At 63.4% G+C, this 461,373-nt stretch carries 390 protein-coding genes, 8 tRNA genes, 1 other RNA gene, 7 pseudogenes and 1 riboswitch (2 of these 407 only partly in view); of the genes and pseudogenes, 186 read left to right on the top strand and 220 right to left on the bottom strand.

What is annotated here, in order from left to right:
- Both era and ABD742_RS09805 read left to right on the top strand, forming a co-directional pair.
- Positions 1-567, top strand: partial view of a GTPase Era gene (era, locus tag ABD742_RS09810; RefSeq protein WP_234749232.1) — the 3' portion only. 396 nt of this gene lie to the left of the window's left edge; the window shows 567 of its 963 coding nt (coding positions 397-963); the start codon falls outside the window, past its left edge; it ends in the stop codon at positions 565-567.
- 74 nt (positions 568-641) lie between these two features.
- Complete coding sequence (locus ABD742_RS09805; protein WP_234749233.1) at positions 642-2,219, top strand: LCP family protein; 1,578 nt, start codon at positions 642-644, stop codon at positions 2,217-2,219.
- A 22-nt stretch (positions 2,220-2,241) separates the two neighbouring features.
- Here ABD742_RS09805 and ABD742_RS09800 read toward each other — a convergent pair whose 3' ends face one another.
- Entirely contained in the window at positions 2,242-4,194 is a 1,953-nt protein-coding gene (locus ABD742_RS09800) for a M13 family metallopeptidase (protein ID WP_234749234.1), read from the bottom strand.
- Between the two features lie 253 nt (positions 4,195-4,447).
- On the opposite strand from ABD742_RS09800, the gene leuA reads away from it, so the two are divergent.
- The 3 genes from leuA to ABD742_RS09785 all read left to right on the top strand — a co-directional run bounded on the left by leuA (position 4,448) and on the right by ABD742_RS09785 (position 7,847).
- On the top strand, positions 4,448-6,187 hold the full coding sequence (leuA, locus tag ABD742_RS09795) for a 2-isopropylmalate synthase (RefSeq protein WP_234749235.1): 1,740 nt from the start codon (positions 4,448-4,450) through the stop codon (positions 6,185-6,187).
- A gap of 83 nt (positions 6,188-6,270) precedes the next feature.
- Positions 6,271-7,026, top strand: a complete 756-nt coding sequence (gene recO / locus ABD742_RS09790; protein ID WP_234749236.1) for a DNA repair protein RecO — start codon at positions 6,271-6,273, stop codon at positions 7,024-7,026.
- Positions 7,027-7,028: 2 nt separating this feature from the next.
- On the top strand, positions 7,029-7,847 hold the full coding sequence (locus ABD742_RS09785) for an isoprenyl transferase (RefSeq protein ID WP_234749237.1): 819 nt from the start codon (positions 7,029-7,031) through the stop codon (positions 7,845-7,847).
- Between the two features lie 39 nt (positions 7,848-7,886).
- Here ABD742_RS09785 and ABD742_RS09780 read toward each other — a convergent pair whose 3' ends face one another.
- The 3 genes from ABD742_RS09780 to ABD742_RS09770 are packed head-to-tail and all read right to left on the bottom strand — an operon-like array spanning position 7,887 to position 11,695.
- A complete protein-coding gene (locus tag ABD742_RS09780; protein WP_234749238.1) occupies positions 7,887-8,960 on the bottom strand; it encodes an alpha/beta hydrolase in 1,074 nt (357 codons plus the stop codon).
- Positions 8,957-10,003 carry an alpha/beta hydrolase gene (locus ABD742_RS09775; protein WP_234749239.1) on the bottom strand — a complete coding sequence of 349 codons (1,047 nt, stop codon included), beginning with the start codon at positions 10,001-10,003 and terminating at the stop codon, positions 8,957-8,959. The genes ABD742_RS09780 and ABD742_RS09775 overlap by 4 nt, the downstream gene beginning before the upstream one ends.
- 9 nt (positions 10,004-10,012) lie before the next feature.
- Entirely contained in the window at positions 10,013-11,695 is a 1,683-nt protein-coding gene (locus ABD742_RS09770) for an FAD-binding dehydrogenase (protein WP_234749240.1), read from the bottom strand.
- A 68-nt stretch (positions 11,696-11,763) separates the two neighbouring features.
- Between ABD742_RS09770 and ABD742_RS09765 the strand changes: the two genes are divergently transcribed.
- Complete coding sequence (locus tag ABD742_RS09765) at positions 11,764-12,831, top strand: quinone-dependent dihydroorotate dehydrogenase (protein WP_234749241.1); 1,068 nt, start codon at positions 11,764-11,766, stop codon at positions 12,829-12,831.
- 112 nt (positions 12,832-12,943) lie between these two features.
- Here ABD742_RS09765 and ABD742_RS09760 read toward each other — a convergent pair whose 3' ends face one another.
- Positions 12,944-13,537, bottom strand: coding sequence for a DUF3043 domain-containing protein (locus tag ABD742_RS09760; RefSeq protein ID WP_234749242.1), 594 nt, complete (start codon positions 13,535-13,537; stop codon positions 12,944-12,946).
- A 121-nt stretch (positions 13,538-13,658) separates the two neighbouring features.
- Between ABD742_RS09760 and ABD742_RS09755 the strand changes: the two genes are divergently transcribed.
- The 5 genes from ABD742_RS09755 (at position 13,659) to ABD742_RS09735 (ending at position 18,823) form a co-directional block, all read left to right on the top strand.
- A complete protein-coding gene (locus ABD742_RS09755) occupies positions 13,659-15,086 on the top strand; it encodes a dipeptidase (RefSeq protein WP_234749243.1) in 1,428 nt (475 codons plus the stop codon).
- Between the two features lie 168 nt (positions 15,087-15,254).
- The gene (locus ABD742_RS09750; RefSeq protein ID WP_234749244.1) at positions 15,255-15,641 is read left to right on the top strand and encodes a HesB/IscA family protein; all 387 of its coding nucleotides are present in this window, start codon (positions 15,255-15,257) and stop codon (positions 15,639-15,641) included.
- A gap of 182 nt (positions 15,642-15,823) precedes the next feature.
- Positions 15,824-16,696, top strand: coding sequence for an aa3-type cytochrome oxidase subunit II (ctaC, locus tag ABD742_RS09745; RefSeq protein ID WP_234749245.1), 873 nt, complete (start codon positions 15,824-15,826; stop codon positions 16,694-16,696).
- A gap of 10 nt (positions 16,697-16,706) precedes the next feature.
- Positions 16,707-18,425 (top strand): aa3-type cytochrome oxidase subunit I, encoded by a 1,719-nt coding sequence (gene ctaD, locus ABD742_RS09740; RefSeq protein WP_234749246.1) that lies wholly within the window; start codon positions 16,707-16,709, stop codon positions 18,423-18,425.
- A complete protein-coding gene (locus tag ABD742_RS09735) occupies positions 18,422-18,823 on the top strand; it encodes a cytochrome c oxidase subunit 4 (RefSeq protein WP_234749247.1) in 402 nt (133 codons plus the stop codon). Before ctaD ends, ABD742_RS09735 begins: the two co-directional genes overlap by 4 nt.
- Before the next feature lie 99 nt (positions 18,824-18,922).
- Here the strand turns inward: ABD742_RS09735 and ABD742_RS09730 are convergent, their stop codons facing one another.
- Entirely contained in the window at positions 18,923-19,216 is a 294-nt protein-coding gene (locus ABD742_RS09730) for an HPr family phosphocarrier protein (RefSeq protein ID WP_234749248.1), read from the bottom strand.
- 164 nt (positions 19,217-19,380) lie between these two features.
- On the opposite strand from ABD742_RS09730, the gene ABD742_RS09725 reads away from it, so the two are divergent.
- Entirely contained in the window at positions 19,381-20,172 is a 792-nt protein-coding gene (locus ABD742_RS09725) for a GntR family transcriptional regulator (RefSeq protein ID WP_234749249.1), read from the top strand.
- 93 nt (positions 20,173-20,265) lie between these two features.
- Here ABD742_RS09725 and qcrB read toward each other — a convergent pair whose 3' ends face one another.
- The 4 genes from qcrB to ctaE form a co-directional block, all read right to left on the bottom strand.
- Positions 20,266-21,939 carry a cytochrome bc1 complex cytochrome b subunit gene (gene qcrB / locus ABD742_RS09720; RefSeq protein WP_234749250.1) on the bottom strand — a complete coding sequence of 558 codons (1,674 nt, stop codon included), beginning with the start codon at positions 21,937-21,939 and terminating at the stop codon, positions 20,266-20,268.
- Positions 21,917-22,987 (bottom strand): cytochrome bc1 complex Rieske iron-sulfur subunit, encoded by a 1,071-nt coding sequence (qcrA, locus tag ABD742_RS09715; RefSeq protein WP_234749251.1) that lies wholly within the window; start codon positions 22,985-22,987, stop codon positions 21,917-21,919. The genes qcrB and qcrA overlap by 23 nt, the downstream gene beginning before the upstream one ends.
- 97 nt (positions 22,988-23,084) lie before the next feature.
- Positions 23,085-23,873, bottom strand: coding sequence for a cytochrome bc1 complex diheme cytochrome c subunit (gene qcrC, locus ABD742_RS09710; RefSeq protein ID WP_234749252.1), 789 nt, complete (start codon positions 23,871-23,873; stop codon positions 23,085-23,087).
- A gap of 88 nt (positions 23,874-23,961) precedes the next feature.
- Positions 23,962-24,636 (bottom strand): aa3-type cytochrome oxidase subunit III, encoded by a 675-nt coding sequence (ctaE, locus tag ABD742_RS09705; protein ID WP_268818884.1) that lies wholly within the window; start codon positions 24,634-24,636, stop codon positions 23,962-23,964.
- Positions 24,637-24,748: 112 nt separating this feature from the next.
- On the opposite strand from ctaE, the gene trpD reads away from it, so the two are divergent.
- A complete protein-coding gene (gene trpD / locus ABD742_RS09700) occupies positions 24,749-25,807 on the top strand; it encodes an anthranilate phosphoribosyltransferase (protein ID WP_234749254.1) in 1,059 nt (352 codons plus the stop codon).
- A gap of 23 nt (positions 25,808-25,830) precedes the next feature.
- Here trpD and ABD742_RS09695 read toward each other — a convergent pair whose 3' ends face one another.
- Together ABD742_RS09695 and ABD742_RS09690 are read right to left on the bottom strand one after the other, a co-directional pair.
- On the bottom strand, positions 25,831-26,112 hold the full coding sequence (locus ABD742_RS09695) for an Lrp/AsnC family transcriptional regulator (RefSeq protein WP_078108932.1): 282 nt from the start codon (positions 26,110-26,112) through the stop codon (positions 25,831-25,833).
- Between the two features lie 61 nt (positions 26,113-26,173).
- A complete protein-coding gene (locus ABD742_RS09690) occupies positions 26,174-26,572 on the bottom strand; it encodes a DUF3054 domain-containing protein (protein ID WP_234749255.1) in 399 nt (132 codons plus the stop codon).
- 127 nt (positions 26,573-26,699) lie between these two features.
- On the opposite strand from ABD742_RS09690, the gene ABD742_RS09685 reads away from it, so the two are divergent.
- Both ABD742_RS09685 and ABD742_RS09680 read left to right on the top strand, forming a co-directional pair.
- The gene (locus ABD742_RS09685) at positions 26,700-27,074 is read left to right on the top strand and encodes a VOC family protein (protein ID WP_234749256.1); all 375 of its coding nucleotides are present in this window, start codon (positions 26,700-26,702) and stop codon (positions 27,072-27,074) included.
- 119 nt (positions 27,075-27,193) lie between these two features.
- A complete protein-coding gene (locus tag ABD742_RS09680) occupies positions 27,194-27,613 on the top strand; it encodes a VOC family protein (RefSeq protein WP_234749257.1) in 420 nt (139 codons plus the stop codon).
- A gap of 61 nt (positions 27,614-27,674) precedes the next feature.
- Here the strand turns inward: ABD742_RS09680 and ABD742_RS09675 are convergent, their stop codons facing one another.
- Entirely contained in the window at positions 27,675-29,201 is a 1,527-nt protein-coding gene (locus tag ABD742_RS09675; RefSeq protein WP_372460906.1) for an LCP family protein, read from the bottom strand.
- A gap of 118 nt (positions 29,202-29,319) precedes the next feature.
- Here ABD742_RS09675 and ABD742_RS09670 point away from each other — a divergent pair, with 118 nt between their 5' ends.
- From ABD742_RS09670 to ABD742_RS09660, 3 genes are all read left to right on the top strand, one after another.
- Positions 29,320-29,952, top strand: coding sequence for a LysE family translocator (locus tag ABD742_RS09670; RefSeq protein ID WP_234749258.1), 633 nt, complete (start codon positions 29,320-29,322; stop codon positions 29,950-29,952).
- A gap of 80 nt (positions 29,953-30,032) precedes the next feature.
- A complete protein-coding gene (locus tag ABD742_RS09665; RefSeq protein WP_268818885.1) occupies positions 30,033-32,117 on the top strand; it encodes an Ig-like domain-containing protein in 2,085 nt (694 codons plus the stop codon).
- 139 nt (positions 32,118-32,256) lie between these two features.
- Positions 32,257-34,944, top strand: a complete 2,688-nt coding sequence (locus ABD742_RS09660; protein ID WP_308193817.1) for a LuxR C-terminal-related transcriptional regulator — start codon at positions 32,257-32,259, stop codon at positions 34,942-34,944.
- Between the two features lie 9 nt (positions 34,945-34,953).
- Here ABD742_RS09660 and ABD742_RS09655 read toward each other — a convergent pair whose 3' ends face one another.
- The 4 genes from ABD742_RS09655 to ABD742_RS09640 all read right to left on the bottom strand — a co-directional run bounded on the left by ABD742_RS09655 (position 34,954) and on the right by ABD742_RS09640 (position 38,392).
- Positions 34,954-36,432 carry an MFS transporter gene (locus ABD742_RS09655; protein ID WP_234749259.1) on the bottom strand — a complete coding sequence of 493 codons (1,479 nt, stop codon included), beginning with the start codon at positions 36,430-36,432 and terminating at the stop codon, positions 34,954-34,956.
- Entirely contained in the window at positions 36,429-36,995 is a 567-nt protein-coding gene (locus tag ABD742_RS09650) for a cysteine hydrolase family protein (RefSeq protein ID WP_234749260.1), read from the bottom strand. The genes ABD742_RS09655 and ABD742_RS09650 overlap by 4 nt, the downstream gene beginning before the upstream one ends.
- Before the next feature lie 5 nt (positions 36,996-37,000).
- On the bottom strand, positions 37,001-37,450 hold the full coding sequence (locus ABD742_RS09645) for a MarR family winged helix-turn-helix transcriptional regulator (RefSeq protein WP_234749261.1): 450 nt from the start codon (positions 37,448-37,450) through the stop codon (positions 37,001-37,003).
- Between the two features lie 75 nt (positions 37,451-37,525).
- Positions 37,526-38,392: a PhzF family phenazine biosynthesis protein gene (locus ABD742_RS09640; protein ID WP_234749262.1), complete on the bottom strand. Its 867-nt coding sequence runs from the start codon at positions 38,390-38,392 to the stop codon at positions 37,526-37,528.
- Between the two features lie 164 nt (positions 38,393-38,556).
- Here ABD742_RS09640 and ABD742_RS09635 point away from each other — a divergent pair, with 164 nt between their 5' ends.
- The 6 genes from ABD742_RS09635 to ABD742_RS09610 all read left to right on the top strand — a co-directional run bounded on the left by ABD742_RS09635 (position 38,557) and on the right by ABD742_RS09610 (position 44,750).
- Positions 38,557-39,189, top strand: coding sequence for a dihydrofolate reductase family protein (locus ABD742_RS09635; protein ID WP_234749263.1), 633 nt, complete (start codon positions 38,557-38,559; stop codon positions 39,187-39,189).
- Positions 39,190-39,383: 194 nt separating this feature from the next.
- On the top strand, positions 39,384-39,581 hold the full coding sequence (locus tag ABD742_RS09630) for a GNAT family N-acetyltransferase (RefSeq protein ID WP_234749264.1): 198 nt from the start codon (positions 39,384-39,386) through the stop codon (positions 39,579-39,581).
- Between the two features lie 417 nt (positions 39,582-39,998).
- The gene (locus ABD742_RS09625) at positions 39,999-40,763 is read left to right on the top strand and encodes a TnsA-like heteromeric transposase endonuclease subunit (RefSeq protein ID WP_234749265.1); all 765 of its coding nucleotides are present in this window, start codon (positions 39,999-40,001) and stop codon (positions 40,761-40,763) included.
- Complete coding sequence (locus tag ABD742_RS09620; protein WP_234749266.1) at positions 40,760-42,874, top strand: Mu transposase C-terminal domain-containing protein; 2,115 nt, start codon at positions 40,760-40,762, stop codon at positions 42,872-42,874. Before ABD742_RS09625 ends, ABD742_RS09620 begins: the two co-directional genes overlap by 4 nt.
- Positions 42,865-43,893, top strand: a complete 1,029-nt coding sequence (locus ABD742_RS09615) for a TniB family NTP-binding protein (protein ID WP_234749267.1) — start codon at positions 42,865-42,867, stop codon at positions 43,891-43,893. The genes ABD742_RS09620 and ABD742_RS09615 overlap by 10 nt, the downstream gene beginning before the upstream one ends.
- A 191-nt stretch (positions 43,894-44,084) precedes the next feature.
- Positions 44,085-44,750: a hypothetical protein gene (locus ABD742_RS09610; protein ID WP_344787766.1), complete on the top strand. Its 666-nt coding sequence runs from the start codon at positions 44,085-44,087 to the stop codon at positions 44,748-44,750.
- 181 nt (positions 44,751-44,931) lie between these two features.
- Here ABD742_RS09610 and ABD742_RS09605 read toward each other — a convergent pair whose 3' ends face one another.
- On the bottom strand, positions 44,932-45,231 hold the full coding sequence (locus ABD742_RS09605) for a hypothetical protein (protein ID WP_234749269.1): 300 nt from the start codon (positions 45,229-45,231) through the stop codon (positions 44,932-44,934).
- A 325-nt stretch (positions 45,232-45,556) separates the two neighbouring features.
- On the opposite strand from ABD742_RS09605, the gene ABD742_RS09600 reads away from it, so the two are divergent.
- The 5 genes from ABD742_RS09600 (at position 45,557) to ABD742_RS09580 (ending at position 50,833) form a co-directional block, all read left to right on the top strand.
- Complete coding sequence (locus ABD742_RS09600; protein ID WP_234749270.1) at positions 45,557-46,276, top strand: TnsA-like heteromeric transposase endonuclease subunit; 720 nt, start codon at positions 45,557-45,559, stop codon at positions 46,274-46,276.
- The gene (locus ABD742_RS09595) at positions 46,219-48,300 is read left to right on the top strand and encodes a Mu transposase C-terminal domain-containing protein (protein WP_344787762.1); all 2,082 of its coding nucleotides are present in this window, start codon (positions 46,219-46,221) and stop codon (positions 48,298-48,300) included. Before ABD742_RS09600 ends, ABD742_RS09595 begins: the two co-directional genes overlap by 58 nt.
- Before the next feature lie 87 nt (positions 48,301-48,387).
- A complete protein-coding gene (locus tag ABD742_RS09590) occupies positions 48,388-49,350 on the top strand; it encodes a TniB family NTP-binding protein (RefSeq protein WP_234749271.1) in 963 nt (320 codons plus the stop codon).
- Positions 49,347-50,120 carry a hypothetical protein gene (locus ABD742_RS09585; protein WP_234749272.1) on the top strand — a complete coding sequence of 258 codons (774 nt, stop codon included), beginning with the start codon at positions 49,347-49,349 and terminating at the stop codon, positions 50,118-50,120. The genes ABD742_RS09590 and ABD742_RS09585 overlap by 4 nt, the downstream gene beginning before the upstream one ends.
- Positions 50,121-50,476: 356 nt before the next feature.
- Positions 50,477-50,833, top strand: a complete 357-nt coding sequence (locus ABD742_RS09580; protein ID WP_344787759.1) for a hypothetical protein — start codon at positions 50,477-50,479, stop codon at positions 50,831-50,833.
- Positions 50,834-51,227: 394 nt separating this feature from the next.
- Here ABD742_RS09580 and ABD742_RS09575 read toward each other — a convergent pair.
- Positions 51,228-51,575: pseudogene (locus ABD742_RS09575) on the bottom strand (PDDEXK nuclease domain-containing protein); the annotation flags it as partial.
- Between the two features lie 402 nt (positions 51,576-51,977).
- On the opposite strand from ABD742_RS09575, the gene ABD742_RS09570 reads away from it, so the two are divergent.
- From ABD742_RS09570 to ABD742_RS09560, 3 genes are read left to right on the top strand one after another with little or no spacing between them, the layout of a single operon-like run.
- A complete protein-coding gene (locus ABD742_RS09570; RefSeq protein WP_344787757.1) occupies positions 51,978-53,045 on the top strand; it encodes a tyrosine-type recombinase/integrase in 1,068 nt (355 codons plus the stop codon).
- Complete coding sequence (locus ABD742_RS09565) at positions 53,045-53,980, top strand: tyrosine-type recombinase/integrase (RefSeq protein WP_234749274.1); 936 nt, start codon at positions 53,045-53,047, stop codon at positions 53,978-53,980. Before ABD742_RS09570 ends, ABD742_RS09565 begins: the two co-directional genes overlap by 1 nt.
- A complete protein-coding gene (locus ABD742_RS09560) occupies positions 53,977-55,008 on the top strand; it encodes a tyrosine-type recombinase/integrase (RefSeq protein ID WP_234749275.1) in 1,032 nt (343 codons plus the stop codon). The genes ABD742_RS09565 and ABD742_RS09560 overlap by 4 nt, the downstream gene beginning before the upstream one ends.
- Positions 55,009-55,065: 57 nt before the next feature.
- Here the strand turns inward: ABD742_RS09560 and ABD742_RS09555 are convergent, their stop codons facing one another.
- Positions 55,066-55,827: a PDDEXK nuclease domain-containing protein gene (locus ABD742_RS09555; RefSeq protein WP_234749276.1), complete on the bottom strand. Its 762-nt coding sequence runs from the start codon at positions 55,825-55,827 to the stop codon at positions 55,066-55,068.
- 222 nt (positions 55,828-56,049) lie between these two features.
- Complete coding sequence (locus tag ABD742_RS09550; protein WP_234749277.1) at positions 56,050-56,337, bottom strand: DUF6881 domain-containing protein; 288 nt, start codon at positions 56,335-56,337, stop codon at positions 56,050-56,052.
- Between the two features lie 557 nt (positions 56,338-56,894).
- On the opposite strand from ABD742_RS09550, the gene ABD742_RS09545 reads away from it, so the two are divergent.
- The 3 genes from ABD742_RS09545 (at position 56,895) to ABD742_RS09535 (ending at position 61,511) form a co-directional block, all read left to right on the top strand.
- A complete protein-coding gene (locus ABD742_RS09545) occupies positions 56,895-57,992 on the top strand; it encodes an ATP-binding protein (protein WP_234749278.1) in 1,098 nt (365 codons plus the stop codon).
- Positions 57,993-58,431: 439 nt separating this feature from the next.
- Positions 58,432-60,753, top strand: coding sequence for a hypothetical protein (locus ABD742_RS09540; RefSeq protein ID WP_234749279.1), 2,322 nt, complete (start codon positions 58,432-58,434; stop codon positions 60,751-60,753).
- 98 nt (positions 60,754-60,851) lie between these two features.
- Positions 60,852-61,511 (top strand): class F sortase, encoded by a 660-nt coding sequence (locus tag ABD742_RS09535; protein WP_234749280.1) that lies wholly within the window; start codon positions 60,852-60,854, stop codon positions 61,509-61,511.
- 33 nt (positions 61,512-61,544) lie between these two features.
- Here the strand turns inward: ABD742_RS09535 and ABD742_RS09530 are convergent, their stop codons facing one another.
- Positions 61,545-62,120 carry a hypothetical protein gene (locus ABD742_RS09530; protein WP_234749281.1) on the bottom strand — a complete coding sequence of 192 codons (576 nt, stop codon included), beginning with the start codon at positions 62,118-62,120 and terminating at the stop codon, positions 61,545-61,547.
- Positions 62,121-62,404: 284 nt separating this feature from the next.
- On the bottom strand, positions 62,405-63,136 hold the full coding sequence (locus ABD742_RS09525; protein WP_234749282.1) for a hypothetical protein: 732 nt from the start codon (positions 63,134-63,136) through the stop codon (positions 62,405-62,407).
- Between the two features lie 244 nt (positions 63,137-63,380).
- Here ABD742_RS09525 and ABD742_RS09520 point away from each other — a divergent pair, with 244 nt between their 5' ends.
- From ABD742_RS09520 to ABD742_RS09505, 4 genes are read left to right on the top strand one after another with little or no spacing between them, the layout of a single operon-like run.
- Positions 63,381-64,517 carry a type III polyketide synthase gene (locus tag ABD742_RS09520; RefSeq protein ID WP_234749284.1) on the top strand — a complete coding sequence of 379 codons (1,137 nt, stop codon included), beginning with the start codon at positions 63,381-63,383 and terminating at the stop codon, positions 64,515-64,517.
- Positions 64,518-64,544: 27 nt separating this feature from the next.
- On the top strand, positions 64,545-65,273 hold the full coding sequence (locus tag ABD742_RS09515) for a class I SAM-dependent methyltransferase (RefSeq protein ID WP_268818886.1): 729 nt from the start codon (positions 64,545-64,547) through the stop codon (positions 65,271-65,273).
- On the top strand, positions 65,266-66,408 hold the full coding sequence (locus tag ABD742_RS09510; RefSeq protein WP_234749288.1) for an FAD-dependent oxidoreductase: 1,143 nt from the start codon (positions 65,266-65,268) through the stop codon (positions 66,406-66,408). Before ABD742_RS09515 ends, ABD742_RS09510 begins: the two co-directional genes overlap by 8 nt.
- Before the next feature lie 15 nt (positions 66,409-66,423).
- The gene (locus tag ABD742_RS09505; protein ID WP_234749290.1) at positions 66,424-67,101 is read left to right on the top strand and encodes a peptide deformylase; all 678 of its coding nucleotides are present in this window, start codon (positions 66,424-66,426) and stop codon (positions 67,099-67,101) included.
- Here ABD742_RS09505 and ABD742_RS09500 read toward each other — a convergent pair.
- On the bottom strand, positions 67,091-69,118 hold the full coding sequence (locus ABD742_RS09500) for a S9 family peptidase (protein ID WP_344787747.1): 2,028 nt from the start codon (positions 69,116-69,118) through the stop codon (positions 67,091-67,093). The genes ABD742_RS09505 and ABD742_RS09500 overlap by 11 nt on opposite strands.
- A 68-nt stretch (positions 69,119-69,186) precedes the next feature.
- Here ABD742_RS09500 and ABD742_RS09495 point away from each other — a divergent pair, with 68 nt between their 5' ends.
- From ABD742_RS09495 to ABD742_RS09480, 4 genes are all read left to right on the top strand, one after another.
- Positions 69,187-70,041, top strand: a complete 855-nt coding sequence (locus tag ABD742_RS09495; RefSeq protein WP_234749294.1) for a methyltransferase domain-containing protein — start codon at positions 69,187-69,189, stop codon at positions 70,039-70,041.
- Positions 70,042-70,149: 108 nt separating this feature from the next.
- On the top strand, positions 70,150-70,599 hold the full coding sequence (locus ABD742_RS09490) for an NfeD family protein (protein WP_234749296.1): 450 nt from the start codon (positions 70,150-70,152) through the stop codon (positions 70,597-70,599).
- A 60-nt stretch (positions 70,600-70,659) separates the two neighbouring features.
- Positions 70,660-71,679, top strand: coding sequence for an SPFH domain-containing protein (locus ABD742_RS09485; RefSeq protein WP_234749298.1), 1,020 nt, complete (start codon positions 70,660-70,662; stop codon positions 71,677-71,679).
- A 243-nt stretch (positions 71,680-71,922) separates the two neighbouring features.
- Positions 71,923-72,270, top strand: a complete 348-nt coding sequence (locus ABD742_RS09480) for an RNA polymerase-binding protein RbpA (protein ID WP_059389983.1) — start codon at positions 71,923-71,925, stop codon at positions 72,268-72,270.
- Between the two features lie 87 nt (positions 72,271-72,357).
- On the opposite strand, the gene ABD742_RS09475 is transcribed toward ABD742_RS09480, so the two are convergent.
- From ABD742_RS09475 to ABD742_RS09390, 18 genes are all read right to left on the bottom strand, one after another.
- Positions 72,358-73,101 (bottom strand): polyprenol monophosphomannose synthase, encoded by a 744-nt coding sequence (locus tag ABD742_RS09475; protein WP_234749300.1) that lies wholly within the window; start codon positions 73,099-73,101, stop codon positions 72,358-72,360.
- Positions 73,102-73,538: 437 nt separating this feature from the next.
- Positions 73,539-75,215, bottom strand: a complete 1,677-nt coding sequence (locus ABD742_RS09470; protein ID WP_234749301.1) for an amidohydrolase — start codon at positions 75,213-75,215, stop codon at positions 73,539-73,541.
- Positions 75,216-75,247: 32 nt separating this feature from the next.
- The gene (locus ABD742_RS09465) at positions 75,248-78,145 is read right to left on the bottom strand and encodes a DEAD/DEAH box helicase (RefSeq protein ID WP_234749303.1); all 2,898 of its coding nucleotides are present in this window, start codon (positions 78,143-78,145) and stop codon (positions 75,248-75,250) included.
- A gap of 24 nt (positions 78,146-78,169) precedes the next feature.
- Positions 78,170-78,964, bottom strand: coding sequence for a twin-arginine translocase subunit TatC (gene tatC, locus ABD742_RS09460; RefSeq protein WP_234749969.1), 795 nt, complete (start codon positions 78,962-78,964; stop codon positions 78,170-78,172).
- Between the two features lie 48 nt (positions 78,965-79,012).
- The gene (gene tatA / locus ABD742_RS09455; RefSeq protein ID WP_234749305.1) at positions 79,013-79,279 is read right to left on the bottom strand and encodes a Sec-independent protein translocase subunit TatA; all 267 of its coding nucleotides are present in this window, start codon (positions 79,277-79,279) and stop codon (positions 79,013-79,015) included.
- A 32-nt stretch (positions 79,280-79,311) separates the two neighbouring features.
- A complete protein-coding gene (locus ABD742_RS09450; protein WP_234749307.1) occupies positions 79,312-79,662 on the bottom strand; it encodes a hypothetical protein in 351 nt (116 codons plus the stop codon).
- 20 nt (positions 79,663-79,682) lie between these two features.
- Positions 79,683-81,689 carry a helix-turn-helix transcriptional regulator gene (locus ABD742_RS09445; RefSeq protein WP_234749309.1) on the bottom strand — a complete coding sequence of 669 codons (2,007 nt, stop codon included), beginning with the start codon at positions 81,687-81,689 and terminating at the stop codon, positions 79,683-79,685.
- 95 nt (positions 81,690-81,784) lie between these two features.
- Entirely contained in the window at positions 81,785-82,180 is a 396-nt protein-coding gene (locus ABD742_RS09440) for an FKBP-type peptidyl-prolyl cis-trans isomerase (RefSeq protein WP_234749311.1), read from the bottom strand.
- Between the two features lie 49 nt (positions 82,181-82,229).
- A complete protein-coding gene (locus ABD742_RS09435) occupies positions 82,230-83,174 on the bottom strand; it encodes an FKBP-type peptidyl-prolyl cis-trans isomerase (protein WP_234749313.1) in 945 nt (314 codons plus the stop codon).
- Between the two features lie 100 nt (positions 83,175-83,274).
- Positions 83,275-84,639: a Pup--protein ligase gene (gene pafA, locus ABD742_RS09430; protein WP_078108903.1), complete on the bottom strand. Its 1,365-nt coding sequence runs from the start codon at positions 84,637-84,639 to the stop codon at positions 83,275-83,277.
- Between the two features lies 1 nt (position 84,640).
- On the bottom strand, positions 84,641-85,348 hold the full coding sequence (gene prcA / locus ABD742_RS09425; RefSeq protein WP_234749315.1) for a proteasome subunit alpha: 708 nt from the start codon (positions 85,346-85,348) through the stop codon (positions 84,641-84,643).
- A gap of 1 nt (position 85,349) precedes the next feature.
- Complete coding sequence (gene prcB / locus ABD742_RS09420; RefSeq protein ID WP_234749317.1) at positions 85,350-86,159, bottom strand: proteasome subunit beta; 810 nt, start codon at positions 86,157-86,159, stop codon at positions 85,350-85,352.
- A gap of 78 nt (positions 86,160-86,237) precedes the next feature.
- The gene (locus tag ABD742_RS09415) at positions 86,238-86,441 is read right to left on the bottom strand and encodes a ubiquitin-like protein Pup (protein ID WP_234749319.1); all 204 of its coding nucleotides are present in this window, start codon (positions 86,439-86,441) and stop codon (positions 86,238-86,240) included.
- Positions 86,442-86,563: 122 nt separating this feature from the next.
- Positions 86,564-88,180 (bottom strand): depupylase/deamidase Dop, encoded by a 1,617-nt coding sequence (gene dop, locus ABD742_RS09410; protein WP_234749971.1) that lies wholly within the window; start codon positions 88,178-88,180, stop codon positions 86,564-86,566.
- A 50-nt stretch (positions 88,181-88,230) separates the two neighbouring features.
- The gene (gene arc / locus ABD742_RS09405; RefSeq protein ID WP_234749321.1) at positions 88,231-90,045 is read right to left on the bottom strand and encodes a proteasome ATPase; all 1,815 of its coding nucleotides are present in this window, start codon (positions 90,043-90,045) and stop codon (positions 88,231-88,233) included.
- A gap of 101 nt (positions 90,046-90,146) precedes the next feature.
- Complete coding sequence (locus ABD742_RS09400) at positions 90,147-91,199, bottom strand: tRNA (adenine-N1)-methyltransferase (protein ID WP_234749323.1); 1,053 nt, start codon at positions 91,197-91,199, stop codon at positions 90,147-90,149.
- A gap of 117 nt (positions 91,200-91,316) precedes the next feature.
- Complete coding sequence (locus ABD742_RS09395) at positions 91,317-92,486, bottom strand: site-2 protease family protein (protein ID WP_234749325.1); 1,170 nt, start codon at positions 92,484-92,486, stop codon at positions 91,317-91,319.
- Entirely contained in the window at positions 92,487-93,218 is a 732-nt protein-coding gene (locus tag ABD742_RS09390; RefSeq protein ID WP_234749327.1) for an HAD family hydrolase, read from the bottom strand.
- 118 nt (positions 93,219-93,336) lie between these two features.
- Here ABD742_RS09390 and ABD742_RS09385 point away from each other — a divergent pair, with 118 nt between their 5' ends.
- Entirely contained in the window at positions 93,337-94,242 is a 906-nt protein-coding gene (locus ABD742_RS09385) for a PAC2 family protein (RefSeq protein WP_234749329.1), read from the top strand.
- 81 nt (positions 94,243-94,323) lie between these two features.
- Here the strand turns inward: ABD742_RS09385 and mshC are convergent, their stop codons facing one another.
- Together mshC and ABD742_RS09375 are read right to left on the bottom strand one after the other, a co-directional pair.
- Positions 94,324-95,607 (bottom strand): cysteine--1-D-myo-inosityl 2-amino-2-deoxy-alpha-D-glucopyranoside ligase, encoded by a 1,284-nt coding sequence (gene mshC, locus ABD742_RS09380; RefSeq protein WP_234749331.1) that lies wholly within the window; start codon positions 95,605-95,607, stop codon positions 94,324-94,326.
- A gap of 16 nt (positions 95,608-95,623) precedes the next feature.
- On the bottom strand, positions 95,624-96,457 hold the full coding sequence (locus ABD742_RS09375) for an undecaprenyl-diphosphate phosphatase (RefSeq protein ID WP_234749333.1): 834 nt from the start codon (positions 96,455-96,457) through the stop codon (positions 95,624-95,626).
- 52 nt (positions 96,458-96,509) lie between these two features.
- Here ABD742_RS09375 and ABD742_RS09370 point away from each other — a divergent pair, with 52 nt between their 5' ends.
- Positions 96,510-97,442, top strand: a complete 933-nt coding sequence (locus ABD742_RS09370) for an aldo/keto reductase (RefSeq protein WP_234749335.1) — start codon at positions 96,510-96,512, stop codon at positions 97,440-97,442.
- Positions 97,443-97,461: 19 nt separating this feature from the next.
- Here ABD742_RS09370 and ABD742_RS09365 read toward each other — a convergent pair whose 3' ends face one another.
- On the bottom strand, positions 97,462-97,734 hold the full coding sequence (locus ABD742_RS09365; protein ID WP_234749337.1) for a hypothetical protein: 273 nt from the start codon (positions 97,732-97,734) through the stop codon (positions 97,462-97,464).
- A 39-nt stretch (positions 97,735-97,773) separates the two neighbouring features.
- Between ABD742_RS09365 and ABD742_RS09360 the strand changes: the two genes are divergently transcribed.
- Positions 97,774-98,007, top strand: a complete 234-nt coding sequence (locus ABD742_RS09360; RefSeq protein ID WP_059389241.1) for a DUF5703 family protein — start codon at positions 97,774-97,776, stop codon at positions 98,005-98,007.
- A gap of 46 nt (positions 98,008-98,053) precedes the next feature.
- On the opposite strand, the gene ABD742_RS09355 is transcribed toward ABD742_RS09360, so the two are convergent.
- Both ABD742_RS09355 and ABD742_RS09350 read right to left on the bottom strand, forming a co-directional pair.
- On the bottom strand, positions 98,054-99,214 hold the full coding sequence (locus tag ABD742_RS09355; RefSeq protein ID WP_234749339.1) for an acyl-CoA dehydrogenase family protein: 1,161 nt from the start codon (positions 99,212-99,214) through the stop codon (positions 98,054-98,056).
- Between the two features lie 10 nt (positions 99,215-99,224).
- Positions 99,225-100,528: pseudogene (locus ABD742_RS09350) on the bottom strand (M20/M25/M40 family metallo-hydrolase).
- Positions 100,529-100,804: 276 nt separating this feature from the next.
- On the opposite strand from ABD742_RS09350, the gene ABD742_RS09345 reads away from it, so the two are divergent.
- A tRNA-Leu gene (locus ABD742_RS09345) sits at positions 100,805-100,887 on the top strand.
- A gap of 251 nt (positions 100,888-101,138) precedes the next feature.
- Here ABD742_RS09345 and ABD742_RS09340 read toward each other — a convergent pair.
- From ABD742_RS09340 to ABD742_RS09330, 3 genes and pseudogenes are all read right to left on the bottom strand, one after another.
- A complete protein-coding gene (locus tag ABD742_RS09340) occupies positions 101,139-102,050 on the bottom strand; it encodes a MaoC family dehydratase (RefSeq protein WP_234749343.1) in 912 nt (303 codons plus the stop codon).
- A complete protein-coding gene (locus ABD742_RS09335; RefSeq protein ID WP_234749345.1) occupies positions 102,047-103,399 on the bottom strand; it encodes a 3-oxoacyl-ACP reductase in 1,353 nt (450 codons plus the stop codon). Before ABD742_RS09335 ends, ABD742_RS09340 begins: the two co-directional genes overlap by 4 nt.
- A 5-nt stretch (positions 103,400-103,404) precedes the next feature.
- Positions 103,405-104,774 (bottom strand): annotated as a pseudogene (locus ABD742_RS09330) (acetyl-CoA C-acetyltransferase).
- A gap of 68 nt (positions 104,775-104,842) precedes the next feature.
- Between ABD742_RS09330 and ABD742_RS09325 the strand changes: the two are divergent.
- On the top strand, positions 104,843-105,565 hold the full coding sequence (locus ABD742_RS09325) for a TetR/AcrR family transcriptional regulator (RefSeq protein ID WP_234749973.1): 723 nt from the start codon (positions 104,843-104,845) through the stop codon (positions 105,563-105,565).
- A 34-nt stretch (positions 105,566-105,599) separates the two neighbouring features.
- A complete protein-coding gene (locus tag ABD742_RS09320; RefSeq protein ID WP_234749349.1) occupies positions 105,600-107,708 on the top strand; it encodes an acyl-CoA dehydrogenase family protein in 2,109 nt (702 codons plus the stop codon).
- 179 nt (positions 107,709-107,887) lie between these two features.
- Here ABD742_RS09320 and glgA read toward each other — a convergent pair whose 3' ends face one another.
- Positions 107,888-109,087, bottom strand: coding sequence for a glycogen synthase (gene glgA, locus ABD742_RS09315; RefSeq protein ID WP_234749351.1), 1,200 nt, complete (start codon positions 109,085-109,087; stop codon positions 107,888-107,890).
- Between the two features lie 104 nt (positions 109,088-109,191).
- On the opposite strand from glgA, the gene glgC reads away from it, so the two are divergent.
- Positions 109,192-110,574 (top strand): glucose-1-phosphate adenylyltransferase, encoded by a 1,383-nt coding sequence (glgC, locus tag ABD742_RS09310; RefSeq protein WP_078108854.1) that lies wholly within the window; start codon positions 109,192-109,194, stop codon positions 110,572-110,574.
- Positions 110,575-110,758: 184 nt separating this feature from the next.
- Here glgC and ABD742_RS09305 read toward each other — a convergent pair whose 3' ends face one another.
- Positions 110,759-111,943: an integrase catalytic domain-containing protein gene (locus ABD742_RS09305; protein WP_234749353.1), complete on the bottom strand. Its 1,185-nt coding sequence runs from the start codon at positions 111,941-111,943 to the stop codon at positions 110,759-110,761.
- A gap of 167 nt (positions 111,944-112,110) precedes the next feature.
- Here ABD742_RS09305 and ABD742_RS09300 point away from each other — a divergent pair, with 167 nt between their 5' ends.
- A complete protein-coding gene (locus tag ABD742_RS09300; RefSeq protein WP_234749355.1) occupies positions 112,111-113,562 on the top strand; it encodes an SDR family oxidoreductase in 1,452 nt (483 codons plus the stop codon).
- Between the two features lie 24 nt (positions 113,563-113,586).
- Here the strand turns inward: ABD742_RS09300 and ABD742_RS09295 are convergent, their stop codons facing one another.
- The 3 genes and pseudogenes from ABD742_RS09295 to ABD742_RS09285 form a co-directional block, all read right to left on the bottom strand.
- Complete coding sequence (locus ABD742_RS09295; protein ID WP_234749358.1) at positions 113,587-114,438, bottom strand: transglutaminase family protein; 852 nt, start codon at positions 114,436-114,438, stop codon at positions 113,587-113,589.
- Positions 114,435-115,361, bottom strand: coding sequence for an alpha-E domain-containing protein (locus ABD742_RS09290; protein ID WP_078108851.1), 927 nt, complete (start codon positions 115,359-115,361; stop codon positions 114,435-114,437). The genes ABD742_RS09295 and ABD742_RS09290 overlap by 4 nt, the downstream gene beginning before the upstream one ends.
- Before the next feature lie 72 nt (positions 115,362-115,433).
- Positions 115,434-116,989 (bottom strand): annotated as a pseudogene (locus ABD742_RS09285) (circularly permuted type 2 ATP-grasp protein).
- Positions 116,990-117,101: 112 nt separating this feature from the next.
- Here ABD742_RS09285 and ABD742_RS09280 point away from each other — a divergent pair.
- From ABD742_RS09280 to ABD742_RS09270, 3 genes are all read left to right on the top strand, one after another.
- Complete coding sequence (locus tag ABD742_RS09280; RefSeq protein ID WP_234749364.1) at positions 117,102-118,145, top strand: YeiH family protein; 1,044 nt, start codon at positions 117,102-117,104, stop codon at positions 118,143-118,145.
- Between the two features lie 4 nt (positions 118,146-118,149).
- On the top strand, positions 118,150-120,789 hold the full coding sequence (pepN, locus tag ABD742_RS09275; protein WP_234749366.1) for an aminopeptidase N: 2,640 nt from the start codon (positions 118,150-118,152) through the stop codon (positions 120,787-120,789).
- A 521-nt stretch (positions 120,790-121,310) separates the two neighbouring features.
- Positions 121,311-121,961 carry a hypothetical protein gene (locus ABD742_RS09270; protein WP_234749370.1) on the top strand — a complete coding sequence of 217 codons (651 nt, stop codon included), beginning with the start codon at positions 121,311-121,313 and terminating at the stop codon, positions 121,959-121,961.
- Here ABD742_RS09270 and lplAB read toward each other — a convergent pair whose 3' ends face one another.
- The 5 genes from lplAB to ABD742_RS09245 form a co-directional block, all read right to left on the bottom strand.
- On the bottom strand, positions 121,962-123,059 hold the full coding sequence (lplAB, locus tag ABD742_RS09265; RefSeq protein ID WP_372460898.1) for a lipoate-protein ligase LplAB: 1,098 nt from the start codon (positions 123,057-123,059) through the stop codon (positions 121,962-121,964).
- Positions 123,060-123,140: 81 nt separating this feature from the next.
- A complete protein-coding gene (locus ABD742_RS09260) occupies positions 123,141-123,398 on the bottom strand; it encodes a type B 50S ribosomal protein L31 (RefSeq protein ID WP_009358283.1) in 258 nt (85 codons plus the stop codon).
- A gap of 141 nt (positions 123,399-123,539) precedes the next feature.
- Positions 123,540-124,349 (bottom strand): TrmH family RNA methyltransferase, encoded by an 810-nt coding sequence (locus tag ABD742_RS09255; protein WP_234749375.1) that lies wholly within the window; start codon positions 124,347-124,349, stop codon positions 123,540-123,542.
- Between the two features lie 6 nt (positions 124,350-124,355).
- Positions 124,356-125,141, bottom strand: coding sequence for a sulfite exporter TauE/SafE family protein (locus ABD742_RS09250; RefSeq protein ID WP_234749377.1), 786 nt, complete (start codon positions 125,139-125,141; stop codon positions 124,356-124,358).
- 19 nt (positions 125,142-125,160) lie between these two features.
- On the bottom strand, positions 125,161-125,946 hold the full coding sequence (locus ABD742_RS09245) for an ABC transporter ATP-binding protein (protein WP_234749380.1): 786 nt from the start codon (positions 125,944-125,946) through the stop codon (positions 125,161-125,163).
- 125 nt (positions 125,947-126,071) lie between these two features.
- On the opposite strand from ABD742_RS09245, the gene serB reads away from it, so the two are divergent.
- Positions 126,072-126,965, top strand: a complete 894-nt coding sequence (gene serB, locus ABD742_RS09240) for a phosphoserine phosphatase SerB (protein WP_234749383.1) — start codon at positions 126,072-126,074, stop codon at positions 126,963-126,965.
- Positions 126,966-127,049: 84 nt separating this feature from the next.
- On the opposite strand, the gene ABD742_RS09235 is transcribed toward serB, so the two are convergent.
- A complete protein-coding gene (locus tag ABD742_RS09235; RefSeq protein ID WP_234749386.1) occupies positions 127,050-127,799 on the bottom strand; it encodes an SDR family oxidoreductase in 750 nt (249 codons plus the stop codon).
- A gap of 166 nt (positions 127,800-127,965) precedes the next feature.
- Entirely contained in the window at positions 127,966-128,691 is a 726-nt protein-coding gene (locus tag ABD742_RS09230) for a beta-ketoacyl-ACP reductase (protein WP_234749389.1), read from the bottom strand.
- 153 nt (positions 128,692-128,844) lie between these two features.
- On the opposite strand from ABD742_RS09230, the gene ABD742_RS09225 reads away from it, so the two are divergent.
- From ABD742_RS09225 to ABD742_RS09205, 5 genes are all read left to right on the top strand, one after another.
- Positions 128,845-129,357 carry a DUF3099 domain-containing protein gene (locus tag ABD742_RS09225; protein ID WP_234749392.1) on the top strand — a complete coding sequence of 171 codons (513 nt, stop codon included), beginning with the start codon at positions 128,845-128,847 and terminating at the stop codon, positions 129,355-129,357.
- Complete coding sequence (locus ABD742_RS09220; protein WP_234749395.1) at positions 129,354-129,632, top strand: hypothetical protein; 279 nt, start codon at positions 129,354-129,356, stop codon at positions 129,630-129,632. Before ABD742_RS09225 ends, ABD742_RS09220 begins: the two co-directional genes overlap by 4 nt.
- Complete coding sequence (locus ABD742_RS09215; protein WP_234749397.1) at positions 129,633-130,487, top strand: SURF1 family cytochrome oxidase biogenesis protein; 855 nt, start codon at positions 129,633-129,635, stop codon at positions 130,485-130,487. It abuts the gene before it with no gap.
- Positions 130,471-130,956 (top strand): YbaK/EbsC family protein, encoded by a 486-nt coding sequence (locus ABD742_RS09210; protein ID WP_234749399.1) that lies wholly within the window; start codon positions 130,471-130,473, stop codon positions 130,954-130,956. Before ABD742_RS09215 ends, ABD742_RS09210 begins: the two co-directional genes overlap by 17 nt.
- A gap of 70 nt (positions 130,957-131,026) precedes the next feature.
- Positions 131,027-131,470, top strand: coding sequence for an SRPBCC domain-containing protein (locus tag ABD742_RS09205; RefSeq protein WP_234749403.1), 444 nt, complete (start codon positions 131,027-131,029; stop codon positions 131,468-131,470).
- 29 nt (positions 131,471-131,499) lie between these two features.
- Here the strand turns inward: ABD742_RS09205 and ABD742_RS09200 are convergent, their stop codons facing one another.
- Positions 131,500-133,098, bottom strand: coding sequence for an ABC-F family ATP-binding cassette domain-containing protein (locus tag ABD742_RS09200; protein ID WP_234749405.1), 1,599 nt, complete (start codon positions 133,096-133,098; stop codon positions 131,500-131,502).
- 273 nt (positions 133,099-133,371) lie between these two features.
- Here ABD742_RS09200 and ABD742_RS09195 point away from each other — a divergent pair, with 273 nt between their 5' ends.
- The 4 genes from ABD742_RS09195 to ABD742_RS09180 all read left to right on the top strand — a co-directional run bounded on the left by ABD742_RS09195 (position 133,372) and on the right by ABD742_RS09180 (position 136,340).
- Positions 133,372-134,163 (top strand): hypothetical protein, encoded by a 792-nt coding sequence (locus ABD742_RS09195; RefSeq protein ID WP_234749407.1) that lies wholly within the window; start codon positions 133,372-133,374, stop codon positions 134,161-134,163.
- A gap of 156 nt (positions 134,164-134,319) precedes the next feature.
- The gene (locus tag ABD742_RS09190) at positions 134,320-134,934 is read left to right on the top strand and encodes a biotin transporter BioY (RefSeq protein WP_234749410.1); all 615 of its coding nucleotides are present in this window, start codon (positions 134,320-134,322) and stop codon (positions 134,932-134,934) included.
- Positions 134,935-134,952: 18 nt separating this feature from the next.
- On the top strand, positions 134,953-135,720 hold the full coding sequence (locus ABD742_RS09185; RefSeq protein WP_234749413.1) for an energy-coupling factor ABC transporter ATP-binding protein: 768 nt from the start codon (positions 134,953-134,955) through the stop codon (positions 135,718-135,720).
- Positions 135,717-136,340, top strand: coding sequence for an energy-coupling factor transporter transmembrane component T family protein (locus tag ABD742_RS09180; RefSeq protein ID WP_234749416.1), 624 nt, complete (start codon positions 135,717-135,719; stop codon positions 136,338-136,340). Before ABD742_RS09185 ends, ABD742_RS09180 begins: the two co-directional genes overlap by 4 nt.
- Here ABD742_RS09180 and ABD742_RS09175 read toward each other — a convergent pair.
- From ABD742_RS09175 to ABD742_RS09140, 8 genes are all read right to left on the bottom strand, one after another.
- A complete protein-coding gene (locus ABD742_RS09175; protein ID WP_234749420.1) occupies positions 136,337-137,554 on the bottom strand; it encodes a thiolase family protein in 1,218 nt (405 codons plus the stop codon). The genes ABD742_RS09180 and ABD742_RS09175 overlap by 4 nt on opposite strands.
- Entirely contained in the window at positions 137,547-138,974 is a 1,428-nt protein-coding gene (locus ABD742_RS09170; protein ID WP_234749423.1) for a class I adenylate-forming enzyme family protein, read from the bottom strand. The genes ABD742_RS09175 and ABD742_RS09170 overlap by 8 nt, the downstream gene beginning before the upstream one ends.
- Positions 138,975-139,171: 197 nt before the next feature.
- Entirely contained in the window at positions 139,172-139,504 is a 333-nt protein-coding gene (locus ABD742_RS09165) for a metal-sulfur cluster assembly factor (protein WP_234749426.1), read from the bottom strand.
- 14 nt (positions 139,505-139,518) lie between these two features.
- Positions 139,519-140,313, bottom strand: a complete 795-nt coding sequence (gene sufC, locus ABD742_RS09160) for a Fe-S cluster assembly ATPase SufC (protein WP_234749429.1) — start codon at positions 140,311-140,313, stop codon at positions 139,519-139,521.
- A 38-nt stretch (positions 140,314-140,351) separates the two neighbouring features.
- Positions 140,352-140,708 carry a non-heme iron oxygenase ferredoxin subunit gene (locus tag ABD742_RS09155; protein WP_059389267.1) on the bottom strand — a complete coding sequence of 119 codons (357 nt, stop codon included), beginning with the start codon at positions 140,706-140,708 and terminating at the stop codon, positions 140,352-140,354.
- A 26-nt stretch (positions 140,709-140,734) separates the two neighbouring features.
- A complete protein-coding gene (gene sufD, locus ABD742_RS09150; protein ID WP_234749432.1) occupies positions 140,735-142,063 on the bottom strand; it encodes a Fe-S cluster assembly protein SufD in 1,329 nt (442 codons plus the stop codon).
- Between the two features lie 2 nt (positions 142,064-142,065).
- On the bottom strand, positions 142,066-143,541 hold the full coding sequence (gene sufB / locus ABD742_RS09145) for a Fe-S cluster assembly protein SufB (protein ID WP_234749436.1): 1,476 nt from the start codon (positions 143,539-143,541) through the stop codon (positions 142,066-142,068).
- An 11-nt stretch (positions 143,542-143,552) separates the two neighbouring features.
- The gene (locus ABD742_RS09140; protein WP_234749975.1) at positions 143,553-144,320 is read right to left on the bottom strand and encodes a helix-turn-helix transcriptional regulator; all 768 of its coding nucleotides are present in this window, start codon (positions 144,318-144,320) and stop codon (positions 143,553-143,555) included.
- Between the two features lie 152 nt (positions 144,321-144,472).
- On the opposite strand from ABD742_RS09140, the gene ABD742_RS09135 reads away from it, so the two are divergent.
- Genes ABD742_RS09135 through ABD742_RS09125 form a run of 3 tightly spaced genes read left to right on the top strand, consistent with a single transcriptional unit; the run spans position 144,473 to position 147,215 of the window.
- On the top strand, positions 144,473-145,438 hold the full coding sequence (locus ABD742_RS09135; RefSeq protein ID WP_234749439.1) for an ABC transporter ATP-binding protein: 966 nt from the start codon (positions 144,473-144,475) through the stop codon (positions 145,436-145,438).
- A complete protein-coding gene (locus tag ABD742_RS09130) occupies positions 145,435-146,211 on the top strand; it encodes an ABC transporter permease (protein ID WP_234749442.1) in 777 nt (258 codons plus the stop codon). Before ABD742_RS09135 ends, ABD742_RS09130 begins: the two co-directional genes overlap by 4 nt.
- A gap of 59 nt (positions 146,212-146,270) precedes the next feature.
- On the top strand, positions 146,271-147,215 hold the full coding sequence (locus tag ABD742_RS09125; protein ID WP_234749444.1) for a COX15/CtaA family protein: 945 nt from the start codon (positions 146,271-146,273) through the stop codon (positions 147,213-147,215).
- A gap of 155 nt (positions 147,216-147,370) precedes the next feature.
- On the opposite strand, the gene ABD742_RS09120 is transcribed toward ABD742_RS09125, so the two are convergent.
- Complete coding sequence (locus tag ABD742_RS09120; protein WP_234749447.1) at positions 147,371-148,333, bottom strand: heme o synthase; 963 nt, start codon at positions 148,331-148,333, stop codon at positions 147,371-147,373.
- Positions 148,334-148,747: 414 nt separating this feature from the next.
- Here ABD742_RS09120 and tkt point away from each other — a divergent pair, with 414 nt between their 5' ends.
- From tkt to pgl, 6 genes are read left to right on the top strand one after another with little or no spacing between them, the layout of a single operon-like run.
- The gene (gene tkt, locus ABD742_RS09115) at positions 148,748-150,865 is read left to right on the top strand and encodes a transketolase (protein ID WP_234749977.1); all 2,118 of its coding nucleotides are present in this window, start codon (positions 148,748-148,750) and stop codon (positions 150,863-150,865) included.
- Between the two features lie 57 nt (positions 150,866-150,922).
- Positions 150,923-152,041 (top strand): transaldolase, encoded by a 1,119-nt coding sequence (tal, locus tag ABD742_RS09110; RefSeq protein ID WP_234749449.1) that lies wholly within the window; start codon positions 150,923-150,925, stop codon positions 152,039-152,041.
- 5 nt (positions 152,042-152,046) lie between these two features.
- Positions 152,047-153,678, top strand: a complete 1,632-nt coding sequence (locus tag ABD742_RS09105; protein WP_234749451.1) for a glucose-6-phosphate isomerase — start codon at positions 152,047-152,049, stop codon at positions 153,676-153,678.
- Between the two features lie 15 nt (positions 153,679-153,693).
- Positions 153,694-155,259 carry a glucose-6-phosphate dehydrogenase gene (gene zwf, locus ABD742_RS09100; RefSeq protein ID WP_234749454.1) on the top strand — a complete coding sequence of 522 codons (1,566 nt, stop codon included), beginning with the start codon at positions 153,694-153,696 and terminating at the stop codon, positions 155,257-155,259.
- Positions 155,256-156,179, top strand: a complete 924-nt coding sequence (locus ABD742_RS09095) for a glucose-6-phosphate dehydrogenase assembly protein OpcA (protein WP_234749456.1) — start codon at positions 155,256-155,258, stop codon at positions 156,177-156,179. Before zwf ends, ABD742_RS09095 begins: the two co-directional genes overlap by 4 nt.
- Positions 156,180-156,187: 8 nt before the next feature.
- Positions 156,188-157,006 carry a 6-phosphogluconolactonase gene (gene pgl / locus ABD742_RS09090; RefSeq protein WP_234749458.1) on the top strand — a complete coding sequence of 273 codons (819 nt, stop codon included), beginning with the start codon at positions 156,188-156,190 and terminating at the stop codon, positions 157,004-157,006.
- On the opposite strand, the gene ABD742_RS09085 is transcribed toward pgl, so the two are convergent.
- The 17 genes from ABD742_RS09085 to ABD742_RS09005 form a co-directional block, all read right to left on the bottom strand.
- Positions 156,959-157,354 carry an RNA polymerase-binding protein RbpA gene (locus ABD742_RS09085; protein WP_234749460.1) on the bottom strand — a complete coding sequence of 132 codons (396 nt, stop codon included), beginning with the start codon at positions 157,352-157,354 and terminating at the stop codon, positions 156,959-156,961. The two genes, pgl and ABD742_RS09085, sit on opposite strands and share 48 nt — an antisense overlap.
- Before the next feature lie 99 nt (positions 157,355-157,453).
- Complete coding sequence (gene secG / locus ABD742_RS09080) at positions 157,454-157,711, bottom strand: preprotein translocase subunit SecG (RefSeq protein ID WP_234749463.1); 258 nt, start codon at positions 157,709-157,711, stop codon at positions 157,454-157,456.
- 47 nt (positions 157,712-157,758) lie between these two features.
- Positions 157,759-158,574 carry a triose-phosphate isomerase gene (gene tpiA / locus ABD742_RS09075; RefSeq protein WP_234749466.1) on the bottom strand — a complete coding sequence of 272 codons (816 nt, stop codon included), beginning with the start codon at positions 158,572-158,574 and terminating at the stop codon, positions 157,759-157,761.
- An 82-nt stretch (positions 158,575-158,656) separates the two neighbouring features.
- Positions 158,657-159,883 (bottom strand): phosphoglycerate kinase, encoded by a 1,227-nt coding sequence (locus ABD742_RS09070; RefSeq protein WP_234749469.1) that lies wholly within the window; start codon positions 159,881-159,883, stop codon positions 158,657-158,659.
- A gap of 9 nt (positions 159,884-159,892) precedes the next feature.
- The gene (gap, locus tag ABD742_RS09065) at positions 159,893-160,903 is read right to left on the bottom strand and encodes a type I glyceraldehyde-3-phosphate dehydrogenase (RefSeq protein WP_234749471.1); all 1,011 of its coding nucleotides are present in this window, start codon (positions 160,901-160,903) and stop codon (positions 159,893-159,895) included.
- 286 nt (positions 160,904-161,189) lie between these two features.
- Positions 161,190-161,813 carry a superoxide dismutase gene (locus tag ABD742_RS09060; RefSeq protein ID WP_059389282.1) on the bottom strand — a complete coding sequence of 208 codons (624 nt, stop codon included), beginning with the start codon at positions 161,811-161,813 and terminating at the stop codon, positions 161,190-161,192.
- Positions 161,814-161,922: 109 nt separating this feature from the next.
- Positions 161,923-162,903 carry a DNA-binding protein WhiA gene (gene whiA / locus ABD742_RS09055; RefSeq protein ID WP_234749474.1) on the bottom strand — a complete coding sequence of 327 codons (981 nt, stop codon included), beginning with the start codon at positions 162,901-162,903 and terminating at the stop codon, positions 161,923-161,925.
- A gap of 9 nt (positions 162,904-162,912) precedes the next feature.
- A complete protein-coding gene (locus ABD742_RS09050) occupies positions 162,913-163,929 on the bottom strand; it encodes a gluconeogenesis factor YvcK family protein (protein WP_234749476.1) in 1,017 nt (338 codons plus the stop codon).
- Positions 163,929-164,852 carry an RNase adapter RapZ gene (rapZ, locus tag ABD742_RS09045; protein WP_234749478.1) on the bottom strand — a complete coding sequence of 308 codons (924 nt, stop codon included), beginning with the start codon at positions 164,850-164,852 and terminating at the stop codon, positions 163,929-163,931. The genes ABD742_RS09050 and rapZ overlap by 1 nt, the downstream gene beginning before the upstream one ends.
- Positions 164,853-164,939: 87 nt before the next feature.
- Positions 164,940-166,937, bottom strand: coding sequence for an excinuclease ABC subunit UvrC (uvrC, locus tag ABD742_RS09040; RefSeq protein WP_234749480.1), 1,998 nt, complete (start codon positions 166,935-166,937; stop codon positions 164,940-164,942).
- Between the two features lie 58 nt (positions 166,938-166,995).
- The gene (locus ABD742_RS09035; protein WP_234749483.1) at positions 166,996-167,664 is read right to left on the bottom strand and encodes a lysophospholipid acyltransferase family protein; all 669 of its coding nucleotides are present in this window, start codon (positions 167,662-167,664) and stop codon (positions 166,996-166,998) included.
- Positions 167,651-168,355 (bottom strand): HAD hydrolase-like protein, encoded by a 705-nt coding sequence (locus tag ABD742_RS09030; protein ID WP_268818955.1) that lies wholly within the window; start codon positions 168,353-168,355, stop codon positions 167,651-167,653. The genes ABD742_RS09035 and ABD742_RS09030 overlap by 14 nt, the downstream gene beginning before the upstream one ends.
- A gap of 112 nt (positions 168,356-168,467) precedes the next feature.
- A complete protein-coding gene (uvrA, locus tag ABD742_RS09025) occupies positions 168,468-171,395 on the bottom strand; it encodes an excinuclease ABC subunit UvrA (RefSeq protein ID WP_234749488.1) in 2,928 nt (975 codons plus the stop codon).
- A 65-nt stretch (positions 171,396-171,460) separates the two neighbouring features.
- Entirely contained in the window at positions 171,461-171,838 is a 378-nt protein-coding gene (locus ABD742_RS09020) for a GntR family transcriptional regulator (RefSeq protein WP_234749501.1), read from the bottom strand.
- The gene (locus ABD742_RS09015) at positions 171,825-173,711 is read right to left on the bottom strand and encodes an ABC transporter ATP-binding protein (RefSeq protein WP_234749503.1); all 1,887 of its coding nucleotides are present in this window, start codon (positions 173,709-173,711) and stop codon (positions 171,825-171,827) included. The genes ABD742_RS09020 and ABD742_RS09015 overlap by 14 nt, the downstream gene beginning before the upstream one ends.
- Positions 173,708-175,450: an ABC transporter ATP-binding protein gene (locus ABD742_RS09010; RefSeq protein WP_234749506.1), complete on the bottom strand. Its 1,743-nt coding sequence runs from the start codon at positions 175,448-175,450 to the stop codon at positions 173,708-173,710. The genes ABD742_RS09015 and ABD742_RS09010 overlap by 4 nt, the downstream gene beginning before the upstream one ends.
- Positions 175,451-175,586: 136 nt before the next feature.
- Positions 175,587-176,366 carry a trans-aconitate 2-methyltransferase gene (locus ABD742_RS09005; RefSeq protein WP_234749509.1) on the bottom strand — a complete coding sequence of 260 codons (780 nt, stop codon included), beginning with the start codon at positions 176,364-176,366 and terminating at the stop codon, positions 175,587-175,589.
- Between the two features lie 57 nt (positions 176,367-176,423).
- Between ABD742_RS09005 and ABD742_RS09000 the strand changes: the two genes are divergently transcribed.
- The 3 genes from ABD742_RS09000 to ABD742_RS08990 are packed head-to-tail and all read left to right on the top strand — an operon-like array spanning position 176,424 to position 180,830.
- Positions 176,424-178,970: a DEAD/DEAH box helicase gene (locus ABD742_RS09000; RefSeq protein ID WP_234749512.1), complete on the top strand. Its 2,547-nt coding sequence runs from the start codon at positions 176,424-176,426 to the stop codon at positions 178,968-178,970.
- 20 nt (positions 178,971-178,990) lie between these two features.
- Complete coding sequence (locus ABD742_RS08995; protein WP_234749514.1) at positions 178,991-179,491, top strand: GNAT family N-acetyltransferase; 501 nt, start codon at positions 178,991-178,993, stop codon at positions 179,489-179,491.
- Positions 179,484-180,830 carry an alpha/beta fold hydrolase gene (locus tag ABD742_RS08990; protein ID WP_234749517.1) on the top strand — a complete coding sequence of 449 codons (1,347 nt, stop codon included), beginning with the start codon at positions 179,484-179,486 and terminating at the stop codon, positions 180,828-180,830. Before ABD742_RS08995 ends, ABD742_RS08990 begins: the two co-directional genes overlap by 8 nt.
- Positions 180,831-180,876: 46 nt before the next feature.
- Here ABD742_RS08990 and ABD742_RS08985 read toward each other — a convergent pair whose 3' ends face one another.
- The 3 genes from ABD742_RS08985 to coaE form a co-directional block, all read right to left on the bottom strand.
- Positions 180,877-181,911 (bottom strand): TerC family protein, encoded by a 1,035-nt coding sequence (locus ABD742_RS08985; protein WP_234749524.1) that lies wholly within the window; start codon positions 181,909-181,911, stop codon positions 180,877-180,879.
- 180 nt (positions 181,912-182,091) lie between these two features.
- Complete coding sequence (gene uvrB, locus ABD742_RS08980; RefSeq protein ID WP_234749527.1) at positions 182,092-184,179, bottom strand: excinuclease ABC subunit UvrB; 2,088 nt, start codon at positions 184,177-184,179, stop codon at positions 182,092-182,094.
- Between the two features lie 45 nt (positions 184,180-184,224).
- On the bottom strand, positions 184,225-185,445 hold the full coding sequence (coaE, locus tag ABD742_RS08975; protein ID WP_234749529.1) for a dephospho-CoA kinase: 1,221 nt from the start codon (positions 185,443-185,445) through the stop codon (positions 184,225-184,227).
- A gap of 22 nt (positions 185,446-185,467) precedes the next feature.
- On the opposite strand from coaE, the gene ABD742_RS08970 reads away from it, so the two are divergent.
- A complete protein-coding gene (locus ABD742_RS08970) occupies positions 185,468-186,157 on the top strand; it encodes an IMPACT family protein (protein WP_234749532.1) in 690 nt (229 codons plus the stop codon).
- 1,000 nt (positions 186,158-187,157) lie between these two features.
- On the opposite strand, the gene rpsA is transcribed toward ABD742_RS08970, so the two are convergent.
- The 4 genes from rpsA to polA form a co-directional block, all read right to left on the bottom strand.
- Positions 187,158-188,633 (bottom strand): 30S ribosomal protein S1, encoded by a 1,476-nt coding sequence (gene rpsA / locus ABD742_RS08965; protein ID WP_234749534.1) that lies wholly within the window; start codon positions 188,631-188,633, stop codon positions 187,158-187,160.
- A 166-nt stretch (positions 188,634-188,799) separates the two neighbouring features.
- Complete coding sequence (locus ABD742_RS08960) at positions 188,800-189,732, bottom strand: polysaccharide deacetylase family protein (RefSeq protein ID WP_234749535.1); 933 nt, start codon at positions 189,730-189,732, stop codon at positions 188,800-188,802.
- Positions 189,733-189,773: 41 nt separating this feature from the next.
- Positions 189,774-191,090 (bottom strand): GNAT family N-acetyltransferase, encoded by a 1,317-nt coding sequence (locus ABD742_RS08955; protein WP_234749537.1) that lies wholly within the window; start codon positions 191,088-191,090, stop codon positions 189,774-189,776.
- An 88-nt stretch (positions 191,091-191,178) separates the two neighbouring features.
- On the bottom strand, positions 191,179-193,821 hold the full coding sequence (gene polA, locus ABD742_RS08950; RefSeq protein WP_234749979.1) for a DNA polymerase I: 2,643 nt from the start codon (positions 193,819-193,821) through the stop codon (positions 191,179-191,181).
- Between the two features lie 205 nt (positions 193,822-194,026).
- Between polA and ABD742_RS08945 the strand changes: the two genes are divergently transcribed.
- The gene (locus ABD742_RS08945; RefSeq protein ID WP_234749539.1) at positions 194,027-194,494 is read left to right on the top strand and encodes a hotdog fold thioesterase; all 468 of its coding nucleotides are present in this window, start codon (positions 194,027-194,029) and stop codon (positions 194,492-194,494) included.
- On the opposite strand, the gene ABD742_RS08940 is transcribed toward ABD742_RS08945, so the two are convergent.
- The 7 genes from ABD742_RS08940 to ABD742_RS08910 form a co-directional block, all read right to left on the bottom strand.
- On the bottom strand, positions 194,447-195,043 hold the full coding sequence (locus ABD742_RS08940) for a dihydrofolate reductase family protein (RefSeq protein ID WP_234749542.1): 597 nt from the start codon (positions 195,041-195,043) through the stop codon (positions 194,447-194,449). The genes ABD742_RS08945 and ABD742_RS08940 overlap by 48 nt on opposite strands.
- Positions 195,044-195,079: 36 nt before the next feature.
- The gene (locus ABD742_RS08935) at positions 195,080-195,301 is read right to left on the bottom strand and encodes a hypothetical protein (RefSeq protein ID WP_234749544.1); all 222 of its coding nucleotides are present in this window, start codon (positions 195,299-195,301) and stop codon (positions 195,080-195,082) included.
- A complete protein-coding gene (locus tag ABD742_RS08930) occupies positions 195,298-196,512 on the bottom strand; it encodes an inorganic phosphate transporter (RefSeq protein WP_234749547.1) in 1,215 nt (404 codons plus the stop codon). The genes ABD742_RS08935 and ABD742_RS08930 overlap by 4 nt, the downstream gene beginning before the upstream one ends.
- 167 nt (positions 196,513-196,679) lie before the next feature.
- Positions 196,680-197,177 (bottom strand): HAD domain-containing protein, encoded by a 498-nt coding sequence (locus tag ABD742_RS08925; protein ID WP_234749549.1) that lies wholly within the window; start codon positions 197,175-197,177, stop codon positions 196,680-196,682.
- 52 nt (positions 197,178-197,229) lie between these two features.
- Positions 197,230-201,399 (bottom strand): Pls/PosA family non-ribosomal peptide synthetase, encoded by a 4,170-nt coding sequence (locus ABD742_RS08920; protein WP_234749551.1) that lies wholly within the window; start codon positions 201,397-201,399, stop codon positions 197,230-197,232.
- 41 nt (positions 201,400-201,440) lie between these two features.
- Positions 201,441-202,841, bottom strand: a complete 1,401-nt coding sequence (locus ABD742_RS08915) for a diaminobutyrate--2-oxoglutarate transaminase family protein (protein WP_234749553.1) — start codon at positions 202,839-202,841, stop codon at positions 201,441-201,443.
- A 112-nt stretch (positions 202,842-202,953) separates the two neighbouring features.
- On the bottom strand, positions 202,954-204,435 hold the full coding sequence (locus ABD742_RS08910; protein WP_308193819.1) for an aspartate kinase: 1,482 nt from the start codon (positions 204,433-204,435) through the stop codon (positions 202,954-202,956).
- A 166-nt stretch (positions 204,436-204,601) separates the two neighbouring features.
- Between ABD742_RS08910 and kynA the strand changes: the two genes are divergently transcribed.
- From kynA to ABD742_RS08895, 3 genes are read left to right on the top strand one after another with little or no spacing between them, the layout of a single operon-like run.
- Positions 204,602-205,486 (top strand): tryptophan 2,3-dioxygenase, encoded by an 885-nt coding sequence (gene kynA, locus ABD742_RS08905; protein WP_234749555.1) that lies wholly within the window; start codon positions 204,602-204,604, stop codon positions 205,484-205,486.
- Positions 205,487-205,533: 47 nt separating this feature from the next.
- Positions 205,534-206,772, top strand: a complete 1,239-nt coding sequence (kynU, locus tag ABD742_RS08900; RefSeq protein ID WP_234749557.1) for a kynureninase — start codon at positions 205,534-205,536, stop codon at positions 206,770-206,772.
- On the top strand, positions 206,769-207,659 hold the full coding sequence (locus tag ABD742_RS08895; protein WP_234749559.1) for a PaaX family transcriptional regulator: 891 nt from the start codon (positions 206,769-206,771) through the stop codon (positions 207,657-207,659). The genes kynU and ABD742_RS08895 overlap by 4 nt, the downstream gene beginning before the upstream one ends.
- Here ABD742_RS08895 and ABD742_RS08890 read toward each other — a convergent pair.
- Positions 207,611-209,014, bottom strand: a complete 1,404-nt coding sequence (locus tag ABD742_RS08890; RefSeq protein WP_234749561.1) for an MFS transporter — start codon at positions 209,012-209,014, stop codon at positions 207,611-207,613. The two genes, ABD742_RS08895 and ABD742_RS08890, sit on opposite strands and share 49 nt — an antisense overlap.
- Positions 209,015-209,246: 232 nt before the next feature.
- Here ABD742_RS08890 and ABD742_RS08885 point away from each other — a divergent pair, with 232 nt between their 5' ends.
- The 5 genes from ABD742_RS08885 to ABD742_RS08865 all read left to right on the top strand — a co-directional run bounded on the left by ABD742_RS08885 (position 209,247) and on the right by ABD742_RS08865 (position 213,493).
- On the top strand, positions 209,247-210,332 hold the full coding sequence (locus ABD742_RS08885) for a LolA family protein (RefSeq protein ID WP_234749563.1): 1,086 nt from the start codon (positions 209,247-209,249) through the stop codon (positions 210,330-210,332).
- Positions 210,329-211,315 (top strand): ABC transporter ATP-binding protein, encoded by a 987-nt coding sequence (locus ABD742_RS08880; protein ID WP_234749565.1) that lies wholly within the window; start codon positions 210,329-210,331, stop codon positions 211,313-211,315. Before ABD742_RS08885 ends, ABD742_RS08880 begins: the two co-directional genes overlap by 4 nt.
- A 61-nt stretch (positions 211,316-211,376) precedes the next feature.
- A complete protein-coding gene (locus ABD742_RS08875; protein WP_234749984.1) occupies positions 211,377-212,177 on the top strand; it encodes an ABC transporter permease in 801 nt (266 codons plus the stop codon).
- A gap of 27 nt (positions 212,178-212,204) precedes the next feature.
- Positions 212,205-212,825 carry an L-threonylcarbamoyladenylate synthase gene (locus ABD742_RS08870; RefSeq protein WP_059389303.1) on the top strand — a complete coding sequence of 207 codons (621 nt, stop codon included), beginning with the start codon at positions 212,205-212,207 and terminating at the stop codon, positions 212,823-212,825.
- 2 nt (positions 212,826-212,827) lie between these two features.
- Positions 212,828-213,493 (top strand): alpha/beta hydrolase family protein, encoded by a 666-nt coding sequence (locus tag ABD742_RS08865; protein WP_234749567.1) that lies wholly within the window; start codon positions 212,828-212,830, stop codon positions 213,491-213,493.
- 3 nt (positions 213,494-213,496) lie between these two features.
- Here the strand turns inward: ABD742_RS08865 and ABD742_RS08860 are convergent, their stop codons facing one another.
- The 3 genes from ABD742_RS08860 to hrpB form a co-directional block, all read right to left on the bottom strand.
- Positions 213,497-215,674: an elongation factor G-like protein EF-G2 gene (locus ABD742_RS08860; protein WP_234749569.1), complete on the bottom strand. Its 2,178-nt coding sequence runs from the start codon at positions 215,672-215,674 to the stop codon at positions 213,497-213,499.
- A gap of 113 nt (positions 215,675-215,787) precedes the next feature.
- The gene (locus ABD742_RS08855) at positions 215,788-216,540 is read right to left on the bottom strand and encodes a M50 family metallopeptidase (RefSeq protein WP_234749986.1); all 753 of its coding nucleotides are present in this window, start codon (positions 216,538-216,540) and stop codon (positions 215,788-215,790) included.
- A gap of 59 nt (positions 216,541-216,599) precedes the next feature.
- Positions 216,600-219,320, bottom strand: coding sequence for an ATP-dependent helicase HrpB (hrpB, locus tag ABD742_RS08850; protein ID WP_234749571.1), 2,721 nt, complete (start codon positions 219,318-219,320; stop codon positions 216,600-216,602).
- 98 nt (positions 219,321-219,418) lie between these two features.
- On the opposite strand from hrpB, the gene ABD742_RS08845 reads away from it, so the two are divergent.
- The 3 genes from ABD742_RS08845 to ABD742_RS08835 all read left to right on the top strand — a co-directional run bounded on the left by ABD742_RS08845 (position 219,419) and on the right by ABD742_RS08835 (position 221,917).
- Complete coding sequence (locus ABD742_RS08845) at positions 219,419-219,604, top strand: hypothetical protein (RefSeq protein WP_078108763.1); 186 nt, start codon at positions 219,419-219,421, stop codon at positions 219,602-219,604.
- 272 nt (positions 219,605-219,876) lie between these two features.
- Entirely contained in the window at positions 219,877-220,707 is an 831-nt protein-coding gene (locus ABD742_RS08840) for a slipin family protein (RefSeq protein WP_234749573.1), read from the top strand.
- Between the two features lie 703 nt (positions 220,708-221,410).
- A complete protein-coding gene (locus tag ABD742_RS08835; protein ID WP_344787692.1) occupies positions 221,411-221,917 on the top strand; it encodes a DUF305 domain-containing protein in 507 nt (168 codons plus the stop codon).
- Between the two features lie 71 nt (positions 221,918-221,988).
- On the opposite strand, the gene ABD742_RS08830 is transcribed toward ABD742_RS08835, so the two are convergent.
- Positions 221,989-222,249 (bottom strand): hypothetical protein, encoded by a 261-nt coding sequence (locus tag ABD742_RS08830; protein WP_344787690.1) that lies wholly within the window; start codon positions 222,247-222,249, stop codon positions 221,989-221,991.
- 216 nt (positions 222,250-222,465) lie between these two features.
- Here ABD742_RS08830 and ABD742_RS08825 point away from each other — a divergent pair, with 216 nt between their 5' ends.
- From ABD742_RS08825 to ABD742_RS08815, 3 genes are all read left to right on the top strand, one after another.
- The gene (locus ABD742_RS08825; RefSeq protein ID WP_234749581.1) at positions 222,466-224,028 is read left to right on the top strand and encodes a CehA/McbA family metallohydrolase; all 1,563 of its coding nucleotides are present in this window, start codon (positions 222,466-222,468) and stop codon (positions 224,026-224,028) included.
- A 125-nt stretch (positions 224,029-224,153) separates the two neighbouring features.
- Positions 224,154-225,197: an NAD(P)-dependent alcohol dehydrogenase gene (locus ABD742_RS08820; protein ID WP_234749583.1), complete on the top strand. Its 1,044-nt coding sequence runs from the start codon at positions 224,154-224,156 to the stop codon at positions 225,195-225,197.
- Positions 225,198-225,270: 73 nt separating this feature from the next.
- On the top strand, positions 225,271-225,867 hold the full coding sequence (locus ABD742_RS08815; protein WP_234749586.1) for a TMEM175 family protein: 597 nt from the start codon (positions 225,271-225,273) through the stop codon (positions 225,865-225,867).
- Between the two features lie 22 nt (positions 225,868-225,889).
- Here the strand turns inward: ABD742_RS08815 and ABD742_RS08810 are convergent, their stop codons facing one another.
- Positions 225,890-226,648, bottom strand: a complete 759-nt coding sequence (locus ABD742_RS08810) for a DeoR/GlpR family DNA-binding transcription regulator (RefSeq protein WP_234749588.1) — start codon at positions 226,646-226,648, stop codon at positions 225,890-225,892.
- Positions 226,649-226,694: 46 nt separating this feature from the next.
- On the opposite strand from ABD742_RS08810, the gene ABD742_RS08805 reads away from it, so the two are divergent.
- The 4 genes from ABD742_RS08805 (at position 226,695) to ABD742_RS08790 (ending at position 231,138) form a co-directional block, all read left to right on the top strand.
- Entirely contained in the window at positions 226,695-227,387 is a 693-nt protein-coding gene (locus tag ABD742_RS08805) for an NUDIX domain-containing protein (protein ID WP_234749597.1), read from the top strand.
- 102 nt (positions 227,388-227,489) lie between these two features.
- A complete protein-coding gene (gene trxB / locus ABD742_RS08800; protein WP_234749599.1) occupies positions 227,490-228,467 on the top strand; it encodes a thioredoxin-disulfide reductase in 978 nt (325 codons plus the stop codon).
- A 168-nt stretch (positions 228,468-228,635) separates the two neighbouring features.
- Positions 228,636-229,886: an Nramp family divalent metal transporter gene (locus tag ABD742_RS08795; RefSeq protein WP_234749604.1), complete on the top strand. Its 1,251-nt coding sequence runs from the start codon at positions 228,636-228,638 to the stop codon at positions 229,884-229,886.
- A 4-nt stretch (positions 229,887-229,890) separates the two neighbouring features.
- Complete coding sequence (locus ABD742_RS08790) at positions 229,891-231,138, top strand: APC family permease (RefSeq protein ID WP_234749606.1); 1,248 nt, start codon at positions 229,891-229,893, stop codon at positions 231,136-231,138.
- On the opposite strand, the gene ABD742_RS08785 is transcribed toward ABD742_RS08790, so the two are convergent.
- Entirely contained in the window at positions 231,128-231,337 is a 210-nt protein-coding gene (locus ABD742_RS08785; RefSeq protein WP_234749607.1) for a hypothetical protein, read from the bottom strand. The two genes, ABD742_RS08790 and ABD742_RS08785, sit on opposite strands and share 11 nt — an antisense overlap.
- 302 nt (positions 231,338-231,639) lie before the next feature.
- Here ABD742_RS08785 and ABD742_RS08780 point away from each other — a divergent pair, with 302 nt between their 5' ends.
- A complete protein-coding gene (locus ABD742_RS08780; RefSeq protein ID WP_234749609.1) occupies positions 231,640-232,029 on the top strand; it encodes a hypothetical protein in 390 nt (129 codons plus the stop codon).
- Between the two features lie 181 nt (positions 232,030-232,210).
- Positions 232,211-232,468 carry a mycoredoxin gene (locus tag ABD742_RS08775; protein WP_234749611.1) on the top strand — a complete coding sequence of 86 codons (258 nt, stop codon included), beginning with the start codon at positions 232,211-232,213 and terminating at the stop codon, positions 232,466-232,468.
- Between the two features lie 14 nt (positions 232,469-232,482).
- Here the strand turns inward: ABD742_RS08775 and ABD742_RS08770 are convergent, their stop codons facing one another.
- From ABD742_RS08770 to ABD742_RS08750, 5 genes are all read right to left on the bottom strand, one after another.
- Positions 232,483-234,783, bottom strand: a complete 2,301-nt coding sequence (locus ABD742_RS08770; RefSeq protein ID WP_234749614.1) for an FdhF/YdeP family oxidoreductase — start codon at positions 234,781-234,783, stop codon at positions 232,483-232,485.
- A 56-nt stretch (positions 234,784-234,839) separates the two neighbouring features.
- Positions 234,840-235,616, bottom strand: coding sequence for a lipoate--protein ligase family protein (locus ABD742_RS08765; RefSeq protein WP_234749617.1), 777 nt, complete (start codon positions 235,614-235,616; stop codon positions 234,840-234,842).
- Complete coding sequence (locus tag ABD742_RS08760) at positions 235,616-236,419, bottom strand: thioesterase family protein (RefSeq protein ID WP_234749620.1); 804 nt, start codon at positions 236,417-236,419, stop codon at positions 235,616-235,618. The genes ABD742_RS08765 and ABD742_RS08760 overlap by 1 nt, the downstream gene beginning before the upstream one ends.
- Positions 236,420-236,451: 32 nt before the next feature.
- The gene (locus ABD742_RS08755; protein ID WP_234749622.1) at positions 236,452-236,940 is read right to left on the bottom strand and encodes a DedA family protein; all 489 of its coding nucleotides are present in this window, start codon (positions 236,938-236,940) and stop codon (positions 236,452-236,454) included.
- A gap of 72 nt (positions 236,941-237,012) precedes the next feature.
- A complete protein-coding gene (locus ABD742_RS08750) occupies positions 237,013-237,207 on the bottom strand; it encodes a DUF1918 domain-containing protein (protein WP_234749624.1) in 195 nt (64 codons plus the stop codon).
- A 175-nt stretch (positions 237,208-237,382) separates the two neighbouring features.
- Here ABD742_RS08750 and ABD742_RS08745 point away from each other — a divergent pair, with 175 nt between their 5' ends.
- Positions 237,383-237,613 carry a hypothetical protein gene (locus tag ABD742_RS08745; protein ID WP_234749626.1) on the top strand — a complete coding sequence of 77 codons (231 nt, stop codon included), beginning with the start codon at positions 237,383-237,385 and terminating at the stop codon, positions 237,611-237,613.
- Between the two features lie 116 nt (positions 237,614-237,729).
- A complete protein-coding gene (locus ABD742_RS08740) occupies positions 237,730-238,518 on the top strand; it encodes a polysaccharide deacetylase family protein (protein ID WP_234749628.1) in 789 nt (262 codons plus the stop codon).
- Between the two features lie 5 nt (positions 238,519-238,523).
- Here the strand turns inward: ABD742_RS08740 and ABD742_RS08735 are convergent, their stop codons facing one another.
- Together ABD742_RS08735 and ABD742_RS08730 are read right to left on the bottom strand one after the other, a co-directional pair.
- A complete protein-coding gene (locus tag ABD742_RS08735; protein WP_234749631.1) occupies positions 238,524-239,180 on the bottom strand; it encodes a DNA alkylation repair protein in 657 nt (218 codons plus the stop codon).
- A 28-nt stretch (positions 239,181-239,208) separates the two neighbouring features.
- On the bottom strand, positions 239,209-240,183 hold the full coding sequence (locus ABD742_RS08730) for a dienelactone hydrolase family protein (protein ID WP_234749633.1): 975 nt from the start codon (positions 240,181-240,183) through the stop codon (positions 239,209-239,211).
- A 105-nt stretch (positions 240,184-240,288) separates the two neighbouring features.
- On the opposite strand from ABD742_RS08730, the gene ABD742_RS08725 reads away from it, so the two are divergent.
- The 9 genes from ABD742_RS08725 to ABD742_RS08685 all read left to right on the top strand — a co-directional run bounded on the left by ABD742_RS08725 (position 240,289) and on the right by ABD742_RS08685 (position 256,577).
- On the top strand, positions 240,289-241,179 hold the full coding sequence (locus tag ABD742_RS08725) for a ribonuclease Z (RefSeq protein WP_234749635.1): 891 nt from the start codon (positions 240,289-240,291) through the stop codon (positions 241,177-241,179).
- Between the two features lie 140 nt (positions 241,180-241,319).
- Entirely contained in the window at positions 241,320-244,076 is a 2,757-nt protein-coding gene (locus ABD742_RS08720; RefSeq protein ID WP_234749637.1) for a PAS domain S-box protein, read from the top strand.
- Between the two features lie 603 nt (positions 244,077-244,679).
- Positions 244,680-245,510 carry a hypothetical protein gene (locus tag ABD742_RS08715; RefSeq protein ID WP_234749639.1) on the top strand — a complete coding sequence of 277 codons (831 nt, stop codon included), beginning with the start codon at positions 244,680-244,682 and terminating at the stop codon, positions 245,508-245,510.
- Positions 245,511-245,782: 272 nt separating this feature from the next.
- Complete coding sequence (locus tag ABD742_RS08710; RefSeq protein WP_234749641.1) at positions 245,783-248,950, top strand: efflux RND transporter permease subunit; 3,168 nt, start codon at positions 245,783-245,785, stop codon at positions 248,948-248,950.
- Positions 248,947-249,411 carry a hypothetical protein gene (locus ABD742_RS08705; protein WP_234749643.1) on the top strand — a complete coding sequence of 155 codons (465 nt, stop codon included), beginning with the start codon at positions 248,947-248,949 and terminating at the stop codon, positions 249,409-249,411. The genes ABD742_RS08710 and ABD742_RS08705 overlap by 4 nt, the downstream gene beginning before the upstream one ends.
- 1 nt (position 249,412) lies before the next feature.
- The gene (locus ABD742_RS08700) at positions 249,413-252,607 is read left to right on the top strand and encodes an efflux RND transporter permease subunit (protein WP_234749645.1); all 3,195 of its coding nucleotides are present in this window, start codon (positions 249,413-249,415) and stop codon (positions 252,605-252,607) included.
- Positions 252,608-252,683: 76 nt separating this feature from the next.
- The gene (locus tag ABD742_RS08695; RefSeq protein ID WP_234749647.1) at positions 252,684-254,324 is read left to right on the top strand and encodes an HNH endonuclease signature motif containing protein; all 1,641 of its coding nucleotides are present in this window, start codon (positions 252,684-252,686) and stop codon (positions 254,322-254,324) included.
- A gap of 120 nt (positions 254,325-254,444) precedes the next feature.
- Positions 254,445-255,116: a DNA alkylation repair protein gene (locus tag ABD742_RS08690; RefSeq protein ID WP_234749649.1), complete on the top strand. Its 672-nt coding sequence runs from the start codon at positions 254,445-254,447 to the stop codon at positions 255,114-255,116.
- Positions 255,117-256,139: 1,023 nt separating this feature from the next.
- A complete protein-coding gene (locus tag ABD742_RS08685) occupies positions 256,140-256,577 on the top strand; it encodes an EAL domain-containing protein (protein ID WP_234749651.1) in 438 nt (145 codons plus the stop codon).
- A 244-nt stretch (positions 256,578-256,821) separates the two neighbouring features.
- Here ABD742_RS08685 and ABD742_RS08680 read toward each other — a convergent pair whose 3' ends face one another.
- The 4 genes from ABD742_RS08680 to ABD742_RS08665 all read right to left on the bottom strand — a co-directional run bounded on the left by ABD742_RS08680 (position 256,822) and on the right by ABD742_RS08665 (position 260,292).
- Positions 256,822-257,214: a hypothetical protein gene (locus tag ABD742_RS08680; protein WP_344787678.1), complete on the bottom strand. Its 393-nt coding sequence runs from the start codon at positions 257,212-257,214 to the stop codon at positions 256,822-256,824.
- A gap of 143 nt (positions 257,215-257,357) precedes the next feature.
- Entirely contained in the window at positions 257,358-257,531 is a 174-nt protein-coding gene (locus ABD742_RS08675) for a hypothetical protein (RefSeq protein ID WP_234749653.1), read from the bottom strand.
- Between the two features lie 227 nt (positions 257,532-257,758).
- Complete coding sequence (locus tag ABD742_RS08670; RefSeq protein WP_234749655.1) at positions 257,759-258,397, bottom strand: response regulator; 639 nt, start codon at positions 258,395-258,397, stop codon at positions 257,759-257,761.
- On the bottom strand, positions 258,394-260,292 hold the full coding sequence (locus ABD742_RS08665; protein WP_234749657.1) for a hybrid sensor histidine kinase/response regulator: 1,899 nt from the start codon (positions 260,290-260,292) through the stop codon (positions 258,394-258,396). The genes ABD742_RS08670 and ABD742_RS08665 overlap by 4 nt, the downstream gene beginning before the upstream one ends.
- 1,422 nt (positions 260,293-261,714) lie before the next feature.
- Here ABD742_RS08665 and ABD742_RS08660 point away from each other — a divergent pair.
- The 7 genes from ABD742_RS08660 to ABD742_RS08630 all read left to right on the top strand — a co-directional run bounded on the left by ABD742_RS08660 (position 261,715) and on the right by ABD742_RS08630 (position 270,321).
- On the top strand, positions 261,715-263,094 hold the full coding sequence (locus tag ABD742_RS08660) for a purine-cytosine permease family protein (RefSeq protein ID WP_234749659.1): 1,380 nt from the start codon (positions 261,715-261,717) through the stop codon (positions 263,092-263,094).
- Positions 263,095-263,228: 134 nt separating this feature from the next.
- Positions 263,229-264,434, top strand: a complete 1,206-nt coding sequence (locus tag ABD742_RS08655) for an XdhC family protein (protein WP_234749661.1) — start codon at positions 263,229-263,231, stop codon at positions 264,432-264,434.
- Positions 264,427-265,302 (top strand): FAD binding domain-containing protein, encoded by an 876-nt coding sequence (locus ABD742_RS08650; protein WP_234749663.1) that lies wholly within the window; start codon positions 264,427-264,429, stop codon positions 265,300-265,302. The genes ABD742_RS08655 and ABD742_RS08650 overlap by 8 nt, the downstream gene beginning before the upstream one ends.
- Positions 265,299-265,766 carry a (2Fe-2S)-binding protein gene (locus ABD742_RS08645; protein WP_234749665.1) on the top strand — a complete coding sequence of 156 codons (468 nt, stop codon included), beginning with the start codon at positions 265,299-265,301 and terminating at the stop codon, positions 265,764-265,766. The genes ABD742_RS08650 and ABD742_RS08645 overlap by 4 nt, the downstream gene beginning before the upstream one ends.
- Entirely contained in the window at positions 265,763-268,180 is a 2,418-nt protein-coding gene (locus ABD742_RS08640; RefSeq protein WP_234749667.1) for a xanthine dehydrogenase family protein molybdopterin-binding subunit, read from the top strand. Before ABD742_RS08645 ends, ABD742_RS08640 begins: the two co-directional genes overlap by 4 nt.
- Positions 268,181-268,185: 5 nt before the next feature.
- Positions 268,186-269,064: an AAA family ATPase gene (locus ABD742_RS08635; protein ID WP_234749669.1), complete on the top strand. Its 879-nt coding sequence runs from the start codon at positions 268,186-268,188 to the stop codon at positions 269,062-269,064.
- A 201-nt stretch (positions 269,065-269,265) separates the two neighbouring features.
- On the top strand, positions 269,266-270,321 hold the full coding sequence (locus ABD742_RS08630) for a VWA domain-containing protein (protein ID WP_344787674.1): 1,056 nt from the start codon (positions 269,266-269,268) through the stop codon (positions 270,319-270,321).
- Between the two features lie 263 nt (positions 270,322-270,584).
- Here the strand turns inward: ABD742_RS08630 and ABD742_RS08625 are convergent, their stop codons facing one another.
- Positions 270,585-272,162 (bottom strand): helix-turn-helix domain-containing protein, encoded by a 1,578-nt coding sequence (locus ABD742_RS08625; protein ID WP_234749673.1) that lies wholly within the window; start codon positions 272,160-272,162, stop codon positions 270,585-270,587.
- A 154-nt stretch (positions 272,163-272,316) separates the two neighbouring features.
- On the opposite strand from ABD742_RS08625, the gene ABD742_RS08620 reads away from it, so the two are divergent.
- From ABD742_RS08620 to ABD742_RS08605, 4 genes and pseudogenes are all read left to right on the top strand, one after another.
- Complete coding sequence (locus tag ABD742_RS08620; RefSeq protein WP_234749675.1) at positions 272,317-274,371, top strand: hydantoinase/oxoprolinase family protein; 2,055 nt, start codon at positions 272,317-272,319, stop codon at positions 274,369-274,371.
- Positions 274,372-274,375: 4 nt separating this feature from the next.
- Positions 274,376-276,382, top strand: a complete 2,007-nt coding sequence (locus ABD742_RS08615; RefSeq protein ID WP_234749677.1) for a hydantoinase B/oxoprolinase family protein — start codon at positions 274,376-274,378, stop codon at positions 276,380-276,382.
- Between the two features lie 370 nt (positions 276,383-276,752).
- Positions 276,753-277,824, top strand: a pseudogene (locus ABD742_RS08610) (aldehyde dehydrogenase family protein); the annotation flags it as partial.
- 7 nt (positions 277,825-277,831) lie between these two features.
- Positions 277,832-278,041: a hypothetical protein gene (locus ABD742_RS08605; RefSeq protein WP_234749679.1), complete on the top strand. Its 210-nt coding sequence runs from the start codon at positions 277,832-277,834 to the stop codon at positions 278,039-278,041.
- A 171-nt stretch (positions 278,042-278,212) separates the two neighbouring features.
- Here ABD742_RS08605 and ABD742_RS08600 read toward each other — a convergent pair whose 3' ends face one another.
- Genes ABD742_RS08600 through ABD742_RS08585 form a run of 5 tightly spaced genes read right to left on the bottom strand, consistent with a single transcriptional unit; the run spans position 278,213 to position 282,559 of the window.
- Positions 278,213-278,446, bottom strand: a complete 234-nt coding sequence (locus ABD742_RS08600) for an aldehyde dehydrogenase family protein (RefSeq protein WP_268818912.1) — start codon at positions 278,444-278,446, stop codon at positions 278,213-278,215.
- On the bottom strand, positions 278,400-278,669 hold the full coding sequence (locus tag ABD742_RS24315; protein ID WP_376940816.1) for an aldehyde dehydrogenase family protein: 270 nt from the start codon (positions 278,667-278,669) through the stop codon (positions 278,400-278,402). The genes ABD742_RS08600 and ABD742_RS24315 overlap by 47 nt, the downstream gene beginning before the upstream one ends.
- A gap of 58 nt (positions 278,670-278,727) precedes the next feature.
- A complete protein-coding gene (locus ABD742_RS08595; protein WP_234749683.1) occupies positions 278,728-279,930 on the bottom strand; it encodes an acyl-CoA dehydrogenase family protein in 1,203 nt (400 codons plus the stop codon).
- Between the two features lie 24 nt (positions 279,931-279,954).
- Positions 279,955-281,166: a CaiB/BaiF CoA transferase family protein gene (locus ABD742_RS08590; RefSeq protein WP_234749685.1), complete on the bottom strand. Its 1,212-nt coding sequence runs from the start codon at positions 281,164-281,166 to the stop codon at positions 279,955-279,957.
- A 34-nt stretch (positions 281,167-281,200) separates the two neighbouring features.
- Positions 281,201-282,559 carry an aminotransferase class III-fold pyridoxal phosphate-dependent enzyme gene (locus ABD742_RS08585; protein WP_234749686.1) on the bottom strand — a complete coding sequence of 453 codons (1,359 nt, stop codon included), beginning with the start codon at positions 282,557-282,559 and terminating at the stop codon, positions 281,201-281,203.
- Positions 282,560-282,679: 120 nt separating this feature from the next.
- Here ABD742_RS08585 and ABD742_RS08580 point away from each other — a divergent pair, with 120 nt between their 5' ends.
- From ABD742_RS08580 to ABD742_RS08560, 5 genes are all read left to right on the top strand, one after another.
- Positions 282,680-284,110 carry a PucR family transcriptional regulator gene (locus ABD742_RS08580; RefSeq protein WP_234749689.1) on the top strand — a complete coding sequence of 477 codons (1,431 nt, stop codon included), beginning with the start codon at positions 282,680-282,682 and terminating at the stop codon, positions 284,108-284,110.
- A 344-nt stretch (positions 284,111-284,454) separates the two neighbouring features.
- Positions 284,455-285,606, top strand: a complete 1,152-nt coding sequence (locus tag ABD742_RS08575; RefSeq protein WP_234749691.1) for an alcohol dehydrogenase catalytic domain-containing protein — start codon at positions 284,455-284,457, stop codon at positions 285,604-285,606.
- Between the two features lie 35 nt (positions 285,607-285,641).
- A complete protein-coding gene (locus ABD742_RS08570; protein ID WP_234749693.1) occupies positions 285,642-287,129 on the top strand; it encodes a flavin-containing monooxygenase in 1,488 nt (495 codons plus the stop codon).
- On the top strand, positions 287,126-288,109 hold the full coding sequence (locus ABD742_RS08565) for an alpha/beta hydrolase (protein WP_234749695.1): 984 nt from the start codon (positions 287,126-287,128) through the stop codon (positions 288,107-288,109). The genes ABD742_RS08570 and ABD742_RS08565 overlap by 4 nt, the downstream gene beginning before the upstream one ends.
- Before the next feature lie 355 nt (positions 288,110-288,464).
- The gene (locus tag ABD742_RS08560; RefSeq protein WP_234749697.1) at positions 288,465-288,833 is read left to right on the top strand and encodes a tyrosine-type recombinase/integrase; all 369 of its coding nucleotides are present in this window, start codon (positions 288,465-288,467) and stop codon (positions 288,831-288,833) included.
- Positions 288,834-289,139: 306 nt separating this feature from the next.
- Here the strand turns inward: ABD742_RS08560 and ABD742_RS08555 are convergent, their stop codons facing one another.
- On the bottom strand, positions 289,140-289,427 hold the full coding sequence (locus ABD742_RS08555; RefSeq protein ID WP_234749699.1) for a hypothetical protein: 288 nt from the start codon (positions 289,425-289,427) through the stop codon (positions 289,140-289,142).
- 273 nt (positions 289,428-289,700) lie between these two features.
- On the opposite strand from ABD742_RS08555, the gene ABD742_RS08550 reads away from it, so the two are divergent.
- On the top strand, positions 289,701-290,471 hold the full coding sequence (locus ABD742_RS08550; RefSeq protein WP_234749701.1) for a metallophosphoesterase family protein: 771 nt from the start codon (positions 289,701-289,703) through the stop codon (positions 290,469-290,471).
- Here the strand turns inward: ABD742_RS08550 and ABD742_RS08545 are convergent.
- The 4 genes from ABD742_RS08545 to ABD742_RS08530 are packed head-to-tail and all read right to left on the bottom strand — an operon-like array spanning position 290,437 to position 296,483.
- A complete protein-coding gene (locus ABD742_RS08545; protein ID WP_234749704.1) occupies positions 290,437-292,641 on the bottom strand; it encodes a zinc-ribbon domain-containing protein in 2,205 nt (734 codons plus the stop codon). The genes ABD742_RS08550 and ABD742_RS08545 overlap by 35 nt on opposite strands.
- 2 nt (positions 292,642-292,643) lie before the next feature.
- The gene (locus tag ABD742_RS08540) at positions 292,644-293,699 is read right to left on the bottom strand and encodes an AAA family ATPase (RefSeq protein WP_234749706.1); all 1,056 of its coding nucleotides are present in this window, start codon (positions 293,697-293,699) and stop codon (positions 292,644-292,646) included.
- On the bottom strand, positions 293,696-295,741 hold the full coding sequence (locus ABD742_RS08535; RefSeq protein ID WP_234749708.1) for a Mu transposase C-terminal domain-containing protein: 2,046 nt from the start codon (positions 295,739-295,741) through the stop codon (positions 293,696-293,698). The genes ABD742_RS08540 and ABD742_RS08535 overlap by 4 nt, the downstream gene beginning before the upstream one ends.
- Entirely contained in the window at positions 295,734-296,483 is a 750-nt protein-coding gene (locus ABD742_RS08530) for a TnsA-like heteromeric transposase endonuclease subunit (protein ID WP_234749710.1), read from the bottom strand. The genes ABD742_RS08535 and ABD742_RS08530 overlap by 8 nt, the downstream gene beginning before the upstream one ends.
- Positions 296,484-296,647: 164 nt before the next feature.
- Between ABD742_RS08530 and ABD742_RS08525 the strand changes: the two genes are divergently transcribed.
- Positions 296,648-296,974: a hypothetical protein gene (locus ABD742_RS08525; RefSeq protein ID WP_234749712.1), complete on the top strand. Its 327-nt coding sequence runs from the start codon at positions 296,648-296,650 to the stop codon at positions 296,972-296,974.
- Positions 296,971-297,303, top strand: a complete 333-nt coding sequence (locus ABD742_RS08520) for a hypothetical protein (RefSeq protein WP_344787668.1) — start codon at positions 296,971-296,973, stop codon at positions 297,301-297,303. Before ABD742_RS08525 ends, ABD742_RS08520 begins: the two co-directional genes overlap by 4 nt.
- 594 nt (positions 297,304-297,897) lie before the next feature.
- Here ABD742_RS08520 and nrdF read toward each other — a convergent pair.
- The 4 genes from nrdF to nrdH all read right to left on the bottom strand — a co-directional run bounded on the left by nrdF (position 297,898) and on the right by nrdH (position 301,934).
- Positions 297,898-298,872, bottom strand: a complete 975-nt coding sequence (gene nrdF / locus ABD742_RS08515) for a class 1b ribonucleoside-diphosphate reductase subunit beta (protein WP_059389329.1) — start codon at positions 298,870-298,872, stop codon at positions 297,898-297,900.
- A gap of 118 nt (positions 298,873-298,990) precedes the next feature.
- On the bottom strand, positions 298,991-301,138 hold the full coding sequence (nrdE, locus tag ABD742_RS08510) for a class 1b ribonucleoside-diphosphate reductase subunit alpha (protein WP_234749988.1): 2,148 nt from the start codon (positions 301,136-301,138) through the stop codon (positions 298,991-298,993).
- A gap of 11 nt (positions 301,139-301,149) precedes the next feature.
- Positions 301,150-301,620 carry a class Ib ribonucleoside-diphosphate reductase assembly flavoprotein NrdI gene (gene nrdI, locus ABD742_RS08505; RefSeq protein WP_344787666.1) on the bottom strand — a complete coding sequence of 157 codons (471 nt, stop codon included), beginning with the start codon at positions 301,618-301,620 and terminating at the stop codon, positions 301,150-301,152.
- A gap of 71 nt (positions 301,621-301,691) precedes the next feature.
- The gene (gene nrdH / locus ABD742_RS08500; protein WP_028267421.1) at positions 301,692-301,934 is read right to left on the bottom strand and encodes a glutaredoxin-like protein NrdH; all 243 of its coding nucleotides are present in this window, start codon (positions 301,932-301,934) and stop codon (positions 301,692-301,694) included.
- 519 nt (positions 301,935-302,453) lie between these two features.
- Here nrdH and ABD742_RS08495 point away from each other — a divergent pair.
- Both ABD742_RS08495 and ABD742_RS08490 read left to right on the top strand, forming a co-directional pair.
- On the top strand, positions 302,454-303,431 hold the full coding sequence (locus tag ABD742_RS08495) for a LysR family transcriptional regulator (RefSeq protein ID WP_234749719.1): 978 nt from the start codon (positions 302,454-302,456) through the stop codon (positions 303,429-303,431).
- 51 nt (positions 303,432-303,482) lie between these two features.
- A complete protein-coding gene (locus ABD742_RS08490; protein WP_234749721.1) occupies positions 303,483-303,989 on the top strand; it encodes a DUF2004 domain-containing protein in 507 nt (168 codons plus the stop codon).
- 70 nt (positions 303,990-304,059) lie between these two features.
- On the opposite strand, the gene metE is transcribed toward ABD742_RS08490, so the two are convergent.
- On the bottom strand, positions 304,060-306,408 hold the full coding sequence (gene metE, locus ABD742_RS08485; protein WP_234749723.1) for a 5-methyltetrahydropteroyltriglutamate--homocysteine S-methyltransferase: 2,349 nt from the start codon (positions 306,406-306,408) through the stop codon (positions 304,060-304,062).
- Positions 306,409-306,474: 66 nt separating this feature from the next.
- The gene (locus ABD742_RS08480) at positions 306,475-307,443 is read right to left on the bottom strand and encodes a methylenetetrahydrofolate reductase (RefSeq protein WP_234749725.1); all 969 of its coding nucleotides are present in this window, start codon (positions 307,441-307,443) and stop codon (positions 306,475-306,477) included.
- A gap of 419 nt (positions 307,444-307,862) precedes the next feature.
- Here ABD742_RS08480 and ABD742_RS08475 point away from each other — a divergent pair, with 419 nt between their 5' ends.
- Positions 307,863-308,096 carry a hypothetical protein gene (locus ABD742_RS08475; RefSeq protein WP_059389334.1) on the top strand — a complete coding sequence of 78 codons (234 nt, stop codon included), beginning with the start codon at positions 307,863-307,865 and terminating at the stop codon, positions 308,094-308,096.
- 32 nt (positions 308,097-308,128) lie between these two features.
- Here the strand turns inward: ABD742_RS08475 and ABD742_RS08470 are convergent, their stop codons facing one another.
- The 4 genes from ABD742_RS08470 to ABD742_RS08455 form a co-directional block, all read right to left on the bottom strand.
- Positions 308,129-308,983 carry a carbohydrate ABC transporter permease gene (locus ABD742_RS08470; RefSeq protein ID WP_234749990.1) on the bottom strand — a complete coding sequence of 285 codons (855 nt, stop codon included), beginning with the start codon at positions 308,981-308,983 and terminating at the stop codon, positions 308,129-308,131.
- Between the two features lie 20 nt (positions 308,984-309,003).
- Positions 309,004-309,807, bottom strand: a complete 804-nt coding sequence (locus ABD742_RS08465; RefSeq protein WP_372460908.1) for a carbohydrate ABC transporter permease — start codon at positions 309,805-309,807, stop codon at positions 309,004-309,006.
- Positions 309,808-309,933: 126 nt separating this feature from the next.
- Positions 309,934-311,289 carry an extracellular solute-binding protein gene (locus ABD742_RS08460; protein WP_234749738.1) on the bottom strand — a complete coding sequence of 452 codons (1,356 nt, stop codon included), beginning with the start codon at positions 311,287-311,289 and terminating at the stop codon, positions 309,934-309,936.
- 105 nt (positions 311,290-311,394) lie between these two features.
- The gene (locus tag ABD742_RS08455; protein WP_234749740.1) at positions 311,395-312,648 is read right to left on the bottom strand and encodes an ROK family protein; all 1,254 of its coding nucleotides are present in this window, start codon (positions 312,646-312,648) and stop codon (positions 311,395-311,397) included.
- A 112-nt stretch (positions 312,649-312,760) separates the two neighbouring features.
- Between ABD742_RS08455 and ABD742_RS08450 the strand changes: the two genes are divergently transcribed.
- Positions 312,761-313,198: a phosphotransferase gene (locus tag ABD742_RS08450; protein ID WP_234749742.1), complete on the top strand. Its 438-nt coding sequence runs from the start codon at positions 312,761-312,763 to the stop codon at positions 313,196-313,198.
- A gap of 3 nt (positions 313,199-313,201) precedes the next feature.
- On the opposite strand, the gene ABD742_RS08445 is transcribed toward ABD742_RS08450, so the two are convergent.
- Complete coding sequence (locus ABD742_RS08445; RefSeq protein WP_372460909.1) at positions 313,202-314,341, bottom strand: class I SAM-dependent methyltransferase; 1,140 nt, start codon at positions 314,339-314,341, stop codon at positions 313,202-313,204.
- 212 nt (positions 314,342-314,553) lie between these two features.
- Here ABD742_RS08445 and ABD742_RS08440 point away from each other — a divergent pair, with 212 nt between their 5' ends.
- Positions 314,554-314,931 carry a cupin domain-containing protein gene (locus tag ABD742_RS08440; protein ID WP_234749746.1) on the top strand — a complete coding sequence of 126 codons (378 nt, stop codon included), beginning with the start codon at positions 314,554-314,556 and terminating at the stop codon, positions 314,929-314,931.
- A 79-nt stretch (positions 314,932-315,010) separates the two neighbouring features.
- On the opposite strand, the gene ABD742_RS08435 is transcribed toward ABD742_RS08440, so the two are convergent.
- Both ABD742_RS08435 and ABD742_RS08430 read right to left on the bottom strand, forming a co-directional pair.
- Positions 315,011-315,083, bottom strand: a tRNA-Ala gene (locus ABD742_RS08435).
- A 229-nt stretch (positions 315,084-315,312) separates the two neighbouring features.
- Positions 315,313-316,284: an NAD-dependent epimerase/dehydratase family protein gene (locus ABD742_RS08430; RefSeq protein ID WP_234749748.1), complete on the bottom strand. Its 972-nt coding sequence runs from the start codon at positions 316,282-316,284 to the stop codon at positions 315,313-315,315.
- Between the two features lie 32 nt (positions 316,285-316,316).
- Between ABD742_RS08430 and ABD742_RS08425 the strand changes: the two genes are divergently transcribed.
- The gene (locus ABD742_RS08425) at positions 316,317-316,973 is read left to right on the top strand and encodes a ScbR family autoregulator-binding transcription factor (RefSeq protein WP_234749750.1); all 657 of its coding nucleotides are present in this window, start codon (positions 316,317-316,319) and stop codon (positions 316,971-316,973) included.
- Between the two features lies 1 nt (position 316,974).
- On the opposite strand, the gene ABD742_RS08420 is transcribed toward ABD742_RS08425, so the two are convergent.
- Positions 316,975-317,862: a ScbA/BarX family gamma-butyrolactone biosynthesis protein gene (locus tag ABD742_RS08420; protein ID WP_234749752.1), complete on the bottom strand. Its 888-nt coding sequence runs from the start codon at positions 317,860-317,862 to the stop codon at positions 316,975-316,977.
- 162 nt (positions 317,863-318,024) lie between these two features.
- Between ABD742_RS08420 and ABD742_RS08415 the strand changes: the two genes are divergently transcribed.
- Together ABD742_RS08415 and ABD742_RS08410 are read left to right on the top strand one after the other, a co-directional pair.
- Positions 318,025-318,642 (top strand): TetR/AcrR family transcriptional regulator, encoded by a 618-nt coding sequence (locus tag ABD742_RS08415; RefSeq protein WP_234749754.1) that lies wholly within the window; start codon positions 318,025-318,027, stop codon positions 318,640-318,642.
- A gap of 76 nt (positions 318,643-318,718) precedes the next feature.
- Positions 318,719-319,498 carry an SDR family NAD(P)-dependent oxidoreductase gene (locus ABD742_RS08410; protein ID WP_234749756.1) on the top strand — a complete coding sequence of 260 codons (780 nt, stop codon included), beginning with the start codon at positions 318,719-318,721 and terminating at the stop codon, positions 319,496-319,498.
- Between the two features lie 67 nt (positions 319,499-319,565).
- Here the strand turns inward: ABD742_RS08410 and ABD742_RS08405 are convergent, their stop codons facing one another.
- Positions 319,566-320,351 carry a GntR family transcriptional regulator gene (locus ABD742_RS08405; protein ID WP_234749758.1) on the bottom strand — a complete coding sequence of 262 codons (786 nt, stop codon included), beginning with the start codon at positions 320,349-320,351 and terminating at the stop codon, positions 319,566-319,568.
- A gap of 158 nt (positions 320,352-320,509) precedes the next feature.
- On the opposite strand from ABD742_RS08405, the gene ABD742_RS08400 reads away from it, so the two are divergent.
- From ABD742_RS08400 to ABD742_RS08385, 4 genes are read left to right on the top strand one after another with little or no spacing between them, the layout of a single operon-like run.
- A complete protein-coding gene (locus ABD742_RS08400) occupies positions 320,510-321,943 on the top strand; it encodes an MFS transporter (protein WP_234749760.1) in 1,434 nt (477 codons plus the stop codon).
- A 43-nt stretch (positions 321,944-321,986) separates the two neighbouring features.
- On the top strand, positions 321,987-322,964 hold the full coding sequence (locus ABD742_RS08395) for a nucleoside hydrolase (RefSeq protein ID WP_234749762.1): 978 nt from the start codon (positions 321,987-321,989) through the stop codon (positions 322,962-322,964).
- Positions 322,965-322,974: 10 nt separating this feature from the next.
- Positions 322,975-323,484, top strand: a complete 510-nt coding sequence (locus tag ABD742_RS08390; protein ID WP_234749764.1) for a nucleoside deaminase — start codon at positions 322,975-322,977, stop codon at positions 323,482-323,484.
- 46 nt (positions 323,485-323,530) lie between these two features.
- Entirely contained in the window at positions 323,531-324,370 is an 840-nt protein-coding gene (locus tag ABD742_RS08385) for a PfkB family carbohydrate kinase (protein WP_234749766.1), read from the top strand.
- Here the strand turns inward: ABD742_RS08385 and ABD742_RS08380 are convergent.
- Positions 324,367-325,032: a TetR/AcrR family transcriptional regulator gene (locus tag ABD742_RS08380; protein ID WP_234749768.1), complete on the bottom strand. Its 666-nt coding sequence runs from the start codon at positions 325,030-325,032 to the stop codon at positions 324,367-324,369. The genes ABD742_RS08385 and ABD742_RS08380 overlap by 4 nt on opposite strands.
- Positions 325,033-325,212: 180 nt before the next feature.
- On the opposite strand from ABD742_RS08380, the gene ABD742_RS08375 reads away from it, so the two are divergent.
- Together ABD742_RS08375 and ABD742_RS08370 are read left to right on the top strand one after the other, a co-directional pair.
- Positions 325,213-326,259, top strand: coding sequence for an agmatine deiminase family protein (locus ABD742_RS08375; RefSeq protein ID WP_234749770.1), 1,047 nt, complete (start codon positions 325,213-325,215; stop codon positions 326,257-326,259).
- The gene (locus ABD742_RS08370; RefSeq protein ID WP_234749773.1) at positions 326,256-327,977 is read left to right on the top strand and encodes an amidase; all 1,722 of its coding nucleotides are present in this window, start codon (positions 326,256-326,258) and stop codon (positions 327,975-327,977) included. The genes ABD742_RS08375 and ABD742_RS08370 overlap by 4 nt, the downstream gene beginning before the upstream one ends.
- A 4-nt stretch (positions 327,978-327,981) precedes the next feature.
- Here the strand turns inward: ABD742_RS08370 and ABD742_RS08365 are convergent, their stop codons facing one another.
- The 3 genes from ABD742_RS08365 to ABD742_RS08355 all read right to left on the bottom strand — a co-directional run bounded on the left by ABD742_RS08365 (position 327,982) and on the right by ABD742_RS08355 (position 329,651).
- A complete protein-coding gene (locus ABD742_RS08365) occupies positions 327,982-328,341 on the bottom strand; it encodes a sec-independent translocase (protein WP_234749775.1) in 360 nt (119 codons plus the stop codon).
- A 62-nt stretch (positions 328,342-328,403) separates the two neighbouring features.
- Complete coding sequence (locus ABD742_RS08360) at positions 328,404-328,958, bottom strand: hypothetical protein (RefSeq protein WP_234749777.1); 555 nt, start codon at positions 328,956-328,958, stop codon at positions 328,404-328,406.
- Positions 328,959-329,048: 90 nt separating this feature from the next.
- Positions 329,049-329,651: a cadmium resistance transporter gene (locus ABD742_RS08355; RefSeq protein ID WP_234749779.1), complete on the bottom strand. Its 603-nt coding sequence runs from the start codon at positions 329,649-329,651 to the stop codon at positions 329,049-329,051.
- Positions 329,652-329,739: 88 nt separating this feature from the next.
- On the opposite strand from ABD742_RS08355, the gene ABD742_RS08350 reads away from it, so the two are divergent.
- The gene (locus ABD742_RS08350; RefSeq protein WP_234749781.1) at positions 329,740-330,585 is read left to right on the top strand and encodes a phosphotransferase; all 846 of its coding nucleotides are present in this window, start codon (positions 329,740-329,742) and stop codon (positions 330,583-330,585) included.
- Between the two features lie 7 nt (positions 330,586-330,592).
- On the opposite strand, the gene ABD742_RS08345 is transcribed toward ABD742_RS08350, so the two are convergent.
- A complete protein-coding gene (locus ABD742_RS08345; RefSeq protein WP_234749783.1) occupies positions 330,593-331,381 on the bottom strand; it encodes an alpha/beta fold hydrolase in 789 nt (262 codons plus the stop codon).
- Between the two features lie 133 nt (positions 331,382-331,514).
- Between ABD742_RS08345 and ABD742_RS08340 the strand changes: the two genes are divergently transcribed.
- From ABD742_RS08340 to ABD742_RS08305, 8 genes are all read left to right on the top strand, one after another.
- Positions 331,515-332,327, top strand: a complete 813-nt coding sequence (locus tag ABD742_RS08340) for an ATP-binding cassette domain-containing protein (protein WP_234749785.1) — start codon at positions 331,515-331,517, stop codon at positions 332,325-332,327.
- 8 nt (positions 332,328-332,335) lie between these two features.
- Positions 332,336-333,094 carry an ABC transporter ATP-binding protein gene (locus tag ABD742_RS08335; protein ID WP_344787652.1) on the top strand — a complete coding sequence of 253 codons (759 nt, stop codon included), beginning with the start codon at positions 332,336-332,338 and terminating at the stop codon, positions 333,092-333,094.
- 31 nt (positions 333,095-333,125) lie between these two features.
- Positions 333,126-334,397 (top strand): MFS transporter, encoded by a 1,272-nt coding sequence (locus ABD742_RS08330; protein WP_234749799.1) that lies wholly within the window; start codon positions 333,126-333,128, stop codon positions 334,395-334,397.
- A 52-nt stretch (positions 334,398-334,449) separates the two neighbouring features.
- On the top strand, positions 334,450-335,976 hold the full coding sequence (locus ABD742_RS08325) for an ABC transporter substrate-binding protein (protein ID WP_234749801.1): 1,527 nt from the start codon (positions 334,450-334,452) through the stop codon (positions 335,974-335,976).
- Positions 335,976-337,808 (top strand): ABC transporter permease subunit, encoded by a 1,833-nt coding sequence (locus tag ABD742_RS08320; protein ID WP_234749803.1) that lies wholly within the window; start codon positions 335,976-335,978, stop codon positions 337,806-337,808. Before ABD742_RS08325 ends, ABD742_RS08320 begins: the two co-directional genes overlap by 1 nt.
- Positions 337,809-337,876: 68 nt before the next feature.
- Positions 337,877-338,533 (top strand): hypothetical protein, encoded by a 657-nt coding sequence (locus ABD742_RS08315; RefSeq protein ID WP_234749805.1) that lies wholly within the window; start codon positions 337,877-337,879, stop codon positions 338,531-338,533.
- Positions 338,530-340,158 (top strand): DNA polymerase Y family protein, encoded by a 1,629-nt coding sequence (locus ABD742_RS08310; RefSeq protein WP_234749807.1) that lies wholly within the window; start codon positions 338,530-338,532, stop codon positions 340,156-340,158. Before ABD742_RS08315 ends, ABD742_RS08310 begins: the two co-directional genes overlap by 4 nt.
- Positions 340,159-340,201: 43 nt before the next feature.
- Entirely contained in the window at positions 340,202-343,633 is a 3,432-nt protein-coding gene (locus ABD742_RS08305; RefSeq protein WP_234749809.1) for an error-prone DNA polymerase, read from the top strand.
- Here ABD742_RS08305 and ABD742_RS08300 read toward each other — a convergent pair.
- Positions 343,626-344,375 carry a ThuA domain-containing protein gene (locus tag ABD742_RS08300; protein ID WP_234749812.1) on the bottom strand — a complete coding sequence of 250 codons (750 nt, stop codon included), beginning with the start codon at positions 344,373-344,375 and terminating at the stop codon, positions 343,626-343,628. The genes ABD742_RS08305 and ABD742_RS08300 overlap by 8 nt on opposite strands.
- Entirely contained in the window at positions 344,375-345,478 is a 1,104-nt protein-coding gene (locus ABD742_RS08295; protein ID WP_234749814.1) for a Gfo/Idh/MocA family protein, read from the bottom strand. The genes ABD742_RS08300 and ABD742_RS08295 overlap by 1 nt, the downstream gene beginning before the upstream one ends.
- A gap of 174 nt (positions 345,479-345,652) precedes the next feature.
- Between ABD742_RS08295 and ABD742_RS08290 the strand changes: the two genes are divergently transcribed.
- Positions 345,653-346,777 carry a LacI family DNA-binding transcriptional regulator gene (locus ABD742_RS08290; RefSeq protein WP_234749816.1) on the top strand — a complete coding sequence of 375 codons (1,125 nt, stop codon included), beginning with the start codon at positions 345,653-345,655 and terminating at the stop codon, positions 346,775-346,777.
- 79 nt (positions 346,778-346,856) lie between these two features.
- On the opposite strand, the gene glgP is transcribed toward ABD742_RS08290, so the two are convergent.
- From glgP to ABD742_RS08220, 14 genes are all read right to left on the bottom strand, one after another.
- Positions 346,857-349,463 carry an alpha-glucan family phosphorylase gene (glgP, locus tag ABD742_RS08285; RefSeq protein ID WP_344787646.1) on the bottom strand — a complete coding sequence of 869 codons (2,607 nt, stop codon included), beginning with the start codon at positions 349,461-349,463 and terminating at the stop codon, positions 346,857-346,859.
- Between the two features lie 544 nt (positions 349,464-350,007).
- On the bottom strand, positions 350,008-351,024 hold the full coding sequence (locus ABD742_RS08280) for a LacI family DNA-binding transcriptional regulator (protein WP_268818983.1): 1,017 nt from the start codon (positions 351,022-351,024) through the stop codon (positions 350,008-350,010).
- Positions 351,025-351,316: 292 nt separating this feature from the next.
- Positions 351,317-351,392, bottom strand: a tRNA-Ala gene (locus ABD742_RS08275).
- Positions 351,393-351,534: 142 nt separating this feature from the next.
- On the bottom strand, positions 351,535-351,933 hold the full coding sequence (gene rsfS, locus ABD742_RS08270) for a ribosome silencing factor (protein ID WP_059389355.1): 399 nt from the start codon (positions 351,931-351,933) through the stop codon (positions 351,535-351,537).
- Between the two features lie 63 nt (positions 351,934-351,996).
- Positions 351,997-353,241, bottom strand: a complete 1,245-nt coding sequence (locus ABD742_RS08265; RefSeq protein ID WP_234749822.1) for a hypothetical protein — start codon at positions 353,239-353,241, stop codon at positions 351,997-351,999.
- A gap of 7 nt (positions 353,242-353,248) precedes the next feature.
- Entirely contained in the window at positions 353,249-353,878 is a 630-nt protein-coding gene (gene nadD / locus ABD742_RS08260; RefSeq protein ID WP_268818916.1) for a nicotinate-nucleotide adenylyltransferase, read from the bottom strand.
- A gap of 46 nt (positions 353,879-353,924) precedes the next feature.
- A complete protein-coding gene (locus tag ABD742_RS08255) occupies positions 353,925-354,158 on the bottom strand; it encodes a hypothetical protein (RefSeq protein WP_234749826.1) in 234 nt (77 codons plus the stop codon).
- A 79-nt stretch (positions 354,159-354,237) separates the two neighbouring features.
- A complete protein-coding gene (locus ABD742_RS08250; RefSeq protein WP_234749828.1) occupies positions 354,238-355,608 on the bottom strand; it encodes a glutamate-5-semialdehyde dehydrogenase in 1,371 nt (456 codons plus the stop codon).
- Positions 355,605-356,795, bottom strand: coding sequence for a glutamate 5-kinase (gene proB, locus ABD742_RS08245; protein WP_234749832.1), 1,191 nt, complete (start codon positions 356,793-356,795; stop codon positions 355,605-355,607). Before proB ends, ABD742_RS08250 begins: the two co-directional genes overlap by 4 nt.
- Complete coding sequence (obgE, locus tag ABD742_RS08240) at positions 356,785-358,374, bottom strand: GTPase ObgE (protein ID WP_234749834.1); 1,590 nt, start codon at positions 358,372-358,374, stop codon at positions 356,785-356,787. Before obgE ends, proB begins: the two co-directional genes overlap by 11 nt.
- 144 nt (positions 358,375-358,518) lie before the next feature.
- On the bottom strand, positions 358,519-358,782 hold the full coding sequence (gene rpmA, locus ABD742_RS08235) for a 50S ribosomal protein L27 (RefSeq protein ID WP_003803426.1): 264 nt from the start codon (positions 358,780-358,782) through the stop codon (positions 358,519-358,521).
- Positions 358,783-358,843: 61 nt separating this feature from the next.
- A complete protein-coding gene (rplU, locus tag ABD742_RS08230; RefSeq protein WP_028267456.1) occupies positions 358,844-359,152 on the bottom strand; it encodes a 50S ribosomal protein L21 in 309 nt (102 codons plus the stop codon).
- Positions 359,153-359,572: 420 nt separating this feature from the next.
- Entirely contained in the window at positions 359,573-361,093 is a 1,521-nt protein-coding gene (gene thiD / locus ABD742_RS08225; RefSeq protein WP_234749836.1) for a bifunctional hydroxymethylpyrimidine kinase/phosphomethylpyrimidine kinase, read from the bottom strand.
- Positions 361,085-361,181, bottom strand: a riboswitch (TPP riboswitch). (Overlaps the previous gene by 9 nt.)
- 148 nt (positions 361,182-361,329) lie before the next feature.
- The gene (locus ABD742_RS08220) at positions 361,330-364,461 is read right to left on the bottom strand and encodes an Rne/Rng family ribonuclease (protein WP_234749838.1); all 3,132 of its coding nucleotides are present in this window, start codon (positions 364,459-364,461) and stop codon (positions 361,330-361,332) included.
- A 469-nt stretch (positions 364,462-364,930) separates the two neighbouring features.
- On the opposite strand from ABD742_RS08220, the gene ABD742_RS08215 reads away from it, so the two are divergent.
- Entirely contained in the window at positions 364,931-365,614 is a 684-nt protein-coding gene (locus ABD742_RS08215) for a vitamin K epoxide reductase family protein (protein WP_234749840.1), read from the top strand.
- A gap of 89 nt (positions 365,615-365,703) precedes the next feature.
- Here ABD742_RS08215 and ndk read toward each other — a convergent pair whose 3' ends face one another.
- The 6 genes from ndk to ABD742_RS08185 form a co-directional block, all read right to left on the bottom strand.
- Entirely contained in the window at positions 365,704-366,123 is a 420-nt protein-coding gene (ndk, locus tag ABD742_RS08210) for a nucleoside-diphosphate kinase (RefSeq protein ID WP_234749842.1), read from the bottom strand.
- Between the two features lie 53 nt (positions 366,124-366,176).
- Positions 366,177-366,629, bottom strand: coding sequence for a DUF4233 domain-containing protein (locus tag ABD742_RS08205; protein ID WP_234749844.1), 453 nt, complete (start codon positions 366,627-366,629; stop codon positions 366,177-366,179).
- Positions 366,630-366,631: 2 nt separating this feature from the next.
- Positions 366,632-367,993 carry a bifunctional folylpolyglutamate synthase/dihydrofolate synthase gene (locus ABD742_RS08200; protein WP_234749848.1) on the bottom strand — a complete coding sequence of 454 codons (1,362 nt, stop codon included), beginning with the start codon at positions 367,991-367,993 and terminating at the stop codon, positions 366,632-366,634.
- A gap of 3 nt (positions 367,994-367,996) precedes the next feature.
- The gene (ileS, locus tag ABD742_RS08195) at positions 367,997-371,317 is read right to left on the bottom strand and encodes an isoleucine--tRNA ligase (protein ID WP_234749992.1); all 3,321 of its coding nucleotides are present in this window, start codon (positions 371,315-371,317) and stop codon (positions 367,997-367,999) included.
- Between the two features lie 331 nt (positions 371,318-371,648).
- Positions 371,649-372,422 carry an SDR family oxidoreductase gene (locus ABD742_RS08190; protein ID WP_234749850.1) on the bottom strand — a complete coding sequence of 258 codons (774 nt, stop codon included), beginning with the start codon at positions 372,420-372,422 and terminating at the stop codon, positions 371,649-371,651.
- A gap of 1 nt (position 372,423) precedes the next feature.
- The gene (locus ABD742_RS08185) at positions 372,424-373,362 is read right to left on the bottom strand and encodes a type IV toxin-antitoxin system AbiEi family antitoxin domain-containing protein (RefSeq protein ID WP_234749853.1); all 939 of its coding nucleotides are present in this window, start codon (positions 373,360-373,362) and stop codon (positions 372,424-372,426) included.
- 251 nt (positions 373,363-373,613) lie between these two features.
- On the opposite strand from ABD742_RS08185, the gene valS reads away from it, so the two are divergent.
- Together valS and ABD742_RS08175 are read left to right on the top strand one after the other, a co-directional pair.
- Positions 373,614-376,292: a valine--tRNA ligase gene (gene valS / locus ABD742_RS08180; RefSeq protein WP_234749855.1), complete on the top strand. Its 2,679-nt coding sequence runs from the start codon at positions 373,614-373,616 to the stop codon at positions 376,290-376,292.
- Positions 376,293-376,664: 372 nt separating this feature from the next.
- Entirely contained in the window at positions 376,665-377,540 is an 876-nt protein-coding gene (locus ABD742_RS08175) for an Fpg/Nei family DNA glycosylase (protein WP_234749858.1), read from the top strand.
- A 66-nt stretch (positions 377,541-377,606) separates the two neighbouring features.
- Here the strand turns inward: ABD742_RS08175 and ABD742_RS08170 are convergent, their stop codons facing one another.
- The 6 genes from ABD742_RS08170 to ABD742_RS08145 all read right to left on the bottom strand — a co-directional run bounded on the left by ABD742_RS08170 (position 377,607) and on the right by ABD742_RS08145 (position 382,829).
- Positions 377,607-378,176, bottom strand: a complete 570-nt coding sequence (locus tag ABD742_RS08170) for a mycothiol-dependent nitroreductase Rv2466c family protein (RefSeq protein ID WP_234749993.1) — start codon at positions 378,174-378,176, stop codon at positions 377,607-377,609.
- 122 nt (positions 378,177-378,298) lie between these two features.
- Positions 378,299-379,585, bottom strand: coding sequence for an ATP-dependent Clp protease ATP-binding subunit ClpX (gene clpX / locus ABD742_RS08165; protein WP_234749861.1), 1,287 nt, complete (start codon positions 379,583-379,585; stop codon positions 378,299-378,301).
- 183 nt (positions 379,586-379,768) lie between these two features.
- On the bottom strand, positions 379,769-380,428 hold the full coding sequence (locus ABD742_RS08160) for an ATP-dependent Clp protease proteolytic subunit (RefSeq protein ID WP_234749864.1): 660 nt from the start codon (positions 380,426-380,428) through the stop codon (positions 379,769-379,771).
- A 36-nt stretch (positions 380,429-380,464) separates the two neighbouring features.
- Complete coding sequence (locus ABD742_RS08155) at positions 380,465-381,076, bottom strand: ATP-dependent Clp protease proteolytic subunit (RefSeq protein ID WP_234749995.1); 612 nt, start codon at positions 381,074-381,076, stop codon at positions 380,465-380,467.
- Between the two features lie 242 nt (positions 381,077-381,318).
- Positions 381,319-382,686: a trigger factor gene (gene tig, locus ABD742_RS08150; RefSeq protein ID WP_234749868.1), complete on the bottom strand. Its 1,368-nt coding sequence runs from the start codon at positions 382,684-382,686 to the stop codon at positions 381,319-381,321.
- A gap of 68 nt (positions 382,687-382,754) precedes the next feature.
- Positions 382,755-382,829, bottom strand: a tRNA-Pro gene (locus ABD742_RS08145).
- Positions 382,830-382,983: 154 nt separating this feature from the next.
- Here ABD742_RS08145 and ABD742_RS08140 point away from each other — a divergent pair.
- Positions 382,984-383,057: transfer RNA gene (locus ABD742_RS08140), tRNA-Gly, on the top strand.
- A 68-nt stretch (positions 383,058-383,125) separates the two neighbouring features.
- Here ABD742_RS08140 and ABD742_RS08135 read toward each other — a convergent pair.
- The 3 genes from ABD742_RS08135 to ABD742_RS08125 form a co-directional block, all read right to left on the bottom strand.
- Positions 383,126-384,058, bottom strand: a complete 933-nt coding sequence (locus ABD742_RS08135) for an Fpg/Nei family DNA glycosylase (RefSeq protein ID WP_234749871.1) — start codon at positions 384,056-384,058, stop codon at positions 383,126-383,128.
- Entirely contained in the window at positions 384,058-384,540 is a 483-nt protein-coding gene (locus tag ABD742_RS08130) for a ribose-5-phosphate isomerase (RefSeq protein WP_284984215.1), read from the bottom strand. The genes ABD742_RS08135 and ABD742_RS08130 overlap by 1 nt, the downstream gene beginning before the upstream one ends.
- Positions 384,541-384,677: 137 nt before the next feature.
- A complete protein-coding gene (locus ABD742_RS08125; protein ID WP_234749874.1) occupies positions 384,678-385,679 on the bottom strand; it encodes a hypothetical protein in 1,002 nt (333 codons plus the stop codon).
- Between the two features lie 136 nt (positions 385,680-385,815).
- On the opposite strand from ABD742_RS08125, the gene pepN (ABD742_RS08120) reads away from it, so the two are divergent.
- The 4 genes from pepN (ABD742_RS08120) to ABD742_RS08105 all read left to right on the top strand — a co-directional run bounded on the left by pepN (ABD742_RS08120) (position 385,816) and on the right by ABD742_RS08105 (position 390,296).
- On the top strand, positions 385,816-388,377 hold the full coding sequence (gene pepN, locus ABD742_RS08120; RefSeq protein WP_234749878.1) for an aminopeptidase N: 2,562 nt from the start codon (positions 385,816-385,818) through the stop codon (positions 388,375-388,377).
- A gap of 101 nt (positions 388,378-388,478) precedes the next feature.
- Positions 388,479-388,958, top strand: coding sequence for an OsmC family protein (locus ABD742_RS08115; RefSeq protein WP_234749880.1), 480 nt, complete (start codon positions 388,479-388,481; stop codon positions 388,956-388,958).
- Positions 388,959-389,092: 134 nt separating this feature from the next.
- Complete coding sequence (locus tag ABD742_RS08110; protein WP_234749882.1) at positions 389,093-389,821, top strand: mechanosensitive ion channel family protein; 729 nt, start codon at positions 389,093-389,095, stop codon at positions 389,819-389,821.
- A 1-nt stretch (position 389,822) separates the two neighbouring features.
- Positions 389,823-390,296 carry a globin gene (locus ABD742_RS08105; protein ID WP_308193822.1) on the top strand — a complete coding sequence of 158 codons (474 nt, stop codon included), beginning with the start codon at positions 389,823-389,825 and terminating at the stop codon, positions 390,294-390,296.
- Positions 390,297-390,606: 310 nt separating this feature from the next.
- On the opposite strand, the gene ABD742_RS08100 is transcribed toward ABD742_RS08105, so the two are convergent.
- Entirely contained in the window at positions 390,607-391,281 is a 675-nt protein-coding gene (locus tag ABD742_RS08100; protein WP_234749884.1) for a DUF8185 domain-containing protein, read from the bottom strand.
- 64 nt (positions 391,282-391,345) lie between these two features.
- Between ABD742_RS08100 and tesB the strand changes: the two genes are divergently transcribed.
- Positions 391,346-392,254 carry an acyl-CoA thioesterase II gene (gene tesB / locus ABD742_RS08095; protein WP_234749886.1) on the top strand — a complete coding sequence of 303 codons (909 nt, stop codon included), beginning with the start codon at positions 391,346-391,348 and terminating at the stop codon, positions 392,252-392,254.
- Positions 392,255-392,354: 100 nt separating this feature from the next.
- Here the strand turns inward: tesB and ettA are convergent, their stop codons facing one another.
- Genes ettA through ABD742_RS08080 form a run of 3 tightly spaced genes read right to left on the bottom strand, consistent with a single transcriptional unit; the run spans position 392,355 to position 395,299 of the window.
- Positions 392,355-394,037, bottom strand: coding sequence for an energy-dependent translational throttle protein EttA (gene ettA, locus ABD742_RS08090; protein WP_344787633.1), 1,683 nt, complete (start codon positions 394,035-394,037; stop codon positions 392,355-392,357).
- A 47-nt stretch (positions 394,038-394,084) separates the two neighbouring features.
- Positions 394,085-394,690, bottom strand: coding sequence for a DUF6993 domain-containing protein (locus ABD742_RS08085; RefSeq protein WP_234749888.1), 606 nt, complete (start codon positions 394,688-394,690; stop codon positions 394,085-394,087).
- Between the two features lie 42 nt (positions 394,691-394,732).
- Positions 394,733-395,299, bottom strand: coding sequence for a single-stranded DNA-binding protein (locus ABD742_RS08080; protein WP_234749891.1), 567 nt, complete (start codon positions 395,297-395,299; stop codon positions 394,733-394,735).
- A 246-nt stretch (positions 395,300-395,545) separates the two neighbouring features.
- On the opposite strand from ABD742_RS08080, the gene ABD742_RS08075 reads away from it, so the two are divergent.
- From ABD742_RS08075 to ABD742_RS08065, 3 genes are all read left to right on the top strand, one after another.
- Complete coding sequence (locus tag ABD742_RS08075; protein ID WP_234749893.1) at positions 395,546-396,847, top strand: hypothetical protein; 1,302 nt, start codon at positions 395,546-395,548, stop codon at positions 396,845-396,847.
- Between the two features lie 44 nt (positions 396,848-396,891).
- Positions 396,892-396,964: transfer RNA gene (locus tag ABD742_RS08070), tRNA-Arg, on the top strand.
- Positions 396,965-397,096: 132 nt separating this feature from the next.
- On the top strand, positions 397,097-397,681 hold the full coding sequence (locus ABD742_RS08065) for a GNAT family N-acetyltransferase (RefSeq protein WP_234749895.1): 585 nt from the start codon (positions 397,097-397,099) through the stop codon (positions 397,679-397,681).
- Between the two features lie 32 nt (positions 397,682-397,713).
- Here ABD742_RS08065 and map read toward each other — a convergent pair whose 3' ends face one another.
- Positions 397,714-398,481 (bottom strand): type I methionyl aminopeptidase, encoded by a 768-nt coding sequence (gene map / locus ABD742_RS08060; RefSeq protein WP_234749897.1) that lies wholly within the window; start codon positions 398,479-398,481, stop codon positions 397,714-397,716.
- Positions 398,482-398,619: 138 nt separating this feature from the next.
- On the opposite strand from map, the gene ABD742_RS08055 reads away from it, so the two are divergent.
- A complete protein-coding gene (locus tag ABD742_RS08055) occupies positions 398,620-399,297 on the top strand; it encodes a DNA alkylation repair protein (protein ID WP_234749899.1) in 678 nt (225 codons plus the stop codon).
- Positions 399,298-399,304: 7 nt separating this feature from the next.
- On the opposite strand, the gene mptB (ABD742_RS08050) is transcribed toward ABD742_RS08055, so the two are convergent.
- A complete protein-coding gene (gene mptB / locus ABD742_RS08050; RefSeq protein ID WP_234749900.1) occupies positions 399,305-400,927 on the bottom strand; it encodes a polyprenol phosphomannose-dependent alpha 1,6 mannosyltransferase MptB in 1,623 nt (540 codons plus the stop codon).
- A gap of 204 nt (positions 400,928-401,131) precedes the next feature.
- Here mptB (ABD742_RS08050) and ABD742_RS08045 point away from each other — a divergent pair, with 204 nt between their 5' ends.
- Both ABD742_RS08045 and ABD742_RS08040 read left to right on the top strand, forming a co-directional pair.
- Positions 401,132-402,445 carry a glycosyltransferase family 87 protein gene (locus tag ABD742_RS08045; RefSeq protein WP_234750001.1) on the top strand — a complete coding sequence of 438 codons (1,314 nt, stop codon included), beginning with the start codon at positions 401,132-401,134 and terminating at the stop codon, positions 402,443-402,445.
- Between the two features lie 34 nt (positions 402,446-402,479).
- A complete protein-coding gene (locus tag ABD742_RS08040; protein WP_234749902.1) occupies positions 402,480-403,733 on the top strand; it encodes a glycosyltransferase 87 family protein in 1,254 nt (417 codons plus the stop codon).
- Here ABD742_RS08040 and mptB (ABD742_RS08035) read toward each other — a convergent pair.
- Positions 403,717-405,342, bottom strand: a complete 1,626-nt coding sequence (gene mptB / locus ABD742_RS08035) for a polyprenol phosphomannose-dependent alpha 1,6 mannosyltransferase MptB (RefSeq protein ID WP_344787626.1) — start codon at positions 405,340-405,342, stop codon at positions 403,717-403,719. The two genes, ABD742_RS08040 and mptB (ABD742_RS08035), sit on opposite strands and share 17 nt — an antisense overlap.
- Before the next feature lie 151 nt (positions 405,343-405,493).
- Here mptB (ABD742_RS08035) and orn point away from each other — a divergent pair, with 151 nt between their 5' ends.
- From orn to ABD742_RS08015, 4 genes are all read left to right on the top strand, one after another.
- Complete coding sequence (gene orn, locus ABD742_RS08030) at positions 405,494-406,111, top strand: oligoribonuclease (protein ID WP_308193823.1); 618 nt, start codon at positions 405,494-405,496, stop codon at positions 406,109-406,111.
- A 130-nt stretch (positions 406,112-406,241) separates the two neighbouring features.
- Positions 406,242-406,314, top strand: a tRNA-His gene (locus ABD742_RS08025).
- Between the two features lie 127 nt (positions 406,315-406,441).
- A complete protein-coding gene (gene def / locus ABD742_RS08020; RefSeq protein ID WP_234749907.1) occupies positions 406,442-407,014 on the top strand; it encodes a peptide deformylase in 573 nt (190 codons plus the stop codon).
- 3 nt (positions 407,015-407,017) lie between these two features.
- Positions 407,018-407,869 (top strand): acyltransferase domain-containing protein, encoded by an 852-nt coding sequence (locus tag ABD742_RS08015; RefSeq protein ID WP_234749909.1) that lies wholly within the window; start codon positions 407,018-407,020, stop codon positions 407,867-407,869.
- Between the two features lie 25 nt (positions 407,870-407,894).
- Here the strand turns inward: ABD742_RS08015 and ABD742_RS08010 are convergent, their stop codons facing one another.
- From ABD742_RS08010 to rnpB, 4 genes are all read right to left on the bottom strand, one after another.
- Positions 407,895-408,692 carry an HNH endonuclease family protein gene (locus ABD742_RS08010; RefSeq protein ID WP_234749911.1) on the bottom strand — a complete coding sequence of 266 codons (798 nt, stop codon included), beginning with the start codon at positions 408,690-408,692 and terminating at the stop codon, positions 407,895-407,897.
- A 101-nt stretch (positions 408,693-408,793) separates the two neighbouring features.
- On the bottom strand, positions 408,794-409,003 hold the full coding sequence (locus ABD742_RS08005) for a hypothetical protein (RefSeq protein WP_234749915.1): 210 nt from the start codon (positions 409,001-409,003) through the stop codon (positions 408,794-408,796).
- A gap of 86 nt (positions 409,004-409,089) precedes the next feature.
- Positions 409,090-410,586, bottom strand: coding sequence for a glyceraldehyde-3-phosphate dehydrogenase (locus ABD742_RS08000; RefSeq protein ID WP_308193824.1), 1,497 nt, complete (start codon positions 410,584-410,586; stop codon positions 409,090-409,092).
- Positions 410,587-410,831: 245 nt separating this feature from the next.
- Positions 410,832-411,223, bottom strand: an RNA gene (rnpB, locus tag ABD742_RS07995) — RNase P RNA component class A.
- A gap of 103 nt (positions 411,224-411,326) precedes the next feature.
- Here rnpB and ABD742_RS07990 point away from each other — a divergent pair.
- Entirely contained in the window at positions 411,327-412,091 is a 765-nt protein-coding gene (locus ABD742_RS07990) for a YaaA family protein (protein WP_234749917.1), read from the top strand.
- A gap of 72 nt (positions 412,092-412,163) precedes the next feature.
- Here the strand turns inward: ABD742_RS07990 and ABD742_RS07985 are convergent, their stop codons facing one another.
- Positions 412,164-412,901 carry a zinc ribbon domain-containing protein gene (locus tag ABD742_RS07985; RefSeq protein WP_234749919.1) on the bottom strand — a complete coding sequence of 246 codons (738 nt, stop codon included), beginning with the start codon at positions 412,899-412,901 and terminating at the stop codon, positions 412,164-412,166.
- 101 nt (positions 412,902-413,002) lie between these two features.
- Entirely contained in the window at positions 413,003-413,920 is a 918-nt protein-coding gene (locus ABD742_RS07980) for a Nif3-like dinuclear metal center hexameric protein (RefSeq protein ID WP_234749922.1), read from the bottom strand.
- Between the two features lie 146 nt (positions 413,921-414,066).
- Between ABD742_RS07980 and msrA the strand changes: the two genes are divergently transcribed.
- The 3 genes from msrA to epsC all read left to right on the top strand — a co-directional run bounded on the left by msrA (position 414,067) and on the right by epsC (position 416,237).
- Positions 414,067-414,591 (top strand): peptide-methionine (S)-S-oxide reductase MsrA, encoded by a 525-nt coding sequence (gene msrA, locus ABD742_RS07975; RefSeq protein WP_059387765.1) that lies wholly within the window; start codon positions 414,067-414,069, stop codon positions 414,589-414,591.
- A 75-nt stretch (positions 414,592-414,666) separates the two neighbouring features.
- Positions 414,667-415,602 carry a cysteine synthase A gene (gene cysK / locus ABD742_RS07970; protein ID WP_234749924.1) on the top strand — a complete coding sequence of 312 codons (936 nt, stop codon included), beginning with the start codon at positions 414,667-414,669 and terminating at the stop codon, positions 415,600-415,602.
- Positions 415,603-415,652: 50 nt separating this feature from the next.
- On the top strand, positions 415,653-416,237 hold the full coding sequence (epsC, locus tag ABD742_RS07965) for a serine O-acetyltransferase EpsC (RefSeq protein WP_059387763.1): 585 nt from the start codon (positions 415,653-415,655) through the stop codon (positions 416,235-416,237).
- On the opposite strand, the gene ABD742_RS07960 is transcribed toward epsC, so the two are convergent.
- Both ABD742_RS07960 and gndA read right to left on the bottom strand, forming a co-directional pair.
- A complete protein-coding gene (locus ABD742_RS07960; protein ID WP_234749926.1) occupies positions 416,234-417,067 on the bottom strand; it encodes an oxidoreductase in 834 nt (277 codons plus the stop codon). The two genes, epsC and ABD742_RS07960, sit on opposite strands and share 4 nt — an antisense overlap.
- A 135-nt stretch (positions 417,068-417,202) precedes the next feature.
- Positions 417,203-418,639 (bottom strand): NADP-dependent phosphogluconate dehydrogenase, encoded by a 1,437-nt coding sequence (gene gndA, locus ABD742_RS07955; protein ID WP_234749928.1) that lies wholly within the window; start codon positions 418,637-418,639, stop codon positions 417,203-417,205.
- A gap of 234 nt (positions 418,640-418,873) precedes the next feature.
- Here gndA and ABD742_RS07950 point away from each other — a divergent pair, with 234 nt between their 5' ends.
- A complete protein-coding gene (locus ABD742_RS07950; protein ID WP_234749934.1) occupies positions 418,874-419,602 on the top strand; it encodes a FadR/GntR family transcriptional regulator in 729 nt (242 codons plus the stop codon).
- A 73-nt stretch (positions 419,603-419,675) separates the two neighbouring features.
- Here ABD742_RS07950 and ABD742_RS07945 read toward each other — a convergent pair whose 3' ends face one another.
- The 3 genes from ABD742_RS07945 to ABD742_RS07935 are packed head-to-tail and all read right to left on the bottom strand — an operon-like array spanning position 419,676 to position 422,430.
- Entirely contained in the window at positions 419,676-420,734 is a 1,059-nt protein-coding gene (locus tag ABD742_RS07945) for an L-idonate 5-dehydrogenase (protein ID WP_234749936.1), read from the bottom strand.
- Positions 420,734-421,504 (bottom strand): SDR family oxidoreductase, encoded by a 771-nt coding sequence (locus ABD742_RS07940; protein WP_234749937.1) that lies wholly within the window; start codon positions 421,502-421,504, stop codon positions 420,734-420,736. The genes ABD742_RS07945 and ABD742_RS07940 overlap by 1 nt, the downstream gene beginning before the upstream one ends.
- A 14-nt stretch (positions 421,505-421,518) precedes the next feature.
- Positions 421,519-422,430 (bottom strand): NAD(P)-dependent oxidoreductase, encoded by a 912-nt coding sequence (locus tag ABD742_RS07935; RefSeq protein ID WP_234749939.1) that lies wholly within the window; start codon positions 422,428-422,430, stop codon positions 421,519-421,521.
- Between the two features lie 71 nt (positions 422,431-422,501).
- Between ABD742_RS07935 and ABD742_RS07930 the strand changes: the two genes are divergently transcribed.
- On the top strand, positions 422,502-423,569 hold the full coding sequence (locus tag ABD742_RS07930) for a D-2-hydroxyacid dehydrogenase (protein ID WP_234749940.1): 1,068 nt from the start codon (positions 422,502-422,504) through the stop codon (positions 423,567-423,569).
- 158 nt (positions 423,570-423,727) lie between these two features.
- On the opposite strand, the gene ABD742_RS07925 is transcribed toward ABD742_RS07930, so the two are convergent.
- The 3 genes from ABD742_RS07925 to ABD742_RS07915 form a co-directional block, all read right to left on the bottom strand.
- On the bottom strand, positions 423,728-425,044 hold the full coding sequence (locus tag ABD742_RS07925) for an MFS transporter (protein ID WP_234749942.1): 1,317 nt from the start codon (positions 425,042-425,044) through the stop codon (positions 423,728-423,730).
- Positions 425,045-425,260: 216 nt separating this feature from the next.
- A complete protein-coding gene (locus ABD742_RS07920) occupies positions 425,261-426,058 on the bottom strand; it encodes an IclR family transcriptional regulator (RefSeq protein ID WP_234749944.1) in 798 nt (265 codons plus the stop codon).
- 276 nt (positions 426,059-426,334) lie between these two features.
- Positions 426,335-426,874: a methyltransferase family protein gene (locus ABD742_RS07915; protein ID WP_234749946.1), complete on the bottom strand. Its 540-nt coding sequence runs from the start codon at positions 426,872-426,874 to the stop codon at positions 426,335-426,337.
- A 156-nt stretch (positions 426,875-427,030) separates the two neighbouring features.
- Here ABD742_RS07915 and ABD742_RS07910 point away from each other — a divergent pair, with 156 nt between their 5' ends.
- Positions 427,031-428,422: an Nramp family divalent metal transporter gene (locus ABD742_RS07910; protein ID WP_268819000.1), complete on the top strand. Its 1,392-nt coding sequence runs from the start codon at positions 427,031-427,033 to the stop codon at positions 428,420-428,422.
- A gap of 191 nt (positions 428,423-428,613) precedes the next feature.
- Here ABD742_RS07910 and ABD742_RS07905 read toward each other — a convergent pair whose 3' ends face one another.
- From ABD742_RS07905 to ABD742_RS07880, 6 genes are all read right to left on the bottom strand, one after another.
- On the bottom strand, positions 428,614-431,598 hold the full coding sequence (locus ABD742_RS07905) for a GH92 family glycosyl hydrolase (RefSeq protein ID WP_234749953.1): 2,985 nt from the start codon (positions 431,596-431,598) through the stop codon (positions 428,614-428,616).
- A 211-nt stretch (positions 431,599-431,809) separates the two neighbouring features.
- The gene (locus ABD742_RS07900; RefSeq protein WP_234749955.1) at positions 431,810-432,871 is read right to left on the bottom strand and encodes a LacI family DNA-binding transcriptional regulator; all 1,062 of its coding nucleotides are present in this window, start codon (positions 432,869-432,871) and stop codon (positions 431,810-431,812) included.
- Positions 432,872-433,047: 176 nt separating this feature from the next.
- Positions 433,048-433,123 (bottom strand) — tRNA-Val (locus ABD742_RS07895).
- Between the two features lie 56 nt (positions 433,124-433,179).
- Positions 433,180-434,136 (bottom strand): NAD-dependent protein deacetylase, encoded by a 957-nt coding sequence (locus tag ABD742_RS07890; RefSeq protein ID WP_234749957.1) that lies wholly within the window; start codon positions 434,134-434,136, stop codon positions 433,180-433,182.
- A gap of 5 nt (positions 434,137-434,141) precedes the next feature.
- Positions 434,142-434,645, bottom strand: a complete 504-nt coding sequence (locus ABD742_RS07885) for a peroxiredoxin (protein WP_372460905.1) — start codon at positions 434,643-434,645, stop codon at positions 434,142-434,144.
- Positions 434,642-435,064 carry a DUF3052 domain-containing protein gene (locus tag ABD742_RS07880; protein WP_059387755.1) on the bottom strand — a complete coding sequence of 141 codons (423 nt, stop codon included), beginning with the start codon at positions 435,062-435,064 and terminating at the stop codon, positions 434,642-434,644. Before ABD742_RS07880 ends, ABD742_RS07885 begins: the two co-directional genes overlap by 4 nt.
- 399 nt (positions 435,065-435,463) lie before the next feature.
- Between ABD742_RS07880 and aceE the strand changes: the two genes are divergently transcribed.
- The 6 genes from aceE to fabF all read left to right on the top strand — a co-directional run bounded on the left by aceE (position 435,464) and on the right by fabF (position 443,490).
- Positions 435,464-438,232 (top strand): pyruvate dehydrogenase (acetyl-transferring), homodimeric type, encoded by a 2,769-nt coding sequence (aceE, locus tag ABD742_RS07875; protein ID WP_344787611.1) that lies wholly within the window; start codon positions 435,464-435,466, stop codon positions 438,230-438,232.
- A 205-nt stretch (positions 438,233-438,437) separates the two neighbouring features.
- Positions 438,438-439,682: a PucR family transcriptional regulator gene (locus ABD742_RS07870; RefSeq protein WP_234752287.1), complete on the top strand. Its 1,245-nt coding sequence runs from the start codon at positions 438,438-438,440 to the stop codon at positions 439,680-439,682.
- A gap of 88 nt (positions 439,683-439,770) precedes the next feature.
- Complete coding sequence (locus ABD742_RS07865; RefSeq protein ID WP_234752285.1) at positions 439,771-440,700, top strand: ACP S-malonyltransferase; 930 nt, start codon at positions 439,771-439,773, stop codon at positions 440,698-440,700.
- Positions 440,697-441,758: a beta-ketoacyl-ACP synthase III gene (locus ABD742_RS07860; protein WP_234752283.1), complete on the top strand. Its 1,062-nt coding sequence runs from the start codon at positions 440,697-440,699 to the stop codon at positions 441,756-441,758. The genes ABD742_RS07865 and ABD742_RS07860 overlap by 4 nt, the downstream gene beginning before the upstream one ends.
- A 110-nt stretch (positions 441,759-441,868) precedes the next feature.
- Entirely contained in the window at positions 441,869-442,114 is a 246-nt protein-coding gene (locus tag ABD742_RS07855; RefSeq protein WP_028267518.1) for an acyl carrier protein, read from the top strand.
- A 140-nt stretch (positions 442,115-442,254) separates the two neighbouring features.
- On the top strand, positions 442,255-443,490 hold the full coding sequence (gene fabF / locus ABD742_RS07850; protein WP_234752281.1) for a beta-ketoacyl-ACP synthase II: 1,236 nt from the start codon (positions 442,255-442,257) through the stop codon (positions 443,488-443,490).
- A 120-nt stretch (positions 443,491-443,610) separates the two neighbouring features.
- Here fabF and ABD742_RS07845 read toward each other — a convergent pair whose 3' ends face one another.
- The 10 genes and pseudogenes from ABD742_RS07845 to ABD742_RS07805 all read right to left on the bottom strand — a co-directional run bounded on the left by ABD742_RS07845 (position 443,611) and on the right by ABD742_RS07805 (position 460,271).
- Complete coding sequence (locus ABD742_RS07845; RefSeq protein WP_078108617.1) at positions 443,611-444,114, bottom strand: DUF3145 domain-containing protein; 504 nt, start codon at positions 444,112-444,114, stop codon at positions 443,611-443,613.
- A 260-nt stretch (positions 444,115-444,374) separates the two neighbouring features.
- On the bottom strand, positions 444,375-445,340 hold the full coding sequence (locus tag ABD742_RS07840) for a tyrosine recombinase XerC (RefSeq protein WP_268819327.1): 966 nt from the start codon (positions 445,338-445,340) through the stop codon (positions 444,375-444,377).
- A 651-nt stretch (positions 445,341-445,991) separates the two neighbouring features.
- Positions 445,992-447,218: a DNA-processing protein DprA gene (dprA, locus tag ABD742_RS07835; RefSeq protein WP_234752277.1), complete on the bottom strand. Its 1,227-nt coding sequence runs from the start codon at positions 447,216-447,218 to the stop codon at positions 445,992-445,994.
- An 11-nt stretch (positions 447,219-447,229) separates the two neighbouring features.
- A pseudogene (locus ABD742_RS07830) lies at positions 447,230-448,096 on the bottom strand (YifB family Mg chelatase-like AAA ATPase); the annotation flags it as partial.
- 606 nt (positions 448,097-448,702) lie between these two features.
- On the bottom strand, positions 448,703-449,266 hold the full coding sequence (locus ABD742_RS07825; RefSeq protein ID WP_234752275.1) for a HEPN domain-containing protein: 564 nt from the start codon (positions 449,264-449,266) through the stop codon (positions 448,703-448,705).
- A 6-nt stretch (positions 449,267-449,272) separates the two neighbouring features.
- The gene (locus ABD742_RS07820; protein ID WP_234752273.1) at positions 449,273-450,469 is read right to left on the bottom strand and encodes a DUF262 domain-containing protein; all 1,197 of its coding nucleotides are present in this window, start codon (positions 450,467-450,469) and stop codon (positions 449,273-449,275) included.
- A 910-nt stretch (positions 450,470-451,379) separates the two neighbouring features.
- On the bottom strand, positions 451,380-456,380 hold the full coding sequence (locus ABD742_RS07815; protein WP_344787602.1) for an ATP-binding protein: 5,001 nt from the start codon (positions 456,378-456,380) through the stop codon (positions 451,380-451,382).
- Positions 456,381-456,458: 78 nt separating this feature from the next.
- Positions 456,459-456,626, bottom strand: a pseudogene (locus ABD742_RS24450) (hypothetical protein); the annotation flags it as partial.
- A gap of 717 nt (positions 456,627-457,343) precedes the next feature.
- Positions 457,344-458,831 (bottom strand): ApeA N-terminal domain 1-containing protein, encoded by a 1,488-nt coding sequence (locus ABD742_RS07810; RefSeq protein ID WP_234752269.1) that lies wholly within the window; start codon positions 458,829-458,831, stop codon positions 457,344-457,346.
- A 162-nt stretch (positions 458,832-458,993) separates the two neighbouring features.
- Positions 458,994-460,271: an AlbA family DNA-binding domain-containing protein gene (locus tag ABD742_RS07805; RefSeq protein ID WP_234752267.1), complete on the bottom strand. Its 1,278-nt coding sequence runs from the start codon at positions 460,269-460,271 to the stop codon at positions 458,994-458,996.
- Positions 460,272-460,311: 40 nt separating this feature from the next.
- Here ABD742_RS07805 and ABD742_RS07800 point away from each other — a divergent pair, with 40 nt between their 5' ends.
- Both ABD742_RS07800 and ABD742_RS07795 read left to right on the top strand, forming a co-directional pair.
- Positions 460,312-460,935 (top strand): hypothetical protein, encoded by a 624-nt coding sequence (locus tag ABD742_RS07800; RefSeq protein ID WP_344787599.1) that lies wholly within the window; start codon positions 460,312-460,314, stop codon positions 460,933-460,935.
- Positions 460,936-461,037: 102 nt separating this feature from the next.
- Positions 461,038-461,373 carry the 5' end (the start) of a hypothetical protein gene (locus tag ABD742_RS07795; RefSeq protein WP_234752263.1) on the top strand. Its footprint extends 963 nt past the window's final position, so the window shows 336 of its 1,299 coding nt (coding positions 1-336); the start codon lies at positions 461,038-461,040; the stop codon falls past the right edge of the window.

Below are 461,373 nucleotides of genomic sequence, written 5' to 3'. Positions count from 1 at the left end.
GCACTTGTCACCAAGACCGACCTGGTGGACCGCCAGGCCTTGACCGAGCAACTCCTGGCTGTGGCCGCGTTGGGCCGCGAAGTCCTCGGCGAACAGGGCTGGGCAGATATCGTTCCGGTTTCCGCGACCGACGGCTTCCAGGTCAGTACGGTTGCCGACGTCCTCATCGGCCACATGCCTCCTTCTCCGCCTCTCTACCCGGACGGTGAACTCACTGATGAACCGGAGGCCATCATGGTCGCCGAACTTATCCGGGAAGCAGCCCTGGAGGGCGTCCGCGACGAGCTTCCGCACTCCCTGGCCGTGGTGGTGGAGGAAATCCTGCCCCGCGAAGGCCGCTCCGAAGACAACCCGCTCCTCGACGTGCGGGTCAATTTGTACGTTGAACGCCCGTCCCAGAAGGCCATCATCATAGGCAAGGCCGGAAGCCGGCTCCGCGAGGTCGGAACGAACGCCCGCAAGGGCATCGAGGCCCTTTTGGGAACCAAAATCTACCTCGACTTGCACGTGAAAGTGGCCAAGGACTGGCAGCGCGACCCGAAGCAACTCGTGAAGCTGGGATTCTAAGCGCTGGGGAATTTCCCAGTTTGGGCCCGTAAAATGGTCCGAATCCCATTTTCCGAGGAAAGGTTGAGCGAGTCGTGCGACGTCGCGCTGCACGCGTTCAGGAGCCCGGCACCGTTGGTGCGCCCGGCGCTGCACGCCACGGGGAAGCTCCCGGCACTCCCCGCCACATGAATGCTCCGAAGGGTCTGCCGCTCTGGCTCAAGGTCACTGCCGTGACTGTGTCAGTGCTGTTGGTCGCCGGTATCGCTTTCGCCGCCTACTGGGTCATCCGCTTGCAGTCGAACATCAGCAAAGCACCATTGTCGGCAGGCGCTCCCAGGACCGGGGCCGCCGCAAACGACGCCACGGACCGCTTGCAGATCCTCATCCTCGGGTCCGACACGAGGGACGGGAAGAACTCGCAATACGGTTCAACGCAGGACTCCACTGGTTATGGCCAGTCGGATGTCATGATGCTGCTGGACATTTCGGCGGACAACAAGAGGGTGAGCCTCACGAGCTTTCCGCGCGACCTCCTCGTGAATGTTCCGAAGTGCACCGATCCCAAAACCAATACCGTCTATGAAGCCCATTCCAACGTCATGATCAACTCGGCCATGGCAGAAGCCGGGATCGGTTGCGCCGTGGACACAGTGAACAAGCTCACGGGACTGCAAATCGATCACTTCATGATGGCCGACTTCAACGCCGTCAAGGAGCTGTCCAACGCCGTCGGCGGAGTCAACGTGTGCGTGAGCGACGCCGTCTACGACCCCGATTCCGGGCTCCGGCTTCCCAAGGGAACATCGAGTGTCCAGGGGGAACAGGCCCTGGCCTTCCTCCGGACCCGCCACGGTTTTGGCGACGGAAGTGACCTGGGCCGCATCCAGGCGCAGCAGGGCTTCCTCTCTTCGCTGACCCGGAAGATCAAGTCCGACGGCACGCTGGGCAATCCGCAGAGCCTGCTGTCCATCGCGGATGCCGTGACAAAGAACCTGACCGTGGATGAAGGCCTGGCGTCCGTCCAGTCGCTCCTGACCATCGGGAGCCGCCTCAAGGACGTTGACTTGTCCAAGGTCGCGTTTGTCTCGGTTCCCACCCAGCCCGCCGCCGTCGATCCGAACAGGCTCGAATTGGTTCAACCGCAGGCCTCCCAGCTGTTCGCCGCCATGCGCGCGAACCTTGACCTGACCACCCCGGGGGCTACCGCCACTCCATCGGCCAGTCCCTCGCCCGCGGCGTCGGGCACCCCGTCCAGCAGCACGGCGCCGGCGCCGAGCGCTCCAGCTGTTCCCGCCTATGACAAGGCCCTTCAGCCAGTGACCGTTGCCGACGGAACAGGCATCGCCTCCCGCGGCCAGGAGATCGCCGCCGACCTGGTTGGCGGCGGATTCACGAAAGCCGCACACTTCCTTGCTGCCGCCGTGCCCAAGACCGTTGTCTATTATGGGGCCGGCTATGCCGACGTCGCGCCGGATGTCGCGAATCTTCTGGGGATCCCGGCCTCGCAAGTCGAACTATCCAAGGGTGTGGTCGGAGTCCAGGTCTATATCGGCAGCGACTTCAATTCCGGGACCAAGTACGGAGTTGCCTCCGTTCCGTCCGACGTCGTCAAGCAGACCGCAGGCGACGTGAAATGCCAGGCTGTCAACCCGGCACTCATCGCGAGGTAGCAACACAGGAAACACCCGCTGCCTACCAGATACTGACGCGGTCCTCAGGCGACAGCCACATGCCATCCCCGGCTTCCACCGCGAAGGCCTCATGGAACGAGTCCAGGTTCTTGGCGATGGCATTGGTCCGGAACTCGTTGGGGGAGTGCGGGTCCGTAGCGACGCGCCGGATGGCTTCCTCAGGACGGATGACCTGGCGCCAGCCGGCAGCCCAGGACATGAAGAAGCGCTGCTGGCCGGTCAGGCCTTCGAGAACGGGCGGTTCCGCACCCTCAAGGCTCAGGAGGTAAGCCTTGTAGGCGATGGTCAGGCCGCCCAGATCGCCGATGTTTTCGCCGAGCGTGAGCTTCCCGTTGACCTTGTGCTCCGGAGCGGCATAGGGGGCAAGGGCGTCGAACTGGGCCACGAGCTTGGCCGCCAGTCCTTCGAAGGCCTTGCGGTCTTCCTCGCTCCACCAATTCCGCAGCGCTCCGCTTCCGTCGAACTGGGAGCCTTGGTCGTCGAAGCCATGGCCGATTTCATGGCCGATGATGGCGCCGATGCCTCCGTAGTTGACCGCGTCGTCAGCCTCCGCCGTGAAGAAAGGCGGTTGCAGAATCGCAGCGGGGAAGACAATCTCGTTGAGCATCGGGTGGTAGTACGCGTTGACGGTCTGCGGGGTCATGAGCCACTTGTCGAGATCGACCGGCTTGCCGACCTCATCGAGGTGACGGTCGACGTCGGCGTTGTGTGCCCGCTCGACGTTCCCCAGAAGATCACTCGGATCAATGTCGACGGCGGAATAGTCAATCCACTTGTCCGGGAAACCAATCTTGGGCCGGAAGGCCTCAAGCTTTTTCAAGGCTTCAGCCTTGGTGTCCTCGCCCATCCAGTCGAGCGCCGTGATGCTCTGGCGGTAAGCCTCGATCAGTTTGGCGACCAGCGTCTGCATCCTGGCCTTGTAACCTTCGGGGAAGTGGCGCTCCACGTAGATCTGGCCTACCGCCTCGCCAAGGGCGGCTTCGACGACGGCGACTCCGCGCTTCCAGCGGTCCTTGTTCTGCGGTGTGCCACTCAGTGTGGTGCCGTAGAAATCGAAGTTTGCGTCCACGAACGCCGACGAAAGATAGGGGGCGGCGGCATTGAGCACACGCAGGGCGAGCCACTCCTGCCACGTGGCAAGGGACTCGGACTCGACGAGGGCGGACGCACCGGTGAAGAAATCAGGAGTACTTACCACCAGCTCGGTGAATTTGTCTCCTTCAATCCGGGCCGAATCGAACCACGCGTCAAGGTACGGGAACAGTTCACGGCCCTCCTCTGCGGTCTTGAGGTTGTAGGTCTTCTGCGGATCGCGAAGGGTGACGTTGTCCCAGTGGTGCGAGGCAAGGGCTTTTTCAAGGGCGACAACGCGCGCGGCGGCATCCTCTGCGTCGGGAATGCCTGCCAGGCCGAAGAGTTTGGCGACGTATTTCGCATAGGCGCTGACAATGCCTTCGAACTTCTCGTCCCGATAGTACGACTCGTCGGGAAGGCCCAGGCCGCCCTGGCCGATGTACAACAGGACCCGCTCCGGGTTCCCGGCGTCGGGGGCGGGATAGATGGAAAACAGGCCGGAAACATCCGAACGGAACAGCCGCCCGGTCAGGGCAACCACTTCGGACGGCGAAGCCGTGGCAAAGACCACCGCGAGCCGGGCACGGATAGGCTCCATCCCTTTGGCCTCGGTGGCTTCCTCGTCCATGAAGCTGTTGTAGAGCCCGCCTACTTTGCGTTCGATGCCGCTGGCGTCTTCGCCCTTTGCGGCAGCTTCCTCGATGATCGCTTTGACTGCCAGTTCAGCGCCATCCCGCAACGCGGTGAACGTTCCCTCAAGCGGGCGGTCTTCGGGGATGACCGTCGACTTCAGCCACGCCCCGTTGACGTGCTGGTAAAGGTCGTCCTGCGGCCTGACGCTTTCATCGATGTTGGACAGTGTGATCCCCGACTGTGGCACAAGAACTCCTTCGGACGACGAGCGGAACCGGCTCACCGCCGTTCCCGCGTCTGCATAGTGGACGTTGCTTCTGGTATTGCATTGTCATCATACGCACCCGTGTTACTGTGAAATGGTGCGTGCAGGAATGCTTCTCCTTAGCTGCCGCGGCGGGGCCTCGTAGGCGATTATTCGCTAGGCCAACCCTCGCTGCGGAGTTAGCTATGCCCGGCCAATCTTCCATCAAAGATTAAAGAGATAAGGCCCCTAAGTCATGCGCAACGCACAAAAGCCCTCCGGAATGCCCATTCATCGGTACCTGCCTTTCCAGGACCAGATCCGTGTCGAGCTGCCGGACCGCACCTGGCCGGACAAGGTCATCACCAAGGCTCCGCGCTGGTGCGCCGTGGACCTCCGTGACGGCAACCAAGCCCTGATCGACCCCATGAGCCCGGCCCGCAAGCTGAAAATGTTCCAGCTGCTGGTCAAGATGGGCTACAAGGAAATCGAAGTCGGCTTCCCCTCCGCATCGCAGACCGACTTCGACTTCGTACGGCAGCTCATCGAAGGCGGCCACATTCCGGATGACGTCTCCATCCAGGTCTTGACCCAGGCGCGTGAACACCTGATCGAGCGCACCTACGAATCCCTCGTCGGCGCCAAGCAGGCCATCGTCCACCTGTACAACTCCACGTCGGTCCTGCAGCGCCGCGTCGTGTTCAACCAGGACGAGGACGGCATCCTGGACATCGCCCTCCAGGGTGCCCGTTTGTGCAAGAAGTACGAGGAAACCCTCACGGACACCCACATCACGTACGAGTACTCGCCCGAGTCCTTCACCGGAACCGAGCTTGAGTACGCAACGCGTGTTTGCAACGCAGTCGCCGACGTTTTCGAAGCGTCCGCTGACAAGCAGGTCATCATCAACCTGCCCGCCACCGTGGAGATGGCCACACCCAATGTCTACGCCGACTCCATCGAATGGATGCACCGGAACCTGCATCCCCGCGACGGCATCATCATCTCCCTCCACCCGCACAACGATCGCGGCACGGGCGTTGCCGCCGCAGAGTTGGGCTACCTGGCCGGCGCCGACCGTATCGAGGGCTGCTTGTTCGGCAACGGCGAGCGTACCGGCAACGTGGACCTGGTCACCCTGGGCCTGAACATGTTCGTCCAGGGCGTCGATCCGATGATCGACTTCTCGGACATCGACGAAGTCCGTCGGACCGTGGAGTACTGCAACCAGTTGCCCGTCCCCGAACGTTCCCCGTATGGCGGCGACCTCGTGTTCACGGCATTTTCCGGTTCTCACCAGGACGCCATCAAGAAGGGTTTCGAAGCCCTCGAGAAGGACGCCGCCGCGGCCGGCAAGGCCGTGGACGACTTCACGTGGCAGGTTCCGTACCTGCCGATCGATCCCAAGGACCTGGGCCGCAGCTACGAGGCCGTCATCCGCGTCAACTCGCAGTCCGGCAAGGGCGGCGTGGCGTACCTGCTCAAGAACGAGCACAGCCTGGACCTGCCGCGCCGGGCACAAATCGAATTCTCCGGCGTCATCCAGCACCGCACCGACACCGTGGGCGGCGAAGTCAGCGGTGCCCAGTTGTGGGCGATGTTCCAGGACGAGTACCTGCCGGCCAGTACAGCCGATGGCCAATGGGGACGCTATTCGCTGGGTTCCATCCGCACCGAGACCGATGAGTCCGGCGAGCTTACCCTGCATGCGGCCCTGCGCGTTGACGGCACGGTAGTTCAGCGAACCGGCACGGGCAACGGACCGATCGCGGCCATGCTGGACATCTTGCGTCAAGACGGCGTGGACGTCCGCGTCCTGGACTACACGGAACACGCCCTTTCCGAAGGTGGCAGCGCCTCCGCGGCCGCTTATGTGGAATGCGCCGTTGGCGAGCGGGTCCTCTGGGGTGTCGGTATCGATCCCAACACGAGCACCGCGGCGCTCAAGGCAGTCATCTCTGCCGTCAACCGCGCCATCAGGGCTGTCCGGGCATAGCCATTTGCCGTGCGGCGCCGTCAACATGGCGCCGCACGGCTCCGCCGGACCCGATAAGGCCCGGTGTGGTGCGAAGATTAACTGTGGCCAATCCTTCGTCGTTTGCAGCGCGGTCCTATCGGGACGATGCCGTAGTGCTGCGCACCCACGAGCTGGGCGAGGCGGACCGCATCATCACTTTGCTGACAAAGCACCACGGACAGGTAAGGGCGGTTGCCAAGGGCGTACGCCGAACCAGTAGCCGGTTCGGGGCCCGGCTGGAGCCGTTCATGGTGGCTGACCTGCAACTCGTTTCGGGCCGCACCCTGGACATCGTCACCCAGGCTGTCGCCAAGGGAGCTTATGGGAGCTCGATCGCTGCCGATTACTCCCGGTACACCGCCGCTGCTGCCATGACGGAGACCGCAGAAAAGCTGACGGACGCCGACGCCGATTCGGGAACCGCCCAATACAACCTGCTTGTCGGGGCTCTTGCCGCGTTGAGCCGTTCCGACCACCCGCCGGAACTCATTCTTGACTCCTACCTGCTCCGGGCTTTGGCAACCGGCGGTTGGGCGCCCAGTTTCACGGATTGCGCCCGCTGCGGGGCGCGCGGTCCGCACACCGCTTTCTCCGCTCCCTTGGGCGGAATGATCTGCAACGACTGCCGCCCTCCTGGTTCGCCGGCGCCGGCACCCGAGACCGTCGTTTTGCTGGGGGCGCTGCTGACGGGGGACTGGGCTACTGCGGATGTGTCTGAAACCTTGCATCGCCGGGAGGCCGCCGGATTGGTGGCGAGTTACCTGCAATGGCATCTTGAACGAGCATTGAAGTCCCTCAAACATGTGGAGCGAAGCTGAAAGTGGCACTGGGAAAAAAGAAGACGGCAACGGCGCGGACCACCCCGGTGAGGGCCCCCTACCACCATCCCTCTGGCGCCAGGCCGCCAGCCATCCCTGCCGAACTGGTACCGCGGCACGTGGCCATCGTCATGGACGGCAACGGCCGCTGGGCGAACCAGCGCGGTCTCCCGCGCATCGAGGGTCACAAGGCCGGTGAGCCGGCCCTGTTGGATGTGATGGCGGGTGCGATCGAACTGGGCATCAAGTACGTCAGTGTCTACGCATTCTCCACCGAGAACTGGCGCCGTTCTCCTGAAGAAGTGCGCTTTCTCATGGGATTTAACAAGGACGTGCTACGTCGGCAGCGCAACCAGCTTGATGAATGGGGCGTGCGGATCCGCTGGGCAGGGCGGCGGCCCAGGCTTTGGGGTTCCGTCATCAAGGAGCTCGAGGAAGCCGAGGAGTTCACGCGCGGCAACGACACGTGCACTTTGACCATGTGTGTTAACTACGGCGGCCGAGCCGAAATCGCCGATGCCGTGGCCGCGATTGCCCAGGATGTCGCTGATGGCCGACTGAAGCCCGGCTCGGTCACCGAGAAGACCATCCAGAAGTACCTCGATGAACCGGACCTTCCGGATGTGGACCTGTTCCTGCGAAGCTCCGGTGAGCAGCGCCTCTCGAACTTCCTCTTGTGGCAATCCGCCTACGCGGAATTCGTCTTCATGGACACGCTATGGCCCGACGTCGACCGCAGGACTTTGTGGGACGCCGTCGAGATCTATGCCAAACGGGACCGCCGCTACGGAGGCGCGGTGGACGCTGCGGCACCCCGCTGACCGCGGCGCCGAATTAGCACAAGCGTGCTGCGAAACCGCTCAGTCCGGATAGGAAGCCAACCAGATGGCTACGTCCCTGTAGGCCTGCTGACGGACGGTGCGCCGTGACAGGAATACATCGTGGAGTGCACCCGGATAGCGGAATACCGCTGTCCGGCGCCCGAGGCCCAGCGCCCGGCGGGCAGTCTGTTCGACGTCGATCACGGCGTCGACGCGCATGAGCTCCGCGGTCCACTCAGCCTGGATCCGGGTCCGGCCGGAAAGCAGCACGAGCACCGGCGCGTCGATATTGAGTCTGCGTTCGACGGCGGCGTGGCCCGCCAGGACTGCCTTTGTCCACCCTGCGCGGATCGGGAAGGAAGCCCGCGGCCTCCATTCCGGATCAAGGGTCCACTCGCCGTGGGCCAGGTTGCTCACGCTTTCCCAGTAAGCCGGCATCTCCGGGAAACGGAAAGGACGCTTGGGGTCGGTGCGCGCAAACGGCTCCACCACGTGCATCGCGATGCTGCGGATCAGGCTGCTGCCCTGGAGTTCCAGCCACGGCGAATTCAACGTCAGGGTGGCAATGCGGCCCGGATTCCGGTCAGCCCACAGCGCCGCGACCAGGCCGCCCAGCGAATGGGCCAGGAGGTGGATGGTAGGTGCCTCCGCGCTACCCGTCAGCTCGGCGATATCCCGCTGGATGGCCTGCAGGGCGGCGTCGAGGTCTTCGTCATAGACCGATAGGTCGGTGGTGTAACCGGGAGTCTGGCCCGACCGCAGGCTCCGCCCGAATTTGCGCAGGTCAAGCGCATAGAAATGGAACCCGGAGGCGCCCAGGAACTCGGCCAGTTCCGTCTGCATGAAGTAGTCGGCCCAGCCGTGGAGATACAGCACCACCCTCGGCGGCCCCTTGGTGACGGGGACGTCGCTCCGGCGCCGGCGTCGAGTGAATGCCGTCAACGCATCCAGGAGTCCGTGCGGCACCGATGGTGCGGCCGCCGGGCGGACATGTCGGACGAGGGTGGCGCAGACCGGCCCCTCCTCGTCCGCTGGAAGTTCGAGCTCCAAGGCCTCGAAACCACCGCCCAGAAAGTCCTGTTGCCAGACCGGCAACCCCAGTTCCGTAGTCATGGCGTTTCCCCCGCTTGTCCAAGCTCGCGGCGCGCCGCGGGATCCGTCCGTGGCCCGTTGGTGATGTACCCGTGAATCCAACGCGCAAGCCTGTCGTAGGCATCGGCCCGCACCGGACCGGCCGACAGGAACACATCGTGGAGGCCGCCATCCACCCGTTCCAGGGTGACGGTCCGGCCAAGGGTCATGGCACGGACGGCCATGGTGTTGACGTCCAGGACGGCGTCCGAATGCCGCATGGACTCCTGCCAGACCATGCCGTTGGCGCTCGCCCCGGAAATCAAGACCAGGATCGGGATATCTATTCTCAGCCCTCGGGCCACCCTCGTGTGGCCGCTGAGGACTGCACTGAGCCAACCGGCCCGCATGGGGAAAGCCAAAGGCGGGCGGTATTTGTCGTCGAGGAGCCATTCTCCCTCGGCCGAGCTGCTGATGCTGCGGTAATAGAACCCCCGTTCGGGCAAGCGCAGGATGGTCTTGGGCCAGAACCGTGCGAGCGGCTTCACCATGGTCTGGGCTGCGCGGCGGACCACGGAGCTTCCATGCATTTCAAGCCATGGACTATTGAGTACCAGGTATTGGACGGAGCCCGGATGGCTGCTGACCCACAAAGCGGCTACGAGGCCTCCGGTTGAATGCCCCATGAGGGTCAACGAGCCGGGCTCCCGGCCAAGCTGGTCACCGGAGCGGATCATGTCAATGGCTTTGCCGATTTCGGCGTCGTAGTCGTTCAGGTGCTCAACGTAACCGCCTGGCGTGCCTGCCTGCAGGCTGCGGCCATGGTTGTGCATGTCCAACGCGTAGAAATGGAAGCCTTGTTCCGTCCAGAACTCTGCCAGGGCGACGTTGAAGAAGTAATCGCTCCATCCATGCAGGAACAGGACCGAGCGGTTGGCCGGCAGGGGAGAATCACCGGGACTGCCGGCGCCCTGGCGCGGGACATGGCGGACCAGCGTTGCGCGCCGGACAACTCCGTCGGGTCCAGCCGCCTCGAATGCGTAACTTTCGAAGTCCGCACCGAGGATATCGGTCTGCCACTCCATGGGAACAGCTTAGACACTCGCCGCGGCATCGCGCCCGGCTGCACGTCCGGAGAACAAGCACCCGCCAAGGAACGTCCCTTCCAATGCCCGGTAGCCATGGATTCCTCCTCCGCCGAAGCCAGCAGCCTCGCCCGCCGCATACAAGCCCGGGACGGGAACTCCGGAATCGCCAAGGACTCGTGAACGAAGGTCTGTTTGGAGTCCGCCGAGGCTCTTACGCGTCAGGACGGAGAGCCGCACAGCCAGGAGCGGGCCGTGTTCCGGGTCGGTGAGCCGATGCGGAGGGGCCACACGCATGAACTTGTCGGTGGCGAAACGCCGGGCCGCCCGGATCGCGGCGAGCTGCGGATCCTTGCCCAGCCCGCTCGCCACTTGCAGGTCCCGATCGTGGATGAGCGAATCGAGCTGGGCGGGATCTATCAGCGCTGAACCCGTCAGCGCGTTCATTTTCGCGGCGAGCTCGGCGGCCGTTGCCGCCTGTAGGAAATCCACGCCGCGGTCCAGGAAGAGGCGCAATGGCGAATCGCTCCCGGGATTGAGCCTGGAAACGAGGAGCCTGATGTCCTTGCCAGTAAGGTCCGGGTTCTGTTCCGAGCCTGAGAGGGCGAATTCCTTCAGCGCGATGGTGCGGTTGCACACGAACCACGAATGTCCGTGCCCGCTCGCCAGGATATGCCTGAGGGCGCCCAGCGAGTCGAAGCCCGGAAACAGCGGCGGGGGCAACTGCCGTCCCGTCGCGTCAATCCACAGCGACGACGGACCGGGCAGTATCCGGATGCCGTGCGAAGGCCATACGGGGGAATGGTTGTGGATGCCTTCGGGGTAGTGCCACATGCGGTCGCCGTTGATAAGCCTTCCGCCGGCGGCTGCGGCGGCAGCGAGGAACTCGCCGTCGACGGAAGCGGGGACACCGCTCAGCATATGTTCCGGCGCGCTACCGTCGGGCCATTGCTTCCGCACCGTAGCGTGGTTCCCGCCGATTCCGCCGGTGGTCACGATGACCGCTCCCGCGGTCGCCTCAAAGTGCCCGACGACGGTCCTTGGCGACGCTTCGCCGCGTCCGGTTCCGGACGCCTCAAGGATCTCGCCGCCGACCCCTGTGACGCGGCCCGACGTCGTCGTAATCCCCGTGGCTCGATGCCGAAAGTGGAGGGATATCCTTCCGCGGGCCACGCCGTCGTTGACCTTTGCCAGGAACGGTTGCACGACGCCGGGTCCCGTGCCCCATGTGACGTGGAACCGCGGGACCGTGTTGCCGTGACCTTGGGGACCATAGCCGCCCCGTTCGGCCCACTGCACCAGCGGAAAGAACCGCACGCCAAGGGAGTTCAGCCACCGGCGCTTCTCGCCGGCGGCAAAATCCACGTAGGCCTCCGCCCAACGCCGGGCCCAGGAGTCTTCCGGCCGGTCAAAGGCCGCGGAAGCCAGCCAGTCGCTCAGGGCGAGCCCGGGGCTATCCTTGACCCCCAACCTCCGCTGCTCGGGAGAGTTGACCAGGAACAAGCCACCGAAGGACCAGTGTGCCTGGCCGCCCACGGAGGCGGGCGGTTCCTGGTCCAGGACAGCAACCCGTTTGCCGTCGGCGTATGCTTGGGCGGCGGCGACCAGTCCCGACAGTCCCGCCCCAATGACGACGACATCGGCTTCAATGTTTGCCTTGGAGTGAACTCCATCACGCGGATTGCTCGGCATTCGTACATGCTACCGCCCGGTTACCGCGTTGGTTTGGTGCGCGACCGGTAAACCGGAAAACTAGGACCATGCGCGTTTACCCCACATTCTTCAAGTTGGCCTTCTCCTGGATGGATGCCGAAAGAGCCCACAAGATCGGCTTCCAGGCGATCCGCTTCGCACACCGCTCAGGCGCAGGTCGCGTTCTGGCCAAAATGACGGCTCCCCACCCCTCCCTGCGCACAGAGGCTTTCGGGCTGACGTTCCCGTCACCCTTCGGCCTTGCGGCCGGCTTCGACAAAGAGGGCCACGGAATCGAGGCCCTCGCGGAACTGGGCTTCGGCCACGTGGAAGTGGGTACGATCACCGGCCAGGCTCAGCCCGGCAACGAGAAGCCACGGCTTTTCCGCTTGATCGAGGACAAAGCCGTGATCAACCGCATGGGCTTCAACAACGACGGCGCAGCGGCCGTGGCCCCGCGGCTCAAAGCTGCGCGGGCGGCATTGCAGCGGACCCATTCAGGCGTTCGTCCCGTGATCGGAGTCAACATCGGCAAGACCAAGGTTGTTGAGCTCGACGACGCAGTTGAGGACTATCTGGTCAGCGCCCGCAGCCTGGCACCCGCCGCCGACTACCTGGTAGTCAATGTCAGCTCGCCCAACACCCCGGGACTGCGGCTGCTCCAGAACGTCGAAACGCTTCGCCCCCTCCTGCGCGCCGTCGGAGATGCCGCAGACGAATCCGCCGGCCGCCATGTGCCGCTGCTTGTCAAGATCGCACCGGATCTGAGCGACGAAGACATCGACGACCTCGCCCGCCTCGCCTTGGACCTCAAGCTCGACGGGATCATTGCGACAAACACCACGATCGGCCGGGAAGGCCTGGTTTCCGACCCGGGCAAAGTGGAGGCGTGCGGCGCCGGCGGACTCTCCGGCGCACCGCTCAAGGAGCGTTCGCTCGAGGTACTGCGCCGGCTCAAGGCTGCGGTAGGGGAGGGCCTGGTGCTCATCGCGGTCGGCGGAGTGCAGTCCGCGGCCGACGTCCAGGAGCGGCTCGACGCCGGGGCAACCCTCGTGCAGGGCTATACGGCATTCCTCTACGAAGGTCCGTTCTGGGCCGCCGGCATCAACAAAGCCCTCGCGAAGCGTCGCCGCTAAGCAGGGAGACGAGCGCCTGAACCACCGCGTGCGGTCAATCAAAAAGACCCTGGAACAGCTGTTCCAGGGTCTTTTTGATTCGTCGGACTCTCGTCCATGGCGATCGGGGGAGTTAAGCGGGGTACTGGCCTCGCTGCACCTGCGGCTTCGGCAGGCGCAGGCGACGGAATTGCAGGGAACGCATGCTGCCGTACCAGACGGTGCCACGCTCGACGTCGCCGAACTTCTGCGTCAAGCCCTTACGCAACTTGCGGGAAAGGATGAACACATCCGCGAACACCGCGAGGAACATGACCCAGAAGCCGATCAGGATATAGCTGAGGGCCTCACTTCCTGAAGGAATGATGAAGGAGATGACCACGAAAAGCAGGGCACCGAACATCAAGTACTCACCCAAGCTGAAACGGGCATCGACATAGTCGCGCGCAAAACGCTTCTGGGGTCCCTTGTCCCTCAGCGGCAGATACTTTTCGTCCCCGGTGTCCAGGGCCTGGCGCATTTTCTGGCGCTGATCCTGCACGGCAATGCGCTCGGCTTCTTTCGAGGCCTTGCGGTCCGTCGGCACGAGGGGGCGCTTGCGGGCCGCTTCTTGTTCCTTGCGCTTGGGCGTGGGAGCGCCCTTGCCAGCGCCTTTCACGGCGGCATCGACGGCAAGCTGGTCTTCTTGGTCTTGAGCGCTCGGCTCATCCTTTTTACGTCCAAACACCACTACAGAATACCCCGCAGGAACCGCGCAAAAGTCGACGTGACGTGCCGCCCTCCGAACGAGCCCGCCACGCCGCCAGGTCCGGTTCCCCAGCGCCACTCCCGGCGGTAGTGTTTGCGCCATGACTTCAATGAATGCGGAGATCCCGCAGACCTTTTCCGACGGCTCCGGCACAATCAATGTTGATGCGCTCAAGTCCTCGATCGATGCTTCATTCGACCAGACCATGGCCCGTTTGAAAGCCCTGGTCGCCATCCCGGGGATCGCCTGGCCCAGCTTTGACCCGGCTGAACTGGAGCGGAGCGCCGAGGCTGTTGCGGCGCTGGTCCGCGAGTCGGGCTTCCGCGACGTACAGATCCTGCGCTGCGACAAGGCCGACGGGACTCCAGGAGGCCCGGCCATTGTTGCGCGCCGCGTTGCCGCGCCGGGCAAAGCAACCATCCTGCTTTACGCGCACCACGATGTGCAACCGCCGGGCGACGTGACCTTGTGGGAGACCGAGCCCTTCGTCGCCGAGGAACGCGATGGCCGCCTTTATGGCCGGGGCGCAGCCGACGACAAAGCGGGAATCATGGCCCATCTGGCTTCTTATGCCGCTGTAACCCAGGTGCTGGGAGACGATTTCGGCCTTGGGGTCACCTTGTTCTTCGAGGGCGAAGAAGAGGCGGGCTCCCCGACGTTCCGCGCTTTCCTCGAAACACACCGCGAGCTCCTCGAAGCGAACGTCATCGTTGTGGCTGATTCAAGCAACTGGAAAGTCGGCGTTCCCGCGCTGACAACCAGCCTCCGCGGCTTGGTCGACGGCACCTTCGAAGTGCGGGTCCTGGATCACGCCGTACACTCCGGCATGTTCGGTGGTCCCGTACTGGATGCGCCGACCCTTCTGTCCCGGCTCATCGCCACCCTGCACGACGACGACGGCAACGTGGCCATCGAGGGCCTGGTAGCCAGGGATGACGTAGTAGAGGACGTTGACGAGGAACAGTACCGCGCCGACGCTTCCGTGCTCGACGGCGTACGGCTCGCCGGCAGCGGCAGCATCGCCTCGAGGCTCTGGACCAAGCCCGCGTTGTCCATCATCGGCATCGACGCACCCGCCGTCGACGTCGCATCCAACACGCTGCTCCCGGCCGCGCGGGCAAAGTTCAGCCTGCGCTTGGCTCCCGGGCAAGATCCCGATGCCGCCATGGACGCAGTAGGAAGGCACCTCGAGGCGAACGCGCCCTTCGGAGCGAAGGTGACGTTTGTGCCGGGGGAGCGGGGGAACGCCTTCTCCACCGACACAGCATCGGCGGCGGCCCGGATCGCGATGTGGGCGCTGGGTGAAGCCTGGGGTGTCCCCGCCGTCGAAATGGGGATCGGTGGATCCATACCGTTCATCGCGGATCTGACGGAAACCTATCCCGATGTCCAGATCCTGGTGACCGGGGTCGAGGACCCTGACTCACGGGCCCACAGCGCCAACGAATCCCTTCACATCGGTGATTTCCGGAATGCTGTGCTGGCTGAAGCACTGATGCTCGCCCGTTTGAACACGGAAGGCCTCTGAGCCCCCACCTGCATCGGCCGGGAACAAGGTAAGGCTCCGGCCGGTTACGTTAGAAGTTATAGCTATGCGCCGGCTCGACGTAGCATGTAGCTATAACCCGCACGTATTTGGGTAAGGGCAGGCAGCGCGAAGGCGCAGCCGCCAAGAGCGTCATAAGAAGGTAGGCCAATGAGCACTGCAACCAACGAAAACAGCACCGAAGCGCAGCTCGCAGGCGCCGAGCTTCCTGAGCACGAGGTCAAGTTGACCGATGTTGCCGCAGGCAAAGTCCGGAGCCTTCTCGAACAAGAAGGCCGCACGGACTTGCGGCTCCGCGTCGCTGTTCAGCCGGGCGGCTGCTCGGGCCTGATCTACCAGCTCTACTTCGACGAGCGCCTGCTCGACGGCGATGCCGTCCGCGACTATGACGGCGTCGAAGTGGTTGTCGACAAGATGAGCGTGCCTTACCTGAGCGGCGCCAGCATCGACTTCGAGGACACGATCTCGAAGCAGGGCTTCACCATCGACAACCCCAACGCCGGCGGGTCTTGCGCCTGCGGCGATTCGTTCCACTAACCCGGGCATTCGCAGACTGTTGGCCCAGTTCAGGAACGGGTTAAACCCGGGCCGACGCACTGGGCCAGCATGTCGGCGAAAACCGCTCGGTAGCGGTAAGCTCTACATCGGGTAGTAAAACTTTAGTGTGCCCGGTGGGCCTTCCGCCTGCCGGGCTGCAGCAACAAGAGGAAGGGCCGTCTGTGAGTTCGCAGAACCGAACCGGCAGCCGACGCATAAAGATCACCTCGATCACTGGCTTGGCACTAGCCGGCGCGTTGGTTTTGACCGGATGTTCACCAGAGGTAGAAAAAGGCTGGTTGCCCACGGAACGTGGCACCACCAGCAACACCGATCGGATCATGGACCTCTGGGTCAACTCATGGATCGCCGCCCTCGTAGTCGGCATTATTACTTGGGGCCTGCTGGTCTGGTGCATCATCGCCTACAGGCGCCGCAAGGGCACCACGGGTTTCCCGAAGCAGCTTAGCTACAACCTCCCTCTGGAGGTCTTTTATTTGACCATTCCGCTGTTCATGGTGCTGGTGTTCTTCTACTTCACCAACCAGGACCAGCAGGCGATTGATGATCGCTCCAAGCCGGCCGACGTCACCATCGACGTCCGCGGCAAGCAATGGGCTTGGGACTTTAACTACGTCAAGGGCTCGGTCATCACCGACGACCTTCACGAAGCAGGAGTCCAGGCCCACCTCACGGGCAACGCGATTGACCTGAATCAGCTGCCGACGCTGTACCTTCCCGTGAACAAGTCGGTTGACCTCGAGCTCAACTCCCGCGACGTCATCCACTCTTTCTGGGTTCCGGCCTTCCTGCAGAAGCGCGACGTGATTCCCGGCAAGACCAACTACATCAGGTTGACCCCCACCAAGGAGGGCACCTATGACGGCAAGTGCGCCGAACTTTGCGGTGAATACCACTCTGAGATGTTGTTCCGCGTGAAGGTCGTTTCCGATGCTGAGTTCCAGGCTCACATGGACCAGCTTCGCCAGAGCGGCAACACCGGTCTTCTCGATTCGAAGTACGACCGCAACCCGAACCTGAACGCAAAGAATTAAGGGAAGCGACGTGGCTACTTACACTCAATCCGCCGGAGTCCTTGACGCTCCGGTAGTACCGAAGTCCAAGGGACGTATCGTCGTCAACTGGATCACCTCCACGGACCACAAGACCATCGGGTACATGTACCTGATCGCGTCCTTTGTGTTCTTCTGCCTGGGCGGCGTTATGGCGCTCCTGATGCGTGCGGAGCTGTTCGAGCCCGGCATGCAGATCCTACAGACCAAGGAACAGTACAACCAGCTCTTCACGATGCACGGCACCGTGATGCTGCTCATGTTTGCGACGCCGCTCTTCGCCGGCTTCGCAAACGTCGTCATGCCGCTGCAGATCGGTGCCCCCGATGTTGCCTTCCCGCGGTTGAACGCGTTGGCCTTCTGGTTCTTCCTTTTCGGCTCCACCATCGCCGTTTCCGGCTTCATCACCCCGCAGGGCGCCGCATCCTTCGGCTGGTTCGCCTATGCACCTTTGTCAGACACCACGTTCACCCCGGGCGTGGGTGGTGACCTTTGGGTCTTCGGCCTGGCGTTGTCCGGTTTCGGAACAATCCTGGGTGCGGTCAACTTCATCACCACGATCATCTGCATGCGCGCTCCCGGCATGACGATGTGGCGCATGCCGATCTTCACCTGGAACACCCTGGTGACGGCCATCCTGGTTCTCATGGCGTTCCCGCCGCTCGCCGCCGCGCTCTTCGCCCTCGGCGCTGACCGTCGCTTCGGAGCCCACATCTTCGACCCGGAGAACGGCGGAGCTGTCTTGTGGCAGCACCTGTTCTGGTTCTTCGGCCACCCTGAGGTTTACATCATTGCCTTGCCGTTCTTCGGCATCGTCTCTGAAATTTTCCCGGTCTTCAGCCGCAAGCCGATCTTCGGCTACAAGGGCCTTGTGTATGCGACCATTGCCATCGCCGCCCTGTCGGTGACCGTGTGGGCGCACCACATGTACGTCACCGGATCGGTGCTGCTGCCGTTCTTCTCCTTCATGACGATGCTGATCGCGGTACCCACCGGCGTGAAGTTCTTCAACTGGATCGGCACCCTATGGCAGGGCTCGATTACCTTCGAGACTCCCATGCTCTGGAGCATCGGCTTCCTGGTCACGTTCCTCTTCGGCGGCCTGACCGGCATCATCCTGGCTTCCCCGCCGCTGGATTTCCACGTCTCGGACTCCTACTTCGTCGTGGCGCACTTCCACTACGTGGTCTTCGGCACGGTGGTATTCGCGATGTTCGCAGGCTTCTACTTCTGGTGGCCAAAGTGGACCGGCAAGATGCTCAACGAACGGCTCGGCAAGATCCACTTCTGGCTCCTGTTCCTGGGTTTCCACGGCACCTTCCTGATCCAGCACTGGCTCGGCGTAGAGGGCATGCCCCGGCGTTATGCCGACTACCTGCCGCAGGACGGCTTCACGTGGATGAACCAGTTCTCCACGATTTCATCCTTCGTGCTCGGCGCATCGCTCCTGCCATTCTTCTGGAATGTCTACATCACTTGGCGCAGCAACAAAAAGGTAGAAGTGGACGATCCCTGGGGCTTTGGTGCCTCGCTGGAGTGGGCCACATCCTGCCCGCCGCCGCGACACAACTTCACCTCTCTGCCCCGCATTCGTTCCGAACGTCCTGCCTTGGACCTCCACCACCCGGAACTTGCCCAGCATCACACTGCAGAGAGCCCTGCGCCGGCAGCAAAGGTGCTCGGCAACGCTGATCAGAAGGACGCTAAATGAAAATCGAATCTTGGATTTTTGGAGCCGGGAGTTTTTTCTTCGTACCGGTGGCGCTGGTCTATGGTTTTCTGAACCACTGGGATGAGTGGGTTGGCACCCTAGGTATCCTCCTGGTCGGTGGCCTGGCAGGCATGATCGGCGCTTATCTCGGTTTCACGGGCAGGCGCGTCGGCATGCGTCCGGAGGACCGTCCGGATGCTGAGATCCACGAAGGCGCCGGCGAGCAGGGACACTTCAGCCCCTGGAGCTGGTGGCCGCTGGTGCTCGGCCTGGCCTGCGCCGGCGGGTTCCTTGGCCTGGCCGTAGGTTTCTGGATCACGTTCGTCGCCGCCGGTCTTGCTGTCGTAGCCCTGGTCGGCTGGGTCTTCGAATACAGCCGCGGAGACCACGCGCACTAGAAGTACTTGAACAACAACGGCGGGCCCCACCACGTGGTGGGGCCCGCCGTCGTTCTATCCGGATGACACACCGGGTGCGTCGTCAGCGTGCTTGCCCGTTCACTGACCTTCCACGGCCTCCAGGACGGCCGAAAGCGCGGCCAAAGCATCGTTGACCTCATCAAGCGTACGGCCGGCTTGTAGCGCTTCTCCGGAGACCGACAGAACCACCTCGCACCCGTGGCCGAAATCTTCGGTCATGACCTCAAGCAAAGACCGGGCATCAACCGCTTGTTGGCCGGGCTTGCGGATCATCACCGGAAGGCCCGTGGCCGTCACAGCCCGCACGAATACGGCAGCAGCCCGTGCATGAAGGCCGATCTCTGCGGCGACGATGGCTTTGTGCTCGGGCAAACCGGCTCCTTTGACTCGGACGGCCAGATGCCGACTGCGATTTTGATCCCTACAAGCCTAGCGCTGCCGCGGGACGGCCCAGTTCGCAGAGCCCAGCTGGTCTAGACCTGCCGGAGGATTGCCCTACGCTTATTTCATGAGAGATTTCGTGGCCGGAGACCGTCGTGCCGACTGATGCAACACGTATTGCGGGGGGGATCGACCGCAAGAGCGGCACTCCTATCTACGTTCAACTGCGCGAGATCCTGCGCAGCTATATCTCCGAGTCCTGCAAGCCCGGTGCGGCGTTGCCTTCGGAGCGGGACCTCTCCGAACGATTCGGTCTTGCCCGGATGACGGTGCGGCAGGCCATTGATGCCCTTGTCGGCGAGGAAGTCATTGAACGTGTGGTTGGACTGGGAACTTTCGTCCGCAAACCGAAGCTGGACCTCCAGGTGAAGCTCACGTCGTACAGCGAGGAAATGCAACGCCGCGGCATGGTTCCGGCAGCCAAGGTCCTGAGCTTTGAACAAATCTCGGCCAGCGCCTTCCTGGCGAGGGAACTCCAGCTGGAGGAAGGGACGCCGTTGGTCCGCTTCAGGCGGCTCCTCCTCGCTGACAACGAGCCCATGAGCGTGGACGAGAACTTCATCCCTGCCCATCGCGTGCCAGGTCTTTTGGACGATGCGCCTCCCACTTCCCTGTACAACGTGCTGAGTGAGAAGTACGGACTGGTGATGGAGTGGGGAGAGGACATGATTGAAGCAACGGCAGCTTCGCCATCAACGGCGCGGCTCTTGAACGTAGATGTCGGTACTCCGTTGCTCAAGATTCAGCGCCATGCTTTCGTTGCCCGCGCCATGGTGGACTACTCCGTGTCGTACTACCGTGCCGACCGGTACAAGTTGTGGGTCCCGTTGCAGCGTCCGGGCGTGCGGTCCACCCGAAGCCAATCCACGGGGTACCGCACCCACTAGCCCAAAGCCAGGGAACCGAGCGCTTGAAAGCCCGAACAACGAGAGAAGGCCCCGTCCACGTGGACGGGGCCTTCTCTGTGCTATCTGCGGGAGCTAGTGGCTAAGGCTCTTGTGCTCTTCGCCGGATTCGATGGCCTCATGGTGGCCGTGTCCGTGAGCGGCTTCAAGCTCGGCCGGCGTTGCCGGAGCAACACGGTCTTCGAAGAACCACTTGGACAATGCCGCGCGGCGCTTCTCCTTCGGCGTGACCACACCGTGCTCGTTCGGCTCGGCCGGCAGCGGGGAAGGCGACTCGAAGCCCACAAGCTTGTAGTGCTTGTAGTCGTCCAGCGGTGCGTGTACCTCGATGAATTCACCATGCGGCAGGCGCACGATGCGACCCGTTTCGCGGCCGTGCAGGGCGATCTCGCGGTCCTTGCGCTGCAGCGCAAGGGCCACGCGCTTCGTCACCATGAATGCAATGATCGGGCCGATGAAGAACAGCGTACGCAGCCAGTACGTGACGTCGTTCAGGGCAACGTGGAAGTGCGTTGCGATGAGGTCCGAGCCGGCAGCGGCCCACATGACGCAGTACCAGGTAAAGCCTGCGACGCCAATGGCCGTACGGGTAGGAGCGTTACGCGGACGGTCCAGGACGTGGTGCTCACGGTTGTCCTTGGTGATCCAGCGTTCGATCCACGGGTACATGAACAGAACCGTGAAAATGATGCCTGCGGGAACCAATGCGGGCAGCAGCACATTCAGCGTCAGCACATGGCCGAAGATGATGTATTCGAAGTGGAAATCGTTGACAACGCCAGGCATGAGTCGCAGGGCACCATCGACGAAGCCGATGTACCAGTCAGGCTGGGTACCGGCCGACACAGGGGAGGGGTCGTACGGCCCGTAGTTCCAGATCGGGTTGATCGTGAACATCGCAGCCATGAGCGCGACGACACCGAACACGATGAAGAAGAAGCCGCCGGCCTTTGCAGCGTAAACCGGTCCCAGAGGGTAACCGACGACGTTGCCGTCGTTGCGACCCGGGCCAGGGTACTGCGTGTGCTTGTGCACAACCACCATGAAGAGGTGGATGACGATCATCAGCAGAATCATGGCCGGGACGAGCAGGATGTGCAGCACGTACAGCCGGCCGATGATGGCTGTTCCCGGGAACTCGCCTCCGAAGAGGAAGAACGAGATGTACGTTCCGATCACCGGGATGGACTTGATGACACCGTCGATGATTCGCAGGCCGTTACCGGAGAGCAGGTCATCGGGAAGCGAATATCCCGTGAAGCCTTCAGCCATGGCCAGGATGAGCAGGACGCCGCCCACCACCCAGTTCATTTCACGCGGCTTGCGGAAAGCGCCCGTGAAGAAAACGCGCAGCATGTGCACACCAAGCGATGCCACGAACAGCAAAGCCGCCCAGTGGTGGACCTGGCGGAAGAACAAGCCACCGCGGATGTCGAAGGAAATGTTCAGCGACGAGTTGTACGCGACGGACATTTCGACATTGGTCAGCGGGGTGTATGAACCCGTGTAGTGGGTCTCAGCCATCGACGGGTCAAAGAAGAACGTCAGGAAGGTCCCCGACATCAGGAGAATGACGAAGGAATACAGCGCCACCTCACCGAACATGAAGGACCAGTGGTCCGGGAAGACCTTCCGGCCGAATTCACGCAGGATTCCGGATCCGCCGACGCGCTCGTCAACGAAGTCCGTGATGCGGCCAACCTTGGTTTTGGGTACGAAGGGGACTTCAGCTGTTGATGAGGCGCTCATGCTCGTCACGCTCCCAGTAACTCGGTCCTACAGGTTCTTTGAAATCGCTCGTGGCTACGAGGTAGCCCTCAGCATCTACCGCGATGGGCAGCTGGGGGAGCGGACGGCTGGCGGGGCCGAAGATAACCTTGCATTCCTTGGTGAGGTCGAAGGTTGACTGGTGGCACGGGCACAGCAGGTGGTGCGTTTGCTGCTCATAAAGAGCAACGGGGCAACCGACGTGGGTGCAGATCTTGGAGTAGGCAACAATTCCGTTGTAGCTCCAGGTTTCGCGGCCCTTGGAAATCGTCAAGTCATCCGGGTTGAGGCGCATGAGCAAGACGACGGCCTTGGCCTTCGCGTTGAGCTTGCCCTCCTGGAGTTCGTTGAGGCCTTCCGGGATCACGTGGAATGCAGAACCGATGGTCACGTCCGATGCCTTGATCGGAGTTCCGTCGGGGTCGCGGGTGAGGCGCTTGAGCTTGCCGTCCTGGGGAGCCCACATGGTGTGTGCGAGCGTGTTGTCCGGGCGGGGACCAAGGTCACCGAATACCGCCAAAGCCGGGAGGGGCGCCAGTGCCACCGCACCCAGAAGGGTGTTGCGGATCAGCGGTCGACGCTTGATGCCGGTTTCCTCGACGATGTCCTCGACAATTCGCACGGCTGCCTGCCGGTCTTCCTCGGTGCGGATGGCGTGGCGCTCTTCCGATACCTCGTGGTCCGGCATGAGGGCCTTGGCCCAGTGCACGATGCCGGTGCCGATGCCGAGCATCGCAAATGCGGTGCCAAGGCCAAGCAACAGGTTTTGGTTGCGGATCGTTGCGATCGATCCATCCGTGTGCAGATCGATGGCAAAGTACGACACCAGGAAGATCACCGTGCCGATGACGGAGATGCCAAACAGAATGGCTACCTGCCGTTCGGCTCGCTTAGCGGCTCTCGGATCCGTGTCAGCCAGGCGCAAACGGTGCGGAGGAAGCCCAGGATCCTGGAACTTCTCCACAACATTCTGACCAGCCGTAGCTACGGTGCCCGAGTGGTTCGGACTGCCGTCACTATGGTTGCCCATAATTCGCCTCATCCTTCTCTCGTTGTCCCGGCCGGAACCGGGTTAATGTTCAATTCAAAACTGCTGTGGGGACAGCAGAAGCTTTAGTGCGTCTGTCCTAGGACGTGCGGGACGTCAGCCAGATGGTGAAGGCGATGATGACGCCAAGGCCTGCGACCCAGACGAAGAGACCTTCGGAAACCGGACCCAGCGAACCGAGGTCGTTCCCACCAGGCGAGCCGTTGGCTTCGATCGTCTTCAGGAAGGTGATGATGTCGCGCTTGCCCTGAGGAGAGATGTTGGCGTCGTTGAAGACGGGCATGTTCTGCGGACCAGTGGCCATGGCTTCGTAGATGTGCTGTCCCGAGACCCCGGCCAGTGCAGGAGCGAACTTTCCACGGGTCAAGGCACCACCGGCGGCTGCGGCGTTGTGGCACATCGCACAGTTCACGCGGAAGAGTTCGCCACCCTTGGCGGCATCTCCCTTTTCATCGAGCAGCGATGCATCGGGAATGGCCGGGCCGGCGCCGAGCGAAGCGACGTAAGCCGCCAGCTGCTGCGTCTGCTGGTCGTTGAACTGCCTTGGCTTTTCCTGGGCCTGGGGTCCGTTCATCTGCATGGGCATACGGCCGGTGCCAACCTGGAAGTCAACTGCAGCAGCGCCCACGCCGACCAGCGACGGAGCGTCCTTGGTTCCGCTCGCGCCCATGCCGTGGCAAGTGGCACAGTTTGCGGCAAAGAGCTTGCCACCTTCCTGGGCGTCGCTGGCGCTGAAGGTAGTGGTGTCTGCCTTCGCCTGGTTGACCGTTGTGGCAACGGCGTAAAGCCCACCAGTGACGAGGAGTCCCAACAACAGCAGCGCAATGGCTGCCAGTGGATGACGTCGCTTCTGCGAGAGTGCCTTCACGTGGTGGTTCCTTTATTCGATCCTGCGTCGGCTCCGTGAGCCGCTTCTTTAAAATTCATCCTCTTGTGGAACAAGAGTCGGTGCCGGGCTATTTGAGGACGTAGATGACCAGGAAGAGGCCGATCCACACAACATCCACGAAGTGCCAATAGTACGAGGTGACGATTGCCGAGGTCGCTTCAAAGTGTCCGAACTTCTTGGCGGCGTATGCACGGCCAATGATGAACAGGAAGGCGATGAGGCCGCCGATGACGTGGAGACCGTGGAAGCCGGTTGTTATGTAAAACGAGGAACCGTAGGCGTTGGCCGAGAGCGTCACGTGCTCGGACACAAGCATTGCGTATTCGGTGGTCTGGCCGGCAACGAAGAAGGCGCCCATGATGAACGTCAGGATGAACCATTCGTTCATACCCCAGCGGGTGAACTGCAGCACACCACCTCGACGGCGCGGCTCAAGTCGCTCGGCAGCGAAGACGCCCATCTGGCAAGTAAAGGAACTTGACACAAGGACGATCGTGTTTATAAGCGCAAACGGGAAGTTGAGCTTGCCGGTTTCTTCCGCCCACAACGCGCCTGACGTGGAGCGCAGGGTGAAGTACATGGCGAAGAGACCGGCGAAGAACATCAACTCACTGGAAAGCCACACAACGGTTCCAACGGAAACCAAATTGGGGCGATTCAGCGTCGGGTGCGCCGGGGTACTGGGGGCATGGGTCGCAGATGTCACAAAGACATTATGTCTGTAAAAGTCCGGACTTCCCAATGCGAACCGCCATTTGGGGAGACTTTTTCTACAAACACGCGAATTCGCGCGGAAAAGTTCCCGGCGTCCTTAGCATTGGTCACGGAGCCGGGTGGATCGATAGCATCAAGTGGTGACTTCACAGGCATCTGCAGAGCAGGCAAGCAACTCGTGGCCCGGACTCATCTCGGCATTGATCAACGGGCATGACCTCTCGATCGGGAACACAGCATGGGCCATGAACACGATCATGTCCGGGGAAGCCGCCCCTTCCCAGATCGCCGGTTTCCTGGTTGCCTTGCGCGCCAAAGGCGAAACAGTGGATGAAGTCACCGGATTGGTCGAGGCGATGCTCTCCAACGCCAAACCCGTGAGCATTCCGGGCGAAAAGCTTGACATCGTGGGAACCGGCGGCGATCGACTCAATACGGTCAACATCTCGACGATGGCTGCCCTTGTGGCAGCCGGCGCGGGAGCGCGCGTCGTAAAGCACGGGAACCGGGCGGCGTCGTCGTCGTCGGGCTCCGCCGATGTCCTGGAAGCCTTGGGCGTGAGGCTCGACTTGCCGATCGAGCGCGTAGCCCGCAACGCCGAAGAGGCGGGGATCACATTCTGTTTCGCCCAGGTATTCCACCCGTCATTCCGGCATACCGGTGTTGTGCGGGCGGAACTTGGCATCCCCACGGCCTTCAACTTCCTGGGACCGATGACCAACCCGGCCCACGTCCAGGCTTCAGCCGTGGGTGTTGCCAACGCCACCATGGCTCCGTTGATCGCCGGGGTCCTGGCGCGCCGGGGGAGCCGCGGATTGGTGTTCCGTGGGGAAGACGGCCTCGATGAACTCACCACCACAGGTCCATCCACGGTGTGGGAAATCAGGAACGGGCAGGTCACCGAGCAGCGGTTCTCGCCGGCCGCTCTTGGGATCGCTGCGGCGACCGTCGCCGATCTTCGAGGCGGCAACGCCGAGGCGAATGCCGCCGTCGTGCGCGAAGTACTTGACGGGAAGCCGGGCCCGGTCCGGGACGCAGTAGTCCTCAACGCCGCCGCAGGCCTGGTGGCCTTCGACACTGCCGCCGACGGACCCTTCCTGGAACGAATGAAGTCGGCCTGGCTGCGGGCTGCGGAATCCATTGATTCCGGAGCGGCCACCCGGGTCCTCGACACGTGGGTCGGACTCAGCCAAAGCTAGGCAAGGCGCCAGGATTCCGGCGGTTACTGCTCGAAACCCAGCGAAAACGCGGCGTCCAGATCATGCTGTGAGTAGGCGCGGAAGGCGATGTGCGTGGTGGTGTGAACCACTGCGGGGACCTTGGAGAGTTTGTCGGCGATGACGTCCGCCAATTCCTCATGCTTCGCCACGCGCGCCACGGCAATAAGGTCCCATTCCCCTGTGACGGAGTAGACCTCGCTGATCCCTTGGATGGCGGAGATCTCCTCGGCCGTCTCCGGGATGCGTGAAGCGTCGGTCTTGATCAGGACAAAAGCGGTGATCACTGGGGGCAGCCTTTCCGAAGTGCAGCAGTGGACGTAGCAAGCCTAGTCCATCGGCGGGTTCTTAGGACTGGCGGCTCCGTCGACGGACCCGCACCACGAGGGCGATCACGGCGCGGTAGCCAAGCAGCAGGATCGCCAAGCTGATCAAGGCGACAATGATGAACGCGAGCACCACGGTCTGTCCGGTGGCCGCACGCAAAAGCATGCCCCCGGCCACGGTTCCAATCCATACGGCGACGCCGGCCGGCCAGATCCGGAAGGGTGCCCGCCAGGCCCTCACAGCGAGCCAACCGATCGCGGCACCGGCAAGAAACGGCCAAGCCGTGGCAAAGACCCCGGTCAGCACATCTGCGCGCTGGTGCGCGTCGCGGCCGATGGCCGCGAAAACAAGAATGAAAACGGCGTCGGCCAGTCCGGCGATGAGGGCAGTGCGGACCAGGGCGGGTTTTGCAGCAGGCATGGACACGACACTATCCCGCACTGATGCCGAACTCGAACCGAAGGTGCCGCAGGACTCTTGAACCCGCACTGAGTACCGCGGAGGATGTGGCTACGACACTTGAAGCGCCTATCCCCGGAGGTACAACATGAGGCTGGTCCAAGTTGCCCAGCGGGCCGTGGACCTCGACCGGGCATCGGCGTTTTACTCCCGGCTGCTGGGCAGTGAACCGAGCGGAAGATTCGATCCGCCCGGCCTGCTCTTCTTCGATCTCGACGGCGTCCGGCTCCTCCTGGATCGAGGCGCCCCGTCGTCGCTGATCTACCTTGACGTAGCCGATCTCCGGCTCTCTGTTGAAGAACTCCGCGCCTCAGGGACCAAGATCATCCAGGAGCCGCAATTAGTGTATAGCCACGTCGACGGAAGCCTCGGGCCGGCAGGAACCGATGAATGGATGGCCTTCATCAAGGACAGTGAGGGCAACACAGTGGGCCTCGTCGGCCGCGAGGCAAGCGGCGCATGAAACCGGCACAGCCGCCGTCGGGCAAGAAAAACTTTGGCTGTAGATGGTCCCGGCCGGCGCTGTTAGCATGACGAAAAGGTAGCTGATCGTGCTGCCCCCAAACACTGAGGAGCCATGTAATGACCACGAACCTCAACCCCTACATCAGCTTTCGGGACAACGCCAAGGAGGCCATGTCCTTCTACCAGTCGGTCTTCGGCGGCGAGCTGACCCAAAGCACCTTCGCGGAGTTCCACGCGAGCGAAGACCCCGTCGAAAGCGACAAGATCATGCACTCGGCACTCAAAACAGACAACGGATTGCTGCTCATGGCCGCAGACACCCCCAATAGCATGGAGTACAGCCCGGGAAACAACATCTCGGTGTCGCTCAGTGGCGACGACGAAGCGGAACTTCGCGGCTATTGGGACGGCCTGGCCGACGGCGGGACGGTGACCGTGCCGATGGAGAAGGCACCTTGGGGGGACATCTTCGGGATGCTGACCGATAAATTCGGCATTGCATGGCTGGTCAACGTTTCGGGAGAGCAACCTCAGTAGCACAAAAACAGAAAGCGCCCTCCGTCCCGCAATGCGGGGCGGAGGGCGCTTTGTCTTCCGGCTATCCGACCGGGTTGGTTGTCTGGCAGGTCTGGTCCTGGGCGGTCTGGGCAACCACATCGTTAGGCTTGGGCGCCGGAAGTGTCGGCTTGTCCCCGGTAGCGAAGTCTTGCCCGGCGTAGAGCTGGACTCCCTGGACACTGGCGACCTGCTGCACGCTCGTCGCCGGCAACCCGAACATTGCGGCGACATCCGCGGCAACGTCGGCAAAGCCTGCACCGTAATAGACCATGGTCTGTGGCCTGCTATCGGCCTGGATCTTGGCCAGCTTCGTGAAGCCCCCGGCGGAGAGAACGGATCCGATCTCCTGGCTTCTGCCGGTCACACCCGTTCCATTGGCGACGGTGATCGGTTGAAGCGCCTTGTCGTATGCGGCTTTCGGAGTTCCCGTCGATGGAGCCGGGGACGCCGCGGCGCTTGGCGCGGGCTGGCTGAGGTCGGCGCTCTTTGTCAGCGCAGCAAAGAAGTTGCTCGCTGCCGGTTGGTCGAGGTCGAGCCGGTTGGGATCGGACGCCGCCGGGACGTTGGGCACGGTGATGAAGTTGACCTTGGCCGGGTCAATGTTCTTGAGCCTGCCCGCGATGGTCAACAGGGCGGGGACCGAGGCGAGTCCGTTGTCGACGGTGAGGTTCTTCGTGACTGTATCGGCGATGCCCAGCATCTTCTGCGGGTTTCCGAGCGTTCCGTCAGCCTTGAGCTTCCGCACGAGGGAACCGAGGAACGATTGCTGCGCCTTGATCCGTCCGAGGTCTCCGCCGTCGGTAAATGCATGGCGCGTGCGCAGGAAGGCCAGGGCCTGGTCGCCTTCCACCTGCGAGGTGCCCTTGGGCAAATGCAATCCGGAGTCGGGGTCGTTGACCGCAGTGCTCACACAGACGTCGACGCCGCCGACGGCCTTGGAGAGTTCGGTCACGGCATTGAAGTCGGCCATCATGAAGTGGTCAACCTCCAAACCCGTGAGCTTGTTGACGGTGTCAACAGCACAACCGATGCCGGCCTCGGCCATCGCACTGTTGATCATCGCATTTTGCCGCTCGGGGTATTGCTTGCCGGTTTTGCTGTCAGTACAAGCCGGAACGTCGACCAACAAGTCCCGGGGGAAACTGATGACGTTGACATGGTTGTTGTCCGCGGAGATATCCAGCAACATCATGACGTCAGACTGGCCGTAGCCGGAGGATTGGTCGGTGGTACCGAACTGCCCGTTCTTCCCGCTCCTCGTATCAGTACCCAGAACGAGGATTTGAAGCCGGTCCTTGCTGTCGTCCACCGGACCTTCCGTTCTGACGCCTCCGGCGCCGAGTGCGGACGACGAGATGTTGGACTGAAGGCGCCATACCCAATACCCTCCAAACGCGATGACTGCGATCAGCAAGACAGCCACCGCGGCGCTGGTGATTTTGAACCAGCGGGGCGAACGGCGAAAGCTGAACCGCCGGCTGCGGGCAGCCAGCTTCCCCTGGCCCGGGTAGGCTACAGGGGGTGACTGACCCGGCTCCGGGCTGGGTGCATCGTGGCGAGTGACCAAAAGGGAACTACCTCTCGAGGGGAAATACGGACGGCCCCATTGTAGCCGGGGGGTCTGGGAAGCTGCCGTGAGGCCCGCGGCACCCGGTGCAGATGCCACGCAATGATTGAATGGGAACATGACTCTGAGTTCACTTGCGGCGTTCGTCGGGTTGTGCGTAATTTTGGCCCTCACTCCAGGCCCTGACTCGTTCCTCGTCCTGAGGTACAGCTTGTCAAACGTCAAGACTGGCCTCTCAGCAGGTCTCGGTTCCTCACTAGGCAGTATCTTTTGGGCAGGGCTTGTCGGCATTGGATTGGCAGCCCTGCTGGAGCAGTCGGCCGAGGCCTACCGGGTAGTGAAGATCATCGGTGGCCTTTATCTGATTTACCTGGGGATCAGCGCCTTTATCCACAGCCGGCGCGGGCAGCAAACCCGTCAGGAAGAGGATGCCCCGGGGACGGGCCCCAAACTGCGCTCGAGTTTCTTCGCGGGACTTGTTTCGTGCATGCTCAACCCCAAAGTGGGTCTGTTTTTCCTCGCCGTAGTGCCCCAGTTCCTTCCTCCCGGGGAAGCATCCCTTGGGCTGACGATGATGCTCGGAGTCATCGACTTCGCAATTTCGATGCTCTATCTCGGAATCCTGTCTTTGGTGGCAACCAAGGCCGTTCTCTGGCTGAAGAGGCCATCTGTGACGAAAGCACTCGAACGGACCTCTGCCGCGATCCTTACCGCGCTTGGCCTGGGGACCGCGGTTTCAGCAAACAGCTGAGGGGGAATCACCTATTCGTTGTGAATAGTATTTGATCCCGCCGAAGGGCTTGGCAGCGTCCCGTACCTAGTGTTCCCGGTATGAGGCCTCTTTCAGCACGCAAGCCGTTGGCTGTGCAATTGTCCATCTTCCTGCTCGCGGGTGCCGTTGGAGCTGTAGGGCTCAGCGATCCTCCTGCAAATGCTGCGTCAACAGAGCTTTCCGTCGCTCCGGATCCAACTCCCACCAAACGAGACTTCGCCAACGTCAATGGAGACACGTGGATCGTACCGGCCGGTGTGCGCTCCATCGATATCCGGGCCTGGGGCTCCGCCGGCGGCGGTGGCGGACCAATCAATATTCCTGGTACCGCTTTTGTTGTGAGCAATGATGGTCCTGGCGGAGCAGGGGCCGACATTCGCGCCACGCTGCAAGTGACGCCCGGCGAGACACTGAAGATTTACGCATCAACACCTGGCGGGGGAACAGGGTCGCGACACAACCCAGGCGGCGGGGGACTGGGTTTCATTCGCGGAGGTTCAGGTGGTACCGGTTCCCTCGCTGGATCTGCTGGCGGCGGTGGCGGCGGCGCGAGTGCCGTAGTCAACGGGCAAGGGACACCCCTTGTTGTCGCCGCGGGTGGCGGCGGGGGCGCAGGACACGGAGCTGCTTTCGTGTACTGCAATGGCGGTGCCGGCGGTGCCGCCAACCAGAATGGCCAGTCAGCTGACGGGTGGTGTGCGGGCGGGGCACCTGGCGCTCACTCTGGGGCTATCGGGCCTAGCGGCACAGCGGGAACCGGCGGTGGCGGAGCTGGAAATTCATCCAGCGGCGGTGGTGGAGGCGGTGGCGGCGGCGGTTGGCTCAGTGGTTCAGGTGCTCTTGGCAGCCGCGTAGGTGGCGCCGGAGGCGGTGGCGGCGGTGGCGGCAGCAGCTACGTTGTCCCAACCGCGAGCAACGTGATCAGGGGCTACAACGCGGGTAGCGGCCGGGTCAGCATCTGGTACACCCCCGACTACGCAACAACCACCGGCGTCGTCGCGACGACGAATCCTTCCATCTTCGGCACTCCCGGCGGCTACGTCGCAACAGTCGTCAACTCCGACCTTGGCGGGGTGGTTCCAAGCGGCGAGGTTGCGGTCACGGACAATAACGGCACGGAGCTTGCAACAGTTCCTGTCGACGCCGCTGGAACTGCCACCATCAGAGCAATCGACCTACCCCCGGGTTCCCACGATCTCACCTTCAATTACCGCCCACGCAACACTGATTCCTACAAATTCCAGTCCTCCACGGCATCCCTGACCCAACTCGTACAGCCTCTCGCAACGCGGATCGTCAATACGACGGTTTCCGCCGATCTGCTGAGCAAGCCCGCTACGATAACGGGTACGGTGTCGGCTGACATGGCCGCGGCGATCGCGAAGGTCGCGACTGCTTCGAGCGCTTCTTCGCCTGCTGTGCCCACGGGGCAAGTGACTTTGAGTTTCAACGGCAACGTTCTCGGAACGGCGCCCTTGGATCCGCGAGGTGGCTTCACCACCGCGATCCCCTGGGCTGAGGGTAATCGCGCAGTACAACTCAGCTACGACGGCGACACCAACTTTAAGTCCGCTGAACCGGTCACGGTTCAAGTGAACGCCGCGCGGGCCCAGGCGACCGTCCTTCTTGTTCCATCGTCAACTTCCGTCCTGGAAGGCCGAACCGTGGACGTACGGGTAAACGTCACGGCGAGCAGTCCGCTTCCGGTGCAGCCTGCCGGAACCGTCATTTTGACAGTTGACAACCAGGTCCGGCTGCCTGCGGTGACCCTGGTCTCCGGCTCGGCCGCTGTCACCCTTCCGGCGCTGTCCGCGGGGAACCACGAAATAAAAGTGGACTACTCAGGCGACACCTATTTCCTGCCCGCTTCGGGAGCGCCGGCTTCAGTTGCCGTGACGGCTCCGGTCGTGCCCACGGTTCCGGAAGCAGTACCCGGCGCGCCGGGCACGGCGTCGTCTACGGTGGTCTTGCCCGTTGGGTCGACGGCGTCGTTTGGCAACCTGGCGTACACCGGGTCCAACGGTCCGGGCTTTGCCGGATTGGGACCCGGGGCCGTTGCCGCGCTCGTCCTGGGTTTGTTCCTCCGGCTCTGGAGCCGACCCCCACACCTTCGCGGCCCCCGCGGCCCACAGGGAAGAGTTTGATTTGCCCATAATAATATGGCGGCATGACGTCACGCACGGTCGCACATCCCGGACTATCAAACGATGACACTCCCGCCGCTGTACTGAAACGCACGCGCCAGGACAGTGGCGGGATTGTTGTGCTCACCGGGATTCAGGGGTGGGAAAGACGACGTGGTGCTTGCAGCTCATGGATGCCCTGAGGCGGGCGAACGTGGTGGCGTGCAGTGCGGACACTTTTGAAAGTACCCTTCCGCTCTCCTTTGTTGACAAGCTTCTTGTGGCTCTAGGCCATCGCGAGGCCGATCCCCTCTCAGATCCTGTCATTGCCGCCCGCCAACTGTTGTCTGCGCTAGCTTCCCGGCCCAAGAACATTAGTTGCATTGTCATGGACAATGCCCAATGGATAGATGAACGCTCCGCCAAGGCCCTGCGGTTCGTGCTTCAGAGACTCGCCGACGACAGGATCACAGTTGTCTTGGCAGGTGTTTCAGGGCCCGGTACCGCCGCCATCGATCGGATGGTGTGTGATGACTTGTCCTGGGGCTTTGTCAAACGGGTCACCCTTGAACCGCTGAGTCCTGAACAGGTCCAGGATTACGTGGCGCGAGTCTGGGATCGAACGATGTCGGCGCGCACTGCGGAACGGCTTCGAGGGAGCACCGGAGGTACTCCCTTGTTGATCAACGCCGCAATGGAGCATGCAGCCGGGCCGGAATATTCCGCCCAGAACCCCTGGCCCGACGCGGTCCCGTATATCGCCCCCGGAAACAATCCCTTTGCCGCCATGCTCGACGCATTGGAGCTTGGACCTGCCCGATCCGTCGTCGAGTTTGTGTGTGTCAGCCGCGACCCGATTGAACAAGAGCGCGTGCTGCGAATTGGCGACGCTTTGAATGAACCAACGGATGTCGCGGCGGCATTGGCGAGCGGGCTGGTCCGGGGCACACGGATCGGGCAGACCGTTCAATTGCGCCCGTTTCATGATTTGCTCGCTGTCGGGGTGCGGGACAACCTCAAGAGCCACCGCTTGTCTTGCATCCATCGCGCAATTGCAGGCGAAATCGACGATCCGAGACTTGCTCTGCAGCATCGATTGCTCGTGCAGGAACCCGGGACGGCCGAACTTTTTGCCGAGGTGACCTCCGGCGTCGATCAAGCTTTGGCCGATGGCCAGCCGGAACTCGCGTTGCAATACCTACGCTCGGCGATGCACAGGTTCAGCGGAAGCCGCCGGGACGACTGCATCATCGAAGCCTGCCTCGTTGCGTCCGTCCACCATTGCATTGCCGAAGTGATGGACCTTCTGCCTCAGGTGCAATCCATGCGTCCCGGCGCAGTGCGGGACTTCGCGCTGTTGCAGTTGCTTCAAATGAGGCCGGATCTGGACCGTGTCGGCCAGTTTGCCGAAGAGCTGATCACCAAAGAACTGAACCACCCTGACGAAGCCCTGCTGCGGGCCCACATTTCGTTGGCGATAGTCGTCTCACGGATGGTCTCCGACGATAAGTCCTCCACCGCCGTCGCTGTTGCCCAAGCGCACCGGTACCTGGAGCATCTGAGCCAGACCAAGGGGGCAGTCCACGACCCCCGGCTTCGGCACCTGCCGTCAGGAACGGAACTGGGCCTGCAATTCGATGGATTCAACCTCATCGGCGCAAGCGGCACCCAGGATCCGGACCTGATCTCGAAGGCTTTCGCGTCGCTCAGTGCACTGATCGCTGGTGCGAATGACAGTCCTGCCCTGGCCGACGCGCTGACCTGCAGAGCCGGCTTCCTCAGCGTGACTGGTGGCATCGAGCAGGCCACGGTCGATCTGGAGAGGGCCATGGAAGTCTCCGCTTCAACCGGTGCGGGGCTGGCAATCGGGCACACCAGGGTCGTGCTTGCATACTGCTATTTCCTGCTGGGGAGGGTGCAGGAAATGCTGACGGTGATCCGCACGGCGCAATTGCTTTCTCTGGATGTCAGCGATGTCTCCTCCCGCCCCCTCGTTTTCTCGATGTCCGCGGTCCTCGAGGCAGTACAAGGCCGTTCGGAAACATACGAAGCTGCGTTGCGCCGAGCGGAAGAAGTCCGAATCAGCGAATATGACACTTTTGGAGTCGAGCTCAGTAGCCTCGCAAGGCTGGAACGGGCCCGTTCCCTAGGTGAATGGCAACAGCAGCTGGACGCATCCGAGGCGATCACCTTAGCCACGCCATCGACACACAGCTACAGGATTGACGCCCTGGCCGGACTAGGTCGTGCGGAGGAAGCGGACACGTTGTTGCAGGCCTGCAAGGATATGAACGGTCGCGGATGGTGGCCGGTGTATGGCTCGCTGGACTGGTTGGAAGGCAGGGTCAGCGAAGCGTATGGACTATCCAGCCAGGCGGCCAAGTACTACCGGCTCGCGGCGAAGGAATCACGCTTCCCGTTGTCGCAGGGTATTGCCCACCTCGATCTTGGCCGGCTGCTCATCTCGCTTGGAAACACGAAAGCCGGCGCCACCGCGCTGAGGGGCGCCGTACGGATCTTCCTTGCCCTCGGTGCCGCCCCGTACCTCAGCCGCGCGATGAAGTTGCTCGACGGGCTGAGCGACAGGCCCGCCAATCCGTACCTCCACGCATTCGAGTCCCTTACTGGACGGGAACGGGAAATCGCCTTCTATGCCGAACGCGGCATGACCAATAAGCAAATCGCCGCCCAGCTATTTGTTTCGCCGGCAACTGTGAACTTCCATATTCGGAATGTTCTGGCCAAGCTTGGCCTCCGCTCCCGCCGGGAACTAGGTCAGCTATTCACTGCCGGTTTTGAAGGCTCCGCCCCGAGCCAAGCCCGCACGCGCCCGCGTCATCCCTTCTGATCGTCGGGCTCAATGCCCCGCGGCGACGGCCGGAACGCTGCGGTCAAACGCCGTCAGGACCACCATCGATGCACCGATGGCGACCAGAATCCAGGCCAAAGTGTGGAAACCTGCGTCGGTGGCAGACGGCCCAAAGGCGATGCCGATGAGGCTGGAGGACCCGATCGCGCCCAAATACATTGACGTCCGCAGCAACCCCGAGGCAACCGCAATCTCCGCGGCAGTCGTTTGCAGGTACAGCGCCGCCTGATTGGCGAAACTGCTGAAACCGTTGGTCAGGCCCAGCAGCAGGGTCATTCCGATGAGCAGCACGACGCCGGAGCCGTGGTTCACCAGCAGCATCACGCCTGCGGAGAGCGTCAAAGCGATGCCCGAAAGGATCAACGGCCAACGGACCCAGGCCCGACCGGAGACGACCCGTGCCACGACGATGCTCAGCAGGCTCAGCGGAATCAGAATCAGCCCTACCATCGCCGGTTTCAGTCCCATGCTTTGTTCCATCCACTGGCTGGCCCCGTACATCGAGGCATATGTTGCCAGTGCGGCAAGGATCGAACGCAGGTAGGTACGCTGCAGCGGTCCGTTCCGGCCCAGCATCCGGACGTCGATCAGCGGACTGCGCGCATGCCGTTCCCGCAACAGCAGCACCCCCGCCAGCACCACGGCGAGGACGGCAAGCCACCAGGCCGGCGTCGTGAGCGCCGAAAGGAACACCAGCAGCGAGATGATCGCACCAGCAAAGAGGGCGATCCCCGGTAGGTCCAGCATTGTGAGCAGGCTGCCCAGGCCCTGTTTGCGAACCGGCGCGTCTTTCGCCACTCCGAGCAAAGTGAAGGTGAACGCCAGCAGGGCCAGCGGAATGTTGACCGCGAACAGGGCCCGCCAGCCGAACGCGCCGGCCAGCACTCCACCAAGGGGCAGGCCGACGACGGCGGTCACCTGGGCTGCGATCGAAAAGTTGCCCAGGACGCGGCCCGGCACGCCGATGCCGGACTCATCGGCTCGCCTGCGGACCAGCGCCATCGCCGTGGGGTAGCACGCTGAGGTCCCGACGCCGATGAGTGCCCGCGAAACGAGCAGCACGCCCAGGTTTAGAGCCAGCACTCCGACGACTCCAGCCAGCAGAAGAATAGCCACACCGGAGAGGAATACGCGTCTGGGTCCGAAGAGAACAGAGAGTTTCCCCATGGTCGGTTGGGCCACTGCGCTGCATAGGTACAGGACGGATATGAGCCCGGCGGTGGCGCCCGGACTCGAGCGAAAGTCAGCCCCGATGCCCACCAGCGCAGTGGCGATCATCGAGCTGTTGATCGGGTTCAGGGTGGAGCCAAGCAGCAGGGGTGCTGTAAACCTCCAGCCCAGCGGGTTCGACGGCCGATTCCCTTCGCCTGAAGCCGGGGCGCCGGCCGTATTCCGTGGGGGAGCCAGTGGTGAATTGCCCGAGTCCGCCGACAGGCTCGATGGCCGGGCAGCGTCGGGCGCGGTCACGACCGGGTGGCTTTGAGCACGTCCAGGATCTCTTGCGTCGTTCCGGTCTCGCCCAGTCTGGGAAAAATCGTCGTGACGGAGTTTTCGTGGGCGTTCATGGTCAGATCGGTCATCGCGTCGAGGGCCAAAGTGACATTAAGGCCGGCTTCGTGGGCGCTCCGCGCAGTGGATTCCACGCCAATGCTGGTGGCTACACCGGTCAGCACCACCTGGGTCACCCCAAGGTCTTCCAAGAGTGCGCCAAGACCGGTGTTGGTGAAGGCGCCCCACGTCTTCTTCGTGACAAGGTGATCGCTTGGTTGCTGGTTCAGTTCAGGGAGCAGTTCGGCGAAATCGGCGGGGAACTCCCTTCCCCCTGTGCTGCCTTGATCTGTCCGGCCGGGCGCGCCGCCGGTGACGTTGACGAGCACCACAGGCAGTCCCTGGCTGCGGAAGGCATCCGCGAGTGCAGCGGAATTCCGGACGACCGGCTCGAGGGGATGAGCTTTCGGGGAGGCAACTATTCCCCGCTGAAGGTCAACAATGATCAGGGCGGTCTGTGGGTCCAAGGTGGTGATGGTCATATGTATCACGGCTCCAAAAGGCGTTTGAGTAGGTGAATGGCGCCGGGCAACCGTTCCCGCTCGTCCGGCGTGAGTTTGGACTGGATGGTGCGGTAAAGCCAATCCGCCTTCGCCGCTCGGCTGGCGCTGATGCTCTCCCGGGCTTCGATTGTGAGGGACAGGATCCTCTGACGGCCATCGGCCGGATCAGGGCCGCTCTCAACGAGTCCGGCGCCGGAAAGGGCGGAAATGATGGCACCCATGGACTGGGGACGCATTCCCTCGGCGCGGGCGAGCGCAGACAGCGTGGCACGGCCGTCACGCTCCAAGTGGATCAGCACGGCCTTTTGCGCATTCGTCAGGTTGTCCACTTGGGACTGCTCACGCAGCCGCCGGGTCAACTGGCCAATGAGGACACGAAGCTCGGCGGCAGCTTCGAGCATGCCCGCCGCGTCTGCATCCGGGTGGGGGTTCATAGCAATGACGCTAGCAGATAGTAAGGCAAACTGAAAAGGTTGCCTTACTATCTATGTTTTTCGTGGCGCGACTGGCTACGAGGGTTCAGCAATCTCCACGGCTTCGCCGCTCACGACAATTCCGCCCTGCGGAGGAATGTCCACAGTGAGTACACTCGCGCGGCCGACGTGGCTGCCTTGGTGCACAATCACCCGGCTCGGCGTCTCCACGAGCGAAAGCAAACGGAGGTATGCGCCGAAAGCCGCGGCTGCTGAACCCGTCGCCGGATCTTCAGTGATGGTTCCTACCGGGAATAGGTTGCGCGAGTCGAACTCGCCTGTACCGATCTCACAGAGCGTCGTGACGGTGCCGGCCCAGCCCTGGGCATCCATCAGCGCGCGCATGGCATCCGGGTCGAAAGCGAAGGAGTCAAAGGTGTCCCGTTCGGCGAAGACAAGAATGGGGTGCCAGTTTCCGGCAAAAGCAACCATCGCAGGGTAGCCCGGGTGCAGTTCGCCTTGGCCCACGCCGAGCAACCCGAGCAGGGAATCCAGAACACCATCGGGGAACCCGGCAACCCGGGGTTCCACGCTCGTGAAGCTTGCCGTGACCGCAGCGCCGTGGGCCGCAGTCTCAATCACCACGGGCCCTACCTTCGTATCGAACACAAAGGTTCCCGCGCCATCACGACCTGACAGAGCGACAGCCAAAGCGATAGTGGCATGGCCGCAAAACGGTACCTCGGCGATGGGGGAGAAGTACCGCACACGGTTTCGGCGGGCGTCCCCGTCAACGGTCTTCTCCGTGACAAAGACCGTTTCCGCATAACCGATGTCGGCCGCAATGGCCTGCATCCCGGCGTCGTCGAGGCCGGTTGCGTCCAGGACTACTCCTGCCGGATTTCCTCCGTCGGGCGTGGCGGTAAAGGCGGCAAAACGCAGTACATCCGGGGTCTTTTCCATCCGGATATCGTCGCACGGAAGGCGCCGTCATGATCGAACCGCTCTTGCCACTAACTCAGCGTTCGACGGCGGTACCCCGCCTTGGGCGTAAAGGCTTGGGAGAATGATGGCAAGCAGCGTGGATCCAGAAGGGGTCCGCGGCCGTATCGACGGGGTGAAACGACATGAGGTTGACGACCACGACCAACGTCTCAGTGGACGGCGTGATGCAGGGGTTGGGCGGAGCAGACGAGGATCGCCGAGGCGGCTTCGAGCGCGGGGGATGGGCGATACCACTTCTGGACACCGAAACCGGGGACTATCTCAGCCAGGTCTACGGCGGTGCGGCGGCGTTCCTCTTCGGCCGGCGGACATACGAGATTTTCGCCCCCTATTGGGGAGCGATGATCGATCCGAGCACGAACCCGATCGCGGCCGCGCTGAACAGCCGGCCCAAGTACGTGGCATCTGCCAGCCTCCCCGATCCGCAATGGGCGGGCACGACCGTCCTGTCGGGCGACCTCGCCACGGCCATCGGCGAGCTGAAGGCACATTACGAGGGCGACCTGCTGGTGCCGGGCAGCGGTGCCCTGGTCCGATGGCTTCTCGCCAACGACCTGATCGACCAGCTCGAGCTGGTCACCTATCCCGTGATCGTCGGCCAGGGCACACGGTTGTTCCCCGAATCCGGTCCGGACCTCGCACTCGAGCTGGTCAACTCGCGAACGACGTCCCGCGGCATCACCATCCAGACTTATCGGCCTGCCGGGCGTCCGGAGTACGCAACGTCCACGGTCGACCCTGAGGATGTGTTCTAAGGCCGAAATCGCGGTTTTACTGGCACCCCTGCGTGTCAAGTTCGGGCGTATGGCCCGGGGGAGAGGGGGTGGTCGACAATGATTGGGCTGGCGTGTGATTCGGCTTTGGATGCGGCGGATATCATGATCGGCGTGGAGTGCTTTGCTGCGGGTCACACGCGTTTCTGAAGGACTGGCGCGAAGATTACACGTCGATGATCCCCGAATTGCATAAACCTGCTGACCACCGATTTGTGGATGTTGCTGAGGATGAAGGTTCCGTTGCGGGCTATGTTGGCTGGAGCGTCGAACCACTGCGGGAGCGCGGGACGATCAACATCCTCGCGGTGACTCCCGCCTTTCGCGGCGGCCATATCGGCCGCGAACTTGCGAGCACGCAATTCGTGGAATGAAGGCTCTCGGGGCGAAGATCGTCGAAATCGGAACCGGCGGAGATCCGTTACATGCACCTGCCGGCGCGCTTTACGAGAGCCTTGGCTGCACGCTGATTCCGTGGCGGTCTACTTCAGGGAACTCTAGGCCAGTGGTAGAAGGACTTCGACGCGCGGAGTGAAATGCGTTCGTCCGATGAGTCATACAGAATACTACTTTACATAATGTAGATTATCGGCGTTAAAAGCATGGGAGTTGCATTGGGCCAACACCCCAAACTGTCCGTTCTCATTCCATGTCCTGTCTCATCTAACGTTGCCCAGTCTCACTACAGATGGACCATTAGATGAATCTGTCTCACCACAGTTAGTCCATCTATGCGGCGTGTCTCACTACAGTTGACCCATTAGTGGTTTCTATCTCATTACAGTTGGCCCATGGCGGCTTCTTCGTCAGCGGTCGGGCAGGATTTGGGCTACGTTTCCAGCGTGTGCCATGTCTCGGCGCGCGAGTACGAATCCGGCTCCTTGACGACTCAACCGCTTGGCGCGGCGTGGTGGTTGCCGTTCGAGGATTATTCGCCTGCCCGAGTGTTCCCGTCCTTCAAAGGACAGCGCAATTTCACCGGCCTGCTCTGGTGCGCCACCAATGCCCGCCTGGTTGGCTACGAGTCCTGGTTGGAACGGGACCATCTACTTGCCCTTGACTTCGATCCCGCCGTCGTGGGCATCGCCTCACAACCATTCCGCCTCGATTTTGAGCTCGGCGGCGGGCACCGCTGGCATATACCGGATTACTTCGCACGGCTGAGTGACGGCACTGGCCTCGTCGTTGATGTCCGCCCGGATGAGCGCATTCGTGAGCGTGATCAGGAGGTGTTCACGGCCACGGAGTCCGCTTGCGCCTCAGTCGGCTGGGGCTACAGAAGAGTCGGCGGACTCCCCCGGGCATTCGTTGCCAACCTTCGTTGGTTGTCAGGCTACAGACATCCGCGTTGCCTGGACCCTGCCCATGCCCAGGCGATGCAGGAATGCCTGCACGACGGTCCGACGACAATCGACTACTTGAGCGCTGCCTTTGGTCACCCTGTGACCGTGCTGCCGACGCTGTTTCATCTGCTCTGGAACGGCACGTTCACCACCGAGCTGAGGTCCCGGACTCTTGGCCACGACTCTGAAGTGACTTTGAAAGCAAAGCTGTGACAACACACAAGACGGGCATACTCCGCCTCGGAGATCGGGTCGAATTCGACGGCAAAGATTACGTGTTCGTCGCCCTGAACGGAGAGGTCGCAGAACTCAGGGCCGGCCAGGAGACACCACTGAACGTCCTGATGACGACGCTCCTTACCGACAAGTCATTCAGGCTGATCGGCATTGACGGGATTCGCCGCAGAGGTCTCGGTGAATCCAAGATCTTCGAGGCTCTGCCCGCCCCGGCCAAAGATCGGGCGCACTGGTTGGAGAACCACATCACGGAGGTCCTCGACGGCGTTCCAGCCGGAGCCGAACCAGGGACCCGGCCCCGCCGGGACTACGACGTGACCTCACGATCTCTGCGGCAACGGCTGATGACCAAGGAAGCCGAACTCCAGAAGACGGGCAATCCTCTTAGCCTCAGCACGCTCAAGCGGCTGACCCGCGCCTACGAAACCCGGGGCATCGTCGGCCTGGTTGATCAGCGCCTCGTCCGCCGCACACCGACTGCCGGACAAGTGGACCAACGCTTCATCGATGCACTCACCATCGTGCTGCAACACAACACGGACCAGTCCTCCGGGTCCATGGACCGCATCCGGCGGGATGTCGAAAAGCATGTTCAGGCCGAGCACGGAAGCGACGTGGAAATCCCGTCCCGGGCAACATTCCACCGCCTGGTCAAGAAGCTGGCGCAGGGCCGCCATGCCACCGGCTCGGCACGCACCCGACGAACACTCTCCCAGCAACCCGACGGACCGTTCGGAGCCGTCCACCCCGTCCGTCCCGGTGAACTGATGCAGATCGACTCCACTCCCCTGGACATCGCCGTCGAATTCGAGGACGGAATCACCGGACGCGTCGAGCTCACCGCACTCGTCGACGTGGCCACCCGCAGCATACCCGCCGCCGTGCTGAGACCATCCACGAAAGCCGTCGACGCTGCCTTGCTGCTGGCCCGATGCGTCACCCCGGAAACGATGCGGCCCGGTTGGTCCGAAGCGGTGTCCATGGCCGCCTCTGCACTCCCCTACCAGGCCATGCGCTCCATCGATGCCCGGCTGCAAAACGCGGCAGCGAAGCCGATCATCATGCCCGAAACCATCGTCTGCGACCACGGCAAGGCCTACATATCCCACACCTTCAAGAACGCCTGCAGAAGCCTGGGAATCAGCTTCCAACCAGCCCACCCTGACACCCCCACGGACAAACCGATCGTCGAGCGGACCCTACAATCCGTGGGGACGCTGTTTGCCCAGTACGTCACCGGCTACCTCGGTTCCTCCGTTGAACGCCGCGGCAAGAACGCCGACCTCCAGGCCGTTTTCTCCCTGCTCGAGCTGCAGGACCTCCTGGACGAATGGATCATCACCGCATGGCAAAACCGGCCCCACGAAGGGCTGCGCGACCCGCTGACCCCGGGCAGAATCCTCAGCCCGAATGATAAATACGCTGCCCTGCTCAATGTCGCCGGCTACGTGCCGGTCCCGCTGGACGCGGAGAACTACATCCAGTTGCTCCCAGCCGTGACACGGGTCATCAACAGCTACGGTGTCAAAATCCGCCACCGGATCTACGACAGCGCAGAGCTCAATCCCTACCGGGGTCAGGAGTCCGGTATGAAGGCCCTCAGACAGCTCTGGGAAATCCGCTACGACCCCTACGACGTCACCCGCGTTTGGGTCCGCAACCACCATGGCAGTGGCTGGATCACCGCGTTCTGGCGACAACTCCACACTAGTCCGCAGCCATTCGGTGACACGATCTGGGAACTTGGACGGCAAATGGTTGCCGGGCGCGGGACGGATAGTCCGTCCGAGGCAACGATCAAAGCCGCCGTCGACAATCTTCTTGACCGCGCATCTCCCGCAGCCCCGAAGTCCCACAAAACAGCCAAGAAAGTGCACCGCGTCATCGCCCGGAGCAGGGCAGGCGAAGCGCCGTCTCGACCCCTGCCCTCCCCAGAGGCCACACAATCCCGCACCGGCACGGGTCCCGGTCTTGAAACAGAGCCCTCCAAGGCGCGGGACGAACAGTCGGACCAGCCCGAAAAGCTGGCCAAGATCATTCCGCTGAGAATCTATAACCCTCAGGAAAGGGCCGACGAATGGTGGTAGAAGCAGCAGAACTCCCAAGCACCAGTCGGGCGCCGACCACCACACTGCAGGGATGGCGGAGCTTCGTTACCTCCGTCGCGCCCACGATCGACCCGCTCGATCCCGCAACTCTGGCGGCCATGAGCTCCTCCCAGCGTGAACGCTACGACGAGCAGCGCATCAGCTACCACTCCGAACTGGTCATCGTGGAAACCTCAACCGTGCGCTCCATCACCAACCAGGGCCGCCTGTTGATGATGCTCAACCAACGCGAGATCAGCGCCCGCCGCGGACTGGTCGTCTCCGGCCCCTGGGCCTCCGGCAAAACCACGGCCATCAAACTCCTCGGCAAAACCCACGAACTGCTCATCCGGCGCAAATACCCCAGACAGGACCGCATCCCCGTCGTCTACATCACCACCCCGCCGAAAGGCTCCCCGCGGAAACTGGCGAGCGAATTCGCCAACTTCCTCGGACTGCCTCAACGCCCACGCCAGAACGTCACCGACATCGCCGACGCCGTCTGCCAAGTCCTCACAGACGCCAAGACAGATCTCGTGATCGTGGACGAGATCCACAACCTGAACCTGGCCACCAGCGCCGGCGAAGACATGTCCGACCACCTCAAATACTTCACCGAGCACATGCCTGCCACCTTCGTCTACGCCGGCATCAACGTCGAAAACTCCGGACTGTTCACCGGTCTCCGCGGACGGCAGATTTCCGCCCGCTCAGTTCTCAAGACCACCGGCCCGTTCCCGTTCACCGATGAATGGCAGGCTCTGGTCGCCACCCTCGAAAACGGCCTGCGCCTGCACCACCACGAACCCGGCACCCTCACCGCCCAAGCCCAGCATCTGCACTACCGCACCGGCGGCAGCATCAGCAGCCTCTCCCACCTGATCCGCCAAGCCGCCATCATGGCCATCCTCACCGGCACCGAGAAGATCAACCGCGAACTACTCAACGAGACCAGCATCGACCACGCAGCCGAATCCCTCGCACCCCGACCCGCCACGACCACCCCGTCCGCACGATGACACCCCGGCCACTACCCAGACCCGTCCATCCCTACCGAGACGAGACCACGCCCTCCTTCATTCGGCGGCTCGAAACCGCCAACGCCCTCCGGCCCGGTCAGCTCAGAACCCTCTTGAAGCGCAACCGCCGCCCATGGATCGAAAGCCTTGCCGCATGGACGAACTGCGACCCGGCCGTACTAGAGCTGGCGATGCCCCAGCTTGGCCAGCACGACCCCGCCCCGTCACTGCGGCAAAAACTGGCCGGACGTCCCATCCGCGCGACCCACATCGTCGCCTGCCACCACTGCACCCTTGCCCGCGGCGCCGGCCGTTTCGTTCAGATCTACAGCACCCACGAACAGGTCATCTGCCTGCGCCATCGCCTCTGGCTTGGAGACGGTGTCACAGGGGTCACGGACCAGTTGTCCATCCGCGACAGCCCCGAGATCACCACAGCCTGGCACCACCACAGGAACCTCATCACACGGCACGGACGCTCCGGAGTCCGCAAAGCCTTCCACATTGCCGCTGTCATCAACTGGCGCTGGTATGACCAGTTCCACCACTTCACTGCCGCCACGGACATATACGACACCCTCGCCGCCAATCAGCCGAGGCATGCCAACAGCCACGCCGTCGTGGCAGCCTCGCTCTACCCGTCCATCGTCGATCTCACCGCGGTTATGGCTTCGCCCCGCTGGGCCGAAATCGCCCACTCGCGCCATCCCGACCAATTCCTGGACCGCATCAGCGTTGAAGTCACTGACGGCTGGCAACCACGTGGAGCCTCAGACCCCCTGCGGGACTGGATGCGCTCCGACTGGCTACCCGGATTCCGCGGATCAGACGCCATCAATGCATCCAAGCCGCGATGATCGACCCTGGCCATGGATAGCCATCACACGGTACCCGGTCCTTGGTCGCAACAACCCGGCGGCCCGCACCCCGGGTCACCATCCCGCGAGCAGAAACCGGCTAAGCGTGGAGGCCGCCAATCGAATGCCTTGATGATCGACGCGGCGCCCTAGAACCCCTGCAGACCTGGGTGCAGGAGCCTCACCGAACGACAGTTTGACCGACGGCCCTCAGCAAATCGGCAATCCACACAAGGCCATATGACACGGCCTCTTCAGGGTTGGCGGTCACACCCTGTAAATTCGCGATGCACTCAGTCAACTGACCGATGCTGAACGATGACGGCTCCGTATAGACGTCATAAAGCCGCTCCTCAGGGATTGACCAGAAGTATTCCTTCTCAAGCCGCACCTCGGGGCCGTGAACCTCCTCAAGGTGTCGGAGTAGAACATCCAACGCCTCGCGAAGGAAATCGATCGAAACTCGCGTTTGCTCGTCCATTGTTCAAACTTTAGCTAGAAGGTGGCGCAACGGCGGCTGGAGTGAAGTCAACGCCAGGATTCGAAGGGTTGGGTCAACTGAAGTGAGACGAATCGGGGAAATTTGCCTCACTTCAGTTGACCCAACCGCGCATTTCCGAGGCGATGTGGTCCAACTTATTTGAGACGGGACATTCCAGATGTCAGTTTTCGCATTCAACGTGTCAGTTGACGGATTCCGGGTGATTCTCAGTTAAGTTGTCAGGGTGGCTGAATGTGAGGCTTTGAGGTCCCTGCCGGCGAATTCGACTGACTCGGTTCGGATTCTCGCTCGGTTGGATGGGCGCATGCTGGATGAGCCGGTGTTGGCGGCTTGGGCATCGCTGCGTCTGGAGTCTGCGCTGCCTGTTCGTTCGTTCTTTTCCTGGCCTGGTAAGCGGAATTACGAGGGTTTATGGTGGTCCAGTACAACCGGCTCGCATGTGGGTTTTGAGAGTCTGCTGGAGCGGGATTTCCTGATGCTTGCCGATTACGACGAGGACATTGTCGGCATTGCGTCCCAGCCGTTTGCCGTGCTGTGGCCTAGAGGGACTGAGGGTGCCCGTGGTCATGTGCCTGATTTCTTTGTGCGGCTGAGCGATGGCGGTGGACGCGTTGTGGATGTGCGGCATCCGGACCATCTGGAGGCCGGCCGCCGTCAGTTTTCCATGACCCGGGCGTTGTGCGAGGAGGCCGGATGGGACTATGAGGTGTTCTCCGGGGTTGCCGAGCCGGCGGCTTCGAACCTTCGGTGGCTCTCGGGATACCGTCTTCACAGATATGCCCCGGGCAGCACGATCGTGCCCGCGATCATGGATGCCGTCGGTTCGGGTGTCTCCGTGTCCGCTGGTGTGCGGCGCGCTTCGCGAATGCTGCGGCTCGAACCTTCCACCGTTCAGGCCCATCTGCTGCATTTGGCCTTCATCGGGGTCCTCCAAGTCGGCCTGGACGAGCCATTGTCGATGGAGACTTGGATCGCCCCGGCCCAGGAAAAGTCGCCGATGCCCAGACTGGCGGCTGCGTCGTGAAGTCCGTCCGCCTTTTCGATTTCATCCAGTTCGACGGAGGATCCTGGCAGGTTGTAGCCCAGGACGGGCCCGAGCTGGCCTTGAAGAATCTTGCTACCAATCGCATCCGACGGGTTCGGGTGGCCGATCTGTTGATCGATGATTCGTACTTGCCGGATGATCCCCCGGCCCTCCCCTCGCTGGACAATGCGGCTGCGTTGGAGAGGCTCTCCCCCGGCGCCCGTGACTGGGTCATGTCCCTGCACCGGCACGTGCATGAAGTGCTCCATGGGATTCCTCCAGGGTCACCGCCCGGCACGAACCCGAAGCCCGAATACGACCTGGCCAACCCCTTGCAGGTCCGGATCGAGGCCAAGTTGACGGAGCTCGCTGCCCGTGGGATGGCCATGACTGAGCGGACAATGTTCCGCCATATCGCCGATTACCGTGCGCATGGCATCGGGGGCCTCGCGGACGGCAGGGCCACCCGCGAGGTGCGCTTGGCCGGGCGAACCGATCCCAGAGTTCTTGCCCTGGTCGAGGCCGAGGTGTCCGGGCAGAAGGATGCTTCAACGGGCACGCGATCCCGCGTCATTGCTCGGGTCCGGGCGGTGGCAGCCAAGGCAGATCTCGCCGTGCCGTCGGATGCAACGCTCTACCGCATTTTGAAGAAAATCGAGGGTTCAAGGCACCCGTTCGGGAACGCGACCACGCGCCGGACCCAAGGAAACCGACCGGACAGGCCCTGGGGACGCCAAGCCCCGTCACGCCCCGGCGAGCTTGTGGAGATCGACTCGACGCCGATGGACCTCATGGTTGTTTATCCGGACGGCAGCAGCGGCCGGGTGGACCTGACCGTCGCACTGGACATCGCCACGCGCACTCCATTGGCCGCCATCCTGCGGCCGGTGGCAACGAAGGCAGTGGACGCGGCCGTGCTGCTTGCCCGTGCCATGACTCCCCTGCCGATGCAGCCGGGATGGGATGCATCGCTGAGCTATACGCGCTCCGTGCTCCCGCCCGGGATGCTTCCGGGTGATGAGGAAGTGCGCGCCGCGATTGCTGCCAAGCCGGTCATCGTGCCCGAATCCATCACGGTTGACCGCGGCAAGGTCTTTGTCGGCTCGACTTTCACGGCAGCTTGTGAGCGTCTGCAGATCAGCATCACGAAAGCCGCCCCTCGGACGCCCACGGACAAACCACACGTCGAACGGTTCTTTGCCGGCGTCAACACAGGATTCACCCAGTACCTGGCCGGCTACACCGGCCCGAACGTGGTCCGGCGGGGCAAGGCCCCAGCCGCCGAGGCCAGTTTCACCCTCGCGGAAGTGCAGAACCTGCTGGACTGGTGGCTTGTAGCGGTCTGGCAGAACCGTCCCCACCGGGGCCTTCGCCACCCGGCCATGCCGAAGAAGGACCTCACGCCCAACGAGGCGTTCGCTGCCCTGTCCAGTGTTGCACCGCAGGTCCCCGTGGCCCTGAGCCGCGATGACTACCTCGCGCTCCTGCCAATGGAATGGCGGCGCATCCAGCCGTACGGGATCAATTTCCATGGTCTCCACTACGACAATCCGGGCTTTCACCCATACCGGGGAGTCCCTTCCGGACTCCCTTCCCCGGCGGACGGACGCTGGGAAGTTCGGTATGACCCGTATAGGCTTCAGTCGATCTACGTCCGTGACCATGAGAAAGGTCAGTGGATCGAGGCGAAGTGGACCCTGTCCACGCACCTTGTGGGACCCTTTTCCCGAGACGTCCTTGCGGCTGCGAAGAAGGCCATCGACCGGCGAGGAGGGACGGTGCCCGGCGGGGATCTTCTTGCCGAGATCAATCGGATCCTGACCGCTCCCACCGGACGCGCCGAGCGTCAGGCTGCACAACGCACACACGCAACACCGTCGGCCGTCCCGGAACCGGCAGCCGCGCCGGACGCGATCACCGAACCCGCTGCTACGGAACCTACGCCGATCCCTGCGGCGGACCCAGTCATCATCGAGTTTCCCCGGCGCCGCCATGGCCAGCGCATCGATCTTCTGGAGGACTGAGACATCGCCATTCCGGACAGCCTGACCACATGGCGCGATTTTGTCGCGCACTCCCCCGAAGAGCCTCCAAGCCTGACGCTGCGAGAGGTGCGCGGGCTCTCCGCTGAGGCGAAGTCAGCCTATGACCGTGCCCGGTTCGCATGGCTCGCGGCAGACACGGTCCTGGAAACCATGGACACGCAGGCACTCTCCCGGCAAGCCCGAATCGCGATAGCACGCAACGCGGCCAGCACGGCGACCGCCAGGCGGGGCCTTGCCATCTCAGGCGCCGCAGGCATGGGGAAATCGACGGCGGCTCTGCTTCTTGGCAAACGCCACGAGAGATCTGAGCGCAAACGACTCGGACGCCAGGACGACCGGGGGTTCGCGCCCGTGGTCTACACAGTCGTACCGCCTGCCACGACGCCGAAAATGCTCATGCAGGCCTTCGCGCAGTGGCTTGGACTACCGGTGCTACCGAGAGCCACCGCACCGGCGCTCACCGAACAGGTCGTAGCCGTTTTGCGCACCATGGCCACGTCTTTAGTGATCGTCGACGAAGTGCACAACCTCAGAACGAACCGGCAGGCCGGAGCCGAAGCCGCAAGCACGCTCAAGCAGTTCGCGGACCGTTTGGACGCGACCTTTCTCTACGCCGGAATTGATCTTCCGACAACCGATCTTTTCGCCGGTGAGATGGGCCGCCAGATCAAAGCCCGCATGATCCTGCACGAGATGACCCCGTACTCCAGCGGGACGAAAGCAGACCGTGAATCGTGGGCCGATCTGGTGCTCGGAGTCGAAAACCTCCTACCGCTCGCTGCGCACATCCCAGGATCCCTTGCAGAAGAGTCTCTCTACCTCTGGGACCGGACCGGCGGGAGCATTGGCGCCCTTCGCGGCCTTCTTTCGGACGCAGCCATCGGCGCGATCCTCGAAGGCATCGAAAAGATCGACCGGCGCAGGCTCGAAGCAACAGCCACCGATTATGCAGCCCAGGAGCGCCATCGATCACACAACAGCGCCGGTGCCTCAAAGTCCAAGAAACCTGGACTCAGGATGGCGCAGTGATCCTTGAGCCTCTCCCGGTCCCGACCCGCCTCACCCACGGCGAAGGCATCGAGAACTACGCCACCCGCCACGCCCGACGAAACGGCACCAGCGTCGAACAAATCGAGAATGCCCTCCGTGAGGCCGGCATCATGCCCAAATCCCGGGCCCGGCGGCACCCCGAACGCCTTCAAGCATGGAGACAACTCGGCCGACTCCACGATCGGGTTTTCGACCAGCGGCTGTCGATCGGCGGCCACCCCGTCATCGAGCGGGTCCTGTGTCTGCGATGCGGCAACGGAAATCCGCGAATCGGCAGGATTCCGGCCATCGGCTGGGTTTGCGTCGCGCACCGGCGATGGATCGGCCGCGATCAGCTCGACATCAGGCAACTGCCTGAACTCGTTACCGCAGAACGCCGATTCAGATCCACACTGGTCTCCCGCCAAATCCACATCGGAACGCCCGCGATGCAAGCCGCGAGCGAATGCGCAAGTGCCGGCATCGCACTCTCCACCCTCGAAGAACGCGCCGCCCGCGCCGGAAGACACGAGCACGAAATGCTGATCTATCCGGAAACAGTGAACATCGCCCGACTCATAACCCGACCCGCCTTCAAAGACCGGATTCAGAACCTGGCCTACCCGGCAGAACAGAGACGCGACCGGATTGCCAACGAAATGGCGCGTGTTCTCATCCCCACCGGCGAAAGCCACCGACGCCGGGCCGCCGAGCGAATCGAAAACACACTCCGAAGACTCTCCCGCCGCGACATCGAATGGCTGATCTAAGGGTCCCCTGCGACGCCTGCGGAGGATCCGTACCGCATCAAGCTAGATGTCAATCAGTTTGTCTCGCCGTGTCTTCCAGACTTCAAAGGGATGAGCCATAGGCTCCAGTATCAGATCTGACATAGTGAAACGAGGGACTGGCAGCCTTGAGCAGACTGCCACCGCGACCGGCGTGGACATCACGGTTGCCGGCGGCATTAATCTCGCGGGTCTCCAGAGAATCGCATGGACCAACCAGACGGAAAATCTCACACAGGCGGTACTGAAATATGGCGAAAAGTAGCGCTGAACCCGGCTGGTGGCGCAGGGGAAGGTTATGGGCGAGATTTGTCTGGCTCGGTGTTGGCTTCGGCTTCGTGGCAGCAATAGTTCACCTTCTCAGCACCACGCTTCCCACTTTCAATCCGGTATTTGTCCCTTGGTATCTGTTCTACCTATTCCCTGAAGTCCTCTTTATGACGATTCTTGGAGCGTTAGTCGCGGGAGCAGTGATCGCTGCACGGTCGGGAATGGCCAAGGAAGCAACCCGCCGGGCGCGAGCGATTCTCTCGGGCGTTGTGGCCTTCGCAGTTTCAGGCGTGTTGGCCCTTGGAATCGCCAGCGCTACAAACACAGGGAACCCATTGGTGGTCGCGGTGATCACTGGCGCCCTGGTGGGTGGCGCCTTTGCAGTACTTTCCCACCGGCACATAACAGAAGCCTGGGAGAAATAGGACACTCATGTGCATCTAGCGGGCATCGAGCTGCCGAATTACGGAACTGACAACATGAACGAGAAATATCCGCCTGAATTTTTCTCATCCAACCTGTCAGTTCCCACGTCGCTACTGACAACTACATTGAGAACGGACACCAAACGGTCAACTGGGCACCCCAGCTACTCCGGCCCATAAATACCCGCGCTTGCCAGTTAAGCCACGGTGGGACTCACACTGATCCTCGCCATGCCTCCACTCTAATTTCAGCTAACTGCACTTTCGACGCAGGTCTTGGCTAGCAGGCCGCAATGTAGCGTTCTCGCCCCAGGGGATCCGGGCCGCGGGGCGCGGCGATCTTGCCAGCGTGATGACCCGAACTCGACGGTAGTTCCTCAGCTGTCCAGAAAGGCTAATCGGAGTCCGGCTGGCCGGTTTCGGGTTCTGCCCATTCGAGCGCGGCCACGAGGAGACTCTCGTTGGGAAGGGACTGCTGCTCGGCGGTGGGTAGCTTGTCGTAGGTGTAGGCGGCTACGGCCATGGGTGAGGTCGAGCGGCCGAGGCTGTACCTGACGCTGCGGTCGTTCTTGGTGCCGCAGATCAGGATGCCGATCGTTTCGTTGTGATGCTCACGGCGAAGGACGTCATCGACAAGCGCGACGTAGAAATTGAGCTTTCCGGCAAACTCGGGCTGGAACTTGCCAGTCTTAAGCTCAATGACCACGTAGCGGGATTGTTCGGTGTGGAAAAACAGCAAATCGGCGTTATTCCGAGCTCGGAATAACATAGATTGTTCCGATTCTCGGATTATTCGGATTGCTGCGAGGGCAGGCCCTTGACCTCGACAGTCTCCCGTGTGGGTCGGAATAATCCTGTCGTGCTTCGAGGCTGAGCGCGGGCTTCTTGGTCCGGGGCGTTTCCTGTCCATCGAAGGGGTTTCCTGTGCATCGTGGTGGGATCGCGGCCCATTCGGAGTGGCCGCGACCGTCCGATGGAGGTCCGGATCATGGAGAAGGGGTTATCAACGCTTGCTGAGGGCGTGCTGGCGGAAACCGCGAGTATCGGCTTAGCGGATGAGTCGGTCAGGTACTACCGAAGCTGCTGTCACGCTGTGATTAGGTTCTGCGACGGCCGAGGGATCGATCGGCTGACAGAACAGGCCGTGGAGGCGTTCCTGGCGGCCATCGACGAGCGGGAGCGCCGTGGGGAGATCGGTCCTACGATGCGGTCGGCGCTGGAGAAGACAGCCAGGATGATGCTGCAGTTTCAGGAGACCGGGGTCGTGGTCTGGCGGCGGCGCAGACCGGCGTCCGGCCTGAGCACGACTGGGGAGTCGGTCCTCATTGCCTTCGCCGAGTCGCTGCGCGGCGAGCTGGCATCGAGCTCGGCACGCCTGGCGGTCTGCGAGGCGCGCCAGTTCCTGCGCTACTTGGACAGCGCCGGCCGCACTCTCGGAGCGGCGACGCTTGATGATGTCCGTGGCTTCCTCGTCGCGGTCGGGCCCCGTCACACATCGGGCATGGGGAACACCGTGTGGGCGATCAAGCGGTTCTTCGGGTTCGCCAACCGGCAGGGCAGCTCGGAGCTGAAGGTCCAGGCCATGCTGGCAAGGGTCGGGCCGCGTCGGGCACGGGCGCTGCCGTGTTTCACGCCCGAGGAGACCGGCCGGATCCTCGCCGCGATCGAGACTGGCTCCCCGCGCGGGAAAAGGGACTACGCGATGGTCCGGTTGGCGTTGTCTACCGGGCTGCGCTGCGGCGACATCGTCTCGCTACGGCTGAACCAGATCGACTGGCGTCGGGATGAGATCCACTTGGTCCAGCACAAGACGTCAGCACCGCTGACACTGCCGCTGTCGGCAGAAGCTGGCAACGCGATAGCCGACTGGGTCCTGCATGGCAGACCGGTGTGCGAGACGCCTGAGGTCTTCGTCCGTGTCTACGCCCCGTTCGTGAAGCTGAGCGGCCCGACCGGGGCGCTGATCATGAATTGGTGGCTCCACAAAGCCGGAGTGTCCCACCAGGCCCACGACGGCAAGACCTTCCACGCCCTGCGGCGCACGACGGGCACTCGTCTGGTCGAGTCCGGTGCCGAGCTGGAGCTGGCCGCACAGGTACTTGGCCACGGCCAGCTCGCCTCCTCGAGGCGCTACATTGCCCTGGCAGATGAGTCGCTGCGGGAGTGCTGTCTGCCTCTGGACCGCTTCGTTCCAACCATGGAGGGCCTGTGATGAGCGCGGCATTCAGCAGCGGCTTCGCGGCACACATCGAGGCGATGCTCGAATGGCGAGTCGGTCTGGGCTACGCGAAGACCTTGGTCTATCCGATGAAGAGCTTCGACCGGTTCTGTGTGACCCGTCGGCCCGGCGAGACGATTCTGTCGCTGGAGCTGGTGACGGCCTGGTGCGAGGAAGGCACACGGACCGAATGGCCTGCCTACAAGGCCCACGCGATCCGCGAGTTCGGCAAGTACCTGAAGATAGTCGACGTTGAGGCGTTCGTGCTGCCTGCCGAGTGGATCAGCCACCACGCAAGGAGCCTGCCCCACATCTTCACCGACGAGGAGCTAACCACCTTCTTCTTGGCAGCCGACTCGATCACTGCCTGCTCGGCCAGCCCGTTTCGCGAGTACACCATCCCTGTGGTGTTCCGGCTGATGCTGGGCTGTGGGTTACGGCCGCAGGAAGCCCGGCGGCTGCACCGCCGCAACGTTGATCTCGACAAGGCGATCGTGATGATCGAACAGACCAAGTACAACAAGGACCGCCGCGTCCCGATCGACGCCGGCATGGCCGCCCTGCTTGCCCGCTTCGACGATCTGGCGAACCTGCGCCGCCCCGGCCGGGAGTTCTTCTTCGAACACCACCCCGGACAGCCCTACCCGGGCCGCTGGCTGACAGCCTCCTACCACCGTTGCCGCGCCATGGCTGGAGACTTAGCACCCGGCTCCACGCCCTACACGCTGCGCCACAACTATGCCACCCGCACCCTGACGCGCTGGGTTGAGGAAGGCCGCGACCTCAACGTGTGGCTGCCGTATCTGTCGGCCTACATGGGCCACGAGACCTACTCCGCAACCGCCTACTACATACATCTGCTGCCCGAGCGTCTGTCCGCAACAGGGCTGACCGGCACGGCAGGAATCATCCCGGAGGTGACGCCATGACCACGCCAACCGACAGTTTCTACCGGCACCTGCGCGAGTGGTTCACCGTGTTCCTGCCCCGACAACGCGGCGCCAGCCCCCGCACCATCACCTCCTGTCGTCACACCTGGAACATGCTCCTGGCCCACCTCGCCGATACCCGTCAGGTTCCACTCAGCCAGATCACCTTCACGATCCTCGACCGTGCCTGCGTCATCGGTTTCCTCGACCACATGAGGACGACGCGCGGTTGGACGGCGACGACCTACAACCAGCGACTGGCCTGCATCCGCTCCTTCTTCAGATACGCCGCCACCGCTGAGCCGACACTGGCCATGCACCTGGCCGACCTCAACGGCATCCCCCAACTGAAGACCCCGGCCACACCGACCGTTCGCTACATGACGACCACCGCTATCACCGCTCTTCTGGCGTCCCCCGACGCCAGCACCAAGACCGGCCTACGGGACCAGTTCTTCATGATCCTCATGTATGACCTGGCCGCCCGCGACGCCGAGATGCTCGCCCTGACCCTCGGCGACATTGACACCAAACGGCTCACCGTCGACCTGATCGGGAAAGGATCCAAACCCCGCCGTCTGCCCATCAACACCGAGACCGCCGCCCACTGTCGCCGCTACACCGCGGCCTTCCACGCCGACTTCGACCCTGGACAGCCGCTGTTCTACACGATCCACAGGCACCGCAAGACGTCCATGTCCGACGACAACGTTGCCAGGTTCCTCCGTCAGCACGCCGCCAAGGCCCGTGAAAGCTGCCCCGAAATCCCCGAGAAGGTCCACCCGCACATGCTGCGCCACTCCCGCGCCATGCAGCTTTACCAAGCAGGCATGCCGCTGGCGCTGCTCACCGAATGGCTCGGTCACGCTGACCCCGAGACCACGCTCATCTACGCACACGCCGACACTGAAATGAAACGTCAAGCCCTCGCCAAAGCCACCAGCGGAATCAGCACCAGCCCGCCAGCCGTGCCCATCTGGCACAACCACGAGGACATCATCCAGCGACTATGCGGACTCACCGACTGAGGCGTTATCCCGATAACCGCGGGAACCGGCGCAGCCCTTCCCCAGGTCACGCGCCCTTCAGGCGGCCACACCAACCGCCCTCGGAATAATCCGAGAATCGGAACAATCGACGTAGAAGTCGTCCCCGTCGACGTCGAAGTGCACTTGACGGCCGACGAATGCGAAGCCAGGGCCCAGTTCGCGGAGCGTTTCCGTGATTCTGCTAGTAAGTGCGTTTTCGAGGTCACGTTCGGCCACTTCACCTGAGAGCCCGAGGAATTCGAAGTTGTAGGGGTCTTTGGCTACCTGCTGGGCGAGCTCCGAGTCTGGAGCAACGAGGTGTTGCACAAAGTTCGAGGGCGCAGCGCCTGTACGCTCCAGCGTGTTGTTCATGATCATGTTCATGAGCACGTTGCGGGACCAGCCGTGCTGGACGGCAGCGGCGGCATACCAATCTCTTGCCGGCGGCTCGAGACGTTTGTCGAGAATGGTGCGAATATGGCCCCACGGCAAATGTCCCACAGGCTGTGGGACATTCGGGTCGAATGCCGGCCAGGCCTCAGCTAAGCCGCGCATGTACTGCAAGTTTGACCGCGACAGGCCCTTCATGTCCGGGAACTCAGCTCCCAGGTCTTCGGCCAGCCTTCCGATGACCCCACTCCCCCATCCTTCAGTTGCTTGGCGTCCCAGGATGGTCTTGCCGATGGACCAGTACAGTGTGATGAGCTCGGTGTTAACGGTCCGGATTGCCTGGGTGCGGGCAGCCCGCACCCGGTTCTTGAGCTCGCCGAGGAGGTCAGTGTAGCTGGCAGGCAGGGCGAGGTCGCGGGCGTCAGTCATGAGTTTGATCCTATCGATCGGCACCGACATGGTGGCGCTACGCCCCTTTAGATGAGGCAGAACACCAACGAAACTGAGACCTCCCGGAACTACTCTTCAGCCCTGGGACAGACTCTCATCGCCTTCTCGGACGGGGCGGCTGGTCCCGGCCCATGAATACCCTCGCTGCCAGCTAAACAACGGGAGTAGAAATGGATGTGAGAACCCAGGCTGTTCTGACGTCTAGCTTCGCTCCTCGTGAGCGGATCGCCAGACGTCTTCGAACGTTGATGCATCGATCGCCTCTGCTTTGAACTCAGTCTGCCCGGCGATTTCCTCCAAGGAAGGAAGGGCAACTTCCGCGAGCCACGTGCTTCCAGTGGCCGTTGATTCGTCTGCGAAGGTGGAGGTGCCGCCCCTGAACTGTTCGACTTTGCATGTCTCGAACCCCTTGGCATCTATCTCGCTATAGATGACTGTCGGATCTTCGTCGTAGCCGTGGTGCCATTCCAATCGTTGGTACCGTTTCATAGGAACCATAGATCCCTGACCATCACGGAGGAGCTGGCCACCATCCAGTTCGGGACAATCCAGACCGCCCTGCCGGAACCACTGGCCCAGCCGTAGCGCGAACTGGCCGCGAACCCAGGCCACTACCTGACAGCATCGCGTCCCAACACCGCCCGGGTATTCCGCGGAGCTTGACCCGATGACACTTCCATCCCGGACACCTCTCACAACCCGTCTTAGCAAGTTGTTCAGCACCGGGCCGCACGGCTCGGAACACTCTACGAACGCACCAAACTCACACCCGTGGCCCTCATCGGCCGAATCCCTTGGTTACTCCCCCACGACCATCGAACGCCACGTCGTAGACTCAGCCACTGCCTACGCGCAATACATCGCAGTTCAGTCCGGCTCGGGGAGCCGACGACAACCCTTTACGTCGGTCGTGGACAATAACCATTATGTGCGTGCTTCGTGCCGCGGGCCCATGAAACTCACAAAACTCACAGGTACTCACACCGCCGCGGTAGGCTTGCATCGGGCCAAACTCACAAGATACACAACGACTCACAGGAGCGCCGATGGACAACCCTTTCCGCCCTTCTGCCGGCGCTACTCCCCCGGAAATACTCGGGCGCAGTGGCGTGCTGGACGAATTTGAGTACGGACTGCGCCTAGGTTCCGGGGCCCCGGGCCTGTTGACTATTTTCACGGGAGCACGCGGCATCGGCAAGACCGTCATGATCGGCGCAGCCCATGATCTGGCCCGCGGACAGGGCTGGGCAGTCATTTCCGAGACAGCGACCGAAGGCTTTATGGGACGGATCGGGGAATCCATGCGGCAACTTGCTGAGGAACTTGGCACAGGCCCGCGGACCCGCCGCATCACCGCTATTGCCGCTGCTGGATTCAGCATCACCACCCAACTTCCGCCCGAACGGCAGGTCGCCTGGCGGACCCTCGGAGAAGGTCTTTTGCGACTTCTGGATGAGCGCAAGTCGGGCCTGGTCATCACCGTTGATGAGATCCATGCGGCGGACCGCAATGAACTGGCGCAGCTGGCCGCCAGCGTGCAGCATTTCATCCAGGACCGGCTCCCCATCGGTCTGGTCTTCGCCGGTCTGCCGGCCGCGGTGTCTGACCTCCTCAACGAAGGCGTGGCGACCTTCCTCCGCCGGGCGGACAAAATCGACCTCCACGCCGCAGCCGTCAGGGAAGTTGAGGATTCCTACGCCGCGACGTTCGCCAGAGCGGGGATCGGTCTGTCCCCCGACCTGGTCCACCGGGCGGCCGAGGCCACGGGAGGCTACCCCTTCCTGATCCAACTCGTCGGCTACTTCCTATGGCGTGAAGCCGAGAACAATGGCGGAACACTCACCGAAATCGAAGTCGGGCATGCGATTGACGCGGCACAGCGCCGCCATGCCCGGACCGTGATTGAGGCAGCCTTGGCCACGGCCTCCCCGAAGGACATGGACTTCCTGCTCGCCATGGCCGAAGACAATGAACCCTCCACTGCGGCAGACATTGGGCACCGCCTTGGAGCGAGGACCAACCTTGTCGCAAACTACCGAGCGAGGCTCTTGGCCGCGGGACTTATCGAAGCAAGCGGCCACGGGAAGGTCGACTTCGCCATCCCCGGCCTACGCCAACACCTCCGTGCGCAAGCAAGAACCTGACGACGCCGCAACGCTGCCCGGACAACGACTCGGCACTGCGGCCAGAACGGAGCCGCAGTGCAAGACACGGCTGGTGACAACAAGCGCAAGAATCGACCGCGACGCTGGGATTCTTGCGGGTCTCGGGCTTCAAAGTGCCCTCAATGCAGAAGAAGTCCATCAGCCTGCCCCGCCGGGTCAAGAACCCTGACCGCCATGCCGACTACCGGAAACGCCAGCCCGATGTCCTTGGCAATATGAAAGAAGTCCGGGCAAAGCGAGTGATTCAACTGTCAATTTTCTGACAGTTGAAGGCTCTGAAGATGTCTCCTTTCACGTCCTGACAGTTGAAAACCAAAGCCCTTCTTTCGGATTGCGATTTGTCCGGCTCTCTACGTACAGGACCACCCGAAGCGTGGTCGTCGCGCGTATGGGCGCGGTTGAAGAGAGGGGAACATCAGTGAGTCAAAGAAGATTCGAACGAGACGCCGCCATCCCGCGGGGACAGACAACGGGCTGGCGGGCGTTCGCCAAGACCGGTGCCCTGGCAGCCGCCGGCGCGTTGGCCCTGTCCGCCGTCGGAACCGGTGGCATCTTGGCCGCGCCTGCTGCGCACGCCGCAACTGACCTGCCCGGCATGCACCAATCGGGCATCACCGTCCAGGCTCCGCCGCCCCGGGCGTTTGGAGATTGGTCGATGTGGCTGGGATCCCTCAACCTGAACGGTGCCGCCGGAGGTCCCACGGCGTTCTGCTTCGATGTCGGGATTCCGGCCGGCCCGGCCGGATCCGGGGCGGTGGGTTCCCTGGGTAACCCGCAGCTTAACTACGCGATCCAGAAGTACCAGGGTGACCCTGCTAACCATCCCGCTTTGGCGTACCTGGCGCACGAGCTCGCGGATCCGAGATTCAACATGCCGTGGAATGGCATTGGGGCTCCCTACCCTAATCTCCGGGACTCAGCTGATCCGCAACTGCCCGGTGTCCGCGCCCAGGCCGCGGCGATGCTCGCCGACGCCCGGGCCAATTCCGGTCCTTACTCCACGCATCCTAAACTCTCGATGGACGCGAATGGTCGCAGCGGCACGGTCACCTCGACGGAACTGGTTTCCGCAGCCGGGAACAAGCTGAGCGGCTTCCCGGCCCGCGCCATCCTGAACGGCCCCGCCGTGTGGGCAGGAACGAACTCCCAGGCAGTCAACCTCCATACCGGAGATCAGCTCGGCTTCGCGGCTACCGGAAACGGAACAGTGTCCGTGACGCTGACGATCGACGCACCCGGGGTGTCAGCTACAACCTATTCGGTACCGGGGTTCCAGAACCTCCTCGTTGCCGGCGGCGCTCAACCCGTTGCGGGAACGTCAGCCGATGCCAAGGTGGTCTTCGACTTCCAACCCGAAGCAACGTCGACAGCTGGCCGGTTTGTGGAGGGCGGCCAGCCCCTGTTGGATGTCCTGCACGTGAATACGTCCACGGGAAACGCCAATGACTGGGCATTCGTGAACGATGGCAACGTTCCGGCCCGTTTCGACGTCGACTGGTACTACAGCCCGGTCAAACTCGCCCCGACCGCCCAGATCCCGGCAGCGGTCGTGAAGGTTGCTTCCGGAACGGGCACCGCAACGGGACCCGGTGACGTCAATGTGACCGCAGACAAGACGGCGGACAAAGCTGGCTACTATTACCCGGTGGCCCGCTTCTCCAAGGTGGCCCAGCCCGCCGAGCTGCAGCAGTACTTCCGTGCTGACTGGACCGCTGGCTTCAACGATCCTCATGAGGAGACGATCCAGAAGTACCAGCCCGAAGTGGTGACCAAGGCATCGGTCATTGAAAACGGCAAGGTCTACGACGTCATCACCGTGACCGGCAACGAGCCCGGCAAGGAACTCTCCGTCATAACGGATCTGGTTCTGACCTCCGCCGCCCCGATTGCCGGCGGCACCGAGACCGCGCCGGCTGATGCCGAGGTCATCAGTACCGTCACCACGAAGGTCACCGGCAACGGCGAGTTCAAGACCCCGGCCGTCGAGGTTCCGTGGGAGAAAATCGTCGCCGAGAAGTGGGCCAAAGGTCTGAAGGCCAACCTGTACTTCTCCGAGAAGATCGACGGTACCGAGTCCACCAAGGCGTGGGACGGCAAGGAACTGCTGCCCGGCGAAACCGTCCCGGTCGAGAAGCCTTCCATCGTCACCAAAGCCTCCGAGAGCGGCGTTGTGCCTCTCGTTGCTCACGATATCGGCATTGTCACCGGCACCATCCCGTCAGGGAGCGGCGTCAAAGTCACCACGAAGGTGAGCCAGTACAAGTTCGACGACTCGACCGATGGTTCCGCCCAGGCCGTCTGCGCCAACCCGTCCTGGACCTCCACGGATCAGGACGTCACCACAACAGGTGAAATCACCTACCCGAGCCACACCATCGCACACAAAGGCACCTACGGGTACGTCGAGGAACTCCACCTGACCATCGACAAGGGTCAGGGCAAGGAACCATTCACCGCGCAGTTGCACAAAGGCAACTGCGGCGAAAAGAACGAAAGCGTCATCGCCTTCCCCGAAGCCGTCACCGTTACCCCAGACAAGCCGGCCCTGGTGGTCAACGCCGGATTCGCGCCCACCACCGTCACGGCACAAGAAGCCGGGCCGAACATGCCGCTGCTGATTACAGGCGCCAGCACCTTCGCATTGGCATTCCTCGCCGGGGCGGGGCTGTTCTACCGCAAACGTTTCGCCAGCCGTGGTGCTGAAGCAGCCAGCGTCCATGCGGACGAACACGCCGACTAGAACCCCCTAGCCGGCCCCACCAAATAGACGCGGGGCACCTGGATGCAGCCATCCCGGCAGATCGGCCGGGTGCCCCGCCCCACACTAAGGAAAGTCCGATGGTCGGAATCCGCAACTATCCCGGCTCCCGGCGGTACCGCGTTGCAGTGACTGTCGTAATCATTTGTGGCCTGGCCGGAGCCACCGCAGGCGTCTTGGCCTTCACGGCACAGCCCGCTCCCCCACCGGCTCCGCAGGCACCCGTCCTGGCGCCGTTTACGGCGGCGGGACCGGACACCTACACCGGCCCGGCCGAGATCCCGCGCCTTCCGCCTGACACGCTCTCCATCCCCGGCGTGGACCTCAAAGTAGGCCTGGTGGACGAAGGGCATGACGATGCCGGTTACCTGGTGATCCCGGAAGCCCCCAAAGCCGCCACCTACACAGGGTCCGCGGCTGTCTGTTCAGCGAAGGGATCGACCCTGCTGGCCGGGCACGTGAACTTCCCGAATGGGTCGCCGGCGCCGATAGCTTCCCTCGTCCGCGTGACGAAGGGCATGCCGCTCTACGTTTCCGACTGGGCCGGCGTTACCTGCCGGTACAAGATCATCGGCCTGGAATCGCTGGCCAAAACATCCCTGCCCGCAGATACCTTTGCCATCGAAGGCCCACCCTTACTGCGGGTCGTCACCTGTGATCTTGCCAGCCCCTTCGTGCCCATTGCCGGGCAAGCCCAATTCGCCAACAACACCGTGGCCACCGCAATCCCCTGGCCATGACTCACCACTCCGGTCCAGAGCGTGTTCGCTCTGTCATGCAGGGATGTCCTCCCGGGAATGCATTGTGAGTGACGAGTAGGTTCCCGTTCGGGTCTTCTTGGGTCTCGTCTTGTTCCAGACCAGCGATGCCAACGCCGCTTGGACCCCGGGCAGGGCAAGAGCGTTCGCAGGGGAAATTCCCTGGAGGCGGCCCCAGAGATATCCGCGTTCGCTGCATACGAAGTCCACGAGTGCCCTTTTGTGTCCCTTGGGCACGCAGCTCAACGCCCTGTTCGTTTCCAACCGGGACAGCGCGGCCCCCGGCTCTGACGGGAATCCGGCCTCCTCCATGTGCCGGGCTGCTTGACGTTCGATAACCAGCAGACCCTGCTCTGCGACGTCGCGATCCCAGCCAGCCCTGATCAACAACGCCTTCAGTTCCTCCCAGAGAGGCGATGAACCGGCGGGTAGTGGCGACATGGCCAGCGGAATCTGAGGCCACTCGCATTCATGGCCGTACACCGATACCAGCGGCGCCCCCTCCCCCAGGCCGTGGTTCTTCTTCACATCCGCCCAAACGCCGTCCCGCACGTCACGCTCTGAGAGCCAGTGGCGTTGGGTGATAGTCAAGGTTCGGAGCCCGTTGCGGACAACCGCAAGCAGCCATGCACAGGCCGGGACGTCCGCGGGGATCCCGCTGTCGCAAAGCACCTCTGTGGCGTAGAACAGCGGATCTTCGGGGTCAATAGAGGGGAACTCGTGCTGAAAACGAGACAGCAGCGTCGGAAGAAATGAGCCGAACAACTCCCGGGTCGACGGACCGTTTTGGCCTTCTCGCTGCCATCCTGCGACCAGGTCCCGCAGAAAGGCGTCGCGTTCGGCTGAAGTCGAAAATTGCCCATGGGTTCCGGGACTCACGCGGCGACACCCCACTGCCTCGCAACATCGCTCATCAGTTCCGCGGCGGCGTGGAACTGGGCGGCCACCCGGCGCCGTCGTGCAGGATGCGCCTCGGGCAGTCGCTGGACCACAAGCTGAGATGCTCCCAAATTCCGGATGGAATCCATCAGCTCCCGCAGCTGGAGTTCCGCCAGCACGGCCGCGTCGGAAGGGCCGTGATCCACACCAAAGGCGCCGACATCTGCGAGGAACCCCTCCACATCGAAGATTCCCTCGTTGGAATCAGAGTTGGAATCAGAATGAACCAGTTCGCCTGCGATCCCATTCACTGGTACCGCTGGTGCACTGCGGCGCATTTTGCCGTCAAGTGACAATCTGACGGACGGCAGCGTTCCACCCTCTGCAACGCCCTTTGCGAGCAGGGTCTTCACCGTCTCGTGGGATACGCCCAGGACCGGGGCGATGGCCCGCAGCGACAAATTTCCGGCCGCCAACTCCATGGCGACACTCACCCGGGCATTGCCTCTCAGGCTCGGAAGGACCAGCCGCTCAGCATCCACCAACTCAGCCCACGTACTCAGGCCAAAGGCCTTCCACGCCCTTGCCTCGTACAGCTCCAAAGCAAGCTTCACGACCTGGTCGAGCAAACGGTCAACCACACCCACTTGGCGCTCAAGCTCAGCCAAACGCAGGCGCAACCGGTTCACCTTGACACGCGCACCCCCGACATCCAGCTCCCGCTGCATACCTGCGCACCTCCCCAAAAGTACTAAGGACCACCCTGTTTGCCGTCCAGCCGCTCGGTGAAACGGTCAAATGGGCTGCTATTAGAACTAGTGGCTCGTCGCTTCAATTTGTGTCGCAGAAGCTTTGGAAGCGATGAATGCGGTTGTGTCCGCGGCGCCCCGGAAATCGGCCGAGACCCTTCAAAACGTCCACATTTCCACGCTCTGCCATTGTCAACAGCATCTTCGTCGCCAACAATGAAGCATGCCGGTCTACGTGAGGTCTCTCGAAACTGCCGTACCGCCCACAGTGCTTGTGCAACCACAGGCGCGCGACGTTTTTGCATCCCAACCCGGCCTGACACGGCTTGGATCCCGGCTGGTGCGAACCTGCTTTGATTCAGCAGCCATCGATACCCGCTTCACCGCCGTCGCCGAATTGTCCCTTGATAATCACTCCGAGAATCCGTCGTTCTTTGACCCTGCCACGGGCCGCGTACTTAGCCCCAGCACCAAGGTCCGCAACGAAATCTTTGCCGTCGAAGCGACCAAATTGTTCATTGAGGCCGCCAAAGCCGCCGTCGGGAAATGTCCCGATATCGATTTACTTGACATAACTCATGTCATCACTGTTTCATGTACCGGATTTTTCAATCCCGGACCCGACTACAAAGTAGTCCGGGCCCTCGGACTCAGCCCCGCCGTGCAGCGCTATCACCTTGGCTTCATGGGTTGCTACGCGGCGTTCCCCGCCCTTCGTGCAGCCCGGCAGTTTTGCCAGGCCGATCCCTCTGCCGTCGTCCTGGTTATCTGCGTGGAGCTTTGCTCGCTCCACGTCCGCACCTCAAATGATCCGGACACCATCATGGGATCGGCGATCTTTGCGGACGGTGCGGCGGCCGCCGTCGTGACTTCCCGTGAACCCGAGGGTCCGGACCCGGTGATCAGGCTTGATCACTTCGAGACTGTCCTGACGCCCGTCGGCGAAGAAGCGATGGCCTGGAATATCGGCGACGAAGGCTTCGAGATGGTTCTCGGCACGTACGTGCCGCACATCATCGAGGAACACATCACCGGCGCGCTCGAGCCGCTGCTTGCCCGGGACCCCTCCTTGACTGGGCTCTCCTACCGGGACATTACGCATTGGGCCATCCATCCCGGCGGCCGCAGCATCCTCGACAAAGTCGAATCGAAACTTGAACTCACCGAAGAACAGATGATTCCCGCCCGCGAAGTCCTTCGCGACTACGGCAACATGAGCAGTGCCACCGTGCTCTTCGTCTTGAAGCACATTCTGGGACAAACTCCGGCAGAGCGGGAGGAACGCATCTGTTCCATGGCCTTCGGGCCCGGCCTCACCGTGGAGACGGGGCTGTTCACCAGGGTCTCCCCGGCTCTGTGATGCCGAGTCTGTGATGCCGAGTCTGTGATGCCTGCCCTTCCCCGCCCAGGCGGCTTTCTCAACGCACGTGATGAAGCCGCGGCGGAAGACATGGACCGCCCCGATTGCGAACTTGACCGGCTCAACAGGAGTTACGCGCGGTTTCCGATCGTCAACGCTGTGGTGTCCGGCTGGCGGGACACCTACAACTCACGGATCAAGCCATTGCTCACGACGGCGGCCCCCACCACGGTCCTCGACATCGGCTGCGGCGGTGGAGACGTCGCCCGCAGCCTCGCGCGCCGGGCCGCGGAAGACGGTTACCGTCTGGAAGTCACGGGAATCGACCCGGACGAGCGCGCCTTCCACTTCGCGAACTCTGCCCCGCCCGTGGAGGGCGTCGGCTACCGACAAGCCCTCAGCTCAGAGCTCGTGTCGGAAGGGCGCAAGTTCGACGTCGTTATTTCCAACCATGTCCTGCACCACCTGACCACCCCGGAACTCGCCTCGTTCCTTCACGATTCCGAACGCTTGTGCCGCCGGATCGCCCTGCACAACGACCTCACGCGCAGCCGCATCGCATACGCACTTTTCTGGGCCGGGTCCTGGCCCCTCGGCATTGGATCCTATATCCACGGTGACGGCCTCACGTCCATCAGGCGGAGCTACACAGCAGCAGAACTCCGTGCCGCGACTCCTCCGGCCTGGACGGTTGAACCGAGCGGCTTGTGGCACAACCTGCTGGTCTACCGGCCCGGCGAGGTCCGCGATGTTTGACGTCGTGGTGGTTGGAGCCGGGCCCGTCGGGCTGTTCATGGCAGCCCTGCTGCTGCAGAACGGGCACCGCGTTGCAGTTCTGGAAAGGCGCGCGACGTCGGGCCGCCAGACCCGCGCCATTGGAATCCACCCTCCCGCCCTGGCAGCTTTGGACGCAGTAGGTGCCGCCTATCCCCTGGTCTCTTCAGGGGTCCGGATCACCCACGGTGCCGCGTACAGCGGCGGCAGGAAAGTTGCCGACATGGACTTCGCCCGCCCCTCGGCCGAGTACCCCTTCATCCTTTCCGTTCCGCAATATCTCACCACCCACGCCCTTGAGTCCAGGGTGATCGACCTCGATCCGAACGCACTCCACCGCGGGGTGCAGGTTGAGGAAGTCGTCGACGACGGCGGGCACCTGCGTTTGCGCGGACAGCAAGAGGGGGCTCCAGTGGAGTTTCTGGGCCGCTTCGTGGTGGCAGCCGACGGTGTCCATTCGGCAGTGCGCGAAGGACTGGGACTGGAGCCACGCTTGCGCACGTATCCCGACTACTACGTGATGGGCGATTTCCGGGATGAATCGATGTACGGCAACAAAGCTGTCCTTTTCCTTGAGCCGGGAGGAATCGTGGAGTCCTTTCCCTTGCCAGGCGGCATCCGCCGGTGGGTGGTCCGGCTTGGCGCCCCATGTCAGGAACCCACTCCCCATGCGCTCGCCGCCCTCATCAAGAAGCGGACCGGCAGTGCGGTGGACTCCGCAAGCAATACGATGATCAGCGCTTTCGGCGTCACCTCACGGCTGGTCTCCCAGATGGTCCACGGACGAGTTGCCTTGCTTGGAGACGCCGCGCACGAGATCAGCCCGATCGGTGGTCAAGGGATGAACCTGGGCTGGTTGGACGCCGTTGCCTTGGCGCCGATCGTCAGCGAAGCATTGCGAACATCGGCGGGAGGCCCTGCCGGCAAGGAACTCGCGGGCTTCGAACGGGACCGGCAGCGTGCGGCGAAGAGAGCCATCTGGCAGGCCAGCCTGAACATGGCGCTGGGCCGACCCCTGCCGCCGAAGGTCCTCAGCGCACGGAATGCCGTGATCGGCCGGGCCATCACCTTGCCGATGTTCTCGGAGCTTGTTGCCCGGAGATTCACGATGCACTGACACTAAGCTCAATCCATGGACTTTGAGACCCGCCCCCTGCCTGCCGGCCCGGACACGACGTTTACTGCCTCGGAAATCCGCAGCGCAGTTCAGGACTTACTCGGTCTCGACGGCCTCCCGCCCATCGTCCAGGTCGGCCATCCCGTGCTACGCCAGCGGGCCGCGCCCTACGACGGCCAGCTCGAGGACACCGAATTGGCGCAGCTGATCGAGCGGATGCGGGATGTCATGCATGCCGCTCCCGGTGTGGGCCTGGCAGCACCGCAGCTCGGCATCCCCTTGCAGTTGGCTGTGCTCGAGGACCGTTTCGATGTTGATCCAGTTGCCTCGGAGATCCGCCAAAGGACGCCGCTGGGTTTCTTCGCAATACTGAATCCCGGCTACGAGCCCGAGGGAACTTCCACGGCGTCGTTCTACGAAGGCTGCCTGTCGATGCGCGGATTCCAGGCCGTGGTCACACGGCACCGCGACGTTCGCCTGCACTACCAGCGTCCTGACGGCAGTGCGGCCTCGGGCGGATTCTCCGGATGGCAGGCCCGGATAGTCCAGCACGAGACCGACCACCTGCACGGCGGACTTTATTTGGACCGCGCCGAGCTGCGGTCACTGGCAAACGATGGAGAGTACTCCGCCCATTGGGCGTACCCCGGAATCGACGAGGCACGCCGCGGGCTGGGTTTCCTCAACCCGTAGTTGAACCGGTCTCGTGCGGGGAGTTTGCTGCGGAAGGCAGGTGCCTTGCCCACCACTCGAGGATCTGCTCGAATCGCTGTCGCCTGTGGTGTGGGGTGCCCGACCGCGATAGTTCGTGGTCCTCACCCGGGAAGAGGAGCAACGCCGCCTCCACGCCCTGCGCCTTGAGCGCGGCAAAGTAGCGCTGGCCCTGTTCTACCGGGCATCGGAGATCGTTTTCGCTGTGGATCACCAGGGTAGGCGTCCGCACGGCAGTCACCACGGCCATGGGGCTTTGGGCCGCCATCTGCTCCAGCGAGCCACCCGTGTATTGGCCGCCGAAGAACCATCCGATATCCGAGGAACCCGCAAAGCTCACCGGGTCAAGGAATCCGCGCTCCACAATGGCTGCCTTGAAGCGGTGTTCGTGGCCGATAACCCAGGCAGTCAGATACCCGCCGTAGGATCCGCCCATGATGCCGATCGATTCCCTATCCATGGCCGGGAAGGCTTCCAGGGCCCCCTCCAGGAAGGTGATCACATCTGCCATGTCCACGGTGCCCATCTTCTCCTTGATGGCTCCACCGTGCGCCTGGCCGTACCCGGCGGAACCACGCGGGTTGCACATCAGCACGGCGTATCCCGCCTCGGCGTACACCTGTGCTTCGTCGAAGAAGGCCCCTGTGTACTGGGCGAAAGGGCCGCCGTGGATCGTGAGCAGCACGGGGTGGGGGCCGGGCCCCTCCGGCAGGACCGCCCAGCCATGGACCGGGTAGCCATCAGTGCCGGTGGCAGTGAACTCATGCGGTTCAAGGATGGCTGCTTCGTCCCGGAGCGCCTTGGTGAAATCGGTGAGGACTCGGAGTTCACCCTTCTCCAGAACGCCGAGCTCGCCATTACTGGAAGCGTCACCGTAAGTGACAGCCACCAGGTGTCCCACCGCGGAAGCGCCAATCACTACCCGGGGCTCCTTGACAAGGACCTCGGTCCCGCCGTCGGCCGTCCATTGGATCAGCTGCACGCTCCCACGGCTCGCGTTGAGCGCAAGCACCCCGTCCACTCCAAAAGCTTCGAGGCTGCCGCCAATGTCCTGGTTTTCGACGTCGCTCAGCATCGTTGCCGTGCCGCCCCGGACCGGCATGACGTACAGGGCCGTGTTCCTCGCGACGAAGTCCAGGCCGTCGTCGCCAAGGTCCTGAGCCGTAAAGAAGAGCCATTCACCGTTCGCGGATTCGCAGACTTCCTGGACGGACTGCGGCGCAGCGTCCGGACGCAGTGCCGTGGCCTCGCCGCCCGCAGCGGGGACACGATGGATACCCGAGGCGATATCGGCGTCGTGCCCTTCGTGGAGCGCGGCGACAAAATAGACGCTCGCACCGTTCCGGCTGAAGGACGGCGAGGTGTGGTCGGCTTCGCCGAACGTCAACTGCACGGCCGGCGGCACCAGGCCCGCCGCATCAGCCCCGCGGGCTTTGGCGGCCCTCCCCACAGGAACCAGGGGAGGTTCCGCTCCGAGCTCGGGGACGTCGATGACGAACAGTTGGGCGGGCTTGTCCGCGGTGTAGCCCAGTCCATTGAGCCTGTATTGGTTGTCGGTGATCAATCGGGGGTCTTCACTGCCCGCCCCGACGCCATCAACCGTTCCGTAGCGGCCTTCTTCGGGAACCCGGGACGAAAACACAATCCTGCGCGAGTCCGGCGCCCAGGAAAACTCCGAGACTCCCAATTTCTGTTCCGTGATCGCTTGCGGCTCCCCGCCGCCGGCCTCCACCACATGCAGTTGCGGCTTGCCCTCCGGCGTCGCCCGGAGGAATGCCAACACGCTGCCGTCGGGCGAGAACGCGGGTGCGGTGTCCCGGAAGCCACGGGTGATCCGACGGGGCGGTATCGCACGGTCAAATGGAACACTCCAAAGCTGCCCGACGTACGCATCGGCGTCGAAATCGGGCCGCGTGACCGACACGACGGCGCGGGTGCCGTCGGGATGTGCGGCGGGGGCGGAGACGGAATTCAGCAGCGGGAGTTGTTCGGCTTTCACGCTGGTGAGCCTAGCGGCCGTCATGGCATGACGATACGTGCCACTCCGGCCGCCGTAGGATTGTCCATATGCTTTCCGACGCCGTCCCTGCCCTGCGCTGCCCGGTCTGCCAGGGTTCTTTCGTGCTACGCGGAGCGGCGCCGTTTTCGCTGGGTTGCGTCGCCGGCCACAATTTCGACGCGGCCAAACAGGGCTACTTCAACCTGCTCACCGGCAAGGGCACGGTGTTCGAAGCCGACACGGCCGAGATGGTGGCAGCCCGCAACGATTTCCTGGGCGCGGGCCATTACGCACCCCTCGCGGAAGCCATCGCTGAGCTGGCGGCACCGGTCCTGGCGGCGCCGGGATCGCTCGTCCTGGATTCGGGGACCGGCACCGGCCACTACTTACGCACGGTGCTGGACCGCACTCCTGCAGCAGCAATTGGCATCGATATCTCGAAGTTCGCCCTCCGCCGGGCAGCACGGTTGAATCCCGGGGCAATCAATCTCGTGTGGGACGTCTGGCGTCCCCTGCCGCTCGCCGACCATGCCGCGGATGCCATCATCGTGGTCTTTGCGCCGCGGAATCCCCGGGAATTTGCCCGCGTGCTGCGTCCAGGCGGCCGGGTGATCGTGGTGACTCCGCGCAACGGACACCTTGGGGAGATTGCCGAACGAACTGGAATGTTGGGAATTGAGCCGGGCAAAGACGAGCGCCTTGCCGAGTCCATGCAGGAGTTCTTCACTCTTGCGGACACCATTCAACTCGACGTGGATCTCAAGCTCGACGGGCGGGACATCGCCGATGTCGCCTTCATGGGACCGGCAGGCCACCACCTTGAGCGCTCCGCTCTCCTGGCGTCGACGGCCGCGGAAACGTCCGTCCATGCCACCGCGAAGTTCACCCTCAGCGTTTTCATAGCGGCGGAGCAAGGCTCCTAACGGGAACCTTCGCGCCGGGCTAGGATGGAAAAACAGCGACTGTGATCTTGCCGACGCTGCAGTCCGGATCAGGCCGGCTGCCGCCGCAGGTCCGGAAACAGGGGAACGATGTTTGAATGGCTTGGCAGCAACTGGTGGGCCCTCTGGCTCACCGTGTTTCTCGCATTTGCCGTGGTGGAGATGCTCACGCTCAGCTTCTTCTTCATCATGCTCGGGGCCGGTGCGCTGGCTGCCCTCGTCGCTGACTTAGCCGGAGCCGATCTCTGGTTGCAGATCGTCGTCCTTTGCATCGTGTCCCTGCTGATGATCGCGTTCGTCCGTCCCATCGCACTCAAGCATTTGCACAAGGGGCCAGCCGAGCAGCGTACCAACGTGGACCGCCTGATCGGCCAATCGGCGCTCGTCATGGAGCCCGTCAGTGCGACGGCGGGACTGGTCAAGATCGGTGGCGACGTGTGGAGCGCCCGCAGCGCCGCTGGAATCATCGACGCCGGCCAGACCGTCCAGGTCACCAGGATTGACGGCGCGACGGCGGTAGTCGCCTCCGCCGAAGAGTAATCGGCCCGTTGCCGCACGCAGAACCGCATCAAATACGTAACTGGGGAATGAAGGAGATGTATGGACAGCTTGGGAGGAACTGCAGCCGCGATCGTGCTGCTAGTTCTCGTCATATTCGTGATTATCGTTTTGGTCCGCTCGATCAGGATCATCCCGCAAGCGCGCGCCGGCGTCGTAGAACGCCTCGGTAAGTACCAGCGCACGCTCAACCCCGGGCTCACCATCCTGATCCCGTTCGTCGACCGCCTGCTGCCGCTGTTGGATCTTCGCGAACAAGTGGTTTCCTTCCCGCCGCAGCCGGTGATCACCGAGGACAACCTGGTTGTCTCGATCGACACCGTGGTCTACTTCCAGGTCACGGATCCCCGGGCCGCGACCTACGAGATCGCCAACTACATCCAGGCTGTTGAACAGCTGACCACCACGACGCTCCGCAACGTCGTGGGCGGCTTGAATCTTGAAGAAGCGCTCACCTCGCGCGACCAGATCAACGGCCAGCTCCGCGGGGTCCTGGACGAAGCCACGGGACGCTGGGGAATCCGCGTTTCACGCGTGGAACTCAAGGCAATCGACCCGCCGCACTCCATCCAGGACTCAATGGAGAAGCAGATGCGCGCCGAGCGCGACCGGCGTGCTGCGATCCTGACCGCCGAAGGTACCAAGCAATCGCAGATCCTGACGGCCGAGGGGCAACGGCAAGCTGCAATCCTGGCCGCAGAGGGTGACGCCAAGGCAGCCATCCTCCGCGCCGATGGCGAAGCCCAGGCCATTCAGAAGGTCTTCGACGCCATCCATAAGGGCAACCCGGACCAAAAGCTTCTGGCCTACCAGTACCTTCAGATCCTGCCGAAGATCGCGGAGGGATCATCCAACAAGCTGTGGATCATCCCGAGCGAGGTAGGTGAGGCCCTCAAAGGCATCGGCGGTGCGCTGGGTGGCACCAACGGCGGATCAGGCGTCGCTGACCTGTTCAGCGATTCCGCAAAGCCCCCGGCCGAGGTCCCTGCACCGGCGGGGACCACAGCCGTAGGTTCCGGACACGCCCCCTCGACGCCAGCTACACAAGAACCGCAGGCGTAACTGCGGACAGTTTGCAGGGGGACCGGCCAAATTCTCTGGCCGGTCCCCTTCGCTTTGTCCTGACCGCTTCGATCCGCGTATAATGGTGTATTTGTCCGGCCGGTTCAATCCGAACGGAACATTAACGCTTGGTCAGGCGTTTCATCTAGTGATGCAACGTGTGCAGACAGTAGTCCGGACGACGCCATTGTGGCGTCCGGCTAGCGCGGAGCATGGTTCCGCGAACAGACAGAGGGAGTAATCATGAGCGATCGCAGCCTGCGGGGCATGCGTCTTGGCGCCCAGAGCATGGAAACCGAATCCGGTGTGGAGCCGGCGCCGCGTCAGAGGGTTGAATACCGCTGCGCGGACGGAGAGCAGGTCTTCGTTACCTTCTCCTCCGAAGCCGAGATCCCTCCCGTCTGGGTTTCCAAGACCGGCAAGGAAGCGCTCCTGGTTGATGGCGAACGCCCCGTTGACACGAACGAGAAGGCTGTCCGCACGCACTGGGATATGCTGCTGGAACGCCGCAGCCTTCCCGAGCTCGAGCAGATCCTGGAAGACCGCTTGAACATCCTGCGCGAACGCCGCGGGGAACGCCGCTCGGCATAGCGGCACAGTTCTTAAGGGAATAGTTTCACGACGAAGGCCGGGTCCGCACTCTTCGCAGAGCGCGGACCCGGCCTTTGTCTGTTTGGCCTACTTTTCGACCGGGGTCTTCTTCCGCGTCAACGCGGCCCAACGGGAGGCCAGCCCCCATTTGGTGACGTTGATCATGGCCTCAACGACAATGTTGCCGCTCATCTTGGAGGCCCCGAGCTCGCGCTCAACGAAGGTTATGGGGCGTTCGACGATCTTCAGGCCAAGCTTGGCGACCCGCCACGCCAGGTCCACCTGGAAGCCGTAGCCAACCGATTCGACCTGGTCCAGCTTGAGCGCCTCAAGGGTGCTGCGTCGGAACGCGCGGTAGCCGCCGGTGATGTCTTTGATCTTCAGGCCAAGCATGAGCCGGGCATAGGTGCTGCCCGTGCGTGAAATCGCCTGACGGTAGAGCGGCCAGTTCACCGTGCCGCCACCAGGAACCCAGCGTGAGCCCATGGCGAGGTCGGCGCCGTCGTTGATCGCATCCAGCAGCAACGGCAGTTGCTCGGGTTGGTGCGAACCATCGGCGTCCATCTCAACGAGGACGTCGTAGCCAGCCGCCATACCCCATTTGAATCCGGCAATATACGCGGCTCCGAGGCCTTCCTTGCCTTTGCGGTGCAGGACATGGACCTGGTTGTCCTCGGCGGCGATGCCGTCGGCTAGCTGTCCCGTGCCGTCAGGGCTGTTGTCGTCGACAACCAGGACGTCCGAGGCGGGCACAGCTGCGCGCAGCCGTCCGAGGGTCTTGGGTAGCGATTCCAGCTCGTTGTACGTTGGGATGATCGTCAGGACACGCAAGAAGAGGCCTTTCCTTGATGGAGCGGTCAGTGGGCCGGAGCAGCAGCGTGGCTGGCATTCAGGCGCAACTCTCCATTATAGAACGACAACTTGACGTACCCGGGGCCACCTGTGGCGTCCGCCACACGGTTCGTGCTTGGCCGCGGGCAGGTCCACTAGCCCAGGTCCAGTGCCGGCCCGCGTGTTGAACTCGAGGCCGAACCGTTTTCTGCGGCACAGTGGACCTGCCCACTACGAGTGCCGCGGTCTTGGAAAACGGGTCCGTTGACTGTTTTTGGCAGCGGACCCCACCGCGGCCAGACAACCAGGTATTCCCTGTGGAAGCCTGTTGACCCTAAATGCTACGGACTTCACAAATCCTGTCAAGCGCCGCCTGAGCTGGGGCTTTATTCATCCACGCAGGTCAGGGGCCCTCAAGACCAGCAAGCTATTTGCAACTATGACCGCAAAGTTTCACTCGCGAAGATCTCCTGGCCTTCGCGCACGGTCTGTAGGCAAGCGGGATCGCTACCGCTGTCCAGCGCGGGGAGGAGGGGCGTTCGTGCGCGCGGATCGGTGGACCAGGACTGGACGCGGCCATCGGCCACTTGCACCATCAGCTCTTCAACTTCCCACACTGCAAAACTTGCAGGGGCCCCTGGAACCAATTGCCCCATGAGCGGATTGCGCTCTTTGCCGGCCCGCCAACCGGCCCGGGTGTGTCCGAGGAACGCTGCCCTTGCAGAAATGCGTTGATCCGGATTGCTGTGTTCCAAGCACGCCCTGACACTGGACCATGGGCGCAACGGGGTGACCGGGCTATCGCTTCCAAAGCACACCGGCACGCCGGTGGAGTAGTACGAAGCGAAGGGGTTCATGGCCATGCTTCGCGCCCCCAAGCGCTGCTCGTACAGTTTTCCGGCCCCGCCCCAGGCGGCATCGAAGGCGGGCTGTGCGCTCACTGTAATCGAATACTTCGCAAGCCGGGCGAAATCGCCGGCATCCGCCATTTCCACATGCTCGAGGCGGTGCGCGGCGGCACGGACCCGCTGCTCCCCCACTTCCGACGCGGCAAGGTCAAAGGCATCCAGCGCCGTCTTCAGTCCCGCGTCGCCGATGACGTGGAAGCCTGCCTGGATACCGAGCGCCGAACAGGCTGCAATGTGGCGGGCGGCGTCGTCGACGGAGACATAGAGGCTTCCGCGGTGGCCCGGCGCGTCTGCGTAGTCTTCGCTCAGGGCAGCCGTTCGCGAACCGATGGAACCGTCGATGTTCAAGTCACCGGCCAGGCCAAGAACGGGTACGCCCAAGCCCTCCAGGATGGCAGCGGCATGCTCGGCCGATGTGGCGAGTTCGCCCCAATAGGGAAGGATCCCGGGGACACCCGCGCTGCCCTCGTTCCACGACGCTGAGTTCCACGACGCAGACATCCGAAGGTCGTCGACACTGCAAATGTGCGGGGCCGCCATTTCGGCCAGGGCCACATAGCCGTTGGCCGCAGCCTCACGAAGGGCCAGTTCCTGGTATCGGCGGCGTTCGGTGTCAGGGAACTGCCTGGCGACCAGTCGCGCAGCGGTATGGGCAGCCCTCAGGACGTGCGCGGAACCGTCGTACCCATCAAGGCCGTCCAGGCCCGCGGCGGATGCCAAGGAGGATGAAGCAAGGGCCGAGTGCGCGTCCACGCGCGCCAGGTACACCTTGAGCCCGCCCGCGGCGCGGTCGAGCTCTTCCGGCGCGGGCAGCGTCTTTTCGTGCCACAGCGAGTCATCCCAACCGTGGCCAAGCACGGCGCCGGTGGTGCCAAGAGCCCTGGCGGCGAGGGCGACGGCGTCGAGCAGTTCCCGTGCCGAGCGGACCCCGGCGAGCTGGAGGGAATCGGAAGCAATTCCGGTCTCCGTGAGGTGCATGTGGGAGTCTACGAAACCGGGCGCCAGCAAAGCTCCCCGGAGATCGATGACTTCCATCGAAGAATCGGCAATCGACGTTGCTGCCTGCTCCGAACCGACCCAGGCAACAGTGTCTCCGTCAACCAGCATTGCGCTCGCGAAGGGATCAGCGGCTGTGTAGACGGAGCCGTTCCGGTACATCGTGACCTTGCGGGGCCGGTTATCGGAGGGCGCGCCTGAATGGGTCATGGATATGCTCCTTGCTGGGAATCTGTAGTGGGTCAGGAGACGTTGGAGTACGCGACGACGCCGCGGCGGACCAGATCGATCGCTTCGCGGCACGTCTTTGTTTGGCGCCGTTCAAGCCCTGGAATCTTGGCCATCTGGTCCAGCAGGTCGATGACCTGCTTCGCCCAGCGCACAAAGTCGCCTGCGGCGAGGTCGGTGCCGCTGAGAACCTCTTGAAGATGGCGGCCCTTCGCCCATTTGAAGATGGGCCAGACAAGTCCCAGCTCCGGCTCGGCGGTCAACGGCAGCCTGTTCTTGTCCTCGACGTCCTCCAGCGCAGACCACTCACGCACCACGATGTCCACGGACGTTTCGAGCGACACGGACGGCATCTTGGGCCGCAGACCGCGATCGTCGCGCTTGGCTTGGTAGACCATCGTGCTGGCCAGCGCAGCCAGCTCGGCGCCATCGAGGTCCTTGATGGCCCCTTGGCGTATGGACTGGGAGATCAGCAGGTCTTTTTCGCCGTAGATGCGGCGCAGGCGCTGGCCGTCCGCGCTGATCGTGACATGGCCGGCGTCGGACGTCTGGAGGTAACCGTAGGCGGCGAGGACATCGCACACGCGGTCGAATGTCTTCGCGATCGTGTTGGTACGGCCCTGGATCTGCCGCACGAGCCCATCGGTTTCGTGGCGCAGTTTCCACCAGCGCTCGGCCCAGCGGGCATGGTCCTCCCGTTCGCTGCAGCCGTGGCAAGGATGGGCACGCAATGCCCGGCGGAGGTCCGCAATCTTCTTTTCCTGGTCCGGCATGTAGCGGGCCCGGCCAAAGTCCTCGCTCCGGTTCGTGCCGCGGGCCGGCGGACGTCCCTCGCGCACGGCATTCCGCATGGCGGAAGCCAGATCACGACGGGATTTGGGCAGCTTCGCGTTGAACGACTTGGGAATCCGGATCCAGGACACGGGAGCGACCGGACCTTCGACTTCGTGGGCGCCGATCCTGTGCAGCTGGTTGTCCTCCGTGAGGACCGCGGGACGCGGTTCACGCGAGTTGGGATCGGCGTTGAGCACGACGGCGTAACCCGGCGTGCGTCCGCCTGGAACCTTGACGATGTCACCCGGCATGAGCCGGGTCAGCGAGTCGACGGTCAGCGATTTGCGGGCCCGCGAGGTGCTCCTCGAGGCAAATTGCTCGGCCTCGCTAAGGTCCCGCCGGAGCTTGGCGTACTCGGTGAAGTCGCCCAGGTGGCACTTCATGGATTCGGCATAGCCGGCCAGCGACTCTTCGCGGCTTCGAACCTGCCGGGCCAGCCCCACCACGGACCGATCGGCCTGGAACTGGGCGAACGACGATTCGAGGATTTGCCGTGCCCTGGGCCGACCGAACTGGGCAATCAAGTTGATGCTCATGTTGTAAGTCGGCCGGAAGCTTGAGTTGAGCGGGTAGGTGCGCCGCGAAGCGAGGCCGGCGACGGCAGCAGGATCGGTACCCGGTTGCCAAAGGACCACGGCATGGCCTTCGACGTCGATGCCACGCCGTCCCGCGCGGCCGGTCAACTGGGTGTACTCCCCCGCGGTGATGTTGACGTGGGCTTCGCCGTTGAACTTGTCGAGCTTCTCCAGGACAACGCAGCGGGCGGGCATGTTGATGCCCAGGGCGAGGGTCTCCGTGGCAAAAACGGCCTTGACCAGGCCATCCGCGAAGAGCGTCTCCACGACTTCCTTAAAGGTGGGCAGCAAACCGGCGTGGTGCGCCGCGAGCCCCCGGAGCAGGCCGTCACGCCAACTCCAAAAACCCAGGACATCGAGGTCGTCGGCGGGAATCTCGCGGCTCGCCTCATCCACCCGGGACGCGATGATCTGTTGTTCGCGCTCCGTCGTGAGCCACAGCCCGGCGGCGGCACACTGCGCGACGGCCCCGTCACAGCCGGCCCGGGAGAAAATGAAGGTAATGGCCGGAAGCAGCCCTTGGCGGTCAAGGCTCGCAATGATCTGGGGCCGGCTGGCCTTGCGCACAGGACTGCGCTGCTCCCCGGCACTGTTGTCGCGCTGGCGGTCCTGCCGGCGGCGGCTGCGTCCACCATGCCCAAAGCGGCCACGGAAGTTCATCTGGCTTTCCGCCCGGGCCATGGACAGTAGGTCCGGGTTGACCTCGAATTCCCTCTGCAAGGGATTCCGGTCCGGCTCCCGTACTGCCTCCGGCGCCGGCGCTTCGCCATCTGGTGCCTCTGGAGCGATCTCGTCAAAGCTGGTATCCCCAGCGAAGAGATCGACGATCTCGCGCCCGACCATGACGTGCTGCCATAGGGGGACGGGACGATGTTCGGAGACAATCACATCGGTGTGCCCCCGCACCGTGTCCAGCCACGCCCCAAACTCTTCCGCGTTGGACACCGTGGCGCTGAGGGAAACCACTTGCACCTCGCTGGGCAGGTGGATGATCACCTCTTCCCAGACTGCACCGCGGAAGCGGTCTGCCAGGTAATGCACCTCGTCCATCACCACGTAGCCAAGGTCCCCCAGGGTGTCCGAGTCCGCGTAGAGCATGTTCCTCAGGACCTCAGTGGTCATCACCACAATCGGAGCCTCGCCGTTGATGGTGGTGTCACCAGTCAGCAGTCCCACGTTTGAGGCACCGTACTTCGCCGAGAACTCTGAGAACTTCTGGTTGCTTAGTGCTTTGATGGGCGTCGTATAAAACGCCTTGAGCCCGCGTTCGAGCGCCAAGTAGATAGCGAACTCGCCGACGATTGTCTTCCCGGCCCCCGTGGGCGCCGCCACGAGCACTCCTTTGCCCTCCTGGAGCGAACGGCACGCGTCGCGCTGGAAATCGTCAAGCTCGAACTCCAACGACTGGGCAAAAGTGCCAAGATAGGTTTTCGACTCAGCACTCCGTTGCGCTGCGGCTTGAAAGGCTTCTGAGGGCGAAAGGGCCCCTGAATTGGAGGACATGCTTCAAGCCTAGTGGCCGTGAGACTACAGATTCTCCAGATCGGAAGAAGGTGTGGCGACGTCGGCCGTGGCGTCCGTCTCAGCGGCAATCTTCGACTGCTGGCGCGCGCGCCGTTTGTCGTTCAGCATGCAGAGCCCGATCGCGGCGAAGAACAGCGCAAGGAGGGGGCCTGCGAGCATGAACATGGACAAAGCGTCCGCACCGGGCGCGGCAACGGCCGCCAGGACAAACACGAGGAAGACCGTGATGCGCCAAGCTTTGAGGATGGTCCTGCCGCTCAAAACGCCCGCCATGTTGACGCCCACCAACACCACCGGCACCAGGAAGGCGATGCCGAGGAAAAGAAGCATGTGCGTGGCGAACGTCAAGTACTGGGAAGCGTCGATGTTGTTGGCACCGTTTTGGGGCGTGAACTGCAGCAGAGCGCGCACGACGTTCGGAATCACCAGCCATGCGACATACACGCCAACCAGGAACAACGGCACCGCCGCAGCCATGTACCCGAGCGTGTACCGGCGCTCCTTCTTGGTCAGGCCGGGAGTGATGAATGCCCAGACCTGGTAGATCCAGATGGGGCTCGAGAGCACCAAGCCGATCTGGATGGCAATACGGAGCTTGAAGTCGAAAGGATCCCCCACGCTCGCGAAATTCAGGACCGCGGTCCGTTTGGTCTCCTGGGCGATCTTGACCAACGGATCCGACAGGCTATTGACCACCGGATCATAGAGGAACCACCCTGCCACTGCGCCTAGGAGAACGCCGGCGGCAGACTTGATCAGCCGATTCTTAAGCTCCTTCAGGTGGTCTAGGAGCGCCATCCGCCCTTCGGGGTTGGCTTTGCGGCCCGTCTTCGTTGCCACTACTGCTTAGCTACGGTTTGCAGGCGGAACGTCAGTGTCGTTGCCGCTCTTGTTCGCTTCGGGGTGGTTGACCACTTTGCCTTCAACGGGGTCCGTGTCGTCCTTGGCCGCCGGCTTGCCGTCGTTCTTCATTTCCTTGACTTCGGATCTGATGATGCGCATCGACTGGCCGAGGCTGCGGGCCATGGCAGGCAACTTGGGTGCCGCGAACAGCAGCAGGGCCACGATGATGATAATGACAATTGGCCAAGGGCCATCAAATAGTCGTCCCACGGGAAGTCCTTTCGTTGGAATACATCCTACGTCTAACTGAAATCGATGTCGTGCAGAGACTGGGGTTGGCCCCGTTCTGCTTTGCGCTTAACGCGCTTTTGGCGACGCACTTCCTGGCGGGAGGCCTTGGCCGTCACGTAATCATGACGCATCTGTTCCGGTGAGGCAAAAACGGCCGCGCCGAACACTTTCGACGACGCCTCGCCGTCGTCGTCGGCGCGTTCGGGAAGATGCGTGCGGTGCCCCAGCCGCTCCCCTGCGGCACTCAATTCATGCACCGTGGCCATGAACTTCCGGAAAAGCCGGACGCCCAGCAGGACATAGCAAAGCAGCGACACCGCAATCAGCGCGAGCCACAAAAGGATCCAGGACCACCAAGGCATTTGAGTAGTCTAACCAGCCTTCATTGCTTGTACTGCGCGAGTGCGGCAGCCACCCAGGCCGCCGAGGCGTCGGCGAGCTCTGCGGGCTGCAATATGCGGGCCGCGCCGCCGTGCTGCGCAACGAACATCGGCAACCAGTCCGCATTTCCGAACCGGACCTCGGCGAGCAAGCCGCCGTCCGGGAGCGCAGCCGTCCGGTCCGCATAATAGTCGTGCGCCAGCCCCACGCCCTGCCGGGTCAATTGGAGGACGACGACGACGTCGTCGTCGTTGGGCGTGTACAGCTTCACCGGGACGCCTTCCTCGGCGCCTGCACTCTTGGAAACCGGTCGGCCGTTGGGCGCGATCTCCTCGATGCGGTCGAGGCGGAAGTTCCGCAGTCCGGCTTTGCTATGGCAGTACGCCTCGAAGTACCAGGTGTTGTCCAAGGAATAGAGCCGGAAAGGGTCGACGTCCCGTTCGGAGACTGAGTCGCGCTGCCGTGACAGGTAGCGAAGCCGCAATTGGTGACCCGACTGGATCGCCCGCGTGATGGTGTCGAACGCCCCGGCGTCGGCCGGGGTCACGGGTGGGCCGGCGACGGCCGCCGCCAAACGGCCGGCCTCCCCCGCAGCGCCGGTGAGCTTCAGGGTCACGGACTCCAGGGCTCCGCTTTGCTCGTCCTCCGACATTCCGGCCTGGGCGGGAAGTCCGCCCAGGGTCGCCAAGCCAGTCAGCAGGGCGCAAGCCTCATCAACGCTGAAGCCGATGGGCCGGTTGAGTTCGAGGTGCTCGCGGATGTAGACGTGCTCGTTTTCCCAATCGATATCGAACAAGTCATCCGGATAGCCTTCGGGGCGGCCGGAGCAAATCAGGATCTTCAAGTCGTCGACGAGTTCCTCACGGGTGACCCCGAACCGGTCCGCCACCTCCTGGATGGGCAGGCCCTGGTTGTGGACAAGGAACGGGACCAGTTGGAGCATGCGGTTGAGTTGGTCTTCCGAGGTCCGCTTGCGTGTCCGCGGTGCTTGTCCGGAGCCGGAAAAGCGGACCTCGACGGCGGGGCTCGACGCGAACGCAGCGGCAGCTTCAAGGCGGCGGATCACGGCGTCGCGCAGCTCGGGAGGTCCGGCCACGAGCACGTGGGGACCATAGGAGGCCAGTTCTTCGGCGAGCAGCTCACTGTCCCGGAACGGCACAGAGAGCCGGTCCCTGCCTACCTGGGAGCCGCCGGCGCCGGTGGCCCCGGTGACACTCACCGCACGTTTGCGAAGACCCAGCAAACGGCCTTCGGCGACGTCGAGGTGGGCCGCCTGGAGGGGAAGTTCATTGAGGGTGTCCAGCTCGGCACGGGTATCAAACCCCGGAGGTATCTCGCAGTGATACCCGGTCTCAACATGAACATCGCTCGTCATCCGGGACAGCCGGAAAAAGCGTTTCGCGTTCCGGCCCCGGTCTAAGCCCACCAAGTACCACTGGCCGAACCGGCTCCCGAGGCCCCAGGGCTCTACCATTCGGCGTTCGTCTTTGCCGGTGCTCGCGGCACGGTAGCCGAAACTCACGGGGTGCTGGCCGTTCATGGCAACGATGACGTCGTCAAAAGCCTGGCCGGCGGGCTTGATGCGCGGCTGGACGCCGGCGGGGAGTTCGACGTCGGCAAGGTCGCCGGAAGCCTGCAGCTTCCGTAGCGCGCTTGCAGCGGCCGAGCCGAGCGCCGCGCGTTCCCACAGCTGCGCAGCCAGGAGCAAGACAGTGCCCTCGGCCGGCGTCAGGTGCACATACGGCAGGCGATTGGATTCCTTGCCGATGCGGTAGCGGGTCGAAGCGGGATCGTCCGAGCCGAACCCGTGGTCAAGGAGCGTTTCGATGTCGAAGCCAAACCGCTTCAGCTCTGACTTGTCTCGTTCAAACATGCGTCCGAACGCGACGTCGCTGTCGCCGGCGTCGTGATAGACCTTCTGCCTGAGAACGGCACGGGACAGCCCGTATTTCGTGTTCAGAAGGGCGATCAGCAGGTTCAGGAGTCGTTCGGTACGTGATGCGGACACGCTTGCTACGTTACTAAATTCCTCAGGTAAAGGCGGAAGGCGCGTCTGCGGCCGGATTTCTCCGGCTGCAGGCGCGCCTTCCTATGCTGCGAAACCTAGCGGACTGCCACGAGGTCCACCACGAAGATGAGGGCTTCGTTGGGCTTGATGGCCGCGCCCGCGCCACGGGAGCCGTAGGCAAGCTCAGAGGGGATTTCAAGGCGACGGCGGCCGCCGACCTTCATGCCAAGCAGTCCCTGGTCCCAGCCCTGGATGACCTGGCCGACGCCCACGCGGAAGTCCAGCGGTGCGCCACGGCCCCATGATGCGTCGAATTCCTCGCCAGTGGACCAGGCAACGCCAACGTAGTGGGTGGAGACGGTGTCGCCGGCCTTGGCCTCGGCGCCGTCACCAACGACGATGTCCTTGATAACGAGTTCCGTGGGGACGTCGCCCTCCGGGAAGTCGATCTCCGGCTTAGTGCGGTCGTAATCACGCTGACCAAATGACATGGGTACTCCTCAATTTGATAGGGACGGTGTTATTGAAGTTTGCGGAAGGTTACTGGGCGCCCAGGATGTCCACGACGAAGACGAGGTCGCCCGTGGGCTGGCCCTGGGCTGCGGCGGCGTCGCCATATGCGAGGCTCTTGGGGATGACCAGGAGGACACGGGAGCCGACCGTCTTGCCCGCAAGGCCTTGCGTCCAGCCCTTGATAACGCCGTTGAGCGCGAAGCTGGCGGTCTGGCCCTTGTCGTAGCTGGAGTCGAACTTCTTGCCATCAGCCAAGGTGACGCCGACGTAGTTGACCGTCAGGGTGTCCGTTTCCTTGACGGCTGCGCCCTTGCCCTTGATGAGGTCCTGGGAGACGAGGGCCTGCGGGGCCTTCGCGCCGTCAACGGAAATCTGCGGAATTCCCTTGTCATCCACCTTGACCGTGGGGAGGCCGGCCGGCGGAGTGACAGTATCGCCCTCGGGCTTGGCCAGGGGCTTGACTGCGTCCTTGACGCCAGTGATCTTGAAGACGACCAGCTGGGATGACGTTGCTGCTGCTTCAGCCGACGCCGCAGTTCCGGGGACGGCGAAAGCGATGTCAGCGCCCACCTTCGCACCGACGAGCGCGTTGTAAAGCACGGCACTGCCGGTCTTGAGCTGGTCGTTCAGTTCGACGGGCTGGGACCCGGTCGGGAATGTGTCTTCGAGGGTCTTGCCGTCCTTGCCGTCGACGGCAATGTAGGTGATCTGCGCCACCTGTCCGGCTTTCACCTTGTCGCCGGTGCCGTCGCTGACCATTTTGATGGTCGGCTGCGTTACGTCCAGCGGCTTGTTGAATTCCAAGCCGGGCGCCTTCTTGTCTCCATTGTCGGAGACCTTGAGGGAATCCAGCTTGGCTACTTCGCCGGCGGACTGGCTGGTGGGCTCCGGGGTCGCTGTTGGTGCCGGACTTCCGCCGCAGGCGGTGATCAGCAAGAGGCCGGGGATAAGAATTGCTAGTAGACGTCGCACAAATTGAACTTTCGTCGGGGCAAAAGGAGGGCATGGCCGGGCCATGCGCGTAGAGGCCTGCTAAAAGGCCAACCTCCAGAGTAACCGGTGAAGCTGGGAGTCAGCTCATCGAGTCCAGCAGGGCATCCACTCTTTCGTCGACGCTGCGGAAGGGATCCTTGCACAAGATCGTCTGGTGCGCGCGGTCGTTCAACTTCAGATGGACCCAATCCACAGTGTAGTCACGGCCGAGTTCCTGGGCACGCCGGACGAAGTCGCCACGGAGTTTTGCCCGGGTGGTCTGCGGCGGCGCATCCACGGCATCCTTGATGTCGGTGTCGGCCACGAGGCGCCGCGCCGCGCCGCGGGACTGGAGCAGGAAGAAGAGCCCGCGCTTGCGCGAGATGTCGTGATACGTGAGGTCCAGTTGCGCGATCCGCGAGGAGTCGAGGCCGATTCCGTGGCGACGCATGTATCCATCCATCAGCTTCTTCTTGATGGCCCAGTCCACTTCCGTGTCTATTCCGCTGGTGTCGCCGCTGTCGATAGCGTCCAAGGTCCTTTCCCAAAGATCCAGGATGAGCGGTACGTGAGGATTGTGAGCTCCGTTCGATGCTACAAAGGCGGTGACCTTTGCAAGGTACTCACGCTGGATGTCCAGGGCCGTCAGTTGCCTGCCGTTGGCCAGGCGCACCAAGGCTTTACCGCTGAGATCGTGGGAGATTTCACGGATACTGCGGATGGGGTTCTCCATGCGCATGTCCCGCATGATCACTCCGGCCTCAATCATGCGCAGGAGCAGATCCACCGTTCCCACCTTCAACAGGGCGGTGGTCTCGGACATGTTGGAATCTCCGACGATCACGTGCAGACGGCGGAAGAACTCGGCATCGGCGTGCGGCTCATCACGGGTGTTGATGATGGGGCGGGATCTCGTCGTCGCGGAAGACACGCCTTCCCAAATGTGGTCGGCACGCTGGGAGAACGCGAACGTGGCCCCATGGGGTGTCTTCAGGACCTTGCCCGCACCAGCGATCAGCTGCCGCGTGACGAGGAAGGGAATGAGGATCTCAGCGAGCCGCGAGAACTCACCCCGCCGCGGAATCAGGTAGTTTTCGTGGCTGCCGTAGGAATTTCCGGCGGAATCGGTGTTGTTCTTGAACAGGTAGACCGTTCCGTTGAATCCCTCCGCCGCAAGCCGCGCCTGCGCTTCGTCAACGAGGTCATCGAGAATGAGCTCCCCGGCCCGGTCGTGGGCGATCAGCTGCGCGAGGTCGTCGCATTCCGCGGTGGCGTACTCCGGGTGCGAGCCGACATCCAGGTACAGTCGGGAGCCATTCGTCAGGAAGACGTTGGAGGAACGTCCCCAGCTCACTACTTTGCGGAAGAGGTACCTGGCGACTTCCTCGGGAGCCAAGGGCCGTGAGTCGGGGCTCGAGTACGAAATACCGAACTCCGTTTCGATCCCGAATATCCTTTTGTCCATCTCAGGCCTCCCCTGCCAGCAGCTGCGTGATTTCTTCTGCCCTGAGCCGCCGGAAAGCCCGCCGGGATCCGCGCCCGCTTTCCGGACTTCGGTCCAACACGGCGGCCTCGACTGCGGTTCCGGGCAGGGCGTCCACTTCCTTGTCCGTGGCCAGCGCCTTGACGGCCAGTCGCAGTGCGCCGGCCAGGTCGAGGTCAGCCTTCCAACCGCCGGCCACGGTCTCGGCTACTTGCTCGGCCAATCCGCCCATCACCACAAAACCATTCTCGTCGGCAATCGAACCGTCGAAAGTCAGCCGATAAAGATGGTCCTCGGCCTGCGTGTGCCCGACCTCGGCCACTGCAAGCTCGACTTCGAACGGCTTTTGTTCCGCGGTGAAGACGGCGCCAAGGCTCTGCGCGTAGACGCTGGCCAGCCCGCGGGCAGTGACGTCCTCGCGATCGTATGAATAGCCGCGGACGTCAGCGTAGCGGACACCCGCTTGCCGAAGACTCTCAAACTCGTTGTACTTCCCCACAGCGGCGAACGCGATCTTGTCGTAGATCTCACCGATCTTGTGGAGCGACGGTGACGGGTTTTCCGCGACCAGCGCGATCCCGTCAGCGCAACTGATGACGACGACGGAACGGCCGCGGGCGATGCCCTTCCGCGCGAAATCCGCGCGGTCCTTCATTAGTTGTTCGGGCGAAACATAAAACTGCTGGGTCATCTCAGGCCTCCCGTCCGGCAACTGCGCGCGATTCAACAATGGATCCTGCGATCGCCGCCAGCTCCCGTTCCGACACCCGGCGGGCGCCGGCGCGGTTGACGGTATACACCACCGGCCAGAGCTGCCGGACAGGGTCCGGACCGCCCGTGGCGGAGTCGTCGTCGGCGGCGTCGTAGAGGGCTTCAACCGAGACAGCGACGGCCTCGTCTTCGGTGAGGTTCGGCCGCCACAGCTTCTTCAAGGCGCCGCGTGCGAAGACGGAACCGGAGCCGACAGAGTGGTGCTCAAATTCCTCGTACCGTCCGCCTGTCACATCGTAGGAAAACAGCCGTCCCACGCCGGTTGCCTGGTCGAAGCCCGCGAAGAGCGGGATCACCGCGAGACCCTGCATGGCCATCGGCAGGTTTCCCCGGATCATGGCCCCAAGCCGGTTGGCTTTACCGTCCAAGCTCAGCAGCGTGCCTTCGATCTTTTCGTAGTGTTCCAGTTCCACCTGGAACAACCTCGTGATGTCGATGGCCAGGCCCGCTGTTCCGGCAATTCCGAGGACGGAGTATTCGTCGGCCGGGAAGACCTTCTCGATGTGCCTGCTGGCGATCACGTTGCCCATGGTGGCACGCCGATCCCCCGCCATCAGGACGCCGCCGGGGTAACTGAGGGCGACGATTGTTGTGGCATGGGGCACCAGCGGAATCTGTCCCGCGGGCAGCGTTTGACTAAAGGGAAGGAGTTCAGGCCTGGAGCGTTGCAGATGCTCTGTGAACGAAGACGTTGCTTGGGTGGCCAGGTGGCCGGCTGATGGATCCTGCATTGCTGCGCTCCTTCGACTCTGACATCCGATGCCCGGCGGCCTCGCGCCGGCCGGGCCCTTGGCTTAGCTGGCGGCTGGCTACTGGCCGCCCTTTTGCACAAATGCCCTGACGAACTCCTCGGCGTTCGATTCGAGCACGCCGTCGATTTCGTCCAGGAGATCGTCCACGCCCTGCGTGGCGACCGAGGCCTGTGCCTCTGGCGCCGCGGGCGGTGCCTCGGGGGCGTCGGCCTCTGCCTCGACGTCCCGCGACTGCGGTTGCTGCTGCTCCTGAGCTGCCATTTCCTTCTCCATTCTGTCCATCCCCGGCAACGGGGACTTCCTGTAATGCCATACTGCCACGGGGCGGGCCGCGACGCTGCGCTTTTAAGGGCACGTTTGGCAGCCTTTCGTCAGCTGCCCGTTCAGGCGGGCGGGGCCGGGTCCAGGCCCAGCAATTCACGGAGGAATGCGCCCGCTGTGGCGTGTTTCCGAAACAGCAGGCCCGTGAGTGCTTCCGTGCCGCGGAGCGGTTCCCGGGTGGGCACACGCTGCAGTTTCCCGATGCCCGGAACGTCGAAGATGACCGAATCCCAGCTGGCGCCGACCACGTCCTTGCCAAAGCTGGAAACACACTTCCCACGGAAATATGCGCGGGTATCCGACGGCGGTTCGACCACAGCGCGGCTGATTGTGGCGTCGTCGACGATCGTCTGCATGCGGTCGCGGGAAAGCATTCGATAGTACAGGCCCTTTTCCGGCCTCACATCGGACCATTGCAAATCGACAAGCCCCAGGCGGGCGTCGTTCCATTCCAGGCCGTCACGGTTCCGGTAGCCATCAAGCAGGGACATTTTGGCCAGCCATTCGACAGAGGAGGCGGCACCAGCGGGGTTGCTCCCCAAGAGCCCCAGCGTCGATTCCCACCGTTCCAGGACATCCCGGGTGTGGCCGTCTCCACTGAAGGAATCGGAGACCCCGGTTTCCTGGCCAAGTTTGGCCGCCGCCTCGTAGTACATCCACTGGATATCCAGCGCTGTGACGCGCCGTCCGTCGAGAAGCCTGAGCGTGGCAGTCAGGGAGGTGTCGTGGCTGATTGCCTGCAGGCCCGCCACGGGCTCATGTACTTCGATCTTCGGAGCCTGGCCGGCTTCGATGAGGCTCAGGACCAATGCCGTGGTGCCGAACTTCAAGTAGTTCGACACCTGGCTCAGGTTGGCGTCTCCGATGATGACATGCAGGCGCCGGTATTTGTCCGCGGTGGCATGCGGTTCATCCCGGGTATTGATGATCGGACGCCTGATAGTGGTTTCCAGCCCTACCTCGGCTTCGAAGAAATCCGCACGCTGACTGATCTGGAATCCGGACGTTGAACCGTCCTGGCCCTTGCCGAGCCGCCCGGCACCGCAGATGACCTGGCGCGTGACGAAGAACGGCGTCAGGCCGCGGACGATGTCCCCGAAAGGCACCGAGCGCGGCATGAGGTAGTTCTCGTGGGAACCGTAGGACACAGATTTGTTGTCGGTGTTGTTCTTGTACAGATTGATGGCCGGCAGATCAGGATCGGCGGCGACCTTCCGAACCGTGGCCAGGGCGACGAGGTCGCCGGCCGCGTCCCACGCGACGATGTCACGGGGGTTCGTGACCTCGGGACTGGAATATTCCGGATGGGCATGGTCCACGTACAGGCGGGCCCCGTTGCCGAGGACCATGTTCATCAGCAACGATCCTGACTCGTCGCCGCCGTCGGCTTCCAGCTCCTGCCGCCCGTACGCCAACGCGACGGCCTCGGCGTCGAGCACGGGAGGCCGGTCGGTCAGCTGGCTGGGATCAGCTGCACTGCGCTCAACTGTCCAACCGCGTGCATCATGCAGGGGTTCTTCGTCCGTGTAGTCCCAGCGGGTTTCAGCGCCCCCGGCGGCCCGCTGTCGGGTCAGGTTGGCGTAGGCCTGGATGATCCGCGCGGACATCATCGTGGCGTTCGCTCCTGGCGCGGAGGGCGCGTGGATACCGTATTCAGTTTCCGAACCCATGACCCGCATGGCCCCGCCAACGGGAAGCTTGTCCGAAGGCAGGCCTTCCGGCCGGGCCGTCACAGGTACTGGCCGGTGTTTGGAGTCGTTTCGATCGACTTCCCGGGCTCCTGGCCGGCCTTGCCCTGGACGATTGTGCGGATGTAGGTGATGCGTTCGCCCTTCTTGCCTGAGATGCGTGCCCAGTCATCCGGGTTGGTGGTGTTGGGCATGTCCTCGTGTTCGCGGAATTCGTCGACGACGGCGCGCAGGAAGTGGTCGATCCGCAGGCCTTTCTGCTGGGTCAGCAGGAGGTCCTTGATGGCGTACTTCTTGGCCCGGTCCACGACGTTCTGGACAACCGCGCCGGAATTGAAGTCCTTGAAGTAGAGCATCTCGGTATCGCCATTGGCGTAGGTGACTTCGAGATACTCGTTGGATTTCTCCGTCGAATACATGGCTTCCACGGTGCGCTGGATGATGGCGTCAACTGTGGCCTGGACGTCGCCGCCGTGCTCTGCCAGATCCGTCGCGTGGAACGGAAGGTCGGTGGTGATGTACTTGGCGAAAATGTCGGCGGCCGCTTCGGCGTCGGGCCGCTGGATCTTGACCTTCACATCAAGCCGGCCGGGACGAAGAATAGCCGGATCGATCATGTCTTCACGGTTCGAAGCGCCGATCACGATGACATTGTCCAGCCGTTCGACGCCGTCAATCTCGCTCAGGAGCTGCGGGACGATGGTTGTTTCGACGTCGGAGGACACCCCGGTGCCGCGGGTGCGGAACAGCGAGTCCATCTCGTCGAAGAACACCACCACGGGGCTGCCATCCGAAGCCTTCTCCCGGGCGCGCGCAAAAATCAGGCGGATATGCCGCTCTGTTTCGCCCACGTACTTGTCAAGGAGTTCAGGTCCCTTGATATTCAGGAAGTAGCTCTTCAGGTCCACGTTTCCGGCCCGTTCGGAGGCACGGGCGGCGAGCGAGTTGGCAACGGCCTTCGCGATCAGCGTCTTGCCGCAACCCGGAGGGCCGTAAAGCAGGATGCCCTTGGGCGCTTTGAGCCCGTGTTCGCGGTACAGGTCCGGGTGCAGGAACGGGAGTTCCACGGCGTCGCGGATCTGTTCGATTTGCGGGCCCAAGCCGCCGATGTCCTCGTAGGTAATGTCAGGCACTTCCTCGAGGACAAGGTTTTCGACCTCAGCCCGGGGCACCTTCTCCAAGGCGTAGCCGGTGCGGGAATCCAGCGACAAAGCATCACCGACGCGCAAGTGCACCTTCTGCAATGCGCCTGAAAGCCTGACTACCCGCTCTTCATCGGCCCTGCCCACTACCAGGGCACGGTCCGTGCCAAGCATTTCCTTGAGGGTGACGAGTTCGCCTGCCCGTTCATAGCCCAGGCCTGTCACCACGAGCAGGGCCTCATTGAGGAGGACTTCCTGTCCAACGGCCAGCTGGCTGATGTTCACGAGCGGGCTGACGCCCACGCGCATCTTGCGGCCGGCATTGAAGATGTCGACCGATTCCTCGGTGGCCGCCTGCCCGGTGCTGCCTGCCGTTGGCTGGCGCCTCGGATTGATCTGCAAGATGGTCCCGAAGCTGTACGGCGGTTGGCCGTCCTGCTCGAGGGCGCCTTTGAGCCGCAGGATTTCGGCCTTCGCCGTTTCCAGCATGGTCACGAGCTTGGTGTTGTTCTGGGTCGCGGCGGCAAGCTGACGGTCGATGTGGCGCAGTTTGTCTCGAAGGATGTTTATCTGGCGTTCCGCGACAGTGAGTTCCCCGGACTCGTCCACCGGTTGGATTGCCCCACCCCCGTGTCCCGCTTTCCCCTCAGCCACAGCCTTGTTCGATGGCTCCTCCGGCGTCGTTCGCCCGAAGTCATTGTTCGACGTATCCACGAAGCATCAGCTCCTTCCCGCTTTCTATAAATAGACCTTAGCCCTCAAAAGCGTCGGGAAACCTGTGACATCCGGAATGCGGACCAGTTTGTGATCTTTCCTCAGGGAGCGGGTGTGGGGTCGTCCTTGACGTTGGTGCCGGCAATCGCATCCCGTGCGGCCCGCCGCAGTTTCTTGTCCGAAACCGCACGCTCTCCTACGGCTCCCGGTGTCCAGGCATTCAGGTCTTCCTCGCTGAACTCGGTCTTGGACGGACGCCGTTTGACGGAAATCCCGGTCACGCCGTCTGCGAGGCGACGGGTCACCAAGAGGAATCCGGTGTGGGCCACCATGCGGTGGTCGGGACGGACGGCGAGGCCCTCAAGGTGCCAGCCGCGGACCATGGATTCCCACGCGTCCGGTTCCGTGAAACGGCCGTCGGCGCGGATGGCCTCTGCGGTACGGGAGAGCTGGGTCACGGTGGCCACATAGTTGATCCATACGCCACCGGGGGCCAAAACGGTGGCTACGGCGTCGATGCATTCCCAGGGAGCGAGCATGTCCAGCACCACGCGGTCCACGGATCCGGGCTCCTCGCTGCGGACAACTTCCTCCTGGAAGTCGCCGAGTGAGATCTTCCAGGCCGGATGCGGACCGCCGAAAATGGTTTCCACGTTGCCGCGGGCGATGTCGGCGAATTCTTCGCGACGCTCGAAAGAGTGCAGGTAACCGTTGTCGCCGACTGCACGAAGCAGGGAGATCGAAAGGGCGCCGGAACCAACGCCGGCTTCCACAACCCGCGCACCCGGGAAGATATCGGCCATGGTCACGATCTGGCCGGCATCCTTGGGGTACACCACTGCGGCACCGCGGGGCATGGACAACACGAAGTCAGAGAGCAGCGGTCGGAGCGTCTGGTACTGCTGGCCGATGTTGTTGGCCACCACGGAACCGTCAACCTGGCCAATGATTTCGTCGTGGTTCAGGAAGCCCCGGTGCGTGTGGAAGGCGCCGCCTTCCTCCAAAGTGATGGTGTTCATCCGGCCGCGTTCGTCCGTGAGTTGAACCCGCTCGCCCACACGGAACGGCCCTCGGCGCCGTGCCGCACCAGTCGGCTGAATGGCGGTGTTGGCGGCGCCGGTGGCCGTGTAGTTGGCGGCGGTTTCGCTGCTCATGGGTGTTCCTCGCTCCTGTACGGCTGGGCCGTCATTTGTTGCCACAGTTACTGCTTAGTGATGCGCACTGCCGGCCGGGTTATTTCACGGCCGGCAGGTAACTCTACCGGGAAGGTCCTACGGGCGTCCGCTCCGTCGGGCTACTTTACCTGTAATGGCTGTCACTACGGCCTGCTGCCGCAGCAGGCCGATGACTGTGCCGGCTTCATCCACGACGGCGTATTCGACGCCGCTGAGCTGCGCCAAATACTGGATCAGTTCCTGGCCGCTGGACGTCCGCGGGACATACGCGCCGTCGGCGAGCGGGGTCGAAACCGCCGTCACCACGGTTGTGAATACCTCGGAGGGCGGCACGGCTGCGGCGGCAGCCGGATCGACAAGACCCTGCGGCCGCCCATCCGGTCCGCAGATCACGACGGCGGGCGTACCGTAGGGTGCCACGCGCAGCACGTCGGCGACGGTGGCCGAGTTCGGAATTCCGACGGCGGGTTCGGCCAAGGCGGCGGCGCTCACCGAGGGGAGGCGGCCGCGGAGCGTGGCCTGCTTGATCGCACCCGAGGCGCCCATCCAGAGGAAGCTGCAGACAAGGAAGGTGATGAGCATCAGGCTGAGATCCGGCGCGCTGCCGCTCAGCAAGGGCAGGACGACGAACCAAACAACCAAGACGATCACGATGACCCGTCCGGCCCAGCCAGCCGCCACCGTCCCTTTTTCCTGGCTGCCCGTCACTTTCCATACCGCGGACTCCACCAAGCGGCCCCCGTCAAGGGGCAAGCCCGGGAGCACATTGAAGATGCCGATCAGCAGATTAGCCCACATGAGGATGTTCGTCAGGGTGTCCCCTACCCCGGTGAAGACACCGGCCTGCAGCAACAGCCAGGCACCGCCCGCGAGGACAAAGTTGGCTGCGGGTCCTGCCAAAGCAACAACCACCGAGCGGCCGGGGGACGCGATGAAGCTCTCGAACTGGGTGTGCCCGCCCCAGAGATTCAAAACGATTTTCTCCGTGGGCCATTTGAAGGCCTTGGCGCTCAAGGCATGGGCGAGTTCATGGACGAGCACGGAAAGGGCCAGGAGCACCGCATAGCCAAAGGCAACCAAGTAGGCGCCGATCCCCAAGGAGTGGTTCCGGATCAGCAGTGCTGGTCCATAGACGATGACCGTGAACGCCGCGATGATGAACCACGAGTAGGCAAGGTACACCGGGATTCCCGCGATGCGACCGAGTGGAATCCCGTCCTTTTTAGCGCTACGGGTGCTATGGCCACGGTTTCCGGGAGTGCTCACTTAATTTGCCTGTCCAAGGAAAGCTCCGGCCGGCACATTGGCGGATGCCCGGGCGGCAACAAGTGCTTCGAGGTCGGCGACCTTCCGTCCGTGAAGGGTGTCCCAAGTTGCCCGGCGGGGGTCCTCGGGCAGTGGCATCTGGTGCGGAATTCCGACCGTGACCACGCCGGAGGCGATCGCGGACGCAACTCCCGGGACGGAATCCTCGAGTGCGACGCAATGATCCACGGTCAGCCCGGGGTCGCTGTCCCGGAGCCGCTCGACGGCGGCGAGGTAAGCCTCCGGGTGGGGCTTTCCTTGGCTGACGGTGTCCCCCGTGATGAGGAACTCGAAGTAGGGCCTGGGAAGGTTGGCCACGACTTCCCGCGCCATGGGGCCTTCGGACATCGTCACGAGGGCACAACGGACGCCCGATTGGTACAGCTCGTCAAGCAATTCCCTGGCTCCGGGCCGCCACGGCACCTCGACGCGAAGACGGTCGATGACCTGGGCGCTCAAGGAGTCAACGATCTCGCGCTTTTCCAGGTTCACTCCAGCCCTTTGGAGAATGCCGGCCGAGTGCATCAGCGACTGCCCTACGAGCTGCATGGCTTGTTCGTGGCCCCAGGCGCCGCCGTGGGACTCTACGAGGGTGCGCTCCGCAGCAATCCAGTATGGCTCGGTGTCCACCAGGGTGCCATCCATGTCCCATAGCGCGGCTTTGAGCAGGGGCTGGGTGGCTGAAGCAAGCATGCCTAAAGTCTACGTGGAACGAGGCGGGGCAATTGCCGCTCTACGCCCGGGGCGAAGTATGGCCACGCCGGTCCCTAACGCCATGCATCGGTGGCGGTGTTGGACGTAGGGTGAGTGAATGAACAGTTTGGACGGAGCCTCTGACGGACAGGCCACTTCCCCGGAGCCTGAGCGCCTTCTCCAGCCTGTAGCCGAAGGCCAGCGCATCACCGTGATGCTGGCGGCTTTCGAGGGTTGGAACGACGCCGGCGAGGCGGCCAGTGATTCCCTGCACTACTTGAACAAGTTGTGGCAAGGAAAGAAAGTGGCATCCGTTGATGCCGACGACTATTACGACTTCCAGTTCACCAGGCCGACCGTTCGACGCACGGCAGCCGGAACGCGCAAGGTGAAATGGCCTTCAACACGCCTGTACAAGGCCAGCGTCCCGGACAGCAACGTCGATGTGGTGTTCGTGCTCGGCACCGAGCCTTCCTATCGCTGGCGCGCCTACACGGCCGAGCTTCTGGTCCATGCCGAAACGCTCAAAGTCGACTACGTTGTCCTGATCGGCGCCCTTCTGGCCGATGTCCCGCACAGCCGCCCGATCCCCGTGAGCACCACCTCGGACGACGGCGGATTGCGGCAGCGCTTGAACCTGGAGGCTTCGCAGTACGAGGGGCCGGTAGGCATTGTGGGGGTATTGGCGGAATTCGCGCTGCTCGCGGGCCTGCCTACGGTGTCGCTGTGGGCGGCCGTGCCGCACTATGTCGCACAGCCCCCCTCCCCCAAGGCACAACTGGCCATCTTGAACAGGATCGAAGATCTCCTCCAGGTGCCCTTGGAAACCCACGCCCTCAACGAGGAATCCGAGGCTTGGGAGCGCGGTGTGGACGAACTGGCCACTGAAGACCCGGAAATCGCGGCCTACGTGCGGCAGCTCGAAGAGGCCAAGGACACGGCTGACCTACCGGAGGCCAGTGGCGAATCCATCGCGCGCGAATTCGAGCGTTACCTCAAGCGCAGGGGCAAGGACAAGCCCTGACAGTCTTGCCGTCAGGGCTTGTCCGCTTCAGCCAGCCTCGGCTTCAGTTCCCGAAGCTCTGCTTCCGCTCCCGCAGTTCCGTTAGAGCTCGACGCCGAGCAATCCGTTGATCGCGTCGCTCACCAGGGCGGAATCAAGCGCGCCGGGATTGGCGTCGGACGCGCTGCTGAGGGCCGCCGCAGCCCAGGCATCGACGGCGGCGACCGCGCCGGGAGCATTGAGGTCGTTGGCCAGCTCGGCGCGCATCCGCGTCAGCAGCTCCGCCGCTGACCCCTCGGGGGCAACGTCCCGGGCAGCCCGCCACATGTTGAGGCGTTCCTTGGCCTGGGCGAAGCCTTCATCGGTCCAGGACCAATCCGAACGGTAGTGGTTGGCCAGGATCGCCAGGCGGATTGCGGCAGGCTCTTCGCCCGCGGCCCGGAGCTTGGACACAAGGACCAGGTTTCCCTTGGACTTGCTCATCTTTTCGCCGTCCAGGCCCACCATTCCAGCGTGGGCATAGTGGCGCGCCAAGGGAACGCCGCTCAGCGAATACGCGTGTCCAGCGCCCATTTCGTGGTGCGGGAACACGAGGTCCGATCCGCCGCCCTGCACAGTGAAGGGAGCCGGCAGGTACTTCTGGGCGATGACCGTACATTCAATATGCCAGCCGGGACGTCCGTCACCGAGGCTTGCGCCGGGCCAGCTCGGCTCGCCGTCGCGGGCAACGCGCCAAAGCAAAGGATCAAGGGGATTCCGTTTGCCGGACCGGCCGGGATCGCCGCCGCGTTCTGCGAAAAGCTCCAGCATTTCCACTTCGCCGAGTCCCGAGATGTCACCGAGGGTCCACGCGTCCGGGCTATCCGAAGCCTTGCCGGCTGCCTCGACGTCGTAATAGACGTCGCCGTCGGGTTCGCCGCCGGTGCCGTGCACGCGGTAGGCGAGCTCGTCCGCAATCAATTTCTCGATAGCCGGGACAATCATCGGGATCGCCTCGACGGCCCCGATGTAGTAATTCGGAGCCAGCACATTGAGGGCGTCCATGTCGGTCTGGAAAAGCTCAATCTGGCTCGCCGCCAGCTCCCGCCAGTCAACGCTGGTGGCGGTGGCGCGCTCCAGGAGGGGGTCGTCGACGTCGGTGACGTTCTGGACGTAGGCAACCCGCTGGCCGCTGTCCCGCCATGCCCGGTTGAGCAGGTCGAAGGCGACGTAGCTGGCCGCGTGGCCCATGTGGGTGGCGTCGTAGGGCGTGATGCCGCAGACGTACATGGATTGCTCCGCGCGTGGCTCGACCTCCACGAGGGCCCTGAGGGCGGTATCGAAAAGCCTCAACGGGGGCATGCTGCCGGGTAGTTCAGGCACAGGGCGGGAGATCCACGATTTCACAGCCTCAACCATAGTGCTAGGCGCTGATGACATTGAAACCGAGCAGTACATAGAGGGCGAGTCCAAGGAGAATGCGGTACCACACGAAGACACGGTAGCTGTGGGTGGAAATGAATTTGAGGAACCAGCCGATGATGATGAAGCCCACAACGAAGGCGATGACCGTGGCCAGGGCTGTTTCCGGAAGGCCGAAGGGTCCGGTGATTCCTTCCTTCGACACCACCTTGTACAGCTGGTACAGGCCGCTGCCGAAGACAGCGGGTATGGCGAGCAGGAACGAATACCGTGCGGCCGCTTCACGTGTGTACCCCATCAAGAGGCCGGCGGTGATGGTTCCACCGGAGCGGGAGACGCCCGGGATGAGCGCCATGGCCTGGGCCAGCCCGTAAAGGATGCCGTGCTTGAAGGTCAATTGGCTCAGCTCGCGTTCCTGCCGGCCGACAGCGTCCGCTACCGCGAGGATCATGCCGAAGACGATGAGCATCGTGGCGACGATCCACAGGCTGCGCAGCACGGATTCGATCTGGTTCTGGAAGAGCAGGCCGAGCACGATGATAGGCAGGCTGCCGAGGATGACCAACCACCCCATCCGGGCGTCGGGATCGTCCCTGGAGACCTTGCCGCGCAGCGATCCGAACCAAGCGCGCACAATCCTGACGATGTCGTGCCAAAAGAAGACGATCACGGCCGTCTCGGTGCCCAGCTGGGTAATGGCCGTGAAAGCAGCTCCGGGATCCGCCGCATTGGGCAGGAACGAGCCGACAATTCGCAGGTGTGCGCTTGAAGAAATCGGAAGGAATTCTGTCAGGCCCTGCACGAGGCCAAGGAAGGCTGCTTCTATCCAGTTCACGTGAATAGACCCTACGTCATGATCTACCCGATCTCCCCGTAAGCTATCAGCTATGCAGCAGCGTTACGTCGGCAACAGTGGGTTTCGGGTGTCCACCCTTTCCCTGGGCACCATGTCCTGGGCGGAAGAAACGGACGAACAGGATGCACGGGAGCTGCTCCATACGTTCATCGCAGCGGGCGGCACCATGATCGATACCGCGGCCTCTTACGCAGGTGGGCAAGCCGAGGCCCTCCTGGGCTCCATGCTGGGGGACGTTGTGGCGCGTTCGGAGGTTGTCCTCTCCACGAAAGCGGGCGTTTCGACGTCGGACGGCCGGCGCAGTGTCGATGCCTCCCGCGGTTCCATGCTGTCCGCACTGGACGCCAGCCTTGCCCGCTTGGGCACCGACTACGTGGACATCTGGTTCGCGCACGCCTGGGACGGCAACGTTCCGCTGGACGAAACGCTTTCCGCACTTGACCTTGCGCTGCGCTCGGGACGCGCGCGGTACGTCGGCATCTCCAACTACAACGGCTGGCAGACCGCCAAGGCTGCGGCCATCGCGGGGTTCACGGTGGTGGCCAACCAATCCGAATACTCGCTCCTGCACAGGAAGCCCGAAGACGAACTCGTGCCCGCGGTCGAGGACGCCGGCCTTGGCCTCATGGCGTGGGCGCCCCTCGGCCGCGGGGTGCTCAGCGGCAAATACCGTGGACAGATTCCTTCTGAATCACGAGCCGCTGAGGGCCGTCTCAGCGGCTACGTCGAAAAGTACCTCGACGCGAGGGGTGCTCGGATCGTCGAAGCAGCGGCAATGGCCGCGCGTGGATTGGGACGCTCCGCCGTCGACGTTTCGCTGAGCTGGTTGCTCTCCCGCCCGGGCGTATCCACGGCCATAGTGGGCGCGCGCAATGCGGTCCAGCTCAAGGAGTTGCTCGATGCGCAGCTGGCGCCTCTTCCCGCTGAAATTTCGCGGGCACTGGAAGACGTTTCAGCGATCTGACCCGGCTGAAACCGCAGCATCACTGGTCAAGGATCTCCAGCTCGTCTTCATCGAGGAGTTCATTGTTGTCCTCGTCGTCATCTTCTTCATCGTCGTCGAACACCTGAAGTGGTGTGACTTCCGAGTAGGCCTCGTATAGTGAGTCCTCATATACCTCAAAGGCATCTGCGACGGCGAAAAACGCTGCCTCCACAGCGGGATCTCCTTCGCCCCGGCGGGCGGAAGCGGCAATCAGGTGCTCTTCTAAGGCGGCTGTCAATGACTGAAGCGCGACACGCGGATCGATGCTCATGACTTCACGTTAGCCCGAAAAAGACGAAAATGGAGAGGGATGAGAGAACAATTTCTGAGCAGTTCAGTGGAGCGTCAGCGGGACTACGCAAGGCAGTACGAGTATCTCGTACTGACTGTCAGCCCTGACGATTCCTTGCCCGAGGCGCGGCGTCGGCTCGTGGAACACTCCGAATATGGCAAGTGGGAACTGGAGCGGAGCATCCTCTATATCGGCGGCGGTCGCCGGTTCTGGCTGCGCCGCAGAGTACTCAACGTACAGCGCACTGTGTAGCAGCACGGCCGAGTTTTCGGGTTCCCCGCTCCAGCTTTCGGGCGTTTCAGCTTTCGAGCGGGCCAAGCCACGCGTTGGCTACCGTGGTGTGCGCTGATTCGTCATTGGAGGGATGGAAGATCCCGGCCAGCACATCGCGATACAGCCGCTCGAGTTCGGAACCCCGGAAGTAGCTTGAGCCTCCGGAAACCCGGATCGCCACATCCACCATGGTCCGGGCGTTCTCGGTGGCCCGCACCTTGAGCCCCACGAACTTGGGAAACCACTGCGCCCCGTGATCGACCAGGGCATCCACGTCACGGGCAACAGACGCCAACTGGGGCTGGATGGAATCCATTGCCATGGCGGCGTCGGCGATCTTCCAGCGGATGTCCGGGTCCTGCGAGAGGCTCCGACCGCCGTATTTGGCCGAGGTCCGGCGCTTGGCGGCCTCGACCGCCAGGGTGAAGGCCCGCTCGCCGATGCCCGTGTAGACCGCGGCAAGCAGCGTTTCGAAGCACGCGAAGATCGCGAAGATCAACGGATCCTGGTTGGGTCCCACTGGCAGTTTCCGGAAGATCCGTTCCGGCGGCACCATGGCGCCGTGGAGGAGCGTGGTGTTCGATTGGCTGCCCCGCATGCCCAGGGTGTCCCAGTCATTCAGTGTCTCGTGGCCTGGCGCATCGCGTTGGAGGAAGCCGAAAACCAGTTCCCCGCTCCCGTCCCGTGCGCCGCTGTCCTTGCCGAAGATGCCGAGGCGGGTCCATGCCGGCGACAGGCTCGTGAAGATCTTCCGCCCGGTGAAGCTGTACCCGCCGTCACGCTGCGGTTCCGCTGTGGTCCCTGAATCAAAGAGCATGGAGTCATTACCCGGCTCGGAAATCCCGAAGGCAAAGACTTCGCCCTGTCCGGACTCTTTGAGGACAAAGTCAAGGGAGTCGTCGCCGCGGGCCGCCAGGACGTGCGCGACGCCGGTCCAGACAAGGTGCATGTTGACGGCCAACGCGGTGGCCGGGGCAGCCGTGGCCAGCCGGCGCTGAAGCGCCGCCGCGGCTTCGAGCCCGAGCCCCAGTCCGCCGTCGGACCCGGGGACAAAGATCTTCAGGTAACCCGCCGCAGCGAGCTCCTCAAGGTCCTCGTGGAAGAAGGAGTTGTTCTGGTCGTAGCCCGCTGCGCGGCCCCGGATGCGGTCGAGCAGCTCGTCCGGCAGGATCTCCCCAGGAATCAAGGCGTTCTCCCTAGTAGTTGCTGAGCAGGGTGTTGAGCACCCTGGATCCGAACTTGAGCGAATCCGCCGGAACGCGTTCGTCAACGCCATGGAACATCCCCGTGAAGTCGAGTTCCTCGGGGAGCATCAGGGGCGCAAAGCCGTAGCCTGTGATGCCGATCTTGCTGAGCGACTTGTTGTCAGTGCCGCCGGACAAGGTGTAGGGCAGCACCTTCGCCCCGGGGTCTTCCGAGTGCAAGGCATCGATCATGGCGTCTACCAGATTGCCGGCAAACGGCACTTCCAGGGACACGTCCTTGTTGACGTAGCTGACGTCCACGCCGTCTCCGGCAAGTTTTTTGACGGTTTCGAAGACCAATTCCTGCTGGCCCGGCAGCGTGCGGCAATCCACCAGGGCTTCCGCCGATTCGGGGATGACGTTGTGCTTGTATCCGGAGCTCAGCAGCGTGGGGTTCGAGGTGTTTTGGAGGGTAGCCCCCACGAAACGCGCTACGGTGCCGAGTTCCTTCAGGAGGGTCTCGGGGTTGTCCGGATCGAACTCGACGCCGGTCAGTTCCGTGACGCCATCGAGGAACTGCCGGGTGGTGGGGGTCAGCTCGATCGGCCATCGATACTCGCCGATTCTGGTGACAGCCCCGGCCAGGCGGGTGATCGCGTTGTCCGTGTTGATTTGCGAACCGTGCCCGGCACGGCCGTGGGCGACGAGGCGCAGCCAGGAAAGGCCCTTCTCCGCGGTCTGCAGCAAGTACGTGCGCTGGCCTCCGATGGTGGCCGAGAAGCCGCCTACTTCGGAGATCGCTTCCGTAGCGCCGTCGAAGAGTTCCCTGCGGTGCTCGACGGCGTAGCGCGCGCCGTGGTTGCCTCCGGCTTCCTCGTCAGCGAAGAACGCGAAGATGATGTCCCGCTTGGGCTTGCGTCCCGTGCGGGCGAAGTCGCGCATGACCGAGAGAATCATGGCGTCCATGTCCTTCATGTCCACGGCGCCGCGTCCCCAGATGAGTCCATCCTTGAGTTCGCCGCTGAAGGGATCCACGGACCACTGGTCCTTGAGCGCCGGGACGACGTCGAGGTGGCCGTGCACCACGAGGGCGCCGGCCGAGGGGTCCTCCCCGGCAGCCGGGTGATGACATTGGCCCGGCCCGGAGCCGACTCAAAGATTTCAGCGTCCAATCCCACTTCATTAATAAGCGCCGCGGTGTATTCCGCTGCGACACGTTCCCCGGGACCGGAATCGTCACCGAAGTTCGAGGTGTCTATGCGGATGAGTTCCTGGCAGATCCGGACTACTTCGTCCTCGGGTCGGATATCAGTCATGGAACTCTCCTTGCTGGCTGGGATGGACGGACTCCGGCGGGTAGGCAGATGGTGCGGACGCTCCCGCGCGCTTCCCTCAGCCTACCCACCGCAGGCTCGTTTGGCCGCGCGCTTTCCTGCGTTTTGGCGCGGAATGGCAGGGTCCAATTGCGGTTGGCAGGCCCCCCTCCAGCTCCGGTTTTTTTATTTCCCCGGAACCGTGTTAGAGTTTTTCTCGCTGCTTCGGAGGAAAGAGAAGCGCCGAGAGGCGCAGAACGAAGGCTCCGAACACCACCTGCGCGGGTGGCGGAATGGCAGACGCGCTAGCTTGAGGTGCTAGTCCTCGAAAGGGGGTGGGGGTTCAAGTCCCCCTCCGCGCACAATTGCAAGGCCTGGAATTATGATAATTCCAGGCCTTGTTTGTTTAACCTGAATTTGCCTTTTCGGGCGATTTGCGGCGTTCATCACATTTACTGAATTGCATTTCCCGCAATTCACCCACGGCAGTGAATCTGGCTCCGAATCTGGCTCCGCGAGGGACGGCGACGGCGGTCGCCCACGTGGGTGACCGCCGTCGTCGAAGCCGTTCCTGAACCTTGAACCTTGAACCTTGAACCCCGAAACGGGAGCCCTACAGCGCCGTCACGGATCCGCTGAAGTGCCTCCTGCCGCTCCGTGGGTTCCAGGCGACGTAATCCGAACGCTCCCACGACCCCGACGCGGAGTGGATGGTGCCGATTTCCAGGGCCACCCGCGCGGGGAGGAACACCGGTGCCTCGAAATTCACGTCCCATCGGAACGCTTCCGACTTCACCGAGCCAACGTCGGCCAGGGCCCGGGATGCAAGGTACATGCCGTGCGCGATTGACCGCGGCAGGCCCAGCGCCTTGGCTGAGAGGAGGCTCAAATGGATCGGATTGAAGTCTCCGGATACGGCGGCGTAAAGGCGGCCGGTATCCACGCCGAGCTGCCAGACGGCTGTTGGTGCGGGTGCCGTGAAGTCAGCCGGAGCGGCGGCCGTGCCGGCCTTATCGACTCCCGGAAGGAAGACCCCCTTGGCCAAATACGTCGACACGCCCCGCCAGAGCAAGGCCCCGTCGTTGCTTGACCGGACTTCGGCGACGACGTCCAGCTGGGTTCCCGCCCTGTGGCCGCGCATGTCCTCGGCCCAGGACCGGACGTCGAGCGGCTCACTGAACTGGACTGCCCGCAATTGCTCCACGTGGTTCTTCAGATGGATCATCCCCAGCAGGGGAAGCGGGAAGTCGTCGCGGTTCAGTACGCTCATGGCAACCGGGAACGCGAGGGCATGGATGAAGCCGGCCGGCAGGGCGTCACTCGCAGTCTCGCCGATCAGGTGCTGGTACGCGGTGAGGTTCGCGACGTCGGCCCGCACCCCGCGGACCTCGTGGCTCCCGTGGGGCAGCGCGGTGGCTGTCTGGAATCCCAGCACCCTCCGCCGTGCCGCCGTCGCCGCCGCGTTCACGTACAGCTTCGAGAGGGACGGCAGCTCCCCCAGGATGAGCGGTTGTTCCGTGCTCATGCACCCACCAGGTTCTGTCCGCAGACCCTGAGCACTTCTCCCGTGATTCCAGCGGCCGCGTCCGATGCCAGGAACGCAATTGCCTCTGCCACGTCCCCGGGCAGGCCGCCCTGCTGCAGCGAATTCAGCCTGCGGGCCACTTCCCGGGTGGCGAAGGGGATCCGGGCGGTCATGTCGGTCTCGATGAAGCCGGGCGCGACGGCGTTGATGGAGCCGCCGCGTTTTGCCAGCAAGGGCGCCGTGGCCCTGACCATGCCGATCACTCCCCCTTTGGAAGCGGCGTAGTTGGTCTGCCCGCGGTTGCCGGCGATACCGCTGGTGGAGGCGACGGACACGATCCGCGGGGTTTTGTGGAGCTGGTCAGAGCCCAGGAGTGCCTCGTTGATTCTCAACTGCGAGGCGATGTTCACGCCGATGACGGAATTCCAGCGGCCCTCATCCATGTTGGCCAGGAGCTTGTCCCGGGTAATGCCGGCATTGTGGATGACGATGTCGAGGCCGCCGTGGCGTTCCACTGCGTGCTCGATGATCCGACTCCCGGCGTCCTCGGCCGTGATGTCCAATTGCAGGGCAGTGCCATGGACCTCGTTGGCGACGGCGGCGAGGTGGTCGCCCGCAGCGGGAATATCCACCACCACCAGCCGGGCGCCGTCCCGGTGCAGGGTCCGCGCGATCGCCGCGCCGATTCCGCGTGCGGCTCCCGTGACGACGGCTACCTTCCCGGCCAGGGGCTTGTCGGCATCGGAGGAAAGCTCGCCGGCGCCTGAGGTGACGGTCAGGAACTGGCCGTCCACGAACGCGGACCGGCCGGACAGGAAGAAGCGCAGCGCACCCAGCGTGCTGGGGCTCGTGGTGCCGGCACTGTCCCCCAGGAGAATGCCATTGGCCGTGGCACCTGCCCGGAGTTCCTTGGCGAGGGAACGCAGCAGCCCGTCGACGCCTTGACGACCGGCGGCAACCGCCGGGTTGGCGGCAGAGGCGGAGGTGCGGGAGATCGTGACGACCCGGGCGCCGGGGGCCAAATCGCGGAGCGATGGGGCCGCGGTGAGAACGGGTCCGGCAAGCTCTTCCGGGTGCTCGACGGCGTCAAGTACCAGGATGATCGCCCCCAGCTTTTCCTTGGGCAATGCAGAACGCCGGACGTCGAGGCCCCAGCCCACGAGGGCGGCAGCCAAGTCGTCGGAGCCGGCGGCCCGGCCGTTGCCACTCCCGAGCACAAGGACCGGACCCGGAACCAGCGGTTCTCCCGCTTTGTACCTCCGGAGCACGGCAGGTTGGGGCAGGCCGAGCTTTTTTGCCAGGTCCTTGCCAATCCCGTGGCTGACAAACTGTGTGTATTTGTCCGTCATGCCGGCTACCGCCCTTCCGGAGCGGAGTAGGCCTCAAGGATCGCGACGACGCCCTGCCCTCCGGCTGCGCAGACGGAGATGAGTCCGCGCGCGGGACGGCCGTCCACGGGGCCGTTGTCGTGGAGCATCTTCGCCAGCGAGGCGACGATCCGTCCGCCGGTGGCGGCAAAGGGATGTCCGGCGGCGAGGGACGAGCCGTTGACGTTGAGCTTGGCGCGGTCGATCTTGCCGAAGGCACCATCCAGTCCCAGCCGGGTACGGCCGAAGTCCTCGTCTTCCCACGCGGCGAGCGTACTCAGGACGGTGCCCGCAAAGGCTTCGTGGATTTCGAAGAAGTCGATGTCTTCAAAGGACAGGCCGTTGCGTGCGAGGAGTCTTGGTACTGCAAAGGCCGGGGCCATGAGGAGTCCGTCCTTGCCGTGGACGAAATCGACGGCGGCCGCCTCGCCGTCGACGACGACGGCCAGCTTGGGAAGGCCCGGGCGTCCGCCCATTCCTCAGTGCCGAGGAGAACCGTGGAGGCGCCGTCCGTGAGGGGGGTGGAGTTGCCGGCCGTCATGGTGGCCTCGGCTCCAAGGCTCTTGCCGAAGACGGGCTTGAGGGTGGCCAACTTCTCCATGGACGTATCGGGCCGGAGGTTCGAATCACGGCTCAGCCCACGGTACGGAGTCACGAGGTCATCGAAGAAGCCGCGTTCGTAGGCCGCGGCGAGGTTGTAGTGGCTATTGAACGCAATCTCGTCCTGCGCCTCGCGGCTGATCTTCCATTGGGCCGTGGTCAGCGCCTGATGCTCTCCCATGGAGAGGCCTGTCCGCGGCTCCCCGGTGTTCGGAGCGTCCGGGGCGAGGTCCTTGGGACGCAGCCGGGAGAGGACCCTGAGCCGATCGGGCAGGGACTTGGCGCGATTGAGGTCAAGCAGGATTTCGCGGAGGCCCTCGCTCACGGCAATAGGGGCATCCGAGGCAGAGTCGACGCCGCCGGCAATAGCCGAGTCGATCTGGCCCAGCTTGATCTTGTTGGCAAGGCCCAGGACGGTCTCAAGGCCGGTGGCGCACGCCTGCTGGAGATCGTAGGCAGGCGTCTCCGCGGAAAGGGCCGAGCCAAGCACCGCTTCGCGCGTCAGGTTGAAGTCGCGGGAGTGCTTCAGGACGGCTCCTGCGGCGACCTCGCCGATCCGCTCCTCTTGAAGGCCGAAGCGGGCGATCAGCCCGTCCAGTGCCGCCGTCAGCATGTCCTGGTTCGACGATTTGGTGTAGGCGCCGCCGGTCCGGGCAAAGGGGATCCTGTTCCCGCCGACCACCACGGCCCTGCGGAGTGTGCCCGGGGTTGCGGGGGATTCGTGTGGTGCGCTCTCGGAATGTGCTGCTGCAGGCATGCGTTTCTCCTTATGATCACATCGGGTTACTGATACCCAGCGTACCTGATACGCTGAGTATCGTGAACATCCCCAGGCCAGGACTTCCCGCCGAACAAGACGCCGGGACCCCGCCCCCCGCGGACGGTGAGGCTCCCGCCGTCGACGGCCGCGCCGCCCGCTGGCAGCTCCACCGCGAAGAGCGCCGGCGCGATCTCATCAAGGCCGCCCGCAAGGCAGTCCACGCGCTGGGCAGCGACGCCTCCATGGAGGACATCGCGACCGCGGCCAGTACCTCCAAGTCGGTGTACTACCGCTATTTCGGGGACAAAGCCGGCTTGCAACAGGCAATGGGCGAAGTAGTGCTGGGACAAATGCAACGGCGGATGAAGGAAGCGGCAGAAAGCGCGCAGACTCCTCGCGAAGGCTTGTTCGCCATGGTCTCCGCCTACCTGCAGATGGCGGAGTCCAGCCCCGCCGTCTACGCGTTCATCACGCGGCTCTCGCAAGGGGAACCCTCGGCTCAAGACGCCATCGCCGCCTCGGGAGCCCTTGGCCACTTCTTCGAGTCGATCAGTGCCATGATCGCCCGGCCCATGCGGGAACACCTGGGGGCGGAAAAGGAGGCACTGATCGACTACTGGCCCACCGCGGCCATCGGGCTGGTCCGCAACGCCGGCGAGAGGTGGCTCGGTAGTCCCGCCTCCCCCGCAAAGCCCGACCAGGAAACCATGGCGGCCCGGATCACCGATTGGCTGTGCGTGGGAATCGCCCCGGAACTCAAGATCAACTCCTCTGAATATCAGCAATGACTCCACGTTGTTCGGAACCAAAGAAGGAATCACCATGACTGAAGTAGCGGACCGCACCTCCTCCAGCAACCGCGCGGCCTCGGGAACGGCTGCAAGCACACAGCCCGCTGCGCCCGCCCCTACGGTGGCTGTAGCGGCCCTTGGCGAACTGCTGCTCGGCAAGTGGGCCCATATCCGGCACACGGCGCGCGAGCTCGCGGGCCGTCCCGAGGTACACAAGATCGAAGGCTTGACGCATACCGAGCACCGCAGGCGTGTATTCGGGCAGCTGAAGTACCTCGTGGAAAACAACGCCGTACACCGGGCTTTCCCCGCCAGCCTGGGCGGTTCGGATGACCACGGCGGCAACATCGCCGGCTTCGAGGAGCTCGTCACTGCCGATCCTTCACTCCAGATCAAGGCCGGCGTCCAGTGGGGTCTCTTCGGTTCAGCGGTGATGCACCTCGGCACGGAGGAGCACCAGACCACATGGCTGCCCGGAATCATGAGCCTGGAGATCCCCGGCTGCTTCGCCATGACCGAAACCGGGCACGGCTCCGATGTTGCGAGCATCGCGACCACGGCCACGTATGACGAGGCCACCCAGGAGTTCGTCATCAACACTCCGTTCCGTGCCGCATGGAAGGACTACATCGGCAACGCAGCCGAGGACGGCCTGGCCGCCGTCGTGTTCGCCCAACTGGTGACCCGCAACGTGAACCACGGCGTCCACGCGTTCTATGTTCAGCTGCGGGACCCGGACACCAAAGAGTTCCTGCCCGGAATCGGCGGGGAAGACGACGGCGTCAAGGGCGGGCTCAACGGTATCGACAACGGCCGCCTGCACTTCACCGATGTCCGTGTCCCGCGCACCAACCTGCTCAACCGCTACGGCAACGTCTCCCCCGAAGGCGAGTACACCTCGCCCATCGCGAGCCCGGGACGGCGCTTCTTCACGATGCTCGGAACCCTGGTGCAGGGCCGTGTCTCCCTCGACGGCGCCGCAGTCGCCGCCAGCAAGGTGGCCTTGACGACCGCCATCCGCTACGCCGCCGAACGGCGCCAGTTCAACGCCTCCTCCCCCACTGACGAGGAAGTCCTGCTGGACTACCAGCGGCACCAGCGCCGCTTGTTCACCCGGCTTGCCACCACCTTTGCGGCGAGCTTCGCCCACGAGCAGCTGCTCGAAAAGTTCGACGACGTCTTCTCAGGCCGGCACGACACCGACGCCGACCGCCAGGACCTCGAGACCCTCGCCGCGGCCCTCAAGCCCATGAGCACCTGGCACGCGCTCGACACGCTGCAAGAGTGCCGGGAGGCCTGCGGCGGCGCTGGATTCCTCATCGAGAACCGTTTCGCCTCGCTCCGCGCGGACCTGGACGTCTATGCCACTTTCGAAGGTGACAACACTGTGCTTCTCCAGCTCGTCGCCAAGCGCCTCCTGGCCGACTACGCCAAAGAGTTCCGCAACGTCGACTTTGGCGTGCTCGCCCGCTTCGTGGCCGCCCAGGCCGCGGACGTCGCCATCAACCGCACCGGCCTGCGGCAAGTAGCGCAGTTCGTGGCGGACACGGGATCAGTCCAGAAAGCCGCGCTCGCCCTGCGGGACGAAGAAGGCCAACGCACGCTCCTGACAGACCGGGTGCAGTCCATGGTGGCGGAGGTGGGTTCTGCGCTCAAGGGTGCAAACAAGCTTCCACAGCACCAGGGCGCCGCACTGTTCAACCAGCATCAGGACGATTTGATTGAAGCCGCCCAGGCCCACGCCGAACTCCTGCAATGGGAAGCGTTCACCGAAGCCCTCGGCAAGGTCGGCGACCCGGGTACCCTGCGAGTCATGACATGGCTTCGCGACCTGTTTGGCCTCTCCCTCATTGAGAAACACCTGTCCTGGTACCTCATGAACGGCCGCCTTTCCATGCAGCGCGGACGCACCGTCGGGGCCTACATCAACAGGCTGCTCGTCAAGATCCGTCCCCACGCCCTGGACCTGGTTGATTCCTTCGGCTACGGTCCGGAGCACTTGCGGGCGGCCATCGCCTCGGGGGCCGAGAAGGAACGCCAGGACGGAGCCCGCGGCCACTTCCGGGCGCAACGGGCAAGCGGCAACGCCCCCGCCGAGGAGAAGAGCCTCCTCGCGTTGAAGGGGAGGAAATCCAGCTAGCATCCTGCCGTGACCGGCCGGTGAACAGTTGCCGAATCCTTTAACGACGACGGCGCCGCACTCCCGCTGAGGGGGTGCGGCGCCGCCGTCGTTCCGTCCCAACTCACTCGCATTTGTTGTCGTTATGAGCCCTCAAAACGACACTTACTGCGAGTCACTTGGGAACTAAGGTTGGAAGGTCAGGGGGCGAGGACCGAACGATAGACCTCGAGGGTTGTTTCGGTGATCGACTCCCAGGAGAAATGTTCCTCCGCCCGGACGCGGCCCGCGGCACCCATGACCTTGGCCCGCGCCGGATCGGACACAACCTCGTTGAGGGCGGCGGCGAAATCCGCGACGAACTTTTCGGGATCCAGTGGAGTGCCGGTGCCGTCCGTGACTTGCTCCAGTTCCACCAGCAGTCCTGTTTCGCCGTGCTGAACAACTTCGGGGATGCCGCCAGTGGCGCTTGCCACGACGGCTGCGCCACATGCCATGGCCTCGAGGTTGACGATGCCGAGGGGCTCGTAGATCGACGGGCAAGCGAAGGCCGTGGCATGGCTGAGGACCTGGATGAGCTCATGCCTCGGAAGCATGCGTTCGATGACCAGGACACCTTGGCGTTTGCCCTGCAGGTCCTCGATGAGGCGGGCCGTTTCCGCTGCGAGTTCCGGGGTGTCCGCCGCTCCCAAGCACAGCACAAGCTGCACATCTTCCGGCAAGCTGGCCGCAGCCTTCAGGAGGTAAGGGACGCCCTTCTGGCGGGTGTTACGCCCAACGAAGACCACACTGGGCTTGGCGGGGTCGATGCCGACGGCACGAATTGCGTCTTCGCCCTCGTCCGGCTGCCACATGTCGACGTCGATGCCGTTGTGGACCACCCGGACCCTGGCGGGATCCACGTTCGGATAGCTGCGCAGGATGTCCTTCCGCATGCCGTCCGAGACGGCGATGATAGCCGCGGCGGCCTCATAGGCGGTCTTTTCAACCCATGAGGACAACGCGTAGCCACCGCCTAGCTGCTCCGCTTTCCACGGCCGCAACGGCTCCAGGCTATGGGCGCTGAGCACATGGGGTATCCCATGCAACAGCGACGCCAGGTGGCCGGCCATGTTGGCGTACCAAGTATGGGAATGGACCAGGTCCGCTCCGGCGATGTCCGGCACGATGCGCAAATCCACCCCGAGGGTCTGGACAGCGGCATTGGCCGCCCCCAGATCATCCGGTGTGGAATACGACGTCACCGTTGCACCGTGGAAGTCCGCATCACGGGGCGCGCCGAAGGCACGCACCTGCAGATCCACGTGCTTCGCCAAGACGCGGCTTAGCTCGGCAACATGCACACCGGCCCCGCCATAGATTTCGGGTGGAAACTCTTTAGTCACAATGTCTACGCGCACGCTACCTAACGTAGTCCTTCCGGAGTATGTGTTCTAGTGTGAAAGGGTCCGGCAACCCGGGCTTTTTTCGGGGGCTACAAAGACGTACAGGGAGAGCAAACACCATGGCGTTGAAGAAAGTATTGTCAATTGTGTTGGCTGGCGGCGAAGGAAACCGCCTTATGCCATTGACGGCAGACAGGGCCAAACCTGCGGTGCCGTTTGCGGGGGGGTATCGATTGATCGATTTCGCTCTCTCGAATCTGGTCAATTCCGGGTACCTCCAGATCGTGGTGTTGACCCAGTACAAGTCGCACAGTCTTGACCGCCACATTTCCGAGACCTGGCGGATGTCCACCCAGCTGGGCAGATATGTCGCCTCGGTTCCCGCCCAGCAGCGCGTGGGCAAGAGCTGGTTCCTCGGCAGCGCGAATGCCATTTACCAGTCCCTGAACCTGATTCACGACGCCAACCCCGACATTGTTGTCGTGGTCGGAGCGGACCACGTTTACCGCATGGACTTCCAGCAGATGGTCCAACAGCACGTGGCCAGCGGAGCCAAGGCCACAGTTGCGGCCGTCCGCCAGCCACTGAACATGGCCAACCAGTTCGGCGTGATCGAGGTTGACAAAAACGATCCCCAGAAGATTTCGGCGTTCGTGGAAAAGCCTGCGGAAACGGAAGGCCTCGCCGCCGATCCTTCGCAGTTCCTTGCCTCCATGGGCAACTATGTCTTCGACGCCGACGCCCTGGTGGAAGCACTCCGCATCGATGCGGAGCGCCTGGACACCAAGCACGACATGGGCGGCGACATCATCCCTTACTTCGTGTCCCAGGGTGAGGCCGGCGTCTACGACTTCACGCTCAACGATATTCCCGGTTCCACTGAACGCGACCGCACGTACTGGCGCGACGTTGGAACCATCGATTCCTTTTATGACGCCCACATGGACCTCATTTCACCCGTGCCGATATTCAACCTGTACAACTCGGAATGGCCCATCTACACGCGGCAGAGTATTTCACCGCCGGCCAAGTTTGTCCGGGGCGAGAACAGCACCGTGGGCACCGCGCTGGACTCCATCGTGGCCAGTGGCTCGGTAATCTCCGGCGGAATCGTGGAAGGATCCGTGCTCTCCAACGATGTTTACGTAGGACCGGCCACCAGGGTCCAGGACTCGGTGCTGATGGACAAGGTGCGCATCGGTGCAGGTGCCGTGGTCAAACGAGCAATCATCGACAAAAACGTGAAAGTCCCCGCCGGGGCTGCCATTGGCTTGGATCCCGACCTCGACCGGGCCCGCGGCTTCAAGGTCACCGAATCCGGAATCACCGTGCTCGCCAAGGACCAGGTGGTACCGGAGCCGGAGGCGTCCGAGCTCGCCCTGGCGGCCGAATACCGCCGCTCGGTGCCGGAGGCGATCAAGGCCGCGACGGAGAAGTTCCCTGACATCAGGGACTCCGCGGAGCAGGTCACGAAAATCCAGGCTTCCTCGGTAGAGGTCTGACCCGGAACCCAGGAATCCCGGAACTAGAACAGCCCCCGGCCTCCCAGGCGACAGCAGGCCTCCAGCCGCTGCCGCCTGGGCCTGTTGCCTCATTGCAATACCTCCGGGAAGAGTAATACGTTGCCTCATTTGAAAACCTCCGGATGGGTGGTTTCGTTGCCTCATTGAAGTGCCTCCGGGAGGCCTAGTGGTTCCAGGCGCGGTTGACGGGTTTGAGGGGTGCTGGTTTCTTGGCTAAGGCCAGTGTTTCCAGCTGCCCGGTGAGCGCCAGGATCTGGCGTGAGAGGGCTCCGGGCTTGATGCGTTTGAAGGCGGCGTTCATCTGGATGACCGGGCGTTTGTGCATCCGTTCATGCCGGATCGCGCGTTGGTGGGGTGTGGCGGGGGCGTCGTGTTTCTTGGTGACTTTCGCGCCGTGCCGCTGCTTGAAGAGTAGCTTCTGCTGGGGCAGCAGGTAGTTGGTGAAGACACGGTCCAGCTCCCAGATCTCGTTGAGTTTGGCCAGTTCCGCGGCGGTGTCGTAGCGCAGGTAGCCGACCAGTTCCCGGACCCTGGCCCAGTTCTTCTGCTCCACGTGGGCTCCGTCGTTTTTGTTGCCGGGCCGGGAGCGGGTGAAGATGATCTCGTGCGCGTGGCAGTAGGCCAGCAGATGCTCGTTGATGAACTCGGAACCGTTGTCTGAATCGATGCCCATGATGGGGAACGGGAACACGGCAGTGACGTGTTCGAGGGCCTCGAAGACCCATTTGGCGGCCTTGTTCCGCACCGACCGGTTCACGGTCCAGCCCGTGGCGATGTCCGTCACCGTCAGGGTGCAGCAGAACTCCCCGAAGCTGTTGCCTCCCTCGTGGCCCACCAGGTCGATCTCCACAAACCCCGGGACGGCGTCATCCCATTCGGCCCAGGTGCGGACCGGGATCTGGGATTTGAGCAGCGTGCCCGGCTTGGTATGGGACCGTCCCCGGGGGAAAAGTTTCGCCCGTTCGCCGGCGAGTTTCCGGTCGATGGTCGCTGCGCTCATCCGCGTCAGCAGTCCGGCCTGTTCATCGGTCAGCTCAAGTTCCCGGTCCCGGCGCAGCAGCGGCACCAGGACAGGCAGCATCGGGGCCAGCAGCCTGCCGGCAGGGGCGCGCAGCACGGCCCAGCACTTGATGAGGGCCGGCAGCAGATCAGGCCCGTACACCGGGGTCCTGCCCGGGCGTGGCCTGACGATCTTCAACACCAGGGCGTCCCGCAACGCCGCCCGGGCGTAGTCGCGGTGCCACCCGGTCAGCTCGACCAGTTCGTTCAGAATCCGGGACTTCCCGGCACGATCGGCACCCTTATAGGCGAGGGCCTTCTTCTTCGTCACAGCTTGCCGCTGGGCCATCGTTAGCTCCATGAAAACGGGCATAGCCCCCAACCGCCGCCACACCTGCGAACCACGCCGCTACGCGGAGGTTTTCAAATGAGGCAACGTATCCGGCTACGCGGAGGTTTTCAATGAGTCAACGCGCTGGGAGGCTTTGCTGTGCCCGACCCTGTAAAATTGACCCAATGAGCCCCGCCGATTTGACGCCTGAAGAGATCCAGGCCTGCCTCAAGGTCTTGAACACCATCCACGCCTACGACGAGGAGCACCCGGACTACGTCGCCATCCGTCGTGCCACGGGAAAGATGTTCAAGGCCGTCAAGCGCCATCGCCGGGTCACCAAACGGGACGAGATCGCTGAAGCCGACCGCGCTGTCATCGCACTGACCGCCACCGCAGCCCCGGACAGGATTGACGACGAGACCCGCGGCAACAAGCTGGCCACCTCGGCCACGGGCGAAATCGCCGGCCACCTCATCCGGTCCCGGCCCTGCTACATCTGTAAGCAGCACTACACGCAAGTAGACGCGTTCTACCACCAGTTATGCCCGGAATGTGCGGCCTTCAGCCACAGTAAGCGCGATGCCCGCACGGACCTCAGCGGACGTCGCGCCCTCCTCACGGGTGGGCGCGCCAAGATCGGCATGTACATCGCCATTCGTTTGCTCCGCGACGGAGCACACACCACCATCACCACTCGCTTCCCCAAGGACGCGGCACGACGTTTCGCCGCCATGGAAGACAGTGCGGACTGGCTGCACCGGCTCAGGATCGTGGGCATCGACCTCCGTGATCCCTCACAGGTCATGGCCCTCACCGACTCCCTCAATGAGGCCGGCCCTCTCGACATCATCATCAACAACGCCGCCCAAACGGTCCGGCGGTCGGGGAATGCATACAAGCCCCTGGTGGATGCCGAGGACGAGCCGCTGCCGGAGGCCCTGCAGGCAGCCAATGGCGGCCCGGAGCTGGTCACGTTCGGCCATGCCCACGATAAGCACCCCCTGGCCATCACCCAAAGCGTCACCGATCATCCTGTGCTGGCGGGCGACGCGATTACCTCGCTCGCGTTGTCCACGGGCTCGGCGTCTTTGGCGCGGATCGCGACCGGCACCGCGATCGACGCCGGCGGCCTGGTTCCCGACCTCGCGGCCATCAACAGCTGGACCCAAGTGGTGGACGAAGTCGATCCGCTGGAGATGCTCGAGGTTCAGCTCTGCAACGTCACGGCGCCGTTCCTCCTGGTCAGCCGACTCCGTGGAGCCATGAGGCGCTCCACGGCACACAGAAAGTACATCGTGAACGTCTCGGCCATGGAGGGGCAGTTCTCCCGCGCCTACAAGGGCCCCGGGCACCCGCATACCAACATGGCCAAGGCAGCCTTGAACATGATGACCCGGACCAGCGCACAAGAGATGCTGGACAGCGACGGGATTCTGATGACCGCCGTCGACACCGGATGGATCACTGACGAACGCCCGCATTACACCAAAGTCCGGCTCATGGAGGAAGGTTTCCACGCGCCCCTCGACCTCGTGGACGGGGCGGCGCGTGTCTACGATCCCATCGTCATGGGCGAAAACGGCGAAGACCAGTACGGCGTCTTCCTGAAGGACTACAAGCCCTCCCCCTGGTAATCCAGGCGGAGGGCCGCGGGCCTGCTAAGTGAGTCGCGTGATCTCGACCGTCACGGTGAGGCCTGAGCCGCCGCCGCCGGACAGGATGCCCTTCAGGGGAGGAACATCCCGGTAGTCACGGCCCCGCGCCACGGTGACGTGGAGATCTCCGGCAGGCTTGTGGTTGGTGGGATCCCAGCTGCGCCATTCGCCGTCCCACCATTCCAGCCAAGCGTGGGATTGGCCGGCGACGGTTTCGCCGATCTCGGCCGTGGGCCGCGGATGGATGTAACCGGACACGTACCGGGCCGGAATGCCGCAACTGCGGAGCGAGCCGATGGCCAAGTGGGCCAAGTCTTGGCAGACTCCTTGGCGCTGGTTCCAGGCTTCCTCGGCGTTGGTGGTAACGCCCGTGGTGCCTTTCACATAACTCATTTCGCCGCGCATCCATTCGAAAATGGCCATGGCAGTCTCGTGCGGGTTCTTGCCGGCGACGACGGCGGGAATGATGCCGAGGACTTCCTCCCCCGGACCGCTGAGCTGCGACTGGGGCAACCAGTCGCTGAACTGGTCCCGGATCTCGTCGGAAGCCATCACATCCCAGCCAACGATGTCTTCGTCCAGGGCCACCCGTTCCACCCGGTGGACCTCAACGGTGGTGGTGGCCACCACTTCGAGGCGCTCGTGCGGCATCTGCATATCGAAGGCGGTCACGCGGGTGCCCCAATAATCGCGGTAGGTGCTCACGGCAGCTTGCGACGGCGTGATCTTCAGCGAGGATTCAAGGACCACCTGTTGCGGATCGGTCAACGGCGTCATGCGTGCCTCGTTGTACGACAGGGTCACTCGGCGGTTGTATTTGTAGGCCGTCTTGTGGACGATGCTCAGCCGGGTCATGAAACTTCTCCCACCCAGGCCAGTTCATCCGCCTGATTGAAGTACTTACGGGAAATCGCGTCGGAGGCCTGCGTGACGGCCTTCTGCACCCGGTCCATATGCTCGGGCAGCTCGGACATGAGATCGTCCGTGCGATGGAACTCAAGGAAGGTACGGGCCTGGCCGACGATCCGACGGGCGTCATTGATGAAGCCCACCCGCTGCGCGGAGGGATCCAGCTTGGCGAGGCACTCGTCAGCGTCGCGCAGGGCGAAAACAATGGAGCGCGGGAACAAACGGTCCAGCAGGAGGAACTCGGCGGCGTGTTGGTCTCCGAAGGCCGCACGGCGGGTCCGAAGGAAAGACTCGTAGGCGCCGGCGCAACGCAACATGTTGACCCAGGACATTCCCGCGGAGAGGACATCCCTCGTGGACAGCATCCGCGCGGTCATGTCGGCACGTTCGAGCGAACGTCCGAGGACCAGGAAAAGCCAGCTTTCGTCGTGGCTCACCGTCGTGTCCGCGAGGCCCCTGACCATGGCGGTGCGTTCCAGTACCCAGTTGCAGAAACGGTACGTACCCACGACGTCCTTACGGTGCTGGTTCAGCCCGTAGTACGTCGTGTTGAGGCTCTCCCACAATGAGGAGGACACGGTCTCGCGTGCCCGCCGCGCATTCTCACGCGCAGCCCCCAAGGAACCGGCGATGGACGTGGCACTCGTCTTGTCGTAGGCGAGGGCGTGAAGCAGCTCCGGCAAACCGAATTCCTCGCTCTGCGGCCGGGCTCCCATGACAGCCAGGAGTTCCCTCGCCACGCTCCGTTGCTCCTCGAGCGGCAGGTGGTTCAGGCGTTCAAGATGGACGTCCAGGATTCTGGCCGTTCCGTCGGCCCGCTCCACGTAACGGCCGATCCAGAAAAGGGATTCAGCAATACGGCTCAGCATGGGGCTGTGCCTCCTTCGGGTCCTGCGTTGTGACGATGAATGTATCCTGCTCCGGCATCATGTCGTGACGGATCACTGCTGCTGGTCCGATTGGCGGTCCCGCCAGTTGCTTTCGACGGGCCAGACCGAGACCTGTTCACGGACCGTGATGGAGGAACGGGGCAGCTCAACTGCGGGCAGTTGCGGAGAGCCTGAGAGTACCCAAGTGTCCTTGGAACCACCACCTTGGGAAGAGTTCACGATCAGCGAGCCTTCCTTCAGAGCCACCCGGGTCAGCCCGCCGGGGAGCACCCAGACGTCGTCGCCGTCGTTGACCGCGAACGGACGCAAATCCACGTGCCGGGGCCCAAAACGGTCTCCAGAAAGGGTCGGCACGGTGGAAAGCTGAAGCACTGGCTGCGCGATCCAGCCGCGCGGATCCGCCAACACCCGCTTCCGCAAGGCGTCCAACTCGTCCCGCGAAGCATCCGGACCGATCACCAAGCCCTTGCCTCCGGAACCGTCCACCGGCTTGACCACGAGTTCCTCGAGCCGGTCGAGGACCTGCTCGCGGGCTTCCTTCTCTTCCAGCCGGAAGGTCTCCACGTTGGCGATCACCGGTTCTTCGTGCAGGTAGTAACGAATCAGGTCCGGCACGTAGGAATAGACCAATTTGTCATCGGCCACCCCGTTGCCCACCGCGTTCGCGATCGTCACCCCGCCTGCCCTGGCCGCGTTCACCAGTCCCGGACACCCGAGCATGGAATCGGAGCGGAACTGCAACGGATCCAGGAACTCGTCATCGATCCGCTTGTAAATGACGTCGACACGCTGTTCACCGGCGGTGGTGCGCATGTATACCCGGTTTCCGCGGCAGATCAGGTCCCTGCCCTCGACCAGTTCAACGCCCATCAGCCCGGCCAACAGGGTGTGTTCGAAGTAGGCGCTGTTGAAGACACCGGGGGTCAACACCACCACTGTGGGGTCGTCCACCCCGAGGGCGCCGTTTTGCGCAATGCCGAAAGCAGACGGCGCGGGTATTCCTCGACCGGACGGATGTGCTGCTGCCCGAACGCCTCCGGCAAACCCTTCGCCATCGCCCGCCGGTTCTCCAACACGTAGGACACCCCGGAAGGCACGCGGACGTTGTCCTCCAGCACGCGGAACGTGCCCGCGGCGTCGCGGACCACATCGATGCCGGACACGTGCACGCGCACCCCGCCGGCCGGCTCGAAACCATGCACCGCACGGTGGAAGTGCGCACTCGTGGTCACCAATGCCCGCGGCACTACACCGTCGGTGACCACCGCCATCCGCCCGTAGACGTCATCCAAGAAAGCCTCCAGCGCGCGCACGCGCTGCTTAACCCCACGCTCAAGCACATCCCACTCGTCAGCTGGAATCACCCTCGGCACGATGTCCAACGGGAAGGGCCGCTCCTCCCCGGCATAATCGAAGGTCACGCCCCGGTCCAAGAAGGTCCGTGCCATCGACTCGGCACGCGCGCTCACATCGGCCAGCGAAAGTTCGCGGAGTGCGCCGTCCACTTGGCCGTAGGATTTTCGGGCAACTGTGCCCGGGGCAAACATTTCGTCGTAGGCGCCGGAACGCGCGGCGGCCTCGGAGTAATCCCGGAATAGCTCTGACATGGGACTCAGATAATCACCTTTTCGATTACGAACGCATTTCGCGTTCTGCATGTTGCGACACCAACTGTGTACCGGTTCGCATTTCAGCACTTGCATGCATCAAGGTTGACGAATGCACCCCAAGCGTTTTCCGGCCCACGTCTCCCGTTGGGGCGCCGGGATTGTCATGGCAGTGGCAGCCACTGGACTTGCCTTCATTGCCCATGCCCTGCTTCCCCCCATCCCTGCCATGACAGCCGCTGTAGCGCTGGGTTTGTTAGCTGCAAATATACCGGGCACGGCGGCATGGGCTGCCGGACGCGCCCGCCCGGGCCTGGACTTCGCCGGCAAGCACCACATGCGGGCAGGCATCGTGCTGTTGGGCTTGAAGGTCAGCGTTGTCGATGTCCTCGATCTTGGCTGGTTTGCGCTCGTCCTGATTGCCGCCGTCGTGCTGCTCAGTTTCGCGGGCACCTATGGGCTGGCCCGCCTGGCGAAACTTCCGCGCGAAGGTGCCCTCCTGATAGCAACCGGCTTCTCCATTTGCGGTGCCTCGGCGATCGGAGCCATGGCCGCAGTGCGCCGCATCAAACACCAGGACACCGTCCTGCCCGTTGCCCTGGTGACCCTTTGCGGCACGCTCGCCATCGGCGTCCTGCCCCTGCTCATGCACCCTTTGGGCCTGAGTCCCGAACAATTCGGAGCATGGACCGGCGCCTCCGTACACGACGTCGGCCAAGTAGTCGCGACGGCACAGACCGCCGGCCCGGTAGCGCTGGCTCTCGCCGTCGTCGTGAAACTGACGCGCGTGATCCTGCTGGCCCCCATCGTTGCCGGGGCGGGCCTCACGCAACGATGGTCGATGCGTCGTAAGTCGCGCAACGGCATCGAGGCGAACGACGACGGCGGCAAGTTCCCGCCGGTCGTTCCTCTCTTCGTGCTCGGGTTCATCGCAATGGTGGCCGTCCGTTCCTTGGGCCGGGTGACCCCGGGCGTCCTCGACGCCGCGGGAGGACTCCAGGACATCCTGCTCGCCTCGGCCTTGTTCGGGCTGGGTTCGGCGGTCCGCGTTCGCACGCTGTTGCACACAGGTGGCCGTGCTGCGCTGGTTGCGCTTGGCTCCTGGTTCCTTATCGCCCTGCTGGGCCTGGGCGCCGTCTTCCTCATGATTAGATAGCTGAGTGTCGAATCACAACTTGGCGCGCGCTGAGGCCGCCACCCGTTCAGCCCTGATCAGCACCCACAGCTACGATGTCTCCCTTGACGTCCGCGAAGCCGCCGATGCGGGCGTGCCGGGGTACACAAGCCGCAGCGTCATCAACTTCTCCGCCGAGCCTGGTTCCTCCACGTTCCTGGATTTCATCCACGGTGGCGTCCACAGCGTCTTCCTCAACGGAAAAGGACTCGACGTCGCCGAGGTAGTGGACGGCGCCAGGATCCACCTCAACAATCTCCGGGCCGAAAACCAGGTCAGTGTCACCGGAACCGCCCTTTACAGCCGATCCGGAGAGGGCATGCACCGCTTCGTCGATCCCGCCGACGGGCAGTGCTATCTCTACACGCAATACGAACCGGCGGATGCCCGCCGCGTCTTCGCCAATTTCGAACAGCCGGACCTGAAGGCCGAATTCACCTTCCACGTCATGGCGCCTTCCACCTGGCACGTGGCTTCCAACGGCGCCGAGCTATCCCGCACGCAACTGACGAGCGATCCGGCCACGAGCCGCTGGGACTTCACCACCACCAAGCGGATGTCCACCTACATCACCACCGTCCTCGCCGGTCCCTATTTCCGCGCCACTGACCACTGGAGCAAGACGCTCGACGACGGGACCAGCCTCGAGGTTCCGCTGGCGCTCTATTGCCGCGCATCCATGCACGAGTCCTTCGATGCCGCCGAGCTTTTCCGGCTGACGAAGAACGGCCTGGATTTCTTCAACGAACTTTTCGACTATCCGTACCCGTGGGGCAAGTACGATCAGGCGTTCGTGCCCGAGTACAACCTTGGTGCCATGGAAAATCCCGGCCTGGTCACCTTTACGGAGAAATACGTCTTCACCTCGCGGGCCACCGATGCCCAGTACCAAGCCCGCGCCAACACCCTCATGCACGAGATGGCCCACATGTGGTTCGGAGACCTCGTGACCATGACCTGGTGGGACGATCTCTGGCTCAAGGAATCCTTCGCCGACTACATGGGCACCCTCGGCGTGGACAAGGCCACGGACTGGGACAGTGCCTGGGTGAATTTCGCGAACAAGCGCAAGTCCTGGGCCTACGTGCAGGACCAGTTGCCGACGACCCACCCCATCGTGGCGGACATTCCCGATCTGGAAGCGGCCAAGCAGAACTTCGACGGCATTACCTATGCCAAGGGCGCATCCGTCCTCAAGCAATTGGTGGCCTACGTCGGATTCGAGGCGTTCATTGCCGGCTCGCGACGCTACTTCAAGGATCACGAGTACGGCAACACCTCACTGGCCGACCTCCTCGAAGCCTTGGGCACAGCATCGGGCCGGGACCTTCGAACCTGGGCACGGCAGTGGCTGCAGACCTCGGGGATCTCCACCATTGCAGCCGAGATCTCCGGGAGCGGCGATGCCATGGCGGCAGTCACCCTGCGCCAGGACTCCGTGGACCCCATCACGGGCAAGCAAGAACACCGCGCGCACAGGCTCAGGATCGGTCTCTACAATTTTGACGACGGCGGCCAGTTGCTCCGCACGGAGGGTATCGAGCTGGACCTCCAAGGCGCCGACACCACCGTGGGAGAACTCGCGGGCAAGCCGCGCCCGGCGCTCCTTCTCGTCAACGACGACGACCTCAGCTATGCCAAAGTCCGCCTGGACGCGGGGTCCGAGGCAACAGTACGTTCCTCCTTGGACCGGCTTAGCGATCCTATGGCCCGGGCGTTGTGCTGGACAGCCCTGTGGGATTCAGCGCGCGACGCCGTTACCCCGGCGGCGCTTTACGTCGCCGCCGTCGAACGCTTCGCCCCTGCCGAGTCAGGAATCGGAGTCCTCCTCAACGTTCTGGGCAACGCCGTGACCGCCGCCGAACGCTACGTCCCGGCCCCGCAACGGAACGATGTCCGGGAAAGCCTGATGGCGGGCAGCGCGATGCAGCTGCGGACCTCCGAACCGGGTTCCGACCAGCAGCTTGCTTGGGCAAGGACCCTGGCAGAGTTGTCGCGCCATGACGGCGCCTACGTCGAGTTCTTCCGCGGCATTCTCTCCGGAAGCGTCATAGTGGACGGCCTGACGGTGGATGCGGATCTCCGGTGGAGCCTATGGCAAGCATTGGCAGCCAACGGAGCGGCCGTGCTATCGGAATTGGATGCCGAACTCGCCCTCGACCACACCGCGGCCGGACGCGAAGGCCATGCACTGGCCGCAGCTGCCCGTCCCGATGCTGCCGTCAAGACGGCCGCATGGAATGCCGCAGTCAACGACACCGGGCTCTCCAACGAGATTCTGAGCGCGACAATCGCAGGTTTCTCCCTTGCCCCGTCAGGGCTCCTGGACGGCTTCACGGAACCGTACTTCGACTGCCTGGAGGATGTCTGGCAGTCCCGGAGCATCGAGATCGCGGGCAGGATTGTGCGGGGCCTGTTCCCCGCGGCCCAGGATCTGCACGCCGGAATGGCTCCGGCAGATCATCCGGTGCTTCGGCGCACGGACGATTGGCTCAGCGCCCATACGGAAGCTCCACGGGCGCTCCGGCGCATCGTCATTGAGCAGCGCAGCCATTTGTTCCGCGCCCTGACGGCCCAAGCCGCCGGTGCTTCGCAGCAAGAAGCCGGAGCGCTGCAGCAGGGCTGACGCAGGAGCCGGCGATCCGGCGTTGAACCTGGGGATCGCCGGCGTCGTCTTTAGATGCAAGCCCGGCGCTCCGCATGGGCCTTTCTTGAGGACGGTTACCATGAAGTTTCCTCGCCCCGTGCTTGCCGTCGCAGCGCTGGGCACCAGCCTTTTGCTCGGAGCCTGCTTCGGCGGACAGCCGGCCGCTCCGGTGCCTGCAAGCCCACCGGCGAGCACCACGCCCGCCCCAAGCACGCCGTCACCTTCACCGACAGCGACGCCGCTCACTCCACCCACCACAGTCCCGCCAGCCACGGTTCCACCCGCCTCAGTTCCACCAGCCGCAGTCCCGCCGGCGGTTCCGCCCCCTCTGCAGGCCCCACCCGCTGCCCCGCCAGCGGTCGTTCCGCCACCGGTACAGGCGCCGCCAGCCGTAGTCCGGCCGCCGGCACCGGCACCACCGCACATGGTTCCGCCGCCCCCGCGGCACCCTAACGGCGGCGACCGCGACGGCGACGATAACGGCGGACCGGACGACGGCGATGGAAACCGGTAGCGCTTCGCCTCGCCACAGAACAACGCCGGCCCGCCATGGAACAACGCTGTTCGCCGGTCTCTCCCTGGGCACAGCTGCGATGATGGCCGTCGCGGCTTGCAGTTCCGCTGTTCAAAGCCCGGCGCCTCACACCGTTCAGTCCGCGGAAGCGCCGTTCGCGTGGTTCAACGCAGCAGCGGCCCCGGCAGGGTGGAAAACCATGGAACTTCCGGACGGCACGGGGGTCCTGTCGGTCCCACCCGATGCCAGCCCCGCCGAAAGCGACCCCGGCAGCGTGTCCGCGACTGTCTCGTCCTCAACGGGCGAACTGCGGATATACCTCAACGCCACACCCCGGCAGGGCAGCGAGGCGCTGGACAATTGGAACACCTTCAGGCTCGATCACCTGGCGGATGAGAACTCCTCGTCGCCCAGCAAAATCGCTGAGCGAACCGGAATGGCTTTCCGCGGAGGCACGGGTTCCTGCGTGGAGGACAGCTATGTGACCCACGTCGGCAACAACCGCTACCGTGAGATAGCTTGCCTCGTAGCGGGCAGCAGGGGCAGCAGCGTCCTCATCGTCGCGGCTCCCGCCGATTCATGGCCGCTCTACGGTCCGGTCATGGAACAGGCAGTGGATGCGTATCGGGCGGAGTAACTAGGGAACACGGTGCAGCCATTCTTCGGTACCGAACTTTGACTGCACCCGCTCCCGGGCTGTTGCCAATTCGGCGTCGGTGATGCGGGACTCCGCGGCGCCGTAGCGCTCGGTGAAGACCTCCTGCATGGCTTTGATGATCTCGGTCCGCGCCAAGCCGGTTTGCCGCCGGAGCGGGTCCACGCGCTTCTTTGCACTGCGGGTGCCTTTGTCGGAGAGCTTTTCCTTGCCGATGCGCAAGACCTCGACCATCTTGTCGGCGTCGATGTCATAGCTCATGGTGACGTGGTGCAGCATGCCGCCGTTGGCGAGTCGCTTTTGCGCGGCACCGCCGATCTTTCCCTGCTCGGTGGCGATGTCATTGAGCGGGACGTAGAACGCGGTAATGCCCAGTTTCTCCAGGGCAGCCATGACCCACGCGTCCAGGAACGCGTAGGAATCGGCAAAGCTGATGCCATCCACCAGGCTCTGCGGCACATAGAGCGAATAGGTGATGCAGTTTCCGGCCTCCATGAACATGGCTCCCCCGCCGCTGATGCGGCGGACCACCGTGATGCCGTGGCGCGCGACGCCGTCGGGATCCACCTCGTTGCGGAACGACTGGAAGCTGCCGATCACCACCGACGGCTCTTCCCAGTCCCAGAAACGCAAAGTGGGGTTGCGGAGTCCGGCCCCGACCTGCTCCGTGAGGACCTCGTCCAGCGCTACGTTGAGGCGTGTGGGAAGGACCGACGGCGGGATGACCTCCCACTGGTGATCCGCCCAGCCGCTGGCCTTGGACAGGGCCCTGCGGACAGCAACGGCGACGGCGTCGGCGGAAAAGCCGAACAAGACCGAGTCGGCAGGCAGCGCGGCGGAGACGGCAGCGGAAATCTCGGCCGGCGTCGAACTTTCCGGAAGGCCCGTGAGCGCGCGGTTAATGTCCATCAGGGCCTCGTCCGGTTCCAGGAAGAAGTCGCCGCTGAGCGAGACGTTCGCGAACCGCCCGTCCACGAGGTCGAGGTCAACAACGACGAGTTTTCCGCCGGGGACCTTGTATTCGCCATGGAGCCGGGGTTCGCCATGTTGGAATGCCATGCTGGAAGTCATGGTTTCCATCCTGCCGGAAAACGCAAAAGCCCGCAGCCACCGAAGGTACGGCGGGTGCGGGCTTTCACAGAAGCTTGGAGGTGAAGTTGATTACTTCTTGCCGCCGAAGCCCTTGAAGCGAGCGTTGAAGCGCTCGACGCGGCCTGCAGAGTCCATGATGCGCTGCTTGCCCGTGTAGAACGGGTGGGACTCCGAGGAGATTTCGACGTCGATGACCGGGTAGGTGTTGCCGTCTTCCCACTCGATGGTCTTGGAAGAAGACACGGTGGACTTGGTCAGGAACTTGACGCCGGAAGCCAGGTCGTTGAATACAACAGCTTCGTACTTCGGGTGGATATCAGACTTCATAATGGGACCTTTTGTTCACGCAGCTGGATTTTGCCAGCTGCCAGGTATGAATGGATTTGGTCCGCGCACTGAAAACGGATACCCAGTGCCGGGCCAACAATCAATCATAGCGGAAACCGCACCTTGCTTGAACCAGCCACGTCAGGTTCGGGGGCGCAGTTCCCAGAAAGCCACGGCAGAGGCGGCAGCGACGTTGAGCGAGTCGACGCCGGCGCGCATGGGAATCTTTACCGCGAGGTCGACGGCGGAGAGCGTCTCCGGGCTCATGCCCGCGCCTTCGGTGCCGAGCACGAGGGCGAGCTTTCCGGGGTTGCTGGCGGCAAGCTCGTCGAGGTCCACTGCGTCGTCAGTCAGCTCCATGGCGGCGACGGTGAAGCCCTGCTCCTTGAGCCGTTCAAGGTCGCCGGGCCAGGACTCCAGCCGTGCCCAGGGAACCTGGAACACGGTGCCCATGCTCACCCGGACGCTACGACGGTACAGAGGGTCGCCGCAACGCGGGGACACCAGCACCGCGTCCACTCCGAGCGCGGCCGCGGAACGGAAGATCGCGCCGACATTCGTATGGTCGACGACGTCCTCCAACACAGCCACGCGGTGTGCCCCGGCGAGAAGTTCCTCGAGGGGAACCGGCGCCGGGCGATGCATGGCAGCCATGGCACCCCGATGCAAATGGAATCCCGTGATTTCCTCAAGCAGGGAAGCCTTGCCGATGTAGACCGGCACCTCGGGGAACTGTTGGAAAACGTCGTCGAGATCTTCCAGCCATTTCTCCGCCAGGAAGAAGGATCGGGGCCGATGGCCGGCCGAGAGGGCACGCCGCAAGACCCGTGACGATTCGGCGATGTACATGCCCTCCGCGGGCTCGCGGAGCTTGCGGAGGTGGACATCCGTCAGTTGTGTGTAGTCGGAAACGCGCGGGTCGTCGGCGGACTCAAGGTAGTGGAAAGTCACGGGTTGCTATTTCAGCAGGTTGGCGATCATGAAGCCGAGGGCCACGATGCCGAGCGCGAAGATCACGATGCGCAGCGCGAGGGGCTTCAGGCGCCGTCCCACTTTGGAGCCCACCAGTCCGCCGATCAATGAACTGACCGCAATGACTGCCACGACCGGCCATTCGATCCGGCCAAAGGCAAACAGGAGGTAGGAGCACGCTGCCACCACGTTGACGGCCAGCACCAGGATGTTCTTCATGGCGTTGGCGTTCTGGATGGTGCCGGTCATGAAGACACCCAGAATGCCGACGAGCAGGATTCCCTGGGCAGCCACGAAATATCCGCCATAGACCCCGGCGAGGTACACCAACACCACGAGGATCACGGTGTGCCGTTTGTCGTGGATGGCGTGCTCCGGGTTGCCGGCCCGGTCCTGGACCCACCGTTGGAGTTTGGGCTGGAAGAGCACCATGAGCAGCGCGACCACGATCAAGATCGGAGCGGCGTAGTAGAAAACCTTCTCCGGGAGGTGGAGCAACAGCCAGGCACCCGTGATGCCGCCAATTAGCGATGCCGGCAAGAGCCTGAGCAACTGCCGGCCCCTGCCCCGGAGTTCGTGGCGGTAGCCCCAGGCCCCTGTCATGTTGCCTGCCACGAGGCCCATGGCGTTGCTGATGGTCGCCGTGACAGGTGCGTAGCCCAGGGCGATAAGGACCGGGAACGTCACGAGCGTGCCCGAGCCAACCACGCTGTTGATGGTTCCGGCCCACAAGCCCGCGAAAAAGATCAGGATGCCGTTAAGGATCTCCATTGCTTCTCGCTGCCCCGGCCTAGCGGCGGGCGGTGGCCGTGTAGCGGCCGGAGTTTTCGGTCACGTCCAGGGGCAGGCCGAAGGTGTTGCTGAGGTGTTCTGCGGTCAGGACTTCCTCGATGGGTCCCGCGGCAACCACCCCGCCGTCGCGAAGCAGCATGGCGTGGGTGAACCCCGGAGGAACTTCTTCAAGGTGGTGCGTCACGAGAACCATGGCGGGAGCATCCTCGTCGCGGGCGAGCTCGCCGAGCTTGTGGACGAGCTCTTCCCGTCCGCCAAGGTCCAGGCCGGCGGCAGGCTCGTCGAGCAGGAGCAGCTCGGGATCGGTCATGAGGGCCCGCGCGATCTGCACGCGCTTGCGCTCGCCTTCGGAAAGCGAGGAGAAAGAGCGGTTCAGCAGCGGCCCCATCCCCCACTCGTTGAGGAGGCCGAATGCCCTGCGCTCGTCGTCGCGCTCGTATCCCTCGCGCCAGCGGCCGGTCACGCCGTAGGCAGCGGTGACCACAACATTCAGCACGTTTTCCTGCTCCGGGATCTGGCTGGCCAGGGCCGCGGAGGAAAGGCCGATGCGCGGACGGAGCTCAAAGACGTCCACCCGGCCCAGCGTCTCGTCAAGGATCCCGGCTTTCCCGCTCGTGGGATGCATCCGGGCGGCGGCGATCTGGAGCAGAGTGGTCTTGCCGGCACCGTTGGGACCGAGGATGACCCAGCGTTCGCCTTCATTGACCTGCCAGTCAACCTTGTCCAGCAGGGTCTTGGTACCTCGGACAACGCTGACGGAAGCCAATTCAAGAACATCACTCATAGAAGTAGACACTAGGACAAAAATAGGGGCGATAGATAACCGGAACTTCGGTCACACTGTTTGCGAGCCGCCATGAATGAAACACGAGTTCGGGCGGCGGTTCCGCGCTCGCTAAGATTGCAGCCATGAGTTCGAACTTGACCGCGGTCAGCTATGGCGTGAATTTGTCCCTTTCGGAGCTTGAACACCTGCGAAAGGTGCTGTCCGGCTCGGGGGCTTCCTTAACGTCGGAGTCGCGCTCGGGGGACGATCGCTTTGGGGTCTACACCATTAGTCTGGCCGTTGACGGGGCTACCGTCGCCGACTTGTCAGGCCTCCGGCGCAGGGTCGCCGACGCCGCAGCACCGGGCATGGACACCGCGATCGTCGCCGACGCGCTGCGTGACGCTTCACGCAAGCTGCTGATCATGGACGTGGACTCCACCCTGATCCAGCAGGAAGTCATCGAACTGCTGGCCGCGCACGCCGGCAAACGCGAAGAAGTGGCGGCCGTGACGGAGGCCGCGATGCGCGGCGAACTGGACTTCGCGCAAAGCCTCCACGCCCGGGTGGCGGTCCTCGCAGGCCTGCCGGCCGCCGTCGTCGACGCCGTCCGTGCCGAGGTGCGCCTGAGCGAGGGCGCCGCGGAACTCGTGGCTGCTTTCAAGGCCGCCGGCCACGCGGTGGCAGTCGTGTCCGGCGGCTTCAACCAAATCCTCCGGCCCATCGCGGAGGAACTCGGGCTGGACTACTGGATCGCAAATGAACTTGAAATCGTTGACGGCTTCCTCACGGGCAAGGTTCTTGGCGACGTCATCGACCGCGCCGCCAAGGAGAAGTACCTTCGCGAGTGGGCGGCCGCAGAGGGAATCGACCTGGAGCACACCATTGCGGTGGGCGACGGCGCGAATGACCTCGACATGCTGGGCGCGGCGGGCATCGGTGTCGCGTTCAACGCCAAGCCTGCCGTCCGGGCGGTAGCTGATGCCGCCATCAATATGCCGTACCTGGACGCGGTCCGGCATATCGCCGGCGTTTAGCCCGAAGTCATGCGCCATGAAAAAGCGGCCCGGGACTGAGTATTTCAGACAGTCCCGGGCCGCTTCTTCATGCACCAAATAATGTCAGGCGCTCTTGTCGAAGTAGTCGGCGCCGCCGACGTACTCGGTGTGGCCGCTCTCGACGTCGGCCGTGACCATCTTTGCCACCTCGGCGGCGAATTCCTCCACCGAGTACAGCTTGCCGGCCTCGGCCCGGCGGGCCTCAATGGCGCCCGGGTTGGAGCGGTCCAGCAGGGTCGCCGTCACGGTGCCCTCAATCATGTCGCCGGAAACCACCACGAGCGAGATGCCCTTGTCGGCCAGGTTCGGGAGCAGTTCCCGCAATGCGACTTCGCCGGCGCGCTTGCTGCGGGCAACGGGCTCGTACTCGGGCATAGTGGGAACAGTCTCGACGAAGTGCGCCTGGTGGCTCGTGACGAAGACCACGCGGGAACCCTCCGGCATCAGCGGGACAGCGGCGTTGAGCATGTTGATCTGGGCATCACGGTTCAGCTTGAGGGCGTAGTCCTCCTCCATGCCGGACTCCATGCCGCCGGAAGCGTTGAGCACGAGGACGTTCAGCGAACCGAATTGCTCCATGGCCGCGCTGGCCAGCGCCTGGACGCCTTCCTGGGTGGTCAGGTCCGCACCGACGGCTACGGCACGGCCGCCGGCCGCCTGGATCTCGCCCACTACCTTGTTGGCCCGGGGGGCCTTCTGGCGGTAGTTGACGACGACGGCAGCGCCCTCGCCAGCCAGGATCTTGGCTACTTCAGCGCCGATGCCGCGTGAAGAACCGGTGACGATTGCCGTCTTGTTGTCCAGCAGTCCCATTCGTGCTCCTTTATTCAAAACGTCCAACTTGTTCAAAACATCCAAGTTCTATTAGTCCCGAGTCAATCATGCCAGCGGGATTCCCGATTTCGCTTGTGGGTTCCCCACAAGAACCGCAGGGCACGTTTTGGCGCTCGGCCTGCACCCCGTCCAGCGAAAGGAGGCCCTAGTGGCCCATGCCCAGGCCGCCATCCACGGGGATGACAGCACCGGAAATGTATGCGGCTTCGTCACTGGCAATCCAGCGGACCACGTTGGCGACCTCGGAAGCCTCGGCAAAGCGGCCGGCCGGAACACTCGCCAAATACGCCTTCTGGGTGTCTTCGGGAAGCTCGGCGGTCATGTCCGTGTTGATGAAACCCGGTGCCACCACGTTCGCTGTGATGCCCCGGCTGCCAAGTTCCCGGGTGAGGGAACGGGCGATGCCCACCATGCCCGCCTTCGAGGCCGAGTAGTTGATCTGTCCCGGGGCGCCGTAGAGGCCCGACACGGAAGAGATCAGCACGACCCGGCCCTTGCGCATGCGGATCATGCCCTTCGAGGCCCGCTTGATGACCCGGAAGGCACCTGTGAGGTTGGTGTCGATGACAGAAGTGAAGTCGTCCTCGCTCATGCGCAAAAGGAGCGTGTCCTTGGTGATGCCGGCGTTGGCTACCAAAACCTCAACCGGCCCGTGGGCAGCCTCGACTTCCTTGAACGCGGCGTCAAGCGAGGCCTCGTCGGTCACATCGGCCTTGACGCCAAGGATGCCCTCGGGAAGGGGCGTTTCGCTGCGGTACGTCACGGCAACCTTGTCGCCGTTGGCGAGGAATGACTCTGCGATAGCCAGGCCGATGCCGCGGTTTCCGCCCGTAATGAGGACACTGCGGGCGGTTGATACTGCTTCAGACATGCTGCTCTCCAGAGTTCTGCGGCAGCACTGTGCCGCTTGAAAGTGGGTGATTTCCTGCATCGATCTTAGCTGCCGGGAGCCCCTGGCCGCGGGTAGCTGCGCCCGGCGCGGTTTGGGCGGCCCGTTCCGGGGTGAGAGAATTGAGGGAAGCCTTTGGAGCGTGATGAATCAGCCGTGACAAGAGATAGCAGTCCCCTGCAGGCGCCCGGGGACCCGGACGCCGTTTCAGGTGACCCCGTGGTGCACAGCATTACCGACGCCGCTGCCGCCCACTCGGACGACATGCGCGAACGAATGATCAAGTACGCCGTGGCCATGGGTATCCGCTTGGTGTGCCTCCTCCTCATTTTCGTGGTCGATGGTTGGTTCAAGATCATCGCCGTCGCAGGGGCCGTGTTCCTGCCCTGGATTGCCGTAGTGATCGCCAATGGCAGCGACAAAGCCGAAGTCCACAGCGATGCCTTGCTGGACTACGTCCCGGCCGTGGAGCTGGAAGCGTCACCTTCAGAAGAAGGGGAGCCGCCCGCGGCGCCCGTCACCGTCTTGGAGGGCGAACTCATCGACGACGCCACCCGCCAGGACGTTTCCCGCCCGGAACCAGCCGACAACAACGGCGCCGGCAAGCGCCAATATCCGCTCGGCGGGGAAGAGCAGGCGGCTTCATGAATATCTTCACTATGGGCGGCCTTGGGCTGGAGAATGAGGAGCATGCCGGCCCGGGCGGGACGCCTCCGGCTGTCTGCTCACGCAAGGCGTGCCGCGCCGAGGCTACGTGGCAGCTCCTGTGGAACAATCCCCGCATCCACACTCCCGAGCGCCGTAAGGTGTGGCTGTCCTGCGGGGAACACCGGGGATGGTTGGAGGACTACCTGCAGACCCGCGGCCTTTGGAAAGAGACAATACCGTTCGCGAAGACCACTGACCCAGGCGAGGCCCGCTGAATGTACCGCTTTCTTTTTTCCAGCAAGTGGCTGGGCTATTTCGTCCTGGCCGTGATCTTCGCCACCGGTTGCGTGTTGCTGGGCCGCTGGCAAATGGACCGCAGGGCCGAGACGTTGGCCGAGATCAACCGCGTGGTCACCAACTACTCGGCCACTCCCGTTCCGTTTTCCGCCGCCAAGGCGGAATTCCGGTCCTTGGATCCCGAACGGGAATGGACGCAGGTGGAGCTGCATGGAAGCTATGACGTTTCGGGCCAACGCGTCGTCCGTAACCGTCCCCTCAACGGCCAGCCCGGGTACGAAGTCGTGGTCCCGTTCCGGTTGTCGAGCGGCGAAGCCGTGGTGATTGACCGCGGGTGGTTGCCCATCGGAAACAAGACTCCCGGCCACCCCGACAGCATCCCGGCCCCGCCGGCCGGCGAGGTCACCGTCGTCGCCCGCTTGAAGGCCTCGGAACCGGATCTGGGCCGCGGCGCCGTGGACGGCCAGCTGGCATCGATCGATCTTCCTTCCTACGCCACGGAGCTTGGCTATCCCCTCATGACCGGCGCCTACGGGCAGCTCGCCACAGAGTCGCCCGCCGTCCAGATGATGCCCGCGCCGTTCGCCAAGCCGGCCACAGACGAGGGCACCCACCTCTCCTACTCCTTGCAGTGGTTCGCCTTCGGCGTGCTGATGTTCGTCGGTTTCGGCTACGCGGCCAGGCAACAGGCCCGCAACGCCCGGATTGATGCCGAGGACGAGGAAGAAGAAATCAGTGCGATGCCTCGTCGCAAGGCACCAGCGCCACGGAAATCAAAGCGGCCAACGGCCGAAGAAGAGGAAGACGCAATCCTGGATGCACAAGGCTACTGAAACGGTCCCGGCCCCGGTGCTGAACGTGAAGTCGGCCCTGACCGCGGCCGGCGCCCAAGACACGGTGCGCACCTTCGACGACGATGTCCCCACAGCCGCTGCGGCAGCTTCCTTGCTGGGTTGCGATATTGCGGCGATCGCCAACAGCCTGGTCTTCGAGCTTAACGGAGCTCCCCTGCTGATTCTCGCGAGCGGGGCCGCGAAGGTGGACACCGCCTTGGTCGCTGCCTCCTTGGGGACAGCCAGGATCCGCCGGGCCAGCCCGGACTTCGTCTTGGAGCACACCGGCCAGGCCGTGGGCGGCGTGGCTCCCCTTGGACACCCGCAGCCCATACGGACCATCCTCGACATTTCGCTCCAGGAGCATCCACTGCTCTGGGCCGGCGCAGGTGACCATAACTCGATGTTCTCCATCAGTTACAGCGAACTCCAGCGGATTACGGCCGCCCAGCCCCTGAAGGTCCGCTGAGCCGGTAGTCCGCCGGGTCATTGATCCGGCAGGTCATTGATCCGCTGCGGCCGAGGGCTAGGCTGTGAGCATGGCTGAATACACCTACGTCACGTACATCGAAGGATCCCCGGACCAGATTTGGACGGCACTGACGGACGCAGCCCAAAGCGCTGAGTACTGGGGCCACTCCAATGTCTCGGACTGGAAGGCAGGTTCACGCTGGGAACACCGGCGCACGGATGGCTCCGGAACCGCCGACGTCGTGGGAACCATCCTGGAAGCAACGCCGCCGGCGCGCCTCGTGAACACGTGGGAGGATCCCGCGGTTCCAGCGGTGGTGAAGCCCGACGTCGTCACCTTCACCATCGAATCACATGACGGTATTGCCCGGCTTACCGTCCATCACAGGAACATCGCCGACGACGAACAGTTGGCGATTGCAGGCCGCGGCTGGTCGGCGGTCATGTCCAATTTGAAAAGCTATATTGAACTTGGCCGCCCACTTGCCTCTGTGCCGTGGGAAATGCCCTGACGGGGTGGGAAATGCCCTGACCCGCACCCCTAAGCGAGGGTGATGAGGTCCAGGTAGTCTTCGTTCCAGTGGTCCTCGACGCCGTCCGGGAGCAGGACCACGCGTTCCGGGTTCAGCGCCTGAACTGCGCCTTCATCGTGGCTGACGAGCACGACGGCGCCGGAATAGTTTCGCAGTGCGCCAAGGATCTCAGCGCGGCTGGCCGGGTCGAGGTTGTTGGTGGGCTCGTCGAGGAGCAGCACGTTGGCGCTCGAGGCCACGATCGTGGCGAGGGCCAGTCGTGTCTTCTCACCACCGGAAAGCACACCTGCCGGCTTGTCGACGTCGTCACCGGAGAACAGGAAGGACCCGAGAATCCCCCGGACCTCAGCGTCCTTCATGTCGGGAGCGGATGAACGCATGTTCTCAAGGACGGTGCGGTCGTGGTCCAGGGTTTCGTGTTCCTGCGCGTAGTAGCCCACTTTGAGCCCGTGCCCCGGAACGATTTCGCCGGTGTCCGGCTTGTCCACCCCGGCGAGCATCCGCAGGAGGGTGGTCTTGCCTGCACCGTTGAGGCCCAGGATGACCACTTTGGAGCCACGGTCGATTGCGAGATCCACGTCGGTGAAGATTTCCAATGAGCCGTAGGACTTGCTCAAACCCTCTGCGGTGAGCGGAGTCCTACCGCACGGAGCCGGATCCGGGAAACGCAAGGCTGCCACGCGGTCATTCTCGCGGACTGCTTCGAGGCCGCCGAGCAGGCGTTCGGCACGCTTCGCCATGTTCTGCGCCGCGACGGCCTTGGTGGCCTTGGCACGCATCTTGTTGGCCTGGTCCATGAGGACCTGGGCCTTCTTCTCGGCATTGGCGCGTTCGCGCTTGCGGGCGCGCTCATCGGTTTCACGCTGTTGCAGGTAGCGCTTCCAACCCATGTTGTAGAAGTCGATCTGCGCCCGGTTGGCGTCCAGGTGGTAAACCTTGTTAACCGTGGCTTCGAGGAGCTCCACGTCGTGGCTGATCACAATCAGCCCGCCCTGGTGGCTCTTGAGGAAGTCCCGGAGCCAGGTGATGGAGTCCGCATCGAGGTGGTTGGTGGGTTCGTCCAGGAGGAGAGTTTCGGCGTCCGAGTAGAGGATCCGGGCCAGCTCCACGCGGCGGCGCTGGCCGCCGGATAGTGTCTTGAGCGGCTGGTTCAGGAGCCGCTCGGGAAGTGCCAGGTTGGAGGAAATAGCTGCGGCTTCGGCCTCGGCCGCATAACCGCCTCCTGCGAGGAACTCGGCTTCCAAGCGGTCGTAGCGGTTCATGGCTTTGCGCTGGACCGTGGCATCTTCGCTGGACATGTCCGTTTGGGCCTGCTTCAGCTTGCCCACCACAACGTCGAGGCCGCGGGCGGAAAGGATGCGGTCGCGTGCAAGCTGTTCCATGTCCGGGGTCCGCGGATCCTGGGGCAAGTAGCCAATCTCACCACTGCGGGCAACCTTGCCAGCCGCGGGTAGTCCCTCGCCGGCTAGGACGCGGGTGAGGGTCGTCTTGCCCGCACCGTTCCGGCCCACCAGACCGATTTTGTCCCCCTTGTCCACGCGGAAGCTCACCTGGTCCATGAGCAGGCGGGCGCCGGCGCGCAGTTCGAGTTCCTGGACGGTAATCAATTCGGGGGATGCCTTTCAATGGGGAACACCCGCAGCACCGGAGGTCAAGGCGCGGCTGAAGTGGAAGGGCCGAACAAACGGCCTTTATGATTCTACCGCCCACTGGGTCGCCCGCTCGCCAGTGCTAAGGGCGCACGCGGATGATCCTGGAATAGTAAGTACCCTTGCTACTACTTTCGGCGCGTGGTTAGGTGAAGGTAGGACCCAGGAGGGGAGCGCCTGCATTGCGGCTCAGAGTTGAATCCGATTGGACGATTGCGAGGGAGGCTCTCGATGAGTAGTGCAACAGGATCCGATGGCAAACACGTCCGGGCTGACCGCGGCCAGAATGAAGTCCCGGACGCCGCCGAACCACGGCGGGACCGGGTGGACGATGGACGTGGAACTGGCCCTGGTTATGTTGACGACAGCTACGTTGACGACAGCTACGTCGACAAAACGAGCAGCTATCCCGTGGTTCCCGCCGCTTCCGACCCGGGCGCCGCCACCCGTGAGACGGTCATCGCCCGCGAAAAGGAGCAGTTCGGCGGAATCAAGATTGGCTCGGCCTTCTTCGGTTGGCTGACCGCCACAGGGATGGCCGTGCTGTTGGTCGCACTCCTGGCGGCGGCGGGGATCGCTGTGGGACTCGCCAACAACGCGAACGTCAGTGACGCAGTGAGCCTGGCGTCATCGCAGACCGTGGGCATTGCGGGGATCATCGCGCTCCTGGTCATCCTGTTCCTTTCCTATTATTGCGGCGGCTACGTTGCCGGACGCATGGCCCGGTTCAACGGCGTCAGGCAAGGGCTCATGGTCTGGTTTTGGGCAATTATCGTCGCCGTGCTGGTGGCGTTGCTGGGCTTGCTCGCCGGACCGCGGTTCAATATCCTCGCCAACGTGAACAGCTTCCCGAGGATCCCGGTGAATGAGGGACAGCTCAGCACAACCGGCATCATCGCCGCCGTCGTGGTGGCAGCAGTGACCCTCGTCGCCGCCGTACTGGGCGGACTAGCCGGGATGCACTACCACCGCAGGGTTGACCGCGCGGGTTTCACCCCAACAGCAGAGGACGTCGAGGCCTAGCCAAAGGCTCCGCCCGCCAACAGCGTCACTCTTTGTACCTTGGCACCAAGGCCTTGCTGTGCTGCTCGTTGACACCCTACAAAATGCCGTGCCAGGCCGCTCTGTAGTGTCGGTTTCAGGGGATTCATTCCACCCCAGGCACAGACAGGACGCACCATGAGCAGCACCGAAACCGCTTCCACGAGACGACCCTCCCCCCGCACCCGCTGGACTTCCACGGATATCGGCCTCATCGCGGTATTCGCAGCCCTTGTGGCCGCCTCAACGCTGATTCCGGGCATTCCGGTCGGCGCCTTGGGCGTGCCGATCACCCTGCAGACTCTCACCGTCATCCTGACCGGCCTCGTGCTCGGCGGCGGGCGGGCCTTCGCCGCCGTCGGGCTTTACACACTGCTCGGTTTCGCGGGCCTGCCGATCTTCAGCGGAGGCCGCAGCGGGCTCGGCATCCTGGCGACACCGTCGGCCGGCTACATCATCGCCTTTCCGTTGGCGGCGGCCACCGCCGGCTGGCTGGCAGCGATCGTGATCCGCAAGACCGTCAAGCACCGTGCCGTTTTCCTGTTCGCCGCCGCCATGATCAGCACAATCGTCCTCATCCACGGCCTCGGAGTGCTTGGCTTCATGGTCAACGGCAAGTTCGACTTCGCCAAGGCATTCCTCGCCGACCTGGCGTACTACCCCGGAGATACCATCAAGAACGTCCTGGCGGCGATCATCGCCGTCTCGCTCCACAAGGCCTTCCCGGACATCCTGGTCCGCCGCGTCAAATAAAGCGGGAACAATCAGTACATGAACACCATCATTCTCAGCGAGGTCTCAGTGCGCGTGGCCGTCGACGGCAGCCCGGCGCCCAAGACTTTGCTGCAGGACGTCTCCTTGGAACTCACAGAGCAACGCATTGCTGTCATCGGGGCCAACGGCTCAGGAAAGTCCACCCTGCTGCGCTTGCTCAACGGCCTGGTGGCTCCAAGCGAAGGTACCGTCAGCGTCAACGGCGCAGACAGCATGCGGGACGTTCGTCATGTCCGCAGCCAGGTGGGCTTCGTCTTCACCGATCCCCTGTCGCAGTTGGTCATGCCGACCGGCCGGGAAGACGTTGAACTCTCCCTGCGCCGTTCCATCAAGAACTCCAAAGAGCGTGCGGCCCGTGCCGAAGCTGTCCTGCAACGGTTCGGGATCCTGGACCTCGCCGATCAGAGTATTTACGAGCTCTCCGGCGGCGAACGCCAGTTGCTCGCCCTCGCGGCCGTCCTCGCGGTGAATCCCGCCGTGCTGGTCCTCGACGAGCCTTCAACGTTGCTGGACCTGCGCAACCGGGAGCTGCTCAGGCGAACGCTTGCGGGCTTGGAGCAACAGATCATCATGTCCACCCACGATCTCGACCTCGCCCTCGAAGCGGACCGCGCCTTGGTGGTGGATTGCGGACGGATAGTGTTCGACGGCGGAGCAGCCGACGCCGTCGAACACTACCGCGCGCTTTGTGCAAGGGAAGCGGCACCCGGCGAAGTCCGGCGAGTCGCCGCCGAATCCCCACAGGGCAAGGTGCAGGCGACGTGAGGGGCCACGGGGTCCTGATCCCCAACTATGTGCGGGGCGACTCGATCGTGCACCGCACCCCCCTGTGGCTCAAGTTCCTGCTGGTTGCCGGCTGCGGCCTGGCATCGTTCCTGATCGTGGACTGGCTTGTCTCGGCAGCGGTCCTCGCCGTGATGTGCGGACTCTTCCTGCTAAGCGGTGCGGGGTTCAAACGGCTCGCGCGTTCCGTGTGGCTCGTGACGCCCATCCTCGCCGTGATCGGCGCCTTCCAATGGTGGCAGCTTGGAGGCCCCGTTGCCGCGCGGATCGTGCTCAATGTGCTGGTCTGCGTCGTCGCGGCGTCGGTACTTACGGTCACGACTCCCGTGCAGGCATTGCTGGACGGGGTGGTTGCCCTGTCCAAGCCCTTCAAGCGTTTCGGGGCGGATCCTGAGCGCTTCGCGCTGACCATCGCCATTATGCTGCGCAGCCTTCCGTTCATTGCCGGCGCATTCTCCGATGTCCGTGACTCAGCCCGCGCGCGGGGGCTTGAACGCAATCCCCGTGCCTTGGTCTTGCCGGTGTTCATCACCACGGTTGCCTATGCGCGGCAGACCGGCGACGCCCTGGCCGCACGCGGCCTTGGCGACGCAGAAGACTAATCGCCCTGCAACTGCGAGTACTGGAACATTGCCGCCGTGCCCATTCCACCTGCGATGCTGATCATCGCCAGCGCCAAACTCTCCCGGCCCGGTCGCTCTTCGGCAATCCTGCGGGCCTGGGCCAGTAGCCGTGTCACCAGGACAGCCCCCGACGCACCGTAAGCGTGTCCCAACGCCAGCGCTCCGCCGTCGAGGTTCGCCCGTTCCGGTTCCACTCCCAACGCGTCAAGGCAAGCGAGCGTCTGCGAAGCGAATGCCTCGTTGAATTCCACGAGGTCCAGTTGCCCAGGTTCAAGATCCAGCCCCGCCAGCAACCGCTTGGCGGCCACTGAAGCACCGATGCCCAGCAGTTCCGGGTCCACGCCTGCTGTGTCACTGCCCAGGACGAGCAATCCGTCCGCGGCACCAAGTTGCCGGGCCCGCTCCAGCGAAGTGATAACGACGGCGGAGGCCGCGTCCGCATCGAAGCACGAGTTTCCGGCCGTCACAGTGCCGCCCGGTACGAATGCCGGCGGGAAGCGGGCCATGAGTCCGGCCCTAAGGGATGCCCGGGGTCCGTCATCCGCCTGCACCACGGCGCCCCCTGCTTCCAAGGGAACAATTTCCGGGGCGAATGCGCCCGCCGCAGTGGCAGCGACCGCACGCTGGTGACTCCGCAGGGCGAAATCGTCCTGTCGTTCGCGGCTGACGAAGAATTCCCGCGCCACATTTTCGGCAGCCACCCCCATGTCCGGGTCCCCGAACTCGGGTGGCACAAAGGTGGCGCGCGTGTAGAAGTCCGGCTCGCCGTCGGGATCCTGGTTTCGCCTGGCACGCAGCGGGGCAGTACTGATGCTCTCCACTCCCCCGGCCAGAAAGACGCCGTTACCTCCCGCGGCAACGAGCCGGGAGGCCAGGGCGATGGCGTCGAGGCCGGAACCGCACTGCCGGTCCACAGTCAGGCCGGGAACGCCCACAGGCAGTCCCGCGCGCAGTGCGGCATACCGGGCCAGGTTTCCGCCTCCGCCCACCGCATTGCCGATCACGACGTCGCTGACATCCGAGCCGGCAACACCCGTGGCTGTCAGCAGTGAGCGCAGGACCGGAGAGAGGAGTTCCTCGGCGCGAAGTGACTTCAGCCGTCCGTTGGCGCGGCAAATAGGTGTGCGCAGAGCGGCAATGATCACCGCTTGGCGCGAAGGGTCCAGCCCTGTGCCCGACTCGCGGCTAGGCAAGGGGTTGCGCCCGCGGATCGTTGTTCTCAATCCAGTCGAGCAACATCTGGCGGCTGACCTTCCCACGGTCCGTCACGGGCAATTCGGACAGTGTGAAGTACCGCAGGGGTCGCTTGTCCCGGGCGAGTAAACCGTCCAGGCCCGTCTTCACTTGGGTTGCCGTCACCGAACCGTAGGCGGGTACGATTCCCGCCACAACTTTCTGACCGCGGACCTCGTCCAGCATTCCGGCCGCGACGGCCGCCGAGACCCCGGGGACCGATGCCAAAGCAAGCTCCACCTCATGGGGATAGACGTTCCTCCCGGAGGTGATGATCATGTCGGATCGACGGCCGAGGATATGCAGGACACCGGAGTCCAGATAGCCCTGGTCCCCCACCGTGTACCAACCGTCAAAGCACCGGAGCGCCTGGCCGTCGTCGCCCCAAAGGTACCCATTGCTGACCATGCCGGAGCGGACGCAGATGTTCCCGTCGGCACCTTCGGGCGCCTCCGCGCCGTCGTCGTCAATGATCTTGAGTTCGACGCCGGGAAACGGCCCGCCGATTCCCGTGCCGCCGACGTCGAGCGGTTCCCCGGCAGCAAGGCGCGTTCCGGAAACGAAACTGAGCTCGGACGCACCGTAGTACTCGAAAATTGCCGCATTGGGCGCCCAACGCCTGGCGGCCTCAAGGGTGCGGGCGTCCAGTTTCGAGCCTGCACAGATGATGCTCCGCACGCCGGATGCGTCCACGCCTCCGGTCAGTCCGCGCTCGCTCAACAGGCGCAGCATGGTGGGCACGAGGACCAGGCGGGTGACGCCGTCGTAAGCGATGGCTGCGTGGACGTCGCCGACGTCGAAGGTCTCCATGGTGTGGAAGGCGGCCCCGGCGTACAGGCATTCGGACAGGGCGTATAGGTTCAAGCTCGCGGCCAGCGGTCCGGGCGCGAGAGTCCTGTCCTCCTGTGTCAGCCCGAAAAATTCGATGGAGGCGTCAAACGAGACCTGCCACGAACGCCGTGAACGGGTGAAGGCTTTGGGTACGGACGTGGTTCCGGACGTCAGGCCGATGAGGAACGTGGTGTCCGGACGGCCGTCGGACAGCTCGTCGCCGTCGCCAAGCTCACGGGCTGCGGCGGAGGCGTGGGCGGCCGCGGGCCCGGCTTGTCCGATCCTTTGCGCGACCTGATCGATCATGGCTTGCGGCCACAGGGGGTCGAGCACGGCGCAGCGCCGCTCGCCGGCCACGGCGGCCGTGTAGGCCACCACGAAGTCCAGGGAATTGGGCTCGGCGAGTACCGTCGTCGCGGCCGTCTCCCCCAGGCGCAATGTTGCGGCGTCCCGGAGGTCAGCCCAGTTGAGCCGTTTGCCGCCAACGACGACGGCAGTGTCGTCGGGGCGTTCATCGGCCCAGAGCTGAAGTTTGTCCAGGAAAGGCATCATCGAATTTTAGCCTGTACCGCACGCCCAGAACCTTCTGTGACGCCTATCGTTCCCCACCGGCCCCCCTCGCCTCACAAGTTCGGCCAGGGAACCCTGCCGGCGTGGGCCCAGCGCCCTTTTGAGGACGACGGCGGCCGGCCACCTTCGCTGGAAGGTGACCGGCCGCCGTCGTGGTCTAAGCAGGCGCTGGGGACTTAGATGTTGAAGCCGAGGGCCCGCATCTGGTCTTTGCCGTCGTCCGTGATCCGCTCGGGACCCCATGGGGGCATCCATACCCAATTGAGGCGCCAGTCGTCCACGATGCCGTCGAGCGACTGGCCGACCTGCTCTTCAAGGACATCCGTCAGCGGACAGGCCGCCGTCGTCAACGTCATATCGATGAGCAGAGCGCCGTCGTCTTCCGAGTACTTCAGACCGTAGAGCAGCCCAAGGTCCACCACGTTGACACCGAGTTCCGGGTCAATGACATCCTTGAGCGCCTCCTCGACGTCCTCGAGGCTGGTGCGAGCCGCGTTGATTTCGGTCATGGCGGGAGTCCTAACTAGGCCTGTGCTGCTGCGGCAGCAGCAATGGTGGCTGCGCCGGCGCCCGTGGCGTAACGGTCGTAGCCTTCTTCTTCGAGACGGTCGGCCAATTCGGGGCCGCCCTCTTCGACAACCTGGCCATCAACAAACACGTGGACGAAGTCCGGCTTGATGTAGCGCAGGATGCGGGTGTAGTGGGTGATGAGCAAGGTACCCATGTTGCCCGCGGCGTGGGCGCGGTTGACGCCCTCGGAGACGACCTTGAGCGCGTCGACGTCGAGACCGGAGTCGGTCTCGTCCAGCACGGCGAACTTCGGCTTGAAGAGTTCGAGCTGGAGGATTTCCACGCGCTTCTTCTCGCCGCCGGAGAAGCCTTCGTTGACGTTGCGCTGTGCGAAGTCGGCGTCGATGCGCAGCTGCTGCATGGCCGCCTTGACGTCCTTCGTCCAGGTGCGGAGGGCCGGTGCTACGCCGTCGATTGCCGTCTTGGCCGTGCGCAGGAAGTTGGTCATGGTGACGCCCGGAACCTCTACGGGGTACTGCATGGCCAGGAAGACGCCGGCACGGGCGCGCTGGTCAACGCTCATGGCCAGCACGTTTTCGCCATCGAGCGTGATGGTGCCGCTCGTGACGTTGTAGCGCGGGTGGCCGGCAATGGTGGACGCCAGGGTGGACTTGCCCGAACCGTTGGGGCCCATGATTGCGTGGGTCTCGCCGGTCTTGATGGTCAGGCTGACGCCCTTCAGGATCTCCTTGGTGCCTTGCTCCGTCTCGATGCTGACGTGCAGGTCCTTGATCTCAAGAGTAGACATGCTCTTCTTTCTTTCGTAAGTCTTTAGGCACTTGGCGCTCAGTAGTTCTGTACTGAGGCGCCGTTCACAACGTTGGTCACGTCCACGTAGACGTCGTCGCCGTCGAGGGTGACGGCGAAGACCGGGACGGGGTCATAAGCAGGGAGCTGCAAGGGCTGTCCGGTGCGGAGATCGAACTGTGAACCGTGGCCCCAGCATTCGATCGCGCAGCCTTCAATTTCGCCCTCGGCGAGCGAAATGTCCGCGTGCGAACAGGTGTCGCCGATGGCGTGGATCTCTCCCATCGAGTCCTTGACGATGGCCACGGGGTAGTCATCGATCAGGATGCGCAGCGCCTGCTTGACCTGGATCTCGTTGGCGTTGCATACCAGTTCGCCTTGTGGCTGATCGCTCATAGTCTGTTTTCCCTGCCTGGCTGGTATTAGTTGTCGCTCGCGGCGAGCTCACGCTCAACAGCTTCGGTGAGGCGCTCTTCGAGTGCCGGTACCTTGATCTGCTGAATGATCTCGTTGAGGAAGCCACGGACCACCAAACGGCGGGCAACGTCTTCCGGGATGCCACGTGCCATGAGGTAGAACAAGTGCTCGTCGTCGAAACGGCCGGTGGCGCTGGCGTGGCCCGCACCTTCGATCAAGCCGGTTTCGATTTCGAGGTTCGGCACCGAGTCGGCGCGTGCACCGTCCGTGAGGACCAGGTTGCGGTTGGCCTCGTAAGAGTCGGTGCCTTCTGCTTCCTTACGGATCAGGACGTCGCCCACCCACACGGTGTGTGCGTTGCGGCCCTGCAGGGCACCCTTGTACAGCACGCGGGACTTGCAGTTGGCCACCGCGTGGTCAACGAAAAGCCGCTGTTCGAGGTGCTGCCCGGCGTCGGCGAAGTACAAGCCGAACATCTCGACGTCGGCGCCCGGCGCCGTGAAGCGGGTCGAAGGTGTCACTCGGACAACGTCGCCGCCGAGGCTGACCACGATGTGCTTGAATTTCGCGTCGCGGCCGATCTTGGCCTGCTGCGAGGAGGCGTGCACGGCGTCGTCGTTCCATTCCTGGAGCGAAATAACCGTGAGCTCCGCGCCGTCCTCCACGAGGATTTCAACGTTCTCCGACACGACGGCGCTGCCCTGGTGGTCAAGGACGACCACAGCCTTGGAGAATCGCTCCGCCACGATCACGATGTGCTGTGCGGAAGCTTCAGTTGAGGTGCCGGTAAGCAACACTGACACTTCGCCGTCGAGCCGGAGCTCGGCGGGCACCGTGATGACGGTGGCCTCGGCGAAGTTCTCCCAGGCGTTGGCGGAGACGCGGTCCTCCGGAATGGCCGCGGAGCCGATACGGACGTCGTCCCGCCCCACGGTCTCGACGACGACGCCGTCCGGGCCGGTAACGGCGACGGACGGCGCCGAACCGGAGAGGACCTCGTTGTGAAGGCCGCGAAGCCGCTTGAGCGGGGTGAAGCGCCAGTCTTCTTCCAACCCGGTGAGGGGCTTGAAGTCAGCCAGCTTGTACGAGGTCAGCCGACCTGCACGCGAACTGTCCGGAATTCCAACCCCGCCGCCGTGGGAGTGGCTCTTGGCCGAGGCGCCCGCAAGCGGTCCGGCCGAAGGCGCCTGTTCCGACGTCTTTTCCGAGGTGGAAGACGTGTTGGTGCCGGTGTTGACCGGCGAGAGGTTCTCGCCCTCTTCGGTGAAACCGTTGATAAATGGCTTTGCCGATGGCGCGCCGATGCGGGCCTTTTCAGTAGTGATTTCAGTCATTGCTAACCGACGGATCCTTCCATCTGCAGTTCAATCAGGCGGTTGAGTTCAAGGGCGTATTCCATAGGCAACTCACGGGCAATCGGCTCAATGAAGCCGCGCACGATCATGGCCATGGCCTCGTCCTCGGGCATGCCGCGAGACATCAGATAGAAGAGCTGCTCCTCACTGACTCGGGAAACGGTGGCCTCGTGACCCATCACCACGTCATCCTCGCGGATGTCGATGTAGGGATAGGTGTCGGAACGGGAAATCGTATCAACCAACAAAGCGTCGCAACGCACGGTGTTGGCGGAGTGCTTGGCGCCTTCGCGGACCTGGACCAGGCCTCGGTAGGCTGCACGACCGCCGCCGCGGGCCACGGACTTGGAAATGATGGAGCTCTTGGTGTTCGGCGCGATGTGGACCATCTTCGAACCGGTGTCCTGGTGCTGGCCTTCGCCGGCGAAGGCGATGGACAGGGTCTCACCCTTGGCGTGCTCGCCGACCAGGTAGACAGCCGGGTACTTCATGGTCACCTTGGAGCCGATGTTGCCATCGATCCATTCCATGGTGGCGCCTTCTTCGCAGATGGCGCGCTTGGTAACCAGGTTGTACACGTTGGTGGACCAGTTCTGGATAGTCGTGTAACGGACGCGGGCGCCCTTCTTCACGATGATTTCCACCACGGCGGAGTGCAGCGAGTCCGAAGTGTAGATCGGAGCGGTGCAGCCTTCGATGTAGTGGACGTACGAGTCCTCGTCCGCGATGATCAGGGTGCGCTCGAACTGGCCCATGTTCTCGGTGTTGATGCGGAAGTAGGCCTGCAGCGGGATGTCCACGTGGACGCCCTTGGGAACGTACACGAAGGAACCGCCCGACCACACGGCCGTGTTCAGCGACGCGAACTTGTTGTCGCCCACCGGAATGATGGTGCCGAAGTACTCCTGGAAGATCTCCGGGTGCTCGCGGAGGGCGGTGTCGGTGTCCAGGAAGATAACGCCCTGTGCTTCCAGGTCCTCGCGGATCTGGTGGTACACAACCTCGGACTCGTACTGCGCGGCCACGCCGGACACGAGGCGGCTGCGCTCGGCTTCCGGGATACCCAGCTTCTCGTAGGTGTTGCGGATGTCCTCGGGGAGGTCTTCCCACGTGGCAGCCTGCTTCTCGGTGGAGCGCACGAAGTACTTGATGTTGTCGAAGTCAATGCCGGAGAGGTCTGCACCCCAGGTGGGCATGGGCTTGCGGTCGAAGTACTTCAAGCCCTTCAGGCGGAGGTCCAGCATCCATTGCGGCTCGCTCTTCTTGGCCGAAATGTCGCGGACTACCTCTTCGTTGAGACCACGGCGTGCGTTCGCGCCGACGTCGTTCTTGTCAGCCCATCCGTACTCGTAGGTGCCAATACCGTGCAGCTCGGGATTCTTCTCCAGAATCTCCGAGATCACAGCACCGTCAGCTAGCGCTTTCTCTGCTGTTCCTTCAGCTAATTGACCCGTCATCACGGCCTTTCTTACTGATTGTTGGATTCGACATGGGGCGCGGCCGGCAGCTTCGGAAACCCGAGGGCCTCCTTGGCGGCTGGCCTGCCGGTAGGAATGTGGGTGGTGCAGACATGTCCGCCCTGCGCGAGGGTGGAGAGCCTGCGGACATCGACGCCGACCAAACGGGAAAAAAGTTCGGTCTCAGTGTCGCAAAAAACGGGAAATTCCGCGGCGAGCTGCTGGATGGGGCAATGGCCCTGGCACAGCTGGACGCTCGAGAGGGAAGCGGGCAAAGGCGCCTTGGTCTCAATCGACGCAGCCGACGCGACGTATCCGTCCCTGCTCAGCGCCTTGGACAGCGCCACAGCGCGGGCCGCAATGTCGGAACCCGCCAGGTCGACTTCGGGTGCGTAGCGCTGTTCCATCTCGGCGAAACGCTCTACTGCATAGTCCCTCACAGCTTCTTCGCCGGCGAGGTCCCGGAGCCTCCGCAACGCGGAACTGGCAATGTTCAGGTAGTCATCCCCGAGCTTCGACTGCCCTTGGGAGCTGAGGACATAGCGACGGGCCGGCCGGCCTGCGCCGGCACCCGCCTTTGCGACGCGTTTTACCTCGATGACCCCGGCGCGCTGAAGGTGATCCAGGTGCCGGCGGACAGCTGCAGGGGTGAAGCCGAGCATGTCGCCAAGTTCAGCCGCGCTGACAGGGCCGTGTTCCAACACCGCGTTGAGAACACGGTCCCGGGTGCGGTCTTCCGCGTCAGCCACGCCAACGGCTGTGCCACCGGGCACAGGCATGACCGTGCTATGCCTTGCGGGCACGGAAACAGAACTCCTCATGGAATACACAACACAATCATGTCGTAATTTAGTCCGTGCATCCAGTAAGGCAAGGCTGGCCTGCGGCACCTTGCCCGTTGCACCCCTACTACTTCACGTAGAATACTCTGGTGCGATCCCCCGAATCCCCTGTCCTCACCATCGATGGACTCATCAAGGACGTTGGCCCGCTGGCTTCCCTTGACGGCAAGATGCTCCGGGTAGTCAGCGGATTGTCGATGTTCGCAGAACGCGGCCAGATCACTGCCTTGCTGGGTGCCAACGGTGCGGGAAAGACTACAACGCTCGAATGCGCGCAAGGACTTCAAAAGCGTACGGGCGGCCGCATCGAACTCCTCGGCGAAGACCCTGACACGGCCGGCGCGAACCTTCGTTCGCGCGTCGGCGTGATGCTGCAGGACGGCGGCCTCCCGCCGTCGGCCCGTCCCATCCCCTTGCTTCGGCACATTGCCGGCATGTACCAGAACCCCCTTCCCCTGGACGGACTCGTGGAGCGCCTGGGCATAGACACCTTCAGCCGCACCGGCGTCCGGCGCTTGTCCGGCGGTCAAAAGCAACGGCTCTCGCTTGCGGCTGCCCTGATCGGCAACCCCGAAGTCCTTTTCCTGGACGAGCCCAGCGCGGGACTCGATCCCCAGTCGCGCCAAATCGTCTTTGAGCTCATCGCCGAACTGCGGGATGCCGGCATGGGCATCATCCTCACCACGCACCTCATGGATGATGCCCAGAGGCTTGCGGACTACGTTTACATCATCGACGCCGGTCACAACGTCGCAGAGGGCACCGTCGCCGACTTGCTGAGCCACGGCCACGAGGCCGTGGACGGGGTGACCGAACGCACCCTGTTCTTTGATGCCCCGGCGGGCCTTGACATTGCCGCGGCCATCGGCGACGAATTGACCATCACCGAAAGCCGGGCAGGCAGCTACGCAATCGCAGGCACGCTGACGCCGCAACATCTGGCGAAGCTCACGGCCTGGTGGGCCGAGAAGGGCATCATGCCGGCCTCCCTCCGCTTGGAGGCGCGCAGCTTGGAAGACGTTTTCCTGGACATTTCCGGAAGGGACATCCGATGACCAGCGCAACCCCCGCCCTCAGCAGACCCCACGCCGGACCAGCGCCCTTGATGCGCAGGATCCTGCTGCAGGGCCGCTACGAAACTTTGACCATGATCCGGAACGGCGAGCAGCTGATCCTCGCGGTGATCATGCCTTTGCTGGCCTTGGTGGGACTCACCGTCACACCGCTGCTCGATGGCTTGGGCGCCAGTCGCGTGGACATCGCGACGCCGGGCGTGCTCGCACTGTGTGCCATGTCCACGGCATTCACCGGCCAAGGCATCGCCACCGGCTTCGACCGCCGCTACGGCGTGCTCCGCTTCCTCTCGACCACTCCCTTGGGCCGGACCGGCCTCATTGCAGGCAAGATCATCGCCGTCTTGGCCGTCCTGGTCCTCCAGGTCCTGGTGATCGGCGCCGTGGCCGGGTTGCTCGGCTGGAATCCGCGGCCTGAAGGTTGGCTTCCCGGCCTGGGGCTTTTGGTTCTCGGGGCTGCCGCCTTCACTGCGCTCGGACTCCTGGTTGCCGGTACCGTGCGGCCGGAGGCAACCCTCGCCATCACGAACCTGCTCTGGATTCTGCTCGGCGCCCTCGGCGGAATCGTGGTTCCTGCCGAGCGTTTGCCGGACCTGGCACAGAACATCGTGCACTTCCTGCCCTCGGGGGCCCTGGGGCAGTCACTCAGGGACGCCTTCCTCCATGGCAGCGTGTCCCTGCCCTACGTTCTTGTGCTGCTGCTATGGACGATCGTCCCTGGCGCGGCCGCCGTCCGCTGGTTCAAATGGAACTGAGCGTCCAGTTGTCGAACCGAACCGTCAGCGTGAATTAAGTACCGAGAATTGAGAAAACTGTGAGCACGGCTTCCCGCCTCCCGAAGTCCATCCAGCAGTTGACCGCCAAGCTGCCCACGGAAGTCAACAGCACCGTCCGCAGGCTGGCCATGTTGTCCCTGATCGGCCAGGTGGTCCTGGTGGTCACTGGCGGCGCGGTCCGGCTGACATCCTCAGGGCTCGGCTGCCCGACATGGCCACGCTGCACCAGCGGTTCCCTCGTGAATACGCCGGAGATGGGCATCCACGGCTTCATCGAATTCGGCAACCGCATGCTGACGTTCGCCTTGGCGGCCGTCGCCGTTCTGATGCTGGTGTATTTGTGGAACCTCCGCAAGGAACGTCGCGACCTTTTCCTCCTGGCTGTGGGCCTGCTTGCCAGCATTCCGGCACAGGCCATCATCGGCGGCATCACCGTGCTGTCCAATCTGAACCCCTGGGTTGTCGGACTGCACTTCCTGGTTTCCATGGCCTTGGTCGTCTTCTCCACGCTCCTGGTCAACCGCGCCTATGGCCGGACCGGCCGCTTCATGGAACGGCCTTTGGCCCCGATTCCGGGCGCAATGAGCCCCGTCATGACCGCCGTCGCGTTCTTCTCGGCAGTTGCGGTGTGCCTCGGCGTCGTGGTGACTGGCGCAGGACCCCACGCCGGAGACGCCAATGCGCCGCGCAACGACCTCGACTGGGACCTCTTCTCGCACATCCACGCAGTGCCGGCGTACCTCATCACGGCCGGAGCCGTCTTCGCCGTTTACTTCGTCCTGCGCAAGGGAATCATCGGCCCGTTCCGCGCTGCGGCCTTGCTGCTGCTCGCCGTGACGGTCCTGCAGGCGGTCATTGGCTTTGCCCAGTACTACAACGGCATCCCCGCGCTCCTGGTTGGGGCGCACATGTTGGGTGCCGCCCTGCTCATGAGTGCCGCCACGAACGCGGCGGATGTGGCCCGGTTCAGCCCGAAGCTCTAGCCCCTGGCGGCTGCTTGGCTCGCCTTAGCCAAAGGGAAGACCCTCCTTCACGTCATGTGACGTGAAGGAGGGTCTTCCGTTTTACCCCTATAGGTGAGCGGGCGTTTGGGAAAAAGGCGACATAGCTGAGCGGGCGTCCTACGGTGACGGGGACGTCAGCCGCCGATGATCGGGGAACCGATGAACGGGTCCACCGCGAGGGCAATGAAGAGAAGGGTCAAGTAGCTGATGGAGCCATGGAAGACCTTCATGGCTCCCTTGTTCGAAACGTCCCCGCCCTGTGCCCGGTTGTAGAGGGCGTGGGATTCATAGAGGAACCAGGCACCCGCGAGGACGGCGGCGATGGTGTACACCCAGCCCGCGCGGCCAACCGGCACCAAAAGCAGCGAGCACACCACCATGGCCCAGGCGTACAAGACCACCTGGACGGAAACCACCTTGGCACCGGCGATGGCGCCCAGCATGGGGACGTTGGCGTTGCGGTAGTCCTCGCCGTACCGCATCGACAGCGGCCAGTAGTGCGGCGGAGTCCACAGGAAAATCACCATGAAGAGCACGACGGCGGGCCACTCAACAGTGTTTGTTACCGCCGCCCAGGCGATCAGCACCGGGAAGCAGCCGGCCGCGCCGCCCCATACGATGTTCTGTGCCGTGCGGCGCTTGAGGATCATCGTATAGATGACAACGTAGAAAACAATCGCACCAAAGCCGAGCCAAGCCGAAAGCGGGTTGGCCCCGAACCACAGGATGGCGATGGAGGCAGCTCCAAGGATCCACGCGAAGACGAGTGCTTCGCGAGGGGTGACTTCGCCCGTCACGAGGGGCCGCTTTTCGGTGCGGTGCATCAACTTGTCGATGTCGCGGTCGATGTAGCAGTTGAAGACCCCCGCGCTGCCGGCGGCGAAAGCGCCGCCCACCAACGTGGCCAGAATCAAGCCGATGGACGGGAAGCCCCGCTGCGCGAAGATCATCGTGGGCAAGGTACTGACGAGCAGCAACTCGATCACGCGGGGTTTGGTCAGTGCCAGATACGCCTTGAACTTACGGTACATTCCGCGCTTCCCCACAGCCGGGGAAGCATTGAGGGGCGTATCTGTTGTGCTCACGTTGGCAGTCACTCTGTTCTTTGCTGGTGTTGTCAAGGCGGGTTTCCCGCGGTGGCGGCACCCCGGTTCGGCCTCCAGATATCATACCGTGGCCTGTCCGACGCCACGGCACCGGCGAACTTTCCCTTGTTTCCGAAAGTTCACCGGCACTTTGCCGCCGCCGTGATTCATAAAACGGAATATGCGTCCATTTTTTGAGATTCCCACCATTCGGGGCCGCGAACCGGGCTAAGCTGTCTGCAGATCAGCTCACGCAAGGTTTCCGAGAAAGCGTATTCTCAGATTTGCATGTCTGGATGATAGATCAACGTTTCAATGGTGAACGGCTGGTAGGAACTTCGCAGCGGGCGCCATCCTGTGCCCGAGGCTTGCCATGTGCCGTCACCAGCCGTCAGCACAGAGAGGGGCTCGGTTTACGTGCCACATTTGGAAGAGCAAGAACTGACTTGGACAAGCCTGGACCAGCGCGCCGTGGATACCGTCCGCGTTTTGGCCGCTGACGCCGTCGAGAAGGTCGGCAACGGTCACCCCGGCACGGCCATGAGCCTTGCACCGGCCGCCTACCTTCTCTTCCAGAAGCTGATGCGCCACGACCCGAAACACCCGGACTGGATCGGCCGTGACCGGTTCATCCTGTCCCCCGGACACACATCGCTGACCCTGTACATCCAGCTGTTCCTTTCCGGCTACGGCCTGGAACTGAAGGACCTCGAGGCCCTCCGCACGTGGGGATCGCTGACCCCCGGCCACCCGGAATACAAGCACACCGCCGGCGTCGAGATCACCACCGGCCCGCTGGGCCAGGGCCTGGCCTCCTCCGTCGGTTTCGCCTACTCGCAGCGCCGCCAACGAGGCCTGTTCGATGCCGATGCTCCCGCCGGCGAATCGCCGTTCGACCACACCATCTGGGTCATCGCCTCCGACGGCGACCTCCAGGAAGGCGTCACCTCGGAAGCTTCTTCCCTGGCCGGGCACCAGGAACTGGGCAACCTCGTGGTGATCTACGACGAGAACCACATCTCCATCGAAGACGACACCGACGTGGCCTTCACCGAAGACGTGCTCAAGCGCTACGAGGCATACGGCTGGCACACCCAGCGCGTGGACTGGACCAAGACAGGCGAGTACGTCGAAGACGTCCAGGAACTCTACGGCGCCCTGCTCGCCGCGAAGGCCGAGACCTCCAAGCCGTCCATCATCTCGCTGCGCACCATCATCGGCTACCCGGCCCCCAAGAAGCAGAACACCGGCAAGATCCACGGATCCGCCCTCGGCGCCGAGGAAGTCGCCGGGCTCAAGGAGGTCCTGGGCTTCGACCCCGAGCGTTCCTTCCAGGTTGACGAGGACGTCCTGGCACATGCACGTGCCGTCGTCGAACGCGGCGCAGCCGAGCGCAGCGAATGGCAGGCATCCTTCGAGGCGTGGCAGACCGCCAACCCCGAGGGCGCGGCGCTGCTTGAGCGCATCGAGGCCAAGAAGCTTCCTGTCGAGCTCGACGCCGCGCTGCCGGTGTTCGAAGCAGGCAAGGAGGTTTCCACCCGCGCCGCGTCCGGCAAGGTCCTGAACGCGATCGGCCCGGTCCTTCCGGAACTGTGGGGCGGCTCGGCCGACCTCGCCGAGTCCAACAACACCACCATCGAGGGTTCGCCGTCGTTCATTCCGACCTCGCGCTCGACCGGCGCCTGGAAGGGCAACCCCTACGGCCGGGTGCTGCACTTCGGCATCCGCGAGCACGCCGCGGCGTCGATCGTGAACGGCATTTCGCTGCACGGGCGGACCCGGGCGTTCTCCGGCACGTTCCTGATCTTCAGCGACTACCAGCGTCCCGCGATCCGCCTTGGCGCCCTCATGGGTGTCCCGTCGCTGTACGTCTGGACCCACGACTCCATCGGCCTGGGCGAAGACGGCCCCACCCACCAGCCGGTGGAACAGCTGTCCACCCTGCGCGCCATCCCGGGCCTGGACGTCGTCCGTCCCGGCGACGCGAACGAGGTTGCCGCAGCGTGGAAGACCATGCTGGAGAACCACGAGAACCCGGCAGGCATCGTGCTCACCCGCCAGAACATCCCGACCTACGCACGCGGCGAAGGCATTGCCGAGGGCGACACCTTCGGCTCCACCGCCGGCGTCGCAAAGGGCGGCTACGTCCTGGCCGAGGCTTCGAAGAACGGCGCCACGGTCCCGGCCGACGTCATCCTCATCGGCACCGGTTCCGAGGTCCAGCTCGCCGTGAACGCCCGCGAAGCACTCCAGGCCGAAGGCATCGCCACCCGCGTCGTCTCCATGCCGTGCGTCGAATGGTTCAACAAGCAGGACTCCGCGTACCGCGAGTCCGTGCTCCCGGCCGCCGTCAAGGCCCGCGTCTCGGTCGAAGCCGGCCTGGCACTGGGCTGGAAGGAATTCGTCGGCGACGCCGGACGCTCCATCAGCCTCGAGCACTTCGGCGCCTCCGCAGACTACAAGCGCCTCTTCAAGGAGTTCGGCATCACGGCAGAAGCAGTCGCCGCCGCCGCCAAGGACTCCCTCGCGGGTCTCAGTAGCTGAAAACGCTTCTGAGACGAATCCGACAGCAACGAACAGATTTCCAAGGAGATTAAAGAAATGACTACGACTCCCACCCAGCAGCTTTCCGACGCCGGTGTGTCCATCTGGCTTGACGACCTTTCCCGGGAACGCCTTTCCAGCGGCAGCCTGCGGAAGCTCATCGAAGAGAAGAACGTGGTTGGTGTCACCACCAACCCGTCCATCTTCCACGCCGCCATCACCGCCGGCAGCGACTACGACGCAGTGATTGCCGAAGAGGCCGCCAAGGGGGCGTCCGTCGAGGAGACTGTCTTCGAGATCACCACCACCGACGTCGCCGACGCCTGCGACCTCTTCGCACCCGTCGCAGCAGCGAGCAAGGGCGTCGACGGCCGTGTCTCCATCGAGGTGGACCCCCGCCTGGCGTGGGACACCGAAGGCACCATCGCCGAGGCCAAGCACCTGTACAAGAAGGTCAACAAGGACAACGTCCACATCAAGATCCCGGCAACCCTTGAAGGCCTCGCCGCCATCACGGCAACCCTGGCCGAGGGCATCAGCGTCAACGTGACCTTGATCTTCTCCCTGGAGCGCTACCGCGCCGTCATCAACGCTTTCCAGTCCGGCCTGGAGCTGGCCAAGGAAAACGGCCACGACCTCTCCAAGATCCACTCGGTGGCGTCCTTCTTCGTCTCCCGCGTTGACTCCGAGATCGACAAGCGCCTCAATGCCCTCGGCACCGACGAAGCCAAGGCCCTCAAGGGCAAGGCCGGCGTTGCCAACGCCCGCCTCGCGTACCAGGTCTACGAAGAGCTGTTCTCCACCGAGCGTTGGGCAGTCCTGGCCGCGGCCGGCGCGCTCCCCCAGCGCCCGCTGTGGGCTTCGACCGGCGTGAAGGACCCGGCCTACCCGGACACCCTGTACGTGACCGAACTGGTCGCAGCCGGCGTCGTCAACACCATGCCGGAAAAGACCCTCGACGCCACGTTCGACCACGGCGTGGTCACGGGTGACACCGTCTCCGGCACCTACGAGGAAGCAAACAGCGTCCTCAATGCGCTGGAGGGCCTGGGCATCTCCTACAACGACGTCGTCGCAATCCTCGAATCCGAGGGCCTGGACAAGTTCGTCGCCAGCTGGAAGGAACTTCTGGCCGACGTCGAAGGTGCCCTCGCCTCAGCACGGAAGGCTTCCTAACCCACATGAGCACTCTCAGCTACGACGCCAGCGGTGCTGCGCAGCAGGCCATCGAGCAGCACATCCCGGCACTTGTCGAAGACCGGATTGCCACGAGGATTTTCGCTAAGGACCACACTCTGTGGGGTCCGGATGCCGAGTCCGAATCGGCCATCCGTCTCGGATGGGTGGAAGCGGCAACCGTTTCCCAGCCCTTGGTCGAAGGAATCCTGGAACTCCGGGATGCCCTCCGGGCCGAAGGCGTCTCCCGCATTGTCCTGTGTGGCATGGGCGGCTCTTCACTTGCTCCCGAGGTCATTGCCGGCACCGCTGGCGTCGAGCTGACCGTGCTGGACAGCACAGACCCCGAACAGGTCGGTGCTGCCCTCGCGGACCGCCTGGCCGAGACGGCAATCGTGGTCTCTTCCAAGTCAGGCTCCACCGTGGAAACCGACTCGCAGCGACGGGTATTCGAGCAGGCCTTCACCGAGGCCGGCATCGATGCCAAGAGCCGCATCGTCATCGTGACTGATCCCGGTTCCCCGCTGGACAAGGCCTCACGTGAAGCCGGCTACCGTGCCGTCTTCAACGCCGACCCGAATGTCGGCGGCCGCTTTTCGGCGCTGACGGCTTTCGGATTGGTCCCGAGTGGCCTCGCCGGAGTCGACATCCAGGCATTCCTGGATGAGGCCGAGGAAGCTGCGGAAATCCTCAACGAGGACTCCCTCGAAAACATCGGGCTCCGGCTCGGTGCTGTGCTCGGCGGAACCACCCCGCTGCGCAACAAGATCGTCATCGTCGAAGACGGCTCCGGAATCGTTGGATTTGCGGACTGGGCCGAACAGCTCATCGCCGAGTCCACCGGCAAGCTCGGCACGGGGGTTCTCCCGGTTGTTGCAGGTCCTTCCGCACCCGAGGTCAGCAGCGGTGCGGAAGACGTCCTGGTGATCCGCCTCGTCGGTGCGGAATCCGACGTCGAACTCGGTGCAAACGAAGCCGCCATCGCCGGTGGCCTGGCCACCCAGATGTTCGTCTGGGAATTCGCCACCTCGGTCGCAGGTCGCCTGCTCGGCATCAACCCCTTTGACCAGCCCGACGTCGAGGCAGCCAAGATTGCCGCACGCGGCCTCTTGGACGCCCGTCCCGAGCCGACGCCGGCGAACTTCGTGGACGGCGCAATCGAGGTCCGCGGGGGTGCGTGGCTCGGCGACGCGGCAACGGCCGCCGACGCCGTCAAGGCGCTCCTCGGCGAACTCGGCACGGACGGCTACCTCAGCGTCCAGGCGTATTTCGACCGGATCGCATTTGCGCAGCTGGAAGGCATCCGCGACGAGCTCGCCGGCCTCAGTGGCCGGCCGGTCACTTTCGGCTGGGGTCCGCGCTTCCTGCACTCCACCGGACAATTCCACAAGGGCGGACCGGCCATCGGTTCGTTCCTGCAGGTTACGGCTTCCGCGACCGGCGACATCGCCATCCCGGAACGCCCGTTCACTTTCGGTCAACTGATTGCAGCCCAGGCGGCCGGCGATGCCCAGGTTCTCGAGAACCACGGCCGTCCGGTCCTGCGGCTGCACCTCACGGATCGTGGAGCCGGCGTTGCCCAGCTCCAGGAAATCGTCGCCGCATTGGCCGGCCAGGCCAGCGCGCTCGAAAGCTAAGGCACAAACCCAAACATGCCAGAAACTGAAATCGGTTACAGGTCCACCGGAAAGGCAAGTCGCCGCAATCCCCTCCGGGATCCTCGGGACCGGCGCCTGAACCGCATCGCAGGGCCTTCGTCATTGGTGTTCTTCGGAGTCACCGGTGACCTTGCCCGTAAGAAACTCATGCCGGCGGTCTACGACCTCGCCAACCGTGGGCTGTTGCCGCCGAGCTTCGCGCTCGTCGGCTTCGGCCGGCGGGACTGGAGCAACGAGGACTTCGCGGACGAGGTCAAGGAGAACGTCAAGGCGCACTCCCGCACCCCGTTCGACGACGCCGTCTGGAACCAGCTCTCCGAGGGCATCCGCTTTGTCCAGGGAGAGTTCGACGACGACCAGGCGTTCAAGCGCCTCAGCGCCACCCTTGACGAACTGGACGAGACCCGCGGCACGCGCGGGAATCACGGTTTCTACTTGTCCATTCCGCCCAAGGCCTTCGAGCAGGTCTGCCAACAGCTCTCCAAGCACGGGCTCGCGCAGGCCGGCGACGGCCAATGGCGCCGGGTGGTCATCGAGAAGCCCTTCGGCCACGACCTGGCGTCCGCGCGCAAGCTCAACGACATCGTCGAGTCCGTCTTCCCGCCGGACGCGGTCTTCCGCATCGACCACTACCTCGGCAAGGAGACGGTGCAGAACATCCTGGCGCTGCGCTTCGCCAACCAGCTGTTCGAGCCCTTGTGGAACGCCAACTACGTCGACCACGTCCAGATCACCATGGCCGAGGACATCGGCACCGGCGGCCGTGCGGGATACTACGACGGCGTCGGTGCGGCCCGCGACGTCATCCAGAACCACCTGCTGCAGCTGCTGGCCCTGACGGCCATGGAGGAGCCCATCTCCTTCAACGCCGATGACCTGCGTGCCGAAAAGGAAAAGGTCCTGGCAGCGGTCAGGCTCCCCGAAGACCTCTCCACCCACTCGGCACGCGGGCAGTTCACCGGCGGCTGGCAGGGCGGGGAACTGGTGCAGGGCTACCTTGAGGAAGAAGGCATTCCGGCCGATTCGAAGACGGAAACCTTTGCGGCCATCCGCCTGGACATCAACACCCGGCGCTGGGCCGGGGCGCCGTTCTACCTGAGGGCCGGCAAACGGCTTGGCCGGCGCGTCACGGAAATCGCGGTGGTGTTCAAGCGGGCACCCAACCTGCTCTTCCGCGGCCACGGCGAGGATGACTTCGGCCAGAACGCCGTGGTCATCCGGGTCCAGCCCGACGAGGGAGCCACCATCCGCTTCGGTTCCAAGGTCCCGGGCACGCAGATGGAAGTCCGGGACGTCACCATGGACTTCGGCTACGGACACTCGTTTACCGAGTCCAGCCCCGAGGCCTACGAACGCCTCATCCTGGACGTGCTGCTGGGCGAGCCCCCGCTCTTCCCGCGGCACCAGGAAGTCGAGGAGTCCTGGAAGATCCTGGACCCCTTCGAGGAATACTGGGCCGGACTCGACGAACAGCCCGAACCTTACGCTCCCGGCAGCTGGGGCCCGGCCTCTGCCGACGAGCTGCTTGCCCGCGACGGACGAACCTGGAGAAGGCCATGATCGTAGATCTTCCCGACACCACCACCTCCAAGATCTCCAAGAAGATCACCTCCCTGCGCGAGCAGGGAGGCGTGATCGCCCTCGGACGCGTCCTGACCCTTGTCGTCGTCACCAAGTCCGGTCTCGAGGAAGAAGCCATCGAGGCAGCCAACGAGGCCAGCCGCGAACACCCCTGCCGCATTATCGTCCTCGCGGACGCCGGCAGCGAAGCGCCCAACCGCCTCGACGCCCAGATCCGGGTGGGCGGCGACGCTGGCGCATCAGAGGTGATCGTGCTGCGCGGCTACGGTGAGCTCGCCAAGGAGAGCGAATCCCTCGTCGCGGCACTGCTGCTGCCGGACGCGCCGATCGTGGCCTGGTGGCCGCATGGAGCACCCGAGAACGCCTGCGAGACCTCCATCGGACGCATCGCACACCGCCGCATCACGGACTCCGCCAACGAGGCCGACCCCGCAGCAGCGCTGGCCCGGATCCGGAAAACGTACCGGGCAGGCGACACCGACCTCGCCTGGACACGCCTGACCAACTGGCGCCTGCAGCTCGCGGCAGCACTGGACCAGGTCGACGAGTCGCCCGTCACGGCCATCGCCGTCGAGGGCGCTTCGGACTCGCCCAGCACCCTGCTGCTGGCCGCCTGGCTCACCCTGTTCCTCGACGCACCGGTCCAGATCGTCGCCGACCCGGCAGGAACAGGCATCCGCAGGGTGCGGCTGAGCCGCGCCACCGGCGACGTCCAGCTGGTCCGTCCCGGTCTGACCATCGCGGAACTGACCCAGCCGGGCCAGCCCGCCCAGCGGATTTCACTGCCGCGCCGCAGCCTGCGGGACTGCCTCGCCGAAGAACTGCGCCGACTTGATCCGGACGATGTCTTCGGAGAAGTGATTACTATGGGACTGCCCCGAACCAATAGCAAGGAGTGACCGTCCCAGTGAGCGCTGACCCAAGAGTAAGCATCCATCCCGATTCCGCCGTCCTTATGGCCGCGATCGCAGCACGGCTCATTACCAAGCTGGTGGACGTCCAGGACAAGCACGGCGAAGCCACGGTGGTCCTCACCGGAGGAACCGTGGGCATCGGCACCCTGAGAGCGGTTGCCGACTCGCCTGCGGCGCCCGCCGTTGACTGGTCCCGGGTGAACTTCTGGTGGGGTGACGAGCGCTTCGTTGGCAAGCACAGCACGGACCGCAACACCGTACAGGCGCGTGAGGCACTGCTCTCCAGCCTGCCGGTGGACCCGGACCGCGTGCACGAACCGGGTTCATCGGATGAGTTCGCCACCGCGGACGAGGCCGCAGCGGACTACGCGGCCCGCCTCAAGGCTGCTGCGGAAGCCGAGCACGCCGCGGACACTTCGGACAATCGTCCCGAGGAGGCCGGCGAGTTGCCTCGTTTCGACATCCTGCTGCTCGGTGTCGGCCCGGATGCGCACATTGCCTCGCTCTTCCCGGAGCAGGCGGGTATCCGCGTGAAGGACCGCACGGTCGTGGGGGTCGAGAACTCCCCCAAACCACCGCCGTCGAGGATTTCGCTGACCTTGCCCGCCATCAACTCCGCCCAGGAAATCTGGATGGTTGTGGCAGGCGAGGACAAGGCCGGTGCCGTGGGACTCGCCCTCGCCGGGGCCAACCCGGTCCAGGTTCCCGCCTCCGGACCTAGTGGCCGCTCGAGGACCCTATGGCTTATCGATGAGAATGCAGCCTCACGTGTCCCCCAGCAGCTCATCCGTAAGGACCCCGCGGGCGCGTAGCCGCTTGAGCGCTCCGGCCAGGACAATTTCCGCGTCCTGGCTGGAGCGTCTTTCTTTAACGTAGTCCAGGTGGCTCTTGAAGACTTCTTCGTCCGCACGTTCCATGGTGGCCTCGCCCTGATCGCGGACGGCGACCAGGCCACATTTCGGGCAGTCCCATCGGATCGGGATTTGATCTTCGGGGAGCTTAACGAAAACAAGCCGCGTTTCATGTCCCTTGGCGCACCAATAGGGAACACGAATACGCGGCAAGCTTTCGCCAACTACAGAGTCGGGTTGGTTTCTCGGGGCCGATCCAGCTGTTACGCCGGCCCGTGTGCCCCGGAATCCAGAAGTACCATGAACCATCGTCGATCCCCTTGAGAGTTCGGCTGCATGGCGGTGAAGGCCATGCAGCCTAGTCTAATGAGAGGACACCTCGAGTGCGAGGCTCCGACGGCGGCAGTGCTAGGAGTCTCCGCCTGTGGTGAAACGCATGATGAGGCCAAGTCCAATGATCACGACGCCCCAAGTGCAGCCCAAGACGATGGTGAAGCGGTTGAGGTTTCGCTCTGCGACACCTGATGAACTCAATCCTGAGCTCATGCCACCGCCAAACATATCGGACAACCCGCCGCCACGCCCCTTGTGGAGGAGGATGAGCAGCGTCAGCAGAAGGCTGGTAATGCCCAGCAGAATCTGCAGAATGACTTGAAGAACGTCCACGACGGCCTTTCAGAAGAACGGAAAACGGGAGCGGAACCTAAAACGGACTAAGCCGCGCTGAGGTGGCTCTCGAACCTGACAATGTTAGCAAACTCGGCGGGGTCCAGGCTCGCGCCACCCACCAGCAGACCGTCGACGTCGCTTTCGGCCATGATCGCTGCCGCATTGTTGGCCTTGACCGAACCGCCGTAGAGGAGGCGGGTCTTTGCAGCCACTGCATCGTCGAACAAGGATGCGAGCTCCGAACGGATCGCGGCGCACATCTCCTGCGCGTCTTCGGGACCCGCGACTTCGCCCGTCCCGATGGCCCAGACAGGCTCGTAGGCGACAACCAGTTCGCTTGCTTGATCTGCGGTCAGGCCTTCGACGCCGGCGCGCAACTGGGCCAGCGTGTGCTCCACGTGGGTGCCGGCCTGGCGGACCTCAAGGCCCTCGCCGACACACAGGACCGGCGTGACGTCGTGGCGGAAAGCGGCTTTGACCTTCGCGTTGAGGACCTGGTCGTCCTCGTTGTGGATGGTGCGGCGTTCGCTGTGGCCCACCAGGACATAGGCGCAACCGAGCTTGTTGAGGAACTGGCCGGAGATATCGCCGGTGTAAGCTCCGGAGTCGAACTGCGAAAGGTCCTGTCCGCCGTAGACGACGTGCAGCTCGTCGCCCTGAACGAGGGTCTGCACACCGCGGAGGTCGGTAAACGGCGGGAAGACCGAAACCTCCACCCGGCTGTAATCATGCTTGGCGTCGGAGAGGGTCCATGCCAGCTTCTGCAGCAAGGTGATGCCCTGGACGTGGTCCATGTTCATCTTCCAGTTGCCGGCAATGAAGGGCGTGCGGATGAAGTTTCCGTTGGCAGAAGTTGTCACGTGTGCTCCAAAGATGCGTTGAGATAGGGAAGCCGGCGGGGCGTTTTCCTTCCAGGAAGGGCGCCCCGCCGGCCGTGTAGCCTTAGCGGTCCAGAACGCTCAGGCCGGGAAGATCCTTGCCTTCAAGGTATTCCAGGCTGGCGCCGCCGCCGGTGGAAATGTGTCCGAACTGGGAGTCCTCAAAGCCGAGGGTCCGGACGGCCGCGGCGGAGTCGCCGCCGCCCACCACAGTGAATGCCGTCGTCTCGGTCAAAGCCTGGGCAATGGCACGGGTGCCGTCCGAGAAGGCCTCGAATTCAAAGACGCCCATGGGGCCGTTCCAGAACACGGTCTTGGCGGCCTTGATCTGCTCAGCGAAAGCCGCTGCGGATACCGGCCCGATGTCCAGGCCAATGCCGGAAGCACCGAATGCGCTGTCCTCGATCGCGTCCGCGGCGACCACTTCGTGTTCAGCGTCAGCGGCGAAGCGGCTGGCTACCACGACGTCGGTCGGGATGACGAAGGCGGTACCGGCGTCGGAAGCGCGCTTGAGGTAGTCCTGGACCACGGGGATCTGGTCAGCTTCAAGCAAGCTGCCTGCGACCTTGTGACCAACCGCTGCGAGGAAGGTGAAGAGCATTCCGCCCCCGACGAGGATGGTGTCAGCCTTGCCCAGGAGGTTGTCGATCACGGCGAGCTTGTCCGAGACCTTGGAGCCGCCGAGAACCACGACGTAGGGGCGCTGGGTATCCGTGGTGAGTTTGCGCAGAACCTCCACCTCGGTGTGGACGAGGTCCCCCTGGTAGGAAGGAAGCCGGGTGGCGACGTCGTACACGCTGGCGTGCTTGCGGTGGACGGCACCGAAGGCGTCATCCACGAAGGCACCGTTGTCACCGGTCAGCGCCACGAGATCATCGGCGAAGGCGCCGCGCTCGGCGTCGTCCTTGCTGGTTTCGCGGGCGTCGAAGCGGACGTTCTCCAGGACGAGGACGTCTCCGTCGCCCAGCGACCCGGCAAGCTCCTTGGCGGACTCACCAACGGTGTCTTCCGCGAGCTGGACCTTGAATGGGGCGAGCTCCGCCAGCCGCACTACTGCGGGCTTAAGCGAATACTTGGCCTCGGGAGAGCCCTTGGGGCGTCCCAGGTGGGCTGTGACGAGCACGCGGGCACCGGCGTCCGAGAGCTTTTCGATGACCGGGAGAGAGGCCTTGATGCGGCCGTCGTCGGTCACTGTAGAGCCGTCGAGCGGCACATTCAGGTCACTTCTGACAAGAATGTACCGCCCGCGGACACCTTCAGCGATCAGTTCGTTGAGGGTGTGAGAAGTCATGTGTCTACCCTAGCCCAGCTTGGATGCGACGAGCTCCGTGAGGTCAACGAGGCGGTTGGAGTAGCCCCATTCGTTGTCATACCAGGAAACAACCTTGACCTGGTTGCCGATGACCTTGGTGAGGCCGGAGTCGAAGATCGAAGAAGAGGGATCGCCGACGATGTCCGAAGAGACGATCGGATCTGCCGTGTAGCTGAGGATGCCCTTGAACTGCTCGGTCTCGGAAGCTGCCTTGAGTGCTGCGTTGACTTCCTCAACGGTCACTTCGCGGGAAACCGTGACGGTCAGGTCCGTGGCGGAACCGGTCGGGACCGGGACGCGGATGGCGTAGCCGTCGAGCTTGCCCTTCAGCTCCGGAAGGACGAGGCCGATCGCCTTGGCAGCACCTGTGGAGGTGGGAACCATGTTGATGGCTGCGGCGCGGGCACGGCGAAGGTCGCTGTGGGGGCCGTCCTGCAGGTTCTGGTCTGCCGTGTAGGCGTGGATCGTGGTCATGAGGCCGCGCTCTATGCCGAAGGCGTCGTTGACGACCTTGGCCAGCGGGCCGAGGCAGTTGGTGGTGCAGGAAGCGTTGGAAATGATGTGGTGTGCTGCGGGGTCGTAGAGCTCGTGGTTGACGCCCATGACGATGGTGATGTCTTCGTCCGAAGCAGGAGCGGAAATCAGGACCTTCTTGGCACCTGCATCGATGTGCTTCTGTGCAGCGGCAGCCTTTGTGAAGAAGCCGGTGGACTCGATGACGATGTCGACGCCCAGTTCGCCCCAGGGGAGGTTCGCAGGATCGCGCTCTGCAAGGACCTTGATGATGTTGCCGTCAACAATGAGGTTGCCCTCTTTGACTTCAACGGACTCGGTCAGGCGACCGCCGACGGAGTCGTACTTCAAAAGGTGGGCAAGTGCCTCGGGACTCGTGAGGTCGTTGACCGCAACAATTTCGAGGTCGGCACCCTGGGCGAGTGCTGCGCGGAAGTAGTTGCGGCCGATGCGGCCAAAGCCGTTGATACCAATACGGGTGGTCACTATTTCAGTCTCCTTGGTGCTCTTGCAAGCACACCTAGTGAGTCGGATCTTGATTCCAACTAACAATTCCCGCACATCATTGGGCAGAAGTGATTATCAGATCGGAGGGCGACCAGCCACATTGCTGAAGGCTAACCGCCTTCCGTGACCCATCTTACGTTTAACTACGTCTGCCCCCGCAACTGCGGGGGCAGACAATCCGGTATTTGGGCGAAATTCACCTGAATGTGAAGTTTGTTACATCCTTGTGTATTCCGCGTCACTCACCGGTTCGGGACGGAGTTCCCTAGAGAACGATCAGCCCGGTGGCGTTCGCGCGGGCCGCTTCGAAGCGCTTCGCGACGTCGGCCCAGTTGACGATGTTCCAGAAGGCCTTGACGTAGTCAGCCTTGACGTTCACGTAGTCCAGGTAGAAAGCGTGCTCCCACATGTCCAGCATGAGCAGCGGCGTGGTGCCGACTGCGACGTTGCCCTGCTGGTCGTAGAGCTGCTCGATGAGGAGGTTGCCGCCGATGGGCTCGTAGGCGAGGAAGCCCCAGCCGGATCCCTGCAGGCCGAGCGCGGCTGCCGAGAACTGGGCACGGAATGCATCGAAGGAGCCGAAGGCGTCGTCGATGGCTGCAGCCAGCTCGCCCTCGGGCTTGTCGCCGCCATCCGGGGAGATGTTGTTCCAGAACACGGAGTGGTTGATGTGGCCGCCGGTGTGGAACGCGAGGTCCTTGGAGAGGCGGTTGATGTTGGCGAAGTCGCCCTTGTCGCGGGCCTCGGCCAACTGGGCCAAAGCGTTGTTGGCGCCTGCTACATAGGCAGCGTGGTGCTTGCTGTGGTGCAGCTCCATGATCTTCGCCGAAATGTGCGGCTCAAGTGCTGCGTAGTCGTAGCCGAGCTCGGGCAGTACGTACTCTGTCACGAAATCCTCCAATGTAGTGGACCGGGGTCCGGTTGGTAACTCTCGTTTTGTTCATCCGGCCGTCGAACCGGCCGGAAATCCACACCCTGACGATTCTAGGGCGGGAGCTTTATTCGTCCATCATTTCGGGGGTCACATTTGCCTCGGTACCCGGGATCCCCAGGTCGCCGGCCCGCTTGTCCGCCATGGCCAGAAGCCGGCGGATCCTCCCCGCGATCGCGTCCTTGGTCATGGGAGGATCGGCAAGCCGGCCCAATTCATCCAGGCTGGCCTGCTTGTGGGCCACCCGGAGTTCACCGGCGTATTTGAGGTGGTCCGGAACGTCGTCGCCAAGGATTTCCAAGGCCCTGTCCACGCGGGCGCCGGCCGCGACGGCGGCCTGGGCCGAGCGGCGCAGGTTGGCGTCGTCGAAGTTCGCGAGGCGGTTGGCCGTGGCCCGGACTTCCTTCCGCATGCGGCGCTCCTCCCACACCATGAGGGCGTCATGGGCGCCCATCCGGGTGAGCAGCGCGGCGATGGTGTCACCGTCACGGATAACCACGCGATCCACGCCGCGCACTTCCCGGGCCTTGGCCTGGATGCCGAGGCGACGCGCAGCCCCCACCAGGGCAAGCGCCGATTCCGGCCCGGGACACGTGACCTCAAGCGAAGAGGACCGGCCGGGTTCGGTGAGGGATCCGTGAACCAGGAACGCGCCGCGCCACACAGCTTCCGCGTCCGACGCCGAACCGTTGACGACGGCGGACGGCAAGCCACGCACAGGCCGTCCCCTGCCGTCCAGGAGGCCGGTCTGGCGGGCCAGGGCTTCGCCGTCGCGCACTACACGGACAACATAGCGGCTACCGCGGCGGAGTCCCCCGCCGGAGACGACGATGATCTCGCTCTGGTGCCCGTAGACTTCGGCGATCGCGGCACGCAGCCTCCGCGCCGTTGAGGCGAGGTCAACCTCTGCCTCAATCACGATTCGGCCCGAAATGATGTGCAATCCGCCGGCAAAACGCAGCATGGCCGAGACTTCGGCCTTGCGGACGGACGACTTCTTGATGTCCAGCCGGGAAAGTTCTTCCTTGACCGATGCGGTCAGTGCCATCGCATGTTCCTAACTATTCCCGAAGATATCGTGATACGCCGATGCCAGACGCAGCGGGTCGTGGACTGGACGGCGGCTCGACGCCCCCACTTTACCCAAGACAACCTCTGCACCGATCATCCCGGCAGCTCGTTCGAATTCCTCGAGGTCCGATATCGAGGAGGGATCGGCCAGGACAACGTCCACACTGAACTCCGGCGCGTAGTGGCGCAGGGCATCCAGATGGTCCGCGGCGGACATCCCCGAGGTTTCCTTGGTGTCCATGGCGAGGTTCATGGTGAGGCAGCGTTTCGCGGGAGTGTCGCACAGGGCCTGGCGCATTTCGGGCAGCAGCAAATGCGGCAGCACGGACGTGTACCAGGAACCGGGACCCAGAATGATCCAGTCGGCAAGCTCGATGGCAGTCAGCGCTTCGATGCAGGCGCGCGCGTCTTCCGGGAGGAGCCTGACGTTTTCAAGGGATCCGGCGACGGCGCACTTGGCCTGGCCTTTGACGACCTGGAACTCGTACCCGCCCCCGGGCAAGGGCACCCTGACGTCGCCCTCGATGTTCAGCGGCTGAGTGGACATCGGGAGGACCTGGCCACGGGCACCCAAAAGCGCGCCGGCCCATTTCAGTCCCGCAACGGCGTCGCCCAGAAGTTCCCAGAGGGTCACGATGAGCAGGTTTCCCATGGCGTGGTGGTCCAAGGAGCCTTGGCGACCGTTCGGGGTCTTGAAGCGATGCTGCATGACGTCCCGCCAAGTGCGCCCCCAATCGGTGTCGTCACAGAGGGCGCTCAGCGCCATTCGAAGATCGCCAGGCGGAAGGACCCCGTACTCTTCGCGCAGCCGCCCGGAGGATCCGCCGTCGTCGGCGACGGTGACAATCGCGGTGAGCTCGGACGTCAGGAGCCGCAACGCCGACAATGACGCGGAAAGCCCGTGTCCGCCGCCGAGCGCCACAACCGAGGGCCCCTTGGCGGGCTGGCTGCCCGGGGTGCCCTTCGGTGGAACCAGCGGCAGGGGTCCGGTCAGGACCCCCATTATTCGCGACCCAGATCGCGGTGGCTTGTGGTGACGGTGACCCGAGGATATTGCGCCAGCCGTTTGGAAAGTTCGACGGCGACCGCGACCGAACGATGCTTGCCGCCCGTGCAACCGACAGCAATGGTGGCGTAGTGCTTGTTTTCTGTCCGGTAGCCGTCGAGGACAGGCTCCAAGGCAAGGACGTAGCGGTCAACGAAGTCCTTCACGCCCGCGGCTCCGAGCACATAGTCGCTGACATCGGCGTCGAGTCCCGTGTGCGGACGCAATTTCGGAACCCAGTGCGGGTTGGGGATGAAGCGTGCATCCGCCACGAAGTTGGCGTCCACGGGCAGTCCGTATTTGAAGCCGAAGCTCATGACGTTCAAGCGCAACGCCACAGGGCCTGTGTCGGTGAAAAGTTCGGTGATGGCGGTCGCCAGGCCGTGGACGTTGTACGTACTCGTGTCCAGGACCACGTCGGCCGATTCCCGGAGTTCCTTCAGGACGTCGCGTTCCGCCGCGATGCCGTCCAGGATCCGGCCACCACCTTGGAGCGGATGCGGGCGGCGGCCCTGCTCAAAGCGCCGCACCAGGACGTTGTCGCTGGCATCGAGGAAGAGGACGCGGAAGGTGATTCCGCTGGCGCTGAGCGCGCCGAGCGCGGTCCTGATATCGGTGAAGAGGCCTTTGCTGCGCACGTCCACGACGACGGCGAGCTTGGGGATGGACTGGGGAGCGTGCGAGACGATTTCGGCAAGCGTCCCCAGCATCTGCGGCGGGAGGTTTTCGACGACGTACCAGCCGTGGTCTTCCAGGGCGTCCGAGGCGGTGCTGCGGCCTGCGCCGGACATGCCAGTCACCACCAGCAGTTCCGCTTCGACAGGCTTGACGGGGATGAGACCGTCCTGCTCCGCGCCGGATCCTGCTGTTGACTCTGACATCAAGTGTCCCCGTTTCTGAGATGGTCCAAAGTTTCTGGGATGCTCCATAAGCGGACCCCTTGAGGAGGGGTCCGCTTATAACCCTAGCTAAATTTCAAGGATTTCGCCGGTGGTCATGTTCACGGCAGGAGCGGCCTCTCCGGAGGCGCCGGCCGCCGCCAGATGGCTGACGACGGCTTCCGCCAATGCCGGGCCGATCCCCTTCGCGGCCGTGAGCTCAAGGGCCGTTGCGGCCTTGATCTTCTTGAGGGAGCCGAAATGCGCCACGAGCGCCTTCCGTTTGGCTTCGCCGAGGCCCGGAACGCCGTCGAGTGCGGACACCGTCATCGCCTTTCCACGCTTCTGCCGGTGGAAGGTGATGGCGAAACGGTGGGCTTCGTCGCGGATGCGCTGGAGCAAGTAGAGCCCCTGGGAGGTGCGGGGCAGAATCACCGGGAAGTCGCTGTCCGGCAACCAGACTTCTTCGAGGCGCTTGGCCAGGCCCACGACGTAGACGTCGTCGATCCCCAGTTCCGCGAGTGCCCTCGCGGCCGCATTCACCTGGGGCTGCCCGCCGTCGACGACGACGAGGTTGGGCGGATAGGCGAATCTCGCCTTGGCCCCCGTGAGGGCAGCATCATCCGACGACGACGCCTCCCCGGCGCCGGGGTTCGGAACTTCTCCGCTCTTGGGAAGCTGGGCGGATTTATCCTGCAGGTAGTGCCTGAAGCGCCTGGTCAGGACGTCGTGCATCGCAGCGGTGTCGTCGCTTGCCGCCGCACCCGTGATGGAGAACTTCCTGTAGTCGGCCTTCTTGGGGAGGCCATCCTCCACCACCACCATGGACGCAACGACGTTGGTGCCCTGCACATGGGAAATGTCGTAGCACTCGATCCGGAGCAGCGGAACGGGAAGATCGAGCGCTTCCTGAAGCTCCTGGAGCGCCAGGGAGCGCACGGTGATATCGCCCGCCCGCCGGACTTTGTGGAGCTTCAGCGCCTGTTCGGCGTTTTCGCGGACGGTGGACATGAGGGCAGCCTTGTCACCACGCTGCGGCACCCGGATATCCACCTTGGCGCCCCGGAGGCCGCCGAGCCATTCAAGCAGTTCGTGATGGTTGCTGGGAACCTCCGGCACGAGGACTTCGCGCGGAATACGGCCTTGGTTGTCACTGTCCTCTCCGTAGACCTGCTGCAGCAGGTGCTCGATGAGCTCCGGAGTGGTGGCGTCTTCGACTTTTTCCACGACCCAGCCCCGCTGGCCGCGCACCCGGCCACCCCTGACGTGGAATACCTGCACGGAAGCCTCGAGGTCGTCGTCGTGCAGGGCGAAGACATCCGCGTCGGTGTCTTCGGAAAGCACGACCGCGTTGCGCTCGAACACTTTGCGGAGGGCGATGATGTCATCCCGGAGCCGCGCTGCCCGTTCGTAGTCCAGCTCGGCGACGGCGGCGCCCATGTCCTTTTCGAGGCGGGTGATGAAGCGTTTCGCTTCGCCACCCATGAACGAGCAGAAGTCTTCAGCAATGGCCCGGTGCTCCTCGGCGGTGACACGGCCGACACACGGGGCCGAGCATTTGTCGATGTAGCCGAGCAAGCAAGGCCGACCACTGGCCTGGGCGCGCTTCAGCACGCCGGGACTGCAGCTGCGGACCGGAAAGACCCGCAGCAGGGTGTCCATGGTTTCGCGGATGGCCCCGGCTGTGTACGGCCCGAAGTAGCGAGTGCCTTTGCGGCGCTCCCCGCGCATGACCTGGACCCGCGGGAGCTTCTCCCCCATGCTCACGGCAAGGTACGGATAGGTCTTGTCATCGCGGAAGACGACGTTGAAGCGGGGCTTGAATTCCTTGATCCAGGTGTATTCGAGCTGAAGCGACTCAAGCTCGCTGCCCACCATCGTCCATTCGACACTGCTGGCCGCGTGCACCATCGCATGCGTCTTCGGCAGCAAACCCGCAGGGTTGGCGAAGTATGAGTTCAGCCGGGAGCGGAGGTTCTTCGCCTTGCCCACGTAGATGACACGGCCGTGCGGATCCCGGAACCGATAGACGCCGGGGGTGGTGGGGATTTCTCCCGTCTGGGGTCGATAACTCGCTGGATCTGCCACAGATCCAGTCTAGTAAGGGAATCGCACTCCCCCGTACGGGCCGGCCAGCCCACCGAAGCTACTCCGCGGACTTGCTCTGGTTGTAGCTGGTGGAGCGTTCCTGGCCGCTCAATACCGCAATGGCATCCATGATCTTGTCAGTGACTTCGCGCCTGGCAGGCAGGGAATGGTCCGGACCGGTCTTCTCGAAGTACAGCGGCTCGCCGACCTTCATGGTGAAATGCTGTGGACGAACGGTGTTGCGGTCCACAGGCTGCAGCTTGTCCGTGCCGATGAGGCCAACCGGCACCACGGGCGCCCCCGTGGTCAGGGCAAGCCAGCCGACCCCGGTACGCCCGCGGTAGAGCAAGCCGTCGCGGGAGCGGGTCCCCTCCGGATAGATACCGATGCCGCGTCCGTTCTCCAGGATGTCCAGGAGGGTCTTGAGGGCCTGCACGCTGGCTGCCTGCTCTCCGCGTTCCACCGGAATGGATCCAACTGCCTGGAAGAACGCCTTCATCGCGAGGCCTTTGAAGCCTTTGGTCGTGAAGTACTCGGCCTTGGCAAAGAAGCCCACCGGGCGCGGCATCAAGGCCTGGACAATCACGCTGTCCAGGAAAGACAAATGGTTCGGGGCCACAATGAAGGGCCCTTCCTTGGGCACGTTTTCCAGCCCGATGACCGTGGGCCGGCAGGTGCTGGAAATCAGTCCGCGCGTGGTCCAGCGGATGACATCAAAGGCTTCCATCGTTCTGCACCTCGCTCAGGGCCGCCGCGCGGACAGCGTCAAGTTCTTCGATCTTCTTCAACAGCTGCGCCGCGTTGTCCACGACAGCGACGGCGCCTGCCTCCTGAAGTTCGCCGTCGGGCGCAAATCCCCAACTGACCCCGATGCAGTCGAGTCCGTTGGCCATGGCACCGGCAACATCCTGGTGGCGGTCCCCGACCATCACCGCGGGCTGGGAACGCAACGTGGCCAGCGCAGCACCAACGATCGCCACCTTGCCCGGAGCTGTATTGGCGGCCATTGACTCGTCGTCCGGGGCACCGCAGATGGATGCAAAGAAACCGGCAATGCCGTGGTGCTCCAACACGATGTGCGCCAAGCCTTGAGGTTTCTGGGTGGCCACGGCAACCGGCCGCCGCGACTCCGCGAAGAACTGCAGGAGCTCACGGATACCAGGATAGAGGCGGCTTTGACCGATTCCCACGGAACGGTAGTAGCTGCGGTAAAGCCCAATGACTTCGTCGACTTTTCCCGCGGGAACCCCGGCAATGTGTTCCAGGGAATCGCTGAGCTTGGGTCCAACCATGGAGTCCAGCACGGCTTGTTCCGGGACACGGAGGCCCATTTCGCCCAGGGCCGCGGCGATGCCGCCTGTTATGCCACCTGCAGGATCGACAAGGGTGCCGTCCAGATCAAAGATTACGGGCACCATTGTTTGAGTCACCGGGTTAGTTTCTCACGAGTTGAGGCATGCCTGAAACTCACATGCCGGCCAGGGAATACTTGGACCGCCACCGAAATATTCCCCGGCCGTTCACACAGGACTAGCCGAGAATCTCCGCCAGGAAGGTAGCGGTATGGCTTTCCGTGGACTTGGCAACCTGTTCGGGCGTACCCGTTGCAACGATGCGCCCGCCGCCTGAACCGCCATTGGGGCCAAGATCCACAATCCAGTCGGCGGACTTGATGACGTCAAGGTTGTGTTCAATGGTGATGACCGTGTTGCCCTTGTCCACCAAACCCTGCAGCACCATGAGCAACTTACGGATGTCCTCGAAATGGAGCCCCGTGGTGGGCTCGTCCAAGACATAGACGCTCCGGCCATTCGAACGCTTCTGCAGTTCCGAGGCCAGCTTCACGCGCTGCGCCTCGCCACCGGAAAGCGTGGTGGCGGGCTGCCCGAGCCGGACATAGCCGAGACCGACGTCGACGAGGGTGTTCAAATGCCGGGCGATGGGGGTGAAAGCGGCAAAGAACTCGGCACCTTCCTCGATGGGCATGTTGAGGACGTCTGCGATGGTCTTGCCCTTGTAATGGACCTCCAGGGTCTCCCGGTTGTACCGGGCGCCATGGCACACCTCGCACGGAACATAGACGTCCGGCAGGAAGTTCATCTCGATCTTCAGGGTTCCGTCGCCGGAGCACGCCTCACAGCGGCCGCCCTTGACGTTGAAGGAAAAGCGGCCAGGCTGGTATCCGCGGACCTTGGCTTCAGTGGTTTCCGCGAAAAGCTTCCGGATGTTGTCGAAGACGCCGGTGTAGGTGGCGGGGTTGGAACGCGGGGTCCGCCCGATAGGGCTCTGGTCCACGTGGACCACCTTGTCGAGGTGCTCAAGGCCTGCCACGGAACGATGCCGCCCGGCGACCTGCTTTGCACCGTTGAGCTTGTTGGCGAGAACCTTGTAAAGGATCTCGTTCACCAGGGTGGACTTTCCTGAACCACTGACGCCCGTGACAGCTGTGAAGAGGCCCAGCGGGAAGGTGGCGTCAACGTTATTCAGGTTGTTTTCGCGTGCGCCAATGACCTTGAGCTCGCGCTTCTTGTCATACTTGCGCCGCTTGGCCGGGATGTCGATCTTGCGTCGCCCGGACAAGTAGTCGCCGGTCAGCGAGTTCGTGTTTTCCAGGAGTTCCTTATAGGAACCGGAATGAACCACCTGGCCACCGTGCTCGCCGGCGCCAGGTCCGATGTCCACTACCCAGTCGGCCTCCTGAATGGTGTCTTCGTCGTGTTCGACGACAATCAGCGTGTTGCCGAGGTCGCGCAACCGGGTGAGCGTTTCGATGAGGCGGCGGTTGTCCTTTTGGTGCAGCCCGATGGACGGTTCGTCCAGGACATACAGGACACCGACCAAGCCGGAGCCGATCTGCGTGGCAAGCCGGATGCGCTGGGCTTCACCGCCGGACAAGGTCCCGGACGGCCGCTCGAGATTCAGGTATTCGAGCCCCACATCGAGCAGGAACGTCAGGCGCGCCTGGATCTCCTTGAGAACCTGGTGGGCGATCTGGGCCTCGCGGTCGGTGAGCGTAAGGCTGCCGAGGAAATCGGCGCAGTCACGCATCGGAAGGGCCGCCACCTCAGCGATGGACTTGCCGTTGATCAACACGGAAAGCGACGCCGGGTTAAGCCGGGCACCGTTGCATGCGGGGCAAGGAACCTGGCGCATGTACTCTTCGTAGCGGTCGCGTGCCCAGTCGGAGTCCGTTTCGCCGTGCTTGCGGTGGACGTACTGGATGGCGCCTTCGAAGCCGGTGCTGTACTTGCGCTCCCGGCCGAACCTGTTGCGGTACTGGACGACGACCTTGTGGTCCTTGCCGTACAGCACGGTCTGCCGCACTTCCTGCGGCAGCTTCTCCCAAGCGGTGTCCATGGAGAAGTCGAGCTCCAAGGCAAGGCCATCCAGGAGCCGGTTCCAGTACTCCGTGGTGGCAGTACCCAGCGACCAAGGCGCGATGGCCCCCTGGTTCAGGGAAAGTTCCGGGTTGGGGACGACCAATTCTTCATCGACTTCGAGCTTGGTGCCGATACCGCTGCAGGCCGCACATGCGCCGAAGGGGTTGTTGAACGAGAAGGAGCGAGGCTCGATTTCGTCGATGGCCAGCGGGTGCTCATTGGGGCACGCAAGGTTTTCGGAGAAGGCCCGGATCCGTGCGGGGTCTTCAGCGTCGAGATCCACGAACTCGACCAGTACGCGGCCTTCCGCAAGTCCGAGCGCGGTTTCGATCGAGTCGGTCAGCCGTTGGCTGATCCCTTCCTTGACCACCAGCCGGTCCACGACCACTTCAATGGAGTGCTTGAATTGCTTGCCGAGCTTGGGCGGATCGCTCAGCTGGACGAGATCTCCGTCCACCCGGGCGCGTGAGTATCCCTTGGCGGTGAGCTCTTTGAAGAGCTCGACGAATTCGCCCTTGCGTCCGCGGACCACCGGGGCAAGAATCTGGAAGCGCGTGCCGGATTCGAGTTCCAGCAACTGGTCAACGATCTGCTGCGGCGTCTGGCGCGTGATCGGTTCGTGGCACACCGGGCAATGCGGCCGGCCGACACGTGCCCAGAGAAGGCGCATGTAGTCGTAGATCTCGGTGATGGTGCCCACGGTGGAACGAGGGTTCTTGCTCGTCGACTTCTGGTCGATCGAGACCGCCGGGGAAAGGCCCTCGATGAAATCCACGTCCGGTTTGTCCACTTGGCCCAGGAACTGGCGGGCGTAGGCCGACAATGATTCCACGTACCGGCGCTGGCCCTCGGCGAAGATGGTGTCGAAGGCCAAGGACGACTTACCTGATCCTGACAAGCCCGTGAAAACGATCATGGCGTCACGGGGAAGGTCGAGATCGACGTTGCGCAGGTTGTGTTCACGCGCTCCCTTGACCACGAGCCGGGACAGGTCATGTCTTACGGGCGTGGCAGGTTGATTAGCGGAAACGCTTGCGAAGGATTCGACGGCGGGGACTTCAGCTACGGCTTTAGGCACCCACTAATGCTAATCGAAAACTTCTTCGAATTTCCATGTGGCTTCCCGCAGCCTACCGACGGGTATCAATCGGCGTCGTAGGCCGCTGCAAGAAGCTGCACAGCCTCCGCGAAACTGGCACCCTGCGCTTTGGCCGCCGCCGAGTAGCTCGCAGCCACAGCTGCCAATGCGCTCCAGCGGTCATCCCGGGCGCACACGACCGTTCCATTGCGGCCGCGGGTGGCCACTACCCCGGCAGCTTCGAGTTCCTTGTAGGCCCGGGCCACCGTGTGGGGGGCGACATCCAACTTTTCGGCCAAGGTGCGCACCGCGGGAAGTTTGCTACCGACAGCCAGCGTGCCGCCGTCGGCCAACTCGATGATGCGGAGCCGAAGCTGTTCGTACAGGGCGACGGTGCTGGACTGATTGGGACGCCACGAACCCGGAAACTCAAGCGGGCTCATTTGCTTCCCTCTCCCCTTGCTCGGCGCGGTGCTTCGCTGACTTCACCGGCATCGCAGCGAGTTCGCCACCTCCGGCGGCAAACTGTGCTTCGTGCAACCGCGCATAGTGCCCGCCAAGCTGCAACAGCGAATGATGGGTGCCGTGTTCAACGATCCGTCCGTGGTCCATGACGAGAATTAGATCAGCGTCGCGGATAGTGGACAAGCGGTGTGCAATGACGAATGACGTCTTGTTGCTCCGCAGCCTGTGCATTGCTTGGCGGATGAGGACTTCCGTGCGGGTGTCCACCGAACTTGTCGCCTCGTCCAGGATCAGAATGGGGCGGCCCGAGAGCCGTGCGCGTGCGATGCTCAGCAATTGCCTCTGGCCCTGGCTGAGGGGTTCGCCTCCGTTGCTGAGCATGGTTGAGTATCCGTTGGGCAGCGAGCGGACGAAGTGGTCAACATGGCTCGCCTCGGCTGCGGCCACGATGTCTGCCTCGCTGGCGCCCGGAAGTCCATACTCGATGTTCTCCCGGATGGTGCCCGTGAAAATCCACGGATCCTGGAGGACGACGCCGAAATTCCGGCGGAGTGCGTCACGTCCCATGCCGGCGATGTCCACGCCGTCGATCGTGATCCTTCCGGAGCCGAGTTCATGGAAACGCATGAGGAGGCTGATCAGGGTGGTCTTCCCCGCTCCGGTGTGCCCGACAATGGCCACTGTCTGTCCCGGTTCCACGTGGAAGGACAGGTCCTCGATCAGGGGGGCATCCGGCCGGTAGCTGAAGGAGATGCGTTCGAAGGCAACTCTCCCCGCAGGGGCATCAAAGCTTGAACCGTCGGCGCGCGCGCCAGAGCCCTGTTCCGACGGCTCTCCTGTTAATTCGGCGGCGTCCAACAGCTCGAAGACCCTGCTGGCGGAAACTGCGCAGGACTGCAAGACCTGGGCCATTCCGCCGATCTGGCCCAGCGGCTGGCTGAAGAGCCGGTTGAATTGGATGAACGCTTGGATGCCGCCGATACTCATCGCCCCGGCGAGGAACTGGAGTGCACCAACAATCGCAACCCCCACGTAGCTGGCGTTCGACACGAAAGCCATGAGGGGTACAAGCAACCCTGAAGCGAACTGTGCCTTGGAACTGGCGGCGTACAGGCCGTCGTTGTGGTCAGCGAAGCGGACCGCCATCGACGACTGGGCGTTGAAAAGCTTGATGGTCTCATGACCGGTAGCTGTCTCCTCCACGAGGGAGTTCACGTCCCCTGTGGCTTCCCACTGCCCGACGAAGTATTTCTGCGAGCGTCGGGTCACGACTATCGACGCCAAGGCCGATAGGGGAACAGCCAGTAGGGACACGACGGCGAGGAGCGGCGAAAGCAGCAGCATCATCGCGAGGGAGCCGATGACCATCAGCGTTGAGGTCAGGAGCTGGGACAGGAGCTGGTTGAGCGTCTGCGACACGTTGTCGAGATCGTTCGTGGCCCGGCTCAGGACGTCGCCCCGGGTGCGGCCGTCGTAGTAGGCCAGCGGAAGCCGGTGCAGTTTCGCTTCCACGGCTTCCCGGAGGTCGTATGCGAGCCGCTGCACGGCGAGGGCGTTGAGGCGGCCCTGCGCCCAGCTGAGCAGCGAGGTGACGCAATACATGCCTGCGGCCACGAGCAGCAGGAAGACAAAGCGCCCGGCGTCGAATTGCGCGCCAAATACGGCGGCCGCGATGACGTCGGTGGCGTCGCCAAGTATTTTGGGGGCGGCGACATTGAGCGTGACAAAGCCGCAGATGCACAGGATCGCCGCGGTCATGATGCCCCGGGCGGGCTTCATCAAGCCCACCAGGCGGAGGAGCGACCGCGATGGTTTCGCTGTGACGGCGAGGTGCCCGTCTTCGCTGCTCATGCGGCTTCTTCCGTTTCCAGCTGGGACGCCACGATTTCCCGGTAGGTCGCCGAGGACTCAAGAAGTTCGTCATGAGTTCCTTTTGCCACCAGGCGGCCGTCATCGATGAGCAGGATCTGGTCCGCCGACACCACGGAGTTGACGCGCTGGGCGACGATGATGACGGTTGCCCCGCGGAGTTCCGGTTCAAGCGCGGCGCGGAGCTTTGCTTCCGTCACTGTGTCCAGCGCCGAGAAGCTGTCGTCAAAGAGGTAGACAGATGCAGGGCGCAGGATTGCACGGGCTATGCATAAGCGCTGTCGCTGACCGCCCGAGAGACCGGCGCCCCCTTGGGACAACGTGGTTTCCAGTCCTTGCGGCAACTCGTTCACGAAATCCGCGGCCTGGGCCGTCTCAAGGGCATGCCACAATTGCGAATCTGTCGCGGACGGCAGTGAAATCCGCAGGTTCTCGGCGATGGTTCCGCGGAACAGCCAGGTCTCCTGGGGCACGACGCCGAGCTGGTTGCGCAAGGCGCCGAGGGGAACGGTGGCGATGTCCCGGCCATTGAGCGAGATGGTTCCGCCGCTCGCCTCAAGCAGTCTCGGCACAAGGCTCACGATGGTCGACTTGCCGCTTCCCGTGGAGCCGATGACCGCCGTCGTGGTTCCCGGAGCCGCGTGGAAGGTGATGCTTTCCACAACGGGGGTTTCGGCTCCCGGGTAAGCGAAAACGACATTGTCGAAGCGCAGGCCTTCCGCCGAAGGACGGGCCACCATTTCGCCGGCAGTGTTTCCAGGCAGGACCTTTTCAGAGTCCGTATTGAGCACTTCGGTGACGCGTTCAGCGCTGACAGCCGCCCGGGGCGCCGTGCTTAACACGTACATTGCCATCATGATCGCGAGGAGGATCTGCATGATGTAGGCGATGAATGCAGTAAGCGCACCCAGCTGCATGTCTCCGGCGATGATGCGGTGGCCGCCGAGCCAGACCACGCCCGCGGAAGAGAGGTTGACCACGGTCATGACGAGCGGAAGCATGGCCGCGACGATCCGGGCAGAACGGAGGTTGTTCTTTGTCAGTGCGTCGTTGGCGGCCTCGAACCGTTTCATCTCAAACGGCTGGCGGACAAAGGCCCGGATGATCGCGGTCCCCAGGATCTGCTCGCGGAGCACGCCGTTGATCCGGTCCACCAAGCCTTGGCCTTCGCGGTACAGCGGGACGAGCTTGCGGACAATCAGCAGCATGATGACCAGCAGCACGGGAACGATGGCGAAAACGATCCAGGACAAGGCCACGTCCTGTTCGACTGCCAGGATCACGCCGCCGATGCCCATGACGGGCGCTGCCACGAGCATGCTGAAAACGAGGACCGTGATGTTCTGCAGTTGCAGGACGTCATTGGTGGTCCTGACCACGAGGCTGGCCGGTCCGAAGGCTGCGACGTCCTGGTCCGGCAGGGAATGAATCTTGTCGAAGAGTTCCTGCCGCAGCCCTCGGCCGATCTTCATGGCGACAATCGCTCCTAGGTAGCCGGCCAGCACCGCGGCAAGCACCTGGATGACCGTGAGAACCAGCATCCAGGCGCCCAGACGCAGGATCACTTCGCTGTTCCCGGCGACAAGGCCGTCGTCGACGATCTTGGCGTTGAAGGTGGGCAGGAGGAGTGTGGCGCCGGTCTGGACAAGCTGCAGGAGAACGATGGCCAGCACGTGTGCCTTGAAGGGGGCGAGGCGCTGCAACAACAAGGATGCCAGCACACTGCCTCCAATCGTTGGCCTCCGGAGCAGCGGATTCCACAATGCCGCCCCGCGATCGCGTTGCCATTGTAGTTCAGATCACAGTGCGAAACCTTGTAATGGCGGCACTTCCGGGGTCCTGTGGACTTGGGCCCGCTCAGCCCCGCTTTTGTCCCACCGCAAAAATCCGACGGAAGGCAAAAACGGTCCCGTGCCGGTCCCGTGGATAGGCCTCGCGGAGCGCGGCTGCGTATTGGTTTTCGAAGGCGCGCGCTTCGTCTTCGGGGAGCGCGGCGAGCACGGGACGCAGGCCGGTCCCCCGCACCCACTCCAGCACAGGATCGGCTCCCGGCAGAAGTTGCTGGTAGGTGGTTTCCCACGCGTCGGCGTCGCATCCGGCGTCGAGCATGATCCGCAGGTAGTCGGCCGGTTCCCCGACAGCGTCGTCATGGCGGAGCACACCGGACAGCCTTCCGGACCATTCCGCCGTACCGGCCAGCTCGCGCATGAGCACGTGGGAAGGCGCAACGAAGTTTCCGGGGACCTGGAGCGCAAACCATGCGCCCGGTTTCAGCGCTTCGAGCCACGCGGCGAGCATCGTCAAGTGGCCCGGAACCCATTGCAGCGCTGCGTTGCTGACCACGACGTCGGTGTCCGCTTCCGGTGTCCACCCGGCAATGTCCGTGTGGACGAACGAAAGACCCGGTTGCGCGGCAGCGAGGAGTTGGGCTTTGGCCAGCATTTCGGCTGAGGAGTCGAGCCCGACGACGGCGGCACCGGGCCATCGCGTCGCGAGGGTCGCCGTCAAGTTCCCCGGACCGCAGCCCAGATCCACGACGCGCCGAGGGTCCTCCGCCAGAATCCTCGAGGTCAGGTCAAAGAACGGCCGGTCGCGGTGATTGCCGAACTCGACGTACTTGGCTGGATCCCACTTCACTGCATCCTCCATCGTCGGTCTCCGTGGTCTGCTCCACCCACACTAAGCTGGAAGGCAATGAAACTTCTTGAGCAGCTCCCGGTAACATCCAACGCCGGATCGGGCGGCGGACGCGTTGACCCGGATGAAATCTACACACGCTTCGTCGAATGGACGGAGAGCCGCGGGCTTCAGCTCTACCCTGCCCAGGACGAGGCCATCATGGAACTCGCGTCCGGCTCCAACGTCATCCTGGCAACCCCCACCGGTTCCGGAAAGTCCCTTGTGGCGATCGCCGCACACTTCGAGGCGATGTCCCGCGGCTTGCGCAGCTACTACACCGCCCCCATCAAGGCCTTGGTCTCCGAGAAGTTCTTCGCCCTCTGCGACATCTTCGGAGCCGAAAATGTTGGCATGATCACCGGTGATTCCGGGGTCAACCAGGATGCCCCGATCATTTGCTGCACCGCCGAAATCCTCGCCAATATCGCCCTGCGAGAAGGCAAGGAAGCCGAGCTTGGCACGGTCATCATGGACGAATTCCACTTCTACTCCGATCCCCAGCGCGGTTGGGCGTGGCAGGTGCCGCTCCTGGAACTCCCCCAGGCCCAGTTCCTGCTCATGTCTGCCACCCTGGGAGACGTCAGCCACTTCGAGACCGGCCTGAGCGAACTCACCGGACGGTCCACCACCACCGTCAGTTCGGCCGAACGGCCCATCCCGCTGCACTACTACTTCCAGGAAACGCCGGTCCACGAAACCCTCGAGGAACTGCTGAGCACCAAGCAGGTTCCCGTGTACGTGGTGCATTTCAGCCAGGTCGAGGCCATCGAACGGGCCCAGAACCTCATGAGCGTCAACATGTGCACGCGCGATGAGAAGGACAAGATTGCCGAGCTGATTGCCGGTTTCCGGTTTGCCGCCGGCTTCGGCAAGACCCTGAACCGGCTGGTCCGCCACGGCATCGGCGTCCATCACGCGGGCATGCTGCCCAAGTATCGCCGCCTCGTGGAGCAATTGGCACAAGCAGGACTCTTGAAGGTCATCTGCGGCACCGACACGCTGGGCGTCGGGATCAACGTTCCCATCCGTACAGTCCTCCTGACGGCGCTCAGCAAGTACGACGGCGTCCGCACCCGCCTGCTGAACTCCCGGGAATTCCACCAGATCGCGGGCCGCGCGGGCCGCGCGGGCTATGACACTGCCGGAACAGTTGTGGTGCAGGCTCCTGAACACGTGGTGGAGAACGCGAAGGCGATGGCTAAGGCCACCGCGAAGTTCGGCGACGACCAGAAGAAACTGCGGCAAGTCGTGCGCAAGAAGCCGCCGGAAGGCTTCGTCTCGTGGGGGCAGCCCACCTTTACCCGTTTGGTGGAGTCCGTGCCGGACCCGTTGACCTCGAGTTTCACCGTGACGCATGCAATGCTGCTCAACTTGATGGAGCGCCCCGGCGACCCGTTTGCCGCTGCCCGCCGTCTGCTCACCGAAAACCACGAGGCACGGCCCGCGCAACTGCAGCTCATGAAGAAGGCCCTGAGTATCTACCGCGAGCTGTTGGCAGCCGGAGTGGTTGAACGCATTCCCGAGGCCGAGCAGGAGAAAGAAGGCCGTTCCGTCCGGCTGACCGTTCACCTGCAAGCCAACTTCGCCCTGAACCAGCCGCTTTCACCGTTTGCCCTTGCCGCGCTCGAGCTCCTGGATCCGGAGTCGCCGTCGTACGCCTTGGATGTAGTGTCCGTGATCGAAGCGACCCTGGAGAAGCCCCGGCAGATCCTCTCTGCGCAGCAGAAGAAGGCACGCGGCGAGGCCGTCGCGGCGATGAAGGCCGACGGCATTGATTACGACCAGCGCATGGCGATGCTTGAAGAGGTCAGCTACCCGCAGCCCCTGGCGGAGATCCTGGGCGAAGCGTTCGAGGTGTACCGCAAGGCCGCTCCCTGGGTGGGCGACTTTGAGCTGGCTCCCAAGTCGGTGGTCCGGGACATGTATGAGCGCGCCATGAATTTCGGCGAGTTCGTCCAGTTCTACGGGCTGGCCCGCTCCGAGGGGATCGTCCTGCGGTATTTGGCCGATGGCTTCAAGGCCTTGCGTCAGACGGTCCCTCAGGACTCGCTCCGCGAAGACCTCGAGGACCTCATCGCCTGGCTGGGTGAACTGGTCCGCCAAGTCGACTCCAGCCTCCTCGATGAGTGGGAAGAGCTCACCTCCGGGGTGGCCCCGACGCCGCACGACGCTCCGCCTCCCCCACCGCCGTCGCTCACGTCCAACATCCGCGCCTTCAGGGTCATGGTCCGCAACGAAATGTTCCGGCGTGTTGAGTTGTTCGCGGACGAGGACGCGGCCGCCTTGGGCGAGTTCGACGCCGGCAGCGGCTGGGATACGGAGCGCTGGGAAGACGCTCTGGACGACTACTTCGACGAACACGAAGACATCGGAACCGGCCCCGACGCCCGGGGCCCGGGACTCCTCATGATCACGGAGGAACCCGGCATCTGGCGGGTGCGGCAGATTTTCGATGATCCGGCCCGCAACCATGACTGGGGCGTTTCCGCCGAAGTGGACCTGGCAGCCTCCGACGAGAGCGGCACCGCCGTGGTCAAGGTGACCTCGGTCAACCGCCTCTAGGCGCCTAGTAAGCTCGAATCATGAGTGTTATCCGCCCTGCCACAGTGTCCGACGTTCCCGCGATCCTGCAGATGATCCATGAGCTTGCGGTCTACGAAAAAGAGCCCGACGCCGTGAAGAACACGCCGGAAATGCTGAGCAATGCCCTGTTCGGCGAGAATCCGCGGGTATACGCGCACATGGCGGAAAACGCGGCCGGGGACGTCCAGGGATTCGCCTTGTGGTTCCTGAACTACTCCACGTGGGAAGGCGTCCACGGGATCTATCTCGAGGACCTCTACGTCACGCCCGATGCCCGGGGCGAGGGTCACGGGAAGGCGCTCCTGCAACACCTGGCCGCCACCGCCGTCGAAAGCGGCTACGCACGGGTGGAATGGAGCGTCCTGGACTGGAACGAACCGTCCATCAACTTCTACCGCAGCCTCGGTGCCGTGCCCATGGACGGCTGGTCCACGTTCCGGCTGGCCGGCGAAGCCCTGGGTGCCTTCGGCAGCGCTGACAAGGTCATGGCTCGTGGCTGAGCGGGTGGCTGAGGGCGTGGCCCACACCATCCGGGGACATCACCAATTCCGGGGTGTCCGCACTACCGAGCACTTCTTCTCGGTCCCCCTCGACCATTGGGCGTCCGAGGGTGTGGAGGCTCCCGGCACCGCGGAAACGATCACCGTCTTCGTCCGGGAGTTCGTCTCCACCGAGCACTCGGAGGAGGATGCGGCCCGGCTGCCGTGGTTGCTCTACCTCCAGGGCGGGCCCGGCGGACGCGGAACCCGGACCACGTCACTGTCCGGCTGGATGAAGGCTGCCGCAAGGAGTTTCCGCATCCTGATGCTGGATCAACGGGGCACGGGCCTGTCCACCCCGGCGGACCGCAATACCTTGCCGCTCCGAGGCGATGCCTCGGCGCAGGCGGACTACCTCACGCATTTCCGGGCGGACTCGATCGTGGCCGACGCCGAACTCATCCGGAAGACCTTGGGCTCGGAGCCGTGGACCGTCCTTGGCCAGAGCTTCGGCGGTTTCTGCGCGCTGACATACCTGTCCTTCGCGCCGGAAGGTTTGAGCGAAGTCCTCATCACGGGAGGGCTGGCGCCGTTGGAAGGTCCGGCCGAGCGCGTCTACCGGGCCACTTTCCAGCGGGTCGCGGAACGGAACGCGGAGTACTTCGCGTGGTATCCGGAGGACCGCAAGCTGGTCACCCGGATCGCGCGGCATCTGGAATCCACGGAGGAGCGGCTGCCCAGCGGGGAGCGGCTCACCACGGAACGCTTCCAAATGGTCGGATCGTTCCTGGGCGGTAACGCCCGTGTGGATGCCCTCCACACCCTCCTGGAGGATGCCTTCGTGCCCTCCCAGGATGGAGAGCGCCTCTCCGATGCGTTTCTGGAACAGGTCCACGGGCTCGTTTCCCGGGCATCGAATCCCCTGTACGCGGTCTTGCACGAGTCCATCTACGGCCAGGGGCAGGCCACCGACTGGGCGGCGTGGCGGGTGCGCGCGGAATTCCCCGAGTTCCAGCCCGACGCCGCAGAGCCGCTCTTAACCGGCGAGATGGTCTACCCCTGGTATTTCGAACAGGATCCGGCGCTCGTACCCCTGCAGGAAGTAGCTGCGCTGTTGGCCGGCAAGCAAGACTGGAAACCGCTCTACGATGTGTCCCGGCTGAACGCGAACACTGTCCCCGTCGCGGCTGCTGTGTACCGCGACGACATCTACGTGGACTACCAGCTATCCATGGAAACCGCAGCGGCCGTCCGCGGACTGCAGGCCTGGACCACAGGGGACTTTCATCACGACGGCATCGGCGAAGACGGGGAAGGAATCTTCAACCGGCTCCTGGGAATGGCCCGCGGCACGAACTGAGCCCCGGCCATAGCAATGACCGGGGCTCCGAAACTCTCTGCAGCTGTCAGTGGCCGCTAACCTTGTTCATGCTCTTGCGGGAATCTTCCTCGAGCCGGGCGTCCAGTTTGGACTTGCTGGCGGCCGGGGTCAGGAGGCTCGCGACAACCGCCACCACGATGGTGCCGATGATGACCGCCAGGGAGACATAGGTCGGGATCTCGGGAGCCCATTCAATATGGTGGCCGCCGTTGATGAAGGGCAGTTCGTTGACGTGCATGGCGTGCAGGACCAGCTTGACGCCGATGAACGCGAGGATGACCGATAATGCGTGCTTGAGGTAGATCAGCCGGGTCATAAGGCCGCCAAGCAGGAAGTACAGCTGGCGCAGGCCCATGAGGGCGAAGATGTTGGCAGTGAAGACGATGAATGCGCTCTGCGTCAGTCCGAAGATAGCCGGAATCGAATCCACGGCGAACAAGAGGTCCGTCATGCCGATGGTCACGAAAACGATCAGCATGGGCGTGAACAGCTTCTTGCCGTCGACCGTGGTCCGCAGCTTGCCGCCGTCGAACTTCTCCGACATCGGGACAACTTTGCGGATGCGGGCAATGAGGGGATTCTCGGAAGTCTCTTCTTCGTCTTCGCCGTTGTCCGTGGCCTGCTTCCACGCGGTCCATAGGAGGAAAGCGCCGAAGATGTAAAAGACCCAGCTGAACTGCTCAATCACCACCGCGCCGAGGGCAATGAAGATGCCGCGGAGGACCAGGGCAATGATGATGCCCACCATGAGTACTTCCTGCTGGTACTTACGGGGCACCGAGAACCGCGCCATGATGATGATGAAGACAAAGAGGTTGTCGATACTCAGGCTGTATTCAGTCACCCATCCGGCGATGAACTGGCTGCCATACTCCGGGCCGGCAAAAGCGAACATCGCTCCGGCGAACACCAAGGCCAGGGTCACGTAGAAGGCGACCCAGAGGCCTGCTTCCTTCATGGAGGGTTCGTGCGGACGCTTGACCACCAGGAAAAGGTCGACAAGGAGGATGATTCCGAGAACGACGAAAGAGCCGATCTCAAACCAGGCGGGAAGTTGCATTTAAAATGCCTTTCGCAGGTACGCCAAAAAGGCGTAAGTCTCTCCGACCTGCCTGCGTCTCCATGCCCAAAGGCAAATAGCGCTCAAACGGCGATCCACTAGCCCCGGCGAGGCATCTGTGCCTTGCGTGTTGACGGACCTAGCGCTTGGGATACTCCCCTACGTAGGCCCAACTTTACCCTAGGCGTGCCCGGCGGACTGCATTTGGCGCAGTTCGCGCTTGAGGTCGCCTACCTCGTCACGGATCCTCGCAGCGATCTCGAACTGGAGTTCGGCGGCTGCCGCGTGCATCTGCTCGGTCAGCTGTTCGATCAGCCCCACCAGGTCTTCGGCCGGCGCCGCGGCCAGGCCATCTTGCCGGACCTTCGAAGCGCCCTTGCCCTTGCCGGTCCGGCCGCCCTTTCCGGCTGCGGCGAGCAACTCACGGGTGTCGGCGTCTTCGCGGGCAAGCTGATCGGTGATGTCCGCGATCTTCTTGCGCAACGGCTGGGGATCGACACCATTGTCCGAGTTGTACTTGACCTGGATTTCCCGGCGGCGGTTGGTTTCCTCGATGGCCTTGGCCATGGAGTCCGTGATCCGGTCGGCGTACATATGGACCTGGCCCGACACGTTTCGGGCGGCGCGCCCGATGGTCTGGATGAGGGAGGTGGCCGAACGCAGGAAGCCTTCCTTGTCGGCGTCGAGGATGCTGACAAGTGACACTTCGGGCAGGTCGAGGCCCTCGCGGAGCAGGTTGATGCCCACCAGGACGTCGAAGCTGCCCATGCGGAGTTCGCGGAGCAGTTCCACGCGCCGGAGAGTGTCGACGTCGGAGTGCAGGTATTGGACCTTGACCCCGTGGCCCAGCAAGTAGTCGGTCAGATCCTCGGCCATGCGCTTGGTCAAGGTGGTGACCAGCACGCGTTCGTCGCGCTCCACGCGCGTCCGGATTTCGCCAAGGAGGTCGTCGATCTGGCCCTTGGTCGGCTTCACGATGACTTCAGGATCGATCAGTCCGGTGGGGCGGATGATCTGCTGGACGGACCCGTCGGCCTTGCCCAGCTCGTACTTGCCGGGGGTCGCGGAAAGATAGACGGTCTGGCCCACCCGTTCCAGGAATTCATCCCATTTGAGCGGCCTGTTGTCCATGGCCGAAGGAAGCCGGAAGCCGTGGTCCACGAGGGTGCGCTTGCGCGACATATCGCCCTCGTACATCGCGCCGATCTGTGGAACCGTAACGTGGGATTCGTCGATGACCAGCAGGAAGTCGTCCGGGAAGTAGTCGATGAGGCAGTGCGGTGCCGTGCCGGAGCCGCGGCCATCGATGTGGCGTGAGTAGTTCTCGATGCCGTTGCAGAAACCCATTTGCTGCATCATCTCAAGGTCGTAGGTGGTGCGCATGCGCAGCCTCTGGGCCTCCACGAGCTTGTTCTGGCCTTCGAGGACCTTGAGCCGCTCCGCGAGCTCTTCCTCGATGGCGGTAATGGCGCGCGACATGCGTTCCGGACCGGCGACATAGTGCGATGCCGGGAAGATGTACATCTCGGTTTCCTCACGGATGACGTCGCCCGTGACCGGATGCAGCGTGTAGATGTTCTCGATCTCGTCGCCGAAGAACTCGATGCGCAGAGCCAGCTCTTCGTACATGGGGATGATTTCCACGGTGTCTCCGCGGACGCGGAAGGTGCCGCGGTGGAAGTCCATGTCGTTGCGGGTGTACTGCATGCCGACAAACTTGCGCAGGAGATCGTCCCGGTTCATTTCGGCGCCCTTGGTGAGCGTGACCATTCCGGCGATGTATTCCTCCGGGGTGCCGAGGCCGTAAATGCAGGACACCGTAGCCACCACGATGACATCCCGGCGGGTCAGCAGCGCGTTGGTGGCCGAGTGCCGCAACCGCTCGACTTCCTCATTCACCGACGAGTCCTTCTCGATGAAGGTATCCGTCTGGGGAACGTACGCTTCGGGCTGGTAGTAGTCGTAGTACGACACGAAGTACTCGACCGCGTTGTTGGGCAGCAGTTCCCGGAACTCGTTGGCGAGCTGCGCGGCCAGGGTTTTGTTCTGAACCATCACCAAGGTGGGCCTCTGGACCTGTTCGATCAACCAGGCGGTGGTGGCACTCTTGCCCGTACCGGTGGCACCGAGCAGCACGACGTCTTTTTCGCCGTTGTTGATCCGTTCGGTCAGCTCCGCGATAGCGGCCGGCTGGTCGCCTGCCGGCTTGAATTCGCTAATGACCTCAAAGGGCGCGACGACACGGTTGATCTCCTGGGCAAGACTCATGAATCCAATGTACCCCCGGCCGCGGACAGCTACTGTCCGCGTTTTCTAGCCTTGCGCCATGGAGTACGACGGCGGTTGCCACCCGCTACTCCTAGCCCAGGCATCCATGAGCGGCCAGGCGACCTCGGTGAACCAGGGTTCCTTGGCTTCCGAATACGCCAAGGTCCGGTGGTCGCCGGCGTGGAGCGCGGCAAGCTCCTGTTTCATGTCCGCATACATGCGCACTGCATCGGGGTTGGCGCGGAGCCAATCCCGGAACAACAACGCATAACGCCAGCCTGGACTTCCAAGGACCCGGACATGGACATTGGCGGCCCGTCCAGGGTCCGCGTTGCAATGGAAGCGTTTCTGCCATGCCGACGGATCCAGGTCCGGCGGCTTGGGTGTGTCACGGGCTGAAGCCTCCTGCAACGGGAAACCGGCCTCGCCCAAGGCCCGGGCTATCCGGTCCGCGGCTTCCAGCGAGGACACATTTACTTGCAGGTCGATGACGTCTTTGGCAGGAAGGCGGGGTACCGACGTCGAACCGATATGGTCTGCGCCCAAGACCTCCGGAGACGCCCGCCGGATCCTCGCAAGCAGCCGTTCGGCCTGGACCGGCCAGTCAGGGTTTGGCGGTGACAAGACGGGTCCGCCGGCTCTTGGTGCCGGGTGGCTGGCTGCAAGATTACGGGCAAACGGCACCAATCGTTCTTCCCATAGTGTTTCCACGAGCTCCGTAACGTCCTCAACGCTTCCGGAGTTGTCCAACACGATGTCGGCCGCGGCCAACCGTTTGTGCCTGCCGGCTTGCGCGGCCATGCGGGACACCGCGTCCTCGACCGTCATGCCGCGGATCTCCGTCATGCGCCGGATCCGTTCTTCGTCCGGCGCATCGACCACCAGCACCAAGTGGAAGCTGCTGCCCTGCCCGGTTTCGACCAGCAGCGGAATATCCTGGACGACGATGTCTCCCGGTTTGGCGGTCGCGAGCATCGCGGCGGCCTTCTCCCTGACGCGCGGATGGATGATCGCGTTGAGCGCTTCCCGGCGATCCGGCGCAGCGAACACAATCGCGCCGAGGCGTGCCCGGTCAAGGCGCCCTTCGGCGTCGACGATGTCTTCACCGAACTCGGCCACGACGCCCGCCAAGCCCGGCGTGCCCGGCTCCACGACCTCGCGGGCCAGCGCATCGGCGTCGATCAAGACAGCACCCAGCTCCCTCAGCCGGGCGGACACGAGCGATTTGCCGGAGGCGATCCCGCCGGTAAGTCCAATCTTCAGCACCCCTCCACACTAGACTGGGTCGGTGGCACAACAGGACGAAAGCCGGGCGACCGCGTACACAACGTTGGCACTCGGAGACGATTTCCGCCACGAACTCGAAATCAGGCGTTCGCGCTTCATCACCGTGCTGCGCCGCGCCTCCGACGAAGACGCCGCGCGCGCCCTGGTGGCGGAACTGCGCAAGGAGTTCCACGACGCCCGGCACCACTGCTCGGCATTCGTCCTCGGTCCGGATCGCGCCATCCAGCGTTCCAACGACGACGGCGAGCCCTCCGGAACCGCCGGCATCCCCATGCTTGAGGCGCTCATCAAACGCGAGACACTGCCGGGGGTGACTGACCTCAGCGACGTAAGTGCCGTCGTCGTGCGCTATTTCGGCGGAATCCTCCTCGGCGCCGGCGGACTGGTCCGTGCCTACTCCGAGTCGATCTCGGCCGCACTGGATTCCGCTCCCCTGGTCCAGCGACGCCGCCTGCGGATTTGCGACATCCCCGTGCCCCACCAGGCGGCCGGAAGGCTTGAAAACGATCTTCGCTCCGCGGGCTACGTCATGGCCGAAACAAGCTACGAGCCCTCGGAGACGATCCTGCGCGTAGCCCTGCCTGATAACCCAAGCTCAATCGCAGACGCCGGTGAGCGGCTGGCGTCGATGACCGGGGGCGCCTCGGGACTCCAATTGCGGGGGACGGAATGGGTCGACGTCCAGGCCTGAGCTTCCGCACCCGCAGGGACATGCCCTCCCCTGATCACCACCACTGGACATAGTAGGCATATGTCCAGTCCTTGCTGCCAACGCGGGGCATGTCCCGTGGGGCCGGGCCAACGGTGAAGGGACATGCCCTCCCCTGATCACCACCGCTGGACATAGTGGGCATATGTCCAGTCCTTGCTGCCAAGGAGGGGCATGTCCCGTGGAGACCCGGGCCAATGGGGAAGGGACATGCTCTCCCCTGATCACCACCACTGGACATAGTAGGTATATGTCCAGTCCTTGCTGCCAAGGAGGGGCATGTCCCGTGGGTGACACTTGGACCGCACCATGCAGGGCGGGATCCATGCAGCATTGAGTTCTTGAACAAGCAAACGGTCTACTTCAGATTGTGGTCATCCTGCGATGCAGTCTTCCCGTGCGAGCCATGCGGGAGCGCCCTGGATCTTGCCTTTCGGAACAACTTGACTGCATAGAAAGTGATGATGGCCAGAGCTGCCAGCAAGAGGAAAGCCAGCGGAGCAATAGAAAGTACTCCCTCAGAAAAAGTAGGAACCAAGGGTTCATGAGTCTGATCACACCGATCCGCATGAGACTAATCCGTCCAAAGAGTCAACCACATGCCCATTATTGTGTGGGAAATATATGATAGATCGTTATCAATTAGGAACCTGGCTGAGCTTCCGCGCTAGGGACATGCCCTCCCCTGATCGCCACCGCTGGACATAGTGGGTATATGTCCAGTCCTTGCTGCAAAGGAGGGGCTTGTCCCGTGGAGACCCGGGCCAATTGGGAAGGGACATGCTCTCCCCTGATCACCACCACTGGACATAGTAGGTATATGTCCAGTCCTTGCTGCCAAGGAGGGGCATGTCCCGTGGAGACCCGGCCAGGAGGAGCCCAGGCAGCAGCGAAACAGGGTTAAACAAAGCGGCTCCTGCGATTCGTGAATGAATCGCAGGAGCCGCTTTTATCCCGGCCCGGAAATCCGGGCCAGGGGCAATTAGTTGCCGGTCAGCTTCTCGCGCAGAGCTGCGAGGGCCTCGTCGGATGCCAGGGTGCCCGCGTTGGACTCGGCGACGGCCGGCTCGGAAGAGTAGCTGGTGGTACCGGAGTCGCTCTCGCCGGAAGCGGCAGCAGCGGCGTCGTCAGCGGCGTGCTGGGAAACCTGCTTCTTGTGAGCTTCCCAACGTGCCTGGGCGTCAGCGTACTGCTGTTCCCAAGCGGCGCGCTGCGTCTCGTAGCCCTCGAGCCATTCGTTCGACTCGGGGTCGAAGCCCTCGGGGTACTTGTAGTTGCCCTCTTCGTCGTACTCAGCGGCCATACCGTACAGAGCCGGGTCGAACTCGGTGCTGTCGGCGTCAACGCCCTCGTTAGCCTGCTTGAGGGAGAGGGAGATGCGGCGGCGCTCGAGGTCGATGTCGATGACCTTGACGAAGAGCTCGTCGCCAACGGAGACGACCTGCTCAGCAAGCTCAACGTGGCGGACAGCCAGCTCGGAGATGTGAACGAGGCCTTCGATGCCGTCTTCGACGCGAACGAACGCACCGAACGGAACCAGCTTGGTGACCTTACCCGGAACAACCTGGCCGAGGGCGTGGGTGCGGGCGAAGGTCTGCCACGGGTCTTCCTGCGTGGCCTTGAGGGACAGGGACACGCGCTCGCGGTCCAGATCCACTTCGAGAACCTCGACGGTGACTTCCTGGCCAACCTCGACAACCTCGGACGGGTGGTCGATGTGCTTCCAGGACAGCTCGGAAACGTGAACCAGACCGTCTACGCCGCCAAGGTCCACGAATGCACCGAAGTTGACGATGGAGGAAACGACGCCGGGACGAACCTGGCCCTTTTCCAGCTTGTTGAGGAACGTGGAGCGAACCTCGGACTGGGTCTGCTCGAGCCATGCACGGCGGGAAAGAACAACGTTGTTGCGGTTCTTGTCCAGCTCGATGATCTTGGCTTCGATCTGCTGACCGATGTACGGAGCGAGGTCGCGGACGCGGCGCATCTCGACGAGGGATGCGGGCAGGAAGCCGCGCAGGCCGATGTCGAGGATGAGACCACCCTTGACAACCTCGATGACGGTACCGGTGACAACACCGTCTTCTTCCTTGACCTTCTCGATGTCGCCCCAGGCACGCTCGTACTGAGCACGCTTCTTGGAGAGGATCAGTCGGCCTTCTTTGTCTTCCTTGGTGAGCACCAGGGCTTCGACCTGATCGCCAACGGAGACGACGTCCCCGGGGTCAACGTCGTGCTTGATGGAAAGCTCGCGGGAAGGGATGACACCTTCGGTCTTGTAACCGATGTCGAGCAGGACTTCGTCGCGGTCAACCTTGACGACGATACCTTCGACGAGGTCTCCGTCGTTGAAGTACTTGATGGTGGCGTCGACAGCTGCGAGGAAGTCCTCAGCGGTACCGATGTCGTTGATCGCGACTACGGGGGTACCGGGCTTCTCGGTGGAGGTGATGGTCATGTAGTAGGGGCTCCGTTGTGGATAGAGTATCGGTCAGGCAAACCGCCCGCTTTCCGTCGCCGGTCCGCAGGACACGGCAAACGCCGGGTCATCCTGAATTGTGGATTGTAAATTTGCGCGCACGTAGTATGCGCCCGTTCATTCTAGTCGTTCGCCTCAAGGAGGGTCAAAGCGGCAGCGTGTCACCGAGCCGCGCGAACGTCACGCCACGGTCCAGCAAGCCTGGAAGGGCTCGCGCATATCCCTCCGCAGTGCCGCCGGCGGGCTGGTTGAAATGCGAGATCACAATCTGGCCGGCGCCCTGTCCTGCAGCGATTTTGCCCACTTCGCCCGCGACCGTCGGGGCCGGGAAGGTCGCGCCGCCGTCGCCGTTCACCGTGAAGCTCACCGGGACCAGTCCGAGGGCATTGGTGATCGCCACGGCGACGTCGTCGTAGTAGGCGGTTCCGGCCCTGAAGAAGCGGGGGGCTTTGCCGCAGAGCCGCTCCATGACCTCCTGGTTGCCCATGACCTCGTCATACACTTCGCCCGCATTGGCGGTGCCCGGGATGCCGTACGCTGAGCGACCGTTGACCGATAGGGGCTGGTGCCGGAAGCCGTGGTTGCCGAGCTCGAACAAAGGATCGGCCGCGAGATCGGCGGCCAGCCCGGGGTTGGCCTTGATCCAACGGCCGTTGACGAACAAGGTGGCGGGAACGTTGAGCTTGCGCAAGGTCTTGAGCAAGCGTTGATCGCAATCCGAACCCTGGGGGCCACCGCAAGCGTCAAACGTCAAGACCGCATGCGTGGACGCGGTTTTCGAAACCACCCCGGCGACAGCAAGCCCCCATTCGACGGGCTTGCGCCCCGAAAATTCGGCCACAACCTGGGACTTCGACGGCGGTGTCGGCCGCGTTTCGGGCACGACCGGATACTGGCCCGCCTCTTCCACGACCGGCGTTGAAACCGTTGTGGGGCGAGGCTCGGGTGCAGCTGCCGGTTGTTGGGCGCAGGCGGCCAGTCCGGTCATCGCGAGTCCGGCGGCAGCCGCCAGCAACGACCTCCGGCCCGGCAGCCCCGATGGGCCGGACGAGTGGCCCCCCGGCTGGAATTCCCCCATGGAATCCTCTTCTGTTGTAGATCCTGAGTGTGGAGATGTGCCTAGAAATGCGTCAGGCAATGGGCTGGACGTTCGACGGCGAACATGTGCTGGGCAGCCAATGCTGCTCCGGGCGTGTGCTCGCGGATCCGGCCTGCCGAAGCCAAGGTTACAGGATTGACGGCACCCAAATAGACAGACCCCAAATCGGTGACATCCATGCTCAGGTCCGGACTCAAGTCCTGGCTCCCGCCACCCGCCTCACTGACGGTGACGACGCCGCCGTCGGACGTCAATTCCCACGTACCGTCGGCAAAACCGAGCGCGTCCCGGACTTCGAGCACCAACCGTCCGTCGGCGCCGTAGCGGCGGGCTGACAAGGCTGCAGGGACGTCCAGGACGCGCAACCACAACATGTCCCGATAGTCGGAAGACGTGACGCAACGTCCGTCCTCGAGCGCCCACGCAAGGGGGTCTTCAACGGGAGCCTCAGGCCAGGAGACCCGATCGACGAGATCGATGCTGCCCAGGAATTGCCACAGTTCCAGGTATGCGGAGTCTGTCGCGGCGACGAGGTCCACGATTTCCACCGTGTATGGCTTCGTGTCCCAGCCGGCGAACTTGTAGGACACGTAACCGTCAACGGCGCCGTCCGGTCCGTAGTGGAGCGCACACTTGATGGCCTTGTCTTCACTGCCGTCGCGCTTCATGGCCCCGGACACGTGATGGCGGTAGGAGTCCTGCCTCACGATGGACCCCGGCGTACGGTGGTGAACCCGTTCGAAAACCTCGGGCGCGAGTTCGAGAAGGACTCTTGGATCTGCGATCTCCACCCGGCCGACGGGCTCATGACGGATGCGGAATTTCGGACCGGTGTCCACCTTGATGCTCCGCTCGAAGGTTGCGACGCCAAAACCAAAGCGGCCATAGATGGATGCCTCGGACGCGGTCAGGGCGGCCATGGCGAAACCGTCGTCCTTGGCATCGGTGAGATCGGCGGTCATCATCCCCCGCAGGATGCCATGCCGCCGATGCGTTCCGCGGACGGTGACAGCGGTGATCTGGCGCGTCCGTAGTTCCTGGCCGAAGCCAACATTCAGGTTGTTTTCCAGCGTTCCAAAGGTCGCAACCGGAAATCCCGGGTTGAGCGCATGCAGCGGAGGTTCTTCGTTGACGTAAACGCCCGTCAGCTCACGGTTGTCCGCTTGGTACATCGCGAGAATCTTGTCGATGAGCTCATCGCTTCGTTGCTCGTCGTGGAATCCGAAGCCAACGGCCTGGAGCCAATCACGTGCTTGTCCGTAGTCCGGGTTCTCCTTCTCGACGGAACGAAAGCGCTTGACGTTGTATTTTTCGTTTGTTTCCTTGGGATCAGCCACGTCCCGAGCCTAGCCAGACAGCATGGGGGCACGCCACCTTATCAGCGGCGTGCCCCATCCCGGCCTGCAACGCAGGCCTGTGCGCCTGTTAGTGTCCGGCGTCGTACCAGCTGGAGCCGACTCCGAGCTGCACGTCCAGCGGCACCGTGAGCTCGGCCGCCGTGCCCATTTGTTCGGTCACGAGCTTTTCGACGGCTTCGCGTTCACCGGGGGCAACCTCGAGCACAAGTTCGTCATGGACCTGCAGCAGCATCCGGGACTTCAGCCCCTGGCTGGTCAACTCGGCCGAAACGCCGAGCATCGCCCGCTTCATGAGGTCCGCCGCCGAACCCTGGATCGGCGAGTTCAGTGCGATGCGCTCGGCGATCTCCCGGTGCTGGCGGTCCGTGCTGGTCAGGTCCGGAAGATAGCGGCGGCGGCCTTCGATCGTGGACGTGTAGCCGTCGATCCGGGCCTGCTCCACCACGCCACGCAGATAGTCCCGCACTGCGCCGAAGCGGTCGAAGTAGTCCTTCATGAGGGTCCTGGCTTCGTCGACCGAGATTTCCAGTTGCTTGGACAGGCCGAACGAAGTCAGACCGTAGGCCAATCCATAGGACATGGCCTTGACCTTGGAGCGCATGGCACTGGTGACCTCGTCCGGTGCCACGTTGAAGATGTGCGAGCCGACATAGCGGTGCAGGTCCTCACCCTCCTTGTACGCCTGGATGAGTCCTTCATCGCCGGACAAATGCGCCATGATACGCATTTCGATCTGCGAGTAGTCGGCCGACAACAGGCATTCGTAGCCGTCACTGACGACGAAAATTCCACGGACGCGCCGGCCTTCCTCGCTGCGCACCGGGATGTTCTGCAGATTGGGATTGTTCGAGGAAATACGCCCCGTGGCCGCGACGTTCTGCGCGTACGTCGTGTGGATGCGGCCGTCCTCAGCCACTGATTTCTTGAGGGTCTCCAGCATTTGGGCCAGCTTGGAGGATTCGCGGTGGGCCATGAGCTGCACCAGGAACTCGTGGCCGGTCTTCTCCAGGAGAGCCTTCAGCGAGGCGGCGTCCGTTGTGTAGCCGGACTTGATCTTCTTGGTTTTGGGCAGGCCAAGTTCTTCGAAGAGGACCGTCTGGAGCTGCTTGGGCGAGCCGAGATTGACTTCGTGGCCAATGGCTGCAAATGCCTGCTCCTGGGCGTTGTCGATCACCTTCGCGAGGTCCGCGAGCTGTTCGTTCAGGCGCTCCGTGGAGATGGCAATGCCCGAGAGTTCCATCTGGGCCAGAACTCGCGCGACCGGCAGCTCCAACGTGGTCAGGAGCGCCTCGGCCTTGCGCTCGGCGAGCTCGCTTTCGAAGTGCTTGCTCAGTGCGTGCACGACGGCGGCCTGCTGGACGAGCGCGCTGGCCGCGGCACCGTCCGGCCCATCGCCAAGTTCGAGTTCCAGCTGGCCGGTTTGCGTCGCCGCGGTCGTGACAGTGATCCTCAAATGGTGCTGGGCGAGCTCGGCGAGCTCGTAGCTGCGGCGGTCCGGCTGGATCAGGTAGCCAGAAATGGCAGTGTCGTCCACCACCCCTTCCAAGGCAAGTCCACGGTGGTGCAAGGCCTTCAATGCGTCCTTGAACTCGTGCATGACCTTGGCCTCTTCGGGGTCCCGCAGCCACTTTGCCAAGACGGCATCGGCCGCAGCGTCCAAGGACGATAGCTCGATGTAAGCAGCACCGTTGGCGCGCACGATGGCGAGTGCATCGGCGTCGTCGCCAATCCGTCCCGGCACCAACTGCACGGCGACGGCGGCACGGCTCCCCGCACCGGCGGCGAAGAACTGCTCCAGGGCGGCGGCGTCCTCCAGGATCTTGTAGTCGGGCGCGTCGATGGTTTCGGGAGGCGCGCCGGCGGTGTCATCGCCATAGAGAGCGAACAGCCGGGGGCGGAGGGTCCTGAACTCGAGGGTGTCGAAGAGTGTCTCGATCTCCTGGCGATTTGGACGCGGCTCCTCAAGTTCCGCGAGCGTCACGGGGAGCTCAAGGTCCCTGAGGAGCTGGTTGAGGCGGCGATTGCGCTTGACGGCATCGATGTTATCCCGGAGGGCGCCACCGACTTTGCCGCCGATGGAATCCAGGTTCTCCAGGATCCCTTCCAGGCCGCCGTAAAGGTTGATCCATTTGGCTGCGGTCTTGGGGCCGACGCCGGGGACGCCCGCAAGGTTGTCGGCGGTCTCTCCTACCAGCGCGGCAAGATCGGAGTAGCGGGACGGGGGCACGAAGTACTTTTCTTCGATGGCTGCCGCGTCCATGCGAGGAATATTGGACACGCCCTGTTTCGGGTACAGGACGAACACGTTGTCCGTGATGAGCTGGAAAGCGTCACGGTCCCCTGAAACCAGGAGGACTTCGTAGCCTGCGGCCTCGCCCCGCGCTGCGAGTGTGGCGAGGATGTCGTCAGCCTCGTAGCCGGGCATCTTGATGGTCTTGATGCCCCATGCCTCCATGACATGGTCGATGAGATCGATCTGCCCGCGGAATTCCTGCGGCGTCTCGTTGCGGCCAGCCTTGTATTCGCTGTACTCCGCCTTGCGGAACGTCGTGTCGTCCGAGACATCGAAGGCCACCGCGACGTGGGTGGGCTTCTGGTCCTTGATGAGGTTGATCAACATCGAGGTGAAGCCATGCACGGCGTTGGTGTGCTGGCCCGAGGATGTGGCGAAGTTCTCTGCCGGAAGAGCATAGAACGCCCGGAACGCCATCGAGTGACCATCGAGGACCAAGAGCCTCGGCCGGCCACCTGCCGCGGTGCCCGCCATGGCTGTTGAAGGGTCTGGTGCCGTTGCGGTGGCAGTTGATGTTGCTGTTCCAGTTGATGTTGTTGTTCCAGTTGACACTGGCGTTGACGTTGCCGTTGGAACTGAGTCCGGTTTGGTTGTTTCGCTCACAGGTGCCAGCCTAGTTGCCATGATGGACAATTTCACGCCGGGCCCGTTCACCGACGAACTCAATGCGGCTGGCGTCCCGCTGGAGTTGCACGGTTGGCTTTCCCGCTATGGCGTGGGCTCGCTCGTGGCGAAGATGGGCATCAAGTTCCTTGAACTGGGCCCCGAACGTACCGTCGCCACCATGCCGGTGGAGGGCAATACCCAGGTTGCCGGCATCCTTCACGGCGGAGCCCATGTGGTCCTCGCCGAAACCTTGGGCTCCTTCGCGGCGGCCCTGCATGCCGGATCCGGACGCCATGTGGTGGGAATCGAGGTGGGCGCAACCCACCATCGCTCCATAGCGAGCGGCCTGGTCACCGGCACATGCACAGCCATCCACTTGGGCGGCACGCTCGCCACGCACGAAATTGTCATGACCGACGAACATGGCCGACGGCTGTCAACTGCCCGGATTACCAACATGATCCGGGAGAACAGGGCCCGCTGACCCGGCACGCGCGGGGAACCTGTAGCGCAGCTCGACTGCAGCGCCACCAAGGGTGCGGGACGAGCTCAACTCGAGCGGCGCCGTCGGGCTCTCGACAGGCAGCAATCGCTTACCGGAACCCAAGGCGACGGGGATAAGGGTGACAATCATCTCGTCGAGCAGGCCGGCCCTGGCGAACTGGGCAACAAGGTTTCCACCGCCAACCAGCCATACGTTCTTGTCGCCGGCGTCGGCAATCAGGTCCGGCGCGAACTCCTCAACCTCTCCACGCACGAACGTGACGTCCGCACCGGGCGGCGCGGCGTATTCGCGGTGGGTGAAGATCCAGCATGGAATACCCGGGTAAGGCCATTTGCCCGGTTCGTGTTCCATGAGCCAGCGGTAGGTCTGGCCGCCCATGACAATGCAGCCGATGCCCGCCATGAAGTCTTCGTAGCTTTCGGTGACGCCCTCGGCCTCTTCGAACTGGAGCAGCCAGCCGAGATCGTCTTCTTTCGTGGCGATGAACCCGTCAAGCGAGGATGCCACGTAGTACTGGAAATCCGCCATGGCCCCACCCTACCCATGAGGCAGCGGCGTTCACAGCTACTTCGAGAAGTAAGGAACGATCAGATAGATTCCGAAAAGCACGGCGATTCCGCAGGCTGCGAAACACAGGTAGGCAAGGGACCGGACCATGACCGGTGACTTCTGCCGGGCGTCGCCCGCGATGGCAGTGAGCCGGACGCCGAGCGAATAGAGCACTACGAGGACCAACGCCGCCACAAGGGTCGCGCCGGCTACCTGCACCAGATCCAACCACTTCATGCCTGGATGTCCTCACTCATGCTTTTGCTCGGGTTCTGTTTTTCAGCGTTCTTCTTGCGGAAGCGGACCGCGGTACCGGCTTCCTCGACTTCGACGGCGTTGTGGTGGCCCACGTGCGACTTCCTCGAGTAGATGAACATATAGACGACGACGGCGGTGCCCACCACTGCGGCGATAACCACGCCGACGGTGCCGGTGCCGATGAGGAACGCGGTCAGGGCGCCCACGATGGCAGCCGCAGGGAGGGTGAAGAGCCAGCCGGTGGCGATGCGCCCCACCGTTCCCCAGCGCACCGTGGTGCCCTTGCGTCCGAGTCCCGAGCCAATGACCGAACCTGAGGCCACCTGCGTGGTGGACAGCGCGAAGCCGAGGTGGGACGAAGCGAGGATGGCCGAAGCGGTGCTGGCTTCCGCAGCGAAGCCTTGGGCGGGCTTGACGTCGGTCAGCCCGGAGCCCATGGTCCGGATAATGCGCCAGCCGCCGGCGTAGGTTCCGATCGCGATGGCGAGCGCGCAGGCCCCGATGACCCAGAGCTGCGGGCCGCTGCCGGCAGGCTGGGTTCCGGCGGCGATCAGGACGAGGGTGATGATGCCCATGGTCTTTTGCGCGTCGTTGGTACCGTGTGCCAACGCGACAAGGCTCGAGGTGAAAATCTGGCCGGTACGGAACCCGCCGCGCTTCTGGGTCAGCTTGTCGCCGGTTTCGGGGTCATGCCGGGACGTCAGGGCGTAGGCCAGCTTGGTGCATAGATAGGCCACCGCACCGGCGAGGAGCGGCGAAAAGATGGCCGGAAGAATGACCTTCTGGAGCACGGTGTCGAAGTTGACGGAGTGGAATCCGATGCCGACGATCGCCGCACCGATGAGGCCGCCAAAAAGCGCGTGCGAAGAACTGGACGGCAGCCCCTTGAGCCACGTGAACATGTTCCACAGGACGGCCCCCATCAGCCCGGCGAAGACGATCTCCGGCGTGATGTGGATACCGTCCGTGCCCTCGCGGATAAGGCCTCCCGAAATGGTCTTTGCCACTTCGGTCGACAGGAACGCGCCCACGAGGTTGAGTACCGCGGCCAAGGCAACAGCCGTCTTGGGCTTGATGGCACCCGTGGCGATCGGAGTCGCCATGGCGTTCGCGGTGTCGTGGAACCCGTTGGTGAAGTCAAAAAATAAGGCCAGCGCTATGACAAGCGCGACCATGAAGGTGATTCCCACCCGGTGCCCAATCTGCAGAGTCGACGATGCGCAGTTTCACTTCCCCGGGCTTGCCCGAAACAAACAGTTCAGCAAGCGTTCATCTGACTGTACTGGCGGAATTAACCATGGCGGGCGTGAAACCTTAAGAATCCTACGTGCCATTGCAGGCATGGCCAAACATCGAATCATCCAAGGAATTGCCGAACGGCCGCGATATCGCTCCGTGACAGGCCCCGCCGCGGGTCCGGTGAGATCCAAAGCACACGGCTGCCGAGGAACTCGGCCCAGGACCGGGCCGCGGCTTCATAGTTCAGCTGATCGTCCATCCACACGATGCGTTCGGCTCCGGACTCGTGGACGTCCCTTTGCAAAACGTCCAGCTTCCACCAATCGGCGGTCTGGTCCCAACCGTCGCTGGTCAAGACGGGCCAATGCTCACCATGGAGACCGATGGCCGGGCACAGGAACTCGGGCGCGAGCCGCTGCCATGTCGTCAGCCAAACAAACCTCGCCGCGGGATGAGCGGCCAGCTCATTGAGCTCGTCAACCAGTTCGGAGGCGTAAACGACGTCCAGGATTCCAGCGTCGGCGATTTTCCATTCGGTACCCCAATCGGTGAAGCCCATGGGACCGAAGGGGTTCACCACGCCGTCGACGTCCAGATACAGCGACACGGTGGTCATGCAGCCCCCTCCCCGACGTGCCAACAAGGCCAGCGTAAGGCAAGCGCTGGTGTCAGGGCAGTCCGGGGACGGCTTGCCGGGTGAGTTCGCGTGCGGGATTGCCGCCGAAGATGCTGTGGGCGGGGACGTCTTCGCCCTTCATCAGGAACGAGTCGGCTTCGAGCTGGGAACCTTCGTGCAGGGTGGTTCCATAGTGGACGAATGCGCCTACTCCAAGGGTGCAGCCGGGACCAAGCGTGATGGCGTCGAGTTTGAACGCGCCGTCCTCCATGGAATGGCACTGCACGCCGGAGTGGACATTGAGGGTGCAATAGTCCCCGATGGTGACGAGGGTCCTTTCGGGGATCCCGCAACCGTCGTCGAAGACCTTCTTGCCCATCCGGATCCCCAACATGCGCCAGATCACGGGTTTGAACGGTGTCCCGTTGAACATTTGCACGATGCCCCCGGCGCTGAGCTTCCAGAAGCGCTCATGCCGCCAGAAGGGCACTTCGTAGATGGAGCAGAAGAGCGGTGAAAGTCTTCCGAAGCGGAGGGATGCCCGCTCCACCAGGACTGCCAGGGCGTTGGTGGTGATGACCATTGTTCCCAACCCGGCCAGGGCTCCGAGGCCTCCTGCCGCAGGGAGGAAGGCCTGCGATGCCCAGGCGGCCAGGAGAATCACGTAGAGCTCAACCCAGCGGCCCAGCAGGTAGAGGAGCAGCGTCACAGCATTGTGCCGGTTCTTTGCCGGGATCCGCCGCCGCAATTCCTCCGCCGTCCTGAACCGGTCGAAGGCACTGTCGCGGTCTACTGTGCGCGGGATTTCAAAGGGTGGAGAGCCCAGGAGGCCCACCCCCTCACGGAGCGGACCTTCCAAAGGCACCATGGTCTTGGTGCCCAGGAGGCAGTTGTCGCCCACCCTGGCTCCGGCGGGATAGGCGATGTTGTTGCCGAAGAAGCTCCTGGCCCCAATGACGGCAGGCGAGAGGCGGAACGCGGTGTTTGAATAGTCGGCGTTGATGATGGATAGACCGTCGGAGACCATGGTGCCGCTGCCGACCGTCGCCAGCGTGGGGCTGTCGTGCTTCAGCCCGACGCCGAAATTGGATCCGGTCTGCACCATGTCCGGCTGGTGGTAGCCCAGGACATTCAAGTAGTGCACGATCAGGGAACTGTCCCCCGTGAGTTGGAGGAGTGACTTGAGGTTTGTCAGCCGCTGAATGGTCCGCAGGAGTCCGAACCGGGGGCCATAGAGCGGATAGTCCTGCCCAGGGACCAGGAACAATGCCAGCAGCCTGGGAAGGGTGGCGACGAGGGCGAAGGCGGCCAGGATGCTGCCGAAGAGAACGACGAACGAGACCAGCAGAAGTGCGCCCCAGAATCCGGGCCGGGCAGGGTTTGTGTCGCCGGTGGGAAGGGAGGCGAGCAGGATGTCAATGGCTCCGATTCCGAGGGACGACACGAGCACCACATGGTTCACGACCGTCCAGAAACCAAAGCTGACCCGGCTGCGCGTGCCGCTGATGGCGTGTCCGTCCAGCCGGTAGTTGGTGCCGGCGGGTTGGGCCGGTGAGCCATTCCAGGCGGAGCCCGGGGGAACGCTCTGGAAGCGGTGCAAGGAGGAGCTATGCCCCAGTTGGGCGTCGTCGCCCATCGCGGTGTCTATGTCCAGTGTGGCCTGCTCACCAATCAGGACGTTGCGGCCGAGGGTGACTGGCCCTGTTTGGATCCGGCCGCCGTGGGCACGGTAGCAGTAGAAGGCGGAGTCCTTTCGGATCACCGTGTCCGCCCCTACAGTCAGCAGGTCGGGGCAGGCGGGAATCCTTGAGGAGAGGATGGTTACCCGGGGGCCGATCCTGGCCCCCAGCGCTTTGAGGTAGAGGGGAAAGACCGGCGTCCCGACGAACATTCGGACGGGGCTTGTATTGACCAAGCTCTTGACGAACCAGAAGCGGACGTACTTTAAGGACCAGAGAGGGAAGTCCCCGGTCTTCCATCGGCCGATGAGCGCCCATTTGAGCACAACGGGTAGGACTGCCAAGGCCAGGAACGACACGGCGCCGACGACGACGGAGCGCATCACGAGGTCGCCGGGCTGCCGGGACCCGCCGATCCACTGCTCGCCGGCCACGGGGATGAGCAACGCCACGTACGCGTAGGCCAGGGCGGCCATTGCCTGCAAGGCCCCGCACAGCAGGTACTGGCCGGTCCCAACGCGCAGGAAGGGTTCCGCCACCGCAGTTTCCGCGCCCCCGGCGTCGGCCCCCGCCAGCGCCTCGTCGTTCGCTGCGTCCAGGGCGGCCGCCAAGGCGGCGATGGTCGGATGTGCATAGATTTCGCGCATCGAGACTGAGGGTGGGTCGGCTTCCTTGCGGACGTTGGCGCAGAAATGAGCCAGCAGCAGGGAGTTTGCCCCGAGGTCGTTGAAGAAATTGGCGGTGGTGGAGACTGAGGTGAGCTGGAGGGCGGCAGCCAAAGCCGGGGCGAGGATCCGTTCCGTCGGCGTCATCGGCCTGGTGTCTGCGACGTCTGTACTGACCGCGCGGGGGCCAGTGGGATGTGGAAGCCTGCTGCGGTCCACTTTCCCGCTGACCATCATCGGCATGGTCCGGAGGGGCTGGAAATAGCCCGGCACCATGTAGGCGGGGAGCCGCTCGCGCAGCCAGGCGCGGATGTCGCTTCCTTGCACCCTGGGTGCGTCCTGGTGCAGCGTGTAATAGGCGGCGAGTTCCGTGGTTCCCGGCCCGGGCTCCCACGTCTTCACAACTGCCATCGCTATCCCGGGCATCTGCAGGAGGACACTTTCGATTTCGCTGAGCTCAATCCGATAGCCCCGGACCTTCACCTGCGTGTCGGTGCGGCCGTGGTACTCGATTTCGTCGTGGTCGTTGAACCGGCCGAGGTCACCGGTGCGGTAAATGCGATGGGACGGGTTGTCCTCCAGGCCCAGGAAATCGGGAATGAACGCCTTTTCTGTGAGTTCGGGCCGGTTGATGTAGCCCCGGGCGAGCCCGACGCCCGCCAGTCCGATTTCGCCCAGCTCGCCGCGAGGCAGTGCACGGTCCTGGACGGGATCCAGGATGACCGCCGAATAGCCGGGCAACGGTTTGCCCAGGGTCACGGGCTTGCCGGGCTCCGCCGTTCCCCAGGTGGCTGTCACCGTCGCTTCGGTGGGCCCGTAGACATTCAGGAAACGCCGGCCGGGCCGGTGCCAACGCTTCACAAGGTCCTCCGGGCAGGCTTCACCTGAGACGAGCAGGAACCGCAGCCCGGGCACGTCGTCGTCGAGCGTGGCGAGCAGGGTCGGCACACAGCAAAGGGCGGTGATGTTCCGGGCCTCGATGAACTCGGCAAGATCCGGCCCGAGGAGGTTGTTCCCGGGCGGCCGGGGCACCAAGGTGGCCCCGACCATCCAAGGCACCCAGATCTCCTCCACGGAGAAATCGAAAGCCGTGGTCATGCCTTGGTAGACCCGGTCCCGGGAATCGTAGCCATAGGTTTCGGCGGCAATGCGCACGAAGTGGCAAATGCTGGCGTGGGCGATGGCCACTCCCTTGGGCCGTCCGGTGGATCCTGAAGTGTAGATGATGTAGGCCAGTCCGTTGGCCGGGGACGTCTGCCCCGCCCAAGCCAAGCGGGAGGGTTCAAACGCGGCAATGCGGTGGTCCTCCTTGTCCACGCGAATGGCCAAGTCCGCGGTCCCGGGCAGGAGGCTGTCCGCGAGGCGGGAGACAGTCAGGAGCATGGTGACGCCGGCGTCTGCGGCTATATAGGAAATTCTCTCGGGAGGGAACGCCGGGTCGAGGGGCACGTAGACGGCGTGGGCCTTGAGGACCGCAAGCATGCCGACGTAGGACCGCACCGGGTCCTCGAAGAGCAGTGCGATTCTGTCGCCGGGGCTTACCCCGCGGGCAAGAAGGTAGCGGGCGAGCCTATTGGCCCGGGCGTCCAGTTCTCCGTAGCTGAGCGAACCATCCGCCGTTTCCACGGCAGGATGACGGCGGTGGCCTTCGGCCCGTTGCCGGTCGCACCGGTTCTCGAAGAGCTCCTCAAGCCGCTCGCCGGGGCTCCACCGGATGGTATTGCCCAGTGCCGGGTTGCCCAGTGCCGGGTTGCCCGGTCCCGCGTTGCCCAGTGCGGTGCCGACCAGGACCGGGGCACCGTCCCTGAGCTGGATCATGGATCCGGGGCTTGTGGCCGATCCGCCCGGGGTCCGGCCTGGGTCCACATGCCTTCCCATGTTCGCCTCCTTGTCCTGGCTTTGTGCCCGGCCGGCGGGCCCTATCGGACCGCCCCTGTCGTGGTCCTGTGTCCTGCGACGGAACTTTGTTCCGCAATGGCAGCCAGAAGGAGCCCGCAGGCGGTATTGACGAGTTCTTCCGTGATGTTCAGCGGAGGCAGGAGCCTGACCACGCAGTCGTCCCGGCCGCCGCATTCGAGTATCAGGCCCAGCTCCAGGGCATTTCGCTGCACTGCCCGGGCCAGGTCCCCGGCAGGGCGGCCGGTTTCCGGATCGGCGAACTCGATCCCCCACATCAGGCCCCGGCCCCGCACCTCGCGCACCCACGGGTTGCCGACCAGGGGTGCGAGAAGCCCGGCAATCTGCGCACCGCGGCTACGGACGTTGCCGAGAACGTCGTCGCGCCGGAAGATCTCCACTGCTGCGGCCCCTGCGGCGAATGCCAGCTGGTTTCCGCGGAATGTTCCGGTGTGGGCGCCGGGGAGCCAGCGGTCAAGGTCCTTGTTGTAGATGATCAGGGCAACGGGGAGGCCTATTCCACTGAGGGCCTTGGATGCGACGATGACATCCGGCTCGATCCCGTACTGCTCGAACGCGAACCACGTTCCGGTGCGCCCGCACCCGGTCTGGATCTCATCGATAATCAACGGGATGCCCAGCTCACGGGTCACCCTGCGCACGGTTCGCGCGAATTCTGCGGTGGCCGGTACAACTCCTCCCTCGCCTTGGACCATTTCCATGATGACGGCCGCGGGAAGCGGAATGCCCCCGAGCGGGTCTTTGAGGGAATGTTCGAGGAATTGGACACAGTTGGTCGAACAGGTCTCCGGGTGCAGGCCTAGGGGACACTGAGCACAGTAGGAGTATGGGAAGAAGTGCACTCCGGGCATTCCGTTCGCCACCGGCTGCTTCTGTTCAACCAGTCCGGTCAACGCCATCCCCATGGCGCTGCTGCCGTGGAATGCTCCTTGGAAGCACACGATGTCCCCGCGCCCGGTGGCCGTCTTGCACAATTTGACGGCAGCATCCACGGCATTTGCACCGGTCGGTCCGCAGAAATGGATCTTCATCCGATCGGCGAGTCCCCAGGGAAGCATGGACAGCTGCGCCGTCGTGAAGGCGTCCTTCGCCGGCGTCGGGAAATCAAGTCCATGGCTCAAGCTCCGCAGTTGAGCGGCGACGACCTCCACCAGTTCCGGATGGCTATGCCCGAGGGACAAAACGCCGGCTCCGGCCAGGAAATCAATGAAGACATTGTTATCGACGTCCCGCACAAAGGCTCCGGAGCCCTCGGCAATCGCGATGGGGAGATGCCGCGGATAGGTGCGGGCATTGGATTCGTTGAGTTCCTGGTGCGCCAGCAACTCGGCGGACCTGGGTCCCGGGAGGGGCCCGGTTACATGTGCCGAGGTCAAGGTAGTCTGCTGCGGGAGAGTGTTCATGGCGATCGGGTCCTTATCCCGGGGATCCGCGGAGGCGGATCAATGATTGAGCGCTTCCCGCGGCCGTGCCTAGGCGACGCGGGGAGGATGGGGTGCAGGTGCTGCGGCCCCGCTACGGCGCTTTGGTGGCCTCCTCTCCTGACTGGTTCAGTCCTGCATGGTTCAGTCCTGCATGGTTCAGTCCCGCCTGGTCCTGTCCTGGGTGGTCCAGTCCGAAGGCCAAGCGCACGGCGCGCTGTGCGTCCTCGAGCACGGCCGCGCGAACTGCAACGTCGATGCGCACGTCCGACGCCGAGATCAACTCGATCTCGGCTCCGGCATCCGAAAGGGCCTTGAAGAGCCGCGAAAAGACCTGCGCGTCAGTGCGCATGCCCAGACCGATCAGCGACAGCCTGCCGATCTGGCCGTCGTACTGGAGGTCCACGAAGCCGATGGCCACCTGTGCAGCGGACAGGGCGGCGCGGACACGGAATCCGTCCCGGTCAGGAACCGCCAGCGAAATGTCGCTCCCGCCGGCGCGCGCGGACGAGGTGTTTTGAACGGCCATCTCAACCTGGGCGCGCTCATCGGCAAGAAGCCCGAAGATTTCTGCGGACTTTCCCACGCCGTCCGCGACGCCTATTAACGTCAGCTTCGCCACGGACTTGTCGCAGAGAACTGCAGAGACCACGGGCTGCTCAACGGCCGGAGCTCGTTCCCAGACCGGCTTGTGGTCCCATTCCGCCTCCTGGTCCCGGCCTGGGAGGATCAAGGTTCCAATACCCCGGTTGAAGGAGGAGCGCACGTGGATGGGGACGCCAAAACGGCCGGCATACTCAAGGGATCTGGCATGCACGACTTTGGAACCGGACGCAGCCAGCTCCAGCATTTCCTCGTTTGAAATGACGTCGATTTTCCGCGCGCGGGGAACGACCCGCGGGTCAGCGGTATACACACCATCGACGTCGGTATAGATTTCGCACATTCCGGCGCCCAGCGCGGCGGCCAAGGCGACGGCCGTGATGTCCGAACCGCCCCGGCCAAGGGTGGTGACCTCTTTCTTCTTGAGGCCCTTTCCCTGGAACCCGGCGACGATGGCAATTTCTTCGCGCTTCAGGCAAGCGCGGATATGGTGCGGGTCAACGTTGACAATGTGCGCCTTGCCGTGGATGCCATCGGTTATCAGTCCGGCCTTTTTTCCGCTGAAGGTGCGGGAAGGAACACCCAGGTCGGCCAACGCAATCGCCAAGGCCGTCACGGAGATCCGTTCACCCGTTGTCAGCAACGTGTCAAGTTCGCCGGCGGGAGGACTGGGGCTGAGGGACACGGCCAGGTCAAGCAGTTCGTCAGTGGTGTCGCCCATGGCCGAGACCACGACCACCAGCGGATGTCCGGCCTCCCGGGTCTCAGCGATCCGCCGGGCCACTCGTTTGATGGCCGCTGCATCAGCCACGGAGGAGCCCCCGTATTTCTGCACTATGAGGTCCCGGGCCCGAAGTTTTGTACGCGTACGTAGCGCCATCTGTTCGAGACCGGGGAAGCGTTCTGGTCCGTCCACCTCCGGATGCTGACTGTCTGCTGGTACATCCCGGATGCTGACTGTCTGCTGGTACATGGAGCCTCCTGGAGCCCGCATACCCCCTTGCCGATCTTACAACGTATGGACCTCGCCAGCGGTTCACCTAGGCAACAAAAAGGAGCCTTTGGAACGCCACCGGGAGCCTGGGCTTCCCGGAAATTCACTATCTTGACGTTCGTCACAATAGTGATACTCTCAATGTATGGAAAACCGCACCGGCCACTCCGAAGAGAACATCAGGGCCCAAAACATCAGGCCCATCGAGGATTCGGTCCGCACCGACTTCAGCCAGGCCATGTCCTACGGCGGTTATCTGGACCTTGACCGCCTCCTCACCTCCCAGCACCCGTTGAGCACCCCGGAACACCATGACGAATTGCTGTTCATCATCCAGCACCAGACCAGCGAACTGTGGCTCAAGCTCGTCCTGCATGAACTCCTTGAAGCCCGCCGGCTCCTTGATGCGGACAACCTTGCCAAAGCCCTCAAATGCATCGCACGCGTCAAGGCGATCCAGCGGACCATGACCGAGCAGTGGTCTGTCCTGGGCACCCTCACTCCGCGCGAGTACTCCGAATTCCGGCGCTTCCTGGGCAGCTCGTCAGGCTTCCAGTCCCATCAGTACCGCGCCGTTGAGTTCCTGCTGGGCAACAAGAACCGGGACATGCTCCGGGTTTTCGAGAGCGATCCGGCGGCGCACAGCCAGCTCAGCACGCTCCTGGAGGAGCCGACCCTTTACGACGCCTTCCTCGCGGTGCTGGCCCGGGCCGGTTATGCCGTTGCCGCCGAAATCCTGGAACGTGACACGAGCGAACCGTGGACGTTCCGGAAGGACCTCGTCCCGGTCTTCCAGGAGATCTACGAATCGGAAGCCACGCCCTGGGGTTTCTACGAGGCTTGCGAAGACCTCGTGGACATCGAGGACAACTTCCACGCGTGGCGCTTCCGCCACTTGCGTACGGTGCAACGGACCATCGGATTCAAAGTAGGTACGGGCGGCTCCTCGGGCGTCGACTTCCTCAAGCGGGCCCTTGACCTGACCTTTTTCCCCGAGCTCTACGCCGTCCGCACCGAGATCGGCAACTGAACAGCAATCCAGCCCCAGCAACCCCATCAGCTTCCTTGAGGAGAGACATGAACAGCACGCAGCAAACGCAACGGCCGACGTCGGCAGAACTCGACGCCGCAGATCCCCTCGCCGAGCAGCGTGAGGCCTTTTACTCCCCGGGAGGCGGTCAACTCACCGCTTACCTCGACGGGAACTCGCTCGGCCGTCCGCTCAAGGCGACGTCGGCGAAGCTTGCGTCCTTCGTCGAGGATGCCTGGGGCAGCCGCCTCATCCGCGGCTGGGACGAACAGTGGATGGACGAGCCCATCACGGTGGGCGACCGGATCGGCGTCGTCACCCTGGGCGCCGCCGCCGGCCAGGTCACCGTGGGAGATTCCACGTCCGTGATGCTCTACAAGCTCATCCGGGCAGCGGTTGACGCCCAGCCCGGCCGCGATGAGATTGTTGTGGACCGGGACAATTTCCCCACGGACCGTTTCATCATCGAGGGCATCGCCGCGGAAAAGGGTGCCACAATCAAGTGGGTCGCCTCCAACCCGGCCAGCGGCGTCCGGACCACGGACCTCGAGGGACTGATCAGCGAGCGGACGGCCGTCGTCGTTCTCAGCCACGTGGCTTACCGTTCCGGTTTCCTGGCGGATGCCGCGGCGATCACCGCAATGGTCAAGGAAACCGGCGCGCTCATGCTTTGGGACCTGTGCCATTCCGTAGGCTCGGTTCCCCTCGAGTTGGACGCATGGGGCGTGGACCTCGCAGTGGGTTGCACGTACAAGTACCTCAATGGCGGCCCGGGCTCTCCCGCGTTCGCTTACGTCAACGCTTCGCAGCAGGACCGTCTGCAACAGCCTATTTGGGGCTGGATGGGCGCTGACAACCCCTTCGGCATGACGGAAAGCTACAAGCCGGCAAAGGGGATCCGAAGCTTCATCACCGGCACTCCCCCGGTGTTGGCCATGCAGCCGCTCAAGGACATGGTCGAGCTGATCGCATCAGTGGGCATGGACGCCGTGCGGGAAAAGTCCGTCAAGCTCACTGAGTACGCAGTTGCCTTGGCTGAGGACATGCTGGTCCCCCTGGGCGTCGAGATTGTCAGCCCTCGCAACACCGCGGAGCGTGGCTCGCACATCACGGTGGACCATCCCCTGTTCGGCGAGGTGACCCAGACGCTGTGGGAAAGGGGTGTCATTCCGGATTTCCGTCCGCCGCACGGACTGCGGATCGGCCTCTCGCCGCTCAGCACCAGCTACGCGGAGGTTGAGCTGGGAGTGACCGCCATCCGGGACGCCCTCACCGAACTCCTGTGAGCGCTGTCCTCGACGACATGGACTCCCGGCCCGGGAGTACCACGTCATTGCTGCGCACGGTCATCGGCTTGTATCTGCGCGATGCCGGTGGATGGATGTCCACGAGGCACATCATCGCCCTCATGGAGGCTCTTGGGCTGACCGCGGCCGTTTCCCGGACGGCCTTGTCACGGTTGAAGAAGAAGGAAATCGTCCTTCCGCAAGTGCGTCACGGTGTTCCCGGCTTCGCGGTTACCGAGGGCGCCGCAGCGATGCTTGCCCGCGGCGACCGGCGGATTTTCAACCCCCGCCTTATGTCGTCCGCGGACCGCTGGTGCCTCGTGTCCTTTTCCATTCCGGAAACGGAGCGGGAAAAGCGGCACCAATTGCGTCGGAGATTGCACTGGATTGGATGCGGCACGGTGGCAGCAGGGCTGTGGATCTGCCCGGATTCGCTTCGGGAGGAAGTGGAGGAGATCCTGGAGGACCTGAAGCTGCGCGGCATGGCCACGGTGTTCGTCACGGACACTCCCTTGGTCGGCGGCAGCCTCCGCGATGCCGCATCCGCATGGTGGGACCTGGAGGCCGTGGCAGAACTGCATCGCGACTTCATCAGGCATTATGGTTCAGCGGCCGACGACGGCGGCCCGGGTAACGGTTCCGACGGCGGCCCGGGTGATGCTCACCAGCTGATGGGAGCCTCTCCCGAGGCCACGGCCGAAACGTTCGCCCGTTATGTCCGATGCATCGACCGCTGGCGGATCATTCCGTATCTGGATCCGGGGCTGCCGGCGGAGCTTCTTCCCAAAGATTGGCCCGGCACGACGGGAATCGCCTTGTTCGAGCGCCTCGGGGCCGCCTATTCACGGCCGAGCGCGGACTTCGTGCGGAGGACGCTGGAGGCGTAGCCGCTGCCATGGCTTTGGGATGCCCGGATGGCCATGCCCCGCAGGTAGGGCGCGCCCAGCTCCTCAGTCGGCGTTTTCGCCGTTTCCCTCGACAAAACCACGCAGACAGCGGCAATAGCCATGCAGGCACACGCGAACACCGCCACGGGCACCCAGCCGTCAGCGCCTTTGCCGAGCAGCAGGCCGGCGATCAGCGGACCGAAGCCTGCCACCACCAGTCCCAGCTGGTTGCCGATGGCCATGCCGGAGTATCGAACGGGGGCCGCGAACAGTTCGGCGAAGAATGAGGGCCAGATGCCGTTGAAGCATGAGTAGAGCAGTGTCATGTTCACGAAGGCCGCGGCGAAGACCAACCAGATGCTGCCGGTGGACAGCGCCCAGAAGTAGGCAAAGATCGTGGCCGAGCATCCAATGGCTGCGGTCAGGAGCAATGGTCGCCGCCCCACTTTGTCCGACAGCCTCGCGACGAGGGGCATGGCGAACATTGACAGTCCGATCGCCACGGCATTCACAGTAAGGATTGCCGTCTTGTCGAAGCCGGCCGCTCCCGTGGCATAGGCCAAACCGAAAACGGTGAAGATGGTCTGCATGACCGACATGACTGACATCCCAATGACGCGCACCACGTCCATGGACTGGAACTTGAGCACATCGCGGATCGGCAAGGAAGCCACCGCGTCCTTCTCCTTGGCGTCTTCGAAGACGGGCGTCTCATCCAGATGGGTGCGGACCCAGTAGGCGATGGCCAGGACCACAATCGACAGCCAGAAGGGGATCCTCCACCCCCAGCTCATGAGTGCGTCGTGGGGCAGTGCCGCGACCGGAATGAAGACCAGCGTGGCGAGGACCATGCCGGAGGCGTACCCGGTCATCACGAAGCTGGTAAAGAACCCGCGGCGGCCTTCCGGCGAGTGTTCCAGTGTCAGCGTCGATGCTCCGGCGGACTCAGCCCCGGCAGAGAAGCCCTGAGCCAGGCGACCGGCAACCAGAAGGACCGGCGCCCAGTACCCGATCTGGCTGTAGCTCGGCAGGAAGCCGATGCCGAGCGAAGACAGGCCCATGACGCCGAGGGTGATGAGCAGGATCTTCTTCCTTCCCATTTTGTCGCCGAAATGGCCCATAACGAGTCCTCCCACCGGGCGTGCGATGTAAGCGACGCCGAAGGTAGCAAAGGCGCCGATCAGGCCGACGGCGGGATCATCGGAGGGAAAGAACAGAGGTCCGAAGACCAGCGCGGCCGCAGAGCCGTAGATGAAGAAGTCGTAATACTCGAGGGTGCTACCGAGGAACGACGCGAGGGCGGCTTTTCCGGGGGTCTTGCGCATCGTTGCCTGTTTCCGGGTGGTTGTTGCCATGGGGTTTCTCCTTGGGACGGCGTTGTCTCTGTGCGGACGGAGATCCGGGGGGTGAGGAGATCAAGACTCGCGGTTTTCGTCTGACCGACGCCATGCGGTTACCGATGATCGGGAATCGAATCTCCGCGCTGCCCGGCACGGACATGGAGGCATGAACACGTGATCCCTCCGAGCACCAGGAGTAGTCTGGAACCATGAACTTCCCCGATGGTGGATGGTTCGCGAGGTTGCCATGACTCGCCTCTGGTTGCGTTGGTTGCCGGCCGCGCTGGTTCCGGTAGCCCTTGCTGCGGCAGCCCTGGCTGGTTCCTACCAGGCAGGAGCTGCGACGAGCCTGCCGCAGAAAACGGCAGAGGAAGTCATCGCGATGATCGGCCGCGCCGACGTGAAGGCTTTGTCCGGAACCCTTCAACAAAGTTCCGAACTGGGACTCCCGCAGCTCCCCTCCGTCGGGCCAACTGCAACCCAGGGTCCGGCTTCAGTCATCGAGCTTCTGAGCGGTTCACACACGGCCCGGGTCTACCTGGACGGTCCCACCAAGGCCAGGTTCCAGGTGATGGACATGCTCGCCGAGCGCGACGTCGTCCGCAACGGCAACGATCTGTGGCTCTACAACTCGGCCGACAACAGTGCGGCGCACATGACGATGCCCGCTGAGCCGGCGCGCACAGCGGCCCCGCACGCGACACCGACTCCAGGGGTAACCACCCCTGACGTCGTCGCGCAGCACTTCCTCGCCGCCGTCGGGCCCACCACGGACGTGACAGTGGGTGACGGAACCACCGTGGCCGGCCACGCGGCCTACCAATTGGTGATCACGCCGCGCAGTACAACCACGCTCGTCGATTCCGTGACAATCGCCGTCGACTCCGCCTCGGGCCTGCCGCTCGGCGTCGATGTACGGGCACGGGGCCAGGCCGCAGCGGCCTTTTCGCTCGCATTCACTGAGCTGAACTTGTCGGCGCCCGACGCCGCCCTGTTCAGTTTCACTCCGCCCCGCGGTGCCGCCGTGGAAGAGAAGGCAACCCCGCAGCTGCGTGCCCTCCCCGGTAAGACCGGGCAGGCACCGCAAGCCAAGGCAGCAGCGGGCCGGCCAACCATCACAGGCACCGGCTGGGACGCAGTGATCAGCCTGCCCGCTGGCACGGTCCCCACGGATGTCCGTTCGGCTCCGTTGTTGGCCCAGCTCACCCAGCCGGTCGCTGGCGGCCGCGCGCTGACGACGAGCCTGGTAACCGTTTTGATGCTCGACGACGGCCGCGTCTTCGCGGGAATGGTGCCACTTGAGCGGTTGCAGTCCGCAGCCGCCACGAAATGACGGAGGCATCCGCGCCAGCTGAATTGGCGATCGAGACGCAAGGCCTCAGCAAGCGCTTCGGGCACCGGGCCGCCGTCGACGGCGTCGATCTGGCAGTTCCCCGCGGTTCAGTCTTTGGCTTCCTCGGTCCAAATGGCTCCGGCAAGACCACGACCATCCGGCTACTGCTCGGCTTGGCTTCCGCCACGAACGGCCACATCCGGGTTCTTGGCGGCGAGATGCCGCGCCAACTGGCAACAGTCCTGCCCAACGTTGGCTCGCTGGTGGAAGGCCCCGCCTTCTACCCTTTCCTGTCCGGGGCAGCGAACCTTCGGCGATTGGACAGCGCCGATCTTCATGCCTCGCCGCGGACCCGGGCCGCACGGGTGGATGAAGCGCTCGAGAGGGTGGGGTTGTCCCATGCCGCAGGCAAGAAAGTCCGAGCCTATTCTCTCGGGATGAAACAGCGGCTCGGAATTGCGCATGCACTCCTGAGGCCGAGGGAACTGCTTGTCCTGGATGAACCCACCAACGGCCTCGATCCGCAAGGGACCCGGGAGGTGCGCAGCCTGGTGCGCTCGCTGGCGGCCGGGGGCACCACTGTGTTCGTTTCCAGCCATCTCCTCGCGGAAGTGGAGCAGATGTGCACCCACGTGGGAGTCATGAGCGTGGGCAAGCTCGTGGCGCAAGGAACCCTGCACGAACTGCGCGCCGCGGGAAAGGCTACGATCCGCCTCCACACGCCGGACATTGACGCCGCTGTCCGGGTCCTCTCCAGGCTGGGCCTGAAGTCGGAACTGTCTGCTCCGCCGCCCGGCTCGTACGGTCCCGATGGCCAGAGCCTCGTCAGTACCGGTCCACCGGGGCACGACGTGGCTCCCGAGGCGATCGTGGCGGCCCTCGTGTCCGACGGCGTCCGGGTGCGGGGCTTCGGCGTGGAGAACGCCAGCCTGGAGGAGCGCTTCGTCTCCCTTACCGGAGAGGGCTTCGACATTGCCGGCTGAACACGAAACCGCACTCGTAACTGCCGCGCCGAAGGCCGGGGCATCAAGCTCGTGGTCACTCATGGCCTCGGAGCTCTCGGTACTGTTCAGGCGGCTGCGGACATGGGCCATGCTCCTGGCGCTCGCCGCGATCCCCATCCTCATTGCCGCGGCGGTCAAGCTGAGCTCGCATCCCGTGGCGCCGGGTCGGGGTCCGCCCTTCCTGGACCGGATCACCCAAAACGGGCTTTTCGTCGGCGTGACCGCAATGGTTGTCTCCGTGCCCTTGTTCCTTCCTCTCACGATCGGAGTGGTGGCTGGCGACACGATCGCAGGTGAAGCGAACCTGGGGACGCTCAGGTACTTGCTCGTCGCGCCGGCGGGGCGCGTCCGCCTCTTGTTGATCAAATACGCTGCCGCCGCGGCGTTCTGCCTGGCAGCGACCCTTACCGTGGCCGCCGCCGGTGCGCTGGCCGGCGTCGCGCTCTTCCCGGTGGGCCCGGTCACGCTGCTGTCGGGCGACACCATCGGCGTCGGCGAATCCGTGGTGCGTTCCCTGCTTATTGCTGCATACATCGCGGTGTCTTTGTTGGGGCTGTCCGCTATCGGGCTGGCAATTTCCACGTTTACGGACGTACCGGTCGGAGCCATGGCCGCGACCATCGTGTTGTCCGTCGTGTCGCAAGTGGCCGACAACCTGCCGCAATTGGAGTGGCTGCACCCGTGGCTGTTCAGCCATTACTGGTTGGGCTTCGCCGACCTCTTGCGCCAACCCATCTCGTGGACGAGCTTCGGCGACAACGCCCTCCTGCAGGCGGGCTACATCGTGGCGGCCGGCGCGCTGGCTTATGGCAAATTCACGAGCAAGGATGTCCTGTCCTGAAGTAGGGCCTGCCCGTAAGCTCGTGGCATGGCAAGATTCTTCGATGTTCACCCCCAGGACCCCCAACCACGCGCAATTGCCCAGGTGGTGAATATCCTCCAGTCCGGCGGGCTCATCGCCTACCCCACCGATTCCTGCTACGCGCTCGGCGCGCAAATCGGCAACAGGGAAGCCCTTGACCGGATCCGCTCGATCCGGCAGCTCGACAGCAAGCACCATTTCACCTTGGTCTGCAAGGACTTCGCGCAGCTCGGGCAGTTCGTCATGATCGACAACGATGTCTTCCGAAGCATCAAGGCCGTCACGCCTGGAAGCTACACGTTCATCTTGCCTGCCACGAAGGAAGTGCCGCGCCGTCTCCTGCACCCCAAAAAGAAAACGGTAGGCGTGCGGATCCCGGACCATAATTTTGTCCAGGCCCTGCTCGCCGAACTGGGCGAACCGCTCCTTTCCAGCACCTTGCTGCTCCCCGACGAGGAGGAACCCTTGACCCAAGGCTGGGAAATCAAGGAACGCCTGGACAATCTGGTGGAAGCCGTCATCGACTCCGGAGACACCGGCGCAGAGCCCACTACCGTGGTGGACTTCTCAAGCGGCACAGCGGAAGTGGTCAGGCGCGGCACCGGCGATCCCTCGCGATTCGAGTGAGCATGCGCAGCGCCGAATCCCTTGTCACGATCGACGTCGACGGCGTACCGATTTCCGGCATCTACGCCCGGCCCGATAAACCGGTTGCGACCCTCGTGCTTGCCCACGGAGCCGGGGCGGGCATGGAGCATCCGTTCCTGGGCGGTCTCGCGCACGCGTTGAACGACGACGGCGTCGCGACCTTGCGCTTCAACTTCCCCTACCGGGAAGCCGGCAAGAGGTTCCCCGACCGGCCGCCTGCCGCGATCGCGGCGTGGCGGGCCGTCATGGAGGCAGCGGCGTCCCGTTCAGAGGGCGAACCGCTGTGGGCAGCCGGCAAGTCCTTCGGCGGTCGCATGGCGTCGATGGCGGTTGCCGAAGGCATGTCCGCGGCCGGACTCGTCTACCTCGGCTACCCGCTGCACCCGCCGGGAAAACCGGAGAAGCTCCGCGATGAGCACCTCTACGGGCTCACGCTGCCCATGCTCTTCCTGCAGGGCACCCGGGACACCTTCGCGACGCCCGAGCTTCTCGAAAACGTGGTAGCCCGGATTGGACCCACCGCCACCATCGAGTGGTGGGACGGCGGCGACCATTCGTTTGGACGCGTGGGAGTCAAGAAGAGCGCGGCGGATGTGGGGGCCTCCTTGGCGGCCCCGGTGTCAGCATTCCTTCGAAAGAACCGCTGAGCCTCAGGCTTTCGCCGAGGCAACGGCTATGCCGGGCGGCAGCGGCTCGTGCCGCAAGTACTCCCGGCGGAATCGACCGCTTCCCGCGGTCAGTCCCCGCAGCACGATCGCGTACCGCAGCAGTTCCTGTTCGGGAACTTCGGCACTGATCTCAGTGCGCTCTCCGCCCACGGATGTCGTTCCAGTGACGCGTCCGCGGCGGGAGGACAGATCGCTCATGACCGCGCCCACATGCTCGTCGGCCACAAGGACGGTCACGGCCGAAATCGGTTCAAGGAGTTGGATGCTGCTCGCCGCGGCGGCCTCGCGCAGGGCCAACGCGCCGGCCGCCTGGAAAGCGGCGTCCGATGAATCGACGCTGTGTGTCTTGCCGCCAACCAGTGTCACGCGGATGTCGACCACCGGGAACCCTGCCCGCACCCCCTTGCTCATCTGGGCCCGGACGCCCTTCTCGACCGACACTACATACGTGCCGGGGATGACCCCGCCCACAATCCTGTCGACGAATTCGAAGCCTCCCCCGCGTTCAAGGGGTTCCACTTCGATATCGCAAATCGCGTACTGTCCGTGGCCGCCGGATTGCTTGACATAGCGCCCGTGGCCGACGGCCTGGGCGGCGAAGGTCTCCCGGAGCGGAGTGATGACGTCCACGGTCTGGAGCTTCACCCCCTGCTCGCGCAGGCGGTCCAGGACTGCCTCCGAGTGCGCCTCGCCCATGCACCACAGGACTAGCTGATGCGTCTCGGAGTTGCGCTCCACCCTCAGGGTCGGATCTCCCGCCGCGACCTTGGCCAGGCTCTTGGACAGCGCGTCCTCATCGCCGTGCGAAGCCGCTTCGATCGCGACAGGCATCAGCGGCTCGGGCATGTCCCAGGTTTCCACGAGCAATGGAGCCTCGCGCGCGGAAACCGTGTCTCCCGTCTCGGCGCTCGCCACCTTCGCCAGCGCGCAAATGTCCCCGGCCACAGCGAACTGTACCGGCCGAAGGCTGGACCCCAACGGAGAGTAAAGATGGGTGATCCGCTCGTCGCTGTCGTGGTCGGGGTGGCCTCGTTCGGCCAGGCCGTGCCCTCCCACGTGCACGGCGGAGTCCTCGCGAAGCGTCCCCGAGAAGACCCGGACAAGGCACACCCGTCCCAGGAACGGGTCAACGGTAGTCCGCACTACTTCGCCAAGGAGCGGGCCATCCGGATCGCATGTCAAGGGTGGGACAGGCGTCCCGCCCAGGTCATTTACCGTCGGGAGACTTCTCTCGATCGGAGACGGAAACGCCCGGGTCAGCACTTCCAGCAGTTCGGCCGTGCCGACTCCGGTCACGGAGGAGCTTGCCAGCACCGGAAAGAACGTCCCTCGGACGATCGCGGTCTCCAAATCCTCCACGAGGGTATCGATGGGGACCTCCTCGCCGCCGAGGTACCGGTCCATCAAGGTCTCATCCTCGCTCTCGGAAATGATGCCCTCGATGAGTTCCCCGCGGACAACCTCCGCGGCGGCCAGTTCCGCCGCAGTCGCGGGACGCATCGCAGGTCGTGGCTCCCCGGAGGTGTACTCCGACACCGAGCCCGAAAGCAGCCCGAGCACGCCCGAGACGGCGTCACCGTTGCGGACCGGCAAGTGGAGGGGCAGGACGGAATCGCCGAAGGCGGCCCGGCATTCGGCCAGGACAGCGTCGTAGTTCGCCCGCGGATGGTCAAGCCGGCTGATTACCACGGCCCGGGGCATGCCGACGCGCTCGCATTCACCCCAAAGGGCGGTGGTTCCGACGTCGACGCCGTCAACGGCCGACACCACGAACAGCGCCGCATCGGCAGCACGCAGCCCCGCGCGCAACTCTCCCATGAAATCGGCGTAGCCCGGGGTGTCGAGAAGGTTCACTTTGACGTCGTCGAAGACCAGGGGCGCCGCAGATAGTCCGATGGACCGCTGCTGGTGGATGGCCGTCGCTTCCGAATCACTCACGGTAGTGCCATCCACGATCGAACCCATGCGGGACACGACGCCGGCAGCGTAGAGGAGCGATTCGAGCAGCATCGTCTTTCCGGCTCCTGAGCGGCCAATCAGGACGACGTTGCGGATATTCCCGGGCCGATCGGCCGGCGCCGAGGAAGGGTCCGCGCGTCGAAGATCGGGGTTGGTCCGGTTCGACCCCTTCGTCGCACTGCCTGGGCCTTTCACCGACATGAGCACCTCCTGGAGTAGAAGCCGAATCCCCCGCGTCCTTTGCTAACCGATTCCACACCCTGGACCGGCGCACGGCAAGAGCAATCGACCCAGTCTGTGCCGAAACCCCAGGCTCAGGAGAGCATGCCCCACACCAGGCGAACGGATATGGCCGCGCTTGCTGCAATGACACTGGCGAAAGCCACCAGCCACAGCAAGGACGGCACCCCGGTGGAACGGGCCAGGATGTAGGCATCCGACGACGCGAGCTGATCCCGGCGGCGGGTGTGGACCGAAGCCACCTTGAACCAATCCCGCACGGCACCCACCTCGAGGGCTATGCCGAGTCCCAGCACCACATGGCTGACCGTCGAGGCCGTGGCGAACATGACAAGCAGCTGCGCAATCGCCGCGCTCAGGAGCGCGACGAAGATTCCGGTGAAGTTCCGCAGAAAGATGAGTGCGAGCAGCAATACAAGCGCGCCGATGGACATGGCCGCTCCCGACCGCCCTGCCGAGACGGACCAGATGAGCGCCACGCCTACCACCGCGGGACTCGGATATCCCCAAAAACCGGACCAGGCTGCGCCGAACTTGCCGCGCCCGCTGCTCAGGAGCTGTCCGGAGTGGTCCAGCCCGATCCGGAGCCCGTGGACAACCCGCCCCGTCATGAGGGCGGCGAACGCGTGGCCCAGTTCATGCACGAAGGTCACGTAGAGGCCAAACCAACGCCATGTGGCCCGCGGGATACTCAGCACGACGGCCGCAGCCAGGATGCCCAACACAACCGGAGCCGCCAGGTTCGGGACCTCTGGCGTGGTGAATCCGCGCAGCACGGCCTGCCACCAGTCGTTGGCCAAGTCAGCGGGACGCAATTCCATGTTCATCACCCTCGCATCCTAAGGAAAGAGCCTGTGAATGCCTCCCAGACGGCTGGAAGCCGAGGTCACATCTTCCGTTTGGTCTTGGCCGTGGCGGGCGCTGTCCACGGGTCTTCGGGCCAGGGATGCTTCGGATAGCGGCCGCGCATTTCTGCACGCACCTGGGCATAGGGGCCGGACCAAAAGGAAGACAGGTCATCTGTCACAGCCAGGGGTCGCCTGGCCGGAGAAAGAAGGTGGAACAGCACCGGCACCCGTCCGCCCACCAAACGGGGCGTCTCGGCCCAGCCGAAGCACTCCTGCAACTTCACTGCCACCACCGGCCGGCCGCCGCCGTCCGCCGCGTCCGGATAATCGATTCGAACCCGCGAACCGCTCGGCACCTCAAGCCATTCCGGCACCAGCTCACCGAGACGGGCCGCCTCCGGCCACGGCAAAAGCCGCCGCAACGGCTCGGTCAGGTCGATTCCGCTCGTAGCAGCGCCTCCGGCGAGCGCTTCGAGCTCCGGTGCCAGCCACTTGTCCAGCCGGGCCAGCAACGCTTGCTCGGAGACGTCCGGCCATGGATCGCCCAGTTCCCTGTTCAGCAAAGCCAGTCGCCGGCGCAGAGCATCCGCGGGCGACGACCATCCAATGGTCCCCAAGCCCTCCTTCGCCAGCGCGTGGGCTACGGCAACGCGCCCGTCGTCTATGGAGGGCCTCACGGGCGTCGACGAGAGCAGGATCGCTCCCATACGCCGTTCCTGCCTGGCGATGACGCGGCCTTGTTTGAATTCGGCTTCCACCGTGTTGCGCAGGAGGTGGCTGGCGGCAGCTTCCGCCGCATCCGCTGCCAAGGGCGCAGCGGAACGGATGACGGCGCCGGTCCCTGCCGCATCCCGGCCCTCCGCACGGGACACTTCGGCCACGGCGAGCCATTCGTGGCCGGCGAGTGGACTGCGCGCCGGCAGTCCGGCACGTGTCCCGGACGTCAGCAGGTAGCGTTCAGGGCCGGCGCCCGGAACGCGGCGCGCCACACGGTCCGGGAACGCGAGCGCGACGACGAACCCCACGGCCCCGGCCGCGCTCGCCGGGGAAGACAGGCTTGGCGGTGCAGTCAGGGAAGGCCCGACGGCGGATCGCTCCTGGCGTGCGATCGCCTCCATGCGGCGGACATCCTCAGCCCAACGCCGGGCTGCGGGATCCTTGCCTGTCCGGAGTGTGGCCAGGAGGCGCGTCAGGTCGGCCCCCTGAGCCCGTTGATCGCCGGCCACGAGGGCGACCGCCTCCGCGGCAGCGCGGTGCCCGACTGTGGCAGCACCATCGAGCAGTGCGCGGGCCAGTCGTGGATCGGCGGGGATCCTGGCCAGCGTCTTTCCCACGTCCGTGGCCAGTCCGTCGGGGTCAATCGCACCAAGTTCCCGCAGCACTTCAATGGCATCGTCCATCGCGCCTTGGGGCGGGGAGTCCGGAAGTGCGAGCCCCCGGCCACCCGGTGATCCCCAACAGGCCAGGACCAGCGCGGCTCCCGTCAGGTCCGCGGCCGCAATTTCCGGTGCGGGGTGGGCCGGCGCGGCGCCGAACGCTTTTTGCTCGTAGCAGCGGACCACCCGTCCGGGTCCTTGGCGTGCCGCGCGTCCGGCGCGCTGTTCGGCGGAGGCACGGGAGCACGAGACCGTGACCAGGCCGGACATGCCGCGGTTGGCGTCACGCCGCAGCTCACGGGACAGCCCCGAGTCGATGACGAGCCGGACTCCCGGCACCGTCAGGGAGGATTCGGCCAGGGCAGTCGAGACGACAATCCGGGGAGATCCGCCGGCCTCACGGCCGGAAACCGCCCGGTCTTGTTCCGCCGGGCTTGCCTGGCCGTGAAGCTCCAATACCTCCGCGTCCGGTAGCCTCGCAGCGAGGCGGGCGCGCAGCCGGGAAGCGACATAGGAGACCTCCCATGCACCCGGGACGAAGACCAGGGCGTCGATGTCCGGATCAGCTGCGAGCGTGTCCGTGTACGACGCCGCGGCCGTGTCCGCCACATGGTCCAGGAAGGTGCGGGTCACGCCGCGTCCGTCCAAACGTGGACCTGCCGCGGGCGCCCAGTCCACCTTCAAGGGATGCAGCGCGGCCGGACAGTCGACGACGGGTGCCGGCCCGCCGCCGTCGTGGTTTCCGTCTGCACCCTCCCCGACGCCGGAACTACCAATCAGCGCGGCAAACCGTGGCGCGTCCAGCGTTGCAGACATCGCAACGAGGGTGAGGTCCTCCCGCAGCTCACGGACCTCGATGAGCATTCCGAGCAGCAGGTCTGTCTCCAGGCCGCGTTCGTGAACCTCGTCCAGGATCACAGCGCTGGCGGTCTCAAGCCCCGGATCCGCGAGCAGGCGGCGCAAGAGGATTCCCGGAGTGGCGAACTCAATGATGGTCCCCGGACCCGTCTGGCTTTCTCCGCGGACCGTGTACCCGACCCGATCGCCGAGCCGGCTGCCGTCGAGGGCGGCGAGGCGCCGAGCGGCTGAGCGGGCGGCGACCCGTCGTGGTTGGGTCACGATCACTCTGGGGCGCTCTTTCCCTGTAACGGCGCCGGCAGCGATGTTGGCGAGCGCGATGTTGGCAAGCAAGGGCGGCACGAGCGTGGTCTTGCCGGTCCCCGGTGGCGCTTGCACGACCGCGGTTCCTGCAGTTCCTCCCGCACCGAGGGCTTTGGCGAGTTCCCCCAGTGATTCTCCGAAGACGAGTCCCGCGCCAATCGTGTCCAGGTCGAAAGGGCGGTATGCGAGCGCGGCGTTCCCGGGAACGAGTGGGGATTTCACTCCTCCATTGTGCCTACATGCGGATCCGCCCCTGAAAGGTGGACTGCGTGCCGAATCGGGAGGACGATTAAAGGGCAGTTGCTAGAAGGAGGTCTGTGATGTGCTACGGCTACAACAAGGATTTCCGGCGGGACACCAGGAAAGATGCCTCACAGGAACCCGAGGAACGCCCTGAGCCCAAGGTGGACGCGAAGGACTTCATGTTCTGGGCCTTCCCACGCCGCCACCGTGAGTTCACGAACGATCCGGAGCCGGTTATCGACCGGACCCGCGAAAGGGTCTAAGCCACGAAATTGAAAGGAATGTCCCCGAAGGGGGCGTTCCTTTCATTCGTTCGGACCACGTCAGTTCCCTTGGATCGGGCGCCCCCGGATCGACCCGGAAGATGGGCCCGCAGGCCCTACAACTCGGCGAATCCAAGGTATTTACTGGAGATACAACGTAAGCGGGTTCGCCCGCCTCGCTGCGGAATTTGGGCTCCCTTTTCCCTCCACTGCCACCAAAGGATCTCCGCCATGAACGCATCAGCACTAAGCGACGAAGCCGGTGGGCGGCCATGACAGCGGACGCCATCACCTGGCTTATTGTCTTGATTGTCCTGCTGGTCATCTGGTTTTCGATGGCCATCCACATTGTCACGCAGTATGAGCGCGGTGTCCTGCTAAGGCTGGGGAGGGTCCAGGGCCTCCGGACTCCGGGGCTTGTGATCATCATCCCGTTCGTCGACCGGCTGAGGAAAGTGTCCCTGCGGATCGTCACCATGCCCATCCAGTCCCAGGGCATCATCACGCGTGACAACGTCAGCCTGGACATTTCCGCCGTCGCCTATTTCCGGGTGGTGGACGCCATCAAGTCCGTCCTCGCCATCGAAAACGTCTACTCCGCGATTGACCAGATCGCGCAAACCACGCTGCGCAAGGTGGTAGGCCAGCACACGCTCGACGAAACGCTCGCAGAAACGGATGTCATCAATGCCAATATCCGTCAGATCCTGGATGGCCTGACCTTGGAATGGGGCGTCGAAGTGACCCTCGTGGAACTCAAGGACATCCAGCTGCCGGACAGCATGAAGCGCGCCATGGCCCGCCAAGCCGAGGCTGAGCGTGAGAAGCGCGCCAAGATCATCGCCGCCGAAGGCGAGTCCCTGGCCGCCGCCGCGCTGGGCATGGCCTCGGACACCATGATGGCCCACCCTTTGGCCCTGCAGCTGCGCAACCTGCAGTCCATGGTGGAGATCGGCGTGGACAAGAACACCACCGTCGTCTTCCCTGCGCCCTTGATGAGCACCATCGGCGAGCTCGGAGCATTCCTTGCCCGCGAAGCCGCCGCCGCGAAGGCCGCACAACCACCGAGGACCATGACGGGCCGGACTATGGCGGCAGGGTGAAGGCGGCAGGGTGAAACTGAACGGCGCCTATGCTCGTTGAACCCGTCGTAACCTGAGAACCGAGCGCACAAGCCGCAAAAAGGAGGAAGACCATGACCGACCCCCTACGGGGCCGCGCCACCGCCTTCCTCCTCCGCATTGGCCTGTTGGCAGGACTGCTGTCGATCATCGCCGGAATCGTCGGGATGCATGTCATGGCCGATGGCCACAGCATGCACGCCGCGGCCGCCGTGAGCCCGGCCGCCGTCGCGAGCCCGTCGCATGCGGTCCACACGGCCGCTGAACGTGCGTCGCTGCCGGACAAAGCTGCAGTTCAACCCGCGGCTTCACCGCCGGCGCCGTCCTGCACAAGCTCGGGCAAGTGCACCGGGATGTCGGCCCTGCACACCGTTTGCGTGCCTGCGCCGGGCCATAACACGCTAACAGCACCCTTACCGGCGTCCCGCCCTATGCCATTGCGGGCACGTCCGAGGCCGGCGCCCTGGTCTCCGGCTATTCGCACCGCCCGGGTAGTCCTTCCCCGGGCGATCTCTGCATCAGCCGCACGTAGAATCCACAGCCGCACCGGGCTGCCGGCCCGCTGCACAAGACTCCACCCTGACGCGCCGCCCACGCGGTGGGCTTGCTGTGCGCGTCCCACGCAGCCGTACCCCTGCAGGCTGATTGATTGAAGGACCCCAAAACCATGAGAAAAAACCTGACCATGACCACCTTTGCCGTTGCCATAGCAATCGCACTTGCCGGCTGCTCTGCCGGAGGCCACAACGCCGCGGACGCAGGGTTCGCCCGGATGATGATCCCCCACCATGCCCAGGCCGTTCAGATGAGCGACGTCATGCTCACCAAGAACGACATTCCTGCCCAAGTGACTGCGCTCGCCGGCAGGATCAAGGCTGCCCAAGGCCCTGAGATCGAGAAGATGACGGGCTGGCTCACGGACTGGAATGAGCCCGTCGGGATGTCCGGCGGCCATGCCATGAACGGAATGGTCGACAACCAGGACATCGCCAAGCTCGAGGCCGCCCAAGGCCGGGAAGCAGCCCGGCTGTTCCTGAACCACATGATCGCCCACCACCAAGGGGCCGTGGCCATGGCGCAAAAGGAAGGCACCGACGGCATGAATGCCGATGCCCTCAAACTCAGCAGGGACATCGTGACGGCCCAGGAGTCGGAGATCAAGGAAATGCAGGATCTGCTGAGCACCCTCTAGCCCCAAAACACCGGCCCACCTGGATTTCCAGTGTGGGCCGGTGCCGGTGGCCTGGCAATGCCATCCCGGGTCTAGGCCGTGACGCCTACGGAGGATCCTTCCGCTTCCAACACGGCCTGCGCTACATCTTCCCGGAGGTGGTAGTCCCTGCTTTCGACCGGATAGAGGGAACCATTGACCACGTAATAGCCGCGGCCTTCGCCTGGCCCCCCAGCCGCGGCATCTATGGCCGCGATCATCCCCGGCTCCAAGGGCTTTTCTTTGCCTGCCTCGCGCAATCGAGCGAGGTCTTCGGCCTCAAGGCGACTAATCAAACCCGGAATATCGCACATCTAAAAACACCGTCCTGTTCGGTCCATGGGAAAGGTTTGCGCCGTCGCCCCAGCCCTTGGTGCATGCCAAGAACAGTAAGCCCGGGCATGGCTCGTGGCAAGGGTCCAAACAAGACAAGCCCACCAAATGGACACCACTTGCAGACGCCCGTGGTTTCATGCTGCGTTCTTGGACCCGTTGCCTACTGTTCAGTAACGGTAGGCAACATCGAGGAAGTGACTTCACCATGCAAAGCCCATTCGGGCGACAACGTTTCCTTCTCCCCCACCCGGCGCGGCTTCCTGGCCGCCGCACTGACCGGCGCGGCCTTGACCCTGGCCCCGGTTTCGTTCGCCGCAGCCGCTACCGGAACCAGCAAGACCAAGACGATCACCGGCCACCTGGATCCGGGCGCCGCGGACTTCGTCTATTTGCCGGTCGAGGTCCCGGCCGGCGTCAACAAGATCAGCGTTTCGTACACCTACAGCAAGCCACAGGTGGCCTCTGGACTCCTCGGGAACGCCTGCGACATCGGAATCTTCGATGAAAAGGGCACCGACTTTGCCGGCAAGGGCTTCCGTGGCTGGTCAGGCGGTTTCCGCACAGAATTCAGCATCAGCGCCGGCGAAACGACGCCGGGCTACCTGCCAGGACCCATTGGGAAGGGCACGTGGAACGTCGTGCTCGGCCCCTACCAGGTGGCCGGGCAGGGCCTTGACTACACCGTGAACGTCACCCTTGAGTACGGACCCGATGTCACTCCTTTCAAGCCCCAGTACCCGCCGCAGCAGATCGCCGGCCGCGGCGCAGCCTGGTACCGCGGCGATGCGCACCTCCACACTGTCTACTCGGACGGAAAGCGCACCCCCGAGGAAGTCGCAGCCGGCGCCCGCGCCGCGCGTCTCGACTTCATGATCTCCACGGACCACAACACGCCGGCATCGCACGGCGTCTGGGGGCCGCTCGCTGGCAACGATCTGCTCATCCTCACAGGCGAGGAAGTCACCACGCGAAACGGTCACTACCTCGCTCTCGGCCTGGAGCCGGGCGAATGGATCGACTGGCGCTACCGGGCCCGCGACAAGGGGTTCGAGCAGGCAGCCCAGCGGATCCACTCCTCGGGCGGGATTGTTGTGCCGGCTCACCCGTACTGCCCGTATGTCGCCTGCCGCTGGAAGTTCGGCTACGACGACGCCGACGCGGTTGAGGTCTGGACGGGCCCGTGGACCCTGGACGATGAGTCCTCCGTCAACACGTGGGACTCAATGCTGGCCCACTCCGTGCGCACAGGTGGCCGGTGGCTCCCGGCGATGGGCAACAGCGACGCCCACAGCGTCCCGCAGGTCATCGGCTTCCCCCACAACGTGGTCAACGCCGCAGCATTGTCCCGCGATGCCCTGCTTGACGGCATCCGCAACGGCCGGAACTGGATCGCCGAGTCCGCTGACGTCTCGGTGGACTTCCACGTCACGGCCGGCGGCAAGAGCGCGACCGTGGGCGACCGGCTCAACGTCGCGGCAGACGCCCCTGTCACGGTGACGGCAAAAATCGCCGGCGTGCCGAACGGCGTCGTACGCTTCATCACGGATGAAGGCCAGACCCAGCAGGTGACGCTTCCCGCGTCGGGCCAGGGAACGAGCACGTGGGTTACAACCCCGCAGCTCGCGGCGTACGTGCGCGTGGAGGTCCGGCATCCGAAGATCGACGGAACGTCCGGCAGCGGCACGGAGATGGGAACGGTCATCCCGCTCGGTCCCATGGCAGCGTTGACGAACCCGATCTTCCTGGGCGCCAGCTAGTCCGCAACAGATCCGATTGAATTGAGGGAGTCCCTGCCAGTACCCCTACCAGCAGGGACTCCCTCACGTCGGAAATCTCGTGTTGGCTAGATAGTGCCAATCCTCCGTCCACAAACAGGAGAAAAATGCTGACCGTAAATGCTTACGCCGCCCCGTCCGCGAGCGAGGCCCTCGTCCCGACCACGATTGAGCGCCGCGACGTCGGTGCACACGACGTGCTGATCGAGATCAAGTACGCAGGCATCTGCCATTCAGACATCCACACCGTCCGCGGGGACTGGGGACCACAGTCCTACCCGCTCGCCCCCGGCCACGAAATCGCCGGAATTGTCACCGAAATCGGCTCCGAAGTGAGCCGCCACAAGGTCGGCGACCGCGTCGGCGTCGGCTGCATGGTCAACTCCTGCGGCGAATGCGGGAACTGCCGCAAGGGCGAGGAGCAGTACTGCCTGAAAGGCATGACGGGGACCTACGGCGCCGTTGACCGCGACGGGACCATCACCCAGGGCGGCTACTCCACCCACGTCGTCGTGACCGAGGACTTCGTGGTGCGGATCCCCGATGGAATAGAGCTCGACGCCGCTGCTCCCCTGCTGTGCGCAGGCATCACCACCTATTCGCCGCTCCGGCATTGGAGTGCCGGCCCGGGCAAGAAGGTTGCAGTCGTAGGACTCGGCGGGCTTGGCCATATGGCCGTCAAGCTCGCTCACGCGATGGGCGCCGAAGTCACCGTGTTGTCCCAATCGCTGAAGAAGATGGAAGACGGCCTGCGGCTGGGCGCGGACCGGTACTTCGCCACGAGCGACCCCGCCACCTTCGAAGAGCTTGCGGGAACCTTCGACTTGATCATCAACACCGTCAGCGCCCCGATCGACATCAGCTCCTACCTCCAGTTACTGACCCTCGACGGCGCGCTGGTGAACGTCGGCGCACCGGCGGAACCACTCCCGGTCAATGTGTTCTCGCTCATCACGGGACGGCGCTCCTTCGCCGGATCCGCAATCGGCGGCATACGGGAGACCCAGGAAATGCTCGACTTCTGCGCCGAACATGGACTCGGCGCCGAGATCGAGGTTATCCCGGCCGACAAGATCAACGACGCCTACGAACGGGTCCTCGCCTCGGATGTGCGGTACCGCTTCGTCATTGACGCGTCGACACTGGGCTAGGCGGGAAGGGCAAACGTAATCCCTTGGCCGCGGGAGTCCGAAGCAACGATGATGTCCCCATGAAGGCAATCCGATGAACAAGAACCGGCTCGAGGCATTCAGTGACGGCGTCCTCGCCATTGTCATCACCATCATGGTGCTTGAGCTGCGAGTGCCCGCGGAACCGAGCTGGCATGCCTTGCTCAGCGTCTTTCCCACGTTCCTCAGCTACTTGCTCAGCTTCGTCTACGTGGGAATCTACTGGAACAACCACCACCACATGATCCATCTGGCGGATCGAGTCAACGGCGGAATACTGTGGGCGAACCTGCACCTGTTGTTCTGGATATCCCTCTTCCCGTTCAGCACGCGCTGGATGGATGAGTCGGGCTTCGCCGAGGTCCCTGTGCTGGCTTACGGCTTCAACCTGCTCTGCGCCGCCATTGCCTACTTCGTCCTGCAACAGTCCTTGATCCGGCACCAGGGGCGGCAGGGTGCGCTTGCCCAGGCGATTGGCCGAGACTGGAAGGGGAAGACGTCGCCGCTCATCTATCTGGCCGGTCTTGGCCTCTGCGTTCTGCATCCCTTACTCGGCGTCGCCGCCTACACCGTCGTGGCATTGATCTGGCTGGTTCCGGACCGCCGCGTTGAACACTTCGTCATCCGCGCACACCAGGACCGACTGGAGTAGCGCGAGCCAGTGACCAGCAGAGTCAGCCAGCGCCAAGAAGGGCGACGCCGAGGCGCGAGAGCTCCCTCATGGTCGGATCTTCGGCTGGCGCATCGGTGATGATGCCGGTGACGCTGGCAAAGGGCAATACCGAGTAGCGCGAAGCGGCCCCGATCTTCTCGGTGCTCGCGAGGACGTAAGTATCTGCCGCACGGGCGGCGAGAGCGCGTTTCATGGCGGCTTCGTCTGCGTCGGCGGTTGTCAGCCCGTGGTCGGGATGGACTCCGGTGACACCCAGGAAGAAGAGCTCGGCGGATATGGCTTGGGTCGCCTCGACGGCGGCAGCACCGCACGTCACGGCAGAGTGTTTGAACAAGCGACCACCGAGGAGGAACACCTCAATGAGGGGGTGGTCGACAAGCGCCGAGGCGATGGTCGGGCTGTGGGTAATCACCGTGCAGTCAAGCTCCGCGGGCAGCGCGCGAACCACCGCGAGGGTGCTGGTGCCGCCGTCGAGGATCACGGCGGAACCCGGCTGGACCATCGAAGCGGCGAGGACAGCAATACGTCCCTTGCTCTCCGGCTCAACCGTAACGCGGGTGGCGTAGTCGGCGATGGCAGGAGAAACCGGCAGCGCACCGCCATACACACGCTGGCACAGCCCGGCCGCGGCAAGCTCCCGCAGATCGCGGCGCACGCTGTCTTCGGACAAACCAAGTTCGCGGGCGATGTCTTTGGCGATCACCTTGCCGTCGGCGGCAAGGCGCGTGAGGAGGTATTCGAGTCGTTCGGCAGCAAGCATGCGCGTTCCTTCCTGATGTTGCACGATTATGCACTATTCTAACGGCATGACTCTGAGAAACGATGCGCCTCCCACGACGATGCGTCCTGGAATTGATGTACCCGATCACCGCGGCCGCACCGGTCTCGACCAGACCGGCCGAGGCCTTGACCGCAATCCCGCCGTGGTTGTGCGCGACGTCGAAGTGACCTCGGACGGATGGCACGTGCTGCGCCGCACCACCTTCGACTACCGCCGCAGGGATGGCCGATGGGTCACGGAGCAACGGGAAAGTTACGATCGAGGGAACGGCGCGACGATTCTGTTGTACGACGCCGGCCGGGGCACGGTTCTACTCACCCGGCAGTTCCGCTTCCCGGCCTATGTCAACGATCATCCGGACGGGATGCTGATCGAGGCTGCTGCCGGATTGCTGGACGACGACGATCCCGAAACGGCTATCCGTCGCGAGGCAAGCGAGGAGCTCGGCGTCGACGTCGGAGCGCTGCGGCACGTCTTCGACGCATACATGAGCCCTGGATCGGTTACCGAACGGCTGCACTTCTACGTCGCGCCCTACACCCCGGCGGACCAGGCAGGACCCGGCGGCGGAGTAGCCGCTGAGGGCGAGGACATCGAAACCATCGAGATTGCCTTCGCCGATGCTCTCGCCATGATCGGCGACGGCCGCATCGTGGACGGAAAGTCGATCATGCTCCTCCAATGGGCAGCCCTCAACAGCCTCTACCACGTGCCATGAGCCGCCGAAACGTCCGGTCACCGGCTCGCCGGACATTCACCCAATATGCACTCGGATTGACGATCCCTTGATTGAAGTCCTCGTCCTTGTTGCACTTGTCCCATGAGCAAAGAACAGCTGATCATCGTCGGATCCGGCCCAGCCGGCTACACCGCGGCAATCTATGCCGCCCGGGCGGGCCTGAGCCCCCTCGTCCTTGCCGGATCGGTCACCGCCGGCGGCGCGTTGATGAACACCACGGAAGTGGAAAACTTCCCCGGCTTCCCCGCGGGAATCCAGGGTCCGGAACTCATGGATGGCCTGCAGGAGCAGGCCGAGCGCTTCGGCGCCAAGATAGCGTTCGACGACGTCACTGAAGTCCAGCTGCGTGGCCACCTCAAGCGCGTGGTCACCGGCTCGGGCGACACCCACGAGGCACCGGCCGTCATCCTTGCGACCGGCTCCGCCTACAAGGAACTCGGTTTGCCCGAAGAGAAGAGCCTGAGCGGACACGGCGTTTCGTGGTGCGCCACGTGCGACGGCTTCTTCTTCCGCGAACAGGAAATCATCGTCGTGGGTGGTGGAGATTCCGCCATGGAAGAAGCGATGTTCCTGACCCGGTTCGCGAAGACCGTGACCGTCGTCGTCCGCAGGGAAGAGCTCCGCGCCTCCCGGATCATGGCCCAGCGGGCCAAGGACAATCCGAAAATCCGCTTCGCATGGAACTCGGCCATCACCGCAATCCACGGCGACACCAAAGTCGCCGGGGTAACCCTGGCCGACACACGTTCCGGTGAATCGCGCGAACATGCGGCTACGGGCATATTCGTGGCCATTGGACATGTCCCTCGGACGGACCTTGTTGCGGGACAAGTGGAGCTCGACGCCGAGGGTTACATCAAGGTCGACTCCCCCACCACCGTTACCAATCTCTCGGGAGTGTTCGCTTGCGGTGACGCCGTGGACCACCGCTACCGCCAAGCCATTACGGCCGCCGGCACGGGTTGCGCCGCGGCCCTGGATGCCGAACGGTACCTCGCCGCGCTCGACGACGCGGACAGCATCGCCACCGCGCTGGTGGAAGAACCAACCCATGCCTGAACTCACCCAACTAGCTCGCAGTTAATGTCGTTTAGAGGGCTCAGAACGACATCTAGTGCGAGTCAGTTGGGCAAGCGCGCTTATCAAGCCGCACCTAAAAACGACTTTTCGGCATGCCTAACTTAACGGTATCCTCATCATGTCCGTATCCCCGATGTTGAGGAAACCATGGCTGCCACGATTGTTGAGCGACCGGCGAGCAAGACCCGGTGGAGGTCCCGGCTGCTCTTGTTGGGTCCGGCTTTCGTGGCTGCGATCGCATACGTGGACCCGGGAAACGTCGCGGCAAACCTCACTGCCGGAGCGAACTACGGCTACCTGCTCGTGTGGGTCCTGGTAGCGGCAAACATCATGGCGGTCCTGGTGCAGTACCAGTCGGCGAAGCTCGGCTTGGCCACCGGCCACAGCCTTCCGGAGCTCCTGGGCAAACGCTTGGGAACCCACCGCCGCAGACTGTTCTGGGTCCAGGCAGAGGTGGTTGCCGGGGCTACCGACATGGCCGAGGTCATCGGCGGGGCGGTAGCCCTCAACCTTCTCTTCGGACTGCCGCTCCTCATGGGCGGAATCATCATCGGCGTGGCGTCAATGTTGCTCCTGGCGCTCCAGTCGTCACGGGGCCAGAAGTCCTTTGAGTACGCCATCATGATGCTCCTCGCCGTCATCGCCGTCGGATTCGTTTCGGGGCTCTTCGTCAATCCCCCCGAGACCGGTGGCGTATTGGCTGGTTTGGTGCCGCGGTTCGAAGGCACTGACACTGTCCTCCTCGCTGCGAGCATGCTCGGTGCCACTGTCATGCCGCATGCCATCTACCTGCATTCGGCCCTGGCCCGTGACCGGCATGGTTTCTCGGAAGATCCCGCTGTACGGACAAGGCTCATCAAGACCACCCGCGTGGACGTCGTGGCCGCCTTGATGCTGGCCGGAGTCGTGAACATCGCCATGCTCCTTTTGGCCGCGTCCAGCCTGCGGGGAGTCGAAGGAACCGACACCATCGCCGGGGCCCATGCCGCCGTTACATCGGCCCTTGGTCCGATTATCGGAGTGGCTTTCGCCGTCGGCTTGCTTGCCTCGGGCCTCGCTTCAACGTCCGTCGGATGCTACGCCGGGGCAACGGTCATGGGCGGACTCCTCAAAATACGGGTGCCCTTGCTGCTCCGCCGGGTGATCACGCTGGTCCCGGCGTTGGTCATTCTGGGCGCGGGCATAGAACCTACCCTGGCGCTCGTGCTGAGCCAAGTCCTGCTGAGCTTCGGCATTCCTTTCGCCTTGATTCCGCTGATCCGGCTCACCGGCAAGCGCGAGGTCATGGGCATCCACACGGATTCCACGGCACTGAAGATTGCCGGGTGGACCAGCGCAGCACTCATCGTTGGCCTCAACTGCGTCCTCATCGTCCTGACGGTCACGGGGAAGTCCTAGGCTCATGAGCAACCCCCCGGCCCTGGCCCGTCGGCTGGGTACCTTTGACGCGGTCGTGATCGGATTGGGCTCCATGATCGGCGCCGGCGTATTCGCGGCCTTCACTCCGGCCGCTGCCGCCGCAGGATCAGGACTGCTGGTTGGACTCGTCGTCGCGGCTGCCGTGGCGTTCTGCAACGCGACGTCCTCCGCCCAGCTCGCCGCCGCATACCCGACGTCGGGCGGAAGCTACGTTTACGGTCGTGAACGGCTGGGACCGTGGTCCGGATACCTGGCCGGTTGGGGATTCGTCATCGGCAAGACCGCCAGCGCGGCGGCCATGGCCATGACATTCGCCGCCTATGCCGCCCCTCCGGGATGGGAACGCCCCGTGGCCATCGCCGCCGTCGTCGTCCTCGCCGTCGTGAACTATCACGGGGTGACCCGCACGGCTGGCCTCACACGCCTTCTGGTTCTCACAGTGCTGGCGGCCCTCGCCATTGGCGTCGCAGCCTGCTGGGGCGGTTCTGCTCCCTCCACGGCCAACATTCCCGGGGATGGACTGCTTGCACACGGCTGGTACGGGATCCTCCAATCCGCCGGGTTGTTGTTCTTCGCGTTCGCCGGCTATGCGAGGATCGCGACCATGGGAGAGGAAGTCCGCAACCCGCGGCGCGCCATTCCGCGTGCCATCGGGATCGCCCTTGGCATCGCCGTCGTCCTCTACGCGATCATCGCGGTGACCCTTCTCGCCACTCTCGGTCCGGACGGCGTGGCCGGCACCCCGACGCCGCTCGCTGCCGCGGTCGGAGCCGGGACTTTCTCCTGGGCCGTTCCGGTGGTCCGCGTGGGAGCCGCCGTCGCTTCCCTCGGTGCCCTGCTGGCCCTCATCGCCGGTTTGGCTCGGACCACCCTGGCAATGGCCAGGCACCACGACCTGCCGCACTGGCTCGCCGCCGTCCACCCCCGGTATCGTGTCCCGCACCGGGCCGAAGTCACCCTCGCCGTCGTGATCTGCGTAATCGTCGCGGTCGCCGACTTGCGCGGCGCGATCGGCTTCTCCTCGTTCGGCGTGCTCATCTACTATTTGGTCGCCAATATTGCGGCGTTCACCCAGCCGGCCGAAGACCGCCGATACCCCAAAGCGCTCCAAGTGTTCGGAGCACTGGCTTGCGTGATCCTCGTGGCCACGCTTCCGCCGCTATCGGCGGGCTTGGGCGTGCTGATGTTCGCAGCGGGCATCATCCTGCGCGTCGTCAGGCTCAAGCGATAGCGTCAAGGGCAGCCGCAGAGGCGGCAGGCCGTTCCTTCGGCGGCATCCGCCGCGACGGCCGCCCGGCAAACAGATTGAGGACCGCGACCGCACCGAGGGCGAGCAGGATGGCCCGATTGCCCAGCGCCCCCATGATGAAGGTCGCCAGGGGCGGCCCGGCCACCCAGGCGAAGGAGACAATCGCGCGCGTGTTCACCACATCAGTAGCTCCGGCGCCTGAGTGCCAGCGCAGGGTTAAGGAACGCGAACTGGAACCCCCACAACAGCGCCGCAGACGGGACGAGCAATCGCTTCATGCTTCCATTCCGGTTCTCCACGTCCTCAACCCTAGAAGCCCTCCGGGCCGCGAGGGAGGCCCTGCCGGTACCTGTATCAGCAGGTCTTCCAGCTGGTCAGGGCTGATTTTGGCCGTAAGACCGATAAGATCCGGCCGATGGCACGGCTCTGACAAAACCCGAATCAGGGGTGGACGGCGGAGGTCGCACAGAGCAGGATTGAGCCATGAGCATCCATGAGGCACTTCTGAAGCAGGCCAGCATTACCGCCACGGAAGCCACGCTCGTGGCGAAGTTCGAGATCGAGGGCAACATCCCTGGTTCCGGCGCCTTTGTCGTGGGCCTGGTCGCGGCGACTCCTGATTATTCCTCTCAACGAAGACTGGGCATCGAGTTCATGAACGGAGAGGCGATCGCCTTCTTCTCGTTCAACCACGACCAAAGCGCCGAAGAGAACTACGACCTCAAGGGTGTTGAGCACTCGGGGAACACCATAACGGGCCATTTCCCCCTCTCGGCGATCAACGGCCTTGGCAAGGGACACGTGATGACGGCCTTCAGTGAAGCCGACGGCCGCGAGTTCCAGTCCGGCGTCGCCGTCGACGAGTCGCTCTAGGATCGACTGCCTACGGTCCTGGGAAACCGCACGTCGATTTCTTTTCTTCGGGCGTGCGCGGCGCGATGCGTCGCGCCGTTTCTATGTGCAGCGTGTCATGTGACACATGCGCGCGAAGGAATAGTGCTTGCCGGGTTACCGTTGACGCGAGTAGTTCATAACAACGACGGCAGGAGAATCCGTGGACTTCACCCCCGAATCCGGCACCATCACTATGTTCTCGACCACTTGGTGCGGCTATTGCAACCGCCTCAAGAAGCAGCTGGACGCCAAGGGCATCGGCTACAACGAGATCAACATCGAAGAGGTTGAGGGCACTGCCGAACTCGTGGAGAAGCTGAACGGCGGCAACCAGACCGTCCCCACGGTCCTTTTCCCGGACGGTACCGCGGTCACCAACCCTTCCGCAGCCGAGGTCGAAGCGCGCCTCGCCGCCTGACGCCCACGAGGGAGTTATCCGGGTGGTGCGACCGGTTCCAGGCGCACCACCACTGACTTGGACGCGGGAGTATTGCTGCCTTCGGCGGTCGAATCCAGCGGCACAAGGACGTTCGCTTCCGGGTAATACGCAGTCACGCAACCACGGGCTGTCGGGTACGCGATCAACCGCAACTGGCGCAGGACCCGGTCCACGCCGTCGTCGGCTTCGCTGTGGACGTCCACATAGCCGCCATCGGCAAGGCCCAGATCGGCCAGGTCGTCGCGGTGCGCAAAAAGCACCATACGGCCCTTCTTCACGCCCCGGTAGCGGTCGTTCATGCTGTAGGTGGTCGTGTTGAATTGATCGTGGGAGCGCACTGTCTGAAGCAGCAGTCGCCCTTCCGGGACGTGGATGGTCTCAAGGTCGTTGACCGTGAACATTGCCTTTCCCGTGGCGGTGGGAAACTTCCGCTCGTCCCGGGGGCCATGGGGCAGGACGAAACCGTCACGGCTTCGGGCTTTTTGGTTGAAGTTCTCGAAGCCCGGCACCACATGGGAAATGTGTTCGCGCACTGAGTCGTAGTTTGCCTCGAAACCTCGCCAATCAACGGGGACTTTATCGCCGAGTACCGTCTGGGCCATGCGGCACACGATCGCCACTTCAGACAACACTTTGTCGGAGATCGGCTCCAGCCTTCCCGCCGAACGGTGTACCGCGCAGACGGTGTCTTCGACGGTGACGAACTGCTCGCCGCTCGCCTGGCGGTCTATTTCCGTGCGGCCCATCGTCGGCAGGATCATCGCTTGTTCCCCCACGACGGCGTGGGAACGGTTGAGCTTCGTGGAAATCTGTACGGACAAGCGGGTCTTGCCGACGGCTGCCTCAGCCGCGGTGGTGTCCGACATTGCGTGCACGAGGTTTCCACCAAGTGCTACGAGCACCTTGATCCGGCCGTCCCGCATGCCACGGATGCTGTCCACGGAATCGAGGCCCGGGTGCCGCGGCGGGTCGAAGCCGAATTCCTGCTGCAGGGCGTTGAGGAACGGTTCCGGCATCTTCTCCCAAATGCCCATGGTGCGGTCCCCTTGGACGTTGCTGTGTCCACGGATCGGCGACGGGCCCGCGCCGGGTTTGCCGATGTTGCCGCGGAGCAGGAGCAGATTGACGATCTCCTTGATGGTCGCCACGGCCTTCTTGTGCTGGGTCAGGCCCATGGCCCAGGTGATGATGACCTTCTCTGCACGCAGATAGCGGGAGGTGAGCTCATCGATTTCCTCCGCCCTCAAGCCCGTTGCGGCGCGGACGTCCTGCTCATCCAGGTTTTCGATATGGGCTTGGAACTCTTCGAGGCCTTGGCAGTGCTCCTCGATGAACGCATGGTCCAGTACCGCCCCCGGTGCTGCCTTCTCCGCTTCCAGGACCCGCTTGGAGACGGCTTGAAGCAACGCCATGTCGCCTGCGAGGCGGATCTGCAGGAACTGGTCTGCCAAGTCCGTTCCTTTGCCCACGAGCCCACGGGGCCGTTGCGGGTTCTTGAAGTTGATGAGTCCTGCTTCGGGGAGCGGGTTCACCGCGACAATGCTGGCACCGGCGAGCTTTGCCTCTTCCAGCGCGGTGAGCATCCGGGGATGGCAGGTCCCCGGGTTCTGGCCCATGATGATGATCAAATCAGCCTTGGCGAAGTCCGTGTAGGTGACGGCGGACTTGCCCACGCCGAGCGTCTCACCGAGGGCCAGCCCCGTGGACTCATGGCACATGTTCGAGCAATCGGGCAGGTTGTTGGTCCCGAAGGCGCGGACGAAGAGCTGGTAGACGAACGCGGCTTCGTTGCTCGTCCGGCCGCTCGTGTAGAAGGTGGCTTCGTCGGGCGATTCCAGGGCATTGAGTTCTCGGGCCACAATCCGGAACGCATTGTCCCAACTGATGGGACGGTAGTGGCTGGAACCTGCGGGTTTGTAGACGGGCTCCACGAGCCTGCCCTGCTGTCCCAGCCAGTATTCCGAACGCCCGGCGAGGGATTCGACGTCGTTCTCGTCCCAGAAACCGGACGGAACCTTGAGCGGATCAGCCTCCCACCCGACGGCCTTCGCGCCGTTCTCACAGAACTCGGCCAGCTTCCGCTCCGGAGGATCCGGCCAAGCGCAGCTCATGCAGTCGAAGCCATCCCTCTGGTTCATGGCCAGCAGGGACTTCCAGGTACGGGACGGCCCCATCTGGCTCAACGCACGGGGCAAGGAGTCCACCAGGCTGGGCAAACCCGCGGCGGATCGCTTCGGCGGACCGACGGTGAGGTCCGCGTCGGAATCATGGACAACGGATGGCTTCTTGTCCATTGCTCTACCTCGGTCCACTTGGTTGTGGCCTCAAGCGTAGTCCTGCCGGTATTCGTCTACAACGGCGTGCGGGTGCTCGTCACAGGGAGAAGGCCCTGGAAATCGCCGTCGATAAGTTCGGCGTATTCTGCGTAAGCCGCGACGACGGCGTCTTCCACCGTGGGTACGTCCAGCTGCGGCAAAAGGTCATTGGCGGCCCCGGCGGTGGCGGGATCCCACTCCAGTCCGAGGGCTCCGTAGCTGGCAGTGAGGACTTCGCGGATGGGTGCCGAGTTCTCGACGACGATCACCGAGCTGAACAGCCATCCCCCGGAGACCACCCTCTGGGCGGTGCCGACCAGCTTGAGCTGGTGTGTTGGAAAATCCGGGTCAAGGCCGTGGACGCTGAACTCACCGGGGCAGTACTCCCCGGGGATCTCCCCGACGGCCGCCTGGACGCCGACGCGGCGGAGCGCGCCTGCGAGGAGCTCGCCAAAGAAGGAGAAACGGGCTTTCGCCCCGGAAATCGCGTCGCTGTGTGGCTCCACATGGTCGATCACCAGGGTGCCCCGATGGTAGGCCGCTGCCCGGCCCCCCGCCTTGCGGATCAGTGGTTCGAAACCCAGGTCCCGGCAGGCCTCGGATGCGGCCTGGAATCCCGGCAGCTTGGCATCGCGTTGCCCGAACGCCACGGTAGGGCGGGGCCGGTACAACCGCAGCGTTGGCGCCAGCAGCCCCCTGCGGGCACGGTTGAGGAGCTCGATCCCGAAGTCCAGGTCATCGGCGACGCCGAGCGATTCTTCCTGGCGCACCACCGTCAGCGTGCGCTGTGTTCGGGCGAGGTCCTCAACCATCAGCTCTTCCTCAGCGTGAGGATCTGCTCGGCGCGGCCGAACGGGCCGCTGATGTCGTGAAGCACGGTGGACGTCAGGCCGATGCCGTCATTGCCGAAGGAGACCATATTGTCCAGGCCCAGCCATTCGCCCGCAGGTTCACGGTACATGTGGACCTGCAGGTCAAGGTTGGGGAAGATGTAGCTGTTCTTGCCGGGCGAAACACGGGCGGCAATACCGTTGGCTGTGTCCACCAGTCCAACGAGCCTCGCGAGATCGCGGCTGTCCGCCGCGTCGGTGAGGGGATGCTCCGTGCGGATCCAGACTTTGCCCGAGCCTGCCCGGTGCCCTTCTGCTATCCGCATTTCCAAGGACCGGATATAGCCACCCGGCCACACGCCCGCACCGTCCCACGGCTTGCATTCGTCCGGGGCCGGCATGGCAACGTCTTCTATGGCGGCGACGGCACTCGTGTCGCTGGTAGCCATGCGCCAGGCGGTGGCCCGGATAGCCACGCGTCCTGCCGCTGAGAGTTCCGCCTGGATCAGTTCAATCGTCCTGCCGGGGCGGACCGTAGCTGTGGTGATTTCGAATTCGCCGCCCGGGATCAAGCCCAGGATTTCGTAGCTGAGGCGGGCCATCCGGACGTCGTCGCGCGGCTCATGGCGGAGCAGGGCATCGGCCATGATGCCCGATGCGGGCGCCATGTGCTGCTCGTGCGGATTCCATGCGCCCTGGGCGTGGATGGTCGAGCGGAACCGCCCATTTCCGAGCGATTCGTAGTAGAAGTCGCCTTCCGCAAGGTCCGGAAGCTCAATACTCAACGCCTGCCCTTTCGCCGGTCCGGTAATGGAACTCAGACCACTGTATCTTCTGGCGCCACAGCCGTCCGACGTCGACGCCGCATGACCAGGCAGACGGCAAGTCCGGCAAATGAGAGGACCAGGAGAATGGCGGCCAAAGGGGAGGCCGCCATGACCGCAAGCCACGCATCTATCGCCGCCAGTCCGATGGTCGCGTAGACGAAGGCCCAGATGCCGGAGCCTACTATTGCCGCAGGGAGATACCGGCTGAGTGGCATTCTTCCAGCCCCCGCAGCCAGGTTGACGGCGGTTTGGAGTCCGATAGTAAGGAAGGTCAGCACGACGGCGTAGGGGCCAAAGCGCTGAATCATGGCCTGCGCTTTGCTTGCCTTGGGGCAATGCAAGGCACGTGCGAATCGCGTGCGTTCCATTCCGGCCGCTGCGCCGCGGCCGATCCAGTACGTCGCGTTGACCCGGACCATCACCACAGCGAAAAGAGCCACGAGCGCCACCTCAAAGGGCAGGTCCAGGATGTGGTCCACGCGTGCCCTCCCCGGTCGTCTCCGCAGCTAAGTCTTACCTTAGCTCAACGCGCAAGACGGCCAGCCCTGGGGCTACGAACTCCCGCCTGCGCGATCGATCGTGAAATCACCACCCGGATACAGGATGGTCTCGTGACCATCGTCAAAACGCACGAAGTACGGCGGCGCACCATTTGCACCGCGGACTTCGATGATCTCGCCGTGCCGGTCGGACGCCCCGACCGTTCTGCCATGAATGATGATCCGATCTCCCTGGGCTGCTTCCACAGGAACCACCTCCCAGCATTCACATTACGAGTGTTGGGCCGTCGTGGGAACAGGCTGCAGGCGGCCGATCCAACTGGCCGTGCGGTGGCACGTCGCAGCTCCTAAAGTGTCAGCCCCCTCCCCTACGTTTGACGAAATGGTCGCCGTACTTACTCGCCTTAGAAGAGGGAAGCCAGTGCAAAGTCAAGAACTGAAACCGGAACAGACCACGACGGCAGCAGCAGCAGCAGCGGCGTCGTTCGCGACTCCCTCCGCGCGCACCTCCATGCCGGATTGGTACCCCGAGCTGCTTGCCAGTGTCTCCAAGGAAGTCAGCACGGGACGTTCACGGGCCATTTCCGCAGCGAACAAGGCGCTGCTCGCTTCCCGGCAAACGTCGCGGCCACGGGACGTGCCCCTGCCGTAGAACCTGAACGCAAGCTGTGAATTCGGCCGTTGCCCGTCTTCTGGGTTCAACCCGCGCGATTCAAGGCGTAGCCTACATTCATACGCGTCTGGGGGCCCTCGTCTCTTGGAGGAGCCATGCGCAACCCAAAAAAGAACAAGCGGCTGACGTCCATCTTGGGCGTCTTGTTGCTCGCCGCGGGCGCCCTCGGCGGAATCGCCGTTCCGGCCCATGCCGCACCCCCGACTGTCGTGAGCCTGACGTTCGATGACGGCAACGACAATCAACTCGCTGCCGAACAGGTACTCAAGGCCCACGGGCTGGTGGGAACCTTCTTCATCACCACCAGCTGGATCGGATCGCCGGGTTACCTGACCCAGGCAAATCTGCAGACCATCGCCGGCGACGGAAACGAGATTGGCGGCCATACCGTTACCCACCCGGATCTGACCACCCTCACCCCTTCGGCCGCCAGCGCGGAAATCTGCAACGGCAAATCGACGCTTGAAAGCTGGGGATTCCAGGTGAGCGACTTTGCCTATCCCTTTGCAGCAGAAAACGCCGCTGTCCAGGCTGAGGTCAAGAACTGCGGATTTGCGAGCGGACGGGGCCTGGGAGATATCCGCTCCCCCGCGAGCTGCGCGGACTGCCCGTTCGCAGAGACCCTTCCTCCGGAAAACCCGCTGGTCACCAAGGCGCCGGATGAAGTAGACAGCACTTGGACCCTGCAGAATCTGGAGGATCTGGTCACCAATGCCGAAAGCACTGGCGGATGGCTCGAGCTGACTTTCCACCACATCGCGGTCGGAACTGATCCGACGCTGACCATCAGCCCGACGCTCTTTGACACTTTCGTCACTTGGCTGGCTGCGCGGACCGCTAACAGAACGACTTCGGTCAAGACGGTGGCCCAGGCCTTGGGGTAACAAGATCAAGCGGCTGACGATGGGAATTGCAGCTCAGGCCGTCGCTTGGCAACCTCGTTCAGAACGGTGGATACCGCTTCTCTGACCACCTCCCCCTCCGCGCCCATTTCCCGAGCGGCGTCCAGCCCCGCCGTGGCGTGGCCTACAAACGCTTCCCAGTCGCCTCCCCCGGCCCGGAGCGCCCTCAGCGGCGCCATCAGGGCGGCGCGGCACAGCCACTCGTCTCCCTCCCGGGCCCACCGATCCATCACGCTTCCAGCCCGCGTCTTGGCCTGCCCTTCCAGCCCGGCAATCAAAGGTCCGATCACGTCAACCGCTAGCGGATCGACCAGTTCGCGCAGCCTTCCTTCACGGACAAAACCCTCGAGCCGCGTCAGATCGGTATTCGTCAGCAGATGGACCTTGGACTGCAGAAGGACGATTGCCGCGAGCCGGCGTTCGAAAACGGGAACCTCCCACAATTCCGAGCTCAAGGCAGTGACCTCGTCGTGCGCGAGTCCCGGGTGGCGGCGGAGGGCGTCGCGAACCGTTCCACGGATAGCCCCGATCGAGGATCCGTACTGCTTGAGCCTGTTTCCCAGCCGTGCCTGCGCCTGCTCTGCACGGATCCAAGAGCTTTCACGGCGCAAGGCCTCATCGATGAACTCGGCGGCGTCACTCATGCGAACATTCTTTCGCAATAGTGTCCGGTCAGACGTACTCGCCAAACCAGGCCAGCATGTCCTGCCAGGCGGCTGTCGCCTGCGTTTCGTTGTACCGCTCGCTGGTGTCGTTGTGGAAGGCATGGTCGACGCCGGGATAGACAGTGAGCTTGTGGCGGACCTCGGTGGCTGCGAGCGCATCCCGAAGTGCCGGCATTGCGCCGGTGATGCGTTGGTCGAGTTCGGCATAGACCCCAAAGACGGCCGGTTTGATGGACGGAACCTTCTCCAGCTCGGGTGCGGGGCCATAGAAGGCCGCTGTGGCTTTCAGCCTGGGTATCTCGGTCGCGGCCTGCCAGGTGATGCCTCCGCCAAAGCAGAAGCCGTTCATCGCGATCCGTTCGCCGTCAACAAAATCGAGTGATCGGAGATAGTCGAAACCCGCGGAGAAGTCGGAGACATGGCGCTCGGCTCCTGCCCGTGTCAGCGCTCCGGAGACGGCGTCGGCATCCAGGTTTGATGTGCCTCCTTCCCTGCTGAGAAGATCCGGGGCCAAGGCAACGTACCCGGCCTTGGCAAAACGGCGGGCCACGTCCTGGATGTGCGGGGTCAGTCCGCGGTTCTCGTGGCAGACGAGCACCGCCGGTCCCGCATCGGACCCCTCAGGCCGGGCAAGGTAGGCGCTGATCCCGGTTCCGCCGGCGGGGAACCGGACGGCGGCCGTCACAAGTCCGGACGCGCCCTCAGGTACGGAAAGCGGACTCTTCGCTCCCGGTACTGGTCCGGCAGTCGGCGTCGCCGGGGGCCGGGCGGACGAAGCTTCGGGGCTTGGCATGGGATCGGTGCTTCGCGGGACGTCATCCGGAGCACATCCGAGCTGCAGCATCGTCGAGGAGGCCGCAGCCATGCTCCCGGTGATAAATGCGAGCCGACGAATGAATGCTCGCTGCGACATGTCTCCCGAGCGGTAGTCGTCGAAGAATTCTTCGACCAAGTACTTTTCGAATTTCCCGAGCTGGATCATGGAAGGCCTCCTGAGTTTGCCGCATATCCTCCTCCCAAGACCGTCACCGGGCAAGAGTGCCCAAGATGATGGGTGTAGCCGCCAAGTAATGAGACACTCGGTTCCATGCGTGAATTCGTGGTTCTCGGCACCGCCTCCCAGGTCCCGACCAGGACCCGCAACCACAACGGATACGTGCTCTACTGGGATGGCGAGGGCCTGCTCTTCGATCCTGGAGAGGGCACCCAGCGGCAGATGATCCAAGCTGGTGTCTCGGCCAGCCAGCTCACGCGTATCTGTATTACCCATGTCCACGGAGACCACTGTTTCGGGCTGCCGGGCGTGCTTTCGCGTATGGCTCTGGACCGGGTGGAGCATCCAATCCACTTGCACTATCCCGCGTCCGGCGAGGACATGATCCGCGCCCTCGTGGCTGTTGCGTCGCCCGGCATCGACCTTCGGCTTCATCCGCACGGCGGTGCCGGTCCTATCGCGGCAGGAGTGGAGGTGCGCCCGCTGCTCCATCGAATCGAGACATACGGTTACAGGGTTGTCGAGCCCGAAGGCCGCAGCCTACTGCCGGAGCGGCTTGCGGCGGCGGGGATTACCGGATCCGATATCAGCCTCCTGCGGCGGGACGGGAGCCTGGGCGGCGTGCGCTTGGAAGACGTGAGCGTGCCGAGGCCCGCACAGAGCTTCGCCTTCGTGATGGACACGGCGCCATGTGACGGTGCTGAGGAACTCGCCGAGGGGGTGGACCTTCTCGTCGCTGAGTCCACTTTCAGCGACGACGACGGCGCCCTCGCCGCTCAGTACCGCCACCTCACCGCCGGGCAGGCCGGGGCGTTGGCTGCCACTGCCGAAGCGGGCATGCTGATCCTTACCCATTTCTCCTCGCGCTATCCCGACGTCGGACTACTCGCGGAGCAAGCCCGGGCGCGGTCCGGCGGAGCTACCGTCATCGCCGCGAACGACCTGGACCGGGTTCCCTTCCCGAAGCGGCAGCGGTGGTTGTAGAGGTCGCGAAGTACATGGCAATTTTGTGATGCTTTCGGGTACGTTCCCGGATACTCTGTCCGTGGGGAGGGCCACATAGGCACACCCAGGCGCCCGCCAATGTGGGCGGGCTTGTCATCTATTCAGCTCTGGGGGCCGAAATGACAAACGAAATGCGGCCGCTGGATCGCGTCGGCTCTTTTAGCGGCCTGGTTGAGGCCGTGCCGGACGCTTTGCTCGTGATCGACGCGGACGGTCAGATCGCGTTCGGCAATGCCTATTCAGAGCAGCTCTTCGGTTATTCGCGTACCGAGCTGCTGGGCAAGCACTATGAGATGCTCCTTCCGGCGCGGTTCAAGGGCCAGGGTGGCGCCATCCGGGACCTCTTTGCCAGTGATCCTGGAATACATCGGGCCGGGACTGACCTGAAACTGTTCGGCCGCCACAGCGACGGCACGGAGTTTCCCATTGAGGTCAGCTTCGCTCCCCTCGGCGTCGGACCGGGCATGCAACTCGTCGCCTCCATCCGCGAAGTAAGTGACCGCGGCCGTGTTGACGCCGAACTCCGTGATGCCCTCTCCCTTCTCAGTGCCACCCTGGAGTCCACAGCCGACGGCATTCTGGTTGTCGCGGCAGACGGCTCTATCGCGGGGGCGAACGAGCGGTTCGCCGAGTTGTGGGGCATCCCCACGGATCTTCTGGAGTCCCACGACGACGGCCGGCTGTTGGCTTTCGTCCTCGACCAGCTCACGGATCCCGATGGCTTCATAGCCAAGGTCCAGGAACTATACGCCGATCCGGGGGCGGAGAGCCTGGACATGTTGGAATTCCGTGACGGGCGGACGTTTGAGCGGTATTCCCGGCCCCAACAAGTCGGGGATGAGATCGTGGGACGGGTCTGGAGTTTCCGTGACGTCACGTCCCGCGAGCGCGCACAGGACCAGGCGCGGGAGGCGCTCACCCAAGTGGAGGGTCTGGCCGCCATCGTTGAGTCCTCGGCTGACGCGATCATCGGTATGACGCCTGAGGGCATCATCACCAGCTGGAACCCCGGGGCGGAGAAGCTGTACGGATTCACTGCCGCTGAAGCGACCGGGCAGAACGTCCGGCTCCTCATTCCGGACTACCTCCAGTCCGAGGACGAGGTGCTGGCCGCTGTCCAGAATGGCGGACAGGCCCGTAGCTTCGAGACAGACCGTGTGCGTAAGGATGGGTCCATCGTGCCGGTGTCCCTGACGGTCTCCCCGATCCGCGGCGAAAACGGGGTCATCGGAATTGCGACCATCGGGCAGGACATTACCGCTCGGCGTGCCGCAGAAGCGGAACTGTTGGCCGCCCGTGAGGCGGCCCTGGAATCGAGCAGGTTGAAGTCCGAGTTCCTCGCGACGATGAGCCATGAGATCCGTACCCCCATGAACGGAGTCATAGGCCTGACAACGCTGTTGTTGGACACGCCGCTGGATGAAGCACAACGCAAATACGCCGAAGGGGTTCAGACCGCTGCCGGAGCTTTGTTGACCCTGATTAACGACATCCTGGATTTCTCGAAGTTGGAAGCGGGGAAAATCGACCTGGACATCACGTCCTTCGATCCGCAATACCTGATGGAGGAAGTCGCCTCGCTCCTCGCCGAAGCAGCTCAGGCCAAGGGCCTGGAACTCATCGCGTACTGCCACCCCGGTGTTCCCGCGCAGCTGGCCGGTGATGCCGGCCGGATCCGGCAGATCCTGTTGAACCTGGCTTCGAACGCCGTAAAGTTCACTGCGTCCGGTGAAGTCGCCATCCGGGTGACCGTCGCGGACCAGGACGCGAGAACCGCGCTTGTGCGATTCGAGGTCAGCGATACCGGTATTGGTATCGATGCAGCGGATCATTTGCGCTTGTTCGATTCGTTCTCCCAAGCGGATGCCTCCACCACGCGTCGGTACGGTGGAACCGGGCTGGGGCTGGCCATCTGCCGGCGTCTGACGGAAGTTATGGGCGGGGACATCGGTTTGACCAGTAGCCCTGGTGTGGGAAGCACGTTCTGGTTCTCTCTCCGATTGCCGCTGGCCAAGGAACCCGGGCGGGTTCCCGACCGTCCGGTCCCGGGCCTACTGGCGGGTCTGCGCGTGTTGGTGGTCGACGATAATGCCACCAACAGGTTCGTGTTGGAATCGCAATTGAACACGTGGGGGCTGCGGCCGGACGCGGTAGCGGACGCGCGCACGGCCCTCAAGCGGTCACGGACGGCAGCCGCCGCTGGGAAACCCTTCGACGTTGCGGTGCTCGATATGTGCATGCCGGACATGGACGGCCTCGAGCTTGCTCACGAGCTCTCGAGCGACCCGGGCCTGCGGGGCATCCGGCTCATGATGCTGACGTCCGCGTCCCAGGTATCCAAGACCGATATGACTGATGCGGGAATCAGCGAATGGCTCACGAAACCTGTACGCGGCTCAGAACTCTACGACCGCCTGATGCGGCTGGTAGCTGGCAACCCAGCGACCGACACGGCATCCGCACTAGCACGGCCCCCGAGGCCGGACAGGCCTTCCAAAGGAAGAATCCTTGTAGTGGAGGACAACGAGGTGAACCAGCTCGTCGCCCGTGAAATGGTTGCCAAACTGGGCTACGAAGCCGAGGTGGCTGCCGATGGCGCCGAGGCTGTCTCCGCCATTGCCACCCGCTCCTATGCGGCTGTGCTCATGGATTGCCACATGCCCGTCATGGACGGCTTCGAGGCCACCAGGAGCATTCGGGCGCGGGAGAACCGCTCCGTGCGCCTGCCCATCATCGCCATGACCGCCGGAGCCCAGGACGAAGACCGCGAGCGCTGCCTCGCAGCCGGTATGGACGACTACCTCAGCAAACCGGTCGATCTGGCTGCCCTGGATGAAGCCCTGAATCGGTGGGTTCCCCAGCGGGAGAGGATCTAGGACGCAATGAGCGTGGACGCGGAATTGGCGAAAGCCCTGCTTACGTAGGGTTCTCCGCGTGTATGGCCGCCCGTGGCCTTGGAAAACGAGTAGGCGGCACTCGTGCTTCAGGGCCGCGAAAGATGTTGAATTAACACAGGAACACATCCGCGGCTTGAGACAGACCAGCCGGCCCTCCGGGACCGGGCATTGGACGGGGCCGACGGCGGGAGGGCCCCTGGAGCCCGGGGCTCGGGGCTCTCTACCCCAGACGCCGCCGGCCCCCCGACGTTGCCCAGGGGAACCCCCGCTCGGCTCACCAGGTTTGTGCGCCGTCTGTTCTTTTTGTGCGCCTGCCGGAGCACAATTGAGAAATGTTGGACCGTGGGCGGTGCGGCATGAAAACTCTCTCCAGCTGTCCCGGTCCTCCCTTTCATCAGCCTGTTGTGAAAGGAAACCGAGATGTTCCAGCCAAGCAAACGACTAACAGCGTTGGGATCCGCACTCGTGCTTTTTCTGGCAATGTCCGCGGTGGCGTCGTGTTCCGGGCCAACCCGTGAGCCTTCCCCGGCCACGTCAAACGGGACGCCGACAGGGCCGACGTCGGGGTCAGCCTCCCCGACCGTGACCTCGACAGCGACCCCGGACGCCGCGGAGCTCTGCGGCGCAGGGTCCGCCATCCACTATGACCGCTCCGCTTTCCAGTTGACGCCCAGGATTGACAACAAGTGGTTTCCGCTGAAGCCCGGCATGCAGTACACGACAAAAGGCACGGTGAAGAGTGCCGACGGCACCTCCGAGCGCACGGTCGTCCACTCCGTGACCGGACTGACAAAGGTGATAGACGGCGTGAAGACCCTCGTGATGTGGGACCGGGACTACTTCGACGGGCAGCTGGTGGAATCCGAACTGGCTTTCTTCGCCCAGACGGAGAAGGGGGCGGTCTGGCTCTTCGGGGAGTACCCGGAAGAGTACGAGAACGGCACTTTCACCGGCGCTCCCCACACTTTCATTAGCGGTATTTCCAAGGCCCAGGCAGGGATCGCCATGCAGGATCAGCCCGTGACCGGTACGCCCGGGTACGTCCAGGCCCACGCACCCGACGTGGGCTTCCTCGACTGCGGAACCGTCTTCAAGCAGCACGAGCGGGTGTGCGTCCCCGCCGCGTGCTACGACGATGTGTTGGTCATTGACGAATACAATCCCCTGGAACCGTCTGTGGGCCATCAGCAAAAGCTCTATTCAGCGGGCACGGGGCTCGTGAAAGTGACAGCGGTAGGTGGTGCGGACCAGGAGTCGTTGGACCTCATCACCGCGGAGGCGCTCGCGGACTCCAAGCTGAGCGAAATCAATCAGCAAGCACTGGAATTGGACGAGCACGCCTACCAGGTCAGTGCGAGTGTTTACGGCACAACGCCCCACGCCGAGATTGCGGCGCCGGGTTCCGGCGGTTAGTCCGAACTACCACTATCATTTGCTAAAAGACGGAAAATTCCCTGTTAACATCCTGAGAATCATTGCATTGAGCGTTGACCGCGGGTTTGCTCGGGGCTCATCATTGACGTACACGTCTGGGGGCGCTTTGGCACTGTTCCAGGGAGCGGCGTGGTGGACAAGTACCGGGGATATAACGCTTTCAGCGGGCACTCACCAGTAATCGATTGTGAAGTGTCTCCTCCCCGCTGCGGCTTCTCCACTGTCACACCCCGAGAACCGGGTGACCGGCCATGATGGGCACGATCCTCCGATGGGTACTCCAGTTCCGGTTTCTGGTCCTGGCATTGGCAGCGGGGATCCTGGGGTTCGGCTTCACGAGCCTGCCGGGCATGGCAGTGGATGCCTTCCCGGAATTCGCCCCTCCACAAGTTGAAATCCAGACCGAGGCCCTGGGGCTCTCCGCCGCGGAAGTTGAACAGCTGATCACTTCCCCCATGGAGGCGGACCTGTTGAATGGTGTGGCCTGGGTGGAAGCCATTCATTCCAGATCCGTCCCGGGCTTGTCATCGATCCAGATGGTGTTCAAGCCGGGGACCGACCTTTTTCGGGCCCGCCAGCTTGTGTCCGAACGTCTGACCCAGGCACGCGCGTTGCCGAACGTGTCTGCCGCGCCCGTCCTGATGCAGCCGCTCTCATCGACGAGCCGGGTCATGATGATTCGGCTGACCTCCCAAGAGATGTCGGCCATTGACATGTCCGTTCTGGCCCGCTGGACCATGAAGCCCGGCCTCCTGGCGGTGCCCGGCGTCGCGAACGTGTCTATTTGGGGCCTCCGCGACCAGCAACTGCAGGTCCTGGTCGATCCTAAACAACTTGAGGCCAAGGGCGTGACGCTGGACGAGGTCATTACTACCACCGGCAACGCCGTGTGGGTGTCGCCGTTGAGTTACCTTGAGGCGTCCACACCCGGCACCGGCGGCTTTCTGGAGACCGGCCACCAGCGGCTCGGAGTTCAGCACGTCCTGCCGATCACCACGCCCGAGGATCTGGGCCAAGTCAGCCTGGAGGGGCCGGCCGGAAAGCTGGTGTTGGGCGATGTCGCCCACGTCGTGACCGATCACCAGCCGCTGATCGGGGATGCACTTTCCGGCAAGGATGCCGAATTGCTCCTCGTCATCGAGAAGTTCCCGGAGACGAACACGATGGACGTGACCCGGGGCATCGATGATGCGCTCCATGCCCTCCAGCCCGGGCTGTCCGGCGTCACGATCGATACCACCGTCTACCGACAGGCAGCGTTCATCCAGGAAGAGGTCGGCACGCTTGGTGTCGCACTGCTTGTCTCCCTGCTGCTGATAGCCACCATGTTTGGCGCGTTCTTCCGCTCCTGGCGCACCGCGGTCATCAGTCTGGTCACGATTCCGGTCTCACTGACGGCGGCAGCCTTGGTGCTGTATCTGAGAGGCACCGGGATAAACACGATGGTCCTGGCCGGGATGATCCTGGCCTTGGCCGTCATCGTTGGTGACGTCGCCGAAGACCTCTATGGTGCAGTCCGCGCTGGCAGGGCAGGCGCCCGGTCCGGCGTCGGGCCCGGCGTCGCGGAGTCGAGCGCCGCCTTGGTGACGGGGTCCCTGCGGGCAGTGCGAACGCCGATTCTCTACTCTCTGCTGATCATGGCGTTGTCGGTGCTGCCCGTGATCTTCGTCCCGGGCGAAGACGGAGCGCTCTTCGGCCCGCTGCTCCTTTCCTACCTGCTCACCCTGGCTGTCGCGATGATCGTGGCGCTGACTGTAACCGCGGCGCTGGTCTTCGTCCTGCCGGTCGGCCGGACCACCGCAAGGGAAGGACGCACCCTGTCCCGGGTCCACAGCCGATACGGCCGTGCCTTGTCCCGGGCAGCGGGAAAGGCTCGGTGGGTATTCGCGAGCGCTGCGGTCATCGCCCTTGCCGGGCTTGCCCTCGCGCCCCAGCTAGCCACCGGCCGTCCGACAGTGCCCGTCCTGCCGGACAAGACACTCGTGGTGCAGTGGAGTACGATCGCCGGCACATCAGACCAGGAAATGAGCCGGATCACTGATGCGGCCGCCCAAGAGCTCCGGGCACTTCCCGGCGTGGCCAATGTGGGGGGACACGTCGGGCGCGCGATCACCTCGGACCAGGTGGGTGACATCAGCGCCGGGGAGCTCTGGGTGACGGTTTCCGCGGAGGCCTCCTACCGCGACACGGCGGCGGCAGTCCAGCACGTGGTAAATGGGTACCCGGGGTTGACCAGCAAGGTATCCACGTACCCGCAGCAGAAGATCGACCAGATCCATGAGGCCGCCGACCCCGGATTCACCGTCCGGGTATACGGCCTGGATATGGCCACGCTCCGCCAGAAAGCTGAGGAAGTGCGGCAAATCCTGGCCCGGACCGGCGGCGTCGTCAATCCCCATGTCGACGCGGCTGTCCAACAACCAATCGTCGAAGTCCAGGTTGACCTGGCCGCGGCCCAGAAGGCGGGTGTCATCCCCGGCGATGTCAGGCGCGCGGCCGCTGCCCTGCTGCAGGGAATCGAAGTCGGCAACATCTACCAGCAACAAAAAGTCTTCTCGGTGATCGTCAAAGGAACCCCGTCCACCAGGAACAGCCTTACCAGCGTCCGCGAGCTGCTGATCGACACCCCTGGCGGCGGGCACGTACGCCTCGGCGACGTTGCCCAGGTCAACATGGTCGGGAACGAGGCGGTCATCCTGCACGATGACACCTCGCGCCGGATCGATGTGAAGGCTGAAATTCAGGGGCGCGCGCTCAACGACGTACAGCAGGACATCGAGAAGGGCCTCCAGCAACTTCAGTTCCCGCTCTCTTACCATGCGGAAATCCTCACCCAGTACGCAGAGCTGCAGAATAGCGCCCGCTGGCTGTGGCTGCTGGCGGCGGTCGCTGCGGCCGGAATCCTCGTGCTTCTCCAGACGGCGCTCGGAAGCTGGCGGCTAGGTGCGACGGTCTTCCTGGGCCTGATTGCGGCGCTCTCGGGCGGGGTGCTCGCAGCCCAAATGACGGGCGGAATCAACTCCTTGATCTCGCTTCCTGCCTTCTCCGCCGTCCTGGGCATCGCCGTGCGTGGCTCCATCCTGCTGATACGGCACGCCCGAAGCTTGGGATCCGAGGATAGCGCGGCCCACGGGCCCGCTCTCGTGATCCGAAGCGCGCGGGACCGGTTGATGCCCGTGCTGATGTCGGCCCTGATGACGGCTCTTGCCCTACTGCCGCTCGTACTCATCGGTGGCGTGGTCGGAACGGAAATCATCCAACCGCTCGCCGTCATCATCTGGGGCGGGCTGCTGACCACGACGCTTTTCCTGCTATTTGTCTTGCCCGCACTGTTGCTTCGATTCGGACCGGATCCGGCGCCTAGGACCGCAACCCGGAACGATTCGCTGCTCCGGGCACAGAGCGAGGATGCACCATGAAAAAGATAGCTTCCCGGCGGAGCCGCAGCACCAAGGTCCTGATCGCCCTGGTGGTCGCCGCGTTCCTGACGCTGTCGCTGCCAGCCTGTTCCCAGCCGCCAGCCGAAGCCGTGCCTGCCGCAGACAACCCAGCCACCCTGGAAGAAGTCCCGGGGACGGACCTGCACCGCATCACCCTGACGGAACGCGCCGTCGAACGGCTGGGGCTAAAGACCGGGATGGCGGCGTCGGGTCCGCAGGGGAAGCTGACCGTCCCCTACGGGGCAATCCTGTACGACAGCCAGGGCAGGACCTGGGTCTACACAAATCCGGAGCTCCGTGTGTACGTCCGCCAGGCGGTAAATATCGAGCGAATCGCCGGCGAAGCCGCCTTGCTGAGGGACGGTCCGCCGGTCGGCACGGTGGTGGTAACGCTGGGGGCCGAGGAACTGCTCGGCGAGGAATTCGATACGGCCCACTGAGATGCGTTGGATCATAGGCATCAGCCTCAAATTCAGGACGGTGGTTGTTGCACTGGCCTGCGCGGTTATGCTGTTGGGCTCCGTACAGTTGAGCTCAGCGTCCATCGATGTCTTTCCAGAATTCGCGCCCCCGCGCGTGGAAATCCAGACGGCCTGCCTTGGCCTGACCGCGCAGGAAGTGGAAGAGCTGGTCAGCGTCCCGATCGAGGCTTCCCTCAGCGGCATGCCCGGCCTGGATGAGCTGCGCTCCAAGTCCGTGCCCCAGCTGTCCTCGATCGTGCTCGTCTTCAAGCAGGGTACCGATCTGCTGAACGCCCGCCAGGTGGTATCTGAACGGATGGCGGCAGTGACCACCGCTTTGCCCACCTGGGCGGCTCCGCCGGTCATGCTTCAGCCTTTGTCGTCGACGAGCCGCGTGATGAAGATCGGCATGACCTCCTCCGACCGGTCCCTCATCGAGATGTCCATGCTCTCTTACTGGACGATCCGTGCCCGCTTGCTCCGGGTGCCCGGGGTGGCCAACGTCGCCATCTGGGGTGAACGGCTCCAGATGCTGCAGGTCCAGGTGCAGCCGGACCGGCTCAAGGCCGAAGACGTTTCGCTCAACCAGGTCATGGAAGTCACCGCCGGAGCCGTGGACGCCGGCTTGCTGAAGTATTCCCCCGGCCGGTTCATCGGCACTGGAGGTTTCATTGACAGTCCGAACCAAAGAATGGGCGTCCAGCATGTCCAAGCGGTTTCCAGCCCCGAGGACCTGGCGCAAGTCACCATCAGGGAAAAGGACGGCGTCGCGCTGCACTTGGGCGACGTGGCCAAGGTCGTCGAGGACCACCAGCCGCTCATCGGCGACGCGGTCATCAACAACGGGCACGGACTCATGCTCATCGTCGAAAAACTCCCCTGGGGAAACACCCTCGATGTGACGAAGGGAGTTGAGGACGCCCTCCGCCAGCTCCAGCCAGGGTTGAGTGGAATCACCTTTGATACCACCATCTTCCGTCCGGCGAGCTTCATCGAGGAGGCGATTTCCAACCTCAGCCTCGCGCTGCTCCTGGGCTGCCTGCTGGTCGTCATGATCCTCGGCGCCTTCCTCTTCCAGTGGCGCACCGCGCTGATCAGTCTTGTGGCCATTCCACTCTCCCTCCTGACGGCGGCGCTCGTGCTGTACTTCACGGCGAGCTCCATCAACACCATGGTCCTGGCGGGGCTGGTCATCGCAGTGGGTGTCGTCGTCGACGACGCGATTATCGACGTCGAAAACATCATGCGACGGCTCAGGCAACACAGGGCCCTGGGCAGCGAGGAACCAACCGCCTCGGTAGTGCTCAGGGCCTCTCTGGAAATGCGAAGTCCCATTGTCTACGCGACCTTGATCATCGTCGTCGCGGCCGTTCCCATTTTCTTCCTCGACGGACTGACCGGCGTCTTTTTCCGGCCGCTGGCTGTCTCCTATACCTTGGCCGTCCTCGCCTCGATGCTGGTCGCGCTGACGGTGACCCCGGCGCTGGCCCTGATTCTGCTCGGCAAGGCGAAACTGGAGCGGCACGATCCTCCCCTGGTCCGGGTGCTCAAACGCGGATATCACGCCGCCTTGTCCCGGACCATGAACCGGCCCCGCTACGGCTACGCCGGTTTCGGCGCCGTCGCGCTGGCTGGTCTGGTGATCGCTCCCCTGCTGGGCCAGTCCTTGTTCCCCACCTTCAAGGAACGGGACTTCCTGATGCACTGGGTCTCAGAACCCGGCACATCGGCAGCAGAGGAATACCGCATCTCACAAAGGGGCTGTGAGGAGCTCCTCAAGGTGCCCGGAGTCCTGAACTGCGGAACACACATAGGCCAGGCGTTCACCGCAGACGAGATCGTCGGCGTCAACGCTGGGGAAAACTGGATCAGCATCGACCGCCACGCTGACTACGATAAGACGGTGGCAGCTGTCCAGGAGGTTGTCGACGGCTATCCGGGCCTGCACCGCGACGTCCAGACCTACCTGAAAGAGAGAATCGAAGAGGTCCTGACCGGCTCCAGCGAACCAATCCTGGTCCGGGTCTACGGGGATGACCTGAACGTGCTGCGGGACCAGGCCCAAAAGATCAAATCCATTCTTGACCACATCCAGGGCACCAATGAACCCCACATTTCCCTGGAAGTCGAGGTGCCGCAGATTACGGTCAAGGTGGATCTTGCCGCGGCACAAAAGTACGGGATGAAACCCGGCGACGTCAGGCGGGCAGCCGCGACACTCGTGGCCGGGGAAGAGGTAGGCGACGTCTTCCGGGACGGTCGCGCCTATGACGTCCAAGTCTGGAGCACACCGGAGACCCGCGCCAGCGTCACCAGCATCGAAGACCTGCCGCTCGACACTCCCGGCGGACAGCGCGTCCGGCTGGCCGACGTCGCCGCTGTCAGTGTGCAAGCGACACCCAACCTCATTGACCGCACGAACGGATCCCGCCGCGTTGAGGTCGGTTCCTTTATCGATCAGGGGGCGGACCTCGGGACCGTTGTCCGCACGCTCCAGGAACGCCTCGAAGAGATGAACCTGCCGCCGGGTTACAGCGTCCAGCTCCTCGGTGAGTACACGGAACGCCAAGCGGCCACCGAACGCCTGACGATCTTCGCCATAGCGGCCCTGGCCCTGATCTTCCTGTTACTACAGGCATCGTTCCGGAGCTGGCGGCTGGCCCTACTCGCGCTGCTGACGCTCCCGATAGCCCTGGTCGGCGGAGTTTTCGCCGCCTACATCACCGGTGGGGTCCTCTCGCTCGGCTCACTCGTCGGGTTCCTCACGGTCATGGGCATCGCAGCCCGCAACGGGATCCTGCTCATCAGCCACTGCCAGCATCTGGAAAGGAACGAGGACGAAGCTTTCGGCCGCGCTCTCGTGTTGCGCGGAGCTGCGGAACGGCTTTCCCCGATCCTCATGACCACCTTGGCTACCGGACTTGCCCTCGTGCCCTTGGTGGTCATGGGCAATATCCCGGGCCATGAAATCGAACACCCGATGGCCGTGGTCATTCTGGGCGGACTCGTCACGTCCACACTGCTCAATTTGTTCATTGTTCCTTCGCTCTACCTCCGCTTCGCAAAAGCAGGGCCCATCCCGAGCGGATCTTCACGCGTGGCACGGAGTGGATCAACTTTCCTTTTCCGGAGATTCAGGCGAATGGTTCCTTCCCGAGCGCAGGAACCTAGTTAGCCGAGTTTGTCTGCCTCGCGCACGCGCCCAGCGGCGCCAATACTAAATTGTCGGTGCCTCCTGCGATGCTGTGGGTATGGATGGAAGGACAGCCTGGAGTGCGGGCAGCAGGGCGGCCGTGGGGGCCGTCGCCGCGTCCGTTGCCGTGCTGACCGCCTTCACCGGGGACGCTGATTCCTCCGAAGGCACCGACCCGCTGCGGCGTCTGGCGGATGGTTGCCTGGACGGCCTGGCCGAGGTGGCCCGGCTGGAGGCCCGGACCGCCGCGCTGAAAGCGAGGCTGGCCGCGGACTACGTCCACGCAGCCCGGGCCCTGGCGTCACCGGCCGCCTCACCGCAGGAGTCCACCGCCCAGGAGCTTGCCCTGGTCGCCGAGGTGGCCTGCGTCCTGACCGTCAGCGAACGGACCGCCGGGGCCTTCCTCTCCGACTGCCAGGCACTGACCACGGTCCTGCCGCTGACCCTGGCCGCCCTGGGGTCCGGGACGATCTCCTGGCAGCACGCCCGGATCATCATCGACGAAACCACCGGCCTGGATCCCGCCGGAGCGGCCGGCCTGGAAGCGCACTTCCTGGACCCCGGGGCACCCAACCCTGCCCGGGGCTGCCCGGCCGGTGACCTCGTCCCGTCCCGGTTCCGGGCCAAGGCACGCACCTGGCGCGAACGCCACCACCCGGTCGGCATCGAAGAACGCCACGCCCAAAAAGCCGAACACCGGCGGGTCGAATACCTCCCGGACCGCGACGGCATGGCCTGGCTCTCCGCCCACCTCCCGGCAGACACCGCGGCCGGGATCTGGGAACGGACCACCGCCGCCGCCCGCGCCCTCCAAGGCCCCCACGAGACCCGGACCCTCGCCCAGCTCCGCGCCGACATCACCGCCACCTGGCTCCTCACCAACAACACCAGCGGCACCAGCGCCGCAATGCCCGACGGCGGCACGCCCGACGGCGGCGTGGAACCGGGGCGGGCGGGGCGGGTTCCGTCCCCGCGGGCGCAGGTCCTGGTCACCGTCCCGGTCCTGTCCCTGCTGGGCGCCACCGAGGAACCGGCCATCCTCGACGGGTACGGGCCGATCCCGCCGTCCATGGCCCGGCGCCTGATCGCCGAGGGCGCCGATTCCTTCCACCGCGTCCTGACCGACCCCCGCGACGGTGCCCCGCTGGAAATCGGACGCAGCAGCTACCGCCTCACCAAGGCCATGCGCCAGTGGCTGCGGCTCCGCGACGGCAAATGCCCCTTCCCCGGCTGCAACAACCACTCCCTGGACAACGAAGCAGACCACCTCCTGGCCTGGGCCGAGGGAGGCACCACCGGCATCTCCAACCTGGGCCAGCCCTGCCCCAAACACCACCGCCTCAAACACCGGACCGGATGGACCCCCACCGCGGCCAGCAAAGACCACCCGCCCGGGTGGACCTCACCCTCACAACGGCACTACTCCGGCGAACACCAGGACTGGGAACCACCCCGCTGGCCACACCACATCCCGATCACCGACACGGACACGGACACGGACCCACAACCGGACCAAGACCTGCCCGCACCTGCGGAACCGGAACTGCCGGCGGATCCCTTCCCCGACTGGTACTCCTTCACCGCCGCACACCCATGGCCCGACCCCGACGAGGACGACATGGACGACACCGACGATCCAGGCTGGCCAGCCCCCGTGAACGACCCCTTCCCGGAATGCGCCGCGTTCCACGGCACCTGACCGACCAGAACCTTGCAAAAGGGACGCAGGCCCGCCGCCCCTGAACGCCCTCGCAACCGGCGCCGCGCGGCCACGCCTGCTAATTGGCTCTACCCCACAAATGATGATCAGGAGGCTGGGGTGACCGAGACGACAGTGGACGAACTGGTTGCCGAGCTGGCCACGCTCGAGGACCCGAGAGCCCGCGAGGTGAACGAAAAACACGGTGACGATCGCGGTGTGAACCTCGGCGAACTGCGTGCGCTCGCGAAGCGGTTGAAGACGCAGCAGGAACTCGCCCACCAGCTCTGGGCGACAGATGACACGGCCGCGAGACTGCTCGCGATCCTGATCTGCCGCCGGAAGAAATTCGAGCGCGATGAGCTGGATGTCATGTTGCGCCAGGCGCGCACGCCGAAGGTTCACGACTGGCTCGTGAACTATGTGGTGAAGAAGAACCCGCACTGCGAGGAGCTGCGCCTTGCCTGGTTCGCCGATCCGGATCCAGTGGTCGCGGGTGCCGGCTGGGCGCTGACCACTGAACGCGCGGCCAAAAATCCCGAGGGCCTGGACCTCGCAGGACTGCTCGACGTCATCGAGGCGGAGATGAAAGACGCCCTGGACCGTCTTCAATGGGCCATGAACCACTGCCTGGCCCAGATCGGGATCGAACACACCGAGCACCGCGCCCGCGCCATCGACATCGGTGAGCGCCTAGGGGTGCTCAAGGATTACCCGACTCCCCCGAACTGCACCTCTCCATTCGCGCCCATCTGGATCACTGAAATGGTGCACCGACAGAACGATAAGTAGGAATTGGGGCTGGAAAACAACAAAGCTGCCCCCGCACGACGTACCGTGCAGGTGTGAGATGCCAAGCAACTTGGCCAAAACTCGCGCTAGATGCCCCTTGAACTCTCGCGGTTTTGATCGCCGGCTTGCTGGCAGAATTGTCAACTTAGTTGGCACCGTTTCCATGGCTATGGTCATGAAGTCCCATGTGTGCGGACATTGCGACTTTCCTCATCAGGCCCATGTCCAAGGCGACGTCGGGCTCAGGGCACGCAAATCACTCAAGGCAACGTTGCCCATGAAGCGTCCCTCCGATGAACAGATTCATCCGGGACCTCCCGATGGTTAGGACCGGTCGGCGGCTGGACCGGCATGCCCCGGACTGAACGCCGTCCGCCGGGAATGGGCACAGTGCCGGACCTTGTCATCAGTGTCGTTTGTCCTGTTCTGCTGCAGGTCGAGCGGCGCCGAACAGGTAACGGGACCAAATGATGAACTGGGGAGCGCCAAGAATTCCCGCGAAACCGATCCCCATCTACGGAGGTTGGCCGTTGCGAAGAACGATCAGGAGTGTCCATGGCACCGAGCAGAACAGGGCCACGACCGACCACAGCATTCTCTTACGCGCTGGCTGGTGCCATACCGCCATCGCAACTACGGGGGTCACGGGCGATAGCCCCAGATCGTGAGGAGCGGTGGGCACAAGAGCAGAGCTGTACCGAAAAGAGAGCTCCGGCCGGACGCAGGGCCGACAATGACATCGGTATCCCATCGCGGCATACGGCACGGATGATGCGCTCGAGTTCGTCCAGCCTGCTTCCTGTGCTGTCGCCCTTCGCCGTAAGGTGAACTTGGGTGAATTAGGTGAATTTAGACCTCCGGGTAAGTTTGGTGAGCTTTGATCCAAGCTGCGCCCGGTGTCCTACCCGTCCCGTTATCTCCGCATCTCCGCCCCGGTTTTCTGTGACGCTGGAGTGTCTCATCAGACTGGGAGCAACTGCGCGGGTGTCTTGCCGCCCATACGGACGTCCGGAAGCTGCGCTGTTGGAACATCTGCTCACCATCAGAGCCGTCGCCAGGTTCCGTGCAGGCATGCAGGACACCGTGCCCGTGGCCGGTATCCCCGTGCCGCGGCGGATGGCCGGGTCCCTGTTCCCGCGCTCGGAGGCCAGCATTAGGTCGCGGATAGAAGCCGTCTTGGAGGGCAGGATGTTGGTGACGGCGTTCCAGCCGATCCGTGACCTCGCGAGCGGTCGAGTTGTCGGGGCCGGGGCGCTCACAAGGTTCCTGAGCGAGGGCGGCGATAGCGCGGAGGACTGGTTCGCCGATGCGAAGCATACTCAGCTTGCGGGTGATCTCGAGTTAGCGGCTTTGGAGTCTGCCCTCGCGGCCGCCGGAGAGTTGCCGGCGCACCTGTACGTGGCATCCAAATGCCCCGGAGCTCAACGAACGTGGGTGCCGCTCGCCAAAAGGTGCAGATAACTCACCCCAGGTACTCAAGTGGGGGCTGGTATACGTGCGCTCCGATGGAGGAGACCGCCAGTGTCTGACCAACACCACACGACTGGAACCCCTGAACGGATACGCCCAGCTGAAAGAGACGGCCCACGATCAATTAGCACCTTGTCGGTCATCAGTGGCGCAAAATCTTGCTTCCGGCTGTTGCCTGTGTCACAGCTTCTTGTTCAGCGTTGTTCCGGCCGCAGCGTCGCCCCAGGGAGCCCAGCTAAGCGTCATCGGGCATGTTCAATTCGTACCCAGCGGGAGAAACGAGATATTCCATCCGGTGTCCGACCCCACAGTCGTGGTGGCTCGCAAGAAGGTCAGCGACCTCGTCAAGTCCCTGTTCGCGGAGGAGGGGGATCCAGATGTGCATGGGCGGCGTGCTGCTACGGTAGGGCCTGTCGCAGGGTCCGTCCCAGAGGCCGCCTCCAGGTCCGTAGTAGAGGCCGCCCCCTCGTGAAGTGTCGAGTCCGCCGCCGTTATAGCGATCCAGCCCGCCGCCGTTGTAAGGGTCCAGTCCACCACCTTTGTAGGGGTACAGTCCTCCGTCCGGCCCATTGTAGAGTCCCCCTCCACACCCTATGTACCGGTGACGCGGCCGAGTTTTCTTGGGCATCAAATCTTCATTTCTTGTCGAGGGCGGGAAAGGTTCGTTGCCAGGCTTTGCGGTTTCTTAATTACGGTCTTGCCGTCGCGTCCGTGGCTACGAACTGCACCGCCTCCAGCCTTCTGGACAATATCCTTGCGTCGGGGCAGGGTTCAGGGTTCATGGCGGTGGCGTCCGGCGGGAACCGGGCCTTCAGCGGACGTCTGGGCTAGGGCGGCCCGTGCACGGCGAATGAAGACAATCCCGCGCCGTGCCGCGTACACGCCTGCAATGACGACCAGGAGCACGATGCCCCACGGCATCAATTGGGTGTTTCTGCGGTGCATCTTGTGTAACGTCGCGAAGACGGATGTGTGCGCTATCTGCCTTAAGTTGGGTAGGTTGTCGTCTCCGTGGATGATGGTCTTTCGGACAGCAATAACTTTGGACAGGCGTTGCCCTTCCCGAGTTTCTGCCATCTTAAAACGGACCCACCCGTTTCGCTCGTCCCACGACTGATGAAATGAATCTGCGCTCCTGGACGAAAATCGTCCATGCCGTGATTGGCCGGCGCCTAGCGGAGGAATCCGCGGCGGATGGCCTGCGCGACGGCGGAAGCCCGGTCGGAGACATCGAGTTTGTCGTAGATGTGTTGCAGGTGGGTTTTGACAGTCGCCAACGAAATGTTGAGTTCGCTGGCGATTTTCTGGCCCGAGTGTCCGTCTGCTGCTAAGCGGAGAATCTCGACTTCCCGGGAGGAAAGAACCGGCTTCTCTGGGACATCCTGGCGAGTGCGAAGTTCCCGGGCGAGTACATCCTGGGCGAAGGGGGCAATGACTGTTCCGCCGGCGCCGACCTGAAGGACAGCGTCGGTGATCTCGCCAAAGGATGCTGCTTTCTCCAGGAACCCCCGTGCCCCGTGGGCGAAGGCCCGGTAGACAGTCGCGTTGTCCATATAGGCGGTCAGCACGAGTATGTTTGTCGGGGAGTCTTCGGCGAATAACAGCTCTAGGACTTGCATGCCGTCGAGTTCAGGAAGTTTCAGGTCCATGACTGCCACATCGGGTTTCAATTCCCGAATGGCCGCCAGTGCGCTTCTGCCGTCCCCTGCGGATCCCACGACTTTGATCTGGGCCATTGCCTCCCAGTTTCGGGCCAGACCCTCCCGGTACACCGGGTGGTCGTCGGCAATGAAGACGGTGAAGATTTTCATGGCACGGCCAACGCGTTGCGGACGGTTAGGGCGAAGTGGTGGATTTCGAAGGGCTTGGTGAGGTAGTCCCGGATTCCAATGCCGCGCAGTTCTTTGATGCGGGCGGGTGTGGCATCAGCTGAGAGAACTATGACCGGGATTCGTCGTGTTCGTTCGTCCTTCTGCAGCTGCTTCACGACTTCGACCCCTGACATGTCAGCCAGGTTCACATCCAGGAGGATGAGTTGGGGAGAGATTTGCCGTGCAAGGGCGATCCCGGATCTGCCGCTCGTCGCAGAGACAAGATTAAGGTCGCCCATCCCGGTGATGATGTTCTCGACCAAGCGGATATTGGCGTAGGTATCCTCAATATGCAGAATAGTCGCTTCTGCCCCGCCGGGGATGACAACAGTTCCGATCCCGGACTCCGTCGCCGGGACTTCATCCTTCGGTTCGGGCCCGAGAGGCATCTCAACGAAGAAGGTCGATCCTTCTCCCGGAGCTGTGTGCTCGATGCCCAGCACGCCCCCCATTTCCTCGACCAGCCTTCTGGAAAGCGCGAGCCCCAAGCCCGATCCCTCGATGTCAGCGTCTTTGGCCAGACGAACGAAGGGCGTGAACAGCCGTTGAACGTCATCTTCGGACATACCAGGGCCCGTGTCCGTGATGAGGAAACGAAGGGAACCCTCTCGGAGCTCGCACCAGACACGGACAGCACCTTGCGCCCTGTTGAACTTCACGGCGTTTCCGAGCAGGTTCAGGAAGACCTGCCGGAGCCGTTGGGTATCGGCCAGAATGTAGCGGTGCAAGGCCCCGTGCAGGTCACTGGCGATTTCAATATCCTGGGCCGCCGCGAGCGGGCGGATGAGCTCGAGGGCCTGATGGATAGCTTCGATGGCTCGCACGGGGGCCGTCGCCATCCCAGGGGCGCCCGCTTCAATCCAGGTGATGTCAAGCACTTCGTTGACCAGTGAAAGCAGATGATTGCCGGCATCGAGGATGTGACCGGCGCTTTCGGCTGCTCTGGGGCTGAGCGGAAGATCCTGAAGCAACTGGGCGAAGCCGAGGATGGCATTCAGCGGGGTGCGCAATTCGTGGCTCATCCTGGAGAGGAATTCGCTCTTCGACCGGTTGGCGCGTTCTGCTTCGTGCATGGCGTCGCGAGCCGCCCTCTCGGCGCGTTTACGATCGGTAATGTCGGTGGAGATCGCCCCCAGCGCGTAAGGGCGCCCCGAATCACCGATGAGGGGGAACTTGATGGAGAGCCAGCGGCTGTCCTCATCGGGGTCGGTTCGGTCCCCCATTATCGCGAGCGGTTCTTCGACTTCAATGGAATCGCAGGTTCTGATCACCATGTTGTCGTTCTCGCGATAGACATCCGCGATCGGTCCTGCGAATAGATCGTGATCGGTGAGGCCGATGATTGATTCCGTGTTCATGCCGAAACGCCTGGCGAAATAATCGTTGACGATGATGTACCGGCCGTCAAGGTCCTTGATATACATAAGGGCGGTCGAATTGTCCAAAAGATCTTTGAGCTGCTGGATCGTCGAATGCAGGTCGCGCTCTGTGGATTCCTGGTCGGTCAGCGCCCTGAGCTGAGCGACCAGGTATTCACCCGGATCCCCAGGGCTGCTGAAGGTCCGGGCCCTGAGGCGGTAGGCACCTTGATGGTCACCCAGTTGGAGAGTGATAGTTTGAGGTTCGGAGGTCGTGGAGACGGTGGCGGCCACCATGTGGCTGAGGGCTGCCCCTGAATCCGTTGATGGAATTCCGCGGAGGAGGGCATCAAATTCCTTGTTGCCTTCAATAAACACCAGACCGCCGGCGTGCTCATTGCGGAAGATGGCAGTCGCCAGCGGCGCCGCATCGAAAGCGGCCTGTTTCAGCCGGCCGAGGGCTTCAGCGGAACTCACAGCCACAGTCTTTCACAGCGCCACGACACACCAACAGGGGCGCCGGCGCGGTCCCGTCCGCCAAGGGTGCCGGACCCGATCGTGTTCAGCCCAGATACCCGCGACACCTGTGCTTCCCGGTTAAGCCGACGCGGACCGCCCGCGCCCCCGGCCAGCGCCTTCGGAGCCCTGGCGGATGCGCAGTTCACCCACGCGGAAGGGATACTGCAGTTCCGACAGCTCCACAGTGTCGCCGACGTGCAAGGGATCTCAGCTCAGAATCGGCAACAGAACCACCGCATCCTCAGGAGGCGGATTCCTCCGGCTTCGGATATTCGGCGCTCCTCAGGGGCCTGGTTCCCTACAGAGCGAACCGACCGCCGCTGTGAACACTGTCCGTTCGCCACCCTGGCACGCAACACGCATGCATCCTACTAGGTCTTAGTCTGCGCGGCGATCCCCTACGGGCTGACGAACGAACAACGTCTCTGGAGGGCGTACCCGTGAGTTACCCACTGCGTCCCCTTCAACGATACTCAGGCTCAGGGAAGCGCAGCGGCCGGTCTGTTTGCGGTTCGGCGCCCCTGCAGAAGGGGCAGTCGAGGAAGTCGAGGGCGGAGTAGCAGGCACGACAGCCTTCATTTTTCAATTCGGGAACTGTTCGCAGTGGCAGCGGGCACTCTCTGGATGGCCCATGCCATCTGCTGTTCACTAGAGCTATCCGCTTCATTGCAAGCTTCCTGATGTTTCAGAATGTTGACTGGTTGGCCCGCCCTTCGGGCCTTCGTTTGACATAATCAATTCTTTCCCTGGGCCAAGAGGGACACATCGGCCGTTTGGAACGCCAAGAGGTTGAACTTCCCTTAGCCGAAAGGATGATGCACCGCCCATCTCATGGCCTTCAGCCGCACCAAACCGTAGCCGGACTGACGAAGGCACGTGCCGGATGAAGCAAAGGTAGGCCAGACAGAGATTTTCGAGTCCTACACTCGGCTGGGCGCGGGCCCCCTGACGGTCTTCAAAACTCGAGGGTGACCCAAGGAAAGAAGCACCGGCCACAAACGGCCCCCACCAGCCCCGAAGGGGCCAATAAAAGAAGATTTGTCCACAGTCAGAGACCCAATGTGCCTCATCCGGCCCCACAATGTCGGCAGACAATCCGCCGTTTGTAATTTGTACAACGGACCTTCACGATTATTTCACTTCCGCCAGTGACAGAGACTTACATCACAACGGAAGATTGTTCCTACCCAACACACATCCGGAGGAACTAGACGCTTCGGAAATGCAGGATCCCGAATCGAGTCTTTGTGGAAGACAACGAATACTGGGGTGTGCTGCACGTCACCAGCCTCTAGGTTCAGGCGGCCGCTTCCGCACCCGGATCCATGCCGTGACTATCCGTCTCCGTCCCGTTGCATCCCTTTCCCCGTAGGAGCATCTATGTCCGTTACACCCGATCAGGCGGCGCCGTACTCGTCGTATGTTCTTCCGCCACAGCAAAAAGTCAGACGATGGTCCCTCACGATGGCGTGGTGGGCTTTGTTCTCCGCCATGTTCTGGATTTATATTGCCGTCGCGTCCGCGGGCGCCGTTGGCGTTCCCAACACCATCGTCGGCATGGTGTTGAGCATCGCCACCTACGGCGCCATCAACATGGTGCTGACCAAGTTTGCTGCCAAGACAGGGCTCTCTGTGGAGGAATTCTCCCGAACCCTTTTCGGGCTTATTGGTTCAGCCCTCGCCACCTTGATCTTCGCCGCCACCGCCATCTACTACGCCGTCTTTGAAGGATCAATCATCGCGGTTGCCCTCGAGAGCTTCTTCGGTGGCTCGAGGATCATGTGGTACGCCATCGTGGTCGCCTACGCCATTCCGCTTGTAGCCGGTGGCGTGCAGAATTGGCTGGATAAGCTCAATGGCTTCCTCCTGCCCCTGTACCTCGCGGGCCTCGCAGCTGTTGTCATAGCGGCCACGGCCATCCGAGGCATCCCCACGGACTGGATCGGATCGGCAGCGGCCGCCTCGCCCCTGCCTGGCTGGGTTACCGCCTACCTGATCTACATGGGCGTGTGGGTCATGATGATGTACACCTTCGACTACGCCCGCCTCGGCAAGCAGCAGGATGAAAAGTTCCATGCCACCGTCAGCTTCGGCTGGGTGTTCTACGCCTTCACCTTCGGACTGAACGGGTTCGTCGGCATCTACATCATGAGTGCTTGGAACCTCCAAGCCACGGAAACCGGCGTAGTCCAAGGCTTCATATCGTCCCTTGGCTTCTTCGGACTGCTGGTCATCTTGATCTCGCAGACACGCATCAACACAGCCAACTACTACCTGGCGTCCCTGAACCTTGGCGCCTTCATGGAGCGCGCATTCAACCTCAGACTTCCCCGCTTTGTCTGGGTACTCGTCTCGGGCGCAATTGCTTTCCTGTTCATGCTGACCGACGTCCTCTCCTACCTCCTCAAGGCCTTGGCGTGGCAGGGTGTCTTCGTCACGGCATGGGTCGCCGTCGCCCTCGTCTACATCGCCATGCACCGCAACTCCCTGGGCGTACTCCCCGAAGTCCGTCCCGAGAAGCTCAGGCCAATCTCCGCGGGTGCAGTGGCGTGGCTCGTGGCCTCAGGAACCGGTATCTTCCTCACGGAGCAGACCGCTTCACCCCTGGCAGCCCAGTTCGCACCATTGATCACGGTCGCATTGGCCGGCGGCTTGTACTACGTCGCGCACCGTCTGCAGGCTCCGCCCGCCATCAGCACCGCAGATGCCGAGGTACTGGCTGCCGGCCCGCATGAGGACAAAGCCGCAGCACACCTCTAGCCCATTCCCCGCCCGCTTCGCCGGCCAGACTCCCGGCGAAGCGGGCAAACGCATTACGAACCGCGTTATCCGGAAGGCTCAAGCGAACGCGCCTTCGGCTTCACACGAGAGGTTTGAAGAGATTGAAAGAGCACGTGGATCAGCTCCTCTATTGGTGGGAGAGGCAGCAGCCTTTTGCCTTGGCCACCATAGTCGAGGTCCGTAAGTCGGCCCCCCTTCCGGTCGGCACGTCCATGGCGGTTGGTCCGGCGACTTCAGCTGTAGGGCACAAGCTGAATATGGCGGTTGGCTCGGTTTCCGGCGGCTGCGTCGAGGGTGCGGTCTACGAGGCCGCCGAAGCGATGCTGGCGGACGCTAAACTGCCGCGAATCGAGTTCTTTGGCTATTCGGATGAAACGGCCTTCGCCAACGGGCTATCCTGTGGGGGCGAACTCGAGATCTTCGTTGAGACGATCGATGCCCAAACCTTTCCGTTTTTCGGGGACGTCTGCCAAGCCCTGCGGGATGGTCAGGCGGTGGCCATCGCGACGGTGATCGACGGCCCCAGTCCGGGCCGTCACCTGGCCGTTTTCCGTGACGGTGAGTCACGCGGCAGTGTCGGAGGCGCTCACCGGGACGCGTCCATCCGTGCAACGTCCCAGGAGATGCTGGCGAACGGTCTCACCGGATGCATTATCATCAATGACGCGGATGGCTTGGCCGGGCCGGTAAGGGTTTTCGTTCAATCCTTCGTGCCACCGCCGCGCATGCTGATCTTCGGTGCCATTGATTTTGCAGGTGCCCTTTCCGACGCGGCCAAACTACTCGGCTACCGAGTGACCGTGTGCGATGCGCGCCCAACCTTCGCAACCGCCCAGCGCTTTCCCGGCGCGGACGAGGTTGTTCTCCAGTGGCCGCACCGGTACTTGCAGGAGCAGTACGACGGCGGCGAACTGGACCGCAGGACCGTCGCTTGCGTGTTGACCCACGACGTGAAATTCGACGTCCCCCTCTTAGTTGTGGCCCTTGGCCTCCCGCTTGCCTACGTTGGCGCCATGGGGTCCCGACGCACCCACGCGGAGCGGGAGAAGTTGCTCCTGGAAGCGGGCACCAACCGCCGCACCTTGGCAAAGCTTCGCTCTCCGATTGGCCTGAACCTCGGAGCCACAGGAGCGCCCGAAACAGCCGTCTCCATTCTCGCCGAGGTGATCGCGGTCAGGAACAAACGGTCCTCTGTTGCACTGTCGGCAACGGAGGAGGCAATCCACCGGCCATTGCCTGAGAATGCGCCCGAGTACATGCTCCAGAACCGACGTGTCTCCATCCCCCTCCCAGCAACAGAAGGAACCTGCCATGTCTGAACCCAGGTTTAGCGAACCCAGCGACTTCGACGAGGCCTGCAGGCTACTGCTCAGGCCGGACGACAACGTGGTGGCCCTGGCTGGCGGAACCTGGATCATGAGGTCCAGATTGCGCAAGGAATCCATCGCCGATCACATCGTCAGCCTCGGAATGATCCCCGAGCTGCAACGGGTGAACTCCACCGACGATGGATCCCTTTGGGTCGGCAGCATGGTGACCCACACCCAACTCGCCATCGCCACGGCCGGGCTGCAAGGCTTCGCCAATCTGCACACTGCGGCCGCCAAGTCCGCCAACCCGAACGTCCGAAACGTAGCGACCGTCGGCGGAAACGTCTGCTCGAACGGGTTCAGCGCAGCAGACCTCGTGCCCGCACTCCTGAGCTTAGACGCAAAAGTGTTCTTTACTGACGCGGACGGTGCACAACAGGAACCGATCGCACAGTTCATGCACCGGCCCGCAGCCAATTCCCTCCTGGTTCGGGGCCTCAAGGTTCCGGCCCAGACTGGCGTCGGCGCGCACATCCGCCTTACGCTCCGGGCTGCCGGAGACTATTCAGTGGCAATCGTCAGTGGGACGTTGAACCTCGATGACGGCGTTGTTAGCCAAGCAGCCATATCTTTGGGATCGGTCGAGGCCGTTGCCCGCCGCTGGGGAAGCCTTGAGACGGCCATCACCGGGCAGCCCCTGGACGCCCGGCAAGCCGAGGACTTCGCCAAGGATCTACTGCATGAGCTTGTCCCGAGGGAAAGCATTGGAACCCCGGCACAGTACCGGCTCGTGGTGACACCGTCTCTTGTCCGGAGATTCATCGAGGCCGTCCAAGCTGCGGCACCAACATACCGGTCGGAGGCTGTGGCGTCATGATACTCAAGGTCAGTGTCAATGACGACGACTACGTCCTGGACATCTCGCCGTCGAGGTCCTTGGCAGAAGTACTGCGCGAGGATATTGGGCTCACCGGAACGAAGCTCGCCTGCGGCGAGGGATTCTGTGGTTCGTGCACCGTCCTGCTCAACGGCACCCCGGCCGCCTCCTGCCTGGTCCCAGCAGCCGCCACAGGCGGAAGAAAAGTTGAAACAGTGGAGTCGCTGGCCCCGGACGATTCTGACCTGAGCGATCTTCAGCAGGCCTTGCTGATAGAGGACGCCGTTCAATGCGGTATGTGCTTTCCGGGCATTCTGATGACCTTGACCGCGCTGCTCAAAGAGAACCCTGCACCCACTGAGACTGCCATTCGTTCGGCACTCGTGGCCAACACATGCCGCTGCACCGGATACGAACGCATTGTTGACGCTGTTTTGGCACTAGCGAACAAGGAACAGGCATGAGCACAGCCCGGATTGGCGAAAACCTGAATCGGCGGGACGCTGAAGACAAGCTGCGGGGCCGGACGCAATTCACCATCGACCATTTTCCCCGCAGGACACTACATGCCGCCCTGAAGCGCGCGGACGTTGCAGCTGGCCGGATCACGGCGATCGACATCTCCGCCGCATTGGCGCTTAAGGGCGTGCGTGCCATCATCTTCGCCGACGATGCCCCTGGAATCGAAGGAATCGGTGTCTACGACAGGCGGCTATTCGCCTCCGATTACATCCGGTACTACGGTGAGCCGATCGCCGCCGTCGCTGCAGAATCCCTTAACATTGCACGGGAAGCCGCGGATCTGATCAAGGTTACGGTTGAGCCCCTCCAGCCGGTGGTCACCATGCGTGAGGCTTTGGAACCGGACGCCAGGCTCGTTCACCCTGCGTGGGCGAGCTATGCCCAGACCGAACCTGGAACACGCGGCAGAAACGTCGCATGGGAGGCATCGGTGGTTCGCGGAGATACGGATGCTGCCTTCGCCCGGGAGGATGTCACCGTGGTGGAAAGTTCCTTCACCGTTGGCAGGCAAAACCAGGCGTACATGGAGCCCAGGGTTTGCGTCGCCGAGTTCAAGGACGGCCGCTACACCTTGGAAACATCCACGCAGGTCCCTTGGTCTGTCAGGAAAGTCACCGCTGAGATCCTGGAAGTGCCCGAATCGGCAGTCCGTGTTACCGTGCCTGCGGTGGGCGGAGCGTTCGGCGGCAAGTTCGAAACCGCCGTTGAACCCTTCGCTGCCCTATTAGCAAAGAAAACCGGTAGGCCAGTCCGTATTGCCAATACGCGGCAAGAAGAGATGCTTACCGCCCCGGCCCGGGACAACGCCGAGATCAAGATCAGGTCCGCAATCGACCCCGATGGACGAATCGTCGGCCGCGAAGCAACAGTCCTCATGGACGCCGGAGCCTACAGCGGGGAAACCGGATTCCTGACCTCCATGACTTCGTACACCCTGGGCGGCGTCTACGAATTGGAATCCGTTCGGCTCGTCTCCCAGGCCATTTACACCAACACTCCCCCAACCGGCGCTTTCCGCTCCTGCAATGGCGCCTATAACAGCTTCGCCCTGGAGCGCCACACCCAAGAGATCTGCCGGACCATCGGCATGGACCTAATGGAGTTCAAGAAGCTCAACGTCGTCCGTGATGGGTCTCCCAGTGCTATTGGCCAGCGCAATGACGGCAACATCCTAGGACCCCTGCTGGACCGCATCGACGCCCTGAGTGCGGCAAGCGCCACGTCCCGCCGTCATACCGTGGTGGATGGGCGCCTTCCCGACGGTCGGCTGTTCGGCGAAGCCACCGTGGTGGGTGGCTGGTTCGTCTTTGTTGGTCCGTCAGCCAGCACCGTGAACCTCAACCCGGACGGCAGCGTCACCGTCATTACCTCGGGCGTGGAAATCGGCTCCGGTTCGATGATGCAGAGCATTCCGCAGATCGTCTCGCACACGCTGGGTGTCGATGTGTCCGCCGTCAACGTCCTGGCAGCCGACACCGACGCCTCAGGCTACGACGTCGGCGTCGGCGGCGGTAGAACAACCGTCTCCCTTGGTGGGGCCTCCACCGCGGCATGCGAGGAAGTGAAGAAGAAGATGCTAGCTGTCGCGGCCGACTACCTGGAGGCCGCCGTCGAGGACCTTGAATTCGTTGACGGCGCGGCCACCGTCAAGGGCGCACCGGGTATCCGGATGACGGTGGCCAAAATCGCCGCCCACGCCCAGACCACAACCGGACCCCTGTCAGGATCGGGCTCGTTCAACAAACGCGGAACGGTCCGGGCGTCCGGATGCGTCGCCGGGCACATGGTGGATGGCTTGGAAATGCCTATCTACGCGGCTCACAACTGCGAAATAGCGGTGGACCCTGACACCGGCCACATCGAAGTCCTTGCCTACAGGACCGTGCAGGACGTCGGCAAGGCCATCAACCCCAAGGCCATCAACGGCCAAATCCAAGGCGGCATCATCCAAGGCCTCGGCTATGCCATCCACGAGGAAATCACCATCGCGGACGACGGAAGAATCGAGCAGGAAGGCTTCGAAACGTACAGGCTCCCCCTGGCCACGGACTCCCTACCGGTCGAAATCGAACTGTTCGAGGACGCTCCCTCCTACGGGCCATTCGGCGTCAAGGGAGCCGGTGAGATCCCGATCATGAGCGTCGGCGCAGCCGTGGCCTGCGCACTGGCATCCGCCACCGGAAAGGATGTGCAGCAGTTGCCCCTCACGCCCCCACGCGTTCAAAGGATCCTCAGCAACACTGAAGAGCCTCTGAGTTTGGAGCACATCTCCAGCGACTGGCGGGACAACGTCCTCGCAAATGCCAGCGAACTGGAAGCCGAAGTCCTCGGCGCAGCCAACCTGAAGCTGCGATGAGTCCCATGCCACGTATCGACAGATTCGACTCCCCCGACGACGTGTCCACAGCCCTCTTGGGAAGCCACTACTTCGCAGACAGGCAACTGTCCACGGCCGTCTTCCTCGCCCAGCAATTGAACCGTCCCGTATTTCTGGAGGGCGTGCCGGGCGGCGGAAAGACCTCCCTCGCCCAGGCAACTGCGCGCGCCACCGGCCGAGAGCTCATCCGCCTGCAGTGCTTCTCGGGCATGGACGCCGCCTCAGCTCTCTACGACTGGGATTTCGCGGCACAAGTGCTGCATCTACGTTCCCTGCAGCACGGGGATGCCAGCGAATCCGTTTACGCCGAGCGGTTCCTGGCGGTCAGGCCGCTCCTGAAGTCCCTCTACAGCGAGCACAGCGTCCTGCTCATCGACGAAGTGGACCGGGCAGATGAGGAATTCGAAGCTGTCCTGCTGGAGTTCCTCGCCGACTTCGCCATCACCGTTCCCCACTTCGGGACTATCCGCGCGAAGTCCGCGCCCATGGTATTCCTCACGTCCAACCGGACAAGGGACGTGCACCCTGCCCTCAAACGCCGATGCCTCTACCATTACGTGGGGCATCCCGCACCGTCGAGGGAACTGGAAATCCTCTTGGACCGGCGGCCCGAGTGCGGGCTGAACTTGGCCGAGGACATTGTCAGATACGTCAACCACATCCGCGGCCTGGACCTCGTCCACTCGCCAGGGCTGGCAGAGTCCCTCGACTTTGCGCGCGCATTGCGCGAACTTGGCCATGAATCCCTTGCGGGCGGCAACATGGCGGATGCCCTTCCGGCCTTGATCAAGCACCCTGAGGATATGGCCGACGTCCTCGCGGCCGTGCATAGTGGTGCAGCACCTTGGGCCGACGGTGACTGACTTGAACGCGCCGGGCACACGTCCGTTTCTGCAGCTGATCGATCACTTCCGGGCGAACGGACTGGCATGTCCCACGGACCGGGTCTGCCTCTTCGCGGACGCCCTTGCCGCAACGCGCGCGTCCTCCCGCGCCGATATTGCCAACGTGGCTCGCCCTACGCTGTGTCTTTCCCGGGGGAACTCGAATTACTGGACAACGTCATGTCTGACCTTGACGCCAATGGCGAACCGTCGGACTCTTCATCGCAGCACTATGTCGCGGCGTTGCAGGACCTTGGTGCCGCATCCGACTCTGCTGAACGTTGGACCGAGGAAAGCGCAGCCAGTCTGGCTGAAGTGCGCCACAAGCCCATCCCCTCCCTCAACAAGGCCGAGCTGGCCAGGGTGCAGCAACTCATCGAACAGCTGGTTAAAAAACCCAAGACCCGGCGCATGTTCACCACCGACACGCATCACAACGAGCGCGCCGATTTGCACCGGATTGCCCGGAGCATCGTCCGATGTGAGGGCGATTTTCCCGCAATACCGCTCAAGGGCCGCCCACAGCGGCCGGTGGACCTTCACATCGCAATCGACGTATCCGGATCCATGAAAACCTACGCACCCACCCTGTTGGCGTTTGCCATCCTGCTACAACGGAACTCTCTCGGACGGGTGGCGGTCTACACCATAGGCACGCAATGCATACCTTTGGATGTGCGCTTCCAAAGGGGCGGAATCACCGCCGCGCTCGGCGCGGCCCTCGGCGAGTCCACGAACTATCAAGGCGGCACCAACCTTGGCGCGTCCTTGGGTGCGCTGGCCATCCACGCACAGCGGACGGCCTCGTCCAGACGGCAACTACTGATCTTCTCCGATGGGTGGGACGCCGGCGACCCCGGAGTCCTGAGCCGGGCTATGGCAAGGCTTCGTGGCCTGCACCGGACTATTGTCTGGGCGAATCCCCACTCCGCAGTCCCCGGCTTCCAACCCGTCCAAAAGGGCATGGCCACGGCGCTCCCCCTCATCAACCACCTGGTGTCGGGGCATTCGTTGGCGGCCTTGGAGCAGGTCTTCGCACTGTTGACCGACTCAGCAACTACCTTAGGTCCAAGAGCAGTCTTCGACATCCGGAGTGAGCGCCCGTTCTCGCCCAGATTCGCTGGAGGATTTGCTTCCACGGGCACCCAAGATATGTGGACCATGCCATTTGTTCACCGGCTGCAGCGCTTGGGCACACAATCTGCCGACGACATTGTCGTCGAGAGCGGAAGGTAGTGGCTCAACTCGGGCTCACAAGTGTCAAATGCGCCGTTTCAAGCTGGATTTCATGGTGCAGAGCGTGCCCGTGGCTCCAAACGTCCCGATCGAGGAGTACCAGGGCGACTCCGAGCTGAGCTTCGCATCCCTTATCCGGCATACTCCCGAGGAGCAGCTCAATACAGGCAAGACCCATATCGGAACTCCCTTCCAAGCGTTTAACTACGCATTGCTGTGGGCTGCGAGCCGGGCACCAACACACGAAGCCCGCGGCATTTCAGTTAGGCCGGGCCCAGAGCAGCAATGTCATTGTGGTATGCAAGATAAAGGTTGGTAACCACCCGCGCATTTGAGAGCGGGCCGCCTATCAAGCTTTCAACCTTTTTCAGGCGGTAGCGAACAGTGTTTGGATGAACGAATAGGTCACCGGCAACCCTGGCCACATCAAAGCCATCTGCCAGATACCTTATGAGTGTTTCTTTGAGTTCAACATCGACGTCTATAGCTTTGACGAACGCTTGCAGCTTGCCCCTGTCCTTTGAGGACAGCCTTCGCGCGAGGAGCCACGTTGCTGGATCCACCTCATCCAATCGCACAATGCCTGCGGACAATCCGCGCTCTGAGCGGCCCGCGGCCTGCACCTGTCGACGAGCAATTCCAGCAGCTGCATCTGCCTCGCGGAAAGCCTCGGGCGTGGACACAAGATCCGTATAGGGCTCTGAGAGGCCGACAAACACAGACCCGTCCACAAGTTCCAGCCAGGGATCCAGTGCGGGAGAGTCGGAGACGACAGCGTGGAAACCAGGTGGGCTCTCAGGTGTCCGTCCATTCTCGGCCAACAGCAATCCGAGCCCACTGGTCTCTGCCCGGCGCTGCAGCAGTTCGGGAAAAGCGGGGTCCAGCGATTCGTCGCCCTGGTTCGCTGCGACTATGGCGCGGATAGGCTCGTAGGGGGTGAACCGGAAAGCGCGCATGCGTTCCCAATGCCTGAACTCGCGGGCGACTGGGACACCATCCTGCAGCATGGTCAGCAGCTGCATGCTTTCGTGGCGTGCCCGGGTATCCGAGAACTGGGCGATCCCCTGGATTGCTGCGAGGAGTCGCTGGGTGGTTTCTAGCAGCAGGTCCCCCAGGTCGTTCAGTACCCTGTGGTTCATGCTTGCCACGGCGAGTGTGTAGGCAACACCCTTAAGAACGGTGGGGCGTGCCATGGCTGCCCAGCGGCCGATTTCGATGGCATCGGAATCGTTCTTGCCGTGGCGGATCTCTTTCCACATCAAGTGTGTGGGCCCGTCCCCGGATGATTCAACGATGTTCCCGGACTCGTCGTAGAGCACGGCGGTGCCGCGGCAGGCCGTAGCAAGCCTGGCTATGAGCGATTTGATTGGGTCTGCCGCGGAAATGCTCTGCATCAGGTCGTTGCTCAACCACAGGGCGCGCTTTTGCACGTAGGCGTCAGGAGCGACCTGGGATTGGTTGATGAAGTTTTCTACGCGATAGAAGGGGACGTCCTTCGCCACCGTGTACAGCGGAAAATTGGCCTGCTTACATGCCGCGACCAGTTGCGCGGGCACGTGGTCAAAATAGACACCGACGCCGAAGAAAACGGCCGCCACTCGGGCTTCCCGCAGTTCGTCGACCAGCTTCAGGGCAAGTAGTTGTTCCCGCTCCGCGTTCACGAACCTCAAACCAGTGGTGAGCAGGATGCTGTTCGGTTCGAGCCATTCGGCCGGGTTGTGGATGTCGCTCGTGTGGGCACCAGTGATCACCGCTCCTGGGTTCCCCGGAACTATCGGTGACAGTCCGAGATGCGCTTCATTGACGACGTCGTGCAGTGTGACGGGTGGCTTGTCAGGCATCAAGCCTCCTAGGCGAAATGGCGGAATATCGGTTCAGGAACTAGCTTGTAATTTCTACAACGGGCCTTCCCGATTATTTTACTTCCGCCAGTGACAGAGACTTACATCACAGCGGAGGATTGTTCCTACTGACCACCCCACCTGGAGGAACTAGATGTCCAATGTAAGAGTCGCCGTCGACGTGGGCGGCACATTTACAGACGTTTGCATTTTTGACGAAGATTCACAGCGCATGCGCGTCACCAAGGTGCCGTCCACGCCTGCAGATCCCATGCTGGCGATCCTGAGCGGGGTGAAACGCGCCGAGATCAACCTCAAGGACGTCTCGCTCTTCTCACACGGCACCACTGTGGCCACGAATGCCCTTATCACCCGAAATTTTCCTGCTGCAGCGATGGTCACCACCAAGGGCTTCCGGGATGTCATCGAGATCCGGGACGGAACCAAAGACGATCTTTGGGATGCTTACAACGACGTAACAGGCCCCTACATCCGCCGCCGCGACCGCTTCGAAGTCACCGAACGCGTGGACTACGCCGGAAACATCGTCACCCCACTGGATGAAGCCGAGGCGCGCCGGCTGGCAGCCGTGCTGCGCAAGCGCGGCGTCGCAACAATCGCAGTCTGCTTCATCAACTCCTATGCCAACCCGGAACACGAAATACGCATGCGCAAGATCCTGGAGGAGGAGCTCCCGGACGCCACGGTGTCCGCGTCCGCCGAGATCCTGCCCGAGATCTTCGAGCACGACCGCTTCAACACCGCGGTTTCCAACGCGGTCCTGGGCCCACTCGTGTCTGGTTACGTGAACCGCCTTGCGGACGAGCTCAAGGACGGAGGGTACGACGGCGACCTGCTGCTTCTGCATTCGGGCGGCGGTTCCATGACGCCCCGCATGGTCAAGCGCTATCCGGTCCGACTGGCAGCGTCCGGTATCGCTGCGGGAGCCATCGCGGCGAAGCACATCGCACAGCAGTGTGGCTACGAGAATGCCGTTGGCCTCGACATGGGCGGCACCTCAACCGACATTGCACTGGTATCCGACGGCGAGCTTCGAATCACCAAGGAATGGCAGGTTGAATACGGTCACCCGATCGTGTTCCCCAGCATCGAAGTCCTGACCATCGGCGCCGGCGGTGGCTCCATCGCCCACATCGACATCGCTGGCTCGCTGCGCAACGGACCACAGTCGGCCGGCGCGGATCCCGGTCCCGCTTGTTACGACATGGGCGGCACGCAACCCACCAACTGTGACGCCAACGTTGTCCTGAACCGGCTCGGTTCTTCTCTGGCCGGCGGCGCCAAGACGCTGGACCGGGGACTGTCCGAAGCCGCAATCAAGCAGGTCATCGCGGAGCCTTTGGGGATGACCCAGGAAGAGGCCGCCCACGCGATCCTTCAGGTCGCAAACGCCAACATGGCCGACGCCGTTCGCCTTATTTCCATTCGGCGAGGATACGACCCTCGGGACTTTGCACTCATCGCCTTCGGCGGCGCAGGTGCACTGCACGGCGCTGAAGTTGCCAAGGAACTCAACATTCCCACCGTCGTCGTGCCGCCGAACCCCGGCGTGACGTCAGCCATGGGATGCCTCTTGGTTGACATCCGCCACGATTTGTCCTCGATGTACACAGGCTTGGCTGCGGATGCCGACCCCGAGGACCTGGACAAGCACTTCACGACACTCGAATCTGAGGCATCGGCGCGGCTTCGGCACGAAGGCGTTTCCGAGGAGAACTCCGTACTCCAACGCGTCATCTCCATGCGCTACCAAGGACAATGGCGTTCCCTCGCCGTGAATATCGGCGCTGGGGATGGTGCTCTTGAGGAAGCCATCCAGAGATTCCATCAGCAACACGAGCGCGAGTTTGCGTTCCGCCAGGACGACCAGCCTGTGGAGATCTACCAGCTGCAGCTGTCGGCCATCGGCAAGACCCCCAAGCCGGTATTCCTACCGGCAAGAGAGCGGGTGTCGGAGCCGGGCGAACCGGAGTCCGTCCGTCCTGTCTACTTCGGTGAGGACGGTTGGCTGGAGACTCCTGTCTATGACCGCACCAAGCTCGGCGCGGGGGCCACGTTCGCAGGCCCGGCCATCATCGACCAGCTGGACTCAACCACGGTTGTTCCACCGCGTACCACGGCGGAGATCGACGATTGGCTCAACATCCGAATCCACCTCACCGAATTCAAAGAGCAGCAGGAAGGCTGATCCCATGACCGATGTAGCCACAATCCCCGATCTGCACGCAGCACATTCCGGTGTCCGTAAGGCCTCAGGCCTGGACCCGGTGACATTCGAGGTGTTAAAGAACGCCTTTGTGACCAGTGTTGACCTGATGAGTGAGCAGATCCTAAGAACTTGCTACTCCTTCGTCATCTATTCCCGCGACTTCTCTTCAGCCCTCTGCGATGCCCAAGGAAACACAGTCATGCAGGGAAGCGCGGACATAGCGGTCCACGTTGGTACCCTGCACTTCCAGTGCAAGGCCATCATCGAAGAGTTCGGACAGGACATCCACCCCGGCGATGTCTTTGCCATCAATGACCCTTACAGGGGCGGCACGCATTTCAACGACGTCAGCTTCATCCGCCCGATCTTCGCTAACGGGGAAGTCATAGCATACGCCCAAAACAAGGGCCACTGGGCGGACATCGGAGGCAACGTTCCCGGGTCCTTTGACGTAAACGCCAAGGAGCACTTCGGCGAAGGCCTGCGCATTACTCCGGTCAGGATTTGGAGCAAGGGCACGTTCCTTCATGACGTCGCACAGTTACTTGTGTCCAACACCAGGGCTCCGCGGCAAGCTATGGGTGATCTCCATGCCCAGTCCGAGGCCACTGCTGTGTGCGAGCGGGAAATCCTCCGTCTGGTGGACAAGTACTCAAAGCAGACGGTTGTAGCCGCGATGCAGGAGACGCAGGATTACGTGGAAAGAATCGTTCGACGCCGGCTGGCGGACCTTCCGCACGGCCAGTGGGAGACCACCGACTACATTGACTTCGATCCGGGCAAGGGCGAGGGCCTGGTCCCTATCAAGATCAAGCTGACCCTTGACGGCAAGGGCATCCACTACGATTTGACGGGCTCGGCCCCTGCCGTAGAGACCTTTCTCAATTCCGGCTATGGGACGACGCACTCCGCCATCTACGCAGGCACCAAGACATTTTTTCCGGACGTTCCGCTGAACTCAGGCTTCTATGCCGCAGTCGAAGCGATCATCGGCCCAGAGGGAACTGTTGTTAATGCGGGCTGGCCGTATGCCGTGACAGGCTTCTGCTCCGGCCCCTACGAAAAACTGATGAACGGGATCTTCGAACTCTGGTCCAGCATCATGCCTGAACGAGCCATGGCCTGCGCCTTCAACCTCGAGTATCTACTGGTCGGGGGCCGGGATGGTCGCACAGCCGACAACCCCTACTTCATGTGGTACGACTGGATGGCCGGCGGCTGGGGCGGACGCGCCAGCAAAGACGGCTCGAGTGCCACCGCACCGGTCTTCGGCCCTGGCCTCGCCGTCCAACCGGTAGAAGGCCAGGAACGGCTTTCACCAGTCCTCACTACAGTCCACCAGATTGGAACGGACTCCGGTGGCCCGGGCAGGTTCCGCGGCGGCCTCGGCATCGAGAAGGGCGGCATCCTGGTAGATGCCACCAAAACCGTGATGAGCTACTGCTGCGACCGGGCGCGGTCCATCACCTGGGGCATCGAGGGTGGATTGCCCTCCATTCCACATGGCGTGTGGATGAACAAGGGCACGGAACAGGAGAGGTTCCTCGGTTCCAACTTCTCTGCTGTGCCCCTCATGTCCGGAGACTCTTTCACCAGACCGTCCGCGGGCGGCGGCGGATACGGCGATCCACTGGAGCGACCCTTTGATGAGGTCCTCGACGACGTCATTGATGACTACGTCTCGATTGAACGAGCAGCCAAGGACTACGGAGTGGTCGTTCGCGAGATCGACAAGGACCTGGATCTGTTCGAGGTAGACGAGGCTGAAAGCAAGAGCCTCCGCGAGCATATCCGGTCCGAAAGGCACGGCTGGCTAGCGGCCGATCCTGTACTGATCGCCCAGCTGTACCGGGCAGGCGAACTGGATCTGCTGGACGTCATTCGGCGCCACGGAGTCATTCTGGACTGGGGTTCCGGGGAACTGTTCACCGAAACAACCTCACAGTTCCGGGCAAGCATGCTGAGGCGCTCTGCCTCAAACTGGGGCTGACACCCCGAATGCCCGATCCAGCGGAATCGCCCGGCACCGAAAGGTGCCGGGCGATTCCGTCGTCACGTTCCGGTGGTCGAAGCGAGTACTCAGCATGAAACCACAACAGGTGAAAACGGAGTAGTGGCCATCTGGGCGGTCTTCGATCCTGCACAATTCGGCCCTTCGACGGGCGCCCCGCTATGGATTTGCGTCTCACCGTCACAGATAGAATCCATCGGCCGTGCTTTGAGTGCCGACCGAAATCCTCAAGGGCCCCACTTCCTTCAAGACCACGCTGATCCTTCAGATACTGAAGCAGAGCGCTCAATGCCTCCCTAGAGCGGATGCCGCTCGGGCCCGGGATGAAGAAAGTGGTGGTCGCCCGGGGGCAGCCGCGGAGTACATGACGGACCACAGTTCCTCGATCCGCCGCGAGCCGATCGGGGTCGTCGGCCAGGTGGCCCCCTGGAACTACCCGCTCATGATGGCCGCCTGGAAGGTGATCCCGGCCCTCGCCGCTGGCAACACCGTTGTCCTTAAACCCTCTGATTCAACCCCCGCTTCCACTTTGCTGCTGGCCGAAGTCGCCAGTGAATTCCTAACGGCGGGTCCTTCAACGTGGTGCTTGGCGACGGGGAAACCGGCCACGCCCTGGTGGCAGACAAGACCCCGGAAATGGTCTCCATCACCGGATCAGTCCGGGCCGGAATGGAAGTGGCCGGCTCGGCTGCCGCCGATCTCAAGCGCATGCATCTCGAATTGGGCGGCAAGGCCCCCGCGATCGTCTTCGCCGATGCTGACATTGCCACAGCTACTGCCGGCATCGTCCCTGCATCCTTCTACAACGCAGGTCAGGACTGCAACGCCGCAACGCGCCTTCTCGTGCACGAGAGCATCCACGACGAATTCGTGAAGGCCTTTACCGAGGAAGTGATCGAGAACGCCAAGACCGGGTCTCCCGACGAAGAGGGCATTCTCTTTGATGCGCTCAGCAGTGCCGAGCACTTGGAAGGAGTCTCCGGTTTTCTGGAGCGTCTGCCGGAATACGCCACCGTGGCGGCAGGCGGAAGAGACACGGAACAGTGGGATATTTCCGCGAAGCTACGGTTGTCACCGGTCTGAAGCAGGATGACGAGTTGATCCAGAACGAACTCTTCAGTCCCATCGTCACCATCCAGAAGTTCTCCACGGACGCCGAGGCCCTGGCTATGGCCGCCAACGACGTCGAATACGGACTGGCTTCCTCGGTCTCGACCAAGGACCACACCCGCGCCATGCAGTTCGCCAAGCGCCTGGACTTCGGCTGCGTCTGGATCAACACCCACATCCCGCTCGTGGCCGAGATGCCGCACGGCGGCTTCAAACACTCCGGATACGGCAAGGACCTGTCCATGTACGGGCTGGAAGACTACACCTGTATCAAGCACGTCATGAGCTACATCGGGCCGGCCCAACCGTGAAAGAGGCGTGTTCGGACTGGAATGGGCGGCTTTTTGCCTGATCTACCTTGCCGTGCTGACCAGAGGCGTCCGGAAGCAGTTGTCCGACCTAGCGCTGGTGCTGGCCGGCCGTCACAGAGTCAGCGCGTTCGACGTCGATCCCGCCGAATACGTGACGGCCGGCACCGTGCCGGGCAGTCCGGCCAACTACAACGCCGGCCGGCCCACCGGCACGTGACATTCAAGACCAAAAATGAAAGAAGAAACGGCGAAAACAATTGAACGCGATGTCGTCATCGTCGGCGCGGGCGTCACGGGGCTGACAGCGGCCCGCGACCTCTGCTCGGGCCGACTCACCGTGGGTCCTGGAAGCCCGGGACCGGGTCGGAGAATCGACATGCAGGCTCCCTCAGGGACCAACGGCCCCATGTGTACGGCCGGTCTGTGAGGCCCTGGTCTGCCAGTCTTCGAGCCGGGCCTCGAAGCGCTCCAGGAACTCGTAGGCGATGGCATCGGCGAGGATGAGGCGGGACGTTGCGGTGCACTTCTGCCCCGTTGATCTTAATACTTCGAAAAGCACCTGTTCCGAGGCGAGGTCAAGGTCTGCGTCGGGGAAAACCATGGCGGCATCCTTGCCGCCCATTTTCGGCTTGCATTTGCAACCCGCGCAACGCCGCCTCGGCGTCCAAGGCCGGTCCGATGCCCGGTGAGTCGGTGAACGTGACCCCGCCAAGACCCGCACTCCGTACAAGATCCGTGCCGATTGAGCCGGGCCCCATGATCATGTTGAGAACGCCGGCAAGCAGGCCGGAATTGGCCAGTGCTTCGGCCAGACCAATGGCAAGGAGAGTGGCCGTTGAGGCGATTTCTACGCCACCGTGCTCCCGTACACGAGTGCCGGGCGAATCTTCCGTGCCGCTGCGGTCACCGGAACGCTCCTGTGCCAGTGAGCTTCTGGCCGAGAATCAGGGTGTGGACTTCATCTGTACCTTCGTATGTCCGCACAGATTCAAGGTTGTTGGCGTGGCGGAGGGGAGAGTAGTCGAGAGTGATCCCGTTTCCGCCGAGGATCGTTCGGGCCTCGCGGCAGATTTTGATCGCTTCCCGGCAGTTGTTGAGCTTGCCGACGCTGATTTGGTGGGGCTGCAATTTGCCGGCGTCCTTGAGCCTGCCGAGGTGCAGGGCCAGGAGGAATCCCTTGTTGATCTCCAAGGCCATATCCACGAGCTTCTGCTGGGTGAGCTGATAGCCAGCGAGAGGCCGGCCGAACTGGAGTCGTTCCTTGGAGTAGCTGAGCGCGTCTTCGAAAGCGTCCCTGGCTGCTCCCATCGTGCCCCAGGCGATGCCGTAGCGCGCCTCGTTGAGGCACGCGAAGGGGCCTTTGAGCCCGGTCACGTCCGGTAGGACCGCCTCGGCGGGAAGCCTCACGTCATGCAGGTTGATTTCGCATTGGATTGAGGCGCGCATTGAAAGTTTCGGTTCGATCGGAGTCGCCGTGAAGCCCGGCATGTCGGTCGGGACGACGAAGCCCCGGATGCCGGCGTCGGTCTGGGCCCAAATGATGGCGACTTGAGCGACGTTCGCGAGTCCGATCCAGCGCTTGGTGCCGTTCAGGATCCAATCCTTACCGTCTCGGCGGCCAAAGGTGGTCATGGATGAGGGGTCCGAACCGGCGCCGGGCTCGGTGAGCCCGAAGCACCCGATTGCTTCACCGGCGGCCATCCGTGGGAGCCACTCGTCCTTCTGTTCGACCGAGCCATGTTTGGAGATGGCCGTCATCGCAAGCGATCCCTGCACTGATACGAACGTTCGTAGCCCGGAGTCACCGGCCTCGAGTTCGGCTGCGGCGAGGCCGTAGTCAACTGCCGACCGTCCGGCGCATCCGTAACCTTTGAGGTGCATGCCGAGGAGGCCTAGCTTGGCAAATTCAGGCACGATTTCGAGGAGAAACTTGGCTTCCTCGTACCACGTCGCGATGTTTGGTTTGATCTGCTCTTGGACAAACGCCCGGACCCGGTCGCGTAGGGCGAGTTCCTCGCTGCTGAGGATTGTATCGAACGACACGAGGTCCGCGGGATCCCCGGTAGTGGAATCGTGGATGTCGGCGGAAGTGGGGGCAAGGGTCATGATGGTCCCTCCTGGGCTTGGTGGCTAGGGGTCGGTCTGAGCTTGTGGATTGTTGTCAGGGTTCCCGGCCCTAGGGCTGCGTAGCCAATTCAGGACGTCGTGAGTGTGTACGCCGAGTCCGGGCGGCGCCTGGGTTCGTTGGGGCAGCGGCGGCGTCCATGTTATGGGGTGGCGGATCTGGCGCCCGATGATTGCGCCGTCGGCGTCGTGCACGGCGATGGTCGGAGCGAGACCGAGTTTCTCTGCGTAATCGATGCCCTCTCCGATGCTGGCAACCCGCCCGGCTGGGACCCCGGCTGAAACCAGTTTGTCCTGCCATGTTTGGGCGCCGGCGACCGCCAGTCCGGCTTCGAGCAGCAGGACGAGCTCCTGGCGGTGCCTGACGCGCTCTGAGTTTGTCGCGAATCGCGGATCCACGGCGATTTCAGGCGAGCCGATTGCCACGCAGAGGCGCGAGAACTGGGCGTCGTTGCCCGCGGCCACCGCCAGGGGTTCGTCGGCGGTCGCGAGAAGTTGGTAGGGCACGATCGATGGGTGGTCGTTGCCCAGACGCTTTGCCAGCACGCCTGCCCCCAAATATGCCTGGCCCTGGTTGGCCAGTGCGCCTTGAAGACTGGACAGCAGGTTGACTTCGATCCGGCGGCCCAGCCCTGAGGGCGTGCGGGCGGAAAGGGCGGCGAGGATGCCTACGGTGGCATCCTTGGCCGTCAGCACATCAACCAGCGCGACGCCCACTTTGTAGGGGTCCCCCTGGTTGTCGCCGGTGATGCTCATGAGCCCGCCCAGGGCTTGGACGATGAAGTCATAGCCCGGAAGATCCCGTCCACCGCCGGAACCAAACCCGGAGATCGACGCGTAGACGAGCCCCGGGTTCTCTTGCGCGAGTGCCTCATAGCCGAGGCCTAGCTTCTCCATGCCGCCTGGTTTGAAATTCTCGACCAGCACGTCCGCGCGGCCGGCGAGCTCTTTCGCGAGGGCTTGATCGTCGGGGTCATTCAGGTCAAGGACGATCGATTCCTTGTTCCGGTTCACGCTCTCGAAGTAAGTTGCACCTGTCTTTGAGGACGGCGGGGACCACTGGCGGGTGTCATCGCCGGTGCCTGGACGTTCGATTTTGATGACCCTGGCTCCAAGATCTGCAAGGGTCATGGTGGCAAGCGGGCCGGCAAGGACGCGGGAAAAGTCTGCGACGAGGATCCCGGAGAGGGGGGCACTGGGGTCTGTTTGCGCGTTCATTGTTCTCCTCTCGAGTCCCACCCTCCCGGGACGCTCATGAGAGCACCGAGCGGATGGATGCCTCCAGCACGGCGAGTCCTTCATCAAGGACGTCAGCCTCGATCCCGAGCGGCGGAAGCAGCCTGATCACGTTGCTGTTCGTCCCGCATGTCAATGTCAGTACGCCGTGGGCGTTGGCCTTTTTGGCTGCCGCGACGGCAAGATCGCCGCGCGGTCCCGCATTGTCCCTGAACTCGATGGCCATCATGGCACCCCGGCCTCGAACATCGGAGACACCCTCCAAGGTCAGCAGTGGCTCCAGCCGCGCTCGAACTGCGGCCTCTACGCGTACCGCGTTCTCAAGGAGGGTCCCTTCTTCGAGGATTTCGAAGACGGCCAGCGCAGCCTCGCAGGCAACGGGGTTGCCTGCATACGTCCCGCCCAGGCCGCCTGTATGAACGGCGTTCATCAACTCAGCCCGTCCGGTGGCAGCTGAGAGCGGCAGTCCAGCTCCAAGGGCCTTTGCGGTGAGCGTGATGTCGCCGGCGATGCCCTCGTGTTCGGAGGCAAACAGTGTTCCCGTCCGGCCCATGCCGGCTTGGATTTCGTCGATGACCAGGACGATTCCATGGCAGGTGGCGATTTCGCGCAATCCGGCAAGGAAACCCGGGGCATGGACGATGAACCCGCCTTCTCCCTGAATGGGCTCGATGACCATCGCAGCGAAAGTCTCCGGCCCGTGCTCGGCAAGGATGGCTTCAACCCCCTGGAGAGCGACGGCCGGACCGTTCGGCGAGCTGTGCGCGGGTGCGGTCGGAGCCCGGAAGACGGACTCCGGGAACGGTCCGAAGTTGAGCCGGTAGGGGTTCTCCTTGGCGGTCATCGCCATGGTGAGCTGGGTGCGTCCGTGGTAAGCCTCGTCAAAGACAAGGACGTTGGGGCGTCGTGTGGCCGAGCGGGCGATCTTGATGGCGTTCTCGACAGCCTCTGCACCGGTCGAGAAGAGGGCTGTCCGCTTTTCGAAATCACCGGGGGTGTTCTCGTTGAGCCACCGGCAAACATCGACGAACGACGAATATTCCGTGACCATGAAGCAGGTGTGCGTGAACCGTTCGAGCTGGGCGGCGGCGCGTTTGGCCACCCGCGGGTTCGCCGCCCCGACGCTCGTCACGGCAATGCCGGACGCGAAGTCGATGATGTGGTTTCCGTCAACATCAACGAGCAAGGCGTTGAGCGCCCGGTCAATGAAAACAGGCTGCGTTATGCCGAAAGCATCCGTTACGTGTCGACGGCGCTCGGCCTCCAGCTCACGGGAACGCGGCCCGGGGAGTTCGGTGAGCAAGCGGCGGGCTGTGGCTTCGACGCTGCCCGGGTCGTTGACGGGGCTGGGGGCGATTTCTGGCGTGACGGTCATAGGTCCTCCTCGTGTGGGTGAATTCCACGATAGGGACGCGCACCCTCACTGTCTTTGGATGATCTATCTAGGATCGGAGGCCTATACGACGGAACATACAAACGGTCTTATGATTGGCGCATGATCACCCTCGCCCGACTTGTTGCAGCCGCACAGCGCGATCTGGTGCCGTTCTGGCCGATCCCGCTACCCCGAGTCGAGCTCACCGGTGTTCACGTGTCCGAGCTCGAGGACCCCACGGTCTTCCTCTATGGTGGCGAACTACTCCTGACCGTCGGACTCCAGCTGAGCGGCCTGGACAGCGCCTCCCGAGCCGACGCCTGCACAAACTATGTTCGTCGCCTCGTCGACGGTGGAGTTGCAGCCCTGGGCCTTGGTCTTGGCTCAGGTCATGCCATGGTGCCCGATGAACTCCGAGCTGCGTGCACCGAGGCCAACCTTCCACTGCTGACGGTACCCCGCGAATCACCCTTTCTTGCCGTTTCCCGAGCGTACTGGGAACTTGTCCGGCAAGGCGGGGAGGCAGAACTGACGGCGCTGCTGGGACTGCAGGTGGCTCTGACGCGCGCCGCGGCCCAGGACGATGCCGAACCGGAAATCGTCCGGGAGCTCTCCCGTGCGCTGGGCACTTGGGTTGCGTATCTGCCGGAGGGCGGCGGTACTGCCGCCACGAGCGGTGAACTGCCAGCCGGCCTGCTTGCGGATCTCGTTCGAGAATCGACCAACCTCCGGACGGCCCGGCAAGGAGCCACAGGAAACATCCAGCTCGCATCCGGAACCGCCGCACTGTATCCGGTCTCCGGCGGCCCGGCCGCCTCCGGCTATCTCGCGCTGGGTCGAAGTGGTCAGCTTGCGGCCGCAGAACGACACCTGTTCCTGACTGCTTCAACTCTCCTGGCCGCAAGGGCGGCGGGTCAGCGGCACGCGGCGGCGGAACGCCGTCGCGCGGAAGGCATGCTGGCCGCGCTCGTCCTCGAAGGGCACGATGACGCCGCACGCCTTTTGGCTAAGCAGATGGAGTCCGATCCTCTGCCGGAGACAGCATTCCTGGTCGCACTTCCTCCTGCTGAGGGTCTGGTAGCACAATTGCATCAGTACGGTCTGGTGCTTGAACGGCAAGATGCCCTGTTCGTACTCCAACCGGCTTCGGGCACCAGGCCGAAGCTCCCCGCTGGTGTCCGGGGATCATGGGGTGGTCCCATGCCCTTGCGGCGACTGCACGAAATTGCGGCCCAGGTTGCCGAGGTGGCCACTTCAGCCGCGACCGGCCAGCTGGTGCGGGTTGGTCACGGGCTTGATCTGCCAACCGATGAATGGGTGGACAAACTTAGCGCACACCCGGGCAACTTGCTTGAAACCGTCCGCGCCTACCTTGCGCACCGGGGCCAATGGGAGGCAGCGGGGCGGGAACTCGGTGTCCACAGGAACTCGGTCCGATACAGGATCGGGCAAGCAAGCGATCTTCTCGGTGCTGACCTGGATGATCCGGATGTGGCAGCCCAGCTGTGGCTGGCGCTAAGGGGACGAACGCGAGGCTCCAGCGGGAGCTGACCGCTGGTGCCCTGCTCCTTTTGGGCTTGCGCGTTCTCCCCTCGTGGTATTCAGCACGGCCGATTCTTCAGGAGGGGGTGCGTCTTTCCGGTTGAGCATGCCCGAGACGGGGCTTCGGGCGTTTTCCCTAAGTTTGACAGTTCGCACAAAGGATTCATCGCTTTTTGACGTTCCGTATCATGACGGACGTTGCGCGGATGCCTACGCTCGATGGACAGTCCTTTGTTGGAAAACCTCCATCGGGATGAGCAACCTGTCCCCGGAGAAACGGTGGAAGCCGCACAGCGCATCTTGCGAAGTGCCGGCCGCACTCCATCGTTCCTCCCGTCATTGAGAGGACGATCGTGACGATCGAAGATACAAACGCCGTAGCCGAAACAAACCGTACAAGGACTATCCGCGGTGCGGTCCTCGAAGCCATTGGGGCGACCCGCCCGTACACGAAATCCCGGCCCATCCGTGTCGGCGAAGTGGAGCTTGAAGGACCGGGCCCCGGCGAGATGCTGGTGCGCATTGAAGCCGCTGGAGTGTGCCACTCCGATCTTTCGGTCGTCAACGGAAACCGGACGCGCCCGGTTCCGATGCTGCTCGGCCACGAAGCCGCCGGGATCGTGGAGGAGTTGGGCGAAGGTGTCGATGACATCTCGCTCGGCCAGCGTGTGGTGATGACGTTCCTCCCCCGCTGCGGGCAGTGTGCCGGATGTCGCTCCAACGGCAGGACGCCGTGCGAGAAGGGCAGCGCTTCCAACACCGAAGGAACGCTGCTTGGCGGTACGCGCAGGCTCTCCAGGGACGGGCAGACGGTGAATCATCATCTGGGAGTCTCCGCCTTTGCCACCCATGCCGTCGTTTCCCGTCGTTCAGTCGTGCCCGTGGGCTCAGACGTCCCGGCCCACATTGCAGCATTGCTCGGATGCGCCCTCCTCACCGGGGGCGGAGCCGTCCTCAATGTCGCGAAGCCTGGCCCCTCCTCCAGGGTGGCCGTCGTCGGACTCGGCGGTGTTGGCATGGCGGCACTGATCACTGCCAAAGCCGTCGGTGTCGAGCACGTCGTGGGAATCGATACGATGCCCGCGAAGCTGGAAACGGCGCTCCGGCTCGGGGCACTTGATGCCATGACTTCCGAGACAGCCATGGAGCGCGGCGAGAAGTTCGACGCTGTCATTGAAGCCGCCGGGCATCCCCGCGCACTTGAAGCCGCGATCGCTCTCACGAAGCCCGGGGGCATCACCGTAACCGTCGGGCTGCCCGCACCTGGACAACCTGCCTCGATCGATCCTCTTGCCCTGACTGCCGAGGCGCGTTCCATCGTTGGCAGTTACCTCGGTTCAGCCGTGCCGGCGCATGACATCCCGATTTACGAGGACCTGTGGCGCTCCGGGCAACTGGCGGTTGAGGGTCTCGTATCAAACACGATCCCGCTCGAGGAGATCAACCTCGCGATGGACACCCTTGACGGCGGCCACGCTCTGCGCCAGATCATCACCTTTTCCTAACCCATAAGACATTCCACCTCTGAGGAGAGAACATCATGTCATCCAAGAACGACCATGTTTATAGTGCCATTGTTATCGGTGCCGGGTTCGGCGGGCTGGGCCAGGGAGCCCAGTTTGTCCAGGAAGGAGTCGAAAACTTCCTGATCTTTGAGCGCGGCAACGATGTTGGCGGCGTATGGCGGGAGAACACCTACCCCGGTGCCGCCTGTGACACCCAAGCCCTGGTCTACTGCTACAGCTACTTCCTCAACCTGAAGGTCTCCCGGATGTTCGCCGGCCAGCAGGAACTGCAGGGCTACCTGCGGTCCATGGTGGAGGAGTTTGGCTTGGGAAAGCACATCCGCTTCGGCCAGAACATCACAGCCACCGAGTGGGATCAGGAGCGCCTCCTGTGGACGGTGCACACCGCCGATGGCTCCGAGTTCCTGACCCGTTCCCTTGTGGCAGCCTGGGGACAGTTGAATGAGCCGAACATCCCGGCCTTCCCGGGCATCGAGTCCTTCGGGGGCGAGGCCTTCCATTCCTCCACCTGGCGCCACGACCTGGACCTGACCGGCAAGCGCGTCGCCTCGATCGGCTCTGCGGCAACCGCCGTGCAGTATGTCCCCGAAGTGGCCAAGTTCGCTTCGAACCTCACGGTGTTCCAGCGCTCGGCCAACTACATACTCCCCCGGGACCAGTACGTGTTCAGCGACGAGGAAACTGCAGCGTTCTTGGCGGACCCTGAGATCTACCGGCAGAAGCGCCGGGAGATCCACGAGTTCCGTGAGGCCGGGTTCGAACGTACCCGCAGGCACACGGCCGCGTCCGAGGAAGGCATCCAGCAAGCCCGACAGCACCTCGAAACACAGGTTGCCGACCCTGAACTCCGCGCCAAGCTCACCCCCGACTACGATTTCGGCTGCAAGCGCATCCTCCGCAGCGATGATTTCTACCCCGCACTGACCCGCGAGAACGTGGACCTCGTGACCGAGAAGATCACCGAGTTCACGCCCCGAGGCATCCGGACCGCAGACGGCGTCGAGCACGAGTTTGACGTCATCATCTTCGCCACCGGCTTCAAGAGCCACGCATTCCAGGGGTCGATGCGCGTCGTAGGACGCGACGGGATCAGCCTCGACGAGCGGTGGGGAAATGCCCCCGAGGCGTACCTTGGCATCACCGTTGACAACTTCCCCAATCTGTTCCTGGTCTACGGACCGAACACCAACCTCAACCACAACTCCGTGGTGTCCATGCTGGAGGCCCAGCACCGCTACATCTCGCAGGCTGTCGAGTACATCGCGGGCGACGAGACTCGGATACTGGAAGTGGACCGCAGCGTGCTCAACAGCTTCAACGCCCACGTTCAGCAAGAGCTAGAAGACTCGGCATTCTCGTCCGAGTGCTCCTCCTGGTACAAGAACGAGGACGGCCGAGTCATCAACAACTGGTCAGGGACCGTCAACGAGTACCGGGCCCACACACAGGATCTCCAGCTCGATGACTACGTCCAGCTGGCCGAGACCGGTCAAATCAGGTGACCAGCCACGATCCGTTCACCGGAAGGCCCGTAGCCGCGGACGCAGCAGGGGTCCTGGAAGGTTTCCGGGCCTCCGGTTCACGGTCGTTCCACACCTACACCGTCAACGAAGTGCGTGAGATGTACGAGCGCAGTTGTGCTGCAAACGGCCTCACAGGTGATTCCCTGTCAGCCGTTTCCGACTTCGCGGTGGACAACTTCGGCGTGCGAGTCTACGCACCCCAGGTCTTACGGGGTCCCACTCCTGTGGTCTTGTTTCTCCACGGAGGCGGATGGGTAATGGGGAGTCTCTCGACGCATGACGGGCTGTGCCGGAGACTTGCCGCTCTCACAGGTCTTCCTGTTGTGGCTGTTGATTACCGGCTTGCCCCGGAACACCCCTATCCGGCGGCGATCGAAGACAGCAGGGCCGCACTGCGTTGGCTCTTTTCAGCACGCGAAGTTCACGGACTGGAGGTGACCAACGCCGTCTTGGTCGGTGACAGCGCAGGAGGCCAGCTCGCCGCGGTCCTCGCCATCGAGAACGCGGAAAATCTTGATCCCCTGCCGGTCTCGGCCCAGGTTCTCATCTACCCCATGGTGGATCTGACCATGTCCTCTCCCTCTTACGGCCGCGTCACCAGAGGGTTCCCGTTAGTCGCGGACACCATCGCGTGGTTTGCAGAAACATATCTGCCGGAGGGAACGGACCGAACGCTGCCCGATGTGAGCCCCGTCTTCGCGGAGCTGCCCGCCGGGCTTCCACCGGCTTATATCATCACCGTTGACAACGATCCGCTAGCCGACGAGGGCGCGAATTTTGCTGCGGCCATGGCAAGGGCCGGGACAGAAGTGCGCTATCAGCATCTCATCGGATACGCTCACGGCCTGCTGACATCCGCCGGTCGTATCAACCGAGGCGAACAGACCGTGGACGAAATCGCTGGCTTCATACGAAACCGAGCGCCGGAAGCGTCTTCCTGCGTGAATGCCAACCCCTGAACCGAGCGTCGACTCGTTTGGTGGCGATGAGACATGGCACCTGTTCGGATCGCCCCCTCGAGCGTTCCTGGAGCCAGAGTGCCGCCTTCGGAAATCGAACCGAAGCCACACACTCCAGTACGCAGGCGGGGCCCCCCAGGGGAGGCCTCCGTCTGCGTACTGGCAGAAACCAACTCAGAGACAGGGACCGTCTGTTGTTTGCGGTGCTTTTTGACACCGGAATGCGGATCGGCGAAGTGCTGGGACTGCGCCATGATGACCTGGCGGTGGCCGATTGCGAAGTCAGGGTTGTTGCGCGCATCAATGAGAACGGGGCCCGGGCCAAGACCGGACGATCCCGGTCAGCGCGCAGCTGTTGCGCCTGTATTCGGACTATCTGCATGTTGAATACGGCGATCTGGACAACGACTATGTCTTTGTCAATCTCTGGGGCGGCCGGGTCGGCCATGCGATGTCCTATAGGGCTGTTTATGACCTGGTTGTGCGGTTGCGGCAGCGGACTGGCCTGGATTTCGACCCGCACTGGTTCAGGCATTCCGCCGCGACGAGGATGTTGTGGGACGGTGCCTCCGCGCCGCCGTCGAGGCCCTGCCGGAAAAGATGCGCTACGTCGTCGAGGAGATCTACTTCGCCGGGAGACCGTCAGGGAGCTCGCCGAGGAACTTGGTTCCACGCACGCTGCAGTGTCCCAACAGCGCGCCGAGGGCATCAGGCTCATGCGTGACGGACTTTCCGCGCATGAGCCTGATGCCCTGAGCAAGCCTTCGAGCCCCAATCCCGCATCACCGCCCGACGTCGGCACGGCTACCTCTCCACCCTGGCCACCGCTACCCTTGGCGGAATTACCCGCGGTTTCAGTTCCCCTGATGCTGCATTGAACCGGGCCGTCGAGCCTTAGCTGGCTGGGTTTGTAAGCGATCCAGATAGTCTGCTTCATTCGGCCACACTGATAGATCCCGTGGATCCCTGCCTTTGGTATGAAAACGTGGCTCACCAACCACGGCTAGGGGCAGCTGCCGCGCTGGTCCTGTCAGGCGGTCGAAGTTCCGATCTCGCCGCCGCGCTGGTTGAGCATTTCGATAAACTCGTCGTCCTCCAGCATGGGAGCGTACGCGCTGATGCCCATGCGCGCCGCGAGGTTGGCTGTCATCTGCCAGAACCTCTCGTCAGGGTGCGCCAGCCACTCCTGCCGGACGAGGGAAAGCACCTGGTCGATTCGCTCAACGGACCGCGGAGACCCTTCAAGGAGATCCTTTGGTCGAGTTGCTTCGGTGCCGGAACTATCTGACGCGTGACTGCGTATCGGATGCTCGTTCATAGCTGGATTCTAACGGCGTTTCCAAGTTGAGCGCCCGGACCGCGTTGGTCGTGGTGCTTGTGCAGGGATCGGTTTGCATCCTCTCGCTAGCCCCGGTGCATTCTCGTTGGGTATGCAGCGTCGGCGCGGCCGAACAGAGCCCGCCAAAGTCCAGGCCTCACGCTAGAGGTCCAAGCACGCACTAACACCCGCGGTGAAAGCGATGAACCGCGCCTGTGCGGCTCCGGGGGCATTGATCCGCCGGCACCGAAGCCAAAGCAGTAGGCTCACGGAGTGAATTCAGCTCCTATCGTCGTGGCCGGTGACTGGCATGGGAACCTCGGCTGGGCCCGGACCGTGGTCCGGTCAGCCGCCCGGCACGGGGTGAAAACCATCCTCCATGTCGGTGATTTCGGCGCCCTCTGGCCAGGCAAAATGAAGGGCCGCTTCGAAGCCCGGCTCAACCACTATCTGGAAGACTCGAACATCCAGCTGATCTTCATTGCAGGCAACCACGACAACTGGGCCGAGCTCGAAAAGCTGCCGATCAAGGCAGACGGGCTCGCAACCCTCCGCTCCAACGTCAGATACCTTCCCAGACCGGGAAGAACCATCGTGCAGGGCCTGACGGTCGGTGGATTGGGAGGCGCGTTCAGTGTCGACTTCCGGTACCACACCGAAGGCAAAGACTGGTGGGCAAACGAAGACCTGACCGCGGAACACGTCGCCGAATTCATCGCCGGCGGCCCGGTGGACATCCTCCTCACCCACGACGTCCCTGCCGGTGTTCAGCTGAGGTCCGGGCTGCGCTTGCCCGGAGACATCCTTGCCCTTGCCAACGTCACGCGGGAACTGCTGGCCCAGGCTGTGGCTTGCGCCCGGCCAGCACATGTTTTCAGTGGGCATTGGCATCAACGCCGCATTGACGAAATCATGCGCCCCGATGGCGGCACGACGAGGGTCGATGTTCTGAATATGGAGAACTCGCGGGACGGCAACGCCGTGCTCGTCTGGCCGGGTGGAAGGCCGCTTAGAGTCGAACCGCTTCGGATCTTCGGGGCTTGAACCGGAATGTGCCCGATTCACATCCTGTCTGACCTCCTGTTCCCTGACGGGATTCGAGAGGACATGCGGTGCAACCACGTGTTTTGACCCTGTTTGGAACTGTTCCGAATTGCTCGTGACCCTCGGTGCATTTCCACCAGCGACCTGTATTTCCGGGAATGACGTCTGCAGGTTTCAGGGATCCGTTCTTTTGGGAGTGCCAGTCCCGGGCGATGTCAGGGTGCCGGGTCGCGAGATCGTTGAAGCCCGGGAGGACTTTCCTGTTGGAGCAGTACTGGCAGCCTGCGCCTGCGGCCCGTCTGTTGATGGGCTTGGCGTAGTGGTGGCCGAGCGCGCAGATCCAGTGGACGGGTCGTGCGCTTCCGGCGATAACGCTTTCGGGGGTTCGGCTCCCGTTTGCCTCATGATCCCATTCCGCCGCGATACCGGGGTGGGTTGTGCGCAGGTCGTTGAATCCTGCAATGATCTGTTGCCCCGCACAGGCAGGACAACCCTTCCCGTTCGTTCTGCTGTACACCGCGGAGAGGTAGTCGTGTCCGGCCGGGCAGCGCCAATAATACTTCTTGGAGGATCCAGCGACCACGGCTCGGGGCGTCGCCGGTCCGTTCAGGCCGGGATGCCATTCGGCGGCGATGTGCCGGTGGGTGGTCGCCAGGTCGTTCACTCCTTCCAGGACCCGCAGGTTGGCACACACGGGACACCCCCTTCCGAGACCTGTGCGGGATCCTGGTGTAGCCGCATATTCATGGCCATGGCTGCAGACCCAATGGACCATAATGCCGCTCCCTGCTGTGATGTTTGAGGGCGCGATGCCGGGATTCAGGTTGTGGTTCCATTCCGCGGCAATGTCCGGGTGGGTGACATCCAAGGTATTCACGCCGGGTATGCATCTAAGCCCCGAGCAGTAGGGGCATCCTTTGCCTTTTGCCCGGTTGTTCGGGGTGGCCTGCCACTCGTGCCCTTTCCGGCAGGCCCACCAGTAGGATGCTGAGTTGCCGGCTCCGGTGACATCGGAAGGCGTCGTGGTCCCGTTCAGGGACGGGTGCCATCCGGCCGCCAGGCGAGGGTGCGTTTCGGCCATGGAATTGAATCCGGCGAGGGCCCGCAGCCCGGCGCAGTAGGGGCATCCGTCTCTGCCCTTCTTTAGGCCGCTGTAGGCGGTGTTGAGGGTGCGCCGGCTCCAGTGGCCGTGAGCGCAAATGAATGTTGCGGCCCAGACGCCCTGTCTTGACCCGGAACGGGGCCGGTTTTGCTGGCCTGCCACCAGGGTCAGCTCGCACGCGTTTGCCCACCGGTCGGCAAGGGAAGTCCCGAGCACGTCAAGATAACGGGCAAAAGGCTCCAAGGGGCGTTGGACCTCTTCCATGCCGACGACGCCGAGCGGATCGAACCCGAGAATCCCGCAAATGGCCGGGACTGGACAGTCCAAGCCCTGCACCTTGTCTCGCACCGCGAGGAACGCAGGGCGCAGAAGCCTCCACACGCCGTCAACGAGGATCAGCCCACTGCCCGGCACCCGAGCCGCGATCTCCGTTTCGAGGAGCTCTCGGGCCTCCGCGAAGGTCCGGACCGGCCTGAGGAGATCACGTTGGAAAGAGCGATCTGTTACCAGCTTGGCCAGAGAAACCACCGCACCGTACTCTCGAGGACCGAAGTTCGTTTGGGGTCCGGACTCCCCATGGTCCCTGTTGACCAGGACGGCCAGCTCCCGCACCAGAGCCGTTGGCATGCGACCGGCCTGGCGCAAGCGACGATAGCGCAAGTCAACGGCCAGGACCTGGTCCTCCACCTGATCCTGAAAACCGGACCCCGGCCCGGTCCACAACCCATGCCGCAGGCAACAGTAGGACTCGTCATGACCGAACTGCTCAACGGTCTCACCCCGAGCGCAAAGCCGGCACATGGTGCGCGCGGGGAGGCCGTCTCCACCGCGTTGGGCTTGACGTTCGAAGTGCCCTGCCCGGAGACCGCCTTTGACCTCGCACCACCGAGCAAGTCCTTCCCTGATGGCCCGCGCAGCAGGCCCCGCGGCCAGGTGCCGGGCTGCCGCGGTTGGGGACTCCGCTGGCAGGCCGTTGGCCAGGGTGAGTCGTCGGCCATAGCTGTCAGGTGTTTCCAGGTGGAAGGGGCGGATGTTGACGGGAAAGGCCCGGGTCATGTCGAGTCCCATGATCAGCCTGCCAGCTGCCGCAGGGCCGGGCTGTCATCCAGTTTTCCTTCGGCGCGTTCGGCGCCCATGTCCACGGGGAGCGCTTCCATGTACTCCCGCGTCAGAGTTTCCTGGCCAGGGTCGCCATCCACGATCAGCAGCTGGGCACCCCCGACGAGTATCCGCTGAAGAGTACCGATATTTCCTCCGCTCCGTTTGTGAAGCCAGGCCGCATTCTTGAGAAATGTCCTGCTGTCATGGGCCACAAGCGGCAGTTCTTGGGAGAACGCCCGCACGATGCCATTCCAGGCCTTTACTTCATCGGCCGTCGCGTGTCCGTAGCGCTGCATCTCCAGCAGCGTGAAGCGCCGGCTGATTTGGTTCCCCCGCTCCCCCGCGAGCAATCCACCGCGGTGGATACCGATCCCGGAGTACACAAATGTCGCCGGGACCTGATTGGACAGGCTCTTGAGAACGTCGACCGATTCACCGTTTCCCTGGCTGATCCGGCTCAGATTCTGCAGTTCGTCCACCACCACCAGCTGCGTGCGGCACGAACGCATGGTGGTGACGACCGCGTGGAGCATCTGTTCGAGCGTGTATCGTGCCGGCAATTCCAGGCCGTAGAAGTGCGCAAACCTTCCGATCATTGCCTTGGCCGAAGATCCAGCCGGCACCTCGACGTACGCCACGGGGATGGCTCCCCGGCCGCTCGAGCCAGGATGCTGAAGACCGTACAGTGCATGAATGCTGCGCATCAGGGCTATACAAGCCGTGGTCTTGCCGACGGTGGACTGGCCCGAGACCATGACGCCGGTACGACCCGAGGCGCGACCTCGATTTCCCAAAATAGCCAACCGGACGTTTTTGATGAGGGCCTTGACCTGGGGTGTGGCAACCGTGAGGCCGCCCCCCAGGAAATCAAGTCGCTGAGTGTTGAATACCCGGCGCTCTTGTTCCGCCTGCGCCCTGTATCCCTCGATTGTGGGCATGTGCGGGCAGACGGGCTGCCGGACCAGGAGTTCGCGCAAGTCCTCGTGGCGATCCAGCGACGGAGTATCCGTATGGGTGAAGATCAATTGCCCAGCCCCTTCATCGGGTCGAAGATCTCCAGGTCGTCAAATTCGAATTCCTCTTCGTCGATGCTGTAGCTCGCGACTGCTTCGAGAGCAACAGGCTGGGTGGGCAAAGGTAGCTTCGCACCGGACAGGGATGCGAGGTTGCGGGCGGTTTCCTGACGGTCTTCGACCGCGGCGTGGCGCCGGCGCGCTGCCTTGGTCTGTCCGATCAGTTCGATGGCCGCCTGGGTGCTGGCTTCGTCTCCCAAAACCCCTTGGGCGGCGGTGATTTCGCGGGCGTCGCGGCGGATGCTGGCCGAGAACGGCTTGGCGAATGCATCGCGGTTCATCCAGTCGCATTGGATGAACCCGTCTCCTTCCGGATCGCGGATCCAGACGGCGCTGGGATCATGCGGGTTGTAGTGGACGGTCCACTTGCCGTCGCGGTTCGTGTCCGGGGAATCCTGCAGTCTGTAGGGGTAGAGCTCTGGCGCATCGTATCGGCGGTAGTCAATCTGAATCCCGTCGAGCTGGATCGTCCGAAGCTCTGTCGGAAGCAGGGCAATGTAGTCCTCCGCCCTCAGTGGCAGCGGCACATATCCGGTCATGGGGAACATCGCCAGGTACATCGAATTCGGTGAATGGACGATCGAAGGTACCAGCGGGTCGCGCAAGGATTCGTGCTTCATGTTTTGCCAGACAATGGCCACCCACCGTTCGAACAATTCTGCCAGCGTAAAGACGTCGAGCAAGTCCTCCTTCTCGGGGTGCTCTCCGCGCCTATCCGTGCTGCCCCCGGTGTACCCGGGAAGGTGCTGGGCGAACTTGGTCTTGATCGTGAGGAAGGCCCTCTCGACGTTCGGTTTGTCCGTTGGCGTGCGGATGGCCGCACTTGTCGTATCGATCCCGAACTGGGTACACGCAGATTCGAAGACCGCGGAAGCATAATCAGATCCGTTATCCTTCATGATCCGCTGGGGCTTGATGAAGGGACGCGTTGTCTCGAACCTGGCGGCCTCCTCAACGGAGAGAAACTTCGCCCATGGCATCTCAGCCAGCTCGTATTCATTGAACGCAACCAGTCCCTGCGGCCGCAGCAGACGTGGGGTAAGACACTGGGCGAGCATGAAGGCAAGGTCCACGCCTTTCACCCCTTGAAGCCTCACGCTGGTGGCTATGATGCTTTGTGTCGCTTTGTCCAGCATGATGACAAGATTTGCCCGCCCGACCTTCAGCTTTCCGCTCTCCTGGTCGATGCCGGTGACGACCATCACGTCGAATGGCGAGGAGTCCACCTGCACCTCGTGTCCCGGGGCAATCGCCGGGCGGGGACTGAACATTCGCTTGGGCGCGTTGGCGGCAGTCCGCCGGTTGGTTGCGTTCCCGGTGGTGTACTTGCCCCGGGTCAAAGCGTTGATGTGGCGCCTCAGGGTGCGATCCGAGGGGATCAGGATGTCTTCACCCGGATAGGACTTGATCACCTCTGCTTTCAGAGTGCGGATCAACCGGTCCGCTGAACCGGTGGATCTGTTCGTCTCACGCGCGATCACGCTTATCAGGATCTCCTTGACCCGCTCATCCAAACGACCCAAAGGCTCTTGCCTGCGCTCCTGCCGCTTGTCCGCCAAGCCTGCCTGGCCGCGTTCCTTGTAGTCGCTGGCCCATCGGGCGAGAGTGCGCCGGGAACACTTGATTCCCAGTGCATTCAACTCCCGGACCTTGCTGTCAATCCGTTTGGTCCAGGTCGTCTTCCCTGTGTCGTATTCATCGCGCCGTTCCCCTCCGCTGAGGGGAGTCCCATCCATCATTTCCTCCAGGTGGGCCGCGAGCTTGGCTGCGCGCTCCATTTCCTTGGCATCGCCCCATTCCAGGGACCGTGGGCCGGGATCCTCGAAGCTGAACTTCGGCGGCGTGGTCAGCAGGGCGGGAAGGGCACTGATGTGAACGGACATGCGTTCCGCGGTTTGTGTGTTGCGGAGGCCGAGGTTGGCTCCCTGGATACTTTCGAGAATGTAGTCGCCGTCCTCAAGCCTGAGGGTGTCTCCGAGCTGGACACTATCCACGTTTGTTCCTTTCGATGAGGGTGTGCCATCCGAGGGGTATCGACGGCTCGTAGGTGAGTTCCTGGTTCCACAGAAGGTTGTAGATCCCAGGAAGGGACTGGACCGGCAGTACCGGGTCGAGGGCAACAGCCAGTTGCGCCAACGGCACTTGTTCGGTAGACGCGTCAAAGATCCGGGCCCGTTCCCGGGCGCCGGGGTCTACATAGGGGTGACGGTAGCCGGCCAGCCATTCAAGGTTGTGTCGCTGCACCCCCGTGACCCCGTGCATGACTTCGTAACCCCATCCGACCTCCTCGCAGACGCGGCGGGTCTTTTCGAACTGAACCGCAGCCTTCTCGTCAACGCGGCCCTCGGGCCTGACGTCGTAGACCACCTGACGGCCAGAGGCATGGAGGGCAAAATAGTCCGGGTAGTGCCTGGCCCCATCGGCGAAGAGGATGCAAAACGGCTGGGCTGCGACCTTGGCAAGGTCCCGGGTGTGATCCAACTCCATCAGCACCGAGTATTCGGTCATTGACTCATACCAAACGCTCTCGCCGCTGCCGGCACACCAGTAGTAGCCCTCGTAATTGCGGCGGTGTTGATACTTCACCGGCCGGCGGACCATCCGGGCAGATTCAAGCCCAGACCTCAGGCACCGTGCGTCCGCAACGGAAGTACGAGCCTCCCCCGCGGCATCCATCCACGCGATGACGGCCTGGTCGTTCGCGTTCACGAGGTTGCGGTATGGATCTGCCGCCATTCCCTTATTTCGTGTTTTCAACCCTGCCCCATCCGCCGAATCGCCTGCGTTCAAGCAGCGAAAATTTCATGTCTTTTAGACATAATCTATATGTATCAGACATATATAGCTCTATTTGTCGACACGCCGAGTATTCGCGCCGGAGTCGCGCGTAGGATCGATCCATGAGCGACCCCCGATTCCGGCCCCGCGAGATGGCCGCGCCGTCAGACCGCTGGCTATTTGGGAAAGCCACCTCGATCGCTTGGCTCGAAGGCACCACGGAGCCGGAGAAATCACGCATCGACGCGGCCCGGCTGCAGCATTCGATTGCCGCAAGGATCAACACCAGACTCAGGGACACGGGACAGAGCATCCACAGCTACGCGCAGCTAACAGGCATCGGCTATGACCGCATGACGAAAGTCCTCCGAGGCGAGGCGCTCATGCGGCTCGAGGATATTTCGGACGCAGAGCGCCTCCTTGGAGATATTTTTGATCCTCGTTCTTGAAGAACCGGCCGGGCCAGCCTCGATTCGACGACCTTCGATTTACTGAGAATCAAGGCTGCAAAAGCCACCCGAACAGAACGGAAAAGGTTCAGATGCCGAGCTGCCACACCATCCTGTTACCCAAGGCGAAACGGTTTGCCATCGTTTCGAGTATCATGTTCGTCGCGATGACAGCGATGTCCACCGTCATCATTGCCTTATTCCGACCGTGGCCGGACATGCTGATCCCTGCAACGATTTTCCTTGCGGTTGAGATTCCTCTTGCTTGGACAGCGATTCGAGAGCAACAGAAAAGCGTCGCCAGAGGACGCATGAATGGGCAAAACTAGTCCCGACCGTGGTCCGGTCTTCAACTCCGGGAGACCGCCTCGCCTGGCACCAAGGGGCGGGGGACGCAGAAGCTAAACGACCAAGGCAAGGGAGACGCGTCCGGAGCGAGCTGTGGGGCGAAGAGGGGCCAAGTCTGCAAGTCCACTGACGGAACCGGAAACGTCACCAGCTACACCTACTTTTTGGGCACGCCCACCACCATCAGCCTGTGGTCCCGGTCGGGGCGACCACGAACGTATACGACGACGCTTCTCGGCTAATCACCTCCACCGATGGCAAGGGCCAGGTCACCCACTACGAGCAGCAGCGCCGGTGTGTAACTGCGCTCGGAACCGGTCCCACTCAAACTGCCAAAATCAGGAGGCCCTGACCCGACCATTGCTTAGATCAGGTCAGGGCCTTAACCGAACTGCTTTCACGAGTCCCGTGCAGCAGCGCAACCAACCACAAGCCATTTGATGCCAACTAACTTGTCACTGATGCCAAGTTCTTTGTCCTTGTGCCAACTAACTTGTCCAAGATGCCAACTAACTTGTCAATTCACAGCAGGGGCAGCTTCGTTGATTGTTAAGTCGACCGACGAAGAAGAAGAACTAGAACTCCCAGTCCTCATCCTCAGTATTGACAGCCTTCCCAATCACATAGCTCGAACCCGACCCCGAGAAGAAGTCGTGGTTCTCGTCAGCATTGGGTGACAGGGCCGAGAGAATGGCCGGGTTCACGTCGGTGACGGAGGCCGGGAACATGGCCTCGTAGCCGAGGTTCATGAGGGCCTTGTTGGCGTTGTAGTGCAGGAACTTCTTGACGTCCTCGGCGAGGCCGACGCCATCGTAGAGGTCGTGCGTGTACTGGACTTCGTTTTCGTAGAGCTCGAAGAGCAGCTCGAAGGTGTAGTCCTTGATTTCCTGGCGCTTTTCCTCGGAGACCTTTTCCAGGCCCTTCTGGAACTTGTAGCCGATGTAGTAGCCGTGCACGGCTTCGTCGCGGATGATCAAGCGGATGAGGTCTGCCGTGTTCGTGAGCTTGGCACGGGAGGACCAGTACATCGGAAGGTAAAACCCGGAGTAGAACAGGAACGATTCCAGCAGCGTGGAAGCGACCTTGCGCTTCAGGGGATCGTCGCCCTGGTAGTAGTCCATGACGATCTGCGCCTTCTTCTGCAGGTTCTCGTTCTCGAGGGACCAGCGGAAGGCGTCGTCGATCTCCTTGGTGGAGCACAGGGTCGAGAAAATCGACGAATACGACTTCGCGTGCACCGACTCCATGAAGGCGATGTTGGTGTACACGGCCTCTTCGTGCGGGGTGATGGCATCCGGAATCAACGAAACGGCACCCACCGTGCCCTGGATGGTGTCCAGCAGGGTCAGGCCCGTGAATACGCGCATGGTGAGCTGCTGCTCGTCCGGCGTCAGGGTGTGCCAGGACTGGACGTCGTTGGACAGCGGCACCTTTTCGGGCAGCCAGAAGTTGTTGACCAGGCGGTTCCAGACCTCCACGTCCTTGTCATCCTGGATGCGGTTCCAGTTGATCGCTTCGACGTGGCTAAGCAGCTTGACCTTCTCGGTCATTTCGTCCCCTTAACGTATGTGTTCTTTAAGGTAAGCGTACGACGCCGGGCGCTCACCCGGCGTCGTGCTCTTCAGTTTTGAGGCGCGGCGGCTGCCGCAAATAAACAACCGTTATCGGTTACAGCATGCAGGAAACGCAGCCTTCTACTTCGGTCCCTTCCAGCGCAAGCTGGCGGAGGCGGATGTAGTAGAGGGTCTTGATGCCCTTGCGCCATGCGTAGATCTGCGCCTTGTTGATGTCACGCGTGGTGGCGGTGTCCTTGAAGAACAGCGTCAGGGACAGGCCCTGGTCCACGTGCTGTGTGGCAGCGGCGTAGGTGTCGATGATCTTTTCGTAGCCGATCTCGTACGCGTCCTGGTAGTACTCCAGGTTGTCGTTGTCGAGGTAGGGAGCCGGGTAGTAGACGCGGCCGATCTTGCCTTCCTTGCGGATTTCGATCTTGGCGGCCACCGGGTGGATCGACGACGTCGAGTTGTTGATGTAGCTGATGGAACCCGTGGGCGGTACGGCCTGCAGGTTCTGGTTGTAGATGCCGTGCTCCATGACGGAAGCCTTCAACTCGCGCCAGTCATCCTGCGTCGGAATGTGAATGCCGGCGAAGAGCTCGCTAACGCGCTCGGTTTCCGGGGTCCATTCCTGCTCGGTGTACTTATTGAAGAACTCGCCGCTTGCGTACGTGGAGTTCTCGAAGCCGGCGAAGGGCTGACCGGTCTCGATGGCCAGCTTGTTCGAGGCCCGGAGAGCGTGGAACAGCACCGTGTAGAAGTAGATGTTGGTGAAGTCCAGGCCCTCTTCGGAACCGTAGTGGACGTGCTCACGGGCAAGGTAGCCGTGCAGGTTCATCTGGCCGAGGCCGATCGCGTGGCTCTGGGCGTTGCCCTGTGCGATGGACGGCACCGAGTTGATGTAGGACATGTCCGACACCGCGCTGAGGGCACGGATGGACGTCTCGATCGACAGGCCGAAGTCCGGGGAATCCATGGTCTTGGCGATGTTCATCGAACCAAGGTTGCAGGAGATGTCCTTGCCGACCGTCTCGTAGCTGAGGTCCTCAGCGTAGATCGACGGCGTGGAAACCTGCAGGATCTCCGAGCACAAGTTGCTCATGGTGATCTTGCCCGCGATCGGGTTGGCCCGGTTCACCGTGTCCTCGAACATGATGTACGGGTAGCCGGACTCGAACTGGATCTCCGCGAGGGTCTGGAAGAACTCGCGGGCGCTGATCTTGGTCTTCTTGATCCGGGAGTCGTCCACCATCTCGTAGTACTTCTCGGTGACCGAGATGTCGGAGAACGGGACGCCGTAGACGCGTTCGACGTCGTACGGGGAGAAGAGGTACATGTCCTCGTTCTTCTTGGCCAGCTCGAACGTGATGTCCGGAACCACGACCCCGAGGGACAGCGTCTTGATGCGGATCTTCTCGTCGGCGTTTTCACGCTTGGTGTCCAGGAAGCGGTAGATGTCCGGGTGGTGGGCGTGCAGGTACACGGCACCCGCACCCTGGCGGGCACCGAGCTGGTTGGCGTAGGAGAAGCTGTCTTCGAGGAGCTTCATGACAGGGATGACGCCGGAGGACTGGTTCTCGATCTGCTTGATCGGGGCGCCGTGCTCACGGATGTTGGTCAGCGAGAGGGCCACGCCACCGCCGCGCTTGGACAACTGCAGCGCGGAGTTGATGCCGCGGGCGATCGACTCCATGTTGTCTTCGATACGCAACAGGAAGCAGGAGACCAACTCACCGCGCTGGGCCTTGCCGGCGTTGAGGAACGTGGGCGTGGCGGGCTGGAAGCGGCCGTCGATGATTTCGTCGACGAGGCGGCTGGCCAGTTCTTCGTTGCCGCGGGCAAGGTGCAAGGCAACCATGCAGACGCGGTCTTCGTAGCGCTCCAGGAAACGCTTGCCGTCGAAGGTCTTGAGCGTGTAGGAGGTGTAGAACTTGAAGGCGCCGAGGAAGGTCTCGAAGCGGAACTTCTTCTTGTAGGCGCGGTTGAACAGGTCACGGATGAAGTTCATCGTGTACTGATCGAGGGTCTCCCGCTCGTAGTACTGGTTCTTGACCAGGTAGTCCAGCTTCTCTTCCAGGTCATGGAAGAAAACGGTGTTGTTGTTCACGTGCTGCAGGAAGTACTGGTGCGCGGCCTCGCGGTCGGCGTCGAACTGGATTTCCCCGTTCGGACCATAGAGGTTCAACATGGCGTTGAGCTCATGGTAGCCAAGGCCCTTGTATGCCTCCGGCAACGGCTTCTTGACCTTGGCGGTGTCCATAGCGCCCTTGGTTACTTCTGTATCTGCGACAGTCGTGTCCAAAACTTTTCCAATCCTTGATTGACCCGGTCAACATCTTCCGGAGTCCCCATGAGTTCGAATCGATAAAGAAGCGGAACCCGGCATTTGGTGGCGATGATGTCTCCCGCCATGCAGTAGTTTTCCGCGAAGTTGGTGTTTCCTGCTCCGATGACGCCGCGGATCAGTTCCCTGTTCTGCGGTTTGTTCAGAAACCTGATGACTTGCTTGGGCACCGATCCGTCGCCATCCGTGCCGCCATACGTGGGCAACACAAGGACGAAGGGTTCCAGTGCGAGCAGCGGCGCGTCCTTGGCATGGAGCGGGATGCGTGCCGCGTCGACGCCGAGCTTCTGGACGAAGCGCTTGGTGTTCTCAGATGTGGAGGAAAAGTAGATGAGGTGACTCCGCGTGCTGATAGCTTCAGCCATTGCTTGAGCAGGTGCTGTTGCCAGCGCTGCCATGGGAGTCACCTCGACTACATTGGAATACTTTTTGATGTGGCGGAGTCCTGAGGAGCCAGGTCCCTGAAAGACTAGGCCACCGAAGCGGCAGCCAGTGCCAGTTCTTCGATCTTGTCCGGCCGGAATCCTGACCAGTGGTCCTGCTCGGTCACCACGACGGGGGCCTGCATGTATCCAAGGGCCTTCAGGCGCTCAAGGGCCTCGGCATCTTGTGAGATGTCAACGCTCTGGTAGGCGATGCCCTTCTTGTCGAGTGCACGGTAGGTTGCGTTGCACTGAACACAGGCCGGCTTCGTGTAAACCGTAACAGTCATGGTCCCTGTCCCCTTTGTTGAAGTCTTTGCTCTTCGTTTGGCAGGCCCCGACCGGAACTGATTCCGTCTCCGATGCTGGCCCGCTGACCGCCTAGGCGGCCAAACTATCTATTCACGTCTTGCATTCATGTCTTGTGCTGGTTTCCCGCTCAATCCGTAAATCGATACTACATGTAGTGCAAGCGCCTCAGCGGAACCCCAAGATGATGTATTACAAGTATGTCATTTTACGCACCGGTAGTCCACAGGCCGAGGGGGTAAAAATGTCCGGGAATCCGCCAAATCCGGGGACGTAATCCACACCCTGTGGACTACTTAGCCACATTTAATCGTCAGCGTGTCGCTTGGATCCCGGCGTGTCGCGGCATCCTGCAAACACCGTTTCGTGAGTCGCCCGCCACACTTCCCGGCACCAGGCCGACGCTGCCCGACCCAGCAACAGCAACAGCGGAGACCGAATTCACACGGCTATGCTGGCTAGGCACGGATTTCGGCCGGCACCGAGCCTAAGGATCACTGATGGTCAACCTTCTCCACCTGCGGACGCTGCTTGAAGTCACGCGGCTCGGTTCCTTCGCGGCAGCCGCCGGGCGGCTCGGCTACACCGCCTCAGCCGTATCCCAACAGATGGCAGCGCTGGAACGGGACACCGGCGTCGAACTCTTCCAGCGTTCCGCACGCAGCGTGGTTCCCACCGAGGCCGCCCTCACCATGGTGCGCCATGCCTCCAAGGTGCTCACCGACGTCGAGACCCTGCTGGCGGCTGCCTCGCGGAGCACGGACTCCCCCGTCCAGGAGCTGCGGCTTGGCATCTTCCCGAGCCTGGCAACCTACATCCTCCCGGACATCCTGCGGAACCCGCGCTGGAAGAAGCTGGGCATAGAACTGCGCGTGTGGGTGGCCGAACCCTCCCAGACCATCCAAGGGCTGCGCGCAGGCGGCGAACTGGACCTCGCCCTGGTGTACCAAGTGGGCCAGTCCGGGCTCGCGTGGCCCCACACCTTGGACCGGCAATGGATCGGCGACGACGACTTCCGGGTGGTGCTCCCCGCGTCCTGGGGTATCCGGGAGGACGCCGAAATGCAGGCCGCGCAACTCTCGGACATGCCTTGGATCATGCACCATCCGGGCACCAGCGACGCCGTCGTGATTGAACGCCTGTTTGCCAGTTGCAATCTGCATCCGCGCGTCGTGGCCTACAGCGATGACTTCCACGCCAGCCTTGAGATGGCGGCCGCGGGGCTCGGCGCCGCCCTGGTGCCGGAACTCGCGCTGCGGCATCGGCCGCCCGGCGTCGTGGTTCTCGATGTTCCGGACATCCGGCTCGCGCGCAACGTGTTCGCCCTGCTCCTCAACGAGAAGCGCACAGCGCAAGTGCAGCTCTTCACGGAATTGCTGGCCGACACGCTTCGCGGGAGCACCGCAACCGTCCGGGCCGGCAGCGCCGCGACGATGCCCAAAACGACTCAAAAGTCAACGCCCAAACCGCGCCCTTGAAATCTTCCAGGATGCTGGAACACGCCGCTTGTTTGGGACTATCTTGAAGACATGAGCAAGGTAGCGAGCAAACATTTTGGGGAGATCGAGCTCAACCACGGGCGGGAGCACTGTTACGTGGCTTCGCACGAGCTCGCCGGAAATCCCCTCGAACTGGACCTGAACGTCACGGCGCATGACCACTTCGACGAGAAGGCACTCCACAAGGTGGACTACCGCCTGGGCTACCTCCCCGAGTTGGTGGACCAGGTCCGGGACATGATCGCCGAGGAGCTGGACCAGGACGGCACCAACTCCCAGCAATTCCTCCACTTCCACTCCAACCAGCTCAAGGAAGAGCAACTGGAGGCGGTGTTCGGCGTCCGTGACAAGACGCAGCTCACCAAGGACGTTTTCCTCAAGGCCCTCAAACTAGGTCATGTTGCGATCTACCCCGGCCAGCCGGAGCGCTATTTCGTCCTGGATTTCACCTTGGGCTCGCACTTCACCGACGAGCTCCTGGTAGTCGCGGCGGACGAGGACGGTGTGGTGGACGACGAGATCCTCTGGGAGTCCTGAAGAATTAAACAACGCGGCGGCCGGTCACCTTTCGAGGTGACCGGCCGCAGCTGTTTGTACTACCGGGGTTTTACTTGGCTGCTTCGAGCAGTCCGGCACGGACCGTCTTGGTGGCCTTGACCAGGTTGCGCAGGGACTCTTCGGTCTCGGCGTAGCCGCGGGTCTTCAGGCCACAGTCCGGGTTGACCCAGAGCTGGCGGGACGGAACGTGCTTGACGGCGGTGGACAGCAGCTCGGTAACTTCGGCCTCGCCCGGAACACGCGGCGAGTGGATGTCGTAGACGCCCGGACCAACGCCGCGGCCGAAGTGGTGCGCCTCGAGGTCGTGGACAACCTCCATGCGTGAACGTGCTGCTTCGATGGACGTGACGTCGGCGTCGAGGCCGTCGATCGCGTCAATGATCACACCGAACTCCGAGTAGCAGAGGTGGGTGTGGATCTGGGTTGCGTCGCCGGCACCGGCAGTGGCCAGGCGGAAGGAGTCAACCGACCACTTCAGGTAAGCGGCGTGGTCAGCCTTGCGCAGCGGCAGGAGTTCGCGCAGTGCGGGCTCGTCCACCTGGATGACCTTGATGCCTGCAGCTTCGAGATCGGCGATTTCGTCACGCAGCGCCAGGCCGACCTGGTTGGCGGTCTCGCCCAGCGGCTGGTCGTCGCGGACGAATGACCAGGCCAGGATGGTGACGGGACCCGTGAGCATGCCCTTCATCGGCTTGCTCGTCAGGGACTGCGCGTATTCGGCCCAGGCAACCGTGATGGGAGCCGAGCGGGTGACATCGCCCCAGAGGATGGAAGGACGGGTGCAACGGGAGCCGTAGGACTGGACCCAGCCGTGGACCGTCACGTCGAACCCTTCGAGGTTCTCGGCGAAGTACTGGACCATGTCGTTGCGCTCGGGCTCGCCGTGCACCAGGACATCGTAGCCGAGCTCTTCCTGCAGCTCGACGACGCGCTTGATCTCGTCCTTCATGAGCTGCTCGTACTGCTCGTTGCTCAGCTCCCCCTTGTTGTTGCGGGCGCGGGCGGAGCGGATTTCCGAGGTCTGGGGGAAGGAGCCGATGGTGGTGGTGGGCAGCGGCGGCAAGTGCAGCGCTGCTTCCTGGGCGGCTTCGCGGACCGAGTACTCGGAGCGGTTGAAGTCGGCCTCGGTGAGGGCAGCGGTGCGGGCACGGACGTCGGCGCGCTGGACGCCTTCGGCGATGGCGCGGGAGGCGATCACAGCGGAGGCTTCGTCGATGGCGGCCTTCGCGGAAGCCGGGTTGGCCAGGTAATCCGCGAGGGTCTTGACCTCTACGGCCTTCTGGTCAGCGAATGCGAGCCAGCTGCGGAGCTGCTCCGAGAGCTGGGTCTCCTCCGCAGTGTCGTGCGGAACGTGCTGGGTGGAGGTGGAGGTGCTGACGGCAAGCTTGCCGGCTGCGGCCTTCAATTCGTCCAGCTTGGCGGCCGAGACGGCGAGGTCGTTGCGCCAGATGTTGTGGCCGTCGACGACGCCGGCAACGAGGGTCTTGTTGCCCAGGCCGGCCAGGGCTGCTGCGGACGGTACCGCGCCCTTGAAGACGTCGATGTGCAAGGCGTCAATGTTGGTCGCGGCAAGGGTGCCGAGCTGGCCGTCGAGGGAACCATACGGGGTGGAGACGAAGAGCTGAGGGCGCGCTGCCGCACCGGAAAGGACCTCGTACGCACGGGCAGTGGCAGCCTGGATTTCCGCGGCCGGGGTGTCCTGGTCGACAACGAGTGCGGGCTCGTCCAGCTGGATCCAGCTGGCGCCTGCAGCGGCAAGCTTGCCGAGAAGTTCAACATAGACCGGGAGGATGTCCTCGAGGCGGGACAGCGGCGCGAAGCCCGCAGGGGCGTCGTCGGAAGCCTTGGAAAGCAGCAGGTAGGTGACCGGGCCGACGATGTACGGTCGGGTCTCGATGCCGTTGGCCAGGGCGAACTCGAATTCCTCGACGATGCGGTTGGAGGCGAGCTTGAAGTCGGTCTCCGGGCCGATTTCCGGAACGAGGTAGTGGTAGTTGGTGTCGAACCACTTGGTCATTTCCAGCGGCTGCTGTTCCTTGTTGCCGCGGGCCAGCGTGAAGTAGCCATCAATGTCGAGCTGGCCTTCGGCGTCGAGCAGCTGGCCGAAGCGGGCCGGGACGGCGCCCAGGTGTGCGGTGGCGTCGAGTACCTGGTCGTAGAAGGAGAAGGTGCCCGGAACGGCGGCGGCTTCGTTGAGGCCGAGTTCCTGGAGCCGCTTCGCGGTGGTCAGCTGGATGGCCTTGGCGGCGGCGTCAAGGGCGGCGGCGTCGATCTTGCCGGCCCAGTAGGCTTCGACGGCCTTCTTGAGTTCGCGACGGCGGCCGATGCGCGGGTAGCCGAGCAGGGATGCAGCGGGGAACGCTGCGTTGGTCTTCTCAGTGATGTTCTGTTCAGTCATGGGATTTCCTTGGGGCAGTAGGTGCAAATCGATGTGTCTAGGGGTTTGCGGAGCAGCGATGGCTGATCAGCTGACGAGTTCTTGGCGGCGGGCGATGGCGCTGAGCCTGCTGGCAGGCCGGGCCGGCCGGGGCAAGGCAAGCTTGTCCAGCACGTCCAGGGCGCAGGCGTGCTCGTTGAAGGTGTACAGGTGGATGCCCGGAGCACCGGCCTGGAGGGCGGCGTTGGCCAGGTCCACAGTGGCGCGGACTCCGATCTTGCGTCGTTCGGCGTCGTTGTCCGCAGCAGCAAGGCGTTCGATCAGCTCCGGTGCAGGCTCGACGCCGGTGAGCTCGCCGAGGCGCTTGAGCCGGCGAAGGCTGGTCAACGGCATGACGCCCGGAATGATCGGGATCGTGACTCCCGCACGTCGGGCACGGGAGATCAGGTTCGCATATTGCTCAGTATGGAAGAAGACCTGTGTGATGGCGAAGTCGGCGCCCGAGCGCTGCTTCGCGAGCAGCACCTCGACGTCGTGCTCCACGCTCGGGGACTCAGGGTGGCGGGTGGGATAGGCGGCCACGCCAACTGCGATCTTGCCTGCGCACAGGAGAGCTGAACGTCGCTGTTCCACGCGGCGGATCAGTTCGATCAGGTCCTGGGCGTAGCGCAGCGAACCGTTGACCGGCTGGCCGCTGTCCTTGGGGAGGTCGCCGCGCAGCGCAAGGATGCCGCGCACGCCGTTGTCCAGGAGTTCGCCGATGATCTCGGCCAGTTCCTGCGGGGTGTTTCCGACGCAGGTCAGGTGGGCCAGTGGCCGCAGGGTCGTTTCGAGCAGCAGACGGTTGATGAGCTCGACGGCGGTGTCCCGGTTGGAGCCGCTGGCACCGTAGGTGACGGAGACGAAGTCGGGGTCCGTGGCTTCAAGCTCGCCGATGGTCGTCCAGAGGGACTCGGCAGCGGCCGGAGAGCGGGGCGGGAAAAGTTCGTAGGACAGGGCAACAGGAGCGGCGCCGGTCAAGTTCGGATGGGTGTCGATGAGGCTTGGTGGTGACATTTGCGTCCTTGGCTGTGTGTCAGCGGGCCTGCATTCGCGGACGTGAAAGCCAGGTCCTTGGACTGCAGAATCGGTGAATTGAGTTGGGGATACACGCAACGAACTCCAGCAGGGCGCAGCCGCGACTGTTACGCCTGGAATGAAGTTGTCCGTGTGCAAATGTCAGGCCCACATGGGGGCACCCACACCCTCCTGCCTGCCTTCAAGAGGCAGATCCGGCGGAGGATCGCTGACACGTTACCGCGGTAACTTGAATACGACTCTAGATCGGGGCTCCGGGCGCCACAAATCCTCCACCGAATTAAGACGCACTTTTACGCTACGTTTCGCCTGATTTCTGAAGATTGTTCGTTTTGGCTTCCGTCGGGGTTGAAGTCACAAACAGTACGCCACGGAGAACCCCGTTGCTAGCCCTCCCCATGACGGTCCTGCAGGACTATTCTTTTGCCATGATCCAGCTTCCAGCCAGTTATCAGGAATACCTCGACGGCAAGGACGAGCGGTTCATCCAAACCGTCCGCCCCATCTTGATGCAATCGGCCGCGGACAAGCTCCACGGTGTGCGCGTACTTTACAACCGCGGCCTTACAGGCCACCAAGCGCACCTGGATGATTCCATCCCGTACGGCACCATCGTGGAGGACATCGACTGAGTCCTGGCTGCTGAGTCCTGGCTGTCGGCTGATCAGCCCTTCATCGCGCCGGACAGCGCGAACGCGCTGCCGGAGCCTCTCGCGACCACGGTGTAGAGGATAAGTACCGGGACTGAATACAAAATGGAGAACGCGGCGAGTTCCCCGTAGGCAATGGCTCCATGCTGGCCGAAGAAGCTGAAAACGGACACCGCGGCCGGCTGCTTTGAGGTAGACAACAACAGGATGAACGGGACGAAGAAGTTCCCCCAGGCCTGGATGAAGACGAAGATGAACACCACGCCCAGCCCTTGCCTCATCAGGGGCACGACGATTCTCCGGAGCGTGGCCAGCCCCGAGGCACCGTCCATCCAAGCAGCTTCCTCCAGCTCAAGCGGCACGGAGTCCATGAAGTTCTTCGTCATCCAAATGGCCATGGGCAACGTGGTGGTTGCCATGAAGAAGATGGTTGCCGGCATCGAGTCCAGCAATTGCAACTGCACGAACAGGCCATAGACCGGCACCATGATCGCCGTGACCGGGAGCGATGTGCCGAACAGGATCGCGTACAGGAACGGCTTGTTGAATCGCGATTGGTAGCGGGACAGCGGATAGGCAGCGAGCACGGCGACTGCCAGGTTCACGACTGCGGTTCCGGCAGAGAGCAGGAAGCTGTTCGTGAGTGGCTGGAAAAGCAGCCCTGGCGTCAGTACGGCTGCAAAATTGGCGAACGACGGCGATTGCGGCCACCGCGTCTCGTAGCCGGCGTGCGGATCAACGGATGCAAGAAGCAGCCACGCAAGGGGCAGCACAAAGCACAGCCCGATCACGGCCAAAGCTGCATTGGCAGCCAACCGGACACGCGGCCGTCCCCCGGCCTCCGCCGTCGGACGCTTCCCTGCGAGCAGCGGCGCACGGCGCAGGGAAGTCACGGTTTCGCCCCGCGGATCAACCTGACGTACACAGCACCGAAAACCACGCCGATCAGGATCAATACAGAAGCGATCGCGGTGCCGTAACCGATGTCCCCGAGCTTGAAGGCTTCCTGGTACGCCAGCACGGGCAAAGTAGTGCTCGCGTTGGAGGGACCGCCGGCCGTCATCACCCAGATGAGGGTGAATACCGCGAGCGTTTGGAGGGTGATCAGCATGAGGTTGGTGGCGATGCTACCGCGGATGATCGGAAGGGTGATGAAGGCCAGACGTTGCCAACCCCTTGCGCCGTCCATGAGGGCGGCTTCGGAGACGTCGCGCGGGACCTGGGAGAGCGCCGCCCTGTAGACCAGCATCGAGAACGCGGTGCCGCGCCAGACATTGGCCAGGATGATGGCGGCCATCGGAAAGGCATACAGCCAGTTGGTGCCCTGGACACCGAACATTCCCAAGAGCTGGTTGAGCGTACCGTCCTGGCTGAAGTACGCGTAGGCCGCGAAGGCCGCCACGATCTCCGGCAGTATCCACGAAGCGACCACCACCGTGCCCACCAGCGACGCCGTCGCTCCCCCGGATCTGGTCATCAACAGGGCGATGACCAGGCCCAGGGCGTTCTGTCCGAGGATCGCAGACACGGCCACGAAGACTACCGTCAGCCATGCCGAGAGCGGGAAGACGGAATCCGTCAGCATCCTGGCGTAGTTGTCCAGCCCGACCCATTGAGGGTTCAGGGCCGCCTTGCCTGACAATGCGGCGTTGGTGAACGAGGCGTAGAAGGACCACGCCACAGGTGCCAACATGAAGAGGGCCAGCAGCAGGATTGACGGCACTACCGGCAACAAACGGAGCCTGCGACGTAGTGACCTTTGGATTGGGGATCTGCGTCGCAGGGAACCGCGGCTGAGGGAATCAGGGACTGCCATGCGTCATTTCTGCATGACCTTGGTGTCGCCGACGAGTTTCTTGACCGAAGCGTCGTATTCGGCCGCCGCCTCCGCCGGGCTTTGTTTGCCGGCGATGACGGCCTCAGTGGCTTGTTGGACCGCGAGGGAAATCTTGGGATAGTCGGCGGTCGCCGGGCGATAGTGCGTGACCCCCACCAGATTGGAAACATCCTTCACGAACGGGTTGGCCGCTTGGTAACCGGGATCGGAAGCGACATCGGTGCGGACGGCGATCTGGGAATTGTTGACGTCGAAGGCCAAGGCGTTCTTTTTGTTCACGGCAGTGGTCAGGAACTTGAAGGCCAGGTCCGCGCTCTTGGTCTTCGCCCCAACGGCGAGCGTCCAGCCACCGGACATGCTCACGCCACCGGGATCCTGTCCAAATTGGGTGGGGAACTTGGCTACTCCCATATCCTGCGCATAGCCGGCCCATTCGTAGGAACCGCCCTTCTGCCAGAACGACGGCGCGTAGGAGCCCTCCACGGTGGCGCCCATTTTGCCTTGCGGCAGCCACTGTCCAAAGACTTTCTTCCACACATTCGAATCGAGGGCGTCCGCCGGGGTCACGGAAAGCTTCTCATCGTAGAGGGTCTTCAGGAACTGGAGTGAATCGGTGAATCCTTTGGATCCCACCACCCACTTCTTGTCGCTTTCCGAGTACAGCGAGCTTCCCGTTCCATAAAGCAGTTCGTAGAAGCTCTGCATGACCGTTCCCTCACCGGTTCCTTTTCCGGCGTACATGCTGAAGGGAATCACGCTCGGATCCGCGGCCTTCATTTTGCGGGCCGCAGCCAGGATGTCATCCCAGGTTTTCGGCTGCCACGGCAACGGTATGCCGGCCTTCTGGAGGACTGTCTTGTTGTACCAGATCGCCCTGGTGTCGGTGCCGAGCGGGACGGCATAGATGCTGCCGTCGTCACCGCGTCCCGCGGCCTTGGCGCCCTCGTTGAACTTGGACCACTCGTCCCACGACGCCAGTTGCGAGTCGAGTTTGAGCAAGTATCCGGCGTCGACATCCGAGCGGACCTTGAAAGTGTCCTCGTAGAAGACGTCCGGAGCGGTGTCCGGGGAACGCTGGGCCAGCGCGAGCTTGGTCCCATAGTCGTCGTCGTTGGCTTGGATGGGCTCCAAGTCCACAGTGACGCCCGCGTTTGCTGCTTCGAATTCCTGCTTGGCGTCCTGGAAGACCTTGTCCAGGGCGGTGAAGGAGTCCGTCTTTTGATAGACGATCTTGATGGTTTGTTTGCTGACAGCTTGCGGTTGGGCGGAACAGGCGGCAGAGGCCAAAAGGCCTACAACGCCGAGCAGTGCTGCTCCGATCCGGACTGGGCGACGCATGACGCTCCGATCTTCAAGCGGCTGCAGCCCCCACACTTCAGCTGGCCCAGCCTGTTGCCAATATTTGATAAATGCAGCCCTGCGACGCAGGACGTGGTGAAGGCCTCAGCCTTCCAGCAGGAGCCGCTGGGCGCGCGGCGCAAGCGTGTGTTCGAGTACCAGGCAGGCCGCCCCGATGGCGCCGACGTCTTCGCCCACTCCGGTCCCGACAACCTCGATGCCGTGGATGCTGTTGGCGGCACTGTTGGCGGCGAGCAGGGGAGGAATGCGGTCCAGGTAATGTTCGGACATGCGGCCCCAGAACGGGCCGCCAAAGACGACGCGTTCGACGTCGAGGGTGTTGGTCACCACCGCAACCGCGCGGGCAACCAGCACCGCCGACTTGTCGATGATCGCGATGGCGCGTTCGTCACCTGCATCCGCGGCATCGCAAAGCCGGGCGAAACCTTCCTGAACTTCCGGGCCCTCGGTGCCTTTGCGGCCACCGTTCAGGACACCTTGCTCTTCGGCTTCGGCCACGAGGACCTGCGGGATGCAGGAAGACTTGACGCATCCGCGCAGGCCGCAATCGCATTCGGGCCCGTCCGGATCGACAATGATGTGTCCGATTTCACCGGCGTTGCCGGATGTTCCGCGGATAACTTCATCGTTCAAGACGATGCCGCAACCGATGCCGGTACCCATATACATGAAGATGAAACTTCCGGTGCCGCTGGCTCCGCCCGCCCAGGTTTCGGCGACGGCCGCACTGGTGACGTCCTTGTCGACAAGGGTCTCGAGCCCGGTGGCCTCGGCGAGGGCGTCCCTCAGGTGAACCCGGTCCCAACCCGTCATGAGGGGCGGGTCCACGACCGTACCCTCATCGAGGTCTATGGGTCCCGGCGCCGCGACGCCAAGTCCCGCGATCTTTCCCGTATCAACACCGGAATCTTCGATCAGCGCCTTGATTTCCTCCGCTATGACGGCGATGACGCGCTGGGGATTGCTTCCGGTCGGTGTGGGAATTCTGGAGTGCTTCACAACGTCACCCACCAGGTCCAGGACCACCGTGGTGATGACCGCGGGATCAACGTGGACGCCAAGCGCGTACATTCCGGAAGGGTTCAGGCGCAGGATGGTGCGGGGCTTGCCCGGACCACTGCCTTCCTTGCCTGCTTCGACAATGAGCCGTTGATCCAGGAGGCGGCGGGAGATATTCGAAATAGTCTGCGGTGAAAGGCCGACAATTTGGGCGAGTTCCACCCGGCTCAGTCCGCCCGACGAGCGCCTGATTGCGTCGAGAATGACGGTCAGGTTGAAGTCCCCCATGCGGGGCAGATTGGTTCCGCGCCTCGGAGTCGGCTGGCGGATCTCAGTCACGGATTCCCCTAAAATCATTCGAATAATGCTGTTGCATTTGCATCGTACGGCACGTGTGCTTGTCCCGGTATGCCCACACGCTGCCCCGGCGTAATGGAGCCGGATATTGCTGATGAGAGGCGCTGGATTATGGCACTCATGCCGCAGGCCGAGCTGGACGTCACCGCAGGCGGTGCGGTCGCGGCGGCTCTGGTCCGAGGCTTGCCTGGCCCCGCTGTGGGACGGACCCGGGCTGTGGCTGCATGGAGATCTTCACCCGGCGAACGTCTTCCTGACCCCCGACGGCCGTCTCGCGGCCGTCGTCGACTTCGGAGACCTAGGGGCCGGGGATCCCGCCGTCGATCTGGCCGTCGCGTGGTTGATGTTCGACGGCGGTGCGCGGCGCCGTTTCATGGCGGCGTTCGGACCCGCCGTGGATGCCGCTACGTGGGCCCGGGCCCGCGGCTGGGCGGTGGTCCTTGCGACGGCGATGGTCAGTTTCTCGGATGACAATCCCGGGATGGCTGGAGTCGGGCGCTTCGGGGTGGAGCAGCTGCTGTCGGAGCGCTGACCCTTAACGTCTTATGCTGCGTGTCACGGTGAATTTCGGGTTCCGGCCGATTTCGGTGGTGGGACCGATCAGCCTTTCAAGCGCCGCGCGGTACTGCAAGTGGCTGTTGTAGACAGTCCAGAGTTCACCGCCGGAAGCCAGGACCCGTGCCGCGGCATCAAACATCTTCGTGGCCGCGCCGGCATGGACGCTGGCGCCGAGGTGGAACGGCGGGTTCAGCAGGATGAGGTCGGCACTGCCTGGTTCGAAGGTGGACATGGCATCGTCCTGGACTACCGTGATTCGATCTGCCAGCCCGTTGGCTGCCGCGGTTGCCTTGGCGGACGCGACTGCTGCGGCCGATTGATCCGTCGCGGTAACCCGGGCGTTGGGACGGTTCCGGGCATACATTGCGGCGAGGATCCCGGTCCCGCAGCCAAGGTCTACCGTGTGGCGTGCTTCCGGGATCCTGTCCAGGAAGCCCAAGAGGAAGCGCGTTCCAATATCCAGCTTCGTGCCTGAAAACGCACCCCCGTGGGCACAGACCGTCATCCCCAGCTCGGTGTTCTGCTCCGAGACCGGGAAGGGTTCCGGGGTATCCGGCCGCCTGGGACCGTTGGCAAGCAGGACACGTGACTTCCGCTGCGCAAGCTGCGGCTGCACGGACTCGAAGCTGCGTTCAAGGACGGCGTTCATGCCAAGGGACATGTGCTTGACGCGACCTCCGGCGAGCAGGACGGCTCCCGGCGCTGCAAAGCGCGCAACGGCGTCGACGATTTCTTCCAGTTCCGCCAGGGCTTTGGGCAACTGCATGATCACCAGTTCGGCGCCGTCGAGCAACCCTGCACCCAGCTCGAACTCGTCAAAGCGGCCGGTCAGCCCGGACCCGCCGGCGTTCCGTTGCAGCGCGAGCCTGCTGACGTACAGGTCTTGGGTCACCCGGACGTGCCCGACGCCGAGGGCCGCCAAAGCGCCCAGCGTCAGGGCTCCGTAGCGGTCACCGATCACCGCCACGCGGGTTTCCGGATTAACGATGTACACTGCCGCGGTCTCGAGGAGGAGCCGATCGGTGGCGTCGTGCGCCTGCAGGTTTTCTGCCTCGACGTCGGGGAAGCGGCGGAGGGTGCCGAACAGCGTCTCAAGGTGTGCATCCAGCTCGGTCAAGGTCACGGTGCACCAATCTATCCCCCCTCGGGAACCCTCGACAACATAGGGGTGGCGGAGGAAGGTAGAGATTGCAAGTTATCGACCGTCTGACCGCTGCCTAAGGCCACGGCACGCGCCGCAAGCAGTTCAGACACCAGGGTCCGCGGCGAAGGGCGAGCCACGTTGCGGACCTGAAAAGTCCAGGCTCCCACTCCCCTTGTGAGCAGACCATGACTGTCAACCTCGTCACTCAGCTTGAAGTAAAGTCGCACAATTCCCCCGATGAAATCCGCCGCCCGGAGAAAACCTTGGTGGAAAACGTCACTGTCGGTGACTACACCATCGGCCGCCTCAGCTTCGAGCCAGGCTGGAGTTGGACGGATTGCATCAAACCGGTGGTCCAAACCGATTCCTGCAAGCTCAACCACGTGGGTTACTGCATTGCCGGTGCACTGGAAGTCGAGACCACCGACGGCAAGAAGATCAGCATCTCCAAAGGCGATTCATACACCATCCCGCCGGGACACACTGCATGGGTTGTAGGCGACGAGACCTACTCGGCCATCGAGTTTGTCAGCGCAGCAGAATATGGAGTCAAGCCCGAGTAGCAGAACGCACTTCAAGCCAAAAAATGAGGCCTTGCTTGAAACACGAACCAAATCCATGTTTCAAGCAAGGCCTCCAGAGTGGAGCTGAGGGGACTCGAACCCCTGACCCCCTGCATGCCATGCAGGTGCGCTACCAGCTGCGCCACAGCCCCCGAACTTTGCCCGCGGGAACTTCAATCCCCGCCGGAGCAACTCGTCAATACTAAACCACAAGGATGTGAGATAGGAAATCGAACGCTGTTGGCTCCCGGTTGGACGAGGTGCGTAGGACAGATGAGGTGCGGTCGATCACTCGGCCGCACCTCCCCCCATTACTGCCCTTCAGCTGTTGCTGCAAAACACAACGAGCCACTGCATTGAAGTGTAGAGACTGAGCAGCCATTAAACAAACCGTTCAACCGGTTTATGACCGATCGGACTCCCGGGGACTTGGTAGGCAGAAGAAAATTCACCAAGAGCACTGTTGAACGATTCCGGTTCGCGCCCGGAGATCCGCCACAGACCTTCAGAGGAATACCAGTGATCCTTCGTCACCACGTCAATCTGATGGCCGCTGAATCCTGCAGCGCGCAAGGCCGAGCCGGCACGTTCGTCATCTCTCAGGAACTTCGGGTACTCCGCACCGAATATCCGGGCAACGTTCTGCAAGAGGAATGACACCCGAACAGGTTCCGGATATGCGGCATGGAAAGCCTGCCCGGGTTGTCCAGGCGCCAGCGCAAGCCCGGAAAGCAGCCTTCCCAGCGCCTCCACACCGATAAGCGAAAGCAGCGCCGAACCATCACCCGGCCACCCTCCAGCCACCTTCATCAGTTTGAGCACGCCCGGAACAAACCAGCGGTCTCCCGCGCCGAACACGAGGTTGGGACGAACAACTTCGCCGCCGTAGCCGAGAATCAGCTGTTCGGCGATCGCGCGACTGGCGCTGGCAACCGAGGCCGGGTGATAGCCGGCTTCGGATTCAAGGATGCCGCGGTGAGGGCCGCTCCCGTAAACACTGCAAGTACTGACATGGATCAGTCGGGCAACTCCGGCTTGCCGGCACTGCTCAACGACGTTGCCGGTGCCAAGCTCGTTGATCTCATAGGCAAGACGGGGCTCGGAGCCCACATAGGATGCGGCATGGACAACAACATCCGTATCGGCCAAGAAGGGGATCAGGCTCCCCGGTACGGAAATGTCGGCTGTCGCAATGGTAGCGTTATTGTTTCGTAGTCTTGCAACCGGTTTTCGTGAGAGTGCCACAACGTGCGCCCCTCCGGATCCGGCGAGTGAGGCTACAACCCGGCTTCCAATGAAACCTGACGAACCCAGGACCAGGACCCGGGGCACATGGTCAACGCATGTTGACATGCCCCCCACCGATCTTCAGGTCCGTCAGTTTCATGTACTCAAGTATCCCGGACGCAGAAACCGGAGAGGTCTCCACGCGGATCATGCAACAACGTGCCAAAGCCACCCGAACGGCAGTCATCGAGGGTGCAGCGTCGATCTTTGAAGAGGTCGGCTACGGGAATGCAAGCCTAAGCGACGTCACTGACCGCGCTTCGGTCACTAAAGGCGCGCTCTATTTCCATTTCAAGTCGAAGGAAGACCTGGCGCTGGCAGTTATCGCCGAACAGCACAACATTGTGCGTGTCGCCGGGGAGAAGATCGCCGCCGCCGGACTGCCTGCGCTGGAGACCATGATTGCCATGTGCCGGACATTCGGGCAACAGCTACTTGACGAGCCAATCGTCAGGGCTGGAATCCGGCTGACATTTGAAGCTTCGGCGTTCAATGGCGACGTCAAAGGTCCCTACCAGGACTGGGTCACGACCATGGAGATGCTGACGCGCCAAGCCCAGCTGGAGGGCGACGTGCGGCCCGACGTTGATGCCGCAGACTTCGCACGGTATTTAGTTGCGTCGTTCACGGGCGTCCAGATGGTGTCCAACGTGCTGACCGAACGGCGCGACGTCCTCAAACGGATTGACGACATGTGGCGTTTCATGATGCCGGCCATCGTGCCGATTCACCCTCCAGGCCCAGGGACTCCCTGAATCAACGCGGCGTTTTGACCCGAGCCAACAAGGACATCAGGGTCTCTCCTTCGTGCAGCAAGCGGACCCTCATCACCACGTGGGCGCTATGTGATTCGAGTTGCGTCACAGCAACATCCACGGGATAGCTGAACTCGACCAACTTCATGAATTCCGCCTCAAACAGGGCAAAATCGGCATCGGGGCGGGAACACGCTGCGCGCACTGCCTGCCTCGCAGCCTCGACCAATAGCATTCCCGGCACGTGGTCAAGGGGATGGTCAAAGAAAATGGGGTGCGTTGGATCAACCCGCAACGGCCAGACGAACGGGCGCGAACTTTGCCCGAGCATCACGTTCCGCTGGGTGGCATGCCCGACGTCGGCACACGCCAGTAAGTCTTCGCCGGCGGCGGGCAACCCGGCAGGGACCGCCCCACGCACTCGCTCATACGTCGCCGGATTCACAATGCGGGCCGCCGCCACCCCTTCCCCTACGGGAGCGCCGTCAACAACGAACCGCGCAGCCACAGTCAGGGCCGACAGCTGCCCTCCGCTGAGCTTCATATCCTTCACGTCAAGTTCGACAGCAACCTGAGCGGGTACCAGGGGATCCAGGATCGCGGCTTCTACCGAAATGCTCATGTGCGGCATGAGGAACTTGTGGGTCAAGGGCACTCCGCACAAATGGGACAAGAAGATAACTGCCTGCCTCAACGTCTCAGCCATGATCGCGGAATCCGGCGAACCGTCCGGCGAGCCATAAAAAACGTGCCATCGCGGCCATTGCGCTCCCGCAATGAACCGCCTGGAACTTGATTGAACAAAGTCAGTCAAGAAGACTTCCGAAACCGAGCGCTTATGAACGAGCTCCCGCTTGACGGAAGCCTCGAAGAGCGCTTCATCGCGCATTGGGTCCCCCACTCCTCCCAGGATCTGCCAGAACAGCGATCGCTGCTGTTGCGCCCCCCATTAAACGAGCAAATCCTATCGGCAAGCTGTGCCCATCTGATTGTCGAAGCCGGTGAACTGCCCGGATTGACATACCTACTGGTCGGTTTGTAGTTTAGCGATATGGAGTTTGGCGACACAGGCAGTACGCCCAAGGGCGCGGCCACCCGGAATGAGATCCTTCGGGTTGCCGCGGACGTTTTTGCGCGCAAGGGTTTCGAGCAGACCCGGATGGACGACATCATCCGCGAAGTCGGGCTCACGAAGGGAGCCATTTACTTCCATTTCTCTTCGAAAGCAACGTTGGCCCAGGCCGTCGTCGACGAGCAAAAGGCACGTTGGCTGCGTCGCGTGCAGGAGGAAATTCTCAGCAAGAACAATCCGCTGGAGGAGTTGCGCCAGCTCGGGGAGTTCATGGTCAGAACAGTCCTGAGCGACTCTTCCGCGTGGGGAGTGGTGCACTTGGCCAATCAACTGGCCTCCACGAAGGAGCACCCCGGAGGCACCTCCCCCCTCGCCGCGTGGGTGGACCTCGTGGCCGGCATCCTTCAACGGGGCCGGGCAAGCGGCGTCTTGACGTTTCCAGGGGATCCCGACGACGCAGCAACGGTTGTCGTGGCCGCATTCGATGGCTTGAAGTCGGTCACCGACGCCCTTGACCCCAAAGATCTCGACGCCTTCGAGCGACGCGCGACGCTACTGTTGCAACTCCTCGAACAGCAGTTCATCTCCACCCAGTAACGCAACAACCCACGAGCCAAAGACTTCGACACTTGGCCAAAAAACAAACCGCACAGTCAGTTTATTAGGAGTAGAAATGAATATTTCAGCCAAAACAGCCCTCATCACCGGAGCGTCCACCGGTATCGGTTCGGTCTTTGCCCGAAGGCTGGCTGCCGAGGGCGCACGCTTGATACTGGTTGCCCGCAGCCAGGACAAACTTGACGCGCTTGCGGGAGAACTCCGCGAGCACGGCACCGAAGTGACTGTCCTGGCAATGGACTTGAGCCTGCCGGACTCCGCGAAGGAACTCCGCCTCGCCACCGAGTCGTTGGGCCTCAAAGTGGACATCCTGGTCAACAACGCTGGATTCGGAACACACGGACAAGTTCTCCATGCAGACGCCGATCGCTACGTCGAACAGATCCAGTTGAACTGCTCCACCTTGGTCGGTACCACCACGCGATACCTGGCCGGCATGGTTGAGCGCGGTTCGGGGGCCATCATCAACATCGCGAGTACGGCCGCATTCCAGCCGATACCCCACATGGCCGTCTACGGCGCGACAAAGGCCTTCGTGCTCTCGTTCACCCAGGCTCTGTGGGCCGAGACACAAGGCACAGGCGTGAAAGTCCTCGCCGTTTGCCCCGGGGCCACGGACACGCCGTTCTTTGAAATCGCCGGCGAAGCTGCAGCCGCTGGATCCATGCGGACCCCGGAGCAGGTTGTGGACACCGCCATGTCCGCGATCCGCGGGAACAAGCCGAGCGTTGTGGATGGCCGGCTCAACTCCTTTGTTGCCCGGGTGGCCGTCAAGCTACTTCCGGAGAAGCTGGTGATCGCGGCCGCGGGACGGGCCGTGCGCCCGGCAAACTGAGCCACGAAGCTCCACACAGGGAAGGGGACCGCCAACCGGCGGTCCCCTTCCGCGCATCACGCTGCGCTCAGGTTCCCTGGATGATTCCGATCTGGACTACCCCTGTGTTGACCAGCGTCTTAGCGAGGTAGACAATCTGGCCGGAGTGCTCCACGGTCTGGGTCAAGATCAGCACAGGGTCCTTGGCATCCAGCTCAAGCAGCTCGCCTCGCGCGACACCCGGGGTGCCCGCGGCGATATCGGTCTCGCCGGGCCCAAAAGCCGGGCCAACTGCCGAGATCAAGTTAGCCAGCAGCGTGGCTCCTCCGCCGACGTCGTCCACAATGGCGCGTGCCGCTTCGGGGTAACGATCAATGAGACCCCCCTTGCTTGCGACGTGCTCCTGGACCAAGGCAATAGGTGAACCGTCCCGTTTGAGGACACTCTCGAAGAACCAAGAGGGCTCTTCTTCGCGGATTCCGAGGGGCTCCGCGGTGAACACCGACGACGACGGGTGCAGTACATGCTGTGTACGGCTGACCTGGATAGCGGATCCGGCCTCGGCCAGGATCTCCTCCATGGGCCTGATCCGTTCAAGGCCGACCCGCGGCAGGCGGGTGGCCACAAAACGGCCAATGCCCCGGCGGGAGCGCACGTATCCATCTTCCTCGAGGAGCATGAGAGCCTCACGGACCACCGTCCGGCTGACCTTCATTGCCGAACCCAGGTCCGTTTCCGAAGGCAACAGCGACGAAACGGGGAAGTGCCCCGCCCGGATCGCATTCATGATGCGCGAGTACACGGCAACGCGGAGCGGGATGTTGGCGGTGGCATCCAAGGGCTCCGAAAGAACGGCCTCAGCACTGCGGTCCAAGATGGCTCCCTTCGTTGATATTGAGAGTTTACGCGATAGGTATTCCGAGCTTGTATAACAAGCGTGTATGATGCACATATAAGCCAACATGTGCTCTGCGCCACACCTGCATCGAGCCACCCCCGAAGCCGTTTTGTTTCAAACAAGGAAGTTTGTCCATGACAACCCAAGCCACCAGCACCGCAGGGCTCCCCCTTCGGCGAAAAGCAGCCCGAGTGCCCGTCCTCATCTCCACGCTGATCCTTTCCATCCTCAGTTACCAGCTCAACGCCAGCCTGTTCTCGGCGGCCCTGCCGGCCATGGCCGCTCACTTCCAGGAATCCACGGAAAACGTGGCCAAAGTCCAGTCCCTGTTCTTCCTGACCGGCGCGGTCCTGGGCATGGCATTTTCCCGATGGAGCGACTTCCTGGGACGCCGCCGCACCCTGCTGATCGTCCTCTCCATGATGTTGTGCGGCACGGTCCTGTGCTTGCTGGCACCAAACCTGACCGTCCTTCTCGTCGGCCGGGTCCTGCAAAGTGCGACGAGCGCCACGTTCACCATTTCGTTCCTGCTCCTGTCCGAGCGCTTCAGCAAACGCCTCTTCGGCATTTCCGTCGGCATCATTTCGGCAGTGAACGGCGGCATCGGCGGGCTCGACGGCTTCCTGGGCGGTTTCATCACCGACACCATCGGCTGGCAATTCCTCTTTGTCCTGGTCCTCGGCGTGGGCGTTCTGGCGATCGTTTTAGTCGCCGTCGTGGTCCCGAAGAGGCCCGCCCGGACACGTGAGGGACGCATGGACTGGTGGGGCGCAGGCACCCTGGGCACGTTCCTGGTTCTCTTGAGCAACCTGATCGGACAGGCTTCCACGTCCGGATGGGGCGACGTCTGGACCCTTGGCTATCTCGCCGGCGCAGTGATTGCCGGGCTGGCGTTCGTCGCCGTGGAAAGGCGGGTTGAGCGTCCGCTGATCGCCATCGAGCAATTGCGGTCCCGACGGGTATGGCCGGTTTTGGCGAGCACGGTGCTGACGCTTGCGGGCATCTTCTCGGCGTTGAACTTCACCGTGATCCTCTTGAGCCAGGACGCAAAAGCCGGATACGGACTGTCCGCTTCCATGTCAGCCCTCCTATACCTGACGCCGACGGCCTTCGTGGGTGTGCTCACGGCGGTGTTCTCCGGCTGGTTCGCGCAGCGCATCGGCTGGTTCAAGGCCCTGCGGATCAGCAGCGGCCTGATCGTCGTGGCAGCGGTTGCCGTCGCAATCTTTGCCGCGGACCGTTGGATGGTCTTCGCCTTGCTGATCATCATGGGAGTCCTGTATCTCGGCCAGTTCCAGAGCACCGTCAGCGGCATCGCGGTGCTGAATTCACCCAAATCGGCGCCGGGTTCCGTGCCCGGCCTGAATGGAGCATGCTTTGGAATCGGAGCCAGTGTGGGAATCGCCGTCGTCGCACCCGCCGTCGCCGCCGGAACCATCGCCGGTTACCAAACTGCCCTGTGGATCTCTGCCGGCTTCGCCCTCGCGGCATTTGCTGCTTCCCTGATCCTCCGCCCAGTGGCTGCGAGCGCCGCGGCGGCGCCCGCCGTCGTCGTCGCCCATGCCTAAATCCGCACCCAAAGCCGAGTCATCCAACCCACGAAGGAGCACCATGACCACCACTACACCGCAGCCGTTCTACCTCGATTGCGATACCGGCATCGACGATTCCCTGGCAATCGCGTATCTCCTGGCGAGCCCTGAGGTGGAGCTGGCCGGGATCGGAACCGTCAGCGGCAACGTCAGCGCCGCGGTCGGGGCCGTCAACACTTTGAACCTGCTGCATGCTGCCGGCAGGGCCGGGATCCCGGTTGCCGTGGGTGCCCACGATCCCCTCATGGGCACGTTCGACGGCGGGGCGCCGCACGTTCACGGAGAGAACGGCATCGGCGGGGTCACCTTGGAAGACTCTGGACTGACGTCGGAGTCGGAGACTGCCGCAGAGATGCTCGTGCGGCTCGCCAACGAGCACCCGGGCGAACTGCGCGTCATCGCCGTCGGTCCGCTCACCAATCTGGCCCTCGCACTGCAACTGGACCCGAAGCTCCCGGCACTCGTCCGCGATGTCACGATCATGGGCGGAGCCGCGTTTGTGCCGGGCAATATCAGCCCTGTCGCCGAGGCCAACATCTTCAATGACGCCGAGGCAGCCGCCGTGGTGATGGAGGCCGGTTGGCCGGTCATCATGGTTCCCTTGGACGTCACCATGAACCACCGCTTCGATGAGGCCCACCGTGCGGCCCTTGCGACCGCCGGACATCCGGTGGCCAGCGCACTCTCCGGCATGCTCGTCCAGTACTTCGCCTTTTACAACACGATTTTCGGTGAGCATTGTGCCGCCCTCCACGATCCGCTGGCGGCGGCAATCGCCGTGGGTGCCCTCGAGCTCGACGACGCCCCGTACGTCGCAATTTCCGTGGACACGAGCAAGGGTGCAGACCATGGCAAGACCCGCTGTGAGCGGCTCGACGGCGGAGCCTCCGGCGCGCGCCCGGCGCCGGAACGGGCTTCCCGGGTTGTGCTGTCCGTCAAGGGCGACGCCGCTGCGCATCTCCTGGAGCGGATCCTGTCCCTGCTGGCGGCGAACTGAAGGGCTTTTGATGAACACTTCCGAAGACACTGCTTCTTCACCCGCCGAGCCCAGCCAGGCCGACCTTGAGTTGCTGAACCGCGCCATTTCCCTCGCGCGGTCAGCCCGGGATCGCGGCGACCACCCGTTCGGCGCACTCCTGTTGGCTCCGGACGGAACCATGGTGGAAGCCATGAACACCGTCAACACGGAACACGATCCCACCGGGCATGCCGAGACCGACCTGGTCCGCCTGAGCGCCAAGAAGCTCGATGCCGCCGCGTTGGCCGGCAGCACCTTGTACACGAGCACCGAACCGTGTGCCATGTGCACGGGCGCCATCTACTGGGCTGGAATCGGACGCGTGGTCTATGCCTTGTCCGAGAAGGACCTCGCCTCGATTGTCACCCAGCAGTCCGGCGTGCCCACTCTTGACCTCCCCTGCCGCGATGTCCTTGCCCACGGCGGCAGCAACGTCAGCGTGACGGGCCCGGTTCCGCTTCCCGAGGCAACAGAGGTCCACCTTGGCTTCTGGCACTAGACCGGAAAGCCAACACCGCAATCCAGCACCACCAGAAGGACAGCTCATGCCTATCCCAACCACGCTCACCGTTGTCGGCAGCCTCAACGTCGATCTCACGTGCCGCGTCCACCGCCTACCCTCCCCTGGTGAAACCATCGGCGGCGGCACCCTCACCCGTCAGCCCGGCGGAAAGGGAGGCAACCAGGCCGCGGCTGCTGCGCGGCTGGCCGGGGCCGCCCGCATGGTGGGCGCCGTCGGCGCGGATCCGGATGGTCGGCTTCTGACGGAGGCCCTGGACCGCGCAGGGGTTGATATTTCGGCAGTGGAGCAGGTTTCCGCGCCAACCGGCACAGCGTTGATCGTGATAGACAGCGAGGGCGAAAACCAGATCGCCGTGGCCCCTGGAGCCAACGCCGTGGTTTCGCTGGATCGCGCCGATTTCTCCGATGGCGGACCGGTACTGGCACAGCTGGAGATCGCCGTCGACACCGTGCTGGAAGCCGCGCGCCGCACTGCCGGGTTCTTCGCCCTCAACGCGGCCCCGGCGCAGGCACTCCCGGCAGAGCTTCTGGAACGGTGTGACCTGGTGATCGTCAACGAGTCCGAGTACGGACTCATCCCCGAGCTCGGGAACGCCAAACGCGTGGCCGTCACCTACGGCGCAGGCGGCGCGTCAATGTACACACAAGGGGTCAGGACCGCCCACGCGCCCGCGACCAAGACGAGCGTCGTCAACAGCGTTGGAGCCGGTGACGCCTTCTGTGCGGCGCTCGTGCTGGCACTCGCGTCGGGCCTGGATGAGGAAAGCAGCCTCGCGGCGGCCTGCGCGGTGGGTGCCGCCGCCGTCGCGAGCGAGCTTTCCCAACCGGAGTTCGGGCGGCTGGAACACTACCTGCGGAACTAAGAATCCGAACTTGAGATCCGCCCGATGTGCTGGACACCGCCCGGCAGCAGCGAACCGCGGGCCGCACCTACCATGCCTTCCACAGCGCGGGCCAGATGCGTACCGCGGTCGCTGACGCCGTCCCAGCGCACCAGCGCCTGGGCATTCAGCCCGTCCACCATGCCCAGGATCTGCCAGGCAACAGACGGAGCATCGAACGTGTCGAACTCACCGGCGTCGATCCCCGCTTCGACCACGCGCTGCACCACTGCCTGCCACGCATCCATCTGCTCACGGACGCAAGCTGCGAGCGCCTCGTTCCGGCGTCCGAGGGTCCACGCCTCTACCCAGATGGCCGTGACATCGAGTCGGCTGCCGTCCATCAACGTTTCGAGGAGCATCCCGAGCTGTTCCAAGGGACTCGGCTGCTTCTCCAGAAGGCCAGCAACTTCCTCAGTCTCCGCCGCCACGATGGTCGAGAAGATGCCCGCCACCAGGGCCTCCGCATTGGGCTGGTAATGAGCGACGAGCCCCGAGGCCACCCCCACCCGCGCTGCCACGTTTCGCAGCGTGATGGCGGAAAGCCCCTGCTCAAGCGCTATTTCCTTGGCGGCCTCGGCTATTTCGGCCGCGCGTTCGGCCGGCGTCTTCCGGGCAGCGCGTTTCTGTATGGTGCTTGACATCACACAACAGTCTAAAGTAGTTTTCTTCTTATTGATCATGCGATCAATAAGATATTTCAGAAACAGGGAATTTCAGAAACCGGAAATTCCAAACACGCCGAATCGCAAACACCCAGCCGCACCCAAGGCAAGGACGCCCTGGTCCCGCGGCTGCGACCTCACAACACAGAGGAGACTTCCATGGCCTGGAGAATGCCAGCCGAAACCGCACCCCACGAGCGCACCTGGATGGCGTTCCCCCGCACTGGCCTGACCTTGGGCGACGACGCTGCTTCGGCCGAAGAAGCGTACGCGGCCTGGACCGCCGTCGCGCATGCCGTGTCCGAGTTCGAGCCCGTCACCATGGTGGTCGACCCCAGCGAACGGGACCGGGCCAGCCGCATGCTCGGCGCCGGAATCGAACAGCTTGAGGCTCCCCTCGACGAATACTGGATGCGCGACGTCGGGCCCACCTTCGTCGTCGACGACGAGCGTCCCGGCGTGCTCGGCGCAGTTGACTGGATCTTCAACGGCTGGGGCGCCCCGGCTTGGTCCGAATGGGAGAAGAGCGCCGGCATGGCCCGCTTTGTCGCCGAAGAGTCCGGCGCGGAGCTGGTCACTTCGCTGCTCGTCAACGAAGGCGGCGCCATCCATGTCGATGGTGATGGCACTGTCCTCGTCACCGAAACCGTCCAGCTGGATCCACGCCGAAACCCTTACGCAGACAAGGCCCGCGTCGAAGCGGAACTATCACGCACGCTGGGCACTACTCACACCGTCTGGGTACCGCGAGGCCTCACGCGTGACTACGAAGACCTCGGCACGCGCGGCCACATCGACATGGTGGCCACCCTTCCCTCTCCCGGCCGGGTCCTGCTGCACTCGCAGACCAATCCCGAGCACCCCGACTTCGAGGTCAGCCGCACCCTCCAGCGGTTCTTCGAAACCCAGCAGGACGCTGCAGGCAAGCCGTTCGAGATCGCCCTGCTTCCCGCGCCTGAGACCCTGCGCGACGAGGAAGGCTTCGTCGATTGGAGCTACGTCAACCACCTCGTCGTCAACGGCGGCGTGATCGCGTGCGGCTACGGCGAAGAGCGGGCCGACGCCTTGGCCGCGGAAATCCTGGCGGAGGCCTACCCGGGCCGCCGCGTCGTCACCGTGGACGCCCGGCCAATCCTCGCCCGGGGCGGAGGAATCCACTGCATCACGCAACAGCAGCCCAAACTCACCAGCCAGGCTGCACGATGAGCCGCTTCGACGTCGTCGAGGCCTCCATTGCGCAGTTGCGGGCAGCACTGGAGGCCGGCGAGGTAACCTGCGAAGAACTCACCCAGGCGTATCTGGACCGCATCGAAGCCTACGACCGCAGCGGCATCACGCTGAACGCGCTTGTTGTGATGAACCCCGAAGCGCTCACGGATGCCCGGGCCTCCGACGAGCGCCGGGCAAGCGGCACCGCCCTCGGGCCGCTCGACGGCATTCCCTACACCGCCAAGGACAGCTACCTGGCCAAAGGGCTCACCGCCGCCGCGGGCTCCCCCGCGTTCGAAAACCTCATCGCCCAACGCGATGCCTTCACCATCGAACGCCTCCGCGCAGCCGGGGCCGTGCTCATCGGCCTGACCAACATGCCACCCATGGCCAACGGCGGCATGCAACGCGGAGTCTATGGACGCGCCGAGAGCCCCTACAACGGCGATTTCCTCACCGCGGCCTTCGGTTCCGGATCCTCGAACGGCTCGGGAACCGCTACCGCGGCGAGCTTCGGAGCCTTCGGCCTGGGCGAGGAGACCTGGTCCAGCGGCCGCGCACCGGCGTCGAACAATGCCTTGTGCGCGTACACACCCTCGCGCGGGGTCATCTCAGTGCGCGGCAACTGGCCGCTGGTCCCCACCATGGACGTCGTGGTGCCCCACACCCGGTCCATGGCAGACCTCCTGGAACTACTGGATGTCATTGTTGCCGACGACGCCGAAACCCGCGGCGACTTCTGGCGCGCGCAGCCATGGGTCCAGATCCCGGCCGCGTCCCAGGTCCGTCCTGCTTCCTACCCGGCGCTGGCACCATCCGACGTCGACGGCGCGCGCTCGGCCCTGAAGGGCAAACGCTTCGGGGTGCCGGCCATGTACATCAACGCGGACCCCGACGCCGGCACCAGCGAAACCCCTGGTATCGGCGGACCCACCGGCCAACGAATCCAGACCCGCGATTCCGTGATGGAACTGTGGGAGGCTGCCCGGCGCGACCTCGAAGCCGCCGGTGCGGACGTGGTGTTGGTCGACTTCCCCGCGGTTTCCAACTACGAAGGCGACCGCCCGGGCGCACCCACCATCGCCACCCGCGGAATGGTGAGCCCGGAGTTCCTCCAGCGGGAAATCATCGATCTCTCGGCCTGGGCCTGGGACGACTTCCTCACAGCCAACGGGGATCCGGCACTCAGCAGCCTGGCCGACGTCGACGGCACCACGATCTTCCCGCACCCCGACGGCGCGCTCCCGGACCGCTATGACGGGTTCGACGACGACCTCGCCGACTACCCGGCGCATATCCGCGCGCACAGGGTTGCTTCCGTCACCGACATCCCGTCCCTCGAAGAAGGCCTGCGCGGACTCGAAGAGACCCGGCGGGTGGACCTCGAGGAATGGATGGACGGTCTCGCCCTGGATGCGGTCATTTTCCCGGCCGCCGCCGACGTCGGACCGGCCGACATGGACGTCAACGAATCCTCAGCCGATCTCGGCTGGCGCAACGGCGTGTGGGTGGCCAATGGCAACCTCGTGCCGCGGCATCTGGGGATTCCGACGGTCACCGTGCCGATGGGAACCATGAGCGATATCGGCATGCCCGTGGGGCTCACGTTCGCCGGCCGCTCGTACGACGACACCGCACTGCTGGCACTGGCTGCGGCCTTCGAAGCAACAGGCGAGCGCCGCACCGCTCCCCCGCGCACGCCGCGCCTCGACTAACGGATCAGGTGGACTCGTCGTCGAAAGGAGCCTTCTGCCCGGCCGCCAAACGCACAACCGGGCGGGCAGGAGGCTGCACCTGTGTTGGGACGACCGGCTCAGGAAGCGGCTCGTCCTCCAGGAGGGCTTCGCGGATAATGCGGCGGGGATCGTATTGGCGTGGGTCCATTTTGCGCCAATCGATGTCCTCGAATTCCGGGCCGAGCTCCTGGCGGAGCTTTTCCTGCGCGCCGGAGGCCATGCGCCGCAGCTCGCGGATAAGCCGCCCCAGCTTCCTCGCATACTCCGGAAGCTTGGTCGGTCCAAGGACCAAAACGGCAATGATCAGGAGAAGGGCTACCTTCTCGACCGAAATATCGATCATGGCTCCATTCTAAATCCACCGCCCGGTCGTTCCGGGCGGCACCGCGCTCAAGGAGATCGGGCTTAGGAGATCGCGAACAACGCGACGGCAAGTCCAGCAGCCATCAACGCTTCGCGGACTCCCTTCAATCGAGGCACAGCGTGCGATTTGCTCTCAGCCGGCATCGCGAAGGTACCCAACACCCACCCCGTGGCGGCGAATATCATGAGCACCGCGCCCATGATGTCAGCAAGGATGATGCCCAGTTGGTGTCCTGGATGATCCGACACCGTTCCAGCTCCACTCGACGCGGAGAGCAGCACCCAGCCTGAAAGGGCCGCCACCGCTGCGCCATAGATCGCCGACCATCGCCCTGCCTCGCCCGGCCCCGACCCTTTGTACACGATCCTTACGACGAACACGAGGAAGGCAAGGCCAACAGCTGCTCCCAGTGGGACTATACCGAGCGGAGCCCATCCGAGCCCTACGGCTGCGATAGTTGCGGCCAATATCCCCGCTGCGGCCGCGTCAATCCGGGCCGCCACGCTCTTGGCCCGGAAGATCGCTGCGAACCCCAAGACAGCCGCTGCCCCGAAAAGCAGCACCAGAGCGCCTACAACAAACCAATTTCGGAACATACCCTGCCAATCCTCCTGCGCGCTTCCGGTTGAAACCCACCCGCAGTCATATCACTTCCGAATGGGAGAACCCTGCATGCTGCGTGTAGTTCAGCGCTGGAACAGCAGCGCAATGACTCCGGAGCGGACAATGATGGTTGCCCCGAGCGCGACATACACCATAGGAATAACCCAGTTTCCAGCCCGGCGGCAGAGCGCAGCTACAGTCGGATGCGCTGTCAGCCAGTAGCCGGCGGCGCACCACACCGCCACCATCACCGCGAAAGTCAGCCCCGTCACCACCGAAGAAGCCGGTCCCAGCGAGCGGAACAGCGGAATGTATACCGAAATGTTGTCCCCACCGTTGGCTACTGTCACGACGACAACCACAGGCAGCGTCAGCGACCGGGGCTTCGGTGGATCGCCGGACGGGCGGGCAAACTTGAGCAAGGCGTAACAGCCCAAAACAAGCGGCACCAGACCGAGGAAACCCACCCACTCCACCGGGACGGGAGTGAGCGCCACTGCCGCCGCAGCCGCCACCACGGTCAGTATTCCGATGCCGATGTATTGGCCGACCCAAATTCTCCAGAGTCTTGGCACCGGCCGCGTCCTGGCTGACAAGAAGAGAACGGACAAGACCAGGAGGTCATCAAGGTTTGTCGCCGCAAAGGCTCCAGCCGCTGTGAGTACGGTGCCGCCCAGATCTTCCATCGCAGATGACACTACCGCTTGGAGACGGGCGCGCTTGCCCGGACCACACCGGCTGGCGCCAGCGACCCGGCCGTGGCAGCATCGGACGATGACTACAGATACCCGTCCGTACGTCGAGCCCGGGCAGCCGGAACCTGCCGTTCCGCTACTCGGCGGGGACGTGACGGAGGGGCTCGTCCGGGTGGGCGATACAGTGCGGCGCCCTGCAAGCGACGCTTCGCAGCGGGTCCGCCGTCTCCTGGATTTCCTGCAATCGGCCGGATTCCAGGGAGCGCCCCGCTTCCTGGGCATCGACGAAAGCGGCAGGGACACCCTGAGTTTCGTTCCTGGGGACACCGCCGGCCGCCCCTGGCCAAGCTGGGTCGCCGACGAATCGAGCGCCATCAGCGTCGCGCGCTTGGTGCGGGCCTACGATGACGCCGTGCAGCCGCTTGGCATACCCGGCTGGGGACGCACGGGCGACGATGCCGATCCCCACGGGTGCCCGGCCTCGATTGCGGGACCGGCGACATTCCTCGCCCACATGGACATCACTCCGGAGAATATCGTCTTCCGCGACGGTACCGCCGTCGCCCTGATCGACTTCGATTTGGTGCGCCCCGCAACCCGGGCGGAAGAAGTTGCGAACTTGCTCCTCTGGTGGGGCGCCTGGATGCCCGCCACCGACCGCGATCCCGTCATGCGCCAGGTCGACGGCGCCTCCCGGGCCGCCGTGCTGGTGGACGCCTATGGCCTGGGTCCAGTTGATCGCACCAAAGTAGTTGACGTGGCCAGGAACGCCGCCGAGCGCTCCTGGCATTTGATGCGGCGCAGGGCGATCACCCAGGGCGGCGGCTGGAAGCGGATGTGGGACGAAGGCGTCGGTGACAAGATTCTTCGCCGCCAAGCGTGGCTGGCCGAAAACGCGGCAGTTCTCCACGCCGCAATAACGTGATCGGCCCTTAAGCTTCGTCGAGGTGGCGCAGGAGAAAAGGAAGCGTCGCGCGCATAGTCCGGAGATCGCCGTCGCTGGCTGCTTGCTCCCCAAGGTAGTCTCCGTGGTTTCCCGGCACGATCATCAGGCGGCTCCCCGGGATGGCCCGGACCATCTGCACCCCGTGCTCGGGCTTGATCACATCGCGGTCGGCGAGCACCACGAGGGTCGAAGCCGTGATGGAGCCCAATTGCTCGTCGGTCCATCCCGGAAAAGTCAGCATTCGCTGGCTGTCCAGGACAAAGAGTCTCTCGAGGTGTTGTGGGTCCGGATTGAGCTTGAGGTCGGCCTCCCGGTAAACCTCGGGCATGTCCGCGGAGGTGGCGTTTTGGAGTCCGTCCCAGAATCCTTCCACCATGCCATCGCGTGCGGCCATCGACGACGCGATGATCAACTTTCGTACCACCGCAGGATGTTCCATGGCCAAGGCGAGCGCGGTGTGCCCGCCGGCGCTGAAGCCGAGCACATCCGCCAACGGAACGTCCAGCTGACGAAGGACCGCCGCGACGTCAGCAGCTGAGTTTTCGGCGGTGAGGGGTCGATCGATCGGCGCTGTGTGGCCATGGCCTTCCTCTTCGACGGCGATGACTTGCCTCGTCCCGATCAACAGCGGGATGAGCTCCCGGAAGTTCGACTCGATCGTGGACCCGCCGCCATGGATCAATGCCAAGGGCGTGCGGCCCGGCCGAGGTTGGCCATGAACCTCGTAATACATCCGTAGGGAACCGTTGTGCGCGTAGCCGTGTTCAAAGTCCACGTCCCACCCTAAACGCAGGCTGTAGCTACTTGGCAAGAGCATGGGGAACTCAACGCGCCTCAACATTTCGATTAATGAGAATGAGTATTGATAGCATCAATACTCATTCATCGTTCCTACCCGAGAGTTCCCCATGCACCCTGCCCTCCTGGTTCAAGACTTGAGGGTGTCCCTCCGGGGACGCGCCCTGATTGACGGAGTCAGCTTCGCTATTGACCCGGGTCAAAGACTGGCCCTTCTCGGAGCCTCTGGTTCGGGCAAATCCCTGACCGCGGCCGCCCTCCTGGGACAGCTTCCAGCCGCCATGAGTGCTTCCGGGCGGTTGGAGATCAACGGAGTGGACGTGCCGTTGTCCAACAGGCGAAGCAGTCGCGCGGGGATCACCGCAATCCATCAGGACCCGATGTCCGCCCTCAATCCCTTGGCGCGCCTGGGCAAACAGCTTGAGATCCCGCTGCGGCATGTTGGCCTTTCGGCCTCCATGGCACGGCAACGGGCACTCGAGCTGCTCACGTCGGTGGGAATAGAGGAAGCCGAACGGACCATGGAAAGCTTCAGCGGCGAATTGTCGGGCGGTCAGCTGCAACGGGTCTGCATCGCTCTCGCCCTGGCCTGCCGTAGCACCGTCTTGGTGGCGGACGAACCCACAACCGCACTGGACATGGTCAGCCAGGCCAAGGTCCTCGAGGCTTTGTCCTTGTATTCGGAATCGGCGCGTTCCGCATCCACGCATTCCGGATCCGCCGGCGCGATGTTGTTCATTACGCATGACCTCGCTGTCGCTGCCGCCTTTTGCCACCAGGCCCTTGTCTTAAGTTCCGGCCGGATCGTCGAAGGGGGATCGATGCAGTCGCTCGTGGAGGCGCCCAAGCACCAGTACACGAAGCAGCTGGTGGAAGCCGCCTATGTCGGTTTTGATTCCCTTCGCCGGGAAGCCACGGCATGAATGCAATATTGAGCGCCGATAATCTGGGACTCAGCTACCCAGGCAGGGGGTTCCTGAAGCAACGGCCAGCCCGGCCCGTATTGCAGGACGTGTCCCTCAGCATTGCCACAGGAGACACCATCGGCCTGGTGGGTGGCTCGGGCGCCGGAAAATCGACGCTGCTGCGGATCTTGCTCGCTTTGGAGAAGCCGAATGCCGGAACCGTCACGTTCAACGACACCCCGGTTGTGCCCGGCCCGGCCTCGTCGTTGAGGCGGTACCGCCGCGCGGTGCAATACATCCCGCAGAATCCGGCGGCGAGCCTTGACCCAGGCATGAACGTGGAGCGCCTTCTCCTTGAACCCCTGAGGCAATTGCGCATAGACGGAGACCACCGCGGGATGATCATGGACGCCTTGCAACGGGTCGATCTCGATCGGGGCATGCTCAGGCGTCGGCCCGGCGAACTCTCCGGTGGGCAAAACCAACGCGTGGCCATTGCACGGGCACTGGTCCCCGCGCCGAGCATCCTCCTGGCAGATGAGCCGGTCAGCGGGCTCGATCTTCCCCTAAGGAACACGGTCTTGGACCTCATGGAGCAATTGGTCCATCGGGACGGCCTCGGGATCCTGTTTGTCTCGCACGACCTGGCCGCCGTCGCCCGCCTGTGCTCCCAGACCCTGGTCCTCTCCGGGGGACGCGTCGTGGAACAAGGAGCCACCGCGGCCGTGTACGCCAAACCACAGACCCGCGAAGCCAAGGAGCTCGTAACCTCCATCCCCGGCTGAGCCGGTACAAGGAAACCGACAGGGACAAGCCGTGAAAGATGTGAACGGACGCGCGGAGCCCTCGCCCCGGCTCCTGCTGGCCAGCCAGCTCATCTTCAACCTTGGCTTCTATTCAGTAGTCCCCTTCTTGGCGGTTTCGATGCGCGAGGACTTTGGCATGGGTGCAATGGCGGTGGGAATCGTCCTCGGCGCCCGTACTTTCGCCCAGCAAGGATTGTTCCTCGTGGGCGGTACAGCCGCGGATCGTTGGGGAGCCCGGCCTGTAATGATCGCGGGATGCCTGGCCAGGATTTCCGGGTACCTTCTGTTGCTCTGGGCCTCGGACTTCCCCCTTTTCCTTTTGGGAGCCGTCATCACAGGGGTGGGTGGCGCCCTCTTCTCGCCCTCTTTGGAGAGCCTTGTGGGTGCGGCCGAAGAACGACGCGCCGCCTTCCAGCCCCACAAAACCACTCTTTTTGCGCTGCTGGTCATTTTCGGAGAAGTCGGGGCCGTAGCAGGTCCTCTGCTCGGATCCATCCTGCTTCAGACCGGCTTCGACACAGCCCTGCTCGTCGGGGCGGGCGTCTTTGCCGTGATGGCCGTGGTCTTCAACGCCTTCCTTCCAACGACAAAGGCGAGCGCCGTCAAAACGTCCGCCGGGCACCCGGCGGCCGCACCGCCGTCGGACGCTTGGTCCTGCCTCAAGGAAAAGCGCTTCGTGGCATTCGCGGCTTTCTATAGCGTCAACCTCTTTGCCTATAACCAGCTCTACTTCGGGCTACCCATCGAGCTGGAACGAAGCGATACGGGTTTGGGTGCGCTTTCGGCGATCTTTGCCTGCGCATCCGTTTTGACCATCACCCTGCAGTGGCCGATCGCCAAGCTCATGAAACGGAAGGGGCCGGGCGTCGCGCTCGCCGCCGGCTTTGTCGTCCAGGCCCTGGGTTTCGTGGCCATCGCAGCGATGGCCACATTCCCCCCGCCCGCCGCATTCCCTGCGCTGCCGGCGTTCCTGCTGGTCACCGCGCTCGCCGTCGGGCACATGTGCGTGGCACCCGTTGCCATGGATCTGGTCCTCGATTTTGCCTCAGGACGCCCCACCGGCGCCTACTACGGCCTGCTCGCGAGCTGCAGCGGAACGATGGTTCTTCTCGGCAATGTTGTCCTTGCTCCCCTCTACGAACAGGCCACCACACCCTCCCTGACCGCGGCCTCTCCGTGGCTGGTGTCGGCAATCTTCGCAATAACCTCCGCGACACTCATTCACCGTTTCCTTCCGACACCCGTCCCGGCTCCGCACCCGCAGCAACTCCACCCCGTCTAATCCACTCACCCCGTCTAATCCATTCACACCGACGAAAGACAGGCACCCATCCATGGCTATTCCACGTCCAAAAGCACTTGCCGCGATACTCCTCTCCTCCGCAATGGCCGCCGCACTCAGCGCTTGCTTCGCCCAAGGCAACGCATCATCGGCCAGCAGTACCGACTCCCGAATCAAAGTAGCCATGTTGCAGCCGCCCCGTTCAGGACTTACTCCGCTGAGCGACGACGCCTTCAAACTCTCACGCTGGAAGACCGCCGAGACACTGGTTGTCCTCGATGCCCTCGGCGATGCCCAGCCATCGCTTTCGACAGCCTGGAAGCAACTGGACAGCAAGAACTGGCGCTTCGAACTCCGCGCAGGCGTGAAATTCCATGACGGGACGCCTCTAACGGCCGAGCAAGTGGCGGCATCGTTGACGGCGGCGTCCAACGCAAAGCCCAAGCCGCGGATCCTCGACGGCGTCCAGCTGAGCGTCCGCACGGACGGCGGGAACGCCGTCGTCGTGACCACCCAAACGGACGACCCTCTGGTTCCGCAGCGGCTTTCCAGCCCGCAGCTTTCCATCCTTGCCGCGTCCGCCTACAAGCCCGGCGGGGTCGTGAGCCCCATCAACGCCGGAACGGGCCCCTATGTCCTTGCGTCTGCGGACGGCACCAGCTCGGCAACACTCAACCGCTTCGCTGACTATTGGGGCGAGAAGGCGGCGAGCGGCGGCGTCGACGTCCAATACGTTCCCGACGGTGCGGCGCGCGCGGCCGCGCTGAGGACCGGAACTGCCGACGTCGTGGAGGCCATTCCCGTAGGGCAGGTCGCCCAGATCAAGCCGGACCTGATTCATGAAGTCCCCATGCCCCGCACCAATACCCTCTACTTGAACACCAAGGCGGGTCCTTTCGCGGATCCTGCTGTCCGGGCAGCGGCACGCACCTCGGTCGAACGGGCCACCATTGTTGACCGCGTCTACGAGGGACGCGCGGACATCGCCGCAGGCCTTCTGGGCCCGGCTCTCCCCTGGGCGGCCAAGGAACGGCAAAACACCTCATACATCGAAACCCTGAAGAAGCGGGCGGAAGCGGCACCCGCCAATGGCCGCCGCATCAAACTCGGCACGTTCACGGACCGGGCCGAACTGCCCGAGGTCGCCGTGCAGCTTGAGCAGCAGCTCGAAGCCGCCGGCTTCATCGTGGAGCAGGAAGTCCGTGAGTACCAGCACATCGAGGCAGACGCCCTGGCCGGCAAATTCGATGCCTTCATCCTGTCCCGGGCCACGGTCCTCGACTCCGGCGACCCCGTCGCCTACATGTTCAGCGACTTCTCCTGCAAAGGCTCCTTCAACATCTCCCAGTTCTGCGATGCAGAGGTGGACGCAGCACTGAGCAAGGCCGCAGCCATTCCGGCAGGCCCGGAGCGCCGGGCGGCAATTGCCGCCGCCGAGGCGCTGATCCTCTCGAAGGATGCGGCCGTGCCGCTGCTGCACGAACGCGTTATCCAAGGCGAATCAGCCAGGATCCGCAACGTCGAACGTGATCCCCGCGAGCGCGCCCTGATCACCAGCAAGACAGGGATCGCCGGCTGATGCGGGGCCCGGCGTTCATCAAAACCGCGGTTTCCCGGGCCGTGGCACTCTTCGCCATAGTTGTGCTGATCGGGCTCTTGCCGTGGCTTTCGGGACAAAGCCCGGAGTACACCATCCTGCGGGCCCGGTACGCCGACCGGGAAGCAACTGATGAAACGCTGGGCATGATCCGCGCGGAGCTCGGACTCGATCGAGGGCCGCTGCACATCTTCCTCGACTGGGCCGGAGGCCTTTTGCGCGGGGACATGGGAAATTCCTGGATTACGAACACGCCTGTTGGCCCCGGCACTGTGGAAACCCTCGGAGTCTCCGTCACCCTGATGGCCTGCGCGGTGGCCGTTGCAACGGCGGTGGCCGCGGCGCTGTGCGTTCCTTCCGTGGTGCGCGGGCTGGCCGGGAACCCGGGCCGGGGTTCCGGCGTCGTGGCTGCGGCCATGACTGCGCTCCCCGAGTTCCTCCTGGCGGCGATGCTCCTCGTCGTCGGTGCGGTGTGGCTGGGCTGGTTCCCGCCGTACGGCTGGCAGGGCATGGACCACGCGGTGTTGCCGGCCCTCTCCCTCGGCCTGCCCGCCGGCGGGCTCATCGGGCGGCTGCTTTCCGACGCCATCAACCTGGCGTTCGCCGAAAAATGGGTGGGTACCTGGGCCATGGCCGGAGCCAGCCGCGCCAGGCTCACCGCGGCGGTGCTCCGCCGGGCCCTGCCAACGGTGACGAGCCAGATCGGGCTTGTCCTCATTGGCCTCACCGGCGGGGCGGTTGCCGTTGAGAAGGTCTTCGCGATTCCCGGTTTGGGCCGCGCGGTCCTGGGCGCGGCGAGCGCCCAGGACATCCCCGCGCTGCAGGCAGGAGTACTGGCCCTTCTCATGCTGGCCGTCGCGGCAGGTTCCCTCAGCGCCGCGGCCAGATATCTTTTGTTGGGAGCGGCGCTGCGCTCGGGGACAGTTCCGGTTCCGGACTCGCCGGGAAGATCACGACGGCGGGATGCCGCCGTTCCGCTCGTTGCGGCGGGAGCGTTGCTGCTCATCGTCGTCGCGGGCTTGCTTCGCGATCCATTCACCTCGAGCCATCCGCGGCTTGCCGGCCCGGGCTTCGAGCTGCCTTTCGGGGCCGATGCCAGCGGGCGGGACCTCCTTGCCCGGGTGGGGCACGGTGCCGTGTCCACGCTGGGAACTGCTTTGCTCGTAGTGCTGGCTTGCCTTGTGATCGGGATCGTCGTCGGGCTCTTCCCGCTCGCGGCGACCGGTCCCCTTGAAGTAGCCAACGCCGCTCCGCCTATCCTGGCCGGCCTGATCGTTGCCGTGATGACCGGGCCCTCGGCCGAAGGTGCGACGATAGCTGTCACCCTGGTCAGTTGGGCACCCCTGGCCGCCCACACCGCGGCCTTGGCGCAGGAGGCGAGGGCCCAACCCCATGTGAAGATCCTTCCGATCCTGGGCGTAGGGCGGGTCCGCATCCTCTGGCGCTATATCCTCCCGGCCATCCTTGGCCCGGTGTTCAGGCATTCGATGCTCCGGATACCGGGGATCGCGCTTGCCTTGGCTGCCCTGGGGTTCCTCGGCCTCGGCCCTCATCAGCCGTCGCCCGAGTGGGGCCTCATCCTCGCTGAGGGAATCAACTACGTGGAGCGTGCCCCTTGGGCCGTTGCCGCCCCGGCGTCGGCGTTGATCCTCGCCTCGATCCTTGCTGTTTCATTGTCGAGCGTGACATGGTCGCGGGAACAAGGGGAACGTAGCCCTCAACAACCGACCAGTTTCGCCGCTGACACTGCCAGCGCCGGCCCGGAACCACGCGCCCGGAACCGGGAACCCGCGTCAAAAACAGTAGATCGTTGAGGATGTCAACCCTCGAAGCGGGATCCCGAGCAATTGACTCATTCGAATATATGTTCGAAAATTGAAGTATGTCATCTCGCCTGTCTTCCGCTTCGCCGGCTTCGCTGCGCGATGACTTGCAGGCGCAGATCCACCTCATGCAGGGCAAGCGCGGAAGCGAACGCTCGCTGCCCGTCCTCCCCTCACTCAGCAGGCTCCTCCCGGGCGGACTGCGCCCGGGAGCGGCGTACTCCATACAGGGATCCATGTCGCTGGCCATGGCCTTGTTGGCCGGCCCGTCACGCAATGGCTCATGGTGCGGGGTAGCAGGGCTGCCTGACTTCGGGATCGAGGCGGCAGCAGGTTTCGGCATTGCTCTCGACCGGCTGGTGCTGGTGCCTGACCCCGGGACCAGCTGGACGCAGGTGATCGCCGCCATGGCGGACGTGCTCTCGGTGGTGCTTGCGCGTGCTCCGGAAAGAGTCGCACCCGCCGAGGCTGCCCGCTTGGGAGCCAGGCTCCGGGAGCGGAGTTCCGTCCTCCTTGTCATGGGACCCTGGCCGCAGAGTGAAGCGGTCTTGCAAGTGAATGGATACGAGTGGGCGGGGCTCGGGCAGGGCCACGGACATCTCGAAAAGCAGGAGCTCGAACTCGACGTCGCCCTGCGGGGCAGTTCCCGCAGGGCCTCCGTGGATCTTGCGGACAGCGGTCCGGTAGATCTGTCCCGCCATCGGATGGGAGCATGATGCTGTTTCAGCTTGAAACCCCGGTGCGCGCGTTGGTGACCTGGTTCCCGGATTGGCCCCTTGTCGCCGCCCGTTTGGCAGATGCCCTGCCGCCTGATGTACCTTCGGCAGTCATTGGCAAAGGGGTCATAGCTGCTTGCTCCTCGGAAGCCCGGGCAGAGGGAGTGGTCCGGGGCTTGCGGCTAAGGGAAGCGCAGACCCGTTGTCCTGAGCTGGTGGTATGTGCCGTTGATCCTGTGCGGGATGCGAGGGAATTCGAGCCTGTGGTCTCGTCACTCGAGGAACGGACTCCTGGCGTGGAAGTGCTTCGCCCCGGCCTATGCGCTATCCGGGCCAAGGGTGCCGCCCGATATTACGGCGGAGAGGAAGCGGCCGCAGGTGCCGCGCTTGAATCGGCGGACAGCCTCGGCGTGGAAGCACGGGTGGGGATCGCCGATTCCGTGTTTGCCGCCGAGCAAGCAGCCCGGAGCACCAGCGAACTCTCCGCCGTTCTTGTGCTCCCGCCGGGTTCTTCCCGGGATTTCCTGGCTCCATTTCCGGTGGAAGTACTAGGCCAGCCGAAGCTGGCTTCCTTGCTCAAACGCCTTGGCATCCTCACTTTGGGGAATTTCGCCAATCTTCCCGCCGCAGATGTCCGGGCCCGTTTCGGGGCTGCCGGAATCACTGCGCACGCCCTGGCAAGCGGACAGGATCCCCGCAAGGTGATCCCCCGGACTCCCCCGCGGAAACTGGATCAACGGGCGGAATTCGAACCCGGCCTGGACCGGGTTGACCAACTCGCCTTCCAGCTCCGGGCCACGGCAGACGACTTCGTGGCCGGAGTGCAGACGGAAGGCTTGGTCTGCACGGAGCTGAGGGTTCTGATCACGGACGAAGCAGGGAGCCGCTCCGAGCGCACGTGGGGCCACCCCCGCCACTTCACGGCCAGCGACGTCGTGGACAGGGTGCGTTGGCAGCTTCAGTCACAGCCCCCTGCCCACGCCAACGCCCACGATAAAACGCACGACGGCGGAACGCACGACGGCGGAATGGCTCGCGGCGGACTGTCGTCACCGGTCACGCGGGTCGAGTTCCTCCCCGTCCGGGTGGACTCCATCGCCCATCATGGGCGGGCGCTCTTTGGAGACGGAGCCGAGGAACAGATTCATCATGGACTCAGCCGGATCCAAAGCATGCTGGGACATGAAGCCGTAGTAGTGCCTGCGATCTCCGGAGGTCGCTTGCTGGCCGAGCGGCGCCGCCTGGTTCCTTGGGGAGATGCCTTGCCCGCGGGAACGGCCGCCCTGGCCTCCAGGCCGTGGCCCGGCAGGATTCCAGACCCGCAGCCCGCCACGGTGTTTGCGTCCCTCATCCCTGTCCTGCTTCTTGATGCGAACAGGGAAAAAGTCCGCACAGACCATCGAGGCGGATTGATTGCCCCGCCCATGTGGTTCTGTCCCGGCGGAGACCCTGCACGACGACGACTGGTAGCTCAGTGGGCCGGCCCCTGGCCGCTGAGACAGCGGTGGTGGGACGCCGACCACCGACTTGAAGCGGACCGGTTCCAGCTTGTGGACGGAAACGGAGAGGCCTGGCTCCTTCTCCTGGACGAGCAGAACTGGTGGGCAGAGGCCCGCTACGACTGAACACCCGAGTCGAACACCGAACTTTTAGGCAGGAAAGACAAAGATGGCCTGGAACAATCCGTCAATCCCATGGTCGGAGTTCGAACGCACGCTCTCGGACCGGCGAGTGCCGGAGATCGGCAAGGCCAAAGGAGACGGCGGTGACAGCCCCGCCTGGTCAAGGAAACGCGGGCCTTACCGTCCGGTCCCCCTCGATCCCGCAAGGGTCGCATCGAGGCCGGGTGACGGCGTCGTGCCTTATGCCGAACTGCACGCGCATTCGCACTACAGTTTCCTGGACGGCGCCTCCTCACCCGAGAAACTGGTTGAGGAGGCAGTCCGGCTGGGCATTCATGCCCTCGCACTGACCGATCACGACGGCTTCTACGGGATCGTGCGAATGGCGGAGGCCGCCGAAGCCTACGAGCTGAAGACAGTGTTCGGCGCTGAGCTTTCGCTCGGGCTCAGCAAACCCCAGCAAGGGGAAGCCGACCCCGAAGGTGACCATTTGCTTGTCCTCGCCCGCAAGGAAGAGGGCTACCACCGCTTGGCTGGGGCGATGACGTCCGCCCATCTTGCTGCCGATGCCGAGAAGGGCCACCCCATCTACGACCTCGATGCGCTGGCGCATTCCCTGAGGGACCACTGCCTGGTGCTGACCGGATGCCGCAAAGGCTCAGTCCGGAGGGCCCTTCTTAGCGACGGCGAGCAAGCCGCTGCCTTTGAAGTGGAGGCTTTGATCGAGAGATTCGGGCGGGAAAACGTGGTGGTGGAGCTCTTCGATCACGGGAATCCCCTCGACGGCAGCCACAACGACGCCCTCGTCCGTATTGCCGACCGGGCGGGCATACCTTTCATCGCCAGCAACGCCGTCCATTATGCGTCCCCGGAGGGATACCCGCTGGCAACGGCCATGGCGGCTGTCCGGGCTCGCCGCAGCCTGGAAGAACTGGACGGGTGGCTGCCCGCGAGCAGCGGCGCCCATCTGCGGAGCGGTTCCGAGATGGCAGCACGGTTCGCCCGCTACCCCGGCGCGGTCGAACGGACTGTCGGGATCGCCGACGAGCTTGCGTTCCAGTTACGGGCCGCCCGCCCGAAGCTCCCCAAGCTTGATGTTCCTGCAGGGCACAGCCTTATCACTTGGCTCCGGCAACTTGTTGAAGAAGGCGTGAGAAACAAATACCCGGACGCCGACGAACGGGTCCGTAGCCGGATCGAGCAGGAACTCGCAGTGATCGAGGCGAAGAACTTCCCCGGCTATTTCCTGATTGTGCACGACATCGTGCAGTTTGCCCGTTCCCGCGGCATCCTCTGCCAAGGCCGGGGTTCGGCGGCGAACTCGGCCGTCTGCTACGCGCTGGGGATCACCGCCGTCGACAGTATCTTCTACAACCTTCCGTTTGAGCGTTTCCTCTCCAGCCTCCGCGAGGAAGAACCGGACATCGACGTCGATTTCGACTCGGACCGGCGGGAAGAAGTCATCCAGTACGTCTACGGCAAATACGGACGGTTCAACGCGGCCCAGGTAGCGAATGTCATCAGCTATCGCCCGAAGAACGCCGTCAGGGACATAGCCAAGGCACTCGGCTACAGCCAAGGCCAGCAGGACGCGTGGTCCAAGCGGCTCGACCACTGGGGCGATCTCAGCGAAGGCAAGACCAACAACATCCCGGCCCCGGTCCTGGACCTTGCTGATCAGATACTGGGCTTCCCCCGGCACCTGGGCATCCACTCCGGCGGCATGGTCCTCACCGAACGGCCTGTTGGCGAGGTGGTACCCATCGAACGTGCCCGGATGGAAAACCGCACGGTACTGCAATGGGACAAGGACGATTGCGAATGGATGGGCCTGGTCAAGTTCGACCTTCTCGGCCTGGGCATGCTCGCCGCCCTGCAGTACTCCTTTGATCTCATCGACAAGCATTTCGGGGAGCGTTGGACAATCGAGACCATCCCGCGGGAAGAACAGGCCGTCTACGACATGCTCTGCCGGGCTGACTCGATCGGGGTGTTCCAAGTGGAATCACGGGCCCAGATCAGCACGCTGCCTCGGCTGAAACCGAGGGAATTCTACGATCTGGTGGTCGAAATCGCGCTGATCCGCCCAGGTCCCGTCCAAGGTGGCGCCGTCCACCCGTACATCCGACGCCGCGCAGGCACGGAAAAAATCACGTATCTTCATCCATTGCTGGAGCCCGTGCTTAAGCGGACATTGGGTGTGCCCTTGTTCCAGGAGCAACTGATGCAGATGGCAGTTGCCGTGGGTGGCTGCACTGCCGAGGACGCGGACCTGCTCCGCCGCGCGATGGGCTCCAAACGGGGCCGGGAGAAAATCGAGTCGCTGGAGGCCAAGCTCTACGCGGGGATGGCGGCCAACGGGATCAGCAAGGACGACGCCGACGCCATCTACGCCAAGATCCAGGCCTTTGCGAACTTCGGCTTCGCGGAATCCCACTCCTTGAGCTTCGCGGTGTTGGTCTACGCAAGCTCGTGGCTGAAGCTGCACTATCCTGGCGCGTTCCTCGCATCCCTGCTTCGGGCACAACCCATGGGCTTCTACTCCCCCCAAACCCTCGTGGCGGATGCCCGCAGGCACGGGGTCCAGGTGTTGCGTCCTGATGTACTGCATTCCCTTGCCGAGGCGACCCTTGAAGTGCTCGATGAGGCTACAGGGGCAGAGGCGGGTCAGGTGGGCGGCATGGATTCCTGCCTGGACTTCCGCCAACCGAAGATCGGCCTTTTCCAGCAGGATCAACCACGCGAGGACCACTTGCACCGGCGGGATGGCTCACACGCGGTGCGGCTGGGACTCGACGGCGTCACGTCCATCGGTGCCGAGGTGGCGAAGCGGATCGTCACCGAACGCGAGGAGCAAGGCCCCTACCGCGACATGGCGGATCTGTCCCGCCGCGCGAATCTCAGCGCGGACCAGCTGGAGGCACTCGCGTCCGCCGGCGCCCTCGATTCGCTGGGCATGAACCGCCGCGAAGCACTGTGGCAGGCCGGCGATGCCGCGCTTGAGCGGGAAGGACAATTGCCGGGGACCCATGTCGCCGTCCAGCCGCCACTGCTGCCCGAGCTCTCCCCCCTGGAAAATGTTGCCTACGACATGTGGGCCACAGGAATCAGCACCGATGACCACCCGATGCGCCATGCCCGCGGGGACCTGGATTCCAGAGGGGTGCTGCGGGTGGACCGGCTCTCCCGGGTCGAGTCCGGCACGCGTGTTGAAGTGGCCGGCGTCGTGACCCACCGCCAACGCCCCCAGACCGCGCAAGGGATCACCTTCGTCAATCTGGAGGACGAGAGCGGCATCCTCAACGTCATCTGCAGCGTTGGCCTCTGGAAGAGGCATCGCCGTGTAGCCCGGGAATCATCCGCACTGATCGTCCGGGGTTTCCTTGAACGATCGCCGGAAGGAGTCACCAATCTCGTGGCGGACAAGCTGGAACCCCTGGTCCTGACAGTGAAGTCCAACTCCCGCGATTTCAGGTAGTCAAAAACCAGCCTCTGGCCGGGTTGGTCACTGCCGGGGCATCCCGGAACTGTTCGGGCTGCGCGACCCAGCCCACGCCGTTGGCGATGACCCTCTGGATCTGCGGCTGGTGGTAGACGGGGTACTCCTGGTCACCGGGGCTGAAGTAGAAGATCCGCCCCTTGCCGCGGGAGAACGTCACGCCGGAGCGGAACACCTCGCCGCCTTCGAAGGAGCTGATGAAGATCAGGTCGTCGGGCTCCGGGATGTCGAAGAGTTCGCCGTACATCTCCTGTTTGGGGATCAGGATGGGGCTCTCGACTCCGGCCGCGATCGGGTGCGATGGCTTGACCGTCCACACGAGCTCGCGTTCGCCGTCGTTGCGCCACTTGAGCGAACACGTGGTGCCCAGCAGCCGGGTGAAGATCTTCGAGAAATGCCCTGAGTGCAGCACCACGAGTCCCATCCCGCCCAGGACATGCCGCTGGACGCGTTCCACTACCTCGTCGCTCACCTCGTGGTGCGCGATGTGACCCCACCAGAGCAGGACGTCGGTGGCGGCAAGGGTTTCCTCATGCAGCCCGTGTTCGGGATCGGCGAGGGTCGCCGTCGTGATTTCAGCATCCGGATAGAAGCCCCGCAAGCCCGACGCGATGGCACCGTGGATGCCGTCCGGGTACATTTCCGCCATGGTGTCCGGTTTGTTGCGGGCCTCGTGGACGGCTTCGTTCCAGACGACGATCTTCAGTTTTTTGTCAGTCATCAGAGCACCACCTCGCGTTGTTCGAGGGCGGACTTGTAGCAGGCATCAAGGATAAGTGCCCGGCTCAGGGCTAGGGATCCGTCGTGTTGTCCCCAGACCGTCTCCCCGCCGCGGACGGCGGCAATGAAGTCGTCGACGACGGCCTGGTGGGCAAGGCCGGGGAGGGCTTCGGGCTCGTAGTCGGCATTTTCGCCGTCCTTCTCCGTGAAGATCTTCAAGCTGCCGACGGGCTGCAGCGGGGCCCCGACGGCGCGTAGTTCGGCACCGCCGTCGGTCCCGTAGACCGTGAAGTCGAGCAAGTCGTCCACCTCCCGGTAGCTCGCCCAGCCCGCCTCGAGGATCAGGGTGCCTCCGCCTTCGAGGCGTATGAAGGCAGAAGCGAAGTCCTCTACTTCGAACTTGTGGCTCGCGGGTCCAGCGGTGTAGCGGGCGTTGCCGCCACGGCCTTGCGGACCCAGCTCCGAGTGTGTCTGCGCAGAGACGGACAGGACCTTGGGCTCGCCCAACAGGTGGAGCGAGTAATCCAGGACGTGGACTCCGATGTCAGCCAGCGGACCGCCGCCGGCCATCTCCGGATTGGTGAACCAACTGCCCAGGGTAGGGATGCCTGAGCGGCGCAGCCAGGAACCCTTGGCGTAGTACGGACGTCCGAGTCCGCCGTCGTCGATGATGCTCTTGAGTTTTTGAATATCGCCACGGCGGCGGTGGTTGAACGCAACGTCCAAGACGCGGCCGGCCTTCCGGGCCGCCTCGACCATGGCGCGTCCTTCGTCGCCGTTGCGGGCCAGTGGTTTTTCGCTCAGCACGTGCAGTCCACGATCCAGGGCCGCTATGGAGATCGGGGCGTGCAGGAAGGTCGGAACGGCGACACTGATTGCATCCAAGCCTTCCAGCCCGATCATGTCTTCCCAACGGGCGAAGGCATGCGGAATGGCGTATTCCTGCTTCATCTGGGCGAGGAGATCTTCTTCCATCCCGGCGACGGCGATGATATCCACGCCTTCGATACTGCTGTATGCCCCAAGGTGCTGTTGACCAGCCCATCCGATGCCCACAACGCCCACTTTGAGGCGTGCTGACGTTGCTTGCTGTTGAATGCCCACGGTATTCCTGTCTTTTCACGTATCCCGGCTAGGGCCAATAAATACGCTTTCATGGGCCTCCGAACAACGTCAATCGCTTAAGCGCTTCGACTTTTCGCCTTTCCGGATCCGGCATGCCACGAGCCGGCCACGGCGGGGAATGCGCCTAGACTGAGGGCCGGAAAAGGAGTCGCCATGGCCAAGAAACCAACAATCTACGACGTCGCCGAGCGCGCCGTCGTCTCGATCGCGACGGTATCCCTCTCCTTCACACAGCCGCACCGGGTGCGCGAATCCACCAGGAAACTGGTAATGGCGGCCGCACACGAACTCGGCTACCTGCCAAGTGCCAGCGCGAGGGGCCTGGCCACGGGAAAAACGGGAGCAATCGGCCTTTTCTCCTACGACTACTTCAACCGCGCAGGGGTCGGCGCGGCCCGCGTCCACGGCGATGCGGACGCGCTCCTACCCAGGGATCTGTTCTCCGACGATGCCAACGAGGAGTTTCGCCTGTTCCCGCTCTATCACGACGAGGTGCAACGCGGCGTCGAAATGGAATGCCGCAGGAGTGGCTACGTACTCATGGTCGGCGAGGGGAATGGCGGCAGATCCGAGGCCGACATCAACGACATTGCCGGGCGTGTGGACGGATTGGCGGTGTTCCCCAATACTTTTCCGGTTGAGGTGCTGCGGCGGATCGCCGAACGGATTCCGGTCGTGGAGCTGGCCGAGCCGCCGGAGGAGACCGGGTTGAACCGGGTCTCGGTGGAGAACGCCGAAGGCATGCGGGTACTCACAAACCACTTGATCCACCATCACGGACACCGCGCCATCACCTTTGTGGGCCCGTCCGGTTCGCCGGACCGCGAGCAGCGCTTCGACGGGTACGCCCAAGCCATGGCCGAGGCAGGGTTGGACACCCAAACGCTGCCCGCACCGGGGCGGGACGCAGCCGGCAGGTTGAGTTCCGGGGTCAACCTCGCCAAGGACGCGGACGCAACCATCCAGCGACTGGTATCCGGCGCCGCACTTCCTGAAGCCCTTGTCTGTTCCGTCGATGCCGAGGCGCTCCTGTATCTGGATGCCCTGGAACGGGCCGGGGTGGAAGTGCCAGGACGGATTGCCGTCACGGGTTTCGACGGATTGGCGGCCGGCCGCGTCAATCGCCCCACGCTCACCACCGTCAGACAGCCCATGATCGCCCTTGGGCGCGCCGCCGCCGGCATCCTCATCCACCAGATCGCCAATCCCGGATCCGCGTCGGTGGCCAAAGAGCTACCCGTAGAGCTTGTAGTCCGGGAAAGCTGCGGCTGCGGCTGAATCCAAGCCGCTACCGTGGCGAGGATCCCCTTAACGGAATACGCCCCCGCTGCTCGAGCTGCAGCGGGGGCGCGCATTCTTAGGCGTTCGCGATCAGCCCCAGTTCGGCCTTCGAGGCCAGGGAGGGGTGCTTCGGGAAGACCCGGACGGTGTAGCCGAAGGATCCGGAGCGGTTGATCAGGATGGAACCGGTGAACAGGTGGCGCCCGTTGCCGAGGTCTTCTGTTTCTGTCAGCTCGACCAGGGCGACATCCTCCAGTTCGTCTCCGTCCTGCGCCCGGCCATACGCCACTTCAACCGACACGTCCTCGGGCGTGAGTTCGTGGAGGGCGATGTAGGCGTTGACCTGGAGGGTGTCCCCGATCTGTGGCTCTTCGGAGACGCCGATGGAATCGACGTGTTCCACGATCAGCTGCGGCCAGGCGTTGCGGACCTTGGTGGTCCAGGCCGCCAGTTCCTTCGCTTCCTTGAACGAGGCCGTTCCCGCCTGCCTGCCGGCGACAGCTGCCGGGCGGTAGAGGGTGTTGACGTAGTCCTGGAGCATGCGGTCGGCCGAGACTGCCGGGCCGAGGTGGGCCAGGGTGTGCTTGATCATGGACACCCAGTGCGTCGGGATGGCTTCCGGGCCGGACTGCGAGGGCCCGGCTGCGCCGGCGTCCGCGGAAACCGTGGAGCCGTAGAAGCGCGGGGCCACCTGGGTCTCCAGGAGTTCGTAAAGGGCGGCGGCTTCGATGTCATCGCGTTCGGTGGGTGAGGCGTCGTTGTTGGCGGTCGGGATCGCCCAGCCGTTCTCGCCGTCGTACATCTCATCCCACCAGCCGTCCAGGACCGAGAGGTTCAGGGAACCGTTGATGGCCGCCTTCATCCCGGAGGTCCCGCAGGCCTCCAGGGGCCGGAGCGGGTTGTTCAGCCACACGTCGCAGCCCGGGAACAGGGTGCGGGCCATGGCGATGTCATAGTTGGGCAGGAACACGATCCGGTGCCGGACGGCGGGGTCGTCGGTGAACTTCACCAGGTCCTGGATCATTTTCTTGCCGGCGTCGTCCGCGGGGTGGGACTTGCCGGCGATGACCAGCTGGATGGGGTGCTGGGGGTGCAGCAGCAGCGCCTTGAGCCGGGCCGGGTCCCGGAGCATCAGGGTCAGGCGCTTGTAGGTGGGCACACGCCGGGCGAAACCGATCGTGAGGACGTCCGGGTCCAGCACGGTGTCCGTCCAGCCCAGCTCGGCATCGGCCGCGCCGCGCTTCTTCCACGAAGATCGCAGGCGCTTGCGCACGTCATCGACCAAAGCAGAACGCAACTCGCCCCGCAGGCCCCAAAGCTCGGCATCATCCACGTCGTAGATCTTGTCCCAACCGGTGGCGTCCACATCAGTGCTGCCAAAGTGCTTCGCAGCGAGCCGGCTCATCTTCGGATCGATCCAGGTGGGTACGTGGACGCCGTTGGTGACGGAGGTGATGGGGATTTCGGAGTGGTCGAAGCCTGGCCAGAGCCCGGAGAACATCTCGCGGGAGACCACGCCGTGCAGTTTGGCCACGCCGTTGGCCCGCTGGGCCAGGCGCAGGCCCATCACAGCCATGTTGAAGACCGCGGGGTTGCCGCCGTCGTAGTTTTCCCGGCCGAGTTCCAGGACCTTCTCCACCGGCACGTCCGGGGCCAGGCCGGCGTCGAAGAAGTGCCTGATCTGCACGGCCTCGAAGCGGTCGATACCGGCCGGAACGGGAGTGTGGGTGGTGAACACCGTGGACGCCCGCCCGGCGGCCAGGGCCTCGGACCAGCTCAGCGGGGCCTCGGAGGACATGAGCTTCTGGATGCGTTCGATGCCCAGGAACCCGGCGTGGCCTTCGTTGGTGTGGAACACTTCCGGGGCCGGGGTGCCCGTGAGGCGCTGGTAGACGCGCAGCGCCTTCACCCCGCCCATGCCCAGCAGCAACTCCTGCTGCAGGCGGTGGTCACCGCCGCCGCCGTAGAGCCGGTCCGTGATCCCGCGCGCGGCGTCGTCGTTGGCCGGAACGTTCGAGTCGAGCAGCAGAAGCGGCACGCGCCCGACGTCGGCCCGCCAGATGTGCGCCCGCAGCGTCCGGTCACCGGGCAGGGGAAGTGTGACTAGCGCCGGCGAACCGTCTTCCTCACGCAGCATTGTCAGAGGCAGGCCGTCCGGGTCAAGGACCGGGTAGGTTTCCTGCTGCCAGGCGTCCCGGGACAGGGACTGCTTGAAGTAGCCCGCCTGGTAGAGCAGCCCGACACCGATCAGCGGCACGCCCAGGTCCGAGGCGGCCTTCAGGTGGTCCCCGGCCAGGATCCCGAGGCCGCCGGAATACTGCGGGAGCACCTCCGTGATGCCGAACTCGGGCGAGAAGTAGGCGATGCACGCCGGGGCGTCAGGACCCAGGCCCTGGTACCAGCGCGGCTCGCTCAGGTACCGGTCCAGGTCCGCAGCCGCGTGCTGGACACGCTCAATGACTGCGCCATCCGCTGCGAGTTCATGCAGTTCCTCGCGACTGACCAGGCCCAGAAAGGTCATGGGGTCATGATTGCTTTGCTCCCAGGCCTCGGGATTCAGCGCAGAAAACAGTTCACGCGTCGGCAAATGCCAGGACCAACGCAAGTTCTTCGCCAGTCGTGCCAATGGGGCGATTGCTTCCGGCAGAACCGTTCGGACCGTGAACCGTCGAATCGCTTTCACTTCCGGCCACCTTCGAACGCGGACAGGGCCGGTTTGGTCAACGTTTCCATGCGGTGTACCTCCAAGAGGTTGTTGTGATGATTGGGGTGATGTTGGCTAGGGGTGGGGCCACCAGGGCGCCGGGTGAGGAGGCTTCTACGGCTACCACCGGCACAGGGCAAGCGCTTACATGCTTTGAGCGGGCATCATTGGCCTCACGGGCGCACGGGTCCTGAAACTCAGACGCAGGTGGCGGTCTCCAGGTCCTGTCCTCGCACTATTCCGGGGCGTGACATCGACCGCATCTTCAACACGCAGGACTGGTACCGAATGATTCCGAGCACGACATACTTCCTTAGTCTCCGGGAACTCTGATCGGTGACCATCCGCCATGTTGTATCAGGAGGAATCTCATCGCCGTTCGTCGACGCGCCTTGTCGACGCGGGTCGATGGCTCGACAGTAGTTGGCGGCGCAATGGTGTGTCAAATGTCACAATCACGTGTGATCGGACCGCGTAATGATTGCGTCGAATTGGCGGATTACACCCGAACGGCCAGGTGATTCTACGACTGGGTAGCGCGTGCCACGGCGGTGCTTTCGCGCAACGTCAGCACCGGTTCAGCGAGCCATTGCAGGGCATCCGTGCCGTCACTCCTGAGGCGCCGGGAAAGGAATTGTGCTGCCTCACGCCCCATTACCCTCGGTTCGGCGGACGCCGTCGTCAGGGCAGGCATGAAGCGCTCCGCGGAGCCGGCGCTGGTGTTGATCGCGACAATGGAGAGAGACTCCGGGACTCGCCAACCATGGCTCGCCGCAGCACCCAGAAGGCCTGCAGTAGCCGCTTCGTTGATCATCACGAGTCCGGTGGTCTCCGGGGACAACTCCAGAATTTGTCCGAACACCTCGCGGCCACCGGCGAGTGAGCTCGCGGTTGGGAACAGCCGAGCAGTGATGCCGTGCCGCGAGGCGGCAGCCGCCACGGCATCCCAGGATCGGACCATCGGGCCGTATCCGGTGTCCAGGGACTCACGCGAATGCGTCACGAGGCCGATTTCCGTGTGCCCCAGGCTGACGAGGTGCGAGACTGCCAGCTCGCCCATGGCTTCAAAATCCGCGTCGACGAATGTCAGGCCAGCGGCATCCGCTGGCCGCCCGATCGTGACGAATGGAACACCCGTTTCCAGTAGGACTGGAATCCTTTCGTCGAATGACCTGACTTCCATAAGGAGGATTCCATCGACCAGGCCCTGGGCAACGATCCGCTGCATCTCGCCTAGGTCGTCGGGGTCCATTGGCCACAGAAGAAGATGGTATCCGTCGACGCGCGCTTGTTCGGCAGCACCTTGAACGTATTCGAATTCCGTGGTGTTCATGCCTTGCTCCCCGACCGGGAAAATCAACGAGACGATGCCCGTCCGCTTGCCGGCCAAACCCTGGGCGAGCAGGTTCGGCGTATAGCCAAGGTCGGCCATGGCCTTCAGGATGCGCTCGCGCGTTTCGGGTGCAATCGGCCGAACACCACTGAGGGCGTAGGACACGGTGCTCCTGGAAACGCGGGCTACCCGCGCAACATCGGCCATAGTTACCAAGGACTATCCCCCTGTGTTGTCGGTGGCTGCTCGGCAATGGACCCTCGAATGACCGCGATCCGCCGGACGGTAATGCCTCATAGTAAACCGTAATCGGTTGGCAAAGTGTTGCAGGCGTGCTGAGCCCACTGTTGCATACACTCAACAGCTAAGCGAGGACGGGTCCGGGCCTTCCGCGTCCACGGCACGAAAAAGGGAACCACCCGCTAAGGTGATTCCCTTTCACAAAAGTGAGGCCCTGCCCGGAACATGAATCTAGTCCACGTTCCAGGCCAGGCCTCTATGGTGGAGCTGAGGGGACTCGAACCCCTGACCCCCTGCATGCCATGCAGGTGCGCTACCAGCTGCGCCACAGCCCCATATTTTCGCTGCTCCGCGAACCGTGAACTGGCTTGAAATCCCGTCCAGTTTTCGGATTCCTCCGAAGCAACTCAAATATCTTAGAACAGCATTTCCGAAAATTCCAAATCGGGCATATTCAGTTGGTTTGCGGCCTGGAGCCTAGGATTCCTCGACCGCGGGAGCCTTCGCCGAGGCGTCGTCACCGAGCTCCAGATCCACTACCGGGCAGTCTTTCCACAGGCGTTCCAGGGCGTAGAAGACCCTGTCCTCGGAGTGCTGGACGTGCACCACGATGTCGGCGTAGTCCAACAGGACCCAGCGGCCCTCGGAACGCCCTTCGCGGCGGACCGGGCGCAGATCCTGCTTGAGCAGCTCTTCCTCGATGCCATCGACGATGGCATTGACCTGGCGTTCGGTCGGGGCCGAGGCGATCAGGAAGACGTCAGTCAGGGCCAGACGTTCGCTGACGTCCAAGGCGATGATGTCCTCGGCCAGCTTGTCCGCTGCCGCGCGGGCGGCGTGGCGGGCCAAGAGGACGGATTGTTCATGTGCAGTCACGGGACTCCTTGTATGCGGCTTCGAGAATAGACGAAGCCTGTTTGGTGGCAAAAGCCGTTATGGTCAGCGGGAAAGTCCGCTGGTGATCATGATGATGCCCGCAATCAGGGCGATGGCTCCGATGCCAACGAGTCCCAGGACCAGAAGCCGGGTACGCTGGGCGCGCCCAAGTCCCGCCGTCGCGGCGTCGAGCGGTTCAAGTCCGTAAGCCGAACTTGCCGAAATGGGCGGATGCTCGGCCGCTTCCGCGAACGCTTCGCCATCTGGTGCGGAGTCCGACGCCGGGCGTCGACCTGCCGCTTTCGCAGCGGCCTCCGCGCGCGCCAGCACTCCTGCTCGGCCGCGCAGGCTGCGCGGCTTACCCGACGCCGACTGCCCGGGCTTCAGTTTCGGCGCAGGGGAGGTCACGAGAGGAACAAAGGTGGTGCCGGGCGGTTTCATGACGGGACGCTCGAGTCCCGGAACCTTCACGAATTCAAGGGGCGTCACCATGGCCAGGTTGCTGGCCACGGAAGGTTCGGCACGGACCGGACCGGAAGGACGGCTGTTCTGCTCGGCTAGCTTCTGCTTGGCGATCGCCCTCTTGTTGAGGATCGCCTCGCGTTCAGCCTGGGCGATTTGTTCGGCCAAAGCCTCTGGATCCGCCGGCTCAGCGTCGGTACCGGAAACCCCGGATTCAGCGGCCGGGACTTTCTGCACCGCTGATTCCATTGCGGCGATGTGCTCAAGTTTGTTGGACTGATTGTTCGCTTGGGCGGCCAGGAGCTCACGGGCCATCAAGGCCTGCTCCACGGTCATTTCCGGCGCACCGGGAGGAGGGCCCGCCGTAACGCGGACACCGCCGCCAGGCGATATGCCCGGGCGATCCGGGCCAGCCTGCTGCCTGCCGGAAGTCTGGACGGGGACGCTCGATGTCCTCGGCCCGGATCCTGGTGCCGGGACAACGGGGATCGCCGAGGTGCCCGGTGCAACTTCTTCCTGCAATTCCTGGAGGCGCAACTGACGGCGCGTGGGCGGGCCGCCGCGGGAAAGCTGCTGCTCCTTATCCGCGAGTTCCTTGATGGCGCGGAGTGCGGCACGGTCGCGAGCGCGCGCCTGGGAAGAACGTTCCGAGGCAGGTTTGGCGTCCAGAGGAGCATCGGCCACCCGGCGCACCCGATTGACCGAAGCGCCACCGGACGCATGGTTGGCGTCGTCGGAGGCAACGGCCTCGGCTACTGCGGGACGTGCGCCGGTTTCTTCCAGGCGCGCGTCCCGGGCTCGTCGAAGCTCGCGCCGGCTAGGGATGGGGGGCTGTTCCTGGCTCATTCAAAACTCACTCGGTACGGGCTTGGTGTTCTGGTCCGGTCATAGCATGCAGAGGCTCCCCCATGCCGGGTTTGCCCGAGTACAGCCTGTATTTGGCGATGTACTGCACTACTCCATCAGGTACGAGGTACCAGACCGGATTGCCTGCACCCACGCGGGCACGGCAATCCGTCGAAGAAATCGCCATGGCGGGCACTTCCAACAGACTGACGTCCTCCCTCCCCATGCCATCAAGAACATGACCGGGCCGGGTGACACCGACAAAATGCGCCAAGGACCAAAGCTCATCGACATCTTTCCACGACAGGATCTGCGCCAAGGCGTCGGCGCCCGTGATGAAGAACAGGTCCGCATCCGGCCGCTGGGTCCGGAGATCCCGCAGTGTATCGATCGTGAACGTGGGACCGGGGCGGTCCACGTCCACGCGGCTCACCGTGAAATTGGGGTTCGAAGCCGTGGCAATGACCGTCATCAAGTACCGGTGCTCGGCTTCGCTGACCTGCTTGTGCGATTTCTGCCAAGGCTGTCCGGTGGGCACGAAGACCACCTCGTCCAAGCGGAACTTGGCAGCAACCTCACTGGCAGCAACCAAGTGGCCGTGGTGAATGGGATCGAAGGTCCCACCCATCACGCCCAAGCGAAGTCGGCGCCCCGTTTCCTCGAAGGGTTTTGCGGCGGAAATGTTAGTGACCCAGCCCTGGGTGCTTGGCCGGGTGCTGGCGGTGCGGATCCGAGTGCTCGTCAACGGCGTCGTGACGGTTGCCAAGGTTCGTGTAGGAGACTGCCACAAACATCAGGACCAGGAGGATGGAGAAGATGGTGATGCCGAAGACGAAAGGAGGAGCCCACAACGGCGCCGGCGCCTCGCTCTCGCCCCCTTGAGTGAGAATTGAAATGGCGATCTGCTGAAACTGCATTTTCTCCCCTAGCGGTTCAAAGGATTTCGACGGCGGATCCTCCCACCGTTCAGGACTTCTGTTCTATGTTACAGCGTCGCTAGCCGCGGACCTGGCCTTCACCCTGGACAATCCACTTGGTGGTGGTCAACTCCGTGAGGCCCATCGGACCGCGTGCGTGCAGCTTCTGGGTAGAGATTCCTACCTCGGCACCGAGGCCGAGCTCGCCTCCGTCGGTGAAACGCGTGGAAGCGTTCACAATGACCGCCGCAGAGTCGATGTCCGCAATGAACTTCTCGGCGTTCGCCAGATTGTTCGTCAGGATGGCCTCCGTGTGGCCCGTCGACCATTTACGGATGTGCGCAACTGCCTCGTCGAGGTTGTCCACCATGGCAACGGCGAGGTCAAGGTCCATGTATTCCGTGGCCCAATCGACGTCGTCGGCAGGGACTGTGTCCACGGAACCGGACAGCGCCGCTTGAATCCGGGAGTCGACATGCAGGGTGACCCCGGCGGAGCGCAAGGCGGTGGCGACAGCGGGCAGCACGGTGGATTTCGAGTGCACCAGGAGAGTCTCCACAGTGTTGCAAACGCTGGGACGCTGGGTCTTGGCGTTCAGCAGGATATCGACGGCCATCTCTTCGCTGGCGGACTCGTCGATGAAGATATGCACATTTCCTTCGCCGGTCTCAATGACGGGCACGGAAGAGTTGTTCACCACAGTCTGAATCAGCTCGCGTCCACCACGGGGAATCAGCACGTCCACCCGGCCGCGGGCACGCATCAGGACGTTCGCGCCCTCGCGGCCGAATTGGTCCACGCTCTGGACGGCATCGGCGGGAAGGCCAACGGATTCCAACGCATCGCGGAGGATGGTCACCAGGGCTGCGTTGGTGTGGGCAGCAGCCGATCCGCCGCGCAGGATCACCGCATTTCCGCTCTTCAAGGCGAGCCCGGCGATGTCGACCGTGACGTTGGGGCGGGCCTCATAGATAGCCGCGACTACTCCCATGGGCACATTGACCTGGCGCAAGCGCAGTCCGTTGGGGAGGGTCTGGCCTCGGACGACATTGCCCACGGGATCGGGCAGGCCCGCCAGGTTCACAAGGGCCGCGACAAGGCCGTCGATGCGGGCGGAAGTCAGGGTGAGACGGTCCAGCATGGCTGCGGAGGTTCCGTTGTTGCGGCCGGACTCAACATCCTTGGCGTTGGCAGCGAGAATGGACCCCTGCTGTTCCCGGAGGGCTGCGCCGATAGCGTGAAGGGCGCGGTCCTTCCAGGCACGGTTCGCCTGGGCCATGTGCCGGGCGGCCTGCCGTGAGCGGTCCGCAATCGAATGCACGGCCGCCTCTACTTGCTCGGGGGTGAGCGGCGCGTTTCCCGTCTCCGGAGTTTCCGGTACCTGGGCGGCATTGCCGGAAGCCAGGGCGTCAGTCATCACGGGAGAATCAGGGGTAAGGGCCTCAGTCATTCTCCAAGTTTAGTGGAGCGGGCCTGCTGGACCAGTACGAGGTCGTCAACATGAACAACTACGCGGTCATATCCGCGGCCAAGGTCCTTCGCGAGCTCCTTGGTTGAACGGCCAAGCATGCGGGGAAGCTCTTCCGCCGAGTAGTTCACCAGTCCCCTGGCAATCACTGTGCCCTCGGCGGAAACCATCTCCACGGGGTCGCCCGGCTCGAAGTCTCCCTGCACCGACGATATTCCGGCGGGCAACAGCGAGGTGTGGCGGTCGCGCACGGCCTTGACGGCGCCGTCGTCGAGCACCAAACGGCCCCGAACCGAAGCGAGGTGGGCCAGCCACAGCAGCCGGACGGGTTTGCGGTTGCCGTTGATGGCGAACCACGTTCCCACGTCCTCGCCTGCCAGCGCGGCGGCGGCATTGGCCGTGGACGTCACAAGGGCGTGGATACCGGAGCCTGCGGCGATGGACGCCGCCTCCACCTTGGTGGTCATGCCGCCGGTTCCGACGCCGGCCTTGCCGGCCTTGCCGATAGTCACCCCGACGAGGTCATCGGGACCGGTGACGAGCGGAATGCGCTTGGCACCCAACGACGGCGGTCCGTCGTACAGGGCGTCGACGTCGGAAAGCAGGACCAGCGCATCCGCCCGCACAAGGTGCGCCACCAAAGCGGCCAGACGATCGTTGTCACCGAAGCGGATTTCGTGCGTTGCAACGGTGTCGTTTTCGTTCACGACGGGCACGACGCCGAGGTTCAGCAAACGGTCCAGCGCCCGGTATGCGTTGCTGTGCTGCGTGCGCCGCATCAAGTCATCCGCAGTCAACAGGACTTGGCTGACCGTGACCCCGTGCGCAGCAAAAGCCTGCGAATAGCGCGCCATCAAAAGCCCTTGACCCACACTGGCCGCAGCCTGCTGCGTGGCGAGGTCTTTGGGACGCTTGGCGAGGCCGAGCGGTGCCAGGCCCGCCGCGATGGCACCGGAAGAGACCAGGATGATCTCCGTCCCGGAATTGCGCTTCTCGGCCAGGGCGTGGACGAGTGCCGTCAGCGCTTTCTCCGAGATGCCGCCTTTGATGCTGGTCAGCGAGGACGAACCTACCTTGACGACGATCCGCTTGGCGCCGGCCAGTGCCTGGCGTTCGGCGGCGTCGTCGCCTTCAGTGACGTCAGCGATTCGGGCCGTGCTAGTCGTCATTTTCGGCTTCCAGGCCGCTTTCCTTCAGGGGCTTGGGTAGACGACGACCGCTGACGGACTCAGTCCAGATGCCCGCCTTGCGCTCGGCTTCAAGCTCGGCCCGCGCTGCAGCCTTTGCCTCGCGGCGCTCGAGCTGCTCATCGCGCTTCTGCGAACGCGTGGGGCGGTCGCCGATGTCGGCAACACGGATGTCCGTGCCTCGAGGCGTCGCCAGGAGTTCGGCGCCCGCCATCATGGTGGGCTCCCAGTCGAACACGACGCCGTCCTCTTCGCCGATCACGACGGTGTCGCCCGGAATGGCACCCATCTTGAACAGCTCGTTTTCGATGCCGAGCTTCGCCAGGCGATCCGCGAGGTAGCCGATGGCTTCTTCGTTGGTGAAGTCGGTCTGCTTGACCCAGCGGACCGGCTTCTCCCCCAGCACGCGGAAGAGCGGCTCAAGGTTCTTTTCCTCGCGGCGGATCTTGAAGCCGGACTCATTGACCGCACGAGGGCGGAGGACGGGCGCTGCGACCTTGGGAGGCGCAGTAGCAACGGCCTTGCGGGCGGCCATGACGATCTCGCCCATGGCGAAGCTCAGTTGGCGCAGGCCTTCATGGCTCGTGGCGGAGACTTCGAAGACGTGGTAGCCGCGCTGTTCCAGTTCGGGACGGACGAACTCGGCCATGTCCCGACCATCAGGCAGGTCCACCTTGTTCAGGACCACAAGCTTGGGGCGTTCGTTCAGGGGGACCACTTCGCCGTCAACACCGGCGTAGCTCATGTCCACCGCGTACTTGTCCAGCTCTTGCTCGATGATCGCAAGATCCGAGAGCGGATCCCTGTCCGCTTCCAAGGTTCCGCAGTCCAGCACGTGCACCAGCGCGGCACAACGCTCCACGTGGCGCAGGAAGTTGTGGCCGAGGCCCTTGCCCTCGCTCGCGCCCTCGATCAGCCCGGGAACGTCTGCAATGGTGAACCGGACCTCACCGGCCTGGACCACGCCAAGGTTGGGGATCAGGGTAGTGAACGGGTAGTCGGCGATCTTGGGCCGCGCCGCTGACATCGCCGCGACAAGGCTGGACTTGCCTGCGGAGGGGAAGCCAACCAGCGCGATGTCCGCGATGGACTTCAATTCCAGGACGATGTCGCTGGAGTCGCCTTCAGTACCGAGGAGGGCGAAACCGGGAGCCCTGCGCTTCTGCGAAGACAACGAAGAGTTACCAAGGCCGCCCACGCCGCCTGCAGCGGCGATGAACTCGGTGCCTTCACCTACCAGGTCAGCAAGGACAACGCCGTCCTTGGTCTTGACGACAGTGCCGTCCGGGACGGGAAGCACCAGGGTTTCACCGTTCTTGCCGCCGCGCCAGTCGCCCATGCCGGGACCACCGTTGGTTGCGTGGCGGTGCGGTGCGTGGTGGTAATCAAGCAAAGTGGTGGTCTGGGCATCAACGCGAAGGATCACGTCGCCGCCATTACCGCCATTGCCGCCGTCGGGTCCGCCGAGGGGCTTGAACTTCTCGCGCTTAACAGAGACACAGCCGTGGCCGCCTGTTCCGCCGGATACGTGAAGTACTACCCGGTCTACGAAGGTCGCCACGTGTTTCTCCTCTATGTGGAAATTACTGCTTGAAGTGCGTGTTGCGGGCTGATGCGCCGCCGCCCGCCCTAGTAAATTCTAGTGCGGTTAAAAAGACAGATGGAGCGGGCCATACGGCCCGCTCCACCCGTTCAGAACGTGTTATTACTCTGCAGCTGCAGCAGCAACGATGTTCACTACGCGACGGCCGCGGCGAGTACCGAACTCAACCGCACCTGCCTGCAGGGCGAACAGGGTGTCGTCGCCACCGCGGCCGACACCGGCGCCCGGGTGGAAGTGGGTGCCGCGCTGGCGGACGATGATCTCGCCCGCGGAAACGACCTGGCCACCGAAGCGCTTTACGCCGAGGTACTGGGCGTTGGAGTCACGACCGTTGCGAGTGGAGCTCGCGCCTTTTTTATGTGCCATTTGAAATGCCTGCCTTTAAAATTCTGGGGAATCTGTTGAAAACCTGAACAGCAACCAGTGGTTACTTGATACCGGTGATCTTGATCTTGGTCAGTTCTTGACGGTGACCCTGGCGCTTCTTGTAGCCGGTCTTGTTCTTGAACTTCTGGATGACGATCTTCGGACCACGGAGGTCTTCGAGGATCTCAGCCGTAACCTTGACCTTGGCCAGATCCGCAGCAGCGGAGGTGACCTTGTCACCGTCCACCAGGAGCAGTGCGGGCAGCTCAAGGGTGCTGCCGGCTCCACCGGGGACGCGGTTCAGGGTTACGTAGTCTCCAACGGAAACCTTTTCTTGGCGGCCGCCTGCGCGGACAATCGCGTACACCACTTGGGCACTCACTTCTCTCGACGTTTATTACTAAATTTGCGTGCGGAACCCCGATCCGAAAACGGGCCTGGTTCACGCTGTGCCTCAACGCCGTGGACTCCGGTACGGAATCCATGAGTCATCCCTCGAATAGTTCCAAATGAAAGGTCAGTTCCAAATGAACAGTTTCTGGGGGCATAACCCAAGTGTTGGCGTAAGCACCGAAGATCTAGATTACGCTAGTTTCGCCTTCGGCTGCAAATGAGGCCAGGTCCGGGGGCTGCCACGTGATGACTGCCACAGACTGGCTATGCGCCACCCGGTACCGTGCCCGTCCACCTTACCCTGCCGGCCGGGAAAAGCTCGGATCCTCAGTCCGACACGCTGCAGCGCCCGCCGGAACAGGCGCTTCATCCTGTCCTTCCCCGGCAGGAACCGGGTTCAGCCGTGCAACCTTGGAGCATCGAAGAACGCCGTTTCGTAACGGCAGGATTGGGCAAACGCCTCCATCATGGCGGCACGCTCCGCAGGTGATGCGGCCTGCGCGGCGGCGTCCGTGATGTCGATCGCCTTGCGGGTGGCCTCGGCGAACGCCTCGTCTGCGTATGTACGCAGCCAGTCCGCATAAGGGTGCTCGTCCGACGCTCCCGCCTGTAGATAGCCATGGTGGAGCTGCTGTCCCACCTCGGCGTACAACCAGTAGCAAGGCAGCACGGCAGCCAGCAGGACGGCATAGCTGCCCGACGCCGACGCCGCAAGCAAGTGGTCCACGTAGGCCTTGGTGACCGGGCCCAGCTCTCCGCTTACCTGGCGTCCGCTGAGCCAATTCCGATGCAGCTCGGACTCGACTTCAAGGCACATCTGCGAGCCGCGGGCCCAGAACAGCTGTTCGGTTTCGTTTGGGGCGAGGGCGCTTGCCCGCGCCAGGACCCGGGAATAGCCGTTGAGATAGATGGCATCCTGCGACAGGTAATAGCTGAACTGCGCCTCGCTGAGCCCACCGGACTGCAAGTGCTGGATGAAGTCCAAGCCATAAATGGCCGCAAGTTCCGTTTGGGCGGCGTCCCACATCCGGACGGCAAAGTCGCCCGGTTGAAGGGCGTGCCGGAGCGCGTGGAAATGATGGATCGGCCCGTTGCCCTTCCCCACTTCCAGCACCTCGGACTGGATCAGCGCCTCCTGAAGCCAAGGCTTGACCACACGCAAGGCGGACTCCCAATCGCCGAGCCGCGCCTTGGCCGTCGCCATCGCCGACGACAGGGAGCATCCCGTGCCATGGCTGTTGCGGGTCTCCACCCGTCGCCCGGCGAATTCCACCACGTCCTGGCTCAGGACTCCCCCGGTGTTGACCAGGGCGTCGGGGCAGCCCGCTCCCTGAAGATGGCCACCCTTCACCAGGACGGTGTTCCCACAGGCGGCAGCCAGGCGTTTGCCTTGCTCCAACGCCGATGCCCAGTCAGTGGCTTCAGGTTCGCCAAGCAGCATGGCCAATTCAGGAAGGTTGGGGGTCACCAAGTCAGCGAGGGGCAGAAGCTCCCGCAGGGCAGTTTCAGCGGACTCCGCCAGGAGCCGGTCGCCGCTGGTGGCGATCATCACCGGATCCAGCACGACGACGGCGGGACGCGCCTCGCCGAGCCAGCGGCGGACTTCGTGGATGACCGCCGCGTCCCCGAGCATGCCGATCTTGACGGCATCAACCGTGATGTCGTCGCTAATGGCGTCCAACTGCTGGCGCAGGAACTCCACGGGAGGCACGTGGACGGCAGTGACTCCCTGGGTGTTCTGCACGGTGAGCGCCGTGATGACGGCCATGCCATAGCCGCCGTTGGCCGCGATGCTCTTCAGGTCTGCCTGGATCCCGGCACCACCCGAAGGATCCGAGCCGGCAATGCTGAGGACCCTCGGGATAGGTCGCCGGACGGCCTTGAGCGGGTAGACGGCTGATTGCGCCGAAACTGTCATGCGAGACATCCCTTCGCCGGTGCTAACCGGACAGGTTCAACGGGTCTGGTCTCAGCCGGCTTGGTGCGCGGCACCCCGTGTCAGTCCCCTAGCTTAACCCGGATCACACCTCGCCCGCTGAAATCCCCCTTTGCAACCGCACTGTGGGGAGGTCCGGTGGATTGGCCGGCAACGCCGAAGCCCCGGCGGTTTCCACAGGAGCGAAAACGGCCGGGGCTTCGGACAGGGTACTGCGCTTAGAGTTCGGACTTGGGCACGCCGACTCCGAGGATGATCGGTTCCGCTGCCGCCGTCGCCTTCGCGGGACCCGCGTCCGTCGCCTTGGCCTCGTGCGCGGCCCCACCGGAGGCAGCCGCGGCAACCTCGTGGTGCTCCACGTTGGTGGCGTTGGCGGAACCCTGGGCCCGGCTGGCACTACGGTTGCGGCGGCCTCGGCGTCCACGCGAACCCGATTCCCCGCTTGCAACGCCCGCGGGGGCCCCTGCGGGCGCTTCTTTGGCTTCTGTTGCCGTCGCCGCGGTCTCCGGAGCTTCTCCAAGGCCCGCGAATGCCTGTGCCAACAGATCCAGGCTCATGGCAGGTGCACCACTCGCCGGCTCCTCTTCGTGGTGTACGAAGGGCAACGCAACTTCCTCGCCGCCGAATCGCAGCACAGGCTTCGAACGTTCCTCGCTACTCGAAGCAGCGGCGGGAGCCTGGACCGGGGCCGCGGGGGCCTGGACCGGGGTGGCTTCCGCTACGTGCCGGTCGGCGAGCAATTCCGCCGCGTGGTGGAGCTCGTCGTCGTGCAGGTGGGCAGCGTGGGCTGCAGCCGCGATGGTGGCAAGGGCTGCGCGGGTGGCCGCCTGGCGATTCGGATCAGTGGATTCCACTGTATGGACCGGCACAGGAGGGGTGATCGGGAGCTCGGCCGTCCCCTGCCCTGTCCCCCTGCCGCGCCGACGCTTGCGCTGCTCCGGGCGGACGGCCGGCTGCGATTCCGTCCGCGGGTGGTGGTGTTCAGCGGCCACCACGTTGGCCCGACGGTGCTCCACAGGCTCGTCGTGCGTGACGATTCCACGACCGGCGCACGTTTCGCACTGCTCGCCGAAGACCTCAAGCAGGCCGGTGCCCATGCGCTTGCGGGTCATCTGCACCAATCCAAGCGACGTCACTTCGGCGACCTGGTGCTTGGTGCGGTCCCGGCCGAGGCACTCGACCATGCGGCGCAACACGAGATCGCGGTTGGATTCCAGGACCATGTCGATGAAGTCGATGACGATGATTCCGCCGATATCGCGCAAGCGAAGCTGGCGCACCACTTCCTCGGCAGCCTCAAGGTTGTTCTTGGTGACGGTTTCCTCAAGGTTGCCACCGCTGCCGGTGAACTTCCCGGTGTTGACGTCAACAACCGTCATGGCCTCGGTGCGGTCGATCACGAGCGAACCACCGGAGGGCAGGAAGACCTTGCGCTCCAATGCCTTGTGGATCTGTTCGTCCACGCGCCATGCCGAGAAGATGTCCTGATCCGAGGTCCACTTTTCGAGGCGTCCCACCAGATCGGGCGCCACATAGGTGACGTAGGCCTCGATGGTGTCCCAGGCTTCATCGCCGGAGACGATGAGCTTGGAGAAGTCCTCGTTGAAGACGTCGCGGACAACCTTGATGGTGAGGTCCGGTTCGCCATACAGCACTTCCGGGGCCAGGACCTTGGTGGACGTGGACTGGCTTTCGATGCCTTCCCACTGGGCCCGCAGGCGGTTGATATCGTGCGTCAGCTCTTCCTCGGAAGCACCCTCGGCTGCGGTGCGGACAATGACGCCCGCGTTCTCCGGGAGGCGATCCTTGAGGATCTTCTTCAGACGGTTGCGCTCGACGTCGGGCAGCTTGCGGGAAATACCGGTCATTGAACCGCCGGGCACGTACACAAGGTAGCGGCCGGGAAGCGAAATCTGGCTCGTCAGGCGTGCGCCCTTGTGGCCCACGGGGTCCTTGGTGACCTGGACCAGCACGGAATCGCCTGATTTCAGGGCGTTTTCGATCCGGCGCGGTTTGCCTTCCAGGGTGACGGCATCCCAGTTGACTTCACCGGCGTACAGCACGGCGTTGCGGCCGCGTCCGATGTCCACGAACGCAGCTTCCATCGACGGCAGAACGTTCTGGACCTTGCCCAGGTAGACGTTGCCGATCAGGGAATCCTGCTGTGTCTTCGACACGAAGTGCTCCGCGAGCACGCCGTCTTCCAAGACGCCGATCTGGATCCTGTCGTCGCGCTGGCGAACGATCATCTGGCGGTCGACGGACTCACGGCGGGCCAGGAATTCGGCCTCGGTGATGACCTGGCGGCGGCGGCCGGTCTCGCGGGACTCGCGGCGGCGCTGCTTCTTGGCTTCAAGGCGGGTGGAGCCCTTGACGCTCGTCACGCGGTCGGAGCCGGTGGTGGACTCAACGTGTGCGCGGGGAGCGCGGACACGGGTGACGGTGTTGGGGGGATCGTCGTCTCCGCCGCCCGTCAGCTCCAAGTCCTGATCGCCACGACGGCGACGCCGACGACGGCGGGAAGTCACGCCTTCTTCGAGGACTTCCTCAGTACCGGCTTCTGCCTCGTCCTCGGACTCCGCGGACGTTTCTTCTCCCGCGGCTTCATCACGCTCGTTGCCCCGGCGTCCACGACGCCCACGGCTGCGACGCCGACGGCGGCTGCCGGCTTCGTCCAGTTCGTTGTCCTCGGAAACTTCTTCAGCGTCAGCCTGCGTTTCTTCTTCGACGACGGCCGGCCTGGAAACTGCGCTCAAGTCCGGTGCCTGGAAGATCATGGAGGTGACGGACCCAGGTTCCAGGAACAGCGAAGCGATCGGGCTTGCAGCTTCCGCCTCGACGGCCGGCTCCCCGGTGGTTTCCTCGGGCGCAATCTCCGTAGCCTGCGGCTCCGCAGTGGTTTCCTCGGCCGCAACCTCAGCAGCCGGTGTTTCAACCGGGGCTTCTTCAGCGACGGGCTCGGCGCTCTTTGCCCTCGTCGTACGACGGCGGCGGACCGGCTTTTCGGGGGCAGCTTCGGCCCCTGCCGCTATTTCAGCCCCGACGACGGGAACCTCCGGCGCCTCGCCACCTTCCGTGGAAGCTTCTGCAGCGAAACCTGGCAGCGGCTCGGAAGTTTCGACCTTCTTTCGAGCCCTGGTGCGCCGGACAGGAGCCTTGGGCGCTTCGATGTCCGTCGCTTCGGCGAGGGGCTCAGCGGCGGCTGCGGCAGCTCCGGCGTCGGGGGCTTCATCCGCGGCGACCGTCTTCGGTGCCGCCTTGCGGCGGGTGCGGGTAACCTTTTTGGGTGCTTCGGTGGTCTCGGTGGACGCCGCATCTTCGGCGGCGGCTACAACTTGCTCGTTATCCATATGTGGCAACACTCCTGCCCTTGCGCAACCGCCACATCCGGTGCCCAGAGGGGCAATATTGTCAAAACCCGCAGGCGTTGACAGAAGTCAGTAGTAGTCTTTCCGGTTCGCACCAGCATGGGGGTGCGGCATCCACGGAAAGCCGGCTTCGCTCCAAACCCGTTGTTCTAATGCCACAACCAGGTGCCGTCCATTGTCACTGCGGCCCTACCGGGGATCATTGGATCCTGGGCATGCCCTGCATATGACTGGCGGTCTTGGGAACAAGATACCGGACCGGATTCCGCATGTGGATCGGCTTCCGGCCATGTTCATTCTCTCACACGCCCGCACTCCCGGCAGGAAGCACGCCCTGAAAGCTTCCGTGCCGCCGCCCTGGCTGGACGCGTCCTCCAGCCGTCGCGGCTAGAATCCTCCCAAGAGCAGTCCCCGGTCCTGCGCCGGGCCATCCAGAAAAGGACAGCCAACCATGCCGAGCCCAGCCAGCCCGAACCTGGCCAATAACGATGCCCGCTCCCTCCGGCAGGAGAAAACCGGGAGGAACGCCGCCGACGCAGCCATGCCCCGCATGGTCCGCGACCGCCCGTTTGCGTGGCTCTTGCTCGCCACCGGCGCCATAGCGTGGCTGGCATCAGGGGCGCTCGTGCTGGAAAAGTTGCAGGTCCTCATCGACCCCAACCACATAACGGCCTGCGACCTCAATCCGTGGGTGTCCTGCGGCAGCGTCATGAAGACACCGCAGAGTTCGGTTTTCGGTTTCCCCAACATGTTCATCGGCATTGTTGCCTTCGCCGTGATCATCACCACCGCCATGGCGATCTTTGCCGGGGCCAAGTTCGCCCGCTGGTACTGGATCGGACTGCAGACGGGCGTCACACTGGGGTTCATCTTCATCGTCTGGCTGTGGTCCCAGGCACTGTATGTCATTCACATCCTTTGCCCGTTCTGCATGGTGGTGTGGGCATGCATGATCCCGCTCTTCGTCTTCGTGACTATCAGGAACGTGACGCACGGGGTCATTCCAGCCCCCGCAGGCCTGGCCAGGATCCTCAGCGAATCCGGTTGGATCATTTCCGCACTGCTCTACGTTGCCGTGATCGCGAGCATTTTCTTCGCCTTCATCAATGTCTTCATCGGCACGTCCGGTTACTGAGCACTTATCCCTTAACTGAGGCATTAACAGCAGAAGGGGCCCTTGTTCACCTGGACAAGGGCCCCTTCCGCTTTCGCCTTGGCGGGATACTACGCGCCGAACCAGATCTTGATCTCGCGCTCGGCGGAATCCACCGAATCGGAACCGTGGACCAGGTTCTGCTGCACAGCCAGGCCCCAGTCGCGGCCGAAGTCGCCGCGGATGGTGCCGGGCGCCGCCGTCGTCGGGTCCGTGGTTCCCGCAAGGCAACGGAAGCCTTCGATCACGCGGTGACCCTCGAAGATGGCGGCGACAACCGGGCCGCTGAGCATGAACTCAACCAGCGGCTCGTAGAACGGCTTGCCCAGGTGCTCTTCGTAGTGCTGCTCCAGCAACTCCCGGGTGGCGTTGACCTTCTTCAATTCGACCAAAGAGTATCCCTTGGACTCGATGCGGGCGAGGATGCTGCCGCTCAAGTTGCGGGCGACGCCGTCGGGCTTGATCAGTACAAGGGTGCGCTCAATGCTCACAGTTGCTCCAATGTTGAGTGTGTGGGTTTCCCAGCCAGTTTACGGGGTTTCGCTCAGGCGGACTGCCCGGCAGAGTCTTCCCCGTGCGAAGCGTTCCACTCGGCTTGCTCACGATCGCGCTGGGCGTTCTCGCGGTCGATCCTCATGCCGGCACGGATGCCGTACCACCAGCAGGCCGCGAAGAGGACCCCCACCACGAACATCGTGGGCTCAACGAAGCCGGAAAGAATCAAAACCAGCTGCAATACCCAGCCGACACCGATGCCCCACGGTTTGCTGAGCACGGCACAAGCCAGGATCAGCACAAGGCTCAGGGTGATTCCGAAAGTCAGGATCAGAGCCGGCTGCACCTCTCCACGCTTCAGTCCGAAGACAGCCAAGGTGGCGAAGAACGCCACGAAGGCCTCCAGAAGCAGAACGGTCGAAGCGAACATCACCTTGGTGGAGCGGCGCTTCTTGGGCATCCCGGGCCGCCATTCGCGCTGGGCTTTGGTGAGTTTGGCCATGCTCAGGAACCAACCTTCCCTAGGAGCATGCGGGCTTCGGCCACCACGGTGATGGAACCCGTGACGAGTACCCCGCCGGCCAGGTCATCGTTGGCTTCGGCGCGCTCCACAGCCCACTCGATCGCGTCGTCCAGTTTCTCGGCGATGTGGACGTTGTCGGCACCGAAGCCAAGGTCGACGGCGAGATCGGCCAGTTGCGCGGCCGGGATGGCCCGCGGCGAGCTCGACTGCGTGAAACAGAATTCCTCTGCCAGTCCGCCCAGGGATTCCTTGAGCTGCCGCAGGATTTCTTCCGCGTCCTTTTCCTTCAGGACACCGAGGACCACCACCAGCTTGCTGAAGCTGAAGGCCTCTTCGATTGCCTCGGCTGAGACGCGGATGCCATCAGGGTTGTGTGCCGCATCCACGATGATCGTGGGAGCGGTGCGCACCACCTCAAGACGGCCGGGCGACGTGACGTTGCCGAAAGCCTCGCGCAGAAGGTCGCCGTCGAGCTCTTTTTCGCCTCCACCGAAGAAGGCCTCCAGGGCAGCGACGGCGACTGCCGCGTTCTCGGCCTGGTGGGCGCCATGCAAGGGCAGCAGCAGGTCCTCATAGCGGCCCGCGAGCCCCTGGATGGTCAGCACCTGGCCTCCGACGGCCACGCTGCGGGACTCGACGCCGAATTCGACACCTTCGAAACGGAACGGCACCCCAACCTCGCGAGCCTTCTCCAGGAGCACCTGGGCGGCGTCCACGGGCTGGGCCGCGCTGACCAGGAAGCCGCCAGGCTTGATGATTCCAGCCTTCTCACGGGCGATATCCTCGGTGGTGTCGCCGAGGAGATCCGTGTGGTCGAGCGAAATCGGCGTCACCACGGAAACCTGCCCGTCGCCTACATTCGTGGCATCGGTGATGCCGCCCAGCCCCACTTCAATCACGGCGACGTTGACGGGTTGGTCCGCGAAGATCGCGAAGCCCAGGATGGTGAGGCACTCGAAGTACGTGAGCCTGGGCTGGCCATCGGCTTCGAGTTCCTTGTCCACGATCTTGAGGTACGGACGGATCTCGTCCCAGATCCGGACAAAGGTCTCATCCGACACCGGCTCGCCGTCGATGCTGATGCGCTCGGTGACCTTCGACAGGTGCGGACTCGTGTAGCGGCCAGTGCTCAAGCCGTGGGCGCGAAGCCCCGCTTCGATCATGCGGGCGGTGGAGGTCTTGCCATTGGTGCCCGTGATGTGGATGATCGGGAACGCCTTGTTGGGCTCCCCCAGCACATCCATCGCCCGGTAGAGGGGCGCCAGCCGCGGCTCCATTTTGTTTTCCGGGGCGCGGCCCAGGAGTTCGGCGTAGACGCTTTCTACGGAGAATTCGTCGCTCATGTACTAGGCCTCGATCTTGGTAACGGTGATCTGCGGCTCGGCGGCGTCGCCGGAGACGACGGGGTCGAGCTGGAGGGACAGGGTTTCGGTCTTGACCAAGTCTTCATTGGCGCGCAAGGCATCAACAACGTCGTGGACGGCCAGGACCGTGGTGTGGATGCGGTCGCTCACGTTGAGTCCTGCGTCCTTGCGTGCTTGCTGGATGGCACGGACCATGTCGCGCGCCAGGCCCTCGGCAGCCAGTTCCGGAGTGACTTCGGTGTTGAGGACCACGAAGCCACCGCCCGGAAGGACAGCGACGGCCGCGGACGAACCGTCAGCAGATTCCGCGACGACGGTCTCAAGCGTGTACTCCTGCGGTTCCAGCTCGAGTCCACCCGCCGTGACCACTCCACCATCGGAAACAGACCAGTCGCCGGACTTGGAACCCTTGATGACCTGCTGGACATTCTTGCCCAGTCGCGGACCTGCCGCGCGGGCATTGACCACGAGTTTCTGCTCGATGCCGAATTCCTCCGGCGACGCCGTAGCGGCATCCAGGAGCCGGACGGAACGCAGGTTCAGTTCATCCGCGACGACGGCGGCGAAGCCTTCCAGCGCATCCGCACCGGGTGCCACGACCGTGAGCTCCTGCAGCGGCAGGCGAACGCGAAGGTTGGCGGCCTTGCGCAGGCTGGAGCCGGTGGAGCAGATCTGCTGGACCCGGTCCATGGCTTCTACAAGTTCCGGGTTTGCCGGGAACAGCGAGGCCTCGGGCCAGTCAGCCAAGTGCACGGAGCGCCCGCCGGTCAGGCCTCGCCAGATCTCCTCGGATACGAGGGGCAGCAGCGACGCAGAGACACGGCAGACGGCTTCGAGGGCCGTGTGGAGCGCATCGAAGGCGTCGGTGTTCTCGTCGAAGAAGCGCTGACGGCTGCGGCGGACGTACCAATTGGTGAGCATGTCCAGGTAGCTGCGCAGTTCATCGCAGGCTCCGGAAATGTCGTATTCGTCCAGGCTGGAGGTGATGTTGCGGACGAGGTCGCCGGTGTTTGCCAGCAAGTACTGGTCCAGAGTGTCCGTGTAGCCGTCGTAGCGCAGTTTGGCGTCATAGCCGGCGCCGCCATTGCTGGCGTTCGTGTACAGCGTGAAGAAGCTGTAGACGTTCCAGAGCGGCAGGATGACCTGGCGGACGCCGTCGCGGATTCCTTGTTCGGTGACCACGAGGTTGCCGCCGCGGAGGATGGGGCTGGACATCAGGAACCACCGCATGGCGTCGGAGCCGTCGCGGTCCAGGACCTCGGAGACGTCCGGGTAGTTGCGCAGGCTCTTGGACATCTTCTGCCCGTCAGAGCCAAGGACGATGCCATGGCTGATCACGTTGCGGAAAGCCGGCCGGTCGAAGAGTGCCGTGGACAGGATGTGCAGCATGTAGAACCAGCCGCGGGTTTGCCCGATGTATTCGACGATGAAGTCTGCAGGGTTGTGGGTGTCGAACCATTCCTCGTTCTGGAACGGATAGTGCACCTGGCCGTAGGGCATGGAGCCCGAGTCGAACCAGACGTCCAGGACGTCCTCGACTCGGCGCATGGTGGACTGGCCCTCTTCAGGAGAGCGCGGGTCGTCCGGGTTGGGCCGGGTGAGTTCGTCGATGAACGGGCGGTGCAGGTCAACCTGGCCGTCGTTGTTCATCGGAAGGCGGCCAAAATCGGCCTCCATCTCGGCGAGCGAGCCGTAAACGTCCGTGCGCGGGCACTCGGGGTCATCGGACTGCCACACCGGGATGGGCGAGCCCCAGTAACGGTTGCGGCTGATGGACCAATCGCGGGCGTTGGCCAGCCACTTGCCGAACTGTCCGTCCTTGACGTTGCCCGGGATCCAGTTGATCTCCTGGTTCAGTTCGGACATCCGGTCCTTGAACTTGGTGACCTCCACGTACCAGGAAGACACGGCACGGTAGATCAAGGGGTTGCGGCAGCGCCAGCAGTGCGGGTAGCTGTGCTCGTAGCTGGCCTGGCGAACCAGGCGACCGCCGGAACGCAGTGCCTGCGTGATCGGCTTGTTGGCGTCGAACACCTGCAATCCGGAGATTTCGGCAAGGGGTCCGTGCGCGAACAAGTGGAGGAATTTGGCGCCTTCGTCGACGGAAAGCACCACGGGGATGCCCGCGTCCTCACAGACTTTCTGGTCGTCCTCGCCGTAGGCCGGAGCCTGGTGGACGATGCCCGTGCCGTCGGTGGTGGTGACGTAGTCCGCCACGAGGAAACGCCAGCCGTTCTGTGTGCCGTACTTCTCGGTGTCGGAGAAGTAGTCCCACAGCGGCTCGTACTCCAGGCCGGCCAACTCGGTGCCCGTGAAGGTGGCGGTGACAGCGGCGGTGGCGGCAGCGCCGTCGTCGTACCCTAGGTCCTTGGCGTAGGTGCCGAGGAGATCGGCTGCCAGCAGGAAGCTGCCCGTCACCGGAGCCTCCGCGGAGGCGGCCTTGATACCGTGGGGACCGGCCGGAACCACCGCGTAGGAGATGTCAGGCCCGACGGCGAGCGCCAGGTTGGTGGGCAGTGTCCAGGGGGTCGTGGTCCACGCGAGCGCCTGCACACCCTCAAGGGACTTGGAGAGTTCCGACTCCCCTGCCTTGATGGGGAAGGTCACCGTGACGGTCTGGTCCTGGCGGTTCTTGTAGACATCGTCATCCATGCGCAGCTCATGGTTGGACAGCGGCGTCTCGTCCTTCCAGCAGTACGGCAGGACGCGGTACCCGTTGTAGGTGAGGCCCTTCTCGTGGAGCTGCTTGAAGGCCCAAAGGACAGACTCCATGTACTCGACGTTGAGGGTCTTGTAGTCGTTGTCGAAGTCCACCCAGCGTGCCTGGCGCGTGACGTAGCTCTTCCATTCGTCTGCGTACTTCATGACGGAGGCACGGCAGGCGTCGTTGAACTTGTCGATGCCCATCGCTTCGATCTGGGTCTTGTCCGTCATGCCCAGTTGCTTCATGGCTTCGAGTTCGGCGGGCAGGCCGTGGGTATCCCAGCCGAAGCGCCGTTCGACGCGCTTGCCGCGCTGGGTCTGGTAACGGCCTACCAGGTCCTTGGCGTAGCCGGTCAGGAGGTGGCCGTAGTGGGGCAGCCCGTTGGCGAAGGGAGGACCGTCGTAGAAGACGAACTCGTTGCTGCCGTCGTGGCCCGGATCGCGCTGGTCGATGCTGGCTTGGAAGGTGCCGTCTTCATCCCAGTACTTGAGGATGCGCTCTTCGATCTCCGGGAACTTCACGGAGGCGGACACTCCCGTGGAAGCGCCGGACGGAGCTGTGCCTGAAAGTGCCGCGGAGGCCTTGGGGTAATACGTCATCTCTTCATCCTGGGTTGAGCCGGTGAACACAAAGTTTCATTCAGGATGCGAGGACGGCGCCAGGCCGTTGTTTCCAACAGCGCCGGTACCGCGGTACCACCTCACTTACCGTCGCGCGTCCTGCTCCTCGTGAAGAGGAGCTGTTCCGGCGTCGGCCGCTCATTGCTGCTGTGACGGGCTTACCCGTCCGGTTCTACTGACTCCCGTGGTGGCGGGGGGCGTTCTTCCGGAAGCTCACCGGTGATGTCCGGGTCAAAGCTTGTGCCACAAGTCTAACGGCAGCGGCGCCGCGAGCTCCACTTGAGGGCATGGGGCGCGCGACGCCGGGACCTTAGCCCTTGCGGATCAACTTGTGGGTAGCGGCCTGCGCCACCGGGCGGACGATGATCTCGTCCAGGTTGATGTGGTGCGGCACTGAGACGGCGTACTTGACGACGTCGGCGACGTCCTCCGGCGTGAGCGGCTTCTCGACGCCGGCGTACACCTTGGCTGCAGCAGTGGCATCGCCGAGGCGGTTGAGCGCGAATTCCTCCGTGTGGACGAGGCCGGGCGCCACCTCGATGACGCGGATGTTGTTCTCGGCTTCCTCCAGGCGCAGGGCGCCGGTCATGGCGTGCTGGGCAAACTTGGCCGCGTTGTAACCGCCGCCGCCCTCGTAGGCCGTGAATCCCGCGGTCGACGTCAGGTTCAAAACTGTGCCTTCGCCGTTGGCCCGGAGCATCGGGAGGAAGGCCCGGGTCAGCTTCAGGGTACCGAGCACGTTGACTTGGTACATCCAGTCCCAGTCTTCGGTCTGCGCGTTGGCCAGGGTGTCTGCGCCCCGTGCGCCGCCGGCAATGTTGATGAGCGTGTCCGCTCCCCCTGCCTCGGTGACGGCCGAGAGCAAGGCCGCGACGTCGTCGTCGTTGGTAATGTCCGCGGCGAACGGCACTGCGCCGCTCTCGGCGCCGAGTGTCTCGAGCCGCTCCGCACGGCGGGCGACAGCGAATACCTTCCATCCATCGGCGGTGAGGGCCCGCACTGTGGCTTCGCCGATTCCCGTGCTGGCGCCGGTCACTACTGCGGTCTTCTGGGACACCGTGGATGACGTTTCAGGAGCAATCATGTCACCAGCCTATCGCCGCCCCCTCCCCCTCCCAGTTGTCCCACTCATTGTTTCCCCTGTGCTGGACGTCAACACCTCGCGCACCAACTCTCTCTGCCTTCACTAAGGCTGGGACAGATGGCGCGGATTTCATCGCCGAGAGTGCCTCGGACACAATGCGCAACACAGAATTCGGATCTTGGAGAATCCACCTCGCCGGAATACGCACCACTGGGATGCCCTGCATGATCAAGGAATTCCAACGCCTGCGGTCGTTCTCGAAATCCTGTGGCCCCGAGTGGAACTTCCGACCATCGACTTCGTAGACAAGTCCTCCATTGACGACACCATCCACTCTTCCCACTCCGGCGATCTGCACCTGCGTGCTCACCTGGAATCCTGCGTCTTCCAGGGCAAGACGAGCCAAGGTTTCCGGCATAGACTGTGAATCGGCGCGGATCCTGCCGATCAGGAGCCGGATCCGCCAGTCGCGGGAACCGGAGAAGTGCGACTCGAGGTCCCGCAGCATGACCCGTCCGCCCGCTACGGCCCCTTCTGCGACTACAAGTGCCTGCCACGCCGGAGCGCACCTGAAGGCCTGGCACACAGCGTCGAATTCTGAAACCACAAGCTGCCTGGCTGAACGTTTGCCCCGATGGACCACGCAGCCGGGAATCTCCTTGGCGCTGTCCCTGACAACGTGGGGCACGGCGGCCGGTTTCCAGACCCACAGGCCCCGGGCCGATGCCGCAGGAAGGCACGCCAAGGACACATTCTGCCCGGCTGCTTTGACAATGTCGGGTCTGGCCGACGGAAGCGCGTAGGTACCTCGCGCAGTCTTCATCAAGAGCCCGTGGTCGACAAGCTCCCGGATTTGGAACCTGTCCAGGCCTATCCGCCGTAAATGGCTGAAACGGCATACACCCCAATTGCGCTGCAGCATGCGCTGTATCTCGTCCATGGCTCAACCGTGCTTCGTGCCGACAAAGCAATTCCAGCCTTCAATTGCCGTATGTGGACATCGCGCAGACCGCGTTCCTCCCCCAGCTGTCCCATCGCCGGTGACGGGTGTGGGCCCCGTCAATGCCATGCGCCCCATACTCCTCCCGGGACGCAAACAATGGGACAGCTGGGAGAAGGAGCAGCGGCGGCCCGCATGCTACGGCACGTCCGCGTGCCACGGAACAAAGGGTGCCATGAAACAATTGGCCCATGGCTGAATCAACGCAGGGTACAGACACGCCCGCCACCGCCCCCATCAACGTTCCCGACAAGCCGGCCCTTGAAGGCCTTGAGGCTGCCCTGACGCAGCGCTGGCTTGATGAAGGAACCTACAAGTTCAACCCGGACACCACTCGGGAGCAGGTCTACTCGATCGACACTCCCCCGCCCACCGCATCCGGTTCGCTCCACGTGGGCCACATGTTCTCGTTCACACAGACGGATGTCCAGGCCCGCTACATGCGCATGACCGGAAAGAACGTCTTCTACCCGATGGGCTGGGACGACAACGGGCTGCCCACCGAGCGCCGCGTCCAGAACTACTACGGCGTCCGCTGCGATCCCGCCATTCCTTACAACGCCGACTACCGGCCGCCGGCACAGCCGGCGAAGAACCAGCGCGACTTCGACGTCGTCTCGCGCCAGAACTTCATCGAACTCTGCGAGGAACTCGCCGTCGAGGACGAGAAGGTCTTCGAAAACCTGTTCCAGACCCTCGGCCTGTCCGTTGACTGGGACCTGACGTACCGCACGATCGACGACACCTCGCGCGCGGTGTCCCAGCGCGCCTTCCTCGCCAACCTGAACGCCGGGGACGCCTACATGGCCGAGGCCCCCACCTTGTGGGACGTGACGTTCCGTACCGCCGTCGCGCAAGCCGAGTTGGAGGACCGCGAGGTTGCCGGCGCGTACTACCGCTACCCCTTCTTCACCGCTGACGGCGAGAAGATCTACATCGAGACAACGCGTCCGGAACTGCTCGCCGCGTGCGCGGCGCTGGTGGCGAACCCCGACGACGAGCGCTACCAGCCGCTGTTCGGCAAGACCGTCACGTCCCCCCTGTTCGACGTCGAACTCGAAGTCAAAGCCCACCCGCTCGCCAAGGCGGACAAGGGCTCCGGCATCGCGATGGTCTGTACCTTCGGCGACCTCACTGACGTCACCTGGTGGCGCGAGCTGCAGTTGCCCACCCGTGCCATCATGGGCCGCGACGGCCGCATCATTTCAGAGACACCTGAGTGGATCACCACCGACGCCGGCAAGGAAGCCTACGCGGCAATCGCCGGCAAGACGGCGTTCTCTGCCAAGGAGGCAGTGGTCGAGCTTCTCATTGCCGCCGATCTGCTGGATGGCGAGCCCAAGAAGATCACGCACCCCGTGAACTTCTTCGAGAAGGGCGACAAGCCCCTTGAAGTTGTTACGTCGCGTCAGTGGTACATCCGCAATGGCGGTCGGGACGAGGACCGCCGCGAACGGTTGATCGCGCGCGGACACGAGATCGAGTTCCACCCGTCCTTCATGCGCTCCCGCTACGAGAACTGGATCTCCGGGCTGAACGGCGACTGGCTCGTTTCACGCCAGCGCTTCTTCGGCGTGCCGATCCCCGTCTGGTATCCGCTGGATGCCCAGGGCAATCCGGACTACGCAAACCCCATCCTTCCGTCTGACGAGTCCTTGCCCGTAGACCCAGCGGCAGACGCGGCCCCCGGCTTCGACGAGTCCCAGCGCGAGCAGCCCAACGGCTTCATCGGAGACGCCGACGTCCTGGATACCTGGGCCACGTCTTCGCTGACCCCGCAGATCGTGGGCGGCTGGAGCCGTGACGAGGAATTGTTCGGCAAGGTCTACCCCTTCGACCTCCGCCCGCAGGGACACGACATCATCCGCACCTGGCTCTTCTCCTCGGCTGTGCGGGCCGATGCGTTGCAGAACAGCGCGCCGTGGAAGCACGCCGCCATCTCGGGCTGGATCCTGGACCCGGACCGCAAGAAGATGTCCAAGTCCAAGGGCAATGTGGTTGTTCCCACCGACGTCCTGAACGAGTTCGGTTCCGACGCCGTCCGTTACTGGGCCGCGTCGGCCAAGCTCGGTGCGGACACCGCCTACGAGATCGCCCAGATGAAGATCGGCCGCCGCCTGGCCATCAAGCTTCTCAACGCCTCCAAGTTCGTGTTGAACCTGGGCGCTACCGAGAACTCGGTGGTCGGCGCGGATCTGTCCGTCCTGACCAACCCCGGGGTTGGTCTCCCCCACGCGGAAAAGACGCCCGCGTGGGGACCCCTGACCAACCCCTTAGACCGGGCATTATTGGCCCAGCTGGCCGACGTCGTGGCGCAGTCCACCAAGGCGTTCGACAACTACGACTACGCGCGCGCCCTGCAGATCACGGAATCGTTCTTCTGGCAGTTCACGGACGACTACGTGGAACTCATCAAGGACCGCGCCTACGGTGCGGCCGGCGAGACCGAGCAGGCATCCGTGCTTGCTGCCCTTGCCACCACGCTGGATTCGCTGTTGCGCCTGTTCGCGCCCTTCCTGCCCTTCGCCACCGAAGAGGTCTGGAGCTGGTGGCGCACGGGTTCGGTTCACCGCGCGGCATGGCCGGTAGCCGTGGAAATCGTCGACGGCGACACCACCATGCTGGGCACCGTCGGCGTCGCGCTAAGCGGCATCCGCAAGGCCAAGTCCGAGGCCAAGGTCAAGCAGCGCACCGAGGTCCTCTCCGCCACGATCACCGCTACCGAGTCGTTTGTTGCACAGCTGGAAGCCGGGCTGGGAGACCTGAAGGCCGCGGCCAACGCACAGGAGATTTCACTGGTAGCCGGCGAAGGCGAACTCACGGTGAGCGACGTGGTCCTGGCACCTGCCGAGGAGCCCGCTCAAGCGTAGTTTAGGAGAGCCCGGGAGTTCCGGGGCCGCCCGGGAGTTTCCGGGCAAAGGGGAAGCCCCATCAGCGTTTAGCCGTTGGTGGGGCTTCGACTTTCGGCTGCCTGATGACGTCTTGACAGTCTGGCGGAATCCTCGGACTTTCAGGTCTTCCTACCTCGTCACTGGTAGCTTGCATCCAACTTTGCCGAAGGCTGCGTCAGATGCATATCACTGAATCTCTGGTTTCCGTGTCCCTCTTCTTTCGAAGTGGGTAAGTTCTATTCTTGACCCGCTCCCCGGCCAGCACAACCCCTCTCCAGGAACTACTGGCATGTAATTCGGGCACCTCGTGGCGGGGTTCTGGGGTTGGGTGCTTTGTGGCACAGTGTTGCTATGCCAGAACTTCCCGAAGTGGCCGGGCTGACTGCCTTCCTGGGCAGGAATCTTCTCGGTGCTGAACTGACGAAGATCCAGATCACGTCTTTTGCCGTGCTGAAGACAGCCGATCCTCCTTACTCAGCCTTGGAGGGTCGCAAAATCGTCGGCGTGGAACGCTTCGGAAAGTTCGTCAGTCTCGACGCCGAGGGCATCCATTTCGTCTTCCACCTCGCCAAGGCCGGGTGGCTCCGCTACACGGAGCAACCATCGCAGGCCCAGCTGCGGATGGGCGGCAGCAATATTGCCGCGAGGCTCGGCTTCACCAAGAGCGACGGGGCAACCCACGTCGGCGTGGACCTGACGGAGGCCGGAACGAAGAAGAGCCTGGCCGTATATGTGGTGCGCAGCCCCTTGGACGTTCCCGGGATCGCGGCACTCGGTCCGGACCCGCTGAGCCCCGCGTTCACGGAAGAAACCCTGGCCGGAATCCTCTCCACAAGCGCGCACCAGATCAAGGGACTCCTTCGGAGCCAAAGTGTCATGGCGGGCATCGGCAACGCCTACAGTGACGAGATCCTTCACGCAGCCAGGATTTCACCGTTCGCGATCGCCAAGTCGCTGGACAAGGACACAACCCGTGTGCTCTATGAGTCGATCGAAAGTGTCCTGGGTACGGCTGTCGCCGCCGCCGTCGGGAAAGCCTCAAACGAACTCAAGGACACGAAGCGGAACACCATGCGGGTCCACGGCAGGGCGGGCCAGCCCTGCCCTGTGTGCGGGACCACCATCCGCGAGGTGTCCTTTGCCGACACTTCGTTGCAGTATTGCCCTGGCTGCCAGACAAACGGGAAGATCCTCGCGGACCGTAGAACGTCGCGCTTCCTGAAATAGCTGTGACTGCGGCACGAACGACCGCCGCGGCCCGGGCTAGTTGGATTCAGGCTGGTTGAATTCAGGCTAGTTGAATTCCGGGCTTTCCGTACGGCTGCGCTTGAGCTCGAAGAAGTGCGGGTAGCCGGCCAAGGTGACGGTGGCGTCCCAGATCCGGCCGGCTTCCTCGCCACGGGGAATACGGGTGAGGACAGGGCCGAAGAAGGCCGTGCCGTTGACCGCGACCACGGGGGTGCCGACGTCCTGGCCCACCAGGGAAATACCGGATTCGTGGCTGGCACGCAGTTGAACGTCGTATTCCTCGGAATCGGCGAAGCGGGCCAATTCGGCGGGCAGGCCGGTTTCAGCCAGTGCCTTGGAGATGACCTCGGCGAAATCCTTGATGCCTTCGTGGTGGATGAGGGAACCCATCGCGTCGTACAGCGGCTTGATGTACTCGTTTCCGTGCAGCTCGCGGGCGGCAATGATGACACGGACAGGTCCCCAGCCCAGCTTCATTTTCTCGGTGTACTCGGCAGGCAGCTCGCGGCCTTCGTTGAGGACAGAGAGACTCATGACATTCCAGTTGGTCTCAATGCCGCGAACGTCTTCCACTTCACCGATCCAGCGGGATGTCACCCAGGCAAAAGGGCACATGGGATCGAACCAGAAATCGACCTTGTTGGCGGTCTGCTCGGGCACAGGGAACTCCTTCGATAGGCGTAAGGGGGCGCTAGCCGGACGAAACGATGTCCGGCGCCAATGATGCCAACCTCACGCTAGGCGGACTTATTCCGCCGCTTCGCAATGACCTCGTGCGCGATCATGGTGGGCTGGCCCGTCTTGTTCACGGCGTCGGCAGTGATGACGACGCTGGCGATGTCGTCCCTGCTGGGCAGGTCGAACATGACCGGCAGCAGCACCTCCTCCATGATGGCACGCAGGCCGCGGGCTCCGGTGCCACGTTCAAGGGCCTGGTCCGCAATCGAGTCAAGGGCGTCGTCGTCGAACAAAAGCTCCACGCCGTCCAGCTGGAACATCTTCTGGTATTGCTTGATCAGGGCGTTCTTGGGCTTGGAGAGAATCTGGATGAGGGCGGAACGGTCAAGGTTGGATACGGTGGTGATCACAGGCAAGCGTCCGATGAATTCGGGAATGAGGCCGAACTTGAGCAGATCCTCCGGCATCACCTCGCCGTAGCTGTCCGCGTTGTCCTTGACCTCGTTGAGCGGGGCCCCGAAGCCTATGCCCTTCCGGCCGGACCGCGATCCAATGATGTCCTCGAGCCCGGCGAAAGCACCGGCCACAATGAACAGCACGTTGGTGGTGTCGATCTGGATGAATTCCTGATGCGGGTGTTTACGTCCGCCCTGCGGCGGAACCGAGGCCACGGTGCCCTCAAGGATCTTCAGGAGCGCCTGCTGCACGCCTTCGCCGGACACATCGCGCGTGATGGACGGGTTCTCGCTCTTGCGCGAAATCTTGTCGATCTCGTCGATGTAGATGATGCCTTGTTCGGCCTTCTTGACGTCGTAGTCGGCGGCCTGGATGAGCTTCAGCAGGATGTTTTCGACGTCCTCGCCGACGTATCCGGCCTCGGTCAGGGCCGTGGCGTCGGCGACGGCGAAGGGTACGTTCAGCCTGCGGGCCAGGGTTTGTGCCAGGTAGGTCTTGCCGCAGCCGGTGGGGCCGATCAGCAGGATGTTGGACTTGGCGATCTCCACGTCTTCGTGGTGTCCGCCTTCGCCGAGGCCGGTCTTCGGTGCGTGGCCCGCCTGGATGCGCTTGTAGTGGTTGTAGACCGCGACGGCGAGGGAGCGTTTCGCGGGCTCCTGGCCAATGACGTATTCCTGGAGGAAGTCGAAGATCTCCCGCGGCTTGGGCAACTCGAAGCTGCCAAGATCCGATACTTCGGCGAGTTCCTCTTCGATGATCTCGTTGCAGAGTTCGATGCACTCGTCGCAGATGTACACGCCGGGCCCGGCAATCAGCTTCCGCACCTGCTTTTGGCTCTTTCCGCAGAAAGAACACTTCAGCAGATCCGTGCTCTCGCCAATCCGAGCCATGTGGGAATCCCTTCGTTTCATGCGGGTGGTGCAGCCCCGTACCTATCCGCAATTTCGCAAGATCGCAGCGGGGGCGCCACCATGACAACTTCCACTGTAGGACACAATGGGCTGCTTGGGTTGAAACAGAACGCCGATGCGGTCCATATTTCCTGAACCGCACCGGCGTCGAGTTTTGGCCAGTTACCTGGCGATCGCCTGGGGCTTGATCTTGCGGGAATCGAGCACCTGGTCGATCAATCCGTAGTTCATTGCCTCGGCAGCGGTGAGGATCTTGTCGCGCTCGATATCGTTGTTGACCTGCTCCGGCGTCCGCCCGGAGTGCTTGGCCAGCGTGTCCTCAAGCCATGAGCGCATGCGCATGACTTCTGCGGCCTGGATCTCAAGGTCGGAAGCCTGGCCTCCTTGGCCGCCGGACAGCGACGGCTGGTGGATCAGGACCCGGGCGTTGGGCAGGGCGAGGCGCTTGCCCGCAGTACCTGCCGCGAGCAACACGGCCGCGGCGCTGGCCGCCTGGCCCAGGCAAACGGTCTGGATCTCCGGGCGAATGTACGTCATCGTGTCGTAGATCGCCGTCATGGCCGTGAACGAGCCACCCGGGGAGTTGATGTACAACGTGATGTCGCGGTCCGGGTCCGTGGACTCGAGCACCAGCAGCTGGGCCATGATGTCGTCGGCAGAAGCGTCGTCAACCTGTACACCGAGGAAGATGATCCGGTCCTCGAAGAGCTTCGTGTACGGGTCCTGGCGCTTGAAGCCGTAGGGCGTGCGCTCCTCGAATTGCGGGAGGACGTAGCGGCTGGACGGGAGATTACCGGCAGACCATCCAAAGTTGTAGTTCATGTTATTGCTCCTGATCTGAATGTTTCTTGGTGCCGGTTAGTTCTCTGAGTTCGAGGCGTTGGCCGTTCCGCCACCGCCGGCAACCGAGCCTGCGTGGGCGGCGATCTTGTCGAAGAAGCCGTACTCGAGAGCGTCGACGGCCGTGAACCACTTGTCGCGGTCATTGTCCTTGAGGATGGTATCGACAGTCTGCCCGGTCTGTTCGGCAGTCAGCTCAGCCATCACCTTCTTCATGTGCAGGATCAATTCGGCCTGGATCTTGATGTCCGACGCCGTGCCACCGATGCCGCCGGAAGGCTGGTGCATCAGGATGCGGGCGTTGGGCGTGGCGTAGCGCTTGCCCTTGGTGCCCGAGGAAAGGAGGAACTGGCCCATGGAGGCCGCGAGTCCGGTGGCAACCGTCACGACGTCGTTCGGGATGAACTGCATGGTGTCGTAAATGGCCATGCCAGCAGTCACGGAGCCGCCAGGAGAGTTGATGTACAGGTAGATGTCCTTCTCCGGGTCTTCAGCGGAGAGGAGGAGGAGCTGGGAGCAGATCGCGTTGGCGTTTTCATCGCGGACTTCGGATCCGAGCCAAATGATGCGCTCTTTCAGCAGGCGGTTGTAGATGTAGTTGTCCTGGGCCGCTGGATCGACGGTTGCCATCCTGGGCGTCTCTGCGTGCTGTGACATAAGTACTTACCTCTCGCTGGTGACAGGGCCATTGCTGAACTTGCCATCCCTGATCTTCACTACTTGGACACTAACCGTTTTCCACGGCGATTTGTTCTCCCAAATCGCACTGTTCGCTGACGGCGCACGATTGCGGAAGGGGGCTCTTTCCATGCTCCCCGGGCTTAAACCAAGCCGCCCCCGGATCAAGGATCCGGGGGCGGCGAGAGTTGAAACTAGAACTTCACGGCAGCGGGGTCGTCGCTCGGAACAACAGCTGCTTCTGCGGCTTCCTCGACTGAAACCTCTTCGCCGGCGGGGCGCACGAAGTCGCTGAGGTCGACCTTGTTGCCTTCGGAGTCGACAACCTCGGCCTGGCCGAGGACAACTGCGAGAGCCTTACGGCGACGTACCTCGGAAACCATCATGGGAACCTGGCCGCTCTGATCGATGATCTGGGCGAACTGGTTCGGGTCCATGCCGTACTGGCTTGCCGTGCTGACGATGTAATCGATCAGCTCGTTCTGGCTGACGCTCACTTCTTCCTTGTCGGCAATGGCGTCAAGGATGATCTCGTTCTGGAAGGCGCGGGCGGTGTTGGCCTTGACCTCGGCGCGGTGTTCCTCGGTGTCGTGCTCGCCTTCGCCGTGGGCGTTCTCCGGGTTGAAGTGTGCTTCGAGCTGCTCTTCGACCACAGAGTCCGGAACCGGAACCTCGATGAGCTCTACGAGCTTGTCCAGGACCTTGTCGCGGGCTTCGACGCCCTGGCCGACGACCTTGGAATCAGCGGCCTGCTTGGCAAGGTCTTCACGCAGTTCAGCGAGGGTGTCGAACTCGGAAGCCAACTGGGCGAAGTCGTCGTTGGCCTCAGGAAGCTCGCGCTCCTTGACGGTCTTGACGGCAACCTTGACCTGGGCTGCCTCGCCGGCGTGCTCGCCGCCAACCAGCGTGGTGTCGAAGATTGCTTCTTCTTCGGCAGAAAGGCCGGTAACGGCCTCGTCGAGGCCCTCAAGCATGGTGCCTGCGCCAACCTGGTAGGACAGGCCGGTGGCGGAGTCGATCTCGGCGCCGTCGATCGTGGCGGTGATGTCGATGGTCAGGAAGTCGCCATCGGCGGCCGGGCGGTCAACGGACTTCAGCGTGCCGAAGCGGCCGCGGAGCTCGTCGAGGGCCTTGTCGACGTCGGCGTCGGAGGAATCGGCTGCAGCAACCTCTACCTTGATGCCGGCGTAGTCAGGGAGCTCAACCTCGGGACGGACGTCGATCTCAACCTGGAACTTCAGTTCGCCGTCGGTCGAGGACGGGTCCGGAACCTCGGTGATCTCAACCTCGGGACGGCTCAGCGGGCGGAGGCCGGCTTCCTGGACGGCAGCCTGGTACCAGCCGTTGAGGCCATCGTTGATGGCGGTCTCCAAGACGTAGCCGCGGCCAACGCGCTGGTCAACCAGCTTGGAGGGAACCTTGCCCTTGCGGAACCCGGGAACCTGGATCTGCGAAGCAACGGTCTTGTAAGCGGCATCGATGCTCGGCTTCAGTTCCTCAAAGGGAACCTCAACGTTGAGCTTGACCCGCGTGGCGGTGAGGTTCTCGACAGCGCTCTTCACAGTCTAAGTACTCCTGGTTTTGTGGGATGGGGTTCTGCCGCGTTCCGGATCGGAACAGGCACACAGAGTCGGGGTGACAGGATTTGAACCTGCGACTTCCTGCTCCCAAAGCAGGCGCTCTAGCCAAGCTGAGCTACACCCCGTGAATGCACAGGACAGTCTACGGGCATCTCGGCGGAGAATGCACATTTGACACTTGGCCCCTGAATTAGGTTTAGTTATATCCGGCTTCAACAGCCACCGGAAAGATGCGCGGAACACTCTGAGAGGTTCATAGAGATCCATGCAGTCTTGCCCGGGGACGTAGCTTAATGGTAAAGCCTCAGTCTTCCAAACTGATTACGCGGGTTCGATTCCCGTCGTCCCCTCCAAAGAACGAAGGGCCCCTCATCGAGGGGCCCTTCGTGTTTCCGCGCGTTGCACCCGCCAGGGGCGAACTTTAGTTCTGGCAGCCGGGGCACCAATAGAGTTTGCGCGCACCGATCTCGGCCATCCCCACTACTTCGCCGCATCGCCGGCACGGCTGTCCCTGCCGCTTGTAGACAAAGTGCGCCTCGCCGTCGAGCGCTCCGGCGGTCCCGCCGCTCCACAACGCCGACGGGGTCGTAACAATCCGCCCGTCACGGACTCCGTCGGACATCGCCGCCACGGTGTCATCCCACAGGCGACCGGCGGTTTCGGCGTTCAAGGAGCTGCCCGGAGTCCACGGATCAACGCGCCGGCGGAACAGCACCTCCGCGCGATAGATGTTGCCGATCCCGGCCACGACCGACTGGTCCATGAGGAGGAGCCCGACGGCGGTCTTGCGGCGCAGCAAGCGGCGGATGAACTCCTCGCGGTCGCCAGGGCGGTTGTGGAGGGGATCGGGACCTAAGAGCCCCAGGACGGCCGCGGCCTCCGCCTCGGTGATCGCTGCGCACGTGGTGGCGCCCCTCAGGTCTGCCCAGCCGTTCGCCGAAACGAGGCGCACGCGCACGGCACCCACCGGCTCGGGCGGACCCGCGTAGCTGCTTATGGGGCTCCCTGCACCGGGACCCGCACCCAGGCCAGCATCCTGCTCTGCCTCTTGCGAGAAGGTCTCGCGTTCGCCGATCCGGCGCGGCGCCCCGATGCTCGACGCCCCGCGGAAGGATTCATCGCCACCGAAACTCCACGCACCGTAGAGACCCAGATGGACATGCAGAAGCACCCCATGGTCAAAACGGAGGAAGAGCTGCTTGCCGTGCGCCGTCGCTTCGAGCAGTTCGTGGCAGTCCAAAAGCGCCGCGCCCGCAGTGAAACGGCCTTGGGGGCTGGAGACCTCCAGCACCTGGCCGGCAAAAACATCCTGGAACTGGCGTGCCAGGCGATGGATGGAATGCCCTTCAGGCACTACGCAACGATTTCGCCGGTGTTCTCATAGACGGCGATTTTTCCGATGCGGCGCACGTGGCGTTCGTCGTTGCTGAACGGTTCTTCCAGGAAGGCCTCGATCAGTTCGGTGGCTTCCTCGACGGTGTGCTGGCGGCCGCCGACGGCAACCACGTTGGCGTCATTGTGCTCTCGGGCCAGTTTCGCAGTGGAGAGGTTCCAGGCGAGTGCGGCCCGGACACCCTTGACCTTGTTCGCGGCAATTTGTTCACCGTTGCCGGATCCGCCCAGGACGATGCCCAGTGCGTGAACGCCGGCCTCTTGGTCGGCAACTACGGCCGCGGCCGCGTTGATGCAGAACGAAGGGTAGTCATCCAGGGCGTCGTACACCTTGGGGCCGTGGTCAACAACGTCGTAGCCTTTGGCAGTCAAGTGGCTGACGAGGTGGGCGCTGAGCTCCATGCCGGCGTGGTCCGTGGCAATGTGGACGCGGGGTGTGGTCACAGGAAGTCCATTCAGTCTGGCACGCGAACGCGGCAATGCCGGGCGCGGCGGTGAGGGATGCGGTTCCTAGGTTACTAGGATCGGGCCCCGGCTCACCTCTTAAGACGAAGCCAGCAGGCCGGACAACCTTCCGGCGCTTAGGGGGCCGGAGGCTGCTCGCCGCGCTGGGCACGCGCCGCGACGCGGTTCAGGATTCCTGCGAGCCGGTCCGCAGTGGCCGAGGTCCCGGCGCTGAACGCCACCCTGCGGCCGCTGAGCTGACGGACGACGACGGCGGGACCGCTGCTTACGAGCATGGCCGTCGCTCCTCCGTGGTGCCGGAGTCCCCAGCCGCCAAAGTCGGCGGCCCTGACTTCCTGCGCCGCAGCGCCTGCGATATCCACGGCAGGCACCGTGAGGACCCTCAGAACCCCCGCGACAAAGACCTGCACGCCTCCCCTGTCCGCCCTGACCCGGACGAAGAGGAAACACGCTCCTATGACGGCGACCACTGCCAGCAGTGCGCCCAACCACGGGAGCGCAATCGCGATCAACATGGCGGGGAACAAGGTGGCCACGCAGATCATCACGAACACCGAACTCCGCGCGTGGACCCACAGCAACATGGAATCCTCCGCCAGGCCGGGGTCTTCCGTCCGGATCCTTTCGTCCTCGAGGGCGGCGTCGTCTTCCGGTGTCCAATGCGGGTCAGGCTTGAAAGCCATCATCATGACCACGCCCAGGGGCAGGGCCGCGCCCGCGCCCAGCGCGAGGACCGTGGCATCGACGTGGGAGCTGCGGGCGTCGGTGAGCCCGGTTTGCCCCACGAGGCCGGCGGCCAGCACGGAGGTGATGAAGAGGGTCACCATAAGGCCCATGCCCATCATGACCCGGCGCATGATCACGGGCCGGGCAAGCGGAACCGCCTGGATGAACACCAGCCAGCCCGCGACGACCAGGAAGCCTCCGCCGCCTAAAACGTAGGTGAGGAACGGCGCAAAGCTGATTCCGCCGTCGGCGTTCCACGCGATGGCGACAGGATCGGGAAGGTTGTTGCGCAACATGAGTGCGCACACAGCAAATGCGCCGGCCAGCAGCACTGGAAACGCCACCGCAAAGCGGAGTGCCCGGAGGTCCAACGAGTCGCGCATCTTTCCCATATTCCAACGCTACCCCGCGCCGGCGACACTGTGATCGAGCGTCCTTGCCAAGCCGGAATCAAGTGAAAGAATGACTTCACACGCCGGCGCTGGCTGAAACCAACCGGCTTCTCGAAACCATTCTTGGAGGCAAACCTTGCCAGGCCTGAACTTGACGCGCGCCGAAGCCGGACAGCGCGCAAAATTGCTCAGCGTGACCTCGTATGACGTCACTCTCGACTTGACCAAGGGCGCCTCGGTCTTCGGCTCCACCACGGTGGTGAAGTTTTCCGCCGTCGAGGGCTCCTCGAGCTTTATCGACGCGATCACGGACACCGTGCACAGCGTGACGTTGAACGGCACCGAACTCGATCCGGCGGTGGTGTCCGACGGCGTGCGCATCCAGTTGCCCGGGCTCGTCGCGGAGAACGAACTCAGGGTAGTTGCCGATGCCCCCTACATGAACACCGGTGAGGGCCTGCACCGTTTCGTGGACCCGGTGGACAACGAGGTCTACCTGTACACGCAGTTCGAGGTGCCCGATTCCCGCCGCATGTTCGCTGTGTTCGAGCAGCCGGACCTGAAGGCCGCATTCACGTTCACGGTCACTGCACCCTCGCACTGGGACCTGATCTCCAACTCGCCCACTCCGGTACCGGTGGAAACCACTCCCGCGGACGACGGCGGCGCGCGCTCCGTCTGGCATTTCGCCCCGACTCCCCGCATATCTTCCTACGTCACCGCCTTGATCGCGGGACCGTACCAATCGGTCCGCAGCGAGGTCAGCAGCTCCGATGGCCGCGTCATCCCGCTCGGGGTGTTCGCCCGCAAGTCCCTCATGCAGTACCTGGACGCCGACAACATCTTCGAACTGACCCGCCAGGGTTTTGCGTTCTTCGAGGCCCAGTTCGGCTTCCCGTACCCCTTCGAGAAGTACGATCAGCTGTTCGTTCCCGAGTTCAATGCCGGCGCGATGGAAAATGCCGGCGCCGTGACCATCCTCGAAGGCTACGTCTTCCGGGGCAAGGTCACCGACGCCCAGATCGAACGCCGCGCCATCACCGTGCTGCACGAGCTGGCCCACATGTGGTTCGGGGACCTCGTCACGATGCGCTGGTGGAACGACCTCTGGCTCAACGAGTCCTTTGCCGAGTACATGTCCCACCTGGCCGCGGTCGAGAACACCGAATTTGACCGGGCGTGGACCACCTTTGCCTCGGTGGAGAAATCCTGGGCGTACCGGCAGGACCAATTGCCCACGACCCACCCGATTTTCGCCGAGATCAACGATCTCCGGGACGTCGAGGTCAACTTCGATGGCATCACCTATGCCAAGGGAGCTTCCGTGCTGCGGCAGTTGGTTGCCTGGGTGGGACCGGAGCAGTTCATGGCCGGCGTCCGCGAGTACTTCCAAAAGCATGCGTGGCAGAGCACCGAACTGGTGGACCTCATGAAGGAACTCGAAGCTGCCAGCGGCCGCGATCTGGACCAGTGGGGCAAGCTCTGGCTCGAGACTGCCGGCGTCAACACCCTCTCCCCCGAGCTCGAGGTCGACCCGGACGGCACCATCACGTCTTTTGCGATCGTGCAGACGGCTATCGTCGAGCAGCCCACCTTGCGGCCTCACCGCCTCGCCGTGGGGTTCTATGACCTCTCAGCCGAAGGCAAACTTGAGAGGACCCACAGGGAGGAGCTCGACGTCGACGGCCCCCGGACCGACGTTCCCGCCCTTGCCGGAATGGCGCGTCCGAACCTGGTCCTGCTCAACGACGACGACCTCGCCTACGCCAAAGTGCGCCTCGACCCCACCTCCTTGGCCACCGCGAAGGCCCACCTGAAGGACTTCGCCGGCAGCCTGCCCCGCACACTCGTATGGGGCTCTGCGTGGGATGCAGCCCGCGACGGCGAAACCCCGGCCCGTGGCTACGCCGAGCTGATCCTGGCGAACATCGCGTCCGAGACCGATTCCTCCGTGATCCAGACCCAGCTGCGCCAGCTGGCCACTACTTTGACTTACTACGTCGCGGCCGAACACAAGGATGCCGCCACGGTGGCCGCCGCTGACACGCTGTGGGAACTTTCGAACACCGCGGCTGCCGGATCGGACGCCCAGCTGCAATTCGTGAAAACTTTCGCCTTGCTCTCCGCCAGCAGCTCCCAACTGGAGACAATCCAAGCGGTCCTGGACGGCAGCATTGTCCTGGACGGACTGACCGTTGACCAGGACCTGCGCTGGGAGCTCCTCACCGCGCTGGTGGTGGGCGGGCGCGAAGGCCAGGACCGGATCGACGCCGAACTCGGGCGCGACCACACGGCCAATGGCCAGAACGCCGCCGCCTTGGCGACGGCTGCCCTTCCTACACCCGAGGCCAAGGCCGCCGCGTGGAAGAAGATCGTGGTCACGGGCGAGCTTTCCAACGCCATTCAAAGCTCCGCCGTCACGGGCTTCACCCGGGTGCTGGACACCTCCCTGCTGGAGCCGTACGCCGAGGAGTACTTTGAGGCCGTACCTGAGATTGTCGCCAGCCGCACCTTTGCGCTGGCCCAGCAAATCGTCGTCGGGCTCTACCCGGCGCAACTGACCACGCAGGCCACGGTTGACCGCACGGACAAGTTCCTCGCTGAGCTGCCGGCGGACAGCAGCGCCCTGCGCCGCATGATGCTCGAAAACCGCGACGGCGTTGCCCGTGCCTTGAAAGCCCGCGCGGCAGACGTCTAAAAACCATCGGATAAATCACCCTCCGGCCCCGGTTCCGCTTCAATGGAACCGGGGCCTTTCCGTATGCCGCCCGCGAAAGCACCCCCCGCTAGACTTTCCCCATGAGCCTGGACGAACACCGCTACTCCCTGACCGTGCGCTGGACCGGAAATCTGGGCACCGGGACTTCCACCTACCGCGGCTACACGAGGGACCACGACGTCGAGATCCCCGGCCTGCCCGTCCTGAAGGGATCCTCGGACCCCACCTTCCATGGCGACCGCAGCCGGTACAACCCCGAACAACTGCTCCTCACCGCACTCTCCCAGTGCCACATGCTGTCTTTCCTGCATGTCGCGGTCAAACACGGGGTGGTGGTCACGGATTACGTGGACCACGCCGAGGGCTTGATGAGGCTCAATCGCGATGGCAGCGGCCAGTTCGAGAACGTCACCTTGAAGCCGCAAGTCACGGTTGCCGACCCGGCGCATATTTCCCTCGTGGACGAACTGCACCATGAGGCCAACCAGGTGTGCTTTATCGCGAGGAGCGTCAATTTTCCCGTTCTGCATGAGCCAAGCACGATGGCGGCCGTCAGCTAGCCAGGCTGTTCAGCCAAGAACCAGGATGCACGACCGGCCACGCTACGGCGATAGGGTTGACCGTGGACAGAGTGTTCAGCGCCCGGCAAAAGGGCCCGGCGAACAATTGGATCCCGTGAGGAGCATTCCCGCACATGAACGTCGCCTCGTCGACCGACAACATCGTGGCCGATGCAGCCAAAATCGATTACGCGTCAATCTTCGTGACGCTGGGCATTGGGTTGGTGGTCTGGGTTGTGGCCCGGTTCATCATCCTGCGTATTACCCGCCGAGTGGCCGAGGGCACCAGCTTCTTCAAGAAACCGCATTTCAGGTGGGTCCAGCCGGCCTTCCGGGCGCTCGACCATGAACGGCGCGCCCAACGCGCCCACACGATCGGCTCGCTGCTGACAAGCGTGCTGAGCGTGGTTGTGGTGGTCATCGTCATCATCTACGTCCTCAAATACCTGAATGTGGATATTGCACCGCTGCTCACGAGCGTCGGGATTTTGGGTGTGGCCATTGGCTTCGGCGCCCAACAGCTCATCCGCGATTTCCTGTCCGGCATCTTCATCACCATCGAGGACCAGTTCGGAATCGGCGATGTGATTGTGACCACAGAAGTGATTGGCACCGTTGAATCTGTAGGCCTCCGGATCACCCGGCTCCGGGCCGAAGACGGCGCCATCTGGTATCTGCGCAACGGAGAAATCCTTCGGGTGGGCAACCGCTCGCAAGGCGACTACGTGCCGGAGGAACCCGCCGTCCCGGACGACGTTCCGCCTGCACCCCCGGGTACTGCGCCTGCCGAAACCGCTGCATCCGGTGCGCCTCAATCTTCAAAGGAATCCCTCAAGATTCAAGAGCAGAAAGCAGGCGAGTGACATGGCCACCCAGCCGGAATCAGCAACGCCGCAGCCTGCTGAACGGCGGCAGTTGATGCAAAACGATCCGTTCAGCCAGCCTGCCTACACCGACAGCTTCTATGAGGCCATCGGTGGCCACGGGACTTTCGTGAAACTCATCGATGTCTTCTACGACGGCGTCGCCGGAGATCCTTTGCTCCGGCCCATGTACCCCGAACAAGACCTCGCCCCGGCAAAGCGACGGTTCCTCATGTTCCTTGAGCAGTATTGGGGCGGTCCGGGCACTTACAGCGAGGAACGTGGACACCCCCGGCTGCGGATGCGGCACATGCCGTTCCAGGTGACGCCCGAAGCCAAGGACCGCTGGCTCTTCCACATGCGCGCGGCAGTGGATTCGCTCGGCTTGTCGCCGCTACACCAAGGGACGCTGTGGGACTACATGGAGCGGGCCGCGCTCACGATGGTCAACAGCCCGTCGGTCCAGCAGCCCTGAGCTTGTAAGACGGCGCCATGTGCCGGCCCTGAGCTTATAGCCCGGGCCTGCCCCGGCCTAGAGTGGGGCAGCAGGGTCCCTACGTGGCGCGGAACGCGACACGAAAGGGCCTGCCCCAGCCTAGAGTGGGGCAGCAGGGTCCCTACGTGGCGCGGAACGCGACACGAAAGGGCCTGCCCCAGCCTAGAGTGGGGCAGCAGGGTCCCTACGTGGCGCGGAACGCGACACGAAAGGGCCTGCCCCAGCCTAGAGTGGGGCAGCAGGGTCCCTACGTGGCGCGGAACGCGACACGAAAGGGCCTGCCCCAATCTCAGCGGGCTTTGAAGCCCAGGCCTGATCCGGATCGTGCCAAGATGTGGCCTCGGCTCCCGCTGAGCCGGAACCAACGGCCGTTGCGGAAGAGCCGGTGTTCGCCGTCGCCAAGGAAACCGAGCGCCAAGGCCGCGAACGCCGCGCCTGCGGGCACGCCGTCGAGTCCCGGAATCTCCCGTCCCCACACCGCGGCCCTGGTGTTGTTGACAATCAACGCGCCGGGCTGATCCGGAACAATCCCGGCCACCTCGGCAATGCCGGCATTCGCGACAGACTTGAGATCGGCGTCGGGCACTGAACCCAGCGGCTCCCAGCCGCTGCGGGGCGCCCCGACTCCTGCCCACGATTCGGAAACGGTCGACGGCGGGATCGGAAGCTCGACGTCGTCGGCACCGGAACGCGCCAAGCGGTCCAGGACCGAGGACAGGGTCACCGTGACGTCCGCGTGCGCGTCATCGGCGAGGGCGATGGTCCGAAGCCCGAGAATGGTCGGCGTCGCTTCGCCCAGGATGCGCGGCCTCAGGACGCACACGTATGCAGCCAGGACGCGTCCGGAGGCCTGCAGCCGGATGGCGCCATCGTCGATGCTCTTGGCACGCGTGACATAAGTGCGGAGATCCGCCAGATCACGGGGATCGACGAAATGGAAGGACTGGGTCAGTACATCGGACACATCATCGACTCTACCGGCATGTCCGCGGTTGAGAGGGGTCAGGGGGGGCGTCTAGAGTCGAACCATGACTGACGCGCACGCCGGCCTGGAACATCAGGTTGCCCTTGAGGACCCCACATCCACCCTCATCGAACTGTTGTCCCTGGCCGACTTCGACGGCGCGAGGACAGCCGAGGACATCTTCCTTGGGCCTTCCCAGAAACAGCCACGCCACCGGGTGTTCGGCGGGCAGGTACTCGCCCAGTCCCTCGTGGCCGGTATGCGCACGGTGGAAGAGGATCGAACCGTCCATTCCATGCACGGCTATTTCCTTCGTCCGGGGGACGCCAACCAGCCCATCACATTCAGCGTTGAACGGCTTCGTGACGGACGCTCGTTCTCCGCCCGGCGGGTGCACGCTTACCAGGAAGGTCAACCGATCCTGTCGATGATCGCTTCCTTCCAGACCGAAGCCGAGGGCGTGGAACACCAGTCCTCCATGCCGGCCGGAATCCCGGACCCCGAAACGCTGCCGAGCACAGCGGAACTCCTGCAGAAGTACGACCATCCGCTCGCCCGCCACATGTCCTTCGAGCGGCCCTTCGATGTCCGCCACGTCGATCCCGCAATCTATGTGGAAGCGCCCAAGGACCGGGTAGCCAGCAATGCCGTCTGGATGAAAACCTTTGGCCCGATGCCGGACGATCCCAACCTTCATCTGGCTGCGCTGGCCTACGCGAGCGACTACACCATCCTGGAATCGGTGCTGCGCAAAAACGGATTGAGCTGGATGACGCCAGGCATGAGCGTGGCGAGCCTTGACCACGCAATGTGGTGGCATCGCCCCGTCCGCGTGGACGAGTGGCTGCTCTACGTGCAGGAGTCCCCCAGCGCCCAAGGCGCCCGCGGACTTGCCACCGGCAAGATCTTCAGCCGCGATGGCCAGCATGTCGCCACGGTGGCGCAAGAGGGCATGCTCAGGATCCCGTCGTAGCAGCCACAACGCAGCCACAACGCAGCCAGGATCATCGAGCAAAGAAGGCCGGCGCCCCGGAGAAATATCCAGGGCGCCGGCCTTCTGTGGAGCAATTCGCTTAGTCGCGGGTCAGCTTGCGGTGGGTGACACGGTGCGGCTTGGCAGCGTCCGGACCGAGGCGCTCCACCTTGTTCTCTTCGTAGGACTCGAAGTTACCCTCGAACCAGTACCACTTCGACGGGTTCTCCTCGTCACCTTCGTAGGCCAGGATGTGGGTGGCAACCCGGTCGAGGAACCACCGGTCGTGCGAGACCACCACGGCGCAGCCGGGGAACTCAAGCAAGGCGTTCTCAAGGCTGCTGAGGGTTTCGACGTCGAGGTCGTTGGTGGGCTCGTCGAGAAGGAGAAGGTTTCCGCCCTGCTTGAGGGTCAGTGCCAGGTTCAGGCGGTTACGCTCACCACCCGAGAGTACCCCGGCTTTCTTCTGCTGGTCCGGTCCCTTGAAGCCGAAGGCCGCCACGTAGGCGCGGGACGGCATTTCAACATGGCCGACCTGGATGAAGTCCAGGCCGTCTGAAACGACCTCCCACAGGGTCTTGTTGGGGTCGATGCCGCCACGGCTCTGGTCGGCGTAGGAGATCTTGACCGAGTCACCGATCTTGAGGTCGCCACCGTCGAGCGGTTCCAGCCCGACGATGGTTTTGAACAGCGTGGTCTTGCCGACTCCGTTAGGACCGATGACGCCGACGATGCCGTTACGGGGCAGCGTGAAGGAAAGCCCATCGATCAGCGTCCGGTCCTCGAAGCCCTTCTGCAGGTTCTTCGCCTCCAGGACCAAGCCACCCAGACGCGGTCCCGGCGGAATCTGGATTTCCTCGAAGTCGAGCTTCCTGGTGCGGTCAGCCTCGGCTGCCATTTCCTCGTACCGGGCCAAACGAGCCTTCGACTTGGTCTGGCGACCCTTGGCGTTGGAGCGGACCCATTCAAGTTCCTCGGTGAGGCGCTTGGCCTGCTTGGCGTCCTTCTTGCCTTGGATTTCGAGGCGGGCGCGCTTCTTCTCCAAGTACGTGGAGTAATTGCCTTCGTAGGGGTAAAGGCGGCCGCGGTCCACTTCACAGATCCACTCGGCGACGTGGTCCAGGAAGTAGCGGTCGTGAGTGATGGCGAGGACGGCACCGGGGTAGGAAGAGAGGTGCTGCTCCAGCCACAGGACACTTTCTGCGTCCAAGTGGTTGGTGGGCTCGTCAAGGAGCAGGAGGTCGGGCTTCTGCAGCAGGAGCTTGCAGAGCGCTACGCGGCGGCGCTCACCACCGGACAGGACAGTCACGTCGGAGTCGCCCGGCGGGCAGCGGAGCGCGTCCATGGCCTGCTCGAGCTGGGAATCGATGTCCCACGCATCTGCAGCGTCGATGGCTTCCTGAAGGTGGCCCATTTCCTCCAGCAGGGTGTCGTAGTCGGCGTCCGGGTTGGCCATTTCCTCGGAGATCGCGTTAAAGCGCTGGATCTTCGAGTAGATCTCGCCCACGCCTTCCTGGACGTTGCCCAGGACGGTCTTTTCCTCGTTCAGGGGCGGCTCCTGCAGGAGGATGCCCACGGAGTAGCCGGGGCTGAGGCGGGCTTCGCCGTTCGACGGTGTGTCGATACCAGCCATGATCTTCAGGATCGTGGATTTGCCGGCTCCGTTCGGGCCAACGACGCCGATCTTCGCGCCAGGGAAGAACGACATGCTGACATCGTCCAGGATTAGTTTTTCGCCAACGGCCTTGCGAGCCTTGGTCATCGTATAAATGAATTCCGCCATGCCGTTAAATCTAATGGGTGGCAAGGCATAACTCACATTCGGCCCTGCTAGCGGGAATCCCCGACGAAGCATTTGCCGCTGGCCAACACTGGCAAGACCGACACGGAAACCTGGCCGGCCCTGATCTCGCCCATGACGCAGTCCTTGTCCAGCCTGGCCGCGGCCTCGATGGCGTCGACATCCAGTCCTGTCGGCGTCTTGCTCGCGGATACCTCCACAGCAGAGTCTGGGATGCCGGCCGAAACGAGTTGCGATCGCAATGCATCTTGTGCCGGTTTGGGGGTTGCGGCGGCAATAGTTTTGAGTACGGACTCCATGGTCTGCTTCAGGGCGGCAGTGCCCGGGCTGAGCGATACTGATGCCGATGCCGACGGGCTCCCGGCACTGGGTGTGACAGCGGGAGTGGCACTGGCCGTACTCGATGGGGCAGGCGATGAGACCGCCGTGCTTCCTGACACCACGGGGGCAGGCGCCGTGCAGCCGGCCACCAGCCCGGCCACGAGTAACGGCACCGCAAGCAGCAAACCCGGGCTTCCGGCCGCGTGGCGGCGTCCTGATGGTTTTTGCCGCTTTCCCCTGCTCATCACCCGGCCATTCTGCCACGCGGCGCACTGCCCGCTGCGCCACATCGCATCCGCGGCTGTCCGCAGCATCCCCTGTTTCAAGCGCCGGCGCTATTTCAGGCCTCGCGTCATTCAAGCCCGGGCGTCCACAAGCTCTCCGGTGTGAGTATCAACGAGAACCGACTCATCGCCTTCTCCGGCCGAAAGAATGACTTCCCGCTCGGCCGCGGCACTGCCGTCCTCGTCGTCATGAGGGCCGTCCTCACCCTCTTCCTCGGCCGAAGGCCACGGGTTCTCCGGCCCCACCTCAGCGGCCGCTGGCAGGCTCTGCGGGCTGGTGCTACTGGTGGTCCGGATGAAGTTCGCCGAGCCCCACATGAGGTCGTGCCCAACTGACTCGGCGACGATTTCGGCAACGTGGTAGATCTTGCCCTCGTGTTCCCATTGCCTCAACTTGAGTTTCCCGACCACGATGACCCGCTGGCCTTTCTTGACGCTGCATCCGATGTTTCCCGCGAGATGCCTGAATGCCTGGACGCTGAACCAATTGGTATTGCCGTCCACCCAGACATCGTTCGCGCGGTCGAACCTGCGCGCCGTGGAGCCGAGCCGGAACGAGGCCGTTCCCGTTCCGCCAGGTGTCGTCGAACTTTTGGGTTCCGTGGCAACGAATCCCCGGACAGTGATGATGTCATTCATGGTCTTGTCCTAACGTGAGTTGAGCTGCCTGTCTGGCTCTTTCAGCTTCACCTGCCGCGAACTTCCGCGGCAGTACCTAATTCACGTATGTGGATAGCCTTGTTCTTGGGCGAATTGTGGAGGACGAGTTGCTCCCTGAATAGGGCGCCGGCCACCGAGACCGGCCGCGCTTTTTGAAATTACGGAACCGCCATCTAAATTGGGTACGTTCGCCCAGTCTCGGGCCTGCTCTTTGGGGGACAGATCGTGAAAATTATTCTGGCTAGAAGTGCGTGCTATGTTGGCGCCCTTATATTGCTGACACTGGTGTCGTTCTGGCGGATCCCACCAACGGCCCAAGGCGTCGTGTGGGCGGAGGACGGCGCGGTATTTCTCACGGACGCTTTGAATCCGACCCGGACTTTCACGCCAATCCGGCCGTACGCAGGCTATCTCCACGTCGTCCCCCGCCTCGCAGCCGATGTAGTTGTCCGGTTCTTCGCACTTGAGGACTACGCCATAGCGCTCACCGTGTTGGCGTGCGCGGCTGTGGCCGGCGTCGCCCTCATGACGTACCACTGCTCCCAAGCCTTGACCAGCAACACGTGGATCCGCGTAGCTTGGGCGGCAGTTCCCATTTTCGTGAATGTCGGCGCGTTTGAGACCCTTGGAAACTTCGCGAACCTGCACTGGTACCTGCTCTGGCTTACTCCGTGGCTATTGATGAAACCGGCAAAGTCAAAACTGGAAGGCGGCGTGCTTTTTGTCGTCGCAGCCCTCGCCTCCCTGACCGAGATTATCTCGATTGTCTTTGTTCCACTCTTCCTTTACCGGCTAAGAGACAAAAACATGTGGGCCGCCCGTGCGGGTCTCAGCCTGGGTCTTGCCTGCCAGGTTATTGCGACGGTGACGCATCCTCGAACCAGCGGCGGCGCGAGCTACCCGCTTGACCCGTGGTCCCCCGTTTACGGGTGGTTCATCAACACCGCAGGACCCATCGTTTACGGCACTGCGTCCGGTGTCATGCAACAAATCGTGAACTTCGGAGCTGCCCCGATGATCGTGGCCTCCCTCCTCGTCCTCGCCGTCCCGGTGGCTGTGCTGGTCCTGGGCTCGGCGCGGGAGAAATGGCTGGCGGGCTTCTTCATCACCGCGTCGGCCGTTATTTGGGTTGCCTGCGTCGTTTCGAACCCGGCACCGTACCTGGACTACGCAACCTTTTCTGCTGCGGATTGGCCCGCCAGGTTCGTGTTTGGAAGGTACTCGGTAGTGCCGACGATGTTCGTCCTCGCCACGATTCCGCTGCTTGCCTCCGCATTGGCAAGGTTTGGGCGTGCTGCACCCATCGCGGCGCTTACGGGTTTCTCGCTCCTCTTGGCGTCCATGTATTTCCCGCCCTCGACGTCGAGAAACAATGGTCCCGTCTGGGCCGAGCACATCCTCACCGGGCGCAGTCTCTGTGCACCTGCGTCCGATACCGACTTCTACGATGTTCCGACCTCGCCTGTATTTTTCAAAGGCGTAGTACGAATCCCCTGCCCGGTCCTGAAGGCCGGGCAATCCTCCTGAATTGTTGGCTAGCCAAACCCAGCGATACACTTGGGTGCGTTCCTGCCCCAGTAGCTCAGAGGATAGAGCAGCGGCCTTCTAATCCGACGGTCGGGGGTTCGATTCCCTCCTGGGGCACTTTGTGATGAGTCGAGGCATCCTTCATGGATGAGTCGGGTCATCGGTTACACCCCGGTCTTCGGACCGGGGTGTTTTCTTTGTCTGCGTACAACCGAGACGGCCAGCGCATTCGGTATCTAGGCTGGTTGGATGGGACACAACTCCGAAGCCATCATCACGGGCCCCGCAAGCTGGCCCGATGTCGAAAGGCTATTCGGCGTCCACGGCGAGCCTTCGCGCTGTTGGTGCCGGTGGTTCGCCCTCACCGGTCAGGATTGGAAGACGGCTCCCCCTAAGACGCGGAAGGAACAGCTCAAAGCCAAATTCGACGACGGCCCCGAACCTGGCGTCCTCGCGTTCCGGGGCGGCGAAGCGGTGGGCTGGTGCGCGGTCGAACCGCGCCAGTGCTATCCGCGTATCGAACGATCCCGCGTCCTCAAGGCCGCAGGAGCAGGCGCCCCGGAAGGCCCGGGAGTTTGGTCCGTGAGCTGTTTCGTGGTTTCTCCCGGCCACCGCCGGGGCGGGGTGGCCACCGCATTGCTGCAGGCCGCCGTCGGGCATGCCTTCGCGCATGGCGCTGAAATCGTGGAAGGCTACCCGGTGGATCCCTCGCTGCGCCCCAAGGCCGGTCCGGCCGATCTCTACCAGGGAACTGTGAAGTTGTTCGAGGCGGCTGGCTTCTCCACAGTTTCCACGGCGGTGCCCGGAAGGGCGGTCATGCGCCTACGGCGCTGATTTCCGGCGGCCCGCATGCCGAGGCAACACCGTCAAGGCAGTGTCAAGACCACCGGGCCGTCCGCGGTGATCGCCACGGTATGTTCGCTGTGCGCCGCACGGCGGCCGTTGGCGGAGCGCAGGGTCCACTGGTCGTCGTCGTGGTAGTAGTCATCGCTTCCGCCTAGGATCAACATCGGCTCGATAGCGATCACCAGGCCCTCCACGAGCTTCACGCCGCGGCCCGGCCGTCCGATGTTCGGCACGCTCGGCTCGGCGTGCATGGTCCGGCCAATGCCGTGCCCACCGTGATCGGCAAGGATCCCGTAGCCGCTGCGCTTGGCTTCTCCACCAATGGCATACGCAAGGTCGCCCATCTTGTTTCCAATCCTGGCCGCCTCGATTCCGCGGGCGAGGGCGGCGTCCGTGGCATCGATCAGCTCCTGGTCCACCGGATCCGCAGTGCCCACAATGAAACTGACTGCCGCGTCCCCGCACCAACCCTCCACGAATGCCCCGCAATCGACGCTCAACAGATCGCCGTCCTGCAACACATATCCGTCCGGGATGCCGTGCACCACGGCGTCGTTGACGCTCGTGCAAATGACCCCTGAAAAGGGCGTGGACGCCCACCGCGGACGGTAATTCAGGAACGCCGGCTTGGCTCCGGCAGCCTCCATGAAAGCGGCCGCAACCTCGTCCAGTTCCTTGAGAGACACACCAACCCCGGCGTGCGAACGAACCGCCGAAAGCGTGTTGGCAACCACCCTTCCGGCTTCGCGCATGAGCGCAATCTCTTCTGGCGTCTTCACCATAGACACGGAGGCCTCCAAGCATGAGGAACAAGGGGCCGGACCGGCCGCCGGACGAACTCTTTCCACCCACTCTATGGGCGTCATCGTCCCAGTCAACCGGAAGGCGCGTCCGAACCCTGCGCAGGAGTGTCCTAAAGTCGCGGTATGGAACACCGAAGAATCGCCATCATCCGGGAACGCCTGCAGGCAGGGGCAGATCCGGACCGTGCGAAAGCGGCACAGGCGTACATGAAGTCATCCATGCCTTCCCTCGGTGTCAAGGTCCCGGTAGTCCGTCACATCGTCCTCGCGACCGCGAAGGAACTCCCCTTCGGGTCCCCTGCCGAACTTCGTGACGATGTCCGGCTGCTCTGGCTGGAAGCTACATGGCGGGAAGAACGCTATGCGGCCATCGATCTGACCTCGCTCAAGTCCGTGGCCAAGGATCTGGAGATGTTGCCGCTCTACGAAGAAATCATCCGGACAGGCGCATGGTGGGACTTCGTCGACGGCGTCTCCGACCGTATTTGTGCCCTCCTGCAACATCACCGGAGCACGCTGACCCCGCTCTTGCGGACATGGGCAAGCGACCCGGACTTCTGGATCCGTCGCGCGGCCATCACCTCCCAGCTCAAGGCAAAGACGGCCACGGCCCAAGAACTTCTGGCCACGGCGCTTGACGCCAACCTGGCCGACAAGGAGTTCTTCATCAGGAAAGCAATCGGTTGGACCCTGCGGGAGTACGCCAAGACCGATCCTCAGTGGGTACGGAGCTACGTGGAAACCCGAAGGGCCAGGCTGAGCCCGTTATCCCTGCGTGAAGCGATGAAACACCTCGGCTGATTCCGGTTCAGGACTTCGGTTTGAGCTTGAGCTTCAAAATTCCGCGACGCGGGCGGAACAGCACGTGGGTCTTCTTGTCAAAGAACACCAGGTAGGCAATGAAGGAGACCGCGATGGCGATGGCCACTCCGCGCACCACCTCAATGGGGATCCACTGGAAGACACTCAATTGGTCCGTCAGCGCGATAAGGGTGAAGAACGCCGTCAAATAGAAGACCGTCCGAAGCTGGGCGCCGTCCGCGATGCCCGTCACGGTAAAGAACACCAGCAGCCACACCATGTACCAAGGCTGGATCACCGGCGCCAGAACGACGACGGCGGCGAAAGCCCAGGCCATCCGGCGAAGCACCGTCTTGTTGAACTCGGGTTCGTCGTCGAGCGGCGCGGGCATACCCAATCCGCGGCCGGGCGTCCGTACGGCGAGCCAGACGATGGCCAGCGCCGAAACTGCCGTTCCGGCAGTCTGGATAACGTCCGTCACGGGAACGCCCGGACCCCCGAAAAGTCCGACGACGAATCCGGCCGTATGTGCCAGCAATCCCACCGGCGCGTACCAGATCCAGACGGCGCCGGGAGTCTGGAGGGCGCCAAGCCAGCCAAATCCCAGGCCGTTCACCAATCCTGCGGCGGCCAGCAGCCCTAAGGACAAGCCCAACGTCGCCATCCAGCAGAGCATTCTGCGGCCCCAGCCCGCACGGGCACCGGCCCACAGCAGCCCGGCAAAAGGCAAGGCAATCAAAGTAATCGGCTTGATGGCGATCGAGGCCGTGATCAGCACGATTCCAAGCACGGGTCGTTTAACCGAGGCGAAGTACAGTCCGGCAACAACCAGTCCCAACATCAAGGAGTCGTTGTGCGCGCTGGCAATGAAGTTGATCAGGAGAACCGGGTTGAGGACCCCAAGCCAGAGCGCCCGATCCGGGTTCACGCCATGGACCGCAGCCAAACGCGGAGCGTAGACGGCGAGCAGGATCACCCCCGCCAGGGCAGCCAGGCGGAAGGGAATCAGCGCAAGCTCCGGGACGCCGGCGCTCACCCACACGGCACCCTGTTCGATCCAGAGCCATAACGGACCGTAAGGCGTCGGTGCTTCCGTCCACAATTTGTCGGGCCCGAGTGAAAAGTAGTTGCTCAGGGCCGAGATGCCGTTGGTGTATGGGTTCAGGCCCTGCTCCATGAGCCGGCCCTGGCCGATGTAGGCATAAGCGTCCCTGCTGAACAACGGCAAGCTGAACATCATCGGGAGGGCCCACATCCACAATGCTCGCCGAAGCACAGGACGCGAGGACGGGTTCCATCCGCCGATCCGCTGGGCAATGCGCAGCCAAGAGCGCAGGAGTAGGAGTGCGCCGAGGCAGAGCATCACGGTGCAGACGATCACGCCAACCGGGGATGTCCTGGCCATGATGAAGAGGGGCGTGCGGATAAGGGAACCGCTGGTTGTCGCCATCCAGCCGACCCCGACCGAGCCTGCCACCATGAGCAACGACCCGACGAACCCTTGGAGGATCGCCGTCCTTGCCGCTTTGGCTATCACAGTGCCGTGTACCGGGGCGTTGGAATCGCCAAGCGCCTCTGGATGAGCCAACGAACTCCCCACCTCACGCTCACGAAACTTCGACGTCACCATCAAACAAAATCCTGTCCGGTTCCCTGCCGCATCCGGGCCAAAGTGGCACTGCCGGCTGCCATGGATTATTGCAACTGTAGCATCGCCACCCCTGGCTTCCCGGGGCCAACCGGACCATGGGTCTGCCCGCGAAAGTGGCCTGAGATAGGATGGATGGGGCCCTTACGGCACCTGTGACGATAACTACCTGACAAGGATCCTCCCATTTCCACGGACTCATTCTTCAGCGCGCTCACACGGTTCCGCCATCGTGTTCTTCCCTCTTCGGTGGAGGTAAGGCTCAATTCTCCCAAGGGCCTGCTTGTAGGCTTCTGCGTCGTGCACTTGGTCTTCCTCGTGTTCGCGCTGATCCTTTCCCTGCGCGGCGAGGCCTTCAGCGACACTTTCATCTATCGGGACTGGACCTCGGCCGGGTTCCGGGATGAGAACCTCAGCGGCGGGCCCAGCCCTTGGGTCTACCCTGTTCTCGCCTTGGTGCCGATGGCCATCGCGGGGCTGGCCGGACCCGGTCCGTTCTTCTTTCTCTGGGTACTCATGATCACCGTGCTCAACGGTGTCGCTCTCGCCAAGCTCACGGGACGGGGCCGCCGTCGCGAGGCTATCCCGGCGGGATGGTGGTGGCTGGTCTTCGTCTTCATCATGGGTTGGCTGGGATTCGCCCGGGTGGACGGATTGACTGCCCCCATCGTGCTGATCGCCTTGGCGTACGGGGTGTCACACCCCTTCATTGCCTCGACCCTCCTGAGTGTTGCCACCTGGATGAAGGTTTGGCCGGCCGCCGTCATGCTTTCGTTGTTCACCGTGGTCAAGCAGAGAACCAAAGTGGTGGCTGCCGGAATTCTGACCAGCGTTCTGGTCATCGCCCTCACGGCGGCCGTAGGTCAACTGCCGAAGCTCCTTAACTTCCTGACCCAGCAAGGCGATCGTGGCATGCAGTTGGAAGCCACCTTCACCACTCCATGGTTGTGGCTCTCGGTCCTCCATGTGGGTGACTCGAGAATGTACATGAACACCGACATCAACTCGATGCAAGTGGATGGCCCCGGAACGGCCTCCATGTCATTCCTTATGCAGCCCCTTCTTGTCCTGGCCGCGATCCTGGTGGCCGCCCTGACCTTCTGGGCACTGCACAACGGCAAGCGAACCGGCGGGGCGGACCGCACCGAACTGTTGTTGGCTGGATCCCTGACCATGGCCACGGCTTTCGTCGTGTTCAACAAGGTCGGGTCACCCCAGTTCATGGTGTGGCTGGCGCCTGCTGTCGCCGTCGGGCTTGCCCACAGCTGGAAGGAATGGCGGGTTCCCGCGGCGATGCTCATCGCCATTGGGGTGGCCACATACTTCATCTACCCCCTCTTCTATGACGCACTCAGCCACAACAACCCTTGGATGGCACTGGTGTTGACGGTGCGCAATGTCCTGCTGGTGGTCCTGTTCTGCTGGTCCGTACGCCGCCTATACCTTTTGGGCAAGAAGATCCCGGCCAACGAACCGGCCGCCGCTGCCAAGGAGTCCTGAGATTTCCGTTCGATTCTTTGCTGCACTGGCCCGCGTGCGCGACGCCGCCCTGCCGCCTGCCGCCGTCGCCTGGTTCGGCCGTCCCTCCAGCGTTTGGTGGGGTTTCGCCGCCATCCATCTGTATTTCCTCGGCTGGATGGCAAGTTTCTTCCTGTCCGGAAACACGTTCAGCGACACTGAGCAGTACCGCCAGTGGGCGATGACCGGCTACAACCCTGCGGATCTCCACGGAGCCATCAGCCCTTGGGTATACCCGGTACTCGCCCAGATTCCGATCTTCCTCGCCAACATCGCGGGCCCGGGTCCATACCTGCTGGTGTGGACGTTGATCATCACTGCGCTCAATGCCGCCGGCTTGTTCATCTTGACCCGCGGTCCGCGAAGGACAACGGGGATTGCCCCTGCCTGGTGGTGGCTGTTCTTTACCGCTTTCATGGGCTACCTCAGCTTCGCGCGCGTAGAAGGCATCACGGCACCCATCGTGTTGGTCGCACTGCTGTATGCCGCCACGCGGCCCGTAGCGGCGGGCATCCTCCTCAGCATCGCCACGTGGATCAAAGTCTGGCCGGCCGCCGTCCTGGTACCCATCATCATCGCGAGCCACCGCAGGCTGCGGATCATCGCGTGCGGCGCCGCCGTAACTGCCGCCGTCGCACTGGGCACCTACCTTTCGGGCGGCCTCCCGCATATCCTCGACTTCTTGACCAACCAGGGTGAGCGCGGCATGCAACTTGAAGCCACGTTCTCAACCCCTTGGGTCTGGTTGAGCGTGCTCAACATCGGCGGTTCCAAAATCGCCGACAACGTCGCCATCAATTCCACCGAGGTGTACGGACCGGGAGCCAATGTGGCGGCCTTCATGATGCAGCCGCTCTTGGTGCTTGCCGCCGTCGCCGGCTCTGCCCTTTTGCTTTGGGCGCTTCGGCGGGGTGCCGAACCGGAAGAGCTGTTTCTGGAGGGCGCCCTCATGATGACCACCGCGTTCATCGTGTTCAACAAGGTGGGTTCGCCGCAATTCATCATCTGGCTTGCGCCGGTGGTAATCGCCGGGCTGACCCACGACTGGAATCGCTGGCGGGTTCCTGCCGCCCTCCTGATGGGGATCGCCATGACGACCTTTGTGATCTACCCGTTGTTCTACACGCCGCTGATCCATGCCAACCCCGTGATGGCAACAGTGCTCACCACGCGGAACGTGCTTCTGGTTGTCCTGCTCTGGTGGTCCGTACAACGGACCTTGGAACTAGGCCGCAAGTCCAGCGCAAGAACCGCTATTCGGAGCGCCTGAGCCGCTGCTCAAGCCTGCGGAGCAGTTGCGCAGGGGTGGAACGGATCAGCAGTCTGCGCGTGTGCACGTCCAACACCATCAGGTAGACGGTGAATCCCAGGGCCACCAGGAAGGACAGGGAGGACACTTTGACGTTCAGTTCCACGAAGGACAGCACCGAAATCTGGTCCTGGGCGCCGAAGGCCACGAAAAATGTCACGGCGACATAGAGGGACTTGATCTGCCAGTCGTCCCTGATGCCCGTGACCGCGAGCAGCGGGATGAACCACAGGATGTACCACGGCTGGATAATCGGAGAAAGCATGACGACGGCGGCAAACGCCAGGGCCGCGCGTCGCACCAGCCGTGAATAGTCGCCGCGGAACATCAGTACCACCACCAGCCCGATTCCGGCCCACTTCATGAGGGTCCGGAGCCCGGTGGCCACGGTGGATCCGGGCAGGCCCAGGAGATTGGCGATCACCTCGACCTGTTGGCCCAGGAAGCCCGAAGGCGAGTATCCCGTGTAGCCGGGCGTCGGATCGAGGATGGCCCAGACCCATCCAAAGCCAAGGTTGTAAGGAATTCCGCTCACTGCCAGGACGGCAAAGCTGATACCCGCCGTCGCGCCCCAGAACAGGAACTTGCGGGCCCAACCCGCAGCGGGCCCCGCCCACATGAGGCCTATGAAAGGCAAGAGAAGCACTGTGATCGGCTTGATGCCGATGGAAGCCGTGACCAGCAGAAGCCCGGTGATGTGGCGCCCGGTGGCTGCAAAGTACATTCCGGCCACCGCCAGGCCCACCATGAGGGCATCGTTGTGGGCGCTGGCGACGAAGCTGATGAGAAAGAGCGGGTTGGCCACGGCGATCCACAGAGCGCGGCCGGGATTGATCCCGTGCAGTTCGGCGAGCCTGGGAACATACACCACGCAGAGCAGCACTCCCACAGTCGCAAGAACGCGAAAGAGCAAAACGGAAAAATCGGGCTGGGCGTCGGTGATGCCCACCACCCACCTGGCAAGCCACAGGAAGTAGGGTCCGTACGGCGTCTTGGCTTCAGCCCAGGCAGGATCAGCGCCCAGCGAAAACCAGTTGCTGAGCGAGGAAATCCCCGCGGTGTAGGGGTTCTGGCCTTCCAGCACCAGCCTGCCCTGGCCGGTGTAGGCGTACACGTCGCGCGAATAGATGGGCACGGCAAACATCAGGGGCGCCGCCCACGCCGCAACAGCGACAACCACCGATCTGAGCGAGCCTGGCCCCCAGTCCTTGAGCCTTTGCCCGAGCCTCAACCATGACCTGACCAAAAGCATGGCCCCGGCCGTCAGCAGGATGGTGGAGGTCGTTACGCCCCAGCCCTCCGTGCGCAGGGCGATGACAAGGGGGTGCCTGAACATGGGCGAGCCGTTGGCGATCCAGCCGGCACCGATCGAGCCGACGAAGATCATCAGGGATCCAAAAAATCCTTGCCAGATTGCCACGTAGGCCTTGATCTGGCCGGAGGTGCCGGTGTTGATGTGCGCGGCATTTGGGTAATAGAGACTCGCGGCAGCCTTCTCTGACGGCGCCGCGGGTTCCTTTGCCTCATCCCGGCTATTTGAGGTGCCCACGCCCGTTCCGCCTGCCGTCATGATATTCCAGTCCCTACGTACATTGGTCCAGCTCATCGATGCAGGCAACAACCGCTCGACAACGGCCCAGTTTACCAGCCGCGGTAAGCCGCAGGCGCGGAACGGAGCGCCCCGCCACCCTTCTCATGCGCCCGAACGGTAGGCTGGGCGGGTGCCTATTACTAATGAACGCATCGTCTGGATCGACTGTGAGATGACCGGTCTCGACCTTGTAAACGACGCCCTGATCGAGGTCGCGGCCTTGGTCACCGATTCGGAGCTGAACATCCTGGGTGATGGCGTCGACGTCGTCATCAAACCCGAAGATGCCGCGCTTGAACAGATGAACGACTTCGTCCGCGACATGCACACCCGTTCGAAACTCCTGGACGAGCTCCCGCACGGCAAGACCATGGCCGAAGCCGAAGCGATCGTTCTGGAGTACATCGAGAAGTGGGTACCCGATCCGAAGAAGGCACCGCTGGGTGGCAACTCAGTCGGAACCGACCGGATGTTCCTCGCGCGGGACATGCCCAACATCGTCGAACACCTCCACTACCGGGTCATCGACGTCAGCACCATCAAGGAACTCTCGCGCCGATGGTTCCCCCGCGCATATTTCCAGTCGCCCGCCAAACATGGTGGCCATCGCGCCCTGGGTGACATCAGGGACTCCATCGACGAACTGCGCTACTACCGCGAGGCCGTGTTCGTCCCGGCTCCTGGTCCTGATACGGCAACGGCACAGAAGATTTCCAAGCAGATTGCAGCCGGCCCGGCAAGCACGTGATCTGCGGCACCTTTTCGGGAAATTTCAGCCAAACGGTCAAAAGTGGCAAAACCATCCTCCAAGACGGGGTATAGTTTTTGTCGTTGCCTTCGCAGCTAACGGGTCATTCCGAAAGCATAAAAGGCTCATGGTGGGCGTAGCTCAGTTGGCAGAGCGCCTGGTTGTGGTCCAGGAGGTCGCGGGTTCAACCCCCGTCGCTCACCCTCATGAGATCGGTAGCATTTTATCGATCGCAGCCAAAGGCCGTACTGGTTATCCAGTGCGGCCTTTGCTTTGTCCCGGCCGATTTCGGCATCCGCTCCAGACCCGAGAACCAGAGGAACACCTGACATGACCGTCCTGCCAGTCACCATCTGGGGCGAGCCCGTGCTTCACCGCCGGGCGAGCGAGGTGGAAGAGTTCGACGACGAGCTGCGGACCTTGATTGCCGACATGTTCGAGACGAACGAAGCCGCCAACGGCGTCGGGCTGGCCGCACCCCAGGTAGGGGTTGGCAAGCGGATCTTCATCTTCAAATACGCGAACGACGACGACGCGCCGGACGAAGGCGTTCTGGTGAACCCGGTCCTCACCCTCTCCAAGATCCCCGGCGCCCTTCCCGATCCCGAGGAAGACGTCGAAGGCTGCCTGTCATTCCCCGGGGAGCACTACCCCCTGCAGAGGGCCGAATGGGCCCGCGTCCAGGGCTTCGACGGCGACGGCAAACCGGTGGATTTCGTGGCGACGGGCTGGTTCGCGAGGGTCATGCAGCACGAATTCGACCACCTTGACGGCAAGCTCTATGTGGACCGTCTGGCTGACCGCTACGCCAAGAAGGCCATGAAGCAGGCCAAAAAGAACGGCTGGGGAGTGCCCGGGCTGAGTTGGATGCCGGGTGTTGACCCGGACCCTTTCGGACACTGACCGATGACCGGCATCGAGCAGGACGAATTGTTCAAGCTTCTCGACATCCACGGCGAGGACGCTTTTGCGTGTGCCTCGCTGCTGGCGTCACCTCCCGGAGACGGGACGCGACAGGCCCTTGCCAGCCTTCACGCCCGCCTGGGCGCCTTTCCAAGCAAGTCTGCCGCCGCGGATGGCTGCACGGAAACGGACTGGATCGAGGCGCTCCTGCGCTTTGCGCCTGAAGTCCACCGCCATCATCTTTCCCTTGGCATCCCGCCGGAATCGTCCGCCGCGATCCTGGCCGACGTGGGACTGAACCTTCGAATCAACCGAAGGGTTCATAGACGCTTCGGCTTGGACACGTGGGCGTGGCTGACCCTCCACATGGCCGGAAACATCTTCCGGATCGGCCGCTTGCAATTCCACCTTATCCGCGGCGACGCGGGAGGCTCCCTCGCCGCAAGCGACTCCTGGGTGGTGGGTGTCCACATCCCCGAGGATGGCGGCCTTTCCCCTGCCGTCGTGGACACGAGCTTCAGCCAGGCCAGGGAGTTCTTTGACCGATACTTCCCGGACAAGGCGGTCTCCGCGGCGAGCTGCGACTCGTGGATGCTGGATCCCTATCTGGCCCAGAAACTGCCGGACAGCAATATCGCAGCTTTTGCCCGCCGATTCACCCTGGACCGCTGCTCAGACGCTCCGAGCGACGCTGTCTACTTCACCTTCCGGCAGCGGGGCATGGAAAACCTTGATCGACTCCCCCGCGAGACCTCGCTTCAGCGCGTGGTGCTGGAAAGGATCGACGACGGCGGGGTCTGGCAACTCGGACACGGCCACTTGGTGTTCCCCCCGGCGCGGAGCAACCACGCCTGACGGGGCCGCCCGCGCCCTCAGGCGGCTACGTCGCCCTGATGGTCCGCTGACCCGGGCACGAGTCCAGGACGCGCCTCATGGCGTCTTTCTCCGCTTGGGTGACCCAGAGCCGGTACGCGGCTTTGACGGAAACCTGCCGGGCTACGTAATGGCAGCGAAAGCCCTTGTTGGCAGGGAGCCAGCTCGCGGCGTCGCTCGCGCCTTTCTTCACGTTGGCAGGACCGTCAACGGCAATGAGGTTGAGGGGGTCATTGGCGAGGCTTTGGCGCTGTTTGGCGGTGAGCTGCTGGGCACCCTTCTGCCAGGCATCCCCGAGAGCCACCACATGGTCGATTTGTACGGCCGAGCTGCTTTCGGAGCCCCTGCGGAAATGGATGTCCTGGCCGATGTAGGGCTCACGTAGCTCCCCGGAAGCGATCCTGCATTTGGAACCCGCCGTGAACTCCGCTGCCGTAAGATCCCGCCTCAGGATGTCGTTCCTGGTATCGCAGCCGTTTCGGTCGACGTCGAGCCAAGCCTGGCCGAATTCGTTGCGGTCGTAGTTGTCCTTCGCTGCACGCCCCTTCACGGGAAGCGCCTCCAAGGCATCAACGGCCGAACCGACGGGTACCGGCTGAACAGCTTCCACCGGCTTCATCCATTTCGGGTCGAAGACAGGAGCTTCCGTTGGTCCGTTGACTGGATCCTGGCCAACGGCGAACTGGCCGTTGGTGAAGAACCACCCAATGCCGGCAAATCCACCCGCGATGATGAGAATCACCAGCACCCAGGCCTGCCGGGACTGCCGGCGGGCGCGCCGATAAGCGGCCCAGGTGGTGCTCAAGGGATTGCGTCCTTTCGGGGAGGAATACGTCCCTTGAGACTAGATGAGGCACTGATAGCCGACGATGATATCCACAGTGTGGAGGACAAGTCGGGCCGGGCTTACTGCTCCTTGGTGACGCGTTTCAGGTCTTCGGCCGCCAGCTCCAAAAGGGACCCCAACTGTACGACGCGGTCCTCGGAGATATCACCCGCCGCATGTGCGGCCTTGGCCTGGTCGAACAGGCGCTGGGCTTCTTTGAGGTTGGCGCGCGCCACGTCCAGGGCGTGTTCCAGGGTTGTTTCGTGGTCCAGAATCTTTTCGCTTTCCATGCGTCCATTCTGGTCAGGTTTCCCGGCTGATACCAGCGCATCAGCCGGGAAACCCCTGTGTCTTTCCTGGCCCTTTCCAGAGCCGGCTAGACGCCGGCGGGCTCCAACGTTGCCTTGGGCTCAATGCCCACAGCGACACTGCGTGCCGGGAACGACGGCGGGTTCACGCCGGCCATTTCCTCCATGACGCGCACTACCTGGCAGGAGTAACCGAATTCGTTGTCGTACCAGACATAGACCACGAGGTTCTTGTCGTTGGCGATGGTGGCCAGGCCGTCCACGATGCCTGCTCGGCGGGAGCCGACGAAGTCCGTGGAGACGACCTCGGGCGAGTCGATGAAGTCGATCTGCTTGCGCAGTTCCGAGTGCAGGGACATCTCGCGAAGGTAGTTGTTGACCTCGTCCTTGGTGGTGCCGTTTTCAAGGTTCAGGTTCAGGATGGCCAGGGACACGTCCGGGGTAGGGACCCGGATGGAGCTGCCGGTCAGCTTGCCCAGCAGTTCGGGCAGTGCCTTGGCAACGGCCTTGGCGGCACCGGTTTCGGTGATGACCATGTTCAGCGCTGCGGAGCGGCCGCGCCGGTCACCCTTGTGGAAGTTGTCGATCAGGTTCTGGTCGTTCGTGAACGAGTGCACGGTTTCCACGTGGCCGTGGATGACGCCGAACTTGTCGTTGAGTGCCTTGAGCACCGGGGTGATGGCATTCGTGGTGCAGGAGGCTGCAGTGACAATCTTGTCCGAGTCCTCGATGGAGGAGTGGTTGATGCCGTGGACGATGTTCTTCAGATCGCCCTTGCCCGGAGCCGTGAGCAGGACGCGCGCGACACCCTTGCTCTGCAGGTGCTGGGACAGGCCCTCGGCGTCGCGCCAGCGGCCCGTGTTGTCGACCACCAGGGCGTTGTTGATGCCATAAGCCGTGTAGTCGATGGTGGCGGGATTGTCCGAGTAGATGACCTGGATCTGGACACCGTTGGCCGTGATCGTATTGGCGGCCTCGTCCACGCGGATGGTGCCTTCGAAGGAACCGTGCACCGAGTCGCGCCGCAGCAGGCTGGCGCGCTTGACGAGATCATTCTCGGCGCCCTTACGGACCACGATCGCGCGCAGGCGCAGGCCGTGCCCGCCGCCGGCCTTTTCGATCAGGAGGCGGGCAAGGAGCCTGCCGATGCGGCCGAAACCGTAGAGCACGACGTCGGTGCTGGTCCGGTCGTCCGCGCCGCGGCGCCCGACAACCTCGGCAAGTTCGGCGCGGAGGAAGGCTTCCAGGGTTGTTCCCGGGGCCTGGGCCTTGTACTTCTCGTTGAGGCGGGCGATGTCGATCGCAGCGGCCCCGAGTTCAAGCTCGGCAAGGGTGTTCAGTAGCGGCGCGGTTTCTTCGAGCAGGAGTTCGTCCTTGCTCATCCGGCGCGCAAAACGGTGGGCTTTCAGGATGTTCATCGACGACTTGTTGATGAGGCTGCGCCCGTGGATGCTCGTCACCACGTTGTTCTCACGGTACAGCCGGCCGATCACCGGAATCATGGCCTCGGCCAGCGCTTCGCGGCCCATCCACGTATCAAGACAAGAATCTGATGACTGGCTCACAGAACTACCTTCCTAGGGTCAGCTACATACGTCCTCGTACGTAGATGGCGGCCGCCCGGAGTAATCCTGCGGCACTGGCATCGGCGGGACTTCGGTCTGCCCGGACACCTCGAACGTTGCAAAGAAAAACCGCCGGCTGCGAACGCAGAACCGGCGGTGGAACTCCTACGTTCACTGTCCATTCTAAGGTCTGACACGGGACCTCTTGGCAGCCGGAATGCGTGAATTCACTCACACACGGCTGAGGGATGGGTTGACTGATACGCCGGGTTCTGTCCTCCCCCGCCGTTGCCGGCGAAGGAGTGGCGACCATCCATCTACGAACGCCGTTGCCGACGCCCTCCAGCGGCCTACCCGGACACTCGGGCGAGCAGCCCTCGATCGTGCCCTGTCTGGCCTTGCTCCGGGTGGGGTTTACCTAGCCTCCCTGGTCACCCAAGGAGCTGGTGGTCTCTTACACCACCGTTTCACCCTTACCTGCTGCCTGCCTGTGCTGGCACAAGCAGGCGCGGGCGGTCTGTTCTCTGTGGCACTGGCCTGCGGGTTACCCCGAGTGGGCGTTACCCACCACCCTGCCCTGTGGAGCCCGGACGTTCCTCGAGCCACTCACGTGGCGCGCGGCCGCCTAGTCAACCCATCCGCCCTACAGTCTACCGGCGTCGGCCCCCCGGTTTTCAGACGGCACCACCGATCCGGTCTGCCCGGACAACCAGCGGCAGCAATACAGCTAATATCGACTGGTGCTGATTCTGCTGCCCCCTTCCGAAGGCAAGACCCCCGCTGCGAAGGGCTCCGCCGTCGATTGGGAGTCCCTGAGCTTTCCCGAACTCAACAGCTACCGGACCAAAGTGCTCGACGCGCTCGGCCTGGTCAGCGCGCATGAGGACGCCCTCGCCCTGTTGGGGGTGGGCGCGTCCTTGAAGGACGACGTCGAGCGCAATACCCGGCTCCACGCCGAACCCGCGGCCCCTGCCCATCAGGTGTATTCCGGTGTTCTCTACGACGCGCTGGGCTACAAGTCCCTGACCGCGGCGCAGCGCCGCAAGGCGGTGGAGTCGATCCTTGTGGTGTCCGCCCTGTGGGGCGCCATTGGCTTCGGCGACCGCGTGCCCGCCTACCGCTTGTCCATGGGAACGGCACTGCCCGACGTCGGGCGCCTCGCGTCGTTCTGGAAGCCGCAGCTCGCGCAGGCCCTCGCCTCGCGGGTGGAGGGCGAACTGCTGGTGGACTGCCGCTCCAGCACCTACGCCGCGGCTTGGGCTCCGCCCGCGGCGCAGACTGTCTCCGTCAACGTCTTTTCCGAGTCCAACGGCAAACGCACCGTGGTCAGCCACTTCGCCAAGCACACGCGCGGCGAACTGGCCCGGCACTTGCTGAGCCGTCGAGGCAAGGTGCCGGGGACGCCCGAACAGCTGCTCAAGGCAGCCTCGGAAATGTGGACTGCGGAGTTGGCGGAAGGAACGGCGCGCAAGCCGCACACCCTCAGCATCATCCTCCCCAACTAGCTCGCAGTAGGTGTCGTTTTCAGCCGTGAAAACGACACTAAATGCGAGCTAGTTGGGTGGGGAACAGGGCGGTTAGTTCCACTCGGCGGAGCGCACCAGGATGCAGCCCGAATCGGGGCAGAACACGATCTCGTCTTCGGCAGCGGCCTTGACCTCGGCAAGGTCGCCGGGGCTGAGCGTCATCCCCGAGCCTTCGGACTTGCCGTGGAACAGCCTGGCGGCCCCCACCCCACGCTTGGCAAGGGTCTTTTCGTAGATGGCCAGCATCCCGGCGTCGAGCCCTTCGGCGAAGCCGGTCCGCTGAGCGCGTACATCCGTCTCTTCGGCAACAATCTCGGCGATCGCGGCGTCCAGCTCGGCACGGATCCCGGAGAAGGAACCCTGGATGTCATCGACGATCTGCTGTTGCGCGGCCTGGCGCTCCCTGAGTCCGTCCAGGCGTTCCAGGATTTCCAGCTCGACATCCTCAAGGTCCGAACGTCGCTTGTTCAGCGAGGCGATATCGCTTTGCAGCGCAACGAGATCCTTGGAAAGTCCGGTGCCGCTGTTCAACCTGGCTTCGTCCCGCTCAATGCGGCTAGCCACTTGCTCGACGTCGGCCTCTGACCTGCGCAGCTCTGTTTCGGCGTCGTGGACGGCAAGTTTCGCGGTCCCGAGCGAGCCGTTGGCCACGCTGAGGGCGTCCCGAAGATCGGTGATGCGGGGGTCGGTCTCCAAAGTGCGACGGCGGTTCGCCAAGGATTTGAGCTTCGCATCCAACCCCTGCAGTTCGAGCAATTTCAACTGTTCCGCCGGTGCTGCCTTGGCCACGCTTACCTCCGCTTGATCGTGCCGGGGATGATATTCAGCCCCAGCCAGGCCTTGGGCCTGTTTGTTTCGACTCTAGCGCCTAGCGCGCTCCCTCGCCTCGCTTAGCCGGGAGTCAGAATGAAGTCCCAGGGATCGCTGTTGGTGGAAGCCACCCGGATCTCGACGTCGTGGCCCTGGTCGGCGAGCACGTTGCCGAGCGCTTCGGCCGCGGCGGGCAGCCACAGCCACTCGCTCGCGAAATGCGATACGTCAACGAGGTACGGCCTGCCGTTAACGGCAGCTTCGCGGGCCTCGGACGCCGGGTGGTGCCGCATATCCGCGGTGACGTAGATGTCCGCCTGGCTGGCCCGGACCGCGTCGAAGAGACTGTCTCCGGCTCCGCCGCAAACAGCCACGCGGCGCACGAGCCCGTCCTTGTCCCCGGCGACCCGCACGCCACCGGCCACTGAGGGCAGGATCTCGAACACCCGCGCGGCGAAATCTCCCAGGGTCATGAGTTCGGGCAGGTCGCCGACCCGGCCGATGCCCTCTTCCGGCAGGCCGTGGGCCGCAGGAGCCAGCGGGACGACGTTGTCGAGCCCGAACGCGTCGGCGAGGACATCGGAAACGCCTCCGACGGCGGAGTCCCCGTTCGTGTGCACGGTCAGCAGCCCGGTACCTGACTCAATGAGCCGATGGACAGCAAGGCCTTTGGCGCTCGTGGCGGCAACGGAGGTGACGCCCTTGAGCAGCAAGGGATGGTGCGTAACGAGGAGCTCAGCGCCCCATTCAATGGCTTCTTCAATGGCGGCGAGGGTCGGATCCACAGCGAACATGACCTTGGTGACGGTGGCGGTTGGCCGTCCGACCACCAGTCCTACCTCGTCCCATTCCTCGGCGAGCGATTCCGGCCAGAGCTCCTCCACTGCCAATAAGACCTGACCTAGGGTAGGGGTGCTGGCTCTTGGAGTTCCGGCTGCACCATTCTCCGGTTCTTCGCCGGATCCTGTATCTGCAACCGCGGTGTTCACAGCTTCCATGCATTACATTCTTGCGCATCCGGCGGCCAAGTCGCGGTTGCCGCAACCGGACTGTTTGAGATTGTTGCCACTGGCCGGGTCTGCGCCGTCACAGTCCCGTAAGGTTGTGCGGGAATCATCCGGGACTCCCAGCCATTGAAGAGATCATGAAAACTTTTGTACTTGGTGGAGGCTGCTTCTGGTGCCTCGACGCCGTCTATCAGAAGACCAAGGGCGTCAGTTCCGTGGTTTCCGGTTACACGGGCGGGCACATCCGGAATCCTGACTATTACGATGTGTGCTCCGGAATGACGGGCCACGCGGAGGTCGTCGCCGTGACTTTCGACGAGGACATCATTCCGGCGGACATCATCCTTGACATGTTCTTTGCACTGCATGATCCCACCACGCTCAACCGCCAGGGCTACGACGTCGGAACCCAGTACCGTTCCTCGATGTTCTACACCACCACGGAAGAAAAAATCCTCTTCGAAGAGGCCATCCTGCGGAACCAGGAACTGTGGTCCAAGCCGATTGTGACCGAGGTCAGCAGGCTGCCGGAATTCTACGAAGCGGAATCCATCCACCAGGACTACTACGCCAAGTTCCCGGAGCAAGGCTATTGCCAGGTGATCATCAACCCCAAGCTGGCCAAGGCCCGGAAATATTACTCTTCGTGGCTCCGCGCGTAGCAGCGTGTAGCACCGCTCGTTAGGCTGACCTCAGCAGTAGCTATTTCAGCGAATTCAGAGAATAGGCATGATTACATGGCACGGATCTACGACGACGTCACCCAGCTGATCGGCGGAACCCCCCTGGTCCGCTTGAACAGGCTCACCGAAGGCTTGGACGCCACGGTTGCCGTGAAGCTGGAGTTCTACAACCCCGCCAATAGCGTGAAGGACCGTATCGGCGTCGCCATCGTCGACGCCGCCGAGAAGTCCGGTGCGCTGAAACCGGGCGGCACCATCGTCGAGGGAACCTCCGGCAACACCGGCATCGCACTGGCCCTGGTCGGCGCGGCGCGTGGTTACAAGGTCATCCTGACCATGCCGGAAACCATGTCCACCGAGCGCCGCGTCATGCTGCGCGCCTACGGTGCTGAGATTGTCCTGACCCCCGGATCGGAAGGCATGCGCGGCGCCGTCGAAAAGGCCCAGGAAATCGTGGCCAACACCGAGAACTCCGTCTGGGCCCAGCAGTTCGCCAACGAGGCAAACCCGGAGATCCACCGCACCACCACGGCCGAGGAAATCTGGGCAGACACCGACGGTGGCGTGGACATCTTCGTCGGCGGCGTCGGCACGGGAGGCACCATCACCGGCGTCGGGCAGGTCCTGAAGGAGCGCAAGCCCGAAATCCAGATCGTGGCCGTTGAGCCCAAGGACTCCCCCATCCTGAACGGCGGCGCCCCCGGCCCGCACAAGATCCAGGGCCTGGGTGCGAACTTCATTCCGGAAATCCTGGACACCAACGTCTACGACGAGGTTCTCGACGCAACCCTCGAGGACTCAGTTGCCACCGCACGTGCCCTCGGCACCAAGGAAGGCATCCTGGGCGGCATCTCGGCCGGCGCGGCCGTCTGGGGCGCACTGGAGCTCGCGAAGCGTCCGGAGAACAAGGACAAGCTCATCGTGGCAATCGTTCCCGACTTCGGCGAACGTTACATCTCCACGGTGCTTTTTGACGACATTCGCGGCTGATTGCGGACCCCGCGCAACCGCTTTCTTTCATTTCCTGTAGAAAGGTCTTTGTGAGCTTCTTCGCAAGACTTATGGAGGACCTCGAGGCCGCCCGGTCACATGACCCGGCGGCCCGAGGCTCCTTTGAGAACTTTTTTGCCTACTCCGGCCTGCACGCCATCTGGGCGCACCGCCTGACGCACAAATTGTGGCAAAACCCTGAGCTCCGCTTCCCGGCACGGCTCATTTCCCAGCTTGCGCGCTTCCTGACCGGGATCGAGATCCACCCCGGCGCGACCATCGGCCGCAGGTTCTTCATTGACCACGGCATGGGCGTGGTCATCGGTGAGACCGCCGAGATCGGCGAAGACGTCATGATCTACCACGGTGTGACGCTGGGCGGCCGTTCCTTGGCCAAGGTCAAGCGCCACCCCACCATCGGGGATCGGGTCACTATCGGAGCCGGGGCCAAGGTCCTTGGTCCCATCACCATAGGCGCCGACAGTGCGATAGGCGCCAACGCCGTCGTGGTCAAGGACGCACCGCCCGAGTCGATCATCACCGGCGTCCCAGCAACGTGGCGGCACCGTGATGCCAAGAGCGAAACGAAACCCGCCGTCGATCCCGCCGAGTACTACATCGAGTACCGGATCTAGCCGGAAAAGCGTTTGTAACCGTTCCAGAAAACGGTGTCGAAGGCCCGGTCGGGAAGCACCCTCCGTAAGGCCAGGATGGTCCAGGCTCCCCTGCCCACCGGGTAACGGGTCCTGGGCCTTCGCGAAGTCGCCGCATGGACGATGGCGCCCGCCACGGTACGCGGGTGCGTCGAAAGAGCGGTTCCCGAGGTCGATGCCAGGGCGGCCGCCACGATCCCGGCCTGTTCTCGATACGGTCCATGTCCCGAGACCGTCAGCAGGCTCTCCCCCGCGATGGTTCCCCATTCAGTGTCCGTGCCGGCAGGCTCGATGATTGCGACGTCGATGCCGTGGGGCCTCAGTTCCAGGCGCAGCGAGTCGCTAAGGCCCTCGACGGCGAATTTTGTCGCGTGGTACCAGGCGCCCAGCGGTTCATACATTTTGCCGCCGATCGAGGACACGTTGATGATCCTGCCGGAAGCCGCAGCACGCATCACGGGAATCACCAGCTGGGACATCCGGGCGAGACCGAAGACGTTGACCTCGAACTGGCGCCGGCCCTCATCCAGCGGAACCTCCTCCAAGGAACCGTAGGACCCGTATCCGGCGTTGTTGACCAGTACGTCGATCCGTCCCTGATCAGCCAGGACAAGGTCCACGGCGGCCTTCATCGAGTCATCCTCAGTGACGTCCAAGGACAACACCTTGATTCCGTGGGTTTTGAGCGGCTCCATCTTTTCGACCCGCCGCGCCCCCGCGTACACGACCATCCCTGCCTTGCTGAGCTTGATGGCGGCTTCGAAACCGATTCCGGTTGACGCACCTGTGACAAATGCGACGCGTTGCGGCATGGACTGCTCCTCGTGTGACGGGTGGTGTTTTCCTTCAGGACGTACCTACGGCAAAGGCCGGCGCCTCCACAGTAACGCGGAGCCGTCGGCCTTTGACTTGAACAGAGTGGGGCAGGAAAGGGCCTGCCCCAATCGTTAGTGGGTGTCGACTGCGGAGATCTCGGACTTGTCTTCGCCCCACAGGGTGTGGAAGGTGCCTTCGGCGTCAACGCGGCCGTAGGTGTGCGCGCCGAAGAGGTCGCGCTGTCCCTGGATGACCGCTGCGGCGAGGCGCTTGCGGCGAAGTCCGTCGTAGTAGGCCAGCGAGGAGGAGAACACGGGGACCGGGATGCCCAGCTGGACAGCCGTTGCCACCACGCGGCGCCAGGCCGGCAGCGCGCCGGCGATCGCCTTGGTGAAAGCCGGGGCGAACAGCAGGTTGGCCGGCTTCTCTTCGGCTGCGTAGGCGTTGGTGATTTCCTTGAGCAGCTCGGCGCGGATGATGCAGCCGCCGCGCCACAGCGAGGCGATTTCATCGAGCTTGAGGTCCCAGCCGTATTCCTTCGCGGCGGAGGTCAGCATGTCCAGGCCCTGGGCGTAGGACACCAGCTTGGAGGCGTAGAGCGCCTGGCGGACGTCCTCGACGAAGTTCTCGGGGACCTCGACGTCGATTTCCTCGCCCGCGAGCAGCTCCTGGCCAAGCTTGCGCTGTTCCGCCTGGGAAGAGAGGGCCCGGGCGAAGACGGACTCTGCGATGCCCGACACCGGGGAGCCGAGCTCGAGCGCGGAGATGACGGTCCAGCGGCCGGTGCCCTTCTGGCCGGCGGCGTCGACGACGACATCGACGAACGGCTTGCCCGTCTTGGCGTCGACGTGGCCCAGGACCTCTGCGGAGATTTCGATCAGGAAGGAAGCGAGTTCGCCCTTGTTCCATTCGGCGAAGATCCTGGACTGTTCGGCCGGCTCGATGCCGGCGCCGGAGCGCAGGAGATCGAAGGCTTCACCGATGACCTGCATGTCGGCGTATTCGATGCCGTTGTGGACCATCTTGACGAAGTGTCCGGCGCCGTCGGTGCCGATCCAGGCGCAGCAGGGCTTGCCGTCAACCTTGGCGGAGATCTTTTCGAGCAGCGGACCCAGGGCGTCGTAGGACTCCTTGGAACCACCGGGCATGATGGAGGGGCCGTTGAGGGCGCCCTCTTCGCCGCCGGAAACGCCGACGCCCACGAAGTGCAGGTCCTTTTCGGCCAGCGCGGATTCGCGGCGGCGGGTGTCCTCGTAGTGCGAGTTGCCGGCGTCGATCACGATGTCGCCGGGTTCGAGCAAGGGAACGAGCTGGTCGATGACGGCGTCAACCGGCTTGCCGGCCTTCACCATGATCAGGACGCGGCGGGGCTTCTCGAGGGAGTCCACGAGTTCCTGGAGGGTTTCCGTGCGGATGAAGTCGCCGTCCGTGCCGTGCTTGGCCAGCAGGGCGTCGGTCTTTTCGACGGAGCGGTTGTGCAGGGCAACGGTGAAGCCGTTGCGGGCCAGGTTGCGGGCCAGATTGGCGCCCATCACCGCGAGGCCGGTGACACCGATGTGTGCTGACATCAAAACTCCAATTCATTCTTGTGCATTGAGTCCTGCTAGGAGCGAGGAAACGCTTTCTAGAGCAGTAGCTGCAATAAACCATACGTATTCGGACCACGTCGGGGAAAGTTGCGCCCACGTTTTGGAAACGTCCGCGTCACAAAAGAGTCTATGTTGCGAGCCAGCGCCGTGGGGAGTTTCCCCACGCTCGGGGCTTCCGGTGGCGGAGCGGTCAACGCCACTATGCTTACGACTATGTCAACCAGTCTCCACTACCGCGCTGTCGAGCACCTGGGTACCAGGATCGTCGGCGGTATGCTCCCCACCGGTCACGTCATGTTGGCTGAGCACCTTGAGGAGGAGCTCAAAGTGTCGCGGTCGGTGGTACGGGAGGCCGTCAGGGTACTGCAGTCTTTGGGACTGGTTGAAACCATCAAGCGTGTTGGCATCCGGGTCCTCCCTGCGCACCGCTGGAATCCCTTCGATCCGCTTGTCATCCGCTGGCGGCTGGCCGGAGAAGGCCGCGGCGCACAGTTGCGCTCCCTCGCCGAACTCCGCTCCGCCGTCGAGCCTGTAGCCGCGGAACTGGCCGCGGAAAACGCTCCGGAGTTCCTGCGCGGCGAGCTGGTGGACATCTCCCTGGCCATGCGGGAAGCAGGGCGTGCGGGCGACATGCCCACCTTCCTGGACCTCGACATCCGCTTTCACGCCCTGGTGCTCTCCGGTTCCGGCAATGAAATGTTCGCGAACCTGATCGGGCAGGTCACGGAGACGCTCACCGGCCGGACGGTTCACGGCCTCATGCCGGAACATCCGAAGGAAGCGGCCCTGCAATGGCATCTGGATGTAGCCCAGGGCATCAGGGACGGAGACGGCGACAAGGCCCGCGAGGCCTCGTCCAACATCATGCGGGAGACGATCGCGGACCTGTCACCGGGCTGGGAAGGCCAGCCACGGGTATTCGTTCCAGTCGAGCGGCGCTGACGGCTGGACCGCCGGCGCCGCCCGACTGGTCCGCCGCCCGACTGGTCCGCTGATCGGCTGATTGCCTGGGAGGTTAGGCCACAGGCTGGAAGTTCAGCAGGACCTTTCCGGATTCGGCAGAGTTCCTGGCCACCTCGAAGGCCTCCAGGCCGCGGTCCAGCGTGAATTCGTGGGTCACCACCGGATCCACGTAGAGCGAACCGTCCGCGAGCGCCGCAATGACCTCGTCGATCTCGTCGTTGAAACGGAAGGAACCGAGCAGTTCGAGCTCGCGGGTGATGGCCAGCGAAATGAAGACCGGCTGCGGTCCCGAGGGCAACAGCCCGACCATGACCACTTTCCCACCGCGTACTGCGCCCTTGATGGCCGATGCCAGTCCGAAGTGGCTGCCGGAGGACTCGATGACGACATCGGCTTCCACGGCGGCGATTGCCTCTGCGTCATCGCCCTTGAGAACTTCGTCGGCGCCCACTGCACGCGCGATCTCAAGAGGCTTGTCATGCATGTCGACGGCCACGATCCGGGTTGCCCCCGCGCGCTTGAGGACAGCGACTGCCAGCGCGCCGATCGGACCGCTTCCGATCACCAGCGCCGTCTTTCCGGCCACGTCCCCCGCGCGGGCGACGGCATGCCAGGCAACGCTGGCCGGCTCCACAAGCGCCGCCGTGCGCAAGTCCAGCGTGGACGGAAGGCCCCGGAGCATGCGGGACGGCAGGGTCGCGTAGCGGCTGAAGGCACCGTCCGTGTGCGGGTACCGTGCCGCACTGCCGAGGTAGGTGCAGCCCGGAGAAAGGTTGGGCCGGTCTTCCGGATATCTGGCCGCACCCGGGGCGGGGGTCGCGGGGTGGACGGCGACGGCGGTTCCGGCTGCCGGGCCGCTGCCATCGGCGGCCTGCTGGACAACGGTGCCGACGATTTCGTGACCGAGCACCATGGGAGCTTTGAGGATCGATTCCCCCGCCGCGCCATGGAGCCAGTAGTGCAGGTCCGAGCCGCAGATGCCACCGTAAGCGATCTCGACGACCGCCTGGTCAGGGGTGGGAACAACGAGGGCTATGTCCTCGATGCGAAGGTCGCCGGCGGCGTGCGCCACGACGGCGGGTGAAGACTGGGGAAGCTGGAAGCCGCTCATTACACGACCACCGTCATTCCGCCGTCGACGAAGATCGTCTGGCCATTGACGAAGTTCGAAGCCTCGGAAGCAAGCCAGACCGCCGGACCGGCGAGATCCGCCACGGTGCCCCATCGGTGGGCCGGCGTCCGGCCAAGGATCCAGGAGTTGAAGTCGGGATCGTCCACGAGGTTCTGGGTCATTTCGGTGTGGATGTAACCCGGAGCGATGCCGTTGATCTGAAGGCCGGAGGCCGCCCATTCGGCGGTCATGGCGCGTGTCAGGTTCCGCAGTCCACCCTTGGCGGCCACATAGGGGGCGATCGTGGGGCGCGCCAGGTCAGTCTGCACGGAGCAGATGTTGATGATCTTGCCGCGGCCCCGCGGAATCATGTGGCGGGCGGCTTCACGTCCTACGAGGAAGGCGCTCGTCAGGTCGGTGGTGATGACCCGCTCCCAGTCCTTCACATCCAGGTCCAGCATCGGGACGCGGTGCTGGATGCCCGCATTGTTGACGAGGATCTCGAGGGGGCCGACGTTCTCCTCAACCCAGGCAACGCCGCGGGCCGCCTCAGTATCGCTGGTGACGTCGAACGCACAGCTGTGGATGCGGCCCGGTCCGAAGTCCGCCGCCATGGCGGATTCCGCGTCCTTGAGCCGCTCCGTGTTGATGCCGTTGAGGACAACGGTGGCGCCGGCGTCGGCCAATCCGCGGGCCAGCGCGTTGCCGATGCCGCGGCTGGATCCGGTAACGAGCGCCACGCGCCCGGTGAGATCAAAGAGTCCACTCATGGTTGTTTCCTTACTTAGTTCAGAGGGCTTAGGGAGGAGTCGCTGAGGTTGGCGATGGTCTGGCGGACAACTGCAAGGTCCTGGTCGCCAAGGCCCTGATCAATCAGTTCGCGGTAGAGTTCGACGCCGGCAGTCGCCATCGGGACAGCGGCACCGGCCGCTTCGGCGCTTTCGAGCACGAACTTGAGGTCCTTGTGCATGAACTTCGCGGGACCTGTGGGCGCGTAATCCTTGGCTGCCAGGCGTGGGCCGACAATTTCCAGGACCCGGCTTCCGGCGAGTCCGCCGGCCAGGACCTCGAAGAGGGCAGAAGCATCCATGCCCGAGCGCTCGGCGAGTTCGGCGGCTTCCGCGAGCGCCGCCGTCGTCGTCCCGACGATCAGTTGGTTGCAGGCCTTCGCCAGCGAACCGGCGCCCAGGTTGCCCATGCGGCGGACGGTGGTGCCCATGGATTGGAGCACGGGAAGCGATCGCTGGAAGTCTTCTTCGCCGGCTCCCACCATGATGGCCAGTGTGCCGTCCTGTGCGCCTTTGGTGCCTCCGCTGACCGGGGCATCGACGACGACGGCGTTCCCGCCACTTGCGCTACGGACCGCCCGGCCGAATTCCTGCACGGCGGTCGGGGACACGCTGCTCATGATGACCACCGTGGTTCCCGGAAGCGGCGCGTCCGAGCGCCAGGAATCGAGCAGAGGAGCTGCGGCATCCTGGATGTAGGAGAGATCCGGAAGCATGAAAATGATGATGGGTTGGTCCCGGAGCCCGGCAACCGACTCCGAACGTTTTCCGCCGAGCTTCTCCAATTCGGCGAGCGCTTCGGCGGAACGGTTCCATGCAGTCACCCCCCAGCCGTTGGCGAGCAGATTGGCTGCCATGGGGAAGCCCATGAGCCCGAGTCCCACAAAACCTGCGGTCTTGGAAGTCATCTTTCGCTTGCACCTCACTTCTTTGTGGTTCATCTTTCAAAAACTGTTCAATATCCTAGCCTCAATTCAGTATGATGAACACCATGACGACTGATGAACTCACCATCGCGATCGCAGTCCCGCTCGAAGCTGAGCACGTGGAGCGTATCCGCGCCGTAGATCCGAGCATTACCGTGCTCTACGAACCCGAGCTTCTTCCTCCGGAACGCTTCCCGGCCGACCACTCCGGCGATCCGGACTTCAAGCGGACTCCCGAACAAGAAGAACGCTACTGGTCGATGTTGAACAAGGCCCAGATCCTCTACGGTTTCCCCAACGAGAATCCGGCCGGCCTGGCCCGCATCGCCCAGAGCAACCCGCACTTGCAGTGGATCCACGCCATGGCCGCAGGTGCCGGCGGCGCCGTGAAGGCTTCCGGCCTCGACAGCGAGACCTTGCAGAAGTTCAAGGTCACCACCTCCGCAGGCGTGCACGCCCTTCCACTCGCCGAGTTCGCAGCCCTGGGCATCCTCAACGGCTTCAAGCGCAGCGCGGAACTTGCACAGGACCAGGCTGCCAAGGTCTGGCCCGAGCTGCGCACCCCCACCAAACTTGTGAACGGCTCCAAACTGGTCATCACGGGTCTCGGCGAAATCGGCCTCGAGACCGCCCGCATCGCCCGCGCACTCGGCATGAAGGTGAGCGGAACCAAGCGGAACGTCGAGGAGATCGAAGGAATCGACGAGGTCGCGGACAACGATGGCCTCGCGGGACTCCTGGCTACGGCAGACGCCGTCGTCAACACGCTCCCCGGCACGCCATACACGGAGAAACTCTTCAACCACGAGGTCTTCTCGGCAATGAAGCCCGGAACGGTTTTTGCCAACGTTGGTCGCGGAACCGTGGTTGATGAAGAGGCACTCGTCGAAGCCCTGGACAACGGCCAGGTGTCCTACGCCTGCCTGGACGTCTTCGCCGTCGAGCCGCTCCCCCAGTACAGCCCGCTGTGGAACCACCCGAAGGTCATGGTCTCACCGCACACCTCGGCGCTCAGTGCCGCTGAGAACCGACTCATCGCCGAGCGTTTCATCAGCAACCTGCGTACGTTCCTCGACGGCGGGGAACTCCCCCACCTCGTGGACACGGTGCATTTCTACTAAACCGTCAACAACCCAGCGCCATCCTGGCGGCCTCTCCGGTTTTCCGGAGGGGCCGCTTTGCTGTGTGGGCGCTTTTGCCAGGGCGCAACAAAGCGACGGCCCCCTCCGAATTTCGGAAGGGGCCGTCGCTGCTTGCGTACGTCGGGGTACGGGACTACCTACTTCGCGTCCTCCAGGGAACGGAGGTCGCGGCCGGCTGTTTCCGGGGTGAAGAAGGTGGTGATGTATGAAATCAGCGCCAGGACCAGCGAGTAGACCGCCAGGACCACCCAGGAGTTGCCCGTAGCGGCAAGGAGCGCGACGCCAACGAGGGGCACGAGTCCGCCGGCCAGGACAGCAGACAGTTCGCGGCTCAAGGCCACACCGGTGAAGCGGTACTGCGAGCCGAAGAGCTCGGGCAGAAGCGGGCACTGCGGGCCAAGCATGGACTGCACGCCAAGGGCGATGCCGACAACCATGACGGCCCATACAAGGGTCACGTTGCCGAGGGTCACCAGGTAGAAGGCGGGAATCGCGAAGACTGCCTGGAACAAGGCCCCGTAGCGGTAGACCTTGACGCGACCAATTCGGTCCGACAAGGCGCCGAAGGTGACCACCATGACGGCGGCAAATCCGGCGGCGATCAGCAGACCGACCGGGCCGATGAACTTGTCGCCAGGGAAGACGCCTTCCTTGACTGACATGAAGGAGATGAGCAATGCCGAGTAGATCGAGGAGTTGCCGTTCTCGCCCATGCGGAGACCGATGCCCACCAGCACATTCTTTTTGGAGTGCTTCCAGAGCTCACCAACGGGGTTCTTCACCACGTTCTTGTGCTTCTCCAGTTCCTGGAACACCGGGGTTTCCTTCAGCCTGAGACGGATGAAGATTGCCACGACGATCAGGATGAAGCTGGCGAGGAAAGGCACACGCCACAACCAGCCTTCGAGCACGTTCTTGTTGGCCATGCCAATGAGCGCAAAGGTACCGGCGCCGAGGAGGGTTCCAAGTTGGATGCCCACGAAGGGCAACGAAGCGAAGTAGCCGCGGCGCTTCGGTGGAGCGACTTCGGAGATCAGCGTGGTTGCGCCTGCTTGTTCTGCTCCAGCGCCCAGGCCCTGGACAATACGGAGCGTCACCAGCAGGACAGCGCCGAGCATGCCCGCCTGGTCGAACGTCGGCAGCAAGCCGATCGCGAAGCTGGCAAGGCCCATCATGCCGATGGTCATCAGGAGGACCATCTTGCGGCCGAAGCGGTCTCCGATGAATCCGAAGAAGATACCACCGAAGGGCCGCGCCGCGAATCCAACGCCATAGGTTGCGAACGACGCGATCAATGCGCCGCTTTCACCCAAGGGCTTGAAGAACAGCGGTCCGAAGATCAGGGCCGAAGCCAGGCCATAAATGTAGAAGTCGTAGTACTCCAGGGCGGATCCTACGGAGCTGGCAAGAGTTGCCCTTCGCAGCTGTTCCGGCTCAACTACTGCGTCGTCCATATCAGCAATCTTTGTCTTAGTACGAGTTGTCACAAGCACTCCCTCAAGAACACTCCAGACCCCCGTTGGCCTGGCGAGATAGCGTCAGCCGCCATGGCGTGAATCACTATAGTGAACAGAGTACAGCACGTTGGACGAGTTTCAAGTGGTGTAATCAGATTTATTTATGACCCCGTCGACGGGCCGGTTTATGACCCCGTCGGGCGGCTGGATCCGTTAGCCCATCGGGTTGCCCAGCGAGTGGGCGAGCTCCTTGAGTTCCTTCACCATCAGGGCCGCCTGTTCCTCGGAAAAAGTGGCCTTCAAGGCTGTCACCGAGAGACCGAGGCTGGGGCCATGTGCCCCGTGGGTAGGCACGGGCACGGCAAGGCAAACCACACCGAGCGTGGATTCCTCGTCCTCCAGGGCATAGCCCTTCTTGCGGATCGCGGCCACCTGGGACTTGAGCTCAGCGGCACTCCGGAGGGACTTCGGGGTCATGACAGGGAGCTCCACGTCGTCCGGGAACATCGCCTCGATGTCATGGTCGTGAAGCTGGGCCAGGAGAACCTTTCCGACGGCGCTCAGGGAAAGCGGCATTTTGTCGCCGATGTTCGACGTGAGCCGGACGGCTGGGTGCCCTTCGTAGCGCGCCAGGTAAATGATGTGATCGCCGTCGATCATCGCAATCCGCACTGTTTCGCCGGAGAGCGTTGGTGCCTGCTCGCAGAACTTGTAGAACTCCTGGACTTCATCGAGCCGGCTGAGGTAGGCGGCGCCAAGTTCAACAAGCTTCCGGCCAAGTGAAAAGTCGGCACCTTCGCGCGTAATAAGCCGGGCTTCTTCAAGAGCCATCAGCAGGTTTGACGTGGAAGACTTCGGAATCCCGAGTTCCCGCGAAAGATCGCTGAGTGTCAGCCGGCCGGAAGGTGCCTCCGCCAAGGCATCCAGGACCGCGGCCGCGCGGGTCACGGCAGGCGCCGGCGAGGAGCTCCCCAATCCTTCGGCGGAACGGGGGGTGCGGGAATCGGCCATGATTCTCCTTCGCAATCGTGCGTCTGGCGCAGAGTGGGCGCGTGCCAGGCGGAAACGCTACCCGGGGGCAGCGGAACTCCGATCCGCAGCAATCACGCTTGTTCAATCCACTGAACAAGCACCATCATACTGGCTTGGTGCTGGGATGAGGCGCGCCGGTCGGATAACGGCTTTCTTTCCATATCCAGAAATTCTCTGTATATTCATCTATGAGCTCTCCACCGCGGCATCCCCCAATAGTCGCGGTGGAGAGCTTTTCCAATTCCCGGCAGCGGATCAGGTTCGACCCTGGCCCTCCTGCTGCCAAGGAGTGAGCCGAGGCAGCCAGCGCGGGACGTTTGCGCGGTAGTCCTCATACTCGGCGCCGAACTTGCGTGCCAGCGTCGGCTCCTCATACAACTTGACGAAGGCCACCACGGGAACTGCGCCGAGGGCCGCCAGGCCGAACAGCTTCGGCTGTCCCAGCAGGAGGCCCTGTCCGGTGATCGCGGCGCCAACGCCCACGTAGATGGGGTTCCGCACGAACCTGTAGAAACCGCTGACCACAAGGTTCTTCGGTGGCGCAAAGGGTGCCGGCGTTCCCAGTCCCTCAAGAGCGAACCGTGCAAACGAGTTGGTGATCACCGCCGTCCCGACGCCGATCAGGAGAACACCTGCGCACTGGGCCGCCAGTCCGCCTGGCACGGGCTGTTTCACTTTCCAGCGGGTCACCACCCACGGCAACAGACCGGCGACGGTCGCCGGGGCGGCGGCGAACACCGCCGTTCCGATTTCCGCAAGCCTCTTATCACGCGCTGCATCTCCGGACGCTGTCATGCTGCCATTCTGAGCCGCCAAACGATTGGCCACAACCAATATCCCGATGGATATCCGGCAACCCTGAAGGCCCCTTTGCCTGTAAGCTGGCGTGACTGGGGATTATAAGCATGCTTAGCATTAGCGTGAGTGGCAACTGAACAACAGGAGAACGATATGAGTTCCGTGGACTCTACCAAACCGGAATCCGGTGAGGCCCCAGCCATCGACAGCAAGCCAGAGGATCCTTCCGCGGATGGTCGGGCTCCCTCGGGCGCGAAACGCTCCCCGGTCCGGCGATTCCTCGGCTTGCTCGGCCCGGGCCTGGTCACCGGCGCTGCGGATGATGACCCTTCCGGAATTGCGACCTACGCCCAGGTCGGCGCCACTTTCTCCAACGGGATGCTCTGGACTGCGCCGGTGACTTTGCCGATGATGATGGCCGTCCAGGAAATCTGCGACCGCACCGCCCTGGCCACCGGGGACAGCCTGGGCAGGTTGGCCCGCCGGAAGTTCTCCCGCAAGCCACGTGTGGTGATCGCGATCCTCATCGTGGCGCTGATGGTGGCGAACACCCTGAACGCGGCCGCGGACCTGATGGCGGTCGGGCAGGGCATGGAGCTGTTCGGTGCAGGCCCGGCCCAGCTGTGGAGCGCGATCGCTGGAATCGGCATCGCCCTTGTCTTGGTTGCCGGTGGTTTCGCCGTCATTGCCAAGGTCTTTAAGTGGCTCTGCCTTGCGCTGCTGGCCTATGTGGCGGTGCTGTTCGTGTCCAAGGTGGACTGGCCTGACGTTGCGGCGGGCCTGCTGGGCCTGCAGTTCCGCTTCAGCTGGGACTACCTGGGGCTCATCGTTGCGGTCTTGGGCACCACGATCTCCCCCTACCTGTTCTTCTGGCAGAGCGCGCACCGGATCGAGGAGCTGAGGGAAGATGACCTCGGAGGCGATAACGCCGTCGGGCTGGATGACCACTCGGCGCCCGCCGCCCGGCGCAAGCTCCGCGACGCCCGCGCGGACGTATTCATCGGCATGTTTTTCTCCGTCCTGGTCATGTTCGCCATCATCGCTGCCACCGCGGCGACCTTGGGAAAGAACGGCACGGACATCAAGACCGCCGCGGATGCCGCCAAGGCTCTGGAACCCATCGCGGGCCCAGCTGCCAAGTTCCTCTTCGCGGCCGGGTTTGTCGGCTCGGGGATCCTCGCCGTCCCGGTCCTGGCGGCCTCGGGCTCTGCGGGATTGTCTGGACTGCTCGGCAAGGAATGGGGCTTCGACCGGCGCCCCAGCAAGGCGCGCACGTTCTACGTGCTGCTCGGTGTGGGAACCATCGGCGGCGTCATCATCAGTCTGTTTAATTCCGACCCCATCGGACTGCTGGTTTTGAGTGCCATCATCAACGGGATCGCCGCTGCACCGTTCCTCATTGTCACCATGCTCATCTCCCGGGACAAAGACCTCATGGGCAACTATCGGAACGGGAAACTTGCCGCAACCCTCGGCTGGGCCACCACCGCGATCATGGTGGTCGCTGGCGCCGTCGGCATCTGGACCACGGTCACCGGCGCGTAGCCCGATAATCCTGACCGTCGGCCGGGATGACACCGAAATGAATAACGGTCACAAGAAAAGAGCCCCTGAGCTGCGTCTTGGATGGCGTTTTCGCAGTTCAGGGGCTCTTTCTGGGTTCGCTGCTGGCAGATCAGGCGTTCCTGGAGCAGCCTAGTCAGGGCCCGTAACCAACCGAATAATTCAGTCGTCTCCTAGCCGTTCGCTCGCCTGCGGCGAATCACGAGGGCCGAGCCGAGCGCAATGGCGCCGAGAGCCACGAACAACAGGGAGAAAACGGCTGGGGCCATGCCGGTGTGGGCCAGTCCGCTCGCCGCCTTAACGGTGGTGCCGGTGCTTCCGGTGGTCGGGGGGACCACGTTGACTCCAGGGCTGACGGGCGGACTGACGGGCGGACTGACGGGCGGACTGACGGGGGCGGCAGTGACCAAAACCGTGAGGTTGGTCGAGGTCGGCGCGAACAGGGGCGGCGAGAACCTCGGCGTGTTCGCCGCGCTGGCGATGCTCACCACGCCGCTCACGGCTCCGGCCGCTGCGAACGTCGACGTGGAACGGATGACCCAGGCCCCGTTGTCCTCCGTCACAGTTGCCGTGACCGGGTCTCCCCCTGCCCACGACACCGTTGCCGTGATGGGTTCGACGGCGGCCGGCGCCGCGCCCGCGAAGGTGACCCGTGCGACATCAATGGTCTTTTCCCGGCCGGCGATCGCAGTCAGGTCCGCCCCTGGAACTATCGCCGGAGTGGCCTTGCGCGGCGCAGAGACACTCGGGATCCAGTCCTTCTGGGCCGTGGCCCAGTCGAGGCCTGCCTTAGTGCCGGACAGTGCGAAGTCGAGCCGACCGCCGTTCCGGATCTCGTCCACATCGACCCAGGCAGCCGTGTGCACGTTGTCGTTCACGGTCACACCAGCAATGTAACTCGGAAGCTTCTCTTTCGCGCCTGCAGCAGTGATCCGCAGTTTTTCACCGCTCTCGAGGGTAATCGTGGCGGCCTGAACCTTGGGGGCGTTGAGAGCCATGATCCCCGAGCCGGGCATCACCGGCTGGATGCCGAGAGAGGCCATCACATACCAAGCGGCGAGAGTGCCGAGGTCATCATTGCCGACCCCGCCGCCGGGGGTGTTCGGGAAGCGGTTGAGGTTGGCCGCGAGCACGTCGTTGGTCTTGGCCGGCTCACCGACGAAGCCGTACAGCCAGGGGTTCATCATCATCGGTTCGTTGCCCGGGTTGTACCCTATGCTCGCGTAGTACGTGCTGCCGCCCGCAGCCCAGCTGCTCGGAGAGACCCCCGGAGCGGACTGGAGGGCCGGCTGGTTGAAGTAGTAGTCGAGTCGCTTGACGAACTCCTCGCGACCTCCCATCTTCTGCTGCAGACCGACCACATCCTGCGTCGCCATCCACTGGTAGTGCCACGGGGTTCCCTCGTGGAAACCGGACCTGGTCACATCCGTGCGTTCCGGAACCGAGACGAACCGGCCCTCGGGGTTGACGGCGTTGACGATGCCCTTGAAACCGCCGCTGAGTGTGACATCCGGGTTCCAGAGCTTCGACCAGTTGGTTCCACGGGCCAGGAACTCTGCCGCTTGGCCTGTCTTCCCAAGCCGCTGCGCGGCCGAGCCGATGCTGGCGTCAGCAGCTGCGAACTCCATCGTGGCCGAGCCGCCGTGACGGTACTCTTCGAACTGGGCGCCTAGGCCGCCGCCGCCCTCCGGATAATAGGGGATGTGGCCGTTGGCCAGGTAGAACGCGGCGCTCTGACGGCCAACGGATGCGACGCCCGCGGGGGGCGCGGTTGTCGCGTTCTCGACGAGGTAGTCCCACATCCGGCCGGCGATGTCGTCTGGCACGGTGCCGAGCGTGAAGTTCTCCGCGATCCACGGCGAGACCGGGTCGCCGGCCATGATGTTCGTCTCGACCGAACCGAGCGACCAGCGCGGTAACCAGCCGCCCTCGACCCTGGCCTGATACATAGACCGGACGATGTCGGCGGCCCGGTTCTTTGCGAACAGCGCGTGGAACGTCGCCTGCGTGCGGTAGGTGTCCCACAGTGAGAACGTCTGGTAGTAGTTCCAGCCATTGGCGGTGTGCGTCTTGGCGTCCATTCCTGTGTACCGGCCGTCGACGTCGCTTCCGATGGTCGGCGACAGCAGCGTCTTATACAGCTGGGTGTAGAAGATCTTGCGCTGCTCGGCGGATGCCGTGATGTCGAACCGGCCAAGTTCGGCGTTCCAGGCGTCGCGGGCTTTCGCGCGGACCTGATCAAACGGCAACCGGGTGCCGTCGGCGGTCGCCTCGGCGATCCGGTTACCGCGGGCGCCTTCGACGCTCACGTACGAGACCCCGACGCTCACCTCGACATCGCGGTCGGTCGTGGTATCGAACGTCGCGACGAAACCGTTGTTGCCGTCGGTGACCTCACTGGAGTTCCGGCCGGCGACGAACTGGGCGTTGTTGCCCCAGGTGCCGGTCGACAGCGGAGCGCGGTCGAAAGTGGCGCTGAAGTAGTAGCGGGACTTTTTCTCGTTTCCGCTGCAGAACCCGCCGTTGTCGATCCAGCCCTCGAGGGTAGTCCCATCGACCCAGGAGACCGAACTCGCGCCGGCGGTGCGCAGCGTCTGACCCGTGTTGAACGAAAGATTGGAGGTCGTGCCGGCCGGGAAGGTGTACCGGTGCGCGCCCACTCGGGTGGTGGCCGAGAGATCGACCTTGACGGAGTTGCCGAGGGTAACACCGTAGTAACCGGCTGTGGCGGATTCGCTTCCGGGCTGGATGCTAGTGAACCGTCGCGAGGTGGTGGGCGTAGCGGTGGTGCTGGGCGAGACCAGGAGTTCACCGGCGGCCGGGCAACCCGCGCTATTGACGTGCCTGTGGCTGAATCCCCACACGCGGCCGGCGTTGTTGCTGTACGACGTGGAAGCGTAGCTGTCGGTGTTGTCAGGGCTGAGCTGCACCATTCCGAACGGGAGCGTCGCCCCCGGATAGGCGTTGCCTTCGCTCTCGGTGCCAACGAACGGGTTGACCTCGTTGGAGAGGTCGGTGACGGTCGGGGCAGCGGATGCCTCGACCGGAGTTCCGATCGCGAGCGCGGCCGCAACCGCCATCGCCGGCGCGAGCCGCGATCGACGTGGCCTTCCCCGGCTCCCTGGGCGTACAGCCGGACTGTCGTGTGGGCTTGACATCGTGGGGTGTCCTCCTTGACCTGGCTCACGGGTATCGAGCATCAGCGCTCATCACTGTTGTCCGCCGCCGAGCGGTGACGGGGCAAGAGTGCGTGGAAACGTTTCCACGCGGCCGAGTCTACTCAGCGCACCTCGACCGAGTCAACGCCGGAGAAGTGGTGACCGAGATGAATACCGGTCAAGGGGATTTACGGAGGACTCCGAATTGGTGTCAGCGCGCGGCGAGCACGGCGTCGCGACTCAGCTCTCCCGAGCCCCGCACGATGAGACGAGTGTTCAGCGTGACGGTCTGCGAGGGCGAGACGTCGCCGTCCAGGCGCTTGTAGAGCATCCTCATCGCGATCTGCCCCATCGCCTTCGGGTCCTGCGCCACCACGGTGATCCCGGGCACGACGACGTCGGCAAGTTCGAAGTCGTCGAAACCCACGATCGCCAGCGAGGTGTTGTGGATGCGCAGTGCGCCGATCACGTTGATGCTCGTGCGGTTGTTGCCGGCGAAAACCGCGGTCGGCGGGTCATCCGACGCCAGCATCCGTCCGAGGGGCTCGTCCACGGGCTCGCGGGTCGTCGCGCTGGAGAAGACGAGTTCGGGGTCGAAGGGGATGCCCGCTTCCTCGAGTGCCTCCCGGTAGCCGGCGATGCGCTCGCTCGCGGTGTAAAGGTCCGGCCGATCGGTAAAGCACGCGATCCGCCTATGCCCGTAGCCGATGAGGTGCTCGACGCCGGTGCGCGCGCCGCCGCGGTTGTCCACGATCACCGTGTCGACATCCAGCTCCCGCGGCGGGCGGTCGACGAAGACCATGCTCGTACCGGCGTCGAGCTCCGCACGCAGGTATTCCTCGTCACCGCCTTCGGGGAGAGTGATCACCAGGCCGTCGACCCGGCGGGCACAGAAGGTGAGGATCATCTTGCGCGCGCGATTCGGGTCCTTGTCCGAGGAGGCGGTCAGGAGCACGGAATCGCGACGCAGGACCTCCTCCTCCACGGAGCGGTTAAGCAGCGAAAAGAACGGGTCCGCGACATCCTCCACCAGCAGCCCGATGCTGGCAGTCGCCCCGGTTTTGAGCATCCTGGCGCTGTCGTTGCGACGGAATCCGAGACGTTCGATCGCAGCGTTGACCGCGGCGATGCTCTCCTCGCTCACGTTCGACTTGCCGTTGACGACCCGGGAGACAGTGCCGACACCGACTCCGGCGACCCGTGCGACGTCTTTCATTGTGGCACGGGAGTTCGGACGCTCGGCAACCACCCTCAACCCGTCACCTGCGTCCATTTCCGAATCCATCCCGCGATGCATTTTAGCATCGCGATCCGCTTCATCGCGGACCGACGTTCTTCTCAGGCATGTTGGTAGACGGTTCCTGGCGGAGTTTGCGGTACGGTCGACAACATCGGTCAAAAGAAAGAGCCCCTGAGCTGCATTTTCGCAGTTCAGGGGCTCTTTTTGCCTGGTGGGTCCTACCGGGATCGAACCGATGACATCCACGGTGTAAACGTGGCGCTCTACCAGCTGAGCTAAAGACCCAAACACTGATTTCAGCGCCCTCGGCGCTTCAACCAACGAAGATGTACTCTACCGGATCAATCGCCTGGAACACCAATCGACTGACCGGGGGGCGGCAAATCGGGAAGTTGAGCGGCAAGCCAGGCCAGCGCGCCGCTGACTCCGGCTTCCACTTTGAGGTTCGCGAGCCCGTCGCCGCGGGTCGGTCCGCGGTTGATGATCACTACCGGCTTGCCGAGTTTGGCTGCGTGCCGCACGAACCTCAGTCCGCTCATTACGGTCAACGAAGAACCTGCCACCAGCAGTGCCCCGGCTTCGTCCACCATGGAATAGGCGCGCTGCACCCGTTCCCTGGGCACATTTTCACCGAAGTACACGAAGTCGGGCTTGAGCGTTCCCCCGCAAACGGGACAAACAGCGACGACGAACGATCGGATGAGCTCGGGATCCTCCACTGAGGCATCCGCGTCGGGTGCCATTTCCACGACGCCGGAAGCCTGCGCGGCTTCGAGGAAGCCGGGATTGATTTCCTCGAGAATCGCCGCCACGAGCCGTCGGGTGAAGACGTGTCCCTCGTCAAGGCAGATCACGCGATCGTAGCGGCCGTGCAGGTCCACCACATTGATACTGCCGGCGTCCTCGTGCAGACGGTCCACATTCTGCGTGATGAGCCCCGTGATCAGCCCGCGCCGCTCAAGGAGCGCGACCGCGGCATGCCCGGCATTGGGGTCCGCCCGCCGGAGGTGCGACCATCCAAGGTGGTTCCTCGCCCAGTATCGGCGCCGGTTGGCAGGACTTCCGATGAATTCCTGGTAGGTCATCGGATTCCGCGGCGCGGCCCCCGGGCCGCGGTAGTCAGGGATTCCGGAGTCCGTGCTCAGGCCGGCTCCTGTCAAGACAGCAAGCCGCTTGCCGCCGAGAATCGCTGCGGCTTGGCGGAGAAGGTCCAGCTCGCCTGGATCCAACTCAACTGTGAGGGCCGGCGGAAGTATGGCGAAGCCAGTCATTCCGACGCCGGGCCGTTGGGCGCTCATCGGCGCTAGGCCTGGCCAAGTGCTGACAATGCCTCGCGGTACTCCGCCAGGTCGCGTGCCTGGCCGCGCGGATTGACGACGACATACCGAATGATGCCCGCGGCATCGATGATGAAAGTGCCCCGCAAGGACATGCCGGTAGCTGCATCAAACACGCCATACTTCTCGGCTACTTCTCCATGCGGCCAGAAGTCCGCCAGGAGATCGAACTCGTAGCCTTCCTTGTCGGCGTAAGCCCGCAAAGCGAACTTGCTGTCCACCGAGACGCCAAGGACCGTGGCGTCGGCGTGTTCGAAAATACCCAGATTGTCGCGGATCTCGCACAGTTCCCCGGTGCAGATTCCGGAGAAGGCGAAGGGATAGAAGACCACCACAACGTTGCGCCCGCGAAGCTCGGACAAGCGAACCGGCTCCCCAAACTGGTTCACAAGCTCAAAATCCGGGGCTTCCTGGCCCACAACAGGAACTCCCGGACGCAGTCCGGGAGGGTCCAACCTCGTGTGTGTCACTTGTTCTTCTTGCGTGCTACAAGCCGCGTGGCGCTCCAGTCCTTGGAGACGCCTGCGGAGGTAGTGCAATGCAGGCCAGCGGTGGGAGCAGCGTCCTGAATATCCGAGGGCGAGACGTAGTTGTCGCGGCCCGACTTGGGGGTCAGCACCCAGACCACGCCGCCTTCACCCAAGGTGGTCAGTGAATCAACTAGTGCGTCGACAAGGTCTCCATCACCATCGCGCCACCAGAAAATGACCGCATCCACAACCTCGTGATCGTCTTCGTCAAGCAGCTCGGAACCCGTGAGTTCCTCAATGTCATCACGCAAATCGAAATCGACATCATCGTCGTAACCGAGTTCCTGAATTAGATCCCCATCTTTGAAACCCAATCTTTCCGCCACATTTACCGATGTGGCGGCGTCGGCCTCGCTCACGTTTCCTCCTCTTGAAGTGATTTCGATTACTACAAGCCAACACCCTTTGGGCGTGTGCTTCAAGCCATTGTCCCGCGTTCCACCATAATCCGCGCCCCAGCCACGGCTAAAGCCAGGGCTGCAGTCCGGCTGTAGCCCTGGCTGCAGCTACAACTGCCTACGATGTAACAGCTTGAGTGTGACATACAACGCCTTCACGACATCGCGGCTACGCATCGCGGCTCGTACAAAGCTACAGTGGCCAGTGAAGACTTTGGCTGCAGGGCAACCGCCCGCCGCGAATAGCGCAGCTTGAGCTCAAGAGAACCTGCCCGGCGCACATGACCGGGCTGTTGTAACCGATATGTCGCACACGCCGCGTTCATGACGGGCAGTTACCCTGCCGGACCTGAGGCGACGATGAATGCGCCAAAAGAGAGGTTGGACGTGGCTGCAGGAGAAGAGACCTCACACATCCTTAGCGGGTTGACTTCCCAGCTGCCTGATCGTGATCCGGAAGAGACTGCCGAGTGGGTTGAGTCTTTGGATGCGTTGATCAGGGAGCAGGGCACGGAGCGGGCGCAGTTCATCATGCGCAGCCTGCTTCAGCGGGCGGGGTCCCAGTCGGTGGGGGTGCCGATGGTGACGACCACCGATTACGTGAACACGATCCCGGCGGACCAGGAAGCGCCGTTCCCGGGCAACGAGGAGTTCGAGCGCCGGTACCGGGCGTACATGCGCTGGAACGCGGCCGTGATGGTGCACCGGGCGCAGCGGGCGGACATCGGGGTGGGCGGGCACATCTCCACCTATGCCGGGGCCGCGACCCTGTACGAGGTCGGCTTCAACCATTTCTTCCGCGGCAAGGACCACCCCTCGGGCGGGGACCAGGTCTTCTTCCAGGGACACGCGTCCCCGGGCATGTACGCCAGGGCGTTCATGGAAGGCCGGCTCTCCGAGGAGGACCTGGACGGGTTCCGGCAGGAAAAGTCCAAACAAGGCCACGCGCTCTCCTCCTACCCGCACCCGCGCCTGATGCCCGCGTTCTGGGAATTCCCGACCGTGTCCATGGGCATCGGCCCGATGAACGCGATCTACCAGGCCCAGTCCAACCGCTACCTGCACGACCGCGGCCTCAAAGACACCTCCGGCCAGCAGGTCTGGGCGTTCCTGGGCGACGGGGAAATGGACGAGCCCGAGTCCCGCGGCCTGCTCCAGCTCGCCGCGAACGAGAACCTGGACAACCTGAACTTCGTGATCAACTGCAACCTCCAGCGCCTGGACGGGCCGGTCCGGGGCAACGGGAAGATCATGCAGGAACTGGAGGCGTTCTTCCGCGGCGCGGGCTGGAACGTCATCAAGGTCGTCTGGGGCCGGGAATGGGACGAGCTGCTGGCCAAGGACACCGACGGGTCCCTGGTGAAGATCATGAACGAAACCGTCGACGGGGACTACCAGACCTACAAGGCCGAATCCGGCGGTTTCGTCCGCGAACACTTCTTCGGCAAGACCCCGGCCACCAAGGACATGGTCGCGGACCTGGACGACGAGCAGATCTGGAACCTCAAACGCGGCGGCCACGACTACCGCAAGGTCTACGCCGCGTACAAGGCCGCGGCCGAGTTCAAGGGCAAACCCACCGTGATCCTGGCCAAGACCGTCAAGGGCTACGGACTCGGACCCCACTTCGAGGGCCGCAACGCGACCCACCAAATGAAGAAACTCACCATGGAAGACCTCAAGGCCTTCCGCGACCACCTGCGCATCCCCATCACCGACGAGCAGCTCGACACCGACCTGTACCGTCCGCCGTACTACCACCCCGGCATGGACGCCCCCGAAATCCGGTACATGATGGACCGCCGCGCGGCCCTGGGCGGCTCCGTGCCCGAACGCCGCTCCACCCACACCCCCGTGGTGCTGCCCGAAGCGAAGTCCTACGAGGTCGCCAAGCGCGGCTCCGGCAAACAGCAGGCCGCCACCACCATGGCCTTCGTGAGGCTCCTGAAGGACCTCATGCGGGACAAAAACTTCGGGAACCGCTTCGTCCCGGTCGTCCCGGACGAGTCCCGGACCTTCGGCATGGACGCGTTCTTCCCGACCGCGAAGATCTACAACCCCAAGGGCCAGAACTACCTCTCCGTGGACCGGGACCTCGTCCTGGCCTACAAGGAATCCCCCCAGGGCCAGCTCATCCACCCCGGCATCAACGAAGCCGGCGCCGTCGCGGCCTTCACCGCCGCCGGCACCGCCTACGCCACCCACGGCGAACCCCTCGTGCCGATCTACGTGTTCTACTCCATGTTCGGCTTCCAACGCACAGGCGATGCCTTCTGGGCCGCCGCGGACCAGATGACCCGCGGCTTCATCATCGGCGCCACCGCAGGACGGACCACCCTCACCGGCGAAGGACTCCAGCACGCCGACGGCCACTCCCCCATCCTGGCCTCCACCAACCCCGCCGTGCTCACCTACGACCCCGCCTACGGCTACGAAATCGGCCACATCATCCGCGACGGACTCGAACGCATGTACGGGGAACACTCCGAGGACCGGAACCTCATGTACTACCTCACCGTGTACAACGAACCGATCAGCCAGCCCGCGGAACCGGAGAACCTCGACACCGAAGGCCTCCTGAAGGGCATCTACCTGCTGGCCCCGGCGAAAACCGACGGGCCCCGCGCGCAGCTCCTGGCCTCCGGCGTCTCGGTCCCCTGGGCCCTGGAAGCCCAGAAACTCCTCGCCCAGGACTGGGGAGTCTCCGCGGACGTGTGGTCCGTGACCTCCTGGAACGAACTCCGACGCGACGGACTCGCCGCCGAAGAACACGCCTTCCTGAACCCCGGCGAAGAACCCCGCACCCCGTTCGTCGCCCAGCAACTGGCCGGCGCCACCGGACCGGTCATCGCCGTCACCGACTACATGAAAGCCGTCCCGGACCAGATCCGCCAATTCATCCCCAACGAATTCGCCTCCCTCGGCGCCGACGGCTTCGGATTCTCCGACACCCGCCAGGCCGCACGCCGCTTCTTCAAAAACGACACCCACTCCATCGTCGTGAAAGCCCTGCAACTCCTCGCCCGCCGAGGCGAAGTTGACGCACAGGCGGCAGCCCAGGCAATCGAGAAGTACAGTCTCCTCGATGTCAACGCCGGCACCACCGGAGGGGCAGGCGGCGAAAGCTAAGCCTCCAGCGAAGCAAAGCGAAGCCAGGCAACATCCCGACGGCGGCCCGCACCGAAAGGCGCGGGCCGCCGTCGGGCTTTAACACCCGGGCTTCAATGATCGCCGCACAACACCAATCGGCGCAGCCAGTGCGTGACGCGCACCAATCGCAGTTGTAGCCTTCGCACAAATGGAGCTTGTCGATGATGCGCCGTATGCTCAAGGCATGGCAGAGCCGATTCAAACCCCCGCAAAACGCAAAGCGGCTGCGCGCACGGTAACACCGGAAAAGGCGGAGACCCTCAAGCGGCTCCGTGCCAATGTGGGGCAATTGTCCACCACCACCATGCGCAAGCTTGAGAAATCGTTGCCTTGGTACAGCCGGCTGAGCTCCGACGAACGTTCAGCCTTGGGCCTGGTTGCCCAAAACGGAATCGCGGCTTTCGTGACGTGGTACGAACGGCCGAGCTCGCCGTCGTGGATCCTGACGGACGTCTTCGGGAATGCTCCCACGGAGCTGACCCGCTCCATCAGCCTGCAAAAGGCCCTCCAGCTGATCCGGATCGTCGTCGAGGTGGTGGAGGACCAGGTCCCCGTGATCGCACCCGAAGCCGACCAGCCTTCTTTGCGCGAAGCGGTCCTGCGCTATTCGCGGGAAGTGGCATTCGCCGCCGCTGATGTCTATGCCCGCGCCGCCGAGTCCCGCGGTTCCTGGGACACCAGGCTTGAAGCCCTGATTGTGGACGCCATCCTCCGTGGCGAGAACACCGATGCCCTTCGTTCCCGCATCGCGGCCCTCGGCTGGAAGGCCCAGGAGCGGTTCACGGTGATGGTGGGAAACTCGCCGTCGGAACCAAGCGCAAGCTACGTGAGCGAGTTGCGCCGGACCGCAGGACGCTACGCGGAGGACGCGCTTGTTGGCATCCAGGGCGACCGCCTCATCCTGATTCTGGGTGGCGTGCAAGACCGCGACACCGCGTATCTGAAACTAAGCGAGCTGTTCGCCCCGGGCGCGGTGGTCTACGGACCCGAGGCCGGCTCCCTGTTGGAGGCAAGCAGTTCTGCTCAGGCAGCCTTTGCAGGGCTCACTGCCGCCAGAGCCTGGCCGTCGGCTCCGCGACCGGTAGCGGCGGACGACCTCCTCCCGGAACGCGTAGTCTCGGGTGACGACGCCGCCCGTCGTTCCCTCATCAAGAACATTTACCGCCCGCTGCTGGCCGCTTCCAACGGCCTTGTCGAAACCCTCAGCACCTATTTGGAACTTGGCCATTCCCTCGAAGCAACGGCCCGCGAGTTGTTCGTCCATGCAAACACCGTGCGGTATCGTCTCAAGCGCGTCTGCGACGTCACAGGGTGGGACCCGCTCCTCCCGCGGGAGGCTTTCGTGCTCCAAATTGCGTTGGTTGTGGGCAGGCTTTCGGCCCAGCCAAAGGCGACGTCGGAGCGTCACGGTACCCGATCCGCGGGTTGAACCGTTGTAGACTTCCTACAAACTGACCCAGTGAGCTTGGTGTACGCAAACACCAGTAGTTCGCGCGGCAATTTGGAAAGCTGGTTACGTGCTTGCAATCGTCTGCCCTGGACAGGGCTCCCAGACCCCTGGATTTTTGGCCCCTTGGCTGGAGCTCCCTTCCGTAGAAGGCCATTTGGCCTTCCTGAGCGAAATCGCAGGCATCGACCTCAAGGCCCACGGCACCACCTCCGATGAAGAAACCATCAAGGACACTGCCGTCGCGCAGCCCTTGATTGTTGCCGCAGGGCTCGTGGCAGCGAAATCGCTGTTCGACGTCGAACTCAGTACCCTTCCGATCGTCCTTGCCGGCCACTCGGTCGGGGAGATCACGGCCTCGGCGCTTGCAGGTGTCCTGAGCGAGGAAGAAGCCATGACGTTTGTCCGCGAGCGTGCCAACAACATGGCCGCTGCCGCCGCCGTCACCCCCACCGGGATGAGTGCCATCGTCGGCGGCGATCCGGCCGAGGTGCTGTCCGCTATCGAGGCCGCCGGCGCAACTCCCGCGAATGTCAACGGCGCGGGCCAGACCGTTGCCGCAGGCACGTTCGAACAGCTCCAGGCACTGGCTGACAATCCGCCGGCCAAAGCCAGGGTCATCCCGCTGAAGGTCGCCGGAGCATTCCACACCTCCCACATGGCTCCCGCGGTGAGCGCGCTTGAAGCACTGCGACCGTCCCTCAAGCCGCAGGCTCCAACAGTTCCCTTGCTCTCGAACTTCGACGGCCAGGAGGTCACGGACGGCGGCGCCGCCGTCGAAAGCCTGATCGCCCAGGTTTCGCGCCCGGTGCGTTGGGACCTGTGCATGGAGAACCTGGTCCAGCGCGGAGTCACCGGACTTATCGAGCTGGCACCTGCGGGCACCCTGGCCGGCCTCGCCAAGCGCGGCATGCCAGGCGTGAAAACCGTTGCCGTCAAGACCCCGGATGATTTGTCCGCCGCACTCGCACTCTTCGCGGAATTGGAGGGAGACGCATGAGCGCCCCCGTACTCAAGCAAGCACCGACAAGGGAATATTCACGAATTGTCGGCCTCGGGGCATACCGCCCGGACATCATCGTCACCAACGACGACGTCTGCCAGTGGATCGATTCCTCGGACGAATGGATCCGCCAACGCACCGGTATCGTGACCCGCCACCGCGCCGCAGCCAATATCAGCGTCATCGACATGGCCGAGGGGGCCGCCCGCGAGGCACTCAAGCAGGCCGGCATTGAGGCTTCCCAACTTGGTGCCGTCATTATCTCCACCGTCACGCACCCGTATGCCACGCCGTCCGCGGCTGCCGCCCTCGCCGACCGTTTGGGGGCCACCCCGGCACCGGCCTTCGACATTTCCGCGGCGTGTGCAGGCTACTGCTACGGCATTGCCCAGGGCGATGCCTTGGTCCGATCGGGCGCGGCTGAATACGTCCTGGTGGTCGGCGCCGAGAAGCTCTCGGACGTTATCGACAACCATGAACGAACCATTTCCTTCCTACTTGGCGACGGTGCCGGCGCAGTGATCATCGGCCCGTCCGACACGCCCGGCATTGCCCCGTCCGTCTGGGGATCCGATGGCAGCAAGTGGAACGCGATCGGCATGACGCATTCCCTTGACGAAGTCCGCAACCTTGGCGAGTGTGCCCGCCATTCGGATGAATCCGACGATCAGGCCATTATTTCGGCAGCGCAGGATGTTTGGCCGACGCTCCGGCAGGACGGCCAGACGGTCTTCCGTTGGGCTGTCTGGGAAATGGCGAAGGTTGCCCAGCAAGCCCTCGACGCCGCAGGGATTGAAGCCTCGGATCTGGCAGCGTTTGTCCCCCATCAGGCGAACATGCGGATCATCGATGAAATGGTCAAGAAGCTCAAACTTCCCGAAACCGTGGTGGTTGCACGGGACATCGCCGATGCGGGAAACACTTCTGCTGCCTCCATTCCGCTGGCCACGCACCGCCTCCTCAAGGAGAACCCTGCGCTCAGCGGTGGCCTCGCCTTGCAGATCGGATTCGGTGCCGGTCTTGTGTTTGGTGCCCAGGTAATCGTTCTTCCGTAGTTTCGGACCGTGCCTACCTTCCAATTGAATAGCGCTTTGAAACCCAAACCGTATCCGCGGTTTGCCCCCATTTCCGGCAATAGCCGGCACAACAAGAAAAGGAGCCAACAATGGCTAGCAACGAAGAAATCCTGGCCGGCCTGGCTGAAATCGTGAACGAAGAGACCGGCCTCGCCACCGAAGCCGTGGAGCTGGACAAGTCCTTCACCGAGGACCTGGACATCGACTCCATCTCAATGATGACCATCGTCGTCAACGCTGAAGAGAAGTTCGGCGTCCGCATCCCGGACGAAGAGGTCAAGAACCTCAAGACCGTCGGCGACGCCGTCAACTTCATCTCGAACGCACAGGCCTAGCCTGGCCTCAACTGTGCCGGACTTCGGGTGCGCCCTGTTGCATCCGAAGTCCGGCACAGCTGCTATATCTCCCAAAGTTTTTTCCTGCCTCCCCAGTGAGAACAGCACATGGGTTGGCTGATCCGACAGAGAGTGATCGCATGGCACGCAAAGTAGTCATAACCGGTCTGGGCGCTACAACGCCCATCGGCGGCGACGTCCCCACGATGTGGAAGAACGCGCTCAAAGGGGTCTCCGGTGCCCACACACTCGAGGACGAGTGGGTTGCCAAGTATGACCTTCCGGTCCACTTTGCCGCCCGGTGCTCGACGCCGGCCCTCGAGGTTCTGAGCCGCGTTGAAGCCAAACGCATGGACCCGTCCACGCAGTTTGGTGTCATTGCCGCCCGCGAGGCCTGGGCGGATTCCGGTATCACCGAAATCGACCACGATCGCCTTGCCGTGGCTTTCGCCACGGGCATCGGCGGCGTCTGGACGCTCCTGGACGCTTGGGACACGCTGAGGGAAAAGGGCCCCCGCCGGGTCCTGCCCATGACGGTCCCCATGCTCATGCCGAACGGCGTCGCCGCAGCGGTCAGCCTTGACCTTGGTGCCCGCGCCGGTGCGCACACCCCTGTTTCTGCTTGCGCTTCCGGCACCGAAGCGATGCACCTCGGCCTGGACCTCATCCGCTCGGGCAAGGCCGACGTCGTCGTGTGCGGTGGCGCCGAAGCCGCCATCCACCCGATGCCACTCGCCGCGTTTTCCTCGATGCAGGCCCTCTCCCGCCGCAATGACGATCCCGAGCACGCTTCGCGGCCATACGACCGCGACCGCGACGGCTTCGTCATGGGTGAAGGCGCCGGCGCCCTGGTCCTGGAAGCCGAAGAGCACGCGATCGCCCGTGGTGCGCGCATCTACGCTGAGCTCGCCGGTACGTCGGTCACAGCTGACGCCTACCACATCACGGCACCGGACCCGGAAGGCCTGGGCGCTACCCGCGCTTTGAAGGCCGCCATGTTCGATGGCCGCATCCAGCCCGAGGACGTCGTGCACGTCAACGCCCACGCCACCTCGACGCCTGTCGGTGACAAGCCCGAGTACACGGCGCTCCGTGCCGCACTGGGCGCCCACGTCGACAATGTGGCAGTCTCTGCCACCAAGTCGCAGATGGGCCACCTGTTGGGCGCTTCAGGGGCCGTAGAAGCAGTGCTCACGGTTCTTGCCGTCTACGAACGCCAGGCTCCGTTGACCATCAACCTTGAGAACCAGGATCCGGAGATCCCGCTCGACGTCGTCACTTCGGCGCGCACTTTGCCCGCCGGTGACATCGTCGCTTTGAGCAACTCCTTCGGTTTCGGTGGCCACAACGCCGTCATCGCCATCCGCAACGTCTGACAGTCGCTGCAGGTCGAGGCGCAAGCCAGGCACAAGAGGAGGGCCCCACCGTGGTGGGGCCCTCCTCTTTGCTATGGAAAAACTGTATAGGTACTTTGTTCCCTAACCGATCTGGTGTTCCTAACCGACTTGGTGGAGCCAGCGCACAGGGGCGCCTTCGGCAGCATGCCGGAAGGGCTCGAGCTCTTCGTCCCAGGCCTCGCCGAGCGCCAAGGAAAGCTCATGGTAGACGGCGGCAGGATCTCCCGCCCCCGACTCGTAGGCGTAGCGGATGCGGTCCTCAGTCACCATGATGTTGCCGTGGACATCGGTGACGGCATGGAAAATACCCAACTCCGGAGTGTGCGACCAACGCGCGCCGTCCACGCCTTGGCTCGGCTCCTCGGTGACTTCGTAGCGTAGGTGTGCCCACCCACGCAGCGCCGAAGCCAATTGGGCACCCGTTCCAGGGACTCCTGCCCAAGAGAGCTCGGCGCGGAACATTCCGGGCGCGGCAGGTTGAGGGGTCCACTCAAGATCGGTCCGCTTGTCCACGACCGATCCGATGGCCCACTCAACGTGAGGGCACAACGCGGTAGGGGCCGAATGCACAAACAAGACACCGCGGGTTATTGCAACAGACATTCCATCCTCCATAGCTGTAGGTACGTCTTCCCCAACGACCTCTGCCTGGATGAAATTTTGCTGCGCGGGTGCCGCGCTGTTCCGGTTTCCCTACCTATCTTTGATTTTTTCCGCAGCAGAAGAACATTCAAGTTTGGGTTGAAAGTTTCCCCGCAGTGCTTTCATTTTGCCGTACGGACCGGAATTACGCCAGTGCGATTCACGGACGGGCGGATTTCCTCCCTTAGGGCTTTTCAAAGTGTTGCACGGTTTCCAGGTTTTCATGCACGGGGGTGGGCTTGTTGATAGCTCTTGCGAAGCCGGTCTACCGACACATGGGTGTAGATCTGGGTTGTCGCGAGGCTGCTGTGTCCCAGAATTTCCTGCACCGCACGCAGGTCCGCCCCGCCGTCGAGCAAATGGGTGGCGGCAGTGTGGCGCAGGGCGTGGGGTCCGGTTGCCGCGGTATCCCCCAAGGCCGCCAGGAGGTCGTTGACGACGCTGCGGGCCTGGCGCTGATCGATCCGGTTGCCCCTTGAACTGAGAAAGAGTGCCGGTCCGCTACGCTCGGTTGCGAGCCGAGGACGGCCGAGGCGAAGCCAATCGTCGACGGCGAGCGCAGCCGGAACCCCATACGGCACCGTCCGCTCCTTGTTGCCCTTGCCGAGCACGCGAAGAGTTCGGCGCTCCATATCGAGATCATCGATGTCCAGACCGGCGAGCTCGCCGACGCGGATCCCCGTGGCATAGAGCAATTCGACGACGGCGCGGTTTCTCAACGGCATCGCAGAGCCGTCCGCGGCTGCCTCTGACAGGTTTTCGAAGATCCTGGAGACCTGCTGCTGGTGAAGGACTCCAGGAAGCGTGTGGTCCCGCTTGGGGGCTTGGAGCCGAATAGCCGGGTCCGAGGCGATTAGTTCTTCCCGCAGGGCCCAGGAGGTGAACGCGCGGGCCGTCGCGGCATGCCGGGCGATGGTTGCCCTGGACCGGCCGGATTCGCTTTGTGCCCCCAGCCAACGCCGGAGGGTACCGAGCTCCAGGGCTGCGAGCTGCCCCACACCCTCCGCGGCAGCGAAACGCAGCAGGTTCTCGACGTCTGCGATGTATGCCCTCACAGTGTGGGCAGACCTGGCCCGTTCGCCTTCGAGGTAACGCCGGAAGTCCTGAACGGACCCGGCGAGTGCTTCGGGGAGGGGTTTCTCTTGCACCCTTCCACTGTGCCAGCCGCGAGGCCCGGTGGCTGGCATCGCCACGTTCGGCCATATTCACCTTTGACCGATGGACCTGTAAATCCTGTAGTACTGCCACAGGAGCAACCCCTGCCAGACTGCGAAAAGAATCCAAAGCCATGCCGGGCCAGTGCCGCCTTGGACGAACAAGACGGCTCCCAGGATCAGAAAGAGACCGATTTGCTGTCCAATCACGAACCTCGCGGGCTGCGCCCTTGACTTCATCATGTCCATATCATCCCTGCTCAAGAGCGATTAGTCTCGAGGGGCAACTATCCACAGCTCCAGACAACGCCTGCACCTCCTGCTATAGCACCGATACCGTATATGGCCCAGCCCGCGGCCCCTCCTGCGGGAAGGGAAATGAGTGTAGCAATGCAATCACGGCAAAGATGGAAAGCACGTTTAGTTTCACAGTCATTTCGGCTCCTTTGCTGAAACGACGGAAGGACGATCACCCATGTCGTCCCTACTGACGCTACGCCAACTTGCAGCTAACTGATAGTTGACTGTCAATTAAGTTACGAATTTGAAAGCCGGATGTGATATCAGACACGAGACGGTCTTCCGACCCGCCTATCCGAGGGAGGTTGATGTTTCTCCGGCCCAGGATCAAGAAACTCGGGAAGATACCCCGAACCAGGCTCAACCTGCCATCCAGTCCCAGAATCACCCCTGCTTCCCCGACCTCTTCCACGCGCCGCTCACTGATACCGCTAAACCCAACAAACCGAGGCGTCCAAGACCGGCCCTGACGGACCCGGCGCTGAGCCCTGCCACGACCGCGAGCTTCTCCACCGAGCTCGTCGAACGGACGGGCAGGGCGTCGAGCAGGATCAGGTCCTCGAGGGTGAGTCCGTCGTGGTCTGAGGCGGCCGTTTCCTTTTCGCCGACGAGCCCCTCACCGCTCGACCCCGCCAGTTCAGCGATCTCTCCGACGTCCGTGACGCAGACAGCCCCGCCATCCCGGAGGAGCCGATGGCAGCCCGCAGAGTTGGCGCTGTGGATGGATCCCGGGACCACGGCGACCGCCCTCCCGATGGATTCAGCATGATGAGCTGTATTCAGGGCACCCGAACGCCATCGCGCTTCCACCACCACGGTCACCGCGGCCAAGGCGGCGATAATCCTGTTCCGCTGAAGGAAGCGGTAACGGGTAGGCGCCGAGCCCGGGGGAACCTCGGCGATGACCGCCCCTTGGTTTGCCACGGCACGCAGCAGGCCCTCATTTCCGGACGGATAGTATCGGTCCACGCCCCCGGCCATCACCGCGATGGTCGGCATGTCGCTGGTGCCCCCGGCCAAAGCCCCGCGGTGCGCGTGGGCGTCGATCCCGTAGGCCCCTCCGGACACGACCGTGCAGCCGCGCTGACCCAGCCCATAGGCAAAGTCACCCGTTACAGAGGCCCCGTAGCTCGTACTGTCCCGTGAGCCGACAAGCGCCACTACCCGCCGCACGGGTGGAAACTCCAATTCGTGTCCCCGCCACCACAAACACAACGGTTCATGAAGGCCCAGATCTGCCAACTGCGAGGGCCACAACGGGTCGCCGGGGATGATCATGCGGCCACCGAGGCGTTGCATGGTGGCAAGATCGCGTTCCGGGGCAAGGTCCGGGATCCGGGGCGCCCACCGGCGCAACGCAGCGGCCAATCCGGCCCCGGCAGAAGAAACCCCGCTGTCAACCAACAAGGAAGCCACTTCCTGCTCAAGCCCATGCCCGGGAGCGAGCTCGCCGGTAGCTATTCTGAGACCGTCAACGGCCCCGGCGGCTTGCACGAGCGCGAGTCCGGCCGCATCTTGCGGTTCCATGAGCCGTGACAACGCTGCCCGGGCTACGCGCTCCCTTTTCCGGTCCGGAGCGTCCGAGGTGAGCTGCTGGCCGTGTTCAGTCATGGCGTGTCCTTTCATGCGGCCGCAACCGCCTGCCGCAAGCCGAGGGCCTGCCCGATGTCGTCGCTGTGGGGTTGGTCCCTGTGGCCCAGGTCCGCGAGGGTCCACGCGAGACGCAGGACGCGGTCGTAGCCCCTCGCAGTGAGGATTCCACGCTCCAGGGAAGTGTCAAGAATCTTCGTGGTCGTAGAAGGCAGGCGCAGTTCGCCGCGCAGCACACGCCCGGGAACCTGCGAGTTGGTTTCCATCCCGAAACTCCCCAGGCGTTCACGTTGCAGCGACCGGGCGGCATGGACCCTCCCGGCGACCGTGGCTGTGTCCTCCTCCGCGCCGGATTGCCCAAAGTCCGCGAGGGATACACGTTCCACCTGGAGCTGGATGTCCACTCTGTCCAGCAAGGGCCCGGACATGCGCCCGAAGTAGCGGCGTCGCATCACCGGAGTGCAGGTGCAATCGACTCCCTTCCCCGTGGCCTTCCCGCAAGGGCAAGGATTCGCCGCGAGAACCAGCTGGAAACGGGCCGGATATGCAGCGGTGCCGGCGGAGCGGTGAATGACCAGCTCTCCACTCTCCAGAGGTTGCCGCAGGGCGTCCAGGACCCGGCGTTCGTACTCGGGTGCCTCGTCAAGAAACAAGACGCCACGGTGCGCCCGTGATGCCGCCCCGGGCCGCGGCAGGCCGGAACCACCGCCGATGATTGCTGCGGCGGTCGCGCTGTGATGGGGATTTTCAAAGGGCGGGCGGCGCAATAGCTGTACCGAGTCAACATGGACAGCCGAAAGCGAATGGATCGCCGTGACTTCCATGGCTTCCCGGTCCCCTAAATCCGGCAAGAGTCCCGGGAGCCGCTCGGCAAGCATCGTCTTGCCGGCACCGGGGGGTCTATGTGAGGGGTATGTTTTTCGCTCATCAACGAGGAAGAAAGATCCCTGCTAAATCAGCACAAACAGGCCCACTCCACTGCAATTACCACATACACACTGGTTGGCGAGCTCAGTTCCCGCGATGGAACTGAGGTGAAGTCAGACGTCTCGGTGCCTCCCCTATCACGGATGTCCAGCCCGGCGGATATGCTAGGCCTTTAGCCATATGCCCCGAATTTAGGTGGGCAGGCGCAGAGCAGTAACCCGTCTCCAGACCGTTTTCACGGACGGCGGCGACAGTAAGCCAGTCACTGACCCGATCTCGACCGGAATGGAAAACTTGTTCTCCAAGCCGTACTTGAGTTTGTATTCCTCTAAGGGGCCGCCGAGCTCCGCACACGCGTTTTCAGCCACTCCGCCGAACCTGGAGGAATGCCCTGATTGAATACTTCACAGCGTCGCCACTTTCGTCCTCGGCCAGGAGGCCCGGAAGCTGGAGCGCAACTGCGTCCGCGTCAAACAGCTGCGGCTCGCTCTCACTGTTGATCGTGGCCCGCAGAATGCTCTCCGACCAGCTCGAGAACCAGCTGCAGTCCAGGCGGGGGCGCTTTCCCATCGCTCTGGTTATTGGGCCGCCTCGAGACTTTCGGGTGCTCCCTGCTCTCTTGCCGGTATCGGCCGAAGACGGAGAACGAACGGAATCGCTTCGACGAAACGGACTGCGGACCTGTATTTTTCTGCCACTTCTTGCGCCGTCATCGAGGCAGTCTGGGTAGCCAGATCTAGATGTATGAGCACATTCCTGGCCTGCCCGAGCGCCAGGAAGTCCCGTGCCGCATCGTTCAGCCAGTCATGTTGAACTAACTGGGTCGCGAAATGCGCCTTACATTGTGGGCCAAACAGTCCCACGAACGCATTCACATTTGCGGCATCCCAGTTGAACAGCGAGTGGTACTGGCGGTTCAGAGCCTTCTTCTTTACGAAAGCCGCCACCGGTTCGAGCTCCGAGATTTCCGAATAAAAGGTCTCTATGTGGTCCGTCACATCACGTTCAAAGCGACTAGCGACCGACAGAATGAGGACTTTCGGCAAGTCTGAATGGTAGACGTTCAGCAGCGAGTATTCATTGGCCTCACCAAGCAGATCACCAATTTCGATACGCTCCTCAAAGTAGCTTTCCAGACTCATGAGATGTTACTTCTCACCGCGAAGGTAGGCACGCGCGACTGCAACACGCTGCAAAATGTTCTTTGTATCCGTCGTATGAGTTTCAGTGGCATCGACGAATTCCGGATCAACCTTGAGCCTCGCAAGTACGTCATCACGCAGGGTGGGCTGCCCCCCTTTCTCGCATTCTTGGGCGTACGCCGCGAAGATCGCTTCGAAAATGGGGACGCTGAACCGCTCTGAAATCAGGAACGCGGCGCGGTCCACGTGCCGAGTATCTTCGAGGAATCGCTCAAGTGCCATCCGGCGTGGCCGAATCTGTTCTTGCTTGAACAAGCGAGTGCGATCCGCATACCGATCGAGGAATCGCACCATGGAAGGTCGATACTCGTCCGATTCGTCCGCCATGGCGAATGCACGCAGCAGCACTTCGATGTCGCGAAGTCGAGGATCTGGAGTAGCGACACCAAACAGCTGACGCCAGACGGGATCCATATTGAACTCGACAATCTGTTCCATGAAGGCTGAATCAGCCAAACTCATGCGAATCTCTTGAGCAGTTAGGTTTACGCCCGTTGTGTTGAGTCTGTTGAAAATTTCGTAGACGGCACCGCGGCCATCAGGATTGACCTGCTTGATCACGATATTTCGGAGAGTACGCATGCCGAGTTGGATTTGCCGCTCTTCTAACGTGTCGTATTTGAGCCCGTGCAACGGATTACTCGGGCCGTTCTGGGGCGACGGCAGATGCAACCTGAAAGATTCAAACAGCCCGTCATCTGAGAGAATGTGAGGCGGAATACCCCCTTGCTGCCCCCAGAATTCGCGAAGCCTCGGCTTTGCGGTCTTACGGGGAAAGCGCCCAACCAAGAAAAAGTAGATGGACATCAAGCGCTGTTGTCCATCGATAATCTGGAATGAGTTCCGTGCTTCCTCGTACAGGAAGACCTGCGGAACGGGGAGGCCGAGAATCAAAGACTCAATGAGTTTCGAAGCACGTGCCCGATCCCAAACGAAATTGCGCTGATACCTAGGGACCTTCACCGCGCCCGTATCGAGAAAGTTCTTGATGGTCAGAACGTTGAAGTCGTTTGGCGTGGACACCAAGTCGTACTCTCCGACCACTGCCGCACCAGTACTCTCCTCAAGGGGGTCGAAGAGTAGGCCTTCGACGTCTACCTCCTCGGTTACATCCTCGGTCGAGTCGATCACTTGCTCGTTCACTGGCGGGCGCCTATCAGTAGATAATGGGTTCCATGTGATGCTACAGGTTTCGCTTACTTTGTCCCGATCGATCCATGTATTCGACACCGCCGCTCGACGAAGGCGCCATGGATGCCGAGGCAGAACCCGTACCTTGTTCGAAATGGCCTTCGTCAAGGGCAAAGACTTCGTCCGTACCGATCACTCGGCGCTGCCGCTTCTCCAGGACCTGCGATCGAAGGTCGAGCCGGCACGTCGATCTCCGGGCCGATCTCGGTCAGCGGTCTTCGTGTGGGTACCGTTGCGGGAGTTGTCGCTCCCACGCCCGGACACACGTCATTTATACGGGCCTTCGTCATCAGACTGTGGGGGGCCTATTGCCGTGACCGCCTGCGACTCGAGCGTTCGAAGCCCGCCGGGCGTCACCATGGCCGAGCCAGCCCCACGACGCAGTCAGCCATGGGTCTGCGCTCATCGTCCGCCATCGTGCGCGCGCGGCGTTCAATGAACGCGATCACCTGAAAGCGAAAGCCGCGCGGGCAGTTCACTTCTCGTTCCTGGCAGACTACCACGATGAAGACTTAGTGCCGTTTCTCGACGGCTGGAGCCCCCACGGCCCCCATGGGATGAGATAAAAGCATAGTCACTTGGTATGCGCTGATTTCTGCCGGTTCGGGGCACTTCCAGGACTGTGATGTCCGGACGGTTGAAGTCCAACATTCCCTGGGATTCTCTCTCGGGGACCTCCGCATGCGGTTCATGAGATTGATAGTGCCAGGCACGATGCCGTCAAGCGGATAGTACTTTCCCCTACACGAGCAGGCAGAGTCTGTGGCATCAAAAGGACAAGAAGCTGTTCGGTGCCCCAGGGCGGTTAGTCCTCGATCCTCAGGCAGCTGCAGCACCACAGCAGTTTCGATGGGTTTGACGACTACTCGTCGAGTTGCTGCATCCTGACCGCCGCATGGTCGCCAGCGGCAGCGAGCCCGTCGACAATGCGATGGTAACGGTTCAGGTTCTCGCCATCGAATGCACGGTCCGCGCGCAGCTCGGAAGCCCATTCCTCAAAGGTCCAGAGGTGGTTGGCGAAGAGTTCGAATCTCCCATCCATGATGACTTCGATCCATTCCAAGGCAGTTGAAGCCTGCCAACCCGCGGGTGCGCTGCGAGCGAACCTGGTGACAACATCGACGGACTTCGGCTCCCAGCGAGCAAGTGGCAACCAGCGGTCCATAAGCCCCTCCAAGACTTCTGGTTGTACCCAGTTCTCCCTGCACTTCCTTAAGACCCCATCAATGTCGGAGTCATACGAGTGTGGTCTCGGAACCGGCATGAGGGATGCCGGCACATAGCCGTACCAGGAATGGTCCTCGCGAAGAGCCCCACCATCTCCTACTACGTCGAGTGCGGCACCCATGGCTATCGGCCAGAAGTCGAAGAGTTGATCTCTAATCGATTCATCATAGGTGAAGACCTCGGCAAGGCTTTCCATCAGTTGGTGCAGGGGTTTTGCATGTGTTGCGAATGATTGGATGTGGCTGGTCAGCGGCTCCCAGTCGCCGCTGAGTGCCAGCTCGACAAGACGTCTGGAAATCGGTGCCTGGTTGATGTGGGACTGGTGGTCGTAGTCCTCTGTCCACCAGTGTTTAAGTGACCGCTCGTGGGCCTTCCAGAGCGGAGTCCACAGCTCCCGGACTTGCTCTGACACACACGCGACATCCCTGGCATCGACCATGCATGACACGGGCATTCTCAAACGGTTCAGGAGGAGATCATCGTCCTTCACGTTTGGAAGACTGGCATGGTACGGCTGGCCCAAGTCGCCCGGGACTCGTCTCTGACTGTCCAAGTCGAATGGACCGAGTTCTGCCGCTGCGAGGCTGCCGATGGCGGCCCTCCAAGCTGCAACGTGGCGAATGCACTGACCCGACCCCGCGTCAAATGCGCAAGGGACGTTCCACAACTCCGAACATCCAATAGCCAAGCCGGCGCGCACCTCGTCGAACAGGCTGTTCGCCAAGCCCTTCAGACAGCCGATGATCCGGTTTCGGTCAAGGGTCAAAGAATCGAATGCAGGCATCAGAAGTAGGGGGACCGAGACGGCAGCAGCACGGTCCGCCCCCATCGAGTACATGGTGCCCGAGAAGCTCATGCCATCAATCTGAGGGTTCTCGGCCGCGTGCATGATGACATCCGCCGCCCATCGAACATCCTCGTCTTCCAGCTCTGAAAGGCCAAGCGCGTGAGCCCTTACGGCGGCCGCTGCGACAGACGCAACGGGATTCTCGGGCGACATGAACTGTTGTGGTGACTCTCCTTCAATGATCGTGCGTGCTGATTTTATGTCCTCAGACAGAGTGTCCAGTGGCCACTCCTGTGGTTTGTCGTTGTGAAACGCGTAGCGACTCTGCAACGCGTAAAGAGTGTTGGTGAGTTGAAGTTGGTGTGAGCTCGGAGCAAGCACCTTCTCCAACTCTGGGGGTCGTTCAAACTGGACGATTAGCCCATCGTCGGCCTTGCTTGCACGGTAGTTCTCGAAATCGAACTCAGCTGCCCAGCTCTCGATCATGGCAAGGTACTCGGGGTCTACCGGGCGGTCTCCAAACGACGCCTGAGCATTCGCAACGAGTCTTTCACCGACCGACTTCAATTGAGCCAGTCGTGTTTCGTCACCTCGCAGCCTGGCATTGACCACCAAGTGCCCAACAATTTCGTGTGGCGTGATGCGCCTTCGTTCCGTGCCCGTCAGTTGATCGGCACCGGCGTCCCGGACTCTGAACCCATGCTCGCCAACGACGCGTGCGGTCTCCAGGTGCCAGACCTCGGGCTGTGCGAGGAAGGCATCGAGCTCCGCGTCCACTTCGTCAAGGTGACGGACGAGGAATCCAACCACGAGGCCAAGCGTCGCCAAGTTGTTCGAGTCGCGTAGCAGGATCTGTATGACGTTAGCGAGAGGCAGGCTCAGTTGGTTCTTGACTTCATCGACGAACTTCTCCAGAGCGAGTAGCGCACTCATACAGGGGTACGGGCCGACGGTCGTGCCGCGGTACCAGCCCCACACGTGCGAGTCGCCAATATAGGTTCGCCGACCAAACGTCGCGACCGCCATCTCTACGCCCCTAGGCTCGGTGCCTTGACCAACTGCATCGCCCAGTTCATCGAGGATACCCATTCGGAACCTCGCTGCGTGGTCGAGCATCCGGTTGATGAAGGCGACTGTCTCTCTCGGTAGTGCCATTAAAAGCCGATAGAACGGGCCGTAGTACCAAGCTGCAAACGGGGGTCCGAATCCATATCGTGAACCGTGATGCATATCTCGGATTCCATCATCACCTATGTGTCTACCAGCACCCCAATGGTCGTTTCGGCGTGGCTTCTCGATGTAGTAGGCCTCTGCAAGTTCTAGCATCAGCAGCGGGTTGTGCTGCGACATGGCGATGGCGACCGCCACGGACTCGACTGCCTCATCCAAGCGATACGGGTCATGGCTTGCGATCTTCCGCAGCCAATCCTCGACGCGGTCATCCAAATCAGCACCGAGGCAGGCAAGAGCCTCAACCGCGAAGTCGTCATACGTAGGGGGGTCGCTTTCGAGGATCCTATCCCGAACGGCCTGCCGCAAGGGATTCGGGTCGCCGTCGGCCAGGGCCATCCCCCTCAGCCAGGCAAGCACGAGCTCCCTGATGAGTTCGCCCAGCGTCTTGTTCTTGATTCTCCCAGCGGCTGCAATGTCCCGCCCTTGCACGTAGGCGACGGAAACGATGCCCGCCAGTGCGTGGACATCCCCGAAGCCACCTTCGGCGAATCTTGCTTGGGCTAGCCGCAACAACACCTTGAGGCCCGCGAAGTCGTCATCAGCGAGTTCTGCCCATACTTCGCCGAGCGCTGCTTCAGTGTCGCCGAGCGCCAACAGTGCCTCGTACGGAACATCCATCCACCGTTCCCCATAGGTGTCTGCCAGCAGGGAGAATTCCTGCTCGAGAGCCCGCCACTCAGTTGCTAGACCCCCACGAAGCCTGGCCTGCGCGGCAACCCGCGCAGCTCGGATGGTCCAACGTGGGGCGCCAGCGTCGGCCAGTCCGTTCCATCCTTGCGTCAGGATATATTTGCTCACGGCGAAGTCGCGGTATAGGTCTGAGGAAAACTCATCGCCGCGTGAGAAGGCAGGGTTCATCTGCGGCTTGAAGACCCCGTTCGACCTGAGCTCGGCCGCGGCTGATCCCGGACGGTCTTGGGCTCCGAGGCCAAGTGCACGACCGGCGAGAACGAGAGCCGCGCCCTCGCGATCATCCGGGGAGGCCTTCCCGGGCTCGCGGTGCTCGCGGTTTCGAATAAGGCTGTTCCAGACCGTAGAGAAGACATCTGCCTCGCAGAGCGCCGACTCCGGCGCAATCATTTCACCGGTCCTCAAGAGCGCCTCCACGAGACCAGGCCGTCCAAGCAACCATTGAACACGGGTGTCACCTGCGAGGTGGGCCAAGGTTGGGAAATGCGACGGCAGACTCTGACGCTCTTCGTCTGTGAGCGGTGGAACTTCGAATACCTGTGGAACTGGGTCCGCGCCACTCCGCTGCGCGGCCTGCGCCAGGACCTCTTGGGTTTGCGCTGATCCATCGGTGCGCGTTACAGCAACGACAGCCAGTCCGGTCTTGAGCGCAGAAGTGGCGAGGCTTTGGAGTACCCTTTGCTTTCCTTCTAGGACCGCTTCGGCACCGTCAATCAGCAAGAGCCGAGCGGGACCCACTCCAGCCGTTGAAAGTAGTTCCTCTATTGACACCGATCCCAGCAACGCTTCGACTTCGATGACGGTTGGGGGCAGGTCCCGCAGGCTCAGTTGCACAGTCACGGCGCCGTTGGTCTGCAAAGCCTCGACTGCTTTCAGGGCGAGCGATGACTTACCGACATCAGGCTCGCCCGTGACGACCAGGCAGCGCTTGGCACCGCAGGTACTGGTGATCAACTCAAGTAGTTGCGAGGCAATGTCAGCACGCTCCAACTCCACCTGTCCAGCACCGGCACCAAGAGTGGGCTTTACTGAGTCACGGAGTGCATTTCCAAGTCGGTCGAGCACACCCCACGCTGTAGCGTATCTGGCAGATCTCGACAAAGGGTAGTTGCTAAGGCTGCGGCGAATCAAGGACTGCGTCAGCACTGCTGCCTGCGGCGCCCATTCCCCTACGAGCTCTTCAATACGGGAGAATAGCGCATCGGCCACTGCAGTTGTGCCGTCATGAAGCATGCGTTGGAGTGTGTTGACTGCGGTGGTGCGGTCCGCACGGTCATTTCGTTCCAGCCGCAGCCGACGACTGCTGAGACTGGAGAGGAGGCGCCAAGTCAGATCTTCCGCGCTCAATCCACTGACCGAGGAAAGCCCCTCCGCTGCCTGCTCAACGAGGCTCTTGATATGGCCGTACCGATCACGAAGGCCTGCATTCGTCCTGCCCGGCTGCGACAAACGGCTCGCCATTTCCTCTCCATTCGGGAGGGAGCGAGCGAGCTCGGTGAGCTCGGCGAGCTGCGTGATTGCATTGGCGTTGGTGGACACTGCGAGAACCAACCGCCATCTGCCCTGCGACAGCTCAGACCAGTGGTCGCCGACAACAGCCAAGAAGTCTCGAACCAGAGGGACTGACGCACTGTCACTCTTAGTCAGGGCAGGGCTTCTGCGAACAGCGATGGACGACCGATGCACGTCCCCTTGAGCATCGCGACCCTCGATCAGGATGTCATCAACTTCGCTCACGTCGCTCGCTTGGAGGCGAATTGACTCCACAGACACGGCATCGCCGAGCTCCGCCAAGGATTCGCCGGCAAGGAGCCCCGCAACCAAACATGCTGCGTACGAATGCTCCAGTCGGACGCCGCCGCCGCCTGTCGAGTAGGGGCTCGAACCGGCGGCCGGCGCTGATGCGGCAGGCACGATTTCCTCCAACCACGCGCTGATCGAGGGGTTCGAGACAACCAACTGCCACAGGGTGGCCCTTCCTGACTTCTTCGACGCCACGAACCCTGCTTCCAACAACGTGGCCAAGGCGCCGGTCGCCGTTGTTGGCGATACGCCCAGGGCTGCCGCAATCTTACGGCCGGAGAGCGCTGGGACATTCTCCGCGAGCACCTTTAGAGTGCTGTACGCCGTACGGCTGAGCGTTGCCTGTAGGGTCTCTCCCGCAGTTGCCATAGCGCAAGGCTAGTACTACGTGTCCAGAAAAACTGGACACCGCCAGCGTTGCGTGTCGGGCGATGCGTCAACAGCAGGTAAGCCTGGTATACGAGCTCATCGTCATGTCTACGTTTAAGGACATAGACCCGGGGGTCCGCGTATCGGTGTATTGGTGCACCCATATTCGAGGAGAAAAGATCCCTGCTAAATCAGCACAAACAGTACTGTCCCACTGCGATCACCACATGTTCACTAACTGTCGAGTTCCGACAGCACACGCCGGCCAAACTCGCCGTCAAGGGCGAAGGAAAGAGTTGGTGGTGCATCCGCGTAGGTTCCCGGAACTGAAGGCACGTCCCTGTTTCGCCGCCGCTCGGATTTCGGTTGTGGGCACAGGAGGCTCACGGGCAGAGCGCTCCGATGCCGTTGCCGGCGGTTTTCCACATAGACCAAGACTCCCCTACCGGCGGCCGGCCGCTGCTGCTGCACTGAAGCCATGCTCAGCTACGAAGACATCATCCTGCTCGGAGAGGAACGGGTCCTCGTCATCCAGGAACACCAGGACGGCCGCTGCTGGTGTGGTCAGACTTGGGATTGAGTGACGTTGATGGCTGCATGTTCGTGCTTCTGCGGCAGGACTACATGCAAAAGACCGGACCAGGGAGTATCCCCGAGGCAACGTGCGACACCGCGCGACGCTGTCGCGTCCAGGCTGTGGCTCGACGGACGGCAGCGTTAGGAGCCGGTTCCGGGTGCAAAGAACCATTCGCGCGCGCTCTTGGCGGTCGAGCGAAGCTGCGGATGATCCCGTACGATCTCGCGCTGCCGTTCGGCAGGCACACCGAGCTCATGCAGCAGGTTGAGGGTCACGACGGCGGTGGTCACGTCCACGACAGCGATCAGCTCTTCAAAGGAGTGCTTGGGAGTTTTGCCTTCATGCGCCAGGTCGTTCCGTGCCAGAGTAGTCCGTCGCGCCCACCTGTCCACGTCCGGCATAAGCATGGAGATCGCCTCATGGTCGGGTCGCGCAGCGAGGGCGTGCAGCCGGTCCCGAAGCGTTGGATCGTTGCGGATGGCTCCCTTGAATCTCTCTCGGTGTTCCTCAGGAACGTGCTCAAGCGTCGCTTCGCGCATCGGTTTGAACTCGTCCGCCGGGAACGGTCGTTCATCGATTCGGAGACCACGGTGCAGCACTTCGGCCGCGCCGACTGCTGTGAGGAGATTGTTCTCGACGTAGCGGGCCGGTGCGTAGCGGAGGCCCAAGGTCATGTTGATCGCTGCCTGTAGCCGCCCGTGCGCATCGATCCAGCGGGGAACGACTTCCTCGAACGGGATCGATGCGCACGTGAAGAAAATGCGGTGTTGGTCAACAACCTTGGCATCGTGCTTGCCGAGGACTGCCGGCGAGTAGAGCACATCGGCGTTCCGGCGCAAGGCAAGGCGGTTACCACGCGGTTCAGAGTCGGTTTCTGCCACCTCCAGCCTGAGCCAAATTACACCCGTGGCACGGTGCATCGCGAGCGCGATCAGATCCTGTATTAGGCTGGCCGCTTTCAATGCGCTGCTCAAAGAAAATGCTTCCACGGGGGCGACTCGCACGAATGCGGTGTCGCGCATGCGCCCGACGGTACTGCCTTTACGCTGATCAAAATACGGCAGCGCGTGCCGGTGCGACAGACGGTACTCGGTTCCTTCGAACTCGACGGACTGAACTTCCGCAGTCTTCACAGAGATGCTCCCGCTGCCGTCCAGTTTGCCATCGTCGTGGGCTCCAAGAAGGCCCTCGAACACCGACGAGGCCGCCCAGAGGCCAAGGTCTTCGACTGACACCTCGGCAGCGGAGAATACCGCCTCGTCCTCGCTGCTCACGTGCACGCCGATAAGCGCCCTCGTCGCCACCACAGTCTGCTTATCTGGGCTTTTCACCCGCGCACCGTAGGTCCGCTTGCCGCCATTCGGGATGCAGCCGAGGAGGGTGATCTCGCGCTGTTCGGCCGCGCCGTGGATCACGTCCCACGTCTGCTGCCCTTCGTGGACCGCGACAACACCTGGCGCGAGTGTCGTCATGAGGCGGTCTTCAAACGCGCCGATCAGCGACAGCGTTAGACCGTCCCCAGGCTCGTATCGAAGGAATCCGGGGACCCGGTAGTCCGGGTCGTCTGGCAGCCACCAGAGACCAGCCCACTCGGCAGAAGCATCGAGGTTCAGAGGGTCATCGGCCATGGCGCTTCCTACCGCAGCTCGGAACAGAACAAGTGCGAAACGGCCCTGGGCCCGTCTGCAAGCGGAACTGGTATCGATACTAATATCGGGCGCGCTCATGATTGCGAAAGGCGCGAGTCGCACAGAGCGATACCGGTGATTGAAAAACCAGCCCTGAGCAGCCTAGCTCCGCAAAACCTCATCCTGCATTCCAAGGATCAGATCGGTTGTAACACCGGTCCAGCCGAATCGGAGAAGCAGGTCGCGGGATACTTCCGCTGCAGCGTTCTTGATGTCATCTTCAATGAAGTCTGGCGCGAGTACGATACGCCGCTCCCACCGGTGTCCACCCATTCGGTAGCTGCCATGGAAGCCGCCCCGTCGTGGATCCGCAACTACCAGCTCCCATCCTTGCGCTCCCTCTACCGCGAATTCCACCACGAGCGGCTCTGTCGATGTCGTGGCCTTCTGCAACCGAGCAGCGAACGCCATCGCCTCAAGAATGAACATGACCGGGAACCACACGGGGAGATACGATCCCTCAGATTCAGTGCCCGCGAGCCCGTCCCAATCGGGACCGTATCCACTGGGAAATGGCCGGATGTCCACGAACTGCCCCGACTGATAAATCCCCCATGCCTCGGGATGCATGCTCGTTTGTGCCTCGCCGACCCAGCGATCACCGAACACAACGCTCTGGACGAACGGGAACGGCCAGCCGCGAAAACGCACTGCGTTGCTCCCCACGAGGCCAGATAAACCTTCGTACTCCAATCGATCGGCCTGATAGACCTCCGGACGAGTCGCAACCGATATCCGAGGCAGACCTGCGACTCCCGACGCCACGGACTCCTGCAGGAAGCCGGCACGCTCAGCCATGAACTGGTCGATGTCATTCTGTCCGATGGCCTCCACCGCCAGTCCCGCGTGCCGGGCGGTGCGGAGAAACGTCTGCAGCTGCTTCTCCGTGGCAATGGCGAGTACTTCGCGCAACTCGTTCTGCGTATTGCTGGCCGAGCTCTCCGGCCTCGCCATGGAGCGCGTGTAGAGCTGTCCGCGCACGATCTTGCCGCTGAACTCCTTGGCGCTCAGAATGGGGATTTCGGCGAACTCCGCGACCTCGATCACGACGACCGACGCCCCGCTCGGGAGGTGCCTTTCCGCGAGCTGAAGTTGAAGCGGCGGATCCGCGTATGCGTTCACCTTCGCGACCACGATGTCGTAGCTCAGCCATTCAGCCAGCTGAGTCTCGTCGAGCCCACCCTGGGCTCCCCCGGGATCCTTGTCCACTACCCCGATCACAAGGTGACCCCCGTCACGCTGGTTGGCCAGTGCTATGCAGGCTCTGGCCACCACCGCGACAAACTCGGACGAGGAAGTCGAGCCCGGACCCTTGAACTCGATGCTCCGCGACTCCACGCCGACTTCAATGAGCGCGGCAAGTTCGTCATCATTCAGCATGGGCTCATACTCCCATACGGCCCCTCCGACAGTTTTATCGATGGGAAGCGAGTTCTTCACCGGGGTCTACGGCCCCCAAGCCTCCGTAGATTACAGTCGCCTCATGGATGCTGGGTTCTGGGTTGCGGTGGCCGCTGTCGTCATGTCGGTAGTTGCGTTGATCCGCGGGGAGATTCTCCAGCGCCGTGGAGGGCCTGAGGCTGCCCGGCGACGTGCCGTGGAGAATGCGGCGGAAGCCCTAGGTGCCGTCGTGGCCCTCGTCGAGCATGCTGACACCAAGATGCCGCCGAGCTCCGAGATTAGCGCTGTCATGCAGAACTTCGAGCGTGAATGCCTACGGTGGGAACCCATGCTCCCTACCGGAGCAAGGCACGTCCGAGTCAGTGTGCGGCAAGCGATGGCCCATTGTTTCGGTCCTCCGGCATGCGGAGCCATCGACCCGAAAGCTGCAGAAGAGCCTGCGCATCCTTTCGACAGATACTGGTGGGACATCGGCACGACCTATCTGGAACACGCAAGGAATTGCCTGGGTGCCTGGCTGATAGACGATCGGCGCAACCGCCAGATGCGACTTCTTCCGTACTATCTTTGGCGGCGCGACGAAGACGAGGCTGCCAGAACTGGCTATTCTCAAAAGCCGGGAGTCGCGCCCATTGACGGCTGAGTCGATCATTGGTTCTGGACGTTACTAACCATGGACCGACTCGGATGGGGTATTCCATTGCCACAGCACCCTAAGCCACTGAGCGTTTTACAGTCCAAAGTCTTGAGATGGGTCAACGACGACTGCCCGGGCAGCATCTTCGAAGGCTACTCACATCGGATAGCCGCCCGAGCCTTGGCGGACGATCGGTACATCACCATTACAGGCAAGGGGCCGAGCTGGACCGCCAAGATCACCCAGCGGGGTGTGGAGCTCCTTGAGGGTATCGATGACTCCGCTGCCAACAACCACACCCAGGAATCGGAGGCCGACAAATTCATACAGAAGCTCACTGCCGCAGGCGGCGTCCTTGAGGTCGAGGGCGGATATTCGCACAGCGCAGCCAACGATGCCCTGATCCGTGGAGTTATGAAGTCAGCACTGCGCCCGAAAGGCTAC

It is taken from the genome of Arthrobacter ramosus (genome assembly GCF_039535095.1).
Lineage (GTDB): Bacteria > Actinomycetota > Actinomycetes > Actinomycetales > Micrococcaceae > Arthrobacter > Arthrobacter ramosus.
The sequence above is the reverse complement of the archived record's forward strand: the minus strand, read 5'-3'. Positions and strand labels throughout refer to the sequence as shown.

What these genes read in the sequence shown, in the direction of transcription:
- msrA (WP_059387765.1), top strand. Translation starts at nt 414,067, where the DNA reads ATGAAAACTTTTGTACTTGGTGGAGGCTGCTTCTGGTGCCTCGACGCC.
- ABD742_RS08985 (WP_234749524.1), bottom strand. Translation starts at nt 181,911, where the DNA reads ATGCAACTTCCCGCCTGGTTTGAGATCGGCTCTTTCGTCGTTCTCGGA.
- ABD742_RS08765 (WP_234749617.1), bottom strand. Translation starts at nt 235,616, where the DNA reads ATGGTTGAGGACCTCGCCCGAACACAGCGCACGCTGACGGTGGTGCGC.
- ABD742_RS09765 (WP_234749241.1), top strand. Translation starts at nt 11,764, where the DNA reads ATGCGCGTTTACCCCACATTCTTCAAGTTGGCCTTCTCCTGGATGGAT.
- ABD742_RS09650 (WP_234749260.1), bottom strand. Translation starts at nt 36,995, where the DNA reads ATGACCATCACCACCTTGGACCCACAGACCGCCCTGATCATTGTTGAC.
- ABD742_RS09015 (WP_234749503.1), bottom strand. Translation starts at nt 173,711, where the DNA reads ATGAGCAGCGAAGACGGGCACCTCGCCGTCACAGCGAAACCATCGCGG.
- ABD742_RS09170 (WP_234749423.1), bottom strand. Translation starts at nt 138,974, where the DNA reads ATGCCTTTCCTGGACAAACTTCAGCTCTGGGCCGATGAACGCCCCGAC.
- rpmA (WP_003803426.1), bottom strand. Translation starts at nt 358,782, where the DNA reads ATGGCACATAAAAAAGGCGCGAGCTCCACTCGCAACGGTCGTGACTCC.
- ABD742_RS08460 (WP_234749738.1), bottom strand. Translation starts at nt 311,289, where the DNA reads ATGCGTCGCCCAGTCCGGATCGGAGCAGCACTGCTCGGCGTTGTAGGC.
- ABD742_RS09555 (WP_234749276.1), bottom strand. Translation starts at nt 55,827, where the DNA reads ATGACTGACGCCCGCGACCTCGCCCTGCCTGCCAGCTACACTGACCTC.
- ABD742_RS09215 (WP_234749397.1), top strand. Translation starts at nt 129,633, where the DNA reads ATGTACCGCTTTCTTTTTTCCAGCAAGTGGCTGGGCTATTTCGTCCTG.
- ABD742_RS07825 (WP_234752275.1), bottom strand. Translation starts at nt 449,266, where the DNA reads ATGAGTCTGGAAAGCTACTTTGAGGAGCGTATCGAAATTGGTGATCTG.
- metE (WP_234749723.1), bottom strand. Translation starts at nt 306,408, where the DNA reads ATGACTGAACAGAACATCACTGAGAAGACCAACGCAGCGTTCCCCGCT.
- ABD742_RS08055 (WP_234749899.1), top strand. Translation starts at nt 398,620, where the DNA reads ATGGAACACCGAAGAATCGCCATCATCCGGGAACGCCTGCAGGCAGGG.
- ABD742_RS07925 (WP_234749942.1), bottom strand. Translation starts at nt 425,044, where the DNA reads ATGGACGACGCAGTAGTTGAGCCGGAACAGCTGCGAAGGGCAACTCTT.
- ABD742_RS08815 (WP_234749586.1), top strand. Translation starts at nt 225,271, where the DNA reads ATGAACAAGAACCGGCTCGAGGCATTCAGTGACGGCGTCCTCGCCATT.
- ABD742_RS08790 (WP_234749606.1), top strand. Translation starts at nt 229,891, where the DNA reads ATGAGCAACCCCCCGGCCCTGGCCCGTCGGCTGGGTACCTTTGACGCG.
- ABD742_RS09780 (WP_234749238.1), bottom strand. Translation starts at nt 8,960, where the DNA reads ATGACTACGGAACTGGGGTTGCCGGTCTGGCAACAGGACTTTCTGGGC.
- ABD742_RS08615 (WP_234749677.1), top strand. Translation starts at nt 274,376, where the DNA reads ATGACCGATGTAGCCACAATCCCCGATCTGCACGCAGCACATTCCGGT.
- proB (WP_234749832.1), bottom strand. Translation starts at nt 356,795, where the DNA reads ATGACGACTAGCACGGCCCGAATCGCTGACGTCACTGAAGGCGACGAC.
- ABD742_RS09645 (WP_234749261.1), bottom strand. Translation starts at nt 37,450, where the DNA reads ATGAACCCCCACCCGGATGCAGACGCGGCGGGCATGCTCGAAGCTGCC.
- ABD742_RS09610 (WP_344787766.1), top strand. Translation starts at nt 44,085, where the DNA reads ATGCCCCAGCTTGGCCAGCACGACCCCGCCCCGTCACTGCGGCAAAAA.
- ABD742_RS08735 (WP_234749631.1), bottom strand. Translation starts at nt 239,180, where the DNA reads ATGAGTGACGCCGCCGAGTTCATCGATGAGGCCTTGCGCCGTGAAAGC.
- ABD742_RS09210 (WP_234749399.1), top strand. Translation starts at nt 130,471, where the DNA reads ATGCACAAGGCTACTGAAACGGTCCCGGCCCCGGTGCTGAACGTGAAG.
- ABD742_RS08495 (WP_234749719.1), top strand. Translation starts at nt 302,454, where the DNA reads ATGGTCAACCTTCTCCACCTGCGGACGCTGCTTGAAGTCACGCGGCTC.
- ABD742_RS09030 (WP_268818955.1), bottom strand. Translation starts at nt 168,355, where the DNA reads ATGGTGCCCGTAATCTTTGATCTGGACGGCACCCTTGTCGATCCTGCA.
- ABD742_RS08360 (WP_234749777.1), bottom strand. Translation starts at nt 328,958, where the DNA reads ATGTTCCGAAATTGGTTTGTTGTAGGCGCTCTGGTGCTGCTTTTCGGG.
- ABD742_RS09000 (WP_234749512.1), top strand. Translation starts at nt 176,424, where the DNA reads ATGAAACTTCTTGAGCAGCTCCCGGTAACATCCAACGCCGGATCGGGC.
- ABD742_RS08880 (WP_234749565.1), top strand. Translation starts at nt 210,329, where the DNA reads ATGACGGAGGCATCCGCGCCAGCTGAATTGGCGATCGAGACGCAAGGC.
- ABD742_RS08960 (WP_234749535.1), bottom strand. Translation starts at nt 189,732, where the DNA reads ATGGGGGAATTCCAGCCGGGGGGCCACTCGTCCGGCCCATCGGGGCTG.
- ABD742_RS08205 (WP_234749844.1), bottom strand. Translation starts at nt 366,629, where the DNA reads ATGGCCAAACTCACCAAAGCCCAGCGCGAATGGCGGCCCGGGATGCCC.
- ABD742_RS08705 (WP_234749643.1), top strand. Translation starts at nt 248,947, where the DNA reads ATGAAAAAGATAGCTTCCCGGCGGAGCCGCAGCACCAAGGTCCTGATC.
- ABD742_RS09400 (WP_234749323.1), bottom strand. Translation starts at nt 91,199, where the DNA reads ATGAGCAGCGAAACCGCCGCCAACTACACGGCCACCGGCGCCGCCAAC.
- ABD742_RS09365 (WP_234749337.1), bottom strand. Translation starts at nt 97,734, where the DNA reads ATGAGCATCGATCCGCGTGTCGCGCTTCAGTCATTGACAGCCGCCTTA.
- lplAB (WP_372460898.1), bottom strand. Translation starts at nt 123,059, where the DNA reads ATGGAAACCATGACTTCCAGCATGGCATTCCAACATGGCGAACCCCGG.
- nrdF (WP_059389329.1), bottom strand. Translation starts at nt 298,872, where the DNA reads ATGACCGAGAAGGTCAAGCTGCTTAGCCACGTCGAAGCGATCAACTGG.
- ABD742_RS08315 (WP_234749805.1), top strand. Translation starts at nt 337,877, where the DNA reads ATGTCATCTCGCCTGTCTTCCGCTTCGCCGGCTTCGCTGCGCGATGAC.
- ABD742_RS09770 (WP_234749240.1), bottom strand. Translation starts at nt 11,695, where the DNA reads ATGCCGAGCAATCCGCGTGATGGAGTTCACTCCAAGGCAAACATTGAA.
- ABD742_RS08015 (WP_234749909.1), top strand. Translation starts at nt 407,018, where the DNA reads ATGACCGGCATCGAGCAGGACGAATTGTTCAAGCTTCTCGACATCCAC.
- ABD742_RS08845 (WP_078108763.1), top strand. Translation starts at nt 219,419, where the DNA reads ATGTGCTACGGCTACAACAAGGATTTCCGGCGGGACACCAGGAAAGAT.
- ABD742_RS09625 (WP_234749265.1), top strand. Translation starts at nt 39,999, where the DNA reads ATGGCGGCTTCTTCGTCAGCGGTCGGGCAGGATTTGGGCTACGTTTCC.
- ABD742_RS08875 (WP_234749984.1), top strand. Translation starts at nt 211,377, where the DNA reads ATGGCCTCGGAGCTCTCGGTACTGTTCAGGCGGCTGCGGACATGGGCC.
- ABD742_RS08650 (WP_234749663.1), top strand. Translation starts at nt 264,427, where the DNA reads ATGTCTGAACCCAGGTTTAGCGAACCCAGCGACTTCGACGAGGCCTGC.
- ABD742_RS09245 (WP_234749380.1), bottom strand. Translation starts at nt 125,946, where the DNA reads ATGAGTGATGTTCTTGAATTGGCTTCCGTCAGCGTTGTCCGAGGTACC.
- zwf (WP_234749454.1), top strand. Translation starts at nt 153,694, where the DNA reads ATGCCAGAAACTGAAATCGGTTACAGGTCCACCGGAAAGGCAAGTCGC.
- ABD742_RS09560 (WP_234749275.1), top strand. Translation starts at nt 53,977, where the DNA reads ATGACCACGCCAACCGACAGTTTCTACCGGCACCTGCGCGAGTGGTTC.
- ABD742_RS09235 (WP_234749386.1), bottom strand. Translation starts at nt 127,799, where the DNA reads ATGGGACTGCTGGACAACAAGACGGCAATCGTCACCGGTTCTTCACGC.
- pafA (WP_078108903.1), bottom strand. Translation starts at nt 84,639, where the DNA reads ATGGACAAAAGGATATTCGGGATCGAAACGGAGTTCGGTATTTCGTAC.
- ABD742_RS09520 (WP_234749284.1), top strand. Translation starts at nt 63,381, where the DNA reads ATGCCGGTCTACGTGAGGTCTCTCGAAACTGCCGTACCGCCCACAGTG.
- ABD742_RS09605 (WP_234749269.1), bottom strand. Translation starts at nt 45,231, where the DNA reads ATGGACGAGCAAACGCGAGTTTCGATCGATTTCCTTCGCGAGGCGTTG.
- ABD742_RS09085 (WP_234749460.1), bottom strand. Translation starts at nt 157,354, where the DNA reads ATGGTTCATGGTACTTCTGGATTCCGGGGCACACGGGCCGGCGTAACA.
- ABD742_RS08595 (WP_234749683.1), bottom strand. Translation starts at nt 279,930, where the DNA reads ATGACCCTTGCCCCCACTTCCGCCGACATCCACGATTCCACTACCGGG.
- uvrB (WP_234749527.1), bottom strand. Translation starts at nt 184,179, where the DNA reads ATGAGTCTTGCCCAGGAGATCAACCGTGTCGTCGCGCCCTTTGAGGTC.
- ABD742_RS09450 (WP_234749307.1), bottom strand. Translation starts at nt 79,662, where the DNA reads ATGCCTTGGTGGTCCTGGATCCTTTTGTGGCTCGCGCTGATTGCGGTG.
- mptB (WP_344787626.1), bottom strand. Translation starts at nt 405,342, where the DNA reads ATGACGGCAGGCGGAACGGGCGTGGGCACCTCAAATAGCCGGGATGAG.
- tatC (WP_234749969.1), bottom strand. Translation starts at nt 78,964, where the DNA reads ATGGCGCTCCTAGACCACCTGAAGGAGCTTAAGAATCGGCTGATCAAG.
- ABD742_RS08355 (WP_234749779.1), bottom strand. Translation starts at nt 329,651, where the DNA reads ATGGAAGATCTGGGCGGCACCGTACTCACAGCGGCTGGAGCCTTTGCG.
- ABD742_RS07870 (WP_234752287.1), top strand. Translation starts at nt 438,438, where the DNA reads ATGGCAGAGCCGATTCAAACCCCCGCAAAACGCAAAGCGGCTGCGCGC.
- ABD742_RS08625 (WP_234749673.1), bottom strand. Translation starts at nt 272,162, where the DNA reads ATGCCTGACAAGCCACCCGTCACACTGCACGACGTCGTCAATGAAGCG.
- ABD742_RS09600 (WP_234749270.1), top strand. Translation starts at nt 45,557, where the DNA reads ATGCTGGATGAGCCGGTGTTGGCGGCTTGGGCATCGCTGCGTCTGGAG.
- ABD742_RS08110 (WP_234749882.1), top strand. Translation starts at nt 389,093, where the DNA reads ATGAACGTCGCCTCGTCGACCGACAACATCGTGGCCGATGCAGCCAAA.
- ABD742_RS08350 (WP_234749781.1), top strand. Translation starts at nt 329,740, where the DNA reads ATGACTACAGATACCCGTCCGTACGTCGAGCCCGGGCAGCCGGAACCT.
- ABD742_RS09685 (WP_234749256.1), top strand. Translation starts at nt 26,700, where the DNA reads ATGAGGCTGGTCCAAGTTGCCCAGCGGGCCGTGGACCTCGACCGGGCA.
- ABD742_RS08945 (WP_234749539.1), top strand. Translation starts at nt 194,027, where the DNA reads ATGATGGACAATTTCACGCCGGGCCCGTTCACCGACGAACTCAATGCG.
- ABD742_RS08710 (WP_234749641.1), top strand. Translation starts at nt 245,783, where the DNA reads ATGATGGGCACGATCCTCCGATGGGTACTCCAGTTCCGGTTTCTGGTC.
- ABD742_RS08700 (WP_234749645.1), top strand. Translation starts at nt 249,413, where the DNA reads ATGCGTTGGATCATAGGCATCAGCCTCAAATTCAGGACGGTGGTTGTT.
- ABD742_RS08885 (WP_234749563.1), top strand. Translation starts at nt 209,247, where the DNA reads ATGACTCGCCTCTGGTTGCGTTGGTTGCCGGCCGCGCTGGTTCCGGTA.
- ABD742_RS09735 (WP_234749247.1), top strand. Translation starts at nt 18,422, where the DNA reads ATGAAAATCGAATCTTGGATTTTTGGAGCCGGGAGTTTTTTCTTCGTA.
- ABD742_RS07905 (WP_234749953.1), bottom strand. Translation starts at nt 431,598, where the DNA reads ATGTCAAGCCCACACGACAGTCCGGCTGTACGCCCAGGGAGCCGGGGA.
- ABD742_RS08175 (WP_234749858.1), top strand. Translation starts at nt 376,665, where the DNA reads ATGCCAGAACTTCCCGAAGTGGCCGGGCTGACTGCCTTCCTGGGCAGG.
- ABD742_RS07960 (WP_234749926.1), bottom strand. Translation starts at nt 417,067, where the DNA reads ATGCCGCAACGCGTCGCATTTGTCACAGGTGCGTCAACCGGAATCGGT.
- ABD742_RS08310 (WP_234749807.1), top strand. Translation starts at nt 338,530, where the DNA reads ATGATGCTGTTTCAGCTTGAAACCCCGGTGCGCGCGTTGGTGACCTGG.
- ABD742_RS08250 (WP_234749828.1), bottom strand. Translation starts at nt 355,608, where the DNA reads ATGACTGAGGCCCTTACCCCTGATTCTCCCGTGATGACTGACGCCCTG.
- ABD742_RS08375 (WP_234749770.1), top strand. Translation starts at nt 325,213, where the DNA reads ATGGCCTGGAGAATGCCAGCCGAAACCGCACCCCACGAGCGCACCTGG.
- ABD742_RS08795 (WP_234749604.1), top strand. Translation starts at nt 228,636, where the DNA reads ATGGCTGCCACGATTGTTGAGCGACCGGCGAGCAAGACCCGGTGGAGG.
- ABD742_RS09510 (WP_234749288.1), top strand. Translation starts at nt 65,266, where the DNA reads ATGTTTGACGTCGTGGTGGTTGGAGCCGGGCCCGTCGGGCTGTTCATG.
- ABD742_RS07810 (WP_234752269.1), bottom strand. Translation starts at nt 458,831, where the DNA reads ATGGCCGATGACCCTCTGAACCTCGATGCTTCTGCCGAGTGGGCTGGT.
- ABD742_RS08740 (WP_234749628.1), top strand. Translation starts at nt 237,730, where the DNA reads ATGCGCAACCCAAAAAAGAACAAGCGGCTGACGTCCATCTTGGGCGTC.
- ABD742_RS08545 (WP_234749704.1), bottom strand. Translation starts at nt 292,641, where the DNA reads ATGGGACTCGACATGACCCGGGCCTTTCCCGTCAACATCCGCCCCTTC.
- ABD742_RS09565 (WP_234749274.1), top strand. Translation starts at nt 53,045, where the DNA reads ATGAGCGCGGCATTCAGCAGCGGCTTCGCGGCACACATCGAGGCGATG.
- ABD742_RS08255 (WP_234749826.1), bottom strand. Translation starts at nt 354,158, where the DNA reads ATGCAGTTTCAGCAGATCGCCATTTCAATTCTCACTCAAGGGGGCGAG.
- ABD742_RS09305 (WP_234749353.1), bottom strand. Translation starts at nt 111,943, where the DNA reads ATGGCCCAGCGGCAAGCTGTGACGAAGAAGAAGGCCCTCGCCTATAAG.
- ABD742_RS09665 (WP_268818885.1), top strand. Translation starts at nt 30,033, where the DNA reads ATGAGGCCTCTTTCAGCACGCAAGCCGTTGGCTGTGCAATTGTCCATC.
- ABD742_RS08920 (WP_234749551.1), bottom strand. Translation starts at nt 201,399, where the DNA reads ATGGGAAGGCATGTGGACCCAGGCCGGACCCCGGGCGGATCGGCCACA.
- ABD742_RS09070 (WP_234749469.1), bottom strand. Translation starts at nt 159,883, where the DNA reads ATGACTTCTCACACCCTCAACGAACTGATCGCTGAAGGTGTCCGCGGG.
- ABD742_RS08530 (WP_234749710.1), bottom strand. Translation starts at nt 296,483, where the DNA reads ATGGCGGCAGATCCATACCGCAACCTCGTGAACGCGAACGACCAGGCC.
- ABD742_RS09335 (WP_234749345.1), bottom strand. Translation starts at nt 103,399, where the DNA reads ATGACGGACAAATACACACAGTTTGTCAGCCACGGGATTGGCAAGGAC.
- ABD742_RS09185 (WP_234749413.1), top strand. Translation starts at nt 134,953, where the DNA reads ATGAACACCATCATTCTCAGCGAGGTCTCAGTGCGCGTGGCCGTCGAC.
- ABD742_RS09140 (WP_234749975.1), bottom strand. Translation starts at nt 144,320, where the DNA reads ATGCCTGTGCCCGGTGGCACAGCCGTTGGCGTGGCTGACGCGGAAGAC.
- ABD742_RS08065 (WP_234749895.1), top strand. Translation starts at nt 397,097, where the DNA reads ATGGGACACAACTCCGAAGCCATCATCACGGGCCCCGCAAGCTGGCCC.
- ABD742_RS09220 (WP_234749395.1), top strand. Translation starts at nt 129,354, where the DNA reads ATGAATATCTTCACTATGGGCGGCCTTGGGCTGGAGAATGAGGAGCAT.
- ABD742_RS09340 (WP_234749343.1), bottom strand. Translation starts at nt 102,050, where the DNA reads ATGAGCACGGAACAACCGCTCATCCTGGGGGAGCTGCCGTCCCTCTCG.
- prcB (WP_234749317.1), bottom strand. Translation starts at nt 86,159, where the DNA reads ATGCAGGATCCATCAGCCGGCCACCTGGCCACCCAAGCAACGTCTTCG.
- ABD742_RS07945 (WP_234749936.1), bottom strand. Translation starts at nt 420,734, where the DNA reads ATGAGCGGCTTCCAGCTTCCCCAGTCTTCACCCGCCGTCGTGGCGCAC.
- ABD742_RS08125 (WP_234749874.1), bottom strand. Translation starts at nt 385,679, where the DNA reads ATGGGAAAGATGCGCGACTCGTTGGACCTCCGGGCACTCCGCTTTGCG.
- sufC (WP_234749429.1), bottom strand. Translation starts at nt 140,313, where the DNA reads ATGTCTACTCTTGAGATCAAGGACCTGCACGTCAGCATCGAGACGGAG.
- ABD742_RS09505 (WP_234749290.1), top strand. Translation starts at nt 66,424, where the DNA reads ATGGACTTTGAGACCCGCCCCCTGCCTGCCGGCCCGGACACGACGTTT.
- ABD742_RS08420 (WP_234749752.1), bottom strand. Translation starts at nt 317,862, where the DNA reads ATGCGCGATGAAGCGCTCTTCGAGGCTTCCGTCAAGCGGGAGCTCGTT.
- ABD742_RS08855 (WP_234749986.1), bottom strand. Translation starts at nt 216,540, where the DNA reads ATGAACATGGAATTGCGTCCCGCTGACTTGGCCAACGACTGGTGGCAG.
- ABD742_RS07890 (WP_234749957.1), bottom strand. Translation starts at nt 434,136, where the DNA reads ATGAGCGCCCAACGGCCCGGCGTCGGAATGACTGGCTTCGCCATACTT.
- ABD742_RS09670 (WP_234749258.1), top strand. Translation starts at nt 29,320, where the DNA reads ATGACTCTGAGTTCACTTGCGGCGTTCGTCGGGTTGTGCGTAATTTTG.
- ABD742_RS09775 (WP_234749239.1), bottom strand. Translation starts at nt 10,003, where the DNA reads ATGGAGTGGCAGACCGATATCCTCGGTGCGGACTTCGAAAGTTACGCA.
- ABD742_RS09525 (WP_234749282.1), bottom strand. Translation starts at nt 63,136, where the DNA reads ATGCAGCGGGAGCTGGATGTCGGGGGTGCGCGTGTCAAGGTGAACCGG.
- ABD742_RS07930 (WP_234749940.1), top strand. Translation starts at nt 422,502, where the DNA reads ATGATGAACACCATGACGACTGATGAACTCACCATCGCGATCGCAGTC.
- sufB (WP_234749436.1), bottom strand. Translation starts at nt 143,541, where the DNA reads ATGACGGGTCAATTAGCTGAAGGAACAGCAGAGAAAGCGCTAGCTGAC.
- def (WP_234749907.1), top strand. Translation starts at nt 406,442, where the DNA reads ATGACCGTCCTGCCAGTCACCATCTGGGGCGAGCCCGTGCTTCACCGC.
- ABD742_RS08410 (WP_234749756.1), top strand. Translation starts at nt 318,719, where the DNA reads ATGAATATTTCAGCCAAAACAGCCCTCATCACCGGAGCGTCCACCGGT.
- ileS (WP_234749992.1), bottom strand. Translation starts at nt 371,317, where the DNA reads ATGACGTATTACCCCAAGGCCTCCGCGGCACTTTCAGGCACAGCTCCG.
- ABD742_RS09470 (WP_234749301.1), bottom strand. Translation starts at nt 75,215, where the DNA reads ATGACCCATTCAGGCGCGCCCTCCGATAACCGGCCCCGCAAGGTCACG.
- ABD742_RS09295 (WP_234749358.1), bottom strand. Translation starts at nt 114,438, where the DNA reads ATGACCCGGCTGAGCATCGTCCACAAGACGGCCTACAAATACAACCGC.
- ABD742_RS07845 (WP_078108617.1), bottom strand. Translation starts at nt 444,114, where the DNA reads ATGTCTGTTGCAATAACCCGCGGTGTCTTGTTTGTGCATTCGGCCCCT.
- ABD742_RS08840 (WP_234749573.1), top strand. Translation starts at nt 219,877, where the DNA reads ATGACAGCGGACGCCATCACCTGGCTTATTGTCTTGATTGTCCTGCTG.
- ABD742_RS07915 (WP_234749946.1), bottom strand. Translation starts at nt 426,874, where the DNA reads ATGACAGCGTCCGGAGATGCAGCGCGTGATAAGAGGCTTGCGGAAATC.
- tesB (WP_234749886.1), top strand. Translation starts at nt 391,346, where the DNA reads ATGACTGACGCGCACGCCGGCCTGGAACATCAGGTTGCCCTTGAGGAC.
- ABD742_RS08440 (WP_234749746.1), top strand. Translation starts at nt 314,554, where the DNA reads ATGACTGTCAACCTCGTCACTCAGCTTGAAGTAAAGTCGCACAATTCC.
- ABD742_RS08940 (WP_234749542.1), bottom strand. Translation starts at nt 195,043, where the DNA reads ATGGCGGATTTCCAGTACTACGTGGCATCCTCGCTTGACGGGTTCATC.
- ABD742_RS08630 (WP_344787674.1), top strand. Translation starts at nt 269,266, where the DNA reads ATGTCTGACCTTGACGCCAATGGCGAACCGTCGGACTCTTCATCGCAG.
- ABD742_RS08525 (WP_234749712.1), top strand. Translation starts at nt 296,648, where the DNA reads ATGAGCGACCCCCGATTCCGGCCCCGCGAGATGGCCGCGCCGTCAGAC.
- ABD742_RS09095 (WP_234749456.1), top strand. Translation starts at nt 155,256, where the DNA reads ATGATCGTAGATCTTCCCGACACCACCACCTCCAAGATCTCCAAGAAG.
- ABD742_RS08680 (WP_344787678.1), bottom strand. Translation starts at nt 257,214, where the DNA reads ATGCCCAAGAAAACTCGGCCGCGTCACCGGTACATAGGGTGTGGAGGG.
- ABD742_RS08935 (WP_234749544.1), bottom strand. Translation starts at nt 195,301, where the DNA reads ATGAAGTGGTTGGATCTGGTGCAGGTAGCCGGCGCGACCCTTGTGGCG.
- mptB (WP_234749900.1), bottom strand. Translation starts at nt 400,927, where the DNA reads ATGGTGACGTCGAAGTTTCGTGAGCGTGAGGTGGGGAGTTCGTTGGCT.
- ABD742_RS08585 (WP_234749686.1), bottom strand. Translation starts at nt 282,559, where the DNA reads ATGACCGTCACGCCAGAAATCGCCCCCAGCCCCGTCAACGACCCGGGC.
- ABD742_RS07920 (WP_234749944.1), bottom strand. Translation starts at nt 426,058, where the DNA reads ATGGCCGATTCCCGCACCCCCCGTTCCGCCGAAGGATTGGGGAGCTCC.
- ABD742_RS09270 (WP_234749370.1), top strand. Translation starts at nt 121,311, where the DNA reads ATGGAAACCGGTAGCGCTTCGCCTCGCCACAGAACAACGCCGGCCCGC.
- ABD742_RS08365 (WP_234749775.1), bottom strand. Translation starts at nt 328,341, where the DNA reads ATGATCGATATTTCGGTCGAGAAGGTAGCCCTTCTCCTGATCATTGCC.
- ABD742_RS07950 (WP_234749934.1), top strand. Translation starts at nt 418,874, where the DNA reads ATGTCAACCAGTCTCCACTACCGCGCTGTCGAGCACCTGGGTACCAGG.
- ABD742_RS08200 (WP_234749848.1), bottom strand. Translation starts at nt 367,993, where the DNA reads ATGAGCGACGAATTCTCCGTAGAAAGCGTCTACGCCGAACTCCTGGGC.
- ABD742_RS08590 (WP_234749685.1), bottom strand. Translation starts at nt 281,166, where the DNA reads ATGAACGCGCAAACAGACCCCAGTGCCCCCCTCTCCGGGATCCTCGTC.
- ABD742_RS08300 (WP_234749812.1), bottom strand. Translation starts at nt 344,375, where the DNA reads ATGACTGACAAAAAACTGAAGATCGTCGTCTGGAACGAAGCCGTCCAC.
- ABD742_RS08390 (WP_234749764.1), top strand. Translation starts at nt 322,975, where the DNA reads ATGAACACTTCCGAAGACACTGCTTCTTCACCCGCCGAGCCCAGCCAG.
- ABD742_RS08870 (WP_059389303.1), top strand. Translation starts at nt 212,205, where the DNA reads ATGGCAAGATTCTTCGATGTTCACCCCCAGGACCCCCAACCACGCGCA.
- ABD742_RS08670 (WP_234749655.1), bottom strand. Translation starts at nt 258,397, where the DNA reads ATGAAAATCTTCACCGTCTTCATTGCCGACGACCACCCGGTGTACCGG.
- ABD742_RS08170 (WP_234749993.1), bottom strand. Translation starts at nt 378,176, where the DNA reads ATGTGCCCTTTTGCCTGGGTGACATCCCGCTGGATCGGTGAAGTGGAA.
- ABD742_RS09385 (WP_234749329.1), top strand. Translation starts at nt 93,337, where the DNA reads ATGAACAGTTTGGACGGAGCCTCTGACGGACAGGCCACTTCCCCGGAG.
- serB (WP_234749383.1), top strand. Translation starts at nt 126,072, where the DNA reads ATGAGTTCGAACTTGACCGCGGTCAGCTATGGCGTGAATTTGTCCCTT.
- ABD742_RS09545 (WP_234749278.1), top strand. Translation starts at nt 56,895, where the DNA reads ATGGACAACCCTTTCCGCCCTTCTGCCGGCGCTACTCCCCCGGAAATA.
- ABD742_RS08430 (WP_234749748.1), bottom strand. Translation starts at nt 316,284, where the DNA reads ATGTCAACATGCGTTGACCATGTGCCCCGGGTCCTGGTCCTGGGTTCG.
- ABD742_RS08005 (WP_234749915.1), bottom strand. Translation starts at nt 409,003, where the DNA reads ATGGAAAGCGAAAAGATTCTGGACCACGAAACAACCCTGGAACACGCC.
- ABD742_RS08580 (WP_234749689.1), top strand. Translation starts at nt 282,680, where the DNA reads ATGATCACCCTCGCCCGACTTGTTGCAGCCGCACAGCGCGATCTGGTG.
- ABD742_RS09290 (WP_078108851.1), bottom strand. Translation starts at nt 115,361, where the DNA reads ATGCTGAGCCGTATTGCTGAATCCCTTTTCTGGATCGGCCGTTACGTG.
- ABD742_RS07980 (WP_234749922.1), bottom strand. Translation starts at nt 413,920, where the DNA reads ATGGAAGCTGTGAACACCGCGGTTGCAGATACAGGATCCGGCGAAGAA.
- ABD742_RS08105 (WP_308193822.1), top strand. Translation starts at nt 389,823, where the DNA reads ATGGCCACCCAGCCGGAATCAGCAACGCCGCAGCCTGCTGAACGGCGG.
- ABD742_RS09550 (WP_234749277.1), bottom strand. Translation starts at nt 56,337, where the DNA reads ATGAAACGGTACCAACGATTGGAATGGCACCACGGCTACGACGAAGAT.
- ABD742_RS09440 (WP_234749311.1), bottom strand. Translation starts at nt 82,180, where the DNA reads ATGTCATTTGGTCAGCGTGATTACGACCGCACTAAGCCGGAGATCGAC.
- ABD742_RS08475 (WP_059389334.1), top strand. Translation starts at nt 307,863, where the DNA reads ATGACGGTCCTGCAGGACTATTCTTTTGCCATGATCCAGCTTCCAGCC.
- ABD742_RS09035 (WP_234749483.1), bottom strand. Translation starts at nt 167,664, where the DNA reads ATGGAAGCCTTTGATGTCATCCGCTGGACCACGCGCGGACTGATTTCC.
- trxB (WP_234749599.1), top strand. Translation starts at nt 227,490, where the DNA reads ATGAGCAAAGAACAGCTGATCATCGTCGGATCCGGCCCAGCCGGCTAC.
- ABD742_RS07855 (WP_028267518.1), top strand. Translation starts at nt 441,869, where the DNA reads ATGGCTAGCAACGAAGAAATCCTGGCCGGCCTGGCTGAAATCGTGAAC.
- cysK (WP_234749924.1), top strand. Translation starts at nt 414,667, where the DNA reads ATGGCACGGATCTACGACGACGTCACCCAGCTGATCGGCGGAACCCCC.
- qcrB (WP_234749250.1), bottom strand. Translation starts at nt 21,939, where the DNA reads ATGAGCGCCTCATCAACAGCTGAAGTCCCCTTCGTACCCAAAACCAAG.
- ABD742_RS08450 (WP_234749742.1), top strand. Translation starts at nt 312,761, where the DNA reads ATGAGAGGCGCTGGATTATGGCACTCATGCCGCAGGCCGAGCTGGACG.
- ABD742_RS08465 (WP_372460908.1), bottom strand. Translation starts at nt 309,807, where the DNA reads ATGTTGGCACCTGTGGCGTGGTCCTTCTACGCCTCGTTCACCAACGCC.
- ABD742_RS08080 (WP_234749891.1), bottom strand. Translation starts at nt 395,299, where the DNA reads ATGAATGACATCATCACTGTCCGGGGATTCGTTGCCACGGAACCCAAA.
- ABD742_RS08190 (WP_234749850.1), bottom strand. Translation starts at nt 372,422, where the DNA reads ATGATTGCTCCTGAAACGTCATCCACGGTGTCCCAGAAGACCGCAGTA.
- ABD742_RS08290 (WP_234749816.1), top strand. Translation starts at nt 345,653, where the DNA reads ATGGCCAAGAAACCAACAATCTACGACGTCGCCGAGCGCGCCGTCGTC.
- ABD742_RS08660 (WP_234749659.1), top strand. Translation starts at nt 261,715, where the DNA reads ATGTCCGTTACACCCGATCAGGCGGCGCCGTACTCGTCGTATGTTCTT.
- ABD742_RS09630 (WP_234749264.1), top strand. Translation starts at nt 39,384, where the DNA reads ATGATCCCCGAATTGCATAAACCTGCTGACCACCGATTTGTGGATGTT.
- ABD742_RS09250 (WP_234749377.1), bottom strand. Translation starts at nt 125,141, where the DNA reads ATGGAGATCCTTAACGGCATCCTGATCTTTTTCGCGGGCTTGTGGGCC.
- ABD742_RS08415 (WP_234749754.1), top strand. Translation starts at nt 318,025, where the DNA reads ATGGAGTTTGGCGACACAGGCAGTACGCCCAAGGGCGCGGCCACCCGG.
- ABD742_RS08820 (WP_234749583.1), top strand. Translation starts at nt 224,154, where the DNA reads ATGCTGACCGTAAATGCTTACGCCGCCCCGTCCGCGAGCGAGGCCCTC.
- sufD (WP_234749432.1), bottom strand. Translation starts at nt 142,063, where the DNA reads ATGACTGAAATCACTACTGAAAAGGCCCGCATCGGCGCGCCATCGGCA.
- ABD742_RS07940 (WP_234749937.1), bottom strand. Translation starts at nt 421,504, where the DNA reads ATGAGTGGACTCTTTGATCTCACCGGGCGCGTGGCGCTCGTTACCGGA.
- ABD742_RS07900 (WP_234749955.1), bottom strand. Translation starts at nt 432,871, where the DNA reads ATGGACGCAGGTGACGGGTTGAGGGTGGTTGCCGAGCGTCCGAACTCC.
- dprA (WP_234752277.1), bottom strand. Translation starts at nt 447,218, where the DNA reads ATGACTGAACACGGCCAGCAGCTCACCTCGGACGCTCCGGACCGGAAA.
- ABD742_RS09360 (WP_059389241.1), top strand. Translation starts at nt 97,774, where the DNA reads ATGAGAGAACAATTTCTGAGCAGTTCAGTGGAGCGTCAGCGGGACTAC.
- ettA (WP_344787633.1), bottom strand. Translation starts at nt 394,037, where the DNA reads ATGGCGGAATTCATTTATACGATGACCAAGGCTCGCAAGGCCGTTGGC.
- ABD742_RS08620 (WP_234749675.1), top strand. Translation starts at nt 272,317, where the DNA reads ATGTCCAATGTAAGAGTCGCCGTCGACGTGGGCGGCACATTTACAGAC.
- ABD742_RS08380 (WP_234749768.1), bottom strand. Translation starts at nt 325,032, where the DNA reads ATGTCAAGCACCATACAGAAACGCGCTGCCCGGAAGACGCCGGCCGAA.
- ABD742_RS07935 (WP_234749939.1), bottom strand. Translation starts at nt 422,430, where the DNA reads ATGACTTCCAAGACCGCAGGTTTTGTGGGACTCGGGCTCATGGGCTTC.
- ABD742_RS08675 (WP_234749653.1), bottom strand. Translation starts at nt 257,531, where the DNA reads ATGCACCGCAGAAACACCCAATTGATGCCGTGGGGCATCGTGCTCCTG.
- ABD742_RS08730 (WP_234749633.1), bottom strand. Translation starts at nt 240,183, where the DNA reads ATGATCCAGCTCGGGAAATTCGAAAAGTACTTGGTCGAAGAATTCTTC.
- ABD742_RS08370 (WP_234749773.1), top strand. Translation starts at nt 326,256, where the DNA reads ATGAGCCGCTTCGACGTCGTCGAGGCCTCCATTGCGCAGTTGCGGGCA.
- ABD742_RS08320 (WP_234749803.1), top strand. Translation starts at nt 335,976, where the DNA reads ATGCGGGGCCCGGCGTTCATCAAAACCGCGGTTTCCCGGGCCGTGGCA.
- ABD742_RS09755 (WP_234749243.1), top strand. Translation starts at nt 13,659, where the DNA reads ATGACTTCAATGAATGCGGAGATCCCGCAGACCTTTTCCGACGGCTCC.
- ABD742_RS09515 (WP_268818886.1), top strand. Translation starts at nt 64,545, where the DNA reads ATGCCTGCCCTTCCCCGCCCAGGCGGCTTTCTCAACGCACGTGATGAA.
- ABD742_RS09130 (WP_234749442.1), top strand. Translation starts at nt 145,435, where the DNA reads ATGACCAGCGCAACCCCCGCCCTCAGCAGACCCCACGCCGGACCAGCG.
- glgC (WP_078108854.1), top strand. Translation starts at nt 109,192, where the DNA reads ATGGCGTTGAAGAAAGTATTGTCAATTGTGTTGGCTGGCGGCGAAGGA.
- ABD742_RS08810 (WP_234749588.1), bottom strand. Translation starts at nt 226,648, where the DNA reads ATGCTTGCTGCCGAACGACTCGAATACCTCCTCACGCGCCTTGCCGCC.
- ABD742_RS09260 (WP_009358283.1), bottom strand. Translation starts at nt 123,398, where the DNA reads ATGAAGTCTGATATCCACCCGAAGTACGAAGCTGTTGTATTCAACGAC.
- ABD742_RS09230 (WP_234749389.1), bottom strand. Translation starts at nt 128,691, where the DNA reads ATGTCTGAAGCAGTATCAACCGCCCGCAGTGTCCTCATTACGGGCGGA.
- ABD742_RS08780 (WP_234749609.1), top strand. Translation starts at nt 231,640, where the DNA reads ATGAGCATCCATGAGGCACTTCTGAAGCAGGCCAGCATTACCGCCACG.
- aceE (WP_344787611.1), top strand. Translation starts at nt 435,464, where the DNA reads ATGAATGCGCCAAAAGAGAGGTTGGACGTGGCTGCAGGAGAAGAGACC.
- ABD742_RS09320 (WP_234749349.1), top strand. Translation starts at nt 105,600, where the DNA reads ATGACTGAAGTAGCGGACCGCACCTCCTCCAGCAACCGCGCGGCCTCG.
- ABD742_RS09190 (WP_234749410.1), top strand. Translation starts at nt 134,320, where the DNA reads ATGAGCAGCACCGAAACCGCTTCCACGAGACGACCCTCCCCCCGCACC.
- thiD (WP_234749836.1), bottom strand. Translation starts at nt 361,093, where the DNA reads ATGACAGTTTCGGCGCAATCAGCCGTCTACCCGCTCAAGGCCGTCCGG.
- ABD742_RS09485 (WP_234749298.1), top strand. Translation starts at nt 70,660, where the DNA reads ATGGACAGCTTGGGAGGAACTGCAGCCGCGATCGTGCTGCTAGTTCTC.
- ABD742_RS09205 (WP_234749403.1), top strand. Translation starts at nt 131,027, where the DNA reads ATGGCTGAATACACCTACGTCACGTACATCGAAGGATCCCCGGACCAG.
- ABD742_RS08425 (WP_234749750.1), top strand. Translation starts at nt 316,317, where the DNA reads ATGTACTCAAGTATCCCGGACGCAGAAACCGGAGAGGTCTCCACGCGG.
- ABD742_RS08645 (WP_234749665.1), top strand. Translation starts at nt 265,299, where the DNA reads ATGATACTCAAGGTCAGTGTCAATGACGACGACTACGTCCTGGACATC.
- ABD742_RS09020 (WP_234749501.1), bottom strand. Translation starts at nt 171,838, where the DNA reads ATGAGCCCGCTTGAGTTTCCGGGTTCGTGGCGTCCCAATCAGTCCAGC.
- qcrA (WP_234749251.1), bottom strand. Translation starts at nt 22,987, where the DNA reads ATGGGCAACCATAGTGACGGCAGTCCGAACCACTCGGGCACCGTAGCT.
- ABD742_RS08400 (WP_234749760.1), top strand. Translation starts at nt 320,510, where the DNA reads ATGACAACCCAAGCCACCAGCACCGCAGGGCTCCCCCTTCGGCGAAAA.
- ABD742_RS08635 (WP_234749669.1), top strand. Translation starts at nt 268,186, where the DNA reads ATGCCACGTATCGACAGATTCGACTCCCCCGACGACGTGTCCACAGCC.
- ABD742_RS08865 (WP_234749567.1), top strand. Translation starts at nt 212,828, where the DNA reads ATGCGCAGCGCCGAATCCCTTGTCACGATCGACGTCGACGGCGTACCG.
- leuA (WP_234749235.1), top strand. Translation starts at nt 4,448, where the DNA reads ATGCGCAACGCACAAAAGCCCTCCGGAATGCCCATTCATCGGTACCTG.
- ABD742_RS09690 (WP_234749255.1), bottom strand. Translation starts at nt 26,572, where the DNA reads ATGCCTGCTGCAAAACCCGCCCTGGTCCGCACTGCCCTCATCGCCGGA.
- ABD742_RS08995 (WP_234749514.1), top strand. Translation starts at nt 178,991, where the DNA reads ATGAGTGTTATCCGCCCTGCCACAGTGTCCGACGTTCCCGCGATCCTG.
- ABD742_RS09165 (WP_234749426.1), bottom strand. Translation starts at nt 139,504, where the DNA reads ATGACCGAAATCAACGCGGCTCGCACCAGCCTCGAGGACGTCGAGGAG.
- ABD742_RS08480 (WP_234749725.1), bottom strand. Translation starts at nt 307,443, where the DNA reads ATGTCACCACCAAGCCTCATCGACACCCATCCGAACTTGACCGGCGCC.
- ABD742_RS09535 (WP_234749280.1), top strand. Translation starts at nt 60,852, where the DNA reads ATGGTCGGAATCCGCAACTATCCCGGCTCCCGGCGGTACCGCGTTGCA.
- ABD742_RS09195 (WP_234749407.1), top strand. Translation starts at nt 133,372, where the DNA reads ATGAGTAGTGCAACAGGATCCGATGGCAAACACGTCCGGGCTGACCGC.
- ABD742_RS08805 (WP_234749597.1), top strand. Translation starts at nt 226,695, where the DNA reads ATGACTCTGAGAAACGATGCGCCTCCCACGACGATGCGTCCTGGAATT.
- rapZ (WP_234749478.1), bottom strand. Translation starts at nt 164,852, where the DNA reads ATGTCAGAGTCAACAGCAGGATCCGGCGCGGAGCAGGACGGTCTCATC.
- fabF (WP_234752281.1), top strand. Translation starts at nt 442,255, where the DNA reads ATGGCACGCAAAGTAGTCATAACCGGTCTGGGCGCTACAACGCCCATC.
- ABD742_RS08725 (WP_234749635.1), top strand. Translation starts at nt 240,289, where the DNA reads ATGCGTGAATTCGTGGTTCTCGGCACCGCCTCCCAGGTCCCGACCAGG.
- valS (WP_234749855.1), top strand. Translation starts at nt 373,614, where the DNA reads ATGGCTGAATCAACGCAGGGTACAGACACGCCCGCCACCGCCCCCATC.
- ABD742_RS09635 (WP_234749263.1), top strand. Translation starts at nt 38,557, where the DNA reads ATGAGGTTGACGACCACGACCAACGTCTCAGTGGACGGCGTGATGCAG.
- ABD742_RS08910 (WP_308193819.1), bottom strand. Translation starts at nt 204,435, where the DNA reads ATGTACCAGCAGACAGTCAGCATCCGGGATGTACCAGCAGACAGTCAG.
- ABD742_RS08695 (WP_234749647.1), top strand. Translation starts at nt 252,684, where the DNA reads ATGGATGGAAGGACAGCCTGGAGTGCGGGCAGCAGGGCGGCCGTGGGG.
- ABD742_RS07860 (WP_234752283.1), top strand. Translation starts at nt 440,697, where the DNA reads ATGAGCGCCCCCGTACTCAAGCAAGCACCGACAAGGGAATATTCACGA.
- ABD742_RS08835 (WP_344787692.1), top strand. Translation starts at nt 221,411, where the DNA reads ATGACCACCTTTGCCGTTGCCATAGCAATCGCACTTGCCGGCTGCTCT.
- ABD742_RS08325 (WP_234749801.1), top strand. Translation starts at nt 334,450, where the DNA reads ATGGCTATTCCACGTCCAAAAGCACTTGCCGCGATACTCCTCTCCTCC.
- ABD742_RS08305 (WP_234749809.1), top strand. Translation starts at nt 340,202, where the DNA reads ATGGCCTGGAACAATCCGTCAATCCCATGGTCGGAGTTCGAACGCACG.
- ABD742_RS08925 (WP_234749549.1), bottom strand. Translation starts at nt 197,177, where the DNA reads ATGACCACCGTGTCGCTGTATCTGGACGTCGACGGCGTGGTGAACCCC.
- nrdE (WP_234749988.1), bottom strand. Translation starts at nt 301,138, where the DNA reads ATGGACACCGCCAAGGTCAAGAAGCCGTTGCCGGAGGCATACAAGGGC.
- dop (WP_234749971.1), bottom strand. Translation starts at nt 88,180, where the DNA reads ATGCGGGTCATGGGTTCGGAAACTGAATACGGTATCCACGCGCCCTCC.
- clpX (WP_234749861.1), bottom strand. Translation starts at nt 379,585, where the DNA reads ATGGCTCGGATTGGCGAGAGCACGGATCTGCTGAAGTGTTCTTTCTGC.
- ABD742_RS07805 (WP_234752267.1), bottom strand. Translation starts at nt 460,271, where the DNA reads ATGCTGAATGATGACGAACTTGCCGCGCTCATTGAAGTCGGCGTGGAG.
- ABD742_RS09465 (WP_234749303.1), bottom strand. Translation starts at nt 78,145, where the DNA reads ATGTCCTCCAATTCAGGGGCCCTTTCGCCCTCAGAAGCCTTTCAAGCC.
- ABD742_RS08395 (WP_234749762.1), top strand. Translation starts at nt 321,987, where the DNA reads ATGACCACCACTACACCGCAGCCGTTCTACCTCGATTGCGATACCGGC.
- ABD742_RS09105 (WP_234749451.1), top strand. Translation starts at nt 152,047, where the DNA reads ATGAGCACTCTCAGCTACGACGCCAGCGGTGCTGCGCAGCAGGCCATC.
- ABD742_RS09680 (WP_234749257.1), top strand. Translation starts at nt 27,194, where the DNA reads ATGACCACGAACCTCAACCCCTACATCAGCTTTCGGGACAACGCCAAG.
- ABD742_RS08215 (WP_234749840.1), top strand. Translation starts at nt 364,931, where the DNA reads ATGCCGAGCCCAGCCAGCCCGAACCTGGCCAATAACGATGCCCGCTCC.
- ABD742_RS08265 (WP_234749822.1), bottom strand. Translation starts at nt 353,241, where the DNA reads ATGAGCCAGGAACAGCCCCCCATCCCTAGCCGGCGCGAGCTTCGACGA.
- ABD742_RS08185 (WP_234749853.1), bottom strand. Translation starts at nt 373,362, where the DNA reads ATGGACGAGATACAGCGCATGCTGCAGCGCAATTGGGGTGTATGCCGT.
- ABD742_RS08280 (WP_268818983.1), bottom strand. Translation starts at nt 351,024, where the DNA reads ATGGCCGATGTTGCGCGGGTAGCCCGCGTTTCCAGGAGCACCGTGTCC.
- ABD742_RS09370 (WP_234749335.1), top strand. Translation starts at nt 96,510, where the DNA reads ATGCAGCAGCGTTACGTCGGCAACAGTGGGTTTCGGGTGTCCACCCTT.
- prcA (WP_234749315.1), bottom strand. Translation starts at nt 85,348, where the DNA reads ATGACCCAGCAGTTTTATGTTTCGCCCGAACAACTAATGAAGGACCGC.
- ABD742_RS08385 (WP_234749766.1), top strand. Translation starts at nt 323,531, where the DNA reads ATGCCTATCCCAACCACGCTCACCGTTGTCGGCAGCCTCAACGTCGAT.
- ABD742_RS09050 (WP_234749476.1), bottom strand. Translation starts at nt 163,929, where the DNA reads ATGGGGGTCCTGACCGGACCCCTGCCGCTGGTTCCACCGAAGGGCACC.
- ABD742_RS09495 (WP_234749294.1), top strand. Translation starts at nt 69,187, where the DNA reads ATGCTTTCCGACGCCGTCCCTGCCCTGCGCTGCCCGGTCTGCCAGGGT.
- ABD742_RS08770 (WP_234749614.1), bottom strand. Translation starts at nt 234,783, where the DNA reads ATGGACAAGAAGCCATCCGTTGTCCATGATTCCGACGCGGACCTCACC.
- ABD742_RS09615 (WP_234749267.1), top strand. Translation starts at nt 42,865, where the DNA reads ATGGTGGTAGAAGCAGCAGAACTCCCAAGCACCAGTCGGGCGCCGACC.
- nrdH (WP_028267421.1), bottom strand. Translation starts at nt 301,934, where the DNA reads ATGACTGTTACGGTTTACACGAAGCCGGCCTGTGTTCAGTGCAACGCA.
- ABD742_RS08490 (WP_234749721.1), top strand. Translation starts at nt 303,483, where the DNA reads ATGAGCAAGGTAGCGAGCAAACATTTTGGGGAGATCGAGCTCAACCAC.
- tal (WP_234749449.1), top strand. Translation starts at nt 150,923, where the DNA reads ATGACTACGACTCCCACCCAGCAGCTTTCCGACGCCGGTGTGTCCATC.
- ABD742_RS08555 (WP_234749699.1), bottom strand. Translation starts at nt 289,427, where the DNA reads ATGAACGAGCATCCGATACGCAGTCACGCGTCAGATAGTTCCGGCACC.
- ABD742_RS09155 (WP_059389267.1), bottom strand. Translation starts at nt 140,708, where the DNA reads ATGAGCGATCAGCCACAAGGCGAACTGGTATGCAACGCCAACGAGATC.
- ABD742_RS08640 (WP_234749667.1), top strand. Translation starts at nt 265,763, where the DNA reads ATGAGCACAGCCCGGATTGGCGAAAACCTGAATCGGCGGGACGCTGAA.
- ABD742_RS09300 (WP_234749355.1), top strand. Translation starts at nt 112,111, where the DNA reads ATGAGCCCCGCCGATTTGACGCCTGAAGAGATCCAGGCCTGCCTCAAG.
- ABD742_RS08890 (WP_234749561.1), bottom strand. Translation starts at nt 209,014, where the DNA reads ATGGCAACAACCACCCGGAAACAGGCAACGATGCGCAAGACCCCCGGA.
- ABD742_RS09280 (WP_234749364.1), top strand. Translation starts at nt 117,102, where the DNA reads ATGCACCCCAAGCGTTTTCCGGCCCACGTCTCCCGTTGGGGCGCCGGG.
- ABD742_RS09415 (WP_234749319.1), bottom strand. Translation starts at nt 86,441, where the DNA reads ATGGCAGCTCAGGAGCAGCAGCAACCGCAGTCGCGGGACGTCGAGGCA.
- ABD742_RS09480 (WP_059389983.1), top strand. Translation starts at nt 71,923, where the DNA reads ATGAGCGATCGCAGCCTGCGGGGCATGCGTCTTGGCGCCCAGAGCATG.
- ABD742_RS09490 (WP_234749296.1), top strand. Translation starts at nt 70,150, where the DNA reads ATGTTTGAATGGCTTGGCAGCAACTGGTGGGCCCTCTGGCTCACCGTG.
- nrdI (WP_344787666.1), bottom strand. Translation starts at nt 301,620, where the DNA reads ATGGCAGCGCTGGCAACAGCACCTGCTCAAGCAATGGCTGAAGCTATC.
- ABD742_RS07840 (WP_268819327.1), bottom strand. Translation starts at nt 445,340, where the DNA reads ATGCCAGCCACCGGGCCTCGCGGCTGGCACAGTGGAAGGGTGCAAGAG.
- ABD742_RS07910 (WP_268819000.1), top strand. Translation starts at nt 427,031, where the DNA reads ATGAGTTCCGTGGACTCTACCAAACCGGAATCCGGTGAGGCCCCAGCC.
- ABD742_RS08115 (WP_234749880.1), top strand. Translation starts at nt 388,479, where the DNA reads ATGAGCCTGGACGAACACCGCTACTCCCTGACCGTGCGCTGGACCGGA.
- whiA (WP_234749474.1), bottom strand. Translation starts at nt 162,903, where the DNA reads ATGGCACTGACCGCATCGGTCAAGGAAGAACTTTCCCGGCTGGACATC.
- ABD742_RS09750 (WP_234749244.1), top strand. Translation starts at nt 15,255, where the DNA reads ATGAGCACTGCAACCAACGAAAACAGCACCGAAGCGCAGCTCGCAGGC.
- ABD742_RS08160 (WP_234749864.1), bottom strand. Translation starts at nt 380,428, where the DNA reads ATGAACTACAACTTTGGATGGTCTGCCGGTAATCTCCCGTCCAGCCGC.
- ABD742_RS08085 (WP_234749888.1), bottom strand. Translation starts at nt 394,690, where the DNA reads ATGCTGCGGACAGCCGCGGATGCGATGTGGCGCAGCGGGCAGTGCGCC.
- ABD742_RS08600 (WP_268818912.1), bottom strand. Translation starts at nt 278,446, where the DNA reads ATGGGCGGCAAGGATGCCGCCATGGTTTTCCCCGACGCAGACCTTGAC.
- ABD742_RS07800 (WP_344787599.1), top strand. Translation starts at nt 460,312, where the DNA reads ATGGGAAGCGAGTTCTTCACCGGGGTCTACGGCCCCCAAGCCTCCGTA.
- ABD742_RS08915 (WP_234749553.1), bottom strand. Translation starts at nt 202,841, where the DNA reads ATGAACACTCTCCCGCAGCAGACTACCTTGACCTCGGCACATGTAACC.
- ABD742_RS09390 (WP_234749327.1), bottom strand. Translation starts at nt 93,218, where the DNA reads ATGCTTGCTTCAGCCACCCAGCCCCTGCTCAAAGCCGCGCTATGGGAC.
- gndA (WP_234749928.1), bottom strand. Translation starts at nt 418,639, where the DNA reads ATGTCAGCACACATCGGTGTCACCGGCCTCGCGGTGATGGGCGCCAAT.
- ABD742_RS08570 (WP_234749693.1), top strand. Translation starts at nt 285,642, where the DNA reads ATGTCATCCAAGAACGACCATGTTTATAGTGCCATTGTTATCGGTGCC.
- kynU (WP_234749557.1), top strand. Translation starts at nt 205,534, where the DNA reads ATGAACAGCACGCAGCAAACGCAACGGCCGACGTCGGCAGAACTCGAC.
- kynA (WP_234749555.1), top strand. Translation starts at nt 204,602, where the DNA reads ATGGAAAACCGCACCGGCCACTCCGAAGAGAACATCAGGGCCCAAAAC.
- ABD742_RS08340 (WP_234749785.1), top strand. Translation starts at nt 331,515, where the DNA reads ATGCACCCTGCCCTCCTGGTTCAAGACTTGAGGGTGTCCCTCCGGGGA.
- polA (WP_234749979.1), bottom strand. Translation starts at nt 193,821, where the DNA reads ATGGCGTTCCGGGCGTTCTATGCTCTTCCGGCAGAGAACTTCGCCACA.
- ABD742_RS08830 (WP_344787690.1), bottom strand. Translation starts at nt 222,249, where the DNA reads ATGTGCGATATTCCGGGTTTGATTAGTCGCCTTGAGGCCGAAGACCTC.
- ABD742_RS08155 (WP_234749995.1), bottom strand. Translation starts at nt 381,076, where the DNA reads ATGGCAACCGTCGATCCAGCGGCCCAGGACAACTACATCTACAACCGC.
- ABD742_RS08720 (WP_234749637.1), top strand. Translation starts at nt 241,320, where the DNA reads ATGACAAACGAAATGCGGCCGCTGGATCGCGTCGGCTCTTTTAGCGGC.
- rpsA (WP_234749534.1), bottom strand. Translation starts at nt 188,633, where the DNA reads ATGACCATCACCTCCACCGAGAAGCCCGGTACCCCCGTAGTCGCGATC.
- ABD742_RS08860 (WP_234749569.1), bottom strand. Translation starts at nt 215,674, where the DNA reads ATGTCGGTGAAAGGCCCAGGCAGTGCGACGAAGGGGTCGAACCGGACC.
- ABD742_RS09640 (WP_234749262.1), bottom strand. Translation starts at nt 38,392, where the DNA reads ATGGAAAAGACCCCGGATGTACTGCGTTTTGCCGCCTTTACCGCCACG.
- ABD742_RS08220 (WP_234749838.1), bottom strand. Translation starts at nt 364,461, where the DNA reads ATGGATAACGAGCAAGTTGTAGCCGCCGCCGAAGATGCGGCGTCCACC.